We start from the raw sequence: 461,373 nt of genomic DNA on the forward strand, positions 1-461,373 counted from the left end.
ACAAGGGACGGGAATTAATTACTTTAGAAAAGGAAGCTCAGATTACTGATGATTACCTGACGATTTTGCAAATCCGTTATCCCGATGTGTTTCGCTATGAAGTGGATATCCCTCCCGAGCTTGCAGGTACACCTATCCCGAAGCTCTCGCTTCAGCCGCTTGTCGAGAATTCGATTTACCATGGTCTTAAGAAGAAAGGAACAAAAGGTTTTATCCGTATTTTTGCCTTTAAACAGGGCGATATGGTGATCGTTCGGGTGGAGGACAACGGTGTGGGGATGGATGAATTCCAAGTTCAGACTATTATGTCCAGACATTTACCGAAAGAAGGAATACGATCAATCGGTACCTACAGTGTTCAGCAACGACTGAGTCTGTATTTTGGCGAGGAGTATGGGATATCCGTTCAAAGTATTCTCGCGGAGGGAACAACTGTTGACCTGTCGTTGCCGATGCTGCCAAAGGGGAGTGAACACCAAGATGTATAAAGTGATGATTGTCGATGATGAGCCGCTGTTCCGAGACTTTCTGCGTATAAAGATAGATTGGGAAAGTCATGGCTTTCGGGTTTGCTGCGAAGCAAGGAACGGACAGGAAGCACTTCAAGAAGCCGAGCGGCATCAGCCGCATCTCGCCCTCGTAGATATCAATATGCCCTTCATTGATGGAATTGAATTAGCCGAGAGGTTGAAAGTCAAGTTCGAACGCATCGTTATTGTATTCATATCTGGACATAACGAATTTGAATACCTACAGAAGGCGGTTCGAACCGGAGTGCAGGATTATTTGTTGAAGCCGTTCAATGCAGAAGAAATGCTCTCGATGTTGGAACGTATTAAGCCGAAACTACCGGTGTTTCTGCAGGAGAGCGAAAGTACCGAGTGGGGTCATGGTAGCGAAGCGTTGCACGGCAGAGCAAGTATGCCTGATTTGGGCCATCTGCGTGATGCAGTCGTGCTAGACCTTCGATTGAAAGACAGTGAAACGTTAGAGGAAGTCCGTAAGGCAATCCAGCAGCTTAGTATATATAAGTGGGGGGATGAATACGCGGACGCGATGCTTATGGGAATCGTATCTCTAGCACTTTCCTTTGCAAGTGAACGCGGCATTCCTTATGATCGGCTATGGGATGAAGGTTTGAACAAGTCTCCTTACGACCGGCTCCGGGAGTTAGATTCCTGGGAGGCTGCTGAAGGATGGATGCTCGCTTTGTACCGCAGGCTGATCCAATTGATGGAGAATATGCACTCTACGAAGGCTTCCAATCTTTTTGCTGCGGCGATCACCTATATCGAGGAGCATTATGCAGACACAGAGTTGTCTGCTGAGCAGGTTTCGTGCGGGGTTTTCGTCGATGCCAGCTATCTGCGGCGCGTCTTCCGTAAGGAGTCCGGCTTCTCCATAGTGGATCATATTACACACATTCGGATGAAGAAGGCTAAGGAGCTCTTACTGAACAGAAATCGGAAGTTGGCGGAAATCGCTGAAAGTGTTGGATACAGTGACCCCAATTATTTCAGCAAATGCTTCAAGAAACGCTTTGGCATGACACCGACTGAATATGAGCAACTCCAAAAAAGGTAGCTCTTGACCTGCGAGGCAGAACAACATCGATTTAAGCCTGGCGGTTTTCCTATACGGAGAACCGCTGCTCTATTTGTCCCGTTTTTTACTGATTATGCCCGTTTTATTCCTTAATCAAGAAAAGAAGCGGGAGTATACTGTAGTCATGCAAATGAAAGCGCAAACATAAAACACACTGCATAAGGGGGATTAAACAAATGAAAAGAACTTACAGAAGTTGGGGTGCAGCTTTGCTAGTGCTCACCATGTCTATTGGATTGGTCGCTTGTGGTGGAGATAAATCAGCTTCCTCCCAGGGCGGGACGGGAGACACAACGATCAAATTGAAGGTATATGCGCAGCATTTTGACGCCGATACCACCAAGCCGTTCGATTATGCGGTGGAAGAACTCAAAAAGGACATGCCAAACGTTGAGATTGAACTGGATCCTGCCGTTCAGGACGGATATCAGAAGCTGAAGACTTATGCAGCGACAGGAAACATGCCGGACATTTATTTCACGGATTGGCCAACTCTGCAAACTTTAGCAAAATCGAAAAATGTCGAGGTGCTGGACAACTATGAGACAACGGCTAAATTCAAGGAGAATCTTAATCCGGGTGTTGAATCTCGTTTAGTAGCTCCAGATAATCATATGTATGCTTATCCGGATACAGGCATTGAATTCCAGCTTATCTATTACAACAAGTCGATTTTTGAGAAGGCGGGGATCGAAACGCCGATTAAGACGATTGATCAGATGGGCGAAGCAGCTAAAAAGTTGAAAGCTGCAGGTTATGTGCCCATGTCGATCTTTGCCAAGGAAAAGTGGATTACGACTGCTTTTTATAATGGGCTGGTTACAAGAGAGCAGCCGCAAGGATTCGGAGCACTTGATCAGAAAGGTGTAAAAGCATTGCCAGAAGCGTTTGTAACGGCAGCACAGCAGATGAAGCAATTGCAGCAAGCCGGATTGTTCGACGCAAATGCCACGAACACCAATTATGATCAGGCATCGTCCCTGTTCTATCAGGGAAAGGCTGCCATGTTTGTGAACGGACAATGGGAAATTTACAGTTCACAGGAAAAGCTGGGCGACCAGGTCGACTGGATGTACTGGCCAGCAAAGGATGAAGCAACCTACGAGAAGTCCAAATATTTTATCGACGGTGCAGGCTCGCCACAGGGTTACGCAGTATCGTCGAGTAGCGAGAACAAGGAAACTGCCGTAAAGGTAGCAGCATTCCTTGCGACAAAGTCAGCCGAGTACAAATATACCCAACTCGGAAGTCCTATCGTTTCGCCGAAAGTGGATAAGCAAATCGCCTCCAATGTTCCAGCAATGATGCAGCGAGTCGCCAAAGAGTTGCTGCCAAACGCCAAGGAATATGCTCAGCTTCTGAGCAATACCAAAATTCAGAACACAATCAATGACAATACCCAGAATCTGATGGTGGACAACTTTTTGGTAGAGGGTTTTGTGAACAATCTGAACAGTACATTGGAGAAAGAAAACTGAGGAGAAAGAAAACTGATAATCCAGGGACAAGCAACCTCTGGCGACATAAGTCGCTGGGGGGGAGCCGTCCCGAAAATAAGGGGTGGAAGCAACACATGAATAAATATTTGGGGAACAAACCGGCGCTGGCACTGTTTCTGCTCCCTGCTTTGATCCTGTACAGTGTGATCCTGATTTATCCTGTTCTGCAGACCGTTCTTCGTAGCTTTTATGAATGGGATGGCCTTAGTACGCCGATCTTTTCGGGATTGAGTAATTACCGGGAGCTCTTTTCCGATCCTTTACTTTCCACTTCGCTTAAGAACGGATTGATATTTGCAATTGTACTGGTGGTCTTTCAGATTGGACTGGGAACGCTATTGGCGCTGATTTGTGCAGACCCGCGTACACGCGGGCGGAAAATACTGAAAACGGCTTATTTTATTCCGGTTGTTCTGTCGGTAACTGTGGTGTGCCAGCTGTGGATCGCCATTTACGACCCGACCAACGGACTGATCAACCGGCTGTTCGATCTTTTGAATATCCCGTATCAGCAAAATTGGCTGAGCTCCCCGACAGCATCAATTATTGCCATCGCCTTCGTTAATGCCTGGCAGTTTATGGGGTATCAATTCGCGCTGCTATATGCAGGGGTTAAGTCAGTACCTGAGGACTATTTTGAAGCCGCCACGATTGACGGTTGCAGCAAATGGAGAGCGCATCTGCATGTTACACTTCCTCTGATGAGGGAAACGTACAAATTCTGCTTTATTATCGCGATTACCTCTGGGATAGGCGCCTTTGTGCAGATGCTGATTATGACTAACGGGGGACCTGGTACTACAAATTATACAATGACATTCATGATTTACCGCTATGCTTTTATGGAGAGCAACTATGGCTATGCGTGTGCTGTATCTGTGCTGCTTGTACTGATCTCGCTGCTGGCAACTTTAGTTATCAATAAGCTGTTCGATCGCGGACAAACCGCCTGATGAGGTGCGTATTGAAAAGGAGAACGAAATGAGTAAAACCGCTGTGAGCAAGTTCAGACAAGCTGTCCTGCAGATACCGCTGTGGTTGTATGTGATTGTTTCGATTTATCCGTTGTTCTGGATGGTTTCCTACTCGTTGAAGAACAATGATGAGATCTTTGTTACCAACCCATTCGGACTACCAACGCATTTTCGTTACGAAAATTACATCAATGCTTGGACGCAATTTAATATTCCTCGTTACTTTCTAAACAGTCTGGTCGTATCAACGATTTCGACTCTGTTCATCCTTTTATTGGCACTGATGTTTGCCTTTGCAGTGGCTCGCATGAGATGGAGGTTTCGTTCTGCTGTCCGAACTTATATGATCATAGGAATGTTTATGCCGCTACAGGTTATTATGATACCGCTGGCGATTCTGGTTCGCGATTTTCATCTTACGAATACGTATGGAGCTCTTATTCTTCCCTATATCGCAATTGGCCTTCCTTTCTCGTCAATGATTTTCTATGGGTTCCTGGCAGGAATTCCTAAGGAGATTGAAGAGGCGGCATGTATGGATGGAGCTAATATTTATAGACTGTTCCTGAAAATCATTATGCCGCTTGCAATGCCTGCAATTGCAACTGTAGCCATTTTTCAGTTCTTGAACAACTGGAATGAGTTCACTTTGGCCTATATTCTGATTTCTGATGAGAATATGAAGACCTTGCCGCTAGGCTTGCTTTTCTTCCAGGGCTCCTACAGCACGGATTGGGGGGCCATGGGAGCTGTTATGACTATCGCTTCCCTACCGATGGTACTAGTCTATCTGTTCTTGAGTGAACAAGTGGAGCGGGCAATGACGGTGGGTTCCGCTGTAAAAGGATAGAGAGGATAAAATGCCCGGGCTTGAGAATCAGAAAAAAGATTCTCTAGCCGGGCATTTTTGTTATGTACATACGCTAGTTTAATCTGACGATGGTTTGTGGCTAATCAGAAACCTTACAACAAAATAAAGGTTTTTGTAAGTTTCAACTGTTGTTCATTATGTAGAAGCTGTTATGCTGGTAAACAGCTAGGCAAGGAAAGAAGTGAGCAGATTTTGAAAGATCCAAAGCAAAGTTTCAATGAAACATTAAAAATTCCTAAAAGAACCATTATAACAGTCACCGTTATTGTTATTATAATTATATTGTTAATCACTCTGGTGCTCGGCACCATGCATATTATTCGGGATTCAATATACACCACCATGAAAACCTCCTAAATCTACAACCAAGGGGGTTAGATTGTTGTTATTGCTTGAACGATCGAATAAAGGCATTATATAGAGAAATCAGTTGTTAAAAATTCAAGCACTAAGAAGGTAGAAAACACGATGCAAAAGATATTAATAGTAGAGGATGATCCTCAAATCAGTTCCTTGCTCCAATCTTATCTTGAGAAATATGGTTATCAAGGGATTAACGTTTCAAATTTTGATCAAGTTCTGGCTATCTTTCAAGAGGTAAAGCCTGATTTGGTACTACTTGATGTGAATCTACCTCGCTTTGATGGATTTTATTGGTGCAGGCAAATACGGACTCAGTCTACATGCCCCATCCTTTTTGTTTCTGCACGCGATGATAAAATGGATCAGGTCATTGCTTTGCAAAACGGAGCAGATGATTACATTACGAAACCATTTTATCCCGAAGTACTGTTAGCCAAAGTAGAAAGCAATCTGCGACGTGCCTATGGCTCTTATGCTGTTGCCCCAAAATCACGTTCCTTAAAAGTGGCAGATTTGACGCTATATCCCGATATTATGGAACTTGTATTCCATGACAAGCAGGTAGAAATTAGCCAGAAGGAAGCAGCACTGCTAGAGCTATTGATGACGTATCCTAAGCAGGTTGTGGGTAGAGTTCATCTCTTAGAGGCTTTATGGGATGATCACCAATATGTGGGCGAAAACACACTGAATGTTTATGTCACTCGGGTCCGCAAAAAGCTGAGTGAGCTGGGACTAGGGGATATCATAGAGACGGTTAGAGGGGCTGGCTATCGGCTTCACTTGAGTGAGGAGGAAGAACGGTGAAGCTTTTTTGGCGTGACCATTTTTCGCTGGTGATTTTTAATATCATCCAACTTTTTCTTGTGTTAAGTATCTATTGGATGGATGGTTACCGCAACTGGTCGACGGCCCTGTATTCCGTCTTTTTTGGGGCCTCCATATTGCTGGTTTATTTGCTCTTCCGGTATGTCATGTACTCTGGTTTATATCGCATATTATCCACTGCAAACATTAGAGATTTAGATGAGCTTATTCAGATGAAGGTACTTAATCCGTTAGCCTCTTCTTTGCAACATTTGCTTTTACAATATTATCGATTGTATCAGTCCCGAATTCATCAGTTAGAGCATCAGCAGCGCGATCATATTACGTTTATCAATCAGTGGGTTCACCAGATGAAAACTCCTCTTTCTGTTATTCATTTAATCCTCAAAGGAAAAATAGATCCCGAATCGGATCAGATACACGATGAGATTGATCGAATGGGAAAAGGACTGGACATGATTTTGTATATGTCACGATTGGAATCCTTTGAACCTGACTTTCATGTCGAGCCTGTTGTATTACGAAAACTGGTTAGTGATGTGATTTATGATAACAAAAGATTATTGATTCGCAACGAAATTTATCCTTCCAATGAAGTGGACGAGCAGTTGAGTGTGATTACCGATGCCAAGTGGCTAAGATTCATAATTAACCAATTGGTGACCAATGCGGTGAAATACTCTTCAGGTCATGCCCACAGTCTGAAACTAATGTCTGACGTAAGAGAGCATGTCATTGTGTTGGAAGTACAGGATGAGGGGATTGGTATCCCTAAAAAAGATGTAGAACGGGTATTTGAGGCTTATTATACAGGTGAAAATGGGCGGAAGTATCGTGAATCAACCGGGATGGGACTCTATTTGGTGTCTGAAATCTGCAAAAGACTGAATCATGATATTCAACTGAAATCGACAGTTGGTGAAGGGACAACGGTTCAAATCCTGTTTTCAATTCACAAATGAGAAACCTTACAACACATTTAAGGTTTTTGTAATGTTAATCGATCGCTTCACTTGTCTGGATGGATTATGATCATAACATAGAACAAGGAAAGGAATGAATTATGGAGATTGTACGAATGGATCAAGTCACCAAAATATATTATGGCAAGGTTCCCTACCGAGCCCTTAACAACATCCATTTAACGATCAAACAAGGTGAGTTTGTTGGTATTATGGGGCCGTCTGGTAGTGGGAAGACCACATTATTAAACATGATTTCGACCATTGATATGCCGACTTCTGGCGAGGTTTGCATTAAAGGTGAAAATCTAAATCAGCTCAAGAAGGATAAGCTGGCTTTATTTCGTCGCAAAGAGCTGGGACTTGTATTTCAGGACTTTAATTTGCTGGAAACCCTCACTTTGGGAGAGAACATACTGTTTCCTCTGATGCTGAATAAAAAAGGATTAAAGGAAATGGAGCTTAAACTGGAAGAGGTAGCGAAGAAACTGGATATTTTTGATGTTTTGGATAAACGGCCTTATGAGGTGTCAGGGGGACAAAAGCAACGGGCAGCCATTGGTAGGGCTATTATTCACTCTCCTTCACTCCTGCTCGCAGATGAACCCACTGGAAATCTCGATTCCAAGTCTTCACGTGTTGTGATGGAAATGCTGGGACTTATCCACCGTGTAGATTATTCCACAATCGTGCTGGTAACACACGGTGCAATGGAAGCCAGTTATTGTGATCGGGTAATTTTTATAAAAGATGGTGAGTTATATAATGAAATCCACCGTAGTCATAGTCAGCAAATATTTTTTCAGGAAATCATAGATATGCTCTCCTTTTTGGGGGGAAGTAGACATGCACATGAGCTTTCGTCTGTTAGCATGGAATAATCTCAAACGCAATGTACGTGCTTATGTACCTTATTATTTAAGCAGCTCATTGATGATTTCGATTTTTTTCGTATATGCGATATTTATTTTTCACCCGGATGTCTCAAATGCAATCACAGCAGCTAATGTAAAAAAAGGATTACAAGTTGCTGATCTGTTGATTTTTGTATTTTCCTTTTTTTTCGTATTATACACAAACCATATCTTTGTAGCTGCACGTAAGAAAGAATTGGGTATATTGACCATTTTAGGGACACATCACAGACAAATATATTTTTTGGTCGCATATGAAAATCTAATTATAGGTTTTTTATCCTTGGTTACCGGGATTATCGGAGGATTTATTTCAGCGAAATTCTTTCTGCTTTTGGGCTCCAATGTCATAGGAATGTATTTAACGTTTTATTTTCCTTGGAAAGCACTGGCTTTCACAGGAATTGGCTTTATGTTTTTGTTTATATTGATCTCACTTGTGTCTGTTTTCTTCATACGCCATTTTAAATTACAGCAGCTTTTTAACAAGGTTCCACAGCTCAAAAAGGAATTAAAAGCTTCATGGAGTCTTTCCTTTCTTGCGATAGTGTTAATAGGAGCGGCTGTATATTTAATGAAGCTTGATTTTCCACCATACATTTATCTGGCACCGTATCGTTTAGGGACTCTTTCTTTTTATATATTGCACTATTCGGTTGGAGACACATTTAAATACACAATTGTAATGGGGTTTATTGGTACTTACTTATTTTATACTCAATTATGTGTACTATTCATTCAACTGCTTAGAGCTAACAGGAAATGGTCTTGGAGCGGAACACGTTTGTTATGGTTATCTGAGATCACATACAAAATTAGGAATAATGCCGGGCTGTTTTCATTGATTACCTTAATTTCTATCATTTCCTGTGTAGGAGCAGCGTCAACTTTTGACTCCATGCAGCAGCAAAAAAGATTTCTAAGGGAGCAATCTTATTCATTTGCACTTTCTTCTGATGTAGTAAGTTCTAGAGAGCTTGAAAAAGAGATTGACCAAAATCTTTATACGGCTGGGGTAGATTATTCGAAAAGTGAAATACTGATCTTTCCCTTTCGTGAACAGTTCGCACCTGTGATGAAACAATCCAACTATGAAGCTCTTATTTCCAGGTTTAAGGAACTAAAACAGACAGCCGCACTTCGGGATCATCAAGGCTTTTTCATTTTTGATTCTAATGGAATGTCTTTAGAAGAACAGAAAACCTTTTTTGAAAAAAAGCTAACTTACAATCAAGGAAAATCTCTGATTATGAATATTCAGATTATGGATACTCAGAAGATAGACCACAGCATAAAGTTTGTTGAAAACATCATCTCTGAACTAGGAAGGTTACTTGTTGTTTCAGATCGAACTTACGACCATTTAGTTGAACAACGGTACTTCAATGTTCCATTAGCATACAAATCTGTTTATTATTTTGTGCCAAAATGGAAGAATGGTCAACTTTCATTAGAAACTTCTGAAACTCAACAGGAGATATGGTTGTATTCCGTGTTGGCCAACAAGGTGAACAAAGGGGTACTTAACTCTAGAGCAGTGGATTATTTGACATCGGAGATGGATCTGAATATTAGTGAATTTATTGGCGGATTTATCGCCATTATTATGTTGGCAAGCACTGTAAGTCTGTTGTATTTCAGATTGTATGTAGATCTTCAACGGGATGAGGAAATATACCGAGCTTTATCGAAAATCGGATTAAACTCAAGGGAAATGAGACGAGCTGCATCCAGACAAATTGCTTTCCTATTTCTTCTGCCATTAGTCGTATCATCCGTAGGAGTAGTGCTTTGTTTATTTATGTCAGAACCATCTGGAATAAATGTAGCACCCTTTCATCTTACGCTTATTCAGATTATGCTTTGCTTTTGGGCAATCCAATTCTTTTCCTTTCTTATTGTACGTTTCCTGTACCTTCGTCAATTGGATTTAAAGATGCTGTAAAGAGCGATAAGCCGTGTGTGAAAGAATAGCAGGAGGGCAGGATTATACCTCCCTTCTGGAATCTGCACGGATGATAGAAGATGCAGTTCTCAATTCATGACATCCTTGATGGAGAGTTGTGCAAAGAAATTGTAATGAAGAGGAAGAATAAAAATTCATATAACAACGTATTTATTAGACTTAATGAAACTTAGAAAGAGGGGGGTTCTATGAAAAAACGTATGTTCATTTTATTGTTGTTGGCCTTATCGGCCAGTTCATTTTCAGAGTCCTTTGTTCATGCAGAGCGGCAGCAGGTTTCCAATGCAAGTGTGAAAATAACACTGAGTCAAGCACAGCAATGGGCACGATCTAATAGCTTTAGCTTGAAGGAGGCTCAGCAAGCGATAGATCGTAACCGGATTAACCTAAAAAATGCAGGTAAGAATCTGGATTTCATCCCAGCAGGTGCGGGCAACGGTGAAGAGGACGCGGCTAGTAGTTCAGCCTGGAAAGGGTATGCCTCATCGACGGTTTCTTATTTGGAATCCAAAAAGCAAATCGAACTTGCCCAAGATCAGGCGGATTACTCTGCAATGAAGAATTATTATGACGTACTTCTAGCTGAAAACAAAGTAAAGAGCAGTGAGGATGCACTTTCGCTCGCACTACTGGAAGAAAAAGCTGCTGAAGCGAAGGCCAACCGTGGAAAAATTTCTCCAGGTGATCAAAGCACGATTATTCAGACTCGTATAGAGGCTCAAAAGAATGTAGACATTGCAAAGGCTGCACTGCAAAAAGCGATGGATTCACTAAATACGCAAATGGGCCAACCTCAAGGTACGGTGTATGAACTGGTGGATCGACCTGTTTACCGGAAGATGGATAACACGAATTTAGATACGCTTGTGACGCGTGCCATCTCGGCGAGTCCTTCGGTATGGAGACAGGAGGAGGCAGTCAAGCTAGCAAAAATGGAAATTAAATATTACACGTGGAACTCGGGAACTGACGATTATGAAATTAAACAGATTGATGTAGACTCAGCGGAAGGCGGATTGGAAAATACCAAGGATCAATTAGCAGAAACACTGAAGAATATGTACTTTAACTTACAGCAGAGTTATGAACAATACGAACAAATGCAAAGTAATCTACAGAACGCCAATAAAGTATTAGATATATCTCGTAAAAAAAAGGAACGAGGATTTGCTACAGGTACGGAGGTAGCCACGAATCAGTTAAAAGTGAAGCAAATTGAACGGAATAAGGATGAACTAATTGTTCAAATGACGCTGCTGCAACATGCTTTAAACAAACCGTGGAGCGTATAGGTTTTAGAAAAAATACATTTTAAGGGGATATAACATTGTCGGAAACAGAAAAGAAAGATGCATTGCAAGTGTTAAGAAGGAAAAAAAGATTGAGAGGGATCATAGGTATTCTTGTCTTGATCATTATAGCGGGAATTGGAAGTTTTGTTTATATGAAAAAGGGGCAGGAAAAGCCCGTGGAGAGTCCTGCGAACCAGATTGTACAGGTACAGAAAACAAACATGACGGATTCGCTTAAAGTGACTGGGACCGTTCAGGCTTCCAAGGAAGTAAATATTAATTTTACAAATGTCGAGGGTGCCAAGCTCATCGCTGTCAATATCAAAGCAGGAGATAGTGTCAAAGCAGGTCAGGTTCTAGCACGATTAGATGATTCGGATGCCAGGCTGCAAATTAAGGATGCCGAATCCAATGTCGCGATTGCAAGGGCCAAGCTGGAGGAAGCCAAGCGCGGACCCAAAACCAATGATATCGAGCTCCAGAAAACCAATGTCTTAAAGGCACAAATGGCGATTAAAACAGCCAAGAACGATATGGAGTTAGAGGAAGCCGCTGCACAAAAGGTGGCAGTCAAGGTGACTTTGGATAAGGCCCAGAAGGATTATGATGACCAGGCTTATCTGGTTCAGAATGATGCGGCAGCAGAAAGTGACCTGGCGACAGCCAAGCAAAATCTGGATAAGGCAAAACTGGATATGAGCAATGCGGAGCTGCAGTACAAGAAGGCACAGACCAAACAGACTGAGGCAATTGAGGAGGCAGAAATGGGCTTTAAAACAGCTTTAATACAATTAAAGGCTGCACAGTCCCCGCCTGAAGCTTCCAACATCCAATCTGCACAGGCTTCTTTACAGCAGGCTGAAACGGCATTAGAGCAGAAGAAAAGTGTCCTGAGCAAATTACAGGTTACGGCACCGTGGGACGGGATCATTTTGAAGGTCAACGGCGATGTGGGTACTAGTCCTACTGCACCTTTTATTGTAATGAATAACTCCAATACAGGCGTTATGAAGGTTCTTGCCAAGGTTAACGAAAGTGATATTGCTAAATTGAAGACCGGACTTCAGGCTACAATGCACTCGAATTCATTCCCGGACAAACAATTTAAAGGCGAAGTACGCTTCGTTTCTCCAGAGCCGGTGACGGAATCGAATGTGACTACATACAAAATTGAATTGTCTTTGGATAGCCAAAAAATAAGGCTGCAACCGGGGATGAACATGGATGTATCACTCCTCTTGGCTGAACGTAAAGACGCGCTGTCCGTTCCATTGTTTGCATTGAGATCCGAAGGTGGAGTGGACGGAGTATATGTAGCGAAGAACCCAGCAAACCCTGCAGATTATGAATTCAGACCTGTGAAGCTGGGTGTTTATACAGCGGATCAGGCCGAAATCAAGTCCGGTGTTAAGGAAGGCGAGACCATTATTATTCCGCCTCAGGACGGTGCTGGTTCGAATGGCAGTCAAGAGGGCCAGGACCCTGATGGGGGTCAGGCACAATGAACGAAGTCCAATTAAATAAAAACGTTATTGAAATTAAAGCATTAAAAAAAATATATGAGGTAGGCGGACAGGAGATTCAGGCTCTACGTGGTGTGAATTTATCTATTAGCGAAGGTGAGTTTGTTGCCATAATGGGTCCCTCTGGTTCGGGTAAGTCCACCATGATGAATGTCATTGGTTGCCTCGATCATCCTGATACCGGGAAGTATTATCTGGATGGGTATTCCATATTGGATGCTCGTGAGAACGAGCTTTCCGAGATTCGAAATCAGAAACTGGGTTTTGTGTTTCAAAAATTCTATCTACTTTCCCGAACTACAGCATTAGCAAATGTAGAGCTACCTATGATGTATGCAGGTATACCTGCCAAGGAACGCCGGGAACGAGCCGTGGAGGCGCTTCGAAGTGTAGGCCTTGCAGAACGGATGTACAACAAACCTAACGAGCTTTCTGGCGGTCAGCAGCAACGTGTCTCTATTGCGCGTGCGTTGGTGAATAATCCTGTTATTCTGCTGGCGGATGAGCCAACGGGGGCACTGGATACGAAGACGAGCGTCGAGATTATGGAGCTATTTCAGGGTTTGAATGAGCAGGGGAAAACCATCGTCTTGGTTACTCATGAGCTGGAAATCGCTGAATATGCCAAGCGGTTGATCAGCTTTCGGGATGGAGATATTGAGCGTGATGAAAGCATTACCAATAGAAGAATTTCATCAAGGATGGCGAGCCTATGAATTTGATGGAAACGATCCGTGTATCAATTAATAGTTTAACGACCAATAAGCTGCGCTCCTTTTTAACGATTCTCGGTATTATTATCGGGGTGGCAGCGGTTATTGCCATTATGGCGATCGGAAACGGCTCTACAGCCCGCATAAAAGCAGAAATTAATAAATTAGGGAATAACGTATTGATGGTTGCTCCAGCTATGACAATGGTCGATGGTGAAATAGATTTGGACAACACGCCCTCGTTTACTTGGGCTGATGTCGAGGCGTTGGAACAAAAGAATTCTATAGATGCATTGATGCCAAATATATCGAGCAATTCAAAAGCTGCGTGGGGGCGATATAACTATAACGCTACTATTGTAGGGACTTCCACTTCATTCTATAAGGTCAAAAAGTTTTCCTTTGCTGAGGGCAGAACATTTACCAACGATGAGATGGATAAACGCATGAATGTCGCCATTCTTGAAAGCCAAGCGGTTCAACGTCTTTTTGGTGGAGATACCCAAAATGTATTGGGACGAACGTTTCAAATTAAACAGATTCCTTTCAAGGTGATCGGAGTATTGAATACTCAGCCAGTTACGAACTTAAGCTATAGTACTAATGAACAAATTTACATCCCTGCTACAACCATGATGAACCGTCTGGGTGAGAAAAACATTACGGGATTGGACGTGTCTGCCAAGTCACCAGCTTTGATGGATCAGGCTCGTCTAGACATATTGGAAAGCTTGCGTGTGACGCATCAGCTAAAACCCTCGGAACCGGATCAATTTCAAATTATGAGTCAGTCAGAGGCAGCAGGTGCAGCTTCCGGTGTAGATAATATCATGACCAGCTTACTGGGTGGTGTAGCCGCGATATCGCTCGTGGTAGGGGGAATCGGAATTATGAATATTATGATGGTTTCGGTTATAGAGCGTACAAGAGAAATCGGTATTCGGAAAGCCATTGGTGCCAAGCCGAGAGATATTATGATTCAATTTCTATCTGAAGCGGTCATCTTTGGTCTGTTAGGAGGTACAATCGGGGTTGTAACAGGCATAGGAGCGTCCAAAATAATCGAAGCAACGACACATATGACCATTGAATTTACGATCTCGCCTATTATATATTCGTTTCTTAGCTCTGCGGGCACAGGCATCCTATTTGGAGTATACCCGGCTTATAAAGCAGCAAGTTTAAAGCCTATAGATGCATTGAGATACGAATAATTTCAATTGGCACATGGTCGCAAAATGAAACGTAAACAGCTTCTAGATTTTTGGAGGAACATATACTAATGGAAAAAAGCTATACGCATAATAGAACCAGAGCTCATCGGATGAAGAGAAATAGAAGAAGACTACTGTTTATTATTATCATTTGTATTGTTCTAATTATTTTAAAACTCTTTGATATCTTTAGTAGTAAACAACAGCCGGTATTAAATAACGAATCCAAAGGGAGCGAATCACCTCTAAAAAATGTTTCGGGTGTTGAAGATGCAGCATTTGTTGAAAAATACTTGAATCAGCAAATGCAAGGACATCGGCCTGAGGGGATAGACGGTAAAAAAGTAGTCTATTTATCTTTTGATGATGGCCCATCGGTCACCGTAACGCCTAAGATATTGGATGTTCTTAAAGAAGAAAATGTGAAAGCAACGTTTTTTGTGGTAGGAAAGGCAGTAGAAGAAAATGAAGTGGCTAAAAAAATAACAAAAAGAGTAGTTAAAGAAGGACATGCTATCGGAAATCATACCTACTCACATGACTACAGTTATTTATATCCTAATCAAACTGTGAATTCGAGCATTTTTATGAAGGATATTGAAAAAACAAATCAAGTTTTAAAGCAAATATTGGGGCAGAATTTCTCCACAAGAGTAATTCGTTTTCCAGGTGGCCATATGACATGGCAGAGAAATGATCCCAATGGTATGGAAGTGCTGGACAAAGCTCTACATGATAAGGATTACCATCAGATTGACTGGAATGTGTTACCTAAAGATGCAGAAGGTGCACCTAAGAATGCTGAACAATTAATTCGCGAATTCATAAGGAACATGGGGACTAGAGAAAAAGCAGTTGTACTCATGCATGACACTTATGGGAAAGAAGAAACTGCCAAAGCCTTGCCTGAAATCATAACATATTTAAAAAAGCAGGGATATGAATTTAAGACTATAAAGTGACTTACCGATTCCAATCAAAACAGAAGGGACAAGCAGTAATATGGATATTAAAGATGTGGAGGATCAATATTTATCTTGCAAATCAGATCTCTTTGGCTATCTATTAAGGATATTGCATAACAAACAGGATGCCGAAGATTTGTTGCATGAGTGCTTTATTCGGTTTATAAGAGCTTCACCTGACTTGCCTCAAGATCGTATTCGGTTTTACCTTTTGAGAATTGCCAAAAATTTAGCTATAGATTTAATCAGAAAACGAAAAAAGATGGATGAATACAACTTACGCAAGGAACTGCTTTATTATCACTGGGATATCCTCGATTTTGAAATTCAGGAGGAGGTCAATCGAATTCTTTTGATGGCAAGTAATACCGAGCAAAGGACGGTACTTGAATTGCGTTTAGTCCGAGGATACTCCATAAAAGAAACGGCTAGAATCTTAAACAAGAGTGAAAATTCAGTAAAGTCTTCGCTGCACAGAGCTTCAAAACGCATTAAATTAAGATATATTTCCTGAACTGATTTGGACGACAGCAGACAATCTTTTATTCAGCAAATCGAAAGTACTAAATCTAAGAAAAAGAATAATTTCCGAAAGAGGAGTAGACATAGAGTCTGCTCCTCTTTCGTTCGATACAGAGATAAAGCAATAAGATCGATATTTTCCACCATAATAGATAATAAATATCCCCTTTTTTTGGATTGTTTCTATTTATAATGAAAACGCACCCATAACAATCAAAGGAGCTGATTTGTTTTGACACGTAACAAACGCTTAAGAAGATTGTCCACCGCCATGTTAACGGTGCCTATGCTCACGATGTTCGCTTCAGGTGCAATGGCAGAGCAGGAAATGAACGGACATAAGCCTCCGGTTTCTACTGGAAGCGGCGTATTTTATGAAATTTATATCAATTCTTTTTATGATTCGAATGGAGACGGACACGGTGATTTGAAAGGAATCACACAAAAACTTGATTACTTAAACGATGGCAAACCCCATTCGGGTAAGGATTTGCAGGTCAGCGGCCTCTGGCTTATGCCCCTTAATCCATCTCCAAGCTACCATAAATATGATGTAACTGATTACTATCAGGTGGACCCGCAGTATGGGAGTCTAAATGATTTCCGCACCTTGATGAAAGAAGCGGACCGAAAGGGCGTCAAGGTGATCATGGACCTTGTTATCAATCATTCGAGCAGCGAGCACCCATGGTTTAAGGAGGCCAGTGCCAACCCACAAAGCAAATACCACGACTATTACGTATGGGCGCATGAGAACACAGATCTGGAAGAAAAGGGCTCGTGGGGTCAGCAGGTATGGCATAAGAACCCGAATGGCGAAGGGTATTTCTACAGTACATTCTGGTCGGGCATGCCGGATCTGAACTTTGACAATCCCGAAGTCCGCAAAGAAATGATCAAAGTCGGCAAGTATTGGCTGCAGCAGGGTGCAGACGGGTTCCGGCTTGACGCGGCGATGCATATTTTTAGAGGACAGACGAAGGATGGTGCGGATAAGAACATCGCATGGTGGAATGAATTCCGTTCCGAGATGGAGAAGGTAAATCCAAATGTATATCTGGCAGGAGAGGTATGGGACAAACCGGAGACCATAGCTCCTTATTACGGACCGCTCCATTCCCTGTTTAATTTTGACCTGGGTGGAACGATTTTGAACTCCGTGAAAAACGGCCGAGATCAGGGTATCGCGGCATTCGCCGAGAAAACGCTGCAACTGTACAAATCGTATAATAAGGCGGCACTCGATGCTCCGTTCCTGAGCAACCATGACCAGACCCGTGTCATGAGCGAAGTGGGCGGAGATGTGCGAAAAGCCAAGCTGGCTGCTTCCATTCTTTTGACGCTTCCGGGTCAGCCGTTCCTCTATTATGGGGAAGAAATCGGTATGAAGGGAGAGAAGCCTGATGAGTATCTTCGTGAGCCTATGCGCTGGTACAAGGGAGATGGCCCTGGTCAAACGACGTGGGAGAAACCCAAATACAACACAGGCGAGGTATCAGTGGAAGCGCAGCTGAGGGACGATGATTCCCTGCTGGAAAGCTATCGCACACTCATCCGTCTGAGGGAAGAACATGAAGCTTTACGCAGCGACAGTCTGCAACCTATACAAGCAGGTTCTGCCAGCGTGACCGCATTTAAACGTACTTCAGGCAAAGAAACACTATATGTATATCATAACCTGTCTGGAGAGCCGGTTACCCTGCAGATGAAAGATTTCGATAAGGGTAAATGGAAAGTGGTCTTCTCCACCTCAAAGAATGTAAAGGTGAAGAAAGGAACAGTTACAATTCCGGCTTACAGTTCTCTAATTACCGAAGAAGACAGAAAGAGCTGAATATACGGCAAAATTACTGTTCAGATGAAGCAGGATATATATCGATGAATCCAGTTTGGGGTGTTAACAGCACCCCATTTTTCTATATAAGTTTTGCTGCATACGAATAGAGGATTTAAAACCGTCAGGAGATCAGTTAAATGTCAAAAAGACAGTTTTTACGACGATTGTGTGTTGAACCGGGAAAATTACTCGTTTCAACTAGACCACTTCGATGTAAAGCACGCCCCTTAGAGTACACACAGGGAAGGATAAATGCATTCTCCAGTGTATATTCCAAGGGGCATTATTTAATACCCTCAATCATAGTAAAGATTGGACGATTCCATATGATTATAAAGGGGGTATGCCTTCCGGTACATTTCGGCTCTTGCTCTTAGCAAGCAACTGCTCATCAAACGGCAGATTCTCTCTGATCGCCCACAGGTCGTCATAGCTGAGAATCCAGCGATCGGCTCTAGACAGATCCTGCCGGCCGGAGCCGGGGTTGTGGAAGCCGATGCAGTGCATTCCTGCACTTTTGGCTGCCTGGACCCCGTTCTGTGAATCTTCAATAACGATGCAATGGGCCGGTGCAATGCCTAGCTGTTCGGCGGCGTATAAGAAGATGTCCGGTGCTGGCTTACCCTGCAATACCTCTTCACCGGTGATTCGAATGTCGAAGTAACGGCCAAGTCCTGTCTTTTCCATAATGAGATCAATTAGCGCCCGTGGAGAGGAAGAGGCTACCGCGACCGGAATCCCCTTCTCTTGCAGCCAGTCTAGCCACCGTTCCAGTCCGTCGATCGCCAAAAGGCCCTCGTGTGCAATCATCGTCTGCATCACGTTTTTTCGGTGATAGGACAGGGCCTCTTCCACCGTATTGGTGAGCTGATGTCTGTCCAGTACCTGACGCCACATAGATTCGAGTGTCACTCCAACATAGGTATGGTGCTCTTCTTCCGTCATGGACGCACCGAAATGGGCAAAGGAATTACGCTCGATCTCAAAATAAATCGGTTCGCTGTCTACTAGGACCCCGTCCATGTCGAAGATGACTGCCTTGACCGGAACGGACGCTGATGGGCCTCCCAAGCATTCATTATTTGGCTGCGCATCATGATGAATGGTTGTCATGTCCATTCTCCTCCTTGTTCGTATCTGGATTAGTTACCGGAGCCGTTCGATTGCAGCACAACCTTGATTGCCTGTGAAGAAGGCTGAAGGGTCCGCTCGTTGATATTGCATCCGAGGGTCAGAAAAGCCTCACGGTAATCTTCCAGCGGATAGGAGTGGGTAATGATTTTTTTGGCGGGAACGATCTGCTGCTCAATCAGGTAATGAGCCGTGGAGAACGTTCCTAGGGAATCAATCGAGCCGATGATTTTAAGGCTACGGTCAACTACCTCTTTCGGATTGAACGTGCTTGTCCCATCTCTCAGCCCCACCAGCATCAGATATCCGCCGCTTGTAAGCTGGGACAGTACCTGTGTACCGACCACGCCTGTGGTATCCACAATCATGTCTACCTGATTTTTTAACGGTGCCAGCTCATGAATGGCTGATTCCAGTGTGGCGTGCACGGACCACCGATCAGGGGCAACGGAATCCGCTATGGCGAGCCGTTCCTCCGAGATGTCAACGAGGCAGCCTGTGACACCTTTGGAAGCAAGAGCATAACTGTACAGAATTCCAATTGGGCCTGCACCAAGAATGATGGTTGTGAAGTTCGGCAGCAGGTGAATCTGGTTGATTCCGGTCAGCATACAGCTCAGCGGTTCGGTCAGTGTTGCTTCTTCGTAGCTGATATGATCCTTCAGCTTGTACAGAAAACGATCCTCCGTCACATAATAATCGGTGAACGTCCCGTCGGCGCTGACTCCGGTCTCGGTTACGGATTTATGTGTGCAATGATTCTGTCTTCCTGTCCGGCACATATCACATTGACCACAGTAGTACGTTGGATCAATCACGACCCGGTCCCCGGGCTGCATTGAACTGACGGCTGATCCTACAGCGATTACTTCCCCCGCTGATTCGTGGCCCAGGATAGTGGACGACACGGCATGATATTTGCCACTGATGATGCCTAAATCCGTACCGCATACGCCTGTCGCCCGGATCCGGACGAGTACATCGTTATCTTTTTTAATCTCCGGGACAGGTCTTTCCTCAAGTGCGACATCCCAAGCTGATTTGTATACCAGTGCAAGCATAAATAGTCCTCCTTTTGCCTGTTAGGCAGATGGTTAGTGTAGGGTGGTCAGAACAGTGTCAAGCCGCTTAACAATTTCGACAATCTCATCTTCCGTAGCCGTGAGGGAAGGTCTCACTTTGACCACATTGCCATAACCGTAACGGGAGCCTCTGAGAATTAGCTGCTGTTCGGCAAAAGCGCGGTCGATAATCGCATTGCTCTTAACTGCATCTGGGGCATTATCCTCGTCGACAATTTCCAGTCCCCACATCAATCCGACGCCGCGAGCCTCACCGATGATGCAATCGTGCTTGTCGGCCATCTCCGTCAGCAGGGTTCCGAGCAGGCTTCCTTTGGACCGAACGGCTTCCAGAAAACCGGGCTCAGATACAACCTCCAGCGTGGCTTTGGCTGCCGTAACCGAGATTAGATTGCTGCCTGAGGTGAAGGAGTGCTCGTGCTTCTCCAGGACATTAAGCCGAGACTGCATTAATACCGCTGCTACCGGTACACCAATGCCGCCGAGACCCTTGGCGAGAGTAATGATATCTGGCTGGATATCCAACAACTCACTTGCGAACATGTAGCCTGTCCGCCCAATCCCGGTCTGCACCTCATCAGCGATCAGGATCAGCCCATACTCGTTGCACAGCTGACGGAGCCGCTTAAAATATCCTGCAGGTGGGATGATATTGCCTCCGTTGCCCAAGATGGGTTCAATAATCATGCAGGCCACAGAGCCTGAGCTTGCATACTCAATGGCATCCGATATGGCTTCGACGCATTGATAACCACACTTGTCAGGCGAAGAATTAAACGGGCAGCGATAGCAGTAGGGAGCAGGTACATGCAGGGAATTTGCTGCAGCCGAGTTGGGAAATTTCCTCCGCCGGAAGGCGTTGCCGGATATGCCTGTTGCGAACTGGGTCTGCCCATGATGGGATAAATACAGGCTGATTATATCGAGCGCTCCTGTATATTTCTGGGCTAGCTTCACAGCGCATTCGTTCGCCGTGGAGCCGGTAATATCTCTCATCCATCCCGCGTCGATGCCGTTCGGCGTATACTGGATCAGATGATCCAGGACTTCCTCGACGTAAGGCTCGGTAAAGGATGAGGACATGTGGGCAAGATTGGCGACTTGTTCCTGTACCTTGGTGACGACATGAGGGTGATTATAACCGAGCGATAGATTGAAGGTGCCAGACACGCCATCCAAATATTCCTTACCGGAATCGTCAATCAGAGTAATGCCTTTTCCGTATCTGAAGCGTTCTTTGGTTAAGGTATGCACGATGTTTCCCTCCATATCAGAATATACATTCTCATTAAGTACATTCTTTAAAAAGTGTACTGCCCTGCTACAACATAACGCGGCGGGCCTCACCTCCCTCAAGAATAAAGAATCTCATCCTTCCTTGCCCTGATGGACAAGGGAGTCAACTACCCGTCTGCTCCTGCCATTCCACAGATGCGAGAGAATGACTGCCAGCAGTAAAATTAGGCTGAAAGCCGCCAAAATCCAAAGGGTAGTCGTCACCGACCATTCGCTCATGCTCCAGCCTGTTACATATTGAAGAACTGCTCCGCCAATTCCGCCTGACGCAATCAGAATGCTGGTCGTTCTCTCGGTCATTCCCGGAATCAGCAGGTTCGCATAGACGAGGGCAATACAGAAGAGACCGGACATGAATAACCCTGCACCAAAAATCAGAAGGTATGTAGCCCACTGACTGGATACAAACGCCATTGCAACCAGAAAGCAGAAAGTTCCGATTCCGCTCCACAGCAGGAAAGGAATATATCCTGCTGACTCAGCAATCTTCCCTGAGAACATGCGGCCGATGATCATCGCAATCCAGAGTATGCTAACACCCAACGAGGCTACGGATTCCCGAATCTGCAGGGTCTCGATCAGAATAGAGGGCAGGAAGTTCATGAGCCCCAGTTCAAGCCCCATGTAAACAAAGAAGAATACAATGAATATTCCCAGTAACACACGGTGCTGTACCGAGTACCGGGCTTGTTCGACCGATCGCTCAGAGGTTTGGAGATCTGCTTGGATAAGGTGGGAAGAGGAGGAAGCAGGCATGGTAATCCAGAACAGTCCCAGAATAAACGTCAGAAGGGAGATGGTGTAGAAGGTCAGATACCACATTCCAAGCCAGATATACAGGCTTACCACTGCGGGAATGAGTAGTGCACCAAGTGCAAAATAGACATCCAGCTTGGACATGGCTACGGCTTTCTGCTCTTCGGTGAACTCAATCGTGAACGCTCCGATGGACGACTCAATGATGCCTGAGCCGAAGCCAACCCAGATGGTCATCACGATAACCCAGGTCCATGAGGGGAGTACACCCAAGAAGGCATACCCTGCCACGATACTAACCAGAGCAATGGACAGCATAGACTTGCGACCGATGTGTAGAGCCATGAAGGGGGAGAACAGAACGCCGACAAGAAATCCGAAAAACTGAAGGAACAACAATAATCCGCCATCGCTGTACTCCCGTCCATAGTAAGGCAGTAGAACCGGCAGTAATGCTCCAAGCACCACACTAGTAATGCCGATTAGCAGATAGAAAGCACAACTTAAAGCGAATAGTCTCTTCAAGGTCCGTCCCTCCATAAGTCTATATTTTTTATATGGATTCTGTTGCTTTACTAGATTATACCTTTTTATTGGAAATGTATATATCTCTTTATATAAAAAATGTAAAAATAATCGTTCGACAATTTTACACGTATTTGCTTAATCTAGTTAAGGCGAAACTTGGTTATCTGAAGAAACTGCAAGCGGAAGGGAGAAATAAGATCAGCCCAAATTGTTTTCGGGCGCCAAACCGCTCATAATTGAGGCATAACTTTGTGTTTGCAAAATTAGGTTAGTAAGGATACCTAACAGTGGTTTTACTTAATACAACTATGATTGATAGGGTAGGAAAAAGAATGTTAAACGCTTACAATTCAAAAGGGAGAGGGAATTTTATTCGAAAGTTGAGAAGGAGAAAAATGAAGAGGAGAAGAAGGAATGCAGTGCAGCATAATTATCAATAGTCATGTGTACGGCTTTTTTGAACTTTACAACAAAAGGAGTCTACCAAAATGAATTTTTATTTGGAAATCCCGGAGCTTGACCGACATTTTCCTTTCCGGAGCTTTATTAATAAAGGTGACGTGCTTTGCTATCCTCATTGGCATAAAGAAATTGAAATTATTTATGTGACTCAGGGAACCTTGGATCTGGGAATTAACGATATTTCGATACGGATGAAAAAAGGTGAAGTTCAGTTTATAAATGGGGGTGATGTTCATTATTTTTTGGCTTCTCCCGACAGCGAACGGGTGGTTATTCAATTTGATCTGAGCTTTTTTCAAGAGGTTTCCACATTAAGTGATCAGAAACGCCCTCTTAGATATATATTTACGGAGATGGAGCAATCAAGCTGGAACTGGCCAGAAGAAACAGCAGCTAAAATGCTTCCTCTGATTCAAAGCATTTATGATGAGAACGTCAACCACCACGAAGGTCATGCTTATATGATCAAAGCCAAGCTGTTTGAGATGTTGACTCTTATTATGCGTGAAGTGCCGAGAAGCATGACGCCAAGGCTTTCTGAAATCTCTGAAAGAACCTTAACACAATCAAAGGACACCCTTTATAAACTGGAACGTATTTTTGAGTATGTGGAATGCCATTATCATGAAACCATCTCGCTGAAGAATGTCGCTGATTATATGGGTTTCAGTCCCTATTATTTCGCCAGACTGTTTAAGAAGAATACGGGGATGACCTTTGTAGCATTTTTGAATGATTACAGACTGAATAAGGCAAAATGGATTTTGTTGAATGAAAACAATCCGATCACTGAGGTCGCAGAGGCAGCAGGATTCAGTAGTGTAAAGACGTTTCATCATCTCTTTAAGGAAGCGACAGGAACATCACCATTGAAATACCGCAGGACAATATTCGGGAATAATACAGCAAGAAATGAGGAGGAAAGCTTTTCATGAGATTTGTATGATAGAGCTATCCGACGAAGTGAAGGGAGAGTTACGAGGACATTAAAATTTATGGATCCATGAGCAACCGCTTGATATGCGGTAGGCTTAAATCAGAAGTGGAGGAAGATGAAAATGGGCAATCGTATATACAATGTAGTCATTATCGGTTATGGAGGCATGGGAAGCTACCATGTTCAATTGATCGAATCTAATCAGCAACTTGCCGTTGGCGGTGTATATGATATTGTTGATTACCGAATGGAACTGGCTGCGGCTGCTGGCTATAAAACCTACGCTAGCCTGGATGCTGTTCTGGCAGATCAGGCCGTGGATATTGTTTTGATAGCAACACCTAATGATGTTCATAAGGAAATCGCGATCCAGGCGCTACAAGCTGGAAAACATGTCATTTGCGAAAAACCAGTTACGATAACGAGCGCGGATTTCTTGGATATTGTTGAGGTGGCGAAGAAAGAAAATCGTGTGTTTACGGTACATCAAAACCGTCGATGGGATGAAGACTTCCGAATTATAAAAGATATAATTGGCAATAAGACCGTAGGCGAGCTTTTCCAGCTGGAATCGCGAGTTCAGGGGGCTAATGGGATTCCAGGTGACTGGCGGCAACTAAAGGCGTATGGAGGAGGAATGCTGCTGGATTGGGGAGTACATCTATTGGACCAGCTGCTTCAGATTACGGACAGCAAAATAGAAAGCGTAGCTGCTACCCTAAGCTATATTTTGGGGACTGAAGTGGATGACGGCTTTACCAGCTTTATTGAGTTCAAGGACGGCCTGAAAGCAGTCATTGAAGTGGGTACAACCAATTACGTAAAGCTGCCGCGCTGGTATATTAAAGGAACCGAAGGAACCGCAGTGATTAGGGATTGGGATTTGAGCGGAGAGATCGTCACCCGAAATCCAGATGTCGCTCACGTGGAACCCAAGCCGATTCAAGCAGGTCAAGGATTGACGAAAACGATGGCGCCGCCATCTGAGGAATCCACCCTTAAGTTCCCGATTGAGAAAATACCTGCTGCTGCAGAAAGCTTTTATGAAAATTTTGTCTCCACCATCGAAGGAAAAGCGGAGATTGCAATCAAAAGCGAAGAAGTACACCGTGTATTGGTGCTGATTGAGACGATTTTTGAGGCGGGGGCAACCAAAAGCGTGATTCGAAGAACTATTTAGATCTGCTGCTTTATTTTCGATCCGTCATAAGAGAGATATATAGGAGCCTGGAGAGAACCAAACAGATTTATTTAATGAAATTTTGGGATGCATTTAAGTAATCAGAAACCTTTGAAATGGTGAGCAAAATAATTTTGCCCACCATAAAACACAAGCGGGTATCGCTCCACAACCGAATTCTATTGCTTGATCATTTTTAAGTTGCTGAGATTTCGAATAGGTTTAATTTACACGTAAAAAGAAAAAGATGTTTTTACATAAAATCCGCTATTTCCTCCTTATAAATCAACATATTCCACTCTAAATTCTTCCATAAAAACATAAAATAATCCATGAAAGTGCTAGCATAATCATTTGTATGAGAAAGAGGAAGGGAGAGATCGTTTATTGTACTGTGCGACCAGAAGAATATAGATGAAGGGACGTAGAGAATGAGGAGTTATAAACGAAGATCTTGGAAACGCTTATTTTTACTCATGATCACGGGGATACTTGTATTAACATCAGTAAGTGTTGTTACGCCGATCAATGCTGATGAATCGCCTAAAAACGTCACAAGTACATCAGTAAAACTTTCATGGAAAGCCTCCGAAAACATCTCTAATGGTAGTAGAGTATCAGATTATGATCTCTATCGCAACGGTTCTCTCATCAAGCAAAATATCTCCGATGCAACATATGCCAATCTGCCGAAGAACCTTGATTTTACAGCCCTTCCAGACAACCAAGCGATAGTTTACTATTTTAAGAAAAGCCGTGGCTGGAGCGATGTAAATATCCACTATGCTCCCGATGGTTCATCCTGGACATCCCCGCCGGGTATCAGCATGAATGAAAACGCTTGCTTGGATTGGGCCAAAAAAACTATTGATCTTGGCTCCAAAACATCGATGAAAGCAGCATTTAACAACGGCTCTGTCTGGGATAATAATAAAGGCGCTGATTATCATTTAGCTGCTGGTTTAAGTACTATCAAAGACGGCATCGTCACAACAACAGGAGCTAAGAATCCGTGTAACCCTCCAGTTATTGATTTAGAAGCACCTTCTATACCTCAAGGATTGACAGCCAATGCTGATGGACTACGAATCCAATTAGAATGGGATCCTTCTGTTGATAATGTTGGTGGAAGTGGAATCGGCGGGTATGAGATCACTCGCACAGGAGGAACTAAAGGCAAAAAGGTCTATACGACGCCCCGTACTACCTTCCAAGATTCATTATTGGAAGCGAAAACGACATATACGTATACAGTTAAGGCATACGATAAAGCAGAACCAGCCAACAAATCGGAAAGTAGTATTGAGGTAAGTGCAACAACAGGAACTTCATCACCTCCTGCTTCAAAGGGAAGCCCGATCGGAACAGATATGCGTGAAGATTCAATTTACTTTGTGATGACTGCCAGATTCTATGATGGGGACCCTTCGAACAACCGAGGTGGTGCGAATCATGTTTCAAGCGGCAATGCAGTCAACAGTGATCCAATGTTTAGGGGCGATTTTCAAGGGTTAATCAATAAACTGGATTATATCAAGGCTCTTGGCTTCTCAGCGATTTGGATTACACCGGTTGTATTGAATCGATCTGACTATGACTTTCACGGCTATCATGGTTACGATTTTTTTCGAGTGGATCCCAGGTTAGAGTCACCAGGTGCAACATACCAGGATTTGATTAATGCTGCACACGACAAAGATATTAAAATTATACAGGATGTTGTGTACAATCACTCTAGCCGCTGGGGTGCAAAAGGTCTATTCACGCCAAAAGTATTCGGTATTCGAGATAATCAGTGGACCTGGTACTATGACGAACCTCAAGAAGGAATCGAGTACGATGGCCTTCAGCAGAATGACGCGGGCAAGCCGTATAACGGTGACCTATGGTCAACGAAGGAACCGGAGGGCAACACCTGCCGGAATTGGGGAATCCCAATGAACTCAAAAACCTACAATTGCCAATGGCCCAACCCCACCTCTGGCATGTTTCCTTCACAGTACTATCACAGTTGCTGGATCGGCAATTGGGAAGGGGAAGATTCACGGAGTTGTTGGCTGCATGAGGATCTGGCTGACTTTAATACAGAGTCGAAGCCTGTCCAAGATTATTTAATTGAAGCGTACAATCGATTTATAGATATGGGTGTAGACGGGTTTAGGATAGACACCGCTGTGCACATTCCACGCGTTACCTGGAACCGTCATTTTCTTCCTGCAGCGCAGGAGCGGGCGATTGAGAAGTTTGGTGAAAAAGGACGTAATTTCTATATGTTCGGTGAAGTAGGTGCTTTCGTTAACGATAAATGGAACCGAGGTTCTGTGAATCATTCGGCTCAATTCTTCACCTGGAAGGAACGCAAAGATTATAGCACCAATGATGAAGTAGCTGCGTTGGAACAATATCAACACGAAAATAATCTTGGTACAGCCAATCAGCCTTTATCCGATAATGCATTCCTCAAAGGGAATTTGTATCATGAACCGGACCATTCGCAATCCTCCGGGATGAATGTAATTGATATGAGGATGCATATGAATTTTAGTGATGCGAATAACGCATTTTGGAATGGCAAGGATTCGGATGACAGTTTTAACGATGCGACCTATAACGTAGTGTATGTAGATAGCCATGATTATGGACCTAACAAATCATCTACCCGGTATACGGGGGGCACGGCTGCATGGGCTGAGAATATGAGTTTAATGTGGACTTTCCGTGGAATTCCAACATTGTATTACGGCTCAGAAATCGAATTTCAGGCAGGCAAGCCAATCGACTGTGGTCCAACATGTCCATTAGCAACCACAGGACGTGCTTACTATGGAAATCATATTGAAGGTACAGTAGTAGCCTCCGATTTCGGACAGGTAGCTTCTGCTTCAGGTTCGGTTGCTCAAACCCTGCAGCACCCACTTGTAAAGCACATTCAGCGACTGAATCAAATTCGAAGAAGTATTCCTGCCTTGCAAAAAGGACAGTATTCTACAAAAGATGTAAGCGGACAAATGGCGTACAAGCGACGTTATACGGATACATCAAAAGGCATAGACAGTTATGCTTTAGTTACTGTTAGTGAATCAGCTGTTTTTCGGAATATTCCTAACGGCACTTATAAAGATGCTATTACCGGAGACGTCAAAGAGGTCACGAATGGGACGCTCAATCTGGCAGTTTCGGGCAAAGGAAACTTAAGGGTATATGTACTTGATCTCCCGGGTAATCCTGCTCCCGGTAAGATCGGTGAAACCGGGCCTTTCTTGAAGCCTTAATTTTTAAATATAAGAAGCATGGAGGGAATGACATTCCTAGGAGTGTCGGTGGTTTGAGGTTTTAAAAACACACTCATAAACATATGGGTGTGTTTTTTTTGGTGTTAAAGTAGCACAGATAACAAGAAGATGTAACATTTGCCGCAGCTTAGTACGTTAATGTAGACACCTTAACGTACTTAAGAGTATTCTTATGTGTACTTAAGAGGGACCCCATTGCAACCAAAACTAATGAATATGTAAGTATATAAAGGAGGCCCATATGTATGAAGTCTCATACCTCTGACCGTATTAATATCCCGCCAGGATTGTGGGCAGGATTATGTCAATTAGGGTTTGGCGCTCACGACGTCGCTCGCAAAGCACGATTGCCGATCACCATTGTTACTGAACCAGTAGTCACCACCGCCCAATATTTCGCCATCTGGCAGGCATATTCTGATCTCATTGGTGATACTGCCCAAGGAATCATCAAGCTTGCGACCGTCTTTGATACAGCGAAGTACCCACCGACCGTCTTAGCGACTTACCACGCTCGGGACTACCGCGACGCTCTAAACCGAATGGCTCGGTACAAACAACTGTGTCCCCCGGAAAGCCTACATATCACTGAGGAGGGCGAGCACTGCACAATTGATTTGGAATGGCTGTCTCCCGAGCAATCTGGTCCGCGGATGCTGGTTGGTATCACCCTGGCTTGTCTTCTGGAGATTGGACGCCGGGGCACAGGTCAACCTTTGACCGCGCAGCTTGTTGAATTTTCGAACTCCATGGGTGATGTACAGGCGCTTGAAGCTTACTTCGGCTGTCGTATCCGGATTGGTGCAAAACGTAACCGATTGACGCTACATCGAAGAGATCTGGGCCGCCCCTTTGTCTCGTACAACGAAGAGCTGCTGGAGATCCTGACTCCTGTTCTGGACCGATCGTTGGATGAACAGCAGCGCAACCGCTCAATTACCGAGATGGTCAAATGGATCATGAAACGTAGCCTTACAGGAGGGCGCCCCGACATTCAGGCTGTGGCGAAGAAGCTCGGTATGAGCGATCGTACCTTGCAGCGCCGGCTTACTGACGAAAACACGAGCTTCAAGCTTCTGTTGACACAAGCTAGACATGAGCAGGCACGAAAGTACTTGGCAGACCCCTCGCTTGATATTAAAGAGGTGGCATTCTTGATTGGATATGAAGACCAGAACTCGTTTTACCGCGCCTTCCGCCTATGGGAGGGTGATACACCTTCAAATTGGCGGAATGAACATCTAGGTACAAACTCGATATCAGGAGCACGCTAGGACTGCCGACTATTCATTGATACAATTCCTAATGAGTTTTGTCATTTGGCGTGTTAAACAAGAACTTTGGCGTATTATACTAGTTACTGGACAATCCAGACAAGATAACATAACCACTATCCGGAGCACAAGACTGTTTTAAAAAAGGAGAAGTGTATTATGGATATGGGATTAAACCATAAAACAGCTTTAGTTACAGGATCAACGAAAGGTATTGGTAAAGCAATTGCCATTGAACTAGCCAAAGAAGGTGTTAATGTACTAATTAATGGACGAAATGATGAAGAGGTAGAACGAACTGTAAATGAAATTAAGTCAGATTTCCCAGCTACCTCTCCTCAAAATGCCACAGCCGATATTGTGGATATTGGACAAAGAGATGCTTTATTCGAAAAATACCCTAATATTGATATTTTAGTTAACAATACGGGTATTTATGAAATTATGCAATATGAGGACGTAGACGATGAAGTATGGGAAAAATACTTCCGCACTAACGTTCTTGCTGCAAATGGATTATCAAAATTTTATTTACCTAAAATGTTGAAAAATGATTATGGCCGCATTATTTTTATTGCGAGTGAAGAAGCAATTATGCCTTCAGGACAAATGCCGCAGTATTGTATGACAAAATCTATGTTGTTATCATTGTCAAAAAGCTTATCTAAATTAACAATAGGAACAGAAGTTACAGTCAATACGATCATGCCAGGACCAACACTCTCTGAGAATGTGCACCAAATCATTGAGAGTATGTATCCTCATGAAGATATGACTTTTTTAGAAAAAGAGAAAGATTTTATGGTTACCAACCTGCCTCAATCTGAAATACAGCGATTTATCAAGCCTATTGAAATAGGTAGACTAGCTACATTTGTATGTAGTCCTTATGCATCTGCATTTAAAGGTTCTCCAATCCGTATGGATGGGGGAATGGTACCGACTATTTTTTAGCGCTTGTGGAGAAGCTTGCTGAAATTAGCGCTGACATTGCGGAACATTATGATAAGATGAAGTCAAACATCACTCGAGGGTAGGATGAGGATCATGAACCATTTTGCTATGTATGGAAAGTTGACGGCACGTCCAGGGCAAAGGGACGCTCTTGCAGACATCTTGCTAGAAGCGGCCGATCTGTTGAAGTCGAATAATGACTGCTATTTGTATATAGTCAATGTGTCAGACGACGACCCGAATGCGGTGTATGTGACCGAACTGTGGAAAGATGCAGATGCCCATGCAGCCAGTCTTGAGAACGAAGAGGTACTGGCGTCGATACAACGCGGCCGACCGTTAATTATCGGAGCGGAGCCCATTAAACTGCGTGCTCTAGGGGGAAAAGGCCTGTAGGGTCATGATGCAATTGCTGCTACCACAGCAGCCGATCACTCGGTTGCTTTTAAGCTAACCAGCAGGATAGTCCTAATGAAACGCTTTTGTAACATGTGAAAGGTTGGCAGATAAAATTGGCCCTGGTATAATAAGGGTAATTCACTAAGGAGAGATTTTTTTGTCTGGAGCTGTTCTTTACTAATCCAATTCCATAAAAAGAGGTTTTCATGCACCTACTATTCGTCTGCCCAATTTTTGTATTACGGGTGGGATTTGAAAGCTTCGGAATTAGTTAAGAACAACGGATATTACCAGATCCTTAGGGATACCTGTTATAATGATTCCAATCCGTGCTGGTTCAGCGCGGATTTTTTTTATGGCTCAAATAGCAGGTGATATGAGGGTAGGAATGACGTATGTTCATTCCTGCCCTTTTCTAATTTTTAGCAAAGGGGGATAGAAGGGAATTACTCCAATTTGGTCAAATACATCCAGACTTCTTGAATGAAAGATTCAATCTAAGTAAATAGAAAGGTGGACAATACATGAAACTTCAAACGAATCGGCTCATATTAAAAACACTTGATCTTAATTTAATCGAAGCAGCAGCCCAACGTGATATAGGTGCTATTGAAGCTTTGGGTTATAAAACCAGTGATGAATGGCCGGGTCCTGATTTCTTTGAAGCTTTACCTTATTTTCGAGAACTTTTGATAGAAAATAATGGCACTAGAGGTTTTGACTCTTGGATCATTGTGGAGAAGGATACCCAAGAAATTGTTGGAGGGATTGGTTTTTTAGGAGATCCTGATCAGAACGGTATGATTGAGATCGGTTTTGCAACGAATGAAAGCCATCGCCGCAAAGGCTATTGCTATGAAGCCGCTCAAAAATTAATAGAGTGGTCCTTAAATCATGAAGAGGTCCAAATCGTAACGGCAAGATGCGTACCTGACAATATCAGCTCTAAGAATTTGTTATTGAAGTTAGGATTTCAAATTGATCACAAAGATGAAGAATTGCTTTATTGGAAATATGAAATGAAGAAAGTAGGAGGGGGTCAGCAGAAATGATCCGTCGAGATCTAGATGACGTAGATTTCATAAGAGCAAATTTAATGGGGCCTAGTTCGATTATCATGCTTGAGGAGCTATCGAAAAATTTGACTTTGCAGAAAGGAATGCGAGTGCTGGATTTGGGCTGTGGGACCGGACTTACTTCTATCTATCTGGCGCAAAAGTTTGGCATAACCGTGTTTGCTGTCGATTTATGGATTAGTGCAACTGAAAACTATAGAAGATTCAGAGAGTTTGGTTTGGAAAGCCAAATTATCCCCATACATGCAGATGCCTGCCACTTGCCTTTTGCGGAACAATACTTTGATGCAGTTATAAGCGTAGATGCGTATCAATATTTTGGAGCGAATGAGCAGTACTTAGATGACCATCTTGCGCCGCTAGTTAAAGAAGGAGGTAAATTGGCTATAGCAATGCCAGGGGTAAAGATGGAGTTTGATGGGGTTATACCCGTGGAACTGCAGCCGTGCTTGTCACTTAGTGAGGTTGATAATCAGTGGCATACATGCGATTGGTGGCGGAAATTATGGGAACAGTCGCCAAATGTTTACGTTGAATCGGTAAGAGAAATGAGATGCTTCTCGAAAGCTTGGTATGAATGGCTTCAGTGTAACAACGATTATGCACGTGCTAATTAAAAACGATAGTTCAACGCTACCAAAAACAGCCGAGCGCTCGGCTGTTTTTTTAACTAGTGGGCAGATTACATGAAGTGGTTAATCGATGCCAGGGTCGAACTTACAGGCTTAGGTCGGAAGAGTAATACAGGAGAAATCGGCCCATGAAGGCCTCCACAAGCTTTCTCAATTCCCGACGGGCTACCCGAATATGAAGAAGCTTTAGAACTTGTATCCATGGCATTTTTCAAACACGGATTGTCGATATTCCAAAATACTGTTTAACAGTACTTTTTTTCTCTCTAATATCATCATTTTCTTTTGAAATGCCGATATAAAATTGAGTCTAGAGAACTATTTTATACATAAATTTTACCTAAAGGAAGTGGAAAGAGATGTTAAAAAAGAAATGGCTTATCACCCCGTTGGTTGCGACGACACTGTTTTTCGGTCAATCTGCATTCGCGGCAAACACGTTTTCTGATGTGGAAGGAACAAAATATGAATGGGCTGCCGAATCGATTCGTTCCATGGTCGACAAGGGCGTTGTCAAGGGCTATGCAGATGGGACCTTCAAGCCAAGCAAAACCATAACGAAAGCGGAATTTGTACATATGTTTCATAAGCTTTTTCCAGAAATCGATCATTCTTCCGGCAAATCTTCCGACTTTGTGGATGCGCGTAAACACTGGGCGAATAAAGATTTTGCAGCAATATTCAACGGGGACTATGTTTGGCCGTATGCTGAAAGTGTTGGGGGGAAATATCCAAACTATCAATTCTATGTCAAGCCTGACAAACCATTGACCCGCTGGGATGTGATGATGATTGCCTCTCTTCGGACGGATTATACCAATCAGACGCTTCATCCTGAGATTGAGGAAGTGATTTCCGCAGCTGCGCAGTACAAGGATATGAAAGTTCGTCAGGCCAATTACAATGACAATTTCTCGGCCTACTATCCGGTGCTGTACATCGACAAGACTGGAGAAGAGTACTCCTATGATGGCGATTCCCAGGATCAAAAGGCAGAAGCATTCTACACCCTAACCAAGATGGGGGTCCTTACCGCTAATGAAGGATACCTTCGCCCCAAAGCACTAGTTACACGGGCTGAAGCTGTTACCATTTTACAGCGTTTGAACGAAGCCACAACGAAGTCAGTGGAGGATCGACACTAGCCGCTTGCACATTGTAGCTATTAAGGAAACTGCATAAGGAGATAAATCGCTTTGGAGTTCGCTACTTAATTAGTTACGTATCTATGACGACGCCTAACCGTCGATTACTGTCGAAGGACAACAACTATGTATAAAAAGTCGCCAAATTGGCGGCTTTTTTGTTTTAACGATAGATGCCAGTCAATAGTTTAGAATATGAAATTTTCATGTAAATTCATTAAAAAGCTGAAAACAATTCCTTTTTTTAAACAAAAGAGGATATTCTTTTGGTTTATAAAATATATGTAGTATATATCACTGTACTTTAATTCATTTTAATGTTTATAATAAATTAATAGCTTATCCTATGTCTTACACTCATCTATGATGCTGAAGTTTCTAAGTATCAACTCTGAACTTCCAGCACACTCCATTTTTTTACACTTCCAAGTCTACTTACACACTTTTATTTCTGATTACATCATGAAACTCAAAAACGATTTACTTTAACATGTCGATTACTGTTTGTTTGTGGCAAGACATTTTGTTGTTTTTGCTGTATCTATCTTAAATACATAGGAATGTGAACATCTGAATCCCATAAAACATTTGTTTTACCGCTTTTTTATGGTGAGGAAAGGGGTTGGACATGAATCGCATGACTTTGCTTTTTTCGGGACAAGGATCTCAGTATGTCGGGATGGGAGCGGCATGGCATGACGGTTTTTCAGAGGCAGGTCACATTTTTGAAGAGGCTGCTGATATTTTGGGGTATGATTTGAAAACTTTATGTATGAAAGGACCCATCTCCCAATTATCCAGAACATCCTACACCCAGCCTGCACTACTCACAATTAGTGTAATCGCATTCAGACGTTACATGCACGATGTTGGGATTATTCCCGAATTTTCTGCAGGGCATAGTTTGGGTGAGTATTCTGCATTGGTAAGCAGCGGAGTCTTATCGTTTGGCGATGCTTTGCGGGTGGTACAAGAACGGGGACGCTTTATGGAAGAAGCTTCAGAGGCCGGAGTGGGTTGCATGATTGCTGTTCGAGGGGCTGATTTAAATCTGCTAGAAGAGCTGTGCGATCACTATGACGTAACCAGTCAGCCTATTTCCATCGCTTGTTATAACTCCTCCTATCAATACGTCGTTTCTGGTCATCATGCCTCTGTTGCTGCGGTGGCGGGACAATTAGAGCAACGTGGGTTCCAAATTACCCGTTTGCAGGTAAGCGGCCCTTTTCACAGCCCGCTTATGCAGCATGCTGCTGACCGATTAGCATTGGAATTGCAAAAATATACGTTTCATGAACCGCTGTGGCCTGTCATTTCTAATGTTACAGCACTGCCATATACGGATGCCAACAGCATTCGTCAAGGTTTGCATTTGCAAATGATCCATCCAGTGCGGTGGATACAAACGATGCAGTATATGGAGAAACATGGGGTGAAGCAGGGAATTGAATTAGGACCGCGAACGGTGCTGAAAAACTTGGCAAAGGAAACAAACATCGCTTTTGAGGTGCTTTCCTTGGACAGAGACTTGGATCGGATTGAGCTGGAACGTCGTTTTTCGATCCGTGATTGGTTGGTCAAACCGCTGGCGGTGGCGGTGTCTACACCCAATGCCAATTGGAATGAGGATGAGTATCAAAAGGGGGTTATTTTACCTATTCACAGGTTGGAGGAGTTACTCAAAAGCATAGAATCGGACAAATCTTCTTCTGCTTATGAACTAAGACGCGAAGCGCTGGAGTGTATTCGCCTGATATTGCAAACCAAACAAGTATCTGCAGGAGAGCAGGAGGAAGTTTTAGACCTTTTGAGGAGGGATCAGGATGGAGCAGTTTCAAACTTTAATTGAAATCATTCAGGACCGAGCCAGTAGAGCTGGAAATGGAATTATTTTCATTTCGGGTGATACACAGGAGGAGTATGTAAGCTACAGTCAGCTTCTGGAGCAAGCACTGCAGGTACTTCATCAATTGCAGGAAAAAGGAGTACAGCCTGGCAATAAGCTAATTATGCAAATTGAAGACAATCATACCTTTGTGAATGTGTTTTGGGGCTGTCTGCTCGGCGGAATCGTCCCCGTACCTGTAAGTATCGGGAATAATGATGAACATAAAATGAAGCTATTTAAAATCTGGAGTACCCTTACTTGCCCTTACATGATTGCGGATCATAAAGTATTAGAGCAGTTAGAAAAGTATTCTCATCAGCATGAGATGCTGGATTTCTTTGATTCTGTGAAAGAAGCGACCTTTTCTAGCCATGATTTTGATTATTCCGATCAGAACAAAGGGACCATTCATCAATCCAGACCGGAGGATTTGGCGTTTATTCAATTTTCCTCTGGTTCGACAGGTGATCCCAAGGGAGTCATGCTGACGCATGAGAATCTCGTATACAATATTCGGGATATCGCCAGTCAAACGGGAATGACTTCTAGTGATGCGTATCTGGGCTGGATGCCACTCACACATGATTTGGGATTGATCGCTTTTCATTTAACCTGTATCATCGCCCATGCCAAGCAGCTCATTATGCCAACAGCTCTTTTTATAAGACGTCCTTCATTATGGCTAAAAAAGGTGTCGGAGCATAAGGTGGCTCAAATCTGTTCTCCTAACTTCGGTTATAAATTTTTCCTTGATCAATATAAATCCAAAACAGCGGATAACTGGGATTTGTCAAGTGTTCGCATGATTTTAAATGGGGCTGAGCCCATATCGGTGGAGCTTTGCCATGTATTTATGGAAGCCATGAGTGTACATGGATTAAAAAAAAATATCATGTATCCTGTATACGGCTTGGCAGAGGCCAGCGTGGGTGTCTCCACTCCACCTTTGGATAAAGATAATTTTGTTACTATTCATTTAAATCGGCAGCAGCTACATGTAGGTGAACCTATAGAAGAAGTAGATTCATCCGATAAGCGTTGTCTTACGTTTGCGGATTTGGGCTACCCCATGGCCAGCACCTCTGTTCGCATTTGTGATGAGCAAAATCAGGTACTAAAGGACGATGTAATCGGATACACCCAAATTTGCGGCAAAAATGTGACTGCCGGGTACTATAACAATCCCGAGGCTACCGCAAAGGTCAAGACAGAGGATGGCTGGCTCATTACCGGAGATTTGGGTTTTATGAGAAACGGACGACTGGTGATTACAGGCAGAGCTAAGGATATTATTTTCGTGAACGGCCAGAACATTTATCCGCATGATATCGAAAGGATTGCAGAGGAACTGGACGGGGTGGATCTGGGGAAAGTAGCTGTCTGCGGTGTACATGATGCACAAACTAGACAGGATCGTATTGTTGTTTTTGTGATGCACACGAAAAAAATAGAGTTATTTTTGCCAACAGTCCAAAGGCTGAAAAGCCATTTGAATTATCGGGGAGGATGGCATATTCAAGATGTAGTTCCAATTCGCCGTATTCCCAAAACTACTAGTGGAAAGGTTCAGCGCTACAAGCTGGCTCAGAGCTACGAGCAGGGAGAATTTGATGTAGTTTTGGCATCCCTAACCGAGGCCGCTCGAAATATACAGGAAGCGAACGATGCCCCTGTACCTCAAGGTGAGATCGAGCAAAAACTGATTGGGATTTGCCAAGCTATTTTAAATGTAGAGTCAATTGGGAAGGAAGATAGCTACTTTGATATCGGCGTAACATCCTTACAACTCGTTCAGATCGTGGACCAATTAGAGGAACAACTCGGGATTCATATTGAGGTAACGGACTTTTTCTCTTATCCGACTATCGCCAAGCTAGCTGGATATATATCCAGTCAGGGCTTAGGTCATAAGGTGAACACAGCACCGCAATTGGAATCCAAAGAGGAGATAGAGGACCTGGATATTGCTATCATTGGCATGTCCGGTAAGTTTCCTCATGCGGATACACTGGAGCAGTTTTGGGCGAATGTAGCTTCCGGTACAGATCATATCAGTCCATATAGCAATGAAAGAAAAAAGGATGCCGAAGCTTTTATTTCCCGTCTGAATATGGAAGGCCGAAACATGCAAATCGCCGAAGGTGGCTATCTGGACGAAGTGGATAAATTTGACTACACCTTCTTCAAGCTGACTCCACGTGAAGCTTCTCTGATGGACCCGAATCAACGTTTATTTCTGCAAACTGCTTGGAGCACGATTGAGGATGCAGGCTATGGAGGAAAACAGCTGTCGGGGAAAAAGGTGGGGGTGTATGTTGGATTCTCCAAAACCAGCTTTGAATATGAACGATTGTTGTCCGAAGTGGAGCCAGGAGCGCTTCCAAACTTTGGCATAGGCAATCTTCCGTCCGTTATCTCCAGTCGGATTGCGTATTTGCTTGATTTAAAAGGCCCAGCACTGACCATTGATACGGCATGCTCCTCGTCACTCGTAGCGGTACATCTGGCGTGTAAGTCGATTTTGAATGGAGACTGTGAGATGGCTTTGGCCGGTGGAGTGAAGACCATTTTGCTGCCGTTGAAAGCTGGCATTGGCATGGAATCCTCCGATGACCGGGCACGAGCATTCGACGATCAGTCGGACGGCACAGGCTGGGGCGAAGGCGTTGGAGCCGTTCTCTTAAAGCCGCTCCGCCAAGCGGAAAAAGACGGAGATCACATTCTGGGTGTGATTAAAGGAAGTGCAATTAATCAGGACGGCAGTACGATTGGAATTTCTGCGCCTAATGCGCTGGCTCAATCAGAAGTCATTTCGCAGGCGTGGCGTGATGCACGGATTGATCCTGAGACAGTGAGTTATATTGAAGCTCACGGTACCGGCACCAAGCTGGGCGATCCCGTTGAGATTAAGGGCATTACCCAGGCTTTCCGCAGATTTACACAGCGCAAGCAGTTTGTGGCGATAAGCACGGTCAAAACGAATATTGGGCATTTATACGAAGCTGCTGGGATTGCGGGATTGATCAAATGCGTGCTGTCAATGAAACATCAGCAGATTGCACCGCTCGTTCATTTTCGCACACCCAACCGGAACATCCATTTTGAAGAATCTCCGGTGTATGCCAACACTAGACTGAGGGAATGGAAGACAGACGGATTCCCGAGAAGATGCGGGGTGAGTTCCTTTGGCTTCAGCGGGACAAACTGTCACGTGGTGCTGGAAGAATATATAGCGAAAAAGAGTGCGGACCAAGAAACCACCGACCGAAAAAATGGATCATCGCCATTGCTGCTGACACTGTCGGCGCGAACTGAAGGAGCTTTAAGTGAGTTGATTGCACGGTACGTGGATCGCTTTGAACGTGAGGAAGAATTGCCGATGGAGGATGTCTGCTATACGGCTAACACGGGCAGAAGCCACTTAACATACCGAGTGGCTGTGATAGCCGAAGGAGCGGAGGCTCTGAAAGCGAAATTACTTCAGCTTTATGAACAGGGCAAGGCCATTGAAGGTGTATACATTGGAAAAGTAGATAGCAGTAGTGGTACAGAAACAGCCGTCGGAAGCTCGGACACTTTGCAAGCACTAGAGCAAGTAGCAGTGAAGTACGTACAGGGCGCACAAATAGATTGGGACACGCTATACGCAGGTCACCCGTACAAAAGGATTTCTCTGCCTACGTATCCGTTTGAAAGGAAAAGGTGCTGGATTCATGTTCCAGAACAGGTTCGAGCGGAGCAGACTGCACCCGTTTATAAAAAACCAATAGTAAGGGAGTCTGAAAATATGGGGAATGAGTATTCGACTTCAGCGTCGTTTACTGAGCAGCATAAATCTTCCATTCAACAAAAGCTAGCGAAAATGATCGGTAATGTGTCACAACTTAGTCTTGAGGAACTGGAACCGCAAACACATTTTCTAGAACTAGGGCTGGACTCCATTAATTTGTCCCAGGTCCGCCACAGCATCAAGGATACATTCGACTTGGATGTCCCAATGAATGAATTTTTTGAATCGCTGACCACGCTCGAACTGTTGACTAGCTACGTCGCAGAACAGGTGAGTATTTCCGTTTCTGACGAGGCAGCAGTTGGTGCTGTGGAAATCCAACCGAAAATACCCCTTAATCGGGTAGATGCTACTACAGTATCAACCTGGACAGGGCAGGATTCCAGCGCAATTGGTACATCGCCTCATGGAATAGTCACGTCCGGGCAAGACCCATTTCAAAGCACATCAGTTATAGCGACTTCTGCTGGTATCGAGCAGATTTTGCAGCAGCAGCTGCACGTGATGTCACAGCAGCTTGATGTGCTCCGAACTCAACCAACTCCTCCGACATCCGTTTCCCAATCATTTCAACCAGAAAGGGATTTGTCGTCAGCAAATAGAGGAAGCGCAGAGAGCTTTGAAACCAAACAGGAGGTCGCAACTGCATTAGCGACAGTTCCACCGGTACTAGCTGTTCCGAAAAAGGCAGGCCATGAAGCAAAACCCTTTACGCCTTATAAAAAGCTGGAGGTCAAAGCCCATGAATTGCTTTCACACCGCCAAGAACAACATCTGCAAGAGCTGATTGAGCGCTATACTGCTCGGACGCGAAGCACCAAGCAGTACACTCAGCAGTATCGGTCTGTCTACGCGAATAACCGTAATGTAGCCGGATTCCGGCCTATTTTGAAGGAAATGGTCTATCAAATTGTTTCTCAACGTGCAGATGGGTCCAAAATTTGGGATTTGGATGGGAATGAATATGTAGATTTGACCATGGGCTTTGGTGTTAATCTGTTTGGACACAATCCAGCCTTTATTCGTGAAAAAATTGAGGCAGAGCTAAAGAACGGCATGTGTATCGGACCTATGTCCAACATGGCAGGACAAGTCGCCGAGAAGATTTGCAAGCTGACCGGTGTAGAACGGATCGCTTTGTACAATTCCGGCACCGAGGCGGTTATGGTTGCCCTCCGTTTGGCGCGTGCTGGCACCGGGCGAGCCAAAGTAGCCATTTTTGCCGGCTCCTATCACGGTACGTATGATGGGGTGCTTGCGTTGGGTAGCGCTGGCAACAATAAGGAGCATTCCACACCTCTTGCGCCTGGCATTTTGCGGCACATGGTGGACGATATCGTTGTACTTAACTATGGAACGGACGAATCGCTGGATTATATACGCACACATGGGCATGAGCTGGCTGCTGTGCTTGTGGAACCAGTGCAAAGCCGTCGTCCCGATTTTCAGCCGAAGGTCTTTTTGCAGGAGGTTCGCCAAATCACGGAGCGATCCGGTACAGCTTTTATTTTTGATGAAGTGATTACAGGCTTCCGAATTCAACCGGGAGGCGCTCAAGCGTGGTTTGGGGTACAAGCTGACCTTGTGACCTACGGTAAAGTTATTGGCGGAGGGATGCCAATCGGTATCGTAGCAGGGAAAGCCGACTTTATGGATGGGATTGACGGTGGCACCTGGAGCTTCGGAGATGGTTCCTATCCTCAGAATGAGCATCGGCGAACATTTGTAGCCGGTACGTTCTGTCATCATCCGCTGGCGATGGCGGCATCCCTAGCAGTGTTGAATTATTTGGAAAACCACGGCGAACAGCTGCAAAATCAGTTGAACAGCCGTACTTCAGCGTTGGCAGCAGAGTTAAATAGTTACTTTACCCATGAGCAGATACCCATGAAGATTGTTCACTTTGGTTCACTATTTCGCTTCGTACTCAAGGGTGATCTGGAGCTTTTCTTCTATCACATGCTGGAAAAGGGTATTTACATCTGGGAAGGGCGGAACTGCTTCTTGTCGACCGCTCATACAGAGGAAGATATTGCGCGGATCATACAAGCTGTCAAGGACAGTGTGGATGAGCTGCGTAAAGGGGGATTCTTGCCTGATCTGACCCCGAACGGGAAAGGCCCAGGTCCAGGTAAGCAAAGTGTGTCTATGGCCGACCCTTCAGAAGTATCGACAGTGGACGTGGATGAAACGGTCATCCCACTAACCCCGGATCAAAGGCAGTTCTGGTTCGCTTAATGTCAAGAAACGAAGTGACTTCCATCTTGATACGCTAACGTATATTAATGTGAGACGTTAACTGAACTGTCCAATCCAGTATTGATTTTACCGAAAAATTGAGAAAGTGCCTTTCGGCGTCTTTACGCTCCAAATTTGATAAAATGTCAGGTTCTATTCTTAGGACTTGGCATTTTTAGTAGTGTGGGCATCAGTTATGAAAAAGCCAGTCGGAGAGGAAGAAAATCGAAAGTGGGCCGTGAGGCTGCGCTGAATCGACAGGAGTCAACAAAGGTCATATTTTGCAAGTGGTTGTAATCGCTCGCAAAGGGAAGAGCAACCATATTCAAGCTTACTAGCGCAGACATAACTTTATTCGTCATCGTGAATTCTTACAATGCGTATAGCTTCATCGAATCAAATTGTCATAAATTAGATGATGAATTCTAACATTTACTTTTAAATTGAGTCTTTAATTTAAGCTTTGAGTATCATAACTTTTAAACTTTATGAGGACGCATGTCAGCGAGTAAAAGAAAATATTTGAGTTTTTAAGAATCAATACTGGAAAAAAACTATATCCTGCATAATAAGTTGAATAAAAGAATTTAGCCATTAATGGTTTAATAAAACAAATTAGATCCTCGTTTTACCAGATGGATAATTATATTTTATTAGTATAAGGATGGTTCCTTATACAGTGGACCGTTCATATTTACCTTCCTATGAGAACTTTATCTTGTACCCCTAGCTAGGTTATATCGTGCTTTTTAGGCTAGCGTCACAGTTGGAAAGGATAAAATTAATTCCTTGAATACCCCATAGTAAAGGAGTCTGAAAAGATGGTGAATGAGTATTTTTCGACGGAATCTGCTTCCAATCCCCAAAAATCTACGATTACTAATAAACTGTCAAAAATAATCGAAAGTGTATCCCAACTCAGTCCAGACGAATTAGAGCCGCAAAAACATTTTTTAGAACTTGGTTTAGACTCTATTCTTCTGTCTCAGGTTAGACACAGCATTAAAAGTACGTTTGGCTTGGATATCCCGATGAACGAGTTTTTTGAATCACTGACTACGCTGGAGTTGCTGACAAACTATATTGCTGATAGGATAGCCTCGACCTCTGAAGAATTGTTCCAGAATTCGGAGGAGCATCAGCTGGCTGTGTCGTCTAGTATCACTTCTTCGGTACCTTCCGTTTTGTCGGGCTGGAGTCAAAAATCTACTATCCCTATAGAAGGCCCCGCACCACAAGAAAGCAAGCTATCAAATAAGGATGTATTTGCGGGGAGAGAACGAATTTTAGAAATGCAACTTCAACTCATGTCGCAGCAGATGGAAATACTGTGTCAATCTCGGCTTGCACCAGTGGCAATGCCTGAATCGCTTTCACTACAAACTGCTGTCGAACCTCAGACATCCGCGATGAAGGAGGTAGCTGCCACAGTTACTTCTGTTTCCCCCGTACAGGCTTCCGTGTCAGCTGTTTTGCCAGACAGAAAAAAATCGAAAGCATTTGTTCCCTATCAAAAAATAAATGTACAAGCCCATAATTCACTTTCACTTAGGCAGGAAAAGCATCTGCAAAAGTTGATTGAACATTACACGATGCGCACACGAAAGACCAAAGAGTATACTCAGCAATACAGGTCTGTATACGCCAATAACCGGAATGTGGCCGGATTTAGGCTTGCTCACAAGGAAATGGTGTATCAGATTATATCCCAGCGTGCAGAGGGTTCTAAAATTTGGGATCTGGATGGTAATGAATATATTGATTTGACGATGGGGTTTGGGGTCAATTTGTTTGGTCACAACCCATCCTTTATTCGTGAATCGATAGAAAAGGAAATACATAACGGAATGTGCCTTGGACCGATGTCCAATATGGCCGGGCAGATTGCCGAAAAAATTTGCCAAATGACAGGCATGGAACGAATTGCGCTATATAACTCGGGGACAGAGGCGATTATGGTTGCCCTTCGGTTAGCACGGGCTGCCACCGGGCGGGAAAAAGTGGTGATTTTTTCTGGTTCCTATCACGGTACCTTTGACGGAGTATTGGCATTGGGCGGAACAACGGATGGCAGGGAACAACATTCCACTCCTCTCGCACCTGGTGTACTACAGCACATGGTGGACGATGTCGTTGTGCTCAGCTATGGAACGGACGAGTCACTCCAATATATCCGCTCCAATGCCCATGAACTGGCTGCTGTTCTCATAGAGCCAGTGCAGAGTCGTCGCCCTGATTTCCAGCCCGCAGCTTTTCTGAAGGAAGTACGCCAGATTACGGAGCAATCCGGGGCCGCGTTCATTTTTGATGAGGTAATTACGGGCTTCCGTATTCAGCCGGGGGGTGCGCAGGCGTGGTACGGCATTGAAGCCGACCTTGTAACTTACGGTAAAATCATTGGCGGCGGTCTTCCCATCGGTATCGTGGCAGGGAAAGCATCGTTCATGGATGGAATTGATGGAGGAATGTGGAACTTCGGAGATGACTCTTATCCACCGCATGAGCAACAGCGGACGTTTGTAGCGGGAACTTTTTGCCATCACCCCCTGGCTATGGCAGCTTCCCTAGCCGTACTAGAGCAGTTGGAGAAGGACAGGGGGCAATTGCATAACGAGCTAAATAGTCGTACGAAGGCGTTCGCAGCAGAACTGAATCACTATTTTACGGAGGAACAGATACCTATAAAGGTCGTTTACTTCGGTTCCTTGTTCCGTTTCGTCCTTAAAGGTGACTTGGAACTATTCTTCTATCACATGCTGGATAAAGGAATTTATATATGGGAAGGCCGGAACTGTTTTTTGTCAACGGCTCATACTTCGGAAGATATAGAGCGGATTGTACAGGCAATTAAAGAGAGCGTTAATGAGCTGCGCAAAGGAGGATTTCTGCCGGATCTGCACCCTCATGAGAACGATCTAAATAAGGCTTTTTTTCCTGAAACTGCAACTGCAAACCTTAAGGAATCGACGATTAAGCTGACTCCGGATCAGAAGCAATTATGGTTCGCCTCAGTCTCGGATTCAAAGGAATCGCAGTCGCTTCATGAGACTGTTTTACTGCGTTTCCGGGGTCCGCTACATGTTAAGGAATTTAATGAGGCTGTCCATCGCATCGTTAAACGCCACGAAGCCTTACGCACCTTTATGGGGGAGGACGGAGAAACGCAGATCATCGCCCCGGCAATGGCTGTCAGCATTCCGCTACATGATATCAGCAGTCTTTCTGTAGAGGAACAGAAACATGATATCCGTGCTTGGATGGATAAGGACAGGGAGACCGTATTCCCAATAAGTGCGGGGGAACCTTTATTCCGTATCCAGCTTTTAAAAACGTCGAATGAGAAGCACATCGCTGCATTTACATTTCATCATCTGATTGCAGATGGCTGGTCCATAGGTGTGTTTTTCTATGAATTGGAACGATTTTATTCCGCTTGTGTACGGGGGGAACACTGCACGCTTCCCGATCCTGTCCCGTTCCGAGATTTCGCAGCATGGCAGCAAAACCAGTTAGAGGCAGGTGGAGCGGCTGCCCTTGCCTTTTGGTCAGATGTACTTGCGAAGCCATTGCCCGCCCTTGACTTGCCGTCTATCCAACGCAACATCAGTTTTCCTTCTTCGCGCGGAGCACGGCACACCATTGTGGTGGATGCGCCTCTGGTGAAGCAACTGAAATCAGTCAGTATTCGGCTTGGCAACAGCTTATTTGTGACTTTATTGTCTGTTTTTCAGCTTTTCTTGCACAGACTGACAGGCCAAAATCAAATAATGGTAGGTATTCCAACCGCAGGGCAATCTCATATGGGTGTGTCCCCGCTAATTGGCAACTGCGTTAACTTGCTTCCAGTGATTTGTGAGGTAGACTCTGGAGCAACGTTCACGGAATTCACACAGACGGTCAAGCGAGTAATGCATATGCTGGATGCTTATCAGAAATACAGCTTTGCCGGACTTGCCCAGATAGGATTAAGCCATTTGCCCGTCCTTAAAGTGTTGTTCAATATGGATAGGCCGATTCCAGAGTTTCACTATTACGGACTGGAAACAGAATTGTTGGAGCATGAAATATTGTCCTGTCAATATGAGTTGTTTCTGAATGTTACGGAGTCTGGTCAGCAGTTGCGGCTTGATTTTGACTATGCTGCGAGTCTTTTTCAACAAGACACTATGGAAGTATGGGCGCAATACTTTGTACATCTGCTGAGCTCGATTGTGCAGGAAGACGGAATGCGTGTATCTGCACTGTCTTTGCTTCGAAGTACGGAAAGGGAGCGGCTTCTGGAAGTGTGGGCGACATACGCGGATTCTAAAGGGAATTATCCTTGTGTCCTGGACAAATATAAACATCCGTCTCCTACGGGTACCATCGGACAAGTATATTTGGCCACATCCGCTGGTTTACTGGGAACTACGCTGGAATGGGCTTATGTCGAGGTTGGAGGGAGAATTCGACATATCGGTGCAGCCAGCCGAGATGTTCTTATTCGCGGGCATCAAGTAAATCTTGAGCAGATAGAGAAACATCTTTTGCAAGCACTGGATTTGGATGCCTGTGTTTTGACGGCACGAAAAGACGGTGAGAGCAGTAACTCTTCGTATCTAGTGGCTTATATAGTGGACAATAATTCTAATTCGTGGGATATAGCGAAGCTGCAAGAGAGTGTTAGCTCAATACTTCCTGATTATGGGCAACCTCGCTTTTGGGTTCTGATGGATAGCATCCCTCTTTTGGCTGATGGGAAGCCGGATTTTCAATTATTGCCGAAACCAGAAGATATCAAGATAGAGGACTCGCAGAAGCAGGTTTCTGACGGCAATATGACTGAGGACAAACTGATATCTATATGTAAGGAAGTTTTAAATGTATCTGATATCGGATACAACGATAATTTTTTTCAAATGGGTGGAGACTCTTTAAAAGCGACTGTTCTTCTAAGCAGAATTAACAAGGAATTCGAAGTATATATTCCGCTGGTACAAATTTTACATTTGCAAACGATTGCACAACTGGCTGCACATGTAAAAGGAGGACAAAAGCGAAAGTTTGAGCCGCTTGTTCGGGCAGATTTACAGCCCTTTTATCCGGTATCTCCCGCTCAAAAAAGAATGTATGTGCTGGATCAACTGGGTGGAGGTGCAGCGTATCATGTATCAGGTCAACTGCATATAGAGGGAGAGTTACACGTTTCCAGGTTCATTGATGCCGTGAAGGAGGTTTTTTCACGGCATGAATCCTTTCGGACGTATTTTGAGATAGTAGACGGGGAAACCGTGCAGAAGGTACAGGATATGCTTTCACTGGACATTCCTGTTACTCCAATTTCTGAAGAGGATGTTAATCACGCCCGTGAACTGTTTATTCAACCATTTGACCTGAGTAAGGCTCCTTTAATTCGTGCTGAGCTGTTCGCAATCCATCGTGACCAGTTTATGTTGCTGATCGATATGCACCATATCATTTCAGACGGCTTCTCGATGGCAGTATTAATGGATGAGATCAGCACACGGTATCAGGGTATGCCACTTGTCCCCGTTGACGTTCACTACAAAGACTATGTCGTTTGGCAAAAACAACATTATGCCGGAGACAGTCAAGCAAAGGATGAAGCATTTTGGTTAGACACGTTGGATGGCGAGCTCCCTGTATTGGACCTGCCAACTGACTTTGCTCGTCCGTCAAGTCAGAGCTTCGCAGGGGACAGCCTTACCTTCATTATGCAATCCAAGCTGACGGATAGACTTAATCAATTGACAAGAGACACGGGAGCAACGCTCTTTATGGTGCTTTTGGCAGCTTATAATGTGCTGTTAAGCAAATACTCGGGGCAAGAGGACTTCCTCGTAGGTACACCGGCAGCGGGTAGAGGGCATGCGGATACGGAAGCAATGATCGGCATATTTGTGAATACTTTAGTTCTCCGTAATCGACCGCTGGCATCCCAGCCATTCAGTGCTTTTCTGGAGGACGTCAAACATAACACTCTGCTTGCGTTGGAGCACCAGGAATATCCATTTGACCAACTGGTCGACAAACTGGATCGAGTACGCGATGTAAGCCGCAATCCCATCTTTGATACGATGTTCAGTCTGCAAAATAAGGGAACAGAGGTCATTGAACTCGGCGGATTTCGTTTGCAACCGAATGAGTTTAATTTAGGTGTATCGAAGTTCGATCTTTCATTACATGTAACGGAAACTCAAGACCAGTTAACTTTAACCTGGGAGTATGCGACCAGCCTATTTAAGTTGGAGACGATTGAGCGATTTGCCCTCCATTATATAAAAGTGTTGGAAATCGTAACTCAAGATGTCGGAATTCGCTTGGCTGACATGGATATGCTGACAGAAGAAGATAAGCACTTATTACTATATGAGTTCAACAACACCTCTGCCTATTTTCCGCAGGATGCAACGATTCACGGAAGGTTTGAGCAGCAGGTTAGCAGGACTCCAGATGACATGGCAATCATATTTGGAGATAAGTGTATGACTTACCAAGAGTTGAATGAGCTGGCGAATCGTTTAGCGCGAACGCTGCGAGCGGATGGAGTGGGACCGGATCAGCCGGTGGGGATTATCGCTCAGCGTTCACCTGAGATGATGATTGGCATCTATGCAATTCTAAAAGCAGGTGGAGCTTATGTACCCATTGATCCGGGATACCCACAGGAAAGAATTCAATATATGCTTGAAGATTCGAGAACACAATTGGTGCTGACACAACCACAGTTTGCAGAACAGCTGAAGCAATATGCGGACTGCAAGGTAATGGTGTTGGATTATGCTTCCACGATCATGGTTTCTCAAACGTCCAGATCGACGGAGCCTACGACCGACTGCATGAGTAGCTGGCATGAAGATGCCTCCAACCTTGCGCCTTTAGCAGAACCAAACCATGCGGCCTATATCATCTACACATCCGGTTCCACAGGGAAACCGAAAGGGGTTATTGTTGAGCACCGCTCAGTCGTGAATCGGCTCTGCTGGATGCACAATAGATATGGGCTGAGCGAAGAAGATACGATTTTGCAAAAAACTGCCTTTACTTTTGACGTATCCGTATGGGAGTTGTTCTGGTGGTCGATGGTGGGCTCAAAAGTAAGCTTGTTGCCAATCGGCGGAGAAAAGTCTCCCGAACAGATCCTGAACACGATTAATGAAGACAAGGTGAGCACCCTTCATTTTGTACCCGCGATGCTGCATATTTTTCTGGAATATCTGGAGCAGCAACCAAGGGAAACGGTGCAAGCACAATTGAAAACGTTAAAACATGTATTTGCCAGCGGTGAAGCATTGCCTCCTCAGCAGGTGGCGCGTTTCTATCGAATTATGTCAGGGATTGGAAGCGCAAAACTAATTAACTTGTATGGTCCAACAGAAGCTACTGTAGACGTTTCATTCTTTGAATGCGAGCCTGTGGAAGAGCACTCGGTGATCCCGATCGGTAAACCGATTGATAATATTCAATTGTATGTTGTACAGGAAGGTACGGAGCGATTGCAGCCGATTGGAGTGGTGGGAGAACTTTGTATCAGTGGTATAGGAGTAGCCCGTGGCTATCTTAATAGACCGGAATTGACCAAGGAGAAGTTCGCTGCCAATCCGTTTAACAGCGGAGCGGAGGATTATGAGCGGATGTACCGCACAGGAGATTTGGCGCGTTGGATGCCTGATGGCAACATTGAGTATCTGGGTCGGATCGATCAACAGGTAAAAGTGAGAGGATATCGTATTGAACTGGGCGAGATTGAAGCGCAGTTGCTCTCTATAGACGGAATCCAATCAGCAGTAGTCGTAGCGCGGGAGAACAAAGACGGCTACAAGGATTTGTGTGCATACTTTGTGGCTTCTGAGCCATTAAGTCCGCTGGACGTGCAGAATGCGCTCAAGCAAAAGCTGCCGTTTTATATGATTCCAGCATATGTGGTGCCAATGCAGCAGCTTCCTCTTACAGCCAATGGAAAAACGGACCGAAAAGCGTTACCTGAGCCGGACCGACATGACCCTTTACAAACGGATTATGTTGCTCCGAGAAATGATGTGGAAAAGGCGTTGGTCATGGTATGGCAAGACGTTTTGGGATGTGATCACATAGGCATTCGAGATCACTTTTTTCTGCTCGGCGGCGATTCTATTAAGGCCGTTCAGGTTGCTTCACGTCTGCGTCAGCATGGTTATTCCCTTGACATTTCTCTTTTGATGGAGCACCCGTTCATTGAGGATCTCAGCAAGCTTGTGACAACTTTGTTCCGCTACACAGACCAGAATTCGATACATGGAGAGATTCCAATAACATCGATTCAGCGGCAGTTGAATGAACTGGGCACATTTTACACCTTGCGGACGGCAACATCCATGCTATTTGCAGGCAACCCGGACTTCGATGAGGACCTGTTACGGTCTGTGCTGCAAACATTAACTACTCATCACGAGGGATTACGGCTTGGTCAGGCGTCGATCGACGAACCGTCAATCCTTGTATACCGAGATGAAAATGAAGAATTGTTCACACTTGATGTGTTCTCTCTAGTAGATGATGACCATGAAGCTAGCAAGCAATTACAGAGCGAATGCTTCCAGATTCAAAATAGTTATGGAATGTTTGAGGGACCCAGAGTACGCGCAGGCTTATTCCGGATGTCGGGCTCCGACCAGTTCTTCCTTTCTGTAGATCCGCTAGTGGCTGATCCCACATCTTGGCGTATCCTGCTTGAGGATTTCACAACTGCCTATGAACAAGCTCTCAACGGGGAACCGATAGTGCTTCCTGACAAAACAGATTCTTACCGCTCCTGGATGCGGTGGCTAGAAGACTATGCAGACAGCAAAAAGCTGGCCAAAGAGAAACTCTACTGGCTGGATAAGGTTAATTTCGATGGCGAATTTATACCGAAGGACCATAAGACATCTGCACATTCCGAAACACTTCGTCCAGTAGAACATTGCATCATACAGCTTTCGGACGAGGAAACAAGCCAGCTGTTGACACGGGCTAACCAAACCTATAATACAGTGACCGCTGAGTTACTGCTTGCTGCATTGGGACTGACTATAGTGGAATGGTCCGGACAGTCTAAGATTTCCATTGGATTTGAACATTATGATCGGGAGCAACAAACTGTGACTTCGGACAAACCGGACCTTTCAAGAACCATAGGTCAATTCGGTTCCATATATCCGCTTGTCCTGGATATGGAGCCTGGGGGAGACCGTTCTCTTTTGCTCAGAAACGTAAAGGAGACGGTCCGGCAAGTACCCAACCAGGGTTTAGGATATGGATTACTAAAATATGGTTCTGCAACCTCCGGTAGATCGGAACTTAATGCTAAGTATTACCCGGAAATTGGCTTCCGCTTGATTCATTCTGAATCGGTCAGTTCCTCTCACTTTCATACATCGCCTATGGATGTTGAATTAGGGTCCGGCCAGAATTGTAGCATTTCAGATTTAGCCTATCCCCTCTATCTGGATGGGTGGATGAAAGACGGTAAGCTTTCCATCTGCATGCTTTATAACCGTCACGCGTATGAAGCAGATACTATCCGAATGCTTCTCTTGCGTTTTGAACATCATTTGTCGGGCATTATTCAGCATTGTCTGGACCAATCCGGACGGCAACTAACACCATCGGATGTGGGAGCACGTGGTTTGGATCTAGATGAGTTTGAAGACATGAAGCAGTTTTATGAGAATCTATAACGATTCGTACGAGGAGGATATCCATGATCAAAGGACTTGAAATTGAAAAAGTGGTCAACTTGACTCCCTTACAGGAAGGAATGCTCGTTCATGCGCTGATGGAACCAGAATCACAGGCTTATTACGAGCAATTACGTATTTCTATTCGGGGAGATCTGGATTGGAATGCCCTGCAAAAAAGCTTTCAGCTACTGGTTCAGCGTCATGAAACGCTGCGCTCGAACATTTATCATAAATCCGCTTCTCGTTCGCGGCTGATTGTCTTTAAGAAGCGAAACACGGCGATTACTTACGAAAATATGACAGAACTGACCGGAAAGGAGCAAGCCGACGCTATTCGTAGATTTATGGATGTGGACCGTAACACCCATTACGATTTGAGCAGGGATATGCTCATCCGGATGGCTGTACTTCAAACGGATAAAGATGTCTATACGTTGCTTTTAAGTTTTCACCATATTATTATGGACGGCTGGTGTCTTGGCATCATAATGGACGAGTTGTTAACGGCCTATGAGGCCTACCATACAGGCCGTTCCGTTCAATTGCCTGAACCACGACCTTACACCGAGTATGCCGACTGGCTTGAAGAACAGGATCAGGAGGCCGCCAAGAACTACTGGAGTTCTGTATTACAAGGCTACGAACAAACAGCTGGACTTCCGATGCTAAAAACTCCAGCTACAACTTCTGAAAAAGGCGGCTATCTGCTACAGGAATATAGAACGACGCTGACGGAAAAAGAGACCAGCACTTTGCGTGCGATTGCTGAATGCAATGGGACCACGCTCAGCAGTCTTTTTCTGGCCGCCTGGGGAATTGTACTTAGTCGTTACAACGGAAGCAAAGACGTAGTTTTTGGCACGGTGGTATCTGGCCGCCCGTCGGAATTAGATGAAGTAGAGCGAATTGTGGGATTGTTCATTAATACCATTCCATTACGAATTAGATTGAATGAAGAAAAGAGTTTTGTTGAATTGTTGCGCGATGTCCAGAGAGCCTCTGTCCAAGGAAGGATGAACGGATACTGTTCACTTGCTGAAATCCAGTCGCAATCTGCACTCAAGCAACGTTTGCTTGATCATATCGTTGTATTCGAGAACTATCCGCTGGAAAACATGATCGGGAGACGGGACTGGCAAGACAAACTCGGATTCATTATTGATGACGCCCGGTTATTCGAAGAAATACCGTATGACTTTAATATTGAAGTTGAAGACAAGAAGGCAATGAGTTTCATATTGTCCTATAACGGCAAGGTATACAACAGTGAAGCGATGAAGCATCTGGCCCATCATTTGAAGCATGTCTTCCTCCAAGTTGCCAGCAATGCAGATGTTTGCCTCCGTGACGTTCGGCTGTTAACAACCGAAGAAGAGGCTAATTTGACGAAAATATGGAGCGGACCCGTTGTCCAGTTTCCTGCACTTACTTTTCACGGGCTATTCGAAGCGCAGACGGAGCGTACACCAGAACTAGCAGCCGTCATATATGAAGATACGATGCTCACTTACAGACAACTCAATGATAGAGCAGACGCTCTTGCCCATCTTTTGCAGAAGCGTGGAATTACACGGGAGAGTCTGGTCGCTGTCATGGTTGACAGATCTGTTGAGATGATAGTGGCGGTGCTGGGAATTATGAAAGCAGGAGCTGCCTATGTGCCAGTAGATCCCGTGTATCCAGAAGAGCGTATTGAATATATGCTGCGTGACTGTGGAACGACGATTGTGCTTACGCAATCTCACCTGACGGGCTGGCTGAAAACAATGGATTTTATGGGCGAGGTAGTCGATCTCGCTACCTTGCCACTCCAGCCCGAGATGGATTCGAACAAGCAGTATATCTCCACATATGAGTCCAGCTCTTTGGCGTATGTCATTTATACATCGGGTACCACAGGTAAGCCCAAAGGCGTTATGGTTGAACATCAACAATATGTCAACACCGCACTCGGTTACAGACACAGCCAAGGATTTAAAGATTTCCCTGTTAAGCTACTGCAAATTGCCAGCATGTCGTTTGATGTGTTTGCATGCGATTTGGCCAAGGCATTTGTCAATGGAGGTACCTTGGTCATTTGTCCTGAAAACGTGAGAAATGATCCAGCTGCCCTGGCTACACTGTTGGAGCAGCAGGAGATTACTACGTTTGAGACGCCGCCTGTGCTTTTAGCTCTGCTATTGAATTACATCTATGAGCATGGTACAAATATCAGTTCCCTAAAGCTGCTTACTACTGGAGCAGATAGCTTGGCTGTTGCAGATTACCGTAAGATGTTGACACGTTTTGGCAGCAAGATGCGGATTATTAATACGTATGGAGTTACCGAAGCCGCAATCGAATCTAGCTTTTATGAGGACGAGCTGGAAAAATTGCCTCTGTCCGGAATTGTCCCTATCGGCAGAGCTCTACCAAATCATAAGTTATATATTGTTGATGAAAGGATGCGTCCGGTCCCTGTCGGTGTAACGGGCGAGCTGTGTATTGGTGGAGCTTCTGTAGCGCGGGGATATCTGAACAGACCGGAGCTTTCAACTGAGAAATTCGTGTCTGATCCGTTCTCGCCTGGTGGACGCTTGTATCGTACTGGGGATCTGGCGCGCTGGCAGCCAGATGGGAATATTGATTTTATCGGGCGAGCTGACTACCAATATAAAATTCGCGGATACCGGATTGAGCCTGGAGAAATCGAATCTATTTTGCTCGAAACGGAAGGAGTGCGCCAGGCTGTTGTTGTTGATCGACTGGACACAGCGGGACAAAAGTATTTATGTGCCTATGTTGCAGGTGCAGCTGAGAAAGACATACTGCGAGATAAACTGGCTCAGCAGTTACCAGTCTACATGGTTCCAGCCCAAATCATTGTATTGGAACAGTTGCCATTGACCCATAACGGGAAAATAGACCGATCCAATCTGCCCGAACCAGATGAAATAGCATCGGTGGATAGCATATATGAGGCACCACAGGATGAATTGGAAAAAACAATTGCTTTGATCTGGGAAGAAGTGATCGGCGTTAAACCAATTGGATTACACAACAACTTTTTCGAGCTTGGCGGGGACTCGATTAAAGCATTGCAAATTGCAATCCGCTTAAATGCCAAAGGCCTGAAAATGGAAGTAAAGGACTTATTCCGTTACCCTGAAATTCACTTGATAGCACCGTTTATAAAAAAAATCACCCGTATCATTCCCCAGGGGATTGTAGAGGGTGAGGTAGAATTGACACCCATTCAACTCGATTTTTTTCAGCATCATCGGAGAGATCGTCACCATTATAATCAGGCGGTCATGCTACAAAATGACGGAGGATGGAATGAATTATGGCTGAAAAACGCTATGGACAAGCTGGTAGCCCATCACGATGCATTACGCATCATTTTTGTGGAAGAGGAAAAGGGAGCCCCCGCCTATAACAGGGGAGTGAACGAAGGTGAGTTCTTTACATTAACGAGCTATGATTTGACACAATCAAGCCGGCCTGAAGAAGAAATCCGACACATTGGCGATGAGCTGCAAAGCAGTTTGGATCTGCAACGAGGTCCTCTCATACGTTTGGCTTTATTCCATTTGTCCGGTGAAGATCATCTGATGATCGTTATCCACCATCTTATTGTAGACGGTGTGTCTTGGAGAATTTTGCTGGAAGATTTGGGCACCGCCTATGATCAGGTAGCTCGCGGTGAGATGCCGAATCTGCCTGCCAAGACGGATGCTTACAAAGAGTGGGCTTCAGGACTGACTACTTACGCCGAAAGTGTACAGGTACGCCAAGAAATCAGCTACTGGAACAATGTAGATTCACGCAGGATGCGTCGATTGCCAAGGGATCATGAAATCGCGGTTAGCCTGATACAGGATCGACGCCTAGCGGAGGTGGTACTCGGCAGGGATGAGACGGAAAAGCTGTTGAAGCATGTACATCATGCCTATCATACGGAAATGAATGATCTGTTACTTACAGCCTTGGGTCTGGCTTTTTATGATTGGAGCGGCTATAACGAAATCCCGATTTTGCTGGAGGGGCACGGCAGGGAGGAGATCATTAAAGATTTGGACATCTCTCGTACAGTCGGCTGGTTTACCTCCCTGTATCCTTTTGTAATCGAGGTCAACAGACCCGAAAATTTGGCCTATCAGATCAAAATGGTTAAAGATAAGCTGCGGCGGGTGCCTAATAAGGGCATCGGTTATGGTATTTTACGTTATTTGACCAAAGACCAGACTAAATCCGCTTCTCTAGTCGCAGCACCATTCCCGGAAATTAGCTTCAATTATTTGGGACAATTCGACGAAGAAAACAGCGCAGACATGCCTTGGCGTATTTCTCGATTAGCAGACTTAGCCAATGGTGAGAGAAGCCCGCGTGCGGAAAAGACGAATACATTTGACATTAACGGCATGATCACAAACGGAATCCTTCGGTTTGGATTTGAATATAACGGGCTTGAATATGGTGCAGCGACGGTAGAGCGATTAACGATCGGCTTTAAAAAACATCTATTGAATATTATCCATCATTGTTGCACTAAGGATCAGGCGGAGCGCAGCCCTACGGATTTTACATATAATCAATTGTCTATGGGGCAATTTGAACAAATATCAAGCCGATTATCGGATAAGCTGGGAAATCTGTTGAAATAAAGGATATCCGCAAGTTGAAACTCAAATTCTGCATGGATAAAGGAAAGGTGAATGATTTGGCACAGGTAAATATTAAAGATATCTATCCGCTATCCCCGATGCAGGAGGGAATGTTCTTTCATTCCATCCTCGACGCAAAATCAGAAGCTTACTTTGAGCAGACTGTTATTACCTTTAATGAAGTGCTAGATGTTCATTTGGTTCAGCAAAGCTTGCAGCAGCTCATGAATCGATATGATATATTCCGTACCATTTTTATGTATAAAGAAACAGAACGTCCGCTTCAAATTGTCCTGGAAGAACGTGAAGCGATGCCGGTTCATTTCGAAAATATCAGTGTTTTTCCTGAAGCTGAGAAAAGAGAGCATTTTACTGACTTTTTAAAGACAGAGCGTCAAGCGGGTTTTGACTTGGAAAAAGATGTTCCGATTCGGCTTGCCCTGTTTGAATGGAGTGATGAGTCTTCCAGACTTGTCTGGAGTGTTCATCACATTATAATGGATGGTTGGTGCATGGGAACGGTAGCCCAGGAATTTTTCACCATCTATACTTCCCTTCGGTCCGGAGTGCCTGCACAATTGGATACGGTATATCCGTACAGCAGTTTTATTCAGTGGCTGGAGCAACAGGACAAGGAAGAAGCGACAGCCTATTGGCAGGGGTATTTAAATGGGCTTGAAAATGAAACGATTTTACCGGGCTATAACCGTCCATTGAATCCAATCTTCGAAGCAGACCGTTACACATGCAAGCTGGGGAAAGAATTGACTCAAGGAATGGAGAGAATAGCTAAACACTACCACACGACAGTCAGCACTGTATTTCAGACGGTATGGGGATTATTGCTTCAAATGTACAACCACAGCCGGGATGTTGTGTTCGGGTCCGTAGTATCCGGCAGACCAGATGAAGTTCCGGGAATTGAAAATATGGTGGGATTGTTCATTAACACAATACCAACACGCATAACCAGTGATGTGGACCAGAGATTTTCGGATCTGCTTATATCTGTGCAAAACTCCAACATCGAGTCTACTCAGTACTCTTATTCTTCCTTGGCAGATATTCAGAATCACACGGATTTGAAACAAAATTTAGTCCGTCATATTGTTGTTTTTGAGAACTATCCTTATTCAGAGGAGCTTATTCATGCGGAAAAAGGGCCTGATACACTTCAGGTCACCGACGTGGAGGATATTGTACAGACCAACTATGATTTTAATGTGATTGTCGTTCCTGGATCACAGTATGAAGTTACTTTTAGTTACAATCGGCTGGTTTACGATGAAAATTGGATTAGGCTAATTGCAGCTCATCTTAAACGGGGACTGGAACAGATTGTTCAACAGCCGGATCTACTGATTTCCGATTTGGAATTTCTGACGACGGAAGAGAAAAGTCAGGTTTTATCCCAATTTAGCGGAGTACAGATCTCATATCCTTCTAGTGATACCATCCATCTTTGTTTTGAAAAACAAGTAGAAAAGACACCGAAGACAATAGCAGTTGTCTGTGAGAACTCCAGTCTGACTTATGCTGAGCTGAATGAACGTGCTAACCGACTAGCTCGTACCCTACGTAGTTACGGCACCACAACCGATCGGCTGGTTGGACTCATGACTGATCGTTCTATAGATATGGTGGTCGGCATCCTCGCTATTCTTAAAGCAGGAGGGGCATATGTACCCATCGATCCGTCATATCCAGAGGAACGTATCCGTTATATATTTGACGATTCCGGTGCAGACCTGCTTTTGACGCAAAGCCATCTTGTGGAAAAGGTCAAAGAGGCCGCTTTTGGAGGAAAAGTCCTAGTATTGGATGAAGATCCAACTATATATCACATGGAAGGGTCAAATCTGGAGGCTGTATCAGGAGCAAACGATCTAGCCTATGTCATATACACTTCAGGTACTACAGGACTGCCTAAAGGTGTAATGCTGGAGCACCATGGATTGTGTAACCTGAAAACGTATTTTGATGAAACATTGCAGATAAGTCCGTCAGATCGTGCCCTACTGTTTGCGAGCTACGCATTTGATGCTGCCTGCTGGGAAATATTCCAGGCGCTATTTTGTGGCGCGACACTTTACGTGCCTACTTCGGAAATCATACTGAACTACAACCAGTTTGAACAGTACATGGCGGATCATAAAATTACGGTGGCAGCATTACCTCCTACCTACGCCGTGTATCTAAACCCAGAACGAATGCCGGATCTGCGTATTCTGTTCACCGCTGGTTCCGCTTCCTCGATGGAGCTCGTAACCAAGTGGAAGGATCAGGTCTCCTATTTTAATGGTTACGGACCGACAGAAAACTCGGTAGCAACGTCTATTTGGCCGGTGTCGGAGCACCCCGGAGCAATCGATACCATTTCCATAGGACGTCCCGTACCCAACCACCGGGTGTACATGATCGATGCTCTTGGTCATCTTTTACCTGCTGGAATAGCAGGGGAGTTGTGTGTATCCGGCCCAGGACTAGCACGCGGTTACCTGCACCGTCCGGAATTAACGGCTGAACAATTTGTGACCAATCCGTTTGCAGGTGGGGAAGCGGGCTATGAACGCATGTATCGGACAGGCGACCTGGCAAGATGGTTGCCTGACGGCAACATTGAGTACATGGGCCGGATTGACCATCAGGTCAAAATTCGCGGTTACCGGATTGAACTGGGCGAAGTTGAGACGGCTATGCTGAAGGCAGATCGCATGCAAGAGGTCATCGTACTGGCACATGCTAACAGCCAAAACCAACACGAACTGGTTGCCTACTACGTGGCGGAACGGGAAGTGACGGGGAGCGAGCTTCGCAAGCAGCTGAGTGAAGAACTCCCGAATTATATGGTTCCCTCGCACTTTGTTCAGATGGAGCAAATGCCGCTCACACCCAACGGCAAAATCGACCGTAAGGCATTGCCGGCACCGGAGCAGATTTCCCGTTCCACGCAGGAATATAGGGCTCCGCGGACAGCAGAGGAGCAGGCTCTGGCTCATGTGTGGGAGGCTGTACTGGGCGGCGGTCCGGTCGGATTGACGGATCAATTTTTTGATCGGGGCGGGGACTCGATCAAGGCGATTCAGGTATCCTCACGCCTACTGCAGGCAGGATACAAGCTGGATATCAAAGACTTGTTTAAGTACCCTGAGGTTGCTGAGCTAGCTACGCACCTGCGTGTGTCGGATACCCAATTAGCTGATCAGGAAGAGGTCAGCGGAGCTGTGCTGCTGACACCGATTCAGCAGTGGTTTGTGGAACAAGAGCAGCCTGTGCCGGACCACTTTAATCAGGCGGTTATGCTTCACCGGGAGCAGGGATTCGAGGAAGAGCCGCTACGCCAGGCACTGACGCAGTTGGTGGTGCACCATGACGCGTTGCGGATGGTGTTCCGCAAGGCAGAGCAAGGCTGGGAAGCGTGGAACCGCGGAGTGAAGGAAGGAAAGCTGTATGATCTGGAAGTGGCCAATTTCAAAGACGTGCCGATCGGTCCCACATTGGGTCAAGCTATAGAATCCTGGGCCAGCACTATTCAGAGTAACATCCGACTGGATGAAGGACCTCTGTTGAAAGTGGGCCTGTTCCACTGCGCTGATGGGGACCATCTGCTACTGGCTATTCATCATATGGTGGTAGACGGCGTATCGTGGCGGATACTGTTGGAGGATTTGTCGAATGCCTATGAGCAGGCTGTACGTGGAGAAACCATACAGCTCCCGACGAAAACAGACTCCTTCCGGGTCTGGTCGGAGCGGTTGTCAGCCTATGCCGACAGCCCTGAGATGGAAAGTGAGCACGTATACTGGGAGCAATTGAATGAATTGACGGCATACGAGTCTTTAAAACTTTCAGAATTGCTGGATTATAATAAAAAACCATTGACCATAAATAACACAGCTACTTTGAGCTTGAAATTCACGAAAGAAGAGACTGATCAACTGCTAAAGCAGGCCCATCGCGCGTACAACACAGAAGTGAACGATCTGTTGCTGACGGCACTCGGCAAGACGTTAAGCACTTGGTCTGGCAGTGAGCAGGTTGCAATTCTTCTGGAAGGCCATGGCCGGGAAGATATCATGAAGGATACGGATATTTCACGAACAGTTGGCTGGTTCACGAGCCAATATCCGGTACTGCTGCGGATTAACGGGAAAGATCATATATCCGGACACATCAAACGGATGAAGGAAATGCTGCGAGGCATCCCGCATAAAGGGATCGGGTATGGCATCTGGAGATATCTCAGCCAGAACGGACCGTCCGGGGCAACATACGCCCAGCCACAGATCAGCTTTAATTATTTGGGCGAATTTGATCAAACGCTGCGGCACAGCGAAACGCGCATGTCACCGTACTCCAGTGGAGCAGATGTTAACGAACAGACCAGAATGCCGTGTTCCCTGGATGTGGGGGGCATTGTAACAGATGAAATGCTTGAGCTGGATATTCGTTATAACACAAAAGTATTACAGGAAGATAATGTAATAAAATTAGCCAGGGAACTCAAGCAGAATGTGCTGGAAGTGATCCGCCACTGTATATCACGGGAGCGTTCTGAATTGACGCCGAGTGATGTGCTGCTTCCGGGTCTAAGCCTGGAAGCATTGGACCGGATGGTGGAGCAGATTCAGCCTGACGGAGAGCTTGAGAATATATACCCCATGACGCCGATGCAAAAAGGCATGCTATTCCACAACATGCTGGATTCCCAATCGAACGCGTATGTGGAGCAGTCCACCTTTGAATTGAAGGGAAAGCTGGATCTTGTGGCATTCGCCGCCAGTCTGGACTTGCTGGTACAGCGCCATTCAGCACTGCGGACCAACTTCCGGAGCGATTTGCAGGATGAACCCTTGCAAGTGGTATACCGAAGTAAACGCGGAGATTTGTACGTGGAGGATATACGAGAGAAGGAGAAGGCGGCGCAGGAGCAGTATATCGAGGAGTTCGCGCGTCGGGATCAGCAGAAGGGGTTTGATCTGGCAAAGGATACGCTGATGAGGGTATCCATCTTCTGTACATCAGACGATTCATACCATTTTGTATGGAGCTTCCATCACATCATAATGGACGGCTGGTGCTTGTCACTGGTCACCAATGAGGTCTTTGGAGGATATACCACCCTTACAGAAGGAAAGCCACCGCAATTGCCTGTGGTAACACCATACAGTCGATACATCGAATGGCTGGAGGAGCAGAACCGTCAGGAAGCAGCGGAGTATTGGAGTAGTTATCTGCAGGGCCATGAGGAGACGACGGTCTTGCCTCAGGCCAAAACAGGGAAGGCGAAGGGATATGAGGCTGAATATCTGGAATTTGATTTAGGTATAGACCTGACGGCGGAACTTCAGAAGCTGGCAAAGCAAGAACAGGTGACGATAAATACGCTGATGCAAACAGCCTGGGGTGTTTTGCTGCAAAAATATAACCGCACAGAGGATGTCGTTTTCGGTAGTGTGGTATCGGGACGTCCAGCGGACATTGCGGGAGTAGAGCAAATGATCGGACTTTTCATTAATACCATACCAGTCCGTATTCAAGGTGGACCGGCAACTGCATTTGCTGAGTTAATGAAGCAAACTCAGAGGCAGGCGCTTTCTGCCAATGCCTATGACACTTTCCCGCTATATGAAATTCAGGCACTGACCGAGCAGAAGCAGGATTTAATCAAGCACATTATGGTATTCGAAAATTATCCGGTGGAACAGCAGGTAGAACAGCTGGGAAGTGATGGGCAGGAACCATTCACGATTTCGAACGTGGTGGTCACAGAACAAACCAACTACGATTTGAATGTTGTCGTGATGCCAGGAGAAGGCATCAAGATTCGTTTTATGTATAACGCATTGAGCTTTGATCAAACCGGGATTGAGCGTCTGTATGGACATTTTGCCCGTCTGCTGGAGCAAATTTCGTTCAACCCGTATATTCGCGTTGAAGAACTGGAAATGGTGACAACGGCGGAAAGACAACAGATTACAGGCGAGTTTAACGACACGGCTTCTGTATATCCGCGCAATCAGACAATCCAAAAGCTGTTTGAGGAGCAGGCCGAACGTACGCCAGATCACGTGGCCGTCACTTTGGATCATCAATCGTTGACCTATCGGGAACTCAATGAGAAGGCTAACCGATTAGCGCATACGCTACAGACTGCTGGAGTGAAGGCCGATGAGCCTGTCGGCATTCTAACGGAGCGTTCGTTGGATATGATTATCGGAACGTTGGCTATTTTGAAGGTTGGAGGCGCGTATGTGCCGATAGATCCTCAATATCCCGAAGATCGTATTCGCTATATGCTGGAGGATTCGGGAGCCAAACTGCTGCTGACTCAACAAGATTTACTGGATCGTTGCTATTTTGATGGACAGATTGTCAATCTGAATGATGATACGTCCTACAGTTCGGATGCTTCCAATTTGGGGATAGATGGAGCGGGCGAACATGCTGCTTATGTCATCTATACCTCGGGATCAACAGGCAAGCCTAAGGGCGTCGTTGTTGAGCATCAAAGTGTCGTTCGCTTGGTGCGTAATACGGATTATGTGCCGTTCGATGAATCGATCCGAATGTTGCAGACTTGCGCATTTGTATTTGATGTGTCTACGTTTGAAATTTGGGGGGCGCTACTGAACGGCGGTCGGCTTGTACTCGTGCATAAGGATGATCTTTTGGACGCAGCTAAGCTCAAGGAGACCATACGGGATCATCGCATCACCATGATGTGGCTGACTACACCGCTATTTAATCAGCTTTCGCAGCAGGACAGTAAATTGTTCGGAGATGTGAAGTATTTGCTGGTCGGAGGCGACGTGCTGTCTGCGCCGCATATTAACCGGGTGTTACGGGATAATCCGGACATGAATATCATTAACGGCTATGGACCAACGGAAAATACTACTTTTTCGACGGCTTATCATATTAAGGAAGAACAGCTTGATTCTGTGCCGATCGGGCGTCCTATCCGCAATTCGACGGCGTATGTGGTCGATTCGGCGTTTAACCTGCAGCCGATTGGAGCATGGGGTGAGCTGGTTGTTGGCGGAGACGGAGTCGCACGCGGTTACTTGAACCGTCCTGAATTGACGGCTGAGAGATTTCTTGCTAATCCGTGGGTGGACGGAGATCGCCTATACTGCACGGGAGACCTTGTTCGCTGGCGTGAAGACGGTACATTGGAATACGCTGGACGGATGGATCAACAAGTTAAAATTCGCGGCTACCGAATTGAGCTGGGCGAGGTCGAGTCGGCTATGCTGAAAATAGGTCGTATCCAAGAGGTCAGCGTACTGGCCCATGCGACAAACCAAAACCAACACGAACTGGTTGCCTACTACGTGGCGGAACGCGAAGTGACGGGGAGTGAGCTTCGCAAGCAGCTGAGTGAAGAACTCCCGAATTATATGGTTCCCTCGCACTTTGTTCAGATGGAGCAAATGCCGCTCACACCCAACGGCAAAATCGACCGTAAGGCATTGCCGGCACCAGAACAGATTTCCCGTTCTACGCAGGAATATAGTGCTCCACGGACGGCAGAGGAGCAGGTTCTGGCTCGTGTGTGGGAGGCTGTACTGGGCGGCGGTCCGGTCGGATTGACGGATCAATTTTTTGATCGGGGCGGGGACTCGATCAAGGCGATTCAGGTATCCTCACGCCTACTGCAGGCAGGATACAAGCTGGATATCAAAGACTTGTTTAAGTACCCTGAGGTTGCTGAGCTAGCTACGCACCTGCGTGTGTCGGATACCCAATTAGCTGATCAGGAAGAGGTCAGCGGAGCAGTGGTGCTGACACCGATTCAGCAGTGGTTTGTGGAACAAGGGCAGCCTGTGCCGGACCACTTTAATCAGGCGGTTATGCTTCACCGGGAGCAGGGATTCGAGGAAGAGCCGCTACGCCAGGCACTGACGCAGTTGGTGGTGCACCATGACGCGTTGCGGATGGTGTTCCGCAAGGCAGAGCAAGGCTGGGAAGCGTGGAACCGCGGAGTGAAGGAAGGAAAGCTGTATGATCTGGAAGTGGCCGATTTCAAAGACGTGCCGATCGGTCCCACATTGGGTCAAGCTATAGAAGCCTGGGCCAGCACTATTCAGAGTAACATCCGACTGGATGAAGGACCTATGCTGAAAGTGGGCCTGTTCCACTGCGCTGATGGGGACCATCTGCTACTGGCTATTCATCATATGGTGGTAGACGGCGTATCGTGGCGGATACTGTTGGAGGATTTGTCGAATGCCTATGAGCAGGCTGTACGTGGAGAAACCATACAGCTCCCGACGAAAACAGACTCCTTCCGGGTCTGGTCGGAGCGGTTGTCAGCCTATGCCGACAGCCTTGAGATGGAAAGTGAGCACGTATACTGGGAGCAATTGAATGAACTGGCGGCATCCGAGTCGCCCCAACTTCCAGTGTCCCAAGAGCATAGCGATAAGTTTATGCAGCAAGACATGGGTATCGTAAATGTGAGGCTTACGAAGGAAGAGACTGATCAACTACTGAAGCAAGCCCACCGCGCGTACAACACAGAAGTGAATGATTTGTTGTTGACGGCACTCGGCAAGACGCTAAGCGCTTGGACTGGCAGTGAAAAGGTTGCGATTCTTCTCGAAGGCCATGGCCGGGAAGAAATCATAAAAGATACGGATATATCACGGACGATTGGCTGGTTTACGAGTCAATACCCGGTACTGCTGCGGATTAACCGGGAAGATGATATCTCCGGGCACATCAAACGGATGAAGGAGATGCTGCGCAGCATTCCACATAAAGGAATTGGGTATGGCATCTGGAGATATCTCAGCCAGAATGGACCGTCCGGGGCAACATACGCCGAGCCACAGATCAGCTTTAATTATTTGGGCGAATTTGATCAGACACTGCAGCATAGCGGCATGCATTTTTCTCCATATTCCAGCGGAGCTAATACTCATGAATTGACCCAAATGTCCTGTGTTATGGACGTGGGAGGACTCGTTACAGATGGCATGCTGGAACTAAGTATTCAATACAACATTAAGGCACTCCAACAAAATGCTGCTGAGCAACTAGCAGAGCAATTCAAGCAGAACGTGCTGGAAGTGATTCAGCATTGTGCATCTCGGGAGCACTCCGAATTGACACCAAGTGATGTGCTGCTTTCGGACTTAAGCCTTGAAGAACTGGACCAGATGGTGGAGCAGATTCAGCCTGACGGAGAGCTTGAGAATATTTACCCCATGACGCCGATGCAAAAAGGCATGCTGTTTCACAACATGCTGGATTCCCAGTCGATCGCCTATGTGGAGCAGTCCACCTTTGAATTGAAGGGAACGCTGGATCTCGCTGCATTCGCCGCCAGTCTGGACTTGTTGGTACAGCGTCATTCAGCTCTGCGGACCAACTTCCGGAGCGATTTGCAGGACCAGCCGCTGCAAGTGGTGTACCGGAATAAACGCGGAGAACTGTACGTAGAGGATATACGTGAGAAGGAGAAGTCGGCGCAAGAGCAGTATATCGAGGAGTTCACGCGTCGAGATCAGCAGAGGGGCTTTGATCTGGCAAAGGATGCACTGATGCGTGTATCTATCTTGCGTACATCAGATGATTCATACCATTTTGTATGGAGCTTCCACCACATCATAATGGATGGCTGGTGTTTGTCGCTGGTTACCAACGAAGTCTTTGGAGGATATACCGCCCTAGCAGAAGGGAAGCAACCGCAATTGCCTGTGGTAACACCCTACAGCCGATACATCGAATGGCTGGAGGGACAGAACCGTCAGGAAGCAGCGGAGTATTGGAGCGGTTACCTGCGAGGCTATGAGGAGACGGCGGTTTTGCCGCAGGCCAAAACAGGGAAGACCCAGGGATATGTGGCCGAATATCTGGAATTTGATTTGGGTATAGACCTGACAACGGCTCTACTGCAATTGGCAAAGCAAGAACAGGTAACGATAAATACGCTGATGCAAACGGCCTGGGGTGTTTTGTTGCAAAAGTATAATCGCACAGAGGATGTCGTTTTCGGGAGCGTGGTATCTGGACGTCCAGCGGACATTGCCGGAGTAGAGCAGATGATTGGACTATTCATTAACACGGTCCCCGTCCGTATTCAAGGCGGACAAGCAACTGCATTTACAGAGCTGATGAAGCAAACTCAGCGGCAGGCGCTTGCTTCGGGATCATACGAAACGTTCCCACTCTATGAGATTCAGGCACAGGCAGAGCAAAAAGTGGAACTGATTAATCATATTATGGTATTTGAGAACTATCCGGTGGATGAACAAATTGAGCAATTAGGTGAAAGGGAGGAAGCTGATTTTATAATAACCGGAGCAGGAGCGGTTGAGCAGACGAATTATGATTTTAACATCGTGGTGTTACCGGGAGAGACGCTACGAGTTCATTTTGGTTACAATGCCCAGGTATATGATTATGAAAGGGTAGAGCAGATCCAGGGGCATTTGCTGCAACTGCTGGAGCAAATCAAGATCAATCCAGCTGGCCGGATTTGCGAGCTGGATATATTAACCGCGCAGGAACGCGAGCAAATGCTGGATGCTTGGTGTGACACGACAGCAGCATATCCACGTGAGCAGACGATTCACGGGTTGTTTGAGGAGCAGGTCTTGCGAACACCGGAGCAGGTAGCTGTATATTTTGAAGGAGCGCAAGTGACCTACCGTGAATTAAATGAGCGAGCGAACCGTCTGGCGCGTACTTTACGCAGTAACGGTGTGATGGCAGACGGCCTAGTCGGCCTGATGACAGAGCGATCGATTGACATGATTGTCGGCATCTTGGGTATTTTGAAAGCAGGGGGCGCCTACATTCCGATCGATCCGACTTATCCGGAGAACCGCATCCGTTATATGCTGGACGATTCAGGTACGGAACTGCTGTTAACGCAGCAGCATTTGGTTGAAAAAGTAGAATTTAGGGACAAGGTACTGCTGTTGGATGCAGAAATGGGCGAAGGCAGTGCGGATGCAAGTACGGCTGAGGCAAAAGGAAAAGCTATATCCGCATATCACAGGGATGGTTCGAATTTGGAAGCCACATCTGGTCCTCATAACCTAGCGTATGTAATCTATACGTCTGGAACGACAGGCCAGCCTAAGGGAGTCATGCTCGAGCATCGTGGACTCTGCAATCTGCATACGTATTTCAGGGAGACATTGCGAATCAGCAGTTCCGACCGTGTTGTATCGTTCGCCAGCTTTTCCTTTGATGCGGCATGCTGGGAAATGCTTCAGGCGCTCTTCAACGGGGCCACTTTATGTATCCCGACATCAGAGACCATTCTCAGCTATGACAAGTTTGAGCAGTATATGGCGGATCATCACATTACAATTGCAACGCTGCCCCCAACCTATGCCATATATTTGAGCCCAGAACGAATGCCGGAACTACGCATCCTGTTCACGGCCGGATCGGCGACCAGCACTGAGCTGGTTACTAAATGGAGAGACGGTGTGACCTATGTTAACGCCTACGGTCCAACGGAAAATTCCATAGCAACGTCTGTCTGGCCTGTACCGAGAGGTCCCGAAGCAGGGGGGGCTATATCAATCGGACGCCCTGTACTGAATCACCGCGTGTACATGGTCGATGCACATGGACAGCTTGCACCATCTGGAATCCCCGGTGAACTGTGCGTATCCGGTCCAGGACTGGCACGCGGTTACCTGCACCGCCCGGAATTAACGGCTGAACAATTTGTGGCTAATCCGTTTGCAGATGGGGAAGCGGGCTATGAACGCATGTATCGGACAGGCGACCTAGCAAGATGGATGCCTGACGGCAACATTGAGTACCTGGGCAGGATTGACCATCAGGTCAAAATTCGCGGTTACCGGATTGAACTGGGCGAGGTTGAGGCGGCTATGCTGAAGGCAGATCGCATGCAAGAGGCCATCGTACTGGCACATGCAAATAGCCAAAACCAACACCAACTCGTTGCCTATTATGTGGCGGAACGGGAAGTGACGGGGAGCGAGCTTCGCAAGATGTTAAATGAAGAACTCCCAAATTATATGGTCCCTTCACATTTCATTCAGTTGCAGAATGTACCTCTTACACCGAACGGTAAAATTGACCGTAAGGCGCTGCCGATACCAGAAGATCGTTTGGCCGACCATGTTGCACCGCGAACATGGATGGAAATAAAATTAGCAGATATCTGGCAGGATGTACTGGGTCTACCGCAAGTAGGCATCAACGAAAATTTTTTTGAAATTGGTGGTCATTCGCTACGGGCGACGACACTGACTTCTAGAGTTCGCAAAGATTTAAATAAACCGATGGAATTGCAAAACATATTTGAGGCACCGACGATCGAGCAATTGGCGGCCTTGCTTGAAGAACAGGATCAAATCACATATGCATCCATTCCGGTGGCGGAAAAACGCGACACTTACCCGCTTTCTTTCGCACAGACACGGATGTATGTGCTTCACCAGCTGGATCCGGAAGGAATAAGCTATAACACCACATCAGCACTGAGAGTAATCGGTCCGATAGATATGAAACTGGTGGAAGAGGTATTCCATCAATTAATTTCACGTCATGCGGCCCTACGGACAAGCTTTGAACTGGTAAATGGTGTGCCGATGCAACGGGTCCACGATACGATTCACTTTGAGTTGGAATACGCCACAATATCAGAATTGCGGACAGAATCCAATGAACTTATGCTTGAAAATTTAGCAGAAGAACATGCCCGTTCCTTTGTGCGCCCATTTGACTTGAGGATCGCTCCGCTGCTACGTGTAAAGCTGGTCAAATGGGGATTGGACGAAGAAGGACAGGAGCCGCAGCACTTATTGATGCTTGATATGCACCACATCGTTTCAGACGGGGTATCCATTGAAATATTAGCTGGTGATTTTGTCCGCTTATATAGCGGTGAAGTATTATCTCCGCTGCGCATTCAATATACGGACTATGCTGTGTGGCAGCATAGCAAAACTCAGCAGGAGCGAATAAAGAGTCAGGGAGAGTACTGGCTGAATAGATTTAGTGGCGATTTGCCTCAACTGGATTTGCCAACTGATTTTGAGCGTCCGGCAACACGATGTACGAAAGGTGACGCTGTTGAATTTGAAATGGGACAGGAATTGACTCAGTGTTTAAAAGAACTGGCGGTGCTTACGGATTCTACGCTGTACATGGTACTTATGGCTGCATACACAGCATTGCTGCATTATTACACAGGGCAGGAAGACATCATTGTCGGTACTCCGATTGCAGGTAGACCGCATGCTGACCTGGAGCCTATGCTCGGTATGTTTGTCGGCACGCTCGCATTACGTAATCATCCTCACGCTGAACAGACGTTTTATAACTGCATTGAGGACGCCAAGACGTGTGCACTGCAAGCATATGCACATCAGGATTACCCGTTTGAGGAGCTGGTGGAAAAGCTCGACCTGAAACGAGATATGAGCCGTAATCCGTTGTTCGACACGATGTTTGTATTGCAGAATGTGGAGAGAAAAGAAGTGAAGTTGGACAAGTTGTTCTTCCGCTCTTTTGGCATAGAGCAGGTTTCTGCGAAATTCGACCTGACGCTTGAAGTCAGTGAGGAGGAAGCATCTATCCAGCTCCAATTTCTGTACGCTACATCTTTGTTTAAACGGGAAACGATAGAAAGCATGGCAAGGCATTTTGTACAGTTGGTCAAAACCGTTGTAGCCGATCCGAATACAAAACTGGGCGAAATGACACTGATTTCGGAAGAAGACAAAGGGATTCTAAAAAAACATAGGGACACCCTAAAGACTTCCCGCTACTGGAGTACCCTGCTCGAAGGCTATGAAGAAGCACCTCAATTGCCATATGCCAATCTGATGGGGCGCAGTCCATATCAGACAGAGCATCTGGAGATTAATTTGGATGTTGAACGAACGGTGGCACTGCAGCGAATTGCACTGAATGAGCAGGTGACGATAAATACGCTGCTGCAGACAGCCTGGGGAATTTTATTGCAAAAGTATAACGGTACAGATGATGTGGTGTTCGCTTGCTCCATATCAAGTCCTTTGACAGATATATTGGAATTGAGGAATTCAATTGGACTGGGCAACCACACCTTACCAGTTCGCATTCGAACCCAAGCAGGAGCCAACTTTATCGGGTTGATGAGAAAAGTGCAGCAGCAAACCGATGAATCTGCGGTATATGAACATTTTCCAATGTCTGAAATGGTTACAACGAAAGTGCAACAACTGGCACTCTTTGGCCATAGAATGGTGTTTGAGACTACTTTGGAAGGGGCCAATACTGAGCAAGAAAGCTACGATTTAAGCATCATAGTATTTCAGGGAGATACGCTACAGATTGATTTTACCTATAATGCTCAGGTATATGATCATCAGAGTGTGTCGCAGATTCAAGGACATCTACTGCAGTTGCTGGATCAAATTATAGCGAATCCGGATAGTTTAATTGAGGAAATGGATCTGTTGACTATGCAGGAGCGGGAGCACATCATCCAGGTGTGGGGAAATACCACGGCAGAGTATCCGCGTGAACAAACAATTCACGGACTGTTCGAGGAACAGGTTTTGCAGACTTCGGATCAGACAGCGGTATATTTTGAAGGTCAACAATTGACCTACCATGAATTGAACGAGCGCGCTAACCGGTTGGCCCGTACTTTACGCAGCTATGGCGTGAAAGCCGATAGTCTGGTTAGTCTGATGACAGAGCGTTCCGTAGATATGATTGTGGGCATATTGGCAATTTTGAAGGCGGGGGGAGCATATATCCCGATAGACCCAACCTATCCGGAGGAACGCATCCGCTACATGTTAGACGACTCAGGTACCGAACTGTTGTTAACGCAACAGCACCTGACGGAAAAGGTACTGTTTGGAGGCAAGGTGTTGGTGCTTGACGGTGAACAGGCCGGAGTCGCTTCCGATACAAGAAAAGCGGATGTACGCGGGGAAATGCTGTCCGTATATCATCAAAACGGTTCGAATCTGGAGGCTGTATCGGGTCCAAACGATCTAGCATATGTCATCTATACGTCCGGGACGACGGGTCAACCTAAGGGAGTCATGCTTGAGCATCACGGTCTTATTAATCTTAAAACCTACTTCGAGCAAAAGTTGAGTATTGGCTTGTCCGATCGGGTTGTCATGTTTGCCAGTTATTCGTTTGATACGTCATGCTCGGAAATAATCCAGTCTTTACTATGCGGAGCGACATTGTATATACCTTCCTCCGAGACTATTTTGAATTATGAACGTTTCGAGCAGTACATGGCTGCCTGCAAAATTACAATTGCAACGCTGCCGCCAAACTATGCTGTATACCTGAACCCGGATCGCATGCCTGATTTGCGTGTTCTGCTTACAGCAGGATCGGCCTCTACCGCAGAACTGGTGTCCAAATGGAAGGACCGGGTGGCTTATTACAATGCGTATGGTCCTACCGAAAATTCCGTTGCAACGTCTCTTTGGCCGGTATCGGAAGAAAATTCTGAGTTAGGTGGAATCATATCCATCGGGCGGCCTGTATCTAATCACCGCGTGTATATGGTGGATATACACGGAAATCTTTCACCTGCAGGAGTCCCTGGTGAGCTGTGTGTATCCGGTCCGGGGCTGGCACGCGGCTATCTACACCGTCCAGAGCTGACAAAAGAAAAATTCGTAGCCAATCTGTTTGCAGCAGAGGAAGTTGGCTATGAGCGAATGTACCGTACAGGTGACTTGGCACGATGGTTGCCAGATGGAAACATTGAATATTTGGGTAGGATTGACCATCAGGTCAAAATCCGCGGGTATCGGATTGAGCTCGGTGAGATTGAAGCGCAAATTATTAAGGTGGACGGTGTTAAAGAATCTATTGTCATGGCTCGTGCAGATCAGCAGGGAGACTATCATTTGGCTGCTTACTACGTAGCTGAAAAAGAAATCAGCGGCAGTATGATGTTGAATTTGCTGAATGAAAAATTGCCGAACTATATGGTACCGTCGTATTTTATACAACTGCAGAACATGCCGCTGACACCGAACGGGAAAATTGATCGCAAGGCACTGGCGGCATTCGAGGAACATGCTGATTTGACTGCAGAATATGCAGCGCCGCGCACTGCCATGGAAGTGAAGTTAGCACAAATTTGGAGAGAGGTACTCGACATTCCGTCCGTCGGAATTCATCATAATTTCTTTGCCATTGGCGGACATTCACTTCGTGCGACAGCGTTGACCGCAAAAATTCACAAAGAACTGAATATCGAGTTACCGTTGCGTTATGTATTTGACTTTCCAACAATTGAGCAAATGGCGCAGGCTGTTTATGAATTGTCTCCAAATCCATTTGCAGCGATTCCTGTTGCCGAATTGAAAGACAGTTATCCAGCATCTATAACTCAAAATAGACTATACGTTTTGAGCAGCATGAATAACTACAATATGTCTGCCATGCTTTTGATGGAAGGGGAACTGAATTTTTTAAGATTAGAAAGAGCGCTTAAGCAATTAGTTCAGCGTCATGATACATTGCGAACCTCTTTTGAATTCGTAGATGATAAACTGGTACAACGGATTCACGACCATGTCGATTTCACTTTGGAGGTTATGCAGGGACACGGCGAGAACGAAGCAAGAGCAATGATGAGACAATTTATCAGACCTTTTGATCTTGGGAAGGCACCGTTACTTCGAGCTGCTCTGTTGCAAGAATCTCCACAGCGTCATTGGTTTATGTTTGACATGCATCATGTGATTTCAGATGGTGTATCCATGAGTATATTGCTGAACGAGCTGCCCGCACTGTATGAAGAAAAAACGTTGCCCGCCTTGCGAATTCAATACAAGGATTATGCGGTATGGCAGCAAGGAGATATTGGTAGCTCATGGATGGAAAAACAAGAAGAATACTGGCTCAAGCAAATGAGCGGCGATATTCCAATTTTGGGTATCCCAGTCGACTTTGAAAGACCTGCAACACGTAGCACTTCGGGCAGCACTGTTTCCTTTGCCATTTCACCTCAGGACGTGGACCGTTTGAAAGAAATCAGTTTGCAGGCGGGAGCTACTTTATTTATGGTATTACTGGCAGCCTACAAGACCCTATTGTTCAAGTACAGCGCTCAGGAGGATATCGTTGTTGGAACGCCTATTGCAGGTAGACAGCATCACGATTTGCAGCCTGTCGTCGGCATGTTTGTCAACACGCTTGCATTGCGGAGCTTTCCTGAAGGGGATAAGTCTTTTTACGAATACGTTCAGGAAGTAAAGGACCAGGTGCTTGATGCCTTTGAGCATCAGGATTATCCGTTTGAATTGCTGGTGGAGAAGCTGAATGTACAGAGGGACCTGAGCCGAAATCCGCTGTTCGATACTCTTTTTGAGCTAGATAACATGGACTCTGGTACGACGGAATTCCAAGACTTACAGGTTACTCTGTGCCCAGGCGAACAGAATATGGCAAAATTCGATTTGACACTTACGGCCATGGAAAGCTCTGAAGGTTTGGTTTTCAGCTTCACATATGCCGATAGCCTGTACAAGAGAAGCACGATTAAACGAATGGCCGATCACTTCATCCAGTTGATTAAAGCTGTTGTAGATGAACCACAGACAAAGCTTTCTGAAATTGAGATCATTACGCCGCAGGAAATCGAAATGATATTGGATGTCTGGGGAAATACCGCGGTGAAATACCCATGTGAAAAAACCATTCATCAATTATTCGAGGAACAGGTAGAGAAGACTCCAGATCAAGTAGCTGTAGTTTTTGGAGATAGCCAGATCACATATAACGAATTAAATGTGCGTGCAAACCAACTGGCTCGCGTGCTAAGAGCAGAAGGAGTCCAGGCGGATCAATTGGTCGGAATGATTATGGAGCGCTCTATCGAAATGATTGTGGGGATTTTTGGTATTTTAAAAGCTGGTGGGGGATATGTACCTATCGACCCTGAGTTTCCGGAGGAACGTATGCTCTATATGTTACAAGACAGCCATATTAGGCTTATGGTTGCCAAGCCAGAAATGGCCGCGAAGGTACCGTCGGATGTGCTGGTCATTTCACCTGATAGTCACAGGCTATCCGCAGAAGACTGTTCCAACTTGGCTGAAGTATGTGACCCTGGCCATTTGGCTTATGTGATGTATACCTCAGGTACAACGGGCAAACCCAAAGGAGTGATGATTCAACACTCTAATGTCGTTAATATGACAACCGCATTTAGACAACAAGTATATAAGAAATACAAATCGCCAATGCGGATGGCATGGCTATCGCCGTATGTATTTGATGCATCAGTGAAACAAATTTTCCCATGTCTGCTTCTCGGGCATGCGCTTCACGTGGTGCCGAGAGAGATTAGCACCAATGGTCATCGTTTGGCTGATTATTTCAGATCCCAACGGATTGATTTTACTGATGGTACACCGGCACACATGCATATGCTGACGGAAATGCAAGACTCCGTTGCAGATCTGAATGTACAGCATTTTATTTTTGGAGCAGAGGCGCTGCCCGGTCATCTCGTTAAAACATTTTTGAGCACCCGGCCCGGATATCGTCCGCAAATAACTAATGTTTATGGTCCTACCGAGTGCTGCGTAGACACAACTGCGTACGACATTGACGGGGAGACGATGACAGCTTGGACACATACGGTGCCGATTGGCAAGCCAATGGCTAACCAGCACGTATATATTATGGATATGAATCGGAAGTTGGTTCCGATAGGAATTGCAGGTGAAATCTACATCGGTGGTGATGGAGTAGGGCGAGGTTATATGGGAAATCGTGAGCTGACAGATGAGAAATTTATAGCAGACCCCTTCAAACCAGGAAAACGTATGTACCGCACAGGAGATTTGGCGCGATGGATGGCAGATGGAAATATTGAATATTTAGGCAGGATGGATCATCAGGTGAAAATTCGGGGTTACCGAATTGAACTTGGAGAAGTGGAAGCGCAAATAATGAACCTGCCTGCGATCCGTAAAGCGGTGGTTATTGCTCGTGAGAATGAATCAGGACAAAAAGATTTATGTGCTTATTTTGTGGCTGATAGGGATCTGACCATTCAGGAACTTAAAGCAGCGTTAGTTCCCAATCTTCCGGTGTACATGCTGCCAAGCTATTTTGTTCAATTGGAGAAGATGCCGTTGACCACTAACGGAAAAATTGATCGTAAATTGCTTCCTGTGCCGGAAGGAGACATTCAAACAGGTGTTGAATATGCAGCCCCGCGAAACGACATGGAACGGCATATGGTAGATATTTGGAAACAGAATCTGGGTGTCAGTATTGTTGGCATTGATGATAACTATTTTGATTTAGGCGGACACTCCCTAAAAGCCATTCAATTGGTTTCACAGGCTGAGGCTGTTGGCATTGAAATAGGGATTAATCAGGTGTTTCAATATCAGACTATTCGCCAAATGTCAGAGTATATGCGAGCAGACACTTCGATGCCGGATATGTTAATACGTGATATTGCCGAGGCAATCGACATCATCGAAAAGGCTTATGACGTATATGCTCATTTCCAATCAACAACTGTTGAAGGGCGAGATCAATTAACTTTGCACATAGATCCTTTCGATTCTATACAAGCAGAGGCCCTGAAGGAAGTCATTTTATCACGCCTTCATCCTGACCTTCATCCACATCATTTGCTTCCTTTTGAAGCAGCTGCTCAAGTACCTGACTGTGAAAAGCTGTACACAAATATGATGGTAGACGATGAGGCTGCAAAGCGGCATGCTGAGGAATGGCTGGAATATCTGCTGCGGATGAATGACCAATGGAACAGCACGATGCTGGCAGGAGAGCCTTTACAACGCTATGCGCTTGCTCCCGCTCAACATTATCATTTGGAGCATCCGCAATCCTCAGGAGGTGTCATTCCTTTTGATAGTTACCTGCTGGATGTAGAACGGTTATCTGCAATCATGCAACGCCTGATAGAGCGCCATGAACTCTTTAGAAGTGTGTTGGTCCAAACGGATGTCGGATGGGAATGGGAAATGTTGTCCATGAAGGAGCGCATGGACATTCCAATGATAGATTTATCGAACTACGGTGCAGAGATGCAAAATCGTATACTCTCACATATATTGCCTGCATTCTTTATGAACCCTTATGAAACAACCGGAAACTTAATATATCGCATTGCGCTTGTCCGCCTCAATTTAAGGGATCATTTGCTGCTGCTCCCTTGTTCACATCTCATCTATGATGGCATGAGCGGAGAGGTCGTTAAGAGTGAGTTGTACCGTGCATATGAAGATATGAGCAATGTAAAAGGGCAACTAGCAGGAAGCTACCGTGATTATGTGAGTCAGGTCCGGAAAGGACCTCAGGGCATGGGCGATCAAGAGATTGTTGACAAATTTCGCTTGTCCGCATTTGCTGCTGCTTCGGATGCTGTAGTCCTCGCAATTGATGAGCGCAACCATACAACGGGCACAGATGTGACAGTAGAACTTGCAGATTGGAATGATTCTGACGCAATCGGACACATGTGGGACTTGGCTATACGCCTAGCTAACCGCTTTTTCCGCAGATATTTGCAAGTGGACGAGATTCCTATTCTTCTCACCAATTATGGACGGGCTTACGAGGACAAGCAGTATTTTGATATTATAGGTGAATTTATAGACCAAATCCCTGTACTGCTTACAGATGCGGATGAACATGGGCATGAGATCAGAAACAGTATGCAGTTGGCCGTATCGCGTAACCTGAATTTTCTAAATCTCATATACAATGATGAAATGGCTTCGTTGTATCCGCAGTCTAATAGGTATCTGAAGCATAGCCTGAATAAGCTACCTATTGTCTTCAATTACCTTGGCGAAGCGTCAGATAAATATCAGCTGTTTAAAAATATCGAGCCAGAAGAGAGGGACATTTATCGGGATTCAATCATTTTCTTTACTGTTCAGCATGTGGAAAATGTATTGCAAATCTCGCTGGAACTTCCTTTTGAAGAAAATTCAGAAACCGTTAAAGCGTTGATGGAAACAGAGCTAGCGAATTTACTAGTAACAGACGAAAATGGAATAAAGTCCACCTAATTTTCACTCAAGGCATTAAAAACAAGCTCCGAGTTCAAAATAGGGAAACTGGCCCCAAAGCTTTCAAATGGCTTTGGGGCAATCTAAACAAACTACAAAAGCCGCAAGTCTCCAATAACCCTGGAGATTTACGGCTTTTGTGGTTTGAATGTAGCGAAGTTTTATGTAGCAATGTCGCTGAATTAAAACTTGTTGTAGTAGATCTTTACGCCAAATAAATGACATTTGATGCATGATGATTGGTGCCGCGCGCTGGTTTGAGATATGAACTTAGTGAACCTACGACTCATGCAATTGCGCTGACTCCCGGTGCCGCCGACTCATGAATACCAAAGACAATGCAATTACCGTAAGGATGATCCCAAGCATTTGAAATCCCTTGAAGCTAAACGTACCTCCCATTACGATAGCTATCAATAATGAAGAGATAATGGTTCCCAGATATCTGGATGTGTTAAATAATCCGGATGCTACACCGATTATTTCTTTTGGAGAACTTTGGAACAGGGCTGCTTGCATACCTACATTGTTCAAACCGTTGCTAATTCCGAATGCAGCTAAAGCCAAACACACGCTGATAACCGGTGAAGTTGGATTCAATGTCACGAGCCAAACTGACCCCAATGTCATCAGAATTGCGGACACCAGCAATGCCGGTCTGGGTCCTGATTTATCGATCCATTGTCCTGCAATTGGAGAAGTAATTAGCGAGCACAAGCCTAAGCTTAGCATGAGAATGCCTGTTTGGAACTCGCTGACATGACGTACCATTTGCAAGTAGGACGGAAGCCCGAAAAAGAGCGAGTAATATAGTACATTAACGAGCATGAATTCAACATTCACCCAAGTCATTGCAGGGTACTTGGCGAATGTGCGTAAAGGGATAAAGGGTGATGTCGCTTTTAACTCATGTCGTACGAATATCCCCAGCGCAACGAGACCTATCAGCCCGACAATGACATTTCCTAATGAGATATGTCCAAATGATTTTGCTGAGAGTAATCCAACGAGTAGGGTAACCAAAGCCACTGTGAAGAGCAGAATCCCTGATGCATCAATCAATTCAAACCATTTACGAAAGGACATGTTGCGTGCTAAGGATGTTGGCAGTTCATCCTTAGGAATATTCCTCCAAGCCAATACAAAGCTGGCCACCACAAACGGAATATTGATGAAAAAGATAGCAGGCCAATTCCACCAATGAATCAAGACTCCGCCAATAAAGGGGCCAATTGCTGCTGCTCCAGATAGGAATATGGACAAAACAGACAACGCAGTTGCTTGTTTTTCTGTAATATGAATTCGAACAATAGCCATTCCAACCCCAACCATCATGCTTGTTCCGATGGATTGCACAATGCGGAACACGATGAGCCACCCGAAATTTGGTGATAATGGAGCCAATAATGATGCAATGAAGGCTACAACAAGCCCGGTAAGAAATATCTTTCTACGACCGAATAAATCGCTGGCTTTTCCCATGACAGGTTGAGCGATGCTACTTGCAATGTAGAAAGAAAAAATAATCCAGGAAACACCTGTAAAGTCAAGTTGGAACACTTTTTGCAGACTTGGAATAGCAACAGAAACCATCGAAGAATTTAATGGGTTCAATAGTATCCCTAGACCAACTGAAATCATTAACCACCAGCTGCGAACGCTCATTTCTGGTCCCCCCATAGCGAATTAATGTCATCGTACTTGAAACCGATTATTTATTCCAACGCATTTGATGTTATAATCTCATTGACTTGGGGGAATGAATGGGGGATCATAATGGAACTTCTTCAACTGCAATATTTTCTGACGGTAGCTCGTTTGGAACATGTGACCGAAGCTGCACGAAGTCTGCACGTTACTCAATCGTCGCTGAGCAAAACGATTCAGCGCCTGGAGGAAGATCTGGGGGTTCCTCTATTCGATCGAACAGGGAGGAAACTGCGATTGAATGAGTTCGGAAGCAGATTCCTTCACCGTGCAGAGAGGGCTTTATTTGAATTGGAGCAGGGGAAGCAGGAGCTTAGTGATTTATCCAGCCCGGAACATGGCACTCTCGAATTGGCGGTGACCACCGCTAGCACATTACCCAATATCCTTCGAGAGTTTCGGAAAAAGCGACCCTATATTCAATTTCATGTGCAAATGCTGACTACGCAGGAAATGGTAACGCTTCTTCATAGAGGCGAGGTCGATTTTTGCTTGTCCTCACCTCCAATAGAGGGAGATGACATCGAATGCCAAATCGTGTTTATCGACCCAATCCTTGTAGCTGTTCCAAAGGGACATCGGCTGGCAGATCGAAGCAGTGTAACGTTGACAGATCTAAGGGATGAATGGTTTGTCGGTGTAAAGAGAGGCTACGGTACTCGCGATTTAGTGGACTCTATATGCAAATCGGAAGGTTTTATACCTAAGTATGTGTATGAGGGGGATGAACCTGCAAGGCTTAGTACGCTTGTGGAAGCTGAAATTGGCATAGCCTTCATACCAAGCACGGCAAGAAATTCACGGGAACATCTTAAATATCTCCAAGTAGAAAATCACGAATTGGTACGGGAGATCGCTTTATTATGGCACAGGAGTCGGTATATTTCGCGGGCTGCTCTGGAATTCCGTGAGGTAGTTGTAGAATATTTCGGAGCGATATCCAAACAGACAAATTAATCCCAAATATAAGCGAAATAAAAAACATTAACAAAAGCGGTAGCGTAGGACATGTTAACCAAACGTCCTAAGCGGCCGCTTATTCTTTTATTCAACTGCATAATTTGTAATTTCGATTTGTACGCTGCCATACACACACGCCCAGCTATTGAAGGAGTTTTTGGATTGTACTAACCCATCCTTCTCAGCTGGCGGAACTGCTCCGGCGTGATGCCTGTATGCTCCCGAAATCTCTTGATAAAATAGCTGCTTTGATGAAAGCCGGTTTCCAGTGCAATCTGCTTTACAGTGAGTGCCGTAGATACAAGCAAATGTTTGGCCAGCGTTATTCGGCATTGGAGCAAATATTGAGCTGGAGTACTACCCATGATCTGATGGAAGAGTCGGCTAAAATGAAAGGAGCTATAACCTGACGTTGCAGCCATTGTCTTCAAATCGAGCATGTTTCGACAATGCATACGAATATATTCCGCCGTATGACGAATCCTCTCATGGACGGTGCCGCCGGGAGAGGTGCCGAAAATTTGGTGGGAATGATGGACGATCTCCAGAAGGACTTCATAAAGCAGGGAAGAGATCTGTACATCATAGTCGTGACGGTAAGTTTGGGCAAGTTGCAACATTTCTTCCATCAGCGGTTTTAAACGTTCTGGCCGGTGGAGCGAGAACAGATACGGTTCGTGCATGCTTCGACCTTGTAATAGCGAATCTACATCCTGCCCGTCAAAATGAATCCATCGGACATCCCAGGGATCCTCGGGTTTAGTTCGATATTGCTGCGTCGTATGCTTGCCGAAAAGAAAGCCCATGCCAGGGGTAAGCTCGATTTCCTTCCCATCATGCACAATAGCGCCTTTGCCTGCAAAAATGATATGTAAATTGTAATCTTTCAGTAATCCTGCATTCCTTCGCTCCCCATGAGTGGGGAAGTTCTTGTAATGCCCTAACGATTCGGGAAACAGTATACCTTTTAGAATGGGTGAAGGAAGATAACAATCTATTTTAATCATGTATCCATCTCCTTGAGTAAGTTAGCAAAAAAGTAATTCAATTAGCAAAATCGAGTTATTCTAATCCTTTTATTCTTATATTACAATAGATACGATTATCAGAGAATCACATTTTTGTACTATCACTTCTACTGAAGGAGAATTGGAGCATGCCGAAATCCTTATCTTTAGATCGCTTTCATTTAGGAGCTTGTTATTATCCTGAACACTGGGACGAATCGTTGTGGTCGGACGATCTCATAAGAATGAAGGAACTGGGCTTCAGCATCATTCGGATTGGAGAATTTGCTTGGTCGATCTTCGAGCCGGAGGAAGGAAAGTTCGAATTCACGCTGTTTGACCGTTTCTTGGAGCAGGCAGACGCGAACGGGATTCAAGTGATCATGGGCACACCAACAGCTACGCCACCGGCATGGCTTACTTATAAGTATCCCGAGGTGCTGAACGTATCCATGGAAGGGGTCACGTTCCAACACGGTCAGCGTCGGCATTATAACTACAGCAGTCCCGTTTATTTGGAGCTTTGCGCACGTATTACAAGAGAGATGGCACAACATTACAAAGATCATCCGGCCATCATTGGGTGGCAAATTGATAATGAGCTGAACTGCGAGATAAACGTCTTCTATGCCGAGGCAGATCATCAGGCTTTCCGGCGCTGGCTAGAGGCAAAATACGGTACGTTGGAGCAACTCAACAAGGCCTGGGGGGCTGTATTCTGGAATCAAACTTACGACAGCTGGAATCAGGTCCATCTAACTCGTCCGACCGTATCCGGGTCAACGAATCCTCATCAGGCTTTGGACGAGAAGCGATTTATATCCGATAACACCATTTCGTTTGCCAAGCTACAAGTGGACATTATTCGGTCAGTGGCGCCTAATCAGTGGGTGACAACCAACGGTGTATTCGGGCATTTGGATAGCCATAAAATGACGGATCAACTGCTTGATTTTTTCTCGTACGATTCTTACCCTCAATTCAGTACCATTTATCCGGACCAAGGGGAGAAGCCATTGCTGGATCGCAAGTGGGGGCTTACTTTAAGTAACGTCAGAGGGATGTCACCAAATTTCTGCGTGATGGAGCAGCAATCCGGTCCAGGAGGATGGGTGAACAGGATGGAGATGCCATCTCCGCGCCCGGGGCAGATGCGATTGTGGACCTACCAAAGCATTGCTCACGGGGCAGACATGATTTTGTATTTCCGCTGGAGAACGGCAACGTTTGGTACGGAAATGTACTGGCATGGAATTAATGATTATCACAATCAGCCGAATCGTCGGGTCGCAGAAGCAGGCCGCGTCGGAAAGGAGCTGCAAAAGGTTGGAGGGCGGATTCTTGGCAAACGTTACGTGGCAGAGGTTGCTCTACTTCGTGACTATGATAACGAGTGGGATGGCGAGTTGGATAAATGGTATGGTCCCTTGACAAAGCAAAGTGAGCTCGGCTGGTACAAGGCACTGCAGTATGGACATATACCTTCGGATATGGTTACAATCCGTCCGGGTATGGAATCAGAACAGCTGCGGGAACTGGCCAATTACAAGGTGCTGGTATACACGCATCCGGCGATCCTACGAGACAGTACGGCAGCTATGTTACAGAAATATGTAGAGGATGGGGGCATCCTGATCTTCGGCTGCCGCACCGGTTATAAGAACGAGTTCGGTCACTGCCGCATGCAGCCACTCCCAGGCCCTGCAGCCGCAATGAGCGGCGTCCACGTAGAGGACTTTACGATGATAAATGGGACGGCATCACCTGTATCGGTGCGATTTAAGGATCAAGCTCTTGATTTTTGGGCTCCAGGCTTCAACGATATATTGAATGTTCATGCTGATACGGTAGAAGTACTCGCAGAGTACGCATCAAGCTACTATGAAGGGAAACCGGCCTTGACCGTCAACCGTGTCGGCAAGGGACTGGTCTACTATTGGGGTGCAGCTTTTGACCTAGCATTAGCGGCTGAGCTCCTAAGACAGCTGCCGGTGACATCTCCGCTTGCGGGGTGGTGCAAAGCTCCTTCGACGGTAGAAGTCGCTATTCGTGCGGATGTACAAGAAGAGCTGGTATTTCTACTGAATTACAGCGGAGAAACGGCTCAGGTTAAACTGAGTGTTGAGACGGAGGAACTCCTTTCCGGTAGGAGGCTTACTGGTACCGTACCATTGGAACCGTATGGAGTATGGGTATTAAAGAAAGTTTAAAATGAAGAGAGCATCAGCCGCTGATCTTAATCCGAAGATCAGCGGCTTTTTATTGCATAAAGCAAAGGAATAACGTGTTGCATTTGTATACAGGGTTCCGCTCAAAAATCGCTGTCTTTCCTATGGGTTCTTGAACCAGAGAAATCGGATATGATCGGTATTTAATACAAAATTAATAATTTAATACAATATTATTGACTGTTTCAAAGCATACAAGTAAACTTATTGTAATATAATCACAGTAAATTGAGATGGGTGATGCAATGCTTGAGCTTAGTTTTGATGATCCGGACAAGCTGGTAACGGTTACGCATGCTTTATCCACCCGTTCCCGAGTTGATATTCTCCGCCTCTTGATTTCTAAAAACCTTAATATTGTAGAAATAGCGGAAGCTCTTCAACTTCCGGTGTCTACGGTAGCCAACAATATCAAGGTTCTGGAGGCTGCTAGACTGATTAATACAGAGCTGCTGCCTGCCTCTCGCGGCGCGATGAAGATGTGCAGCCGCAATTATGATGACATTCATATTGCGCTAAATCTTGAAAAAGCAGTACCCAAAGGGGATGTACAGATCTACGAAGTGGACATGCCGATCGGTCATTATAGCGATTGTGAGGTTTCACCGACGTGCGGTATGGCCAATGCAGACGGGATGATCATACGCGAGGACGAACCGGCGAGTTTTTTCCACCCGAAGCATATCGGAGCCCAGATGATATGGTTCCGCAAGGGCTATGTCGAGTATTTAATGCCGCTCGAAATACCGGCAGGAGCGCGAATAGAATCGCTTGAGCTATCGATGGAAATGTGTTCTGAAGCACCAAACTATGACAACAATTGGCCTTCTGATATTTCCTTGTGGGTTAATGGCGTGGAGATTGGCATGTGGACGTGTCCCGGTGATTTTGGAGACAGGCGCGGCAAGCTGAATCCTGCCTGGTGGTATGAGTGGTCTACCCAGTATGGGTTGCTCAAGACCTGGCGAGTAGATAAAGAGAAGACTGCGCTGGATATGGAGAAGGTTTCCTCGGTTACACTGGATCAGCTCAACCTGCAAAACAGCCACAAATTGCGTTTGCGGATCGGAATTAAGCCAGATGCGGTGCATCAAGGTGGGCTCAACCTGTTCGGAAAGCAATTTGGAGATTATGATCAGAATATCAAAATGACTGTGAATTATGTCATGGATTGAGATATTGGTGAAATGGATAGGCTTTAGTTGCAGGTGCTCTGTAGCTAAAGCCTTATTCAGTTTATTAGTTACATAAAATTAACTTGAAAGCGTTGACATTAAAAATGCATCACTATATAATCCCCTAAAGATACAATAATAGTGTAACAAATCGATTTTATTGTTTGTATTTCGAAGCGGAGGTAAAGGATGATGATCGGACCTACAGATGATAGCAATGCACTGTAAAGTCATCAGGCTAAGGTGACTAATTATATATCAAAGGATAGGTGGAAACCGTATGACTACAAACGCTTATATCAAAAATTATCCAAGGCCGCAATTTGTCCGTAAAGAGTGGCTGGATTTGAATGGGGTGTGGGATTTCGCCTTCGACGACGGCAAAGTGGGTGAAAGCGAGCAATGGTATCATCATTTTCCGAAGGGAGCCAAAATCCTCGTACCTTTTACTTATGAAACCAAGGCAAGCGGGATCGGAGTCGAGACCTTCCATCCGGTGATCTGGTACTGCAGGAGCGTGAAGGTCCCGCAGGAGGCAATAGCGAAAAGGACAATTCTACATTTTCAGGGTGTAGATTATAAAGCGAAATGCTGGGTGAACGGATTTATGGCTGGTGAGCATGAAGGAGGTTATACTGCGTTTTCTTTCGACATCACACCCTATATCACTTACGACTCGGAGAATAGCATCGTGCTTAAAGTGGAGGATAGTCAGAGCTGCACGCAGCCCCGGGGAAAGCAGCGTTGGGTGGATCAAAACTTTGAATGCTTTTATGTACAGAGCACCGGAATCTGGAAAAGTGTGTGGATTGAATATGTGAATGAGGTAAGAATCAATGAGGTCAAGATAACATCGGATATCGACCGTCATATGATCCGCTTTGACTTTCAGCTCATGGGTATCGAGGGTAAAGATAATTTACGCCTAGAGACACGGATTACGCTGAAAGGACAGCATGTGAAAAAGGTCAGCCTATCTGCCGACAGGCCCTGGATAACGGTAGAGGTCCATGTATTTCATGAAGCCGGTGGTCCATGGAAGCAGTGTTTGTGGTCACCGGAATCGCCAAACTTGTTCGATGTAGAGTTTATTCTGTATGAGGATGAGAAAGAGTGCGACAGGGTGTATTCTTATTTTGGCATGCGGAAAATATCGATTGAAAACGGACAGGTTCTATTGAATAATGGTCCTCTTTACCAGCGGCTGATTCTGGATCAGGGCTACTGGCCGGAAACACATCTGACTCCACCGTCTGAAGAAGCTCTTATCGAAGATATCGATAAAATAGCCGCGATGGGATATAACGGGGTTCGTAAACATATGAAGTTGGAAGACCCTCGCTTTTTATATTGGTGTGATGTGAAAGGCATGCTCGTCTGGTCGGAAATGGCGGCGACCTTTGAGTTCAATGATCAGGCGGTTAGCCGTTTTACGAAGGAATGGCTGGAAATCGTGCCGCAGCAGTACAATCATCCGAGCATCATAACTTGGGTCCCGTTCAATGAATCGTGGGGCATATCGACCATTGGACATGATGTAAGGCAGCAGCAGTTCACGCAAACCATCTATCATCTGACGAAGACGATTGATCCGTATCGTCCGGTGATTACCAATGACGGATGGGAGCATACAGTCTCGGATATTTTAACCCTTCATGATTATGTGGAGACGGGCGAAGAGTTTTTGGAGCGATATCAGGACAAGGAAAGCATTGTAAACAACAGCATCTCCTTTAACAATTGGAAATATGCCTTTGCAGAAGGATATGCCTACCGGGGACAACCAATTATCATAAGCGAATTCGGCGGCATTGCCTTCCAGACGGACATGGGCTGGGGATACGGAAACCAGGTGAATTCAGTCGAAGCTTTTATCGAACGTTTCCGTGCAGTCACCGGAGCAATTAAAGCGACCCCCTATCTCTCGGGCTATTGCTATACACAGGTAACCGATGTACAGCAGGAGGTCAACGGATTGTTGACGGAAGACCGAAAACCGAAGGTTCCGCTTGAAGTGATTCGGGAGATAAATCTGGCTTGAAGCGATAATTAAGATAATAGAATTTCTAGAACGGCTGCATGCTGATGTCCAGTCATTGCTGCATTCACCTGTCGTACAAGGTTTTTGTTACACACAGCTGACGGACGTGGAACAGGGAATCAACGTTCTGCTGACGCACGATAGACACCCGAAGATGCCGACCGAACAAATCAGAGCCATTATGGAAGGCCGCCTTTCCTCTTCGGTTGGAGAATAAGGGGAAGTATATGAATACGGCATCTTCAGCATTTAGAGCTAAATAAACAAAGTGTCACTGCTGTTAACCATAGAGTTTAACTTGGGATAGCAGTGTTGGAAAACAGGACAACTTTTCGCATACAGGATTTTTAGTAGAACACTGGATTTAATTATTTTGGTTTTTTGTTCCCCACTCACACAATCCTTCCAAAACAGGTAATAGCGTTTCTGCTTTATCTGTGAGACTGTACTCGACTTTAGGGGGGACTTGAGGATATTCTTTTCGATTCACCAGACCATCTGCTTCCAATTCTTTTAGTTGTGAACTCAATGTTTTATAAGTAATAGCCCCTATTTGTCTTTTCAGATCATTAAAGCGAACTGTTCGGTTTTCGGCTAGGAGATAAATAATAACCATTTTCCATTTACCACCAATCAATGAAACTGTATAACCAAAAGGTGTATCTTGAATATTTTTAACTTTACCTTTAAATTCAGCCATACTCATGTTTACACTATCCTTTCGGGTAGTACCTATCAAAATAGTGCGTACTACGTTTTTATTTGTGTTCAGTTTATACTAACCTTACTTTTGAAGTAAAGGAGAGAAAAACATGACTAAAAAAACAATACGCCTGTTAATGCCACAATGGCAAGGGGGAAACAATCCTAATTACTCTTTTGGAGCCGAACTGCTTGCTTGGCTAGCTCCGGATAATGAACAACCTCTTATTCATGTTCCAGTTCAAGCTTATAAGGGTACTCCGCTTGAAAACGAAAACGGTATGAATGGGAGAAAACAGCTACTTGAACAGTTAGAGGCTGCTCAGCATATCATTGATGCTCATAAGCCAGATCGCATTGTAATGTTTGGTGGTGACTGCTTAGTGGAACAAGCTCCATTTGCCTATTTGAACGAACGATACGGTGGGGAATTAGGTTTAATTTGGATCGATGCTCACAGTGATTTAGTTAGATATGTGGGCTATGATAACGGTCATACATTACCGCTCGGAAATCTTTTGGGAGAAGGAGATGAGGAGTTCACAAAACATGTGAAAATCCCACTAAAACCTGAAAATGTCTTTATCGCGGGATTAGCGGCTCCTACAGAACAAGAATCAGAAGTCATTTCAGAAGCGTTTCAAAGACTAAATATAGCTCCTGTAGAATCAGACACAGAAATGATTCAAAGACTAGGAATTAAAACTGCAGGAACCAAAGAGTTAACGAATAGTACTGAATCTATAAGAGAGTGGATTAAAGAAAGTGGCATTAAGCACCTAGCTATTCACCTTGATTTAGATGTGCTTGACCCAAAAGCATTTCGTTCTTTATTATTCGCCAACCCTGAAGCACCTTATAATTTTTCTCCTGCGGGAGCAATGCAAATGCCTCAGCTACTTAATCTGATTAAAGAACTATCTGAAGAAACAGATGTAGTTGGATTAGGTATAACGGAGCATATGCCGTGGGATTCTATTAACTTAAAGAATCTGCTTGGAGAGATACCTATTTTAATATCTTAGGATAATCGTTTATTATTTTTATATTATCTTTCTTAAAAGGACAATCAAGGAGAAGTGGTCGTACGATTTCAGGAAAGATAGGGCGATTGAATATAAAATATAAATTAAAATGAGGGAGTTGACCTGTAGGGGTATGGTCTTTTTATCAGTTTGTCTGTTTGTACTCCGCTTATACTTTTCGGAAGCTACACATTAGGCGAATATCCCCTATAATAATGGATTCTTAAAACTAAAATTACAGGAGCGTCTTAGTATGTCAAAATACGTTGAAATCGGTTACCCAATATATGAAGGAATGCCTGTTTATCCAGGATTGCCAGAAGTGAAGTTAGAGCCTAGAGAGCGTTTGGACAAAGGGGATGCCTGGAATGGAAGTGTGTTAAGTATGTATCTTCATGTCGGCACCCATGTCGATGCACCGTGGCATCATTTAAATAACGGTAAGGGAATAGATGCTGTTCCGATTGAAGAATTCATCTATCGAAAACCGCTGTTAATTGATTGTCCTCTTGATCCGAACGGCTTTATTACCATTGAAATGCTTCAGGAATATGAAGAGCTGCATGAAGCGGATATTCTCATCTTTAATACAAGCTATTGGAAACACCGAGATACGGATTTTGAGAAATACGCTAATAATTTTCCAGCCGTCTCTCCCAAAGCAGCGGAATTCATCCGTAAAAATTTGCCGAACTGCAAAGCTGTGGCCATTGATACCATGAGCATTGAAAATCTGGAAGAAGCCAAAAGAAACGGCTATTTTGTTCACCATGCCTTCTTAGACCATGAAAAATATGAAGAGCCGACAATGCTCATTTACGAAGACATAAACCCTGCACCATTAATTGGTAAAAAGATATTATCTGCTTTCACAGCACCACTTCGCATTAAAAATCACGATGCATCTATGGTTAACATCATTGTTGAAGTTGAAGAATAAAAGCTAACGAGGAACAATAGGTTTATCGAACACAGGTGCAGACTTCAGCACTGCAAGGAGAGACAACAACATATACGCATAAGAAGTCGCCATTTTGGAGGCTTTTTTGTTTTAGCGAAAATCTACGCTAAGCCTTCAGATGTAATCAACTTATTTTGATAGACGTTGGTTAGCCGCTATTTATTTCTTTTGATTTTTATAACATGGCGTGTCAAATGTGCGGGCATAAAGTCTTCTATATAGCACATAATAACAATAATTTGAAAAGAATATTTTCATAAGAATGAAAAGGAAAATATTACTTTAAGCATATTCTTATCTCTAACATTCTTTGTGAAGTTGAATGATAGTTGTTATAAGAACTATTTTTTACTCTTTTAGAACTATTTTAATCTATTCATTTGAGGTCGATATAATTGAGCTGCTTTTATTCGTAAAAGTAAAATTTTCTAGGAAGTTGGTATCAACTTCCTAGAATGAAAAATAATGTAGATTGCAATCAGAAGTGTCATAGGGAGAAATATCACAGTGAAATCAATTAAATGAATACGATGGTAGAAATCGACCAGCCGTTCCTTTAGAGAGGAGGTGGTACATAAGAATATTGGGGATTCTGTTAATCGCTTCGACTTTCTCACAGACAGCATCTGCACATACGGTGAATCCTAATGGACAAGCCACAACCAAGGAAGTGATGAACTGGCTCGCTAATCTGTCATCGGAAAACCGCGTAGTGTCAGGAGCATTCGGCGGGTACACAAATGCGTCATTTTCTATGACCGAAGCTAATCGAATTGAAAATGCAACAGGACAGTCCCCTGCCGTGTATGGCTGTGATTATTCAAGAGGATGGATGGAGACTTCTAATATTGCCGATTCGATCGATTATAGTTGTAACACCGATTTAATCTCTCATTGGAAGAACGGAGGTATACCTCAGATCAGTATGCATCTGGCTAACCCTGCGTTTAACTCTGGAAATTATAAAACCCCAATCTCAAACAGTCAGTATGAAAGAATCCTAGACTCATCAACTGAAGAGGGCCAGCGATTAGACGCTATGTTAAGCAAAATTGCCGACGGCCTTCAGCAGTTAGAAGATGAAGGTGTTCCTGTTCTTTTCAGACCTCTTCACGAAATGAATGGAGAATGGTTCTGGTGGGGACTTACCGACTATAACCAAGAGGATAGCGAACGTATCACTTTATATCAACAGCTTTATAAAAAAGTCTATCATTATATGACCGATACAAGAGGATTGGACAACCTGATATGGGTATACGCACCAGACGCCAACCGAAACTTTAAGACAGACTTTTACCCTGGATCTTCATATGTTGATATTGTTGGATTAGACGCTTATTTCTCAGATCCTTATTCGATTCAAGGATATGACGAGCTAACAGCTCTTGATAAGCCTTTTGCTTTCACAGAAGTCGGTCCGCAGGCAACCAATGGTAGTATGGATTATTCTTTATTTATCAATGCCATCAAAGAAAAATATCCGAAAACCATTTATTTCTTAGCTTGGGATGAGGGATGGAGCCCCGCAGCTAATAAAGGTGCCTACAATCTTTATAATGATGGTTGGACACTGAATAAGGGGGAAATGTGGGAAGGCAGTTCACTTGCATCATTTGCTGAATAATTGATCAATAGTTCATTAAACAGGACTATGAAGAATGCAAGTTCTTCATAGTCTCTTAAAAAACATGTCCTTTAGGGAGTTACAATAACAGCTAATGTATGAATTTTTTATCACTTACATAACTATTTCTCGGAAACTAGCGGTTCAGCCGATAAGTAGCCTTCTTACACACCTTCCAATCTTTCGGGCGCATCACCGATATTTCTGATTATTTGTGTTGTATTATATGTACTAAATCCTCTTTTCGGAAGGCAAAGGCCGATTTCTAGTATGTTAAGGAGAAATCGGCTGTTTTTTTAAAAATTGTTCCCAGTGCAGCGCTTGAGTTAGCGCCGTTTGCTCAATTAATGCAATCTCCAGCAAACCCAGAATACATGAAGCCATGCTCCCAGCTATTCCTTTGAAACGGTTTGGAACCCCTGAATTATTACAAAAATCCAACGAATTTAGTTTTATGAATGAACAGAGCTGAGAAATGACAACTTAAGAAAGTAGTATACATCACAATTTCCAAAGGAGGATATCTGTTATGGCTCACCAGAAGAAAAGGAAAGAAGCAGCCTGGAAGTCACGAAAGCAAGAACAGCATCCCCATGGTAAAGTCAAATCGCTCAAGGAGCTGTCCAGCGAATAGGAGTGAGGAGTATACTGCTTGGAAGAGAAGGACTGTCGGTGAAATTCACCGGCAGCCTTCTTTTTGCAATAATTTCGCTTACATAAAGAATTCCCTTAATGCTGCAACTGGATTTACTAACAACCATCTAGCTATTGCTTGTAAGCTTTTCAGATTGCGGACCTCATTAGGATGAAAACACCGATACAGCGTTCTACCATAGAGAGTATCTTCTTAAATTCGTTTTTCTGAAGGTTGTCAGTTCCGGCTAAAAATTGAAGCATCTCCTGTCCAGGAGATGCTTCTTCTACGTTATGATTGGGTAGTCTGAGATAAGCTGATTTATCAGGATACGATTGAATTCAGGAGACCCTGCTTCACCTGATCCGACAGTGGCATAAGTGGCAGACGCAATTGCTCGGCGGCAATAATCTCTTTCTGGGTAAGCCACCACTTGATCGCGGCCGGGGCTGGCTCTGCAAATACATGCTGGATCACCGGTTCCAGTAGCATGAAACTGTCTCGCGACCCGTTCATGTCGCCAGCCACAAAACGTTGGTATATATCCACATACTCCTGGATATTGAGATGAGCGGATGCAAGCATACCACCGGCAGCTCCCTGGCATAGCATGGCATGGAAATAGGCATCCTCTCCGCAGAGGACAGGCTTGGTCTCGTACTGGGTCAATTTTAAAAGCAGATCAAGACCGCCCGTGCTGTCCTTGAGCCCAATTACGCCATCCAGGTCCAGCACTTTGCGTATTGTATCTATTGTCATGCGACTGCCCGTGCGAACAGGAATTTCATATACAAGCACAGGCAGGCCTACACGAGATACGACACGGAAATGCTCCAAGATTCCTTCCTGCGTCGGCCGGTTGTAATACGGAGTGACCACCATGGCTGCATCCGCTCCTAATTCAGCCGCCATTTCCGTCCGATGCACCGTTGAATAAGTATCGTTCGTTCCCGTGCCAATGACGATCGGAATGGTTTTGTTCATGCTCTTCAGAACATCCTGCGTCACCTGTACCATTTGCTTCACTTCATCCCAGGATACGGTTGGCGACTCTCCTGTCGTACCGTTAACGACCAGACCCTGGATGTCATGGCCTGCAAGATAGGTAACATACTTCCGGTACGAATCGATGTCCAACTTATAGTCACGTGTAAAAGGTGTAATCAGCGGTATGAAAATCCCATGAATATGTTGTTCGTTCATCATCATCAGTTATCCCTTCCCGTTGAATTAAATCTAATGTAACATAGGAGACAGCATCAGAGTTATCTATAATAAACGATGATTCTAATCAAAATTTCCGATGGGGTGGCCAGATTGGATTTCATTTATCTTCAAACATTTCGGGAAGTTGCCATTCGTGAAAGCTTTACAAGAGCAGCAGAAGTGCTCGGTTACGCACAATCCAGCGTCACGACCCAGATTCAAAAGCTGGAGAAAACGTATCAAGTCAAATTGTTCGAGCGATACAGCAACAACAAGATTCGTCTTACCTCCGCCGGGGAAGAGCTATTCAAGCTTGCCGGACAAATGCTGGAGCTTTTTGAGCAATCGAAAGAAAAATTGGCTAAGCAGGGCGGGGGCTCCATGACGATCGGTACTATGGATTCCATCGCTTCGTATTTTCTGCCGCCGTATATGCAGGCGACTCGCAAAGAATACCCTGATCTGAACATACGATTGCATACGGATCGCGAAGAGATGATTTTGCACCAGGTCAGGGAAGGGGAGGCCGATGTCGGGCTGATCCTCGCGGACGATTCAAGCAATTCGGCCTTGCAGTGGATTACGATTCGAGAAGAACCGCTTGTACTGATTGTCCATCCGAACCATCCGCTTATCGCTAAAGAGAGAATCGGCCTGGATGATCTGGTAGATGCGGAGTGGATTATGCCCGAGCATACGTGCAACTACAGACAACTGTTGGAGAGAGTGCTTCGAGCAAATGGAATCACCTATCGCGTGAGCCTGGAGCTGGGTAATCCGGAAGCGATCAAACGGAGCATCAAAACTGGAGAGGGTATATCCATTCTACCTCTAATGGCTGCGCTGGAGGAGATTGAACGGGAAGAGCTAAAGGTGTTACCCTTTGAGCATGCCGAGCTCAAGCTAGAAATTCAGCTTGTTCTTCATCCCAAGAAGTGGGTGTCCAATGCATTGAGCTTTTTTATGGAGAGCATGAGAATGTAGATTTACCTCCACATCAAAATTAATATACAGTACGAGCGCTTCCTAGTGGATACCAGAAGCGCTCACAGTTTAACGTGCCGAAAAGGATGAGAACTTAGAATGAAAAGAGAAAGCAAAGTTTATTCAAATCATCCACGTATTTTTTTGAAAAAATAAGCAATCCATATTTGCATTCAAAACTTGACAGCAAGTAATTTTTTCACTAAATTAAATGCATGCGCATGTTTTTTGATTTGGTAATGTGCTAAACCATTCGGTTACTTAATATTTAATTAGAACAAGATGTCAATGCAGAAGTTCAGTCATTGGTGAATTTCACCATAGACCATTTGGGCCGTGCAGATACATTAATTAATTGCGCAGGCTGCTGCGGAGAATATCACCTATGGCAGTATCCCTCGTGAGGATGTAGCCCGTGCCATTGTGGCAGCTTTAGATGAGAAGAACACATACAAGCGAGCTTTTGATCTGATTACTGGTGACGATTCAGTTGTTGATGCATTGCAAAAAATCTGAAGATGAGGACCAACGAGTAAATGGCGTATTTTACTTTGAAGTTTTGAAATCATACCTAAAGTTGACAAATGAAACAAACATGTTAATATATATGCGTGTGCATGCATTTGATTGATGTATTTCATAATATACCTCAGAGAGGAGTCTTTCTCACATGAAAGATTTATTTAGTCCCTATACAATTAAAGGTTTGGAATTGAAAAATCGCGTAGTTATGCCTCCAATGTGCCAATATTCGGTTGACAAAAAGGATGGGATCGCCACAGATTGGCATTATATACACTACGTTAGCCGAGCGGTAGGCGGAGCTGGTTTTATCATGATTGAAATGACAGATGTAGAGCCGGATGGTCGTATCTCCGATTTTGATCTTGGTTTATGGTCAGATGAGCAGATTCCTGCTCTCAAACGGATTGTAGATGCTTGTCACAGCTACGGTGCCAAAGTGGGAATCCAGATCGCGCATGCCGGACGCAAGGCGGAAGATGCTGAAGTTCCTGTAGCGCCATCTGCCATTGCATTTGATAAAAATTCAAAACAACCTCACGCGCTTACAACAGAAGAGGTTAAAGGACTAGTTGAGAAATTTCGTGCTGCTGTAGCTCGCGCTGTCAAGGCTGGATTCGACACCATTGAAATTCATGGTGCACATGGCTATTTGATTCATCAATTTCATTCGCCGCTTACGAACAAACGGGAAGATAGATACGGTAAAGACCTTACCCTTTTTGGTCGGGAGATCATTCAGGCAGCGAAGGGCGAGATGCCGGAAGATATGCCGCTCTTGATGCGTATTTCTGCCAAAGAATACGTAGAAGGTGGATATGGTATTAAGGAAAGCATTGCTTTTGCCAAGGAATATCAAAAGGCAGGAGTAGATATGTTTGATATTTCATCTGGCGGTGAGGGACCTATAGCTGCATGGGGCAGACCAGGAACTCACGCAGCATATCAAGTCCCCTTGGCAAAAGAAATCAAAGAAGCTCTGGATATTCCGGTGATGGCCGTTGGAAGACTAGAAGATCCAATTTTGGCGAATGCAGTTATCGGAAATGAAGAGGCCGATCTGGTTGCTGTGGGTAGAGGGATGTTGAGAAATCCTTATTGGTCACTGGAAGCCGCTTCAAAATTGAAAAAAGAAACTGCAATCCCTACACAGTATACTACAGGGTTCTAAGACCGACTGTATGCATTATTGGTTGATCCTGCTTGGGTCAGCAAAATTCGGGACGGAAGATTGGACGATTTAATTTTGTAGAACTAAAAACATCAGGAGGTTCTTGGATAGAGCCTAACACAAGCATATTGTTCGAAACTACAAAAATAGGAAATATAGTGCTGAAAAATCGATTAGGTGTTGCACCTATGACACGCACGAGTGCTTCTCCAGAAGGCTTTGCAACGGATCAAATGGCACAATACAATGCTTCATTTGCACATGGCGGATTTGGTTTGATTATTGTTGAGGGAACCTATACAGATGAGCTGTTTAGTCAGTGTTATTTCAACCAGCCCGGGATGGCCACTGACGAACAGGCTAAATCGTGGGAAAAGGTGGTGGAAGCTGTTCATAAGGCTGGCGGAGCAATTATTGTTCAGTTAGAACACGCGAGTGCTTTATCTCAAGGTAACCGATTCGAATCAAATATATTGACTCCATCAGCAGTGCAACCACAAGGAGGCAACTTGCGTTTTATGGCGGTGAAGGAGCTTTTCCGATGCCTGTGGAAGCAACGAAGAAAGATATTGAAAACGTAATTCAGGGATTTGTGAATGCTGCTGTTCGTGCCAAATCAGCTGGATTTGACGGCGTAGAAATTCACGGTGCAAATGGTTATTTACTGGATGAGTTTCTTACGGACTATACAAACCAGGGAACGGATGAATACGGAGGTTCCCTCAGCAATCGTGTTCGTTTATTGGTTGACGTATCGAGTGCAGTTCGGCAAGCCGTAGGAGAAAACTTTATAGTTGGGATTCGAATCTCCCAAGGGAAAGTAAATGATTATGAGCATAAGTGGGCTGGTAAAGAAGAAGAGGCAAAAGTGATTTTCCAACAGTTAGGACAGTCGGGGCTTGATTATATCCATGTCACGGAATATGAGGCTTGGCAACCAGCCTTTCCAGACAGTAGTAGACAATCTCTTGCTGAGCTTGCCAAGAAGTATGGAAACATTACAGTGATGGCTAATGGACACCTGGAAGACCCATCTAAAGCAAGTCAGATGGTCGAACATTGTACAGCCGATATTATTACTTTGGGCAAAGGAGCTCTTGCTAATCATAATTGGCCTGTCAAAGTTAAAAATGATGAACTGCTAGCTATATTTGACCAGGAAAAGATTTTAAGACCGAATGCAACGATAAAGGACTTTGAATTGGTCGATTAAGAAAAAAGTGCGTCCTTTAGACCTTCTGTAAAGTACTCTATCAAGGTACTCTACAAAAGGTCTAATTGAATGAACTCTGCGATCACGGAGAGCATGGAAGATGGAAGAAGGTTTGCAATTGTGGAGGGAGAAGTGCGTAAGATTGCCGAATATGCCCCGAAAGTTACGTTAGCTGGTTGTTGTGACTGATACGTTTCCTGATATGATAAACAACGAGCAGGATTAACGGGAAAGCGATGGCATGGGTGAAATCCCAATCTACCCAGTAGGCGGGGATCTCCTTGACGTAGAAAATAATATTTTTTGCAATCAGATGCGACAGTCCGTAAATCAGAAATGCCACTGGAAAGATCAATGGCCGATAGGATTTTAGCTTTAGTAGCTGAGCTGTCCCCAAAACAAATGCGTAAAAGAAAAGCGCTGTTTTGAAATAGGTGCTGATGATCCACGTGGTGGCCATTAAAGCCTCAATCCGCTGCAAAAAATTAGCAATGTTGATTCTCTGGGCAAGAATATAGGCAGCGTAAAATTCGTGTTCTGAGAAATATGCCCCGAGTACTGTTAGGGAGAGAAACAAAATGAGGTTGAGTCCAACAGCTCCGATCAACAAAGAAATGAATATATTGCGGCTCGTATTGCTTTGTTTTTGGACATAGGGATACACCATGAAGAACACGCACATTTCTCCAAAGGGATAAAATACACCGAACATAATGGTGTGCAGCATGTCAGGAAACGATGTATTCAAAATAGGATGGATACGCTCCATCTTGACATCGGGGAACAGGAGAACGATTAGGCAAATCAGAAAAAACGCAAAGAAAGGAAAAAAAATCTGGGCTGCTCTGCCCAGCGTTTCAAGACCCAGCCGCAAGCCATACACCAACAGAAAAATCGCCATGAAGCGAATGACCCCGCCGGGTGTCCCTTCGTAAATCTGTGTGCACATGAAATCTTCGATTTCTCTGATATAGGTGGAGGCTGCAATCAGGAAAAAGAATAAATAACTCAACGCTACAGCTCCACCCACCCATTTTCCTAATACTTGTAATGAAAGCTCAATAATCGTTTTAGTTGGATCAATATTTGATGTAGATATCATCAGCTTTACGCATGCAAGTCCTAGCGGAATACTAATCAAGGCGGCAATCCACGCATCCTCGTGGGCTCCGGTTGCCATTGCTGCAGGATACACAAGTGCCATTTCCCCGATTAGCGAGAAAAGTCCAAGTAACATCATTTGAGCCGTACTGATCCGGTCTTTTTCAAGATTCATGAGATTCCTCCAAATCTGCTGCAAACTGCCCCTCAAGTTTTCTTTTGTCATTTCCTTTAGTATGTGATTTTATAACATAATTATTAATTGATAGTCGAAAAGGAATGTTAAGGGGATAATTATCAAGTTCTTCTGTCATACTATTTGTAGTTTGCTCACGGAATGCGGAGGTTGTGACATGAAGGATACAATTACTGGCACATTATCACACCGCTTGGAGGACAATTTGGTGCAGTTGGTTCAACTGCTCGGGACAAGCACCGATTTGATCACTAAAAAGCTGGAATTGGATGAGTCTACGCATATCGCTTTGCTTTATATTGATGGTCTTGTGGATACACAGGTTCTGCATAATTCCATATTATTTTCGCTTCAGGAACGTTGTACCCCTGACCAAATGAGAGATCTTGATGCTAATCAGAAGATTGAGCTTTTGCGAAAACGTATGCTGATTGCGGGGGATCTATCCGTCACGCATGACCTTGGGCAATTTGTTCATGAGCTGTTATCCGGTAATATCATGGTGCTGGTTGACGGAACATCCAGCGCCCTACGGATCGGACTGCCTGGATGGGAGGACCGCAATGTAGGCGAACCAAGCTCACAATCAGTTGTACGTGGGCCGATGGAAGGGTTCACGGAAAATATGCGGACAAACACGGCGCTGATTCGAAGGAAAATTAAAGATAGCCAGCTATGGCTAGAAACCTTCCAAATTGGTAAGGTGACTCAAACCAGTGTATCCATTATGTATCTCGCCAACATCGCTAATCCTGACCTGGTGCAGGAGGTGAAGCGCAGATTGGCCAAAATAGATACGGACAGTATCCTGGAGAGCGGATATATTGAGGAGTTTATTCAAGATACGGCTGCTACGCCGTTCCCCACGATCTATAACAGCGACCGGCCGGATACTATCGCAGCGGGAATCCTGGAAGGCAAAGTGGCGATTCTTGTGGATGGAACCCCCTTTGTCCTGTTGGTGCCTACCTTTTTTGTCGCTTTTTTTCAATCTGCCGAAGATTATTATCAGCGGGCCGATATTGCCACCTTGCTACGGTTCATCCGTTTTCTTTCCTTTTTCATTACGTTGCTTGCGCCTTCATTTTATGTGGCGGTTACGACCTATCATCAGGAGATGATCCCTACCAATCTGGTTATCAGCCTTGCCGCACAGAGAGAAAGCGTTCCTTTTCCTGCATTTGTGGAGGCAGTACTCATGGAATTAACGTATGAGATTTTGCGGGAGGCGGGAGTGAGGATTCCAAAAAATATAGGGCAGGCGATATCCATTGTTGGAACACTTGTCATAGGACAGGCGGCGGTTGCCGCGGGCTTTATCTCATCAGCAATGGTTATCATTGTATCCATTACGGCCATATCCAGTTTTGTGATACCAGAGACGGGCATGTCGATCGCTGCAAGAATCATTCGCTTTGTTCTTATCGGACTAGCTGGCTTTATTGGACTATACGGAATACTATTCGGTATCTTTTTAATCGTGCTGCATTTGGCGAGTCTGCGTTCTTTTGGCATGCCCTATATGAGTCCGATCGGTCCATACCGTTCAAATGATCTGAAGGATTCCATCTTCCGCTTTACCTGGCCGCGTTTAAAGACAAGGCCGGCAGAAAGTATGATTCAAAATCTTGACCGTCAAAGCACAACCAAGCAAAAGGAGTCGGCAGATGAGCCCAAAAAACCGTAAAACTGTTTCGCGACTGCTGCTTACCCTTTTGGTCCCTATGCTGCTCAGCGGGTGCTGGGAAAGACAGGAGTTAAATGAAATGGCCTTTGTGCTGGGAATGGGGCTAGATAAGGCTGAATCTGGCTATAAGGTTACACTGCAGGTGGTTATTCCTTCAGCAATTGCCTCGCAGGCGGCGGGAGGGACGGGAGGTGCCGGGGTGCCAGTGATTGTATCTACCTTTACGGTCCCCACGATTTATGAAGCTCAGCGCAAGTACAGTCTGGAAAGTGCGAGAGCTGGCTACTATGGGCATATCCGTATACTGGTGATCGGAGAGGAGCTTGCCCGGGCCGGAATTAGCGAGGCACTTGATATGCTGAAGCGGAGCCGAGAGCCGCGTAATGATTTCTATGCCATGGTCGCCAAAGACACCACTGCCGAAGATGTTCTGAAGGTCCTTACCCCGCTAGAGAGATTACCGGCAAGTAAATTATATAATTCCCTGGACAAATCTTATAAGACATCGGGCAAAACAGTCGCTGTTTCTTTGAACCAATTTATTGAAGATTTGTTGTACGAGGGGAAGAATCCGGTGCTAACTGGAGTGAAGATGTCAGGCAGTGTTAGTGAGGGCGAAAAGAAGAGCAATGTGGAAGATAGCTCGCCCACAGCCAAATTACAGTACAGTAATATAGCTGTATTTCGGAAGGATAAGATGATCGGGTGGTTAAGCGATAACGAGACGATTGGCTACAATTATATCACCAATAACGTTGTCAAAAGCTCAGGTTCTGTAATAGGAGACGACGGACGGCCCATCGTCATTGAAGCACTTCATACAGACACCAAACGTAAAGTCAAGATTATTGACGGTGAACCACATATTTACATCCATGTAAAGGCCTTGTGTAATGTTGAAGAGGTAATGAGCAAAGATAATCTGGAAGCAGAGCGCGTGATTACAGGGCTGGAAAGGAAATCGGAAGAACGAATTATCTTGCGGATGAAAACTGCAGTTAAGCAAATTAATGAGCGCTATAATGTGGATATTATGGGCTTTGGACAGTTGATCTACCGTGCCAACCCCCAAGCTTGGGCTAGGCTACAACAGAAAAAAGGGGACAATTACCTAAAATCGCTACCTATCCATTACAAAGCCAGCGTGTCGATTAACCGAATTGGTATTACAGACAAATCTTTTATTGAAGATATCAAGGAGTGAGCGCAATAGTGTTACTGCTTTTTCTGGCAACAGCAGCGGTTTGTGCGGTCATCGATGTGCCTTTGCTGACACGAGGAAGCAGGCGCCGTGACCTTCTGGTCTGGGGCTTGTTTTGGATCACGGGCATTGGTGTAGTGGTCTGCTCCTTGTACAAAATCAATGTGCCGAGCCCATTGCTTCTGGTCATGATGATCTATAAACCGGTTAACAATCTGTTTACATCCTGGTTTTATTAGGTTGTAAGGAAATTCACCTTTTGTACCTCGGAAAGCGCTCCGTTCCTAATAGTTTGATCTTGTTGATATCATGGGTCACAGTTGAGTGGCGGGAGATGGTTGCTTGAACAGCGAAATGTTGCTATCAGGAAATGCTTTTAAAAATAGTAGTAGTATCTTTGATTTTAATAGTAGAAGTGAATGTTGGTAAAAGCAGCAGCAGTCTAAGACTTTATTTTTCAAGTCCTAGTGAGCTGCTGCTTTACTTTTAGAAGCAGTCTCTTACATATCCCCGATAAGTGAGAAAAGCCCAAGTAATATTATTTGAGCCGTACTGATGCGGTCTTTTTCAAGATTCATGAGATTTCTCCATATCTGCTGCAAACTGCTCCTCAAGTTTTCTTTTGTCATTTCCATTGGACTTTTGTGTAGAAAAATTGGTAAAAATACAAGCTGGTTACGGAGGATTTTTTGTATTCCATATTTTCTCTAATTGACTTTATAACCCGACATTATTATTATCTTATACTATAAGATTAATTACCTCATACTATAAGGTATTAGCGAGAAGGTGTTGTGACCATTGGATTATAAAGCATTAGCGACAGAACTATTCGAGTATATCGTCAAATCGCGGAAACCGGCATTAGAGGAACGAGGGCACTTTTCACGTGGCGAAATGGGGATTCTCATTTGTCTGAATTTCAATAAGGACGGGGTTACCTCTGGCCACTTGAGCGAATACTTGTCCGTCAGTACGGGACGGGTAGCAACGGCACTGAAGAGCCTGGAGAAGAAAGGACTAGTTGTACGGCGTACTGATGTCAGCGACAAACGTAAGGTAATTGTATTCATTACGGATTCAGGTAAGCAATTTATGATTGATAGGCATAATGAAGGAATCGCATGGACCGAGAATGTTCTTCGAAAGTTAGACGAAGAAGATGCCAAAGAACTGATCCGACTCATTAAGCTTATTGTCTCTAGAAGCTGAATTTCTATGCAGAGCAGGATGCACCATACTTCACCAAGCATCAAAGACTATCAGATAAAAGGAGAGCAACAGAATGCTAAAGATATTCAAATATCTCAAGAAAAATGAATGGATGCTTGTGGTTTGCAGCCTAGCCTTCATCGTTGTGCAGGTATGGCTTGATCTGAAGCTACCTGATTATATGGCGGAAATTACGACCAAGCTGCAAACGGAAGGAACGCCTGTGTCCGAACTGCTGATTCCCGGCAGTTACATGTTGTTTTGTGCCGTCGGCAGTATGATTGCATCTATTATTGTGGGCTATTTCGCGGCAAAGGTGGCTGCAGGGCTGGCTATGCGTCTGCGTGCGATGGTCTTTGACAAGACCTTATCCTTTTCGATGGAAGAGATGAACAACTTTTCGACGGCAAGCCTCATTACCCGCTCCACGAACGATGTTACGCAGATTCAAACGGTGGTTGCGCTGGGGCTGCAGGTGATCATCAAGGCACCGATTCTGGCCGTGTGGGCCATTGTGAAGATTGCAGATAAAAACTGGCAGTGGACCGCCTCCACAGGAGCGGCCGTGGCTGCTCTGATCCTGATGCTAAGTGTCATTGTTGTTTTCGCTCTTCCAAGTTTCCAGAGAATCCAGCGTCTCACCGATAATCTGAACAGGGTAACACGTGAGCATCTGATCGGACTTCGGGTAGTACGCGCTTATAATGCAGATCAGTATCAGCAGGAGAAGTTCGAGCAGGCTAACGTCGAGTTGACGAATACAAACCTGTTTGCGAACCGTTTAATGACGATGATTGGCCCAGGTATGACCTTTATTATGTCAGGTCTGAGTGTCTCTATCTATTGGATCGGCGCTTACCTGATTAACGGGGCGGCCGTACCAGACCGCATCACGCTGTTCTCCAATATGGTCGTATTCTCCTCTTATGCAATGCAGGTGGTTATGGCCTTTATGATGGTAAGTATGATATTCATCCTGATGCCTCGCGCCTCGATCTCTGCCAAACGGATCATGGAGGTTTTGAATACCGAATCCAGCATCGTTAATGGGCATGAGACGACTGGAGAAGAGAGCGTTATGGGGCAAGTGGAATTCCGTAATGTCAGCTTCAAATATCCGGACGCGGAGGAGGCCGTGCTTCGCAACATCAGCTTCACGGCGAAACGAGGCGAGACGGTTGCCTTTATTGGCGCTACAGGCAGCGGCAAAACCAGCGTGATCAATCTGATTCCCCGTTTCTATGATGTGACCGAGGGAGAGGTACTCGTGGACGGTGTGAATGTCAGGAACTATAATCAGCAGGCACTCCATAACAAAATCGGGTATGTTCCTCAGAGAGCTGTACTGTTCAACGGTACGGTCGTATCCAACGTTTCGTACGGTGATAACGGAAGAGCAGGAGCTTCGGAGAAACTTGTCAAAGAAGCCGTTGGTATTGCTCAAGGAACGGAGTTTGTCGAAAAAATGGATGGTCAATATCAGGGTAGAATTTCGCAAGGTGGAGCGAATGTGTCCGGTGGTCAAAAGCAGCGGCTGTCCATTGCGCGTGCCATCTACCGTCAGCCGGAGATTTATATTTTCGATGATTCCTTCTCGGCACTAGACTACAGAACAGACCGGATTCTGCGCTCCGCTCTCAAAAAAGAAACCGGCCACGCTACGACACTTATCGTTGGTCAGCGCATAGGTACGATCAAAGACGCTGATCGGATTATCGTGCTGGACCAGGGAGAGATTGTAGGGAGCGGCACGCATGAAGAGCTGATGACGAACTGCAGCACCTATCAGGAGATCGCATATTCGCAGCTTTCGAAGGAGGAACTCATACATGGATAAGAATGAACACACCGTCGACAGCCAGCAAATGAAAATGAATCAGGGAGGTCCCATGGGTAAAGGCCCTGCGGGGGGCAAGGGTGCTGGTGAAAAAGCGAATAATTTTAAAAAGACCATCAGCCAGCTTGTATCCTACAGCAAGGCCTATGTGCCTATGATTGTACTAGCTATGGTACTGGCCCTGGTCGGCTCCACCCTCAACGTGATTGGCCCGGATAAGCTCAGTGATATTGCCAACCTGATTCAGGAAGGAATCGTAACCGGGATTGATGTAAGTGCTGTTCAGAAGATTGTTCTTGTATTGGCGCTTTTATATGGATTTGGTCTTATCTTTAACTATTTCCAGGGCTTCATTACAGCAACCGTCTCACAGCGTCTTACAAAGAAGATGCGGACAGAGCTGTCTCGAAAAATCGATCATATGCCTTTGAAGTATTTTGACTCTACGAGTTACGGTAATGTGCTTAGCCGCGTAACCAACGATGTCGATACCATCGGACAAACGTTAAACAACAGTCTCGGCACGCTTGTCGGTGCACTGGCTACCTTCGTGGGCGCCTTGATTATGATGCTTTATACAAACTGGATCATGACCATTACCGGAATTGTAGCTACGCTGATCGGCTTTTGCCTGATGAGCGTGATTATGAAGCATTCACAGAAATACTTTGTAGCACAGCAAGCGGAGCTTGGCCAGATCAACGGTCATATTGAAGAAACCTATGCTGGTCATAACGTAGTCAAGGTATATAACGGGGAACAAGCAGCCAAGGAAGTGTTTCATGGCATTAACAGCCGCCTATATACAAATGCATGGAAGTCCCAGTTCATGTCTGGCCTGATGATGCCAGTCATGATGTTCATTGGAAATTTTGGTTATGTCGCGGTTTGTGTTGTGGGAGCTTTGCTGGTCAACCAACAGACTATAACTATCGGAACTATTGTCGCCTTCATGGTGTATATTCGTCTGTTTACACAGCCCTTGTCGCAGCTGGCACAGGCCGCAACCAATCTGCAGTCGGCGGCTGCCGCCAGTGAACGTGTATTCGAATTTCTGGGTGAAGAAGAATTGGCAGATGAGCGTCACAAGACCATAAAGCTGGACACCGCCAAAGGGGATGTCGAATTCAAACATGTCCGTTTCGGCTATAATACAGACCGTATGATTATCAAGGACTTCTCCATGAAAGCTGAAGCTGGTCAGAAAATTGCCATTGTCGGTCCGACAGGCGCCGGTAAGACCACGCTCGTGAATTTGCTCATGCGGTTTTATGAGCTGAACGATGGAGAAATCTACATTGACGGAACCCCGATTAGCCAATTAACGCGTGAGAATATTCATGAATTATTCTGTATGGTGCTTCAGGATACCTGGCTGTTCGAAGGAACGATTCGTGACAATATCGTCTTTTCCAAAGATCATGTTACCGATGAGCAGGTGGAAGCTGCTAGTAGAGCGGTGGGGCTGCACAGCTTCATTAAAACACTGCCGCAGGGCTATGATACAGTGCTGGACGACAAAGCCAATCTCTCCGCCGGTCAAAAGCAATTGATTACCATTGCAAGAGCGATGATTGAAGATTCACCCATGCTCATTCTGGATGAGGCCACAAGCTCGGTTGATACGCGTACGGAATTGCTGATTCAACAAGCGATGGACCAGCTGACTGTGGGGAAAACCTCCTTTGTGATTGCTCACCGACTTTCGACGATCAAGAATGCGGATCTGATTCTGGTCATGAAGGATGGTGACATTATCGAAATGGGTAACCATGAGGAATTGCTGGCTAAAGGCGGCTTCTATGCTGATCTATACAACAGTCAGTTTGAACATGCATCCTAAAAGTAACTGCTTGAAAACATAATAAATATCCATATAGTTCCATCAACATTGACATCAGCAAGTGGACATTATAAGGTATGAAAGCCAGAATTTCTTAATCATAATTGTGGAGGCAGATCAATGAACCAGCGTTTTCGAATCACCCGTTCCATGCAGGAAAGTCCGGTGGAGCAATCCATTTCCCTGGAGGAGTGCAAAGATTACTTTGCATCCCAGCCAGACTTTTCGTATTCACGAGTGCTTATTATACAAGGTGCTGAGAGCACCATGTCGATTGAGGGAGATTTTTTCATGTGGAAGTATGCTGACGTAGAAATACCTTTTCGCCATTACATGGGGGATGTGTATGTGGCTATTTCCGATGAGGCTGTCGTGCCTAAGATGATTGAAATTGCAACAGATTTGCAAGCAGATGTGGTGGATGGGTGAAGAACTACTCACTATTTTTATTCTGCTGAAGGTTATTGACTTCGTAGTGTATCTTTACAGCAATGGACAGTGCTGATTTCTGACTGCTGACATCGAGTTACATAGATGTCAGCATTTTTGTTAACCACGTAACTGCAGTGGACATAGTAAAGCTACAAAATGGTAGACTTCATCCGCTGATCGCCTCTTATTGGCAGATGTGAAGAAGACGGAAGACCTGATATGTCAATATACTGGTAAGAACAATCCATAACCACAAAATACATATTCATTGGCTGGATGCTAAGAGACTTAACAGCTGGATCAACGAAAGGGGGGACGTATGCTATGTTAGAGATATTTCGTTGTTTCTCATTACGGGAGGCAGTTCAAGCTGGAAAATTAGCGAACAACCGTTGACGGTAAACTCCCAGGATGTGGACCAGGCAGCGAACAATCCGATTACGTCCTACAGCAATATTGCGTATACGCTTCGCTTTTATGCAGGAACACATTTTCAGTCGCTCAGGAGTTATGACGGTAAAGAATATGAAGCTATTGGAATTGGCTTAGATACCACGATATTCTCTGATGAATATAGCAAGTATGGTGAGTTTACAGGTAGTTTTGTTGGCTTGACCTGTGCCGATCGTGTTAAACATCAACAATATGCTGATTTTGATTTTTTCGAATATAACGTTGATGAAATGAATGAATAAATAAGTATTATTAGTTACCAAATGGTTACTATAGAACATTAAGGTGCCTACTTCACAAAAAACACGAGCGAACTTATTATGAATTTGAAAACCTAGGTTAAATTAATATTGTAACTTTGAAGTCTTTAGTTATCAATTATGATATTGATGTGTGAGGGAGATTTACTGATCAAGCAGGAACCTTTTACTTCAATGGTGATGGGCACGAAACGAAAAGGATAAAAAATTTTGAAAGGAATTTGAGAATGACAATTGAAGCGAATAAACAACAGATGCACCGGTTTACAGAGTTCATAAATACGGCTAGCGTAAAGCTAGCAGAAGAACTTATTGCCCCAAATGCGATTTTCTATGTCCCAGCACGGGAAGATGCGATGAAGGGACCGGATGGATATCTTGCAATTATCCAAATGATGCGAACTGGCTTCCCTGATATCCAATGGACACTGAAGGAGATGGTTGCTGAAGGCGATAAGGTGGCTGCGCGATTCATTATGCGAGGTACGCACCAAGGCAGTTTCTTCGGTTTTCCTCCAACAGGGAAAACCATCGAGGTTCAAGCGATGAATTTTTATCGATTCTCTGATGGGCAAATTGTAGAAGAATATGGTCAACCCGATATGCTTGGATTACTTCAACAAATTGGCGCTGTTCCAAGTTCGTAGAGGTTCATTTCAATACGACATCTGATGGTGTTCTTTGTTCGATGGATATGTAGCTAAGTAGGACAAATGTTCGTCTAAAATGGAAGCTACATAGGGAAGCTTTCCATTTTAGACGAATAAAAGACATACACTGTTTGTGCTGTGAACATTCGTACTTTGTTATGAAATATAAATAAAATAATGCCTGAGCCTTTGAATGTAGCTATACGCATCAAGACATCAATTCATTCGAGGCTCTCTCTTAAAATCTCTAATCCTCTTCTTAATTCCTCTAAAGAACTAGTGGATGAAAGCGCTACTCTTAGATAATTTTCTTCTGCATTCCCACCGCTCAGAAATCGATTGGAATGAAATACACGAACCCCTTTTTCCAGAAAAAAACCTTCAGAATAAGCTTCGTGCATAACTTTTGGTAAACGTAGCCATCGATAAAAACTCAGTGGATGTCCCCCGTGGAGAGTATTTGGGAAGAATTCAGCAAATAACTGGTTGGCTGTCTCGGCCAATTGTTTTTTCTTCGTAACAATCATATTTGCTTTTCCTGACAGAATCAGCTCAGTTACGATCTCTGCGTCCAAAGAGGATGTTTTGACGTTGACGTTGTATATGGCCTTCATCATTGTGTCTTTGAATGCTTCGTTAAACACGATATAGGCCACTCGAAGACCTGAGCAGATGGATTTGGCGGTGCTACAAATATAAACCGTTTGTTCAGGGAGCAGCTGATACATCGGCTGACCATAATGATCTATAATGTCCGCTGACAAAAAGGCATGAATGTCGTCCTCAATCAGGATCAAATGATGTTTTTGAATGACCTGAGCTAATTCTTTTTTTCGCTTTTCCGGAATTACAATGGTCGTGGGATTAGCGCAGGAAGGCATTAAAAACACACCATTTAAATTCGATTGAGAACATTGGTCTTCCAGAGCTTCAGGTAACATACCATACTCATCCCCTGAAATGGGAACTAGTTTGATACGAAACATTTTGGATACTTCAATAAAATTGGCATACGTATACTGGTCAACCGCAATTCGGTCCCCGGGTTCAAACAGTGCTAAGAGTGTAATAGCTAATGCATTTTGGGCTCCTGAAACGATCGCCATATGTTCAGTATCGGCCTGGATGCCAAAAGCCTTCATCCAATTGAGAGCAGCCAGTTTATGATGCGGGATACCTGCAGGATCATTGTAATTCAATAGCTGTTCCAGATAACTTTTCTCTACCACGTGCTTTAAGGCCTCAGTAACCAGATCATTGGTTTGCTCAAATGAGGCAACAAAACCAAGGTCAATATGTACGTTTGAGGATGGATCTTTTGAAATGGTGACCGACCGAGCCGCGTTGGCTGAAACAAAGGTGCCGTTTCCGGTCACACCATGAATTAATCCTTTAAGCTCGCAAAGCTTGTATGCGCGTGTAATCGTTGTGAAGTTCACATCCAAAAAATCGGCCAGCTCTCGCTGAGGGGGAAGTTTTGTACCCGGAGCCAAAAAGCCATGTCTGATGTCATGTTCCAGCAATAGGGCGAGAGAGCGATAAAGCGGTCGCTGCAATCTATCCCTGTCAGGTTTCCACGACATCGGATAATGTTCAAACGAATTAAATGGCATAGCACACCTCACAATATTGTAATGCATACAATTGTATCATTGATTGTATGGATTTACATTGCTAAACTAACGAAGAAATGTAATCTTGTCAAGGAGATGTAGCAACGATGATACACAGAAGTAAGCTTCAATTGGCCTTTAAATCAGCTTTCCCTTCCACACTTCCCATACTGGCTGGATTCTTGTTTCTAGGGATTGCCTACGGCATTCTTATGAATATATCTGGCTTTGGTGCGGGGTATGCGATCCTTATGGCCCTATTTATTTTTGCCGGATCCATGGAATTTGTTGCAGTGCATTTACTGCTCGGTCCGTTCAATCCACTAGGTGCCTTGCTAATGACCTTAATGGTGAACGCCCGGCATTTATTTTATGGCATATCCATGCTTGAAAAATACAGAGGCACCGGATTCAAAAAGTTCTATCTAATTTTTGGACTATGTGATGAATCGTTTTCAATTAATTACACGGCAAACATCCCCAAAGAAGTGGACAAGGGATGGCATATGTTTTTCGTAACTCTGCTTAATCATAGCTACTGGGTATTTGGCGCTGCCATTGGTGGATTTTTCGGATCTCTGGTGCGCATTAATATGGAGGGCTTGAGTTTGTGATGACGGCGCTCTTTGTTGTGATCTTTATTGAACAATGGATGAAAGAGAGCACACATCATAGTGCATTTTTGGGTTTGGGAATTTCGATCCTTTGTCTGCTTATTTTTAATAGCGAAAATTTCATCGTTCCATCTATGATAGGTCTTCTTATCGTGCTCTCCTTCATGAGAAAATCACTAGATAGAATGACAGGTGAGAGACACGATGTCCATGACTTTGTTTGAAAACATCACAACGATAGGAATGGTCGTCTTGGGAACGATAATGACCCGATTTATTCCATTTATTTTGTTCCCTTCGGGACGTCCCACACCTAAATATGTACAGTATCTCGGCAAAGTACTTCCCTCGGCAGCTTTAGGACTGCTGGTCATTTACAGTGTTAAGGATGTCACTTTTTTCTCTGGGTCTCATGGTGTGGCCGAATTGATTTCCATTGTCTTCATTATTATGCTGCATCTCTGGAGAAGAAACATGCTGATATCCATCGCTGGCGGTACACTGCTCTATATGCTCCTGGTCCAATTTATATTCTAAAAGTTGATCATCTCCGTTGTTGCAGGTTAGCTATTGAAACTTTACACAAAATAGTTGGAGTGACTATCAGTTGCACGAACAATACCCAAGAGGACTAATGTTAACCTTAGTCCTCCGTTGTTTTTAAAATATTCAAAGGCTTGTCATTCTCGTCCTCAAAACACTTAATCGGGCTCAGTTTTTTAAGAATCCTTCATGTTACGAGGAATTTCCTCATTGAGCTTATGATATTCCAAACCCCACGTTTCCATAACATTAATGATGGGTCTTAAAGTATTCCCTAAATCACTCAAGCTGTATTCGACTCTAGGTGGTACTTCGGCATACACGGTTCGAATGACGATACCATCCTCTTCCATAGACCGCAAATTTTCTGTTAGAACTTTTTGACTGATTTCTGGAATACTTTTACGAAGTTCACCAAAACGTTTGGTTCCTTTCAAAAGGTCTCTCATTATTAGCAACTTCCATTTGTTTCCTATAAGTCCAACCGTTGTCGCCACCGGACAAAGAGGCAACTCTTTTTTTGTAATCATTCGGTCTAATCCTCCAATAGTTACTTTTTGGTTCCTATCTAATAAAAAGGTGCCTACTTTCAAAACGATTATATTGCTTATATTATAAAGCGGTCGAGGAAAAAGCAAATTAAACGAAAGGTGGAGAAACCTTGAATGACAGCTTATGGATGCAATTAACAGCCTACTTTTCAAATAACATGCATGTTTTTTTAGCTACTGGGAAAGAGCATATAATAATAAGTTTACTAGCTTTACTCTGCTCTGCCTCCATTGGAATTGTGTTGGGTTACGTAACCTGTAAGTACAAACGAACAGAGAAATGGATCGTATCCTTGTTCCAAGTTCTAAGAATTATGCCTAGTTTAGCTGTTCTACTCCTTTTAATCCCTATTATGGGGACGGGAACAAAACCAGCTTTAATTGCCCTGGTACTGTTGGGAATTCCTCCTATATTAATGAATATGATAGCCGGTTTAGAGTCTGTTCCCTCTTTTTTACTTGAAGCTGCTCATGGAGTGGGTATGTCAGAACAACAGGTAATGTGGCGAGTCAAATTCCCATTAGCTGCGCCAATGATTCTGACAGGGATTAAAATAGCTGCCATTGAGGTCATTGCGAGTGCTACCATGGCTGCCAAAATAGGAGCGGGTGGATTAGGGGAAATCATCTTTACTGGTTTAGGACTTAATCGAGTGGATTTACTTTTGATTGGTGGGTTTTCGGTGGGAATTTTAGCAATTACAGTCGGGGTAATGCTTGATATGTCCGAGCGTATTTTGTTTAAATATAGATTTTTGAAAAGGTAGGTAAAAGATATGTCTAGAAACAAGAGAAAACTGTATTTTTCAATTTCAATTTTTCTTGTATTGTCGCTCATTTTAAGTGCATGTGGTGATAAAACAGAAAATGCTGAAGATAAAGCAGCAACGATACGGATCGGTACGAAAGATTTTACTGAGAATTTGATTGTGGGTGAACTTTACGCTTTGGCTTTAGAGGGTGCGGGATATAAGGTAGAACGAGTACCCAATATTGCGGGCTCCGTTATCCATTCATCTATTGTTAACAACGATATCGATATGTATCCAGAATATACAGGTACCGGTTTATTATCCATATTGAAAGTAGATATGCTCACTGATCCTGACGCGGTTTATAAGAAAGTTAAGGAAGAATATAAAAAGCAATTTAAAATTACTTGGCTAGATTACTCTAAAGCAAATGATGGAGCAGGACTTGTTATTCGTTCGGAAGTTTCTAAAAATCTAGGAATTACTACAATTACTGATCTACAAAAACATGTAAGTAAGCTTCGATTCGCCTCACAAGGAGAAGTTGACCAACGTGCAGACGGAATTCCAGCTCTAGAGAAAGTGTATGGTAAGTTCAATTGGAAGTCATCTAAAGTATATGATAACAGCTTGAAATATGAAGTGCTTAAAAACAATGAAGCGGATGTTGCCCCAGCTTACACAACAGAAGGGCAACTAGTTAATAAAGATCAGTTCACACTGTTGAAAGATGACAAACAAGTATGGCCTCCGTATAACTTGGCTCCTGTTGTTCGTGATAATGTGCTGGATACAAATCCAGAGATAGCTGAGGTTATTAATAAGGTGAGTGCGGCGCTGGATACGGAAACGGTAACCGCCTTGAATGCAAAAGTGGACGTGGATAAAAAAGAATATGAAGATGTGGCAAAAGAATTTTATGACTCAATTAAATGAGTGTGGGGGATAACATGAGTCTTATAGCAATTGAATTCCAAAATGTGTGCAAAACATACGCAAACTCCAATGACTTAGCTGTTGATCATGTCAATCTGTCTATTAGGGAAGGCGAATTTATAACCATACTGGGTTCGTCCGGATCAGGAAAAACCACACTATTGAAAATGGTAAATCGTTTAATTGAACCTACCCAAGGGAAGATAAAACTATTTGGTGATGACATTGCTGAAATTGATCCTGTAGCGCTACGGAGAAGGATTGGCTATGTTATTCAGCAAGTGGGTTTGTTTCCTCATATGACCATTGGACAAAATATTGCTACTGTGCCCCGGCTTTTGAAATGGGAAAAAACGAAGGTGGATGAAATGGTGCACAAATTGTTACTTTTGGTTGGGTTAGATCCAGTAAACTACCTAAATCGTTACCCTTCTCAACTATCGGGAGGTCAGCAACAGAGAATTGGACTAGCTAGGGCCTTAGCAACAAATCCTAATACAATGTTATTGGATGAACCTTTTGGAGCCATAGACGCCATGACTCGTCTAAATTTGCAGGATGAACTTCTGCGGATTCATGGGGGAGTTAAGAAAACCTTCCTATTCGTAACGCATGATATCAATGAAGCATTTAAGCTGGGAACCAGGGTAATAATCATGAATCAAGGTAAAGCCTGTCAGTTTGATACGCCAAGAGAAATTGTTGCTCATCCCGCAGATGAATTTGTCGCATCGCTTATTCAATCTTCAAGAGAGCAAGAACGTTTCTGGGAGGGGTTAAAGTGATCGAATATGCCATTAAGCATCCGGATAAGTTAGGAATTGCATTACTGGAGCATGTGGAGATGCTAATTGTGATCATGCTGATCTCCATTGTCGTCACAGTACTCTTAACAATTTTAGCCCTGACTTCAGAAACGATATCCAGGTTACTCATTTATATCTTTTCGATTCTTTATTCAATTCCCAGCTTGGCCCTGTTCGCAATCATGATCCCCGTGACAGGTTTGGGTAAAACGACAGCGATTACCGTGCTCATAGCATATAACCAATATATCCTACTACGTCAGTTTATTGCAGGTTTGAATCATGTTGAACAGTCTATTATTGAGGCAGCCACTGGGCTTGGTATGAGCCGTATTCAGGTATTGCTTCATGTTCGTGTGCCTTTGGCCATCAAAGCTCTTTTTACAGGATTAAGGCTAGCATCCGTATCTACGGTTGGAATGGCGACTATAGCAGCATTTATAAATGCAGGCGGATTAGGCTCGATATTAAATGATGGCTTACGAACCATGAATATAGATAAGATTCTGTGGGGAAGTGTATTGTCAGCGTGTCTCGCTATTGGAACGAATGCAGTATTCATTCAGTTTGAAAAACGAATCTACATTGGATCGGGGAGATCACTTTTATGAAGGCTGTTGTACTGGAAAGGGCCTGTAAACCTGAAGAACTAAAGATAAAAGAAGTTCCAATCCCCAAAGTTAAACCAGGTTGGGTACTTGTTAAGATCAAAGCTTTTGGAATAAACCGCTCTGAAATGTTTACAAGACAGGGACATTCCCTATCCGTCAAATTCCCACGGATTATTGGTATTGAATGCATAGGGCAGATCGAAGATCCATCTGACAGCACATTTCAAAAAGGGGAGCGTGTTGCTTCATTAATGGGGGGATTAGGCCGAGAATTTGATGGAAGTTATGCTGAATATGTTTTGATTCCTTCAAAACAGGTTTATTCCATTCCAATTGAAATGAAATGGACTGAGCTCGCTGCAATTCCAGAAATGTATTATACGGCGTATGCGTCCTTATTCGAATGTCTCCAATTAACTGCTGACGAAGTGCTTCTCATTCGCGGTGGGACGAGTTCTGTTGGTCTGGCTGCCCTTCAGCTAGCAAAAAGTACAGGCGCCACAGTCATATCAACCACTCGGAACAACGGAAAGCTAGCATATCTTCAGCAGGCTGGAGCAGACTTTGCTTTACTCGATGATGAGTATTTTACAAAAGAAGTTTATAAAATCGCTCCAAATGGCGTAGACAAGGTCCTGGAGTTGGTCGGCACCGTCACAATAAAGGAATCATTGCAACTGGTTTCAGAGCAAGGGACCTTATGCATGTCAGGGATACTGGGAAATGAATGGACACTTGATTCCTTTGAACCGTTAATTGATATACCGACAGGTGTTTATTTTACGGCATTTACAAGTGAAGTTATCAAAGAAAACGTACTAATCGACCTGTTCAATCATATTAAAGAACATGGAATTGTTCCGCCGATTGCTAAAGTTTTCAAGCTAGAAGAAATCCGAGAAGCTCATCTTTTAATGGAGAGTAATGATGCGAATGGTAAGATCGTAATTTTGAACGATTAGTTCAGAAGATTAAGATTTCAAGGGTAGGACACATCGTTGTTGATGTTCTCTAGAACGTGATGCAAGCCTAAATGTGCCAGATCATTAATAAAATTAAATTCAAAAATCTTATATTTGAAAAAATATTCAAGCGATATCAGTGAAAGAGGCCTTACACCATAATTTATAGAGGTGTAAGGCTTTTTCTATAAGGGATTACCAAACTTTAATATAATTTTTACCTTTTTTCAAAAGTGTAATCGGCCCTATTGGAGACTTTTCTACTCTCTGCATATCCAACAAATCAGTATTCAGGATCACTTCACTACCATCGGGGCGCTCAAATTCAGCGTCAACGATACGTACCCGTGCTAATGTTGCTGTTGAATGTACTTCACCTAGAAAAACATCGAAATTTTCCGGTAATTCACAGGAAAGATAAACTTCTTCTCCCTTATCAACTATTCTGAAGTTTGGATGAAAGCTTTTGTCAACTATCTTATCTTTTTCTCTTTCAAACGGTTCTGCTCCGGCCAAATACGCATTGTTATTAATATAAACAGGTTGTTCCACCAAGTTAAATATTTCAGCGTCTCCGGGATTTTTGTGCACGTTTTCAATATACTCTTCTAAAGAAGCCGTGTGGTTTTTATAATGGGACGTTCCGACACCTTCTAATCCATCAGCTCCAATGAAAATATTATTATAAAAACGGTCATCACCGCCGTAAATAAAAGAAAAACCTGCGATTTTGGTGCTGTGGGGGAGGTGATACTGTGTAGAACGTGTCATTTCTTTCCAATGATTCATCTTACCGCAGATTAGGTTGTTTATGTAAGCTCCACCCTGTGACACATTGTCCAGAGAATATTCAGAAGCCATTATATTGTGATCAACGATATATGGCCCATGGCTTACTTCAACAAACAAATCGCGATTATTGCTATAAAATAAATTCTTACTAATCCTTGTTCCCTGTGTCTGCCAATCTGACCATAATCCTAAAGAGCAGTCATGGATACGGTTATGATAAATCTGGACATCTATGGCTGCATGGAGCTTGATTCCTGCAATTTCGTGACCGTAGAATTCACGTTTCAGAGCAATATTATATATATGGTTGTGATGAATTTCACTAAATACACCGCCTAAGTGACCCACAATTCCATTTTGACCGCAATCATAAATCGTATTATTACGGATAATATGGGAGCCGATTTTTTCCTTGCACCAGCCATTACGTTCAGCAGAAAAGACAGATTCAAGCTGGTACTGGTATCCGGGTTTGTCTTTCCGGACGGAGCGATAATTATGCCCGGTGGAGGCTTCTTTACCAATACTGATGGCGCTGCATTTTGCATCGTGAAGGATATTGTTTTCAATAATCCAACCCTTGCTCCAATTGGCACCAAGCAGTCCAGGCTGATCCGCTGTCGGAGGTGCCCATGGTGTTGCGGCCTGCGCCATTTCAAAGCCTCTTACTGTAATATAATCAATCCCTGTATCTTGGGGATAGAAACAAGATCTGCGAACGTTAACCTCAACAAATTCTTTGTTCGGATCAGCGCCTTGGAAATTCGCATATATGGTTGTATTATCAGCATTCACTTCTGCAAACCAGACATATTTTGTCTGTTCCTGATTATGAACAGGAACCATTTTTCTTGTCCAGTGGTCCAATACTTCTGTTGTAACCTTCGGATCGATCAGTTGTTCAAAGCGGCTAACTTCATAAAAAGACATACCGTTTAAATAAACGTCTCCTAAATGCTTGGTTTCCTCAATTGTTACGAGCCAATCTCCGGACACTTCAAGAGCATATGGGTTATAGTTACCAAAAAACTCATTCGGCAACACAACCTTCCAAATATTCTCTTCTGCATGCTGCCAACTTTGAATATGCTCTGAGCCTTTAATGATTACTTTTTCACCTTTTGCAGCTTGATAAGTAATTCTTCTCTTGGTGCTTAATCCTTTAAATTTTGGTTTTACCCATTCACGATATACCCCTCCATGGACAATAACCGTGTCTCCTGCCACAGCAGCAGAAGCTGCTTTATTGATTGTCAGAAATGGATCTTCCTGACTCCCCTGGCCGTGATCTGAACCAGTTTTTGCTACGTGATACTCCATAGTCTTATATCCTCCTTTAAATTCAATTTATTTTATTATAGGAAATAATATTTGTTAATTCTATCCAAAATATAGTACACTTTAAGACAATATTAGTGTTCTGGCAAAGGAGAGTTGTATGGTCTTATTTGAAAAACATGGAATGGAGGGGGAAGAATTCTTTCATTTTTTTCCTTTGAAGAATTATAGCTTTCCCCTTCATTTTCACCGCGCATATGAAATGATCTATGTTAATGATGGACAGCTATATGTATCCATTGATCAAAAAGAGTATCTTTTGAAGGAAAATGATCTGGTCTTTATCTTTATAAATCAAATGCATGAATTTAAGACCATCGATTACTCTAATATTACAATCATCCTTTTTTCGCCAGAGTTGATCGGCGACTTTTTTATGAATTTAAAAGGCTTAATTCCAAATGACAGTGCATTGCATTTGGAGAGAGCTATTGATTTTAGTAAGCTGAATTCAATCTATAGCCAGAAAAGTTTTTTATATGCTGTTTGTGCTGATCTGATAAATCAGAAATCGTTTACCCTAGTTAAGCAATCACCTCAGACAAAGGTGCTCTATAAGATGCTGCTTTATGTAGAGGAAAGTTATTCTACTGATTGCACATTAAAAGACATTGCAAAACATCTGCAGTATGACTATCCTTATCTATCAAAGTTGTTTGCCCAACAAATGAACATGACCTTCACGGACTACTTAAATCATTATCGGATTTCACAGGCATGCTATTTGCTGAAAAATTCCCAGCAGGCGATTGGTGAAGTTGCAATCAAGTGTGGTTATAACAATTTAAGAACCTTTCATCGTAACTTCAAGGAAATAACCAGGAGAGCGCCTAGAGAATATCGAGCAATGGACTAAAGAAGAACGGCATAAGCATAAGGTGAATGCGTTGAGCACTTTGTTGACCTTCAGCTTAAACTAGCTGGTGATTATGTTGAAAATATAATCATTAATTCTCAACAATCTTCAGATCATAATTTACGATCCTTCTAATCCAAAGTTTTGCTAGCAATAAATTAGAAAATCCATAAACGCAGCCATCCAATTACCAAGAATTTTTCTACATGACGCACACCATTTTAAATCGGTTATGTGAACAGGTGCGGCAATCCCTTGTCATCTAAAAGCCGTGATTTACGAGGGCTTATCAGAATATCTGGTGAGTGGTTTCAAAGGGTTCGTTTCCTGTCTGGTCACAGGGTAGAAGCTCACTCGGTTGTGAGGCGCTCGGCAACAAAAACGATTCGATTCGTACACAGTATACATCACACAACAAATGTTTTCGGTACGTTCGCTGTGGCAGTATTCACTTCATTCTTAAGGGTCAAGTCGCCAAAACTTAAAAATAGCAAGTCTCATGCAACTTAGAGACTTGCTATTTTGTGTTTTCGGTTCATTAAATTTTGTGAAAAAAAATAGTTCCAAAGTTATGAATTTTCTAAAAATTTATACTTTTAACAGCCGAAGGGCACTGCGGTTGGTACGTCATGTCGGAACGAGGAGATTGATTCAAAAAAATTGGTTGGTAAACTTGAGCTTTGAGTTAATAAAAAAATGTCGGATGACAAAAGCCATGTTGCATTAGGAGCCGCCTAAATGACGGCTTTTTTGTTTTAAGAAATCAAGTTCATGCTCCGAGCCAAGGACAAGAACTTGATTATTCCATTGCCGATTAGATATCTACCTATTTAATGCTCACTATACCGACCATCCAGTTGTCGCAGGAGCAGACGACCTCATTCTGGAGCGGTTGAAGCGAGGTTCGTTGACTGTCAAATAAGAAGCCCTTAGTGAGCTTTTTTTAGACAATTCTTTAATAGATAACCCAATTTATAAATTTATACTGTGCAGCTTTGAAAAAGCTCAATAAACTTCTGAGCTGCTGAAGAAAGTGGCAAGTCTTTTTTGATAGCAATACTTAAAAACCTTTTAGGTATGATTTCTTGGATGGGCACTATGAATAGCTGTTGTTGATCCAAATCGCTGCGAACAAAATCCTCGATTACACACGATATGCCCAAACCTTTTTTAGCAAACTCAATTAACAGTTCCATGGTACTCAGTTCTATTTTAGGTATTACTTTTAAGCCATATGAAGTGAAAAAGTTGTCAATATATATTCTTGTATTAAGTCCTTTCTGCATGAGAATGATCGGGTAATTTACTACTAGTTCTTTTAAGAATATTGGTTTATCACATATTTCTTTAAATCTCTCACCTACTACAAAACAATCTTGTATTTCTATTTTTCCAATCACCGTCAGAGAATCTCTGCTTCCGTTCAGATTGATGATTCCTATGTCAACTTCGCCTGACTCTAGCTGCTTAATTGTAGAATGAGTAGATTGATCTTTGATATAAATCTCGATATTAGGGTAAGCCAAGGAGAATGTCTCTAGGTATTGCATCAAGAAGTTACTACAAGCTGTTGTGCTTACGGCTATTCTTAGTTGGCCAGCATCTAAATTCCTTAATTCCAAAAATTTTCTTTCAGCCGCCTGTAATAACTCATAGCTTTGTTCTACATATTGATATAATATCTCTCCTTCCGCAGTAAGGGACACTCCTTGTGCCCTTCTATGGAACAACTGTCCACCTAGCTTATTTTCAAGCAGTTTTATGGACTGACTAACTGCCGATTGTGATGTAAATAGTTCCTTTGCCGCATTAGACATACTTCCAGCTTTTACTGTGATATAGAAGATCTTATAGAGTTCATAATTAATATCCATATAAGTATTTAGTATACCTCCTATACTTATTATTAATTTTACTTATTATACTGCGTGAATTATACTCGGGTTGTCAATGATTAATCGATAAATTGAGAAGGTGATCAATCTAGTATTCCCATATTTAAGATATATTATTGACTCATCTGTAGGAGATATTCAATCTTCAGAATTTGAGAGGGGATAATACTGTGAGGCGGGATTACTTTTGCAATGGACACACTTGAAACCGTTCTTTTGGTATTTTCTTTTCTCGTGGTTCTAAAATCGGATAAACGATTTATTGAAGCACTTCGTTCAATTTCAGATTGGCTAATTGATCAAAGTAAGAGAAAGGGGAAAATACATGGCTATCATATTCATAATTTTCGCATTATTGGCAGGAATGGCCTTGCCTACACAATTTAGTGTTAATGCGCAGCTAAGGACGGTGGTGGGATCACCTATTGTTGCTTCGGCCATTTCTTTTACAGTAGGTGCCATCTCATTAATAATCATATCTTTTTTTGTAAAAGGATCGTTGTTCAAAAAAGAATGGTTTGAAGCTCCCTGGTGGATGTGGACAGGAGGACTACTGGGTGCTTTCTATGTATTGGCGACAACCATTCTCATGCCCAGAATAGGAGTAGCAGCTACGGTTGGATACGTTTTAGCTGGACAAATAATCGTGTCGGTGATCATTGATCATTTTGGATTAATTGGTGCTAGTATGCACACTTTGAATATTCCTCGATTATTGGGAGCTCTTTTGGTTATTGCAGGAGTCTTTATCGTACAAAAATTTTAAATACATTTGGGGGAAACGTACATGAGCAAAATAAGAAAAGACTTTCTGTGGGGAGGAGCTATTGCTGCTAATCAAGTAGAAGGTGCACATCGCAGGGATGGAAGAGGGTTAAGTACCGCTGATATTCAGCCGTTTATTCCAGGAGCTGATCCTATTGATCTACATTTTAATAACATGGATTCAGAAACATACGAAAAATACAAACATGGGACATACTATTTCCCTAAGCGCCAAGGAGTACATTTCTACGAACGATACCGTGAGTATATCGATGCGTTAGCAGACATGCATGTAAAAACATTGCGGTTGTCTATTTCTTGGAGCAGGATTTTTCCGAATGGAGATGATACCGTTCCAAACGAGCAGGGTTTGGCCTTCTATGATCGATTATTTGAGTACATGAAAGAAAAAAATATTGAGCCAATCGTCACGATTTTCCATTATGAAATGCCTTTAAATTTGGTTGAGCAATATGGCGGTTGGACAAACCCGAAACTGATTGATTTCTTCGTGAAGTATGGGGAAACCGTCCTGCAAAGATATCATCAAACCGTTAAATATTGGATCATTATCAATCAAATTAACCTTGTCCACAAAGAGGCATTTGCCTCCCTTGGCATACTGAAAGATAAAGTTGATCATTACGAGCAGTCTCAGTTTCAAGCGGTTCATCACCAATTCGTTGCTTCTGCAAAGATTACTGAGTATGGGCACAAGCTAAATCCATCCCTTCAAATGGGAATGATGTTGGCCGATACGTTAACCGCCCCTTATTCATGTGAACCTGCAGATGTCGAACTGAATTTCAGACGGAATCGAATGCAATATTTCTACAGCGATGTTCTGATTCGAGGAGAGTATCCAGAATATGCATTGACGTATTTCGAAGACCATGACATCCAGCTGGAAATTACGGAATCGGAGAAAGAGTTGCTTTGGAACAATACAGCCGATTTCCTTGCAGTCTCTTATTACTGGTCAAATACTGTTAAAGCTAGTGAGAATACGATGGACCCTAATTCTACTGTCAAAAATCCCCATTTGAAAGCGAATCGCTGGGGCTGGTCTATAAATGCTTCAGGATTATATCTCTGCATGTCTAAGTATTGGGACAGGTATCATGTTCCCATGATGGTGGCTGAAAATGGTCTTGGATTTAAAGATGTTTTAACAGCGGACAATAAAGTTCATGACGATTATCGCATCGAATACCACCAGGAGCATATTGCAGCACTGAAAGAGGCAATACATGAAGGGGCAGATGTTTTTGCCTATTGTACCTGGGCCCCTTTCGACATCATCAGTGCAGGTACTGCTGAAATGAGCAAAAGATATGGCTTTATTTATGTGGACTATGATGATGAAGGTAATGGAAATGGGCAATTCCATTATAAAGATAGTTTTTACTGGTATAAGCAAGTTATTGATACAAACGGCGAGGATCTTCATAGAACCACCAACGATTAGGATGAGAATCACTAAATGATGAAGGCACCCCCGGATCATTTTGTATCGTTTCAGTAGTACGGTATGTGGAAAATGGTCCGGGCATTTATAATAGGGGGGACAACTATGAGTTATCAAAAATTGGCAAAGGATATTCTGGATGGCGTAGGAGGAAAAGAGAATGTAAATGCGGTGTGGCATTGTGCCACTAGATTGAGATTTAAATTAAATGATGTGAGTACTGCAGATACCAAAAAGATTGAAAACACAGATGGGGTCATTACCGTCGTCAATAGTGCCGGACAGTATCAGGTGGTTGTTGGTAATTCCGTTGCTCAAGTCTATGATGCACTAACATCATTACCTGGAATGGCATTACATGCTTCTAGCAACAATGAAAGCGCTTCAGAAAAACGAACTAGGAAATTTAATCCTGTCAGTCAGTTGATGGATTTTGTTTCGGCCGTATTTACGCCATTTCTGGGAGCCTTGGCTGGATCCGGAATTTTGAAAGGCATTCTAGCTTTATTTACAACAATGAACTGGATATCGACTGACAGTGGTGCGTATAAAATATGGAATGCAGCAAGTGATGCCATTTTCTATTTTTTGCCGATTTTCTTGGCATTTACTGCGGCCAAGAAGCTTAAAGTCAACCCATTCGTAGCCGTTTCGTTAGCTGGTGCACTCATTCATCCGTCTTTAGTAGAGATCGTATCCAATTCACAAACGATTGATTTCTTTGGCATACCGATCATACCAATTACGTATACGGCGTCTGTGTTTCCCATTCTGTTGTCGATTTGGGGCCTCTCTTACTTGGAACCTTTGTTGAACAAATTCTTTCCGGAATCAATTCGTAATATGCTAACCCCTCTGGTTTCTCTAGTGATCATGTTGCCTCTAACTTTGGCTGTTATCGGCCCTCTAGGCACAAAGATCAGTGACCTGTTCGCCATGGTATTGTTAGCAATCTTTGGTTTCTCCCCATTACTTGCTGGGTTGGTTTTAGGAGCGTTCCATCAGTCGATTGTCATTTTCGGAGTCCATTGGGCGCTGATTACGCTGATGATAAACAATGTCGCTAATCAAGGATACGACCAATGGTTGCCGATTGTATGTGCAGCCGTACTTTCTCAAGCAGGTGCTGCTCTAGGCGTATTTTTGAAAACCAAGGATGCCAGAATCAAAGGCCTATCGGGTTCTGCAGCAATCACAGCCATTTTTGGTATCACTGAACCGGCAATTTACGGCGTAACCCTTAAATTAAAGCGTCCATTCTACTGTGCAATGATCGCTGCTGGTATTGGAGGTGCTGTCATTGGATCGTTTGAAGTACATGCATCCACATTTACATTTCCTAGCTTGTTGGCTATTCCAACTTATTTAGGCCAAGGTTTCATTGGAGAAGTCATCGGATTGATTATTGCATTCTTTGGAGCCGTCATTTTAACTTATTTCTTCGGTGTTTCGAATAAGAGTGTGACGAATTTGAGTGATCAAGCAAATCCAAACGAGGTTGTGGTACCTGTGAATGGCCAAATTGTTCCTTTAAGCAGTGTAAGCGATGAGGTGTTTGCTTCTGAAGCGATGGGTAAAGGAGCAGGGATTGTTCCAATTAGCGGAATTGTTACAGCTCCGGTAAACGGAACGGTAAGCAGCGTGTACAAAACCGGGCATGCGATTGGCATTGTATCTGATTCCGGTATAGAACTTTTGATTCATATCGGTATTAATACTGTGAAATTAAAGGGACAACACTTTAAACCATTGGTTAAGGAAAATGATAGAATTGGCATTGATGACAAATTAGTTGAGTTTAACTTGGAGCAAATTAAGGCTGCGGGTTATGATCCTACGGTAATGGTTATTGTTACGAATTCATTTAATTATGATCAAGTGCATGTGAATCTGGAGGATCCAAATTCAAAACAGTTATTACATGTGATTCCTGCAAAACCTAGCGTTTCATCTTCAAATTTGGTTTAACACAGGACAGCATGGATTTGATCTTGGAAGTAAATTGAAAAAACGTATAACAGCCAGCTATAGCTATTATAGCTGGCTTTTTTTAGTAGATAGTTCCGTTGCTAACGAAGAAAAGGATTAAGAAATTACGAATGCTTGGGTAGTTCAGCAAAGGATTGGACAATAAGGTCTCGAAATAGCCTTATCGACTTCGAGAGGTAATGAGTTTGCTTCTAGGACAATGTAATTCAAAGCCTCTAGAACACGTTCAGCACCAATTGCAAATGTGAACCACATCTGTTGTTCCTCCAACACTCATAACGAAAAATTTTAATGCAAACGTGCTTAGTAGTCTCCCCTTCGAAAAGGTATTAGCCGAATGGTGAACAGAATGTTTCTGTAGACTGAAGATCCTTTAGTATGAATTTCAAGTGTTCTCTAGCTGATTGATTCAATGGTTGTAAGGGCAAAGGAAGACTGGGACTTGAGATCAAGCCACTTATTTCTGCTGCTGCTGAAATAACGCGAAGGCTGCCATATTGACGAAATAACGACCAAAGCGGTTCAAGTAGCGCCGAGAGTTGTTTCGCTTCTTCAGCAAAACCGGACTGGGCCAAACGGGTCATTTTTTGGCACGCCCTTGGAAACAAACCACCAAGAACTGAGTACCATACTTCACAGCCTGCATCCAAGCCAGTGACTGCGGATGAGTCTCCACTTACTCCTATAGTTACATGGGGAGGAATGGCCGGTCGCAGTTTTCTAATGTGTGCCTTGGCTGCTTCAGGATCAGAAGGCACTCCAGGAATCTTGATAGAACGAACGTTAGGCAGCTCAGCAATCCGACCGTGCAACTCATCACTGAAATGAAAATGTGTAGTCCCCGGATTATCATATACGCAGAGCGGAATAGAGAGCGAGCTTGTCACCTGTTCATACAACGAATATACCTCTTCATTTGTTAATGCCTGGTAAGAAACAGGAGCTAACAGCACTGCGCTTGCTCCTGCTCTTTGTGCATCTTCCGCTAATCGAAGTACTTCAGAAGTACGAATCGCACTTATACTTGTCATCACGGGAATCCCTTCAGATGAATGGACAGCAAGTCGAAGCACACGTAAACGTTCTTCTCGATTAAGATATGCATAATTTCCAGTTGAACCCAATGCACCAATTGAGTCTACACCAGCTGCAACTAATCGTTGAATTAGTGTCACAAATGCTTTTTCGTTAATACCTGTCTCGTTAACTGGCGTGAGTGGAAAAGCAGATAATCCACAGAACATAAAGCTACACTCCTTTATTAATTGACCTTCAAAATACAAACACATTATAAAAATGAATTAGACACAATTAAAGTACCAATTGAGAGACAAATAACAGTACCAATTCTTCTAGACAAACTTAAGATCGAAACAAAGAGATATGAGCATCAAGCTTCAGTCTCAACTTGGATATTACATCTTTTAACAGATCAGGTTAGTTGAACAACATAAAAAGCATTCTATATAGAATGCTTTTTATCTTTCTCATGATTTAGTGATGTATGAGAGTGTGTTAATATGCGGTCAAGTACGTTTTCAGTAAGTGGCATAAAGTAATTGAGTATTAGCCCCCCTAAACAAACGGTTAACAAAGTTCCAATGCCAATGGGTCCATTTAAAATGACTGCTATGATCAAGAATATAAGGTAGATGAGTGTTCTCGAAAAAAATAGATTTGTTCTAGTTAATTCTTGTATGATTAATGTTAATCGGTCAACTGGAATTGGTGCAAAATTTGTCTGTAAATATGTTGCAGTTCCTAATCCTACAACAACTAAACCAATTCCAAAACAAACAACTTTGCTGTACCATAGTTCAGGTATTATTAAATTGTGTAATAAAAAAAGCCACATATCAATACCAATACCCGTTATAAATGCTGTTAACAACCCCAAAACTTCAGGTCTTTGTCTTTTTAAAAGCGAATTACAACATATCAATATTATAGCTATTATGATTTCCCAACTTCCCACAGTAAGCCCCACATTTATGGACAGTCCTACCAAAAGTGCATCAAAAGGTGAAGTCCCAAGGTCTGATTGTATAGTGAACGAAATTCCAAGGGATAATATAAAAATTCCTAATACGAAAAAAACATATTTCACTTTACTCGACCTCTTTAACATAATTTTATGTTGCAAATGCAATAAAAATAAGGTAAATTCAATATATATCATTTTTATTGCATTTGCAATAAAATAGGGGCGAAGGAGTTAACTATGAAGGAAGTGCTTCGTGAAATTGGAATGATCGCAAGGGCATTAGATTCTATAAGTAATATAGAATTTAAAGAATATGACCTTACAAAAGGGCAGTATTTGTACCTTGTGCGAATATGTGAAAACCCAGGAATCATTCAAGAAAAGTTAGCTGAGATGATAAAAGTAGATCGAACAACTGCATCTCGTGCTATAAAAAAACTTGTAATTAATGGATTTATTGAAAAGAAAGAAGATAACCATAACCAAAAAATTAAAAAACTCTATCCAACAGATAAAGGAAACAATGTATATCCTTTTATAAAAAGAGAAAATGATTATTCCAATAACATTGCATTAGAGGGATTTTCGGAAAGAGAAGTAGAAACCATTTTCAATCTTCTTCAAAGAGTAAGAGAAAATATAGGGGATGACTGGGAATTTGTGAAAAAGGGGAACAAAAGAAATTATTGATTTACATGAAGGAGAGATGCATTAAAGTGACTGTGAAAATAATAAAGTGCAGCCGTGAAGATTTACAAATACTCCAAGAAATAAGTATTGAAACATTCAACGATACTTTTAAAGATCAGAATTCACCTGAAAATATGAAAGCCTATTTGGAAAGAGCATTTAACTTTAAACAGTTGGAGGAGGAATTGTCCAACGTCTCTTCAGAAATCTTTTTCATCTATTTCAATGAAAAACTGGCTGGATATTTAAAGGTAAATATGAATGACGCCCAATCCGAAAAACTGGGTGATGAGTCGCTCGAAATTGAGAGGATTTATATAAAAAATAAATTTCAAAAACATGGGCTTGGTAAATATCTGCTAAATAAAGCTATAGAAATTGCGATGGAACATAATAAGAAGAAAATCTGGCTCGGTGTATGGGAAAAAAATGAAAACGCCATTGCTTTTTATAAGAAAATGGGGTTTGTTCAAACTGGCGCACACTCTTTTTATATGGGTGATGAAGAACAAATTGATTTCATAATGACCAAAACAATAATATAAGTTTAGGATGATATACGAATTCTTATTAATTTTATATTGTAATTTATTCACTAATATATATAATATTAACTATAACTGAATTCAAAAATGTTTTCTAGGGTTCCGCGATGTAATATCGGCTGGTCCGAGAGAAAACTCACAGTCGTCGTACTGTGCCACGGAGGGATAAAAGCCTGGGAGAAAAACTGCTGTATGCAGTATTCTCTCAGGCTTTTTTTATTGCTGCTATAAATCCATACTACATTTGCAGCATTATCAAAAAGGAGGAAGCACAGAATGAACAAGACATGGTTATCTGTTGTAATTGCGGCATTATTTGAAGTTGGATGGGTCATCGGCCTGAAACATGCCAGCGGATGGTTAGAGTGGGGGGGCACTTTAGTTGGAATTTTAGTAAGTTTCATACTCATGATTATGGCTTCCCGTACGCTTCCGGTAGGTACGGTGTATGCAGTGTTTGTCGGGTTGGGAACGGCCGGCACTGTATTGGCAGAAATTTTGTTGTTTGATGCTGAGGTACAGGGATCTAAATTGTTGCTAATCGGGGTGCTTCTGCTCGGAGTTGTAGGGCTCAAAATACAGAGCAAAGAGAAGAAACAAGGAAAAGAGGTGCACTGACGTATGAACTGGGTATTTCTAATTTTGGCAGGCGTATTTGAGATGATGGGAGTTCTTATGATTAATAAGCTCCATAAAGATCGGAATTTCCTGTCTGCTTTTTACTTGCTTGCAGGCTTTGGATTGAGCTTCTTGTTTCTATCCCTGGCCATGGAAACACTACCCATGGGAACGGCCTACGCTGTCTGGACCGGTATTGGGGCTTCTGGCGGGGCCATATTGGGCATGATCTTTTACAGTGAACCGCGTAATACCGCGAGAATTCTGTTCATTGCGATGGTACTCGGTTCAGCAGTTGGCCTAAAGCTGGTAAGCTGATTAATGATGGAATTAGACATACTGGTCATCTTAGAACAGCAGCGAACTATCTGAATGCTTATGGGCTATCATTAAATTTAAAAATAGAAAGAAAAGACCAGCGTGCAGACAAAGTATCGATAAGAAATTTTGTCTGCATGTTTTTTTGCATTTGCTTACCCTTCTATACTCTGATCTTTAGGATCGCCGCGTTGTGTTTTCAGTTTTAGAAAATGAAGAGTCATTTGAAGTTTCAGACGAATATCACCATCGCTTAGATCAATCTCGAAAAGCTCACGCATCCTGTTGATTCGATAGAACAAAGTATTTCTATGAATAAAAAGTGTTTTAGCAGCAATATTTGGAGTGTCCACATATTGAAGATAGGCTTCAAGGGTAGGTAGCAAACTTGTTTTGTGGGCATTGTCATAAGCAATTAACTTTTGGATAACTGGATGGCAGAAGTCAGCGAGATCGTTCTGTTCCGATATGATCTTTCCAATATGCTCGCAGAGATAGTCCTCATACATATACACTGGCTTGTTAGAATTAAGTTGGAAACCAATCTCGAAGGCGGTTAGGCACTGCTTATAATATTTTCGCAAAAAAGTTAAATGACTAAAGCAGTCACTCAGCGAAGCAGTTAGGCCGTTTACTTGGAGAAATTCCAGAATTCGTTTGTCTTCAGCAATGATTTTACAGGATGAATCAACGAGGGAAATGAGAAATACAATACGTCCCTGATATACGATCCAACGGCTATCCGGAAGTAATTGGATCATATGCTGTGCAACCAACTGAACTTTCCCGTCAAAAAAGCCGTTCTTCAGGTCTGTCAAGGTCATCACTCTCAGGTAAGGTGTAAGCGTCCATTCCAGATGAGCCAGTCGCATTGCGATGACATTAGCATCATTGAGCTCGCCTGTAAGCAGTTCGGAAAGCAAAAAACTATGCATCATTCCTTGATTGCAATTATAAAAGTCGTTCTTTTGCAATTCTACCGAAACCAACTCACAAAGAAATTGTACGAGTTCAAAATCAATATCTGTAAATTTACGATCCAGTTCCATAACACTGACCTGCGCGAATTCTATACCATGTACGTACACAAAAGCTGTTATCCAACAGTCGTTGGTCTCGGGATCGCGTGAATAATAAGGAGTAAGAGCCATACGGGTTAATTCGTACAGATTGGATTTCTTCATGCTCTCAATATTACTGTCAAGAATATAACCCAAATTTCGCTGCTGTTCGATATCAGGTCGGCTGGGGATGGGGGCCTGACACATAGCGAGTAACTTATAGCCTGCGTCGACAATGATTACCGGATTACCAAAGATGCGGGAGGCCTCGTTTGTCAAGTATTGTAAACCTTTGTTTGAGTAAAGTGCGGATATCAGAGTGTGCATATGCTCAATGAGCCGATTCTCATGAGCAAGTATAGATGAAATCTTTCCCGAAAGATCCAGCAGATCCAGTCCATTTGGCAGAAGGGTAAGACAAGTATAAGAGTCTACAAGTGCATCACAATCCTGAATGCAGAAAAGAGGAGTGTCTGTAGGAAAGTCCTTTGGCAAATCCGAAAGATTGCCTATATAAGCGGTGTCAGCCTGGAAAACGGAACTCAACCGCAGGATAGTAAATTCACTGATTTCTTTTGTTTGCATGGCCTCTTCGGGCAAGGAAAGATAACAGTCGCTAAGTTTTCTGATTATTTTTTGAATTTTCACGAGAGCAGCCTCCAAAAGCTTTTTAATCCTTGTGCAATATTACAAAACATCGTCACTATATTGGACCATATTTAAATTCCAGCACATGGGATATAACGTTTTTATTATATATACTGAAATTATTACACGCTGCAATAAATGACACTTTAATCAAAAAATGAGTAATATTGTTTAAAATCAGAACTCTGTGAGGGAATAGTTTTGGAATTATGTGAGGAAATTTATGCGAAATTAGTGGAGAAAGCTGAAACTCTCGCATGGATTTGCTTCAGGATCTATGCCTAATAAATACAAATTGCAGGAGGATATTAATGAAAATTTTAGGGATCAGTTGCGGTAGAAGGATGAGTAATTCAGAAATCCTTGTGAAGGAAGCTCTGATGGGTGCTGAAGAGATAGGTGCCGAGGTAGAGCTTATACGTCTTAATGACCTGCAAATTAAACCTTGCACCGGTTGTAATGCTTGTGTAGTCAGCCTGCTTGAAAAGTGTGGCTCAGGAGATTGTGTGATAAAGAACGATGATTATGGATTTATTGAAGAAAAAATAATGGAATGCGACGGGTTAATTGTGAGCTCAGCCATTTATGAGAAGAGTCCGAGTGGACTGTTGAAGACTCTGAATGACCGGATGGGCCCTTCCCATGATATTGCCTTCCGAATGATTGCCAAGAAGCAACGCGAAGAAAGAGGAATAACTACTGGTAAAGGCCCAGATGAAAGAAGCTTTAAACAAAGAGTGGCTTCTCTTATAGCTGTAGGTGGGAGTGAGTGGGACACACTTGCTCTGCCGATGCTCCATCTTTTCACGCTGCCGATGCAAATCAATGTTGTAGACAAAATGCTGGTTAATTGGGTTGGCTTGCCTGGATCAGTAGTCTTTAAAGAAAATGAATTGAACAGAGCTAGACAATCTGGTCGTCATGTGGCTGAAACACTAATGAATCCGAATACGGAAGCGAAATATATTGGCGAATCTGGTTTATGTCCAATCTGTCATTCCAAACTCGTTGAAATCAGAAATCATGATGATAATTATCCTGCAATATGCGGAATTTGCGGTGTAAAGGGCACTTTGGAGGTTGAACAAGGCAAAGTTAAATTCAATGTCGCGGAGGAAGATAGAGCGCATTCTCATGTTCTAATCTCTGGGAAATTCGAGCATGCGGATGAATTATATAAAGTTTCATTAAAACCTAATTCCAAGGCTGGAGAATTGCCTGAAAGATTAAAAAAATACAAAAACTATTTATCTTATTCCAGACCTGCTCGTAATTGATATTCCGAATAAAGTGCTTATTCTTTTTTTGAAAGGCTGGGAGCGAATTTGGCTGGTAAGATGCTTGCTGAAGCAGGCATGGTTGGAGCTGGTCTAAACGGCGTCAGTTTTTCATCTTACACACTCTTTTGGTTTATAGGACCTAAGATCATTAATGATAATTTAGTTGTTGGGAAAACTTCAAAAAGTATCACTCTGGAATATTACTTACTTATGTAAAGACCAGTCAGATGCAATAAGGTTCTGAACATAAATCCTTTGTTGCTGTAACTAACCGCATCACCTGGATCAATCCCTAAAAATTGACCTGACACTAATCGTTAAACTCCTTCGAAAAGATTCATCAGACTAGCTCCAATACGTGAACTAATCACCTACACAGTTCTTCAGGGACTTTCATGAGGCAGCCTTTTGAGGTGCTCGTTCTTGAGAATCCCCCGTTCGGGCGTGTACTTTCGTACAATTGACTTTGATTTAGAATTTGATCCATACTTCAGATGAACGGTTGTTCAAAAAAACATTGGAGGGATTTTTCATGCGTTTGGGAGGAAAAGTTGCGGTCATTACAGGCTCAGCATCAGGAATGGGGAAAGCAATTGCAGAATTATTTGCAAAAGAAGGCGCAAGTGTTATTGTTTCAGACCTGAACATTGAAGGAGCTGAATCGGTTGCAGCAGGAATTAAATCAGCTGGCGGAACCGCCGTCACAGTAAAAACCAATGTTGCTGATTTAAATGATATTCATGCTATGATCGATACTGCTGTTAATGAATTCGGAACTCTCGATATTTTAGTTAACAATGCGGGCGTTATGGATAACATGGCGCCTGTAGGAGATGTGGACGACGAGACATGGGATTTTATATTCGATGTTAACACAAAAAGCGTTATGCGTTCGATTCGAAAAGTTATCCCGATCTTCCTGGATAAAGGGAATGGAGTGATTATTAATACGGCATCTACGGGCGGCTTCAGCGGCGCGCATGCGGGCGCTGCTTACACTGCCTCAAAGCATGCGGTAATCGGTATTACGAAAAACACGGGGTTCATGTATGCTCAAAAAGGTATCCGATGCAATGCCATTGCGCCAGGAGCGACAGCCACAAACATTACTTCAACGATTCATAACTTAAATGAGTTTGGCGCGTCCCGAACGAAGGTTACACAAGGCGTAATTCCTCGCGTAGGGCAGGCGGAAGAAATCGCAAAAGTAGCCCTTTTCCTGGCATCAGACGAATCGAGCTTTGTGAACGGGGCTGTTATAGCTGCAGACGCGGGTTGGACGGCAGGCTTCTAATCCACTGTTTAACGAGCACACATGCTTCAAAATATATAATCATCGAAGTAAGATCCTTGCAAGGTTAAAGTAATATTCAATTGAAAGAGATGTAATGTCAAAAAATAATGTTATAAAATGACAGGAGCGTTGACACACGATCCCGTCATTTTTTAGTTATATTTAGATATCATTATCATGAATGTGAGCTGCATATCGTTTTTCTCGTTTTTTGCGATCGAATAAGGAAACAATAGTCACCGCATGATCCCCGAGATTTGCGCGAATATTATCTGAATGCATACTACAAGGATGTCGAGGGACAAGAACAAGGGCCCATTGAAAGTCGCTATTTTAGCGGCTTTTTTATTTTATCGGTACAGTTCTTGTCCCAAGCCAAGATAATCAATAAAAAACTTACAGTGAACAAACATCAGACGAGGAACATTGACATATGAAAAAAACCATTGGATTTATTGGAGTCGGTAATATTGGAAGTACGATTGCTTGTTTTGCAGTGGCTGCAGGATATGACGTTGTAGGGGATAGGGATGTAACCAATCGTAGTAAGAGGCGATTGATTACATCCCTATTTTTGGCGTGGAGAAATCAATGTGGTCATTAGTGACTTTTCTTCAGAATCATCTGAGGAAGCTCTAGCAACAATCTGTCCATCGTGAGCGGATCATCGAAATTGTACTTGTTCTCGGTAAGAATAATACGGTCGATGCTTTTCGAGTTCCAGTATGGTAACTGCATCAGTCTTCTGTATAACCGGATCGTACGGGGATCGTTATCCATGAGAATAAAATGGGTATCGGCTTCATAGCTACAGGCATGTTCCGGTCGCGTCAGTTGAAAAGGAATGCCTGCCTGGATTAGTTCCTTCACCTTCGGAGGAGGCTGCATGCCGTCAGGGTGGTATACAGTAACTGCAAAGCCTTTCATGCTCATGATGTAGAGATTGCCCTCAACGATGGAAAACACAGCTGCTGTTTGCTTAACATCCATATGCTTCGCCAGGCCTATCCACATTTGTTTACTTGCAGCGCGATGCCGATAAATCCATTGTTGTGCAAGCTTCTGCCGGTTCATTAGCTCTGCTGTTTGCATGATTCTTGAATAGACGTGTTCATAGCGATCGATGAGCACGGTTGGGGCAATGGATGCCAATTCTTCGATCCAATCTTGACGGAAACCAGAATGAATGATCAGGTCAGGAAGAAGCTTACGTATTTTGCCCGGTTCACCCAGTAATCCAATATCCTCAATACCATTGATGGAATCCCAGTACAGACCTCTTTTACCTATGATCTCCACATCTGCGCCTATCGGCGTGATACCCAAGGACAATAGATCGCCCAGCGAATAACCAACGGCAACGATCCGTTTGTAAGGAACCTCGGGCATGAGCACGGGAGATGAGCTGACTGAAGCAGCCTCCTCGTACTGGCGGGGAGTGATCCCTTCCGTTTGTCTAAACTTGCGCGAAAAGTAACTCTCATCCTTGAATCCCACGGCTTGGGCAATCTGTGCAATCGTGTCCTCGGTCTGTAACAACAGCCGCTTGGCGTGTTTCATACGAATATCCAACACGTAGTCCAACGGTTTTTTTCCTGTGATGGACTTGAATAAGGTACTGTATTGCCATTTAGCCACACCTGCGATGCTGTACAACTGGCGGGCCGTAATGTTTTGCTGATAGTGAGATTCGATATAAGTGACGGTATGCTTCACCGCTTGAATGTTATCGGATATTTCCGTATTCCGTCGAATGTTTTCCATCAGGAACAGGAGTAGTTCCTGCAACGCAATCTGCTGTTTCAATCTCGACTCTTCGGGGACGGGAGTGGGGCGCTTCAATGAGAGGTCGAGCGTTCCTACCAAATCAAGTAACCTTGATTCGTCAGTAATGTTCATGCGCGTCTCGTACGGAATCATGGACAGTAATTCATTGGCTGGTTTCGACTCTCCAAGCCGGTATACACTGAACACGATGACGATGGCCGCCGCGGTATTCAGCTGCGTGGCGGACGATGAAGCCCCCAATGTTTCTTCGTGCGGATCGACGAATTGAATGCTGGCCTGCGCATCAGGTGCAAGCAGTAAGACATCGTTTTTTTCGGTCTGCACGAAATGCTTCCTCAAGTGAAACACACCGGATGTCGACTTAAACACGACGAGGCGATGCGCCCCAGGCGAGCTCGGGATAAGCTGTTTGCAGGACAGCCTGCGGAAAAGGCTCACGCTTTGAGGGATGTATATGTCGTATCCTTCATTCGGCAAAAAGGAAATTTCTTTTCCGTCAATTGTTGAACGTTCCATGTTGTGCTCCTTAACCAAATGTATTTTGAACCGCGGTTCCAAGCAAGACATGCATAGACAAGTCAATTGTCGCAAGCCCGGTTCTGTTTTTTGTGCTATAAAAAATCAGAAATATATCCATTGTTCAATCATACCAAACTCCTTAACATAAATTGAAGATGATTTTCATTCTCATTAATGTTTTAGGGGGCTTTACCATGCGAAAGAGAAAAATGTTCCAAGGCATACTTGTCATGCTATTTATGCTTCTGCTTGCTGTGACAGCGGCATGTTCCAAAAAAGAGGAGGCAGCACCATCTGCGTCAGCTAACGGGGAACAGGAAAGAGCTAAAGAAATAACGGTTTCATGGATGAGGGATTTGGGTCCATCTAATCCGCACGCGTACTATCCATCACAGCTGTTCTCACAATCCATGATTTACGAACCGCTGGTTGAGTACGGCGAAGGGGGAAAAATCAAGCCTCATTTGGCCACCAGTTGGGAGATTAGCGAGGACGGCAAAGAATATACTTTCCATCTTCGGGAGGACGTCCAATACTCGGACGGAACACCGTTCAATGCCGCTAGCGTCAAGCGTAACATAGACGCGATCCTGCAAAACAAGACGACGCATAGCTGGCTGGGAACGGCCAAATTGCTGGATCACCTCGAGCTTGTTGACGAGTACACCGTCAAGCTTGTCATGTCAGAGCCGTACTATCCGGTTTTGCAGGACTTAACGACCGTGCGTCCATTCCGCTTCTTGGCCGATGCAGGCTTCCCGGAAGGGGACAATACGCTGGAAAGCATTCAGTCTCCCATCGGCACGGGGCCATGGATGCTTGAAGAATACAAGCAGGATGAATACAGCGTATTCGTGAAAAACCCGAACTATTGGGGCGAACAGCCTGAACTGGACAAGATCACGGTCCGCATCATACCGGATGCCGAAACTCGGGTACTAGCCTTCGAGAAAGGCGATCTTGATCTCATTTTCGGAGAGGGTTCCATTAGCCTTGACGAATTCACGCGCCTGCAAAAGAACGATGCATTCGAAACGGAAGTATCGGGCCCGTTGGGCACGCGAAACTTAATCCTGAATACGCAGAATGAAAAGCTGGCAGATACGCGAGTAAGGCTTGCATTGCATCACGGATTTGACAAGGCTGCGATGGTCAAAGGCATCACGTCTGACGTGGAACAGCCTGCGACGCAGGTGCTAACGACCGATTATCCTTACGTTAGCCAGACGTTCCCTGGATTTGCATACGATGCCTCCAAAGCAGCAGCTTATCTGGACGAGGCAGGATGGAAGGTTCCGGCATCGGGCGGTACCAGGGAAAAGGATGGCGAGAAGCTGTCGTTTGAGCTGATGTACGATACAACTGACCGCATCCAGAAAGCGATGGGCGAGACACTTCAGGCCGAATGGGCTGGACTTGGCGTTGAACTTCAGTTGACGGGACTTGAGCTGACCGAACAGACCAAACGTTTCCGTGAGGGAGACTATGACATGAACTTTTGGTTCAACTCCGGAGTGCCTTACGATCCACATACATTGGTCAATGCGGTAGCGGAGCCTACCTTTGGCGTTGCAGAGGCACATCTCAATATTGAAGGCAAGGCAGAGCTTGACGAACAGATCAGGCAAGTACTGGCTTCCGTTGACGAGAAACAGAGACAAGAGCTTTATGATCAGATTTTACAAAAAGTTCAGGAAGAATCGGTTATTATACCCCTGTCCTATATTCGTCAATATAACGTATACCAGAAAACACTGGATAACGTTTCATTTCCGGAGAGCAGATGGGATCATCCATTTAATAGCATTCACCTAAAATAAAGAAAAGGAAGGGCCACTCATGGCAGGTTATATTTTTAGAAGAGCACTGACGCTGGTTCCACTCGTGCTGTTCGCCACCTTCGTAGCTTTTGTGCTAATGAGGCTCTCTCCGGTTGATCCGGCCGAGGCGTACTTCTCGGCAGCTCATATCAAGCCTAACGAGCAAATGCTACAGGAGAAGAGGGGAGAACTGGGGCTGGACGATCCCTTTATGTCTCAGTACGTTCAATCTGCTGTTCGCATGCTACAGCTAGACCTCGGGACGTCGTACCTGTCCTCCAAGTCTGTCTGGGGAGAGATTTGGCAACGGTTGCCCGCAACGTTGCAGTTGACGGGGAGCAGTATGTTGATCGCTTTCGTAGCTGTTGTCACACTAGGGTATCTCTCGGCCGTACACGCCGGGCGGTGGGTAGATTATGCGGTGCGCATTCTTTCCTACATCGGCGCATCCTTACCGCAATTCATGCTGGGTTACTTACTGATCTATCTGTTTGCCCTCCACGGGGACTTGCTTCCCGTGGAAGGAAAGGGCACATGGCAGCATTTGATTTTACCATCATTGACTCTCTCTTTGGCACTTGTGGCAACCTATGCCCGACTGTTTCGCGAGAGTATTCTGGAGCAGATGAAGCAGGCTTACGTGGACTATGCGCATACACGAGGATTAAAGCCGCGCAGCATCATGCTCAGACATGTGGTTCGACTGGCCATCCTCCCCATCATTACCGGATTCGGTATGAATCTAGGTAGGCTTATCACGGGAACGATTGTGGTAGAACGAGTATTCTCCTGGCCCGGTTTGGGGCAGTTTTTCGTGGAATCCATTTTCAACCGCGATTTACCAGTCATTCAGGGCTATGTTTTTTTTGCTGCCTGTCTTTACTTATGTACAAGTCTCCTAACCGATCTTCTGCACATGGCTGCTGATCCGAGGCTTTCCTTGCAAGAAAGGAGCAGGTAGGAATATGAAATTGAAAAGTTTGATTTTTGGCAAGCGGCTGGTCGTAGGCTTGTGCCTGTTCTTTTTGTGTGTTTGTGCAGTAACAGCTATCTTTGCTCCATGGATAGCTCCCCATGATCCGAATCAGATACGAATGGCTGACAAGCTCGTTCCATCCTCGGCTGAGCATTTACTGGGTACCGACCATTTGGGCAGGGATGTGTTGTCCAGACTCATCTATGGTGTCCGGATTACGTTTGGACTGGTGTTGGGTGTCTTTTCCATATCTGTGCTGGTTGGTGTATCGATTGGCATGTTATCCGGTTACGTAGGCGGTTGGCTGGATCAGCTATTAATGCGGATTTGCGACGGCATGCTTGCATTTCCGAACCTCGTCCTTGTGCTTGGCATCGTTGGTATGCTTGGACCAGGGATATATCAGGTCATTATTGCACTGCTGCTGGTACAGTGGGTGTACTATGCACGTATGACCCGGGGTCTGGTGTTGCATCTGCGTTCCGAGCCGTATTTGCTGGCTGCCCTCATTTGCGGTTCCAGCCGATTAGCGATCCTGAGAAGACACGTTTTCCCGCATATTTTCCCGCAAATTGTGGTGATCGGTACGCTAGAGATGGGGTGGGCCATCATGGATATTTCAGCTCTTTCCTTCCTGGGACTCGGCATTCAGCCGCCTACCGCGGAATGGGGAGCGATGATTAATGAAGGACGCGGCTATTTGCGCGAACACCCTTCCCTAATGCTATATCCGGGATTGTGTATTTTACTTGTAGTCACCGCGTTCAATGTACTGGGGGAGTCGCTCTCCCAACTGCTCGGCGTAAAGAAAGTGAAGGAGAGGAGCACCCGCAATGTTCGAAGAACATCACGTCAGATCGGCAACCCCTGAACCATTGCTTGCACTTCATAATGTCTGTGCCGATGTGATCGAAGACGGCGCTTCTCAACGATTGCTGCATGATGTTTCGTTTTCGTTGCAGCCTGGACGCGTCGTAGGTCTTGCAGGACAGAGTGGCAGCGGCAAAACGCTAACCTGTCGATCGATTCTTCAGCTACTCGATCCTGCCATCCGCATAAACGGCAGCATCAGACTGAGAGGTGATGAACTGAACGGCATGACTGAAGAGCAGTTACGCACCATTCGCGGAAATGATATTGGATATATTGTTCAAAATCCAATGAATGCACTGGTTTCTGTTCATACCATCGGAAGCCAGTTTGTCGAAACGATCCGCACACATGCCCGGTGTAGTAAAACGGATGCGTTGACACTGGCTGTGCAGGCACTTGAAAGTGTAAGGCTGCCTGATCCGCTGGAACTTCTCAAACGATATCCGTTCGAGCTTAGCGGAGGCATGCTGCAACGCGTGTTGATTGCGCTAACGATGTGTCTGTCACCCTCCATCGTCATTGCGGACGAGCCCACCACAGCCCTCGATACCATTAATCAATACCATGTATTGGAGGAACTAGAGAGACTGCGGATGAACCAGGACGTTGCCATCCTGCTTATTACGCATGATCTTGACGTCATCGCAGAGATGGCAGACGAGGTCATCGTGATGCATGAAGGACGGATCGTGGAACATAACGACGTATTATCCATATTCAATCGACCACAACATTCCTATACACAAGAATTGCTACGCAGTCGGTTGAATGAATGAACGGAGGGAAGAATAATGGCACTGCTAGAACTTTCTGGCGTCACTCACACGTATGATTCTGCGAACAACTCTTGGTGGAAATCGAAACAGAAGTTGCAGGGAGCTGTCGTGAAGGATATCTCCATGACGCTGGAGGCAGGACAATGCATCGGTTTGTTGGGGGGAGCGGTGCAGGCAAGAGTACACTCGGCAAAATCATGCTTGGCTTGCAGCGCCCTCAACGGGGCTCAGTACTTGTTGATGGTAAGGATATGTATGCTTGCGACAATCGAACGAAGAAACAGTTACGGAAGCATGTACAGGCCGTATTTCAGGATTGTTATTCTTCGGTAAATCCCAAGATGACGGCAGCACAAATCATCGGGGAGCCCCTGGACAATTTCGAGCGACTAACGAATGGGGAAAAGGATTACCGCATCGGCGAAGCTTTGGACATCGTCGGACTACCTGCAAGTGCCATGAACAAGCTGCCAAGACAATTCAGCGGTGGACAACTACAGCGCATTAACATTGCACGCGCCATGATCTCCAGACCCAGCTTTATCGTGCTCGATGAAGCTGTCAGCAGCTTGGATATTGCCAACCAGGTACATATTATCGATGTTTTACGCGATTTAAAGAAACAACGGGATATGTCCTACGTATTCATCACGCACAACCTGAAGGCTGCTTTTGCACTATGTGACCGATGGACTGTATTAGATCAGGGTAGCTTATGCGGTAGCTTCTCGACGATAGCCGAGATGAAGGTATCCAGGGAACCAGCAGTTAAGCAGTTGTTAGACGCCTCATTATCCGGACATCCAGAGTTGGGTACAATTCGGAAGGATAGGCCTTTCTATGTTGACGCAGGGCAGCGTAAAGGCGCCTGGGCATGAATCGAAGCAAAGATTTGCCATACGCTCGCAACGGTGCATTTTCCCCCGTGTTGCTACGCCTATATACCCTCACTTTTTTGTTTTATAGTGCTAACGCCTTCGTTCAGATGATATTGCCTCTCTATACGCAAAGCATTGGCTATGGAAACGACAAGATCGGTATGATCGTGGGGATGTATTTGCTAGTTAGCATGCTGCTGCGACCATGGGCGGGAATCGTCGTTGAACGATTCGGGATTGCCCGTATTCTACGTTTTATTCTGGCGGGGCATCTGTTAGTTTTGCTATTGTTTGTATGGCAAGGCAACGTTTCTTACATTATTGTCCGGGGTTTGCAAGGCGCTGTCGCCGCATTCTTTTCGTTGACCGTGCAGATGGCTGTTATGGACCTGTTGCCCGAGCGTGACCGTGCTCAGGGATTATCTCTATACTTGTTGTTTGGTTTGCTACCCTCGGTTATGATGCCTGCACTGGGATGGATCGCCTGGGAAAAAGCTGGACTGAACGGATTTTACGCAGGCCTTTTGGTTTTGGGCGCATTGACGCTCATCTCGGGCTATGGAACAGGAAGAGCCACGCAGCACATCAAAGCGGCAAAGCGTCCCGCGAAGCAAACGACAACCAAGCATGAAATAGATAGAAGCGCACGATCCACGCTCTGGAACCGTCACTTCATGCTGAGCAGCCTCGTGATGATGAGCGCAACGATTGGGTTTGGCGCGGTAACGGCGTTTCTTGCCTTGTATGTGATACAGACCGGAATCGGCAATGCGGGGGTGTTTTTTGCTATTCAATCGGGCGTGATCGTGACAGCAAGATTTGCTTTCCGTAAGAATCTGCCTTCGGACGGGAACTGGCATTCCGTATATGTCGGCATGCTGTTGGTTTCGCTCACGATAGGTCTGGCACTTGTAGCTTTTGCCCCAGTAACAGGTAATGCATGGATGCTGTACGGGGGCGGTGCGATGATCGGCTATGGCATAGCTAATGTGTATCCTGTGCTTGCCGCTTACCTGAGCATCACACTCGGAAAAGAACGTCGAAAAGTATGGATGGGGTTATTTATCTCCATGTCCGATTTTGGAACCGTGATTGGTAGTCTCGTTCTAGGCCTGGTGGCAGACTCCGCCGGTTACAGAGCCATCTTCTGGATTTCTGCCAGCGTTTCTCTCTGCGTTGCCTTGTTTGTTGCCTTGAGTAGCCGCTGGATGAAGGCCCAGCCGTAAGATTAAGAGAACATACACTTACCTGATCAAGAATCGAGTTTAGCATTGGCATCGTTGAGAGATGGCAAGCTGCCAGTCATCGGTGTAAGTTAGATATGGGGTAGGGCTTAAATCGTTCTTGGACGATTTAAGCCCTGTTTTGTTCGTCGGCAAATAAGTCTTGAACGTTCTTGAAGTGAATATCGCTAAGAACGCTCGATATTTTTTCTATGGATAAACGGTCCTGTTTTTGAACCCAGTAATGAATAATGCCTGTTATACCAGAGAGCAAATATTCAAGCGAAATCTCGAATCGTTCCAGGGTAGAATTTAGCTACTTTAGAGAAACTAACCATTCGTGAAGTGGAGAATTTTTTATCTTTTTTGGAGTATCAACTCGACAATACTAAGCTAACCATTAACCGTAAATTGTCCTCACTAAAATCCTTATTTGATTACTTACAGAATAAAGCTGAAATAAGTGACCTAGAGCCATATATCCAGCGCAATGTTATGGCCAAAATGGATTTAAATGTAGTTAAAGAAAGCCAAGAGACGATTGCCAATCGTATTGATGGGAAAATTCTCAGAGAAGACGATTTTGAGTCGTTTAGGTTATTTGTAGCCCATGATTACGGAAAGATTAATAAAGAGAATAAACATATTTTCAATTTCCATCAATTTAATCGTGAACGAGATACAGCCATTGTTTCCCTCATTTTAGGATCCGGTCTTAGGCTCTCTGAGGTTGCAGGCATTAACCTTGAAGATCTGGATATGAATAAAGCTTTAGTAAGTGTTATCCGTAAAGGTAATAAAGAACAATATGTGTATTTCAGCAAGCAAGCTTTACTGGATTTAGAAAATTATCTGCAGATCAGAGAATCAAAATATAAACCAGAGAAAACTGAAAGCTTTTTGTTTATTGCTGCTCTATAGGTCGTAAAGGAAAAAGCCGACGCTTAACTCAGCGATCTATAGAGAAACTGATCGAAAAATACGCTACAGCTTTTGGAAAGCCAGCTTTAACCGTGCACTCTCTGAGGCATTCATTTGCAACCCGTTATCACTTGGAGAACAATGATGTGCCTAGATTGAAAAACCAATTAGGACATTCCTCAATACAAACGACTATGATTTATACTCATTTAACTGATGAAGAAATGAGGAAAGCAGTTAATAATATGGATAAGTAATAAAGCTTCGTCATGTAATCACACAAACTTTGTCCCTTTCGAGGAGAATGACACAAAGTTTACCCTGTTCAAGGGGGAATGACACAAAGCTTCTCTATAGCGACTTAGTACCAGCTGTCATTGAGTGAAATAGGGGATAAACTTGTTGTCAATGTACAATTCTTTAGCACGTAAGAATCAAAATGAATATCGCTTTTTATTTGTGCAATCCAATGGAAGTCAATTACAAGATACCACTAAACTTGTTGAAAAAGAAAATATCAAGCCCTCTATAGATTCAACTTATACGTTTGGGGACATTAACAAAGCGTTGATTAAAGTGTCGACGGGTCACTCCCAAGGCAAAGTTGTTGTGACCTTCTAAATAATAATCGAGTCCCGCTTCATCCGGCATTTTGGCCATTGCAAAATAGCTGTAACCCGCTCAGCCGCTTCGATCCTTCGCTTGTGCTGTTCCGCAATCAATTCGCCCAGCGAATAAATGTTTTCCATCCATATTTGACATTTTGGGCAGCCTTTCTTTTAGTTAATTAATAGAGCAGGAACAGCGGTACGAAAGGCAGGATACCGAGAAAATAATCGTCGTCGTTTCTAAGGCCGCCTTTTACCCGAATATGAGTCATGATACTGTAATACCCAAAAGGAGTGCGCCGACTGCGGCAAAGCCGCTTTTCCAGAATCCCGCGTCTGTTAACTCTACAGAAACATGGCTGCCAATAATCCTTGTATAATCCATATTGTAATTGTCATTTTTTCTCCTTATTTATTAAAAACAATTGGCATTTTTTGTATATAGGCAGATTTACAAACAAAATCGTACAAGCATTTCGCAACGTTTTCCCGAGATACATTCATGCCTGACTTCGTATCACCGAACGAAATTCCATAGCTCTTGCCGTCTTGTTTGATATTCGGATTGATAATGCGTACGACAGTCCATTCTATGTTTGATTTGTGAACGGTCTTCTTTTGCTTTCACGGTAGGCGTCCCCAGTGTGACAAAACGTTTTTTATTTAAAGCCTGCATGGTTTGAATGATGGTTTCATGAGCCCGGGGATCGACAAATCCTTCACTTTTCTGGATTTATCCTGCGCCGGTCCAAGCGCGCTGATCACGGCGTCTGAATTTGTAAACGCATCTTTCATTTTGCGGTGGTCATCCAGGCTACCGACAACCACTTGTAAATTCGGGTGATTTTCAGGCAGAGCATCCGCTCTTCTTACATAAGCCACTACCTGGTCGCCGTGTGTTAAAGCTTCTTTTACGACCAACTTTCCTATAGCGCCGCTGGCGCCAAAAATTGTAATTATCATAACGTATCCTTGTCTTTCATACATCTATTATTTCTACAACACTTGTTGTATAGTTATATTGTAACTACTGGTATGCTACTGTTCAACCGATAAAATTACGTTTTTATCGGATATACGACATATGCAGTGAAATGTCTAAAAAGTGGAGGTGAGATGAGATGACGGAAAACAGGCTCGATCCACGTTTTGTACGTACACGCAGATTAATTATGGATGCATTTCTTCTCCTCTCAACGAAAAAGGATTTTAAGAATATCAGTATTAAAGACATTACATCAGAAGCAACGATCAACCGTGCCACCTTTTACTATCATTTTATGGATAAATACGATCTGCTCGAAAAAACACTGGAAGAACATCTAATGACGAACGTAATGAGAGAAATTTCAATACATGACCAGCTCAATGAAACGACGCTTGCCAGTGTATTTATGTCGGTTACTCAATTTCAATCTTCGCTGGCTTCCCAATGTCGAAAAAGCTTCGAATCATTTACTTCTGTAATAGAAGCGATAATTAAGAAAGAACTTGAGCAAGTATTTTTCGAGATGATGATGAATCAGAATGCAGGAGTCCGTGAGGAATCCGTTCGAATTGCATCTGTAATGTTAAGCTGGAGCATTTACGGGGCGGCCGTTAACTGGCAATATAACGATACAAGGCCAGCTGAAGAATATATCCAATTGGTGATACCTTATCTTTCTCAAGGGCTGAAATTTTTTATTGAGGAAGGTGTACGTTAGTTGTTCAATCAGACAAAGTAACGCTCTCTCTAAGAGAGATCTTCTTATGCCGAACAGTCTTTATTAAAGGGGAACTTAATCTAGGGACATATAGTCAACAAACAGGTCATTATGCTAACTGGGTACGTTAGTTAATAAAGCAGCGGCAGTCTAGTAGTCTTGTTCTACAACAGTGCAACAGGGGTTCCGTTCATCACGACCTACACGCGGCTAGAGGTGATCCACTGGCAGATTTGTATGAGTAAATAGCCGCCGAAGAAAAGGCCCAAGCTACATACCAGTGGCTGATTGACAAGACGGATGATGTGGATCTGTAAGACAGCCTCAAGTTTCTGCGGGAGCGGGAGATTGTGCATGCGCTGCGGTTTAAGGAGTCGGTGCAGATTATTATTGAATATACGGGAAAGAAAAAGGTATATATTCTTTAGCAGAACGAATTGAGAATATTTAAAGCTTATTATCAGTTCCAATTCAGTTTAAATAACCAATAATAACTAAACAGAGAAAAGGTGTGTTCATATGAGTACAGCAAATCGCGGAATCCACATTGGTCCTCCCCGTTTTAAAATAGCCGTTCATTCTGTCGTATGGCTAGCAAAAAGTAACAGCGTTTTATCTAGTGCAATGATTGCGAGTCAAGTTAAATCGCATGCTACATTCATGAGAAGAGTCATGCAGTCTTTAACCATTGCAGGTATCGTGGAGTCAAAAGGTGGACGTGAGGGGGGCTACATTTTACGAAAAGCTCCCAGTCTAATTACTTTAGGTGATATTTATTATGCAGTAAATACGGATATATCAGAATCTGATTTTGATATCGATTGTGGAGATGCCGCTAAACAGCTTGATCTTGAATTGGAAAAAATTCTGTATGAAACTGAACAGCACACTATAAAATATTTGAGTCAGTTTACAATCGATGATGTCGCTAACCGTATAGATTTACTTTAATTAGTAAAAAAATAAAAAAACAGGCATAAATTTGTAATGTGCTGTTTCAAAGATGCATCTCAAAAGCTTTAACCAATGATGCTGCCTTAGTGGTTAAGAGTTAAAGATGTCGCCATATTGGCGACTTTTTATTTTCTTGCTGGATTTTGTTATAACAGTACACTGATCGCTCATCCCCACAATTGCGCATACTTGCAACTATTGTATATAGAGAACAGCACTGGTATGGTAATACCTGTTAAAGTATTAAAGGATACTACCAGAATAGACCCGTTCCCAATATCTTTTAGATAGTCATATAAATTTTGATGGTAAGTTCAAACAATAGACGAAAGTAAGTTATTTAAAACCCTAGTTGTAAGAAAAATGTTTAAAAGTATACCTTCTCATCGATCACGGTTAGTCATCTATAGATGTATTCAGATGATAGATATATATGGTTACGAATACTGTGAAAGGGCTCCCCCTCAAAACGCCATTGCTCCTACTGACCAAACAATCAGGTGTCACTCCTGTACTACAACGTTATAAAGCATATTTTGTAACCTAACATTCGTACAGAAATAGAACTTGAGATTAAGGAATAAATGAATTATAATGTGCTCATCGCAGTTGCATTTAAAAGTCTTAAATGTGCTTAAAAAAGGCACAATATGAAATGGACTGAGATAAATATCTTACTATAAGGGAGAAATTACTATGTCCAATGTACTTTTTATTAAAGCGAATGATCGTCCAGCAGATCAAGCAGTAAGTGTTCAGATGTATGAGACTTTTCTCAAGACTTATAAAGATACCCATTCGTCTGATGTAATTACTGAACTTGATTTGTTCGTAGAGAACCTTCCTACTTATGGGAATACTGTGATCACAGGCATCTATAAATTAAGTCAAGGTTATGAACTTACGGCAGAAGAGTTGGAAGCCACAACAACGTCCAATCGTTATCTGGATCAATTCCTTGCCGCAGATAAAGTAGTCATTGCCTTTCCACTCTGGAACACCATGGCACCTGCACCGTTGGTCAACTACATCGCTCATATCTCCCAGGTTGGCAAAACATTTAAATTTACTGCTGAAGGTCCTGTTGGTCTTGCCGGTGATAAAAAAATCGCATTGCTAAGCGCACGTGGAGGAATGTACTCGATAGAGCCGATGGCATCCTTCGAATCAGCGGTTAAGCCAGTGAAGATGAATCTTGGCCTTTTCGGAATTCAAACTACCGATGTTATTATTGAAGGACATAATCAGTACAAGGATCGTGCAGAAGTGATTGTAAAAGAAGGACTTCAAGAAGTGGCCAAAGTAGCATCAACGTTCTAAGACACTTTCCAGAAGGGCTTTACCTGTTTGGCACCAGCGGCTCTATTGGGCAAATGTTGATACGGCAAGCACTTTAGAAATGTGCTCTTGTAAGGCCTATATACGCGAATCTGCAAGCCTATTCTAGAAGATAAGAAATATAATTTTGCAAACACTATTTAAACGTAAAGGCAGCCGATTATCGGCTGCCTTTACAAATTTAACGTGATCTCTTCGATAAATTGGCAAATGGGACTAAAGAAACGGTGGGCACGTAACTTTTAATAACGCTATTCGTGTCTTTCGGGGGAAATTTAGGATTAACCACTAAAACAAGAAGGATAGAGATGAATATGAACAGATGTAGAGGACAAGGACGTATATCTAATGGAATCCACACTGGCGCTTCAGCCCGGCAGGGAAGATAAAAAGCTTTTATAAAGGCCGTGGGCATTTGTAGTCATGAAAAGGGCAAGCTCGAGAGCAAATCATTTTTCTGACGGATGTACTGGAGAGAACGCTTGAGCAAGCGTAGGCATATTTCCGGAACAAAAATTGATACAGATTTTAACCGTTCTCTCTAATGATAATTTTCATCACAAGCCTTGTTTTTTTTAGATCCGCATACAACTGACAATAGAGCTTCATTAAAGCGACGACATTCTTTAGGAAGCATGAAAACAGTCAGCAAAAAAAGCGTTTCAAACATAATTGAAACGTTTCCATCTTAGTGTTATTATAATTTTCATAAAGAGAGATAGGGGGAGGGAGATGCCAAGTATTAAAGATGTAGCTAACATAGCTGGCGTAGCTGTGGGAACGGTGTCCCGCGTTATTAACAACTCGGGCTCTGTAAAACCAGAAACACGCAGGAAAGTGGAGAAAGCTATACAAGAACTGAATTATTTTCCTAATGAAGTCGCTCGAAATTTCAAGATGAGGAAATCCAAGATGGTAGCCTTGCTGCTTCCAAGTATCTGGCATCCTTTTTTTTCTGAACTGGCTTATTACATTGAGGATGAGTTGGATAGGGAAGGCTTTAAGCTCATGTTATGTAATAGCGGCGGCAAGCCCGAAAAGGAACTACATTATCTGGATATGCTACGGCAAAACAAAGTGGCTGGTATTGTCGGCATTACTTACAATGATATAGAGAATAGCGTAAGCAATGACATTCCGATTGTAAGTATTGATAGGCACTTCAACAAAAAAATTACCTGTGTGACCTCCGATAATTATGAGGGAGGGCGTCTGGCTTTGAGGGAGCTTGTTAAAGTGGGAGCCCAGAAACCGGCTTTTATGGGAAGCGTCACTTCCGTTTTCAGTGAAACCATGAATCGGAGAAAAGGTTTCATTCATGAAGCGCAAACATTGGGAGTCGATTATGTAATCTACGAGAAGCCCGACCCTATAGTGGACGACGATGCCTATTTTAACGAGTTCCTAAATGAGCACCGCGATGTGGACGGCATTTTTGCTATTACCGATATGTTAGCCGCCAGCTATATAGAAAGAGCACGCAGGGAGGGCATTCGCGTTCCAGAGGATGTAAAGGTTATCGGCTACGACGGGATTCAGGATCATCCTTATTTTCATCCGATATTGTCTACAATCAGGCAGCCAGTGGAGGAGATGGCACGTATGACAATCAGATTACTTTATAAGAAAATCGAAGGTGAAACTTTAGATCAGCAAGTGTATCGTCTCCCCGTTGTCTTCAAGCAAGGCGAAACTACATGATTTTATTGAAAAATATTAGCCTCATTCTTTCGATTCATAGTGTGGATCTACTAACTGACGTTTTTCTTACAGCAAATTGGAAACGTTTCAAAAGTGAAAACATCCTAGTTCAAGAAAGGGGTGTAATGGTGAATTCAAGAACTAGCGAGTCGGATCAAGCTTTCCTGAGACGTTGCCTGTCTTGCTGCATCGCCACTATCTTTAACCATTCAAACTTCAAACTTTTTTCTTTTGGCAGAAGAAAGATATCTTAGTTCTTCTCGATATTTCGCCACGGTTCTGCGTGATAAATGCAAACCTTCCTTTCCCAGCAGGGTAGTAATAGCCTGATCCGATAACGGTTTTTGCTTGTCCTCATCATCTATCAAATTTTTGATACGCTTTTTTGCACTCTCCGATGAAGCAGCATCTCCGTCCGCTGACGTCAAGGAGGAAGTAAAGAAGAATTTGAGTTCGAACAATCCGCGAGGCGTCTGTATAAATTTATTACTGACCGCCCTGCTGACCGTGGATTCGTGTAAGCCCGTCTTTTCGGCAATCTCCTTTTGGGTGATTGGTTTGAGGAAATACACGCCATGGTCAAAAAAATCCTGTTGCTTTTCCACAATGGCTTTGGCAACCCGTAGAAGGGTCAGCCGACGTTGCTTCAGGCTATTGATCAGCCATTTTGCCGTATTCATCTTCTCATGGATAAAAAGTTTGGTTTCACTATTCGGTAGATCCCGCATCATTTGCTGGTAAAAAGGGTTGATCTCAACCCGCGGCGCACTAATGTCATTAATCAGGACAAGATATTCGCCGTTGGCTTTTTCGACCGTGATATCTGCTATGATGTATTGCTGCTCTTTATGAGCAAATGCTGCGCCCGGGCATGGATTTAGCTTGCGAATTCGATCGGCCATCTGTATAACCTCTCGCCTACCGATTTCAAGAGCATCCGCAATTTTTTGTATCCGATTGTTTGCCAGATCAGCCAGATGGTTGCTTACCATTCTGACTATGCATTCATCATCCATGCCAGCAAGCTGGAGCTGGAGAAGAAGACACTCTTCCAAGCTGTAAGAGGCGATCCCCGGTGGATCAAAACTCTGTATCACCAAGAGCATATCCTCAATTTCGGCTATGGGAACGTCCACTAGTGAGGCGACTGTTGGAACATCAAGTTCTAAATATCCCATTTCGTTCAAATTGCCAATGAGGTACCGTGCCACCATACGCTGTGAATTTGTAAGCCCACATACCAGTCCAAGCTGCCTGTTCAGGTGTTCAAACAGGGTATCATTCGGATTGGGGACAAAGTCCAGAAATGTAACGGGGGTTGCTCGCTGGACCGATGGATATTTTTCTCCGCCACGATAATGTTCAATCAGCTCTCCCTGATCTTTCTGTGAAAACTGCTCTGCTTCTTCTTTGATACCGCCAATGGACATATTAAACTCCGGCAAATCAATGACTGGATTATTGTTCGCCTGTTCATGCAGAAAGGATATTAAATCAGCCGAAGAATATTGCAAGATCGTGATTGCTTGTCGCAATTCGGGCGTCATAACCAGCTTGAATCCTTGTTCCTGTTGTAATCCATATCGTATCATTGACTTATTCAAACTCCTTTTCCATACATTTCCGGCACAAATTCACAGTCAGTCATTTATGAAAGATCTACTTCTCTATGCCTATGCAATTCTCCTGCCTAGATGTTAACGTTACCGAGTAATTTTATCTGATAGAAACGATTCAAAACAAGCCAAAGCTTGTCGTAATAAGTAACAGTTATTATGTGTGTTGTATTTTTGGTTATATACACTATCTTTCTTGTATACTCATTCATTGAATAACAAAATACACTGGAGCTGGAGGAATCATTTATGGAAACTTATAAAATTGTCTGCATTGATATTGACGGGACGCTGCTTAACTCGGCGCATCAAATCACGGAAGCAACCAAAGAAACCATTCTCCAGGTTATAAATGATAAGCAGATTCCAGTGGTTCTTGTCTCTGCGCGAATGCCAAAAGCAATTATTCCATTGCAGAAGCATCTTGGTATTTCGGAGCCTCTCATATGCTACAGTGGGGCACTTGTTATAGATAAACACGGGAACAAGCTGAACACCCGTTATATAGATAAGCAAATGACACAGCGTTTGCTTGACAGCCTGGCTGCCTATGATCTTCACGTAAGCCTGTATAAGGATGATGAGTGGTATATTGAGCAATTGGATGCATGGGCGCTTCAAGAACGTGACATCACCAATATCGAGCCTCGCATTTATAGTTTTTCTAAGCTTACCAATGGTTGGAGGGAAGAGACTGATGGAACCAGTAAAATTTTGTGCATGGGTGATCCCGAAGAGATCAGACGCGTCCTTCAAGTATTGCGACCCGTATACGGCGAAGAAGTAAATCTCTACTTATCCAAGCCTACTTATCTGGAAATCATGTCAAAAAAGGCTTTCAAAACCGCAGCCATTCAAATTCTGCTAAAAGAGTACCAACTGAAACAAAGCGATTGTCTGGCTATTGGTGACAACTACAATGATATCGACATGCTGGCCTTTGCGGGACTTGGCATTGCCATGGAAAATGCTCCCCTTGAGGTCAAAGCTGTTGCCAACACCGTTACTCTCTCGAATGACGAGGATGGAGTAGCTCATGCGCTGAAAAACCATATTCTGTTCCCTAAATAAGCAGGTTGAAATCAATTTCCAATGACTGATTCAGGCTGGAGGAATACAGGTGAAAAGAATAGATAAGATTTTAGAGTATATTGCCGAAAGCACCAAGAAAATTTCCAAAGAGGCTTTATTTGCGGGGGAAGGGATTACGGCTGCGGAAATTGCTGATGATCAAAAGATGTTGAGAAACAATGTGAGCAAAGAGTTGAATAATCTGCTGCGTGACGATCTAATCCTTAAAATCAAAGGAAGACCGGTCAGATTTCTGCACAAGCAGATTATCGAGGACACCTTTCGGGTTCAGCTGAAAGAGAAACAAATTGAGGTCAAAAGCATCAAAGAGGTATTGCTGCCTGACGAACAGGTCGATCCGTTCCATGCCTTGATCGGTTTCAGGGGCAGCATGCGTAACCAGGTTGAGCAGGGGAAGGCAGCGATTCTGTATCCTCCTAGAGGTCTGCATACCCTGATAGTCGGGCAGACGGGTGTTGGAAAAACTATGTTTGCCAGGTTGATGTACCATTATGGCAAGTATATGAAGCGGTTTTCAGAGCATGCGCCATTTATCGTTTTTAACTGCGCTGATTATTTCAATAACCCCCACTTGCTACTTTCCCACATCTTTGGTCACGTTAAAGGGGCGTTTACAGGCGCTGATCATGAAAAAGCAGGGCTGGTGGAGAAAGCTGACGGAGGCATCCTGTTTTTGGATGAGATTCACCGTTTACCCCCGGAAGGCCAGGAAATGATTTTCTATTTCATGGATACTCACACCTATAACAAATTGGGCGAAACGGATCGAAAAAGAGATGCGAGTGTGTTATTGATTGGAGCTACGACGGAGGATCCCGGATCATCCATGCTAAAAACCTTCATTAGGCGCATACCCATCACAATCAATATCCCTTCCCTTCAGGAACGTGCTATTGAGGAGCAAATGCTGATTTTGAAGCATTTGTTTGCTAACGAGTCCAATAGGGTAAACAAGCCGATTAGGATTGAACCAGAGGTAGTAAGAGCACTGATCGGCAGCGTCACCTACGGCAATATCGGCCAGTTAAAGTCGAACATCCAACTGGTATGCGCTAAAGGTTTTTTAAACAGCATACATGAAAACAAAGAAGAAATAGGACTTGATTTTAAAAACCTGCCGGGAAATATCCGAGATGGTTTGTTTAATATTGATAAAACGCAATATAAGATGAAGGAAATCGGATGTATTTCCTCGTGCCTATACATTACTCCTGAAGGAAGAAAAGCTTTGGATGAAGAGGTTGTTTCCGAGCTGCCGTTTAACCTTTACAAACTAATTGAAGACAAGATTGGCATGCTGAAGGAAGAAGGGCTAGACGACGCCTACATCCACAGATTTATTGCTACGGATGTCAATATCCATATTAAAAGCTTTTATAACCGTTTTTATAACACCAAGGGGAGCAGGGAACGAATTCTGAAAATTGTGGACAAAGACATCCTTGAATTCTCCGAGCAGATTAAGGAAATGGCCAAAAAGGAACTAAACCGAATTTACAGCGAGAGATTCGTGTATGCTTTCAGTCTTCATTTAAGCGCCTTTTTCAAGCGCACCAGAGAGAAAAAATACGGTGATGCACGAATCTATGAACCGATGAATGAACATGATGAAGAGTACAGACTGGCCCAGACTATCAAAAGTTTGATCGAGTCTAAGTTTGGTGTACATGTACCGGAGGCCGAAATAACTTATATGGCGATTCTTCTGAAATCTGTTGAGGAAGAACGACAGGGTAGTGTGGGAATTATTGTGGCAGCACACGGTACCAGTACAGCGAGCAGCATCGTCGGCGTCGTAGACAGCTTGCTGGGCAGTTCTAATCTTTGTGCTGTTGATATGCCTCTCGATGTCAGTCCTAGGGAAATTTTGGAGCTTATTATCGATAAAGTAAAGAGCATTGACCGTGGTAGAGGCGTGTTGCTGCTGGTTGATATGGGCTCTTTGCTCAATCTTGAAGAAACTATTATGGAACGTGTTGGAATCAATGTAAAGACTATTGATATGGTTTCAACTCCGCTCACGCTGGAGGCTGTCCGAAAGGCCAGTGTTTTTGACATGGGGATAGAGGAAATATACCAATCGCTAAAGGATTTCAGGGGATATAACAATAGCAGCGCCGCAGTGAAAGTAGTTCATAAGGCAATTGTGACGGTTTGCTCCTCCGGCAAAGGTGCAGCGGTCAAATTGAAAGAGTTTGTAGAGAAAATTGTCTGCGATTTGACGGATGAGGAAATACTTGTTGTCCCGGCAAACGTAAGGGAGTTGGATAAAGTGGTCCAGGATATGCGGTCTAAGCGAACAATTCTTGCTGTGATTGGAGTAAAACGGCCAAGCGAGCCGGAAATCCCGTTTATTCCTTTGGAAAAGCTGATTGAAGCAAGCGGTGAGCAGACATTGAGAGAGCTACTGCTGAATAACAAACAGATCCCTGCTGTGGATCAAAGTGTAGTCGTCAGGGAGTTATGCGAGGAAAGCCTGAAAGAATTTATGACTTATTTGAATCCCCACAAAATTCTGGGAATGGTGATGAGATTTGTGCAAGAGCTGGAACTTGGATTAGAAGTCAAATTTGATTATGCAACAAAAGTCCAAATTTCTACTCACACAGCTTATGCGCTGGAACGTATGGTTATTCGCGATGGACTTGTTTATCAGGGGGAAGTGAAACAGCTCGACCAGCACATATTCGAGGTGGTAAACCGTTCATGCAGCATATTTGTTTCTGGTATGAATCTTACTCTTTCTGATGACGAAAAATATTATATTTGCGAAATGTTGAGCGAAGTATATAACTTTATTCCACAGTAATGGCCAAAGAGTATAAAACGCTTTCATATGTGTATGAAAGCAGTGGAGATTGATAAATAATGATCTGTTCAGACTGGAAAAAACCTCCGACGCAACGGGGGTTTTTTTGTTGTTTACAAAATTCCCTCTGATCTATACAGAAGTTTGGCACAGAACTTGCATCATAGATATATGTGGAGAGAAACAAAGGGGGTGAGACAGATGATCGGTGTAATTGTTGGGACACACGGGAAATTTTCTGAAGAAATACTGAGGTCAACAGAAATGGTTTTCGGCCAATTGGATAATGTGGCAGGTGTTACGTTTGAACCAGGTGAAAGTGTCAGCGGACTTGTAGAGAAATATAAGGCTGCGTTGGCATCGCTGGATTGGACGGACGGTGTTATCTTCCTTGTTGATCTATTCGGCGGCAGTCCTTATAATGCTGCCAGCCGAATTGCGGTTAACCATGAAAAAATGGATATTGTGACAGGAGTAAACCTGCCAATGATCGTTGACCTTCTTGCAAACAGAGGGATTGAACAAGTAGAGAATTTGGTAAATCTAGCGATACATGCGGGGCACGATTCCATGATGTCTTTTCGTGCCATTCGAAACAGTCAATTAGAGGAGGAATTATAGAATGGAAATTGCATTAGTTCGTATTGATGACCGTCTGATTCACGGTCAGGTGGCGACCGTTTGGGTGAAAGAAGCGAAGTGCAACAAGATCATCGCGGTTAGCGATGAAGTCGCAGCGGATACATTACGCAAAACCTTATTGCTTCAGGTGTCGCCGCCTGGAATTAAGGCGTATGTCGTAACGATTAACAAAGCGATAGAGGCTTATAATAACCCCAAATACAGTGATTTTAAAACATTGTTCCTCTTTACCAACCCTACGGATGTACTGCGGGTTGTAGAAGGGGGAGTACCCATCCGCTCGGTGAATGTTGGAGGAATGTGTTTTAAGGAAGGAAAGACACAGATTACCGGGGCGGTATCCGTAAACCAACAGGATGTAGATGCATTTCGTAAGCTGCATGAAAGAGGCATTGAGCTGGAAATCAGAAAAGTAGCCAGTGATCCGAAAATCAACTTGATTACCAAACTGCAGGATTTGTGATCGTAAATACCAGGCGGCAACTAGAGAGGAGTTATAGAAATGACTGTTTTTCAAATTGTGATGGTAACACTGGTAGCGGCCATATGTGGCATGGGTAGCGTTCTAGATGAAGGGCAAACCCATCGTCCTCTGATTGCGTGTACGTTGATTGGCCTTGTCCTTGGCGATCTCAAAACTGGCATTATACTTGGCGGTACTCTGGAATTAATGGCTTTGGGATGGATGAATGTAGGAGCATCCATGGCACCAGACGCTGCTCTAGCCAGTGTGGTTTCAACCATTTTGGTCATCGTCGGCCATCAATCGATCGGCGCCGGAATTGCCGTTGCGATTCCAATTGCAGCCGCCGGACAAGTGCTTACCATTTTTGTCAGGACGATTACTGTCTTCTTCCAGCATTTAGCTGATAAGTATGCGGAATCTGCAAATTTCAAAGGAATTGAGCTATGTCACTTTATTGCCTTACTTTTGCAAGGTCTGCGCGTTGCTTTGCCCGCTGTTTTGGTGGCAGTTGCCGCAGAAACGGGCCTGGTGACTGCTATGCTTAACGCAATTCCGGAGGTTATCACAAGAGGACTACAAATTGCGGGCGGCTTTATCGTAGTCGTAGGGTATGCGATGGTCATTAATATGATGGCAGCCAAATACCTGATGCCATTCTTCTTTCTGGGCTTTGTCATTGCAGCTTTTACCAGCATTAATCTGGTTGGTTTTGGGGTCATTGGCGCGGTTCTGGCTCTGCTTTACATCCAGCTGAGCCCAAAATACAACCAGCGTAATGAGAAGATGGAAGAAATTGAAGAGTTATAGTAACTACCTGAAGGGAGAGGAGAGCACTATGAAAGAAAAGAAGCTGACTAAAAGTGATTTAAATAAGATGTTTGTCCGTTCATGCTTCCTGTTAGGCTCGTTCAATTTTGAGCGAATGCAGTCGATCGGTTTCTGTGTCACCTTGATCCCTGCGATTAAGCGGCTGTACAGCAAGAAAGAAGATCAAAAAGAGGCATTGAAAAGACATCTGGAATTTTTCAACACTCAACCGTTTATCTCGGCGCCTATTATGGGTGTAACGGCTGCGATGGAAGAGCAGAAAGCAAGCGGCCAGCCGATTGACAATGCCACCATAAGTGGAGTCAAAGTCGGTTTAATGGGACCCCTTGCGGGAGTGGGTGACCCCATTTACTGGGGGACTTTACGCCCGGTTCTGGCTGCACTCGGAGCCTCAATCGCCTTATCCGGCAGCCTTGTCGGACCGGTTCTTTTCTTCCTTCTCTTTAACACCGCACGCTTGGCAACGAAATGGTACGGTCTGAAATACGGTTATCACAAAGGTACGGAGATTGTCTCCGATATGTCTGGAAACCGGTTGCAAAAACTCACGGAGTCAGCCTCCATACTGGGGCTTTTCGTTATGGGCGCACTTGTTTCCAAATGGACCACCCTGAATGTGCCGCTGGTGGTATCAAGATATGTGGGAACGGATGGAAAAGAGGTTATTACGACCGTTCAGATGATTTTGGATCAATTGATGCCCGGACTTTTACCACTATTATTGACCTTTTTATGCATGAGGCTACTGAAAAAGAAAGTGAACGCAATCGCTCTGATTTTTGCTTTATTCGCAGTAGGCATTATTGGGTACGCATTTGGGGTTTTGGCTTAAAACGTGCCGGTCAGGGAGTCATCCTTGGCCGGACTTTGTCGGATTTTTGTGACCAAAACAGCGTAAACATAAGATATTGAGTTATAGAGATAAATGTAAACGCTTTATTTGTGGTATTAAGAATAACACTAGGTGTTCAAAATATTAAAATAGGATGTGAACGATGGTGAAGAGGAAGTTAAGTATGCTGCTTATTTGCTTTATGGTATTTAGTTTACCGTTAACTCCCGCCTTTGCAGCGGATCTTGGTTATTACGATGAAACTTACCGTAATCAGATTCATTTTTCGCCTGAGGCTAACTGGATGAACGACCCGAATGGAATGGTTTATTATAAGGGTGAATATCATCTTTTTTACCAGTATCATCCTTATGGGACGAAATGGGGACCGATGCATTGGGGGCATGCGGTGAGCAAAGACCTTATTCATTGGAAACATTTACCGATTGCGTTATATCCAGATGAAAACGGTCAGATTTTCTCGGGAAGTGCTGTGATCGATTGGAACAATACAGCAGGGTTCGGAAAAGAAGCGATGGTTGCGATCTTCACTCATTCCGGGGATAACGGCCAGGTTCAAAGCATTGCGTACAGCTTAGATAGAGGCAGAACCTGGACCAAGTATGAAGGAAATCCGGTAATGCCGGATCCCCCGATATCGGATTGGCGAGACCCTAAAGTATTCTGGCATGAAGACTCCAGACAATGGGTGATGTCTTTGGCCGCAGCGAATAAAGTAATGTTGTATACTTCCCCCAATTTAAAACAGTGGACCTATGCAAGCGAATTTGGTGAAGATAACGGAATACAGGCCAACAGTGTGGATACCACTTCGTACGCTATGTCTTCACAGGAAGGCGGTTCATTCACCTATGAGGGAGATATTACCCTTAATAAAAAGAATGGCAGGGAAGGCTCAGGAGGTCTGGTTTTTCGTGCTGACAAGAATGCGAAAAACGGTTATGTCGTCAGCCTGGATGCCAAAAATGATGTCGTTACTTTAAATAAGAATGTCGATGGATCGAATACAGAAATTGCTAGCAAGTCTTTAACCCTGGGAACCTCATCAACTTACAACGTGCAGGTAGACGTATATGGTCATGACATTCAGGTGTTTATAGATAATCAGTCTGTAATTAAAGAAACGGATACTGAATTTGATTATGGTTATTACGGTCTGACCGCCTGGAATTCAACAGCTTCCTTCCGAAATGTGAATTTCAAGAACACCTCTAACTTTGCAACCAATCTATCTAATTGGACAGCTGTAACCGGCCGGTGGGAAGATACCATGGAGGGGAAAAGCGGTACATCTGCAGATGATGCTTTTATCATAAGTGGTAAGACTGGGGACAACTTTATATATAATGCGATTATAGATTTGTCAGAGGGAGGAGATGAAACAGGATCACTTGTTTTCCGGACGGATGCTGATGCGAAAAATGGATATATGGCGAGTATCGATGCTTTAAACGATAAAGTGAAAATTGTGAAAATGGAAGACGGGAATAAAACGGTTCTGGCTGAAACCACAGTAACGCTGGATACTTATCAAAGCCATGATTTAAAAGTGAGCACATTTGGAACAAATATAAAGATGTATCTGGACGGAAATCTCATTCATGATATCGATGATGCAACCTTCCTGTCCGGCCATTTTGGATTACATCTTTTGCACTCTTCTGCGATATTTCAGGATGTTCAACTGGGTAGAAATATCATGACCGATGAGAAAGAAATCATCAATCATGATTTTGAAACAGGCGATTTAACCGGATGGACGGTGACCCAGGGTGATACTTTTTCGAATGATCATGTATCCAGTGAAGCGACTTATTGGGGTGGACCCTTCGGACATGAGGGGAATTATCACTTGTGGGGATATTCCAAGCTTCACGAGGGAGATGAAGCAACGGGTGAACTGCATTCCTCCTATTTTAAATTAAGCGGATCCGGAGAAATCAATCTGTTACTAGGAGCAGGCGATGATGGCGACAATACCTATGTATCATTGGTCAGAGCAGCCGACGATCAAGAATTGATCCGCCAGGCCAATATAAAATTTAATGAAGAAAAATATTCAAAATACGTATGGGACGCGTCCAAATATATTGGTGAAGTATTATATATCAAGGTAGTAGACCATGCCAAAGATGGTTACGGTCATATAAATGTTGATGATGTTAATGTTTATAATGAAGGGACCATATCGGATAAAGTTGACCAGGTTGCAAAAGAGCCGGAGAAAACAGATATGAAACAAAGCGGTCTCCTCACAGATTGGTCCGCTGTTTCTGGACAGTGGATTCCTTCCACAAACGGCAGCATCGGAGGAGTATGGGAATGTCCTACGTTAGTCGAATTGCCGGTTGATGGCGATCCTTCAAAAAGAAAGTGGGTCCTACAGGTAAGTATAAATGATGGTGCTCCGGCAGGCGGATCGGGCATGCAGTATTTTGTAGGCAGCTTTGACGGTAAAACGTTTAAAAATGAAAATACTTCCGATAAAGTGTTATGGACTGACTATGGCGCTGATTTTTATGCTGCTGTGGATTGGAGTGGAGTAGAAGGGAAGAAGGGTGAGAAATATTGGCTCGGCTGGATGAGTAATTGGAAGTATGCCAACGATACACCCACCTCAACGTGGAGAAGTTCAACAACACTGCCGCGGAAGATGGAGCTCACTCAAACCACAAAGGGTCTACGTTTAAAACAAACCCCTATTTCGCTAAAAAGCATTCGTGACAGAGGGGATCGTATATCGTATACCAATAAAATGATATCGGGTAACAGCCATCTTCTTTCTAATTTATCAGAAGATACATTTGAACTGATCGCTTTGTTTGATGTATCGGATACTAAGGCAACAGAAGTTGGCTTCAAGATCCGTGAAGGAGGTGAGCAATATACTACTGTCGGTTACGATGTCTACAACGAACAATTATTTGTAGACCGGACTCATTCAGGAGATTTCGATTACGGAAGTAGTGTAGTTGCCAAGCATGAGGGACCATTACAGGCAAAAAACGGCACGGTTAAATTGCAGGTAATTGTTGATAGATCAGCTGTAGAGGTGTTCGGTAATGATGGTACGACCGTGATTACCGATCAGATATTCGCGGATTCTGCAAGCAAAGGATTAAAAATTTATAGTAAGGGCGGAAATGTGAAGCTGAAATCTTTGGACCTATATCCTCTAAAGAGTGTATGGAAAGAAAAGAACTCTTCTTTTAAATCAAACTTATCAGGTTGGACCATCGTTAACGGGAACTGGGCGGACACCATTCATGGAAAACAGGGACAGAGTAAGGGAGATGCTTTCATAGTATCAAAAGTGACCGGCAGGAATTTTGTATATGAAGCCAATATAAACGTGCCAGATACAGATTCCCACCCCGGTAATTCTGAAAAAGATTTGATAGATAACTCCATTGGAGCAGGTTCATTGGTTTTTCGTTCTGACTTAACTGCAAAGAATTCGTATGCAGCAAATGTTGATATAAAAAATAATATTGTAAAATTAATTAAATTTGTTGATGGAACCGGATATGAAATTGCGACATATAACAATGATGGAAAACTGGATTTACAGCCAAATACAGATTATCATCTCAAAGTAGAAGCGCAAGGCGACATCACTAAGGTTTATTTGAACAATAAATTAGTTATCGACACAAAAGATCAAACTTATAAAGAAGGAAACTTTGGTCTCAATGTATGGGATACAACGGCTTTTTTTAATGAAGTTAAAGTGAAACTAAAACATAAAGATGAATGATTAAAGTTGGTTAAATAATGACATTTGTATCTCTATGAGTTTAGTTTGTGTCGCCGCGCAGCAGCGACACAAACTTTTTTTACATCGACACAAAGTTTCCAATCAAAACTACCCTTATAAAATCCAAGCTTAAGCAGGGAATTTACAGAAGCGGTTATGATTGAAGACGATACCTTCTATATATGGGTTGAAGAATACATAAGAAGACATTCGACATTTTTGATGAAATCCAAGTATGTAATGTTGGTATCGGAACTGGAGATTGAAGTGTTCCCTGAATATCCGTTTTTCATCAGCAAAATCAGAAAATAATCAGGCTAAGTGTAAATTGACTTAATGCAACCACTCTATTTGTATAGGCTTGGTTGCACAATTTTTGGTACTTCGCGAATAATTTTTTCTTTCATTTGCGATATAAAAGTTTTCATTTTCATCGACCAAGCTTTTCGTCATTCATTGGAAGGTGCCCTGATCAGCAGCATCTTTCCAATGAACGACGGACTACATAAAAAGGTGTCCAGCGACCTTAGAGATCGTCGGACACCTTTGCAGTTCTTACGTTCCTTGATTCAACCTTGCGCTACGAAACGATTAACTTCTTCCAACGACGGCAAGGCTGCAATCGCTCCAACTTTAGTGCACACGATGGCGCCAACTTGATTGGCAAGTGTCACAAATTCCTGCTGCTGCTTCGCGTTAGAGGTAAATGCCTTAGGCTGACTCAACTGGCTGATTTGATACAGCATTGCTCCGACGAAGGCATCTCCGGCACCAGTAGAGTCGATCGATTTGACAGCAATGCTGCCGACTAACGAATGGGAGGCACCACTTGAGATGAGGGTTCCTTCTTTCCCCAAGGTAACTGCCACCGTCTTGGCTCCCAACCCATGCAAAAGATCCAATGAAGCATCGCGGTCAGCCAGCCCTGTAATGATGTTTAATTCCTCTTCGCTTACCTTTACCAAATCCGCATTGTGTATTCCTCTTCTGGACAGTATGATAAATTCCTCCTGCCTGTCTTTCCAGAGCTCCCCCCGGTAATTGGGATCAAAGGAGGTGAATTGCCCATTGGCCTTCGCTCCATCTAATAAAGACAAATACGCTTCTCGGAAAGGATCGGCGAGCAAGGCCGTTGCCGAGCCAAAATGCAGAATGGCAGCCTGCCGGGTCCATTCTCTATCAATGTCCTGCAGAGACAGTTGACGGTCAGCTCCGCGGTTGAACACGAAATCCCGTTCGCCGTTAGCGGCAAGGGAAACAAAGGCCAGTGTAGTCGGCGTTGCAGGATCAAAAAGGAGCATGGACGTATCCACATGCTGCTCATCCAGAGTTTGCTTCAGGTACATGCCAAAGGGATCAGCCCCGACTTTCCCCAAGAATGACGCTTTTCCTCCGAGCTTGGCTACGGCTGCGCTTACATTTGCCGGAGCGCCGCCGGCCTGCTTGGAGAAATGCTGACCCTTGGCAAGATTAACATCAATATCCGTGCAGAAAAAATCAATGAGCAGCTCGCCCACACAAAGAACCGTTCTGTCATTTTTCACTTTGATTCACCTCTAGGTAGATTTAGTTTAGAACAGGGGTCGAGTCCCGGTATACGATATCCGTTGCAACATGAGTCACTCGGTATGGCATGGTATTGTCTTTGATTCTGGACAATAACATTTCGGCTGAAATAATACCCATCTGACTACTATAAATATGCACGGTTGTAAGATGAGGCTCGACAACCCGGGATTCCGAAGCATCATCGAACCCGCAGACAGCAACATCTTCCGGAACTTTAATCCCTTTGTTTTTCAAAGATTTGATCACGCTGATGGCAATGAAATCATTGGCACAAATAAAGACGGAGGGACACTCCCTCAGGGCATCCAACTGCTGTTCCATCCAGTTCTCCTCTATAAAGAAGTTGCGGTCAGGCGCTACAATGCTATGAGCAGGATCTACGGCGATTCCTGCTTCAGCTAAGGCCTTATTAAATCCGGTCCAGCGTTCATTGAAGCTTTTGCAGTGATTGTAATCGCCTACAAAACCGAAGCTTTCATAGCCATGATTAATTAATTTCCGGGTAACACAGTATGTGCTGTGTTCATTTTCCATTAATACCAGATCCGCCTTCAATTCTGGATACATCATATCCGCAGCGCAATCAATAAAAATGGTTGGGATGCAAAGATCTGTGATCATCTTGCTGTATTCCTTGCTGAACATTTCGATGCAGAAGATGCCAGCCACATTCGAAGGTTCGAAATTGCCGGGCAGGGTCATCGAATTGATATCGTTCTCACGGACAAAGTAAATGGATAATGTATAGCCCTGGTTGCTGATTTCCTTCTCCAGCCCGCTGATCAGTAGCGATCCAAAGTGTGAACTATTGGGAAGATTACAGGTCAAAAGTGCGATATTGCCCTGTTTTTCAGAGGCTGTTTCCATATAAGAAAATTGTTTGTATTTAAGCTCCACTGCCTTTTTGATCACCTTGTCCCTCGTTACGGCAGGAATATTCTCTACTCCATTAAGCGCCTTGGATGCAGTGTTTCTAGAAATCCCCAAGGCATCAGCGATATCTTGTATCGTAACCTTTGACTTTCTCGTCATTTTGTTCACCTTATTCTCCGAATTAAGATTCTCCATATTTCTAAATATATAGTATTTTCATGTTTTTAACAATGAATTTATTCAAATGAACAATAAAAATTTACATTTGTTTATTTATATCGTGTGTTTTTGATGTATTTTTGCTAAAAACATTATAATTATCTTGAAATATGCTTTTTGAATGAATTTATCCACCCGAAACATATTGACTAATTAAATATACATCTGCTAAATTGTAAGAGTAAAAAGTGTTCAAATGTAAATTGTAAACCCATTCATTTTGGGGATGTGTAAAATTATAGTTCTGTTGGAGGTGTGGATATTACAAGCAAGTATTTGAAAACATCTTGGTGAATTATGTCAGAGAGGTGACATAACATGGCTTATATTTTGTGTCGTATAACAAGCCGTGAACAGTAGGAGGGAAAACATTGGGGAATTCGATCGTTCAAAAAAGGGGACTAAAGGCTTCAGAAACAAAAAAAAGAAACCATTGGTTAAGCTACATGGTTCGAAATTATATATTGTATTTGTTTCTGCTTCCGTCCATAATTCTTACCGTCATTTTCAAGTATATTCCCATGTACGGCTCGATCATTGCGTTTAAAAATTTCAGCCCAAGAAAAGGAATCATGGGCAGCGAATGGGTTGGATTTGAACATTTTCAGCGCTTTCTTTCATCACCAAATTTTTATGACATTTTAATGAATACGCTTAAATTAAGCGCTTACGGTCTTATTCTCGGTTTCCCAGTACCGATTATTCTGGCCTTAATGCTAAATCTGATCAGAGGAGCGAAGCTCAAGAAGAATATTCAGCTTATTGTATACGCACCTAACTTCATCTCGGTTGTTGTTGTTGCCGGTATGCTGTTTGTTTTTCTATCGCCAGCTGGAATAGTGAACGCTTTGGTAACAACCTTCACCGGCAAGCCGATTTCTTTTATGACTGATCCCGCCTATTTCCGAACGGTATATATTTTGTCCGGTATATGGCAAACAGCGGGCTGGTCCTCTATCATTTATGTGGCCACCTTAGCCAATGTGGACCCGCAGTTGCATGACGCTGCAACAATTGATGGCGCTTCATTGATGAAGAGAATCTTCCACATTGATCTGCCAGCTCTTAAACCCGTCATGGCCGTCCTGTTCATTCTCGCTGCAGGAGGTATTATGTCGATCGGCTATGAAAAGGCTTACCTGATGCAGACGGCTCTGAACACACCAACCTCGGAAATCATCGCAACTTACGTATACAAGGTGGGGTTGCAATCCGGCGATTATGCTTATTCTACGGCAATCGGGTTGTTCAATTCCGTAATTAATGTATTCCTGTTGATTTTCGTAAATACCGTCGTCAAGAAGCTGAACGAAGGAGAAGGGCTGTATTAAAGAAGGAGGTATTTATGGATATTCATTACACCGGGAAGGACCGGATTCTGCTCATCATCAATTATATTCTACTTGGTTTGTTTGTTCTCGCTATTCTGTTACCGCTGGTCTATGTGGTGCTTTCGTCCTTTTTAACTCCAAATACCCTGATTACCAAAGGGTTTGCCATTACATCATCAGACTGGACACTCACGGGATATGCCAAAATCCTAAGCAACAGTGCCATGATCCGCGGTTTTTTTAATGCTATTTTTTATTCAGCAGCCTTTGCGTTCGCAACCGTATTATTTTCCGTCTTCGCGGCTTATCCGCTTGCGATTGAAGAGTTGGTAGGGAAACGGTCCATTATGATCTTTTTCCTGATAACGATGTTTTTCGGTGGGGGTCTGATTCCTACCTATCTGGTGATTAAGGATTTAGGCATGTTGAATACGGTCTGGGCCATTATTCTGCCCGGCTCGATCAGCGTATTCAATATTATTCTGGCAAAGACTTATTTCCAGGGACTTCCGAAAGAGCTGTTCCAGGCGGCGAGTATAGACGGAGCTTCCGAGCTCAGTATTTTCTTTAAAATCGTTCTGCCGCTTTCCAAGCCTATTATTTTTGTTCTAGCTTTATACGCTTTTGTCGGACAGTGGAATTCTTATTTCGACGCCATGATTTATTTGGATGATCCGAAGCTGTTTCCGCTTCAACTGGTACTGCGCTCCATTTTGATACAGAATCAGGTTCAGCCCGGCATGATTGCCGATGCGATGGCACAAGCGGAGCTTAAGAAATTGTCTGAAATGATTAAGTACTCTGCCATTGTCATATCAAGTTTGCCTTTGATTGTCATGTATCCATTCTTCCAGAAGTATTTCGAAAAGGGTGTCATGGTAGGTTCGATCAAATAAAAAACCGGGGGTATAGAGATGAAAAAAACATTACTAACATTGTCTGTGTTGGTACTTTCTACTTCACTGCTTGCCGGATGTGGCGGTTCAGGCAATAATTCCGCGGCATCCGAAGATTACAAGCTGGAAAATGTTACTCTGCCGCTTAAAGAGAAAGTTACTTTGCATTTTATGACTCAAAGCTCGCCGCTGGCACCTTCCGATCCAAATGAAAAGTTGATTTATAAAAGACTGGAAGAAAAAACAGGGGTGCATATCGATTTTACCAACTTCACCTCCGATTCCTTCATTGAAAAAAGAAACCTGGCTGTTGCCAGTGGAGATCTTCCAGATGCCATACTGGATGCCGGCTATTCCGACTATGATTTGTTGAACCTCGGACAGGATGGAACCATTATCCCTCTGGAGGATTTGATTAATAAATACATGCCGAATCTACAGAAGGTATTGAAGGAAGCACCTGAGTACAAATCCATGATAACTGCACAGGACGGGCATATTTATGCTTTTCCTTGGATTGAAGAGCTGGGGGCCGGGAAGGAGAGCATTCATTCTGTAAACGACATGCCATGGATCAATGTGGAGTGGCTGAAAAAGCTGGGACTTAAAATGCCAAAAACCACCGAGGATTTAAAAAAAGTTCTGCTCGCATTTAAAAATGACGACCCTAACGGAAATGGCCAGGCGGATGAAATCCCGCTGTCCTTTATACTCAATAACGGCAATGAGGACCTGAATTTTCTGTTTGGATCATTCGGTCTTGGGGACAACGGCGATCATACTGTAGTGACCAATGAGGGGGAAGTGGTCTTCACTGCCGATCAGGACGGTTATAAAGAGGGAATCAAATACCTTAATGAGCTGTATAAGCTGAACCTGATTGACGAAGAGTCATTCGAGCAGGATTACAATACGTATCTGGCCAAAGGACAGAATGAAAAATATGGTCTCTATTTTCAATGGGATAAGGCGAACATTTCAGGAGACAACGATAAATATGAATTGATGAATCCGCTCGCGGGGCCAAGCGGTGAAGTCAATGTGACCCGCACGAACAATCTCGGCTTTGACCGGGGGAGAATGGTGATTACCAGTGACAACAAAAATCTTGAGCTTACAGCAAAATGGATTGACCAACTGTATGAACCCATCCAGTCCGTACAGGACAACTGGGGCACCTACGGCGACAAAACTCAGCAGAACATTTTTGAATACGATGAAGCGAGTCATATGCTGAAGCATCTTCCGCTTAAGGGAACTGCGCCAGTCGAGCTGCGTCAAAAAACGAATATCGGTGGTCCATTGGCAATTCTTGACGAATATTACGGAAAAGTAACGACCAAGCCCGACGATGCAGTGGGGCGGCTCGAGCTCATAAAGAAAAGACTCGTTCCTTATATGAAGGCTGACCATAATTTCCCGAAAGTCTTCTTCTCGCTGGAGGATCAGAAGCAGATCTCCACACTGGAAACCGATTTGTTTGCTTACGTTAACCGCAAACGGGCAGAATGGATCAAAACAGGCAAAGTGGAAGAAGAATGGGCGGAATATAAGGCCGAGCTGTCCAGACTGGGACTAGACAAATGGCTGGAAATCAAGCAGAAAGGCTACGACCGATATCTTAAAGATCAAGGCTGAAATATATAAAAGGTGGTTGGGCTGTTAAACACCTTATCAACAATCAATAGGAGAGTGGATACCATTAAAGACATGTTCCTAACGGGCGACAGTAGCAGCAGAAAAGGATCACGAAACAGTTATTATAGGGAGACATACAGGCCTCAATTCCACTATTCACCTGAGAAAAATTGGATGAACGATCCCAACGGCTTGGTTTACTATGAAGGAGAGTACCACCTGTTCTACCAGCATACGCCCCATGATACGCAGCCTGACTTTGGCCGCATGCATTGGGGGCATGCGGTAAGCAAGGATCTAATACATTGGGACGAACTCTCACCGGCAATTCCGCCTGGAGAGGACGGAGCGATCTTCTCGGGAAGTGCGGTGGTGGATAAGAACAATACAAGCGGATTTTTCAACGAAGAAGGATCAGGATTGGTTGCAATTTATACGAATGAGGGCAACAGGGCTCAGCCCGGCAAGCCGCAGGTGCAAAGCATTGCTTACAGCAGGGATAAAGGTCGAACCTGGACAAAATATGAAGGTAACCCGGTTTTATTCCCAATGGAAACGCTAGACTTTCGTGATCCGAAGGTGTTTTGGCATGATGAATCGTCGATGTGGATAATGGTCCTTGCCGTAAGAGAACGTGTAGAATTTTACACATCTCCAAACCTGAAAGAATGGTCTTTTGCAAGCGAATTCGGTTCTGACATTCCGCATATCCACCGAGGGATATTTGAATGTCCTGATATATTTCAAATCCAAGTGGATGAGGATCCTAATACCACGAAGTGGATTCTGATGCTAAGTGTCGGGGATAGAAATGGTGTGAATCCAGATGATCCGGAACCACCGGCAGGTGGTTCTGGCATGATGTATTTCATAGGCAACTTTGACGGTAAGGCATTTGCTCTGGATGGAACGTTGGAATCTTTCGATACTATTAAATGGGTAGACTACGGATCAGACTTTTACGCGGCCGTGACCTGGAATGGGATTCCAAACGAGGACGGTCGAAAGATTTGGGTCGGCTGGATGAACAATTGGCGTTATGGTACCACGCTACCTTCAGAGGAATGGCGTGGCAAGATGTCAATTCCCCGTGAGCTACAGCTTAGGACTTATCCGGAGGGACTTCACTTAATCCAAGCACCCATAAGTGAATTAAGTCAGCTAAGAAAACCGATTTTGTCTCTGCAAGACTTGACGATTAAGCCAGGTATGAATGTGTTGTCTGATTTCTCTGCTGCAAAGGCAGAAATTATTGCAGAATTTGAAATCAGCACTGCCGTGGAATTCGGGTTCAAAGTGCGGAAGTCTTCTAATCAGGAGACGATCATTGGATATAATATCTCGAATGGGGAGTTGTTCCTCGATCGGACGAAGTCGAGCGCCATTGATTTTCATTCCGATTTCACAGCAATACACAAGGCCCCTATGAAGCCAGAGCATGGACGGGTACAACTGAGTATTTACGTGGATTGGTCAAGTGTCGAGGTCTTCGGAAATCATGGAGAAACAATCATTTCAGACATGATTTTCCCGGACTTGGAAAGCAGGGGGCTGGAACTCTATGCCATTGGCGGAGAACTAAGGGTCGTATCGCTTCAAATCAATGATCTAGTAAGCATTTGGGGAAATGAGAATGTTTAGACGTTAACTATTGATATCATTCAAATTTTAATTATCTCACGACGGAACTCGTTAAGCATTGGCTTGATTCGACGAAGTGGTTACAGCCCGGTTGCGTGCATCCGTACCTGAAACTTGGTCCTCAAAACCAATTAAAGTAACATTTTTCTGCCTGGACACGTAACACCCGGTCGGCTCACAACCGTATCGGGTGTTTTCATATCCTTGGAAAGTTAGCAGAACTCGAAAGACGACCACGGAGCAATCTCATTAAAAGTGAATAAGGGCTATTGCTCTGCAGTGGTGAAAGGCGTAAGAATCTGTCCGTGCATGCCCTGGTCAATTATCCTCAATTATAATTTCCATAAGAGAGAGAAGATTATAATTGATGGTCTTGAGTTCTTTGAACTTAATAAGAGATACGATATGTTAGAAATCAAGTTTTCATTTCTTGAATATACTCTAGCTGATAGAACGGGAAAGAAAAAGAACGATATTTAGAAGTGATTTCGAGTGTATCAAATGAAGATCAAACATGGAAATTAATAAAACATGATTTTATAAGGTTATATGTTTATAGGATATGGGGTGGCAATACAGTCTCCCAAGTTAGAATAATTCGCCACGTTTAAAATCCCCATTACTGCAAGTTGAAAATGCATCTCATCCATAAGGCTGCTTAGGAAATGGCTTAGCAGTTAATACAGATAATTAACCCTTCCGTATGACCTAGCTCAGGCAAATTGTGCTCCAATATGTGTTATTCCATATCTATTACCTCTATTAGGTAGTATCACCTAAATAAGAGATATTAATTTCTAAGTAGTGTTAGTAGAGCATGTTTTTATGTTTAGATTTTCTAAGAGCAGTATTGGTGATTTGAAGGAGATAAATTAATAGGTTTTCTAATTTAAAAGTGACTTTTCAAGGGGGATAACAGCTTGGGAAGAGATGCTGTACGCAATTAAATAATGGTCAAGAAACATCCAGACAGATTAGACTTATTTTAAATTTATATACTATATACTATATACTATATACTATATACAGTATACAAAATATATATAAACACATTATATAGGGTATTTAGGAACGTATTTTTTATTTTGCAATTGGCTTTTACTATAAATCGGACTAAGCTTGAAATAAAAAAGGGCTTATAGCTATGTTTTTTATAGTCTATCTATAAAGAAGAGTTAAACTTGGGGAAACTAACAGAAAGTAACAGACAATTGCATAGTGTTGGAAAAATTTAAACACCTTCAAGATAATACCCTATTTATGAGAGAGATCGGGAATAATCTTGGAGGTGTTGTAGATTAATCACACTGATTCGCTATATATAAAATTTCTCTGAGTGGAAGTACCGCCAAGTAAGGGCTGTGGGAAAGCATCCCTGGCCATACTCGTGATGCCTCGCTCGAACTAACTATGACTTTCAGAGGATGATATTAAGAGTGGTAAAGGTTAGTAGAAAAATCTGGCGTTGGCGTAATCCTCGCCAGGTGGCATGGAAAGTTGCAACATATGGTTCATATGGTTTGTAGGACGCCTATTAATTGTCTCTTACTTGTCTGAGAAGTCTTATTTTAGCTAAAAAAATCATGTCCGTAGTAAGTGCAGCACAACAAAAATGTTGATGGCTACACAGCCTTACATTGAATTTGATAATTGACGTTCATTTGAGCAAAATGTTAGAATCACATACAATTCAGACAAGCGTAGTGATCAATGGAGACTTGTCTTTTTTTGATGCTTTTTGAACATTGGGGGGATATTCATGTTGATTTCAAGAGTGATCAACAATAATGTGATCACGGCGATGAATGAAGACAACAAGGAATTGGTGATTATGGGTTTAGGGATTGCTTTTCAAAAGAAAAAAGGCGACACCGTTGATAAGTCCAAAATTGAAAAAGTATTTAGCCTTGAGAATAAGGAACTTACCGATAGACTAAAGACGTTATTAAACAAAATATCGTTGGAGGTTATGTCGCTTACAGAAGATATTATTAACTATGCTATGCAGAAAACGAATCGAAAACTGAATGAAAGTATATATATTTCGCTTCCCGATCATATTAATTTTACAATCGAACGTCATCAACAAGGGATAGATATTCATAATGCACTCCTTTGGGAAATAAAACGATTCTATAGATTGGAATTTGGAATCGGCATGGAAGCTCTGTCCATAATTAAAGAGCGTCTTGGTGTGGAACTCCCTGAAGATGAGGCTGGCTTTATTGCCCTCCATATCGTTAATGCTCAAATGAACGAAAATGTACCTGAAGCGGCAAATATCACAAGATTAATTAAGGAAATCCTAAACATTGTTCAATATACATTCAGAATTGATTTGGATGAAGAATCGCTTAACTATTTCAGATTCGTAACTCATCTCAAATTTTTTTCCCAGCGGATGTTTAATAAAATTATGACGGAAAGTAAAGATGAGGAATTGCTAAATATTGTGAAAGAAAAGTATAAGCCATCTTATGAATGTGCCTGGAAAATCAAAGAATACATCAAGCTAAGCTATGATTATCTCTTAAACAAGGACGAATTACTCTATTTGACGATCCATATTGAAAGAGTGGTCAACAGGAGTTGAGATCTTTACACCTGATGTAAGCGTTGACAGATTCCAAAGTACGTGCTAAATTATGTTCATATTCACAAACCGAATAATTCTTTAGGATAAGTAGGATTGTAACTGCTTCGAGCAGGCAAGACCTAAATTCTAACGAACTTACGACTACCGCGGGGCGTAAGTTGGTTGAATTTGGGTCTTTTTTTGTTTCCGTTTTTCATTAAAATCCCGGGGGGATCAGCATGAGCAATCAGAAAATTGCACGAGAAATACTGCCTTTATTAGGTGGAGAAGAAAACGTAAAAGATGTAACTCACTGTGTAACTCGATTGCGTCTTACCCTTAAAGACAATGAGAAAGCAGACAAAGCTGGTATTCAGGCTATACAGGGTGTTATGGGAGCGACAGTCAATGGGGGGCAATTTCAAATTATTGTTGGGGATAAGGTATCCGATGTTCACAGCGAATTTATAAAATTACTGGGTAACCGTCAAGTTGCGGATGATAGTAGTTCTGCATCAGGTTCGAAAGGCTTCAAAGGGATTCTCAATTCCTTCTTTAATGTCATCTCAAGTATTTTTGCTCCAATCATTCCAGCAATCATCGGGGCGGGATTACTTAAAGGGATTATCACATTACTCTCATCTTTTGAACTCGTATCTTTGGAAAGTAGCACATATAAGTTGCTATCTGTATTCGCTGATGCGGCTTTTTATTTCTTGCCTATCCTTCTTGCTTTTAGTACGGCGAAAAAGTTTAATGCTAACCAATATGTCGCTGGGGCGATTGCGGGTGTTTTGATTCATCCTAACTTAGGTGCTCTTTTGAACGGTGAATCACCTGTCACCCTAGTTGGCATCCCGATTACTTCAGTCATATACGCATCGTCTGTATTACCCATTATTCTGGGCGTGTGGTTTATGTCTTATGTGGAAAAGGTTTTAAAACGTATCATTCCTAAGGTTCTTCAGTCTATCTTTTTGCCACTGCTTACATTGTTGATTGTTTCTTCTATCATTCTTATTGCGCTTGGACCTGCTGGTACACTCATAGGAAATGGAATCGCCGTCGGATTTATTTCACTATACATGAACTATGGATGGCTAGCGGGGCTTCTTCTCGGAGGATTTTATCCGCTGATTGTCATCACAGGTATGCATTACGGGTTCTTGCCAGTCATGTTCCAATCCCTTTCTAAGTATGGTGTTGACTATATAATGGGGATTGCAGTTGCAGCCAATTCGGGTCAGGCAGGGGCGACTCTTGCGGTATATTTGAAAACCAAAAACAAAGAATTCAAGGCTGTAGCTGGAACAGCAGCACTGAATGCCATTATCGGGATTACCGAACCTGCTCTTTACGGTGTAACCGTTAAGTTAAAAAAACCGTTGATCGCAGCTGCCATTGCTGGAGGCCTGGGCAGTGCAGTAATGGGATGGTTTAAAGTTGGTGCCACGGGAATTGGTACCGGGCCGATTGCAGGGTTACCATTTTTCTTCGGTTCCACATTCCTGTATTTCTTGATCGGCTGTGCAGTTAGTTTTGTTGTTGGTTTTGTTCTGACACTCATTATTGGATTCGAAGATATTCCAGAGAGAAAAGAAGCTGTAGCCGTCTCTTCGAATAATACAATTACAGGGACGATAGAGAGTGATCCTAGAGCACCCGTAACGGTACAATTTAATAATCCAGATCGTGTTCAACCTATTCTTAGTCCTATTCATGGAGAAGTGGTAGAACTCTCGCAAGTCAGTGATCCTGCCTTTGCAGCTGGTATGATGGGCAAAGGAATTGCAATTAGACCCACTACAGGAAGAGCGGTGTCACCTGTGAAAGGTACGGTCGCGACTGTTTTCAAGAAGAAACACGCCATTGTTGTTGTGGCTGACAGTGGAGCAGAAATATTGATTCATATTGGCATAGATACCGTTAAACTGAATGGTCAACATTTTGAGACTCACGTTGAAGTAGGTCAACATGTTGAGGCTGGCGATCTGTTGGTTGAGTTCGACATAGAACAGATTAAAAAAGCTGGCTATGACACGGTAACTCCTATTATTGTAGCTAATTATAATGACTATGTCGATGTTAATGCAGAATCAATCGGAAGTATTGATGAAAAAGATCCTTTAATGAAGGTAATCGGATAAAGAAAATTTGGAGGGTGAAAAACAATGGATTTTACAAAAAAATCGGTGAATGAAATTAAAACGTCGGGGGATTTATTCCCCCCTGACTTTCTCTGGGGCGGAGCCGTGGCTGCGAATCAGATCGAAGGTGCATATCTGGAGGATGGTAAGGGATTATCTGTCTCAGATGTGTTGTCGGACGGAATATTCGGTCAGATCCTGGATAAGCCTGATGGTGAATATCTCAAACACCAGGCCATTGATTTTTACCATCGTTACCCCGAGGATATCGCATTGTTCGCAGAAATGGGGTTCCGAACACTAAGAACTTCTATAGCGTGGACCCGGATTTTTCCGAATGGAGATGAAGCCATTCCTAACGAAGCAGGTCTGGAATTTTATGATCGGTTATTTGATGAACTGCTCAAATACGGAATTCAACCATTAGTTACACTTTCTCATTATGAAATGCCTCTTGGACTCGTCCATAAGTACGGTGGCTGGTCTAATCGAGAAGTGATTACTCTTTTTGAACGTTTTTCGAGAGTTGTTTTCGATCGGTATGGGGACAAAGTAAAGTATTGGCTGACATTCAACGAAATTAATATGATGCTTCATGGTCCTTTTATTGCAGGAGGAATTTATCCTGATCAGGCAACTGAGCAAGTAACTTATCAGGCTATCCATCACCAATTCGTTGCAAGTGCTTTAGCAGTGAAGGCTTGTCATGAAATTATTCCCAATGCTCAGATCGGGTGCATGATAGCGGGTGGCCCAATGTATCCTCTTACACCTAAACCAGAGGATGTGTTGGAAGCCATGCGTAAAGACAGGGAGAATTTCTTCTTTGCAGATGTGCAAGTCAAAGGTAAATATCCTGGGTATATACTGCGTTATTTCAGAGAATCCAATATTGATCTCGATATCACAGAAGAGGATCTGAAGACACTTAAACACACGGTCGATTTCATTTCTTTTAGCTATTACATGAGTTACTGTGCAACGACAGATCCTGAACTTAATGAGCAATCCAGAGGCAATATTATGAGCGCGGTTAAAAATCCGTACCTTTCAGCTTCCGAGTGGGGTTGGTCAATCGATCCAAAGGGATTGCGCTACACGTTAAATCAGTTCTATGACAGATATGAAAAACCTTTGTTTATTGTCGAGAATGGCCTAGGCGCAATAGATGTCCCGAATGAGAAGGGGATTGTTGAGGATTCCTATCGGATTGATTATATCCGCGAGCATCTTGTGCAAGTCGCAGAAGCGATTCAAGATGGAGTCGAGGTCATGGGATACACTAGTTGGGGATGCATAGACATCGTAAGCAACTCCACCGGAGAGATGCGTAAACGTTATGGCTTCATTTATGTCGATCGTCACGATGATTTATCGGGAACTTTTGAGAGAACACGAAAGAAGAGTTTCAATTGGTACAAAGAAGTCATCGCTACCAATGGAAAAATCATTACAGAGTAGAGGTAAAACAGCCGAAACATGTTCCATAACGAATGGAGGTGTTTCGGCTGTTTCAAATTTAATGTTATGAACATGAATTTAGAGGACTTGCCGAGGGATAACAGGCAAACTAATCATGGTCTCAGTATCTATAAATTTTAGTGTATCTTCATCCACTAACAAACCTTGCGGCGAAACCCAAGCTGCCTCTGCTACGGCTGCATTTTCGAAGATGTATAACGAAACAGCATCATAGGGTGCTTCGTCGGGGACGTAGGCTCCATCTCCCTTCCCCGGTTTTCGAGTAGGATGCTGCCGATAAGAAATAAGCCCCGGAAGCTTGGTAGCAAGAGCTCCATGAGTGAATTCATAATGATAGCGAAACTCTTCAAGTGACATCCCTGGTTTTCTTCGGAACACAAACATGATGCTATGTCCTTTTTCAGGATATACATTTAACTCTTTTATACTTTCCATTATGGTTTAGCCTCCTCGAGTTAGTTTATTTAACATATGGTTATTATAGCAATGGAAATGAACATCCTAATAGTGTCTTAATCTAGAGTTTTATGGTGCAAATCAAGTTTTGTTTGGAATGTGTACTGTTTCACGTTATGTTTTATTCCATAAAACTATTCGTATACTTCGAGCATAAAAGGGGGAAGGAACTCATGGGTGTTCTTCTTATACAAATAGACGAGAATGATTTCATGGAAGTGAAGGAGCTGATCACAAGGAATTATGCAGGAGCTAAAGTCATTACTGTGAATCAGTTGCCCGGGGATACGGATTGGCTTCTAAGTATGACAGAAATACCTGATCTTTTGGATAGACTTATCAATACAGCTGGGGAACCTGCGGTGCAACGCGTTTTACATTATATAAACTGTCACTTTAGAAGATCATTAACGTTGGAGGAGGTATCTTCTGAAGTCCATTTGAATCCAGTCTATTTCAGTCAGTGGTTTAAGCAGAAGACCGATTGTGGGTTTAAAGAATACATTACACATATTAGACTTCAGGAGGTACGACACTGGCTGCTAAATAGCGATCACACCATCAACTGGATCGCTGAGTATGTGGGGTATCAGGATACAGCACATCTATCTAAACTATTCCGAAAACATTTTGGTTTGGCTCCAGGGATGTATAGACAAAAGATAAGAAATGAACGCCAAGCATCAAGATAGTCCATTTTCAAAAAAGTATTTGAGGAAAAGGGTCACCAAGCTCAGGATTCGGCATGGGTCCTCTAACATATTTCATTAAGCATATAGGTGTTCAAGGAAAATAAAGTATTCTTTGGGAGAAGAAGGACGATTAGTAACTATGCAGAATTGTGATACCTCAATTTTCATACTCGTTGAGAACATCGTGTAATACATGATGTTCTCAAATAACTTGTTTTCGCTAATCTTTAAGTTAAAGAACGGGTTATCTCGCTTATGAAGGGTACACCTGATTCCTTTTAAACAATCCCCATACCTGTTCGGCCATGTATTTCGGTGAATGTGGCATGTTATTTATAATCCACCATTCGATTACCCCAATGAATGCAAAGGCCATAAATTGCGTTATCAATAGCTTGTCATACCCCTTATTAAGGTCCTCCATATTGACTTGGTCTTTTATGTTCCCCGTCACGATCTCTAACATATGCTCCCGAAATGCAGGGATTCCTTTATTCGAAAGCATGGAAGCGAAAAACGTATGGTTCTGCTCAAAGTATTGAAAAACAGGTAACAAAGAATGAATAAAATCAACCTTTTCCTGATTTGGATCGGTTGAGATGCAAACGGAGATCATTCTGCTCAAATGCTCATCGATGCATTTGTTAAGAAGATCGTATTTATCGGTGTAGTGAAAATAAATGGTTCCCCTGTTAACATTCGCTCGATCCGCAATCTCATTAATAGTTATTTCTTCAAAATCCTTCTCCGAGATCAAACCTATAAATGCATTAAATATGGCTGCCTTTGTTTTTAGGATTCTACGATCGATTTTAACTCCCATAATGTATAGCCTCCAGAAGATATTTAACAAATTATTCGAATCCGTTGAATATAAAACAAAAATCACTTTTTTAGCGATTGAAGAAATCAACATAATCCATATAATAATAACCAACGGACGTTATATATTCAACAAAAGTTCGATAAAGTTTTGCTGTAACCAAATGTTCATTGGGTCAAAAGAGCAATCTAACAATAAAATATCGAGGTGATCGACTAATGAACATAACGCTTTTTGGTGGTAGTGGTGCAATTGGGAAAATTTTGACTGAGGTAGCAATTCAAAACGGGGATAACGTTACCCTTTATGCTAGAAATGCGGGGAAAATTGGACAGAAACATGAGAAGCTAAATGTTGTCGAGGGTCAATTATCTAATCAAGACTTGGTGGAACAAGCACTGTCGAATGCCGATGTCGTCATTAGCACATTGGGACCCGCACTTGATACGTCCAGAAAATTAAAAGGTACCCCTGTTGCGGATGGTCATGAGGTTATTGTAAATGCGATGAGAAAGTTAAATAAGAAACGACTCATTACACTTGCTACTCCAACCTTGAAATCTGATAAGGATCGGAATTCGATTGCCACAATTGTACCGGGAATTATGGCCAAGGTGATGTTTCCGAATGGTTATTACGAAATGAAAAAGCTTGAGGAAATCATCAAGCGATCTTCTTTAGACTGGACAGTAGTTCGGATTATTAATCCAAATGTAAGGCATAAGGAAAACGTTCATTATGCTTACTCGCTAGGCGATCAGCCAGCCAAAATGGGGGTATCCCGAGAAAATATCGCTAAATTTATGTATCATGCAGCTTCCGAGCCATCCTTAATTCATCAAATGCCGATTGTATACAACAGTTGAGAAAGGATTCGATCTGTTTATCAAGTGAAGGGAGAGGAACGAAATGAAAGTAGAGATTTGGTCGGATATTGGCTGCCCATTTTGTTATATCGGAAAACAGCGTTTCGAGGACGGGCTGGGGCTGTTTGCATCCAAAGATAAAGTGAATGTGGAGTACCGGAGCTTCCAGCTAGATCCTTATGCCGAGAAATACCCAGCTTACGATGTACACGACTTGTATGTTTCAAAGCATGGTGGCAGCAGAGAAGAAGCCAAGGCCATGCATAAACAATTTGCCCAACAAGCGAAGGGTGATGGAGTGGATTTTCAATTTGACCGAATAATCCCTACTCATTCGCTCGATGCGCATCGATTGATCAAGTTTGCGGGTACCTATGGCAAGAGTGCGGAAGTGTTGGAGCTTCTGTATAAAGCATATTTCACAGATTCCAAGCATATCGGTGACGCGGACACACTGGCTGACATAGCGGCGGAAGCTGGTATGGATCGCGAGAAAACGCTCAACGTGCTGGAAAGCACGCAATATGTGGATGAAGTTCGTGCAGATGGGCGTGAAGCAAGCAGCCTTGGAGCTACAGGTGTACCTTTCTTTGTCATCAACCGCAAATATGCGATTTCAGGCGCACAATCAAGTGAAGTGTTTCTGGAGACGCTGCAAAAAGTATGGGACGAGGAACATCCGCTGATGACGTTAGATACGACTCTAAACCAAGAATCAGGCAATGTTTGCGAGGATGGTTATTGTACGCCAAAAAACAGCTGACGGAGGCGCCATTAAAGTAATCGTAAAACAGCGGCAGTCTAGGACTTTATTTTCTCGTCCATAGCTACCGCTGTTTATTTTATTGGAGCTCTTTGGGTTTTAAAGCTTGGCGAATCAGTTGATTGAATTGACTCATATGGTGATCAAAACTGAAATGTTCGTCAGTGGCTGTACGTGCAATAAGGCCGTCAATCAGCGCATACAACCAAAGAGAAAGGGTCTCCACATCATAATCTGGATCTACTTGTTTTTCATGAATAGCACTTGTAAGCAGATTTTTGAATGATTCACGCATGATGATATCACTTTGATTGAAGACATGTCGCACGCCCTTATTGCGTGAAGCTTCAGCCAAAATTTCGATCCATAATCTCTGGTCCATAGGATATACGGGATTACTGACACAACTAGTTATAATCGTCAGAATCTGTCCGAGAGGATCTTTTTCGGTTTCTTTAAATTCCATTTTGGCCAAGGCATGGCGCTGTTCTTCTTCCACCAGTGCAATAATAAATGCATCTTTACTTGGAAAGTGGCGGTACAGATTCCCTGCACTCATTCCTGCTTCTTTTGCAATTTCGACAATGCCTGTTTTGTGAAATCCATTGCGTGAAAAACATCGAACAGCAGCCTCGATGAGCAAGCGTCTGCTATCGTCTTTTTGTTTCATTCGTTTCGATTTAGGCGGTTCAGAGTTATTCATTGTACTTCAAATGTACAGGGATACCTTCTTGGCTCTTATCCCTGCAACCTCCTTGTTTCGCGAAATAATGTACATCCATCATACCATGTACATTACCATAGTCTGCATTTGGATTAAAGTGTATTAAAGACTGGACGCTCTTTATTATCAATATCTCCAAGCAGAGGTAAACGAGACAGCATGTTCGCCAAGAAATAAGAGTCCCAAGGGAAATGTTCAGTGATCCCTAGACCGACTACATCATAGGATTTGGCTACATCTTGCAAAACTCGGATAATGGTTTCCATACTTGATCCTTGTGGGAAGCTCTTGGTGTATTCTTCGTATGTTCCCGGATAAGCAACGAGAAGAGAACGGAATTCTTTCATATCCAGAACATCCAGATCAAAATGAATAATAATCTTGGACGGTTTTTTCTCAGCTAGCCATTGGAGCACTTTAGAACTATCCTGCTTAATTTCATCGGGACCTACAATATCTAATTTCATGTTTTTCATGGGCTCTGAGTGAAGAGCATCGATCATGTCGTTCAATCCTACATATAGGATTTGTTCAGGTTTAAAAAGATGGGGCACCTCTGCAACAAATTCCTGATCACCTACCCCAAGCAAATTGGCAAGAACATGAGCATGATGATTTTCAAAGTCTTCAGGGATCGAGACATCAGGGTGAGCATCTACCCATAACAGAGCAACATCTCCATCATATTTCTCATTCAAATAAGAAAAAGGAGCAAGTTCTACACTGCAATCCCCTCCAAGGACAACGATACGTTCAGGGTTATGTTTATGAATTAGACTTTTGGCTGATCTAGCTTGTTGCAATACGGTACTTTTGGAAATTATACCTTGTTCTTTTTCTACATTAGGGTTCAGATCGACGGGTACTTCTTCAAAAGGACCATTAGACTTGGGAGCAAGCCAGTTTAACAAGTGAGCTCCCAGAACGTAAGGAGGGTTGTTCCCTCCTTGCCATTGAGGGAATAACAAACGCAGTGTACGGCTTGTATCCATTTCATTCATAAGATATTTCTCCTTTTATTTAAGTTAGTGATCGTTCATTCACTGAAAATGATACAAGATTACTTTTTATATTGCAAACCCTAAATAACAGGGAATGCCTATTTGAAATTATGCTGATTATACAATGACAATCATTGAGCTTATAAAAGGCAGGCGTTGATGACGGCCATTGCACAGAATGTGAAGAAAATGGCCCGACACCTACATGTCTTTTGTGGCTTAGAAATAGGCTTTCTCAACTTAAAAATTATTCCACATTGGTTGATGATTTTTTGTGACGTTTAATGGGTGAACCAGAGTTATCTTTAATAAATTTTCCACTAAACAGCTTTGTGAAAGATATCTTTCATGATACAGTGGAAAAACGGTGTAGTTTTACCGCCGCCATTTATTTGAAAGTGGAATTATGTACTATAATAAGTAAGCATTTTAAAAACTTTCTTGAATTAAACTGAGGTGCTCAATGAATCGAATTTTACTGGTTGAAGATGATGATAATTTGGTGTTCGGTATTGAATATACTTTAACAAGTGAAGGATATGGCGTTGTTCTTGCGGGTAGCTTGGAAGAAGCCAGAAAGGCATTAAAGACAGACGACGTCGATTTAATTTTGTTGGATATAAATTTACCTGATGGTTCAGGGTATGACCTGTGTAGGGAAATCCGTGCATTATCCCAGGTTCCCATCATTTTTTTGACAGCTTTGGATGAGGAGACAAATGTTGTTGCTGGTCTTGATTTGGGAGCAGATGATTATATGACCAAACCGCTCCGTACCAAAGAACTTCTCTCTAGAATGAAAGCCGTATTAAGGCGCAATCATAAGCCCAAGGATGAACCGAATAGATGGATATCCGACGATATTGAAGTTCGAGTTCTAGAAGGAATTGTTCTTAAAAACAATCAGGAACTTTTATTGACGGGGCTGGAATATCGATTGCTATTGATGTTAATGACTCACCCCAAGCAAATTTGCAGCAGAAGTATCATCCTTAACAGTCTGTGGGATATGTCAGGAGAATTCATTGATAACAACACCCTTTCAGTTCATATCAGAAGGTTAAGAGAGAAGATCGAGGATGTTCCTGCAGTACCGAGATACATCATTACCGTTCGAGGAGTCGGATATAAATGGAATGCAGATATTGTAGGGAGATAAACCATGAATGAATTCGTCCGTAATCCAGAGTGGAAGTCTATTACTGTTAAAGCGATCGTATTACAAGTTATGTTAGCGGTAATCATATTCTTTTATATGAGTTATCAAGTCAGTCAGATCAATAAGGCCGTGGTTAATCAAAATGCTGCATTGATTGGTTATGTTTTGAAGCAAGCTCCTCAACTAGAAAATGAAATTATCCACTTTATCACTCAGGGTGCACAAGAAAATGAAATCGTAGAGGGAAAACGCAGCCTGGCTCAATATGCATATAAGGAAGATATGCCCGTAAACGATCAACCTGTACTCTCGGATAACGCCTTACCCATGAAAACGGCGGCTCAGGTTTTGCTTTATAGTATTCCATTACTGCTGTTATTGGGATGGGAATACCGCAAAATATTTAACAAGATTCGAACCATAACCTTTGCAGCGGAGCAAGTTGTTGAACATCAGTTTGATCAACCGCTTCCGGAGAATGATGAAGGAGACTTTGGCGCATTAGGACGAAACTTTAACGCGATGGCCGAAAGGTTACACAACAGTCTTCGGCAACTCCAACAAGAGAAAATGTTTCTACGCAACTTGCTTTCCGATATTTCGCATCAGCTCAAAACGCCACTAGCAATCCTCATCGTTTTTAATGAAAATTTGCTAAATGATCCTCATATGAAAGAAGAAATGAGAACGAAATTTCTGGATCGAGGCCGTCAACAACTAGAGCGAATGGAATGGCTGATTATCAGTTTGCTGAAGCTGGCACGGGTCGAAGCCGGAGCAATAACGTTCCTGATAGAACGCGTTCGAGTAAGAGAAATGATCGATCATGCTGTACATTCGTTGCGAATGTTATCCGAGCAAAGGAAGCAGAAGATTCACATTCATGGTGGAGAAGATATGTATGTTTGGGCGGATGAAGAATGGCTAACAGAAGCCTTGATTAACTTGATTAAAAATGCACTGGAACATACGCCACTAGAGGGAGGAATTGATGTTATTTTAGAAAAAAATTCATTATTCCAGACAGTAATCATTCGAGATCAAGGAGAAGGCATTTCCCCAGAAGATTTGCCTCACATTTTTGAACGATTCTATAGAGGGAGAAGAACGACAAAGCCGCAAAGTCTTGGCATTGGCTTGTCTTTATCCAAGTCCATTATTGAAGAGCAAGGCGGTATGATCACCGTTGTAAGTCAGTTAGGGCTAGGAACAGAATTTAGAGTTTCGTTTAATAAATGGGATAGTGGAGGAAGCTTACAATAACGTAAGCTTCCTCTTCACTTTATTGTAAGCTTCGATCTTTATAATAACAAACATACAAAGTGAAACATTAGCTCAGGAGGTAAACAGGTGGAAATACTAAAAACTATTAATTTGTGTAAAACCTATGGAAGTGCAGAGGCAAAGGTTGAAGCTTTAAAAAATGTCAATTTCTCTGTTCAACATGGAGAATTTGTTGCCATCGTAGGAGCCAGTGGATCAGGAAAAAGTACCTTAATGCATCTTCTAGGTGGAGTGGACCGCCCGGCTAGTGGACAGGTCATCATCGATGGTACGGATCTTTACTCCAGAAGTGAAGAGGAGCTCGCTGTATTCCGAAGACGGAAAATTGGATTTATTTTTCAATCATACAATCTGATCCCGGTCCTATCTACAGAGGAAAATATCAAGTTACCGATGCTATTAGAGAACAAAAGGGTAGATGAAAATTATGTTCAGGAATTAATGGGTATATTAGGTCTGACCGAGCGGAGACATCATCTTCCATCCGAATTGTCAGGCGGACAACAGCAAAGAACGGCGATTGGCCGTGCGTTAATTAATAAACCGTCGATTATCTTGGCGGATGAACCTACCGGAAATCTGGATAGTAAAAACAGCAGGGATATTATGGACTTACTTATGTTTTCAGTTAAAAAATATAATCAGACGTTAATCATGATCACGCACGATTTGAATATTGCTAAAATCGCAGATCGAGTCGTAAGAATCGAAGACGGAGTCCTTCTACAGGCAAATGAGGTGAGTGAAAGTTGAAAAGCTACACAGATCTTACTGGAAAATATCTAAAGGGACAGAAAAAAAGATCGATGCTTACAATCTTAGGTATAATCTTGTCGGTTACACTGTTTACTTCCATTGGAACAATCGGGATGAGCTATTGGGATAAGTCAGTCAGACAAACCATGCAGGACTTCGGAGATTACCACGTCTCTTTCAATGGTATTTCAGGAGAAGCAATCCCGAAAGTCAAAAACAATGCAGCCGTAAAAAGTGCCGGCGTCATCAGTAGAGAAGGATATGCTGTCCTTAGGGAAACAAAAGAGAAGGAAAAGAAGGAAGATCCGTTTGCCGCACCCTACCGGTACTTGAATGTCAAGGGATATAATGCGAATGCAATGAACATGCTTCAGTCACAGCTAGACTCGGGCAGGTACCCGGAAAATTCGAATGAAATTATCCTTTCATCTTCGAGTCTGAGTTATTTTTTAAAAAAACCAAAGCTTGGCGAAACAATTACGCTAAACCTTGGAATCCGGAAGGTGGCGTCAACTGGTGAAGACAAAAAGATTAACGGACTTGGCGATTATGGTTGGGATCTTGACGAAGCCTTCCAAGCTCAATCCCAAAGAGAATATACTGTTGTAGGCTTTATGAAGCCGTCAAGCAAAGAGAATTGGTCTTCCGGATACATCTTTCCTGCAATTACTTTCAATGATAACAAGAGTATCGATAACTACAAAAATTACTTTATTTACGTCAAAATGAAATCTTTGAAGAACATCAAAGAAAAGACGGAAGCCTTGATGTCCTCTTTACAGCTGAGTAATGTCGAACAAGGTTCCGCTATGCAACTGGATAGGGATAACTTTATTGAAAATGTAAGAATTGAGTACAATAATGAACTGCTTAAATTGTATGGCAAAAGCATTTATGAAGGTGTGAATAACAGCTTAATCCTAACTTTCGCTGCTGTCATTGCGATTATAATGATTTGTACGATTGCAATGATTTATAATATTTTTCATATTTCTGTACTGGAGCGGATTTCACAATTCGGTATGTTAAGATGCATTGGAGCTACACCAGCCCAAATTCGCAAAATTGTGATGCAAGAAGCAACCCTGATAAGCTTGATCGGCATACCCATCGGGATTCTCACAGGAACCCTTTTTATGAAGGTATTGTTTTACAATATCAGCTTGTTAACGTTAGGTTTCTTAAATGATATGAGAATGGTCATTTCCCTACCGATTCTAATCTCTGCCGGTTTATTGGGCTTGCTGAGCGTATACCTTTCCGCTATTGGACCAGCAAAACAAGCAGCTCGCGTATATCCTCTTGAAGCGCTGAAAAATGCGGGAAGCTCGAAGGTTGAAAATATCACAAAGGTCAAAAAGTCTCTGTTTGTTAAAAAGCTGTTTGGCGTCGTAGGGCAGTTCGCAAGCAGAAACTTGCAACGGAACAAGAAACGTTTCCGGATTACAGCCTTTTCCATGATTATTAGTATTATTTTATTTATTGTCTTTAGTGGTTTGGTTGATTTCATGCAGCAAATAACACAGCTCTCGGGTGCGCAGTATTCTTATTCGCTTTCCTATGATGGTCCTTCAAGTCGAATAGACGATACTGTGTATCGGAATGTTTCTAAGCTTGATGCTGTTCAACAAGCCTACAAATTTTACAGGAATCAAGTAGATGCAATCATCCCTAAGGATAAGATCAATCCCAAATATTATGGATTTCATAAGGATCGATACATCGTTTCCGAAGGGGAAGGGTATCGAACAGATAATAATTTCCTTGTGTCCTACGGAGACAATGGCTTGGATGCTCTGCAATCCAAACTCACGGCCGGGAAGATTGACAAAGAGAAAATGAACCAAGAGAATGGCGTTATCGTCCTACAAAAAATAATGATGATGACAGAAGAAGGCAAACGACTAATTCTCGATCAAACCCAATTTAAGGTTGGAGATCACATCAAAATCCGAACAATTGACGGAAATCATAATGAATATCAAACCGTGACTGTGGTCGGAATTGTCGATCAAGATTTGTTATCGAAGAAATATAGTACAGGTCAAGATCTTTCATTTATTACGACGCCGAAAGTATACTCCAAGATTATGGGTAGCGACACTTATTCCAGAATATTTATCCTCGCTAATCCCGATATATCAAATCATCCTATAACGGACTATCTTAAATCATTAACTGATAAAAACGCTGGTTTTAACTACCATGATCGAGTGGCAGAGGTCGCTCAAGCTAAAAACGATGCAAAGACTTTTAGTATCTTGCTTTACGGTTTTATCGGTGTCATTGTTCTAATTGCTTTCTTGAACATTGTAAATACAGTAAGTACGAATCTAATTCTTCGTACGAAAGAATTTGCAACCCTCAAGGCCATCGGCATGACCCAGAAGGAAGTGAGAAAAATGATTATTTTAGAAGGCGTATTTTATGGACTATTTGCCGCCGTGATCGGAATTATCCTAGGGACGACGCTGAATTATGGAATACAAGTTCTCTTTGCGAGTGCTTTGGATGCAGATTGGGTGTTCCCGTGGTACAGTATCGGCATCGCTTTCGCAGGTTCGATGATTACGACGATCGTCGCAACGATTGGGCCGATGTACAGGTTGAATAAAGTTAGTATCGTAGATGCTCTCCGGAGTGAGAACTAGGATCGGTTGGTTAAAAAGTGTAACACAAAGCCAGCTAAAAATAATGAATTTAAAACAGGCACCCTTTAATCATATGGGGTGCCTGTTAAATCGTTCTTTAAATATTTCAGTAGTGATTCAGCGGGGGACGGTACGGCTATGAGCTGCTAACATCTGATATAACTAATGATATAAAATCCTTACTAGTAGATTGATCCAAAAATAATGTAACTATATTCTCATATGTAATTACGTAAAATAGTGTGCCCAAAGTGATGTAGACATTTGTCGCGGGACAAGAACATTTTGTCATTGCGGATTAGATAATTATCTAAGCAAAGTTTCTATCTTGTAGCTTATACTTTGGAAACACGGGTAAACGGAGAGGTGACAAAGAAAATCAATTGTAGGAACGTTTCCCCATTAATAACGTGTATTAGAATAAAATTATAGAAGGGGTACAGTTAAACAGATAAAGTGGAGCAACTTGCTCAAGCCAAGAACGACGCGACAACCGCCAGGATCTTTTTATATGGATTTATTGGTGTCATTGTCCTGATTGCATTCCTGAATATACTGAACACCGTCAGCACAATGTCATTCTGCGTACCAAAGAATTTGCAGTTCTTAAAGCCCTCGGCATGACACAACGTAATGTAAAGAAAATGATTCTGTTGGAAGGCGTATTTTACGGCCTATACGCTGCGGTATACGGTAGTATACTCGGAACAGTATTGAGCTATGGTATACATCGTCTCTTCAAAGGTGCTGTCGATGTAGGTTGGACGATTCTAGGGGCAGCATTGTTCTTGCTTGTGCAGGTGCCATAGCAACAACGCTCGTTGCTACAGCTTGGCCGATGTATCGATTAAATCAAACGAGTATCGTTGAGGCTTTGAGAAAGGAAACGTAGATAACTATAAAATAGATTATCACTTAGAAAGTCGCATAGATCGCGGCTTTTTTTGTTTTAGAGATTCAAAAAAAAAGGGGGTTGACTTTTCCTTTGGTTTAGGGGGGACTTGACATGCGTGTGTTATTATCAAAAAGTTGAAAGTTCTCCTCTACAGATTTGGAGAGAGAATGAGATAAGTATGCAAGAGGAGGTTTACATATACACATAACACAATGCGCTACCTGTCATCGCGGTTCTGGTAAACATTATTTCTAAGTAAAGGTATTCTGTAATGCTTTGTTTATGCTATGCAGTGAAAATTAGAAAGACACAGAGGAGTGAAGGTTTTGCAATCAGGAACTATTTCAGAAGAGCAAAAGGTCCCAAATGTTAAAGTTTTACCCATAATGTTCGCATTAATGCTTGCAGGTATCATAGGTACGTTTAATGAAACAGCAATTAATATCGCTATCAGCGATTTAATTAATCAGTTTGCAATTACGGAGTCCACGGTCCAGTGGTTATCAAGTGGTTATTTACTCACACTGGGAATTTTAGTTCCCCTTTCAGGATTATTGATACAGTGGTTTACAACGAGGCAACTTTTCCTGACATCAGTCATTATTTCAATCGTAGGGTCAGCAATAGGTGCTATGGCGGGAAGTTTCGATATATTGCTATTAGGAAGGATACTTCAAGCTGCTGGAGCAGCCCTGCTCTTTCCTTTGATGTTTAATACTGCTCTCATTATATTCCCAGCCGAGAAACGCGGAAAAGCGATGGGGCTGGTCACTCTTGTGTTCACAGCGGGACCTGCTTTAGGTCCAACCACCTCAGGTCTATTGATTGATAATCTGAGCTGGCACTGGATATTCTGGGTATCGTTAATGACTCTGGTGGTTGCTTTGGTGATAGGCGTTACATTTATAAAAAATGTAGCACCAATAACTAAACCACGTATTGATATTTACTCTCTGGTTTTGTCGACAATTGGTTTTGGCGGATTGGTTTACGGTATTAGTACTGCTGGAGAAGGAGATCATGGCTGGGGTAACCCTGTAGTCATTGTATCTCTGATCGCCGGTGTTGTTGCATTGATACTATTTGTCATTCGACAACTGAACATGAAAGAACCTCTTATGAACGTAAGAACACTTAAAAACCCGATGTTTGCCATCGGTACGGCGCTAGTATTCATTTGTATGAGTGTTGATCTTGCAGCGATGTTTGTTCTTCCTATGTTTTTGATTCGTGTTCTTGAATTAAGTGCTTTGACAGCTGGATTGGCTCTTCTTCCAGGCAGCATCATTTCAGCTGTGCTTTCTCCTGTTGTTGGGTCGCTCTTTGACAAATTCGGACCTAAGTTTTTGGTAGTTCCTGGTCTAATTCTAACTGCGGCCACCCTATGGTTCTATTCTGATATTACGGTTGCATCGTCAATCGCTTTGATTGTCGTCTTGCATACCTGTCTGATGGTTGGAATTATTATGGTGTGGATGCCTGCTCAGACGAATGGTCTGAATCAGCTACCTGCTGAGATGTACCCGGATGGTACGGCTATTATGAACACGCTGCAGCAAATTGCAGGAGCGATCGGGATTGCTATGGCGGTTAGTGTCATGACAAGCGGAGTAGGAGACTTTATGAACAATGTTGCTGATCCTTCAAACCCGGCTAATGCAACATTGGCTTTGACGGCTGGTATGCAGAACGCATTATTCTTCGTGATGTTTGTTGCCCTTGCCGGCCTTGTTCTTGGCGTATTTGTTAGACGAGTGAAAGTCCAAAAGTGGTCAGGAGACTCCGATTGGTCATAATGCTTCTCAAGAAGCATTGTTGATTCAACCACAGATTTATTAAAAGGTGTAAGAGCGAATAGATTATTTACGATTATCTATTCGCTCTTCTATTTCATTTGTTGGAGGGTGAACATCGCAAATGAAGAAGAGGTGAGTCTATGCATATGTCTGAAGCCGATCTCATAGAATTCCTTACATCGAACCCTCATGTGAAAATTCGAGAACCGCCTCGGGAGCCTTTACCTACTCAACGTCTTACATTTGATAGCCAAGCGGAGGAGCGCTTCTATAATAAGCGGGTTGTTCCTTTAATTATTGCAGGTTACCTTCATAAGCTAGAGCTTCATAAAACCTTTGAGATCATGCAGGCTGTGGAACACTGTGGCAAGAAGTATAAAAAACCGTGTGTATATACCTGATTTCTACATGGAACACAAAGATGGTTCTGTTGAAATCGTTGAGGTTAAAGGACGGATGATCAAAATAATGCAACGAGATTATCCTCTTCGTCGTCATATTTTTTATTTTAAAGTACTGTCTTCCAAATAACTAGAAGTTTATTGAGGTACATGATGATGAGATATAGCGCGAGGATGAATAACCCGAAATTGAATTGTATCGATATAAGAATAGTTTAAGAGTCTTTTATATCATGATCCATATTAAAATCTAATACGTGTAAAGAGGAGAGTGTTTGGAATGTCAAACCTAAGTAAAGTAATTTCACTTACCAATGAAGAGCAAAAACTTCTTCAGAATGCTACGGAATTAGTTCCATTCTTAAAGGAATATGGTACGGAAATTGATAAAAACATGCACATACCGGAAGAAGTTATCGAAAAGCTTTCAAGTGCAGGACTTTTTAAGCTCAGAACACCGAAGAAATATGGTGGATTTGAAGTTAGCATAAGGGCAATGATTGAAATTGTCTCTGAAGTTGCGAAAGGCAATGGTTCTGTTGGATGGGTGATTCAAAATTTAAATGGAAATAACTATAGTGCATCCCAGCTACTACCCTCAAATGTGGTGAGTAAAATCTTCAATCAAGTCAACGAAGTGAGATTCTGCTCGGTACTTCAAGCCATCAAAACAGTGGTGAGGAAAGTTGAGGGAGGTTATCTGGTTGAGTATGGTCGTTGGGCCTTTGGTTCCGGGTCTAAGCATGCAACACATGCATTGTTAAATTTAAAGGATGCGAGTGGAATGCAGCAAGATCCCAAAATGCAGCTTGCTGTTGTTCCCATGGATGAAATTAAAATTATTGATGATTGGCACACGATGAGCCTAAAAGGATCGGCAAGTAACAGTTTGGAAATGAATGATGTTTTTATTTCCGATGAGTTTGTCGCTTATGAGGATGCAGAGCAAGTTGATGAAAGCATGCTGCAGCATCTAAAAGGCGAAGACAGATTCAAACCTTATTTATTTTTGATAACCAGTCTCACAACAGGAATTAGCACAATTCTGGGACTTGCAAGAGGAGCGTTGGAACACTTTGTTGAAAAGGCACCCCATAAGGGAATAGCCATGACAATCCACAAATCCCAGGCAGAAATTGGACATATCCAGTACAAGGTAGGACTGGCAGCCATGAAGATCGAATCTGCTCATCTTCATATCCATCGATCCGTTGAAATTCTAGAGACTTATGAAAAGAACTGTGAGCTCCTAGATCAACAAAACTTCGCGCGGGTTCAAACGGATATTGGATATGCGGCAATGTTATGTTGGGAAGCCGTTGAAATGTTAGTGGTCGAAAGCGGCGGAAGTGTAATACTGGATTCGAACCGACTATCCCAAATATTCCGCGATATTCGTGGTGGGGCTAATCATGCGTTTACCACAGCTTCTACTTGCATGGAACTGTACGGAAGAGTGCTTCTAGGGCTGGAACCACAGCATATTGTAACGCTAAGCAGTACACATGTAATAAGAGATACTCATAAAAAGGAGCTAGTATAAGGAACTAACGACAAGCTAAGTCAGAATAAGTCTATTACATGAATAAGAAGCCACTGATTTCCCAGATCAGTAGCTTCTTATTTGTATATTGTCTGGTAAAATATTGTCACATTGTTCCTAGAATAAAGGTAAAGTTAAATCCATTATTCTTTACTTCACAACACGGTAAAGAAAATGAAAGACGTTGCTGTTCCTAAAACATATACCACAAAAATAATAAATGAATTTCGAGATTAATTCTGAAGCGCTTAAAAAATACTAAGTTAAACTCAAAATTGTGAAATTGGTTATGATACTAAGTTATGTGATTATTACTATTCAAGAGAAACTGGGGTGCAGTTTCTCTTGAATAGTAATTGTACTTTGCTTCCTAAAACGTATGATGAAGAGTTCTACTATAATGGATATTACTGAAAGTATGAGTCCCAGTGCATAGACTCCTTACAAGCATGCAACCGAAAAAGCAACTATCTCTGCAGAATCGGCCAAACACTTGCTTTGAGCCGAAAACATTTTGCTGATAAGCAAAGCGGTACCTAAGGCCCCTGCCATTTGCAGCAAATGGCGTACAGTGAGGATATAATTCTTTGGGTAACTGTTCAGTCCAGGGGTTTACACTGGCATCAACACAAGGGATACTCCCACTAAGAATATAGAATGCATTAGGATAATATACGTTGTGGTAGTCGAAGCATCAATTCCTGTAAACATCCACATTGCAAATGCAACGATGACCACTCATGGAACAATGACGACCCGCGGCCCGAAAATATCAAACAGTTTTCCGGAAATAGGTCCCATCAAACTGTTTATAATACTACCAGGAAGCATAATAATACCTGATTTAAAGGCTGTAAGTAGTAATACTCCCTGCAAATACATAGGCAGTAGTGCCATCGTGGAGAACATACTCATCATCATGGTGATCATCAGCACAACCATCAAGGCAAATATAGGGTACTTAAAGGTGCGCAAATTAAGAATCGGATTTTTGATCCTTAGTTGTCTGAAGATAAACCACGCCAATGACAAACAAGCAACACTTAGCGTCCAGTAAACTTCCGGATTTGACCATCCAAGATCACCGGATTTACTGAAACTATAAACAATGCCACCAAAGCCGAGTGTAGATAAAATGATGGATAGAATATCAATCTTGGGCTTGGTGATTTCCATAACATTGGTCAGGTATTTCACTCCTACAAAAATAGAAATCATAGCCAAGGGAATGAGGATGTAGAATAACCAGCGCCAGTTTAATGAATCGATAATAACACCTGAAAGCGTAGGTCCAAGTGCTGGGGCAGACATGATCACTAGACCCATCAGGCCCATTGCAGCACCGCGTTTTTCCGGCGGGAAGATAATCAATATCGTATTCATCATCAGAGGCATCATAAGCCCCGTACCAAATGCCTGTACAATCCTACCTGTGAGTAGAAAACTGAATGTTGGAGCAAATGCCGCAATCAAGGTTCCAGCAAGAAACGTAACCATTGCTGCTGTAAATAACTGCTTGGTTGATATCCATTGCTGCATCACCGCTGTACTGGAACTAGTACGCCGACGACAAGCATATAAGCGGTAGTAAGCCATTGAATGGTTGAAGCTGTCACTCCAAATTCCTGCATCAGTTCAGGCAATGCATTGCTTAACAAAGTTTCACTAAGAATTGCTATAAAAGCACCTATAACTAATGCTACCAATATCGGAGTTCTTTTGATTTTGTATAAATCGATCTTGCTGCTTGAAATAACGACACCGGCGGTACTCATTAAGTATTCTCCCTTTTCACATCGTCTACAAATGTAGACTAGATATACATTTGAGGATAATCATGCAAGTTTTCGAAAAAAATAATCATTATACTGAAATTCTTAAAAGATGAAATATTGATCTCACAATACAAAATGAACAGCAGGGTTCCGATGAAATTAATAGCTTTTTAATACATACCAAGGAGGATTATGATATGACATCCGAGAAGAACAGAACTTGATTTGAATGCATTTATAGCTCAGCTAACATATTTAGAGAGTTAGGATTACGACATGAGGTATTGCGCTCTTATTAAATTTTGAGCTAAATGAACAAATGATCTGAGCCTAGGAGTAAAGTATCTATTACTGTTTCCTGTTATCTTATAGGTAAAGTTAGAACGCAAGACCTTACGGATGGAAATCCAACTAAATCTCAGGGAAGTCAATTCCAGTTCTATTAACTAATTACGAAATTATCCTTAAGGTGATGTAGGAGAAAAAGGGGGATTCCTAATGTCCATGAGAACTAGCAAGTTGATCAAAGCTCCGCAAGAGCTGGAAAGTGCACCAGATAAAAAAGGAAGTCTAAAGCAGAACGGGTTATCCGTCATTAAATTTTATTTGCATACACAAGGTGATATAGGAACATGCTTCCTGAAGGAACATCTTTTGTTGTTTGTTAAATCGGGCATTTACACGGTACGTTTTAGAGATCAAGAGTATATCGTCCGGAGCAATGAAATGGTGTTTATTAACAAGTCTATGCTGGTTGAATACGAGAAATCAGGGGAACCCGGTTCTGAATACATGCTTGATTATATGATGTTTTTCCTGAATGAGAAATTGGTTGAGGAATTTGTCCAATTCGCTGGTTTAAAACCGATTTATCCAGTGAACGGTGAAGTTCCTGTATCCATTATTAAGGTTAATGACCTCACTCTATCTTACATTGAGTCTTTAAAACCCTATTTCGACAACCCAGACGATGTTAGAGATGCACTCGTTCGGATCAAGTTAATGGAACTTCTATTTCACCTGGTAGACTCAAATGATCATTTTCAATATCAACTGTTGCAACTATCTAACCATGATAGGAACAGTAGTATCGATAAGATTATGGAAGAAAATTTCACAAATCCCGTATCCCTCAATGATCTGGCTTATTTGTCTGGTAGAAGCCTGTCAACGTTCAAACGGGAGTTTCAGGCAATATATCATACCTCACCGTTGAAATGGATTCGCAATAGGAGGTTGGATAAAGCTAAGAAGTTACTGTTAGAGACGTCACTGTCTGCTACCGATGTCTGTTTCACTACTAGGTTCGAAAGCGTTGCTCACTTTTCCAAAGTGTTCAAACTTCGGTTTGGACTCCCACCGTCGGAGTTTAGACAACAGTTTAATTGAAGAGAGGAGGGGTTGAAGGAATAGCATGTAATTTTCTGCTAAAAATATGTGATTAGCCTGTTTTCTTGGCAACTCATTCTTTTTCGATTTAAGTGTAGCGATAATATAAAATAAGAAGTTTAAAAAGGAGAAGATCGTATCTTGAATCGTTGGTTTAGGGATTTACTAATTATCAGACTTTTGAAATTAATTGAGTATGAAGAGGAAGAAATGTTCAAACAAATATATTGTAGTTTTCTTGAAAGAATAAAATAGAGGCTTAACAGAGGAATACGAACTGGTCTGGACATATTGTTCCGGCAAGACACAGAAAACGCACAATTAAAGATTCCACACAAATTAAGGAGAGAACGAAGATGGTTACGGTACTACTTATAGTTATTTACCTCGTATTTATAGGTCTCGGACTGCCAGATGCCTTACTTGGCAGTGCATGGTCCATTATGAAATTTGATATCGGCGCCGCAACAGAAATGGCAGGTTATATATCGTTAACGGTCTCGTTTTGTACTGTTGTATCCAGTTTATTTGCAAGTAGATTATTGCATAGATTTGGTACAGGAAAGGTAACTTTATTCAGTATTCTATCTACAACGATTGCCTTGCTTTGGTGTCAAAAACGAGGGGAGATTTGTGTCAATCAACAAGAACGGCAAAAACCTTAAAAACAAGGGGTAAAACCGATTTATATACATATGTACAAAATACGAGTTTTGTGAATATGTATATAGAGAAACGCATAACAGCACGATTTTCCTCTCGTGATGTCTAGTGACACAAAGCTTACCTCTTTTTTGACACAAAGTTTACCCCTTTTGAATTAATGACACAAAGTTTATCCCCTTATCTTATAAGTTGTCAGCCGGAACTAGGTCGATATAGAGAAATTTTACGTTATTATTTCTTGCAAGGGCAAACTTTGTGTCATTCTCCCAGCAAGGGATAAACTTTGTGTCATTCTCCCAGCAAGGGATAAACTTTGTGTCATTCTCCCCGCAAGGGGTAAACTTTGTGTCACAAAGTTGTGAAATAATGAGTAAAAATTATCGCTTATTAGTAGTTTTAAGACCACCTTTGATTTGAGTTATACATCATTTATCCATATTATTGACTGCCTTCCTCATTTCCTCATCTGTTAAATGTGTATAGATCATGGTTGTTTGTATTGATGAATGTCCTAATTGGTTCTTCAATCTAGGCACATCATTGTTCTCTAAGTGGTAACGCGTTGCAAATGAATGTCTCAGAGAATGCACGGTTAAAGCTGGTTTTCCAAAAGCTGAAGCATACTTTTCGATCAGTTTTTCAATGGATCGCTGCGTTAAACGTCGACTTTTTCCTTTGCGACCAACAGGAGCTGCAATAAACAAAAAGCTTTCGTTTCTTTCTGGAATATATCTGGTTTCTCTGATCTGAAGATAATTTTCTAAATCTAGTAACGCTTGCTTGCTGAAATACACATATTGTTCTTTATTACCTTTGCGTATAACACGCACTAAAGCTTTATTCATATCCAGATCTTCAATGTTAATGCCTGCAACCTCAGAGAGCCTAAGACCTGATCCTAAAATGAGGGAGACAATGGCTGTATCCCGTTCACGATTAAATTGATGAAAATTGAAAATACGTTTATTCTCTTTATTGATTTCTCCGAAATCATGGGCTACAAATAGCCTAAACGACTCAAAATCGTCTTCTCTGAGAATTTTCCCATCAATACGATTGGCAATGGTTTCTTGGCTTTCTTTAACTACATTTAAATCCATTTTGGCCATAACATTGCGCTGGATATATGGTTTTAGATCACTTGTTTCAGCTTTGTTTTGTAAGTAATCAAATAAGGATTTCAGTGAGGACAACTTGCGATTAATAGTCAGTTTGGTATTTCCTAATTGGTACTCCAAAAAAGACAAGAAATTTTCCACCTCACGAATTGTTAGTTTCTCTAAAGTGACTAAAGTAACATTTTTACGACTGTCTGAAGTGAAATGTTCTGCAACTAACCAATCAAAAAATATAATGTAATCATGGCAATAGTTAAGAAGTGTCGTGGGAGAAAGTTTTCGTTTCCTGCTATCAATGAACTCCGTAACAAACCACGGAAGATCGGACAGTTTTTCATCGATTCGATTCATATAATACATTTTCATTTTTCTATCCATATATGTATAACCTCCCTAATTTATTATACTTCATCCATAAATATTCGTCAAAACAGTATTTTACGTAATAATATTCTGTGGTAACACATCAAACAACTTGTTCAAGGAAGAACCAAGTCACTGTACATCTATCCTCAGATTTAGACAAGAACTTGGTTCCTAAAAAAAAATCCGCTTAAGTAGCAACTTTATAATGTATGGCACAGGCTACAAATTTCAGATCATCCAACCAACCATTCCATCACATTTGACGGAAATTTCTCTTCTGTGATGAGTGCTACTTCCACGTTGGTGAGTGCGTAAACATTGGTCTCTCCACTTACAAGCCGATTCGAAAATTGGTCCTTGATAAAGTGATGATAGAATTTTAACGTATGGCTGGTTTCTAATGTATGCACAATTTGAATGCCATCGCCTTGCTTTAACTTGATGTTAGCAATTTTTTGTTCCAGTGATAACGACGTTATGTACGTAAAGTGATAGTAGCTGCTTGAATCACGGAACAAAACAATAAATCCAGGCTTAGGAAGTTTTCGTTTCTTTTTCTTCTCCTCATTTTCCAACTGCATTTCCTTTGCGAGTTGTTCCTGCAGCTTACTACTTTCCAAGGATTGCGTCATGGAAGCGGGCGAACTCCGCGTCTCGTTTCATTAGTTCCTTAATGTTAAGCTTATTAGCAGCCTGTCGGAATTGCTCAGCCTGGTGCTTTATCCCGGATTTCCGTAAATCGTTAACATCGAGGTCAAGCCAGACTTCAATAGAAGGATTGGGGATGGCAGAAATCCATTCTTCGAATTCGATGCCTTTCACCAACATCTCTCTTTTCTTGAGTGGGTCGCCATCACCATCGACTACTATAAGCATCTTATATTCAGAATAGAATGTGTTCCAGAGCGCGTTCGACACGCGAGGAATTGTGATCTTGCCCATAGCGACAATAATTTTGATTGATCGATTTTAGCTGGCACTAGTTAGGATTCTCTCAGAAAGTATAGCAATCAGTTCACGATCTGTATCACCCTCACACACGATTAACAGATCTGCTGAAGCAGTTTCAACAGGCTGGGTGGCTAAAAATTTTCCTGTCATCGAGTCAAAACGAAAGTGGTCAATTTCGACGACATGCTTCTTTTCAGCGGTAACAAGTTCGCATTCTGAGGGAAAATAAATAGCACCTTCCTCAGCTGCCTTACGGAGCTTGAGTTTGAGAATATTCGTAAATCCGATGCTACGACTAATCGCTGCGTCCAAGTCTCGTTTGTCAAATAAAATGATGTTGAGCCCCTTGCCAAGAACGAGTGCATCAACGGCGTCCTTTGCATAGCCCGACATTGAAATGAAAATTCCAATTGTACCAGCTAACTTACCTTCGACCTTGCCCTTGAACTCATAGAGGATTGAAGCGGGCAGTGGCTCTGCGTGCCATTTAGCTTCAAAGATATAAACACGTCCGTCAAGATAGATGGAGCCGTCAATTTGCTCGCCCACCGGTCTGTAACCTGTCCGTGGTTCGAGTTGCTCGAAGGAAAATATCTTATTCAGCAAGCGCTCAAAATCAAATCCCCGGCGCCTTTTCGCAGCGGCATCCGCATTGGCTGCAAAGTTAATTAATTTTTCATATTTTTCTTTTAGGTAATCCAAATCGGGTCCCAATTGTATTTCTCCAAGCTATATCTATTCTATCCCAAATCAACTTTTCTTTTATAAGATATTATTTTGAACGTTTGTTTTTCACCATCTGCCTCCTTATTCAGGCGAACATTTCTCATTCAATGGTTATTTAACCGTATCTAGAATTGTTTGATCGATATGCCTAATAAATTCAATTGGCATTTTGGCATTTGATAACTTTAGCGTCCTGATGGACCATGCATTGCTTGTTGATATCTTTTTTTCTCAGTGTAAAAAAAGAGTATCCTAAGTTCAATTTGACCATTTAATGATTCTACTCAGCCTGCAAAAATGCAGCCTAAGTGCGATTATATCAGCTCTATATACCAAATATTAATATCCAGCCTTCTTCATCATCTCTTCATAGGGGACACCAACTGCTATCGCAATACGCTTTAGAATAGTTGGTTCAGGAATTCCTCTTTTGCCCTTCTCTAACCAGTAAATATAATTCGAAGACAGACCAATCGACTTAGCTAATGCAGTGAAAGTAAACCTCTTTCTTTCTCTATGCTGCTTTAGATAAGAACAAAAGTCAGACACTGTCGATTGTGAGAACCTAGATCTACTACTTACCAGTTCCGTAATGGGAATATGGCTAATATTTTCAATAATTTCATAAGGCAACGTATCTAGTACCATAGCCCTTTTTATTTTTTCTTTCTCAGCACCAAATATATCAACAATGGCATTCAGCTCTTCTTCAGTTTTTGGTGGATAATAAAGATAATTATTTACATGCTTTGAATCATGTGAAATTCCACGTTCATTAAGGGCTACTGATAGTTCTTTTAAAGTGTGCCAATTTCTTTCGTTATAAAAGCGGATTATTTCAGTGTAAAACAGATTCAAGTATGCCCCTCCTTTTCTACCCACTATTCCCCCTCATTCAGGATTCGACACAACATCTAATTCTCCCTGCTACTTCTTTACTGGGACTTAACTGTATTCCTAGTTAGTATGATTTTGAAAGCGTATCTTTAATTGCTTATATTGCCCAAGCATAAAGCTTTGTATATTTCATATCAGTTAATAATATGTGTCACATAAATATAAATCTTATAATTTCAAGGTTTAATAAAATTAATAACTTACTAAAAGAAATACGAGTTTTATGCATAAGCCAGTTAGAGTTTGTGACAAGAAGTTATCTCTTTTCATGTTTAAATGTTGCCACTTGACAGTTCGTTGATGAGACTGAACCTGCTCCTCAGTGAGAAATCCTTGTCCAGCCTATTCTCTATGTCCTGTATGCCTCGGAGGAGCCCTTCGAATTCCTCCTGCTTTTGATAAATGTAGATGTACATCTTCATCTGGCCATTCAACCAGAGGTATTAACTCCTGTTCAGAATTGACAGCTCCTATGATACACGATCTGGACTTGTGTAAGGCAATTCTCCCAGACACCTCAAGAGCTCATATCAAAACATTTTCTAACATCTACGAATGAATGATACATCATGATTATTAAAAGAGTTCATTTTGTGTTTGGTCCCGAGTGTACTCCCATTTGCGTATCCGATGATATGGTTGCCTTGTCCCGTATGGCCGGTATAGCCATCGTCATCAATGTCAAAGCGCCAGACCTTGCTGAGCTTTCCATTGTGGAAGTTGTAGGACACCAGTGCCGTACGCGTGTAATAGCCACGGCTGAACATGGCGCTTGGATGCTCTCCATCCAGGTAGGCTACTGCTGCCAGGAAACGGTCCACGCGATTTCCGTAGCCATCTCCCCATGATGCGACGTCCCCGCGAGCAGGATCATAATCCACCGTATCCAGTGCAGCTCCGGTCTGCCCGTCGAAGACAGTCAGGAATTCGTCCCCAAGCAGCACATAACCTGAGCTATTCCGATGATCTGCATTGGCATCTCCAATGACATTGCCTTGACCTAAAGAATGCCCTGTTGCCCCAAATACTCCGCCAGGATGAACCAGTAGTGTCTGGTGGGCTCAATACCGAAGAGGACGTCACTCTTGGCATGTTCCTGCTGAAGCTCCTTCATCTACTGAACCAGTGCTCGAATCCGGCACGAGTATTGGTGAACACACAATCCTTTCCGAGTTCAATCCCTCGAAAATCTATGGCGCGGGCCACATGGGGTTCTTTGGCGATGTCTGCGCCTATGACAAGGGTTTTGTCGGAAATTCATGTAATCCGTTGAGTCTGTTTCATCGATTGCTTATATGGCTCCTAGTCATTTAGTATTAGGATAAATATACCATGTGGGTATTCTGATTTTTATATAAATATTACAAAAATACCAGTATATATCCTGGGGTTATATACAATTAAACTTATGAAATATTGTATGTACTGAATTTTCCACTAAAGCCAGATGATATAATAATCTTTTGATATTCATCACGTTTTTCGGAAGGATCAAAATCATTCAAATACCAAGTAACATCTCTGGGTAACCTCTTGCAAATCTCTTTAACATAAATTTCATCAACCTTCGAAAAAGAAAATCCAAAGGAATAGACTCTATCAATGGATACTTTCTCTAGATCTTCAAAAAATGCATTGTTCTTTTTGATTGCACTACTTGTATCTTTCTTTAGTAACTCATCAATTTGTCGGAGGGCTGTTTCTGAACCAGTGTATTTATCCAGATAATACTCTGTATAATCTTCATCATTGCCATGCCCAAAAACTAATTCAGTGCCTTGTTCGCCATGGATATGGCAAACGTACTGAGCTCCATATACAGTTTCCAGTGTTGAGGTATAGTTAAATGTAAGAAAAAGATCTTTTTCTGGATCGATTAGTGCAGAAAATTCATCTATTTTATCAACCTCTTCAATCTCTATCGTATCAATCCATTCAGAGAAGAGTTCAGCAATGCTTAGGGTAGGCTCGACAAGACCCGACGCAAGATCTTCTGTATTGTATAGGTTTTTAAAGTGATCAGGATCACCGTCGTTGTCGCGAACGGTCTCCAAGCTGTCAAAAATTTCGTCATAATCTAAATATCCTAGTGAGTGCTCCAGATTACTCCATTCTTCTCCATCCACATTTGAAACAAGCCGAAGTAAGTACGATACCACATCAACATCTTCATAAGATATATCTCCATCCGCCGTTGTCTGACCCTCAGGTATTGTAAAATTATCTGTATCAGAGTCAGGGTATTCATCCAATAGGTACTGACGAAAATCTTCATATGATGTAGGTAATTTATGCGCTCTGTCAAAACCGTTTCCAATCACAAATAATCTCATTACTATCCCTCCGATTGTAAAAGTCGTTTTGAATATTTCGTTTCGATATTATGATAATTTCTTTTTACTCATTTGTCAACATGATAATCATCCCTTGCTATATTTTGTTTTATCTCATATAGGAACAAACATTCTTTTCAGAACAAAAAAAGACCCACCAACAACTCAGTGCCAGTGGGGCAATACTTTCTTCGGCATTGCTTATAGTCAACTATTTATAACTCCATTAACCTGTCTGCCTTTGATCGCTTTATAACCGCTATTAAATTAATAAAGCGATCAAAGGCCTCGTGTTATTGCTCAGAAAAAAATTATTTCACTTGTATTTATTACCTTAAGGAACCTTAATCAAATTCCCTAAGGCACCAAAGCAGTGTAGTGTTCTTTTATTAATTTCAGTTAAGAAATGAATTGATTACCTTATTATTTGCCTACATAGATTAGTACGAAAATCAAAATAAAAACAAACATTATTGAAATTAAGCATAACACCCAATTTAACAAAAAAAATTACCATTCATTGTAATGGCCTCTTTCTATCATGAGTTCTATAGAGGCCTTTGATCAATAAAATATAGGAAAATTCATTTTTAAAGTCAAAGAGATTTTCCTTTAAGAACTGAAAGATCGCTGGAATTTTAACTTTCTGGTCTCTTACAGATTCTCATACCAAACTTCTCGCTAGCCCCTTTAAATCCAAGCCATCTGCGAGAAAGGCACTTCGTATTAATTCTGGTGCCACAAACTCATCATATTTCCCTAAATACGGGGCTTCTTTGTCCTCAAGCAACTGCTCCTCATTACAGTTCTTACATGCAAGGATTATTTCCTGCAACAGCGTTGGCGCATCGCTTCGCCCAGATACATTCAAATAAAAAGGCTCCATAGGAACAACCGATCGTAATGAAAGCCTAGTGGATAGTGTATGTTTGATTAAACGCTCCATGGTTCGGAATTGCTTGCTTCCCACCCAAGGAAGAATGAACAAGGAATCGCCTCCCGCTGGGATCACAATCTCCTTGAGCAATCCGCTCTCTCTTGCCAGACGTCTGGCCCGCTCCAAGCGGTTCACAGCTGCAGGTGAGAGATATGAGTAGATTTCTTCGCCAGCCAGTACGTCCCTCATCTTTTGCGTTACCAGGGTATGAATGTCACCCCCAGATCCAAGCCACAACGTGTCTATCTTACCTTTAGCCGCTTTGACGTAGACAGCCTTGTGCTTCGTGTCTACCTCAACTACCTTCCACAGCTTGCCGGCAAGAGAAAAACAATAACCTGGCGGTGGGACAGTGGTGATGGAACCAATTTCTTCAGACCCATTGTAGACGGAGTGTTCCTCATCATCCTTGAACACCGCATAGAATCGAAAATTGTTAACGATTTTCTCACCTGTGAGACCGATGATCAAGTTCTTGTCCTCTGTCCACTGAATATGGTCTGTTTGAATCAAGTAATTTAAAAAGGTCTTATACTGTTCTGGAGTTACTCCCTTAAAGGAAGGTAACGTTAATATCGCCCTCGCTAAGTCCACAGGCTCGGCTTCTCCCATGCTTTTTAGAATGCTCATGGTCTGATGATACATTGTGCCGATCGGGAGCCTACGAGTCTCCAGAGGCTCTACCCACTTGTGCCGGACATACAGTTCAATAACGGCAATTGCCCTAAGCAAGGTCCAAGGAATTCGAGCAGGAAGTGGAGCCTCTTCGTCCTCTTCCTCATGAATGACAAACATCATTTCGGATGCCTTATCCTCCCTCCGGCCGGAGCGGCCAATCCGCTGCACGAAGCTGGATGTACTGTAAGGAGCACCGAGCTGGACAATCCGCTCCAATTCACCTAAATCAATCCCAAGCTCCAGTGTTAGCGTTGCAGCAGCTACAGCAGGGCCTGGTCCGCTTTTCAGAGCATTCTCCGCCTCCTCTCGAAGCATGGCCGATATACTCCCGTGATGGACATAGAACACATCTGGCTGATGACGTCGCGCAGCGACTCTTCTCATTTCAAGGGTAGTCAATTCCGCGTCAGAGCGGCTATTAGTGAAAATCAGGGCCTTTTTGAGATAGGTGCTCTCGTAAATGTGATTATAGTAAGCTTTTTGGGCATTTTGCAGTTGTTCTGCCTGTTCCTCATCACGGGCATCCGGGAATGAAAAATGATCTACCCGTAGACGGAGCTTGCGGCCAGCTGAAGAGGATACGACTTCCACTGCTTGCTGGCTTCCGGCCCCCAGCCATGCTTTGGCTGAATCATAGTCGCTCAGTGTGGCCGATAATCCGATTCGACGTGGTTTCACACCGGTCATGCGCTCAAGACGGTTAATCTGGCTTATTACCTGAATACCACGGTCTGCTCCCATAAAAGCATGGACCTCATCTACAATCACATACCTTAGGTCTCCAAAGAGACTAGGAATCGCATTGGGACGGTTCATCAGTAGCCCTTCCAGCGATTCCGGCGTAATTTGCAGAATTCCGGAGGGACTGCGCACCAGCTTCGATTTCTCGGATTGAGATACGTCCCCATGCCAATGCCATACGGGGATGGGTGAACCCTGCATCAATTCCTTAAGCCTTTCAAATTGATCGTTTATCAGTGCCTTTAAAGGACCAATGTACAAAATGCCTACGGACCGGGAAGGTCGTTCATACAATTCAGTAAGAGCGGGAAAGAAAGCAGCCTCTGTCTTTCCTGAAGCCGTTCCTGCGGCAATCAGTAGATGATGTGGAGTATCAAAACATACCCGGCACGCTTCTACCTGAGCAGCTCGCAGCTCGTTCCACTTTTTTTTATAAATGAACTCCTGCAAAAATGGAGCGAGCCGATGAAATGGATTTTGCGTCATAATTCAAACTCCGACAGAAAGTCATTGACTTCATCCGGATCTGACTCTGCAGGGGAAACTGTCCTCTCCCCCACGAGCTGTGCGAACGAAACATCAGGATTCTGGTGCAACGTATGAAGGAGATCCATGAAATCCCGGATTACCTCCCGCGGTGTGAGTAATTGGTCGGCGCCAAGTCGTCCTACGGCTGTCTGCATAAATGCAATAAGATCCTCATTCGTTAATGATGTGCTATATCCAAAATGCTGACCATGAATTTGAGTCAAACGCTGCAGTAAAATAAGAATTTCTTCATGAGACAGCATTTCAAGTTTTAGAATCGGACCCGTATAGTTCATATAGCCTTGATTCGCATACCGTCCTTCAATCAGCCGGGAGCGAAGGGCTTCATAGCTGAACAGCCCCCTTCGCTCATCCTCTACAAATTGCGGCGTCCCGCCTATGAAAATCCCTAGATTCTCTGCTTTCCCCTGCATCGTGTCGTTAAACATGGTGAGTAGCTTCTCATAGTTGCTTTGGCGGGAAATGCTATTGCTTATCTTGTATAGATTAACTGCTTCGTCTATAAAGAGAAGAAGGCCCTTATAACCGATTCGTGAAACAAATTCTGCCCAGAGCTTGATATACTCATACCAGTTCTCATCATCAATAATGACACCCACATTCAGCTCTCTTTTGGCTTCCGTCTTTGTTGGAAATTCCCCCCTGAGCCAGCGAAGAGCAGACTGCTTTTGGTGATCGTCAGCAAGCTTGTAGCCATTCCAATAGATGGATAGTACCCGGGCAAAATCGAATCCGTGCACCAGACTTTGCATCTCCGTTGTAATCTCGAAAATTTTCTGCTCCACCTCGACGTTCAACGCAGGATCACTAGGACGAAGCGACTTTTCTATCATCACTTCTTGTTGGATGGAAGCTATCCACTTCTGCAGAATAGACTCCAGGGCTCCTCCATCTGGTCGTGTCCGCGTGGACAGATGCATCATCAGCTCACGATAGGTAGCCAGGCCCTGTCCTTTCGTTCCCACAAATCTTCGTTCGGGAGACAGGTCAGCGTCCGCTACCACAAATTCTCGATCCATTGCATAATTCCGAAGCGTCTGCAGAAGAAAGCTTTTGCCGCTTCCGTAACGGCCCGTAATAAACTTAAAGGCCGCCCCTCCCTCTGCAATATTCTCCATGTCTCTTAAAATGGCTTCAACCTCTGCCCTACGGCCAACAGCGATATGCTCAAGTCCTATCCGCGGGACTACTCCGGCAGTCAGAGAGTTTACAAGGGCCGTGGTAAGTCTCTTAGGTATTTTTTGTCCGCTCATATTTTGTTCCATCATTCTGTTCACCTCTTCAAATTCTTCACATCATTCAGATACTCTTCCACAACACCATCTTCTGACACGATCAAATCCCCAATGTGCTCCATCGCGGCTTGGTTAATATCGTCGATAAGAAGCGTTGGCATCGTTCCATGCTCTTCTGCCAAGCGGCTTAGTTCTCTTACTGGTGTATCGCTCGTGAGTGCTGCCAAAGCCTTGAAGTGGACTTCTTCCAAGGCTTCTGCCAAGAGTAACCACTCCTCTCCAAGGCCTGCCGTATCCCATGAAGACTCTACGGAGTTATTTAGTCCTTGTGTTTCTTCTAAAGCTACACATTGTAAATGGGCTGCTAGCTCCGGCTTATGCGAGGCTTCCTCCGACATATGAGCGTCATTTGATGTCTCGAGTGAATCTTCTGTTTCTTCAATCGTTAACATCTCGCGCACATACTCCGTATCCAATTGAAGCTGAGCTAGTTTATCAGTATCAATTTGAATGGCAGATGCAATAGACTGTTTGGCATACTCTCTGGATAAGTAACGGTCAATTAGCGTCTCCACTTCCGGCTCCAAGGAAATCCCTTTTAACCGTCCCTTAAAGCCCTGGTAATCCCGGAGTTTATTCTCGGCAAATTTGATAATCTGAGTAATATATTCCCGCAATGGTTCATGATTTAGAATGGGCAAATGACTGACGGCAATCGTGCTGCCGTAAAGTGCATTGTTATACACTGCACTGCGAAAAAGGTATCTTTGTGTCACTAACGCCTCACCCGGAGAAAACATATCTATTAGACGCATGTCATATATTTTGGTGATATAGCCATCCACAACGGTGAGAATACGGGGGATATAGAATTCAAGATCATCCTTCCCCTCTCCCAGGTAGAATCTGCTTCGTTTTATATCATAATTGCTTAAGGTTAATAGCATATCCAATGAAAGCTGAAGCGGGGATTCCTGGAACTTGCTTAATAACTCCATAGCAAGAAACTCTCCAGGTAGCCTGTCCGGCTTCCTTGCCAATACATCCAGCTTCCCAATTGTGTCTGTTAATTGGTGGACTAACGCAAAATCATATATCCAATCAAACAAGTAATTCTCGAGTTGACGATAAGCTTCACCATAGTGGATCAGTAGCTGTGTAAGCTGGATCAGTCCATGTTTTGGCTCCGTCCAGCCTACTCCATTAATGAGCTCATAGGTATGCAGAAAAATATAGGATAGGTCTGTCTCTGGGTATCGCATGTTTCTGACTTCGGATCTCCAGTAAAAATACCATTTTTGCTCGGAGTCGCTCATATCCTGATATGTGGGCCAGTAGCTCATGAACTGAACAAAAGGCGCTCGTTCGCCGTTGTGATCTGCGAGTGACTTGGCCTGTTTCACAAACTGCTGCTCACGGGATTCGTATTCTATTGACACTTTCACGGACGGCTCCTGAATCGAGATTGTGCTTGCTGGAATGCTGATGCCCGCTTCCTCTTCATTGGGCTCATTTAGGTCAAACTCTGAGAAAAAGAGATCATCTGAGCTATTCTTCACGCTTGTATTCACCTTCATCTGATAGGGTTCTGGCAGTACGGCAAGCGGAGTGTTCTGATCAAAGATGGTCCAGCGCTGCTCGCTTGCCGAATGGAGCTGTAATAGCATCTCATGCGCCGATTTCACGTTAGGCTGCTCAAGGTAATTGGCATCCGAAAATAAGGAGAATCTGCACCGAGACTTGATGGATGAGAGTGTTCCGTATATTTTGGTGTCTGTACTTTTCGTTATCTGATCCGGCTCCAACATAATTAGCACATCATACTTCTGCTTTATTAAATCGGTATGTTTGCCCAGAACACTTGGTGTCACTGCAATATAGGAAACATCTTTCAGTTGAAGTCGATTCGCCTCGGCAGACGATGTTATCCACGTGAAATTCAACGTATCACTGCATTGCTTTTTAAATGACTCCAATAGTACCTTGGTGCCAACCATGAGGATGCGCACCGAAGGAAACTGAGTGATTAGTTGAAAGAGATACTCTAGAAGAGTACTCCCCCAACTGACCTGTCCCCTTTTGACCCCACCATTCAGACCCCAGTGTGCCAGAAATTGAAGATGCTCCAATATAGGGTTGCTTGATTGGTGTGGCCAGTTGAATTCAGGGAACTCAATTTTGCTCCAGGGGCCTTCTAAACGGTGGCCACCTCTTTCGAGAACTTCCCGAGCCCTTAAGGAAAAAACGTTATCTAAAGAGAGTCCATTTACAGCCCGTCCCATAACTCCGATACCAACTCTCCTTAAATCATCTACTGCAATCCATCCCGATGCATTTCTTATGTATTGCATTCCGGGTTTTAATCGTCTGGAGACTGCAGCAGCGCTCATCTGAACACCTTCAATCTTAAGCATAGGCGCTGCGGTAACATGGCCTACACCATTACTAGTTTGAACCGATGCTGTAAGGATGAGCTCGATTGCTCTCTGAATAGGATGGGCTCGTAGTAATCCTTGAACATCGCCCGAGGTAAATCTCTTCCATTCCCCCTCGATCTGCGCAACTACCTTGGGTATATCTTCCCCTTGGAGAAAGATTAGCCCATTTTCGTCTTCAGGATGCTTAAACCGGAAATCATTCAAGTGAGCTGGATTAGGACTGGGGTATAGATGGTTACCATCCAAGAGATAACCTTCTAGACCAGGAATTCGCTTAGGAATGTCAACATTCACATTTACCTTTAATTGAACAGCCTCTGATCCAAACTCGAGAATGTGGAAATGCACTGCATCTTGGGATTCAAGGATGATAGGGCTATATACTGGAAGTTTTCTGTTAGTCATATCTGGTACAATTTGCGTCAGCAAAAAGGGAAGCTGATTGGGCTGGATTTTCTTGGATAGCCAACTTTGATCTTCGGTGGTCCAATCAGGGAGATGCCAGACTTGGCTGCCTTTTTTGAACCAACCATGGTCCAAGGTCTCTAAGTACTCTACTCCATTCGGCAATTCCATGAGGACCTCATTTTGTCTTGAATTCCAAATAACTTGAATTATAAAGTCATCCGGTTGAGGTATCTGGGTCAGATTCAAGATAATCGGATCGACTTCAAATTGAATACGGCTTGATCCAACACGCTCTATGAATGAGATTGCTGTCTTGCGGAGAATTAACACATCGGTTAGGCCAAGTTCAATTTCGTTCAAGTCAATGTTTCTCCATCTACTTAGAGTGGAGTCCTCTAGCAATGAAGGAAGTGACAACACCTTCTGAATTGCTAGAGGCCGATGTTTTGACCAAGCACTAAGCTTAAACCTTTTTTTGGGGGTAAAACACAATTTCAACGTATACTTCTTTCGACTAAAAAGCCTCAATAAGAACTTCATATCTCCCACCCTTAAAATGAGTCGAATGTACTATCCATAGTATAACATTCTTTGGAAGGGTGTTTCTTTTCGCAAACCCATACAAAAAAGCATATTTTCAAGAGAAGTTCTATTCCACTGTGCAATCAAGAGAGAAGTAATTACTCATATGTAAAGTTGAACTACAACCTCACTCTGCCCATTCTATCTCCTCAGCTTCGGCGACGATGAATTGGAGAATAAAATGAGCATATGAATTACTTAATTGATCGGCCAAGAAAACTACTTTATTTGCATCCCATAAAAGCTACTGCTGCAAGGAAAGCTTGAAAATGTGTTAGCCGCTCCCACTTTAACGGGTTCAACCGGAGCTACAAGGGCGACTAGTGCAGCAGATGGTAATGAAACAACGGGGATGCAGGAGCCACGGGAACACCTGACTGGAGCCCACTGGATCTTGTAGGTTCAGCAAGTGCTGTCGGTCCTGTAGGACCCGCCAGAGGCGCTGGAGCGACGGGCATCAACATTACTGCCACTAATGTTTTGTTGCCAATACTACGGACGATTCTTCTTGGCGGAACGAATGTAACCTTCCCTGTCCCGCCTCAGACGCTGAGCAGAGGCATTACCATCGACGTGCTAACGCTATCAAGTGAAGGAACCTACTACATCGCTTGTGAGCTGGACACAACACTTGGTCTTCTTCTAAGCAACCGCTCGCTTATTAAAGGCGTTGCCTGTGGTTTCCCTTTCTTCTTATATCAATAACGTTATCATTAACGTAGCTGCCGCTACAACCGTCAGTGTGCAATTTTTTTGGGCCATGGGTTCAGCTACACTAGTCAAGTGGATGCAACAGGTGTATCCCTGACCATCATTCGATTCAAACACCTTACAATTGAAAATACTGAAAGAGCTAGTGAGGTCATTTTCATTGCTGTCATATTGAATACTTTACGGCCACATAGAAATTCTAAACCACTGTCTTTTTCTCGCTGTACAGGATGGAAAACTCCGACTTGACTTGGTAAATCAAATTAGTAAATTAGATTGATTGTTAGGCTGGAAAGATAAGCATTGTTTGCAGAAATGGCATATACCCAGGTGATTTTCAAAATAAAAAGACGCTCTAGGTTACCCTAAAATCGTCTTTAAAAATAAATATATAAGCCATAGCGGTCAACATCAAATGATTAAAGTTTGAGCTTGTACCCGATGCTGTCTAACAGGTGACATAAAACTGTAATTAAGATGCACATTGTCAGAATAGTAACTAACGCAGTCCGTCAGTTTTTATTGTTGACATAGGCACTATTACTACCCACGGCTAGTTTCAGTTTATTTTTCGTATCTGAATCAGTTACTGTAACCGTCTTGGTTTTATTGTCCCAGTCCACTTTTAGATTTGGAATAAGAGAAACTGTACGTATAGGAACTAATGTCACACTGTTAATGACAATGGGATTTTGTACATTCGCCAGGCTGCCATTAATATTTAAAGATAGTTCTTTCTGACTTGAAGCCGCCATTGCACTTGTGGTTAGCATTGCCAAACTTAATATTAAGCTACATACAAACAAGCTCTTTTTCATCACTTCGATACTCATGTTGAAATCACTGGTTCTATGACAGCGCTCCAACATGAAAGGGGAATGTTTTAGGATAATATTAGATGATACTTATCAAGTCTGTTCTATTTAACATAATCCAAGTGTAAACTGTAGTTTGAAAACACGTCCTAAATGTGAACGGGCCAAGTTGCTTGTGCGTTAGATCAGCTTTTATCACGTTCCTCATCGTAATGATTTTTGGAGGAGCTTATTGCCCTGACAATATACACTAGATATATAACAGAAGTTTCAATTAATCCTCATTTTTGAAGAACTTTATTATACATTCCGATTTTATGCTTGAAAGACTCCTCTCCTCCTTCCAAGTAATTAATTATATGCCTTGTGACAACATCGTGATCCGGGTAGCCTTTCTTCTCAATCCATCCATTTTGACTATTTGAATCCAAAACGATTACTTGTTCTGCATCTGCATTAGTAACAATTGTTGAACTATGAGTCACTACTATAATTTGACGATTGTTCTTAATTTGTTTAAGACTGTTCACTAAATTTTTATAGATATATTGGTTGTCTAGGTTATCTTCAGGTTGGTCTATAATTAGAGGGGTGTTATCATTAAAATGTTTACCGTACTCAAAAATGAAAGTTAAAATGGCAACGACTTTTTGTCCTAAAGAAATTTCATTGATATCTTTCATATTTGGTGACAGGGTAGTGACAATCTCTTTGGAGTTAGTATTAAATAAAATTGAGAAATCGTCAATTACTTCAAAATAGTTTTGAAAGCACCTTACTAGTTTATTTCTGTCGGTCAATAATTTGTCTCTTATTTTACCATATACGATGTTAAGATCTTTTTTCTCTGCATTCTTTCTCTCTTGATCTACATCAAAGAATGAAGGTTGTTTATCTGATTGGTAATCTAGAATGGATACATGTTCTTCAATCTTCTTAAAAGAGTTTTGAAACAAATGAGTGAGAAATTTCATGAATCCTATTTTATTTGAAACAGAAATGATAAATCGTTCGACTCCTCCCCAAGTAATATTATATCCAGAAAGAAATTGGTGACTAATAAAAGGATCAGTCAATATCTCTATATAGTCTATGGAATCAATTGCTTTTGGGGAATATACGATATTTAGTTGGTTATGATGAATCATATTAAATTCTTGCAAGTTGCTTTCAATCATTATTTTTCTTTTATCCATACTTTCATGGAGTAAGGGGAGATCTTTAGCTAAAAAAGTCCTTAATCGTGTTTTAGGCAACTTTTTAAACGTTTCTAGAAATTCATCTCTACGTTCAAAAGGAAGGCCATTAAAAATAACTTCTTTTATAAAATCACCAATTTTGCTGTTATTAATCTGTTCTACTATGTTATTAATGGAATAACTTTTCCTATAGACATTATTAAGTATTCTTCTTTTTTCCTCCACATCCAAGATAATATTGAAATTTACAGAATCACTGCTTTTACTGATTTGGTATAACTCGATCCAATGATGCTCTAATATAATTTTTTTGCTATTTTTTTCATATTTCACAAATGCTTTTTCTTCAAACGGACTACGATCACTAGAAACATGATTCTTTTTTAATTGGGGGATAAATCTTAGTAGATATTCCTTTTGCAAATATACAAAGTACACAAGGATGAACTTATTTTTACATATGAATCTAAGAACAGGCATTGATAAAACTTCTAGAGTAAAAACTACTTCAAGAATGTTCAGCATTGTGCTCTTGCCAGTTCCTCTGCCTCCTATTATACAATTTAAATCACTAGAAAAATCCACAACAAAAGGTTCATCTACTTTTCTTCCTCTTAGATATCCTTCATCACCCGGGTCAATCAATAAGCCCTTAATATATTTATTTGTACTGTCAGGTTTAGTAATGAAAACACAAATTTTATGATTTATAAAAGCTTTTTTTAATGAATTAAAACTCGCTTTACTCATTTTTATCCAAGTGTTCTTTTTTCCTAATTCATCCAGCTGGTGAGAGTCTCCTTCATGTATCACGCAAAATTTTTCATTTGGATTTGTCATGGTGTAAGAATTAATTTTACTTAATTGTCCCTCTTTATCAGTTGAGGTTATCCCAACAACATTAAGAGACGGATGATTAAATAAAGTTTGCTTATATAGTTGTGTTGTGTTTGACCAATTAGTTGAATTAATGTGAGCTATATAGCTTATTCCTCCGATTTTATTTATTTTTTCAATCATTGAAAGGCTCGTTTCATATGTTCCGAACACCTTTGAAGGGATGCATTCCTCAATAAGTCTCTGTACAGCGAAATACATCGGATTATCAAAAATGCCAACAAGGTGTATTGTTTCAGAACATGAAATCTCAATACCTAATAACAGGGTTATTTGATGTTTCGATCCTGATCCTTTAATTCTTTCTTTGAAGTATTCATCCAATGCATATACTAGTTTTTTATATCCATCAACGGTGTTATGATCGGAAACAACAGCCACTTGAATTTCATTTTCATATAACTTATGGGCTACCAATTTGAATGCGAGATAATCTTTAAAACAAGTGAAAGGGGTTTTTTGTAATTGCTGGCGATAGTCATCTCCTTCAAAGTAACCTGATTCTATTTCTCTAAAAAGGAAATCTCTTTGTTCTTCAGTTAGCATTTCCATCTCGTAAGCTACTTTAACAACGTCAACTTCAGTGAGATTCTTATACAATTTGTTAGGGATTAATCTGTAGTCATGAGAGGCAGGAGTATGAATATGAAATTCACATTTCTTTAAATCACCATAATCACTTCTTGACCTAGTGAGTTTTTGGTAGTTTCTTAATAAAGATATTGTCATAAATGCACCATCCAGAAGTTCAATTATTAGTTTCTGTTTTATAAATCAGTTCAATCTGTATCATCAGGCTTTTGAGAGACCTAATATCCTGTTGTTCACATCACTTAAAACTTTAATATTAGTTCCAAGCCTGTGGGAATGAATGTCTAAGCATTTTAAGTAACTACTACAAGACTGGTTTGAATGAATTTTTAACCTTCATCAGATATTTCAAAATACACTTTATCTTCATGAATAGGTATGTTCAAATACCGTTGTTATACCAATCATAGCCCTATAACTTTTCTCATGCAAATGAAAAAACAATAAAACTTATAATTTGAATTATTTCTTTTTTAGGGAATATTCCTATAAAAAATTAAATTCATTTTCATTTTAGGTGACATACGTTGTGAGAAAAAGAGTCTGTTGATAACTTACAATCAATAATCCAAGATAGCATAAAAATCTCCGATGCACCTTATCTTAAGTATAAAAACCAGCCCATTCTTCTTATTTGCCCTGCAAAATGTTTAGACACGTCTGAAGCACCTCTTCATTCCGGATGATAATAAGGGTAAGCTTTTTTCGTGTTCTCGTTAGGATTTGAAATAACATTTTGGTTGGATGATAATTAGGTTTAAAGCCACGCGTGAATAGTTTTCCCTCAGTATCATAATAGAAGTATTGATCCATGATGGCTGCCACCTGATCGTATTCTTGACCAATGACATGATGTGCAGTTTCATAATTATGGTCATAATACGAATCTGCTGGTAAAGCATCATATTTGGATGGTGTGTAGTTAACGATTTTGCAACCTTGATCATCTAAAATACGAGCGTATTTCTTAGCTTCAGAGGCAGTAGAAAAAAATTTCAGGGAAATGATGACGCCACCCGAGACTTGGTTAGCGAATAGTACCTGCAATTCCTCCGAGCATGACCACTCCAGCCAGGCTTTGGAAAAACTCTTCTTCCTGTTTCGCTTTACTTTTTCTTCTTGCCATGATTCTCCTCCTACTAAGTGGGCATTATGAACTATATATAGATTTTAAACTCGGGACTTATTTCTTACAAGATGTGAAAAAAATTGAATCTCCTTTATAAAACGTCTTAGTCTATATGCAGTCCCTTTCTAGCCTCGATAATTTACAAATAAAAGACCAACAATCTAAGCTGCATGCAGTTATATCAATTGGGATTCCAGAAACGACTCGGCATGACCACCATCGGGGATATAGCTAGAACGCCACTGCCCGAGCTTAAGCGCAAATTCCGCGCTCATTTCAGCAAACAATCGGCTGAAGAAATGTGGAGAATCGCTAACGGCTTGGACAACAGCCCCGTCGCTAGCATCCCTCAGAAGTCAATCGGCCATATGTTGACCCTGCCTAAAGATTACGGCGCAAAGGGTATATGGGGGCTGTCGTTACCGTCGGTTGCATGTGTAGCCCGTATGAAGCACCGACCGGATTTTCACGCCAGATGAGCTTCCCGACCGATCAATAATACGAATAAAATCTACGAAGCCGTCAAAAAGATTTTCTATAAGTTCTGGAACCATATGCCGGTACGGCGTCTGGGCGGTCTAACAGATGCGGAAACGTACCAGTTGTCCTTCTTTGAAGATGAGGAATGCGCCCGCTCACTGGAGAAAGCCACAGAAAGCATCAAGGAGCGTTATGGAAACGCCGCGATCATAAGAGCCTCCTCCCTCACCCATGCCGGCCAGCCTCTGGAAAGATCCATGAATTTTGTTGAATTTTAACCCTCGTATTTCAAATACCGCTGGAGCATACTTGTCCAGTGACAATTACGCCAACAAAAGAAAAAAATCGTACATTAGGGCAAACAGCCTAATGTACGATCGGGTAGTATTTAAGCAAAATTATAACCTAACTATCTTTTATAACAGCTACAAAGACAATGAGCTATCGTTATTTATTTTCATTTCCTTCTTATGCTTCCGTTTCAGCTTCAGATTAGCTACGACCATATAAAGAGTCGGAACCACAAACAATGTTAAAATGGTTGAAAAGATCAGTCCGAATATAATGGTCGTTGCCAACGGTTTGAACAAGATCTCGCCTATTGTGGCAATAGGGATCATACCCACAATCGCAGTTAGTGAAGTAAGCAGGATCGGACGGAAACGGGCAGAGCATGCCATTAAGATAGCTTCTGTTAATTCAGCGCCTTCACGCCGCGCGTCTTCAATAAACTCTATCAACACGATACCGTTACGTACGACGATACCAGCAAGAGAAATAATCCCCATAATACTCATGAATCCGATTGGCATACCTGAGATAAAACTCCCTAGGACTCCTCCTGCCGCTGCCAGATATACAGTGGTCATAATAATCAGTGGTGTGGAGACCGAGTAAAACTGCATTGTGATCAGGAGCAGAATGAGAAAAATAACTATAACGGCTAATTTGCCCAAATCCTTAAATATATCGGACTGCGCGGATGTTTCCCCTCCCATCTCCCAGGTGTAGCCTTGTTCAAACTGTGTATTGGTAAGTTTGCTACGGATGTCCTGGGTGAGCTCCGTAGCCGTACGCCCATTTGCATTGGCTGAAATTGTTACCGTCCGTTCCAAATCATAACGGTGGATTTGCTGGATGGAAAAGTCCGGTTTCATCGTGACTAATTGGGATAAGGGGATTTGCTCTTTTGTCGCATTGGTCACACTTAATTGTTGGAACAATACCTCAGGATCATTGTTTGGCTTGTCCATGTATATATTTATATCCAGCAATTCCTTACCCGTATCAAAATCCGTTACATTGACCCCGTCACCCATTAATAGCAAAGTACGCGTTAAATTGGAATAGCTAACCCGATATTTATCCAAGGCTTGTTGATTGACTTGGAAATTCAGATTATAGCTTTGCATACCCATATTATCGGTCACATCTACAGCTCCGGGGGTCCCCGCAACAATTTCTTTGACTTTAGCTGTCATGTTTTGTAGTTTTCCGATGTCTTCTCCCTTAATACGGATAGACACCGCACTGCCGACCGGGATACCTAATTGAGGAACCCGAATGCTTATCAATGCAGATGGATATTTAGCTTGTAGCGTATGGGTCCAATTATCCACTGTTTTTTTGAGATCAAATAGCCCCTCTTTTCCAACGACAGCAAGTTGGCCATTTACCGCTCCCCCAGAGCCGTGACCACCTGCAACATCGCTGTACATCTGAGGCGCTCCTCCACCTGCCGTTGCCGACAACCTCTCTGTTTCCGGCTGTTTTTTGACCCAGTTCCCAATCTCGTTTACAACCTGATTGGTTGCCTGCAACGACGTTCCTTCTGGCATCGTTACGCTGATCGTGGCATCCGCTTGATCGGATTCCGGAAATAATTCAATGGGAACAATAACAAGCAGTCCGTAGGCTGCTGTACCAATCATAAGACCTATAAGCGCTGTGAAAAGCGGACGTCGCAATATTCTCGGCATCCAGTTTTTAGAGTACGCATTGGAGAGAGACTGTATTTGATTACCAAGAAGCCCCGGGGGCTTGGTCGTTTTGCTACGTTCTTTACCCTTACGACGGCTATCGTACCATTGACGGAAAATAGGAATGATCGTTAGCGACATAATCATCGAGGCCAACATCGTTAACGAAATAACGGTAGGAATCGGCTTAATAAAGTCTCCAATATTGCCCGGCAGAAATAAAAGCGGGGCAAATGCTGCAATCGTAGCTAACGTGGCTGTAATGATTGATAAGGAGACCTCTTTCGTTCCTTTAATTGCCGCCTCCGTAGCATCTTCTCCAAATTCAGAGCGTCGGCGTTCAATGTTGTCATTGACCACGACGGCATCATCAACCAATATACCTAGTACAATGATTAATCCGATAACTGAAATTTGATTCAACGTTGTCCCTGTTGTAGGCAAGACAATAAAGCTGATAGCAATAGAAACAGGAATAGCCAAGGCAACAAACGCAGAAGTCAGCAAATTTAATCCTAATGTACAAATAACAATGACCGATATAATAGCGATGATCATCTCTTTGGTGAGATTACCAAACATCTCACTTACTCGATCATTTTGTGCAAAGAGCTTTTCAAAATGTACATCCTTAGGCAAGCTACTTGCCAGTTCATCGATTTTGGCTGTTGCCGCTTTAGATACCGTTGGCACGTCTGTGCCTGTATCTCCACTCAAACTGATCGAAATAGCAGGCTTGGTATTCACATACGTATAACTACCCGCTTTTTTAAAAACAAGCGAGGCTGTACCTACATCCTTCAAAGATATCGGAAACCCATCTTCGTTGCTTGAAATCTGAACGTTATTTAGGATAGATGGATCAGTTGAGGCATTTACCGTCATCTGATAAGTACGCTGATTGAAATCTAAACTTCCTGTAGGAACTCTATCATTCTCATCTTTGATTGCTTGAACAACCTGTTCCCAGGAAATATTATATTGCTGCATTTTTTGTGTATTTAAACTGATACGTATTTCTTGATCTGGTATTCCTTGAATATTAACTTTCGAAATACCTGAAACCGTTTTTAATTGATCTTTCCATTTGTTCATCAATTCATTTAACGAGTATAAATTCTCAACTTTATCAGAAGTAATCGCATATGAACCTATGAAAGAGCTTGCCATGCTATCATTGATAATGGGCTGTTTGGCATCTGTTGGAAGCTCAGACTGTGCATCCTGCACCTTTGTACGAAGATCAGCCCACACTTTTGTCGGATCCGCATCATTTAAAGCTTCTATACTTATGCTGGATTGGCCTTTAGATGAAGTGGAAGAAATCGTTTTGACACCTTGCACTTCTTTAATTTTCTGTTCCAATATCTTAGTAATGGTTTGCTCAATTCTTTCAGGTGAGGCGCCCGGATAGACGGTTGTAACACTGGCTGACATGGGAATAACATCAGGCTGCTCCTGTTTAGGTAGCGATGTAAAATTGTAGAGCCCTAGCACAATACACATACCAAAGAAAATAAGTGTAATTTTCTGTTTTTTAACGATGTATTTAATCATTTGGACGATTCCTCCGATTTCCCAAGTACATCATTCCCGAGTAAATCGCCATTAAATAAAGTTCCTGCTCCTTGTGTAACGATTTGATCGCCTGCTTGTAGTCCAGAGACAACTTCGAGCTGATTATTAGTAACTTTTCCCAGTTTAATCGCTGTTTTAACGGCCTTGCCATTTACAGCTTTAAAGACATAAGGGTCAACTCCGGTGCTAATTACAGCCTCTACTGGCACTAACAATGCTTCGGATTGATTCATGCTTTTAGATGCGCTGATGACTTGACCAGGCTTCCAATTTAGCTCAGGATTAGGAATGCTGACTTCCACATTGATGCTTCCCGTTTTGGAGTTAGTCGATGGATAGATCTGGGTAACGGTTCCTGTTCTTATTTCATTATATAGAGATATATTTACTTTTTGATCTTTCTTCCACGATAAGATTTCACTGTCCGGTACGGGCAGGAGCACTTTTAAAGTCCTGATGTTTCCGACAATAAACGCTTCACTCCCGCTGGAGCCCAGTTGACCATCAGCTACCTTTTTCTCAATTACAACACCAGATATGGGGGATGTTAAAGTGGCTTTCTTAAGAGCTAAAGCCGTTTGTTCATAAGCAGCTACCGCATCCTCGTAGGAAGCCTGTGCCTGGGCTTTACTGGCCTGCCCTTGTTGCTGAGTAGCCCTAGCCGACTCCAGCCCAGCCCTCGCCTGATCGACGCCAGCCGAAGCTTGTGTACGCTGTTCCTGGGAAGCCCCTGCAAGCAAAAGGGACAATTGCTCTTGCGCATCACTTAAACTTTTTTGTGCGTTCGTTACTTCCAGCTGCGCATTTTCATTTTCTGTTAATGATACTGCCCCTGCCTTAAATAGACTTTGGGTCCGGACGGCATCTGCCTTTTTCTTGTTGTACAAATTAGTTGCCGCAGTAACCGCATTTTCCGCCTGTGCAATTTCCTGTTTTTTGGCTCCATTGTTCAATTCCTGCAATTTGGATTGGGCTGAATTAATCTGGGATTGTGCGTTACGAATGCTTGCATGTGCCGATTGAACAGAAGCGTCCGCTTGGCTAACACCGGCTTTGGCCTTTTCCAAAGTTGCCTTGGCCTGAGCAAGCTGCAACTGATAAGTGGTTGTGTCCAATTTCGCGAGGACTGCCCCTTTCTGTACCTGATCCCCCACTTCAACCGTCGTATTTAAAATACGTCCATTCGCTTCAAGGGAAACAGCGGTTTGATTGCTGGCCTGCAATGTTCCCGCCAGATTAAATTCATTAGCCAAAGGCTTCATCGTTACTTTTTGAATGTGTACCGGTTGACCGGATTTTACAGTGGTATCCTCCGAAGCACTTGAGCAACCGGAAACCACCATAGCGAAAGTTATTCCCGTGACTAGCATTTTGATTCGTGTCCTATTCAACAATTTCATCCTCCTCGACTTCCTTTAAGCAGTTTGAGCAATCCATAATATTAAACTGCATACCTTTTTTTTCATAGTACAGCAGTTTATAAAAAAAAAAATCGTACATAAGGGCAGGCTCCTTATGTACGAAAGGGCAAATTCGAACTGAATATGTTTTTATTTACCATTTTAACGATGCAGAATTCCTCGTTCCAGAGACACGGCTACCGCTTCGGATCGGGAATCGACACCGAGTTTATTGTAAATGTTCGTTAAATGTGCTTTCACAGTCCGCTCCGAAGTCCCCATGTCGAACGCAATTTCCTTGCTCCTAAGCCCCCGTGCAACGGACTGTAATATAATTCTTTCCTTCTCGGTCAGAATTGAAGTATCTTCCCGCTGCTCACTCTTGACCTCTCTCTCACTTGTTTTAGCAAAAACTCTTGCTGTAATTTCTGGCTGAAGAAGTGTCTCTCCCCTTAATGCAGATTCAATAGTCCGAAATAGATTCTCACGGCTGGTATCTTTTAATAAATATCCTTTTGCCCCCAAAGACAGTCCCTGGATCATTAAATCATCTTCGTTATAGGTAGTCAGGATAATAACTGGTGTGTCATTTTGTCTTTCTTTTAAAGCTTTCATTGTCTCCAACCCGCTCATTTGAGGCATATATAAATCCATTAGTATGACATCCGGCTGAAGTTCCTCAATCAGGGGAATAGCTGTTGCCCCATCTTCGGCTTCACCGACAACCTCGTAGCTGTCATTTGTCTCTAGAACAAGTTTTAGCCCTTCTCTAACCACCCAATGATCATCTACGATTAGTATTTTAAATTTCATGCTATGTCTCCTTTGGTAAGAGGTGCCTCTACTTTAATAGACGTACCTTCTTGAGCTGTGCTGTTGATCTGTATTGTTCCACCCAGTAGACGCGCACGCTCGTGAATGCCTATGAGTCCGTAATGTCCTGATCGTCTGGCGATGATATCCGGATTAAATCCTTTTCCATCATCACGGATCTCTATATAGATTTTACCTTGATTATCCAAAATATTGATCCCTACGTTCTTAGCATGCGAATGCTTGGCTACGTTCGTTAGACATTCACTTATGATGTGTAGCCCATGCTCAATCAACAACCTGGATACCGAAGATTTAATCTTGATGTCCAGTGCTGTTCGAATGCCAGTAGCCATCGTAAAACGCTGCGCTTCTTCCCGGACTGCATCCGCAAAGTCCACTTCCGAAGCCGATTTTGAACGCAGGTTATCTATAGCCCGGCGTGAGTCAGCCAAAGCCTTGCGTGCCTGGGACATGGACTGCTGAACGATTTCATGGGCTCTCTGTGAGCTGCCTTGTGTCAGATGGGCATCTACGGCTTCCAGCTGCATAATCAGGCCAGCAAGACCTTGAGCCAGTGTGTCATGCAGGTCCCGCGCCATGCGTTGCCGCTCGTTGGCTAACGTAAGCTCCTCCACTTTTTGATGTGCAAGTTCCAGCTCAGTAAGAAAGTTTTGGGTACGAATCCGCGCATTGACCTGCCTGTAGAAAAGATTAGCATATGCAGCTACGATAATAGCTATGAGAATGAGCAACGTAATAAACAGCACTGAGTTTTTGCTATCGTGACTCCATATAATGTAAGAACAAAAAAGAAGATAGAAACTAAAAAACAGCAACACAATTTTTTTCGCATGATAATAAACCCCTATGGTTTGACCGATTAAAGCCGGGATTAAACCAGTCAGCACAATCGGAAAGCTTTCAGGCAGGAGAAAGACGCTCGAAAAGATGATTCCTCCTTGAATAATAAAATAAAACCATGAGCAGTAGTATAGAACTTTACGAACATACCAGTACAAAAGTACGTGCAGAATCATGGCCAAAGAGAACAATATGCTTTGAAGCGGTAGTGGTGTATATATATTTTGAAAAATAATTCCCTCGCCATAGATCAGAGTGATCCATAATATAATCGGAACTCTGGATATGTTAAGCCGATCACTTTCGCTATTGTTTATCTTTAAGTCTACATCGTGGTCTTGATCATTGGATTCTTTACCCATAGTTCACCTCTTTATTACTTTGGTCCAACAGAAAATTCTGGAAATGAATAGCCATACAACTAACTTAGTTGCATACAAAAAAACCTTATATTTATATTTTATCATTTTGTAACATAGTTAAAAGTAAGTAAAACTGTGTCTCAAGCCATTTTACAAAATTATGGAGTTAAAAAAAACGTACGTATGGGCGAGCACGTGTGTACGTTTGGGCAAAATAGATGTATGTATGCTAAATATTCAATATTAATTATAAATTTCCCCATCTTCCTTTGTAAAAAAGCAAATATACCTTACTAAAGATGACTTTAATTATCATATATATTGGGATAACCAGCACGAGAATAATCACTGTCAAAGGGTGAACAAAGAAATGATATTCTCTTGTATTTGCTGGGTCAAAAGAATAACGATAAGTGACCAGATTGCCCAGATGCTGACTGGTTGAAGCCAATAATAACAAATGGATCGATGATAGAATTGCCCCGACAAAAGAAAAAAATCATAATCATTTCAATCAGAGTTAATATTAGTCATTAAAACAATTCCTCCTAGTTTTACTTTGGTTTCTCTTACTTATCTTAGATTAAATGCCGAAATAAAAAAATCGTACATAAAGGCATAGCTTCATGTACGATAGGGCAAATGATTATTTTAGAACCTACTGCTCATCCATACGGGATGGGTATTTTTTAAGATGCATTTCAGCCGGAACACTTATAGAATCACGCAGATGCTTAACATCGTTCATCGGTGACCGCCCAAACATGCGGGAAGGGCTCTCGTAACCAAGGCGAAAGCTCGCATCGACAGCATCTAATCCATTCGAAAGAAATAAGCGGCGTGCTGCCTGCGATCGGATAGCCTTTTAATGCTGTAGCGCTGATAGCCGTTACTTTTTTAAAATGTTTGTGCAAGATGGATAAACGGACATCAATTTATCGCAAATGCACATGGGTGCGCTTTCTAGCTCTTGCGGCGCTTTGATTAACTTGCCGGTCCTCATGGGCATAAACAGGTTTGAAAAGAGAGAACTGCTTAATGATCTTTATGTAAGCTACTCAAAAAGCCATCTAATCATAAAAGGTACCCTCCCATATTTTATGGGTTGCCTTTATAAATATTTCCGACACTGCGCCACATCATTGTTTTCGTCTGGAGCTGGTTGAACCTCGTAAGGAAGTCCTTACACAATGTTCTTTAAATACATTACGAGAACACCTATTGTATCCATGTAGTGACTTCCCTAATACCCATCCATGAAAAACAAAAAAACAACTTGGTTTTAATTCAAGTTGTTTTTTTGTTTTTTTAAACCGGCCGTTTTCAATCAGTGACAGTGATTGTAGCTTCATGGCGTCCGACTAGAAGTAACGACGATTCTTCCCATACAGCCAGACGAACAAGACTACCGAAATCAAGACCACTCATTAAGCGTGGCTATGGACACATAATCTTTTAATAGTTTCTCTGGAACTACCTTAATCAACTCTTCCATAGTCCATGGGACATCGTTTTTCTTTATCTCGTGCGTTGATACAGGATCTGAGTAAAGTGTAATCCGTCCGTTAGCTGTTACCGAAAATACCGCTCCACTTATATAGGCTGCTTCTTGGGTAGCCAAATAAGCTACGAATGGAGCCATATTTTCTGCTGGTCCGTGCGCCTCTTCGACTTCTTTCATCTTTGTCTCGTCAACTTTCATGGTGATGCCCTGAGCCTCCATCAACCCTCTCAGCGTAGCACCGAAGTTAACATGACCACGTGACGCGGCTTGTGGGCAAAATGCATTGCAGGTTACACCAAACTGATACAATTCCTTGGATGCCGCCTTGGTCAGACCGACAATCCCCGCGTTAGCAGCGCTATATGCCCCGAGCCCGGCTATTCCCACCCATGCATCGGAAGCAACATTTAAGATACGTCCGAACTTTTGCTTAATCATGTACGGTATGGCGTGGCTCATACAGTTGAATGCACCCTTGAGCTTGGGCACCGTCTGATAATCCCAGTCCGCCTCCGACGTATTTGTCAACATACCGAATCCTAAGCCTGCGGCGTTATTAACCAATATGTCAACCCTTCCAAACGCATCGACTGCAGTTTGAATCAACTTTCCAGCTGAGGTATAGTCAGACACATCTCCATAAAAGGGAACTGCCTCCCCCCCTTCTCTTATAATTTCGTTAGCGGTACTCTCAGCATCGCCGTTTAAAGTGAGAAGCTTTTCTCTTTCAGATTCATTGAACTGTTCGTCAAGTTCTTTCTTAAAGGAAGCTGCTCCAGTCGAGCCTGGTTTGCGGTTGTTGGTTACTACCTTGGCTCCTTCGCGAGCCAGCTTGAGAGCAATACCTCTACCTACCCCCTGTCCAGATCCTGTCACAATAGCTACTTTGCCTTCCAGTCTTTTAGTCATAATCGTTTCCTCTCTTTTCTAATGTTTTGATCCAACTTGCATTAGCAGACAAGTGTTTTCTCATTCGTTCGTAAGCATTCTAAGCGCTCCCTCCAGATAAAACGAATACTTAATTGTGACTACTGCTTAATTTGGAAATTGATAGCCCATTGCTCAGGACACCTTCATTTATTATCAGTACCCCAGTGGATCTAAATGTTATTGGTAGCCTCAATCCTAACCGTTTGGGCAATGCAGTCTTCCGTTTCAACAGTCACACAAATAATTCCACTTTTTGTTGGACGAATAACTGCAAGCGCTTTTCCATTAAACGTAGTGTGCGCCGTATCATAGTAATTTTCTTCTGTCATCGGATTTGCGCTTCCAAAGCCGAGTAACATACCTGCACCCTCTACCTTGACTGATACCTTACGATCAGCAAGTGATTTAATAATTCCTTTTTCATCAATCAGGGAAATATTAATGAATGCCAGATCGTTATCATCGACTGCAATCCAGGTACGGTCTACGTCTACCTGCAGGTTCACCTCATTGCTGGCAGACATCATTGAAAAACGTCCTGTTTCCTTTCCATCGATGTAAGCCACCGCGACAATCTCACCTGGTATATATACTGTATCAAACTCTGCTTTAAACGCATTGTCTTCACCGGTACCGGCTTTCCCAATAGATTTACAATTTACCAGAAGTTCTACTTCATCAGCATCTGAATACACCTCTACCTTTACAGGCTTACCTTCATACCCGTCCCAACTCCAACTTGAAATGGAATCACTCCAACTCCACGGTGTTGTAGTAGGCTTCTTCCCATAGTGTTCAGGACGCTGTACAGCAATGTAAGGCTGATTCCTTAGCCCAAATACGATTTCCCGATAGAATGAGATAGGACGGCGATTTCCAATTATGTCAATATCACCACAAACTGCAACTAGCCAAGGATAAGCACCAAACATACCCTCGCCTTTGCTGGTTTCGTCATATACTATTTTGCCAATCCCAACTTCTCCTAGATAATCCCAACCAGTCCATGTAAAATCGCCAATTACATGCCCGTTTTCTTTTACAAGTTTCCAGTTGTTGGCGATATCCTTGGGAAATGTTTCGGTACCGCAGATAATCCGGTTAGGAAAAAGTCCTTTATCTGTTACATATCTATTGTCCGCATAGTTATATCCTGCTATATCTACCGCTGCAAAGGATTCAGCAGTGGATTGGGTAACAACTTCCAAACTCTGAATATTTTTCATCATATCACTAGCATCTGCAATTAACGTATTTACATCACCTGTAGCGCTTCTGTTTTGCATTATTGATTGCAATTGACTCATTACAGAGACCATACCATTAATCGAATTGATTATATATCTGGTACTATCTAAGCTGCGAATTTTCTCTGTAAGTTTCCTGCCCCAGGCTGCACCATTTGCAGTACCGGTATCCGGGATTTCATTTCCAATAGAATACATAATTACACACGGATGGTTGAAATCTTTATCTACCATCGACTCGATGTCTTTTTCCCACCAGGTAGGGAAATTCAGTGCGTAATCATAATCACATTTATTCTGAGTCCATATATCAAAGCTTTCATCCATCACTAACATCCCCAAACGATCACATACTTGGAGCAAGGGTTTACTCATGGGATGGTGAGCACTGCGAATTGCATTGAATCCCGCCTCTTTTAGAATCTCAATCCGTCTCTCTTCGGCACGCTCAATAGCAACAGCGCCAATCACGCCATGATCATGATGTATACATGCACCACGAAGCTTAATAATTTCTCCGTTGATACGCAGACCATCTTCTGCATCTAGAGAGAGAGAACGGATCCCGAATGTATTCGTTTCTTCATCAATTAAATAGTCTCCGTCCATTACCTTACTTCTACACGTATACAGATAAGGGGTGCCCACATTCCATAACTTAGGCTGTTTTATATATAGGCGTTGGCGAATTCTAGCACTTTCATTATTAAAAGCAGTCAAAGGTGCTGTATCAGAAGCAACCGTATTGCCATCTGCATCTACAATTTCCGTGATAATCTTGGTAGACTGTGGATTCATACCTTCGTTTACCACAACTGTTGCTACTATAACACTCGCACGTTCACTTAAAATATCCGGGATTGTGATTTTCACTCCGTCAACCGCAATGTGAACCGAGTTTGAGACCATAATTTTAGTATTGCGATAGATCCCTGCCCCCGTGTACCAACGGGAATCATCGTTACTCCTTGCCACCACTTTAATTTCATTTTCCTCGCCGTATTTAAGGAAGCGATCTGCCTTAATATAAAAATTGCTGTATCCGTAAGGATGTTGTCCTGCAAAATCACCATTGATATACACCATTGCATTCATGTACACACCCTCGAACTCAAAGGTGACTCTTTTTTCTTTGTACTCTTCTGATACAAAAAATTTCTTTACATATTCAAATGTCCCATCAGGAAAATACCCTTTTTTATGTCCACTTGCTGTATGTTTCTTTCTTAGCTGAGTAATCACAGCATCGTGCGGTAGTGTGACTTTTTTAGGTGCTTCACCTGGAGTCATGTTAAAGAAACCTGTAGAGGGCCCAACAGTCCATCCATCGTTAAAAGAATTACGGATCATGTTCCTTCCACCCTTCAAGTAAGTCTTATCATATAGCTAATATAAAGGTAACAAAAAAAATAGAAGGAAGCATTGCCCCCTTCCGATGACTTTATTATCAAGTGTGCTCATTTCCGACTAATTCACTATCGGACCTTTTATTCTGCCTGTACTGTTCAGGAGTCATTTTGTGAAGGTTGTGAAATACATTATAAAAATGGTTACGATTTGTATAACCTATAGAATCTATTATTTTGGTAACGGACATACGAGTGTTCAGAAGCATGTCCTCTGCCTTTGCAAACTTAATTTTTCTTAAAAACTTTGAAAAGGTAAGCCCGGTGTGCTTTTTAATAAGCCTAGTGAAATAATCCTCTTGAAAATGAAAGCGACTGGTAAGGTCTTTTAAAGAAGTCTCTTTATAATTCTTTCTTATATACTCTTCTACATCCAAAAAAAGAAGATCATTCATTTTTTTTAGCTGAGTTTTAGTAAGGTTTACTTCAAAGTCCATTGTCAACACATGAAATATTCGAATCATGAGTCCTTTAACAATATAATTTGCCCCTTTTTTATTCCCACATTTTTCAGCGCAAACTTGGTCAATTAGTGGAAGGATAACATCCTTTTTACCTCTTGGTGAGAATTGTAGAAACTGTCTTAAATTTTTCTGCTTCAATAAGGCTTTTCTTATAAATTGTTGAACATTGCTGTTTTCTATTTCTGAAAGAAACATTTCGTCAAAAAAATCCTCTTTCATACATATAAATACAACGAAGTTATCCTGTTCTTTCACATAATCTGCATGTTCGCTGTTTCTGTCAATAATGACTACGCTTCCTTGATTAAAAGTATACTTTTGGCCACCAATCAGTTGACTCAATTCTCCCTTTACAATATAAGCGATTTCAATATAATCGTGGCGATGTATCTTTGACATGCCTGCATTTAATCTATCTTCAACATTTGCTGGTATAGGAGAACCAAAATTCAAAGAAAGTACCACCTTAGAGTCCGATGTGTTTCTCCATAAAATAATAGTAAAGGCTCCAATAAGACTAAGAACGGTTTCATTATCACTGTTAAGTATTATACGATCTTGAAAAGGGTAATGAACCATGAAATTTTCGTCCATTTTTGGAAATGAATTAGTAGCACTAAATACTTCATACTGTTTTAACAAATTCATAGTCCCCACCCCTTAGATAGTTGTAAACGGCTAACGTTAAGATGCATTGGTGTTACAGCTTTTGTTGAACTTGTATACATTAAGATATTTCGACCAAGTGAATTCTATTTTCTTAAAGATAACTAGTGGTATTTGCAACGCGATCTCGTACTTCAACATGTTTTCCGATGTGAACCTCTCACTCTCTTCTTGGAGTAACAATTGCCATATCTACAAAATCGACGTTGCCCGTCTTTCTCCCCTCTACAAGTAATAAAATGGATAGTTATTATTGTGTCATTAGAAAAGAATTGATATATAAATTTGATCTTACATATAAAGCCCTCACAACTATGGCTCAATTAATCAACGGTTAAATTTTCAATAACTTTAATACAAAAAGTATTATATAAAGATACATGCAAATTATATAAAAATAGATTAGAAACCTGCCGTCCAACCGGCGTCAGCGGCTATAACAGCACCGTTTACAAAGCTCGATTCATCTGAAGCCAGGAAAAGGGCTACTTTTGCAATTTCTTCTGCTTGTCCAACGCGAGGAATAACGCCCTGTGTAACCTTCGTTCGGGAAGCACCAAACTCATTCAAGTTGTTAATAGTGGAAACAATATTTGTAGCCGTCGCTCCTGGCGCAATTGCATTACATCGAATGCCCTTTTGAGCGTACATGAAACCCGTGTTTTTCGTAATTCCGATTACAGCATGTTTAGAAGCCGTATAAGCAACGCCCGCATGTGCACCACTGAAACCGCCCGTCGATGCCGTATTTATAATCACGCCTTTTCCTTTGTCTAGGAAGATCGGGATCGCTTTACGAATCACTCGCATAATACCTTTTGTATTAATATCAAAAATCAGATCCCATTTTTCATCGTTCACATCTCCTACAGCTGCCATGTTATCCATAATGCCGGCATTATTAACCAAAATATCGAGTGTTCCATATACTTTAACGGCTGTATCAATCATCACATTAATGTCATTCAAATCGGCAACGTTCGTTTTAACAGCTATTGCTTCGCCGCCATCTGATTTAATCCCCTTTGCAACCATTTTAGCCCCTTCAATATTGATGTCGGAGACGACAACCCTTGCTCCTTCTTTCGCATATAACTCTGCAATTGCTTTGCCCATGCCCGATGCAGAGCCTGTAACGACAGCTACTTTACCTTCTAAACGCATAAATAATCCCTCCGAACAGTTATTAAAATCTATATTTTGAAAAAATGATACATATCAGTACAACAGCGAAGATATTATCTTCAACTCTCTCAATCTAGTCCGGTTCTATAAATGCTAACTGCTCTGCGAGGCCTTACTCGCGGTATTTTGTCGCCATGTCTTCATTTTTGCCAACAAATTCAGCCCGATGCAACTGATCGAGCCTTTCACTTTTACCGGAATGTATCTTGTTCACTGCTTTCTCAGAGAATGTAGGTAAAAATTGAAGAAAATAATCAAAAAACTGATCTTTAAAAAAATGGAATTCCTTTTCTTCTCTTTTATTCAATTTCATTAACTCCCCTCTAACTTGTCAATCTTGAACCAGACTATGCAGTCGTTGTAGCGGTTACCGACCTGCCCAACCTCCTGCTCATAAGCATTTTTATTGACATCCTGCAACGGTGAATACTCCGAACCCATTTACGCCTGTGCATTTTCAAGTGGCTTCAACGGAAAGATGGAAAGCATAAGCTTGGTGCACTTTACCCACGCCTGTTCCATAGATGCCTTAGACTGTTTAACCTACAGTTGAATCGAATGGACCCATTCAAGCAATTATGCATCCTTTCTGTACGGTGTTATCCACTTCGACTACTATTTTCAAAACGCGTTCGTCGGCTTCAAATCCTCAGAAGTTTAATGAGCGGCCTGAAGCGTCCCGGACAGATTGTATTCCTTTGTTTGCAGCTACATTTGCACATTTTCAAATTTTTACTGATTGCCTGGAAGAAAGAATGATGCTTTCTTCCGACTCGTGCCGAACAACCGGACAAAATGAAGTCGCTGATTTTCCTTTTGCAGTTCGAACCATCTCCTTTTCCTTTTAGATGATATATCAGATAGCAAAATAAAAAACCGTACATAAGGGCAAACGCCTCATGTACGATTGGGCAACATAGGCGGTACTATTGATGCGGCCCATGTTCGCTACCAGCGACCTGGGTCTTGGTCTGTTCAAGAGTTGGATCTCTTATACGTTGATTATAACCAATGCAAAAGATTTTCAACTCAATACACCGAAATGTTTTTAGAAGATATACCTGCTTTTTTAAAGATACAAAAAATCATCGATTGGGACATCTCTGTAAAAAGAAAATATCCTGTTTATGTGGCTGGCAGATCATCAACAACTTGGTATTTTTAACTTACCTTGATTTTATTAAGCATTTTGTTTCCTGCGTTCTGCTAGGTCTTTCGCAATTTGCACCTGTTTTTCCTCTGTTAGATCAAACCAGGCCACAGATGCTGCAAATAGTAGAACAAAAGCCGGAATAACCCCCACTAACATTTTTAGACCCAATATTGTCTCGCTGCTTTGTTCTACTCCTGGTACATACCCAACCAAAGCCAGTGCTCCTGCAGTCAATGAGCCTGCAATAGCCGTAGCTATAGTAGTCATAACGCCTTGGATGGAACCCATGAATCCATTTACATTCATACCGGTCTTCCATTCGGTATAATCCATTGCAGCCGGCATCATTGTGCTCTGGGGTGGGGTAGAGATTCCCATAAAGAAACCGTCAATTGCCCTCAAAACAAGGAAAATGGTCACACCAGTGGAACTAGCAGGTACGAACATAATGGCAGCCGAGGTCACCACACTCATAATTACACTAGTAAGGATATTGGCTTTTATGCCAATCCGTTTCGTTATTGGAGCAGCTAACATGCTACCTATAATTGCTGGGACTAAACTGATGAACCCCATAGCCACTAATAGATTCTCATTATGGAAGTAATATTTTAAATAATCGATCATGATAGCATCTCTAATGCCTTTTGATAAAGTTATCGCCAAAACGTATACGTATATAATAACCGCCGCTTTATTTGTAAATGTAGCTAAGAACATCTCCTTCAGTGAATGTTTCTTTTCTTCCTTTTTAGGTTCTGCAATATATCTTTCTTTTAAGGACTTTACTTGAAAAACGGATGCCAATATACCAATAACAGCGATTGCTCCCATTAGCATTGAAAACCCTTTCGCGTCATTGCCGCCCCCTAAAGCTTTATACAGAGGCTGAGCGCCTAGCGATACAACAATTGCGCCTATCATGATGAAGAAAAATCCAATCTGTCCCATTGATATCCGGTCATCAACCCTTTTTGTAATGGCAGGACCGACTGCATTACCTGGTGCCTGTTGAGCTGCAGAAAATATACTGTATAGCAGATAGGTTACAGACACATATATTATCTTACCAGTAGGACTTAGGTTAAAATCAGTAAAGATTAACCACCCAAAAATAGCAGTAGGCACCCCTAGTAACATAAGCCATGGAACATATTTTCCCCAGGGGGTAATCACCTTGTCTATAAAAACCCCAAACAATGGTACTAAAACAGCGCTAATAATACGAGCAACCAGAAATAACCCTGCTACAAAGGCTGGACTGATCTTCATCACGTCCGTATAGAAAAAAAGCAAGAACATCGCAATCATTTGAGAATGGAGTGTCCCAATCCCCCCTCCGAGACTGGCAGCTACTTTCTCCCGGAAAGTAAGTTTTCTATCCTCTTCCTGAAGGATGCTATCGGATTGATTTTTAACTTCTGTTACCTGCATATATTATTCACCCACTACAGTTATTTTATTTTTCAAGCCTTTACTTTCACAGTTCAGTTACGTTGAAAGCCTCATCTAGCTGGTGGACGACCTAATCGTAACCCAAGACGGATCCTTCAACTCCTCTTTGTACGTTGAACCCAATGCATTACAGCTTGTGGTATGGAGTCCGTCAATACGACCACACTGATCAGCAATCCATTTGATGATAAGGTGACAGGAACCAATCAAAACCGAACCTTCCGGCACTGTCATCTCTATAGGCAACAAACAGGCACCCCAGTGGCGGTTTATGGGAGCTACATTCTTGTCTTATGATGAGCGCCATTTAAAGAGCGGAGCCAACATGAGTGGATCACGCGGTTCCAGAGTTCATCGTCCAGGTTCCAACAAACGGTAGTCATCCATAATGCCTTCATTGTTCACAAGGATGTCTACACCGCCGAACGCAACACCGGTCTTGTCCACCATCGATTGAAACTAGACGAGGAAACACCTGCTCCGCGAAGAGCAGGTGCCTCTTAATTTCCTTCGATACTAATGTCCACTTCACCCACCTTCGAAGACGAACTCCTTACCAGTCGACTTGTCCGATGCGAGGTACAGATAGCCGTACTTTTCATTTCGTCGGGTCTGCCCTTCACGCGATACATTAAATTCTTTCCCTCGCTAAAAAGAAACGGGCAGGGAGGTTAACCCTTGTGAGCTAAGCATGAAGTTCCAGGTGACGTTCTCCCGAGGGACGCTGAGTCGTAGGTTAGGCATGCGTCTCAGCAGGGTGGTAAACGCAATGTCTCCTTCCACGCGGGCCAGCGGCGCCCCTAAACACATATGGATGCCATGTCCAAAGGCGAGATGACGATTGATCTTGCGCGTAATATCCAGCTCCTCTGACTCTGTAAACTGGCGCTCATCCCGATTCGCTGATTTCAATACGGGAATGACCACATCCCCCTTCTTGATCTGCTGTCCGGCGAGCTCGATATCCTCAGTGGCAAAACGCGGCCCGGCGATTGTGGAAGGCCCATTGAAGCGTAGCAGTTCTTCGACAGCCGAAGGAACCAGACTAAGGTCGGATTTGAGCTTCTCAAGTTGGTCGGGATGATCCAGCAACATCAAAGTGCCGGTGGAGATCAAGTTTGAGGTTGTCTCATGTCCGGCAAAGATCAATAACTTGATCATCGAGAGCAGTTCTGCTTCAATGAGCCGATCCCCCTCTTCTTCTATAGCGATCAGTTGGCTGATCAAGTCATCAGCAGGATGCTGCCGTTTGTTGTCCACAAGTTGCGCGATATATTCACCGAAAGCTCGCAGATGCTCCGCAACCTCAGGCTTTTGTCTTCCCAGTCCGAGGCCGTGCGCGATCGCTGAAGACCAGACATGAATCTGTGCCCGGTCTGCTCGAGGTACCCCGATCATGTCGCAAATGACGTTAATTGGCAAGGGATAAGCATAGTCCTTGACGAGGTCCATCTCACCTTTTTTCTGTACCTGGTCGAGTAATTCATCAGCAATCTCTTGTACGCGAGGGCGTAAGCTTTCCATATATCTGGGAGTAAAAGCTTTGGACACCAACGTACGCAGCCGTCGATGATCGGGCTCATCGACAGAATTGATCGATTCGGTAAGAAAGTCAGGGGTAGCGGACGGGGCAGTATTGTCAGTTAGAGTTTGCTCGATGTCACTGTTGTCATTAATAGATCTTCGGTCTGCAGTAAAACGGGTATGATCTTTAAGCACCTGCATTGCCTCTTCCATACGAGTAACCATCCATGTTTGACGATCTGTTCCTCCTATCGGAAATGGTATAGGAACAACCGCTCCCATTGCTCGTATCTTTGCGAATAACGGAAATGGGTTCTCACCGCTTTCACCACTGAGCACGCTCAATACTTCTTTCTCTGGTACCGTTTGATTTGAATTATTCATGATGTTTACCTTCCCTTTCTAAAGGTGCTTTTATGAAAGTTATCTTTTACGTAAGTTATCTGCTTCATCCAATATTCTGATTACCTACAATGTTGTTTTCTAAAGTTTGCTCCAATTCTAAATCAGAAACACAATCCACCCTACTTCCTGAAGGAAACGGGAATACGACAGGAATCGAATATTGTCATAATTGAATTAACTAAAACATAATCAACTATTACACTCCAAAAAGGATTTAAAGTTATAAGAATATCTTTTGGGTACACCAATGATGTTGGCCATTACCTAGTAGGTAAAAGTCCTGTCAGCGCCTGAACAATATCGACGTGCTTGCCTCCATGTCATCTACTAGCATTAAGCCTCCAATCATAACTTTGATGCGGTTACTAACCGACCATAACCCCAGTCGATATAAATATTTAGCCATTAAACTCCTCACTCCCATCAGAACTTATCTTTGTTTCTGAACCTATTTTAAGATTTATACTGAGAAGCATCATCGTCCAAAAGGGCAAGGTGTACATGTACCTTTGGGTAATTATATATATTTCATTTATTATTTAGATTTAAAACTCTTTTTTTTAAAAAAAGTTAATATTACCTAAAATATAATCATATAACTTCTTACCCTTTAACTCCACTTAAATTAGATAAGCATCAAACAAGATTGTCCTTAGGTTGGGAACAAGAACTTATATCGTTACAACAAAAAAGTCGCCGATAATGGCGACTTCTTATGCGTATATGCTCTCATATGTTTTTATTGATGTGCATCTTCTTTTTTACTTGATAAATTAAAGAATACCAATTTATCTTTCTATGAATCCAGTTACAATCGAACTTGCAGGTACCAAGAACTCCACAACTTGCCCTTCCATCCGTAATGTTACTGGTACCTCTTCATTCGAACGATTAAGCAAAACAACCACAATGGACCCATTAGGATTTTTCATGGATACTAGATGTAACTTGTCGGTGTATTTTGTGGAAGCAATCCGTTTGGCTCCTGGCTCTATATAACGGCTAAAATGACCAATATACGTAAAAGAAAGCTTTTCTTGCACGATATCCTGTTCTGTGTCACACATAATCGGGGCATCACAGAAATTGTTTACATGGTTAGGACCGCCTTCTTTATTGAGGATGAGATTCCAGTCCATGAAGGCTGTCATTCCGGCATTCAAATTCCCAATGATGTCATAGGCGTACATTTGGGCGTTCTCTAATTGTCCAGCCAAACTAAACCTGCTATATTCCACACAACCCTCTGTAAATATCAACTTCTTGTCAGGGAATTTTTCATGGACAAGCTGTATAGCGTCAAAATGCTCACCTGTATACCAGTGGAAAGCTACTCCACTGACCATTTGATCTGTCTCTTTATCGATGATTGTACACGCCCGTTCAAACATTCTTTCTTTATTGTGATCCCAAATATGAACTTCGATATCTTGTAAACCATTTTTCACTAACGAAGGATATAAGAAATCACGTAAAAACTCTTTCTCTTCTTCGGCCGTATACAAACAGGAATCCCATGTTTGTACCGCATTGGGTTCATTTTGAATGGTCAGCATATCTACTTCAAAGCCCTTTTTACGGTATTCTTTAATGTAATGGCTAATATAATCAGCCCAGAATGCTCTATATTCGGGCTTCAAGGACCCTCCATAGGTTCGTTGAGCATTTGTTTTCATAAAGTCAGGCGGTGACCAAGGGGACAACATCACGCTTAATGATTTACCGGCTGTTAGCTGCGCCCCTTTTAAAAGAGGAATAATATACTGTTCATCTCGCTCCAGAGAGAAAGATTGGAACTCTCTATCCTCCGGATCATTCAATGCGGCATATTGTCCTAAGGAAAAATCGCAGCTATCCATATGAGTTCGAAGCACATTATAGCGGTTCCCATTAGGTCCAAAATAAGCATTCAGTATGTGCTTTTGACTTTCCTCACTCATTAAGGAAAAAGTGTGGCCTGCTGCCTCGGTAATTGCTGCACCAAAGCCATCAAACGTTTGATATACCATTTCAGGATAGATATTCACAACCTTCATTTCCACACCTTGGTCAGGCGAAAAATCTATCTTTTCCTGATGCGTATTCTTGCGGTCATCCTCATAGGTGGTCGTAATCAGTTTTATATTCATAGCTGTTCGCTCCTCCACTTATAAAAGTTGAATTCGCTCTCCTCGCCTATAGCTTCAAATAACAATTTGCAACTACAGCTGTACAGAGACGTTCTGCTCTTTCTCTATATTCGGAGGCAACCTCTCCCTGTTTACAAAAGCTGCTATCTCGACTCCTTCTTTTAAAACTATAATGGTAACATTTGCTCACATTAACTATCGTCACTGTGGATGCTTCTGTAAATACCGCATCGAAGCTCTCAATTTGCTGGTAAACAACATCTTCATACACATTGATCAATTGTTTCTCCCTGGATGAAATTGGCACTTTCTTTGGTTGAATTAACACACATACTTTATCCCTTCAGGCGTCTCGACTTTGAGATCGATGCTCCCGTCTTCAGCCTTCTCCCATTTTACTTTGACCAGACCCTTCGGTGTGACAACCTCACCTTTCGCCCAGGTTAGATATCCGGGAGTAGGTCTTACCTGGATGCTTTCGTAACCTGGTTCCGCCGGTTGTACTCCCAGAACAATTGCCGGAAGTTCATAGAGAATTAAAGCGCCCCAGGCATGACAGTCACTTCTCTCGGATACACTATCCTCTACACAAGTTGTGAGGTTGTTCGCCAGCATCTGTCTCCAAAGTGTCCATAGCTCATCCGTTTGGTGATAGAGACCGACCTTCTCCACCGCTCGGAACAGGTAATAGGCCATCGCAACAGAGCATGGGGCCAAGGATGCATCCGTCAAGGCCAATTCCATCAATTTGGCTGCTTCCGAACCGCTAACGACATCGGTCAAAATCCCAAACACCTGAGCATGCTGACTGTATTCATCTATGCCAGGGCCATCCTGAATCAGACCGTCTCTCCCGACGCAGTGTGCAAGTACTGCTCGTTTGATTCCTTCCGCCTTCAGCAGGAGATTTGCCGCCAAATCGGGTCGATCCACGTAACCAGCCAATTCTGCCGCAGCCAGAAGTCCCATCCGATATAGAAGAGAATCAAAAGTTACAGGGCCTTTATAGATGGCATTCGGTACGCCGGTATTCCATTCTGCTACCCAATCGACGAAGGACCAATAAGGGTTTCCCATCCCTCCTTCGGATGTCCTTGCCGTCAATCCTGTCTCATCCAAGCGCTGGTCGAAAAACTGAAGAACTCTTTCGATGGAGGGCATATACTTCTCAACCAACTTCTTATCGCCAAAGTACATCATATGGTCATGGATCATGAGAATATAATAGACGGCGAAGCCGGGAATGACATTAGGCCCGGTAGATGGATAACAGCTATTGATCAGACCATCGTAACGCTGGGAACGAAAGAAATCATCCATGCACTTTCTTGCCAAGCGGTCATCTGCAGCGATGTTATACGTAAACAGGATTTGGGACCGAGAATCCATCGCATATTGAAGCTGTTCGTAATACGGGCAATCCTCATAGGTTTCGTGCATGCAAAGACGCAAGGTTCGCTCGCTGATCTCCCAAATCGCTTTTAAGGATTCATCTGAGGTTTCCACCTTAGTCTGTACCTCAAGCGGATAACCCGTCTCCCGAAACCCCAGCCTTGTAAAGATCAAGGGCTCCTCTTCAGTTTCCACAGTAATCTGAATAAAACGGAACGTTCGGAACCAGAAGGGCTCATATTCCTCCGGACGCTCAATCGTACCGAAACCGCCAACCCGATACAAGTCAGGAGTTCCTTCTAAATAACCATGGGTGTAGTCGGTTCGGTCTCCCTTCGCAGGAGTAGGAATATGCCCGTTCTGGTCTTTGCGGGGATAGACGTACGCTTCAGCGCAAAGAATAGAGACTCTTGCGTTTTCACCTCCGGCAAACGCCGTTTCCAGAAAGCCCGTTGTCTCAAGTCCAGCACTGATCTCAACAACAGACTTCGTATAAGGTGGGATTGTAACGTCACTTTGGCCTTCGATCAACTTCTCCCACTCATCGGTACTTGTATGCGGCGTTCTGGCACATATCACACTTTTGAACCTGCTTGGCTTCTCATAAAGGAACGGAATCGGCCTGCGTGTCATTCCACCGGGACTGATTGCTCTTCTGACTTGGTTGTCCAAATAAGCCCTAGTTCCCGCCCAATCATGGCCATCAAAGCCGGGTTGCTTCCAACCCCATGTGCGGATGTTCCCTTCTGCGGTCTCAACAATATACAGCGGGTCGAAATAAGGATTGGCCTGCCCCAGTTGAACGCGATCCTCATAGAAGCTTTTCCACGTTTCATCGGCTTCAATGGAAAACTCGTTTCCTCCCTCCAGCAAGATGGTTCCATCCAGATACAAGCCCGGCATATCCGTTCTCCAGACGGAATGGTTTCCACGTTCATGCTGCTGTGGATAGCGGAGGACAACCGCTGCGAATACATTTACACCCGGCCGCAGCGCTGTTCTAACCTCCAACTCGTCGTAAAACCAGACTTGATCGTCTCCTTTGCAAGGCCCTTGGACAATGGAAATGCCATTGATATAAAGGCGATACCTTGAGTCTGCGCTAACCCTCAGAACCGCGGATTGTACCTTCTGTTCCAGATGTATTTCTTTGCTGAAGTATACAAACGAAGCGCTGTCCCGGTCATAAGGCCCCGCGGTCCAAATCCATTTGCTGTTTCTGTTAACGATCGACAAATTCATGCACTCCTTTTCGAGACCTTTGCCCTTTCTAGCCTTTGACAGATCCAATGGTAATTCCCTTTACAAAATATCGTTGGAAGAAAGGATAGAGCACCAAAATAGGCAGCATTCCCACAACAGCGATTGCCATTCGAACGCTGGTGCTTGGCAGTTCTGTGGTAACCTTCTGGCTTACGTTGCTGGTGCTGAGAAATTGGATGTTGGTCAAGATCGAGTTCAATACATTCTGCAGACTGAACAAATTCTGATCGGTCAAGTAGTACAAGCCGTTCGTCCAATCGTTCCAGTAGCCGATCCCGATCATGAGGCCCACAGTTGCCATAATCGGTAAGGAGAGCGGAAGAATAATCTTAAAAAATACTTTGTATTCCCCAGCTCCATCCATCTCTGCGGCTTCAATCAATTCCGGAGGAATGTTGTTGGAGTAATAGTTCTTCATGAGCAGCACGTTAAAGGCGTTTAATAATAGATTGGGGATGATCAAGGCAAAAATGGTATTTTTAATATGAAAGAAACTGGTCCACATCAAGTAGGAAGGTACCAGCCCTCCGTTGAAAAGCATGGTGAAAAACACAATGAAAGTGAATGCGTTTCTTTTTGAGAAATCTTTTCTTGAAAGCGGGTAGGCAAGCATAGATGTCATGAGCAGCCCCACGCTTGTGCCGACAACCGTTACTAGAAGTGTAATCCCGTAAGCCCTTAATAACATGGAGCTTTGTTGAAATAAGTACTTGTAAGCGTCCAGGCTGAATTTCTCAGGGAAAAATGAGTAGCCGCTAAGAGTCAAGGTCGCTTCGTCTGCAAAGGAGGAAACCACCAGCAGCAGGAACGGCAAAATACTTGCCAATGCCAATAGGGTTAATATGATGTTATTACTGATTTGAAATAGTGTACGCTTATTGATTAAATTGTTCATCTCTTCACCTCTTAGAATAGCGCATTGTCTTTGTCTAACTTCCTGACGATATAATTAGCCAGGAGAATAACTACGAACCCAACCACAGATTGGTATGCGCCTGCCGCCGAGGCCATCCCAATGTCGTTCATCTGCAGCAGCCCACGGTAGACGTAAGTGTCAATAACATTAGTCGTATCGTAGAGAGCTCCGGAATTCATCGGAATTTGATAGAACAGGCCGAAATCCGCATAGAAAATCCTCCCGACTGACATCAATACCAAAGTAATGATGGTAGGTTTAAGCATAGGCAAGGTAATGGAGAGGGTTTGTCTCCATTTTCCTGCCCCATCAATTTCTGCGGATTCATAGAGAGACTTATCGATACCAAGAATCGAAGCAAGGTAAATAATACAAGAATATCCTAATCCCTTCCAAAGGTAAATGAATGTCAGGATATACGGCCAATAGGAAGGCTCCATATACCAAGAGATAGGATCTATGCCGAATAGAGGCAAGATTGTGTTGTTGATTAAACCGGTGTCCATACTTAAAAAGGCGTAAGCGATATAGGCGACAATAATGATGGACATCAGTTGCGGTAGAAGCAAGACCGTTTGATAAAACCGGGACAGAAATTTACTGGTAAGCTCGCTTAACAAAATGCCGACTACTACACCCAGTACAGTTCCCAATATAATAAACACTACATTGTACAAAATTGTATTCCGCGTGATCACCCATGCATCGGATGTGCTAAAGAGATACTTGAAATTTTCAAATCCTACCCAATCGCTTTGAAAAATACCTTTGGAGAAATCAGTGCTCTTAAAAGCAATAAAAAGTCCAGCCATCGGGATATAGTTATTGATCAGCAGATACAACAGTCCGGGCAGCATCATCACATACATCGGAATCATGCTTTTTCTTTTCTTGATCTTTGTGTTCAAAGGGATCCTCCTTACTACCTTTTGCATGCTGGATGAAATAGAGTACAAATAGGTAACAACAAAGTCCGCATATTTGTACCCTGTGGTAAGATGATTTTACTTCTGGTTTGCAGCATACCAGGCGTCAAGTTGTTTCTGTTTCTCCGCAATGATTTTATCCAGTCCTGCGGCTTTTAGCTTCGCATTAAAAACCGGTAAGTACTTGTCAGGGTCCATGCTTCCCGTATCGAGTGCCGGCCTGTATTGATCGATTACATTGTTTACATTCGCGATTTCCGTTTTCACCTTCGAACTGTCGTATGAGAAACCAAGAGCGATTGAGATGGGTGCCGTTTTATTATTTTTCTTGAGAGTGTCATAGCTACTCGGATCATTGCCTTCCCATACATGAGCGATCAGCTGATTGCCCATTAGCCAATCCTGACCAAGGCCATAGCCGGTATTGCTCGCATCCACACCGCTCGGATAACCAATCGTTCCGTCCTGCTTCTTCTCATAATGCTTACCCTCGATGCCCCAGTCAATCAAGTTGATAATGTCCGCATTCGTATAGGTCAAATTAAGGAACTTCACAGCTGCTTCAGGATTCTTAGAAGTAACCGGTATAACCCAGGTCAGACTTTGAATAGTTCCCGAAGTAATCAAGGAATCCTGCAGTTTCTTCGTGACAAACGGATGTCCGGTGTTTCTCTTCAATTGAGCATCCAGCCCTACTTCGCCGCCGATGAATTCAGAGAATCCTTTGCCTGCTTTGAGCAGATTGGTCGCGGTTTCGGTTGTTGTTGCCGCATCCCTCAGAACGTACCCCTTTTGATACCAGTCTCTCATCGTTTTCAAGAGCGATGTATATTCCTCTGTTTCATATAAATTGACAACCTTGGTGTTATCGTTGCCAAGAAGCACGCCTAAACCATCGCCCAGATTATCGTAAGTCGATTGAAACAGTATCGATGAAGGCACGGTAGTCACGTTTCCTGTCCCACTAGGAACAAGCATGGCCATTTGCGGTTCCTTCTTGGATACCACATCGTAAATCTTGGTTATATCCTCAATCGTGTTTACGCTGTCAATATTTAAGCCGTACTTGTCCAGAATGTCTTTTCTCATAGCAATATTTGGGACGGCTGCTTTGCCGTTTCCGACGGTCACGCCATACACTTTTCCATCAACTGTTGTTCCTTTTAAGAAGTTCTCCCCGATAGCTGATTTGATTCCTTGACCATGCTTCTCAATCAAATCCGTTATGTCCAGCAGAGTCTTCTGAGCAACCATACTGTTGAAACTGCCTAAGTTTGGCATAACATCAAGCTTTTCTCCGCCGGAGATCATCAGGTTGATTTGTTGGCCCCAGTTCCCGCCGCTAATTGGCAACAGCTTTACTTTTACGTTAATTTCCTTGACCGATATCTTATTAACTTCGTCTTCTATAAGCTGCATATCCTTCGGTATATTTCCATATACCGGAAAGGCATATACGATTTCGTTGGGCATGGCGGAATTTCCTGTCCCCTGTGACCCGCTTTCCCCGCTCTTACTGTCAGAACTTCCGCTACCACACGCGGAAAGGAGCAAAGCAAACATGGTCAATACGATTATAAATTTCTTATTCTTTTTCACTTTGATTCCCCCTTTGTTAACATTTCAGTCCAACCAGCCAGTGAAGATATTTTCAAACTGGCTCTGTAACCGATTAACTTCATTATATAAGCGCTTTCATTTTTACTCTTTAATTCATCAGACCTCTGTTTGGTCATTTCAGACCTCTGTTTAGAGTCCGAACGTCTTATAAAGTTGAAAAAATCCCACGGCTGATGGGATTGGTTATTATCCGACTTTAATTATTTCTATTCCGACTTTGTGCTCTTTCTTCTATATTCGGAAGGGATGCAGTCGACAACCTTTTTGAACAATTTAGAGAAAAACGTGAGATTATCATACCCTACTTCACTAGCCCCTGTGCTGATCGGTTCATTCGAATGATTCAATGTTCAAGCAGTTTTCTATTTTTGCTTCGGTCACATATTCGATAAGGGAAGCGTTCAACGATTTGTTACAGATTAAAGAATTTGATGCAATTAACATAAAAGATATCGCACAGAGAGCTACCATTAACTGTGTTGATGAAATAAGATGTTGCAGCGTACCTCCATTTAAAACTCAGGGGCGGGAAAAAATGTGATTTTACAAAAAAAGAAAGCAGCTCCAACTGAGGAACTGTTTTCTTTTGTTCGGGATATTTTATTGATCTAAACATCTAATTCTTTCAATGGTCCAGTAAGATCCATTTTACCTACATTAAGTCTGTTCATCCCATGATGTAATGGTTCTAAGTATGTGACAATTTCTAAAGCTACAGACACGTCTTGGATGTTATTTAAAAATTCTTTTGCTATTCCCATCACATACCATCGGTTATGACTTGATCCATTGAATAGGGTGCAAATAGGTAACAACAAAGTCCGTATATTTGTACCCTATGGTAAGATGATTTTACTTCTGGTTTGCGGCAAACCAAGCATCAAGCTGTTTCTGTTTCTCCGCGATGATTCTATCCAGCCCTGCAGCTTTCAGCTTCGCATTAAAAACCTGCAAGTACTTTTCAGGCTCCATGCTTCCCGTATCGAGTCCCGGACGGTATTGACCGATTACATTATTTACATTCGCAATTTCCGTCTTTACCTTCGAACTGTCGTAAGAAAAACCGAGAGCGATTGAGATCTGCTCATTTTTATTATTTTCTCCGACAATCTTGTGATTATTTGGATCATTACCTTCCCATTCATTAGCGATCAGTTGATTACCCATCAACCAATCCTGCCCAAAACTATAGCCAGTATTGCTCGCATCCACGCCGCTTGGGTAGCCGATTGTCCCGTCCTGCTTCTTCTCATAATGCTTGCCCTCAATTCCCCAGTCCAGCAAGTTAATAACGTCCGCATGCGTATAGGTCAAGTTCAGGAACTTCATCGCCGCTTCGGGATTCTTGGAAGTAACTGGTATAACCCAGGTCAGATTTTGAATAATGCCTGAAGTAATCAAGGCACCCTGTAGCTTCTTCGTGACAAACGGATGTCCGGTGTTTCTTGTCAATTGAGAATCCAAGCCTACTTCGCCGTTGACGATCTCCGAAAATCCTTTGCCTGCTTTGAGCAGATTAACAGCGGTTTCGGTTGTAGTTGCTGCATCCTTCAGGACATATCCCTTTTGATACCAGTCTCTCATCGTTTTCAGAAGCGACGTATATTCCTCTGTCCCATACAAATTGACGACCTTGTGGTTCTCATTGCCAATTAGCACACCTAAACCGTCACCGAGATTATCGTATTTCGATTGGAGCAATAGCGATGTAGGCACCGTCGTAACATTGCCTGTCCCACTAGGAACAAGCATGGCCATCTGCGGTTCATTTTTGAATACAACATCGTAGATCTTGGTAATATCCTCAAGGTTGTTCACACTGTCAATACTTAAGCCGTACTTGTCCAGAATGTCTTTTCTCATAGCAATATTCGGGACAGCCGCTTTGCCGTTTCCGACGGTCACGCCATACACTTTTCCATTAACTGTTGTCCCTTTTAAGAAGTTCTCCCCGATAGCAGATTTGATTCCTTGGCCATGTTTCTCAATCAAATCCGTTATATCCAGCAGTGTTTTTTGGGCAACCATACTGTTAAAGGTGTCCATCGCCGGCATGACGTCAATCTTTTCTCCGCCAGAGATCATCAGGTTGGTTTGTTGGCCCCAGTTGCCGCCGCTGATTGGCAGCAGCTTTACTTTTACGTTAATTTCTTTAACCGATATCTTATTAACCTGGTCTTCTATAAGCTGCATGTCTTTTGGTATATTTCCATATACAGGAAAGGTATATACGATCTCGTCAGGCTTTACGGAATTCTCCTGTGATCCTGACTCTCCGCTATTGTTGCCTGAGCTTCCACCGTTTTCGCCACTACAAGCGGAAAGGAGAAGAGCTATAATAGCTAACAGAATTAAAATTTTATTTTTCTTTTTCATCTCTTGATTCCCCTCTGTTTAAAAATTTCAGTCCAGGCAACCAGTAAAGATATTTTCAAGCCGTTCTGTAACCGATTAGTTTTATTGTATAAACGCTTTCATTTTTACTCTTTAATTCATCAGATCTCTGTATGGTAATTTCAGACTACTGTCCAGAGCCTGAACGTCATATAAAGTCAAAAAAATCCCATGTCAGATGGGATTGGTTATTATCCGACTTGAATTATTTTCTATTCCGACTTTGCGCTCTTTCTTCTATATTCGGAAGGGGTGCAGCCGACAGCCTTTTTGAACAATTTAGAAAAATAAGTGAGATTATCATACCCTACTTCACTAGCCACTATGCTGATCGGCACACTCGAATGATTCAACAATTCAAGCGATTTTTTTATTCTTGCTTCAGTCACATATTCGATAATTGACAATCCAGTAGATCTCTTAAATATTCGAGTCAAGTAATCGGGATTGAGGTAAACATGATTGGCAATGTCTTCTCTTGTAATTTCGTTTTTCAGGTTGGTATGAATATATTCCTTTACTTTTCCAATCACTGACTGCGATTTTGCGATCTTGTCTGTGTAATCGACGGCTCTGTCAATGAAATAATGAATCCATGTTCTCATATAATCAATGGTGCTTATTGAGTTGCGATAGAGATCTTGTGACTGCGGATCTTTAAACAGTTGATGCGCTTGAACTTCTTTTTGCTGCAAAAATGAATACAACATTTGCAGGACATCCTGTTGAACAATGCGTAGCACTTCCAGGTTAAGCTTTTCTTCTATGGCTAAAGCATGAAGATAATTCATGATTTCAAACTTCAATTTATCTTTTTGCCCCTGATGCAACATTATTGTCCACTCTTTGGTAAGTGGCTGCAAAGCTGCGATCGGGGAATCAAGATCAAGATCCCGCTCATCGTAATCAAATATTTTACTTGTTAAGGTAACATTGTTTTTGTCGATTTCAAGCAGACTTTTAAATATTACAGGGAGCTGTTCGCCGTACACAAATTCACCTATATAACAGCTTACACTGCATCCCAAATAGGTATTACCAGCGACGATCAGCTCCTTGCACACCTCTTTTATCTTCCCTGCATGATGTTTTCTCTCTTCAGTCTCCTCTAGGATGGCTATCAATTGACCGTTCAGAATAATGAGGGAGTTCGAGTTCACATTTTTGAATAAAATTTCACCCACAATATTCTTCAACGCGTAATCGAGCAATTGTCGGTTCCAAGTATCCAGCTTAGTAACAAGTCTTTTTTTACAGATTAATACAAGCCTATACCGTTCATCCGTCTTATAATCGACATTTCTTTTTTTTGCATTTTGCGCGATTTCCGCAGGATTTGTTGAGAGTTGTCCTTGCACTAAATCGGACCAGAATCCTTCAGCAATCACAGATTGATTATTAATCCAATATTCTCCGTATTCACTATATTCTTTCAAACGCTTCGTTGATGCAATTTTGGACACAACTTTGTAGATTACCTGCTCAAGTTCCTCAAACGGGATTGGTTTGACCAGATAATCAAAACTTCCAAGTTCAATTGCTTTTTTGGCAAATTCAAATTCCGCATGGCAGGTCAATAAAATACTCTTCGTCTCTGGAGAATGTACTTTAATCCATGCAAGCAGCTCTAATCCGCTACCTTGCGGCATTTCAATGTCACAAATTGCGATGTCTATTGTCGTTGCAGAGAGACACTCCTTAGCTTGAAAGATGTTATGAGCCGTATAAACTTCATCAATCTTAAGCTTGTACCAGTCAATGCTGTGTTTGATCGCTCTGACGGTCTGAATTTCATCATCAACGATTAGGATATTCATTCTGAATCGGCCCCATTTCTATCGGTAATATAACCTGTATACGAGCACCAGCATTATTGCTTGCGGTTACGCTGGCTTTATCTCTATACATCAACCTAAGCCTTTGTTTAACATTCCAAATTCCGATGCTTGCACCGTCGTCTTTATTCCAGACGTTCTCTGAGTTGATACGCTCCAGCGCCTCGGCCGAAAATCCTTTCCCGCTATCCTGGATCGTGATACTTGCATACTTGCCGTTCTCTTGTTCGATCCAAGCTGCTTCAATGAACACCGTTATGGGTTCATTCATCGTAAGAGCATGCTTTATGATATTTTCAATAAATGTGTGCAAAATCAGCGGTGGCATCTGTAAGTTCATCAACTGCTGATCTGCATCGATATGGCAAATTAAATTTTCCCCTGAACGGATCTTCTGAATTTGAAGATATGTCTGGACATGCTTTAGTTCATCCTCGAACGGAACAAGCGTAAAATTGCCCCGAACCATATACCGTAAATAATCTGACAAACTCCGGACCATTTCCTGGATTAATTGATAGTCATTCATCTGAGCCATGCTATATATAGTGTTGAATGCATTCAAGTAAAAGTGGGGATTGATTTGCATCTGTAGGTACTGGAGCTCCGCTTTCTGTTTATGAATTTGTTCTTCATAGACTTCAATTTTAAGTTGCTGAATCTGTGATGTAAAACCATTGAAGGTATCAATTAGAAGCATAAATTCATAGGGATGATCTTCAACTATGATATTATGGCTCAAGTCTCCGCCCTCAAGCTGCTTAATGGCCTGCTTTATCATGGTGATCGGCTTAAATATCCATCTTTTTAATATAATGAAGTTTAAGGGGATGCAGAGAATGGATAGCAGCGCTATACTGCTAATCACAATCTGAATCAGATTGAGTCCTTCAAGAATGTTATTTTCATTATCTACAACCGTTAATCGTAAATCCCCTCTTTTTGAATCCTGACCAATAACCATATAATTTTTGCTAATTCCAGTAAGATAATATGTGTTTAAGTCGCCGGACAGATCAATGTTATAACTTTGAATAAAATCGTTATTATTCATGGCCTCCCCTTGTGGAGTGGCCAGAATAAAGGAATTCTTTTGATTAAGATCTAGATCATGAATATACTGAATGAATGTATCGACGTTGATCCACGCCCCCACATAGACAGACCCCACATTGAAAATTCTCAGCATGTAATTCGAAGTTCCTATCGTCACTGGAAACCATTTCAGAGTTCCAATATTTCCGCTATCGCTTGCAAGTTTCGATATATACTCTGAAACCGTGATTCTTTCCTGATAGTTCGTACGTGAACTATATGAATACAAATAATCCTTCGTGGTGCTCGAGTAGATAAAGAGACTGTCCACCAGGTTGAAAGTACTCATGGATTGAACAATGTTTTCCTTTAGATTAGCTTTGGCAATCTCTCGCGCTCCCGGGTCATCATATTCCAAGTTGGGAATACTCAAATCGTAAGTTAAAGTGCTTAAGAGGTAGTTATCCACATTTTTTAACTCAGAGTCAATTTCATTCATATATAGGGCAATGGTATCTTTTTTGGATTCAGAGATCTTCTTATGCAATACGTTTATGGAATAAAGGTTGTCAAAAATTAAAAAGAAAATGAGTGGTATGATTATAAGCTGTGATCCAAGTGTAAGTTTAAAAGTAAGTGTTTTGTATAAGCTCTTATCAGGAAGAAGTCGCATAATTTCATCTGCTTTCCTTGAGATTGGATCTCTTTAATATTGCTTTGTATCATATTATACAAAGCATTAAATCCTCCGTCTTAGTTATTCAATCTGACAAAATTATATCGATAGCGTATCGAGTAGCAGGAGCAATTAGCTGCCGAACTCTCACACACTCATATTACCGTACATGCGAGCCTTAATAAAGCGCTTCCGAATTAAAGAAGTTTGTGGATGCAGTATTGTACCCTTCTTGACTGTCTCCATAAGCACATGCAAAACATTTTCCGTATCCACTGATTATTTACAATGATTCTTGCCAATGCCAACTGGAAGTAGCCCATCCAGCCCAATAGATAATGGTTAAAGTGGATATACGTTCTTCTATAGAGATTGGCCAGATATTTTTGGTCATTCTAGGATCTTCGCTTCTTTGAAAGGTGAGATCGACATCGGAGTCAGCCGTATGCTTGCCTATCGCTTCGGCCAAGATCGCAGGCCTAGAAATTGCGGCTCAATAGCGATCTACCATAATTTTTTCCCGATTCTTTATCCGTTTAACTTTTTACACATGGTGGCTTTGTAGGCAGATGTTTAATTTCCAACTTTATACTTTCACCAATGAAGTCACTCATGAACGTTTTATATTTTTGACTATCTGAATCACACTCTGCCATTAATCCTTTTTTCTTAAAGCTCTACGAGTTTTTAATATAACCTCTTCAACATAAAAAACAAGCTTTTTAGTGTCAACATGCTCCAAAAATCGCAAGGTAACAAATAACGATTTAATTGATTTAGCTTTTTTAAAACTTTTATAGATCTCATCTATAAGTTATTTTATCAGGACCATAATTTAAGATTAATCGGTGACTTTTTAATCAATCCTTTTTCAGACTTGAAAATAGTAAATATTACTATTATAAACATTGACCATGCTTCTAGTCTCCCGTACAATTTTTTCTTTACGTCATAGGGATGATAATCACAAAAAATTTGAAGAGACAACCTTAACCTACCTTCTTTCATGTGGCAAGAGAGCCTCGGATAAATCCAAGCCTCTCTTATTATTTGACAACGTCAGGAATTGTGTTATTGATTTGCAATACGAAATTTAATTAAAGGTATCCAAGTTGTCAACTATATCATACGATATGATTCAGGCATTCCTAGGCTACCTTGTATTTATCATTAGCGAATCAGTTACTTCTTGTAGACTAATAATGACCAGCGTTTGTGAACCATCTTCTTCACCTATAGTAATCTCCTAACGTATTAGCGACTGTATGTTTTGTGAAAATAATAGCGCTAAAAAAACTATTAATGTGACTTAGAAGAACCTAGATTAGATTTTAATAATCACAAATTAAAAACAAAAATGATCAAGAACATAAGAGGCGGAATTGCTAATGACGGCAAGAGATTTAGTGTTTTAAATTTCTTAATTCCTAAAATACTTAGTCCTGAACATAATATTAAAATACCTCCAATAATGGTTACCTCGTTCATTAGATCTGTATTTAACGAATTCTCTATTAATTTCGCAATTAAATAGATTGAACCTTGCCAACAGAATAATACTAAAGCAGAAAACGCTATACCTAAACCAAATGTTGAAGCTAAAACTATAGAAGTTATACCATCTAACATCCCATTAGCAAATAAATAGGTCAGGTCACCTTTTAGAGCAGCTTCAACAGGACCTAGTATAGATAAGGAACCGATACAGAATAATAAAATAGCAGTAGATAAACCCTCGGACAAATTACCTTTCGAAAATCTATTAACAATATTGGAAAACTTCATCTCCAAGTTGATCTTTTGGCCAATTAATCCACCTATGGCCAAACTAACAATAAAAAGAACTGGATATTTACTAGATGGCATATGCTGTACGATTGCATTAATTCCAAGTGCTGTTGCAGCTAATCCCATCGATTGCATTAAGATTTCTTGGTACTCGTTCTTTATTCCCTTTTTAAAAACACTCCCAATAATACTACCTACAATAATCATTAGCACATTAAAGACTGTACCAAACAATATGATTCTCTCCTTTCAAAATTGGCATATTTAAAAAAATAAACCCTCTAGTAACTAGAGGGTTTATTTTTTTGATTAACGACTAAATGGCAATAATATTTCTGTTACGTACTTATCCACATTATTAGTGATACCATAGTCGATCAATGTTATTTCGATAGAATCGTCTATGATATTATAATTATGTTTTTTTATATAATTAAGCAGCTTTTCATAAAATAGAGCTGCATTGACATGAGTTCCTCTAAACCGAACTCTTAAATATTCGCGAGAGGGAAAAATGACAGCAGCCTTTGGTATCTTATCCCCTTCCTCTAAAACCATGAAAATACTGTTGTAACGGTCAAATTCATGTGATTGAATGTCCTTAAAAGCAACTGAAATTCCTATTTTACCTAAAAATATATTTTCTTCTATGTTAAAATTTTTTCTCAATTGGGCAATTGGATACTCAATATCTTCGCCAAGTCTATAATCTTGGGTTAAATGGGCTACCCTTAGTTTCGGGAGCTTTACTTCCATAATTGTATCTAATGGATTAGTTATAGCATCATATATCTGAGTCAAGCGTCGCGAAATTTTTCTTTCCACCAACTCTAATTCTCTCTTTTTATTAGCAATTTCAGTCTGTTGCCTTTTTAACATCTCAATCAGTTTATCCGTATCACGGTAGTCGAAAAACTCCAAAAGCTCGCTGATCGGTAAGCCCAGAGCCCTTAAATATTTTATTGTACTTAACCTTTCAAATTGTTGAGTTGAATAATAACGATAATTGGTTTTCTCGTCTATATACTCTGGTTTCAAGAGCCCAATCTCATCATAATATCTAAGTGTGGCAATTTTGATCTGAAATAATTTTGATAAGTCACCTATAGTGAATAATTCCTTCATAAAAAAACTCCTTTGCAAATCTATATAATAAAATATGGAAATTTATCTTCTCAGTTTTTCTTCCAACAGGCAGACTATACCACAATTTAATTTTTTTATGTATTCAAACCATCAAGTTTTTTAACCTCGGAATGAGATCAAGTTCTTGTCAATGGCCTATGACAACAACATTTAATAGTCGCCGCTGCACTTATCGTTAACCAATCTTCCCCCGTTTTTCATACTAAAAAGCCGCTGATCTCGTTATTCAGATCAGCGGCTCCTATTAATTTTCGTACTAATTGTAACTTACATAGTCGCTAATTAGTGTGCTTGCTCCTGCTTAACAGGTTGATTTCTTATTAGATGTGCACTGCTAATCGTGACAATATGCTGTGGCTGTAATCCTAAAAGTACTCTCCCGTATAGCTCTAGGCAGGTAGAAGCTGTGGTAAACGCATGATTAGCTCCGCCTCTAATGTCACGAAATATTTGCGATAATCTGTTCGAATCCAGAATTGCGCTGCCGCCGCTTTCTATCATTAGCATTTCAACTGCTTCCGAACACAACATAGCAGCATACCCAATATCCGTTTGGATTCGTACAAAATCTTCTTGATTTAATAGTTCCCCACGTTGTACATAATTCTCTAGAATGTCGATAGATCGATTGATATGAAGATGTGCGGATTCAACCTTCATAGCTGCCAGCCCTACTTTGTACTGAATGTGTCCAACCTCTGCTTGCGATCTGTGAATGGTCATGGCTATTCCCTTTTTAGGCGCTCTTTCAATAAAGTGCTCCAATGCCCCTCTTGCCAGCCCAAGAATAGTGCTTATACCTGTTGTAATACTGGTAATTAGAAATAAATAATGCTTATATCGATCTTCCCCTTGTAAATGTTGTAACCTATTCTCATCCACTTCTTCGAAATTTTCGTCAGCAACATATTCATTGGGAATAAATACATAATTCATTTCTAAACTATTACTTGCCGATCCTTTTAAACTCATCGTATGCCAATCATCGACAATTTTAATTTCATCCATGGGAACAACGGCCAGCTGCATCTTCGGATCTTGTTGCATCGCACTAGCATCTTTTAAATTTAACAATGCATGTGTTGCGTGCTTTGACCCAGAACCAAATGCCCAACGGCCATACTCAACCAAATAGCCTCCATCTACCTTCTTTACAACGGTTTTAATGGCTTGTAGTACCGAACAAAATTTCACCTCGTTTTCTTGTTTAAAAATCTTATCGACCACTTCTGAGGGCAGCAGTTGTGATGAACTATAGTTATTTCCGTTTATATTTTGAACCACCCAACCTACGGAACCATTTCCTCTTGCCACTTCTGAAACAATTTCAATCATTGCTCGTATACTCACTTCATATCCACCGTATTTTTTCGGTGTTCTAAGCTTGAAAAGTCCTGCTCTTGAAACTTTTTCAATAATCTCTTCGGGTATATGCATGTCTTTATCAATTCTTGTTCCATATTCCTTTAACAATGGAACTAATTCCGTCGCATTCTGGAGAAGTTTTTGCTCTTCATCGGTAAGTTGAATTACTTTACTTAAGGTTGACAATAGAAACACTCTCCTCATTACACGTATTAGGTTTTGATATGGATTCTGAGATAAATGACTCATAAACTACTTTATAATGCTCCGATCAAGAGGTGGGCATCTCCGCTCTATATCTCATCATCGTGCACCTCAAGAAACTTCCAGTTATTTGGAAGACAGTAGTTTACAATAAAAAGCTGACGCCGAAGAGGATAATCTCGTTGTATTTTTTTGATGATACGGCCTTTAATCTCGACGACTTCAACGGAGCCATCTTTGAATTCCATATAGAAGTCTGGTGTATATACACGTTTTTTGTATTTCTTGCCGCAATGCTCCACAGCCTCCACAATCTCAAAGGTTTTATGCAGTTCCAACTTATGGAGAAAACCTGCAATAATCAAGGGAACTATTCGCTTATTATAGAAGCGCTCCTCCGCATCGCTATCAAATGCGGGACGTTGAGTAGGCAATGGCTCCCGAGGTTTTACCAATCGTTGATCTTGCTCTCGAATTTTCACATGAGGATTCGATGTAAGGAGCTCCATGAGATCGGCTTCAGACATATGCATAGGCTCACCTCATTATGACCAGTCTGATTTGGCGACTTTCACTCGTCTAACGAAGACTCCAAGAACAAGCCCAGCAACGGCAATCAACATAGCGAACAAAAGTGCGTTCTGCATCCCTGCAATCAATGCCAGTTTTGTATTAGTCGGGTCTGAAGGGTTAGGTACATCCTTCATAAAGCTTGCTACTCCGCTTGTCATAACGCTAACCGCTACTGCTAATCCGAGAGCCCCAGCAATCTGCTGTAGCGTAGTCATTATAGCCGTTCCATCCGGGTACATCTCGGCAGGAAGCTGATTAAGCCCATTCGATTGAGAAGGCATCCATACCATTAGAACTCCAATCATTAGGCAGGAATGCAGGATCACTATCAAAGTAATCGTGGATGCCATCGTAATACTAGAAAAGAACCACAGTGAGGCCACGGTTAAGAGCAAGCCGGGAACAACTAGAAATTTGGTTCCAAATTTATCAAAGAGCGTCCCAATGACGGGGGAAAAACAGCAGAAAGGATACTGCCCGGAAGAAGAATGAGACCCACCTTCAGAGCGCTTATTTCAAGAACGCGAATCATAAACATCGGAAGAATAAACATGGCCGACATTTCAGACATCATGCAAACGAACACCAGCAATGTACCGATAACAAACATCGGATTTTTAAGCGTTCTTAAGTTCATAAGCGGTTTCTTCATGTTCAGTTGCCGGAATACAAATAGTATCAAGGCTATAATGCCCACGATTAGGGATACAATGACCTTGGAGTTGCTCCAGCCATGATCGCTTTCTCCAACGGTACTAACAGCGTACACGACACCCCCAAAACCCAAGGTTGACAAGATCAAAGAGTAAAGGTCGATACGTGGTTTAGTTATTGGTGATACATTCTTTATATACGTAGCGCCAACGAGTAAAGCAATCAGCAGGGTCATTAAAGATACCCAAAATATCCAATGCCAACTCAGCTTATCGAGCAATAGACCCGAGATGGTTGGGCCTATAGCAGGTCCCACAGTGAAAACAAGCGTAACCAGACTCATCGCTGATCCGCGTTTCTCAGCCGGAAATATGATTAGAGCTGTATTGAACATCAATGGGAACAGGAGACTCGCTCCTACAGCTTGTAATATACGTCCTATCAACAGGATTTCGAAACTTCCGGCCATGCCTCCAATAGCTGAACCTACGATTGAGATAATGAGTGAGGCCAAGAAAAGTTGCCTCGTGGTAAACCACTGGATCAACAATCCTGAAAGTGGAACTAAAATTCCCAGTGTGAGTAAATAACCACTACTTAGCCACTGGACTGTGGATTCCGTAATAGCAAACCGATTAATCAAATCGCTAATAGCTATATTAATTGCAGTTTCATTAAACGTACCTATTATACCGGCCAGCATTAATGAAAACATAATAGGTAAAACTTTAACATTTGGAACCTTTTGTTGTTCTGAAACAGTACCTGATTGCAATACCTTCACTCCTCTATTTCTTACTAATTTTCACTGCATTACTATCTGCAGCACGGGATCATTTTTATATTAGTAAGCTCGTTCACCGGAGCCTCGGTAGCAGGCAGCGCATTGAGTTATTTTCATATCTGAACCTCCTTGTATATTTATCTCATTCTCTCTCTAAAATCCTTTGAAGAGTTAAACTCGGAAGCGGACGTTATGTATCACCACTTCAGCTCTTCGGTCACATTTCTTTGAAAAAATGTGACTTTTCGTATAGAGGAGAACTTTCAACTTTTTGATCATAGCACACGCGTGTCAAGTACCCCCCTCATCGAAAGAAAAAGTCAACCCCCTATATTTTTTTGTGCAAAAGTTAACATTTAATATTTAATTGCAAATATACTTAATGATGAAAGTTTCCGAATGAAATCACTTCAGAAATTTAGGAAAAATGCTCTAATAAGTTTGTTGTAGCTACTTTACTTTGATTATTTGGTATAGAAATTTTAATTAAATACAAGTTCTTGTCCTTTGACATTTAACATAGTTATGTATCGAAAAAAAGAATAGGTAGAATCCCCCCCTACATGCAGGGTATGTATTTAAAGCTCATTTAAATTAAACGTAAAGCCGCTCCTGAAAATTCAGGAGCGGCTATCATGATATAAGCTCTTCATTTTGGGCTGTGTGGTTTTAGAAGATACCAGCTTTTTGCGATGTTTCTTTGATCCCATTAGTCCCCTCAACTACAGTTCGGCCCCAATCCGTCAGATTACCATTAGGTCCTGTTGCAAGATTGAGATAGGAGAATTCGGAGCTATTACCATGCCAAGACCAGGCTAACCAGCCAATACCTTTGGATCGGCCGTATCTCATGATTTCTGTCTCGTCGACATCCGCTCCCTTATGGTAACCGCCAAATTCACCAATAATCAGAGGAAGCCCTTTATTCAGAACACTATCGATATTGCTGCGTACAGTTTGAGCATCTTTACCAGCGAACTCATACATATGGATGGAAAATACCGTATTCTTCAAGTAATCAGCTGCAAACACAGATTGTCCAAAATCCGGTATAGACTGAGGATACTGTCCCCATCCGGCACAGTCGACGATGAGCGTATTTTTGATTCCTGCATTTCTGAGCTTAGGAATAGCCTGCTTGTACCCTTCCGCCCAATTGCTACCATTCCACGTTCCGTGCCATTCGTTAGCAATGTTTACGATAACTCTGTCTTCCTTGCCAATTAGAGCATCTTTTATGCTAATCCAGTAATTCACAGCCGCATCTAAAGAAGCGTAATCGTCTTTGCCCGTAGCGTCATGAACTTCAAGCACAGGAATCATTTTATTACTTGTGACTAAGGAGATAATTTCTTCCACTTTATTTATATCATCCTTCTGGTACACGTTTCCGTTTGAAAGTACAATCCGAACTGTATTAGCACCTGTCTGAGCAATTGCCGGGATAGCTGTGTAAAGTTCATCTTTGTGCCAGGAATGAGCATAATTGACGCCCCTCATAACAAACGGCTTGCCGGTAGAATCATACAATTGGGTTCCGCTCACATAAAATCCTGAGGCAGCTTGTGCCTTTGAGAAGAATCCCCCTAAACCTATCATGATGAGCAGGCCAACCAGTCCAGACAGTAATGCTTTTCTTAACAATACTTTCATTTTTATTCCTCCTTAAATTTATTATTCAACTCGCTGCTACACAGATGTATTGAGTATATGTAGGCCTATGTATAGCAGTAAGCTAAACACAATATTATGCGAAACTAAATCAATGTTATTTTTTGTTATCCTAATATATATTTAAGAGTTATTCAATTGTTTTTCTATTTTTATTTTATTTTTTTTGGAATAAAGACACAAAAATTTCATTATTACAGACCTGAACCATCCCATATATTGCTATTATCAATACATACCATCATATATTTTCATATTTAAGTTAGCCAAACAAATATTAAAACACCAAACTTTTTTAAAAAAATAGGCTTATTTTATGTATAATAACCTAACATTTTGCTGCTGCCACTCATCGTTAGCCTGCACCTTGCTCATCTTGAATATATCCAAGGGTAAATTCCACTGGCCTGGTCAGCCACCTGCGGGAATAGACCTGCCATAACGAGCGAATAACCATTCAAAATCCATAGTTTTTCTAAAGCAGATGTACCCAGATCACGGGTCAAGCTTGTAGAGCTGTGTAAAGGATAGTCATATCCATAACAATGGCAGAAGCGCACTTTATACGATCAATAGAATCATCCCGCGTTTGAATGCTAGCATCTTTTTCGTTCCTCTATACCTATATGCATTATTTGACTTGTGCTCTTGTCATTCTAATATATAGGGTTACCCTACAGTCAAACTCGAATTCCTAGGGTACTATGGAAAACAAAGTTTTGAAGATCAAGATGGAGGAAGAAACCGTGTCTAAAAAAAATCATCAATACTTTACTACTAGCGAGCTGGCCAAAACATGTGGGGTAACTAAACATACCCTTTTTCATTATGACGAAATTGGACTTTTGAAACCTGAGTTCACCAATTCCAAAGGGTTCCGTTATTACTCTATTCATCAGTCTTACGTGCTTGATATTATCAATGTACTTAAGAAGACAGGAAGCTCACTACAAGAGATCAAGGAATTTATTCAGAATCAGAACACATCTATGTTCGTAAAACTTCTAAAACAGAAACAACGTGCTCTGGAACTTGAACACCTTAGAATAGAACGGATGCAGAGTTTTCTGAAAAGTGCTATCGATATGACGGAGCAGGCCATGCATGTTTTGCGAGATGCTCCGACGTTAGAGCAAAGTGAAATGGAATATTTCATTGCTACACAGTTAGACCCTGAAGATGGTGACAAGGGGTTTGCCAGCAAATTAAGTGAACATCGAGAGTATTGTGAGAAACACTTTATAAATCAAGAATTCCCTATCTGGGCCATTCTATCTAAGGAACGTTTTGTATCAGGGGATTACTATCCCGATTATGTGGCCAATATGTTGAAAGCTCCTATTCAGGGAGAAAGATTGTTTATCAAACCGAAAGGGCAATATGTGGTCATGGATCATAAAGGGTCATACGAAACGATGTCAGATACGTATTCGATTATAAAAAAATACATGGATAGTCATGGGATGATAGTATGCGGAGATGTATACGGAATGGAACTGCTTAGTTATCATGCAGAGAAAAATCCTAACAATTATATAATCCGAATATCGGTTGAGGTTTTAGCATAGTGTGCGGATTTTTCTAATAAGACACTTGGGGAAGAATAGTCAGTTTGCCCTTCGATTTATTAAGTTTAGAATTTGAATTGTAAGTGATATCATTTTGTATGGGTAAAGAATTTATTTTTAGTTCATTCATGCGGGGACAGTATCCAAGATAGACAATACTCTTTTTTCGTAATGATTGCATTAGCGTCTATTAATGTTTTAAATTATCTCATTAAGTAGCTTTTACGGGTATTCTCTTTTTGGACAGTACTTGTTAAATTTGAACATTGGTGTGTCATTACGCATCATCGAATAATCTTTAATCAAGATTATTCGATGATGCGTGGTATTTCATTTGCTGTAACCAAGAAGTCTAAAGAGAATCTTTCTGTTGCCAACCAATAAATAACACAGGAAGAATATGATATGGCTTATCAAGATTACGCGTATACCTAACAAATCCAGCCACTTTATAATACCATCAGTACCCGAACACAAAATAAGTTGCTTCCTAAATGAAGGTTGTTAGTAAATTTTTTAAACTATACTCAGGTAATAAAAAAGACGCTCTAGGTTCCCCTGAAACGTCTTTTAAAAAACCACAAATATAAGCCCTAGCGGTCGATATCAAAGTTTGCGGAGCTACAAAGCTTACGCTTCCCTCCGGCTGTGGTAACGCCCGGCGATCCACCTTACCGTTCTGCGTCAGGGGTAATTGTTCCAGCTGTACGAAATTCGACGGGCACCATGTAACCCGGCAGCTTTTGGCGCAACTCGATTGCCGCTACTTCCGCAGGGGTCACACATAAGCACAAAGATCAAAATAAAAAATTCATACATCAGTTTTTTGAAATTTATACTACTATTATAATATATCATTTCAATGAAGATTTTTAAGCAAGGGAATATCTATATTGAAATTGTAAGTTGTTTGGTATCTTCAATAAGAATTCTAGCTCTTTGCTGCATCAGGAATGTAAAATAATGCAGATATCTCATCCTGTAACTGTCGAATATTCAAACACTATTTTATTTAATGCGCTAGTTAATTCTAAGCATTAAATGAATGAATATATTGTTTCTAATCAATCGATATTCCTATTTTTCAGTTAATTTTGTTGTTGGTAGGTAGATCATCAATAATTATGTCTATTGGTTTCTTATTTTTAAGATGAGGAGAAGTCAGCATATAAATTAATCGCATTGCATCCTTCAGTCCATCTATCTTACCTTTTTCATATTCATTCATTTTTTCTTTTCCTAACCTGTTTACTGAAAGTGTGAGGGCATCAATAATTGCCTTTTTATGTTCCAAATCATCCCTCCTAACAAACATCTGTATTTAAAGGTTAGCAACCACCAAAAATCGGTAAGTTACTGTAGCTTACATTCAGTCAGTATTTTTTAAATCATCTAATGTTTTAAGGATATTGATTACAAAACTTTACATTAATGGCGCCTGTCGGTTCTCTCCTTCCTTCTTCGACCAGTCATCCGTACCCTGCGCCTAGATTTTACGAAGGTTGAGAACGAAGTAAGGGAAACAAAAGCCATGCAGGAATATCGAAATACCAGCCTGCATCCGGCAGACATAATAGCCCTACTTTCTCAAACGCCATTGTCTGATCATCACTCTGCTAAAGGTAAAACAGAATTTGAAAATGGTATGGACGGTTAGACTGTACCTTAATAAAGACATTTTATTTACTGTGCCTATCTCACTAGAGGGCTATTTGATTAGACGGAAGAGAAAGTTGTGAAACGTACAACTCCATGGGTATTAGCCCATTTTAATAGACTTAAAAAAAGCCCCTAGACAGCAAACTGGTGAGTTCTTCTAACGTAGGCAGCAGTTCGTCTTCCGGACATCTCCACCACAACGAATTGCTTTCGATGGCCGTGAGCGGCTGAACGGAATGCGCGCGTCGAATGGTTCCCACGCCCGCCTCTGACAGTCCCCAATGTTTATCTTTTTCCGCCTGAACCAAATCTCCTAGCGCTTAGGCTACTTTCCTCCGATTGAATAAAAATGATTAATGCGGTGAAGTTACCGCTGAAGCTTGGCTTACAATCACTCGGCGGATAAAGAACGAGATCACCAGACCGATCACCGCTACGATCATTGCAATCCAAAACACATGCTCCGACTCCACCGTCATTGCATTTGCTAATTCTGCCGTCTGGTTCGGCGCAGGTAATTCTTTACTAACTTGTACTGTCTACATGACGGGGTGTAGTAATAACCTGTTTTAGTTATGATATAAATGTAAATAAATTGAGTTATTACTATCCAAAAATCTATAAATATCATAAAAAACGAAAAAAGGATCTGGCTAAATCCCCACACTTATATTTCTTCGCGCGTTCATTTTTCGCCAATTGTTTCATGGAAATCTGCTAAACACCCCCATAAAAATTCAAGCATTTTCTCATCAGGATTCCCCTCTAATAACTGTAAGAATACCGTACCCGATTAAATGATTCCACAGTTCCCTAATCAGGCTCCAAAAAAATAGGATGTTTTTTGATGAATTTCTTTCTAACATAGTGGTCTATAGCTTTGAAACAACTACTATTTTCATTGTAAGAATCATTCTTAAATTGATCTCTAAGTAAGTAATCTTGTGTCGAAGAAACTTTAACATTAAAAAACATTTTGATTTAGAGACTTTATTGTCCAATACTATGCTGAACTACCCAAGCATTCGTAATATCTTAATCCTTTTCTTAGCTAGCAACAGAACTATCTACTAAAAAACAACCAACTATAATAGCTATAGCCAGTTGTTATACGTTTCTTCAAGTTACAAAATATCCTCCTGGATTATACCACTCAGTTTAATGGCTATCTACACTTGTCACTTTGATTAAGAAGCGACAGTACAATTAAGCAATAGTTTGCAAAGGAACGATCTGTATCCCATCAAGTTTTAGCGGAACAATTAGATGCATTATTTGGGGATGTTTGTTAATAGAAGCTGATCTTTATTTAAACAATAGGGGGACAAATTCATTTGAGTAAAGGACAAGAACTAGACCCTTCAAAGGTTTTGTTTTTGTCCTCCAATATGTGTTGTGGTTCAAGGACATTCTAAACTTTATGCTAGGTGCTTTCTCTGCAGAATGGTCACGGGACGTCACTAACTCAGTATTCTCCATTACAGATAGGGACAGCTCTTATTATCATCATCCAAGAGTGATTTCCATAGCCACATTGGCGGTTTAGACTGAATTGCTATTCAAAGATCTCTTTATAAATATTAATCATCTTACGAATATTCTTATTTTCTTGTTTCATAAGTTTCGAAGTAAAAATGTGTATTAGCTTATTTTTATCTGTATTTTTTTCAATAGGATTGTCGCCGAAATAAAAAAACTCAGAAGGGCTCATTTCTAAAGCTTTAATCAGCTTTTCAAGGGTTTCGATAGAAATATTCCGCTCCCCTCTCTCTACTCCTCCTATATATGTACTTTGTAACTGAGCACGCTCGCCAAGTTGTTCTTGGGTTAAGCCGCGCAATTTTCTTATTTGCCGAATACGAACCCCAATAAGTCCAGCTAAATCAGTCACTGATACCACCACCTACATTAAGCCTAAATAGATGAGCGAAATCAAAACAGATCATTATACTATAAATACCATTGTAAAAAGAACTTATAAGTTCTATATTTATTTTATTCATCAAACATAATGGAGTGACAATATTATGGACCAAAGAATACCGCAACAAGTTGTTATTGAAAACGTGATCCAAAGCAAAATGCGTGGCAAGGTTATTTATCAAAGTAACGTGCCAGCCACAATAGCGTTAAACCTTACTTTTGTTAAACCTTATGACGATAAGTCAGGAAAAGGATACCAACGCCCAGTAGATCCTAAACGTTGTCATGATTTTGCTTTGTACTTATCCAAAGGCGATGATGCTTTATTCACGCCTGTGTTGTTAAATGCTTGTTCTAACTGGGAGTTTAGCGCTTATGACAAACTACGGCCTAATTATGGCCGCCTATTATGTAAAGGGAAGGCTTCTCTTATGGATGGACAGCATCGGCTTGGTGGCATTCAGAGGTATATCCAAGAAACAAACGCAGATATTATGGTTCCTTTCTTAGCGTTTCATTCTCTGGACGAAGATGAGGAGATTCAGTTGTTTGATACCATTAACACTAAAGCCAAAGGGATCGGCCCTTCCCTCAGTAAATACTTAAGGCGTGACTCTGATGAGCTAAGCTGGGTTGCCACCGAATTACTTGTACGCAAAGAAAGTCCGTTTTATAACATTGGCAGTATTATCGGGAAACGAGTTAAAGCCCGGCACATTACCTTGCAAAATCTATATCGTACTCTTCATTTCTTATTTAAGAAGGATGATGTAGCATTATTATCAAAAGAGGAAAAACTCAATATTGCACTACATTATTACAATACTTTAAAAGACACGTTCTCTTATGAATGGTTGGATTATGGCGGTCATCGTATAACTCATATAGTTTGTCTAGATGCCTTGTCTATAGCTGCTGGGATTGTACTTGACAAGTTTTTTTCACTTGAAAAAAAGAAAATTGACTACACGTCACTAACCCGCGCTGTACAAAAGCTGAAGGATATAGATTGGTCTTCAACTGGACATCTTCGTTATCTTAAGGGATTGTCTGGATCTAAGTCTTTAGCAACTGAACTCGCAGACATCATGGCTAAATAATTAAAAAGAGCCTGCAGAATTGAAAGAAACTGCAGTGCTCTTTTGGTTTAAATGATTTTTCTGAATGATTTCAAAAATATTGACGTGTGACCAGACTTCACCATTAGTTGAGTATCTACCAGACTTCATTTCGATCCGATCATTAGAAACAACAATTACCTCGCTCATTCTTAATATCCTATTAGTATACAATGAGCCATTCAAAAAACGTATTCATTATTTCAACTGAACATTTCAATTAAAAAAATAATAGTTCTCTGAATTCTTAAGGTGATTTTCTAAGATGATTGGTTCTAATCTCTATCTTATCAAGTATACAAAATTTTGTGATCCTTACTTCTCTCAGTAAATATAGATACATTAGTCCCTTTCTATTTTCATTTACAAAATTCCGTATATTTCGTTTGTCTGTTCTTTGATTTCTAGATAAGTCACAACCAATATCGGTAAATTGATTTATTATTTCTAATCTATTCGATTTCTCTTGTAGGCTTTTTGTTTTATTCTTCTTTTCTTAACAGAATTATATGGACACAGAAGATGCAATTCCTTTTTTTCTTTTTTTTCTTTCCACCAGTGAAATTCATAACTTTCATTATCTGACCAGGGTAATTTAGCAATGTAAAATGGAACATCGTTCTGATCGAATGGAATAGTACCAACTTTAACACGTCTATTAGCAAAATCCGCCGATTTCTCCAACCAATTCAAAAAATAATGATAGGCAAAGTGAATAATAATTCGATTAAGTCCCCATTTTAGAGATGCCCGACTTTCAAGTGTTATATCTTCGGTTTCTCTTCTAAAGTAGCGATATAGCTCTGAAAGTTGATACGAAAAGTAAGGAGGGAAACGTAAATAGGGTCCTTCACTTCGGTCAGGAGTTCTACAATTATCTACTCCTCCAAGAAAAAAAAAATTCTGTAAAGAATGTCGCCAGTTTAAATATGCATAAGCATAAGGACAAAGAGGTTCATTATTTTTTTCTTCTAAGCTTCTAAAAAAATGTTTAATACAAGTTTTATGATCCGATAATTCTTTCCTAATATGCTTTGCTAACCCGCTAATTGTTATTTCAAATGACTGATTCAGTTCTTTGATGAATTCAAGATACTTCATTTTCCATATATAATCACTATTAATTTTTGGATAGTACTTTTTGGTATAAATTTGATCTTCACGCTTCTCTTTTATTCCTCTTATATTTTTAATATATGAGGAGCTAGATACTACGTAATGATTATGTTTATCAAATTCATCAGTTAAAGATTTACGTTCATCTTCCTTCTTAATTAAATCGTACACTTTTTCAAGTGCGTTAGGCATTGAAGCCCAATCAAAATTAGGATCAATAAAAAGGCTCGCCAATCGTTCAACCTGAGAATCATTTAGATTTATCCATTTTTTCACTACTTCCGAGTGTAACTCTTCTATAGAAGTAGGCTTCCAGTCAATTAAGGTATAATCATTATATGATAGGAAATTGTATCCACATCTGCAGATAAAGGGGGCTCTAAATTCATTGCGCAGTAACAGATAGGGAATCTTAGAGCTACAAGATGGACACTCGTATTTCAAAGGTGTTAGATGAAATGGGCAGTCGCTTAAAAGGACAAATTGGTGAAATAAACTATGATAACCCTTTTTAAAGCATTGTTCACAATAAGCAAGTTCTCTCCGAAAAAAAATTGGGCTTTCGAATTTCTTTGGACCGTCAAAGTTCCAATCCGGCATTACTCCTACAATGCTCTTCACATACCTTTCATTTGTTGAGACAAGGTCATATTGTAAGCCCTCTAAAAGTTTACTAGGATCAAAAGCATTTAGATTAATTAGATCTCTAATTAGATTACTTGAAGGATTTTTCAAAGCCTTAACCCTCTCATTTCCAAAGAGCTGAAGAATGTCCTTCATATCTGCCTCATTAGCGTGTTTGAACTTTTCAAATAACCCCCATGGAGATTCAAAGGGAGAAATCCAATCTGATCTCCAACAAATCTTAGCATACATAGTTTTATCAACCTTTTTTTCTTCTAATTGAAAAATAGTTGCCATTTTTACCTCACCTGATTAAGATAAGACATCCATATATATTTCGTTTTCGATATAACCTGATTTTTGGATAGCTTCTTGCCAGTGTACCTTGGTTAGATAATCTACAGATCTCCCATCCATACCAAATTTTTTTAAAACATATTCAACAGACAAGGTAAAGTATTGCATCGGAATCTCAAACTCACCATGTAAACCATTTTCGGTTCTTAATTCATTGAAAATATCATAAATATCTTTTGCATAATTTTTAAGTCTAAAATTATCTTCAAAGGAGTCAGGAAAATAATATCTTGTGTACGACCAACCACTTCCAATAGGATATTCCGATTCTACGTCGTAACCATCTAAGCAGGTTTCTATATCATCCATTTTTTTAATTCCCGAAAATTTATATTCATGCACCATAAATCTCCCGACAATTTGAGCCTTTTTTGCACTTAAAAAAGCCGTTCGTTGATAAATCAGCTCCTCTTGTCCAACCAGAATTACAGTTAAACTAATTCCATCCGCCTCCAACTTATTATAAATATCCATAAGAATCTCATATTGTAATTCCACAAGACTTTGAGCGTCGTCAATAAAGAAAATAATTCGATGAGTTCCGGATGTCTCGGCCTTCTGCTTTAAAAACTTAATTAGTCGCTCTCTTTTCATGATGGTTTTACCTGAATAGGGAATTGCATGTCCTACACCTACTAATAATTCCTCTAGGTATTTATTCTCGTTCATTGTCTTGTTACCTAAGTCACATAATATATGATAGATAGGTAAATTGTCACCGAAGTCATACGGAAGTGCTTGAGATAGATAGCGAATAGCTCTCGATTTTCCTAGTCTAGGTCGCCCATAAGCCAGCCCACCAGGTGAACGATTTTCTATCCACTGCTTAATTTCTTCATACATCCTTGCGACTTCCTTAGTACCAATAAGATATGTTGTTCTCTCAACTGGGTGGCTTCCCAAAGGAACTAGAGGACGTTCAATAGTATTCATATATCCATCTCCAAATTAGTAGTTGAAAGTCCTTAATGGCTTTGTTATCGTTTCATTTTGTTTACTTATGTTTTTTTCTAATGACGAAAGTTGAGTTGAAGATTGACTATTTTCACTTACAATTTGCTCCATTACATCCTCACTTTCTTGAATATCAATCCTCCGTAGCTCTTCTTCTTTAGTTTTTCGTAAAACTTCTGCATAATGACTTCGATAACGTTTGCTCTTTGAACTTTTCTTCTTTATAAATTCGTGATATACAGCAACGGGATTTTGATAAGGAGTAAAAGATATATCTCCATTATCGCGCAATTTGTTTATCGCCTTACGCTCCACTAATGAGTGGGGGCTTATCCCCCACTTTCCAGATGCGGTGAGGTAACCAAACTCACTGCCATCAGGCAGAAATGCTCGAATAACTCGTAAATCTTCAGTATTGATGAGCAATGTTAATTCTTTTCCTATTAAAAACGGACTATTAGAAAGAACACTACTTCGATAATCTACACCCTCGTAATGAACAAAAGGACGCCTACCATTCTTCGCATTACCTCGTATTGTTCTATCCAATTGTAAAGAAAAGAAGATGATATCCTTCCTTTTAAAAACTTCTAATGTTCGGGGGAGCATATTTCTTAATTCTATTCTTTGTTTCATCAGTTCAAGAGGCGAAAAATTGTTTATACCTCCATGGCGTGTTCCATTGTAATCTGAGATAAGGACATCAGTGAGTTCTTCCAGGTGATCTAAAGAGATCTCATACCGCTTAGCTGCGCCTTCTGGGTCTCTTCGAATTGGATCATTTGGATGACTTCCAGTTGTACTTATCAAATTATGGAACCCTCGGTTTTCAAGCGTACGAAAAAATCTTTCGATGATTCCTCTAAACTCTGGTACTCCAGCAGGACCGGGATTTATCCTACAATCTACCACATGATACAAGCGATCGCGAACCAATTCAGATAGATTAGCCTTCGCATTGTCACAACTAAATTCATCCCATAACGCCCATTCTGCTTGTGGTATCACCTCAGAAGGGAAACCACCTGATCCGAGATAGTTTAAGCCATCGATAAGTAATGACCTTTTTGAATACGGCATTACTGCATTCTTAATACATTTAAGGACATCATATTGCGTATACTCTTTATTCAAGCTTAGATAATAGCCAATTATAACTCGAGTGGCTACATCAATAATGACCAGTAACCATACCCGCTCTATCGTATCTGTTACCCAATCCCCTTCAGGGGTTTTGTATGATATTGTAAAAAATGCATCAACTCGATGCCCATCAAATTGAACCCTTTGGTATGGCCGAACTAGCAAGGGAGTTGTTAACTGAGTATTTTTTGAGTTCATTTTTCTTGCATTTCGCGATGCTTCTGGACCATAGAGGCTTGCTGCTGAACCAAAATTTTTAGATTCTATTATTTTAAAGTAACGATATAAAGATCTCTTTCCTTGGTCCGATGTGTTAAACGGATAATCTCTTTCACCTAATCCTTCTTTTTTGCAAAGTTCTAAAAAGTAATAATGAATATCGTTGCCTCTCACAAACTGAGGTTCTTTTCGGGACCCTATTTTTCGAAGATAGGCTTTTGTAAGCTTTTCTTTTATTAATGGGTACTCATCCATTAGTTTGGAGAATGCCCCCGTTAATTTTGGAATACGATTATTTCCATCTTTTGCAAAGGCAGATGTATGTGACTTTCTTTGATAATTAGAAACTCTCTTTTGTGGTATCAGAGCCCGAAACCCCCAAATAATATCTGTACCATCATCCCACATTAAGCATCTTTTTATAAGACGACGCACTTCCTTTTCATTTATGCCCGTTGCTTCAAATATTTCTTGGTTGGTTAACTTTTGTTGCATGTATAAACTGACTGCAAGTTCACGTTTTTCATACAATTCAAGACTAGCTTGATCTAAAGATAACTTATTTACTATAGGCCAATTTGATAAATCAAGATATTTCTCGTGCATTTGGAACATTTCTAATAAGCGTTTTCTGCTCAACGTAAAAACACCTTCGTTTCAGGACCAAGTGGATTTTGATTAATGTTACTTGAAACCAATTCTTGGATAATTAGCATATATAGAGTTTTTTGAAAGTCATATATGTTTGTTTCGTTTAGTAATTGCGCTTCGAGATCCATTATGTTAATCAATCCTTTTTTAACATGGTTAATTATTCTATCTTTTAATTCTAGATTTAATGAAGCAATATCATAGTTATAAGGAAGTAGGCGTTTCTTATTTTCCAGGAGTATTGAGTTTGAATAAATATCGCTTTCCATTGTAACTACATGGCTATGATTATTAGACTGTGTCCAAAGTTTCACAGCATTTATTTTTTCAAACATGCCGATATTAAAATTTTCATTATGAGAATCCAATTGATGGGAGTGGGCAATATTTATAAACTCCTCTTTACTTTTCCTTTTGACCCACATATCGATCAACGCCGTGTCAGGTTTTCCAAAGTATGAATGATTAATTTCTAAGGGCTTTTCGCAATAGTTTATTACTTGCGGATCCATTTCAATTAATACCCAATGGTCATACTCAAGTTGTCCATATAGCCTAACTTCCCGGTTTAACTTCTTACTAAATACAAACCATCTATTTACCCCGAGTTTTTTTGAAATAATAGGTTTATACATATGCCCGCCTCATTGTGAAAAATAGTATTAACAACCTAATTCGTCAAAGTACTTTGCACTCCTCTTTCGAAAAAGATCTATTTTTGTCAAACCAGACTACATAAGGTCGATTTAAGCAAAATTATATTTAGCCGTACCACTAAGTAATTCTAAATTTACTGCCGCTCTAAATGTTACAAACTCCTCAAAAGGGTGAAACTTTGTGTCATTTACCTCGAAAGGGTGAAACTTTGTGTCGCAAATTTGTGACACAAAGTTTCTCCTAAAATAAAAAAATCCTTATTTTATAAGGATTCAGTAAGGGCTAAGCTTTGTGTCACTGGACACGTGATATTTGTCCGTTGATGTTCAGTGACAACAAGTTTACCCCATTTCTTATATGACTTCTGTTGGAATAAGCCTAAAGCATTTTGAATATCATATTTCTGATACCATTTTCTTTGAAAGGGATAAACTTGTTGTCACATTTTCATGTTCATTCTCTTGTTTCAGTAAAATATCATTACAAGTAGTTATAAAACTACTTTTGATTTCTTTCGAGGTTTACATTACTTATCCATATTATTCACCGCATTCTTCATCTCTTCATCAGTTAAATGAGTATAAATCATTGTTGTTTGAATGGATGAATGCCCTAATTGATTTTTTAATCTAGGTACATCATTATTCTCCAGGTGATAACGCGTTGCAAATGAATGTCTCAGAGAATGCACGGTTAAAGCTGGTTTTCCAAAAGCTGTAGCATATTTTTCGATCAGTTTCTCTATGGATCGCTGAGTTAAGCGTCTGCTTTTTCCTTTACGACCTATGGGAGCTGCAATAAACAAAAAAGGTTCGTTTTTTTCTGGGATATATCTAGATTCTCTGATCTGCAGATAATTTTCTAAATCCAGTAACGCTTGCTTGCTGAAATATACATATTGTTCTTTATTACCTTTGCGTATAACACGCACTAAAGCTTTATTTATATCCAGATCTTCAATGTTAATACCTGCTACCTCAGAGAGCCTAAGACCAGATCCTAAAATGAGGGAAACAATGGCTGTATCCCGTTCACGATTAAACTGATGGAAATTGAAAATACGTTTATTCTCTTTATTGATTTCTCCGAAATCATGAGATATAAACCGCCTAAATGACTCAAAATCGTCTTCCCTGAGAATTTTCCCATCCATACGATTGGCAATGGTTTCTTGGCTTTCTTTAACTACATTTAAATCCATTTTGGCCATAACATTGCGCTGGATATATGGCTTTAGGTCACTTGTCTCAGCTTTATTCTGTAAGTAATCAAATCTAGCGAAGAGATCTTGATTCGATAAACCACGGGTGTTCGTCGCTTGTGTGATTGATCAACAAATCCATGATTCCTTTCATACCTCGACTATGAAAGGAATCATCCTCTTTATATCACCAATGCCATCCCCATTGGAGTCCATAAAAAATTTGATAAGCCACAGCTTCTTTCCACCATGCCCTTTTCATATTGCTTGATCCTTTTTCCCTTATTCTAAATTCAATTCATAAATATTTTTCAACCAGTTAAGATTAGAAATTTATTGATCATACACTTTTGTACGATATTCATTTTCATTTATTGAGTGTATCGATAAGGTACATCCTCGCTTCATAAGGACGCATTTCTATATCAGACATGTTATTTGGATAATTGGATATTAGCAGCTGTTTAGTCTCTGCCAGCTCTTTCTGAAGTGGGAGATGGGTTGTGTATTTTTGAAAATTACATACTACAAGTAGTTTGGTTCCTTTCAGCGTTCGAGTGTATGCGAACAAATCTTTATTCTCGGGATACATCAGCTCATAATCCCCATATATGATCACTTCATGATCTTTCCTTAATCGGATTAGTTTCCGATAATAATGGAATATGGATTCAGGGTTATTTAAACTTTCTTGTGCATGGATATCCTTATAATTCGGGTTTACTTTAATCCAAGGGTTCCCTAATGTAAAACCAGCGTTGTCGGAAGCGTCCCACTGCATTGGTGTTCGAGCGTTATCACGCCCCTTTGCAAAGACTGACTCCATAACTTTATCTTCAGGGTATCCTTTCTCAATTCTATCTTTGTAGAAATTTAGTAACTCAATATCCCGATAGTCTTCAATTGGATATTGAACATTCGTCATTCCTAATTCTTCCCCCTGATAAATGTATGGTGTGCCTCGCATGCCATGAAGAAGGGTTGCCAACATTTTAGCCGATTCTATCCTGTATTCTCCGTCATCTCCCCAACGAGAAACGATTCGGGGTAAGTCGTGATTATTCCAAAACAAACTGTTCCAGGCATCCCCCTTCAGCTCTGTCTGCCATTTAGATAACACTTTTTTTAATTCTTGAAAATCTAGAGGCTTAAGATCCCACTTCCCTTTCCCCTCTTGTTCGTCCAAACTAATATGTTCAAATTGAAATACCATTGAAAACTCACTGCCGTCCGGGTTGCTATACAATTTGGCGATCTCTGGCGTAGCGCCCCATGTTTCTCCAACCGTCAGCAGGTCTCCTGCTTTTTGAAACGTCTCCTTGCTGAGTTCCCTGATATACTTATGCAGATTCGGCCCGTTGCTGGTAATTTTCAAATCTGGTTCTTTTCCGATTAAGTCAATTACGTCAAGCCGAAAACCGCCTACACCCTTGCCTATCCACCAATTGATCATTTCGTAAATTTCTTGTCGGACTTTTGGGTTTTCCCAGTTGAGATCCGGCTGTTTTACAGAAAAAAGATGTAAATAATATTGTCCTATCTCGGGTACCCATTCCCAAGCTGAACCACCAAAGATGGAACCCAAGTCGTTTGGTGGCATTCCTTCAACGCCATCTCTCCAGACATAATAGTCATGGTACGGATTTTCTTTACTTTTTTTTGCTTCTTGAAACCATGGATGCTCATCGGAAGTATGGTTCAACACCAAATCCATTATGATTCGAATGTCACGTTTCCCAGCTTCATGAATTAACATCCCCATATCATCCAAAGACCCGAACATCGGATCAATATCCCGATAGTCCGAAATATCATAACCGAAATCATCCTGAGGGGATTTACAAACTGGTGATAGCCAAATCGCACCGACACCGAGTTGCTGCAAATAGTCCAGACGGGAAACAATTCCTTTCAAATCGCCGATTCCATCACCATTACTATCTTGAAAGCTCCGTGGATATATCTGGTATACAACGATTTCTTTCCACCAATTTTTATTTTCCATTGTTCATTACAACCTTTCCAATAGACGCATAGTGTTTTTATCTTAATCAAGTCACATCATACAATTACTCTTTTACCGATCCTACAACAATTCCAGTCACAAAATATTTTTGAAGCAGCGGATAAATCAGCAGTAGCGGGATGACAGCGACTACGATTTTGGCCGCATTTAGATTTTTGTTTGAAATTTCAGTCAGGTTGCTGAGTTGTGCTGAGTTGGTGCCGGATTGAAGAAGTTCGGCAATATTCACGTTAAGGGACTGAATATAAGTCATTAGCGGATAATTGCTGACTTGGGTCATATAGATCAAACCGCTAAAGAAATCATTCCACGTTCCCACGATACTGAATAGTGCTACCGTCGCCAGCGCAGGGATGGACACGGGAACATATACTTTGAACAGAACCTGGAGCGGATTCGCCCCATCGATGAATGCTGCTTCTTCTAGCGCCTTAGGTACAGCAGAGAAGAAGTTCATGACAAGGATGACACTGAATATAGGGACAGCTCCCGGTAGAACAAGCGACCAAATTGTATTAAGCATATCGAGGTTTTTGATCAGTAGATAACTCGGGATCATCCCGCCGCTGAACAACATGGCAAAAATCATAACATTCATATAAATGTTTCTGCCCCTAAATTCCCTTTTCGACTTGGAGAGCGGGTATGCCATTAAAATAATAAGAATCATGTTGAGAATAAGTGTGAGCACAACACGTAGAACAGATATGCCAAAGGAACGCCAGAACTGAGCATCATCGATAATTTTCGTATACGCTGCTGTTGTAAAATTGACCGGTACGAGACCTACAGCATTAGCTGACACGGCCTCGCTGCTGCTGAATGAAATCGCAACGATATTCCATAACGGAAGAAGGCAGATCAATGCCAGCAATATGACGATGGCATTGATGACAAACCGGCCAATTCGATCTTTTAGGCTTACAGAATATGACATAGGCTTTGCCTCCTTAGAATATTTTTCGGTCGGTGTATTTCTTGGCCAAATGGTTGGCGGACAATAGCAAAACAATACCGATCACTGACTTGAACAGGCCAACAGCCGTACCGAAGCTATACTGTCGCCCAACGAGTCCAATCCGATATACATAAGTATCCAGAATATCTCCCGACTCATAGACAACCGGATTATACAGATTATAAATTTGATCGAAGCCAGCACTCAAAATATTGGTCAGACTCATCACTCCCATGAGCAGGATAATAGGCAACATACCTGGCAATGTAATATGCCATACTTTTCTCCACCAGCTGGCTCCATCCATTCCTGCCGCTTCATACAGACCCGGATCAATCGAAGTAATTGCAGCCAAATAGACGATGGAACTGTAACCGAACTCCTTCCACACGTCTGTCCCAATAATCAGCGGCTGGAACCAGGTGTTGCTGCCGAGAAAATTAATATTCTCCAGACCGAAAAAAGCCAAAATTTGATTCACAATTCCATCCAAACTGAACATGTTAACAACCACGGATGCTAGAACTACCCAGGATAGAAAGTGTGGCAGATAAACAATTGTCTGTACGGATTTTTTAACGAATTTGATGCGGATCTCATTTAACAAAATGGAAAAAATGATAGCCATCATTGTTCCCAATAGAATCTTGGCAATGGCAATCACCAACGTATTACTAAAAACCTGTGCGATGTCCGGCAGCTTAAACATATAAATAAAATGCTTCAGCCCTACAAATTTGGAGCCAAACATCCCCTTGGCTGGTATATAATCCTGAAACGCCGTAATGACACCGACCATCGGAACATAGCTGAATACCATTAAAAACAAAATTCCCGGAAGCATCATCAAATGATACATGGCACCCGTGCCCAACCGAACTTTTGCTCTATCATTTCCCTGTTTCATGGATGGACCCCTTTCCTGAAGAAAGGCTGCTTATCGCAGCCCTTCTAGCAGTTCATGATTGTTTATTTTTCGGATGCAGCCTCGTCTTCAATTTCCTGAATTACCTGGTCCCCACCTTGTTTCTTCCAATTGCTAACGAAAGTATCGAAGTAATCCAGAGATTCTGCACCAGTCACGATTTTGATGAAAGATTCCTGCTCCATCTTGGTCAGATTAGCCCATGTCTGTTTCATGCTTGGTGTAGTGCCAGAGAAAGCGGGTGTCATCCAGACGAATTTGTTTTCCCGTGTCAGTTTGTCGATGAGTCCCACTCCGTTGATACGCGAGTGATATTTCGCCCAGGCTGTTACGTTATCCGTATCCATATCGCTCAAGTAGGTTTGGATACTTTCAATATTGTTCTTTGATTCGGTTGTCCGGACCTGATCCAGACTGATCTCCCCTTTAATCCCGCGAACAACGTCAGAGTAATCATCCAGCAGCGAGGTAGCCGAGTTGACTTCAATATTAAAAGGTCTGGTAGAACCGTCTACGCCGTTCTCTTGATACTTGGCGGCTTCTGGCATAGATGTTTCCACATTTTTATCATTTGCCAGTTTATCGTAGAAAAGGTTTACTATTTTAACGGCGAGTTCCGGGTGTTCATATCCTTTTCTCACAACGATAAACTGATTGGCTGGATTGGCGTGTGCCACGTTTACCTTTCCGTCTGCATCCTCCAAAGTGTAAGCCGTGAATTTCGCATTCTTATCCATCTGCTTAACGCTGCTCAGACCCCAGTCAGGAATATGCCATGGTCCAAAAGCAATACCGCTTTGGCCGTTGGTGTACAGTGCCGTAATATCATCAAATGTGCGTGTTCCAAATTGCGGGTCGATGAGGCCTCTCTTGAACCAATCTGCCATGACGCCTAACATCTGCTTGGTTTCCTTAGTTGTCGAGCCATAAACAATGCTGCCGTCCTTCCCCTTCATCCAGTATTGAGGGAATGCACCCTTGGTGGAGGCAACTCCCAGCATGGTATAGGCAGAACCATTATAGTCACTTGTATTCAGGGTGTTCACAAAGGGAATACCTACCGGTTTCCCGGATTGGCCAGGATCTCTTTTCAAGAATTCCTCGGCCGTTTTCTCCACATCATCCAGCTTGATGGCCCCGTCTCCGTCTGCGTCAAGTTGGATACCCAGTAAATCCAGCCAATCCTGACGAACCCAGACCATGGTTGGCGCGGAATCTAGGGAAGTAGCCGGAAGTCCCATTAAACGTCCATCTATCGTCGCATTATCTAATGCACGGCCCTCATAAGATTCGTAAATGTTCTTGATGTTATCTGTGGCATACTGCTTGTAAATTTCCGTCATATCTTCAATCAGATCATTATCAACCAGTTCTTTGAGTTCATCCTTGGAATCGACACGCATCATGTCAGGCAGTTCCCCAGAGGCGATGGCGAGAGAAACCTGACGGCTGTAATCTTCTCCGTTGGCTTCAAATTGGTCTTTAATCTGAGCGTTAAACGTTTCTTTGACCAGCCGAGTATAAGCGTTGTTCTCATACGTATCTCCAGCCGGCAGTTTCGGGTTGGCTGTAGTCACACGACCCATCGTTACGGTTATTTCGTCTTTATAGGCACTGAATGGGTCTCCCGGTGTTACCTCATACTTGCCCGCTTCCTCCGCAGTGGGAGGGTTGGAGGAACCCCCACAGGCTGCAAGGGTTGAAATCATCAGAGCAGACATCGACAGCACGGCCAGACGTCTCGTCAACATGTTGCTTTTTATGAACCGTTTAGTTCTCATCACATTCGATTCCCCTTCGTTCTGAATATTTCTCTATCATTGTTGTTTGCGCTTTCATTATAAAGCTCGGAGAAGACAAATCGAGATAGGGATTGTGCGTCTGTTTGGATAGAGAAATGTATGCGGTTTCATATAGGATCATAAAGCCTGAGTTGGCCTGTAAGCATTTATCCTACCTACCGACATACATTTGTCTATCCTTACTTACTAATCAAAGTGAAGAACAAAAAAACCGGCAGCTCCTGAAACAGGAATCTGTCGGCTTGATTAATGGAATTATAAAAGTGTCTTGTAGAATTTATCGTATCACATTCATGATGGTCTTCAGCGATGATTATGGGCTGCGGTCACCTCCACAGTCACTTGATCGCCCCCTTGTTCCTTCCATTCCTCGACAAATTGATCAAATGAATCGATCGGTTCAGCGCCTAAAATAATTTTCAAAAATGTATCATGTTCCAGTTTTGATAGTTCACCCCAAGCCTTCTCCATCGTTGGAGTTCGTATATAGGTAAGGCTTTGAACTTTATGGATGTTTGGATCGAAAAAATTTCTTCCGCCTACAAGAAGCGAATAACCCCGCATAAAGCTGTCGCTGTGATCATTCCAATAGGAAATACCATATTGATCATAAGGCTTCAATTTGGTTTGTTTTATTGTCGAAACTAAGTTTTCCAGCAATTTGTATTCAGACTTGTCCTTGAAATCGGCGGGTGTTTTGGTTCCCATCAGAATATCCTGCGCTGCCTTCGATTCATATCGTGCTTCATCTGCCGGAGCAAAGAAATTGCGGCCCAGCATAAAACGCGTACCGTACTTGAACTCATCACGAAGGTACAGATTGTTAATTTTAATGATCGCTTCGGGATGAGCATATCCTTTTCGTACCACCAAGAATGAACTTGACGGATTATCCACCTTCACATGGTATGCTCCGTTTGCATCCAGCGGGAGTGCGTATGCTTGCCAGTTCGCCTCCGGCTCGTTCTGCCAAGCGCTCGGAAGGGGCCAGTACCCAGCATAAAAACCTTGAAAGAACATCCCCGCCTGACCGTTAATAACTGTTTCTTCCGCTTCTTTGCGGATACCCAGTTCTGGATCGAGAAGGCCTTTGGCGTACATTTCACGCAGTTTGACCAAGGCCTCCTTCGTTTCCGGTAGAACCGAACCGTATACAGGTTTTCCATCTTTGCTCAGCCAATATCCCGGGAAAGATCCATATGCTGCGAAGATTGGGGTTAGATCAAAAGAAAAAGCACTGTTGTTGAAATCGTTATACAGTCCAGTGCTTGAAGCAAGGCCAATCGTATCCCGCTTACTGTTTCCATCTGGGTCATTCTCTACAAAGGCCTTGGCGATAGCTTCCAGATCATCTACCGTTTTCGGCGGCTTCAGTCCAAGACGGTCCAGCCAATCCTGTCGAATCCAGAGCATGCTGAAGTCTTCCGCTGTCACAGAAGGAACAGCCATCATCTTGCCATCGAAGGTCACTTGTTCCATAGCCAATCCGTTTGTGCTATCAATAATTTTTTTTATTTCCGGTGATGCGCTACTATTGTATGCCTCGGTTAGGTCTTCAATTTCTCCAGCCTTGATCATCTCGTTCAGCTGCAGCTGATTTACAATCATGGCATCCGGCAGATCATTGCTGGCGATAGCCAGATCGATTTTCTGACTCAGATTTTCCTTCGACACCTGCCATAATACCTGGACATCAATGTTAAGGTTTTGTTTAATCATCGTTTTCCATATATTCTTCTCAAGTGTTTCTCCTCCAGAGAGATCCGCGCCTGTTGGATCTACCACATATCCCAGTCGGATGGAAACGGGATATTCATATTTCCCCAATGGATCGGCAGCGGCAGTGTCCGAGATTGTTTTCGTTGGTCCCATTGGCGATTCCCGGAAGTATGGGTTGCTGAAATATACTGTCACTGTAATTAAGCTGACGACAAGAACACATGCAGTCATCTTCTTAATCATCGCTTTCCCTTCTTTCGCCCGGATTATTGGTCATCTGGGAGAGTACGCTATTTATCCCCCCTGCCGAGCTGTCGATATTCGCTTGGCAGCAGACCTGTCAATTCGCGAAAAATTCGACTGAAATATTTTTCATCCGTATAACCCACTCGCTCCGCAATCCAGAAAATCGTGTTGGTTGTATTCAATAAATACTCTTTAGACTTCTCTATTCGTATAAATCGGGAGTACTCATTAAAGGTTTTCCCCATCAAATCCTTGAAGCATTGACTGAAATAGCTTCGGCTGATGTTCAGTTGTTGGGACAGACCTGAAGCTGTAAAAGCTTGGTCCAAATTATTTTGCATGATCATAATCGCTTTTTTCACGGCGTCTACAATTTCTTGTGAATACGAAGTCTGTTCATCTGCCTTACGAATGCCCACAGAGGTCTGCTTGATCCAATCTTCTACTTCGTACCAGGATTGAAAAGAATGGATCATTGAGATTCTACCCAGCGTAGTCTGAGCAAAAAGGTGATTCCATTCCATAACTATAGAGTATAACAATCCCATCAGCTGGCCTTTATGCAGTCTTAGTGATTTGAACTGTTCAATCAGTTGGTTGTAATAACTGTCATTGTGGGTCCATGGTGATAGGAACCAACTTTGCCTAATACGATCCATGTCTTCATCCTGCGGTTCTATTGGAAATGAGTCCTCCACATTCATCGAAACGGAAATGACAGGATCATAAGGATTGTATGCATAGAATAAGGACGTTTCTGTATAATTCATAATCCAGTTTTGGATTTGCGACCATGTTCGCTCTTGTACATCGGACATAACCAGCAAGGCGACTTGGGGAACTTGATCCAGGGATTCCTTCAGTTTATGGAACAGCTGATCCTCTACGTCCATGGGTGCCGTCCACATCCAGCTGTTCCGTTCAACCTCCCATCGGATCTCGTCTACATTGGATGTCAGTTCAATCGGCCAGCTCTGTCCTGACTTGCGATCCAGTGAAACAAGTGCATACACATGGCGATAATGGACATTGGTCTCACTTAGCAGAGGCAGCTTTCGTCTTGTATTCGCCAGCTCGTCAATCCGGGTATGTATTCGATGCAGCACGTGTTCGAATTGCTCCTTCTCGAGCTGAACTTTGGCTATATAGTCGATGGCTCCAAGTCTGAGCGCTTCCTGGATATAATCGAAATCTTGATGCAGTGTTAATACAACAATATGTAGTTCTGGATAGAGCTGCCTTGCAGCTCGCATCAGTTCAATACCTGACATCACCGGCATCGCGAGATCTGTCAGCATCAGATCGACCGGTTGGGCTTTCAGAAAATCCAGTGCTTTCAACCCGTTACTTGCTTCTCCTATAACCTCCATATTGAACTCGTTCCACGGCATCGCGGAGCTTATTCCTTTTCGTACTAATTTATCGTCATCCACTATCAATACCTTAATCATCCTCAGACATCTTCTCCTTTGATAGGAAGTATGAGCAGTATACTTGTCCCTGTACCCAATTCACTTTCGATCACCAGTTGTGCTTGATCTCCATACTGTGCCCTCAACATGCGGTGGACATAATTGAGTCCGATGCCCATCCCTACTTTTTTATGTTCAGCTATACGATTATTCAGAAGTCTTTGAATCGCTTCCTCGGTCATGCCTGCTCCATTATCCTGTATTAAAATATTCAGCGTTTTGGCAAGTGTAACTTCAATTTGAATAAAACCTTCGTCACTCAGTCCATGATAAAGTGAATTTTCAACCAACGGTTGCAGAATAAAACGAGGCACAGGTATTTGAAGAACTTGATCATCCGCTGAAATACGCACGTCAAATTCAAAGTCATATCGAATTTGCTGCAGGATTAGGTACTGTCTTAGCGCATCAATTTCCTCTTCCATCGTGGATACTTGCCCTAATTTACCCAAATTGTAATACAACAGCTTGTTTAAGGATTGCACCAACTTGTCAATCTCTCCTTGTCCGTTCATGACGGCCAGCCAGTGCACAGTATCCAGCGTATTCATTAGAAAGTGAGGATTGATCTGATATAACAATTTTTCCACTTCCAAATCTGCACGAATCTTCTCTTTCTGCTGCACTTCCTTGAACAGGTCTCCGATTTGATGCTGCATATTTGAGAATTCTCCCAACAGAAAATCAAACTCGGGAATTTGAGTGCGGGTCTGGCTGCCTGCCTTTTGTGGATTCTGAGACATTCCGTTAATTTCAGAATGGAACAGACCTAGTGGTTTGTAAACCATCTTCCACAGAAGCCAAGCCAGAAATACGGTAAAGCCGAGAAAAAATAAAGCGACCAGTAATATTTGAAGCAACCATTGGTTTTTCTCCTGTTGATACTTAGCCTGCGAAATTACCGATATGACGCTCCAATTCTGACTGGAGTCCTCCTTAAACCAATGGTAATCACGGGATATTCCATCTTTTGCAGTACCTTTCGATATGCTGGAGAAATTCTCTCCGACCTTCATCGCTTCTGGAATTTCACTGTAAACAATGTTGCCCTCACCATTCAGGATTAAATGCGATAAAGCTCCTTTGTATTGATTGTAACCCAGTATATCCTGTGTAAGACGAAAGCCGGATTCGACGTAAATATATACATCGTCCCTTTGAGGCAGCTGTACCTTTCGCATAGCAGATAAAACAAGCTGATCATCAAATCGGTTCATACTCATATGGGGACCATAGTACGCAATGCCATATGATTTGGAAAGCACAGGCAAAGACTCGGGAGAAAAACGATCTTTGATGGGAAAGTTAGCGAACTGTGTAGTGCCTTCTTTCTGGAAATAGTATAAGGTCAGACCTATATTCGGATTAGTAAACGTTACGACATTTAACTCATTCTTTAATTCATCTCTAGCCTCAATCAATTCAAATATATTGGAGGAAGGCTTCAAGACTTCATCCAGTTTTTTTCCTAATGTACCACTATATGATAATTGCTGAGTAACATGATTCAGGTTGGTAATTGAATTTTCCAGTGATGAAGTTACCTGCTGTAGATTGCTCCGAATTCCATCATTGATTTTATTCGCAAAAATGGAATCAATGGTATAGTAAGAAATTGCAAATATACTGATAAAGGGAATAAACGCGCTGAGAAAAAACAATAAAAAGATTCTTTTTTTAAGTGTCATTCCGACCCATTCTCCTTAGGTAAATGAAAGAGCAAGCCCCTGGTTATGAAGCTTGCTGTTTATGAACAACAGCTCTATCAATTATCGTATTCCTCTTAGGCAGCGACCTATTTGAAAATTGGCGACATCTTAATCCGATTCAGATTGAAAAAATCAGGATACTTGCATCTCAGTGAGGTCCAATTCTGTTCATAATTATAGATTGATATTCAAATATGTCAAACGCTTTCATGGAATTTATAGAACTTATTCTCCCTTCCTCTTTGCATATATGACTTGCCGTTTTTAATTGCTTATTGTAGTTGAATTTTCTGCATGTAAAAAGGGCTCACTCCGTCTTCAACAAGTGGAATAAGCCTTCTAAGCTTTCAATAACATTTTCTACTCCTAATTCTTACAAATGGTGTTGTTGATCAGGATTGGATGCCAAAGCAACAAATAATTTTTCTTCTTCACTCAGCGCTTGTAGAAATTGTTCTCCGGCCAGATTGGGAGCAAACAACAGGTAACGCGGCCTGACGATTCATATTTTTCCTTCTTTCGGAGTTTAGCTATAAACCTCTTGTTCCAGCACCCGATTTACAGCCTTGATAAAGGCAAGATAACCACCATCGGTATCGTTCCGATGAGGAAGAGCCAAAAACATTGTCTCTTCAACCTGGTTATCGTCTAACTCATAGCTGTTTGTCAGGATTTCTCTGATCTCATCGGCGGGTGTACCGAGAGCAAACTTCTGAGCTGCTTTATATATATCATAGTTCTCATAGAGATCCTTCCGTGTCACCTTCTGCAAATCGATAAAATCATATATTTTTTTAACGGAATACAGCACCGCCAGCACAATTGAGATCAGACCCGCACTTGTTAAAATTTCATTCATTCCCCATACCTCTTTCCCTTTCACTCAGTTGACAGCTTAGCCGATGAAACAGACGAACAAGGTAGTGCCCATCTCACATGCCGAACCTCCTTATCCTCTTTACTTCAGAGTTCAGCGTAACATTTTCACCATTAGTTTAGGATTAGGGTTTTCATATAGGTATAAAGATCATCTTAAGATTTAGATGGCAGATGAAAAATAAAGAGACCATGCTCCATAAGAGCATGATCTCTAATTACATAATGGTATTGTTACCTAGCCATCATCTCCAACCTGAAGCATACGGTAACCAACTCCGATATGTGTTTGAATAAACTTAGTTTGTGATGATGTTTTTTCTATTTTTTTTCTCAGCGTTGCCATAAACACACGCAGGGCAGGAATGTCATAGCTGTGGTTGCCCCAGATTTCATGCAGGATAAAATTATGGGTCAGTACTTTGCCTACATGTTTTGCCAGCAGGCAAAGCAGTTTATATTCGCTTGGGGTCAGGTGAATTTCTTCTTCACCGATCCATACGCATCCTGCTGCATAATCAATTTTTAAATTTCCATTAATAAAGCTGGAAGCATCCTTCAGGAGCTTATCACTGTCATTTCGAATTCTTCGTAAACTGACTCGAAGTCTGGCCAGCAGTTCTTCTACACTGAAGGGCTTTGTTAGATAATCGTCCGCTCCGGCATCCAGCGCATCTATTTTATCCCGATCTTCGCTGCGTGCGCTGACCACGATAATAGGCATATTCGACCATGCACGAAACTTTTTTATGATATCTACACCATCCATATCCGGCAGCCCCAAATCCAGAATCATTAGATCCGGCTGCTTGGATACTGCTTCTAAAATCGATGCTTTCCCTGTTTCAGCCGTATGATATTTATACCCCTGTGTCTCCAGCGTTGTCGTAATCAGCTTGCGGATGGGTTTATCGTCCTCCACAACAAGAATAAAAGGTTTATTCATGAACATTCACTTCCTCAGCTTGCAGGGTAAAATAAAAAACCGTCCCTTTAGGGATATTGTCCTTAACACCAATAGTACCTCCATGAGCATTCACAATTGATTTGCACAGAGAAAGCCCCAATCCTAATCCACGACGTCCGTCCCCATGAATGTTGTCTGCCGTATAAAACATCTCAAACAGTCTAACCTTGACTTCTTCTGAAGAAATACCGGGGCCATCATCTGAGATTTCTACAATGACTATATGTCTCTCGCGTCTTGCTGAAATTGTGATGTGAGAGCCATCTTGGGTATACTTGATTGCATTATCAATCATATTGATCAATACCTGAACAATAAGTCGGGAGTCCATTCGAGCCATCATCAATTCATCATCCAGTTCCGTCTGAATGACATGCTTCACACTGTTGCGATTCACATGAAGCAGAGCCTCCGAAATGACTTCCTCCATTAATTCTGCCTGAAAATTCAGATTTAGAGTACCACCTTCGATTCGACTAATAGACAGCAAATTTTCTATTAAATTGATTAACCACATGGAATCGTCATATATATCCGTATATAGACCTTTTTTCTGTTCCTCGTTTAGTACCTCTGGGTTTCCAAGAAGAATCCCCGCATTGCCTGAGATGCTGGTAAGTGGAGTGCGTAAATCATGAGAAATGGACCGAAGCAGACTGGCACGGAGTTGCTCCTGCTGGATTTGCATGGAGATCTCTTGTTGTCTTTCGTTCAGTTTTTCTTTCTCTAGCGCCAGCGCGCATTCTCCCAGCATGGCAAGCATTAGGCTATTTTCAAAAACTTCTAAAGGTTCTTCCTCATCCATTACAATAGCTGCCACCGCAAGAACCTGCTCTCCTCCACGCACCGCATGATATAGACACTTAGCGCCAAAAAAAGTATCCGTTGTTGCTCCTGCACGCTTGTTGTTTTTATATACCCACTCTGCAACTGCACGTTCGTTGCCTCCTGTGTAGACCCCTGGATCAACTGCAGATTCTTTCTTTGGAAAAAACTGCGGCGCCAACAGTACCCCTTGGTCAACTGAATAGAAAATGACCATTCTGTCCAACAACTTTACCATTTGATGTGCCATTTCATTAATAATAGCCGGAGAGTCTTTGGCCTGTTGCAATTTCCGGCTTGTTTCCAGAAGCACCTCGGTACGGTAAGCTTTTTGCGCGGATTGCCGAGCCTGCTCTCTTACTCGCATAGTTAGTGTACTCGTCATGAAAGAAGCAGCCAGCATGACCAGAAAGGTGACCGGATAGCCTGAATCATAAGCCTGTAAAGAATAATAAGGCTCGGTAAAAAAATAATTAAACACAAGTACACTCATAACCGAAGAAATGGCGCTATACATTCTGCCCTTGGTCACAATTGCATTTAACAAAACTCCCAGAATGTACACGGTGATAATGTTAGCTTCTCGGAATTCCAAATACTTAAACCACAAGCCAATAATTGTGCACACAGCCAAGATAGCAATGGTCTTGATAGTATCTGCCAACGACAGCAATGGGTATTTTTCGTAAAAAGGCAATCTTTTATAGAAGGAAGACTGAGTATAGGGGATAATATAGATTTCAATATTAGGAAGTAAGGCCGTTAGTTTATCACTTACATTGGATTTTGCAAGCCCTCTCCTCTTGTAAGGGGAGCGTCCTAGGACAATTTTCGATACACAGCTTGTTTTGACATATTCGGCAATCTGTCCTGGAATATCGTCTCCATACATCGTTGCGATTTGTGCACCCATTTGCTCAGCCAGCCTAAGGTTCTCCCTTAACTCCGCTTTATTTTTTGATGTCAATTCTCTCGCTTCTGGTGTTTCCACAAACAACGCGGAGAAATGACCATGAAAAGCTGCCGCCATTCTTGCTGCTGTTCGGATCACTTTCTTATTGGAAGCAGCCGAAGACAGACAGACCAGAATATGTTCTTTCGTATCAAATTCATTTCTTTTCGCCTGCTCACTGATTTGCTCCGCGATTCGGTTTAACTGACTTGCTGTATTACGCAAAGCAATTTCACGTAGAGTCGTCAGCTTCTCTTTGGTAAATAAATGAGCCTGTGTATTCTCCTCCTCAGGGTAAATCTTTCCCCTATTCAAACGTCCTATTAAATCATCCGGTTCAATATCGACTAATTCCACCTGATCAGCACTGTCAAATACACTGTCCGGTATGCGTTCGTCAACGGAAATGCCAGTAATGGAGTAGACAATATCCGTTAGACTTTCGATCTGTTGAACATTCATCGTCGTATATACATGAATTCCTGCGCGAAGAAGTTCCTCCACATCCTGATATCTTTTTTTATGTCGGCATCCTGCCGCGTTGGTATGGGCCAAATCGTCCAATAAAATAAGGTCAGGACTTCTCTGGAGCGCTTGGTCCAGATCAAATTCCTTAGTTGAGGATTCTTTATTTGAAATTTTGATGTAAGGAAGAAGTTCAAGTCCTTCCAACAACGCCGCAGTGTATGGCCGGGCATAATGTTTAATATATCCAACTACGATATCTATACCCTCTTTTTGCTCTTCGTGAGCGTCGCTAAGCATTGCACAGGTCTTCCCAACACCTGGTGCATATCCAACAAAAATTTTCAGTCTTCCTCTACTTTTTCTTACTGGCAAGTCAGTAATTCGATCAAGTATGGACCCGGCATCGTTCTGTTTTGCTGCCATCTTGTGCCCACCCTCTACTATATTCTCTCTCAATCCATAGTATATCATGAGCAAAATCAGTACCGTATTACGAATTTGCCTACAGCATTAAGATTGTATTAAGATCCGCTTTTATGTAATAACATCCTCAAAGAAGCCTCAGAATCCTGATTCTGTCCTAGCTTTCTCAGTGGAAGGATAGCAGCACAAAATAATATAAAAAGCTTTCACAAGCTGGTTCAGCCTTTTCTCATATTCACGGCATAGAAGATTGAAAAACAAGGATTCAATGCTTTGGCTTCATCTGTCATAGCACGTTTAGACATCTTCTCCTTCCATTTCAAATTTCATTGTTAGAATTTCCTATATGCTTGGTAATTGTAGAGCTGGCAGCAGACGCAGGCATCTCAGAAATGCAAATCGACACAAATGCTAGAACTAATAAAAACAAACTACATTTCTTCCACATCAATTCTTCCTCCTTAAGTCAGAGAAACCAATGAAGATTGTAATTACCAAGCCCTCTCCCTCTTCCAATACCGTGGCTACACAAATTCTTATTTACTAGGAAGAAGATAAAGAACTTACAAAAAGGTTTATAAATGTGTCAGAAGGATCTAGCTAGAGATGTTGGAACCAGAGGTTACATTAGTCAAATTGAGAAAGGAAATGCGATGCCCTCTTTTGAGATCATTAGCAAGCTTGCGGAGCGATTAAATTGCTCAATTAGACTGTGCCCCCGAGTTTCACCGCATTTATTTTTTCGAATAACCCCCTCTTCAGTTTTCCTTTTCACCCACATATCGATCAAGGCCTTGTCAGGTTTTCCAAAGTATGAACTGTACACTTTCCGGAAATATAATAAAATCTCTCATCTTTAGTTCGGGCAGTCGTTCCAAAATATAAAAAGCCGCTAAATAAGCGACTAATTAAATGGTCAATGTCCTTTTTTTCTTCGATAACTAGACGCAAAGCCAACGACATGAGCTTTTTATTGCGCATTGAATTATTCCAAGCTCTCTTTGCCCTGTAAGTTCATTCAAGAGTACTGGTTATTTTGTTGGATCATCTATGCTCCTTTGCCTTGAGATTAGTGAGTGATACTGACGGTTTCGATCAGTTTTATTCATATAACAATATCGAAGCTGTGTAGTATGGTTGAGGTTGTGAATATACTAGGCTGAATTATCATTAAGAGAAGCATGGATAAATGTATCTATTTAAGTGTATACACCCCGATATTTTTCTCATTTTATATGGACTAATATGTGAACCTACCGAAGCGGAATGAATCTCATATGTGATTTTGTAGAAGAATATTGAGTTGTGTTACCGCTTTGCATTTACATATTTTACAGTTTGATCAACAATATCCGCATTGGGTATTTACTTTATCAGCTTCAAAGAATTCCTTTCATTTGGTCTACATCTCTCCAGATTCTTTAAATCTATTTCTAATTCCATTTTTAATAATAATTCTCGTTGCTAATGATTAGAGTGACACAAAATTAAAATTTGCCCCTTTTCACATGATCTTAGTAGTCAGGTCAACTCCAGTTTCACTGTGGTAATCTCTAAGACAAAGTTTGAGGGCCAACTTTGTGTCCATTCCCCTTTAAGGGGTAAATGTATGTCTGGTAAAAAATGTACTGGTTGTTCATAACCCTCTCAAGGATAGAGACTATCAGATGCTTATGGAATGAAAAAAATGATTTAGATGTTCGGCAAACAATTTAGGATTTTCCATAGCGGCAAAATGACCGCCTTTATTCGCTTTCTCCCAGTACGTAATATTATAGGCGCGTTCTACCCAGCTTCGGGGAGGCGTGGGCAGCTCCTTGGGAAATAAGGAAACCCCTGTTGGAACAGTAACACGCTGATCTTCGGTGAAATGCAGTGGCATTTTGGTACCTTCAGTATATATTCGCATGGAAGAAGCAATCGAATTGGTAAACCAGTAAATCGATATGTTAGTGAGGATATGATCAAGTGAGAAAGACCTTTCGATATCCCCGTCACAGTCACTCCAACCTTGAAATTTTTCTACCATCCAGCTGGCAAGACCGGTTGGGGAATCACTTAGTGCAAAAGCCAGTGTTTCCGGCTTCGTTCTATGAAGGGCGCTATAAGCACCTTCTCGGTCCAACCACTCAGCTACGATGTCTAAGTAAGCTTGCTCTTCTTCGCTAACAGATGGTGTATTCGGAGTGAGGGGTGGCTTGTAGCTTCCTGGAATATAATTGAGATGAAGTCCCATCACCCGTTCAGGGTACATGAATGCTAACCATGTTGAGACCCCTGCTCCAATATCCCCTCCCTGAACCAAATACCTTTCATAATCCAAACGATCCATAAGTTTTGCCCAAAGCGTAGCTACGTATTTGGACCCCACTCCCGGTCGTGTGGGTTTACTCGAAAATGCAAAGCCTGGCAATGAGGGAATAATCACGTCAAAAGCCTCTTCAGCATGTCCACCATATAGTGATGGAGTTGTTAGATAAGGGATTAGTTCTAACATCTCTACAAATGATCCTGGCCATCCATGAGTCAACAACAGTGGTCGTGCGGATGTGCCTTCACCCCGAACGTGTACAAAGTGTATATCGAAGCCATCCACATGTTCCATAAACTGCGGGAAACGGTTTAACCATGCTTCCTGTTCACGCCAGTTGTATTCCGTGCTCCAATAATCAACTAATCTCTTTAAAAAGGAACGGTCTGTCCCCAGAGCCCATGGTTCTACAGAGAAACTCGAAGGCCATCGAACCTGTTTTAGTCTGATAGACAGATCATGCAGTTGTTGCTCTGGAATTGAAATTTTGAACGGTTCCATTCATTGTTTCCTCCCTTGTAGATTAATTTACGATCAGAAGGATTCCATTGTATGATGGATCTGTTCATTAATAAAATTGAAATATTCAAAATCATTATCATTTTTATCGATAGAAATTAAACCTAAGGAGAACATCGATGGAAATTAGACACCTTATTACATTTCAGACGATTATCGAAATCGGAAGTTATACAGGGGCTGCATTGCAATTGGGATACACTCAGTCCACGATCACTGCCCATATACAGTCGCTTGAAGAAGAGATTGGCGGGGAGCTTTTCACTTACGAAAGAAGGCACTTGAAACTTACTCAATTAGGGAGAGAATTAATACCTCTGGCAGAAGATCTACTGGCTACTCATGACCAGATTAGAAATATACGAAGCAACCAGGAGGTTAAAGGTGCTATAAAGGTGGCTGCACCAGAGTCTTTAACAATTTCTAGATTAAGCCCGATTATAAGGGAATTCTCTTTGAAATATCCTCATGTCAAATTCATCCTTATCAACGGTACATGTGAACAAAACCAGGTTAACTTAATCAGTGGACGTGTAGATGTGGCTTTCATGGTCTACCCGGAAATACATCCGGAAAAATGCATTCATTATTCTTTGGCCCAGGAGAACATTGTCCTGGTGTGCAGCAATGACGGTCCAGACCATTTCGATGAATATAAGCGAGAGAACACCAACCATTTTTTTATTACGAATGAAGAAAGCTGTAGTTATCGGACCATGTTTGAAAGATATCTTGTAAAGCATGATATTCATCCATTTCAAACCATGGAGTTATGGAGTATAGAGGCGATTAAACAAACCGTTATGAGTGGGCTTGGATTTTCTTTTTTGCCTTATATTACAGTTAAAGAAGACGTGGATAGAGGAAAACTTAAAATTGTAAGTCATTCCGAAAAGTTCGATCCGATATACTCTCATATGCTAATTAAAAAGAAAAAGTGGTTATCTCCAACAGTAAAAGCTTTCTCTGAATTTGTGATAAAGTCGATCCGTGAAACGGATAACGAACTTGAAAGTTCAAGATGACTACCATTTGTTGGATAATTGGTAATCGGGCCATGTTCTTGTCCCTCGACATTCCTTCCATGTCTCGTCAGCATATTGATCAAACAATTCGCCGCGATATGAGATAATATCAGCAAGTCAGCGCTTGATACAAGAGACAAACGCAGTTTTGTCTTAAATGCATTGTTTGTGGATGGAGAAACCTACTGATTTTTCAACTCGATTCCCAGCTTTTCTTTTGTCCATTTGGTATGATTTCTCCTGGTTTGAACTTAACATCTGAACCCCATGGTCACAAATACGTAATTGTTACCGGTTGATCGTATTTACCGTTCTTATCTCCAGCCTGGCACATGTAGTTTTTGTGTCACCCGGCTTGTGACCGCTCGCTATTGCTGCTGCACCCGTTCAACACGGCCGACATGTCAACACACCTACCATCAGCAGACTGCCGATCCGTCTTCTTTTTACTTTCGTTCAACTTTGTCACCCCAGTCTAGGTAATGTAGATTACAGCAGTTATAATAATGAATGAATCAGGTAACTGCCCATACTAACTTTACAACATTTATTGCACTAATTTAGGATACTGGAAATTGGATATCAGTGTTGCATTAATGCAATCTCCCCTGGACAGGCAAAAGCATCCCTGCAGGGCTGCCTCTTCTGCTGCAATCATTCATACTAATTACTCGTATATTTTATCCAGTCATGTTCAGCATACAACGTATGTACATAGTGTGTTTAACTAATGCCAACTTAAAGTTTCACCCGTCGATTGCGCTTGCTTGGAATAACAGGTCGGATATCTCGATTTTGCAAAGGTCCAGCATGCCATTGGTATCGTAATTTACGTTCCTTTCGATTCGCTTTTTTTAGAAAATAGAATGATATTGTTATTTTTGATAGAACATGCTATGATTGCGCCAAATAAAACCATTATTTGCAATCAATTTACATATTAATATTTAATAACCCAATGTTTATGATTACTATACTTTCTCCAACACATAACTGGAGTTGTCAATAAATGAACAGAGACCAGTATATGGTGACTCTCCTCTCGTAGTTCACTTTTAAATTCAATAAATGTAAGCGATTTCATTTCTATTTCTCGTGCCCTCTTCACAGCAGTTCTCCTTACGGGTAGAGGTCTGAGTATATTCTTGAGTTTGATAAATTTATGAATAGCTCGGCTTTGGACCATATAAAAAAACGGAGGTTATTGTTATGATTAGAAAATGTCTAGCTTTATTTCTCTCCTTCACTTTATTGCTTGGTGTCTCTCTCGTGCTAAGTGTAGATGCTGCCAATCGACCACTGGCTAAACTCCCTGGAAATTCCAACCCTCTAGTGGATCATAAATTGGGAGCTGATCCCTATTCATTGGTATATGGTGGAAGGGTGTATGTCTACATGTCAAGTGATACGTATGTTTATAACAATGATGGATCGATTAAAGACAATGACTTCAGTGCACTGGATCGCATCCAGGTCATTTCCTCCGCGGACATGGTGAATTGGACGGATCACGGAACGATACCGGTCGCAGGTGCCAACAACAAGAACAACGGTAGAGGCATTGCCAAATGGGCCTCTAACTCCTGGGCTCCAGCAATTGCGCATAAAAAATTGAATGGCAAAGATAAATTCTTTCTTTATTTTGCCAATGGTGGGGCAGGAATTGGAGTCCTGACAGCAGACACGCCGATCGGACCTTGGACAGACCCCCTCGGTAAAGCGCTTGTGACACATAGTACGCCTGGAATGGCTGGCGTGACATGGCTTTTTGATCCGGCTGTGTTGGTGGATGATGATGGCACAGGATACCTGTATAGCGGTGGGGGAATTCCTAACGAATCCGATCCCGCTTCCATTGCTAATCCTAAAACAGCTAGAGTGATCAAGTTGGGGGCCGATATGATAAGTGTTGCTGGAAGCACAACCACCATTGATGCACCTTACTTATTTGAAGATTCCGGTATTCATAAGTACAATGGCAAATACTATTATTCCTACTGCATTAACTTTGCCGGGACACACCCGCCACAGTACCCTGCAGGTGAAATCGGCTATATGGTCGGCGATAACCCGATGGGCCCCTTCACTTATAAAGGCCATTTCCTGAAAAACCCCTATACATTCTTCGGCGTTGGCGGCAACAACCACCATGCTGTATTTAACTTTAAAAATGAGTGGTACGTCGTGTATCATGCCCAAACGGTCAGCAAGGCACAAATTGGAAATGGAAAAGGCTATCGCTCTCCTCACATTAATAAACTGGTGTACAATACCGATGGAAGCATCCAGGAGGTACAAGGGAATATGACTGGAATAGCTCAGCTATCCAATCTAAATCCATATACCAGAGTTGAAGCGGAAACCATGGCGTGGCAGGCGGGTATTACGACCGAGCCCACTCAAGCCACTGGCGGTCCGGTCAGTAATCTGAATGTGACCAATATTCACAATGGGGACTGGATCGCTGTCGGGAAGGCTGATTTTGGCTCTACCGGAGCAAAGACGTTCAAAGCCAATGTTGCCACAAATGTCGGTGGTAGTATTGAAGTACGTCTTGACAGTGAGACAGGCCCTTTAGTCGGCACCTTAAAAGTACCTTCAACTGGAGGTATGCAGACCTGGAGAGAAGTAGAGACCACGATCAATAATGCAACTGGGGTTCGCAACATTTATCTGGTGTTTACTGGGACAGGAAACGGCAATCTATTTAATTTGGATGCCTGGCAGTTTACCCCCAACACGGGGAGCAATACGGGGACAAAGGTTGAAGCTGAGAACATGAACATTGGCGGCACTTATGCGGGCAAGATCAGTACACCTTTTGACGGGGCTGCTCTCTATGCCACTGCTGACTATGCATCATACTCACAGTATTTTGCCAACCCTACGCATAATATCTCAGTACGGGGGGCTTCAAGCAATGCTAGTACTACGGCCAAAGTGGACTTGGTTATTGGAGGAGTACTGTGGGTTCCTTTTATTTCACGGGCAAAACGCCGACTGTCCAAACTTTATCCAACATTACTCACGCTACCGGAGATCAGGACGTCAAACTCACCTTGACGAGCGATGACGGAACCTGGGATGCCTACGTGGATTTCATTGAATTTTCATTATGATCGCTCGTATTTATCTTAGACAAATGTTTACTATATTGAGGATGTATGGGTGTTTCATCCTCAGTGACTTACAAGTGTAACCCATGGAAAACGCCCTCTGGTGCTCGGGATTTGCTAGGGAAGCTCCCTAGTGTAATCTCGGGCACCATTTTACCTTAAATGGGTCCCTTTATATCCGTATTACAAAAATTGACATTTCGTATGAAAATAAGTAGTATAATTAGAAACATTTATTAATTTCTCGTTCCTCTCTATTCAAATTCCTGATCCTATCTAATTTAAGGAGTGAAAATGCTATGTGCGCACGAATGCTAAAAGCGAATGCAAGGAATGTAATCGGTAATTATTGCAAATGGATCGCGACTGGTATGATTTTAACTCTCACGGGATGCTCCCTTGCATCCGCCACCCCTTCGCCCTCTTCCTCAAGTAAAACCAGTAGTGAACCCGTCTCCTCCCTAGTTACATTTCAATTGCAAGAGGCTACGATTGCTCAGATGCAGGACGCGATGAAGTCAGGAGCACTGTCGAGTGTCGAACTCACCGCCCTGTACCTTAACCGCGTATATGCCTATGATTCTAGTGGCATTCGGCTGAATTCCATCCCTGTTCTGAACCCCGACGTACTAAAAGAAGCCGCTCAGGCTGATCAACTAAGGGCACATGGTATTAAGACCGGTCCTCTACAAGGCATCCCCTACACGGTTAAAGACAGCTACAAGGTTAAGGGACTCACTGTTGCTTCTGGATCTCCGGCTTTCAAAAATCTGATGGCAAAAGACGATGCCTTTACAGTAGAGAAGATACGCAAATCCGGTGGGGTGCTCATTGGTAAAACCAACATGCCACCAATGGCAGCAGGGGGAATGCAAAGAGGCGTTTATGGCCGTGCTGAAAGTCCGTACAATCCAAATTATTTGGCTGCAGCTTGGTACTCTGGCTCCTCTAACGGATCTGGCGTATCAACAGCCGCCAACCTTGCTGCCTTCGGTATGGGGGAAGAAACGGTATCCTCTGGAAGATCACCAGCATCTAACAATGGTTTAATTGCCTACACGCCATCGCGGGGCCTAATCTCCATTCGGGGGAATTGGCCGCTCTTCCCTATACGGGATGTCGTTGTCCCACATACGAGGACTGTCGAGGACATGCTCCGCTTGCTTGACGTGATCGTTGTAGAAGATAAGATCACCAAGGGGGATTTCTGGCGAGAACAGAAAGCCGTTCGACTCCCTTCTGTCAACAGTGTCCGTCCCAAATCCTATTTAGAGCTGCGAGACATTCAAGCTTTAAAAGGCAAGCGCATTGGCGTTCCGAAAATCTATATTGGTAAGGACCATGAAACCACAACTCCGATCAAATTCAGACCTTCGATACAGGCATTATGGGAAAAAGCTGTAAAAGATTTAACTGCTCTTGGAGCTGAGGTTGTGGAAGTTGACTTCCCCTTGCAGGCGAACAGCGAGAAAGACCGGGCAACAGCAAAAACACCTGAGGAACGTGGTTTGATGCCGGCAAAGTGGGTTGAAAAGGAATTCGGATTGCTTAATCCTTATGCTGCTGAGGAATTCCTTAAAAGTGTGGGCGATCCGAATTTTCCGTCATGGGCTAATATCGACCCTGCAACCGTCTTCCCAAATCCGCCCGGTTCGGTAGATGCCAAACGTGGCAGAGACCTTGGCCACTATGACGTATTTATTGAAACCATAAAGAAAGGCGTCACCCCTTACGAACAAATTCCCCAGTTTCATGAAGGGCTACGGGGGCTTGAAAATGTGCGAAAGATTGATTTTGAAAATTGGATGAAGCAAAACAACCTTGATTTTATTGCATTCCCGGCAAATTCGAATATCGGCAAAGCTGACTCCGATGTGAATGAAACATCCTATGAGGAGGCTTGGGAGAATGGCAACTATTTCTCCAATACGAATTTCATTCTACGCGAGTACGGTATCCCAAGTGTGTCTGTGAGTATGGGCGCTATGAAGGATACCGGAATGCCCGTTAATCTGACGATGGCAGGTGCCGCATACAGCGATAATGACCTGCTTCGTTACGCTTATTCCTATGAGCAGGCGACCAAAAACCGTCCTATTGCAGCACGCACGCCAGCGCTTGAGGATGAAACCTTTTCCTATAACCCGCAAACTGCTCTCCCACCCTCTAAACGCAAGGAAACAGGAACCCCTGAACTTAAGTTGAATGCTTCAATCACGGATGATGTTCTCACTTTGGAAGGTTCAGTCACAGATCAAAGCGATATCGCGCAGCTTAAAGTTTATGTCAATGGCATTCGTGTCGATATTACAGAAGATAAAGCCAATTGGTCAGCAACGCTTCCAACTACTAAATACAAACAGGGTGGTTCCTCCCAAGCCGATACGCTGCATATTCTCGTACTGGCCAAGGATATTTACGGAAATACCTCTGCTCAAGTCAAGTCAGTCACTTTACCCCAATGACGAAGGACATCATAGAACTCACTATAATTGTGGGTTCCATGACCGTAAGGTTCTCATTAGGGAAGCCATCGCTGCAGCTGGCCTGAGCGACGGGATATTTAAGCTTGCGGGCTGGAGGTTGGTCAGATGAAACTGCAACTTCCAGCTCTTTAAATTCTAATGCAACTTGACATGTTATAGCCTTGCTGTCTTGTTCATTGAACTATCGTTTCTCGATAGCTCAATCACTATTTGGATATTTGTTGAATAGAAACAATTGCTTAATCCTATCTAACCAAGGAAACGGATTAATTCATAGACTTTACTATCATCTAAAAGAAATAGAATTTAAGTTCAAGATCAAAAGTATTTAAATAATTTCGGTGTGTCTCCCTCTGCATCACGCATAGATTAAGATTAGATCATCATAAATAATCACACAGCAAGGCTGGATTAGATAATGCTACATATAGCGTTCGCGATTTGTATATTTGCATTTTGTGTAGTACTTGCTACAATCTATATTGATAATGAGAATCATTATTAACTAATTCGGAGGTCTGATTATGATCACCGAGCGCTTGTTGCCATGGAGAGACGTCGGTGTTGGATGTTAACTCGGTTGGCTTCGCCTACTTAAGCATGCACTGATCGGAATATTTCCTAGGCGCAACATTATTTTTCTATAGAGAAAGGTTGATAGAGTTGACTACAAATCGACAATTATGCATTGGATTATCCTTATCTGCGACTTGGATGAAAGGAGACGGTTGGCGGCACCAGGACAGCGGTGTGGAAAAGATGGGGTCAATTGACTATTACATTGATTTGGCAAAAATGGCGGAGAAGGCAAAGCTCGATTTTATTTTCAAGGCGGATTATCTTTATGTTAGTCCGCAGATGCTGGGCGATTCCGCTAACTTTGGCAGTCCCGATCCTACAATGATTTTTGCGGCGATTGCTCGTGAAACCAAGCGGAGTGGATTAGTGACAACGGTTTCCACCACTTTCAATCCACCGTATGTTGTCGCAAGGCAGCTTCAGTCGTTGCACTGGCTCAGTAACGGGCGCGCAGGCTGGAATATCGTAACTTCGATTGAAGGCGCAGAAAATTTCGGTGATTCGCCTATGCCTTCACCGCAAGAAAGATATGCGAAAGCAATGGAATTTACTGATGTCGTACGCAAACTATGGGAAAGTTTTCCTGATGAAGCGATTGTAATTGACCGCGAGTCAGGCATTTTTCTGATAAGAATAAGGTTTCTTCAATTAATCATTCAGGCGATTTTTTCAGTGTCCAGGGACCGCTTACTTTACCTGCCCATACATCGGGATCTATTCCTTTATTTCAAGCAGGCACGTCAGATACAGGACGAAATTTTGCCTCTTCAATAGCGGATGCTATTTTTGCGGCCATGCCAGACCTTGAATCCGGAGTGGAGTTGCGAAATGATCTGAGAAAAAGAGCCAAAGAACATGGACGCCATCCGAACGCCATCAAAGTTTTGCCTGGATTATATTTTTTCTTGGCTGAAACTCGCGAGGAAGCGCATGAATTACATAAGTCAGCACATGCGCATCTAAGTATGGAGCGCAGACATGCACTGCTCAAGTCAGTGCTTGGCCTTGATTTAAGCAGCTTTGCTTTGGAACATCGCGTAACTGCCGATATGCTTCCCGATCCGAATCACCCAGTCCGTAGCCGGACACATGCTGAGCTTTTGCGCCGGTATATTATAAACCATCAGCCTACAGTGGAAGATGTGTTGGCAAGACCCGAGGTCGTCGGATCTGCTCATTGGGTTTCCGTTGGAACAGTTGAGGACGTATTGAACGATATTATTGAGCGGTTTGAGGCTGGGGCTATTGACGGATTTATAGCTCTTCCAGGCGGTTCAGAAGAATCTATGAAAATATTTTTTGGAAAACTAATGCCGCAGTTGGTTGAAAGAGGCTTGTTCAGAAGCGAATATGCAGGTTCGACTCTGAGGGCACATTTGGGTATTTAACACCCGATACTGTCGAGAACAAGACATTAAAAGCCGCTATTTTAGCGGATTTTTTGTTCTAACGGTACAAGTTCTTGTCTCAAGTCGAGGAAAAGTACTTGTACCTATTCCCGTAAAGGACAAGAGATTTAGATTATCGGGTCAGCTATGTATAAATCATTTTGTGTCATGGATAAAAGGACGAACAGGATAACCGCCCTTTTATCCATGACAGGTTGCATTTAATGCCGTCCATTATGACAGAGGCTATTACTTAGCGTATTCAGCCATTACAATATTTCGATATACCCTTCTGTTCCATGCACACGAATTCGTTGCCCATCTTTTATCAGTTTGGTAGCATTCTCCACTCCGACAACTGCGGGTAAGCCATATTCACGTGCGATAACGGCACCATGAGTCATCAGTCCACCAACTTCGGTGACTAGGCCTTTTATGGATACAAACAATGGTGTCCAGCTGGGGTCAGTACAGGCGGTGACTAATATATCTCCATCTTCCAGATCAGCATCTTCCATGTTTAAGATGACACGTGCTCGTCCCTCTATAACTCCGGTAGAAACAGGCAGCCCTACAATCGCTTCGGCTGGGAGATTTTCTCGTTTGTACTCACCCGCAATGATTTCACCATCAGACGTGATTACACGCGGGGGAGTTAGTTTTTCATATAATTTGTAATCGTCTTTTCGTTTACTGATGATCTGATAATCCAGTTTATTTGTGCGTACGACTTCGTGAAGTTCTTCAAAAGTGAGATCGTATATATCTTCTTTTTCGTGAATAATGCCAGCTTGTACGAGTTGTTCGGCTTCTTTTAGTAAAGCCTGCTTATAAACGAAGTAGCGATTAACCATGCCGTATTTGGGATATTCACGATAACCGATGAAATTCCTGATCAGATCGATCATCCGTTTTGTTTCTTTGGCTTTTTGTTCACCATCCGGTAATTGCTTCAATCGATCTAATAACTCTTGTTCTTTTTTCAAAGCCTCTTGTCGCCCCTGCTCAAATTTCCAATTGCCAGCATTAGGCTCAAAGTTTTTGATATTACTGAGAATCATGGGGACAAGTATAATTGGTTTTTCACTCCAACGAGTTCTCGAAATATCGATTTCACCGGCACATCGCATTCCGTATTTGTTGAGATAAGCATAGATAGCGTCTTGAGTTTCCTGTCCACCATTCAACTTAACCATTTCATCCAAAAAATTATCATTTTTTACATGTTGTAAATAATCAATTACCTCCGGATAAGGACGAATCGCATCTGCGACATCCAACAGCGCCAGACCCATTTCCGAAGTAATGTTGTTTGGTACAGATTGAGAAAGCGTATCTGCTGCGTTTTTTTCACCTAACCACTCGTACATTTTTTCATTGATCCATGACGAAGCATCCATAGCAGTCATAAAAACCTTTGAACTTTGTGGGTCAAATAAGATCTTCTTTAATTCTTGGAGATCTTCCAGAATAAAATCAAATAAATCTGCTCCTGATTTCGTTTGGATGTTTTGTTTTAATTCTTCTATCGATGTTTGACTGTTCTTAATCAAATCAGAAACGATTGCCGGATCGTTTTCGATTTGTGCTTGAAAACCTGCAGACGACCTACCTTTACTGCTATTACCGGGACTCTGTTCTGTTCTATCATCTGGTAACGATTTTATAAAATCTCGCTCTATTAGGGTCATAAATGCGTCTTTTATGAGCGGATCAGATTGTCCCAGGGTATTTAAGAAAGTTTCTCTACTGACAGGTGAAGCCAGCATATGTGTAACATCAACAAACAACCTTCCACCGGCTATACGCATGGGTGCAGGAGTTATTAACAGGTAAAAAGACAATCCCAATGGTTTTATCGGGTCAGTCATCATTTGTTGATGACCGACAGATACATAAACGTGATTTTCCTGATCATTTGCTTCAGGGATCGGGTATAAAGTCGTGATTGGACGACTCTGGACAATATAAAAAGTATCATGGGCCAAACACCATTCGATATCTTGTGGATAGCCAAAATAAGCTTCGATCTGTCTTCCCATGCGTGCCAGTTGTAAAATTTGTTGTTCAGTAAGGGTTTGAGTCTTTTGCTGATCGGGGTCGATCTGCCGGGTCTCTGTTCCGCCTTCTCTTCGTCCATAGACAGCCAATTCTTTGGTTGCTATCCTCTTATCGACGATTTCCCCTTCCTGTACTTTATAACAATCGGCAGAGACCAAGCCAGAGACCAGTGCTTCTCCAAGTCCAAAACTAGCTTCGATCGATAGCAGCTTCCGGTTGGATGTAATCGGATCAGCGGTAAATAAAATTCCTGAAGCCTGAGGGAAAACCATCCTTTGAACGATAACGGATAAATAAACTTGACTGTGGTCAAATCCATTTTGCATACGGTAGATAACCGCGCGATCCGTAAATAGGGAAGCCCAACATTTGCTGATATGCTGCAAGATTGCTTCTTTGCCAATGATATTTAAATAGGTGTCTTGTTGACCAGCAAAAGAGGCATGTGGTAAATCTTCAGCAGTCGCACTAGAACGCACTGCGTAAGCATGTTCCTCTCCAAACCGGGAGAGATAGTGAGTAACTGCTTCCACAACATCGGAAGGAACTTCTACTTCCATAATCATTTGTCGAATCTGCCTGCTGATTTCACCAATTTGAGCTCGTTCTTCTGCTTTTAGCCTTGTTAGTCGGTCCAACAATGCATAATACGTTTCTTTTTGTTCGATGGCTTTTTGATACCCCACTGTTGTAACACAAAAACCTTCTGGTACAGGTATTCCTTCAATTTTTGATAATTCCCCTAAATTTAACCCTTTTCCGCCAACCAGCAAAAACTGCGTTTTTTCCATTTCCTGAAAACCGAGAACCAAAGAACTCATTCAATATCTCTCCTAACTATTAAATTGAGAAAAAAACATTTGACAAGAGTTTAGCGGCATGGTAAAGTTAAATTGTAAGATGTAATAATTATGTCCCTAAAAAATTACGAAGTCGTAATCTGATTATATCATCGTGTCTGTTTTATATGCAATATAAAAGAACCTGATAAAACTATCCAGGTTCTTTTTTGATTTTCCGCTATCATTAGTCACATCAAAAACCATGGCTCGAGCCGAACTCAGTTACTGCATAGTTCCCTATCGCTCCTATGTAGCCTAAGGAAACCCTGAAGTTGCGTCGGGTTCTTATTGAGCTAACCTGCCCGTTAGTTCAGCGAACGAAGCGCGTATAGTGAACCTCTTATATTTTTTTTCGGGCATGTTCATCTTTGCACTTGGGAAAATGGGAAAGCATGAAAGTTTCTATAATTCACTTCATCTCAAATGTGATTCTATAGGCTCTTCTTTATGATAACTAAAAAGAAGATAATTTATTTCATTCTCTATTCCTGGCTTACACTTACTGTGAAACACTGTGATATGTATTAATATATACAGGATATGTTTGTTCCAATTGCCAAATTTACTTTCACTTACGTTTGTTATAAGCCCGCGTCAACTAGCTCTGCAAAAGTCGGTACAGCAGCGCCTCTCTCTTATTCTCAAACGTTCGCTGTATCTCCAGAAATTCAGGTACCTCCGACAGCCGGGAGGGTCTGTACCCGGGGCCGCCGCAGGAGTGGTAAGCGTATCCTTGTTGATATAGTAGCTCCACCTTTTTCCACTGCTTAATATCCGTTTGCTTCGGGGCCTGAAACATGTATACAAGGCTGCAAACTCCTGTGAGGATTCCTCCAGTTTGACCACCGCCTGACGGTAAATAACAATGCTCACGAGCAAAAATGGAATGACACAGGCCGGCACGTTTCCGCCCATAAATTTGCTGCAGTCTCGCGTTTATTACTCGCTCTATCACCGACATATTCAACTTGTAGAACAGCCTCCATGAATTACCCACTACTTTAAAATTCATACATGTTAATTTGAGCTAGCTGTCTTATTTCTTGATATAATCAGCGAACTTCCGGAGAAAATCGAGCGAATGGATATCCTCTCTGAGATGATGATGAACCAGATCATCCATTTTGGTTGTTTCCTTATTCAGCATGTATTCAAGCATAGCTTGGTGCTCATGCCAGATGCCCATCAGCTTCCCTGTTTCCAGCATATGCAGCTTGCGATATCTGATATAGTGAACATTCGACTGCTGAATGAGCTGCCAAAGAAACCCCCGTCCCACCAATTGGAACATGGTTTGGTGAAACTGATCATCCAGACTGAGAAATTGATCCGTAGCATGATCTTCTTCAATCACAGCTCTCTGTCTGTCTAGAATATCACTCAACTTCTGTACATCGCTTAATGTAATTTGCGAAGAAAGCTCCTTCATAATCTCCTTTTCCAATGCGCTTCTTAAGTAAATAATTTGTTCAACGGACTCTAGATCAATATAGGACACAATGTTCCCCTTCTTGGGATAAATATCAATGTAGGACTCAAGCGCAAGCCACTTCAATACATCGCGTAGCGGAGTTCTGGACAGCTGGAAGCGTTCTGACAAGGTCGTCTCACTGAGAAGAGTACCCGGCTTTAAGGTCAGTGACAAAATATCTTTTTTCAACAGTTGCATGATTTCTTCTTTTGTAAACATATCATTCCTACCTTTACTTTATAAATCTAGTTATATTATAAAGCATTTTGAGCTGACGAACCCCTCTGAAATTATCATTGACAAGAACAAACCCTATAATTTATGATCAACTCAATCTTGTATACAAGACAAACGAAATACAATCAGGGAGGGTATCGTTATGAATATGACCTGGAGATGGTATGGTGAAAACAACGACAATATTACACTGGATCATATCCGGCAAATTCCGGGAGTTATGGGCATTGTCTGGTCTTTACATGATAAGGTAGCCGGTGAAGTATGGGAAATGGAGCGAATTCAGGAGGTAGCTGATCAGATTACGAGCAAGGGCTTTAGTACGGCGGTCGTAGAAAGTGTAAATGTCCACGATGATATCAAAATCGGCCTGCCATCCCGCGATCAATATATTGACATTTATATCGACACCATTCGAAAATTAGCCAAAGTGGGAGTCAAGGTGATTTGCTATAACTTTATGCCTGTCTTTGACTGGACAAGAACGGAACTGTATAAGGAACTGCCTGACGGGTCCAACGCCCTCTTTTATGAAAAGGCTGCCATTACCGATGATCCACGCCAAATGGTGGATCGGATTCTCGAGGGAGCCGGAAAGTTCACCATGCCTGGCTGGGAACCGGAGCGGTTGGCGAGACTGGATGAACTTTTTGCTGCTTACGCGGATGTCACAGAAGACAAGTTGTTTGACAACCTGAAGTATTTTCTTGAGCGCATCATCCCGGTCTGCGAGGAGGTTGACATCAAGATGGCCATTCATCCTGATGATCCGGCATGGCCCATCTTCGGATTGCCGAGAATTGTCCGTAGTCGTGAGACCATCCAGCGCATCCTAGATGCAGTGAACAGCCCATATAATGGTCTAACCTTCTGCACAGGCTCACTGGGGAGCAATCCTGAGAATGATTTGCCAGCCATGATTCGGGAGTTTCATGATCGTATTCATTTTGCTCATATTCGTAATGTCAAGGTGTTTGAGAATGGTGACTTTATTGAAGTGTCACACCGCGGCAAGGACGGAAGCGTCGATGTTCCGGAAGTAGTTAGAGCTTATCACGAGAACGGCTATCAGGGATATGTACGCCCGGATCACGGCAGACATCTATGGGGGGAAGAAAAGAATTGTCGTCCAGGCTACGGTTTGTATGACCGTGCACTGGGAGTTATGTACTTGCTGGGTGTCTGGGATAGTCTCGCTCAAGGCAAAGGAGTGAAATAAATGCTCCAACTTGACCGGAAAGGCCTTTCAGACAAGGCGGCCTGGAAAGAAGCAGACATCGAGCTGCCAAAATATGATCTGGAGCTTGTAGCCAATAACACCCGAGTTAGACCACAATGGGTGCATTTCGGCGCAGGCAATATTTTTCGAGGGTTGATAGCCAACGCGCAGCAACAACTGCTGAATAAATTGAAAGCGGATACAGGTATTGTTGCAACCGAAGCCTTTGATTTTGAAATGATCGACAAAGTCTATAAGCCTTACGACAATCTAACCTTACTGGTGTTGATGAGTGCAGACGGAAGATTTCACAAGAGCGTGGTCGCAAGCATCGTTGAGGGACTCGCAGCAGAGCAAAATCGTCCAGACGATTACCTCCGTCTGATTGAAATATTTGAGAATCCGTCCCTGCAGATGGCCAGCTTTACTGTCACGGAAAAAGGATACGCCCTGACCGGGCCCGACGGCAAGTATCTGGCTGTTGTGGAGAGGGATTTGACGAATGGTCCTGAACAGCCAGTGCATGTGATGAGCATAGCTACTTCGCTTGCCTATCGGCGTTACCTGAAGGGGCGGCATCCAATGACCTTTGTAAGCATGGATAATTGCTCCCATAACGGCGATCTGTTAAAGGATAGTATGATTGCTATCGCCAAGGAGTGGACTCGCAGAGGCCTGGTAGAGGAAGGATTTGCAGACTATCTGCAGAATGAGGAGAAAATAACCTTCCCCCTGACCATGATTGACAAAATCACCCCCCGCCCTTCCTTGCAAGTACAGTCTGCTCTTCGGGAGCTGGGGTTAGCCGACATGGAGATGATCGTTACCTCAAGGCATACGTATACGGCTCCCTTTGTCAATGCTGAGATTAGCGAGTATTTGGTCATTGAAGACAAGTTTACGAACGGGAGACCCGCACTGGAGGAAGCTGGCATCATCTTCACGAATCGGGATACGGTGGACAAAGTGGAAAAGATGAAAGTCACTACCTGTCTCAATCCGCTGCATACAGCGCTGGCCCTAGCTGGGTGTCTGCTTGGGTATGAGCTTATTGCAGATGAAATGAGGGATCACACATTGCGTCGTCTGGTGGAAACCATTGGCTACAAGGAAGGTTTGCCTGTTGTAGTTGATCCCGGTATTATCCAACCGCAACCATTTATTGACGAGGTATTGCAGGAACGCTTCGCCAATCCCTATATTCCGGATACGCCTCAGCGGATTGCCACAGATACCTCTCAAAAGATGAGCATCCGTTTTGGTGAAACCATAAAGTCTTATGCTAGCACAGCAGGACTTGATCCTGCGAACTTGACTGCTATTCCCTTGACCATTGCGATCTGGTGTCGCTATTTGCTGGGAGTGGATGATCAAGGAGCACCCTTCACACTCAGCCCGGACCCATTACTGGATTCATTGCAGGGATATTTGCAGAACACGAAGCTGGGCGATCAGACCTCCGAGATTCGCTGCCTCCTCGAGGATGACAAACTGTTCGGTGTCCGATTATATGAGATTGGTCTGGGCGACAAGATTGAAGCCATGTTTCATGAGATGCTGGCAGGTCCTGGTGCAGTCCGAAGCACGATAGAGAAGTATGTGAACTAGAACTTACATTAATGCAATCCCCCTGCCAGAAACTTTGGTCAGGGGGATTGCGTTAATGAGAACCAATTCTTTAAATAATCAACATCCACATGACTAAGTATCTGTTCTTCTCCCCTTTTTTGGATTCACAAAGTAATATTAAATCCCGTGTCGCTTCACCTGTTGTTACGTTTCCAGCAATAATCGTTTATTTAGGTCATCTCGGAACGGCGTTTGTAATATTAGATGTGCTTACTTCGGCCTACAGTATAATTTGTTTATTCTCAGAACACGCAAGCAACATCACATAAGTTGCTTATTATTTAGAAGGTCACAATTACTTTGCCTTGGGAGTGGCCCGTCGACACTTTAATCAGCGCCTTGTTAATGTCACCAAACGTATAAGTTGAATCTATAGAGGGCTTTATATTTTCTTTTTCAACAAGTTTAGTGATTTCTTGTAATTGACTTCCATTGGCTTGCACAAATAAAAAGCGATATTCATTTTGATTCTTACGTGCTAAAGAATCTAAGCGAGCACCCACTAGACCAAACAATGCTTTTTTCCACAACGGAAAATGATTGTCAACCGCAAAGCGATAATTAGGTCCGGCTTTCAATGATACCAATTTCCCTTGTGGTTTTAAAATGCCCAGTTCAGCTTTGATCTCTTTGGCACCCAAGGTGTCGATCACATAATCGATATCGGACAGTATGTTAGCATAATTCTCTGCCTTATAATTTATGAATTGATCAGCCCCGATCGACAGTGTACGTGATCTGCCTCTTTCACTTCCACTTGTAATAACATGTAATCCCATTGATTTGGCAATGGGAATTGCCATAGCGCCAAATCCTCCGGTTCCTCCAGGAATGAATAGCTTTCTATTCGGCTGGGCATGGAGTACATCGTGCAATGCTTGATAAGCAGTCAAGGCAGTAAGGGGTACCGCAGCAGCTTCAATAAAAGATAGATTTTCAGGTATGATGGATAAAGCCTCTTCATTTACGGCCGCATACTCAGCAAAAGCACCGATTTTATTAAGCGGCAACCTCGTATAAACAGGGTCACCAACCTTAAAATTCAAAACATCATCACCAACGGCTTCAATAATGCCCGATAGTTCATTCCCTAAAGTTAATGGCAACTTATAGTCAGCAATCATCCGAACACTGCCATTCAGATTAAGAATGTCCAGTGGATTTACACCTGCAGCTTTTACTTTGACAAGAACCTCATGGCTATTGATCTGTGGTATGTTAACATCATTTAATTCCACTTGGATTTTTTTTGAATATTTCTGTATTTGTGCTGCTCTCATGATTCATCCTCTTCCTTTGCTAATTTTGGGGTAGCACACCATGAATGCAATCACTAGTTACGAGTGTAGGTGGATCAAAATAAATATTCAGTTCTTGGCTAATAAAATCAAGGTAGAGTAGATAAATCATGGCGTACAACTTTCAGTCGCACGCCATGATTTACCATATTCACTATTGTTACCCCTCTTGGGATTCTAATTCTTCCATCGTAGGATAATCCGTGTAACCTTTGCTTCCCAGACCAAAGAATGTTGTCGGATCTGCTTCGTTCAACGGCGCACCTTTTTGAAGTCGTTCCACTAAATCCGGATTGGCTAATGACCACACACCAACAGGCACCAGATCAGCAAGGCCACGATCTAAATCCACGCTAAGATCCTCCAGAGCTCGTCCAGCACGATTGACTAACAAAGGATTCGTCCAGATTGAACGAATGTCTTGGAGCAGTTTTTCATTTCCAAGATGCATGACATGAAGGTAAGCTAAATCCAATTTAGCTAATTCTTTTACAAGATAACGATAAAGTTCAGGACCTTGTTCACCATCTTGAATCCCACCAAGAGGTGTCCCTGGCGAGATACGGAAGCCTGTTCTTTCTGCTCCAATTTCTTCGACTATGGCTTTCGTTACTTCAATCGCGAAGCGAGCACGATTTTCTATAGATCCCCCATATTCATCCGTCCGTGTATTCGAATTTTCTCCAATAAATTGATTAATCAGATAGCCATTTGCTCCATGAATTTCAACGCCATCCGCACCTGCTTTAATAGCCGCTGCTGCTGCTTTCCGGAAATCAGCAATGGTCGTTTGAATGTCCTCTTCACTTAACTCACGAGGAACGGGGATATCCTGCATACCTTTAGCAGTAAACATTTCTACACCGGGCGCGATTGCAGATGGCGCAACAGGTTGGCGATGATGTGGTGTATTATCAGGGTGCGACATGCGACCAGCATGCATTAATTGGATATACATATATCCACCTGCTTTATGCACTGCATCTGTAACCTTTTTCCATCCTTCGATATGTTTATCCGTATAGATCCCAGGTGACCATAAGTAACCTTGCCCATCATCAGAAGGCTGTACACCCTCAGTAATAATGAGTCCCATTGACGCTCGTTGAGCATAATAAAGGGAAGTTAGCTCTCCCGGTGTACCATCTTCTTGCGATCTACTACGTGTCATTGGTGCCATTGCTAAACGATGAGGTAATTCCATTGTTCCAATGTTTGTTTTACTCCACAATTTTTTCATTCGGATACTCTCCTCTTTTAATGTATTCAAGGATATATGAATTGAATTTAAAATTCTGAAATGATTGGATAGATTTGGCCTCTCAGGTTGAAATCATAGTTCTGGTCTACAATCCCTACCACCTCGTTGCTATCATAAAGATCCAACATGAAGTCCGCCATTTGTTTGGCAGTGTGGTACTTAGGCATGTTTGCTTTGTAATCAAATTCTTCAGTATCTAATGATTTCTTAACGAATTCCGTTTCTGTTATAGCTGGTGCTAAAACCTTAGCTTTTAGTTTTGCACCTTTCATTTCTAGTTCTTTTGCAAGCCCTTCTGTGAAGGCACTAACGTAATATTTAGATGCAGAATAAGCAACACTCCCAACAGCAATGGCATATCCGAGTGCGGATGAGACGTTAATTAACTGAGTTCCTTCTACATCAGCATAATCTCGCACATATAGTGTAGAAAGGATCGTCAAGGATTCGATGTTAACACGTAACATAGTTTCAACTTTATCTAAATTCTGTTCTGCTACAAAAGAAGCTTCACCGAGCCCCGCATTGTTAATCCAGGTCTCAATTTGGTATTCCTTTAAATTGTTATATAGTGTGTAGGCCTGATCTGTAACAGACAGATCACTTGTATGAACAATAACATTTACAGTAGGATCAATATCCTGAATTGCTGATTTAAGTTCTTCTAATTTATCCAATCTTCTAGCTACCAAGATTAAGTTTTTGCCACGTGCAGCAAAGCCCAATGCCGTTTCATATCCAATCCCTGAGCTTGCTCCTGTGATAACTGTATACTTCATAATATTCTCTCCTTCATAACATGCAGATTAGTATAAATGAGTTTTAAAGACGATTTTAGAACGATCATTCTTATTGGAATAAAAACAGTTAGATCTAACTTGCTATTAGCATATCAATTTTAGAACGAACAGTAAAGAATTTTTTTGTGGCTAAGAATTTTAATTTTGGAGCGGTATTCTTTGACTTGTGTGAGGCATGAGATACAAGTTCTTTCTTTCGTTAGAGGGACAAGAAAAAACTTGTATCAAGGAAACAAACAGTCCTCCATTTAGGTGACTCCTTTTGCCTGTCATGCTGTAATTCCACTTTTAATCCAAAGCGGTCAGTGTCATATCAATAATATTCTTTAATTTTTGCTGATCCGTTGTTGTCTTAACCAACGTACGTAGCCCCAACCACGCATTCATTAAATAATGAGAAATAACTACAGGATCCAAGTCATTCTTGAACTCACCCGATTGTTGACCCTTCAGAACAAGGTTAGTCAAGAGTTCCTCAGTTCGCGAATAACTCTCATCAACTAAGGATGCAACTTCTGGATCCAACACGCCGAGTTCCACGCCTGAATTCACGAGAAAACACCCTAGAGGTTCTCCTTCATTTCTTACTGTCGCCTCAAACAACTCCCGAATTAATTCTTTGATCGGTTTTTGTTTTTCAATCAGAAACCTCATTTTGCTGGTCTGCTTCGTTTCATATCGTTCGAGAGCTTTCATAAATAAGGCATGCTTATCCCCAAAGGTATCATAGATACTTCTTCGGTGAATGCCCATAAACTCAACCAAATCTTGCATTGAAGTTTTCTCATATCCTTGTGCCCAAAATAGGTGTATTGCTTTATCTAATACTTCATTAACTTCAAATTCTTTTGATCTTGCCATCGTCATCACCTCGAATAATCATTATACAATTTAGTGAAGGATCGGCAAACTAGATTTAAAATAAGTGAATACATTACAGGTATGAGGTCTGTCTTACATATTTAACCCAGGATTCTTCGTTTGTCTGCTTGTAACCAATCAGGCGTCCAGCCTTTTTCCAGGGCATCCAGGGTTACTCCTGGCGGAACGATAGCATCTATCGCATCCAGGATATCAGTGCTTAATCGGATGTCGCTGCCTTTTAACGTTTCACGAAGTTGCTCAATTGTTCTTGCCCCCACTATAGCAGAAGTAATTGACGAATGAGCTTGTGTAAATGCCATGGCAAGATGAGGCAAAGTTAATCCTGCTTCACCTGCAAGGGTTTGGAGCTTAGCAACGGCTTCGAACTTGATGCGATTTTCTTCTCGATTCGGATCTACAACAGTTGAAAGTTTCCCTAGAGAACTTGCTGCTCTTGAATCTGGGGCAACAGCTTCTCCCGAGCGGTATTTTCCCGTTAGTAGACCACCCGAAAGTGGGCTCCAAACCATTACACCCATTCCGTATTTTGCGGTTGCAGCAAGCAAATCGAATTCGATACTTCGATTCAATATGGAATACGGGGCTTGCTCGGATACAAAGCGTGCGGTATTTTTGCGTTCGCTAGTCCATTGTGCTTCGGTCACTTGCCATGCCTGAAAATTGGATGTACCAATATAGCGAATCTTCCCTTCACGAACCAGGTCCGTAAGTGCGTCAAGACTCTCTTCAATGTCAGTATGGAGATCCGGCTGATGTAGTTGATACAAATCGATATAGTCCGTTTGCAACCTTCTCAAGCTATCCTCTACTGCACGCTTAATCCAATATTTCGAGTTACCGGATTGATTAAGCCCACTGCCCATGGGCATTCCGCCTTTCGTGGCCAGAATAACATCCTGTCTGCGTCCTTTTAGGATGTGACCCAGAATTTCTTCGGATTGACCACTTGAATAGACATCCGCTGTATCGATCAGATTAATGCCTCCAGCCAAAGCCTCATCCAACATGACTGCAGCTTCTTTCTCCGTATTGTTCCCCCAAAAACCAAAAGTACCTGTACCTAATACAAAACTGCTTATTTTAAGGCCTGTATTTCCTAATACACGATATTCCATGTTCAATCCATCCCTTCTCAATCTGCTATAATTAGAATGATCATTCTAATATTCGTAGAAGAACTCCACGGCAAGATCTCACACCACTCCTCATAACTCTTGGCTTCTTATCCGTGTATTCCTCCCACGCCAACAATATAACATATTTAGAACGATCGGTAAAGAATGATTTTATGACCGAAATTAAGATCAGGTCTTTTGGGAGCATAAACCGACCACGCCAGAGATGATCGATGAAGAATGCAAATTGAATGGCTGTCTGTATGACGGCGATCCGGAAAATGTAGCGGAGAAAATGTTCTTCGTTCGATCTAACTGTTCGGCACTAAGGCAGTCCCAATTGTGCGTAAAGAAAATCCGTTTCAGTTCATCATATTTTCGATTAATGACTCCTCGTCAGTTTAAAGCTAGGTTACCAAGTGAACCCTCTCATTACCGATTGAATGCACACGTGAGCTTTTCTTATCCGACGTACCTATGACGGTTACTTTGCTTTGTCTTTCCTCTTTTAGTCTTTGCTCTATAATCCTTTATGAAAGGACTTCCACAACTTCTCGCTCTGTCAAATTTCCCGAAAATTGAACTGAGAAGACTCCAAAGCCGCGGTCAAAACGGAGCTGGAGTCTTCTTTTCAATAGAAATGAACATTCAAAGCGGAATGTAAAAAAACAAAAACTGACTTTTGGGACATGCCCTCCAGTCTTGTAATTTTTGAATGCTGCTGACTAGCACTAGGCCGACCTTTGTTTACGTATCTAACGTGTACGAAGGCAGGTTTTCCGGTAAAGCCGCCGGACGCAGACATGTGCTTTGCATTGGATAGAAGGTCTGCTGATCGGAGGAATCGTGGAACGCCCACATCGCCTCTAGCACATGATAGGCCAATTCACCACTGGCGCGGTGAGGCCGTCCGCTGCGGATAGCGTAGGCCATATCGGCAACACCGATGCCCCTTGTGTTCTCCTGGTAGCCCGACAACAGCGGAACGTCTGTCCATTCTTGCCCGCCTAGCACCCTATAGCGAACTGGCCCTCCGAACGTGTTCGGGTCAGGCACCTGTAACGTGCCATGAGTGCCGTATACCTCGATCGGTGGCAGAGTGCTTCCACCAAAGATGTCAAAGCTGGTAATTAGCGTGCCGACAGCCCCCTGCTTGAAGCGCAGCAATCCGGCCACATGGGTCGGTATATCGACCGGGATGGTCTGGCCTCTCTTTTTCTCGCTCGTAATCATTCGTTGATCCATCGCCTTGCTTGTCATGCCCGAAATGGTAGCAATCGGACCCAGCAATTGCACCAGAGCCGTCAAATAATAGGGGCCCATATCAAACATTGGACCGCCGCCGACTGCATAATAAAATTCAGGATCAGGATGCCAATGTTCATGTCCACGGCTCATCATGAAAGCCGTAGCGGCTACCGGACTCCCAATGGCTCCGTCTTCAATCAGCTTCAATGATGTCTGTATACCGGAACCGAAGAAGGTCTCCGGTGCGCAGCCGACAAGCAGTCCCTTTTGATGAGCAAGATCCAAGACAGCCTGCCCTTGCTCACGGGTGACGGCAAGTGGCTTCTCCACATAAACATGCTTGCCTGCCTCAAGAGCTCTGAGACAAACGTCAGCGTGAACGCCCGGAATGGTCAAATTAATAATGAGTTCGATCTCCGGATCAGCCAAAATCTCATCTACCGAATATACATTCGGAACGTTAAACGCTACTGCCTGCTCCTCTGCCCGACCTTGGTCCAGATCCGCTACTGCGTACAGCTCCAGAATGTCGAAACGATGGCAATTTTCCATGTAAATTCCGCTAATTTTACCACACCCGATAATGCCTACTTTCATTTTGTTCATGCCTGGACTCCCTTCTTCTTCAGAAAAAATGGATAATGGCATTCTTTTATTTCATCGGATACTATTAGAGACTGGCAATACGAATTCAATCAGGACTTCATTGCATAAGGGCACACGCCTAACGGTATTACTGTCCGTGTTGTCTGTTCTCCTTCTGTGCTCTGTCCCTTTCTGACCATGGTGAGTTCAGGTGGTCAAACTCTTTGCCAGAGGTACTACCAATTCATCCGGTCCACGCTAACGCTGCTGGTTGTCTGTCATGCCTGTATAAGCCTCTGCCAGCGAGCTGCCCTGGGTGGCCACCGCCTGTTTGCCTGCGGCTGCCCATAGAAACCCGCTGCGCATCATCTCGGTCACTTGAGGCATATCTATGATTTCTGCGTGATGGCCCAGCGAATTGTAGAAGACGCGTCCGTTCCCCCAGCGCTTCGTCCATACAACAGGCATATCCACTGGCCCATTGGCTGAATGGGGACCTGGTACGACCGGGAAGCGTGTGGTTGCCAGCACTTCAACTGCCGGGTCTACGTGGAGGTAATACTGCTCGCTTTTGACCTGAAAATCCTCAATGTGCTCTAGAAGTGGGCTGGAGCCGCGCTTCATGTTCACCATGTACTCCACCCCGTCATTGCCGGGATGCGCAACCCATTGCCCGCCTGTCATGAACTGCCAATCCACGTTGTTCCGGAAGGCATCACACATGCCGCCATGGCAGCCTGTGAGACCTACGCCGCTTTGAACGGCTGCTGAGACATTATTGACTAGTTCCTGCTCAATCTGTCCCATGGTCCACATTGGAACGATTAAGTCCAGGTCAAGCAGTTTCTCTGCATCCTGGTAGGCTTCAAGGGTATTAGACACCTCCACCTCGAACTGCTCTTCCTTCAAAATGCGTTCAAAAATGGCAGCCACCTGCTCCGGCTCATGTCCGTTCCATCCACCCCATACAATCAGTGCCTTGCGCATCTGTAACCACTCACCTTTCGGAATGTATTGTTATACTACATTTCTTCAATGGATACCCAGCGGCGTTCCTCTATGGAGCGTTCTACCGCTTCAAGCACAGCCTGACAAGCGACACCGTCGTGGAAGTTCGGCGAAGGTTGTCGTCCTTCGGAGATGGCCCTCAACATCTCAAGCATCTCGTGGGTGAAGGTATGCTCGAATCCAATTGTATGTCCTGCAGGCCACCAGGCTTCAGAGTACTTATGTGCCGGATCGGTGGCGAGTACGCGGCGAAAGCCCTGAACGTCCTCCTTATCCTGTGTGAAATACACTTCCAGTTCGTTCATTCGTTCAAAGTCAAACCGCACGCTGCCTAGGCTACCGTTGATCTCGAATGAATTTGTGCTCCGATGTCCGGCAGCAAAACGTGTGGCCTCGAAGCTGCCCAGCGCACCTCCGGCGAAGCGTGCCAGGAACAGCGTGGCATCATCGACTGTCACTTCTCCCATCGGAGCATTTGCTTCAGCGCTCCTTTTGGAGCTCAACCCGCTCATCTCCAAAGCCAACGGGCGCTGTTTGATGAATGTCTCGCTCATGCCGATCACTTCATGGAACTCGCCGACCAAGAAGCGAGCGAGATCAATCAGATGGGCGCCAAGATCACCATGAGAGCCAGAACCGGCCACTTCTTTTTGCAGCCGCCATACCAGCGGGAAGGACGGGTCCATGATCCAGTCTTGAAGGAAGAAAGCACGGAAATGATAAATTTTGCCTAGGCGACCGCTCTCGACTAGCTGCTTTGCCAGCTGGACAGCCGGAGAAAAGCGGTAGTTGAAGCCTACCATATGTCTGACCCCTGCTTCCTCTGCTACCTGCAGCATGTCACGGGAATCCGCCAGCGAGAGCGCAAGCGGCTTCTCACAGAACAGATGCTTGCCCTGGAGGGCAGCCTCAACGACAATTTCCTTATGGGCATTACTCGGGGCGTTAATATCAATGAGATCAATATCGTTACGTTTCACTAGGTCACGCCAATCCGTAACACTTTCGGTCCAGCCGAACTGGCGGGCAGCCGCCTGAACCCCCTGCGCGTTGCGTCCACAGATAACGGACATCTCTGGCTGCAGCGGGGCATCTGGGAAGAACATGGGTAGACTACGGTAAGCGTTGCTGTGAGCCTTGCCCATAAATTTGTAGCCAACCATTCCGATACGAAGACGATTAGACATGTCGTGATCCTCCTTATGGGTCTGAGTTTCAACGAGTTTTTGACGATTGGTGTTATGGACGAATGGATGACGCCCTGATAATCAGCTCTGTGGACAGGAGTTCTCTTATCGAGTCGGACCCGGTCAGTTCCAGGGCTGGAATAAGGTCCAGAGAATCGGGTATAAGCTTCGAGGCTGCAAGCTCTCCCATCTCATAAAAAGGAACGCGGACACTGCTTAGCGGCGGAACAGCCATCTCAGCCGCATCCGAATCGTCATAGCCTACAAACGCTGGGAACCGGTCAACTGGCAGTCCGCGCTCACGGAGACCCTGCATTACCCCGAGGGCCATCCGGTCGTTCGCCGCAAATACGGCATCAATATCATTCAATTTGTCTGCTATTGTGGCTGAGGCTTCGAGCCCGCTTCGACGGCTGTAGTTACCTTCCAGAAGCAGATCGTGGTCATATTCAATACCGGCCTCCTGAAGCGCGGTACGGTAACCCTTCATTCGCTCAGTACTATTGGAATAGATATCCGGGCCGTTGAGAAAGGCAATCCGTTTGTATCCCTGCTCGATGAGGTGACTTACAGCCGCTCGGCTGCCTTCTACATGGTCTGCATCCACTTCACAGAACGATTGCCCTTCAAAATGGTGATTCATGACGCAGAATGGACGCCCTTCTTCCTGAAGTCTCTTTAGAGCTTCCACCTCATCGTGGTCATCCCTGGCTCCAAGGATGATACAGGTATCGATCCTTTGCTGGCGGAAAAGACTACTGTAATCAATCCGTTCCCCCGGCTTCCGGAACAATAGAAGCAGATCGAGTCCGCTGTCTCTGGCCTTGTTTCCGATACCGCTCAGCATCTCAGAGAAAAAATAGGCTGAGAACAGGTGCGCCTTCGGGACATAAGGCATAACCACACCAAGATGGCCACTCTTGCTTCGGGCAAAGTTACGGGCCAGCGCACTAGGAACATATCCAAGCTGATTAGCTGCGTCCAGAACCCTTCTCCGCGTATCCTCTTTGATAGGACCTACTGCATTTAAGACCCGGGATACCGTCGCTTCAGACACGCCGGAAAGTTCTGCTACTTCCTTGCGCGAAACGATATTACCCACCTCCAAATCATTTTATGTACGCGCGTACATTTTCTCATGCAGCCATACCTCTGTCAATCCCAAAAAGCGTGCTTCAAAGATGAATAAGCTCATTTCTCTACTAAAAGGACATTGTCTCGCGATTCCTGCTTGCCAGCAGATTGAACGGAATATCCCAGCCCCAGCAGTCGGTGCCGCGAACAAATAAATGTTTATTAACTATTGCGCTAACGGATACGAAAGTTCAATAAAATAGCGGCAGTTCTAGGACTTTATTTCCTCGTCCATGACTGCCGCTATTTCGATTTTTGGGATGATTTTAATGCTATTTTACCAGCAGCGAGTTAATGAACATTGGACTTATACTCACCCCGCCTCACAAGGCGGGACAGAATTTTAATATTGCAGAGAAATACGATTTCTCATCTAATTATTTACTTTAACAAAAGAGATTTCCTCATGATTGGGATATGACTTGAAGAATTAGATCAAAGACCCGTTCTTCTCTCCAGTTCCTCCGTATATCTGGCGCCCATCAAAGTGATCTGCGAGGCTGCGCTGTTAATATTGCGCACATCTTCGGATGTGAGCTTAATGTCCACTGCGCCTAGATTTTCTTCCAGACGGCTTAATTTCCGTGTGCCCGGGATCGGAACGATCCACGACTTCTGGGCTAGCAGCCAGGCGAGTGCGATTTGGGCTGGCGTTGCTTTTAACTGCTCAGCCATCTCTTTAAGCAGGTCGACCAACACCTGATTGGCCTCCAGCGCTTCTGGAGTAAAACGTGGAAGAATACTGCGCAAATCGTCATGGTTGAATGTCGTGTTTGCGTTAAAACTTCCCGTCAGGTAGCCCTTGCCCAAAGGACTGAACGGAACGAAGCCAATACCGAGCTCTTCTAGGGCAGGGAGGAGTTCCTCTTCGGGGCGTCTCCACCACAGGGAATATTCGCTCTGAATTGCAGTGAGTGGCTGAACCGCGTGTGCACGACGAATGGTCTTCACTCCTGCTTCAGACAATCCCCAGTGCTTCACCTTTCCTTCCCGGATCAGATCTTGCACAGCTCCCGCTACCTCTTCGATCGGCACATCTGGATCGACTCGGTGCTGATAGTACAGGTCGATGGCTTCAATCTTGAGCCGTCTAAGCGATTCTTCGGCAACTTTCTTGATATGCTCAGGGCGACTGTTCATTCCGGACTGCTTGCCATCCTGGATATTGAAGCCGAACTTCGTGGCAATCACGACTTGATCTCGAACAGGAAGAAGAGCTTCGCCCAAGAGTTCTTCATTCGTGTAGGGTCCGTATACTTCGGCGGTATCAAAGAAAGTCACGCCGCGCTCGACTGCTTTCCGAATGACCGAGATCATTTCCTTTTGGTCCGAAGCCGGCCCATAACCGTAACTCATTCCCATGCATCCAAGTCCGATTGCGGAAACTTCCAGACCGCTATTTCCCAATTTACGCTTTTCCAACATACCTCTTCCTTTCTTAATATCATTTTTTCTTTATCCAGTAGGAGGGTGGGTAATGATAAATGTTCATTATTTTTCTTTAGTTAATTGGCTTACGATCCTATCAAGAGAACTATTATATAATTTTTTGAAACATTCATGCTCTTCAAACTCTATTAATGTGATAAGCCTTTGAACCAATAAGTTCCTAAACCAACGATTCAAATAATTCATCTCCTCCCTTTTTTAAACTTGTTCTTTGATAATGTCGTTATGCTTGCGGTAGTTTAGAGGCTTCTGTCACTTCATCCGCTTCAGCTGTTACATTGTTCTCCCCCTTGCTTGATTCTGTGAGCTTAGTCTTATTATGCCGAACAGAAAAAGCGAAGTGATATCTCATTCGTCTTAAATGATTGCCCAATCCTATTACGGCTACTGTTGCTACAGGCGGATAAGTCTTATAATGGGACCAGACAAACCTGCAAGGAGGATTTGAATGTCCGAGAACCTTATTCAACAGCAACAGGAGCTTACCGGATTAATCGAGCGTCACTCGCTTCAGAATAGCACCAAGGAAACGGCGGTCCCTTCCCTATTTTTCTATCAGCATTCCAGCATAACTGAGCCCGCTTATCGGGTTTACAAGCCTTCTTTTTGTGTTGTCGTTCAAGGTCTGAAAGAAATTTTGCTGGCACAGGAGAGATTTGAATATGGACCGTCCAATTATCTGATCGCTTCCATGAATCTGCCTGTGATCGGTCAAATTATAAAAGCGTCTGCTGACTCTCCTTACCTGAGTCTCAAGCTCGAATTTACACAGAACCAGATCCTTGAAGTGCTGAACGATTGTGATATTAAGGTCACGTCAAAAGATAATGCCAAGCGTGCCCTGTTCGTCGGCTGGATGGAATCGTCCATTCAGGACGCCGTGCTCAGGCTTGCCCGTCTGCTGGACACCCCGGGAGAAATCCCATTTCTCGCCCCGCTTTACACGAGGGAGATTCTGTACAGGCTGCTGCAGGGGCCCTATGGAGTCGAATTGGCTCAGATTGCAGTCGAAGGAAGCAGCACCTATCGGATCCGGGAAGCTATCGACCATATTGTCCGAAATTGGGACCAGTCTTTTCGGATCGAAGATCTTGCAGACACCGCCAGCATGAGTGTTTCTTCGTTCCATCGGCATTTTAAAGAGGTAACCGCCATGAGCCCAATTCAGTTCCAAAAACAGCTGAGACTTCAGGAAGCTCGCCGCATCTTATTGGCTGAATCGGCGGACGCCGCAGACGTCGCTTTCAGGGTTGGTTACGAGAGCTCTTCCCAATTCAGCCGTGAATACTCCCGCACGTTCGGTGCTCCTCCGAGAGCGGACATCAAGCGATTGAAGGAAAAATACGACCAGGTCATGAATGACTAAGTATCTAGACTGATCGGCGAAGAAGCAAAAAGGACGACCTTAGGCCGTCTCTTTTTCGGTATGATACGTTTAACTTCCAGCGTCATTTCCTATAAAACGAGAACACCACCGACTTCCCCAACATCATTTAGGCGGTCTTCGGTCTTCAAGCCCAGTTCGGCAGTAGCGTCTCGCCCCGGTCTGTAGAAGGCGCGGGAGTCACCGAAAGTCTGGAAATCTCATCGCGCCACTCTGGAGTCATCTCTACATCGACAGCGCCCAGTGAGTCTTCCAGCTGCGCGAGGTTTCTTGCGCCAATAATTGGCGCCGTGATCATAGGATTGGACATCGCCCAGGCTACCGCAAGCGTCGAGGGCTTCACGCCTCGTTCTGCTGCATGTGCAGTAAAGCGGTCGGCGACGGCAAAATTCATTTCATCCGCATAGCGGTCCGTATACCGCTGCTCTTCGACCAGCCGTCCTTGCTCCGGTCGTTTGTTCGTTCCGTATTTGCCCGTAAGAATCCCGGCTCCCAGAGGGCTGTACGAAATGACCCCAATCTGCTCGGAAGCGGCAAGAGGCAGGATTTCTACCTCAGCCTGACGTTTGACCAGGTTGTACATCGGCTGGATCAATTCAAAGCGCGCCAGCTCCTCCCTGGCAGAGATGCCGACCGCTTTGGCAATCTGCCAGGCCGACCAGTTGCTCACCGCTGGGTAAAGGATTTTGCCCTGCGCTTGAAGATCGTCGAGTGCACGAAGCGTCTCCTCCATTGGCGTATTTTCGTCGAACATATGCACGAAGTAGAAGTCGATGCGGTCCGTCTTCAGGCGTCGCAGACTGTTTTCCACTTCAAGCATGACATGACGACGGGAAAGCCCCCTAGCATTCACGTCCTGTCCCATCGGATAGAAAACTTTGGTGCTCAGTACAATCTCATTCCGACAGTCCTCGATGCACTCGCCTAGAATTTCTTCGGAGCGACCCTGGCTGTACACGTTTGCTGTATCGAAAAAGTTAATGCCAGCTTCGCGGGAGCGGTTGAACATTTTTTTGGATGTTTCTTCATCGGCATTTCCGCCGAAGGACATCGTGCCAAAACATAAATTTGAAACCTTGATTCCTGTTTTTCCTACTGTACGATAATTCATCGTCATTCCTCCTGCTGTTGACTTACGCCTGTTGTGTGGTTGGGCGAATAATCATTTCATTGATCGCAACGTCTCCGGGCTCTTCAATCGCAAAAGCAATCGCACGTGCGATACTTTCCGCTTTAATCGCTCCTTGATATAACTCATCGTAGTCTTGTTTTAACTCTGCATCCGTGATTCCCTCCGTCAATTCAGTGCTGACAGCTCCTGGAGAGATATTCGTTGTACGAATCTGGGTACCACTGAGCGCCTCTTCTTGACGTAAACCTTCCGTAATCGCCCTTACGGCATGTTTGGTCGCGCAATATACAGTGCCGCCGGGGTAGACATTATGTCCGGCAATAGAAGACAGATTAATGATATGGCCAGATTTCTGTTCCCGCATCGCAGGCAGAACAGCAGCAATCCCGTACAAAAGGCCCTTGATATTAATATCAATCATCATATCCCATTCATTAATTTTCTTCTTAAAGAGAAACGATTGCGGCATGACTCCGGCATTATTGATAAGTACGTCGATTTTCCCAAACTCTTGAAGTGCATACGAAGCCAACTCCTCCACTTGTTCATGCGATGTCACATCGGTTACTTTGTAGATGGCTGTACCCCCGCTTTGTTCAACTTCTTCTTGCAGCTTTTGTAAACGGTCTTCACGGCGAGCCGCCAGCACAAGCTTCGCACCTTTAGATGCCAGTTCTTTGGCCGTTGCCTCTCCGATTCCGCTGGAAGCACCTGTAATAATAACGACTTTATCTTGAATATTGGACATAGAGAATGAACATCCTTTCGAGACTTAGTTTTCTTTTGCGAATAGTTCTTTGGCCACTGTAATAGCGGACATCGCCTTCGGCCAGCCCGCATAAAAGGCAAGATGGGTAATGACTTCGATCAGTTCCTCTTCCGTCAGGCCGTTGTCTTTGGCTTTACCCAAATGAAAGCCCAGTTGTTCGGAATTCCCTCCGGTGATCAAGCTTGCTACGGTAATGAGGCTGCGGTCGCGTGGGGCCAGCTCTTTGCGTTCCCAAACGTCCCCAAAAAGCACCTTGTCGGTCAGCTCGACGATCTTTGGTGAGAAGTCCCCAATCGTTCGCTGTGCAGCCGTAAGTTTTTGAGTATCTGACATGTGATATCTCCTCTTTCTTTGCATTGATCCTTCATATAAATGCATCTATAATTGAAAAAGATACATTATTGAACTTGTGTCTATTATTATAAGCTGATACAGAATGCTTGCAATTGTTAAATACGCTTGATTTGTTCATTAATAGACATATAAGTTAAAACAGTCAATTATCATTTAGAAGTTTAGGGGTTGAACACAGTGAAAGTGGACAGGAGAATACTCAAAACACAGGAAGCCTTGAAAAAAGCATTAACGGAGTTGATGGCCGAAAAGAGTTTCGACCATATTACGATTCAGGATCTATCCGACAAAGCAAATGTAAGCCGGGGAACCATCTATCTTCATTACGTGGACAAATATGATTTGCTGGATAAGCTGATCGCCGCACACATCAATGAACTTCGAAGATTATGTATTGAATCGGCTCATTTGAGCTTTACAGAGGCCGAAATTGTTTGGTTTGAATATTTTGAGGCTAACTATTTATTTTTCTCCACGATGCTGGTGAGCAAAGGCGCCCCTTACTTCCGCACTCAGTTTCTTGAATTTATGATCGATGAACTTCGGGAAGAGGTCGACATGAATGAAGCAAGAAATCGGGGACTAAACGAAGAAGTGGTTGTCCGTTATGCAGCGTCCGCTGTGGTAGGGATTATGGAGTGGTGGTTTTTGAATGATAAACCTCTCCCTCCTGTCGAGATGGCAGAGCAAATAGGCATGCTGTTGGACCGGAAATTGTGAATCTGATAAAAAAGAGTAGCAGACATATGTCTGCTACTCTCAAAATGGTTTATCAGGGCCAAATACAAGATTGGCGGACTGCTTGGCTTTCTCAATGACATTCATGACCTTCTCGCTATGTTCAAGCATATTCGAGACTTTTCCAAAATCTTTTTCTTCGATGATACGATCAAACTCAACGAATTCGTCATACATTCGATGCGAATGATCTTTTAGATCCACACGAATTGGCGTTTCCTTATTCGCAGTGTAATCAAAGCAGTCGCATATATTAGCAGAACTTGCCATGTGTAAATAGCCCTTATTGCCTTGAATGTTCACGGCATTGGGGGCCGTACTATCTTTTGAACCTATGCAGACACACTTGAAATCACCGTAATCAAGCAGCAGCATACCTGAAGTATCAATTCCACGCTCCATGTTCGCCCAATACTCCACTTTCTTTGGGCTACCGAAGAATCCAACAACAAAATGAATATTATATAAATTAATATCCATCAAGGCTCCACCAGACATTTCCGGATTAAACGCAGGCTGGATTATTCCCGCTTTGAAAGCTTCATATCGAGATGAGTATTGAGAATAGTTGCATTCAACTATTTTGATCTCACCAAGTTTAGGTAGATACTCCTTCATTGACAAATAATTTTTCAAATATTGATTCGTTATGGCTTCCACCAATACCAGTTTTCTTTGCTGAGCAATTTCTTTTAGCTCTAGAAATTCTTGCAAATTGGAAGTAAACGGCTTCTCACAAATGACATGTTTACCACTCAATAATGCTTCTTTGGCATATGAATAATGAAGATGATTAGGCAACCCGATATAAACTGTATCCACATCACGGTTCATCAGCATCTCGCTGTAATCCGAATAAATCTGAGATATTCCATATTTATTTTTCAAATCCAGTAATTTCTCCTGGTGGCTAGGTCTAGAACAAATGCCCTTTAATAAAATGGTCGGGATTTCCTGAATAAAGCTCAATAGATCCCCTACGATCATCCCTGCTCCGACAATTCCCAACTTCATTTTAGTTGCACTCCTCTATACCTTTTTCAAGTATTTCCATACAAATTATCGTTTCTTCGTCTTTAATCACTTTTTCTTTACCAAATACGATCGACTGATAAATATCGTCATACACTCGGGCATAGTCTCCCTTTTCAGAAACGACTTTTTCTTCATGATACTCGCCTTTATCATCCAAATATGTTAAGATGCCGTAATGCTCGGGCAGGTCGATGCCGAAATCGGCGTGTCCCTTAGGCAGATAGTATAATTTCAGATGCTCCTCCTGACGATCCTTCGTTTGCTTTATAAAAACGCCTTTTTTGCCGTATACAACAAAACTCGGCCGCTCTTTTAAGCGAAAAAAGCTGGATTTGATGGATACCTTGAGCGAGGGATAATAAAAATCCAGATCAAAGTAATCATTCATTCTCCCAGAACCCAGCAATTGACGAACATCGTAACGAATTGTGTCCGGCTTCCCAAAATAGGAAAGAACCTGGTCAATGGTATGAACGCCATGTCCGTATAGGTAACTGTTATACTTGGAAAAATGAGAAGTGGAGTTCGGGATCTCAGGGCGATAATAATCGTAATGCATCTCCACTTCCAGCAAATCTCCAAGTTTTCCTGATTCAATAATCTTCTGGGTAGTGAGGAAATCCGAGTCGTAACGTCTATTCTGATAGCATTGTACAACCAGATTTTTCTCTTTAGCATATTGGAAGATCGACATGGCTTCTTCTTTGGTTAACGTAAAAGGTTTCTCAACAAGTACATTTTTCCCGTGGTCAAGCGCCATTTTCGCATAGTCGTAGTGGGATTCTACAGGTGTACAGATAACAATCAACTGAATCTCCTTATCGTTCATTAGAGATTCAATATTATCTGTATACTGCACGTCAGGGACTTTTTTCCACTCCCCTTTATCTGGATTACGTGTGTATATCGTCTTCACTTTCAAATCAGCTCTGTTCAATGAAAAAGGAAGATGATAACGGTTCGTGCTTTTCCCATTTCCAATATAACCGATGGTAAGCATATTATTTCCCCCTTAGGCTCTTTTTCATTTATTATAGAAGAAGAATGTTGATCGTAAAGGATTTGCCGCCAAAATGGTACATTCAACCGATTATTTGTCAACATGGCGGGTTGTTTTTAAACAAAATGTTTATTTTATATCCTTTATCAAACGTTATTTCAATTGAACCGGAGTGAACCTGTTGAAAATACTGATGCAATTATCCGAAATGCAAAACTTTACACCAAACGAAAAAAGCATTGCATCCTATATTTTGCTTCATAAGGAAAGTATCCTGCACTTAAATATTCAGGAGCTTGCAAAGGCAACATATACTTCGCATTCCGCGATTAATCGATTAACACATAAACTTGGGCTATCTGGTTTCAAGGAGTTCATAATCAAACTTGCTCGGGAATTTCAGCAGAATACCCAGAACATTTCCAATGTAGACCCCAACTATCCTTTCGGTTTTGATGAATCCCCACTTCAAGTAGCGAAAGAAATTGCAGAATTAATGAAAGAAACGATTGAAAAAAACTTTACATTCATGGATGATGATTTATTGTCGCAAACAGCCCTACTGCTGGATCAAGCGAAAAGAATCTTTATATATGCGTTAGGTGATTCACAAATCCGTGCGAAAAGTTTCCAAAATAAATTGGTAAAAATAAACAAGTATGTGTTTATAGCCACGGAGCTGTCTGAGTGGGCTTACCATACGGCTAATCTTACGACACAGGATTGCGCTGTTTTTTTAACTTACCACGGAAAGTCGCCGATTTTTTTAAAAGCAGCACGGCATTTCGCACATGAAAATATCCCTTTTATCACAATTACAGCAACCAATCAAAGCGAATTGGCCAAACTCAGTAATATCTGTATCCAGGTGCCTAATGACGAAGTAAAACATGCCAAGATTGGTACATTTTCATCGCAGATTGCCTTTGACTATGTATTAAATGTGATCTATTCCTGTATCTATAAAATCGACTACTTGAAAAACATGCAAACCACAACACAATCGTTAAAAAATTCGCATCTCAATGACATGATGAATGACGTATAGAATGAATATAGCACTAAAACAAAAAGTCGCCAGTATGGCGACTTCATAAGCATATATATTGTTGTCTCCGGTCAAGGATCAACTTTCATCTATTGCTTTTCGAATATCATAATCATTGATATCGACATCTAAATCCATTCCAAGTGCCAACTTTGCCAGCTGATTTCCAATAAAGGGGCCCATGGTCAACCCGGATGCTCCAAGCCCATTTGCCGCTATAAGACCATCCCAGCCTGGAACAGCTCCGATCACCGGTAGAAAACCGGGTGTAAAAGGACGGAAACCAACTCTTACCTCCTGAAAAGTGCTGTTTGCTAAATCAGGGGCCAACTCTAAACCTTTGTTCAGAATTTCCTGCATCCCACCTGCTGTTACCCTCGTATCGTAACCCTCGATTTCATTTTCGTGAGTCGCCCCTATTACGATCTTCTGTTTATCGAAAGCCAGCAGGTATTGATCAGAAGGCGGTATGATTACAGGCCAGGTGCCTGTGTCTTGCCTATTAGGAACCTGCAAATGCATAATTTGTGCTTTTTGATAACTAACCTTAAAATGAATGCCCAAAGGCAACATTAATTGATTTGCCCATGCACCTGCACAAACAATGACCTTGTCAGACGAGAAGCTTTTTGCACCGACCGCTACTCCAGTTACTTGGTCGGACTCATATTGAAGTGCAGCATCCCCATGTATAAGGGTCGCTCCATGTCTCTGTGCTGATCGGACCAACGCATCCCGTAGCGCACGACCATCTATACGGGCGGCACCGCTAATATGAACAGAATGATAACCTTCTACTAACAAAGGAAACCGTTCATGGGTTTCTTTTTCATTTAGCCGGGTAATTTCACCGATTTCCGGTGCATCCGCTTGTCGTAAGTGTGCCCGCTCCTCCATTTTTTTGATTTTCTCCAAATCATCATGAATACTGAGAGCACCCACTTGAGCATAGCCTGTTTCTGTTTCTCCCTCGCTTTTGAGTTCTTCAATCAACCCAGGATAAAAGCGTGCGCCTGCCTTTGCCAGCTGGTACCAAGCCTGATTACGTCGCTGTGATAGCCAGGGACAGATAATGCCAGCTGCGGCATCAGTAGCCTGTCCTTTATCTTTGCGGTCTACAATAATGACATTAGCACCCATTTTTGCTAACTGGTATGCTGTCGATGCCCCCAGAATTCCTGATCCAATTACGATGACCTTCTTCATGATTACATCCCTTTCCTAAATCACTGTATCCATTATAGCGAATACTGCATGAATGCATAGAGTTTGAAATTCGAGATTAGGATGATTATCTATGAATGTATGTCTCTAAGTTCTTTTCGTAAATATTGCCCCGTGTAGCTCAGCTTAAAGTCGGCCACTTGTTCCGGGGTCCCGGTACATACGACATTCCCTCCGTTGCTACCACCTTCGGGTCCCAGATCAATAATATAGTCTGCATTCTTGATCACATCCAGATTATGCTCGATAACAACAATGGTATTCCCCTCCTCGGTCAGCACATGAAGTATATTGATCAATTGCTGCACATCCGCAACGTGAAGTCCTGTAGTGGGTTCATCCATAACATATAGCGTTGAACCCGTAGCGGGCTTCAGCAGTTCTGATGCAAGTTTCACTCGTTGCGCTTCTCCGCCTGATAGCGTTGTAGAAGACTGACCCAGCTTCACATAACCCAACCCCACTTTACAGAGCGCCTCGATTTTCTTCCGTATTTTTGGAACATACTCAAAAAATACAACAGCTTCGTCCGCAGTCATCTCCAAGATATCTGCAATGCTTTTCCCTTTATAGTGAACTTCCAGAGTTTCGCGATTGTATCGCTTCCCTTTACAGACGTCACAAGGCACATACACATCGGGCAGGAAATGCATTTCGATTCTCATCAATCCATCACCCGTACAGGCTTCACAGCGTCCGCCCTTAATATTAAACGAAAAGCGACCCGGGCCATAAGCACGCACCTTGGCTTCGTTTGTCATGGCAAATAGGGAGCGAATATTATCAAAAAGACCGGTGTATGTGGCCGGGTTGGAACGAGGAGTCCGTCCGATCGGGCTTTGATCCATATTAATAATCTTATCCAAATGCTCTATGCCATCAATTTGTAAATGTTTTCCTGAGCGAGTATGAGCTCGATTTAGCGTCGCCGCCAGCTTTTTATAAAGTATCTCGTTAACAAGGCTGGACTTACCTGATCCGGAAACGCCCGTAACACACGTGATCGTTCCTAATGGGATGGATACATTGATGTCTTTCAGATTGTTTTCCGCTGCTCCCACAATAGTCAGATGATGTCCATTGCCTGGTCGACGGTTCTCAGGCACGGGAATCCATCTTTGATGCGACAAATATTGGCCTGTTATCGAACGTTTTTCAGCGGTAATTTGGTCAAGTTCTCCCTGAGCAACCACTTCTCCTCCATGTTTACCCGCACCCGGACCAATGTCCACAATCCAGTCTGCTTGGCGGATCGTCTCTTCGTCATGCTCCACCACAATGACGGTGTTGCCCAAATCACGCATTTCCTTCAAAGCGGAAATAAGCCGTTCATTGTCTCGCTGGTGCAAACCGATCGAGGGCTCGTCGAGAATGTACAGCACTCCTGTTAAGCGCGATCCTATCTGGGTGGCCAAACGAATGCGCTGACTCTCCCCGCCTGAAAGTGTTCCGGCAGTTCGGTATAACGTCAAATATTCCAGCCCGACATTTTTCAAAAATACAAGTCGGTCAACAATCTCCGTCGTAATCGGGGCGGCAATCATAGCCTTAGCCGGGGATAGATGCATATTTTCGATAAAATGAATGGCCTCGGTAACAGACAGCTTGCAGAAATCTGAGATGTTCATATCACAGACGGTTACAACAAGAAGCATCGGTGCCAGCCGATCACCGTGACAGTCGTGGCAAGGCAAGGCGGACATATAGCTTTCAAGTTCTTTCCGCATTGTATCGGACTGGGTTTCCCGGTAGCGTCGATCCAGATTGTTGACAATCCCTTCGAATGCCTGGTGCAGCAGCCTCTCCCGATGATTGCTTTCCCATCTAAGTTCAAGTTTTTCACCCTGTGTTCCATACAGGAGCATGTCCAATGCTTGCTGTGAAATCTGATCAAGAGGAGTATCCAGATCAAATCCAGCCTTTTTTCCAATCGCTTCAAAATACATTTTGCAATAGGAGTTGGTTTCGACATTTCCCCATCCGGTAGCTTTAATTGCGCCCGAGTTCAACGATTGACTGCGATCAGGTGCGACTTTGATCGGGTCAACCTCAAGATGAAACCCAAGTCCCGAGCAAGTCGGACAGGCGCCGTACTGATTATTAAAAGAGAACATGCGAGGAGACAGCTCCTGCATGGAAAATCCGCAACGGGCACAAGCAAAACTTTGGGAGAACAGCATGTCCTCACCGCTATCCATCCGGTGAACCAATACAGTATCGCCGGACAAAGTAATGGCTGTTTCAATAGAGTCTGTCAGTCTCTGAGTTTCCCCCTCTTTGACTACCAGACGGTCCACTACAATAGCGATAGTATGTTTCCTGTTTTTATCAAGTTGGATCTCTTCTGATAGGTTCTTAACGATACCGTCTACTCGCACACGTGCATAGCCATTGGTTCTCGCTTGTTCAAAAATGTGCTGGTGCTCCCCTTTTTTATCTTGTACTAAAGGTGCGAGCACCATATATTTCGTTCCTTGAGGAAGCCTATATATTTGATCTACAATTTGATCGACAGACTGGCGCGTAACTTCACTTTTACAGGATGGACAATGCGGCGTTCCAACCCTTGCCCACAATAACCTCAAAAAATCGTAAATCTCAGTTACAGTGCCCACTGTGGAACGTGGATTGTTAGATGTCGTTTTTTGTTCAATGGCAATTGCGGGTGAAAGTCCTTCGATCGAGTCGACATCTGGTTTATTGATCTGCCCGAGAAATTGTCTTGCATAGGAAGATAGTGATTCAACATAACGCATTTGTCCCTCAGCATATAGCGTATCGAATGCCAGGCTGGATTTTCCCGAGCCGCTCACCCCGGTGATCACAACGATTTGGTCACGAGGAATTTGAATATCAATATTTTTCAGATTATTTTCCCGTGCTCCATGAACGTTAATAAAATTTTGCATGTACTGCTCCTCCTACCCAAGCTGACGCTTTTCAATATCCTCTTTCAAATACCTGCCTGCATCGTCCGCTGAAAGATTCAAAACATACATTAGTTCACTTACCAGCATCTCTCGAGCCATACTCAGAATGGACCTATCATGAGAATTCATTTTCAAATTGTAGGCTTTGGAACAAATTATATCCCTGATGATGCCAAAATGATCATGAAGAAGCCCTGACTCGATCTTGGCCTGCAAAAAGCAGCGACGTTCAGAAGGGTTCAAAGGAAGTTGAGCATATTCTCCAAAAAATTGAGCTCTGGAACTCAAAAAGTAATCCACATTGGACAAAGGTCGGATACATTTTTGCAGTGCTCTATGTTGCGGAATAAACATGCGAAGTCCTTGTTTAGGAAAATACAAGTTATAGGAACTTTGTAGGTTTTCCAAGTCATCTTCTTTCTCTACAGATTCGAGAATACATACACCATACATTGGATAAAAAAGAAGTTTTTTAGACTGTTCCATGAAAACCTCCACTGTTCTTCAGTCTACCTTTGCTCCATAAGAGCGTATAAACAGAATCGCCTGCTCTCTATCCATTCGCGCGCCTTTAATATTCAAAGTTTTCAAATCAATTCCTTCAAGATTGGCACCACGTAGATCGGCTCCCTGCAAGTTCGCTCTGCTCAAAGTTACTCTCGTTAGGTCAGAGTCTCTCAGGTCAGCTTTCGTCAAATCGGTATCAGAAAAATCTGCTTCATAAAAACGAATTCCTCTCAAATCCTGTTTCCCCAGCTTGGTATGCTTTAGATTAGTGTAGGACCAGTCTCCTTGACTCAAAGTGACACCGTCCATTTGAGCACCTGCAAAGTCCGATCCTGTCATTTTACAAGAGTTGAATTTGGAAACAAAAAGGTTAGCACCATTGAAAGAACAATTTTCAAAAGCTGATTCCGTATGCACAGATCCACATAGAGCAGCACCTTTAAAGTCACATTCAATAAAACGACAATGGCTTGTCTCGATCTCATCCAATGAAGTATTCATGAATGTACACTTTTTAAAAGTGCAGCGTACGAGTTCTCCATACCGCAAATCTTGTCCATCAAAATGAACAGCTTCATAATCCTGATCTTTGTATTGATACACTGTATATCCCCGCCATTTAATTGATTTTTAATTCTTATGAGTAGACAATCATGTTGAAAGTCTATAAGTAAATCTCAACTTTTTTTAATATATCATATACCTGTCAAGTACCTGTCTAAAATGGATAGAAAGTCAAGTCCATTTTTTTTGAAACCAATATTCAGAGGTTCAGTCTTCATTTTCGCTTAATGCAAATAGACATTGAGTTCCTCTGTCTGCTGCATCGAAATGAAAACACTCCTGACATACTGATGTCAGGAGTGTTTTAGTAAGGTTTAACCGACAGGTCGTAACTAAGACACCTGTCGGTTATTAATAAGGATTGTTTAGTATAATTGATTGCTATGTGTCTTGCTGAACGGGTGGTGCTTCTTTACGAAAAACTGTAAAATAAAAAATAGCAAAGCCTATAATCCATATGCCCAAAACCAAAAAAATAGAGCTGAACATAATTTTGCTTTGTGCTCCTTGATCAAGTACAGATCCAAGAATAGACGTTCCGATAGCCCCCGCCATAAAGCTTCCCATCATATAGATACCCATACCAACTCCGGTTTGGTTGCCGCTTAACGTTCGAGAAATGGTGTTTGCCATTGTAATCTGAGCAAATGTTAATCCAGTATTCGCTAGAAATAAGATAATCGCAATCATGGCAGGAAACGTGTCCATAAAAAAAACCAATATGAGGTATGCCATCACTTGGAACAGGAATGCCAACGAGAATACAAAGCGATTGCCCTTTGCATCCGCAATTCTTCCACCCACCAACCCAAGCAATGCAGCAATCAAAGCACCAGGAAACATCACGAGTCCTGTGTTTACAGAAGATAAGTGATGTATTGAGCTTAACACCTGCGGGATCAAATACGGAACACATAAATTAAGTGTAAGAATCATACAAGCGATAATCAACCCTATCGTATACCTTGTATTTTTAAAAAGTGTCGGTTCAATAAAGGGTTCATCCGTTTTGTTAATGCGAATGATGAATAATATGAATATTAGGATAGTAGCCATAAAATAACTCCAGCTGTGTCCAGTAATGGAGAGTAGCAGCAGCGTAATTGAAGCTGCAAGCAAAATACCTCCTATGAGATCAGCTTTTCCTTTTGAAAGTGTTTCATTTATTAAATACCTCCTGAAAAGAGGGATTGTAATAATGACTAGAAATGAAATTAAAAATAGGTAGCGCCAGCTTGCAAATCCAATAACAAATCCAGCAATAATTGGGCCTATTGCCGTCCCTAAGGCCATTCCTGCAGAGGTAATCCCCAAAGCTTTGCCACGATTTTCGATAGATATATAGCAAATCGGGATCAACATGGATGATGCCGGGACAACAGACGCCCCTATGGATTGGAAGATTCTGCTCACAATAACCATCCAATAATTAGAAGAAAAAAAGCCGACAATAGATCCTAGCGCAAAACAACATAATCCAAAGGTAATCAGGAGTGGCTAGAATTCTGTGGAGCTGATCTCCAGTGAGTAATCGGTCTCCCTCTCCATTTTCCAGAACATAAGGGGCTGCGCTTCTCGGATTATGGCTCCCTTCAGGCAAGTTATACACTCCCCATTTAACAACATCTTGAAGGAATACAATGTCTGCTCTATTGGAAGCTTCAGTCATGTGATACAAGTAGCTCATGTTTCCAAGCCAGTCATAACGGATCCCATTCAGTATACGATTGATGATATAACCAGAAATTATAAAAATCCGTTGTCGGTTGATCAAATTTGCAAGCAATTTTTAATTAGCTCACGTCAATTTCAACGCAAATTTAAAAAAGCTAGCGGAATGACCTATACAAAAATGCTGCAGGATATTCGTATTCACGAGAGTTGTAGCTTACTATTAGATACCAGTTGGAGCGTTCAAACGATCGCACTTGAAGTCGGTATTCATGATATGAAGTATTTCTATCGAATTTTCAAGGAACGATGTGGATTGACCCCGCATGAATTTCGTTTTAATGCCTGTTCGAATATACAGTAATGCGAGATCTTATCTTCATATAGCAGAAAACAATAATAGCCAAGTCCAGCAGCGTGTCTCATTTTGAAAACTTATACTGCGAAATATCTTGATTCTCCATGAATAAATCTTGACCTCGTGTTAACTCCAGATATTATAATTAATGCGTTAAATGATCCCTTACGAAGGTGACGAGAGATGACAACAAATTTTAAAATGAAGGAACTTATGGATCAATTCCAAGTCAGTGAGGATACCTTACGGTATTATGAGAAAATGGGTCTTCTTCCTCCCGTGGCCCGAAAAAATAATGGACACAGGATATATAACAATTCACACAAAGAGGCACTTCTTATGATCAAGTGTTTAAAAAAAGCTGGGATGTCGCTGCAGGAGTTAAAACCTATGATCCAGCTTCAATTAGATGAGAGCAACATATCAAATATTGAATGGTACGATAGGCTTTACGATTACCAAAAAAAGATAGATCAGCAACTGAAAGAACTTCAGGAAATTAAGGATATGATTGAATTGAAATTGCAAACCGGGCAAAAATTTGGCCATAACTTTTTGCCACTTGAAAACCAAACTTAATCTGTTTTCGATACCTGATCGCTCTGCTTGACCTAGTGTTTACACCAGGTTGTAAGATGTGCATTAGAGTCCTTCCTAGGATTCCACATCATACAAAAGAGGAGCTTAAAAACATGAATAATACAATAGCAATAGGAAAAACAGGATTAAAAGCATTTAAACTTGGTTTTGGAGCAGGTGTGGTAGGTAATTCAATGATGTATCCAAAAGTCGATGATACTCTAAGCCGACAATTAATTAGGACTGCCCTTGAAAAAGGGATCAATTTCATTGATACCGCATTTCTGTATGGAATGGGCCACTCTGAGGAGTTAATCGGTGAAGCCATCCGGGATTATGGTGGCCGTGAACATCTTGTAATCTCTACCAAAGCTTCTTCTAATCCCCAATTTAATCAAGGCCATCTGGAAGTCGACAACAGTCTAGCTGCATTACGTAAGGCTGTGGATGACAGCCTGATGAGATTACAGACAGACTATGTTGACATTTTCTTTCTTCATTTTCCCGATAGCCGGACCCCGCTGGCTGAAGCTGCTGACACACTTGCAGAGCTGAAGAAGTCAGGGAAAATCAAAGCCATTGGCGCTTCAAATTTAAGCTTTGAGCAGCTTCAGGCTTTTAATGCTGATAAGCACTTGGATGTTCTTCAAGCTGAATACTCACTACTGGTTCGTCATGCAGAAGCCGACGTTATTCCTTATTGTCTAGAGCACGAAATTTCACTGATTCCTTTTTTCCCGCTCGCATCAGGTCTGTTGACCGGTAAATATAAGAAGGATGATGTTTTTAATGACACTTCACGAATGAATAATCCTTTATTTCAAAAAGAAGCATTTCTAGCAAACTTGGAACGCGTGGATCGCTTCAAAGCATTCGCGAAAGACAAGGGTGCAGATCCTGCACAGATTGCGCTAGCTTGGCTATTAACGCGTCCAGCCGTTGATCTAATTATTCCAGGTGCAACCAAGCCTGATCAAATCGAGTCCAATCTTCAAACTCTGGGTGTTCGACTAACAAGTGACGAGCTTAAGCAACTCGATATTCTTTTCAATCAAGATAACTTGTTTACAGAGTAACAGTTTGTCATTGTTCTACATACACTTCCTAATACACAAAAAGGGTTCTAAAGTGAATACTCTAGAACCCTTTTTTGCAGAAGCATTTATTTTGTAATCGTAATTTGTTTGGATGCAGTATTATAGTTCACCTGATACCCCGAAAGCTCGCTAATCACTCGTAGTGGAACCAGCGTGTAGCCGTTAACAATAACCGGAGCTGTGATGTTCGTCGAATAACTCCGGGAGTTGTTTAACTCATACACGGCAAGGGTCGAATTCTTGACTTGAAGCACTACTTGTTTGCCATCTGTAGGTCGAGTCAGAATGATCTTTTTGGTCGCCTTTTCATAATTTACCTCGTAACCTATCCGTTCACTGATAAAGCGCAGCGGGACCATCGTCGCCCCATTTATGATTCGCGGAGCCTGAGCCATCGTCGTAGCACGACCATCGACATAAGCTGATTTAGCTCCTGGTGTCAGGGTGAACGAAGTTGAATATGAGGAAACCGCATTGTTAGGGTATGAGGACGTTGTACCAGAAGTTGTTGTTGTAGAACTCGTCCCGGATGATGAACTACTGGTACCAATCGCTCTATTGCGAATAGCTTCTAACCGATCCAGCAAATCGCTTTTACGGGTTCCGCTCGGCAGATCACTGATTGCATCTCTGGCAGAACGCCAGTCCGAGGCATTCAGACTGTTTTCTGCAATTCGCATCAAATCTCTCGCTTTCTCATAATTCGATGAACTAGATGACGAAGAAGAATAGTAACCATCCGAATTCGTGCGTTCTGATATCTTTACACCGCTAGATTCTCTTCCATTACTATTGACAGTTACGACCTTAATCTCATACCAGCGTCCTTCTCGCAAATCCGTGATTTTATAGGACTCAGAGCTTGTAGTTCCCTCATAATCTCCATCAACATATATCTTCACCTTGTCGGCTTTACTCGGCATATCGTAGGTGATTTTGATCCAGGTGTCACTTTTGCTATCTACTTCAAGATTGGACACTTCTGACGAATTGGAGGACGTACTGTCCGTTGTGGCAGTCAGTCTCACACCGGAGGACAATGCACCTGTGCTTCGCTTGGACCTAATCGTGAACGAATAGGCCTGCCCTGAAGAAAGATTGTTGAATGTATAGGATGTTCCTGATGAATCGGTTACCAGTTGCCCGTCCTTATACAGACTGACTGTACTAATTCCGCTGGGTCTCGTCCAGGAAACAGTGACGCTATAGTTATTAACTGATGTCACTGAAGCTCCTGTCACTTCGGGCACGGTATCAACGCTGAGCGCTGAGGTCGTAACCGGAATACTGATTCCTCCAGAGATGTTGCCGGATTTGTCAATAGTCTTGACCAGAACTGTATAATTTGTGGAGGCAATCAATCCACTGAACGTATAGGACGTCCCTGTAGTTCGCTGCACTTCCTTACCATTTAAATAGATGATCGCTTGGCTCAGGTCAGCATCCTTAGGCAATATGTAATTTACGGTAAAAGCGTTATATCCGACATTCGTCGCTGTCAGCCCGCTTACCTCTCCTGGAGGTGTCTTATCTACAGGGACATCAATGGAAGCCGTTTTGGCCTGTACTGTCGTACCTTGTGATTCATCTCCGCTCTTATTCACCGTCTTCACTCGAAAGGTATAGGTCGTATTCGGCTGTAAACCGCTCAACATATAAGAGTTACTTCTAATATTATCTACATACACATCGTTAGTGACACCAACCACTTTTACATGGTCGAAATTAAGGTCCGACGGATTGGTCCAGGACAAATTTACTTTTGTTGTTTCTGTAGGAACCGCTGTCAGATTGCTTACCTCTGCCGGCGCGATATTCGCAGTAACCATTTGGCTCGACATTACTTTTAGCATTTGGTTGAGATAGGTGTTCTGACCATAACCTTTTGTTAACGTAGTCACTTTCGTGCCTGAAGTAACCGGCACATTACGACCTTGAGCGGTTGCTAATTTGGTATGTAACTGTGCTGTATTCAGTCCTGTCAGATTTGAGTTATGCCTCTCAGTCGGCAACGCGCTAGCCACTGCATCGGGGGCCAAAATGCCATATCCCGTATTTAAAATCAGTGTAGCCGTTGCGAACGGAGCCATCCATTGACGCAAACGTTTTTTATTCATGATCTATGCTCTCCTTGATACCAGTATGGAAATTTTATTTGTCAAAACTAATAAGTTAAGCTTATAAACCCTTCTGCTGCCATCCAGCTTTTAAAATTCACACTATAATGTACACACGTTCATTTAACTGTTATCGGAATTTGCATACAAAATGTTTAGACTTCACACTAGCATTTTTACTGATAGGGTCGCGCAAACAACATATGCTAAGCCTTCGAACTTGACCAGCTTAGTGTTTTTTCTTACTCCAAGCCATCTTTCTAAGCCCTATTGTTTGTTTCAACAATTTAAACGAAATTACGATTATCGTTTCCGGGCACGCTAAGCTGTGGTACGTTGGAATCAGCGAAATGAAGCATTGATGTGAGATACTTCAGTCATGTGAAAGCTCTGACATAACCTTGGGGTTCAGCTGTAAATATTCGATATATCGTAACTTTCTACCGTTTAATAACATTGCATTATAGGATATATTAAATTTTAAGCAATAGGAGAAGGAGGTGTATTATGTTCAAAAATGCCTTTAAGATGTTTGGTGTCATTGGTAATATTGAAGCGATTTCATATCTACTGCTTGTGTGTATCGCTATGCCGCTTAAATACGCAGCTGGAATGCCGCAAATGGTAAGCTGGGTGGGTATGATCCATGGGGTACTGTTCGTGGCTTATGTCATAGCTACTGTGGTCATGCTGATTCTGCGGAAAATAACGCTACTGCAAAGTCTTGCAGCCTTGATTGCATCGCTGTTGCCGTTTGGCCCCTTCATTTTTGATCGTAAGGTGCTTAAGAAAGCCGAAGCACGTGCCAGTCATACCAGCCCGATAAAAGCTACATAAGCATGTACAAGGGAAAGTGCCAACACAATAACGCGGCTTTCTCTTCCCACTCATGCAGCAGTATACAAAAACAACCGATGGCTCTAAACCACTCGGTTGTTTTTGTATACGCGAATTGTAAATTGTTACTTTCCCACAGCAGTAAGGGAGACCCTAACTTTGTCATTCTTTTCGTCCCTTTCTGCTATATTTATGTAATCACAACAACTAATCTCTCGGGTAATTTACACTCATAATATCCATAAAAGGAACTTTTTCTGTTTCTCCATTACTCTCCACATGAACCTTTCCCGTTCTCGGGTCCATTTTAACGATCTGTCCGCGGGTTGTTTCTTGGCGTCCCCATACGGTCAATACGATTTCGGATTGCTCACGTTGTGCTTCTACAAGCTGATTCCCGATTTCCTCCAGTACAAATTCATCCCGAGTAGGCCGTTTGGCTACCTTCGCTTTTGCCATTTGCTATCACCCTTCCTTTCGTGCAAAATCAAAATCAAATTCATTCCATTTTACCATACTTTTCATCATTTGGTGCTGGTAATGTGAGTAAAATTACGTCTCAGAACCACTAAAAAGCCAAGTTCTCAAAAACGAGAACATCGGCTTTTTAAAGTTGCTTGTTGGAGCTCATTAGGAGCTATTGAAAATCGAAGAGACAGGATTATTTGACCAACTGTGGAATGTAATCCACGATATTATAAATAGGAGCACTGCTCTGTTGCGTAACAGCCAAAATTAATGCACCTTCGAGCATCGAAATGATAAGTACCGCCAGACTGTGTGCCTTTTCTTCTGTCCAGCCCGATTTCTGAAGACGTTCCATATAAATGCGCTGCCAATCTGCAAATGTATTCACACAAGCATGACGTAGCGATTCGCTAATACAGGAAGTTTCCGCAGCAGCCCAGAAGCCAATCGGCATGAAGTCGTTAAAGCCGGTACGGTCTGCCTCCTCAGCTGTATTACGAATAAAATTCTGAATGGCTAGTACAGGATTATCGTTTTCGTCCAGTGTCTGTTTTAATTTTTGCTTAATAAATTCATTCCCTCTTCTTATGCACTCCAAAGCTAATTCTTCTTTACCACGCGGAAAATAATAATAAAGTGAGCCCTTCGGTGATCCACTCTCCGCAAGAATCTGATTCAGTCCAGTTGCGTGATACCCCTGATGAAAAAAGAGCTTCGATGCGGTTTGTACGATATTCTCGTATGATTCAGGTTTAGCAGCCATATACAGCATCCTTCATTATATATTATTTATAATTTACTTTGACAAAAAAATAACAACATGTTTATTATATATAGACCGATCGTTATAATTCAATACCCATTAATTTATTGGAGGAACAAAAACAACATGAGTACAAAGAGTCAAACGAGTTCACCCTCTGAACCCAAAACGTTCAAGGTGCTACCTATTATGATTGCCCTACTCCTTAGTGGCTTTATTGGAATGTTCAGTGAAACGGCACTTAACATTGCTCTGAATGATTTGATGCAGATTTTGCATATTACAACTGCAACAGCCCAATGGCTGACGACCGCTTACCTGCTGACACTCGGTATTTTAGTACCTGTATCGGGATTGCTGATTCAAACCTTTACGACAAGACAGCTGTTTGTTACATCGTTGCTGTTCTCAATAGCTGGTTGCCTCGTTGCTGCACTTTCACCTACTTTTTCAGTGCTATTGATCGCTCGTATTCTTCAGGCCATTGGTACAGCGCTGTTATTGCCGTTGATGTTTAACACCATCTTGATCATTTTCCCGGCTGAAAAGAGAGGCGCGGCTATGGGGATCATCGGATTGGTAATTATGTTTGCACCTGCGGTGGGACCTACCATTGCAGGACTGGTACTGCAAAATCTGTCTTGGCACTGGATCTTCTGGATTTCTCTTCCGTTTTTGGTTCTCTCGCTGATTTGCGGTATTTTATTTATGCAAAACGTTTCAAAAACGACCAAGCCCAAAATTGATCTTTTATCTATCCTCCTGTCTTCCATTGGCTTCGGCGGTGTCGTGTTTGGTTTCAGTAAATCCGGAGAAGGTGGCGAAGGTTGGGCTAGCCCGATGGTTCTGCTTCCTGTGATCGTCGGTCTGGTATCGTTGATACTGTTCTCTGTACGTCAATTGAAAATGAAGCAGCCAATGTTGAATTTGCGTGTGTTTAAATATCCAATGTTCGTTATCGGCGTTATTATGGTATTCCTATGTATGATGACGATCCTTTCTACGATGCTGATTCTTCCACTCTTTTTGCAAAAAGGGCTGGCTCTGTCTGCTCTAACAGCAGGTTTGGTACTTCTGCCTGGTGGGATTATCAACGGTCTCTTGTCTCCCATTATGGGCTCCCTATTCGATAAATTTGGTCCCAAATGGCTTGTTATTCCAGGCCTTGTGATTGTGGCCGCTGTTTTGTTTTTCCTGTCCGGCATTACAACAACTTCAACTCTCGTACTCATTATTGTGCTTCATAGTTGCTTGATGATCGGCATTTCCATGATTATGATGCCAGCTCAGACAAACGGCCTTAACCAGCTCCCTATGGATCTATACCCAGACGGAACGGCCATTATGAGCACGCTCCAACAAGTTGCTGGTGCTATCGGTACAGCCGTAGCGGTAAGCATTCTCTCGAAAGGCATGGACAGCTATTTGAGCCAATCCAGTATGCCTGAATCCGTAAATGAAATGGCTAATGCCATGGCAATCGGATCACAAAATTCATTTTTCTTTGCGATGATCATCAGTGTGGTCGGTTTGATCCTTGCGTTTTTCATCCGCAGAGTTCATGTTGAACATGGCACTGCCAAAGCACCCATGCATTAATTTATAATTTTTTTGCCACTCCAAATTAAAAATATCTAAATATACTTAAAGGCTGCTAACCATCTCACTATTGGTTATGCAGCCTTTTTTCATATGAATTTACATACACATTCATCAATTACATATTTACAAAGCTCCTTCATTTGGTTACGATATGATTTATGAATTAAAGCGTAAAAATTACGATTACTATTAAGGAGGACTCCCTGTTGTTTAAGCGTTCGTATTTTAAACTATTTATACCTGCGGTAATTGCGGTGATGATGGCAGCCTGCGCTTCATCTCCGTCAGCTTCACCCTCTCCATCTGCTGCACCACAAGATAAAAGTGTCACCTTATTGTTCAATGTGCAAAGCCCTTCTATAGATCCTCATTCAGATGTAAATTACACAGCTGTTCGTGCTGGAGTAAGTGAAACACTGATCAAAGTGAACAAGGATCTTAAGCTGGAAGCTTGGCTTGCAGACAAATGGGACAGCAAGGACGGACAGCACTGGACCTTCAACATCCGACCAGGTGTGAACTTCCACAGCGCTAAAGCCGTCAATGCCGCTGCTGTCAAAGCCTCCTTGGAAAGAGCGCTAAAGCTCAATCCATCGGTCAAAAATGCGCTACATATCCGTGATATTCATGCGGATGGACAGATTTTGACCATTACGACAGACAAACCTTTCCCGGAATTTGTGTCCGAGCTGGTTCATCCGAATACCGCTATTATAGACACCACAGCTACAGATGACTTCCCATCAGGGACGGGACCGTTCAAGGTTGCCAGCTTCCGTGCTGGAAGTGAACTGAATTTAGATCGCAATGAACAATATTGGAACGGTGAAGTAAAGTTGAAACATGCTAAATTCATGTTTAACGAAGACGCCAATGCACGTCAGCTTGCTTTTCAAGCCAAAACTGCTGATATTGTGTATCGCCCGCCAATTGAAAGTCTGGAGCTATTGAAAGCTGATTCTACCGTAAAGGTTGACTCGCTTCCTAGTTTGCGAACGCATCAGCTTATTTACAATATGAACAATAACGATCTGAAAAAGACGGCTGTACGTAAAGCATTTGATAACCTGATTAACCGGGATGAGATCGCCAGTGGTATCATGTCTGGTCAGGGAACCCCTGCTCAAGGCCCGTTCTTGTCCGACTTTCCTTTTTCACCGGAATATATTACGAAACAGTTTGATTTGAATGCTGCCCGAGAAGGCTTCAAGCAAGCTGGATATACAGTACAGAACGGTAAAGTTGCGAACCCCGACGGCAAGCCGCTTCATCTTACATTGCTAACTTACCAGTCGAGAGCGGAGCTTCCACTCATCTCTCAGCTTATTCAGGCTAACGCTAAAGAACTTGGCATTACGATTGATATCCGTCAGGTTGATAATATTGACGAATATCTTGCCGCTCATCAGGATTGGGATTTAGCGACTTATAGTAGCATTACAGCCCCGCGCGGTGATGCAAGCTATTTTCTGAATGCGGCTTACATGCCTGACGGAGCACTGAATTATGGGCGTGTGCATGTACCGGAACTCACGGGTATGATTTCACAGCTGAACACCACCGTGAATGAGGAAGAACGCAACAAGCTGGCGCTGAAGGCTGTCACGCTGATTGACCAAGAAAATCTGCAATCCTTTCTGGTCCATCCAAACAACGTAGTGGCCTATCGCGATTACGTACATAACTGGGTAACTAGCCAAAGTGAATACTACTTGCTGACCCAGGACCTGGATGTGAACTAGCATGTTTAAATCCATCGCCAAAAAGTTTCTTGAACTGGTTTTGTTCTTTCTTATTCTTTCCTTTGTGAGCTTCTGTCTGCTTAAGCTTGTTCCGGGCGATCCCGTCCGGAGCATTCTCCGAGTCGACGATGTAGCTGTGTCCAATCAGCAAATTATGGATATGCGCAGCCAACTGGGGCTGGATCAACCATTACCTGTGCAATATGGTAAGTGGTTGGTCCAGTTGCTTCAGTTTGATTTTGGACAATCTTATTTAACCCATCGTCCAGTATTCACAGAGTTTATGGAAAAACTGCCTTATACACTGCTGCTTACCGGAGGGTCTCTGTTCATTATGCTGCTGATAGCTCTCCCGTTGGGAACGATGGCGGCGCTCTACCGTAACCGCTGGATTGACAGAGCCAGTCGTGTGTTTGCCTTAATTGGCTCCTCGATTCCCAGCTTTTGGCTGGGGCTTTTGTTTATCGAATGGTTTGCAGTTAAATTACGTATTTTGCCGTCTATGGGTGAAGGAACCGCTTTTCATTTGGTACTCCCTTCTCTTACCTTGGGATTGGCAATGGCGGCCGTTTATGTACGAATGATCCGCGCAAGTCTGATTGAAAGCTCGGGGCAAGACTTTATCAAAGCGGCGCAAGCGCGTGGAATCAGCCCCATCCGCATTTTTTTCAGACATATGCTCCGTCACAGTCTTGTTCCACTCATTACGGTATTCAGTGAGAGTATAGGCAGCCTACTGGGAGGCACAGTCGTGATTGAAGTGCTATTCGCCTATCCAGGGCTGGGCAAATGGATTGTGGATGCCATTGCTGCAAGGGATTACCCCATTATTCAGGGCTATACCGTATTTATGGCTGCATTCATTGTATGTATCAATATTTTGGTAGAGCTGTCCTACCGTTGGGTCAATCCTGAAATCGCTTTGAAGGAGAAACGTTTATCATGATAAAATCCGTACATGCGGAAAACAGGCAGCTCACCAGAACGCGATTGTCCAATACATGGATCGTGTCGCTCTCCATCCTGCTCATTCTTGCAGCAATTACAGTCGTTCCGTTTCTTGCTCCGCAAGACCCGTATCGTATCCAGATGGGGAATCGACTACAATCGATCAGCGCTACACACTGGCTGGGAACAGATCATTTGGGCAGAGATGTACTATCGAGAGTGATAGCTGGACTTCGGACGACTGTCGGAACCAGTTTATTGATTTTGGCCGTTTCGCTGGTTGTCGGGGTCCCTCTTGGTCTGCTTTCAGGGTTTATTGGAGGCTGGATGGATCGTGTATTCAAACGGGTGGTCGATGCCTTCATGACATTACCTGATTATATTTTTGCCATTGTACTGAGCGGTTTGCTCGGACCAGGCTTAGTAAATCTTATTTTCGCGGTGACTGCGGTAAAATGGGTTGGTTATGCGCGCCTGGTGCGTAGTACCGTTCTGGCTGAAAAGCAAAAGGATTACATTTCGTTATCCATACTGGCGGGTACCTCCTCCCTGCGGATTGTCATGCGGCATATTCTCCCCCATGCAATTGGGAATGTTCTTGTGCTGGCTACGCTGGATATCGGCAAAATCATTTTAATGATTGCCTCCCTATCTTTTTTGGGCTTAGGTCCACAGCCGCCAATTCCCGAATGGGGTACGATGTTGAATGAAGGACGAGCGTATTTTCAAATGGCTCCCCACCTGATGCTTGTTCCAGGGATAGCTGTCGTGCTAACAGTGCTACTGGCGAACGTATTGGGAGACAAACTGCGCGACCGTTATGATGTTAAAACCCGGACAGAGGAGTGAGCTGTACATGCTGACTATTGAAGGCTTAACGATTCGGACAAATGTAAAAACGATTGTAGAGCAACTGAAGCTTGCCGTTCGTCCGGGGGAATGGTGTGCTCTAGCCGGCGAAAGCGGTAGTGGCAAAAGCATGACGGCATTTGCTATCGGCGGCCTTCTCCCCTCTTCTGTTACAGCGGAAGGAATTATTGCGTGGAAGGACAATAATTTGCTGGATCTATCCGCTAAACAACGACGTTCTTTGCTTGGTAGTGAAATATCTTACATTTTTCAAGACTACCATGGGGCTTTCACCCCCTTTTTGCGTGTGGGCAGCCAACTGGACGAGCTGATGCGCGCCCATGGCAAACAAGATCGCAAGGCACGTAAGCAACGCTGTATCGAGGTGCTGGAGCGCGTACAGCTTCCCGCCGAGCGCGTGTACCGCAGCTATCCGTTTCAGCTCAGCGGCGGTCAATTGCAACGGGCAGCTATTGCGGCTGCACTACTACTGGAGCCGAAGTTGCTTATTGCTGACGAGCCTACAACTGCGCTGGATACGCTCACAGCTCATCGGGTGCTTCAGCTCATTGACCAAATCCGGACGGAGACGGGTATTTCCGTCTTGTGGATCACTCATGACCTGCGTCATGTACGCAAGTATGCAGATCGAATCGCAGTGATGCGCGAAGGTTCACTGGTTGAAACTGGTGAAACGCAAGCGGTGCTGAACCATCCGGCCCACCCGTATACTCGTCGTCTACTGGCGGCTATTCCGCCCCTGTCTCCGGGCGCTCCAGCACGTTTGCCTTACAACAGCACTGAAGAACAGAACGCATTGGAAAGGAGCGCTTTACATGAATAATCAAGCCGCCTACGCTCAGCAGCAAGACACGTCTAATGCTGTCGTGACCGTCTCCGGTTTGACGAAGGCTTACGCTGGAGGTAAAACGGTGCTGCAAGATGTTGCTCTGTCGATCTCCCCCCGAGAATGTCTGGCTATCGTCGGGGAAAGCGGCAGTGGGAAAAGCACACTCGCTCGCTGTATTTTGACATTGGACCCGTTTGATCAAGGTGAGCTTAGACTGGATGGACAGTCTATCCGTGGGCTAAAGCGGAGCCAATTAAAACGGATTCGCAGCAGGCTGGGTGCAGTATTTCAACATCCATCCGCGGCTTTGAATCCCAGACTAACCATCCTGCAATCCCTGCTGGAGCCACTGGACCAGCTTAAGTACTATGTTCCTTCCTTTATGGCGGGTAAGTCCTCAGAACGTCGGGATACAGCAGAACATTTGCTTGAGATGGTAAAGCTTCCAGCCAGCTATCTGGACAAGTTTCCACATCAGCTCAGCGGTGGGGAAAAGCAGCGTGTAACCATCGCACGTGCCATCAGCACAGAGCCGGATTTTATCGTATTGGACGAGCCAACAGCAAGTCTGGATGTGACCACACAAGCCACCATTTTGAATCTGCTCAAAGATTTGCAGGATGAGCTAGGACTGGCTTATCTGTTTATCTCACATGATCTGGCGGCTGTGCACTTTATGAGTGATCGAATCATGGTCATGAAAGAAGGCAGTGTGCTTGAGCATTTTCCCAAAGAAGCATTATTTCATTCGGATCGCCATCCCTATACACAATCATTACTGGAGGTTTTTTCAACATGTTGCCTTCCCACCGAGCCTATCTTGCTTTAGCTATCCCTTTAATTATTTCGACGATTACAACCCCGCTGCTCGGTGCGGTGGATACAGCTGTAATCGGTCATTTAAGCCATTCCGCGTATTTAGGCGGTGTAGCGGTGGGCACTCTTATTTTTAATACTTTATATTGGTTGTTTGGCTTTCTGCGAGTCAGCACATCAGCTTTCACGGCACAAGCCGCAGGGGCACAAAATAACGACCAGGGCATAGCTGCTCTCATGCGCCCACTGGCCATTGCTTTACTCATTGGTGCGGTATTCATTGTGTTGCAAAAGCCAATTCTGCTGGCTTCTCTTCAGCTAATCCATCCGGCGCAGGATGTGGCGGCGCAGGCAGCGATTTATTTTAACATTCGTATTTGGGGAGCCCCTCTAACATTGGTGAACTATGTGCTGCTCGGCTGGCTGATGGGATTGTCCCGTGTGAAGGCTACATTGTTTTTGCAAATTTCAATGAACGTAATCAATATGGTATTAGCTATTGTATTTACACAGATGATGCATTGGAATGTCACGGGTGTGGCAAGCGCTACTCTGATTGCGGAAATTCTTGCATGTGTATTGGGTCTGGCGCTGGTGTTCCGCTCATCGATTTGGAGGGAATGGAAGCAAAGCGGACAGATGAATTGGCGAGGTTGGTTTGGAGCTTCAGAGTTGAAAAATGTCATGGCGACAAACCTTGATCTCATGATTCGCACAGCCTGTCTGCTGACAATGTTTAATCTGTTTACGGCACGCAGTGCGAGCTTTGGAACCGATCAGTTGGCGGCGAACGCTATTTTGTTGCAGATCCATTATATTATGGCTTACTTTTTTGATGGGTTCGCCAACGCCAGTAGCATTATGACGGGTCAGGCTAGGGGTGCCGGGGATCGTAAAATGCTGCAAAGGGTTATTCACTTGTCCTGGTTCTGGACACTGGTGACCAGCGTAGTGACGGGAGGATTGTATTTCGCACTGAAAGAGCCGCTTATCTCGCTATTTACGGATAATGCTACAGTGATTAACCTTACAGGCCCTTATAATGGATGGCTTGTGGTCTTTCCGCTGGCAGCCGGACTGGGACTGGTATTCTACGGTGTGTTTACGGGGATGACGGTAACGTATCCGATCCGTAATTCGATGCTGATCTCATTGCTCTGCTTTTTGATCGCTCTCTTCTGGTGCGTTCCCCATTATGGGAATCACGGACTTTGGCTGTCCTTTATTGTATTTGCCCTAGGACGGTCGCTGTTTCTTGTAATCTATTTACCTCGCTTGCAGAGGATATAGCAGCACCTGATTTACATCGCTCTCAAAACAAAGGATGTCCCATCCACCATGTACGTGGTGTTGGGACATCCTTTTATTATATATTCATACGGCTTTCAGGTTAGAGTTTGCAGATACCTCTACTCGCCTTGAGGAACGGTCAAGCCCAAACCTTCGGCTACACGACGTCCATATTCAGGATCAGCTTTATAAAAATGACCGATCTGACGCAGTTTGATTTCATCACTTTCTACGGGCTTCATCGCATTTACGATGTTTCGGACCAGACGTGCACGCTCTTCTTCACTGAGCAAGCGGTACAGGTCGCCTGGCTGTGTGTAGTGATCATGATGATCGTAGGCTACACTTTGAGCTTCGCCAGACACTTCAAAAGGAGCAATTTTGTGCGCAGGTGATTCTTTGGGTCCACCGAGACTATTAGGCTCGTAATAAACAGATCCTCCGCCATTGCTGTCACTGCGTAATGCACCATCGCGTTGGTAGTTGTGTACTTCTGCATGCGGACGGTTGATCGGCAACGAATTATGATTTGCACCTACACGGTAGCGATGTGCGTCGCCGTAGGCAAACAGGCGTCCTTGCAGCATTTTATCCGGGGATGCTTCAATTCCAGGAACAAATGAACCCGGAGAGAATGTCGCCTGCTCTACCTCAGCAAAGTAGTTCTCAGGATTGCGATTCAGCACCATGCGCCCAACCTCAATCAGCGGATAATCCTTTTGAGACCATACTTTTGTCACATCAAATGGATCAAAGCGGTACGTATCTGCATCTTCTACCGGCATAATCTGCACATGAAGTTTCCATGCAGGAAAATCACCTTTTTTGATGGCATTAAACAAGTCTTCTGTATGATAATCCGGATTTTCACCGGCAATTTTCGCAGCCAAATCCACATCAAGATTTTGCACACCTTGCTCCGTTTTAAAATGATATTTCACCCATACTGCCTGTCCTTCGGCGTTGACCCACTTGAACGTGTGACTACCGAAACCATGCATATGTCTAAGTGTAGCTGGAATACCGCGGTCAGACATAAGGATACTTACCTGATGCAGCGATTCAGGAGATAAGGACCAGAAATCCCAGACCGCATTCGGGTTTTTCAGATGAGTTTGGGGATGACGTTTTTGCGTATGAATAAAGTCAGGAAATTTAATGGCATCCCGAATAAAAAACACAGGTGTATTATTGCCCACGAGATCATAGTTGCCTTCTTCTGTATAAAACTTCACCGCAAAACCACGCGGGTCGCGTACAGTATCGGACGAGCCCAGCTCACCCGCCACAGTCGAAAAGCGAATAAACATCGGTGTACGCTTGCCCACCTCAGACAAGAAGCTTGCTTTTGTAAATGCAGACAAATCATTAGTGACTTCAAAATATCCGTGCGCCCCTGCACCTTTTGCATGAACGACACGTTCCGGCACACGCTCCCGGTTAAAATGCGCCAATTTCTCCAGCAGATGCACATCCTGAATTAGTGCGGGACCCCGTGAGCCTGCTGTGATCGAATTTTGATTATCTCCAACAGGAGCGCCCCAGCTTGTAGTCAGGTTCGTTGGTTGGTTACTCATGATTGACATCACCTCTTGAATGAATTGGTTGACTATGTGCCTTTCACTATAAATTGTGCACAAACAAAAATCAATACTTTTTTATAATTATTACAATTTAGGATTTAGAATTAGTTTAAAATCATAAACAAAAAAGCAAGCCCTATAAGGCTTGCCGTATATGCAGTATTGTATTTATTTACTAATAGGTATGCTTCAATTTTCACGTTCTGTAATGATTACTTTGATCACTTCTCGAAGTCTTGGCATGGAGGCTTTCAGACAATATTCATGTAGAATTCATCATAAAATCATAAAAGAAGCAGCTTCCTATCGAGAAAATCCAAGATATCCTGAACCGACTGGATTACCTCCCGACCTTCAGTCGATACGATTAGATCCGGTTCCAGCGGTGCTTCATAGGGAGCATCAATCCCCGTAAAATGATGAATTTCTCCGGCACGTGCTTTCTTGTACATTCCTTTTGGATCGCGTCGCTCACATTCCTCCAGGCTGCACTGTATATAAATCTCATAGCAACCTTCCTGCTGTAAAATGTCCTTTACCATTTCACGATCTTCACGATAAGGGGAAATGGTGGCGCAAATCGTTAGAACACCCGCATGTGCCATTAGCTTTGCAACTTCAGCAATACGGCGGATATTTTCTTTGCGGTCAGCGGGCAGGAAACCTAGATTCCGATTTAAACCGTGCCGAACATTATCCCCATCTAAAATAAACGTGTGTATGCCTTGTGCGTATAACGCTTTTTCAAGTGTGGAGGATACCGTTGATTTCCCCGAACCAGACAGCCCCGTAAACCAAAGCACCGGACTTTTATGTCCATTCAAAAGCTGACGCGCTTGCTTATCAACATCGGACACATGCCAGGTTATATTCGAAGATGGATTCATTCAGCACCTTCCTTTTTCATGAGATATTATAGTAAACAGTTTTTATGCACAGCTCAAGCTTCAGGATAGAGCATTTTTAAAGCTGTTTAAAGTACGCTGCTCTGCTTTATGATCCAACACTGCAAAAACAATCCGGTCAAACAGCAAACCATATCCTTCATCTACAAGTACTTGCTTGAACCAGAGGGCAACCTCTTCCGGCTTATTGCGGAATACTCCGCAACCATAGGCTCCAAGCACAAGATGTTCTACGCCGTTTTGCTTAGCCATTCCAAGAATGTAACGAATCCGCTCCAGCATCACTTCACCAATCCGATTCACCTGCTCTGGTTCCCGTTCTCGCACAACTCCAGCATTTACAGCAGGTGCTGTCAGGAAATCGACTTGATACGGCTTCTCCAACAATGTCCCCTGATCATCCCGAAATACCGGAACTTCAGGCGAATAAATCATATAATCTGAATAAAAACAGCTCCGCAGCTTCCGATTATGTCCATACATCTCTTCCATTTGTGAAATGCAAGGATACAACGCTGACGAACGAGCCAAGCTTTCTTCTTGAGCCTGGCTACCTCCGAGAAATCCACCTCCCGGGTTTTTGGCTGATGCAAAATTCAAACACGCTACGTGGGTCAGCTTCTCCTCTACCTGGAGTCTGTATGCCGCCTGTAACGTGCTTTCTCCCGTAATTTCCAATTTTGCAATGATCGTCTGTTCGTCTATACGGGAAGAAGGCCCCAATATACTTTTTATTCTTTGCTCTGCCTCTTGTTTTACAGCTACCAGCTGAGAAGGTGTATATAACTTCGAGCCTGTGACCGCATTTCCTATCTCTTTTGTCATATTTACTTGAACCAGTTTGATATTCGTATAATTCCCATGTTCCAAAATGGATAGTGTTTCCTGCGCCATATGCGATCGGGCATCCCGGTTGCTCCGGGAATTCATTGTATTTTTCATGATGACTATTCCTCCTTTTGCAATACATCCTCACGTAAATTTGTCAATATTTCTCCTAGCCAGTTCGTGCCACGCCATAGCTTGCGGTTCCGTATACGAGCATCGCTCTCAGCTAAGCCTACACCCCAAATGGTGTCGGTCGGACTAGCCTCAACCAGAGTGGTTCCTTTCGTTTTAAGCAGGTGCTTGAGCAAATTCGGATTTTGTGTAAACTTGGCGTAATTACCGTCATATACAAATTGCCGGCAATTGGCCTCCCACAAGGATTGGTCAAATCCGCGCACACTGCGGCCCCGGGCTTTTTGCTCCCTTGGGGTAGGGGCTTGCATAATTTTCAAGGCCGCCTCTTCATCCCCAAAAAGCTGTGCTTTTTTCAACATCATATATTGCTCGGCACAGTTAAACTCCAATCCATCCACGACAAAATCAGAAGGATACCATTGCGAAAATGGCGAATGACTGCGATAAAAAAATGTAAACTTTTCCATGAAGATTCCTCATTTCATATTCCTTATGCTACATAAAACGCGACCGAGGCTTAAATCGGTATAACTTGGACGGACGATGTCCAGCCGCCTTTCTATACTCATTGGTTTCTTCCACGAGATCAGCTATTTTGCGACGAAAAGCTGCGGCCAACAGCTCCTTACCTAGAATAATTTCATACACCTGCTGAAGCTCACTCAGTGTAAATAGAGCTGGCATCAGGTGAAACGCGATATCTGTGTATTCTATTTTGCTGCGCAGACGCTCTATACCGTACGCAATAATTTTGGCATGATCAAAAGCAATTCCTTGTGACTCCAGCACCTCTCGCTTGATTTCAATGGTTCTTCCCTTAAGAATTTCAGTTATTTTTACTTTGGCTGATAGATGGATGTCCCCATGCTTCAATGTGATGTCAATGTCTTGTTCCCATGTGTAACCTTCCGGCTGATTCGTCCGCGTCTCCTGAGCTACGCTGTAATCTAGCTCAAACCATTGGGCATCAGCGGCATCATCCCCCGCCTGTACCTCCAAGGAATCGTGGTCCACCAATGCCATGTAAGCGCAGCTAATTACCCGCATACGAGGATCACGTGCCACATCTCCCCAAGTATATAGCTGCTCCATATAAATCTGATCCACATTCGTTTCCGTTTTAAGCTCGCGTCGTGCAGCCTCTTCCAGACTTTCATCTATACCTACAAAACCACCCGGCAACGCCCATTGCCCTATATAGGGATGCTCCCCTCTTTGGATCAAAAGAAGCTGGAGGGTCTTCTCCGGTAGCTTCCGGTAATTTTGTTGGAGCTGATCCATTACCGTAAATAGCAGCATATCTACCGTTACGGATGGGCGCTCATATACATTCGCATCATACAGGGCCAAGAACTCCTCTTCCGTCAAGCCACTGTGATTATGTTTCGATCCATCTGTCACTTGCGTCACCTACCTGTTCATATATGAGTCATTTGTCGCTTTTGATTCAAAAGTGACGAATGCTTTATGTAATTTTTAATTTGAATAAATTGATAAAAACAAAATGTTAATATCAATACAATAATATATAAAAAGCGCTTCGTCAATAGGGTGTATAGACCTATTTTCAATCGTTTGATAGTACTATTAGACTGTTTACTGAATTTTACTTGTTGCTTATTGTCATATCATGTATGATGTTTTGGTCAATATAGGAAATACAACATACTAAACACGTAGGGAGAAGATCTAATTGACTAACCAGTTTAACCCGCAAAACAATCAGCAAGGAGCACCATCCAGGCCAGCCCCTGTTTACCCGCCTCCTGTATCATTCAAGGAGTGGATGATCAGTTTACTTTTGATGGCTATACCGGTAGTTGGACTTATTATGCTGTTTGTGTGGGCATTTAGCGGCTCGACTAATCCGAGCAAAGCTAACTATGCTAAAGCAGGCCTTCTTTGGGCCGCTATTGTAATCGTGATCTATATCATTATGGCTGTTGCTCTGTTGCCTGCTATCATAAGTTCATTGAATTCAAGCAGCTACTATTGATTCCAAGTACATAGCAAAATAACCTTCTGATGAATCAACCTGATACATCAGAAGGTCTTTAAACTAAACTGCCGATCCCATCGGCAGTTTTTATTTGATCACTTTTTGCTTTACTCCTTTATTCTCACAGCATAACGATTCATCATTCCCGGCATCCCCTGAAAATCAAGTTTGCCATGGGCGATCAAATATTGAATCCGGTATTCCAAAAAAGTATCGCTTCTTGGCTGCGACCACTGCGTTAAAGCTTGACCTATTATTTTTCCGGTATTCACAAATCCCAGATTATCCGCTAACTGTATCTTGCTAATCATATCCAGCAAGGCCTGATCCAAATAATCCTCCGGCACATGGACAATACGGTCATTGTCCCATAATCTCAGGACACTATCTTGCTCGCTAAGCTCCAACCACTCCCGTTCGTATCGACGTCGGTCTTCCATACACACCACATAAAGTTCATCTTCACTTCGCTTAATGAACCGTTCGATTTCTTTCGAATGCACCACGCCCATGGATAAAGGGAATGGACTCTCATTATATAAATGATCATCCGGCTCCCGCTCCAATGTATCCGTGACATTAATGACCCGAATAGGTGTAGCTCTTTTGCGCAAGAGATATAATACAAAGCGTAATCCGACCTGCTCGTCAGCATTAGAGCCACACCAAATCGTGATCGACTTCTCATCTGGAATTTCACTTAGGGTAACCATCATCTGTTCAATACGGTGCTCCCAATTGGCGTAATGGAAAAACTCATAATGCATCATCCGTTCAGCCAACCAGCCGTGACGGTTTTCTTGTCCTTCTAATGTTTCCAGCCTCCACAATGGTCCTATGGAAAACTGATCATTAAAAGACAGCACGATACTCTCAAGCCGCAATCCTGCACCCGAAAGTCCTCCCTTCATCGAGCCTGCGGCAGACTGAGAAAACAATAGATGCACATGCCTCTCCCGGGTGCGCTCATGCTCCAGACGCTCATTTCGGCTCGTTTCCACATCATTTGCCCACTGCTCTAATATAGGATTAGCCCATTCAGGATTTTTGTCTGATAAGGCTGCAACCTGCTCCAGTACACTATGTACAAAACCTCTAAGTCTTCGACCCTTAATAACCTCATCGTAGTCTTCATCAAAATTCGGTTCATTATGAGATAACAACAAGTCACTGCCTCCTTTTATCTAATTCAATTCAAACTTGTCTTTCGACCAGAAATATCTTTAGAATAGGCGTATAGCTATCACTTCTTACTCTACAATAAAATACCACAGATTGCTTACTTGACTGGAGGAAAAGAAATGACATCGGAGTGGCAGAGATTACAGACCAAACTGCCGGAATTGGTAGAACAAAGCCGTCATGAGTATATTCATGGCAAGGTAGCAGCATATATTCCCGAACTGTCCAAAGCACCAGCCGACGCGCTGGGTGTTGTTGTAATGAACGGTGCGGGTGAAACCGTAGTGGCCGGGGATACGGAAATCCAATTTACGATGCAAAGTATCTCAAAGGTATTTACGCTCATTCTGGCCTTGATGGATAATGGAGAGGACGTTGTCTTCTCTAAGGTGGGTATGGAGCCTACCGGAGACCGTTTTAATTCCATGCTAAAGCTAGAACTAGTTGAGCCGGGCATTCCGTTTAACCCACTGATTAACGCCGGAGCAATCGCAGTCTCCTCTCTGATTCGCGGGAACAGTCCAGAAGAGAGATTTGCCCGTGTTCTCCAATTTTTCCGTCTGCTTACCCACAATGACACATTGGAATATGATCAGGATGTCTACGATTCAGAATCAGCTACAGGCCATTTGAACCGTTCCCTTGCTTATTTTCTAATGGAAAAAGGAATTTTAAGAGGTCATGTGGAGGATGTGCTTGAAGTTTATTTCAGACATTGTGCTGTCAAATTGAACTGTGCTGATTTAGCTCGTATGGGACTTGTATTAGCTTACAATGGTCGAGATCCAGTGACAGGTATACCGCTGATTCCCCGCCGCTATGTACAGATCGCCAAAACATTTATGACGACATGTGGCATGTATGACGCCTCAGGGGAATTCGCTATTCAAGTCGGACTACCTGCCAAAAGCGGCGTATCAGGCAGTATTATGACGATGGTACCCGGACGATATGGCATTGGACTGGTTGGACCTTCTCTGAACCGTATGGGCAACAGTACAGCCGGTGTACACTTGCTGGAGAAGATGTCTCGGGATTTGGACTGGAGCTTGTTCTAAGTATACGAAAAAAAGGGTATTCCCAGCCTTTACGGCTCATAGGAATACCCTTTTTTGTTGCGTGTCTTCTATGTTACGAGATTTGACCGTTAATCAGTTTAATTTGAATGCGGAACGGATCAGCTACATACTTGGCGCCCTCGCGTTCTTGCACTCCATAGCCTGCTGCCTCTAAACGAGCGACAATGGCATCCAGTTCCTTCTGATCTGGTACGATCAATTCAAAATAATCCAATCCGGCAGCGTGCTCTGGAGCTGGTGGTGCTCCTTCACCTGCCCATATATTTAAGCCCATATGGTGGTGGTAACCACCTGCGGAAACGAACAAGGCTGAAGAGCCATACCGGCACGTAATGTCAAAGCCAAGCACATCGCAATAAAATTGCTGTGCTTTGAGCAAATTAGACACATGGAAGTGGACGTGCCCGATTACCGTTCCCTGAGGTAGTCCCTGCCAAGGTAGATTTTCGGAAATCGCAACCAAGTCTTCTGCATCCACGGGATCTGTTCCCATCATGTAAAATCCATTAGCATCCTTTTTCCATTGATCACGGGGACGATCTGCATAGATTTCAATTCCGTTATTATCAGGGTCATGGATATATAGGGCTTCACTTACATCATGGTCTCCCTGTCCGATTTCAATCTCATGAGCCAGCAGATTACGTAAAGACAGCCCCAGAGCTACACGGTTTGGGAGAAGAATAGCAAAGTGGTATAATCCGGCTGCGGACTGACGCGGCAGGATAACTGCATTTTCAATATAGTTAAGGATCAGTAGCGCATGCTTCCCATCGACAGTCAATTCAGCGGTATCCGCCGTTTGACGCAGCAACTGAAAGCCAACGACCTCTGTATAAAATTGAATAGAACGCTCCAAGTTACTAACCTTTAATGAAACCTGCCCGATTTTGGTGTTGTCATGAATATGTGCTGTCATGAGATTTCCCTCTTTCTATATGGATTGGAGGACTAAAGCTAATTAAAAATTATTGTTTGGTTGACTCACGACGGCTGAACAAAGAATCCAGAGACAATCGAGTCGTTGGAGCAAATATCAGATGAAGAGCTACCAGAATAAAAGCAATATCCAGCTCATAGCCAGCGCCTTGACCATTCCCCATCAACCCGCTGGACAATTTTGCTGTAAAAATGGCGCCGATCAAAACAATAACCAAAAGCCCAGATACATAGCGAGTGAGCAATCCAAGAATCAATGCAATCCCACCGACCAACTCAATCACCGCAACGACATAACCTAAAAATCCTGGAACGCCAATGCTGGAAAACCAGCCTGCTACATTACCCAACCCCATTTGGAATTTAGCAATTCCGTGTGCCAAAAACAAAATTCCCAGCGCCACCCGCATAATTGTAGAAATGTTTTTGCTTGCTGAACTCATGTTTATCTCTCCATTCTGTTTGTTTATTACACTCATACAAGTGCATATGAATAATTAATTTATATTACTAATAATTTGGTTAAAAAAATAATACTGTCTGAATCTCTGCCGCACCACATTAGTGTGAATCAAACTCGAATTATTAGTAATAGAAATAATTATTTTGTAGTGTGAATTTATCATAAGAAACTGTAGTCTGTCAACAAATTATTTGGTATGATAAATAATAAATTAGTATACATTATATTCCCTTAAAGGAGGAACGCTCTATGGGTATAGGATGCAACATACGCGCCGCTCGTAAACGTAAAAATTTATCCATCCAGCAAATATGTGAACGAACCGGACTATCGCAAGGGTTTATGAGTCAAGTAGAAAATAATAAAACCTCCCCTTCCATCGCAACATTGGACAGTATCGCAAATGCGCTTAAGGTTCCCCTTGCTTTTCTGCTTCTTAAAGAAGAGGAACGGATGCAAGTGATTCGTAAGGACGAGCGTCGTAAAACGTTATATGGTAAAAACAACCTCCAGGTCGATCATTTGGGGGGGCAAGGAAACGTTAAAATGATGCTGGTGGACATGCCGCCAGGCTCATCTACAGAAGAGGAGCATGCTCATGCGGGGGATGAGATTCATTTTATCTTGGAGGGCACGGTATACGTGGAGCAAGGCGAGGATTCAGCTACTTTGGAAGCAGGAGATTCCTTTAGCTGGAGGGCAGCTATCCCCCATTATGCCAAAAACGTGGGTGAAAACAACGCCCGTATCCTGATTTCCGTATTTCTCGAAGCAGAAAATGACGCCTAATAGGCTTGATCACAGGGTTCTTGTCATAGACCGCAAAGTAGATATTAATATGTAAAATATATAGGCCGAATAAGGCTTTTTAATGTTTATTTTTACCTAAACTAACAGTATAGGTAAAAATATTACATATATAGGGAGAGACAGACATGAAGAGGAGTTGGACAGAAGACGAGCTGTTAGAACATTTTATTTTGGTTAACATCGAGCGTAAATTAATCGGTAACAAAACTGGTGCGAGCCGTCTTGGTTTTACGGTGTTATTAAAGTATTTTCAGCATGAGGCTAGATTCCCAACCAAAAGAAGTGACATACCAAGGCCTGTTGTTGAGTATATTGCAAAGCAACTCGAGCTGTCTCCTGATCTATTCGACCAATATCGTTGGGGAGCTGAAGAAAGGAATTACACCTACCATAGAAAGCAAATTCGAGACTTCTTCGGTTTTCAGGAACTTACCCGTAAAGATAATGAACGTTTAGAACAATGGTTAGTAGAACAGGTTCCATTTACACATGATACAGACTATTTAAAAAACCAAGCATATAGTCTTTTTCGCAAGTGGAAAGTTGAACCACCTTCTGCCGGGAGATTGAACCGAATAATTGATTCTGCTATTGATACCTTTGAAAAGGGTTTCTACCAAGAAACCTATCAGCAATTATCTTCTAAGACATGCGCTCGATTAGATTCTTTATTAGACTCCCATGATAAGGGGGAATCTGATGAAGAGGAAAGGGACATTTTAGCTTTTCGGCACCTACTTTCTTCCCCTCGTAAACCAAGTGTCAATACAATGGAGATGGAAGTTAAGAAATTATTGGCTATTCGACACCTTCAAATTCCAGATGGTTTATTTCATCATTTGACTCCAAAATTAATAAAGAAATATCGGCTTCGTGCAGCTACTGAGACAGTAACAGAATTGCGTGCACACCCAATGCCTATTCGCTACACCTTACTTGCTATTTTATTTTGGCATCGCCAAGCTGAAATCATCGATTATTTAGCTGATTTGTTAGATGAAATCACGCTTAAGTTTGGAAATAAAGCAAAGAATACAACCCGTAATGAAACAGTGGCAGAGTTAGAAAAAGTACAGGGGAAAAATAAACACATTCTCAACTTATTAAAAGCAACAGTTGATCATCCAGATGGAATCATTCAAGATACTTTATATCCAATCGTAAGCTCTTCCACCATTCGGGATATTATTAAAGACATGACAAGAAACAACCGAGAATACAAAGAAAAAATTTATATAAAGATGCACTCTTCCTATCGAGGGCACTATAGGAGAGCTCTCTGTGATATCCTAAAAAACCTTACGTTTAAGTCTAATAATCTATCCCATCAACCTATCATTGAAGCTCTTCAACTTATTCAAGAATACAGTGAAAGTGGTCAGCGTTTTTTTGCAGTTGGGGACGAAGTTCCTATTGAAGGAGTCATTCAGCCTAAGTGGAAGGATATCATTATTGAGGAAGATAGCAAGGGGATAGAGAGAGTTAACCGAATTAATTATGAGATTGCTGTTTTACAATCCCTTCGCACGCGACTTCGGTGTAAGGAAATCTGGATTGAGGGCGCTGACCGATATCGAAATCCTGATGAAGACCTGCCCCAAGATTTTGAAGAACACAAAGAAGAATATTTCCAAGCGCTAAAAGCGCCACTCGATGTAGAGCCTTTTATTTCGGACATTATACAACTGATGAAAGATAAGCTCTATTTACTGAACCAAGGCTTTGAAGATAAGAGCAACGATAAAGTTGCGATTACCAGCAGAAATAACAAGGGATGGATTCGTGTTACCCCGCTAGAAAAGCAGCCCGAACCTCCACATTTGTCTATGATTAAACAGGAGATCAGAAACCGTTGGTCCAATATCAACCTCTTAGATTTATTAAAAGAAACAGACTTTCATACTGGATTCACCAAGCACTTTAAAACTACAGCGGACCGGTCTATTTTAGATGAGGAAACGATTCAACGTCGGCTACTTCTCAGTCTATTTGGATTGGGAACAAATACAGGTTTAAAAGCTGTCTCTGCTGGAAATAACCAAGATAGCTATCGTGAACTTCAGTATATCCGTAATAAATTTATTCATAAAGATCACTTGCGAAAAGCCAATGCAGAGGTTACCAAGCAAATCATTTACCATCGAATAAAAGAGGTGTAGGGGGAAGCTACTACCGCCTGCGCTTCCGATTCAAAACATTTTGGATCGTGGGATCAAAACCTTCTTACTGAATGGCATCCTCGTTATAAAAGACATGGAGTCATGATATATTGGCATACAGATCGCAAGTCAGCATGTATCTATTCTCAGCTTAAAACTTGTCTTTCCTCCGAAGTTGCAGCCATGATGGAGGGTGTTCTTCGTCATTGTACAGACATGGAAATAGACCGAAATTATGTAGACACGCATGGACAAAGTGTCGTTGCTTTTGCCTTTTGTCATTTGCTTGATTTTAAGCTGATGCCACGCTTCAAAAATATTGGCTCTCAAAAATTATATCGTCCTGAAGCCGGAATGAATGAGGAATATCCTCACTTACAACCTGTATTAAGTAGGCCCATTAACTGGGATCTCATCCGTCAACAATATGAGCAAATCATTAAGTTTGCGACTGCTTTACGGTTAGGAACTGCATCAGCAGAAGCTATTTTAAAGCGATTTACGAGAGATACGAAGCACCCGACTTACCAAGCTTTATGTGAGTTAGGGAAAGCGATAAAAACCATTTTCTTATGTGATTATCTGCATTTTGAGGAAGTTCGTAGAGAAATCCATGAAGGACTAAATACCGTTGAACATTGGAATTCTGTTAACAATTACATTTTTTATGGAAAGAATAGCGAAATTCGGTTCAATTCTCTAGAAGACCAAGAAGTATCTGCATTATCGCTCCAATTGCTTCAAAACTGCTTAGTTTATATCAATACTTTAATGGTTCAAGAGATTCTCTATAATAACAATCAGTATTGGTTAAAGAGGATGACTCCCGAAGACTTTAGAGGATTAACACCTTTATTTTATAACCATGTGAATCCATATGGGACATTTAAATTAAATATGAATAAGAGAATTCCAATCAATCTAAAAATTTCATAAAAGTGTTGCTTTGAAATAAAGTTTGATCAAAAACACCTCACAAACTCGTATTTTTTACGGTAAATAATAAGAATCCACTTTGAAAAAAAGATTGATCAAAATGGATTCTTATTCTACAGATTTAAGTTTCGGTTTTATAAAAAAGTTTGATCATTTTCTACCTTTGATACTCCACAATCGCGCCCTATAATGGAATAACTAAGATGCTTATATTAGCTGGTATAGTTCTATAAGAACAGTAAAAATTTAAACCTGAAGAGCTTTTTGTAATGATTTTTTCATCGCTTCTACAAAATTCTGACGTGTCTCTTCAGATAATTCTAATAAGGAAAGATAGGGATTTAAATCTTCTAATTCGACTAATAAAAGCTCCCCTTGTTCGCTTCGACAGGCATCAACTCGTTGAATCCCCCAGTCAAGATTATTCCAGTCAATGAAACGTTTAGCAAAAGCTAAATCTTCTTCCGTAGGTACATACTCTTTCAATTCCCATCTTTTATCTTTATCCGGTGCATAAAGAGCATACTGAAATTCTTTGTTGATAAAATAAAATGAGACTTCATATTCAAAATTGATAAATGGTTGTACCAATGTATTTTTCGATTGTGAATTAACTTTTTCACTCAATTCATCTTTCGTAACAAATTCCATCCCGATAGAATCTGCTCCATCTTTCGGCTTTACGATATACGTGTCTACATTAGGGAGTTTATTTAGGGAATCAAGCGTATCAATCGTTGGAATAACAGGAAAATGAGCATTTGTTAGTTCTATTAAATATTCTTTTCCGTTCATATCAGCCTTCCCATCAAACGAATTATATGTGTTTAAATGTTTAGAAACAATTCGGTTGCGGAACGCTTCATATTTGTCTTTAAAATTTGCGACTGGACCTGCATTTCGGAAAACAATTAAATCAGCATGATCTTCAAATGCTTCGATATCTTCAGGATGACAGATGACCAAATTAAAGGCTTCTCTAAGTTTAGAAGTAAGAAATAAATCCTCTTCATAATAGTTTCTTCCTTTTGCTTCATAATATAAATCTGTTACAAATAGTAGCGTCTTCATTACGCCTTCACCTGCTTTTCTTAAATTCTTATTGTAAAAAAAACATCCTAAAAAAAAATCCCGTCTCAGTAAGAGACGAGATTGAAACTCGCGGTACCACTCTTGTTTAATAAAATGTTTGAATAACACTTTATTACCCTTTACAAACGTACAATCATACGTTGTCCCTTGTAACGGTGGATACCGATAAAGCTTACTAAACATTCGGCTTTACTTCTCAGAGATGATTTTCGGTTATTATCTGAACACTGGTTTTCAGCAAAACACCAGCTCTCTTTGGAACAGAAACAATAACGTACTCTTTCTCTTCATAGAATTTAAATAAAATTAGATTAATTAGCATTATTATATATTAATTCGAAAATAAAACAAATGGTTATTTAAGGAAGTTAATTGGATTTCTTTATACAATTATTGCTTCTACACTTTAATTTAAATATCCAATTCCCTTTAAAAGTTTTGCTCCACAATCTGGCCCTTTAACGGAACAACTATGTTGTCACTCAACAGTTCCTTAATTCACCTTTTAATTCAGATGTACTTTTCAATTCACTAAAAAACACCCCTTAGATAATCTTATCCAAAGGGGTAAAGCATCGTAACTTTTTTGCAAACGGTATAACTTTCATTAAAACGGTACATCTTTTTTATAAACGGTACTTTGTTTCAAATCTACACCTGTTTTTTAAATTATAAGATATTCTAAAACCTTTGAATACCGTAAATTTCCTTCTTTTAGTTCAATAAAAAGAAAAAAGAGGATTATCTCACCATCCCCTCTTGTATATCAGGCTTTTTTATTTCTGGACCCTTTATGAAAACTCTTACATTTATAAAGGCTAATAGACCGAAAGTTCCGAATGTTACCACGTTTAAAGTTACCCGTAATTTTTAGCTAACACTAACTAGACAAGCCAATAATCATCTAAATGGTGACATCAATAAAATTAAGCTTTGTACTGTCGTAGGAATAGTAGTTATACGTAATCTTCTTCTTGTCTAGGATTCGCATTACATTGGTTTTGTCCTGCTTTTTTACCCATAATTATCACCGATCTGACTGTTTAAAAGGTTTTAATTCCTGTCTCAAAAACAGTGGACAGTCCTCTATTTTTGAGACAGGCTTATGATTCTATTTGGAAATTACTTTTTACGAATGCAGATGGAATAACTTCGAAATAATGATCCATTCACCGTCTAGTTTAAGTAATTGCTGAAAATCAGTGTATGATTCGCCATATGCATCATTCTCTAAACTTATACGAACAGAAGCAATCGTTCCTTCAACATCTAGAATATCAACCCTTGATTTAAGATCCATTGCAGGACCAGCTTTATCCATAAAGTCCCATAAGTTTTGAATAGGTCCTCCTAGAAAGCCATCAGTTGTATTGTAACCGTACATAGTTGCATCTTTATGAAAAGCTTGCTTTGCTACTTCTTTGTTCCCTGAAATAAGACCTTCTATATACTTATTCACCACTTTAATAATCTCATCGTAATCTTTTATTGCTGTTTTGCTCATTTTTCCTAAATCCCCCTTAAGTTATAAATAGTCCGTTTAACGATAATAAAGTTTTCTAACCCAGGCTCGTTTTATTTAATTAGCACATATAAAAGCTATTCTTATAAATTCCGCAAAGCATCTGATATAGGAGTTTTACCATCGCTCATTGTGATGACTTTTTCGATGGTATTAGGGTCTTGCAAACTCTGAACTAACGTATCCACTACATTTTCTATAGAATTTTCACCAGGATAATCAATATTGACATCTATTTTTCCAGATCCAGGCTCCTCTTTTAAAACACCAGGCTGTAATATTGTATAGTCTAGCTTGGTATTATTAATTAGCCAATGATCAGCAAAATGTTTAGCAATATTATAATTTGTTAAATCTTTTAGAAAAGACTGCTTCCACTTGTCTTGATTTAGGGCAAAAACTGAACTAAGCATGATAAATCTTTTTATTTTCTTGTGCTCAGCAGCGCGCATCACTTTAACAGCACCATTTAAGTCAATCTTCAATAAATCTTTTCCTTTAGAACCAGCTACAAAGAAAATAGCTTCTGCATCATACATATTCTCAGCTATTGCTTCAGGGCTCGCTAATAAATCTATATGAACATAGCGAACATTGTTCGAACTGCTTGTGAGGTTATCCCTTCTAGTTCCTGCGTAAACAAAATGTCCGTTCTCAACTAGTTTATCAACAAGATGTGAACCTACTCGACCATTAGCTCCTACTACTAATACCTTCATGAAAAAACCTCCCCAAAAATGAATTTAAATGAGTATTTATCTTATAGTGATAAAAATGATATTAACATGGTCTGACCATATTGATATTATTTTACTCTATTCAATTTAAAACAAACTATAAGTGTAAAAACTTATTGTCTAATTCTTATAGACAAAATCAAGTGGGGTAAATTACCTCTCTTTTCTTTCGTAATCAGAAGTCTTTCTTTCAAATTACCTCATTACCATTCCTGTGCTGTAGGTGTGACAATCACATCATTAATCATGACGTTCGCAGGCTTATTAACCACAAATCCAATTGTTTCAGCTACATAGTCTACGTCAATAGCTACCTTATTTAATTCTCCCAGTACAGATTTTACATCTTCATCTGTCACTGTATCCTGCCAATTAGTTGCAATGACACCTGGTGAGACTAAAACAGCTTGAATATTATGTTTGACCGATACCTCTTTACGTAGACTTTCGGTAATTGCTCTTACTGCATACTTCGTAGAACTATACACACCATGACCTTCACCAATCGCATGACCGGCAATAGAACCTACATTAATGATTTGTCCACTTCCTTGTTTCTTCATATGAGGTAGGACCGCAGCTACTCCATACAGCACACCTTTTACGTTAAGGTCAATCATCGTTTCCCATTCGTCTACATGAGCGTTATCCCACATGGAGAACAACATCATCCCTGCACTGTTAATTAACGTATCAACTCTTCCGAATTTATCTACTGTAAAGTCTACGAGAGATTGAACGTCTTCTTTGACGGTAACATCTGTCACCTTGTAAGAAGCCTTCCCCCCTTCTTTATTGATTCGCTCTGCTAGATTTTTTAGTTTCTCTTCATTTCTGGCAGCTAGAACGACAGAAGCTCCATTCTTCGCAAGATGAATCGCTGTTGCTTCTCCAATCCCACTTGAAGATCCTGTAATAATGACTACTTTGTCTTGAATATATGACATCTTTTATACTCCTCCTTTAGGTTTTTATCTTTTGTCATTTCAACTTATCTTCTAAAACCATCTGCGTACTGTGTAGGCACAGTCGTTTCTTTTTTTAATGTAGCTGCAGCTTCTAATGCCCAATGAGGATTTCGTAACATTCCTCGTCCAACAGCTACAAGGTCTGCCTCCTCATTTCCGATAACAGCGTTTGCCAATGCAGGGGCATCCAATCTTCCAACTGCAATGACCGGAACATTGAGAGCTTTTTTAATTTCTCGAGCTAGTGGTACTTGATAAGCAGCATGCGTACCAGGTTTTCCCCAAGCAGCAATAGGACCTTCACCACCTGAAGAGATGTCAAAGATATCTACTCCTGCTTTTTGATATTCTTTTGTAAACTCTATACTTTGGTTAATTCCATATCCACCTTCTACATATTCTTTAGCAGATATACGCATCATTAACGGCATATCTTCTGGTATCTCAGCTTTGGCTGCTTCAATAATTTCTCGGCCAAACTTAGTTAGATCCTTTCCATACTCATCATTTCTTTTATTTGTTAAAGGAGAGTGGAATTGATGAATTAAATATCCATGAGCACCATGGATTTCAATTGTGTCAAATCCTGCTTTTACTGCGCGCTGTACGGCCTTGCGAAACTTTTCTACCATTTCTTTCACTTCATCTGTTGAAAGAGCTCTAGGTGTTTTTGAATTTTCATCAAATGGAATAGCAGAAGGTGCAACTGGCACAGCAGCATCTTCTGCTTTACGTCCAGCGTGAGCGATTTGAATACCAACTTTTGCTCCATAACGGTGGCAAGCTTCTACAATTCTTGCTAAAGCAGGGATTTGCTCGTCTGACCATAATCCTAAGTCAAAGTCTGAAATACGGCCATCAGGCTCAACATCTGTCATTTCAATCATAATAAATCCAGCTCCACCGATCGCTCTATTTACATAGTGCAGGTAATGCCAATCCGTAGCGATCCCATCTTTATTTTCAACCGAATATTGACACATTGGAGACATCACAATACGGTTTTTTAACTCCAATCCTTTTATCTTATAAGGACTAAATAAATGTTCCATGATAAAAAACTCCTTTTTATTTAAATTAAATGCATGACACATGCATATAATTTAACGCTAAATTTTCTCCATGTCAAGTCAAAGTACTCCATCTGAAAAATGAGTACTTTGACTGATTAGGAATTTTTATAACTCTTCTATTAACTGTTTCATTAATCCTTCAACATTAACCGTAGAGAGATATGATTTTAGTATTTCTCGGAAAGAAACTAAACTTCTTTGTAGTTTCTTCTCACCTAAGTCAGTTAGGCGAGTATAGGAACCTCTACGGTCATCTGTACAAACATGCTTTTCTAATGCACCACAGCTGTTCGCTTCCATATTACCTACTAGCCTAGAAAGCGCACTCTGACTTAAACCGATCATCTCTTGCAATTGCTGTAATCTGAGCTTTTTGTCTGGTGCTTTGGAAAGGTAGTAGAGTACGTAGAATTCTTTTAAAGATAAGCTGTACTCCGCTTGCAGGACATTCTCCAATTCTTTCTTTATTTTATTTTGTATAGAGTCTATGGTTAACCAATGATCCATAAAATCATGATTAGTATTCATGATATTCCACCTATTCTACATTATATTATTGCGTTCTAATCAGAATATATGCACAAACTGGTACGATATCTAAACCATGTTACATAATAATTCTTTAACATATAATTTTACCAAAGTGAAGTGCAAACAGTCAAATTTCTACTACTGAATGTTAGGTACCTGAATGTTAGGTACCTAAATGGGTATCCAAAAGAAAACAACCTATGTGTAAAATATCCAATTTAACCACCAAGTGTTATTCAATTATCTGGCCCTTTTCTTGAATAACTAACGTGTTTGAGAGGTCATTTAATCACCTTCAAGCACATACGACATCTCTTTTTTTACAACTACATTACCAAAAACCATGCCCGCGTTTCCACGATTGATCAGAACCTAGACAGACAACTTAGCATGCTAAAGGAATATGGCTGCGAAAAGATAATTGATGAAAAATTCACTGGTACAGTGAAAGACCGTCAAGGTCTGCAGAATTTAATGAATGTGATTAGGGCAAATGATATTGTTGTAGTAGAGAGTATTTCACGTCTGGGTCGTAAAACGCTCGATATTTTAAGTATCATTCAAGAATTTGAAGATATAGGAGTACAATTTGTCTCCTTAAAAGAGAATATGGACACACGAACAATGTTTCAAATGATGTGTGTGATTGCTGAATTGGAACGGAATCTCATCGCTGAACGAGTAAAAGAAGGATTGGAAGCAAGTAAGAAGCGTGGGAAAAAGCTTGGAAGACCGAAAGTCGACAAGGATAAAATAGCCTTGGCCCTACGAATGTATGACAGTAAGGAATACTCTGTAAAAGAAATTATAGAAGGCACTGGTATTTCACAAGGTTCTTTATACAGAGCTATTCAGAAGCGGACCCTAGAAACAACATAAGGAGCATACACTTTGCTCCTGTTTTCTCATATCATCTCTCCACTTATCTGCTACTTTGCGGTCTATGACAGCAACCCTGTGACTAGGCCTAATAGATACTTAAGCAAGCATGAAGCAACAAAAGTACAAATTCCATCTAAAAAAGCGCGTACCGGGAAGTATCTTTACTTCAACGATACGCGCTTTTTAAATTTTCCTTACTATTGCTGCTCTTAACTTATTCCATCGCCTGCTGGGGCATCTGTACGCGATTCCCACGGCAGCTTGAAGGTTTTCATAATTTGTTTGGTATTAGCCGGGAGTCCAGTTACGGGATCACCCGTAGTACCCAGCAGTTCTTCTTTATTTAGCGTGGTAATCCGTCCATAATAAGTAGTGCTGCTGTCTCCCCATCCTGTAGTAAACTCGTAGATCAGCGGCTTATTTAGCTTCGGATAAGTTCCCCACTGATTTTTGGCTTTATTCACCATAAAACGCTCCAGCGGATCGTATTCCATTGTAAATGTTTTATCAAAGGGAGCACCCACATACCCTTGATAGGTGACAACTGGAAAACCGTCCTTCACTTCAACCAGATTCAGCACACCCCCACCTACTGTAAAATAGCGCAATGCTTCGCCTTGAGGGAACATATAGACACTGGATAGAAGCTCAGTGTTAGGATTATGTGCTTCTATATAAGGATGGACAGTGCTGCTGTCTAAACGGATTAGCGCTTCGCGTGCTGTCGCCAGATCTCCCTCGTATATTTCTTCTTTTAATTTACCATGAATCTCTGGCTGGTCATCAGTCTCCGTTCACTTAATGAACTTATTCATTCCTAATCTATCTCTTTTTGGCTGCGTCAATGTCTCCAGGATTCAGACCTTCCCATATGTTCGGGATACTAACAGTCTCTGGATGCTCAAATACGAGAAACGCAGTCGGCAAATACCGCTCTCCGTATTCAGAAGAAGGCTTGTTCACAATGGCATTATCCTTGACTAGCACCGTTGAAGAACCTCCATCCAGATTAGCACCGATAACCGCTCCGTGTTTAAGCAAAATATTTTGCATATCATACAAGTTGGCACCAATACTGTACCCAGGCTGACGACCGTCGATGGTCACGAATATAATGGCCCCGTCTGCTCTTTGCCCCATTGCGGTACGAGGAGCAATTCCCCACCCCTCGCTTGCATTGCGAATCAGACCTTTCCCATTCACGATTAGGCGTGGTTGAAAAGTAACCGCTTCTTGCACATTCATTTTGGACAACTCGGACAACGAATAGTGACCGGCTATCATTTTTCCCTGTTTATCAATACCTACGATTTGAACAGAGGCATTTTTACCCATATCATTGTAGTATATCTCACCCTGGGAAATGACAACGCCAATCGGTTTAAAACCATTCCCATTCCAGTTGGGATCGGCAAAGCCACCGCCATTTACGCCAGCAACAGCCCCTAAACGCTCGACCATACTAGATACCCTTTCTCCTCGGCCGACCTTGGAAGGAACCCCGAGCCGGATTTTAGTGGGGTCATGCACCGTCATAACATAGCCATGATAGTTACGGCCCGATACCTCTTCCACTTCAACCAGCGGCGTTTGTTGTACTTTGGTCGGTATCAGATCAGGTAGATTGATTGTATGTCTGTCCTTCTCTTCACCCATCGCTTCAAAACGGGCCGAATATTCAGCCACACGTTTTTTTGCCTCTGCTTCACCGATAAAGTACTTCGCCCAGTGACGATGTTGGGTTGTGATCAGCGTATCGGCAGCCAAATAGCGCATGTCCTTGCCAGATGACGTTAGGAACAACCACGCACCACCCCCTATTCCTGCTAACAGGAATACAATAAAAAGTCGCAGTATAAAGCGACCGAATTTTCCTTTTCGTTTCTTTTTTCTATTTTTCTGCCTGCGAGCTGCTGCACGCTGTGGCAAGACTTCCGGTTTCATTTATCATCTCTCCTGTTATTGGTGACTTCTATCTTATTCATCACTATTGCCCATCAAATGATCCGTAACGATAGGCAGCGACATCTAACGACAATATCATAAACTAATTTTGTAGAATGATAGTGTCAATTTTTTAACAGATTCATCCACTCTGAAAAAAATACAGGAAAAAGTCCTCCACATGAATGTGAAGGACTGTAATTAAGAGTACCCTACGCTTTTTACGGAGCAGCCTCTGGTTCGAGTAGCATGAACAGTTCTTTCATCTGCTGACGCTTGAGTTTGGGACTAAGCACATACAATGTATCGCCAGGTTCAATCACCGTCGTGCCTCTCGGGGCAATAATTTGCTCGTTCCGAATTATGGCTGTGAATAAAATATCTTCAGGCAACTGTATATCCTGAATCGCTTTGCCCGCTATCGACATCCCTTTTTGTACCTGAATGTGGTTGATTTCCGAAGTGGTTTTTCCCAGAGAAACTAATTCCAGCAGTGAAGGAGATGACGTCTCGTTAGGGTCCATCAAGCCAAGCTTCACCGCTAGCCACGAAATAGTGGTACCTTGAATAATCGCAGAGGTGAGCACGACGAAAAATACAACATTAAAAAACAAGGGTCCTACATCCATCTCATCCAGTAAAGGATAGGTTGCTAGTACAATAGGTACCGCCCCCCGCAGTCCTGCCCAAGATAACAGGGTCTTCTCGCGCACAGAGTACCTGGAAAAAAGCAAGCTTAGGAACACGCCTATTGGACGAGCCACGAGCATGAGGATGAAGGAGAGCGCCAAGCTTTGCCACGCAATGCCCAGCAATTGATCAGGAAAGACCAATAGGCCGAGCAGGACAAACATCATAATCTGCACCATCCAGGCGAAACCATTGTTAAAATGAATAATGGATCGCTTGTAGGTCAAGTCGGAATTTCCCAAGACAATGGCCATGACATAAACCGCCAGCAATCCGCTTGCCTCCAGTAACGATGCCGCCGCATACGTCAAGACTGCAAATGCCAGCGCCATTACAGGATACAAACCGGATGAATCAAAATTCATTTTATTAATCGCATATACACCTATACGTCCAAGTACAAAACCAACGACTAAACCAAAACCCATTTCCCATAAAAACAACAAGATATGTATCCAAATGGATTGCTCAGGGTGATGTATCAGCTCAATCAATGTTACCGTGAGAAATACAGCCATCGGGTCATTACTGCCGGATTCCGCTTCGAGCGTCGAGGTAATTCGTTTTTTGATGTTTTTACCTCCTAGAACGGAAAACACGGCTGCCGCATCCGTCGATCCGACAATAGCGCCAAACAGCATGGATTCCATCCAGCTTACGCCTAAAATAAACTTGGCGCATACGCCAATGACTACGGTCGTAATGATGACCCCTAACGTTGATAATGATAACGCAGGTCGAATAACTGGCTTAACGTCTGCAAACTTTGTCTGCATCCCGCCTTCAAACAAGATTACAATGAGCGCGAGAATGCCCACCAGCTGTGTGATAAAGGCATTATCAAAATAAATAAACTGACTAAGCACCATACCTACGGCAATAAACAAAACAAGCGCAGGCATACCGAAACGGCTGGAAAATTTGGTAGTCAGCACACCGACCAGCAGCAAGCTGGAAAGCAAAAGCACAATCAAATTTATAAGGGTTGTCTGTTCCATACGCTTCTCCTATCTTGAAAATGGATGTTCAATTTTTCGCCTTCTATCTATATACCCTCAAATCACACAGAATACTAATCTTAAGTAAAAAAATATATGAGAAAACAAAAAATCCAGCTCATGGTCTGTGCTAAATCGCACTCGATGAGCTGGTTTGTATAATTTTTATAAGGCTTAAGCAGAGACAATCGTCGTGCTTTAGGCTTTAGGATGAATCATATGCGCAGGTACAACATATTGATCGAACTGTTCTTCAGTCAACAGTCCGCTGCGGAGTGCCGCTTCTTTTAGAGACAGTCCTTTTGCATGTGCAAGTTTGGCGATTTTAGCGGCATTTTCATATCCGATATGTGGATTCAATGCCGTCACCAGCATCAGCGAATTATTCAAATTGTGCTCAATTTTAACGAGATCAGGCTCAATGCCGATCGCACAGTTGTCATTAAAAGCAATCATGGAATCGGCCAGCAGTTGAACAGACTGCAAAAAATTGTAGATGATTACTGGCTTAAACACGTTCAGTTCAAAATTACCCTGACTCGCAGCAAAGCCGATAGCTGCATCATTACCCATTACTTGAGTAACGACCATCGTCAGTGCTTCGCTCTGGGTCGGATTCACCTTACCGGGCATGATAGAGCTACCTGGCTCGTTAGCAGGGATCGTAATTTCCCCCAAACCGCTACGCGGACCACTTGCCAGCCAACGAACATCATTGGCGATTTTCATCAAATCGGCAGCGAGCGCTTTGACTGCTCCATGTACGGCCACCACTTCATCGTGGCTGGTCAATGCATGAAATTTATTGGGCGCGGAAGTGAACGTTTTGCCAGTGAAACTGGAAATTTCCGCAGAGGTTCGGGAGCCAAACTCTGGATGAGCATTAATTCCTGTCCCCACCGCTGTACCGCCAATCGCCAGCTCCTTCATGTATTGAACCGTGTCGATGATAATTCGCTTGCTCTTGTCCAGCATGGCATACCAGCCGCTTATTTCCTGGCCCAGCGTAAGCGGTGTCGCATCTTGTAAATGGGTTCGTCCAATTTTTATAATATCCTTGAATTGCTCTGACTTCTGTTGAAAAGTCTCTTTCAGCTTATCGATGGCAGGCAACAAACGATCCTCCACTGCAATGACACCCGCTACATGAAGCGCTGTAGGAAACGTATCGTTTGAGCTTTGCGACATGTTCACATCGTCATTGGGATGCAGCTTCGTATCTTTTCCCTGCTCTTGTAACCATTGGCTTCCCAGATGAGCAATCACTTCATTCACATTCATATTGGACTGCGTTCCGCTCCCTGTCTGCCATACAACCAACGGGAAATGGTCATCAACCCGCCCTGCGAGAATCTCGTCCGCTGCATAAATAATCGCGTCCTGCTTCTCCTGTGATAGCTTACCCAGCTTATAGTTACTGATCGCCGCGCTCTTTTTAAGCACCGCGAACGCCTGTATGACCTCTAATGGCATTTTCTCCGAGCCAATCGGGAAATTTTCCTTGCTGCGCTGTGTTTGCGCTCCCCACAGACGGTCTGCCGGTACTTTGATTTCGCCCAACGTATCCTTTTCAATGCGGTAGTTCAACTCATTTCCTCCTCTTGGCCTATGTAATTCAGACAAAATATGGTGATCTCTCTTGCCTATTATACATTAAATTTCAAATGTTATCATTTATTTTGCAAGCGCTTTTTTACGATAAGGCCAGAGGAGGAAGAAGGAAAATTCGTCTACAAGCCTGACCACTAGGATCAACTAATGGTGATATTGCTTTTGGCATGTACTTCTTTTCTGCCCAGTAGCTTGTTCAGCGCATCGATGTAAGCTTTGGCGCTAGCTTCCAAAATATCAGTACTTGTGCCTCTTCCCAAAGCTGTGTACTCTCCTTGCCTCAAAATGGCGTGCACTTCCCCCAATGCGTCTTTGCCATAAGTTACAGATTGGATCGAATAATCCTCCAACTCCACCTCTTCACCACTGGCCTTGTCTATAGCATGGAAAATCGCATCTACAGAACCGTTACCCATTGCTACTTCATCAATTGCTGTCCCATCTTGTTTACTCAACCGAATGGATGCGACTGGAACCGACTGATTGCCATAGGACACCTGAATGGAATCCAGTGTGTAAATTTGAGGCGAGGCATTGCGGCTTTCATCCATCAGGACGAGCAAATCTTCATCCAACACCTGTTTTTTCTTATCCGTCAAGTCCTTGAATTTGCGGAACGCCTCTTGCAGCTGTTCCTCCGTCAAAGCTTCAAACCCCATGTCCGCCAGTTTTTCTTTAAATGCATGTCTACCCGAGTGCTTGCCCAATACAAGTTTACTTGTCTTCAGACCAATACGCTCAGGGGACACGATCTCATACGTTGTACGCTCTTTAAGCATTCCGTCCTGATGTATACCAGACTCGTGCGCAAACGCATTGGCTCCAACAATGGCCTTATTTCCCGGTACCGACATCCCCGTACGTTTGCTCACCAGGCGACTGGTGGCATACAGCTCCTCCAAAACCAGACTCGTTTGTGCACCATAGAGCTCGGTTCTAGTGTCAAGGGCCAGTGCAACTTCCTCGATAGGTGTATTTCCGGCTCGCTCACCGATGCCATTGATGGTACCTTCAAATTGGTCTACACCATTACGGATAGCCGCCAGCGTGTTAGCTGTTGCCATACCAAGATCATCATGACAATGTGTGCTAAGTTGTATTTTTTCGATACCGGGCACTTGTTGTTTTACAATTCTAAACATTTCACCGAACTGATCCGGCGAGGCATATCCCACCGTATCCGGTAAATTGACGACTGTCGCACCAGCACGAATCGCCATATCCACGACCTCACAAATAAAGTCCAGCTCGGTACGACTGGCGTCCTCTGCTGAAAATTCTACCTTGCTGAAATACTTGCGTCCATAACGAATGGCAGCAGCAGCGGTCTCTAATACTTTCGCTTTATCCATTCGCAGCTTATGTTGGCGGTGAATGGGTGAGGTAGCCAGGAACAAATGAAGACAGGCATCCTCAGCTCCTTGTAGCGCCTCTCTGACTGCATCAATATCCTGTTCCTTCGAGCGTGCAAAACCAACCAGTGTTGCTTGGGTAACCTGTTTGGCAATCTCCTGCATGCTGATAATCTCACCAGGCGAGGTTGCTGGAAAGCCAGTCTCAAGCCGATCTACGCCTAACTTTTGCAGCTGAAGAGCAATTTCCACCTTTTCTGTGCTGGTTAAGCTAACTCCTGGTGATTGCTCTCCATCTCTTAACGTTGTGTCCAACACCCATATTTTACGCATACAGATACCACCTTTTGATTGATTTTAGGAGATGTTCGAGTAGAAGACTTAAAATCCGTTTTATCATTCATCTGATCATCTGATGTTTAAGAGTAAAAAAATTTATGAACTTCCCATATGCTTTTGCAGCTCCAGCTTGGTGCCGTCCAAATGTTGAATGCTATACAGCTCGGCAGCCTTGCCATCCTGATCCCGGATTGCTTCATATATTTTTTCATGCTGCAAAGTAAAATGATTTTGCATCGCTGGATCGGTAATGAGATTGTTCAATGCCTTGCGAATGGCCTCTACAAAGCTGCCATATACGTCTGTAAGCACCTTGTTGCGTGTAGCTCCGGCAACAGCCAAGTGAAAAGTGATATCCGCATCTAAGTACCCAGACAAATCTCCAGCGGCCAAAGTTGCAGCACGACGGTCCAGCGCCGCACGCATTAAGTGTAAATCCTCGTCATTACGACGTAATGCAGCCAATCTGGCAATCTCTAGTTCCAACACACTCCGTACTTCATAAACTTCAATAATTTCAGCACGGCTTAGACGGTAATCCAATGGTTCTTGAGAAGTCGTCGGTTGGCAAACAAAAGTTCCGTGTCCTTGCTTTTTCTCTAATAGACCGGCATGTACCAGAACGCTAACCGCTTCACGCACTGTAGATCGCCCGACTCCGAATAGCTTCATGAGCTCAGGCTCGGTTGGAATCTTTGTGCCCACATTCCATTCACCAGCAGCAATTTTTCGTTGCAGCTGTTCAGCTACTTCATCGGCGATTTGCTTGCGTTTGACGGCTTGAAAAGGGAAATTCATCTGATCATCTCCTGTTTCGTATCATACTATGACTGCTTGGCATTCTGCAACCTTTTTCTTCCTCCTTCCCCATTGGCCCTTACCTGTGCTTTACATACCCAAATAAAGCCTGCACCGTTGGACACGATACAGGCTTATAAGGATAAATTAAATGCTAGGATTTCGATTTATTAGGTGTTATACAATACAAACGGCTGGTTGCCTCAAAAATATGGCCTGGAGCCAGTGCAATCAATCCGATCTCCTCAGCTGGTAGGTCCGGACGATTCGGTGCATTGATCATGTTCATTTGCGGTTCAGGACAGATGAATTCCTTGTTCGCTTTGTTATTCCAGATCATCCAATGCTTATAAGCTGTACCTACATCGTATACGAGGGTAGCCCCTGTCTTACTGTGTGTCAGTTCCATGTAGTTGCGTCCATTTTGCGGAGCTGCCGTGTAATGATTATCCATAGAGGCAAAATAAGGACTAACTCCCGTCGTCTTCAGCAGTTCCTCTTCCGGAGATAAAGGCTGGAACTGACCTGTGGCCAACAACCGTTCCGTCAGCTCACGACGCTCACCGATTGTGACCTTAATCTTGTAATCCTCAGGCGAGCTATCGGGTACGAACGGAACGCGAATCGCTGTGTGAAAGGCAAATAAGTTGGGGATCGGTTGATCGCCCTCGTTATGGATCACATAACGCTGATGCAGGCCAAATTCGTCCAGGCTGTACGTTAACTTCATGGTAAAGGTGAAGGGTAAATAGCGGAACATGGGATGTCCTTCCCTTACATGCTGATTCATTACCACATAGCTACCTTGCTCCCCGGAACCGTAGTCCTCAACCTCCCACCGAACAGTGTGTAAAAAGCCGTGCAGATGGTTGTGGGTCGCCTCTTCATTTATCGGCAGCTCATATGTAACACCATTCCACAGGAATTTTCCATCCTCATACCGATTCGGAGGGAACAGGAAAGGAATTCCGTAAACGGACGGGCTTTGCTTAAAAGCCTCTATGCTCTCAGCATCTGGCTCACGCAGAAAAGAATATCCCGTTTCATTGTCACGAAAAGAAATCAGATTTGCGCCGTTTCCCGGCAGGGCAACCGCTTCATATCGTCCAAATTTAAGACGAATCGCCGGTATTCCATAATAAAGATCACCAATTGCAGCATGTTGTTGTGTCATCAAAAAATCCTCCTTGATGAAATGACGATGTTTAATGAAAGCGTTTAGCTTTTGGCTTGACTATACCATGCTGAGCAAAAAAATTCCACGTCCACACAAAAAACGATGCCCCGCAAGGCATCGTCCTTCACACATCACTACACATAACGTCCCTGTTTGGGTACAGCCATGTGCTCAAAATCTCCCGCCAGTCGCTCCAGCTGATCTGTCAGCTCAGCACCACGCATGTAATGACCATGTCCTGTGACTGCAATCTCAGGCTTTAACTTGGCCAGCATTTCCACCGAACGCTGCGCAGCTTGCCAATCTGTTGTAAAATACGCAGGAGGTCCATGTATTTCTTTTTCCTGTAAAATAACGGCCAGTGCCGATTCCTGTTTCACCGTAATAAAAGCGTCACCGGCCACCATTAACCTTCTTCGCTCATGAAAAAGCGATACATGACCAGGTGTATGTCCTGGCGTATGCAGCCACTTCCAACCAGGGGCACCGGGGACACTGCCATCTTGGGGCAGGGATGTGATGCGATCATCGAGATCTATAGCATCATTGGGGTATAAGAAGGAAATGCCCGACATTAAACCTCCTTCTACACTAGGGTCAGGTTTTTGATAATCCTTCATTCCCGTCAAATAAGGTAATTCCAAAGGATGTGCATAAACAGGTGTACCCCAATGCTGTACCAACTCAATAACCGAACCTACATGATCAAAATGACCATGTGTAAGCACAATAGCGATTGGAGGGCCAGCGAACCGTTCCTCTGCCAGGCGTATAATCGAGTCTGTAAATCCTGTCATCCCCGTATCCACCAGCACCCAGGAGCGGCTTCCCGGCTCTCCAATAAAACACATATTTACAAACAGCGTCCGTAAGCTCAGGAGATCGGGAGCAGCCTCTTCATTTGCCGTCATTCCTTCGGTGAACAGATGATTTGCCAAAGCTTCACCCTCCTATTCACATGGAATTTCCTGTTAATATCGACCTTTAGGCTTCCCCCATGTCAGCAGATTATGCGGACACTGCTAAATATAATCCGCTTGTCACGAAAATAGACCATGTTTACATTACTCGGGTAATTTACTCCATGCCGTATCTAGCAAATAGTCGAACAAATCATCATTCTCTTCAATCCAGCTATCCATTTTCAGCATCTCTTCCTCCACCCGTGGCTCTCCCGCAAAATGGAGACTGTAATCCCATTCCTTTCCCCTTTTACTGTGGAATGTGATTTCATATACAGAACTCTGTCCGTCTACTCCAAATACCACTTGGCCCAGATAAGCACCATTCTCATCTTTTGTCATTTGTGCCTGTTGAATATGTACTTCTTTCACTTCCTGAGGTGAATTTTGCTCTGTCATTCATCTATCCGCCCTTTCATTTTCACTAAATAGTACCAAAACTGATTTGTGAACCTTTTCGTTACATTGTACAATATATAAGCTATGTGTGGAATTTGCAAAAAAACTGTGCAAGTTACCCAAGCCTTGTTTAAGGCTTTTCGTGAAATGGAGGAAAGTTACATGTCAGATTTTCAACAAAAATTGCAAAAATATGCCGAGTTAGCCGTTCGGGTCGGCGCCAATGTACATCCTGGGCAGACACTCATCGTTCATGCGCCAATCTTGTCCGCCGAACTCGTGAGACTTATCGTCAAATCAGCGTATACTGCCGGAGCCAAGCTGGTTACAGTAAAATGGAGTGATGAGACCATTACTCGATTACAGTATGAACTAGCTCCTGATGAAACTTTTAATATTGCTCCCAAATGGTACGCAGCCGAAATGACTGAAGAGGTCGAAAATGGCGCAGCTGTACTGCATGTCATTGCAGAAAATCCGGATTTGCTTAAAGGGATTCCGTCCAGCCGAATTACTGCTGCCCAGCGCGTGCGTTCACATGAATTACGTCAATACCGCGAATATCAAATGGCCGACAAATTCAGTTGGTCTCTGATTGCTTATCCTTCAGCAGAATGGGCTGCCAAAGTATTCCCTGATCTGCCAGCTTCAGAGCAAATGGATAAACTGTGGGATGCCATTTTCAGCACCGTGCGTGTGGATTTGGATAACCCCGTGGAGGCGTGGAAAGAGCATTTGAAAACCCTTTCCAGCAAATCTGATATTTTAAATGCCAAACGCTATAAAAAGCTGCATTATCTGGCTCCAGGCACAGACCTCACCATCGAATTGGCAAAAGATCATCTGTGGGTAGCAGCCGAAAGCGTCAACCAACAGGGACATACTTTTGTAGCCAATATGCCTACTGAGGAAGTGTTTACAGCTCCGCTCAAAACGGGAGTGAACGGTAAGGTCAGCAGCACCAAGCCACTTAGCTACAGCGGAAATATCATCGACAACTTTTCATTGACTTTTGAAAATGGACGTATTGTCGATGTACAGGCAGAGACCGGTTTGGAAACTCTTCAGCATCTCGTAGAAATGGATGAAGGTTCACACTATCTGGGTGAGGTTGCTCTCGTACCTCATAAGTCACCTATCTCTGATAAAAATATTTTATTTTATAATACGTTGTTTGATGAAAATGCCTCTAACCATTTGGCCATCGGTAATGCCTATGCATTTAACCTTAAAGGCGGCAAGGATATGACTCAAGAGCAGTTGGCTGCCAACGGCCTGAATTCCAGCCTGACACACGTCGACTTTATGATCGGTTCAGGTGAAATGGACATCAACGGCGTTACCGAGGACGGTACTGAGGAACCTATCTTCCGTAAAGGAAATTGGGCGATCTAACACGGCAAAAAGGCTCTCACCGCTTCATGCGGGAGAGCCTTTTTGCTTCATCCTATAGGCTATGTTAGATCTATTTTACAACGTGTTAATCCAAGAATTCGCTGCAATTCCAAAAACAATTTGTATCACGCTGATGATGAAAAAGACAATAAGACAATTTACAACTCTTCGATTGGTGGTTTGATGCATGGATAAAGATGATTTCACATAAAACATACTGCCTAATATCCCCAAACACAGACCAAAGATGCCAGCAAATAGCCATCCTATAACCAAACTGACCACGACAAAAGCCCAACTCCAGCCGGGAACTTTACTCACAGGAACATAAGGTTGATTGGACCCAAGATACACACCGTCCACGGCTAAATCTGCTTTGTTGCCAATGACAACAACATTTACAGCTTTTTCTTTCAATCTAATTGGAAAATCAATCAAGTTCAAAAATGCGTTCTGGCTTTTAACCTTCTGCTCGCTTCCATTTACAATAATTTTTCCGCCAGTTAAGCTACGCTTGTACTCAATACTATATTGAGTACCTTGATCTTCTACATTCCATTTTGCCATCGCTAAACCCCTCTCAAATTTTAGGGGAGCCATAAATATACTCCCGGCATTTCCTGATTATGTACCATAAAAATCATAACATAAGCTGCAAGTTAAATAATGGGAAAAAGGCCGCTGATCAGCGACCTTTGATTCTACTTTATTTCGTATGGGGTTAGTTTCTATGTCCAATTTTAGCCTTGTAGGCAAGTGAATACTGGTCAGCCGCTAAAATCGCATCAAGCACATCATCCGCTGTGACAGCAAATGGTAGATTGTGAGCAGTTTCGCCTTCTTTGGTAGCAGCCTGAGCTACCCGGTACAAATCCTCTCGGGAAGCTTCCTGGAGCTTAATGTCTTCCAGCGTGACAGGCAGATCGAGTTTTAGATAAAAGTCAATATACCGCTCCACCTCGGACAAAGGTCTTTTTTCCAAGGCAAGCTGGACTAAGGTGCCAAAAGCTACCTTCTGACCATGTGTCAGGTGATGAATGTCTCCTTCCAGAACGGTAAAACCATTGTGAATCGCATGTGCGCCTGCCAAACCGCCGCTTTCAAAGCCCAAACCGCTTAGCAACGTATTGGCTTCCACTACCGCTTCAAGCGCAGGTGTGACGACTTTGCGTTTCACGGATTCGTAAGCCTGCAGTCCGTAATCGAAAAGAACTTCCTCACACTTGGACGCAATGGCTTCTGCCGCCAAGGTTGGCAAACCACCAGCCATTGTCGTTGCGCGAGCTTCAATGACCGCACGGGCTTCAATCCACGTCGCCATAGCATCTGCAATGCCTGAGGAGAGGAACAAAGGCGGTGCTTGAGAAATGACTTTCGTGTCCACCAAAATCAAGCTAGGATTTTTACTGAAAAAGGAATAGGTATCAAATGCACCCTCATCGGTGTACAAAACAGATAGTGCACTAGTAGGGGCATCTGTAGAAGCGGTTGTTGGAATAATCACAACCGAGGAACCGAGTAGTTCATTAACGGCTTTGGCAGTATCCAGCGTTTTACCACCACCTACACCAATGACAATGTCGACCTGGGCGCTTCGTCCCTGATCCGCAATACGGTTGACTTCATTTTTGGATGCTTCCCCTTGAAACTCAATTTTAACCGCCGCAATATCAGCCTGTTCCAGGCTTTTTACTACGCGGTCGGCTGCAATCTCCCAAACCAGCTTGTCTGCAATAACCAAGGCAGTATGACCTAATGGCTTAACATACTCACCTGTTTTATCAATCACATTTTTCCCTTGCACATATTTACCTGGACTAATAAATACTTTTTCGCTCATCGTTTAACTCTCCCTTCCAAGTTTGTACAATTTCTATTATACGGCTGAAAGGGCACACATCTCAATTTCGAAACCAAGATCTTCAATCATTTGATGATCAAATGTGACCTCTTGGCCTTCTGTCGTTAAATAATCTCCTACAAAAATTGAATTCGCTGCATACAGGCATAGCGGTTGTAACGAGCGTAAATTCAACTCTCGTCCACCTGCAACGCGTATTTCTTTGGATGGACAGATGAAGCGGAACAGTGCCAGCACCTTCAAAGCTTGGATAGGTGATATTCGCTTTGCTCCCTCCAACGGGGTTCCAGGGACTGGATTCAAGAAGTTAACCGGAATAGAGTCAGCATCTAACTCCCGTAAGGCATAAGCCATTTGAACGATTTCCTCATTCGTTTCCCCCATCCCGATAATAACGCCAGAGCATGGAGACATTCCGTGAGATTGAGCCATTTTCACAGTTTCGACGCGTTGATCGTATGTATGTGTGGTTGTAATCGAGGGATAGTTGGCCTTACTTGTATTTAAATTATGATTGTATCGATGTACCCCAGCCTCTGCCAACCGCCGTGCCTGATCTCCCTTGAGAATCCCTAAGCAGGCGCAAATTTTGAGCGGCATCGTGCGATTAATTTCTTGTACTGCCTCAATCACCTGATCCAGTTCTCGATCTGTTGGACCTTTGCCGGAAGCTACGATGCAATAGGTCCCTGCTCTCCGCGCTACTGCTTCCCTAGCTCCAGCCAACAGTGATTCCTTGTCCAACATACTGTACTTGCTCACAGGCGCCGTGGATACGATAGATTGTGAGCAATAACCGCAATCCTCCGGGCATAGGCCACTTTTGGCATTAATGATCATGTTGAGCTTTACTTTTTTTTCATAAAAATGATGCCGCACCCGAAATGAAGCTTGCATAATCGGTAATAATTCCTCATCGTCGGCTTCCAGTACCGCTATGCCTTCTTCCAGCGATACACGGCTGCCTTGGATTGCTTTTTCAGCCAACGAGTCCCATTCTATAACCTTGTTTAGTAAATTCATACTTCTTGCCTCCCAAAATTTAATGATCATGTAAATGGATAAGATGTTCAGCGTAGAGGAAGTTCTTTTTTATTGTCAACCTAAAACGATATAATTAGGTTGACAATTACACGAACATCATATCAATTCATGTCCATTCTGTAAAGAAGACAAATTAAAAAGCGACCCCACATCGTTCAAGGTCGCTCTCTAGATTTATTCCGTTATGAGACTCCTGCTTCTTCCACGATGATAGGCTGTTTTATCAGCCGAATACGTGAAATCCGCTTGTTTTCAACTTCTTCTACCGTGAACATACATCCCTCAAACACTACAGACTGGCCAGGCAGTGGGGGAATAACCTCGACATGTGAGTATAGCCAGCCCCCTACCGTATCATAATCCTCATGATCAAGATCCAGTCCAAAGCGATCGTTCACTTCATCAATTAATAACATGCCGTCAATGGAAAATTCCTCGTCATTAATCTGCTCACAACTCGGACGTTCCTGATCGAACTCATCCTGAATTTCACCAACGATTTCTTCCATAATATCTTCCAGTGTTACCATACCCGATGTACCGCCATATTCATCAATCAAAATTGCGATTTGCGTCTTGCTACGCTGCATACGTTTGAGCAGATCACTAATTTGCGTAGATTCAGGGACAGCAAGAATCGGTCGAATCATCGTACGGGTATCCAGTGTGTTCGCCCGTAGAAGGTCCTTAATATGGATAAAGCCGATAATATGGTCCTTATCTTCGGCGCAGATTGGATAACGGGTTCTCATGCTTTCCGTCGCAATCGCGAGATTTTCTTCTGTGGACTCATTACTGTATAAGCAGATCATCTCAGTTCGCGGAATCATGATTTCCCTGGCGGTCGTGTCGGTAAAATCAAATATATTATCAACAAGCGCCAATTCCGTATTATCAATTAGTCCGCTCTTATTGCTTTCTTTCATCAGAATGCGTATTTCATCTCCGGTATGCGCGGAATCGTCATTCTCGGATACCGGCTCCAGACGGAATAAACGCAGCAGGCTGTTCGCCATTCCATTCAACGCCCATATGAATGGATACATCAACTTGTAAAACCAAGTCATCAGCATGGCTGAATACAGCGTAATGGTCTCAGATTTACGAATAGCTATCGTTTTGGGCGCCAATTCACCCAAGACAATATGCAGAATCGTAATGACAATAAATGCAATAACCACGGCAGTACCGTGCACATATACCGCTCCTAATCCGGCGGCTGTAAATACAGGTTCGATCAAATGTGCGATGGCCGGCTCTCCGATCCATCCTAGTCCCAACGATGCTAGTGTAATACCCAACTGGCAGGCAGACAAATAAGCGTCCAAGTTGTGTAACATATTGGCGGCGTACACGGCCTTTTTATTGCCCGCTTCCACCAATGTTTCAATACGGCTGCCTCTGACCTTCACCATGGCAAATTCCGCAGATACAAAAAAACCATTCAATAGTACTAATGCAAAAACAATAAATAAGTTAAACATACTCGGTAAAGGGTCACTCAATATGCTCCCCATCAGCCGTCATTACGGCAGACAGGCGCACCTCCTTCGGATAGTTTCATCATAGACAGAACGATAACACATCATAAGCAGCGTCAACTTCCCAACACATTCACTCCTTCCGGCTTCCAAAGCCATATTCCGCATAAATGATTAGATCATTCATCAGCTTATATTTAATTATATAACTATACTCTATACAGTCAAACCACAAGCAATGTCAGAAAAAACAGCTCCTCTATCATTTAGGTTGTAAAGCTCTCGTTTTCGCCGCTTACCATCAAGAAAGCTACTATATTTGAGAAAGATTATAAACAAAATACATCCCCTGCCGTCTGGCAGAGGATGTAGACTCATATATATGAAGGCATCAGCGAACCGGGGATGCACCCGGGTTCCCGATGACGCCGGGATATTGGTACAACAACGGCTCATCAAATGTTGCATAGTCCAGGTTTAGCATTAGTAGAATGGTCCGTTTGCCCGTCGCCGGATCACTAATAATAATGTGGTCCCGACCTGCTGCTTCCAGAATGCCTTTGAATATTTTCGCATTCCATTCCCGGTTATTTTCATAGGTCATATAAAAAGTTCCCGTTTTTCCTAAGTTCAAGCGTAAAATATTTTCGATGTATGATTGCTCGTATTGCGGAGTCTGAACCTGCACTACGGTACCCGTTGGTGTCATAGGGCTGCCACTACTTACTTGAGGTGGAAAGCCAGTCATAGGCTGCATGGTTCCGATTGGAGTCATCCCTCTTGGCCATTCGGGATACCCATTGCCGGAAGCATAAGATACGGGACGGTAAGCTTGCTGTGAAATCATGTAAATTCCTCCTAAAATGGTTTAAATTTAATTCTTCAAGCCATTCTGTAAATTGTCTAATATACATTAGGACAATCCTGTACAGTCGGGCTAAAAAAGCAGTGGGCTTTAAAACGTCCGGTATTGACCTGGCTATACCAGGTATCTGGGCAGTCTCCGGCAGGTCTGAAAAACCATAATGAATTGGATGCCGGACGTATTTTCTCTCCATTGATTACACGCTGGGCAAGTCGAATGTCCCGATCACGGGCTTTCTGATAAAAATACCCCTTCTGAGTAGCCTCAAACCCGCCGGGGCTTTGAAACACCATGTCATTCATCATACGTATGCCCTGGAAATCCAGGCAATTGGATAAAATCCGGTTCACCCCAACATTACCGACCATGAGCATTCCCTGCTCTCCTTCGCCTTCGGCCTCAGCCCGCATCAGTCGGGCGAGGGTCCTTACATCCTCTGAGTTGGTCTTGATTACAGCCACCGCGTCCCCTCCTCGCTTCTCCATCACATACCCTATCGTATGGTACAAATGCCCAATGGGTGACAGTCCAGAAAAACAAAAAAATAGCCCCAAGACTGGGACTACTCATTTAGGCTTTTATTATGGCTCATAAATCATTTTGCGCGTCATGCCACCATCTACTACCAGATTCGTGCCTGTTACAAAATCATTGCCGGGTTGTGTCAAATACAGACAGGCCCGTGCGATGTCTTTAGGGGTTCCTACTCGCCCAGACGGATGCTGTTGATGGTCTTCTGCACGCAGTTGCTCATAATCCCCGGTTTCAATCCACCCTGGACTGATGCAATTGACCTGAATCCCGTCCTTTCCTAGCGACATAGCCATCGCGTGTGTAAGGGCCGCAATGGCTCCTTTGGATGCCGCGTAGGCTTCTGTATCCGGCTCTGACATGAAAGCTCGTGTAGAGGTCATATTGACCACAGAGCCACCTTCTACGTTTCGTTTCATTACCTTAGCCGCTTCCCTAGTGGCAATAAAACAGCTGCGTACGTTTGTATTCAAAATGTCATCCCATTCTGCTATCGTTAACTCATATGGAGATTTCCATTTGGACACGCCAGCGTTGTTAATTAGCGTATGAATCGTACCGTATTCTTCTTCCGTGGCACGGATTAGCGCTACAATATCCTCTTCCTTCCGCACATCACAAGGAATAAAAATGGCCTGATAGCCCTCGTTCCGGGCTGCTGCAGCGGCTGCGGCACCCTCTTCCTCATTGTGGTCCGCAAATACAACATGGGCACCCTGAGCAGCGTAGGCAAAAGCGACCTCTTTCCCGATGCCATGCGCCGCTCCTGTTACAATAACAACTTGTCCCTCAAATGACACAAATCATTCCTCCTCTGAACTACTCTGTTCTAGTATATATGTACCAAAATGTGCTGTAAAAGAAACATCTACAGCCCCCTATCCTGATTTCTCGCAGAAGGCTGTAAATGAATCCAAGAACATTAGACTGAATTCTACATTTTAACCTGTTCCAAGCTATAGCGATTAAGACGCTGAAACCCGATATACCTTGTACCCTGAAAAGTAAGCCGTCCCTCATCACCTTCAGCGCATTGACCATATTCTTCCCCAGATACCTTGAACTCCATCCGGTCGCCACTCTCCACCTCGAAGGTTACGTAATAGAAAGTATAGGTACGAGTCCCTTGTTCCTCCTGCCGCCTCTGTTGGAGATGTGTCCTTCTGGCTGTAATTCGGGAACCGACCGTCAATACAGGCTGTCTTTTATTCCGACTCCATTCCATGACTTCCCTGCCTGCAGACAACACGACAATTCCCAACACGACAACGAAAAATACGGGCAGTACCGTGCCCAGCCAATCGAACATCCATAATGACTCAAATCCCATGCACCGCACTCCTCTCCGCCAGGCATTCCACAGGGAAACTACCGGGCATCCTGACCTGACCTAAGCTTTCTATAACAGTATATGTATGTTCCTGCCCAAATTTGATAGCAACTCTCAAGAACGCCAAGAGCCCCCACGGAATAGTCCGGGAGGCTCAAGATATGGCGATATCAGAATGATGCATCGATTTACACATGTACAAGCTGGAGATAACGTTGTGTTTCATCCAGAACTTCATGATCTTCGTCTTCAGCGTAACGCTCTGCACACTGCTTGCAGTCCTCTTCAGTCGTGCAACCATAGGCATCCTGGCAAGTATAACAAAATTGAAGGTAGTATTGGGTTAACATATGATCCTGATTCGCTGTCATGATTATCACTCCTATCGTTGTTTACAGGTTTAGTATAACAGCGGCTTATTCGTTGGTTTGTGATTTTTTTCACATATAGTCGTATAAAATTTAAATTTTTTAAAAATAAAACGCCCTGGGAAAAACACCCCAGGGCAATCAGCTTTATAGCGATTATAAAATTCTCCAGTTCGCACCGCCGTCCGTCGTTTTCAGCAGCAGTGATTTCTTGTCATCAAGGCGTTCCAAAAGGAGCCAACCCACCGAAGAAGAAGCGAAACGGAGCTTGACTGAACGTGGGTAGTCTTTTAGCTTCAAAGGTAGCACTTTGTTGCCTGTGAGACTTGTCCACGTCTTTCCCCCATCCAATGTACGGCTCATTCCGGTTTCAGTTATGATCCACCCTTCCTTTTCGTTTAGAAACGTACGTCCAGGGATAATAGAATTAATGTTGCTACTCAGACCCAAAGGCACACCGCTCCATTGGGCCCCTGTATCATTTGTAAACAGTCCATTATATTTTGTGCCGTTAGCCCCATAGCAAAGAACCGGAATCCAATACGAGGAACTGCTCCCTTTCAGAGACTGCTGAGCTTCTGCTTTGGCCTGAGGGCAGCCTTGTATTCTGTTAGCTACCGGAGTCCAGGTTTTCCCTTGATTCGAAGTCTTGTATAACTTAACACTGCTATCCAGATTGATCGCTACAAATCCCTGATTGTTGGAAGAAAAGCTCATTCCTGCCAGACTGCCCCGATCGGGTAAACCTGAGCCTGTTTTGTTGGATGTCGTACCAGAACTTTGCGCAACTTTATTCCACGTGGCTCCCCCGTCAGTGGTGTGATACAACAGTTTTTGTTGATCCTGCTCATTCAGTTTTACATATGCCATGATCCAGCCAGTAGTTGGATTTACATATTGAATCGAGCTCACATGATCCCCGCTTGGAAGCGCTGAAACATCCCAGCTCTGTCCTCCATCTGCTGTTCTCAGAATGACGGTTGCTGTTTTGTCCAAATTTTGACGGACAACCCAACCGTGACGAGAATCAGTGAAACTGATGTCCTTTCCATATTCAAGTTTGTCTTGAAATTGGACATTTTCGGAGGGGGAAATATTATTCCATGTCTTTCCGCCATCATGAGTATCATAAAGCCGGAGCTCATTATGGGTAACTCCCCAAACTAACCCTTTATTGTTATCAATTAAATGAAAATCCGCTATTCGCGTCTGAACTACATATTTGGAGTTGGGATCGCCCACCTTTGGAGTCACTGGTGGATTAATAGTAATCGTCTGACCCTGGTCATCAGGTTCCTCAATCGGAGGTTTAGTTAACGTTTCTGGGGCTTCAGCAGAACAGGCAGTCAGTAGAATGCCCGTCAGTAGCAGTACTCCCCCTAAGAGCGCACGCCAGCGCAGTTTCATATAAAAATCCTCCCTCGATGGCATGCTGTAATCACGTGCCAAAAGCTTATCTGAAACAGAATTATACCATAAACGCCTCTATGTGACACTTTTCGCGTAATGTCAAAAAAAACCGGACCCTTCACAAAAGTGCAGGATGCCGGCTTTTTTTATACTAGAATTTATTAAGATTTACGGTTCAACAAACTTTTGTGGTATCCATAGAAGAAATAGATCAGCAATCCAAGCAGGAGCCACACAATGAATCCAATCCAGGTGCTAATATGAAGCTGAAGCATCAGACCGATGCAAACCAAAGCACTTAAAAGCGGGAGCAACGGCACCCACGGCACGGTAAAGCCTCTTTTCAAATCAGGGCGTTTCTTGCGCAGCACGATAACCCCTACCGATACCACAGCAAAAGCGAACAGGGTTCCAATACTCGTCAAATTGGTCAGTGCATGTAATGGAAACAATCCACTAGCCAATGCGATAATGCTGCCCACCAGCCAAGTGCTTCGTATCGGTGTTTGAGTTTTGGCATTTATTTTGGATAAAAAAACGGGTAAAAGGCCATCACGTGACATAGAGAAAATTAACCGCGTTTGACCAAACAACAGCACCAGTAAAACGGTGGTCATCCCCGCAATCGCACCGACTGAAATCAATCCGGCAACAAAATCCTGATGAATAAAGCGGAGAGCAAACGCAACAGGATCACTTACCCCCAACTGCGTATAAGGTACCATTCCAGTTAGTACAACTGAAACCGCAATATACAGTACCGTGCAGATCGCTAGAGAAGAAATAATGCCGATGGGCATATTCCGCTGCGGATTGCGAACCTCTTCGGCTGCAGTTGAGATGGCATCAAAACCCAGATAAGCAAAAAATACGATTGCCGCAGCACTCAAAACACCAGAAAAACCATAAGGCAAAAATGGTGTCCAGTTGTCAGGCTTAACATAAAAGATACCGATCCCAATAAATAGCAATACAACTCCGACTTTAACACAAACCATTATTAAATTGAATCGGACCGTCTCCTTGGCTCCGAGACTCAGTAACAGTGTAATGAGCATAATGATGCACACGGCTGGTAGATCAATAATGGTTCCCTTAGTTGAATCGAAGGCTGCGGTTAAAGCCAGCGGTAAATGTACATCAAATCCAGCCAGCAAGCCTTGAAAGTAAGCAGACCATCCACTACTCACAGAGGCGGCCGCCACTCCGTATTCCAGAATCAGGTCCCACCCCAGTACCCAGGCCAAAATTTCTCCAAATACAATATAACTATACGCATAAGCGCTCCCAGCTGCGGGAACTGTAGATGAAAGCTCCGCATAACACAAGGCTGCTAGTACGCAGGCAATACCTGCAATAACAAAGGAGAGCATCAATCCAGGACCTGCATTTTCTGCTGCTGCCTTGCCAGTAATAACAAAAATCCCAGTACCGATAATACATCCTACACCTAGCATGGTGAGATCAAAGGCACCCATTGTTCTCTTTAAGTGACCTGTAGATCCGCTTTCCTCATGCGGGAGCAGTCCTGTTTTTTTTCGAAATAAGTCCATATGCCGAATCCTCTTTCCATAATTTCATGCGTCAATATCGGTGCTGCAACGCTTTAGTGCGTGTTCTTATCATTCGATTAATTATTAGCGAGCTCGTCTTTGAAGTCAAGGAAAAATGTCATATTTCTTTGCGGTGGGTAAATATATACGGTACACTAAGTTGGAAAGATAAATTTTTAAGAAATACCCCAAAATGAAAAGGTATTCAACCCGAGAAGGAGATGAGGATTTTATGAGCTTAAAACCTTACAAACGAAGTAGAGTGGCCATTGTCGGCATGGGAGCGGTTGGTACAACAACCGGCTATACCCTACTGCTGCGCCAACGCATGTCAGAACTTGTCTTTATTGATGTCAACGTCAAAAAGGCGAAGGGGGAAATGCTCGATATGAATCATGGGCTTCCCTTTCTCGGTGGTGTCAAAGTGTGGGCAGGTGATTATGAAGACTGCCGTGATGCAGATATCATTATTGTTACAGCAGGTGCTTCACAAAAGCCTGGAGAAACGCGCATTGATTTGCTGAAGCGCAATGCCGAAATATTTGAAAGTATTATTGATAATATCGTCAAGGTCAATACACATGGCATTTTGCTGATCGCTACCAATCCAGTGGACATTCTCTCCTACATCTCTTGGAAACGCAGTGGTTGGCCTTCAAGCAGAGTCATTGGGTCAGGTACGTTGCTGGACAGCGCACGCTTCCGTTATTTGATCGGGAAGCAAAAGGGCATCGATCCACGAAGCATCCACGCCCATATTATTGGAGAACACGGTGACTCCGAGTTACCTGTATGGAGCACAGCCAACGTAGCTGGAACTCCACTGGAACTGGGTGAAGAAACGAAAAATGAAATTTTTGAAAATACCAAGAATGCTGCCTATGAAATTATAGATGCTAAAGGCGCAACTTCTTATGCTATCGGGCTGGCTCTCGACCGAATCGTAGCCGCCATTCTCGGGGACGAGGGGTCGGTACTTAATGTGTCCACCTTGCTGGAAGATTATAACGGAGTATCTGACGTATATTTAGGTGTTCCAAGTATCGTAGATCACAATGGGGTACGTGAAATTTTGGATCTTCCGCTCAATGACGAGGAACGTGCAAGATTGCTTCAATCTGCGGACAAGCTGAAGAATCAAATTAGCAAAGTTCATATGTAGATCGCGAACATAAATACTAAACAAAACTGGCCTCCACAGCGGTAATATCCGTTGAGAGGCCAGTTTTTTAGTCATTATAATGTAAAAGTTCAGTTTGTCGTCCTGCTATGCATTCGAATTACCAAGGTGGCGTACCGCCATCCACGTCCTCATTTTCATGCTGGCGTTTCTCTTTTAGCCGCTCAGCCACCGTTTCAAACGATTCAGGTTGGAGCAACTCAATCGGTGAAAATCCCTTTTCAAACGTAAATGCATCACCTTCAATAATAAGTGCATATCTATCATGAAGTTTCGTGATATGCAGTTTGGCGCCAAAGTCGGACAGTAGCCCACGCACGGCCGTATCATCTAGTTTGAAACGAACTTCAATTTCTGGTTTCAGCTCGACAATATGCTGTGCAGCCTCTACGACCTGAAGGGGTTCCCATTTCCCTTGCAGATCCCGTTTTTCGCTAGCCGCCCACAATTCCAGATCGCGCTCTTCCTGCTGTCTTTCCTCATTAGATGCATCCGGCCATTTGGTTTCTACATAGTTCTGAACGAAGCCCATGACATGCTCATTGACGATTTCCGGCATGGATTGCTCATAGGTCACGAATTTCAAAAAATCTTCAAAATACCGGGCATGCGAAGACTGGTGAATTTTAAGCTCCCACTCATCGTTCATCCCTTCCTCAAGCATGTAAGGATACATGATGGATTTCATATTACGGGCAGAAATAGCCATTTCGACCTCACTCACCAGACTACTTTCAGTAATTCTGGCAATTTTAGGTTCGAAATCACATTTAAGCACAAAAATAAACGGATCATCCGAGTGTGTATTCAAGGTAGCCTGTACAATAATCAGCGCTCCGCCGCGTACTGCGCTCGTATCCAGATACATCCGCACCAAATCGTCACAAGCATTTTTAAAATCTTCCTTATCCTCTGCTGCCCGCAGTCGGGCGAACATATTAAAATTCGGATTACTGCTCAATTCATGCTCCGGTTCGACGATAAAGCGGCCGATTTTGGTCGGTGCCTGCTCTGTGCTGGGGTTTTTTTCAACCTTACGCTTGCTAATACGAGCAAATTCCCCGTCCAGAAATTTTTTAACATCGCTTTCGTCATAATCGTAGTCGTCCATTGTAGCGTAATGCTTATAGGACTTACCACCCTGTCCTTCTTTTCCATCTACCTGAATTACAAAAAAAGATAAAAAATCTACTTGAAAGTTCATTTACGTTCCATTCGCTCCTTTTCAGGCATGTACGCGTAATTATATCACTATGATTTTAAAAGGTACATCGGATTCAGATCCCTATTACTAGATAAACATTTTAGTTAACATAATACTTATTATGTTGATCTTTTTTCCGTTTAGTTATCATTCCCAATTCACAAGTTTAAAGTGAGTACTTTTACCACTATTCTAATTCACGTCCTTAAGGATCATTGGCCTCTTTATTTCCATGCTCTACTTTCTTCTTGGTTTCAAAAAACATTTGACTAATCAGTAGTCAATTTATTATATTATCTATTATTATATAGACAAAAATATATTTTGTTTATATAAAATGATATTTCAAGGGGGTTGCGCCCTGAAAACAGGAAAGGAGAGTTTGTTGTTGTTTAAAAATCCATATATAAGGACCATTATCGCCTCCAATGCGCTGCTAAATTTGGGCATTTGGGTGCGCAACTTTGCCATACTGTTGTATGTAACAGATTTGACTAATAATGATCCCGTATACGTATCGCTCATTTCGGTTGCTGAATTCATGCCTATTTTTCTGTTCGCTATCATTGGAGGAACATTCGCGGACCGTTGGCGGCCCAAACGGACCATGATTAGTTGCGATTTGCTATCCGCGGCCTCTATTTTTATTGTTTTGTTGGCATTATGGTACGGGTCATGGCAGGTGCTTTTGCTGTCCACTTTCTTTTCAGCCATTCTATCTCAATTTTCTCAGCCGTCTGCGATGAAGATATTTAAGCAGCATGTAGCACCAGAACAGCTACAGGGAGTGATGGCCCTTTTTCAATCTCTCATGGCATTATTTATGGTTATCGGCCCTGTTATCGGTACATTTATTTATCAACACTTTGGAATTTTCACTTCAATGTCTATAACCGGAATATTGTTTCTCATCTCGGCGCTTGTTCTGACTCGCATTCCACAAGATGAACAATCACTTGAGATAGATGATCAACCAACTCATTTCATTCAAGAGCTTAAAGAAGGAATACGTTATGTATGGAATAACCGCACACTTCGCACGCTTGGGGGAACATTTACCGTAATTGGGCTGGCGGTCGGACTTATTCAACCATTAATGGTTTTTGTCGCCATCGAGAACCTTGGACAAAACAAGGAATTCCTGCAATGGCCGTTAATGGCGAACGGAGCGGCTATGCTGGTGGGAGGCGGCCTGATTATGGGGGTTGCCAAAAAAGCACAGCCGCAATTGCTGCTGGTGGCCGGACTTTTGGTCAGCACACTGACAACCTTTGGTGTCGGATGGTCACACAATATTGTGCTGACCATGGCACTACAAGTTTTCAGCGGCCTATTTTATCCTTGCATTCATATCGGTATCAACACAATGATGATGAAAAACGCCGAAGCTGCTTTTATCGGCCGCGTCGGTGGTGCCCTCTCTCCCCTGTTCTCCGGGATGATGGTGGTCGGTATGAGTATCGGCGGAACACTCAAACACGAATCCTCCCTGAACACCGTATATACCGTGAGCGCCGGCTTGTTTTTGGTCGGAGCGATGCTGTTGTTACCATTGCTTCGTGACAGGCAGCCCGTACAAGCTGTCATAGCTGATGATTCTAAATAACAGCACAAGAAACCGCCCCTGGAGATATGATATGGCATCCTCCGGGGGCGGTTTCTTAATGTTTGTATCATGATTTCATACAGATTATGACTCTCTTCCTTCATGCTGTCTTTTCCATAATCGTGCATACAGGCCGTACTTTTTCCGCTACCAGAAGGCCCTACAAGCGCTGTGAAAGAACGGAATGGCATAAACATGCTCACCATCCCGCAGTACAGGCTGGTCACCATACCCAAAACTTATGCGCCTCAGCTCAATGTCGTGTCTTTCCGAAGGCAGCTGGTCACCCGGCATCACTGGCTCGTTCAGCAATTGGACGATACGCTCCCCTGCCTGTTGTTGTCTCTACTTTTATAACTACGAGTGATTTCAGTCTTAACTCAAACAGCGCGCACCGATTGAGTATCCGCACGCGCTGGCTACATAGCTTTTTTCATCTGTCTACTTGACAGGGATATGACCAAAGGACTTTTTTTTATATCACTTATACATTTGTAGAAAATAGTGAAGGTGCCCTTTTCAGTGCACTTATTTTATTTCTTTCATAAAGCTCCTGAAGTTTTCAACGATTTCCTTTGATTTGGTATGGTGTAAATAATGTTCTCCTTCAAGTGTCATTACTTTTCCATGAACAGAATTTTTGACTTGCTCTTCATGTAGTGGTATCCATCTTTCCACATCTGTATTATTCGCTTGTATAAAGAAAATAAGGGGCAGATTTTTTGGGAATGTTAAATTTTTAGCTGCTTTAAAATTAGGATAAATATTTTCCATTTCGTTTGAGGTGCTGGAATTATACATGTTTTTTAGAGAAAGAATTCTCATTTGTTCTTTTGTTTCATCATCATAGGGTAGTCCAGCATATGGGTCACCAGTTAGTTTCATTACCAATCTGGCTAAACCTGATTTTTTGAGAAATTTAAACGTTTTTATTGGTAATTCAGCATCCATACCACCTTGCGTTGGAACACTGCTATCAATCCCGACAAAAGCACTCACTTCGTTTTCATATTTGTTCACATAATCCAGTCCGTAAATGCCTGCAATGGAATGACCCATTAGAATATATCGGTCAATTTTAAGACTCTGTAAAGCTTCATGAATTTCACTTACAATATTCTCTGTGTTTCGTTCCTTTTCGGTTAGATCACTTAATCCATAACCAAAAGGCTCAATAACGATGACTTTGTAAAATGGAGATAGCTCTTCTACTAGCGGTTTAAAATCAAGTGCTGGTGCTGCTGTTCCATAACCTGGTAGTAACACGACGGTCTCTTCGCCTTTTCCTTGAATCAAAACATTCATTTTTTTCCCATCTACAGGTACGAACTGACCATAGGATTGTATTTTTCCTTGCTCTGATTTGCTGCTGATAATATTAACTGTATAGACAACGGCTAGAAAAAGCACGATTGCTATAATTATTGTTCCTATTATTTTAAGCAAAATGCTTCGTACTTTATTTGTTCTCGTTCCATTCCTCATTTTCATTACCTCTCTTCGTTTCACGCTCAACTTCTCCTGTCCCCATTCTGTTTGTTGGGCTACCTTAACGAGCCGCTAATGAAAGCTTAACGAAAGAAGATGTACTCCCTATGACGACAATATGAACGGAGTATGAACAAGCAAAAAAATGCTACGTTGTCCAAGGAAACTGCACATAATGCTGTATCATGGAAAATGCGGTTTAGATAATCCGAATGATACCGTATGAATCTAACTAATCTGGTGGCGTTGTGATTGGCAAGGTGACAATGACGGTCGTTCCTTGGCCGGGTTCACTTTCCACTCGAATGTCGCCTTGATGAAGCGATACGATCTGTTTAACGATGGCGAGTCCCATACCGCTACCGCCATATTTACGACTGTGGGAACGATCAGCTTTAAAAAATCGCTCGAATATACGCTTCTGGTCCTCAAGGGAAATACCAATGCCCGTATCGGATATTCGGACTGTTACGCTTTTGATATCTTGCTTGATGCTGACATTAATAACGCTGCCATTCTTGGAAAATTTGATGCTATTACCGAGTATGTTCGTCCATACCTGGTTTAATTGATCTTGATCCGCCAATAGGCGAACGGTCTTCAAATTGAGCTCGAAACGGATGTTGCGAGCCGACCATTGCGGCTGGATCGCGACGATGACTCGTCTGATCTGTTCATCAAGGCTGAACGTGACCAGCCGCATCTGCTGTGACTGCGATTCAAGCAAACTCAGCTTTAGCAGGCTATCGCTCATCTTGGACATCCGATCTGCTTCCGCGATGATGATATCGAGATAACGACTTCGCTCGTTATCTGCTATATCTACTTGCTTGAGTGCTATAGCATAACCGGATATCGAGGTGAGCGGCGACTGAACTTCATGCGACACATTCGTGACGAACTCCCTACGCATCTGCTCAAGTTGCTGTAGATCATGCATCATTTCTTCAAAGCTGCGAGCCAAAGTACCTAGCTCACCCTTTTGCTTAATATTCAGCTTGACGTTGAAATCTCCAACTGCTATACGTCTGGTCGCTTTTGTCAGTTTTTTGATCGGTCTGACTAGGAATATAGAGGCAACCAAAATCAATAGACTTCCTGTTACCAACGAATAGGTCAAAAAAGTAAATAACCATTTTTGGGCAAAAGAGACGGAAGGATACATAAGCGGCTCCACAAACATCGCTTTCATTCCCATTTCCGTTTTCAACCTCAGTCCCAAGAGGTTCATTGAAACACTACTCGGATTAACTTGAACAACTTCTCCACCCAATACTTTCCTTACTTGATCCATCGTCACAGTAACAGGTTTTTGTCCGTTAAGCGTTCCGTAAGACTGGAACTGCCCCGTTTCATCAAAAATTCGAATATAATAGGAATCGAGTTGTTTCATTCCACTTACGAATAAGTCCGCTTCACGTAACGGAATGGTTTCGTAAACCCGGACAATGTCCTGACCAAAGTTAAATAAGGTGGTTTGCAAATTTTCGTTCAATTTCTCTTCAAACACCCAAAATGTTACAAAAAAAGCAATGATCGTGCCCGCGAGGACGGAGACCAGAAATGTCAGGACAACACGTGTATATAAGGATCTGATCATTCGTAAACCTCAAGCCGGTAGCCAAGTCCACGCACCGTCTCGATACGAAAATCGGGTGTTGTAGCGAACCGTTCGCGCAGGCGTTTAATATGTACGTCTATCGTTCGATCATCTCCAGTATAATCGATCCCCCAAATTTGATCGATCAACTGCTCGCGCGTATACACTTGTCCAGGTGTTCCAGCGAGCTTATACAGCAATTCGAACTCCTTGAGCGGCAACGTGAGCGACTCCGTCCCTCTCATCACCTTATAGGTCTGCCGATCAAGGATGACGTTGCCGAACTGGATCATCTGCGTGGTGCCAATCCGATAGCGTTTCAGCAGTGCTCTGACCCGAACTGTCAATTCCAGTGGATCAAACGGTTTCGTCAAATAATCATCGGTTCCAAGTTCGAAACCTTTCACTTTCTCCCATGTTTCGCCTCTCGCAGTCAGCATAAGTAAGGGAAGATCAGGATTGGCTCTTCTGAGCTCCTTGCATAACGTCCAACCATCCATTATCGGCATCATAATATCGAGCACGACAAGATCGACATGCGTTGTAGCGTAGACGGTCAGTGCTTCCTTGCCGTCTGCGGCTTCGGCTGTTGCGAATCCGTCGTTGCGTAGAAATAAACAGACGAGTTCGCGAATGTTCGCATCGTCGTCAGCAACCAGTATAGTAGGCATTCGTTTCCTCTTTCCCTGTTTTCATCCCATATTGAAGTAACCATTATACTATAGATAAAATTGAATCGCTCCTATTCTTCCTATAATTTTACAGAGTTATTCCTCCTGGTTTCCGCAGGCCTCAGAGCCCTCATCATGGCCCTGTTGTCCTGATTTACCAATACCCAAAGGGCGGGCACTGCAGGACGTCTTAAATCCCTGCCTCGGTTATACTTTTTTTGCTTCTTGAAACCAGGAATGCTCATCATTTGTCATAAGGACACTCCTGTTAATTAAAAACACCCTACTAGCATTAATGGGGACGGGACTGACCCCATAACGTGAGACAAATCAAAACACCTTCAAGAGAATCGAACCATGTCGTAAGATATGGAGATAACCTATGCTCTGAATAAAAGCCATCCACGGACCAGGCGGCTGAATAGTCGATGTTCAGCGCTAGTTCTAAATAAGGCGTAACGAACCTTCTTGTAATCTGGACTGGATCATGAAATAGCATTTTACTGTGCGAAAGCTCGAAGCCTTTACGTAAAAAATGTGTACGATGCACACCGCTTCCCCACTATTCGGGTATATGATAAATATGTTCATGTTTCAATGCCGATTGAGTGAGATCATTTTCATCGTTTATAAGGTTTGAATCGGCTATATGGTTATATGGTTATAGTAATCATTAAATGTAGACGGAGAATTATGTATCTTCATCTTGTTATCGCTTCCTCCCTTATCTGGATTCGTAGTGCATACGAGTTCCATTCATGATTACAATTATAATGATTATCATTCTCATCCAAAAGATAATAACATCCATTCGCTACTAAGTTAACATAATATTTATTGCGAGATTAATTTTCTATTCTGTAGTTTTAACATATCAATATCTAATCTCTGTTGTTTAATTTATCGAATTTTCAAAATATGGATGCTTGAACATAACTTATGGATACAGAAATAAAAAACCTTTAAGACTGCTTATAAGTAGTCTTAAAGGTTTAAATGTGAGGAATGATAACGCTTTATAAAGTTGGCGATTTAAATCATATCCAGCGCTGTTTTCAGCACGTTCGCTCCATTCATCATTCCATAATTCATCATATTGATTACAGTGACTGGAATCTCGTTGCCCACTTCTTTCTTCACGTCATCTTCCGCGTGTCCCATTTGGGGGCCCAGCATAACAATATTGACCGGCATATGCTCTCTTATGCTACTCTCACTACAAGCTTCGATTACAATTTCCACATTTTGTGCACGAGCCGCCTCTTTCATTCTCTCCACCAGCATACTTGTAGAAAATCCTCCTGCGCAAGCCAGCAATATCTTTTTCATTTATCAGGCGTTTGCTTCCTTCGAGGACAGGGCTCGAAACGTAGCTCTTAGCTCGGGACGGACTGTGATAGCTAAGTAATACCAAGTTTCTACAGTCAAGTATTTCCATTTCCGAAAAAGTCTATCGTAGCAAAATTGCGAAAAAATCTACCTCGACAGACAACATAAATTTTTTTCATTATTTTTGAACTCCTTAAACTGTTCATGCAGAATTCTCCCTTCGCCCTGGGTATATGAATTGTTATGTATTGGACTTACATAGTGCTTACTTGCTGAATATCCCCAGTACCCTCAAGGTTTAATGGCTCCTCTGCCCATCGTCCATTCTCACAAGATCAAGAAAGTGTTGCATTTTTGCCAACGCATAATAACTTCCCCAGACTTTCCCTCGGCTCCCCTTGATTCTTCTTATTGAAACAAGGCATCGTTCCTTTTATATCCCGTGTTCCAAGGCTCTATTATGCTCAGGCCCCTTGCCATAAACAATTTTTCTTCCTTATTTGCATGCTTTTCTAACCTTTCACCCCTCATCATATTCGCAATTTTGCTACACTTCCTCACCTCTATCCCGAGTCGTTGGCCCCCCGTTGACGAGAAAAAAAACACGCATTATGATTCAAGTGAAAATATTCACAATTCATTCCGGAGTGAAAGTGAATGTTTTCACACAATAAACAGAATATCCGCTTTTCTATTTTTCTACTTATTCCGTGATGACGGCAATTAGCTTGCACATGACACTCGGCAGCTTGCCCGCACGTAATGTGAACTTCTAATATATGTACTTATATCCATATGATTTCAATCCATTTTATTGAAGGAGTGAGCACTCTATGTCCAAAATCATTTCAGCGAGTGAAGCAGCAGCACTTATCCCGGATGGAGTCACCATTGCCGCAAGCGGATTTGGGCTCTCCTGTTGGGCCGAGGAGATGGGTATCGCCATCGAAGAACGATTCTTGGAATCTGGTCATCCTCGCAACCTAACAGTTGTTCATGCCAGTGCGGTTGGCGACCGCCGGACCAAGGGAATGAGCCATCTAGGCCATGAAGGTCTGATCAAACGCTGGATCGGCGGGATCGCCCTTGCTTCGCCTGCTATGGCTAAATTAATTGAAGACAATAAATGTGAAGCCTACAATTTGCCGCAAGGCGTAATCACACAGCTGTTCCGTGAAATTGCTGCCAAGCGCCCAGGTGTCATTACCAAGATAGGCATGGAGACCTTCGTCGACCCTCGTGTGGAAGGCGGCAAAATGTCAGCCTGCACAACGGAGGAGATCGTCAAGCTGATTGAACTGGAAGGCGAAGAATGGCTGTTCTATAAGAGCTTCCCGATTCAGGTCGCATTGATCCGCGGTACCATAGCTGACGAGAACGGGAATTTGACGCTGGAAAAGGAAGGCCTGCATATGGAGGTTCTACAGATTGCTCAGGCAGTGCGCAATTCTGGCGGTATCGTAATTGCTCAGGTAGAGACTGTGGCCAAGAACGGGACCCTGCATCCGAAGGATGTTAGAGTGCCAGGCATTCTGATCGATCATCTAATTATCTCCGAACCGAAAAATCATTTCCAGACTGAAAACACACAATACAGCCCTGCCTTCGCAGGACATGTGAAGGTACCGATGGACGCCATGGAAGTGATTCCGCTCGACGAGCGTAAAATTATCTCCCGTCGTTCCGCAGCTGAGCTAGTACCAAATACCGTTCTGAATCTTGGCGTGGGTATTCCGGTATGTGTGGCTACGGTTGCGGCAGAGGAAGGCGTCAGCGACCAATTGATTTTGACAACCGAAGCAGGCTCAGTCGGCGGCGTACCAGCAGGCATCAAGGATTTTGGGCATGCGTACAACTCTGAGGCCATCGTAGATCATGTGTCCCAGTTCGACTTTTACGACGGTGGTGGTATTGATCTATCCGTGCTAGGGCTGGCTCAGACCGACGAATCCGGGAATGTGAATGTCAGCAAGTTCGGTACCCGTGTTACTGGCTGTGGCGGCTTTATCAACATTTCCCAATCAGCCAAAAAGCTCGTCTTTGCCGGAACTTTCACAGCAGGAGGCCTGCAAATTGCTGTTGAGGACGGCAAGCTACGGATTGTACAGGAGGGTAAAACTAAGAAATTCCTGAAGGAGGTCCAGCAAATTACCTTCAGTGGCTCTTATGCGACCAAGGTCAAGCAGCGGGTCGTCTATGTGACGGAACGTGCGGTATTCCAGCTGCAAGATGGAAAAATGACACTGACAGAGATCGCGCCTGGCATTGATTTGCAGACCCAGATTCTCGATCAGATGGACTTCATGCCTGTCATCTCACCAGAACTGAAGGAAATGGACGCCGGCATGTTCTGTGAACATTGGGGTAAGCTGCATGACGTGATTACGATCAAGGGTAGCGAGCAAGCGAAGCATGAGGATGTCGCTTTGACTACTGTATAGTACAGCTCAGGAGATACCGGTAGCTGTCAAACGGACTACCAGACACGAATTATGGAATTGCGGAGTAATGCTTCATCCCACGCGCACTGATCCTGCATCAGAAAGGACCAACACGAAATGGAAAATGTACAACTGAATCGCTGGCGCATTCTAATCGCCGCGACCCTGATCAATATTTGCGTCGGCTCTATTTACGCCTTCAGCATTTTTGCACTGCCACTGAGTAAAATGCTTGCAGTGAGCATGCCTGAAATTATGATGGCCTTTACGATTAACGGCGCAATTGCACCGATTCCGGCGATTCTTGGCGGAAAGCTCGTAGACCGGGGAGGTGCCAGAATTGCCATCTTCATTGGCGGTACCATGTTTGGACTTGGCTTCATCTTGACTGGCCTTGCGACTGCACCTTGGATGCTATATCTGACGTATGGCATCATTTCTGGTCTTGGACAAGGTGTCGTCTATGCGGCAACAATCGGTAACACCATCAAGTTCTTCCCAGACAAACGCGGACTCGCGGCTGGAATCGTGACTGCAGGTTATGGCGGTGGAACAGTAATCATTGCCCCACTTGCAAACGCGATGATTACCCACTCAGGAGTTCAGACCACTATGATGATCCTTGGCACCTCCTTTCTGATCGTCATTTTGGCAGGTGGGCTATTTACTCAAGCTTGTCCGGCAGGATATATCCCTGCTGGTTGGACACCACCGCAGACGTCAGGTTTACGTCCGGTTGCCGTGAACTTGAACTGGCGGCAGATGATCAAGCAACCCCTGTTCTACGTCATTGCTTGCCTGTTCCTGATCGGCGCTTTATCTGGCATGATGGTTACATCCAATGCTTCCGTCATTGGCCAGACGATGTTCGGTCTATCGGCCAGTATAGCAGCCTTGTTCGTGAGTCTTTATTCGCTTAGCAACTGTCTGGGACGCATTTTCTGGGGAGCCATATCAGACAAGATTGGCCATCTGCGTTGTCTGATGATGATCTATCTGGTCATTGCCACCATGATGCTGACACTTGCATTATCCGGCTCCATAGTTGGATTTGCTATTGCCATTATTGGCATCGGCCTGTGCTTTGGTGGTACGATGGGCGTCTTCCCTTCAATCGTCGGACAGAAATTTGGCATGAAATACTATGGTGTCAACTACGGAATAACCTTTATCGGCTATTCCGGTGCCGCATTCTTTGGACCGCGAATTGCGAACTCGGTAGCTGCCGCCAATAACGGCATATTCACCAACGCCTTTTACATTGCGCTCGTTATTGCCTTGGTCGGGTTCGCGCTGACATTCCTGTATAAGGCCTTGGAAAATGGTAAGAACCCTGCACCAGCTGCTGTTGAAACCGTTTGATCAATCCGTTGCTATATTAGCAAATCACTATTTTTAGTATTAAGTATAGTACAACCTATAAATTTATATTGGAGGAATTAACCATGAATATTACAGAACTGCTCGGTATCCAGTACCCTATTTTCCAAGGTGCTATGGCCCAAATTGCCCGTGAACCACTCGTAAGTGCTGTATCCAATGCTGGCGGGCTGGGCATTATTGGCTCTGGCGGCATGTCGGCTGAGGTACTTCGTGAAGAAATTCGCAAGGTTCGCGCAGCCACCAACAAGCCGTTTGCCGTAAATCTGATGCTGATGATGCATAATATTCCCGAATTGATCGAGGTTATCGTCGAGGAAAAAGTCAACATTGTTACGACGGGCGCGGGCACACCAGCTCCGTATATGCCAATCTTCAAGGAGCATGGCATTAAGGTGATCGCCGTCATCCCTTCCGTCAAGATTGCCAAAAAAATGGAGGCTATCGGCGTACATGCCCTCGTGGCCGAAGGTACAGAAGCTGGCGGCCATGTCGGTGAAACAACCACCATGGCACTCGTTCCACAGGTTGTTAGCAACGTATCCATCCCTGTCGTTGCCGCAGGCGGCATTGCCGATGGACGCGGAATTGCAGCAGCCTTTGCACTCGGCGCACAGGGAGTTCAGGTCGGAACGCGCTTCCTCACCACCGTCGAATGCCCGACGCATGACAATTTCAAGCAAGCCGTCATTGACGCCGACGATACCAGCACTACGGTTACTGGACGCAGCATCGGTGGACCCGTCCGCAGCATCAAGAACAGCATGATCGCCGAATACCTCAAGCTGGAGCAAGAGCATGCCTCCCGTGACGAATTGGAGAAGATCAGCCTTGGCTCCCTGCGCAAAGCCGTCTTCGAAGGTGATACAGATCGCGGTTCGGTCATGGCAGGACAAATATGCGGCCTGTGCGACGAGATTACGACAGTTGAGCAGATGATTACGACAATGTTCAGCGAAGCGCAGGCACTGCTAAATCGTCTTGGACAGACACAGATTACCGGTGAGCAGATAGCATCAGTATAATATAACTTGTAAACAAAGAAAAAAACGGACCATATCCATATTTAATAGGAAACGGTCCGTTTTTTGATTAGATTTGCGTGCTAATTTTTATCTGGGTAACCTCTGTTGTTCGTAGCGTAAAGCAGATATAATAAAAATGAAACAATCACTTCAGCATAGCCTCGATAATCCAAAAGTGAGTTGATCGATCATGACCCGACGTATAGATAAACGTTCCACCGATGAGAGCGATCAGTCCCCTGCCCCTCTGTTTGTCACGGATTCCAAAGGTAATATTTTAATCTCCAATGAATTCACTGCCTTGACTATCGGCATTCCGTTGGAGGAGCTGTTGCGCTACAATGTACAGGACCTGGTGAAAGCCGGCTACTACAAGGAATCAATAACAATGAAAGCAATACAGTCCAAACAAAAGGTAACTCAGTATATCAACACTGTACGTGGCTTTAAGCTCAAGTCCACTGCTCTTCCAATACTTGATAGTACAGATGAGGTGCAGCTCGTTGTTACCAGTACTAACAACTATAAAGGTGGATTATCCATCATAGCTGCCCCTACGCTGCCACATGCGTATGAGAACAGCAAACGTTCAGTCACTTCAGCCTCTGTACTTAAGAATAACGGGATCATTGCTGAGAGCCTGGCGATGAAGCAAATTATTCAGGTGTGTGACCAGATTGCTTCTTACGATAGCAAAGTACTGATTTTGGGCGAATCAGGGACAGGCAAATCAGTAATTGCCAAATACATTCACCGCCAGAGCGCGAAGTGGAACGGACCTTTCATTCCGATTAATAGTGCCGCTATTCCAGCCGCATTATTCGAATATGAGCTGTTCGGATATGTTCAGGGGGCTATGCCCGGCTTAATGGACGAGAAGCAAGGCTTGTTTGAGGTGGCCAGAGGAGGCGTTTTGTTCTTTGATGAGGTCGCCGAGCTTCCACTGGAAATACAGGCCAAACTGCTTGATGTGCTTGAGCGTGGTGAATTCCGGCGTGTGGGGAGCACCGAAGCCATTCTCATTCAATGCCGGATGATATTTGCTACCAATCGTGATCTATGGAGTATGGTGAAAAAAGGATTGTTTCGCGAGGACTTGTACTATCGAATCAATGTCATTCCGATCCATATCCCGCCGCTACGTAGTCGCAGACTGGATCTCGTCGGACTGATTTCCAGCTTTATTGCTCATTTCAATAAGGTATATGATAAAAAGTATGTATTGCCAGCGGACGAATTTCAAAGAATGCTAGCCGAGCCATGGCATGGGAATGCGCGTGAGCTTCGTAATTACATCGAACGATTGATCGTAACTGATCAGACCGTGCTGCGCCAGCAGCAGCCGGTCGAACAAGTTACAGACTGGTTCACATTGGACCATTTCATTCAGGCCAATCGCAGTCAACTGAGCGGGCTGAAGGAATATACGGCGTTAACCGAGGGACGATACATTCAGCAGATGCTGCAGGTCTGTGGTGGCAATAGTGCCGAAGCAGCCAGACAGCTAGGAATTGATCGCTCCGCTGTTTATCGTAAGCTGAAGAAGATGGAGGACATTCTTGCAAAGCTGAAGGTTTAACTACGAAGTACAGAGCACACAGGGCCTAACCTTCCCATTTTCATAGAAGTCACCTATACTAGTGGCTTTCATACAAAAAAGCGTGTCTCAGGTTAAAGGCACTCTTTTTTGTAACGGTTTATTTTTCTCAATTATGCACCCGTCAAAATAAAATGAATGTCATACTTCAAGATCATGTGTTTGCTTGTAGTTATATATAGCGCCTAGCAGATTGGCTTCATTGCCTAATTTACTTTGCTCAATATCTGCACGCACAAAATTTAAGATCGAATCTAGATATAGCTTCTCTAGCTCTTCTTTAATGGTAACAACGAGTAAAGGATTCGCAGATATACCTCCCCCAATTACAAACTTTTCAGGGTCAAGAATTGTTTGTAAATTAATAATCTGAGTTGCAATGTTTCTACAGTATTCTTGAAAAATCGTTGCTGCTCCCTCTGTAATTCTAAGCAAAAAACACCTGCTCTTCGGCAGATGTTCCTCGCCTTTCGTATTTCTTGAGACTATCCGATCCATTTGTCCGTTCTAATCGTTCAACCCTTTGCCCTCCAGAACGGGCTGTGTGTATTTTTCAACCCTTGAAACGCGCGTTTTGAACTGCTTCGGTTCTGAAAAATACAGCAGATACGCTCTCTGGCGTCCGAGCGTCAACGCTTCAAACGCCGTTTTTAGGTCCGGTCGCTCCTCGAATTTAAGCCGCAGTTCTTCGGGAACCGTATACTCGGCATGTTTTTCAGTTCCACTGCAAGACCGGCTTCCTCCATCCAAACAGCGCCTCCTCCTAAACACTGTTGGACAAATAGCCGCGCTCAGGGTCAAAGATCATCTTTTGAACGGGTTCTATCCGCTCGTCTATAATTTCTATACGGTGATCTTCCATATTCAATTTGACAATACCGGGATAATTTAATGTAATGAAATAATGCGAGCCGTTGCATTCAATAATTTTCGAAAACTTGCTCTGATCGTTATATTTATGCCCTTTGTCACTGGCAGTTTTATAAAGTTTACGGCCGCTTTGATAGATATGGTGGTACACTCTCCAATCCAGCGCTTAGTTTATCGTCAAGCATGAACGTGCGAGCAGCGGAGAGATTGTTGTTCCTTTTCATAATTGATATATCTACAACTCAGTGCATGTAGCGCGTTTATTGCTGCTCGGCAAATCTCCACCAGGCAAATGTTCCGACTATTCCGGCTATTCCCGTAGACGCAAGAATGATTATACTACTCAACTTTAAAAACCCGGTGCTTTGAAATACCGACGGGATGGTCCACGGAAAATAGGGGGCGAATCCAAAAGAGGCCAAAACATTTGAGAGAATGACGATTATCAGGATGAGTCCTAATGGTGCCAAGTATCCCTTGCTCACATTGGCCAGAAGAGTGCCTGGTGTGGTAACAATAATAAACAATAGCGATGTTATAATGAATTTAAAGAAGATATTCCAAATAAAAGAAGCTGACCCGCCCGCAACTCCTAGAATACCCCCCACGGCAAAACCTATGGCAAACATATACATGGAAAGTAATAGGCTCCATGCTAAAATTACAATAAATTTGGAAAGTACAATTTTCGATCTGGAAACGGGCTTTGCAAGCAAATCTTTAATTGTTTTATCCGAAAACTCTCGTCCAAATACCCATGCCGCGATAAAGGTGTACCCGATAAGTCCCAGCGGGGCAAGACTATCAAGCAATTCGGTTAAATACATTTTCCAATTGATGCCGCCGGCGTCACTGGATAAAATAATTCCGACACCCATCATGATTGGCCCAAATGCAAAAATAAGAAATACCAACCAAAACACATTGGCGCGGATAATCTTGCGAATCTCACAATGTAAGACAGAAAAAATATTCATTATATATTCCCCCTTATATATTCCCCCTTGTCATACCAATTGTGCGGAGAAAATATCCTTCCAAATCCTCCGTAATCACTCGAAGCAATGTTGGCGGTTGATTGGATTTAACCAGCAGTTCGGCCAGTCGTTCAGGACTATCCGCTGCGTGGTCATCGGTTAGTTTAATATAGCCGTCTATTGTCTCCTCAAATTCATATCCATGCTCTTCAAGCACCTCCTTTAAGGCATGTTTGTCGCGGCCATTCACCACTAAGTTTTTCTGTAACGATTGCTCCAGCTTATCCATTGCGACTTCTTTAACAAGATGGCCATTGTGAATAATCCCAATGCGTGTGGAAACTTTCGAGAGCTCCTCTAACAGATGGCTGGATATAAAAACAGTTACGCCGAAATTTTTCGCTAGGCCATATAACATATTCCGTATCTCCGCCACGCCTGCGGGATCGAGGCCATTTATCGGCTCATCCAATATTAGAATTTCCGGATTGTGAATCATTGCTTTCGCAAGTCCCAGGCGCTGTTTGTTTCCTAAAGAAAGATTCTTTGCCTTTTTCTGTTTGTGCGGCTCAAGCCCCAACTTATAGATAACCCGATTTACGGAATCTTTGTCAGGCACCCCTTGCATGCGTCGTGCTATGTCAAGATTTTCAACTACAGTTAAATCGGGATAAAAAGTAGCCTCCTCCAAATATCCAACCTTGTCCCATAATTTATAGTTTCCGGCATCGACCTTTTCACCTAACATATAGAGCTTGCCGGAGGTTGGCTTGAGCATCGCCAAGAGCATCTTTATGGTCGTTGTCTTTCCAGCGCCATTCAGTCCCAAAAATCCAAATATCTCTCCTCGGCTCACCTCCAGCGAAAGATTGTTCAATGCGATATAGTCGTCAAATTTTTTGTGCACTCCCTCAATTTGTATGGCGGGCGTTCCTCCATTTTTTTCCTTTGATAAAATACTCATAGCCTTCAACTCCTCCATAAAGAGAGAGCTTATTCAGGATTCTAAGTACGACACTCCTGAACAAGCTCAATCAGAAATTTTTCAATAAATCTACTTTATGATGTCCTGGCAATCGCTTAAGCGAGGCGAGGCTGGCCCAAGCCCAATTGAGCAGAGCCAATTCAGCACTACCTCATGCAGCACGTTGATGTTGTCTACCTGACAGTGTTCTAATCCGCCAAGTCGTCTATCCTCTATCGGGTAGAACGTCTTGTTTTTCGAACCCGCTTGCTCGTAATTCTTCAAGGCTTGTGTCAGCGGATTTGGCTGAACCAATATCTCTTCCGCTCCGTGCATTACAAGAAGCGGACATTCTATCTGGTGGAGCACGCCCTCAAGATCATAGGCAAAACGCGGATTCCCCGCAAAATCCTCCAAGCTTTTTGCCCCCAGAATTCTCATGCCGTGTGCGGCCAGACTCGGCGGCATCCATTTAAGCATGGCATCCCAGTCGAAGGCGTGCGTACCGCCGTCGGAGATGACGGCAGCAATCCTGTGATCGAACGAAGCGAATCGCAGCGAGTCGTAAGCCGCAAAACTCTCCCCGTGCACGATAATCTTATCGGGATCGACTTCCGGCCGCGTTAGAAGAAAGTCGATTGCTCGGGAATGGAAAGCCTCACTGTCCGCTCGTCTTCCTTTTCCCTTTTCGTACAGCGAGAGGCCGGTGCCAGGCTGGTCATAGACCAGAAAGTTATATCCACACGAAATAAAAGCGGGACCTAGCCAGAAATAGTTTTCAATTGACCACTCGTCGCCACCGTTGAGAGCAAAAAGGGTCGGCTTCGGACCTTTTTTCCAGGAAGGGGAGAAGAAGTAACCATCCAACTTGACATCTTCGTAATCGACTTGGATCTTCTCCGGTTGGACATCGAAGTACTTTCCGGCAGCTTCGAAGAGTTCATTTACTTTCTTAAATATACGGATTTTCTCGGTGTCATCATCCATCACCACATATTCCGCAATTCTGTAGTAATTGCAGGCACGAATGTAGCAGTTTCGTGCTGTATACCAGTTTCCAGCCGTTTCGGCCTCCTTGCCGTGTCTTTCCAATGCCTGAGCCGTTATGAGCCATTCCCTGTGCCACGTGTCCTTGTCATCGGGGTCGATTTTTTTGCAGGCCTCGTAGATCTCGGTGACGTCCGTAGCACCGAGGCTTGCCATACCTAAAGCTTTGGTGACTTGGTATGACATCATGTAGTTATTGGGCCAACGGCTGAACTCAATTGACATTGCAACATCCTCCTTTTCCAGTTCTAGTGATTGTAGTTTTTTTACTACAAGTAATTTTTACAACACAAAGATAAAGCTTCTTTAAAAGAAAAATAAATGTTTATAAAGAGAATATAAAAAACTATAAACCGCTGAAAAAACAAAAAAGGCTGCTGCCTGGGTGTTCACACCTGGCAGCAGCCTTTAACTCCTGTAGTAAAAGAAAATGTGCAAAAATAAAATCAGTGTTGTGCGGCCAAGGGAAGGCTGAATCTTATCCCCAAACCGCCATATTCGGAAGGGTAGGCGCAAATTTCGCCCCTATGATGTTCAATAATGGATTTACAGCTTGCAAGACCCAGACCCAGCCCGCCCTTTTGGATTTGCCGCGATTTATCCACAGTGAAAAATTTGAGGAACAGAGAAGATATATCCTTATCCGGCACTCCAATTCCATTATCTTCGATTTGAAAAAAGGCATACTGTCCTAGCGGGTATCCGGTCATATACACTTTCAGTTTATTTTTCCCTCCATATCTTACAGCATTGCTAAAGAGGTTGCCGAAAACCCGACGTATCATCGGTTCATTGACCATCAGCAATATATTTTCCGTGAATGAATGGCGGCAAGTAAGCTCGTTGTCAAGTCCCGCCAACTCATACTCATATTCAAGGGCAATGTTTTCAAATAATTTTGATGCTTTTACAGGTTTAGCTACCATAGATTCCAACTCCAGTTTTTCTTTGGTGAAACTGGAGAAATCATTGATGAGTTCGACCATATATCCTGACTTCCTTTGAATCAAATCATAATATTCCTGCTTTTCAGTTTCTGGTAAATCCTTGTGTGTAGCCAGCAGTTCAGTAAAACCATTAATAGATGTCAAGGGTGTTTTCAAGTCGTGGGCAATTGCCGCGATCATATCGATCTGCTCTTTGTGCGCGAGTTGAAGCCGATGCTCCATCTTATTGAAGTGCTTATAAAGTTCTCCGATCTCATCATTACTTCTCAGAGCTAGCGGAGGCAGTGGATGTACAATATTTACTTCTTCAAGCCTGGTATTCAGAAGCTGAATGGGTTTCTCTATGCAAAAATGAATATAGATAATCAGAATAATAAATATGAAACAGGCAATTGCAAATATGGGCAGAAGCAATGCTATATATCGCGAGTCCAGCAATGAACTGCGTATAGGGGAATATACTGCAAAGACAAGCTTCAGATACATTCCAATCGAAAACATGAATATTATAAACATCAGCAGGAACAAAAGAGGAAGCTTTATTTTCAGTTTCATACTATTGCTCTCTTTCCGTGTATTTATATCCTATGCCCCATATTGTTTTAATAAAGTCATATTCAGAACCAAGTTTCTTACGGATATTTTTTATATGAACCGTTACGGTATTTATTTCTCCGTATTCGTCTCCCCAGACGTTTTCATATATCTGCTCACGAGTCAATACATGATTGGGGTGGCGCATGAGGATAGACAGAATCTGAAATTCCTTCGTTGATAAGTCGAGCTTCCTGCTATTCAGAAATGCTTCAAACGTCTTATCGTTCAAAATGAGCGGAGCATCCGCCTTTTCGTTACTGGGACTAAGTTCATCCCACTCTTTAAAAAGCCTGTCCACTTTTCTGAAGTGAGCCTTTATCCTGGAGACAAGCTCCTGAATACTGAAAGGTTTGGTCATGTAATCGTCTGCTCCTATTTCGAGCCCGACGATTTTATCAATGTCCTTATCACGCGCACTTAAAAACAGAATTGGGACATTATAAGAATTTCGGATACTTCTGCAGACATCAAGTCCATCCATATCAGGCATCACTATATCAAGAACGATGAAATCAATGTGATTTTCTTCCAATGCAGATAAGGCTTCTTTCCCGGAACATGCCGAAATTATTGCAAATTGCTCGTACCTTAAACTCTTTGTGATGAGTTTTACGATTTCTTCATCGTCGTCTACAACTAATATCGTTTTTGCCATCTTTATACCTCCCAACCTCTTTAAATGGACTGCATTTATATAACACAAGAACCGCATGGACTCGAATTGACAAAAAAAGTCGCGCTCAAAGCGCCTCTCCAGTTCCGGATACGCTGGAATAAGAGCTTGAGCAACGCCTTGGGGAATTCTGGATTTAACAAGCTGGTATGCCCTTCAATAGCGGTCGAGTTATGGGCGTCAGTGTCAATTTAGAACAGATAAATATACGAACATTTATTCCTTTCGGATAAATAATATCAACAACCAGCGCAAAATCTTTCTTCTTATGCGGTGTTCATGAATTTCATGATTCAGGATTCTTTGGTACCGGCTATTGTAGGCTATTTTTAAACAATTGATGATCAGAATTACGCAAATGGATCTGATATAAATAATAATTCCTTAATCTTGTTGATGCAATTCTCCACTTCGTAAATAGAATCAAGGTATAAATATTGAATTGCATAGTCCGTAGAAGTACGTGCACCACCATGAACACAAAGCTTGATATTAACCTCTTCCAGCATTTTATTTACGAAGATTTTATTTCTCCTTGTTAATCTATCCAGAGTGTCTCTGTGCTCTGTATACACATACTCCACTAACGAGATCTCATTTTTGTGTTTACTTGTTACATACTCTCGTAGAGTCATGTCCCCCTGTCTCTTTAAAGCACCAATCAGCACAAAATCACTAGGGGAAATAAGCTTTGTTAATGCTCTTAATGAAATATCTTCGCTATCTTTAAATTTATTGAAGTTCTCTCTTTATCATAAGATCCGTCATCAAATGAACCTACTGAAGTTTGATAATAAGAAAATTCCCTATCACTATCCCCAATAATTACCTTTAAGCGATTCATAAACTTTTCTCCATAGATAGCGCTAGCAAAGCTAACCATTTCTTGCAGTTTTTTTAGAAAAAGTTCTTCCCGCTCTTGTAAACTTTTTTGTAAAAGAAGATTCAGGATATATCTCAATCGATCTTCCATGAATGGTTCTAAACTATCCGAAACCAAAACACAGTAATCGTATGTTTTGCATTTTCTTACTCTCACATTAGATATTGGAACCGAAATATCTTCAGGATTATGATAAGTAAAATATTGTTTTCTATCGTGGCCGTTTACATTGGTCGTTCTTGATGTTAAAGAGTAATTGAACTCAATGGTTAAGGTTGGCTTCTTCGACATCGAGAAAGTATACCAAACCTGTTTTTTTATAAATGTATTCATCGAAATCCACTCTTTTTCTAGCATCTGTATAGTCTCTAGCCGAAGAAAATTTCATGAATTTGGACTTATCAAAGATCCAGAAATCTTGAATACTAACGGACTCAAATAAATTATGACGTTCTTCCCATTGGGCAATGGTAAGAGGGGCTATGCTGAAATTCAAAAGCCCATTTCATTCCCTCATACTCCCCATCTTGATGCTCAACATAAATATCTGCTATTTGCCTTGTAGTGGGGATATACACTTCAAATTCCACAAATGCATTAGGAAATTTACCTTTTAACCAATTGTACATTATCCTGAAAGTAACCTTCTATAAAAAATAAAAAAAGGGCTCAAATCTTTGGTAGAATGGTGTTTGTCGAGAACAAAATCACCCAAAGAGAGGAGCACCTTTTAGGTGAAGTCTACCACACCCATCCATAAAATCAAGACCTAATTTTCCCTAAACCAGTCCACAAACATCGGAGGAAGCAAGATCTTCCTCGATTATCTCGAAAAAATTAAACTGAGCCTTGTGCTCCAAACCTTAACCGGAGGCAAAGCTCACAATGCGCTGTTCCCAGTGCACCGCATTCTGCTATACCTCATCGTCGGCTGGATACTGGGCTGTGAGTGTCTGTTTCACTTTCGCCGATGGCAAAAGGACTCCCTCCTTCAGCGGTTTCTCGGTGGACGCTGTCCACACCACTCGCTTCTGTACAAGGAACTGGATCGGCTGGGAAAAACGAATCCTAATGTACGAATGGAACTCCGGCAAGTGAACCTCGAAGTGATCCGGCCTTGTCTGCCCTCCAAGCTCATTCTCGATTTGGATTCGACCGTGGAGACGGTCTACGGCAATCAGGCCCAAGCGGCGAAAGGCGTGAATGCCCATAAGCCGGGGCGCAAAAGCTATCATCCCTTGCTCGCTTTTGAAGGACAGTCCCGCCTTTGCCTGAATGCCGTGCTACGGGCAGGAAACGTTCACTCGTCCACCGAGGCCGCCCCTTTTCTGAAAGAGACCTTTGACCTCTTAGGTCAGCACCCGGTCCAATACGCCCGGTTTGACAAGGGCTTTTGCGGCGAAGACTTCTATTCGCTCTGGAAAGGACGGCAGATCGGCTATGTGGGCAAAATGAAATGGACCAAACGTTTGGCGGCTGAAGTGGCCGCTTGTCGGTATTGGAAACATTACGTGGACGAAGACTGGATCATTGAAGGCATCGCCCTTTGGTACCAAGCCACGTCTTGGAAGAAACCGCGGCGGGTCGCCGTCATCCGCAAGGCGAAAGTCGTTCAGGACGACCAAGCTTGTCTCCTGCTGGATACCGATTGGGAGTATGAAGCGATCGTCACGAGCCTGGAGTGGGAATCCATCGATTTGTGGCGCTTTTACAACCAGCGGTGTTGTATGGAAAACTACATCCAGGAAGCCAAGTGCGGATTTGCCATCGATAAAATCGCCACGGGCTCTTTTGAAGCCAATGAAATTGACCTGCTCGTCAAATTACTGGCCTATAACCTGTACGAGCGATTCAAACAAGATTGCTGCGAACCGGTTCATAGGGGCTACACGTTTGCAAGGTTTCGTCTGGAATTCTTCCGGAATCTACGTGCTGGTAAGCCGTTTTGGAATATTCCCCCTGTTAATACACCCTGATTCTTACAGGTTTTTTGAGCGGTGAGTCTCTGGCTTCTTTGATCTTACGGGCTTTCGAAATTCAGGATAATATATATTATGTTATTTTTATGATCACCATTGTATCGAATTAAAGAAGTCGACCTTGACTTCAACGCCTGTCCAATCGTATAGTATGGTTATATCTTCAATTAAGGGAGAGATTTTGATGTCGGTGAACGTTCTTAACTAAGCAATTGCATATTCAGGGAGTATCATCAGGCGCTTGTACCCTTCGGGGACAGGTTTGTTTGTTGCTTTGTTGTTACCCTGATATTAGTTAAGAACATGCGGATATCATAAATCGCCTTCGGGATTATCTTCATCCAGGCCCTATTCCGTGCTGTGTTCAGCGCGGTTTTTTTGTTTTCAGATTTTGTAACTTCCCTTTAAACGTCTTCCATTCGATCCAAATAGCTTAGAAAAGAGCTGTTGCGTGAATAAATTGGAAACACGGAACTCGGAACTACAAAAGCTGCATAACAGGCTTATTTGATGATAAATTCCCTCTTTCCTTAAGGGCGGAGAATGAACGTTTTGTTCATTCTCCGCCCTTTTTTATTTTAACAGCAAGGTTTCCAAAATCCTGACACTACACAACTAAAGGAGCGATTTATTCATGAACGAAACTACAATGCTGCGTTTGGAATATGATCAAATTAAAATAAGAGTTTCCGAATGTGCTTTTTCTTACCTGGGTAAGCGTCACGCTGCTTCTATGCGCCCAATTACTGATATCCGTACAATTAAGATTCGTCTTGACGAAACGAACGAAGCCTTACAGATCATTCGCCATGGAGCAAGCGTCCCTGTCCCTTCGTTGGAAGGAATGGAGCACATTCTTCATCTGCTCGGGACCGGGTATATGTTCAGCGAGCGCGATTTTTCTCATATGGCCCAATTCATTAGAAGCTGCATTCAACTAATAAAATATATGCATTCCAAGGCGGACGCTGCTCCAACCGTCAGCGCTTATGCATCTTCCATGTATAGCATGGAGCCACTTCTATCCGAAATCGAAAGATGTATTCATTCGGGACGTGTGACGGATATCGCCAGTAAAGAACTAGCTAAAATTCGCAAAAAAATTGCGGTTACTGAAGAACGTATCAAGAGAAAACTTGACTCTCTCACCAGCCGTCACCGATCCATTATGCAGGAAAATATGATTAGTCAGCGCAATGGCCGTTACGTGCTTCCAATCAAAAAAGAATTCCGTAAACAAGTGAAAGGCAATGTACTGGATGAATCGGGAAGTGGTCAAACGGTTTACGTTGAACCTGCCGAGATCACGAATCTGCAATTCGATCAGAGCGCGAACATGGCAGAAGAATCAAAAGAAGAAATGAAAGTACTGGGAGACCTAACGGCAATGGCTGAGTTATACAATCGGGAACTAAGCATCAATACAGAGACGGTAGGTGTACTGGATTTTTTATTGGCAAAAGCCAAATACGCCATGACTCTGGATGCTGTCCCTGTCGAACTTAACCTTGACGGGATTATAGACATCCGAGGTGCACGTCACCCGTTGATGTCCAATACCATGGTGCCGCTTGATTTCTCAATTGGTGAAGGATATTCCTCACTCATCATCACCGGACCGAACACAGGCGGAAAAACGATGGCCCTCAAAAGCGTCGGTCTATTAACATTAATGGTGCAATCTGGGCTACTGGTACCTGTTTTGCATGGCAGCCGAATGGCTGTATTCGAGGAAATTGTGGTTGACATCGGGGATGGACAAAGCATTGAACATGCTTTGAGCACCTTTTCTGCACACATCCGCAACATGATTAGCATTTTAGAAACGACGGGCAACTCTACTCTGATCCTGATTGACGAGATGGCATCTGGTACCGATCCGGGAGAAGGGGTAGGCCTCTCTATCGCGTTGCTAGAAGAATTCCACCGTCGCCGGGCGACAGTAGTGGCTACAACCCACTTTAGCGAAATCAAGCATTTTGCTGAAAACACACCGGGATTTCAGAATGCTCGTATGGAGTTTGATACCGAAACGCTGCAACCATTGTACCGACTTCGCATTGGAGAGGCCGGAGAAAGCTATGCATATGCGATTGCCTTGAAGCTGGGCATGTGGACACGTATTATCGAGCGTTCTGAGGCCATTTCTGCAGGCAGAGTGTCTCGGAAAACACAGGAATCGTTTGTTATTCCCCCTTCTGTAGATGATGAAAAGTCTGATGATGCAAATAAGCCTCTCCCTAAAAAAGCAGCTTTAGACGGTACAGTCACAAAACGGGGGAAACAAGAAATTCCTCTCAAAACCAAGCCATTTGCCCTTGGTGATAGTGTTTATGTAGGCTACCTGGATCGAACTGGAATTGTATACAAAACCGAGGATGAACGGGGGAATGTCGGGATTTTAATCCAAGGACAGAAGCTAACCATAAACAAAAAGAGGCTCGCCCTTCACATCGCTGCTACTGAATTGTATCCTGACGACTATGATCTGGATATTGTTTTAGAAACCAAGGAAAACCGCAAAAAACGAAAACTGCTGGGACGCAAGCATGTCGAAGGAGTGATGATTGAATCTCCCCCGGAAAATGAAATATAGACGCATGCGTATATTCTCAATATAAAAAATAAGTTATTTTTATATTGTCAGTGAAACTTGAATCTGCAAGCGGACACTTGATAAGAGTGATCCACTTGCAGATTTTACCACACAAAAAAAACATAATATATATTATGTAAACTTAATGATTCCTTACTAGAGAGGGACAAGATAAATCAGACATCCAAAGTTCATGTAAAACTCGGCTTCTAACCTTCAATCCAGCTTCATTATATAAAGCTCCTATATCAAACGTCTGTAATGCAAAAAAAGCGTGTCCAAAGTTAAGGCACGCTCTTTTATTGTTATTTTATTTGTTTGTAATACTCAATCCCGCGCTCATCGAAATATAACTTTTGTTATCATTCAAGATGATAGGATTGTTTGTAGTTATATATAGCACCTTGCAAATTCGCTTCATTGCCTAATCTACTTTGTTCAATATCTGCACGCACAAAATTATAGAAAGAATCCTTATAAAGCTTTTCTATCTCTTCCCTAATGGTAATAACCAGTAATGGATTTTCAGATATGCCTCCCCCAATTACAAACTTTTCAGGATCAAGTATGGATTGCAAATTAATGATTTGTGTTGCGATGTTCCTACAGTATTCTCGAAAAATCGTTTGGACCGTGCCATCACCTTCTTCAATGAACTTGAATATCTTTTCACCTGTCATAGAATCTGCAGGAAGGTCTTTGGCTTTCGCAACGGTTTTAGTTAAAACAAAACTACTCCCTTGCATACCAAGCAAGTAATCATCATTGTCTGCATTTTCGTTGTTCGTTCTAATGAAGGAGAACTCCCCAGCTGATAAATGATGGCCCTTCAACAATTTCCCTTGAGAGATGATTCCACCGCCCATCCCTGTTCCAACGACCAGAACGACACCATCGGTAATCCCTTGTAATGAACCACGCCATGCTTCTCCAAGAGCAGCACACTTTCCATCATTTTCAATCGCTACAGGCTTGTGAAACGCTTTCTTAAAAACGTCAAGCATATTTATATCATTTATATATCTTAATGAACCGCCATGCACCATGTGACCGCTTTCAGAATTCACAATACCTGGCATACTGACGGCTATACCTTCACATTCATCCATAAACTGATTATGAATTTGCTTCAAAGCTACAAGCAGATTCTCAAGTGAGTCCAATGGAGTTTTAACTTTCCCCTTGCACATAAATTCACCTTGAAAATACAAACTAAATTTAATAAAAGAGCCACCAATATCAAAAACCAGTATTTTATTTTTCATGCTACGTATAGTCCTTTCATGAGGCAATTTGGGGTCTTCTCTCCATAACGATAATTAATATTATTGTTTTTGTAAATCCATCATTTTTTTTATCGTTAATAAGACACCGTTTTCTTCGTTGGATTTAGTGATAAAACTGGCAGCATTTTTAGTATTCTCACATGCGTTTTTCATAGCAAAACTATATTTTGCTATACTCATAAGTTCCACATCATTTTCACCATCTCCAAAAGACAGGGTCTCATCCTCAGTAACCCCCAATATCTCTTGGAGTTTTCTTACCGTCTCCCCTTTATGGGTATGAAGTGCTGTAATATCCAGCCAATTTGCTTCAGAATCAACAATATAAATTTGATCCATTAGAGTCTTTTCAACATGTTTTCTTAATAAGGAACTTTTTCCAGATGGATCATATACAGTTATTTTAAGAAAGCTACTGTTGATTTGATCAAATGAATCAATCTTAATCACTTCTTTGTACGAGCCTTTCACAATTTTATAGTATTCGTCTTGAATATAAGAATGAACAAATGCTGCTTCCGTTGTACATGCTATGATAATGAAGTCATTGGAAAAACTTTCGATATCTCTTATCGCTTGTAATGCTAAATTGCGTTCAATCGTAAACTCTTTGACGACGACTCCATCCTTTTTAATCCGCGTAGCACTGTCCCCTAAGATCCAGATCCCTTTTCCGTGCTCGCCAAATAATTCTTCTACTCTTTCACACTGCTTGCCTGTACAGGCTACAAAGGAAATATTACTTTCTTGCATTTCTCCATACACCTGATTAAATAAATCGACATCGAAAGTGCCACTATTATTCAGAAAAGTACCATCCAGATCACTTACTACCAGTTTAAACATATATAAATCCTCCCTTAATATATAAAGATCTTTATTAGCCAAGTTTAATTTACGGCTTTTCATTTTCTTTCCATGGATCAACATCAAAATCTCTATTAAAATCTTCAAACATTCATTTAATAGGTGCATTACATACCCTGTACACTTATTAAACCATTTAATTAAACATATTAATAAAGCGAGTAAAAAAAGCCTCTTTATTAAGTGTACATACAAAGTTATTCAAAAAAATCATCGATGGAGCGGTAAGGTTTTACTTCCTTAGGCTGCCCGGATAATGCTAAGCACCAAAAAGTACCACCCCATATAACTGAGCAAAGTAAAATCAGTGAGATCATAGAGTGCCCTCGCTTTCTCTTTTAGGTTACACGTTTACTTTAGCTGATGAAACGCGTTTCAGGTCAAGCGATAATTTATAGAAAAGCACATTTTTGTCATGGATGTTTATGATTTAAGATATAATCTTGGATTAACCGTTCAAAGTTCTCTTTTTCAATGTACGATTCACTTGTTCTGAACTGAACAGCATAAAAAGGAAGCAACAAAATGAGTCCTCCTGTAATTGCAGTAAGTTGGCCAGCCAGAATTAACATACGATTATTTATTTTTAAAGTTACGAACCCCGTAATAAGCCTGCCTATCGTAATTCCACCGTAGTATAAGGATATCCAGCCAGCTGCAGTTTCGGCTGTAATGTTTCTGGCCCCTACCAAATAGCTGGCTCCCCATAAGCCCACCATGGCTTCCACACCACAATAAAACAAAAAAGCAATAAGCGTGTTCTTAACTCCTTTCATTCGAATTAGCTTTTGTTTGGGGATGTTCTTAACTTGTACAGTATTGTGATCTCTCTGTGAGTAGTCTGATTGGATTTCGGTTATGGGATTTTGTATCGCGGCAACACGTTGCCATTATTTCTCTCCCTCTCTTCACTACACATATATACATTATTTAAAGACAATGATTGGACGTTCCAATTCTTTTAGAGTTAACCCTCTCAACCCTGTTTTAAAATCTTCATAAAATAAATCTGAGAGAATAACCTCAGGATACAAAGGCATCTTATGCTTAGATTTGTAGGATTCTAAAAAATGAAAGAAAGACACCTCTTCTATATTCTCTCTATAGATCACAATTCGATCAGGATCAAATACAGATTGTAATATTTGAATAATTTCACATATACTATTGAAGAAAACCTCCGTTCCCTTGCCCTCATCCCAAACTATCGACGGAAGGAATTTGATTTCACCAGCCAATCCATGTTTTCCTTTTAAAACCCCATTTCGCAAATAAATCCCCATTCCTGGTGGAGAATTCTCAGGAAAATAAATAGCCAGTACACATTGATCTTCATCTATTTGTTCTCTATAGACGTAACCACATACAGCGGCATTTACGTCATTCTCCACAATAACCGGCAAACCAAATTTGCTTTGCACATCCTCTGCCAACCGAATTCCATTTAATCTTTCATAACTGCTGACTGTAATTTCTCCATTTACAGATTGTCCCGGGATTCCTATTCCAATAACTTTAATGGAAGGATAGAGAGAAATGATGTCTTGAATCGTGGAATAAAATTGTGTAGCATTAAAAATTTGAAAGGGATGCTCTTCTTTCATCAGAGCATCCTCATTTAAATTCACTACCGTAGTACACACTACATCTGTCCCTTGTTTTTCATTAATATGTATAATCAGTGCTAGACTATACTCATAATTAAAACGATAGGTTAACGCATGCCTGCCTCCGTTTGAAGGAACGATTTCATCTTCAAAGATCTCTCCATTATTAAGCAATTCCTGCATAAGGGTATTGATAGTTACTACACTTAAATCAGTCAATGCGGCTAGTTGGGGTTTTGTTGTCTTACTGATCTGTTTCAATACTTTGCGAACCAGGTTCAGATTTATTTCTTTAATTAAATTTGTATTAGCTTTTTCCATACATAGCACCTTCTTTTTATAACATCATAAAACAACTTTATAAACCATTTTTATTAAGTTGTTTTACCAATTTTGCAGCAAAATATTACCTTTGTCAAGGTAATTTCGTACTAACCTTTAATTCACTATTGCTTTCCAGCTGATTCTGAATTATTCTCATGCTTAACATAAGATGATCGCTAAAATAAGGAGGCTAATCTATTGAAGAATGCTGTTGAAGAACCAAAATCAAATCGTATGCGCAAAATGATTGGGTGGCAGCTAATCAGTATCAGGTTGGAGCAAATCAATCAAAAACAAAACTAACGCTATGAAAAAGAATACTACGTTCATGATCATAATGACCTAAAGCCGTTGATGTAATTTTCAAGTCAGGATGTAACTTCCTCTGATGAGTTTACATAATGATTATTATGTAAACTATTTTTCGTTTAATCTCAACTTTCATGCTATACTTACAATCCTGATATCGGTATCTGAATATCCAGCTTATCCATTGCTTTTTCTTTTTCCCGATCAGTGACATGTGTATATACTGTGGTTGTCTGAATGGATGAATGCCCCAGTAGCTCCTGTACGGTACGCAGATCTGCTCCCTTACGTAATAGCATTGTCGCAAATGTATGTCTCAGCTTATGGCTGGAATAAGCCTCCCGGCGATCTATACTCTTATCTTGCTGGAATCGTTCGAACGTTTCTGTAGCGATCTGTTGAATGGTGCGCACTGCCAGACGGCGGCCTTTTTGGGATATGAACATCGCATCCTCTTTACCTCTCCACGGCGTCAATCTTTCCTCCAACGCATGCTCTACAAAATCACATACGGCTTCCGGTACCGGGAGAGTACGCCACTTACGTCCTTTACCGAACACATCTAACGTACGTCTTTCTCGGCTGTAATCCGAGACATTCAATGAATGAACCTCCCCCACCCGCAATCCCATGTAGACCATCAGCAGAAAAATAGCCATATTACGATTTGCATATTTCCCCTCCACCGCGAGCAAAAACGGATGAATATCCTTTTCATCCAGATAGACGGGCATACGATTCTTTTCAGTTTTTGCTTTTTTAATTCCCGCTGCCGGATTTGTGCTGCATAACTCAAATTCCTGTAGCGCTTTAAAAAAACTGTTCACCGCTGCATGCTTCCGGTTCCGCGTACTATCTCCGGCGCCTCCCTCCCGCGCTTTAGACAAATACGACATAACATGAATCTTCTTCACCTGATCGAGTGGTTTTTCACGCAACGTGCGTAAAAATTGCTTTACATCCCCCATATAATTTTTTTGCGTATGTATCGTATATCCCGCATCCTTCATCCAGATCAAAAAAGCTTCCAGCTCCTCAGTATATATTTCATCAGTTTCTTCAGTTGTATCGAGCCCCACATGTCGTAACTCTTTTTTCATCCCGTTCGCCTCCAATTCAGTTCATATTCCGAAATATACTGTAAAACGATCATTTTCGTCTGATTTTTATCGACAATCCAATCGACATCTTATGCAGGAGGGATTCTAAAAGTCGTTTTAAACCTAAACAGCGTATAATTTATATTATACGCTGTTTTTTAAGCGCTTTTTAAGTATAAATAAAGCGCTCCCCTCTTGTCCAGCCTGGTATCGCCTTCAAGCAGACATTTCAAAGCACTTAACGGGGTGGCATAGGGTCAGAGGGGGTCGATCCCACAATGTAGACAAATTAAAACACGCTCAAGAAAAGTTCTCCGAATGTAATTCATTCATATCCAAAACAAAACTAAATAGCCAATAGTCTTGCATGCAGCACCACTTCTCTACTTCATCAGCAAGCTGGGGCGCTGCTCTCGATCGGTAGCAGTCAAAATCGCCATAGCGGCCAAAACATGAATATCATATGCAGTTTCCAGCTCGCTATCCGGATCATCTTCCGGCGCGTGCACCATCTCCATATGATAGCCTGCTAGCTGATTGTAATTTTCACCCAATAGCAGCAGTGGATCACCAAGAATTTCACCGATTTTCGAGATGATGACCGTGTGATCCAGCTTCTGGGCAAATTTCTGCTGGACGCCTACATGCCTTATCATTTAAACTATTAAAAATTAATTTTCGAAAGAGTGAGATTACAACGACAGCATGAGGCTCCAGCACCCGGATCTTACAAACGAAAATACAAGCATCACTTTCTGTCAGCCGAAACCCTGATTCATAACTACATAATAATTATTATGTAAACTAAGATTGGAGGATGATTGTATGATTAACAAATTGTACTGGTTACCGATCGGTCAGCTTGATATTGATCGCTCCTCACTCAACCATCATGCACAGCCCGGTGAACTGGTGCGCCTGCAAATCTGGTCGTATCTGCTGGAGACAGATCACGGTCCGATTCTCATTGATACCGGTATGCCGGATTCGTTTATCAACAATCCAAATTATTTTAAAAGTACACCGTTTGAAGGGCGCTTCATTCCCCATATGTCAGCCGATGATAGTATCGTGGCTGTACTGGATCGGATCGGCTATCAACCGGACGATATCCATGCCATCGTAATCTCTCATATGCATATGGATCATGCTGGAGGCAATCCGCATTTTCCGAATACACCGATTTATGTGCAGCAGACCGAAGCAGACGCTGCGATCGGTAATCTGGAGTATGCGCCACCGGAATGCGTGCAGGCGGACTTGAATTACCGACTGCTTCAAGGGGATCATGAGCTGGTTCCAGGTTTGCAACTGTTCTATACTCCGGGTCATTCGCCGGGTCATCAGTCCGCGCTGGTCACAACAAAGGAATCGGGTCCGGTCATGCTGACGATTGATGTTGCCTACACGCAGGAGAATTACGCAAACGACGTGCCGTTTGACGGCTTTGACCGTGAACAGGCACGCCAGTCAATCGCCCGCATTCAGCAGATTGTGCAGGAGGTTAAGCCGAATCTGTTGTTCTTCGGTCATGATCCTGAGCAGGTAGCCGTTCAGCCGGTATATCCACAATACAAATAATGATAATAAAGCAGCTATTTCTCCACCATTCCGGATCTTTTCGGTCCGGGGTATAAAGAAATTGGTATTATGAATGCACACAAAATAGACGTATCCAGAGCCGTGCTTCATTCGGATCATGGCTTCCAGTATACGTCTACGGCGTACACACAGGACTTGAAAAGTTCGGCCTTAAAGGCAAGTGGTGCGGACTGGCAGAATAGTCGTAATTCGGCCAGCTCCCCTCATGAGCTCAATTTCTTCATTTGATTTTTAAATAATCATTATTGTATCTCCTCACTTCCAAAATGTTATAGCCTCTTATTCTTTTCTTTTCATTAGGTAGTTGTAATGACTCCGACATTTAGAACTGCAAAATTTGGTTAACTGAGCTCGCTAATATGGAATAAACCAATGATTGCATTGAATACACCTTTGCAGTTCTAGTTGCTCCCCTCCATAGCTTTCAGCAAAATTTTAAATGGATTAATACACTAAATCCGTTTATATCAAAAAACATGAGCTAGTCAAATTATATACATGAAGTTAATTACGTCTAATCTCCTGTTATCGCCAGCATCAGGAAGTATATCTAAGAACTCATGGGGTGAGTCGCTGTCGACACGGCATGGATGATGAGAAAAAGTAATTTGCAGTCTCGCTCCGTTTTCCCTTGATCATCTAGCACGATATACTTAAAGAAGTCGAAAGGCAAACTTATATTCAGCCTATGCTCATTTCAAAAATGTAGGTTTATTCATGACAAAGGGAGTGTTCATTTATTTATGAGTACCGAAATGCTGGAACGTCGAAGTGAAATTCTAAAACGAAACATCCATCAGTTGCTGGTTCAGGAAAATCAACACGGCGTGACACGTCAGGAAAATTACACGTTGCATAAAATGATCAGAGAGCTGCATCAAACCTCTCATGCCTTGAATACTTCCCGTTGAGATGAAAGGCTGCTAAATCAAATGAAAAAAATAACCTTCAGTCCCACTTCCTTAGTGGTGTTGAAGGTTATTTGTTGTGTGTATCCTTTAATTGACAGGTGGTACCCTTTCGTGATGTTACCCTTTGGAGCGACTCAGCAGATATAAAAAGTATGGCGCACCAATGATGGCTACAATCAAACCTGTCGGTATTTCTTTCTGTAAAGGTAAGGATCGTGTGATCGTATCCGCTACAAGTACCAGGAGTGCTCCGACTAAAGCACAGGTTACCAGCAGCATTTTATGCTTCGGACCCACCAGCTTTCTCGCCAAATGTGGAGCCACCAAACCGACAAAGCCGATACCGCCGCTAACCGAAACACTAGAACTGGCCAATCCAACCGCAGCAGCGAGAAGGAGAATACGTTCCTTTTCGATAGGTGTACCCAACCCCGATGCCGTCTGATCTCCCAGATTAAGCACATTCATCACATTTGCTTTGTAGTATGCGAAAGGAAGCAATACAATCAGCCAAGGCAACAGAGCCATTACGAATTTCCAGTTTGAGCCCCAGATGCTTCCTGCTAACCAATTAGCTACAAACGTGTAGCTTTCAGGTGTCAGCTTAAGAGTCATAATGATCATCGCAGCACTGATACCCGCCGCTACGCCAATTCCGCTCAGCAGTAGCCTTGTCGGGGAAATTCCTTCGCCTTTCTTGTAAGAAAGCGCGTAGATGAGAATAGCAGCTGCTCCTGATCCAATCAGCGCAAGAGCGGGAAGTAAAAACAATGAATTCGTAGTTTGCATAGATGGAAAAAGCAATATAAACAGCATGACCATCAGCCCGGCGCCCGCATTAATCCCCAGAATACCAGGGTCCGCTAGGCCGTTACGTGAGACCCCTTGCATGATGCAGCCAGAAACAGCGAGACCTGCACCGATTAGAAGAGAAATAACCATTCGCGGCAATCGGAATTCAAAGAGGATTAATTCCTGCTGTGGAGTCCCTTGTCCAAACAAGGTTCTAAATAGCTCCATTGGCGAAAGCCGGATAGTTCCCGTATTCGCGCTTATGGTGAACGCAGCAATGAGCAATACGATCAGAATAATTACAACCATCCAATCATGGATTTTTTTACGATGACTAGCTTTGGCAATAGCCCCATTCGTAACGTTATTCATCTTACAGCGCCCTCCTTTCTTTACGTGCCAGATAAAGGAAGAATGGAACCCCAATTAAGGCAATAAGTACGCCCACCGGTGTTTCCTCAGGTGCGTTAATCATACGGGCTGCCAGATCGGCAAACACAATGAGTAAAGCTCCCATAATGGCCGAGCATGGAATAATCCAGCGATAATCGACGCCAACCAGCTTGCGGGTTATATGGGGAATAATTAATCCCACGAAACCTATAGAACCAACCAACGACACCGCTGCACCCGCCAGAATCAGAACAAGAATCATCCCGACTACCTTTACCACCCCAGTTCGCTGACCAAGACTTAACGCAATTTCATCTCCCAGACTAAGCAGCGTAATAGAGCGCGACAACATGAGAGCGCCGATAAAAGCTGCCACAACCCAAGGCAAAACTATACCGAGCTGAACCCACTTGGTTCCACTAAGCCCTCCGGCATACCAAAAGGCTAAATCCTGTCCAACATTAAAGTACAAACTAATTGCATCTCCTAAGGCAGACAGCAATGCCGTGACAGCTGCGCCCGCCAATACAAGACGAACTGGCGTAAGACCTGATTTGGAGATGGAGCTTGTACCATATACCATCACAACAGCCAGAGCTGCACCAACAAAGGAATACAACATTAACTGTAAAAAGGAAGATCCGGGAAAAAGGGCAAAGCAAATCGCCATCGCCAAGCTGGCTCCCGAGTTCAGTCCAAGCAAGCCCGAGTCAGCAAGCGGATTTCGGGTCATTCCTTGCATAATTGCACCTGCTACGGCAAAGCAAACTCCGATTAGAACCCCACCCAGAATCCGAGGTAGACGGATTTCCCAAATAATTTGATGGTTTTGTAACTCGGGTTTAAAATGAAAAACGGCGTTCCATACCTCTTCTAGCCTAATAGAGGCTGCACCAAAAGATAGGGATAGCGCGATACCGAACGCTAAAAGTCCAAGCCCAGCTGTCAGGATAAGCGAAGCCGCCCAAGGTCGCGAGTGGAATTGAGTCGGCGACTGGTTATGATTACTTTGAGCAGGGCTATCCGATGATTCTGATAATTTCATAACTATTGTTCACCCTTACTGTTGAATAGTATGTAGCTATCACGAACTGTGTTGAAGATGATGTTGATATTGAGAATTATTATCATGCAATCTTTACTATTGTAAATTAATGTGGCAACGGCTTCAATAGCAAATTTCGAGGAATGCCTAATGATCTGCCCTATTGTGAAAAAATAAAGCCCTTCGGTATAAATACCAAAGGGCTGCCAACAACACCGAAGCGACTACTTCTGTGCGGCGTTCTCTTTATTCCGCTGGACGATCATATCTGCGATTTCTTCAGCTTGCCCTACAATAGCGATGGGATCGAAGTACCAATATCGATCCTCTTGGAGCTCAAAAACCTTACCTTGCCGGACTGCATTCAGTGATTTCCATATGCTGTCTCCTTCGTAACCGCCCAAATCCTTGTTAACCGTCAGAAAGATATAAGAGCCGGCATATTGATTAATGACTTCTTTTGACACCGATTTCCATTGAGTCTCACCTAATAATTCTTTTTGGACAAGCGGCGGAGGTGTCAAATTCAGTCCTCTGTATACCGCCTGTCCTCCTCTGCCAAAATTATCACCATAGACATAGTATTCTTTTTCCGAAGCTTCCATTACGGTGAAAGTATCTCCAGGCTGAACAATTCCCTTTAGCTTGTCACGTGCAGCCTGCATTCGCTGATCGTATTGAGCAAGCCATGTTTTGGCTTCCTGTTCTTTTCCAAGCAGTTCACCAAAAGCTGTCAGTTCCTCATGCACATTCTTGTACGTTCCATAAGGAATCACGATGGTCGGAGCAATTTTACTGTATTTTTCATATTCAGAAGCATCTTTGGAACCAATCAGAATCAAATCCGGCTGCAGAGTCAATACTTTCTCAATGGATACACTTCCGCGGTCTCCAATGCTTGTAATTCCCTGTACAAGATCCTTCGAAAACGGATTATCCAGATAATATTTAACACTTCCCACAGGTTTAATTCCTAGTGCTAATAAATCATTCAGGTACAAATCCACTACAACCCGCTGAGGGTGAACCGGTATCTTAATATCTCCATGAATCGTTTTGACTGTTTTCGTTTCCTCTGATTTTTGTTCACTAGAAGTTTGATTCTGCTTTTCATCCGGCTGCTTTACGTTTCCACCACAGGCGGTAAGAACTAAAATGACTGACAGAAGCATCATCACAATCCACATTTTCTTTGTCAAACTCGTTCATTCCTCTCTCTATTTACGGCGTCATATCGACCTATTTACGTTCCATATTGAGCTTGGTGCAGGCGGCTATATGCCCCTTTTACTGCTAATAACTCTTCATGTCTGCCTTGCTCGGCAATCCCTTGATCTGCAACTACGATAATGCGGTCAGCATTTTTGATCGTTGCCAAACGATGCGCAATAACGAGTGTCGTACGGCCTTGGGATAGCTCTGTCAGCGCCTGCTGAATCGCGGCTTCTGTCTCTGTATCCAATGCTGATGTCGCTTCATCTAAAATGAGAATTGGCGGATTTTTAAGGAACATCCGGGCAATAGACAAACGTTGCTTTTGACCACCGGAGAGCTTCACACCTCGCTCACCGATCATTGTATCCAGACCATCCGGATATGAGCGAACAAGGTCTTCAATCTGAGCTCGACGAGCAGCATCCCAGATTTCTTCTTCCGAAGCATCCAGCTTACCATAAGCGATATTTTCACGAATCGTTCCATCAAAGAGGAATACATCCTGCTGTACGATACCAATCATGGATCGCAGCGATTCCAGCTTCATTTCACGGATATCCATCCCATCAATGGTAATGCTGCCTTCCTCGACATCGTAGAAGCGAGGCAACAAACTGCAAAGTGTCGTTTTACCTGCTCCTGAAGGACCCACAAGTGCTACGGTTTCACCCGCATGGATAGATAGGTCCACTTTGCGTAATACCTTATCTTTGTTCTCGTAACCAAACGTTACACCTGCAAATTGAATATCTCCGTTAAGATGGCCAACCGCCTTGGCCCCAGGCAGATCTTCTACATCCGATTCACTTTCCAGCAAATCCAGATACCGTCGGAAGCCAGCAATCCCTTTCGGATACGTTTCGATGACAGAATTAATTTGTTTAATCGGCCCCAGGAATACATTAGACAACATCACAAATGCGATAAATTCCCCGTAGGTCATCTGTCCTTCGATAACAAACCATGTTCCACACACAAGCACAAACAATGAAACCAGCTTCATTAGTATAAAACTAATTGAGGAATTCCAGGCCATAATCCGGTACGCGATCAGCTTCGTTTTACGGAAACGCCCATTATTTTCAGCAAAACGTTCCATCTCATGTGCTTCGTTGGAGAACGCTTGAACAACGCGAATCCCGCTGACATTATTTTCAATACGAGCGTTATAATCCGCAATATCAGAAAACATACGATGGAAAGCAGCAGACATTTTTCGGCTGAAATAAAGAGACAAGTAAATCATGAGGGGTACAATAATGAAAGTCAGTACAGCCAGCTTCCAGTTAATACCGAGCATGATACCAAAGGCTCCCCCCAGTGTCATCAACGCGATGAACAAATCTTCGGGGCCGTGGTGGGCAATTTCCCCAATATCCATCAGATCGTTGGTCATACGTGAAACGAGATGCCCTGTTTTGTTATTGTCAAAAAAGCGAAAAGATTGCTTTTGTACTCGATCAAACAGCTTTTTACGCATGTCCGATTCGATGTTAATGCCCAGCTTGTGCCCCCAATAGGTAACCACGTAATTCAGCGCAGCACTTATGACATAAATACCGAGTAGAGCTAGACAGGCATATAAAATCCATTTCCAGTTCCCGCTGGGCAGCAAATCATCGACCACCCGGTTGACTGCAAGCGGAAAAGCCAGCTCCAGCAGTGCAGCTAGCAAGGCACAAGAGAAATCAATGATGAACAAAGTCCGGTAAGGACGGTAGTATTCAAAAAATCGTCTAAGTATAGTCATGACTTCTCCTTTCTAATTTCGAGTGATTATTTAGGATCGACGGAAAGCATGTTAACGGCTTCATCCAGCGATTTGTCAATAGCAAGCGGCGAGTAGGTAAACCACGGGTCAGCTTTGATGAAATACACTTTGTGGTTCTTGACAGCCGGGAGATTTCTCCACAGTGCACTTTGCTCAATTTGCTTAAGCATTCCGTCCTTAGTCGCTTCATCATAAACCAGCATAATAATACGGTCTCCTGACAGTTCGGGTAACTTTTCCATTGAAATGCTATCGTATACAAAGTTAAACTTCGGGTCATTTTCCAGCTTCTGTCGTATGTACTCAGGAGGATTCAATTCCAGTGAACGGTAAATGACATGTCCTACATTTCGCGCTCCATATACTCTTAGCACATCCTTACCGTAGGTCATATAAATGGTAACCGTTTCATCTTTTTTGAATTTTCCAGCCAGCTTCTTTCGACCTTCTTCAGCCTTTTTGTCGAAACTAGCGATCCACTGCTCGGCTTCCTTGTCCTTACCCAGCACGGCTGCGATATCCCGCAGTTGCTTAAATACATCCCCATCTCCAAACAAAACGACTACGGTTGGAGCAATTTTATCCAGCTGCTCTTTCACTTCTGGCGTGGTATCTTCTGTTGTGATGATCAGGTCCGGTTGTAGCTCCAGCACCTTTTCTACATTTGTCGGGTTCCCAATATCCGCAACTCCGTCAATCTTACCTTTTAAATATTCTCCTTCTAACAAATGGGAAGCAGCACCTGCAGGCTTAACTCCCAAGGCCAGCATAGCATCCAAATATTGTGTTGTGACGACTCGCTGTGGATTTGCAGGGATACTGATCTTATTGCCAGTAGCATCAGTATATTCGCGCATGACAACCGTTTTGGATTGCCCGGAAGGATCATTAGTGCTGGTCTTATCGTTTGTCTGGTTGTTGCTAGCTGCGTTTCCACATGCACTCAATACAACCATCAAAAGAACCACAAGACAAAGCGTGGATTCCCATTTTAATCTGTACCTTTGTTGCACAATATACGTCCTCCTTAGATATATACAATTCATAATATGATAGTGATTCTCATTATCATATAATTGTTATTCTATCTTTTACCGTCTCTTCTTACAATACAAAAATTAAAAACTTCCATTTATGTGGTATGTATCATCATCGTAGATTAGTCAAAAAAAGGACTGATGCGTATGTTTTGCATCAGTCCGAAGACTTAATATGTCGGGTCAAGTACCCATTTTATTTCGATTGGTCCACCAACTCCAGCTTAGCAGGAATTGATGTTTTCACGGTTTTACCTTGAAGTACATCCTTGGCTGCCTGCACCGCCAATTGTCCAATAAGCTCGGGTTGCTGAGCTACAGTGGCTGTCAGTTTCCCTTCCTTAATTGATTTAAGCGCATCCTCGTTACCGTCAAAACCAATGACTGGAATGTTCTTACCTGAGCTTTGGATTGCTTCGATAGCACCCAACGCCATTTCATCATTGTGGGCAAATACAGCCTGTACGTCCGGGTTTCCTTGCAGCAGATTTTCCATCACGTTCAAACCTTTGGTCCGATCAAAATCGGCCGATTGTTTTGCTATGACTTTCAGATCCTTATCTGCTACTTCATGGAAGCCTTTCCCACGTTCACGGGTAGCGGATGCTCCTGGAACACCTTCCAGCTCAATCACTTTGGCACCTTTTCCAACTTGATCAATCACATATCTGGCAGCCATTCGTCCTCCCTCTACGTTGTCTGAAGCGACGAGTGCTTTTACGTCTCCTTTGTCAGCAGAACGATCCAGTGTAATAACCGGGATGTTCAATGCATTCGCTGATTGTACCACAGTGGAGATGGCCGACGAATCTGTCGGATTAATGAGTAACGCGTTTACTCCCTGTTGAATCAGATCATCCACGTCATTACTTTGTTTCGCCGAATCATTTTGTGCATCCACAACAATGACCTGCATTCCTTGTTTTTTGGCCTCTGCCACAACTCCGTCTTTGAGAGAGACGAAGAATGGATTGTTCAGCGTTGAGATCGACAAGCCGATTTTAATGTCCTTCAGGTTCGCGGCCGCTTTAGGTTTGGCCCATTCGGGCGGTTCCAAGGAACACCCTGTCATGAGCAGGAGCAGCAAGGCAGTCATGATTAATATAAGCTTTTTCATATTTATGTGTCTCCTTCTACGCAGATTAGGTGTATTATGCGGATTTTTTACGGTCAATCAATACAGCAATAGCGATGACTATCCCTTTTACGACCATTTGATAAAAAGAGTTAACCCCCAGCAAGTTCAAGCCATTGTTTAGTGTACCGATGATAAGCACACCAATTAACGTACCTACGATTCGTCCGCGTCCTCCCGAGAGGCTTGTTCCACCTAATACGACAGCCGCAATGGCATCCAGTTCATAAGAAGTACCCGCTGTCGGTTGTGCCGAGTTCAAACGTGAGGTCAAGATAGCACCCGCCAACGCGGAAAGCATTCCAGCCAGAGAGTAAATCCAAATTTTCACACGCGGTACTTTAATACCGGATACAATCGAAGCCTTCTCGTTACCACCGATGGCATACGTTTTGCGTCCGAATGGTGTTTTATGCAAAATGATCCATAGGACAGCAAAGGTAATGAGCATCGTAATCGCTGGAACCGGAATACCGAACTGATAGCCACGACCGAACAATTGAAATACCAGACTGTCTCCGAGTCCTGTAATAGGGTTACCGTTGGTATAAACGAGTGTTAATCCTCTGAAAATGGTCATGGTTGCTAGTGTAGCGATGAACGGAGCCATTTTACCTTTCGTAATCATCAAGCCGTTGACCATGCCCATCACGCCACCCAATGCACAGCCAATGATAATCGCCAAAATAGGATCGAACCCGGCCAGCATCATATTTGCGACAAACGCACTGGATAGTGCTAATATGGAGCCGACTGACAAATCAATTCCGCCTGTGAGAATAACGAAGGTCATACCGAACGCAATTAACGCATTAATAGATACCTGGCGCAATAAATTCAAAATATTAAGCGGTTCCAAAAAGCTGGGATTTAAGACCGATACGATAATTACCAAAATAATGAGTCCCAACAATGGGCCAAGCTTCTGTGTGATTTGTGACATTTGAAAGCCTTTGCTGCTTTTTGATTCATTCATAGTTGTCATATTACTGTCCTCCTGTAGCTAGCGTCATAATATTTTCTTGTGTGGCTTCTTCCCTGCTCAGCTCTCCGCTGATCTTTCCCTCGTGCACCACGACAATACGATCGCTCATGCCGAGTACCTCAGGGAGTTCCGAGGATACCATGATAATCGCGACTCCACGTTCGGTCAGCTCGTTCATCAACTGGTAGATTTCCCGCTTGGCTCCCACATCCACACCTCTCGTCGGTTCGTCAAGAATGAGCACATTTGGACCAATACCTACCCATTTGGCAATAACCACCTTTTGCTGATTACCACCTGACAAACTGCGAACCGTTGTTTCGCCCGATTGGGTTTTAATTTGTAAGCGCTTAATTAAAGTGTTAACAAAATCTAGCTCTTTTTTACCTGAAATAAATCCTTTTGAAGTAAAGCTGAACAGATTTGGCAGCACCATATTTTCCCGGATGGAAAAGTCCAGCACCAAGCCCTCATCTTTTCGGTCTTCTGTAATGAAGCCAATCCCAAGTTTCACCGCATCATCCGGCTTACGAATAGACACTTTTTTTCCACGCACATGAATCTCACTACGATCCAAAGCATCCAGTCCAAATAACGCCCGCATGATCTCGGTCCGTCCCGAGCCCATTAAGCCTGAAAAACCTACAATTTCCCCAGATCGTACAGTGAAATTCACATTTTCAAATAACCCTTTATGCGAAGCATTTTTGACCTCCAGCACCACTTCTCCCAAAGCAGGCGTTCTTACCGGGTAGCGTTCAGTCAGCTCTCTACCCACCATTTTCCGTACAACTTCATCAAAATGCGTATCGGGAATCGCCTGAGTATCCACCGTTTTCCCGTCACGCATGATGGTAATCCGATCACAGATCGCGAATATCTCCTCCATCCGATGTGAAATATACACAATCGAAACACCATCTTTTTTCAAGGAAGTAATAACCTCGAACAGCTTCTGAATTTCTCGTTCGGTTAAGGCGGCTGTCGGCTCATCCATCACGATAACTTTAGCATCCGTCATGAGTGCTTTGGCAATTTCAATCATCTGCTGTTGACCCACTGAACAATCGCCTGCTTCACCGTTCAATGGAAGATTTACCGAAAGCTTGCTGAATTGTTCATTTGCTAGCGCTTTCATTTTGGAGCTGTCTAGTAAGCCCCACTTGGATGTCATTTCCTTGCCGATAAATAGATTTTCCAGCACGGTCATCTCCGGCCACACATTCAGTTCCTGGTGAATAAAAGCAATTCCTTTTTGCTCCGCTTCTTTGGGGTCGGCAAAATAGGTTTCCTGACCGTCAATGATGATCGTTCCCTCATCTCGCCGATGCAGTCCGATTAAAATATTCATCAGCGTTGATTTGCCTGCACCATTCTCACCCATGAGGGCATGTACTTCTCCTTCACGAAGATCAAAGTCAACACCACTCAGTACCTGATTGGTTCCAAAGGCTTTGTGAATTCCTTTCATTTGAATCTGCATGCTGTACCCTCCTTTTTATTCAACATTGATTTATCCAAAATGAACTCCTGCCTGCAAAATACAATTGGCAAACGGCTTAGCCTCTCCTGTACGAATGACCGCCTTCGCATACCGGGTCAGCTCCTTGAATTGTTCATGAGGGCAAAACTCAATGACGGCTGCCTGCTTATTAAGCTGTGGCTGTTCTAATTGCTCCCCTGCAAAGGTGCGCATAATATACTGTAATGCTTGTTCATTTTCTTGTTTAATTTCTTCGGCCAGCATTACTTTTTCGATCACCATATCTGCTGCAATGACATCAACGACGTCCTGAAAGGATGGAACCCCCAATTTAAGGGCCAAATCAATTTTGGTAACGCCTTCAGGAACAGGTAAGCCGGCATCAGCCACGACAATATAGTCTGTGTGGCCGAGATCCGACAGTATTCTGGATATATGACTGTTTAGGATTCCATGTTTCTTCATATTATACTTGCTCCTCCACTTCACGTCGGGTTGGCATTCCACCTTGGGCTCCAAATTTGGTTACGGACAATGACGCAGCACGATTAGCAAATTTCACACTGTCTGCCAGCGAATTTCCTTCAGCCAATGCCACTGCAAAAGCAGCGTTAAACGTATCTCCTGCACCTGTTGTATCAACGGCTTCTACTTTATAAGTAGGAACCACGACTTCCTGTTCTCCGTCGAAGAATCGTACACCGTTGCTGCCCTCAGTCACAAACAGCTTGTTGGGATATTTGCGCAACGCTTCTTGCAGGCTCATATCCTTAAACATAATGGCAGCTTCATGCTCGTTTGGCGTAATGTAGGTCGCATTCGCAATTACGCTTTCTTCCACTTCACGAGCCGGGGCTGGATTCAGCAACAAGGGTACCTGGTACTTCGCACAAATTTCGCTTACATAAACAACCGTTTCCGACGGTATTTCCTGTTGAATTAACACAATATCCGAACTTCGAATGACGTCAAGTGCTTCTTCCACATAGGCGGGTGTCACTTCATTATTTGCTGCTTTTACCACGACAATACTGTTATCACCTTCAGCTAGTACAATATGCGCTGTACCGCTTTCCATATGTGTAACCGGTTTCACATAGCCAGTATGAACATGATTTTCTTCAAAATTCCGTAAAATCTGTTCTCCAAAATGGTCATCCCCTACACGTCCAATCATCGTAACGTCTGCTCCGAGTCGTGCTGCGGCTACTGCCTGATTGGCTCCTTTACCTCCAGGTACGGTTGTAAAGCTTTCACCCAATACCGTTTCACCAGCACCGGGACGTTTGGACGAAGTAACTACGAGATCCATAGAACTGCTTCCGATAATTGAAATTTTAGCCATCATGATCCACCTTTCTTGTCGTTTCCCGTTCTATAAATTTGACGGGCAATTGTATGCTTGAATAGGTAAGTACTTTCGAATGAAGATTAGGTACGCTTGACTTCGTTACTTGCGACTGCTCAATCAACTGAATGAGTAGCCCTGCTGCTTCCCAGCCCATTTCATAAGCAGGTTGTCGGATCGTTGACAAAGGCGGGAATAACAAACTACTTAATGGTATATCATCAAACCCGATAATTTGAACATCATCCGGGATTTTCTTTCCTAATCTATGTGCCTCATGCATCACCGCTGTAGCCACGATATCGTTACTTGCGATAACTCCGTCCGTATCCGGGTACTTGCTAAACAGCTCTTTGGCCCACGACTCGGCCTCCTTGAACGAAAAGGAGGTTGTCTCGACCACATGGTAAGCAATTCCGGATTGCTGAAGCTCTTCAACCGCCCCGCGAAAACGGTCTTGTGCTGGACGAATATGTGCAGGGCCCTGCATGACTGTAATTTGTTTGCTGCCGCGGGCAACCATTTCTTGAGCAGCCAAGCAACCGCCATGGGCTCCATCTGCATATACGGAGAGGCTGTCACTGGAAGTTCGATCGAGAAAAACGACCGGGATCTTCAGTTTGGCATAACAATCGGCATCGGGATCATTGGTAGAAGAAATAACACCAACGACATTATTTTGAACAAAAGTATCCATGTAATCCAATTCTTTTTGGCGATCTTCATCACTATTACCGAAAATAATCCGAAAATCATTTTCCTGCATTCGATCCTCCACCCCACGAGCTAACAAGGGAAAGTAAGGGTTCGTAATATCCGGCAGCAGCAGGCCGATTAATCTGGATTTCTTTTTATACAAAGAACGTGCAACTTCATTAGGCTTGTAATTTAACTGCTTCACAGCAGCCTCTACCTTTCGCCGTGTATCCTCATGTACATATCCAGTTTCATTAATAACTCTGGATACGGTCGCTACGGAAACACCTGCAAAGCTGGCGACTTCTTTAATTGTTGTCATAGTGTAGGTTCAACTCCAATGTGTAACCGGTTACACATATAAAATATCACAGCATTAATTTTTTGACAAGCATTAATTATTTGCACGTTGAATGCTTTAGCTTTATAATTCTTATTGTAACTAATGAAGTTCCACCTTAATACACATTCTAAAGGGGGGAGCACCACTCCCAGTTACTCAATAAAATACGTATACATGGAGGCTTTTTCCTTATGAATATCGAAGTTTGGTCTGATTATATGTGTCCATTCTGTTATATCGGCAAACGCCGTTTGGAGCAAGTATTACAGCAATTCCCACATCGCAATGAGGTGCAATTGACATTCAAGAGTTTCGAATTGAACCCGAATGCTGTGAGAGATAGTGGTAAAACGATCAATGAAGAACTATCAGCTAAATATGGGGTCAGTCTGCAAGAGGCTCAGGCTATGAATGATCGAATGAACGAAAACGCACGCTCTGCGGGTCTTGATTATAATATTCATGCCATGGTGCCGACGAACTCTCTTGATGCTCACCGCTTAACACTTTGGGCTCAAACACAAGGCAAAATGCTGGAGCTGAGCGAGCGTTTATTCCAAGCTGTTTTCATCGAAGGCAAGCATACAGGGGATCATGAAGTGCTGGTAGCGCTGGCTACTGAAGTTGGTTTGGATCAAAAGGAAGCGGCTGCTATATTAGCCAGTGACCGTTTTACCGACGAAGTTAGAGCTGATGAAGCCGAAGGCGCTGAGTTGGGTGTTCAGGGTGTGCCATTCTTTGTATTTGATCGAAAATTTGCTATTTCTGGTGCCCAGCCGGAGGAAGTATTTCATGATGCGCTTCAAAAAGCATGGGATGAACGCTCACCTTTCACCATGATAAGCGGCAGCTCGTCCAAACAAGATGCAGGTGGTTTATGTACCGATGAGGGTTGTGAGCTTCCAGGCCGTGAGGGCTGAACAGTCCGTGAATGAAGATTTTCTACTTCCTAAATAAATTTTAAAAAAGCGTGCCAGCACTCAATTAAACCTGAGGCTGGCACGCATCTTTATTTTATAACGATTTAATCATTCCGCCATCCACAAGGATGGTACTCCCTGTCAAATAGGATGAAGCTGAAGACGCCAGAAAAGCAACAACTTTACCGAACTCTTCAGGCTGTCCATACCGTCCCAATGGAATGCCCTCTTCTGCTTGTTTGCGAACCTGATCCGTCGTTTGCTGGGTTTTCTCAGCTCGATGCTCGTCCAAGCTACGCACGCGATCAGTTGCAATTCTCCCCGGTGCTACAGTATGTACCAGAATATTATGAGGAGCTAATTCCAGAGACAATGTTTTTGCCAATCCAGCAACTCCAGTACGCAGCGTATTTGAAATGATTAACCCCGGAATTGGCTGCTTAACTGAGGAAGAAGCAATATTTAAAATCCTACCGCTTTGTTGTTTTTTCATATATGGTAACACTTCACGGATCAACCGGATATGACTAAGTAAATTTTGTTCAAAGGCCTGCATCCACACTTCATCTGTAAAATCATCAAAGGTACCGGCAGGAGGCCCACCCGCATTGTTAACCAAAATATCTACGGTGCCAAACAAATCAGCTGTACGGCGGATGGCCTGGGAGATATGTTCTGGTTTTGTTACATCGCAAACTACATATTCAACGCGGCCACTCGCTGTTTCCAGTAATTCCGCCTGCGTCCGCTGAAGCTCTGCTTCGTTCCGTCCTGAAATGACGACATTCGCACCCTCGCGTGCCAGCTCTCGTGCGCTTGCCTTGCCGAGTCCTTTACTGGAACCTGCAACAAAGGCTGTTTTTCCCGTTAATCCTAAATCCATCTATGACACTCCCTTTTCTAAGCGTTCTCTATTTAATTGTACACATGACCAGCACATAATGCGAATAGCTTGGTAGTATTATGAAGGCTATCTATCTTCTCACCATTAAAAAGAATACGAAATCATTAATTGCAAGGTAAAACAAAAAGGCCTGACAGTTAGTCAGGGCCCTTTTTGTTTACAGCACGTTAAGATGTTGATGCAGGTGTTGTTGTCTGCTCGTATACAACAACGGACTGGCTCTCAGGCTCCCATTTTACATTTGTCCCCAAGGCCTCTCCGATTACCCTTACAGGTACCATTGTCGTCCCATCCACTATGGATGCTGGCTGCTCGATAGAATACGGCTGACCGTTAATATATGCTTTTGGACTGTTAACAAATAATTTGACGGACACGCCGTTACGGGTGACAGTAACAGCCTTTTCTTTCGGATCCCAGGAAACCTTTGCATCCAAAGCTTCGGAAGCTGTTCTAAACGGAACAAGTGTGGTCCCATTGCGGTTAATCGGTTTGGCATCGTATTTTTCACCATTCACGAACAGCTTCATACCCGACGGCCGTCCGGCCTTCTTCGAGAATTCACCCAGCTTTTTGTAGCTGTCCAGATCGGACACATTAGCCAGTACCGCCTCCTCCTGCATGTAAACGGCATCAGTCACATTTCCGTTTTCAGCCAGTAGCTCAGCTGCCTCAGTCAGTGCTTTACCAGAATTCCGGATCAATTCAAGTTCAGCAACCTGCTCCGGAGTCAAACGGTTTGGGTATTTCGTAAGCAGCAGATTCGCAATAACCGCTCCTGCCGGCTTATCCTTCGTATTTTCTACCGCGTGAAGCAGACCCTTATAACCGTTGCGTCCCTTGTGACCATTATGGTCTTTGGACTCCTCGTATGTATCATCTGTTACTGCAACAGGTTCGGTTTTTCTGATTTCTGCGTGTTTGTCTTTTTTACTGTTTTCATCCTTTTTCCCGGATGCTTTGTCTTTTTGTTTTTTGGACTGATCATTGTCTGAGTCATGGGGATTGATTGGCTCTTCCCCGCTCTTTTCATTCCCGTCTTTAACAGACGTCTTTGCTTCCTGTTTGTTCTCCTGATCATTTCCGCGTCCCTGCTTGGCTTCAGCGGTTCCCGCTGCCAAACCCAAGACCAGTATACACGCTAGTAAAGCTGTCCAAGTGTTTCTCATGATGCGATTCCTCCTTATAGTAAAGACCGGGCTCAAATGTCCCTAGATGTATTAACGGCTTCTCTAAGCTGATTTTTTATCTTTTCTTATCTAATGTGTGAGACACTACTATAGCTGCAGTCCATATTGTCAAAATCACTATAAAATTTTATTATACGCCTAACCTATTTACACAGTATAATGAGAATTACACATGCATTTTTAAGAATCAGCCTTTACATTCGCATAATAGAAAGAAGATGAAACAGACATGTTCGGCACCATTCTTTTGGACGTTGTTTTACCTATTTTTGTACTTATCGGTTTTGGTTGTATCATGCAATATTATTTTCGACTGGATTTGTATACCTTAGCTAAAATCAATTTTTACTATATCACCCCCGCAGTTGTGTTTACAGGTCTTTATAACTCGGAAATTTCTTTAATGCTCATGGGTGAGGTTTCACTTTTTTATGCCTTGTACATAGCTATTCTGTACGTAATCAGCACTACCGTCGCCAGATCTCTGAAATACAGCCCCGGAATGCGCGGAGCTTTTACAAATAGTGTGATGCTAGATAATTCAGGAAATTATGGTCTGCCAATCAATCAGTTGGTGTTCAAAGGTGACCCGTTGGCCATTTCCGTTCAAGCTCTGATTATGACCTTTCAAAGCTTTGTCACTTTTACATACGGCACTTTTGTTGTGCAAAACGGCAAGGCCAATACTCGAAAAATATTAATTAACTTTTTTAAAATGCCTGTTCCCTATGCGCTTGCGCTAGGTTTGCTCCTTAATCTGCTGCATTGTCCGTTGCCTAATTTACTGGCTGAACCTTTGAATTATATTAGTCAGTCGATGGTTGCCGTGGCTCTACTTACTTTGGGAGCACAAATTGTGCAATATCCCTTTCGTTTGCGCCGGACAGCCGTGTACATTAGTATGGTACTACGTCTGATTGCTGGTCCAATGGTCGGTTTTATGCTCGTCTTGCTGCTGGGTCTTAAGGGGATTCCGGCTCAAGCCTTGCTCATTGCATCGGGTATGCCTACCGGCGTTAATACAAGTATTTTGGCGGAAGAATATAAAAATGAACCCGATTTTGCCGCACAAACAGTATTACTTTCTACGATTGTGAATGTCATTACGATGACACTGTTAATTTCAGCATCTCGGCATCTTGTTTGAGGTGTATGATAAATATAAAAAATGGATTAGAGACGCTTTTGTCTAAGGACAGGAGCGTTTCTTTTTTGAGATAAAAGAACATATGTTCCCGTAAGTGTTTCTTTTTTTCTACTTAAAGTGGTGTGTTTGTTTTGTGGAGATCGTATGCGAGAAAGAGTTTTGTTTCTATTATGAATTTTTCATATAATGAAATAATTATATTATTTAATTTGAATCTCTATTAGTTGCTGTTTTCAACTTGTCGTTGCTTTTTCCCCAAAAAAAGAATGCGGGACAATAAGGTCGTCAAAAATAAAGCCAGCTCACTCATTAGAGTGGCTGACTTAGGATTATCCTTATTAAGGTTTAGGGCTCAATTCCCCATTGCTTGCTTCCAGACAGGTAAGCGGTTATTTTAGCAGAATCTTGTAAACTGTTTGCTGTGGGATTAAATGAATAATCATCGGTTTGTGTGTAACTGCTCCAGTCCTCTTTGGATATCCGGGTTTGCAACTCCACACTTTGACCGGGTTCTAAAGAACCCGCAGCCGATTTAAACCCGATTTCTGCATAAGAATCTGCCCCTGGCTTCGCATTGGATAATGTTTTGAAGCTAGCAATCACATTCCCTGTACCGACGCTCGACCAATCCGTGAAGAAATTTTGTACTTTCTCCCCGTTAATGGTGTAATAATAACGCAATGTCACGTCTGCTAGGGAAATTGATGAGGTTCCCGTATTGGTTATTTTAAATTTGGAACTGATTGTATTGCTTGTGGCGGATACATTCCCATTGAAGGTTTGCACCTTCAGAACGCCCTCGCCTGTTCCCGGCTCACTTGGCGTATCCCCTTTCACCGTAATCGTAAACAACACATCATTACCTGTACTAAAATGGAAGTTTAGTGCTGTCTCTCCTTTAGGAAGTTTAGATAAATACTTGTTGGTAAGAACGACTGTTTCTTCACTAAGCGTATAATCTTCACCTTTGTTCAACACCACACTCCCCTGCTTGATCGCTTCTAACGTATTGCCGTTAAGTGTTAGCTTGACAGTAAGATCCGTATTGCTGTTATTCACTCCATAGGTTGCAGTCGTTGGTGTAATACTTGCTTGCCCGGTAGATGGCTGATCACCACCCACACGATCTGCCACCAGAATGCCACGGCCATTCGTTCCCAGATAAGCACGTCCATAAACCCGAGGGTCCCCAATAATTTTGGTCACTCGAGCATATTGATGCTTGTCATCATTAATGCGCGCCCAGTTTGCGCCAGCATCGTCCGAACGGTAAAATCCACGTGTACCATCAATTTTACCAACGATAAATACCGCTGCATTCGTACGGTTCGGCGCTGCCTTACCAAAGCCTACAAAATCCGCTTCCTGCACATTAGAGAGCTTGGTGAACGTAGCGCCGGAATCATTGGAATGCCATAAGCCATACGGCCCTCCATCCTCGGAGCCTCCGGCGAACCATACATCTCCTTCTGCTCCTCGTACAGCATCAATATCAGCATTGCCTGCTGTCGGCAAGCCAGTTACCGCTGATGGCGTAAAGGATACGCCTCCATTGGTGCTCACATATATTTTCCCGGAGGCAAATGCGTAATATTTATTAGGGTTCACTCGGTCAGAGACGACCTTTGCATTCGCTGGAATCCCTGTGCTTGCTGTCCATGAGTTGCCGCCAGTTTTGGAGTAGAACACACCTTTGTCTGATGTACTCCACAGCAAGCCATTACCATCTGTTGCTACGGCGATGCTGCCTCCTCCTGCTGTACCGGAAGGCTCACTATTTGCTTTATACCAGTTGGCTCCTCCATCATTGGAAAAACCGATGGATTTGGCATTTGGATCTTTTTTATAATCCGCTTTACCTACTCGGGCCATAAAAGAAGGATTCAGCTCGGCATAATCAATGCTTTCGCTGCTTGTAAAGGTCGGATTATCCAGCATTTTAGCTGGAGCCTTGAATAAATCGTCATGTCTGAATCCAGAGACATCACCTACTGCGCTCACCAAAGGCGCGCCGGTTGGAGGGCTCACCAGATCCAAAATTGCCGTTTCCTCTACCCCTTTAGCGGCTACTGAAATATCCAGCTTTCCGCCTTTATCCCAATTGGTCAGATTTTTAGAGCCATAAATCGTAGCTCCGGTGCCGTACAACATATGGTCTGAATTAAATGGATCTATCTCCAGATCTCCAATCATCCACCCCAGCTTGGGCGATACTTCCGGTGGAGCAGGGTTGGCATTGAAAGTCAGCCAAGGCGCACCGCTTATATCCAGATTGTATTTTAGCTTACGAGACGGATAACCATCAAATTCCCAAATAGGACTCCAAGTTGCCCCACTATCAGTGCTGCGATAAATCGTTTCATCCGGCCACCAGGCATTCAACGTAGCAACCATGAGTGTACCTGGCTTCTGGGCATCCACCGTCAGTCCACCATATCCAAAATGATTGTCCGCACTACTGCTACCTATGGGGCTAATGTTAGTCCATTGCCCGCTTGCTGTATTCAATTTCCACAGTTCACCCTTTGATCCATCATATGGACCTGCTCCATCGCTATAAGAAATATATAGATTGCCGTCCGGTGATAACACACCGTGATGTGGCAAATAGCCCGTAGGCTGTCCCGCTATAGCAGACCAGGTTGTCCCGCCATCTGTACTGCGATAGACACTTTGCTTTTTATCTGCAACACCTACATAGATCGTCTGCGTTGCTTTACTGGAAGAGCCTGTTTTTTTGTCAAAGGTGATCCACGCTAAACCGACAATGTCGCTGGTATATTCATTGGAAGGGTCCTGTACATACGTCCCTGGATTCGGGAAACTGCTTACCTTGCTCCAAGTTGCTCCAAAATCAGAGCTTTTCCATAGTCCATTACCACTTCGAGCTCCAAAGAACAAAATATTATTTTTATTTGGATCAATCGTCAGACGTTCACCCATTGAACGCCCCGGCATATTGCCCCCCACCTTAAAAGGAAGCTTGGTTGTCTGCCACGTATTGCCCCTGTCGATGGAACGCATAATTTGCCCGTTTTGTTTATCCCATGAATTAGTATACGTACCTGTAGCTATATATACACGATTCGGATCAACAGTATCAGTCGCTAGTGCATCGACACCATTTTTGTTCCAATCCTCCCAGCCCACAGAATCCGTCAGCGGAATCCAACTCTCATTGGCAGCATTCCAGCGGTAAGCTCCTCCAATATCTGTACGGGCATAGATCAGGTCTTTTTCCGTTTCATTAAAAATAATGCCAGGTACAAAACCTCCTCCTCCACCCGTAACCACACTTTTCCAACTGTAATCGTCACTTGGAGCAGCATGAGTCGGCGCTATCATTCCTGTCCAGGAAGCACCCGCTACCACAAGCGCCAAACAAGCAATTCTCAACCTGTTTTTTGCCTTAGTCAATGAATTCAACCTCCTTCTTCATTATCAATTGACTATGCGAGTCATTTTGAGATAAAAGTAATCAGCCGATTCTGAATTCGTTCCTATCGTTATCGTTGCTTCTCACAATTCTGACAAATGTCCTCTCAGACTCACCCCCATTCATTCCCAATAAATACGGTGCAACACTGGTTTTGTTAGCGCTTACATCGGTGTCTTGCTCAATAGATTCGTCATCTTTTTCCCATTTCCTTGTGCGAAAAATCAAGATAATACAATTTTATCTCCTGCTCCGCAGCTTATAATAGGAGGTTTGAACTTCCTTCAGAGTTAATACCTTTTATTTAATTCTATTATGAATTTTTCATATAGTGAATTAATTACTTAATTTTCATTCTTTATGGGTGTCAAAATACTTTGATTTACAACAAAAAACCGCGCTATGCGCGGTTCCAGCTTCGTTAATATGTCGTCAGTCATAAACATATGCCTATTATTGCAAGTATTCAAGCGCCAGTGCTAAAAAAATATGCCCTGAGACGAGCAATGCCCGCTCATCAAAATCAAAGTGAGGATGGTGATGAGCAAAATGCGTTCGTTCATCCTCATTGCGTGCACCCACATGAATGAAGGCTCCCGGTCGATGCTCCAAATAATAAGCAAAATCCTCTGCTCCCATGACCGGCTTCAAATCCAAAAAAGCGTCTGCTCCATACAGTCTGCCGATGAGCTCGCGTACACGTTCCGTTTCGGCTTCGGCATTCACCAAAGAAGGATAGCCATTCAGATAGTCAATTTCGTATCCGGCATGATAAGCCTCAGTCAACCCCTTGACGATACTGCGAATTTCATTCTCCACTTCCTTACGCACTTCCTTATTAAACGTACGTACGGTGCCTTCGATTTTGGCCTTATCTGCAATCACATTAAAGGCAGTTCCAGCTTGAAATACCCCAATCGTTAACACTGCTGATTCAATAGGGTCCACCCTGCGACTAACCACCTGCTGCAACCCGTTCACAATTTGACTGCCGATAACAATAGAGTCCACCGTCTGATGCGGTCGTGCGCCATGCCCGCCTTTACCGTTGATCTGGATCGTAAACGCGTCGACAGCTGCCATCGCAGGCCCACTCTTTAATCCAATTTTACCAAAAGGAATTTCAGATGCGAGGTGAATACCATATACCGCCTCTACCCCATCCAGACAGCCATCCTCAATCATAAACTTGGCTCCGCCAGGCGGTTTTTCTTCCGCATGTTGAAAAATAAACACAAGCTTTCCCTTCAGCGCCTCACGGTTATGACTCAACACGCGTGCCACTCCAAGTAACGCAGCCGTGTGACCATCATGTCCGCAGGCATGCATAACACCCGGAACGGTCGATTTATAAGGCACATCCTTTTCATCCTGAATGGGAAGTGCATCAAAATCAGCACGAAATGCAATCGTTCTACCTGGCTGACCGCCTTCTAAAAACCCGAGCACACCGTTTCCACCCACATTCGTTCTTACCTCAATACCAAAAGAGCGCAATTGATCGGCGATAAATGCAGACGTATTCGTTTCTTCAAAAGACAGCTCGGGATGCTGATGTAAATGTCTTCTCCACGCAATCAGCTCTTGTTCATCATCTTTTAATTCCTGAACCCATTTATCTAGCATAATGCCCTCTTTTCCTATTGAATTTATATACTTCTATCCTTATCTTACCATGAACGGCCTGTAGAATGTAGCTCTCTTATCATACCGATAGCAGATCAAAGGAAGGGGTTGAACCTAGGCCGGGTAATGACAAGCGGCATAATGTCCTGTGCTAATCGCTGTCAGCTCAGGTGCTTCCTCACGACAACGCGAGGTCGCTAGTGGACAGCGGGTATGAAAACGACAGCCGGATGGCGGCTTCGCAGGCGAAGGAATCTCACCTTGTACCGTAATTAGCTCCCGACGGTTTTTCGGATTTGGGTTAGGTATCGAGGCAACAAGCCCCCGGGTATACGGATGGGCAGGATGCCTGAACAACTCGTCACTTGGCGCAATTTCTACAAGTTTCCCCAAGTACATAACCCCTATCCGATCTGAAATATGGCGGACAATGTGCAATCCGTGTGCAATAAACAAATAGGTTGTATCCAGCTTACGCTGTAAGTCCTGAAGCAGATTGACAATTTGCGCCTGAACGGAAACATCCAAAGCCGACACTGCCTCATCCGCCAAAATAAACTGCGGTTGCAGAGCAATGGCACGGGCTATCCCGATTCGCTGCCGCTGTCCTCCCGAAAATTCATGCGGAAACCGCGTAACCAGCGAAGGTGATAATCCAACAGCGCTCAGGAGTTCTTCCACCCGTTCCTGCTTTGCCTTGCCATACAACCCTTCATGAACCGCAAGCGGCTCCCCTATGATATCTCCCACATTCCACCGTGGATCAAGTGATCCGTAGGGGTCTTGAAAAATCATCTGCATATCACGGCGAACGGATCGCAACTCAGAATTTCCTAAACGTGTCAGCTCCCGATCCTGGAACCATACCTGCCCTGAGGTCGGACGTTCCAGCTGCATCAGCAGCCGACCTAAAGTAGACTTACCGCTGCCGGATTCTCCGACCAATCCAAAGGTTTCGCCCTGCCGGATTGAGAACGATACATCATCCACCGCCCGGATCGAAGCACCCGTCCGACCGGGAAAGCTTTTTTTCACCGGATAATACTTGCGAATTCCATCCACTCTAAACAAGTCCTGCTTGTTCTGGACGGTTTCCGTGATAGTCTCATTGGATTTAGGGGAGTTCTTTACCTGTACGCCATGACTGCTCACCTTAGCCCCATCAACAGCAGATACGTTCGTCAATTCTTCCTTTACTTCGGTTGCCTTTGCAACAGCATCTGCCGTGATCTGCCCTTTCACCGATAGCTCTGTAATAAGCCAATCGCCGGACGCAGCCAATTGCTCCGAATGCCAGCAAGCTACCTCGCGTTCATCCTTGGCTACCAGCGGTGGCGCTTCGTTTTTGCATTGATCTGTCGCATGCGGGCAACGCGGGTGAAACAAGCAGCCGGAAGGCAATGCACTCAGGCTCGGAATTGCCCCCGGGATCGAAAACAGCTTGCTGCTGCGATCTGTATCCAGTGTTGCCACCGAACGAAGTAACCCTCTAGTGTAAGGGTGCAATGGCAGCTCGAACAGTTCTTCCGTTACTGCTTGCTCCACAACTCGACCGGCATACATCACAACAATTCGATCCGCAACCTCTGCGGCAATACCCAAATCATGCGTAATCAACAGAATCGACATGTTGAATTCTGTCTTTAATTCCTGAAGCAATTGCAAAATTTGTGACTGAATCGTTACATCCAGCGCCGTTGTTGGTTCATCCGCTATTAGCAGCTCAGGGCCACATGAAAGTGCCATTGCAATCATCGCCCGTTGTAGCATCCCACCGGACAGCTCTCCGGGGTATTGCTTCATACGAATTTCCGGTTCAGGAATCCCTACCCTGTTCAGCAAATGAACCGCATGAGCCCATGCTTGCTTTCGTGTCTTCCGGTCATGCTCCATGATGATTTCTATCAGCTGATACCCGATAGTGTACACCGGATCAAACGCCGACATCGGCTCTTGAAATACCATCGCCATCTTTTTGCCACGAAGTGAGCGTAATTCCTGCTGTGACAAAACGGTCAAATCTATGCCCTGCAACCGTATTTGTCCTTGGGCAATTCGTCCGTTCTCATAATCGATTAGCCGCATAATCGCCTTGGAGGTAATCGTTTTTCCGCTGCCAGATTCACCGACGAGGCAGACCGTTTCTCCCGCCCTGATCGTCAGTGATACGTTGTCGAGTGCTTGCAGCAAACCTTTTTTAGTGTGAAAATCGACCGACAAATGTTCAATCTCCAGCAATGATGACAAACGAACTCCCTCCTTCTATAGCACTTAAGAATAGGCTTCCTGATGCTAGTTTGCGTTCTTTTTCGGGTCCAACTGGTCTCTCAGCTTGTCGCCCAAAATATTGACTGACAACACAAACAACGTAATGGCTAGGCCAGGAAAGGTACATATCCACCAAGCTACTGTCAAATATCCTCGTCCTTGAGACAATACTGTTCCCCAATCTGGAATTTCCTTTACCGTGCCAAGTCCCAGAAAGCTTAATCCCGATCCGGCCAAAATAGCGCTACCGATGCCAAGCGTCGCCATCACGAGCAAAGGGGACAAGGAATTAGGAAGCACATGACGCCAAAAGATGCCGAAAGGTGTAACTCCGATGGAAAGCGAAGCAATGACGTAAGAACGTCCTTTTATACTCATAATTTGGCCTCGCATAACTCTTGCATAACCGGGGACAGCAGATATGGCTACCGCCAGCACAATATTGAACAAGCTTGGGCCAAGAGCCGCCGCAATCGCCAAAGCCAGCAGAATTCCGGGAATAGTCATCAAAATATCAATAAATCGCATCAGTATCGAATCCACTGTACCGCCAATGTAACCTGAGAGCGCACCAATAATTCCACCCACCAGACCGCCGACGAGTACCGACATGAAGCCAATAAACAGAGAATCCCGACTTCCGTGAACAACCAGACTGAATACATCCCGCCCAAAATAGTCCGTTCCGAACCAGTGAGAAGCACTTGGGCCTTGTAAAATATGGTCGCTTAACATTTCTGTGGGTGCATAAGAAGCAATCCATTGCGGAAACGCCGCACAGACGATTACGAACACAATAATCAGTCCCGCCGCATATACGAACCCATCCGACACTCCACCGAGCCGCCACCTTCCAGTTTGCCGAGCTACCCGCAGCTTTCTTTCCTTCCAAATTGTTTTGGCAGCCATTGTTTCTCTCAACCGACTTCCTCCTCCCTGAATCCTTCCGGCTTACGCCGAGCGTCTAACCCTTGGATCAATGAACGTATACGATATATCCACCAGTAGATTTACGATCACATACATGATGGCAGAGAACAATACAACTCCCTGCACAACTGGTAAGTCTTTAGCCATAATTGCGTCCGCAATTAAACGCCCAATGCCTTGCCGTGAAAATACCGTCTCACTCACAACTGCTCCGGCCAGCATTTCTCCCATCAGCATCCCGATCATCGTTATCGCTGGAATCAACGCATTGCGTAGCGCATGGCGATACATAATAACCTTCTCAGACAAACCCTTGGAACGGAGCGTTACGATGAACTGCTCATTAATGACTTCCAGCATACTGTTACGCACCATTCTGACAATGAACCCTGCACCGACAATGCCCAAAGTGAGAGACGGAAGCACAAGAGTTTTCCAACCGTCCGAGCCCATAGCAGGCAGCCATCCCAAGTGAATGGAGAAAATAAGCAACAGCAGAATGCCTGACCAGAATGTGGGCATAGAAATGCCGAACAATCCAACGATTCGTGCAATGATATCAATCGGTTTATCCCGATGAATGGCCGACAGCACTCCAAGCAGGACACCAATAATGACCGAAATAGCAGAACCCGCAAGCGTCAGCGCCAGTGTAGGCGGGAGATTGACCCATATTTTAGGCAGCACCGGATCAGCATTGAGCAGTGATTTTCCAAAATCACCTTGTAGCAGATTTCCGAAATAGTTCAAAAACTGAACATGAAAAGGCTGATCCACTCCCAGCTTATGACGCAAATTGGCGATCATCTCTGGCGTGGCCGTTGAAGGGTCAAGAATCGAATCTACCGGGTCCCCCGGGAGCAGATACAAAATGCTGAATACCAAAATACAGGAACCCAGAATGACCAACAAAGAAGTAACCAGTCTTTCTGCAACAGCTCTGATCATAGCCCACACTCCTTCCCTACTGGATGGTCCCCAGAAATTACTTAGCAATACTATTTTTGAATACGCACATCGTTAAAGAGCGGATAACCCACTAAATCGAATTTGAGACCCTGCACTGACTTGGCTGCTCCAACCGTATAAGGGAAAACATAAATCGGAATGATGACGGCCTGATCACGTATTAGCTGTTGCACCTTTTTATAAATCTCCTCCCGCTTGGCATCGTCCTGTTCAATAGCTCCCTGCTCCAACAGCTTGTCGACCTCTGGATTGGAGAAGTTAGGCAGTGTAGGCCGCTGATTTGGTGCCGCTGTGTGGTAAAAAGCATATAAAGCGTTCGGGTCCACATTGACCTGGCTATTTCCGTAGAAATCATAGTTTCCGTTCGTATATACAACTGTTGCAATATCCTTGGTAATTTCAATCTTCACATCAACACCGATTTTCTTCAGCTGCTGCTGAATAATGGCTGCAATGTCGTTCCGTTTTTCACGGTTCGGAGTGCCGTCTACATAATGCAGCGTCAGACGTTGTCCATCCTTCACCCGAAAACCATCCGTTCCCTTAGCCCACCCCAACTCATCCAGTAACTGATTGGCCTTGTTAAGATCAGGCTGCAAGCCGTTTTCCAGTGATTTATCATATCCAAAAATACTTGGAGTGAGTGGCGACCAAGCCTGTTCATAAGTTCCTAGATACAGCGTTTTGACGATCGTCCCCACATCAATACCATATTGCAATGCCTGCCTCGCCTTTAATTCATTCCACGGTGTCTTCTTTTGGTTAATGAACAGTGTATATGGCAATCCTAGGGTATTGACCTGCAACAATTGGAAATTAGGGTCACTCTTCAACGTCAAAATGTTCTGCGGTGGGACGGTTTCAGCGGTCAAAGCCTGCCCACTCTGCACACTGCCGATCCGGGTCGCCTCCTCCGGAACAATTTTAAAGGTCACGCTGTCCAAATACGGCGCTCCCTGATTCTCAATAGTTTCCGGTGCCCATTTGTAATCCGGGTTACGTTCGATTTTGATTTCTGCATTTTCGTCCCATTTTACAAACTTAAAGGGGCCTGTACCCACTGGATGCTTACCGAATTGATCTCCATATTTTCTAACTCCTGCTGGCGAAACAATGGCTACAGCCGGAACACTTAAATTGCTCAAAAATGCCTGCGATGGTCGTTTCAGATTCAATTTAATCGTGTATTCGTCAATCACCTGTGAGGATTCATAGGGAGCCAGCAAGTTAGCGGCATTACCTACTACGGCTTGCGGATCAATAATCCGATCATAGCTAAATTTGACGGCTTCCGCATTGAACGGAGTTCCGTCATGGAACTTAACATCCTTGCGCAGCTTGAATGTATAGCTTTTGCCATCCTCGGAAACGCTCCATTCGGTTGCCAGCCAAGGCTTAATCGTATTGTCCGGTAGCTTTACCACCAAGTTATCGAATATCGCACGATATACCCGAGATGCTACTGCCAATCCACTCTTATGCGGGTCCAGTGAATCCGGCGATGTTGCCAGTGCATAGGTAAGATCTCCACCTTCTGCAGCTTGCCCGCCTCCCGCTGCATTCGCCTCAGTATTCGTAGAATTGGCCCCGCTATTACCCGAGCATGCCGATAAGACCAGCACCATCGACAGGGTTAAAGCTACCATTTTTGCAAATCGACTTGTTCGTTTCACCTAAAAACACTCTCCGATCTGATGGGTGATGTTATGATTACATTGCATTTTTGGAGCCGATGTTTCATTGTTGATAATTCCAATGAGATATATATGAATTATGTTAATAACTGTATACCTGCGTTTTTATAGTGTCAATGCAGGTTCTAATTGGAATGCTCTATAGATGGATAGAAGACTTGAATTGACAACAAAAAAGAGCCGATAGGATACTCTCCCCGACTCTTTTTCATTACTTACTTTCTATTTCGAATTTTTCAGGTATTGAAAAACTGACTGATATTCCCTCTTATCGGATGTTTCTGTTCCCTGTACTCACCTTTCGTATAGCTTCCAATCACCTTACGCCAAAAGGACTGTGCCGGCCTATTCGTGCTCATTTGGGTCACCTTCCAACGTCCGTTAAAACGTCCAAACAGCTCATGAGCCGCCCAAGTCCCAACCCCATTATGCCGATAAGGACGAAGTACAAAGAACTCAGCCATGTAATAGTCAGCTTCTCGATTGCTGGACATTCGGTCAACGAGTGCAAAACCCACAGGAATATCCTGTCTCCAAATCAGAAAAGGTAGCTTCTGTTCACCGCTCGTCCAATATTGATACAAGTCTGGATAAGCCGGGAATGTCCCCTTCTCAGTGACATCAATTCGAAGATAGGCTGTAAAATCATATAAATAAAATTGCATGAGCTGTACAATAATGTCCTTTTGCGACTCCGGTACACTCTTAATAGACAGCTTCAGTTCCGATTTGATATTATACCCCATACTTTCACCTCTCTTGGCGGTTCAATCTGTTCTTTAACTTCGAATTACATCCCATCCAGTGCTGTTCAAAATATGCTAAAATACATATATATTATGACCGGACGAGGTGGAACTCAATGAATATACAAAAGATCATCGACCGGCGCAAACTAGATGAAAAAATGCCGGGATTACCATGGTACGTGCAGCAATTTATGGATTATAAGCTGCCCGACCTGTCCCCTTCCACATTACTAGAATATGTGCGGGATTACGAAGCTTTCTTTTCATGGCTTCGCGCGGAAGGCTTGTCCACCGGAGAAACGAATGCCCAAGTTACACTGGAAGAGTTGGAGACACTTCATATGGACAGTATTACAGGCTTTCGATTATTCCTGTCTACTAAGCGCGAAGGCTCCAACTCCCGTATTACCATTTCACGTAAGCTATCGTCTCTGCGTTCGCTTTTTCATTATTTAAGTCAGATCGCTGAGGATGAAAATTTTTATCCGTTGCTCAAACGCAACATTATGGCTAAGGTCGAAATCAAGCGTATACATAAACCCAAGGATACGGCGGCTAAGCTTAAAGGTAAAATACTGGAAGAGGAAGAACTGCTTGAATTCATCGGTTATATTTATGAAGGCTATGGTCAAGATTTGGCCGATAACAAGCAGGCTTTATACTCCTATGAACTAAATAAGGAACGGGATGCCTGCATCGCCAGCCTCATTCTGAACTCAGGCCTGCGCGTATCTGAAATCGTCAATCTGAATCTGGACGATTTAGACATAAACAATAAACTATTATATGTGTACCGCAAAGGCAATAACGACGAAACCTTTAAAACGCCGGTGTATTTCCGCGAGCAATCCAAAGATGATCTCGTACTTTATTTGTCCCTGAGACATACCCGTTACCGCGCTCCAAAAAAAGAAAAGGCTCTCTTTGTCACACGTCCTAACGGCAGTACAGAAGGCAAACGAATGACCAAAAGAGCGATTCAGGCAATGATCATTAAGTACGCCAAACGGTTCGGCAAGCCTTACCTTACCGTGCATAAGCTTCGTCATTCCTTTGCTACTGACTATTATTTACAAAATGATATTTACAAAACAAAGGAACAGCTGGGGCACGCTTCGACAGAAACAACAGAAGTGTATGCTCACCTGACTGACAAAACCATGTCTCAGGCGATCGAACGGCGGGTAGAGACTCTAACCGACTCAGCCGATTGATGTCTCACCCCTGCTCATTCCTCATTCCTTCTATCTGCTTTTGAATCTGTTCGAGTAGCCAGCGGCCTGCGGGTCCGTTGGCCTCGGCAGGAAATATCTGTATCATTTCATCTGAGTAGTGACCTTGAGCCCAATCCATTTGATGCTCCCAAACCGCTACTCCCTGTACATTTGTCAGCTTATCGGTAAGCTGAGCATCCGATTGTTCCCGCACCATGACCAGCTTCGGATAATCCTCTTGCTTGAAGCCTTCTAGCAACACACAATCATAGGCCTGAAAATGCCGGATCAGTCCGGTAACAGGCTGACTATTCTCCTCTAAAATGGCTGTTCTTCCAGCCGAAACAATAGCTATGCCTTCAGCACCCGCCTGTCGGTGCTTGAACGTATCTGTACCCTCATGATCCATTTCAAATTCATGTCCATCATGCTTAATCACTGCTACGCGTAGACCTGACTTCTGCACATAACGAATCAATCCTCCGAGAAAGGTCGTTTTTCCCGTATTTTTGAATCCGACGATTTGACATACAAATGGATGTTTCGTATTCACGTCACCTGTCCACCTTGTAACACCAGTACACGCACCTCTTCACCTTCGCGTAATCCTTCTGTTGTGGGAGGAATCACGATCAGACAGTCGCTGTCCTTAATGGTCACCATGACACTGGATTCATCTACTCGCGCAGGAATCGCGTATACTTGTCCACCACGTATCTCCAGAGAGCTGCGTACAAAGCGTGTATAGTTGTTTACCTTCGTATAATCTGCGCCTAACTTCGCCGTCCAGGTTTGTAAATATGGATGTGCCGAAGATACCATCATTTGGATCGTCGGCCGTACAAACAGCTCACAGCCTACAAAGCACGCACCGGGGTTGCCTGAAAGCGCAAATAACAGCTTGCCGTCAATTACTGCGGCTGTGGTCACACTTCCTGGACGCATCGTAACCTTGTTGAACAGCATATTCACATCTTCTTGTCGTACCAGATCACCCATAATATCAAAATCCCCCACCGATACTCCTCCACTCGTGACCACGATATCATAGGCATCTATCGCTTCACGTACAGAAGTACGGGCAAGGCTCAAATCATCATGAATGGCTTGTAAAATAAACGGCTCTCCTCCTGCCTCTCTAATTTGAGAAGCCAACATATATGTATTACTGTTTCGAATTTTCCCCGGTTGTAACGGCTCATCCACTGCAAGTAATTCCGATCCTGTAGAAAATACGGCCACCCTTGGCTTCCTGTAAACAGGTACCCGGTGTACTCCAAAAGTAGCCAGTACCGAGATGTGCCCTGCTCCCAGGCAGGTTCCCTTACTAAGCAAAAGCCGACCTTCCTGAATCTCATGACCAATCTGTGTCACATTTTTGCCAACTTCTATACGCTTCTTCAAGCCGACATATGTCTGTCCGTTTTCCTCTCGCAGCTGTGTCGCTTCCAGCATGACAACCGTGTCCGCTCCTTCAGGTAATTGCGCTCCTGTCATGATGCGGGCAGCCATTCCAGTCTCCACCCGCTTGTCCGATACGGTGCCACATGGAATTTCATCAATCACATGTAGCCAGATTTCCTGACCGGATGAGCACACTTCGGTGTCCGAGCCTAGGATCGCATAACCGTCCATACCTGACCGACGAAAACGGGGATACGGGTGTGGTGCGGTCAAATCCATCGCCAAATAACGTCCATGCGCCTGCTCCAGCTCTACGTCTTCCCTTTCACCCTGTTTAACATAGCTAGCTATCCTGCTTTGTGCCTCTTCCACCTGAACTGCTTTACGCTGGAATTTTTCTGCGTTTAATGATGTATGATTCATAATCTCACTCCGTTCTTCTAAAATGCCCTCTTTCTGTTATAACGCTAAAACCGTTATCTGGCAAATCGGGAGGGGGTGTTTAGATCTTCGACTTCGGTTGCTTTTACCCCTATTGACAGTCTAAGTATGTATGGCAATAAAAATAACCCGTGAATTCTACGGGTCATTTCTATAACTTTTTAAGTGCTTTAAGCTTATTATGAGACATAGAGCAAGTGAAGTCAGATTCTTCGAATCGTACCTCCAAATGCGTTAGACTCGATCTCACAAAACCAAGTCGTGATAGCTGAAAAGCTTCCTTGCAAGTCTGTGTGGTTAGCCCGATCGTATAAAAGCAATGCCCCAAATTGAAAACGCGGTACTTCATCAGTTCTTTTCTTTTTTCTTAAGCTCAGCCGGTATCGGTTTAGCACCAAATACTGTTTTTTCATTTTTGGTAGATTCGTTAGCGTATTTTCCCAGTCTTATATTTAAAACTCTCGCCAATCTCTTTTCCATTTTCGTTCACCTCCTTTCCATAACGGAAGAATGCTGAATGCTTGAATAGCTAAAGCTAAGCATATTATGTGGGACTGTATAAAAAAATTCACTGCGCAAACCAAAACACATACCGTTTTATAATATTTGTGGTTATTGGTCTTATGAATATAAATAAAATGATTGGGTGCATAAACTAAAAACACTAATATTGAACAAGCATTAATAATCAAAATTGTTGATAAATTTAAAGAGACGAAAGGTATAGTTACACATATTGCCGTTGTAAAAGAGACACAAAATGTAAGATTGCTGAAGTGTGCCCCTCCTGAAAATCTTCTTACAAACATGATAGTAACCAGAGCAAATAACGATCCCCAAAAATGCCCGGTCATCCAAGCGATAACCGCAACCATTAGTATCGATGATACTTCGGTAATTTTTATACCAAGCGCATACTCCATCACTTCTACACTTGTTGGACCATCAGGATCAGCTTTTTTTATTTCCGTTGCGATGTACCTTGATAGCGCTTCTAGCACCCTCGTAATCTCCTCTCTCTGAAAAGAAATACGACAAGCCGAAAGTAAGCAATGAAATGGATAGTAATCCTATGGTATTTGAGCTATAGAGCATATACAAAGTAATAAAAATGGTGGCAGCTGATATTAGAGCACCTAGAATCAACAGCTTATTTAGGGACGATAAGTAATTTTCAGCTCTTAAAAAATCATGTGGAGGCTGAATTATAAACGAGAATCCAAAGTTATATTTTCCCATCACAAAAGAAATAAAGTACGCAATAATAATAGAAGATAACTGAATAACGTAAATAGAAGAGCCAGAAGTATCATTAATAACACCTGGTTCTGCTACTCCGAAAAAATTCGCAAACAGAAATACAAATAGTTGTAGGTTAATGTAGGCCGTTAGACCAGAACCAGCAGAAAAAGCTGCTAGATGGGTTTTGATCCCTAAACCGAATCTAAAAAAGATAACCATTAACAAATACTGAAGCGGCAAATCTAATTTAGGCAAGCCTATAACTTCCCTCATTAGAAAGGAAAACAAAGCTATGCCAATTGCATAAAATAATATTTTTCTACGATATTCCCTCACGGGAAGCATATAAAGCTTTAAGACCAAAATAACAGCGGCCAAAGCATCGAATACACCAAGTAATATATATAAAAAAGCAGATAACACAGATACACCATCCTCTTATTTCGCCTGTTGTAATTGTATATTTTACTATTAGATGTGGCAATGAAATAATCTAGTAAACTGGTAATATTTGTTTTTATGTAAGGTAAATATTTATTTTTGTCATCAAAAAATATAAAAAGAACGATTTTAAAATCGTCCTCTTGTTGCAGTTTTAGCCTGGAACCTTCTGAATTATCTATCTGGCATCATCCTTTTGTCGAGCTGCTCAAGTACAAGCGGCCAAGCCTGCTCATGTTGGTTTCTTGAATTCTCGTCTGGTAAACCTGCATGCGTTAAGTAAAGATGCGTGCCATTACCGCGAGGTTTAAGCTCAACAGTGAGAACTGTTTCAGCTCCCTTGGTACCGCCTTCGCCAGTAATCCAAGTCAGCTCGATCAGTCGGTTTTGCTCAAGTCTTAGAAATCTTCCGTAATGTGGATGACGCTTCCCCTCAAAATGCGTTTCGAAAAAGAAGGTCGTGTTCACTTTAGCCTCCATTAATACTGATCCTGGGGCTGCAAACCAACTGTCAAACTGCTTCGTCCAAGCCTGATACAGGACATTCGGAGAACACTCCATTTTTCGTTCCACCATTAGATTAAATGGTCTTTGTGAAAGATCTGGCCAAGAAATAGATAGTACCATTTAATTTTCAATCCCTTCAATCAAACAAAGTTTTGATTATCTCTACATTAATATATCCATAAAAGTGTAGGTTTGGCTGTGCCGCTAGATGATCACCAACGTCATCTCTAAAAATAAAAAAAGGAACTGTGCATCAGTACCACAGTTCCGCGAATCTTTTGTTTTCAAATAAATTGACGATACCCGTCATCGTCGACTTCGTCGGCTGATTTTACCTGAACCGCTACGTGTTTTGGGCTTACTATAAGATTTACGCGGCGAATCAAATATGCTGGAACCGCCACTGTCGCTCCGGTCACGTGAAATCGAGCCTCTGCTCGGTGAACTGCTGGACCCTCTGTCGAACAAACTTCCGCTTGATCCAACGCTAGAATCCGAGTTCTTTCCTCTACGGGTAACCGAACCTTTCCGCTCCACCGTAATCGGCGGAATTGCCTTTTTCTCCTGCACTGTAGGAGCACGATATTGGCCCTGAGAAGGTCGGTATACATCTCTGCTGGAGTAGCCTCGATAGGAGCCTGAACCACGCAACGAATCAAACAGAGCATCTAGTACAGTTGCGGTTAAGTATCCTTTTAGAAAGCTTGAACTGTAATTTTGTTCGACATACTTTTTACTGTCAATTTCAATGAGTGTATCTTCCTTCTTAGCTGGATCTTGCTGCAAATGGTACCACTCATCGCTATATACCAGAAACATCCGCTCATTGCTCTGCGGTGACATTTGTTCCGGTGTACGCTGTTCTTTCAATTCCTCCGCTACTTCCGGGACTGTCTTGCCAGCTGCCCGGTATACATACGAGGTCGAGTTTCCGCTGCCACTAACCGATTCCAGCGGATACGTATCTTTTACACTTGGCGCGCCGCAGCCGCTTAACACGGATACGAACAAGCTCAGCGCCACAATGACCTTTAATGCATACTGCCAGGTGCGTTTGCTCATGTGTAACCCTCTCCTAGCTTGCCCGAATAACCTTGACGTCTCCGGTAATCACTTCTTCTCCTTCATAAAGCATAAAGCGACCGTCCTGCCACTCTACTCGCAACAGATGGTAATCATCAGACTGGTACTGCCACACATGCTGCTCTCCACCCTGTCGGAAAGGAGCACGGCCCATGACGGTAACATGCCCAGAATACTGCTCCTCCAAATGATACGTTGTATCATCCAACTCTAAAATGGTCGGCACTTCCTCAGGGTTGTCAAGTCTGCCGTCGATGGCCTGATATAGTCCAAATTGCAGTGTTTCCCGTTCCTCAATATGAAGATAACTGACTTGATTACCATCCTGAAGCGTCAAAACAACGGCATTCCGGGCACGATTATGTACACGACCTACCACTTCATAGGTGACAAGCGACACTTCACAGATATCACCTGGATTTAAGTGAAGCATGCTTTTCTCTGCTTTCGGCGGCTCCGGCTTAGCAAATAGATTTGAAATTCGTTTCCACACACCCATGGTTATATTCCTGCCTTTCTTAGCCTAGAAGCATGCTGTAATGATCAAGGCGCCAACCAGATGCAGCGCTCCTGAAAACAGACCGAAACCAATTTTACCTTCCTGTGTCCCTTTATCCAGATCAAACTGAGCCCAGTACCGCAACAGCAGACGTACAATAACTTCCAAAACAAGCAGGATGACAAAGGCAATCACAGAATACACAAGCGCTTCGAGCAAATTATTAGCTGTAGCGATAGAGCCTGACAAGATATAGCCTTGTGCAACTAACTTCATAATCATTCGTACCGTTACGGCCATATTTCCAGCCTTCACTTCGGCAAAATCCTTATACTTCGTAAATAAAGAGTCGACATACATTAATGCGAAGATCAAAATAGCCCCCGCACCAGTCCATACAAGCATTGCTTTCATCGTTTCTAAAAAATGCATTTCATACCATCCTCCACATCTTCTTGACCTTCATATAATGTTTTACGCCTCCAGGCAGGGAAAAGCGAAGGAGAAAACGTTTCTCCTTCGCTTCCTGAGCAATCACCCTTGGCCGCACTGCTAAAATGTTCTTATTTATTTTCGTATTGCTTCAACAAAGCGGCAAGCTCATCGTCCACGGCGCTTTTCTTATCCAGCTCTTTGAACTCCTCATCCAACGATTTTTCCTTAGAAGACATTTCGTTGCTCGCTTCGGCACGTGCTTCTGCTTGCAGCATTTTTTCTTCCATACGCTTCAATCCGGCAGTTGCCGTATCAGAGCTAAAACCGTTCATAGCTTTGTTAATTTCAGTTTGCGCTTTAGCTGCATTATAACGAGCAACCAGTGTCTCGCGCTTGTTTTTCATTTCTGTCAGCTGTCTGCGCATTTCATCCAGCTTGCCACGCAGGTTATCGGCTGCAGCTTTGTTCTGTTCGTAACCAGCTTTGAACTCATTCATTTTTTGTTCAGCAGATTTCTTTTCTTCCAGCGCGCGACGAGCCAGATCTACATTTTGTGCTTTTGCAGCGGTATGTGCCTGTTCTTCGCGTTTCTTTACCAAAGCAGCCTGTTCTTCGTATTGCTGTTTGAATCTCTTTTCAATAGCAATTTGAGCGGCTACCGCTTTCTCTGCATCTTCCAGGTCCTCTTGCATATCACGAATGTATTGATCCGTCATTTTAATTGGATCTTCTGCCTTGTCAATAATGGCGTTAATGTTGGACATCGTAAGATCTCTTAATCGTTTGAAAATAGACATGTGAAGTTCCTCCTAGAGTTGAATGCTTAAATTTTAAGCTCTGTACACATGTTTACGCAAGCTTTGCAAAGAGGGTTTCAAAAATATCTAAAAGCCGCGCAAATAAGGCTCTGGGATGTCGGCCTGTACTTTTAGCTCCCGCGATGCATGCAGCGCCCAATAGGGATCACGCAGCATGGCACGGCCTATTGCTACCAGATCAGCTTCTTTCTGCTGAACAACCCGACGGGCGTCCTCATAATCATCCAGTAAGCCAACAGCAATTACAGGTACATTCAGCTTTTCACGGATGGTATGAGCCAAATCCACCTGATAGCCGGCACGCGCAGACGGGCCTCCGCCAGAACCAATCGGACCCTCACCACCAGAAGAGATATGGAAAATGTCCACACCCGCATCACGATATCGTTCCCCTACGCCTGTTATGTATTCCACATTATATCCATCCTCGACGTATTCTTTGGCAGATATCCGCATAAGCACAGGCATATCAGCAGGAAGAACCTCTTTAACAGCATGTATGACCTCAACACCGAACAGTGACAAATCCTGCCCATATTCATCTTCTCTGGCATTTGTTAAAGGCGAATGAAATTGATGGATCAGATAGCCGTGAGCGCCATGTATCTCGACCGTGTCAAAACCTGCTTCCACCGCGCGGCGCGCGCCTTCTTTGTATGCCTGAACCAGTTCCCTGACTTCAGCTGTCTTTAAGGCGTGCGGCTCTTTAAAGCGTTCGCTAAAAGGAATCGAGGAAGGACCCACAGGTTGCTCAGCATCTTCAGCCTTGCGTCCAGCGTGGCCTAGTTGAATGCCAATTTTGGCACCATACTTGTGAACTTCCTCTACAATCTTACGATATGCAGGAATATGTTCGTCACTCCAAATACCCAAATCACGATCTGTAATACGTCCATCTGGATGGACCGCTGTCATTTCCACAATAATAAGTCCAGTGCCTCCTACTGCCCGGCTCACATAATGGACATGATGCCAATCCGTTGGATTTCCGTCCTTGGCCTCCACGCTGTATTGGCACATCGGGGGCATGACAATCCGATTTTTTAAAGAAAGCCCCTTTAATTGATAAGGAGTAAACAAGTCGGTCACTTTTATCCATCCTTCCTTCAATTCCATGTCTGTATAATTATGAATTGCATCCCCATTATACACCAGCTGTCACGGTATACCGAATTCGTTGTAAGGCTAAAACTTGCGAAAATGCTCCTGTTTTCGGTCATGTTTAAGAGAATATGTACGTTTAGCTCCATCATCTTCATTGATAATCGTTTCATCGTGGACTTCTTTCCAGTCGTTTATGAGCCGAACTTGGTAACCAGCATATTTTTAATAGGACAGGTACATAATAGTCGAGAGCACCACTAGGTATCACTGCACGGAAAGGGGGGATACATATGCCGTACAGGGGAGTGTTGCCAGGCTTGGCACTGTTACTAGCATTTTCAAGTTTACCCGTTCACGCGGATGCGCCTCCCAACATCGGAACGCCCCATCCCAAGGAAGCAGCTGTTGCTTCTTCTGTACAACAGAGCACAGATCGAGCAACTCCTACATTAGCAATGCTGCGAAAAAAACATGCGGACATTTTTAAAATGTGCGGCCCACACACCCGCCAAATTGCCCTAACCTTTGATGATGTGCCCGATTCTAGGTATACGCCGCAGGTTTTGGACGTATTACACGCCAACGGCATCAAAGCTACATTTTTCATCGTCGGTCACCGTGCGGAAAAGCATCCTGGGATCATACGCCGTATTATCCGTGAAGGCCATGCTATAGGAAACCATTCCTATACTCATCCGGATTTTAGGAAGGCCACACCAGAACGCTTTCGCAACCAGATTACAAAAACAGAACGTATTTTACAAGCCAGCGCAGGTTTTCGCCCCAAGTTGATTCGTCCACCCTACGGTGAAATCACGGAGCCTCAAATCCAGTGGGCACGTCGTCATGGCTACATGATTGTCAATTGGAATGTAGACTCTCTCGACTGGAAGGGACTAAGTAAAACACAAATTCAGCGCAATGTGATCCCAGCTACTGGGCCTGGCTCTATTATTTTAATGCACGCAGGTGGAGGTCAAAGTTCCAACTTGCAAGGCACTGTCCAAGCTCTGCCGGGTCTAATTCACTCTCTAAAAGCTAAGGGCTACAAATTTGTGACAGTCCCCCGGCTACTCCACACATCGGAACAGAAATAACCATATGTTTATGATTGAGCTACAAGCTAAAGCAACGTAAAAAGGCTGTCTTACCAGCAGAAGTTTTCTGCTCGTCAAGACAGCCTTTTTTATGGATAGGACCTGATAAGAGTCTGACCTAGTTATATGCGGTAGGATACAGGCATTAAGTTTACATAATATATATTATGTTTAATTAAACCGTATATACGTATAATGCTATTTATCAATAACGTACAGCTTCACATTTTGAAATCCAAAGTCGTTCACAAATGATTTGTTGCCAGGAATAAAGATATCAATCCGTTTTCCTGTAATGGCGCTGCCCTGATCGCGAGCGACAGCTACAAAAGAATGATCCGGCAAACCTGGGTGGGAATAGCCTGTAACCAGCACTTTCGTGCCCATCGGAATGACGTTCGGGTCTACCGCAATTGTACCTAGTTTAAGCGGATTGCCGTAGTAGTCCACTGCTCCCCATTTACCATTCTCATCGGCTGCGGCAGAATACGCAGTAGCCTTAACGTCAACTATTTTGCTATAGTTAAATGTTTTGCCCCACGCTTCAATCGTTGGCCCCTCATTCGCTGGTGCTTTCTCCGTAAGAAGCTGCGGCTTCGAATCCGAAGCTGCATTCACACTTTTTTCACCAGGTACCTTAATTTGCAGACCTGCATATATATTGTTAGAGGCAATGTTTGGGTTCGCCTTCGTCAGCTCGTCCACTGATACTCCATAACGTTGAGCAAGCAAAAAGAAGGTATCGCCATCTTTGGCAGTATGAAGCGAAGCAGCATCCGCTACTCCAGCTGTCTGTGCCAGCCCTGCAATGGCTGCGGCAAGCACCGCAAATTTCATGGTTTTTCCAATATGTTTTAGATGTTTCAAAGATATGTACCTCCTCTGTTATGCCTGCGAAGTTAGCTGTCGGATTCGGACTCAGGAGAAGCCCTATGCTTGTGCAATTCACCCCTAGGCATATTCCATATCGTCTTATGACGTATCGGAAAGACTGCCGTTGTTACGTCCCCCGCACTTCCCATAGTTTGGGCCCAGCATTCAGCGTTTGTCATAACCGCATGCTGTCCCGGTAAGTTTTGGCTTACTGCATAATATCACAATTTTGTAACCTTATCCGCATGAAAATGTTGGGAACCTTGAACATGATACTATACTCGTTACAATTTTGTCACCAAGAAATCGATATTTGTTACGAAAATATGGTGAAATGGTGACAAAAAAAGAAAAAGCCCTCCGTCAAACGGAGGGCTTTTTTATAGCTCATATCAGCACTTTCTTACAATACTTTGGCAAGAAAATCACGGGTGCGATCATGGCTTGGAGTACCAAATACCTGCTCTGGTGTACCTTGCTCTACAATTTGACCGTTATCCATAAAGATAATTCTATCGCCTACCTCGCGGGCAAAGCCCATTTCATGCGTCACGATTACCATGGTCATGCCGCCTTCGGCGAGCTTCTTCATTACATCCAGAACCTCTCCAACCATTTCAGGGTCCAATGCAGAAGTCGGCTCATCGAACAGCATTACGTGCGGCTGCATGGCCAAAGCACGCGCAATCGCAATACGTTGCTTCTGACCACCGGATAGCTGGTTCGGATAGGTATTCTTCTTATCCTCAAGCCCTACGGTACGCAGGAGTTCTAGCGCAATTTTTTCCGCTTCCTTCCCTGACTGTCTTCTAACCTGCGTTGGTGCAAGCGTCAGGTTCTGCAACACTGTTTTATGCGGGAACAGATTAAAATGCTGAAACACCATCCCCATCTTCTCCCGGGTTACATTAATATTATGACCACGAGCTGTAATCGGCTCGCCCTCAAACAAAATCTCCCCGTTCGTAGGCTGTTCTAGCAGATTCATGCAACGCAAAAACGTACTCTTCCCCGAACCGCTGGGACCGATGATGACGACGACTTCACCTTTGGCGATATCTATATCAATGCCTTTTAAAATCTCATTCTTGCCGAACGATTTACGCAGTTGTTTAACGGTGATCACTGGCTCTCAACTTCCTTTCCCATAAACCCAGCAGCTTAGACAAGCTGAATGTCATTACAAAATAAATAGCGGCTGCGATTACGAACGGACTTAATCCTTCGTAGGTAATGTTCTTAATGACCTGGGCCTGATACATAATATCCACCATCCCAATGGTCGAAATAATGGATGATTCTTTAATGATCGTAATAAACTCATTACCGATAGCAGGCAAAATAGATTTAAACGCTTGCGGCAAA

339 protein-coding genes, 19 pseudogenes, 2 riboswitches and 1 other annotated feature (2 of these 361 cut by a window edge) are annotated in these 461,373 nt (G+C 42.9%); of the genes and pseudogenes, 155 read left to right on the forward strand and 203 right to left on the reverse strand.

What is annotated here, in order from left to right:
- From ACUUJN_RS12495 to ACUUJN_RS12570, 16 genes are all read left to right on the forward strand, one after another.
- Positions 1-488 carry the end of a cache domain-containing sensor histidine kinase gene (locus ACUUJN_RS12495; protein ID WP_484669683.1) on the forward strand. 1,321 nt of this gene lie to the left of the window's left edge, so the window shows 488 of its 1,809 coding nt (coding positions 1,322-1,809); its start codon lies off the left edge, out of view; the stop codon is at positions 486-488.
- A complete protein-coding gene (locus tag ACUUJN_RS12500; RefSeq protein ID WP_076160480.1) occupies positions 481-1,584 on the forward strand; it encodes a response regulator transcription factor in 1,104 nt (367 codons plus the stop codon). Before ACUUJN_RS12495 ends, ACUUJN_RS12500 begins: the two co-directional genes overlap by 8 nt.
- Positions 1,585-1,781: 197 nt before the next feature.
- Complete coding sequence (locus ACUUJN_RS12505) at positions 1,782-3,083, forward strand: ABC transporter substrate-binding protein (RefSeq protein WP_341062256.1); 1,302 nt, start codon at positions 1,782-1,784, stop codon at positions 3,081-3,083.
- Positions 3,084-3,178: 95 nt separating this feature from the next.
- Positions 3,179-4,057 (forward strand): carbohydrate ABC transporter permease, encoded by an 879-nt coding sequence (locus tag ACUUJN_RS12510; RefSeq protein ID WP_053325421.1) that lies wholly within the window; start codon positions 3,179-3,181, stop codon positions 4,055-4,057.
- A 28-nt stretch (positions 4,058-4,085) separates the two neighbouring features.
- The gene (locus tag ACUUJN_RS12515; protein WP_025723644.1) at positions 4,086-4,928 is read left to right on the forward strand and encodes a carbohydrate ABC transporter permease; all 843 of its coding nucleotides are present in this window, start codon (positions 4,086-4,088) and stop codon (positions 4,926-4,928) included.
- Between the two features lie 489 nt (positions 4,929-5,417).
- Positions 5,418-6,119: a response regulator transcription factor gene (locus tag ACUUJN_RS12520; protein ID WP_023988571.1), complete on the forward strand. Its 702-nt coding sequence runs from the start codon at positions 5,418-5,420 to the stop codon at positions 6,117-6,119.
- On the forward strand, positions 6,116-7,102 hold the full coding sequence (locus ACUUJN_RS12525) for a sensor histidine kinase (protein ID WP_023988572.1): 987 nt from the start codon (positions 6,116-6,118) through the stop codon (positions 7,100-7,102). The genes ACUUJN_RS12520 and ACUUJN_RS12525 overlap by 4 nt, the downstream gene beginning before the upstream one ends.
- Before the next feature lie 101 nt (positions 7,103-7,203).
- Positions 7,204-7,983, forward strand: coding sequence for an ABC transporter ATP-binding protein (locus tag ACUUJN_RS12530; protein ID WP_023988573.1), 780 nt, complete (start codon positions 7,204-7,206; stop codon positions 7,981-7,983).
- Complete coding sequence (locus ACUUJN_RS12535) at positions 7,949-9,961, forward strand: ABC transporter permease (RefSeq protein ID WP_484669684.1); 2,013 nt, start codon at positions 7,949-7,951, stop codon at positions 9,959-9,961. The genes ACUUJN_RS12530 and ACUUJN_RS12535 overlap by 35 nt, the downstream gene beginning before the upstream one ends.
- 209 nt (positions 9,962-10,170) lie before the next feature.
- Positions 10,171-11,274 carry a TolC family protein gene (locus ACUUJN_RS12540; protein WP_028541309.1) on the forward strand — a complete coding sequence of 368 codons (1,104 nt, stop codon included), beginning with the start codon at positions 10,171-10,173 and terminating at the stop codon, positions 11,272-11,274.
- 35 nt (positions 11,275-11,309) lie between these two features.
- On the forward strand, positions 11,310-12,779 hold the full coding sequence (locus ACUUJN_RS12545) for an efflux RND transporter periplasmic adaptor subunit (RefSeq protein ID WP_484669685.1): 1,470 nt from the start codon (positions 11,310-11,312) through the stop codon (positions 12,777-12,779).
- A complete protein-coding gene (locus ACUUJN_RS12550; protein WP_025723380.1) occupies positions 12,776-13,513 on the forward strand; it encodes an ABC transporter ATP-binding protein in 738 nt (245 codons plus the stop codon). Before ACUUJN_RS12545 ends, ACUUJN_RS12550 begins: the two co-directional genes overlap by 4 nt.
- Entirely contained in the window at positions 13,510-14,724 is a 1,215-nt protein-coding gene (locus ACUUJN_RS12555; protein WP_028541307.1) for an ABC transporter permease, read from the forward strand. Before ACUUJN_RS12550 ends, ACUUJN_RS12555 begins: the two co-directional genes overlap by 4 nt.
- 68 nt (positions 14,725-14,792) lie before the next feature.
- Complete coding sequence (locus tag ACUUJN_RS12560; protein WP_028541306.1) at positions 14,793-15,686, forward strand: polysaccharide deacetylase family protein; 894 nt, start codon at positions 14,793-14,795, stop codon at positions 15,684-15,686.
- Positions 15,687-15,726: 40 nt separating this feature from the next.
- Complete coding sequence (locus ACUUJN_RS12565; RefSeq protein WP_023988580.1) at positions 15,727-16,203, forward strand: RNA polymerase sigma factor; 477 nt, start codon at positions 15,727-15,729, stop codon at positions 16,201-16,203.
- A gap of 240 nt (positions 16,204-16,443) precedes the next feature.
- The gene (locus tag ACUUJN_RS12570) at positions 16,444-18,045 is read left to right on the forward strand and encodes an alpha-amylase family glycosyl hydrolase (RefSeq protein WP_484669686.1); all 1,602 of its coding nucleotides are present in this window, start codon (positions 16,444-16,446) and stop codon (positions 18,043-18,045) included.
- 333 nt (positions 18,046-18,378) lie between these two features.
- Here ACUUJN_RS12570 and ACUUJN_RS12575 read toward each other — a convergent pair whose 3' ends face one another.
- The 4 genes from ACUUJN_RS12575 to ACUUJN_RS12590 form a co-directional block, all read right to left on the reverse strand.
- The gene (locus ACUUJN_RS12575; protein ID WP_209942184.1) at positions 18,379-19,161 is read right to left on the reverse strand and encodes an HAD family hydrolase; all 783 of its coding nucleotides are present in this window, start codon (positions 19,159-19,161) and stop codon (positions 18,379-18,381) included.
- A gap of 29 nt (positions 19,162-19,190) precedes the next feature.
- The gene (locus ACUUJN_RS12580) at positions 19,191-20,240 is read right to left on the reverse strand and encodes a zinc-dependent alcohol dehydrogenase (RefSeq protein ID WP_071558755.1); all 1,050 of its coding nucleotides are present in this window, start codon (positions 20,238-20,240) and stop codon (positions 19,191-19,193) included.
- A gap of 33 nt (positions 20,241-20,273) precedes the next feature.
- Positions 20,274-21,515 (reverse strand): aspartate aminotransferase family protein, encoded by a 1,242-nt coding sequence (locus ACUUJN_RS12585; protein WP_023988584.1) that lies wholly within the window; start codon positions 21,513-21,515, stop codon positions 20,274-20,276.
- A 114-nt stretch (positions 21,516-21,629) separates the two neighbouring features.
- A complete protein-coding gene (locus ACUUJN_RS12590; protein WP_484669687.1) occupies positions 21,630-22,838 on the reverse strand; it encodes an MFS transporter in 1,209 nt (402 codons plus the stop codon).
- Between the two features lie 491 nt (positions 22,839-23,329).
- Here ACUUJN_RS12590 and ACUUJN_RS12595 point away from each other — a divergent pair, with 491 nt between their 5' ends.
- From ACUUJN_RS12595 to ACUUJN_RS12660, 14 genes are all read left to right on the forward strand, one after another.
- Positions 23,330-24,238 (forward strand): AraC family transcriptional regulator, encoded by a 909-nt coding sequence (locus tag ACUUJN_RS12595; RefSeq protein WP_023988586.1) that lies wholly within the window; start codon positions 23,330-23,332, stop codon positions 24,236-24,238.
- Between the two features lie 117 nt (positions 24,239-24,355).
- The gene (locus ACUUJN_RS12600; protein ID WP_023988587.1) at positions 24,356-25,420 is read left to right on the forward strand and encodes a Gfo/Idh/MocA family protein; all 1,065 of its coding nucleotides are present in this window, start codon (positions 24,356-24,358) and stop codon (positions 25,418-25,420) included.
- Positions 25,421-25,851: 431 nt separating this feature from the next.
- Positions 25,852-28,692, forward strand: coding sequence for an alpha-amylase family glycosyl hydrolase (locus ACUUJN_RS12605; RefSeq protein WP_484669688.1), 2,841 nt, complete (start codon positions 25,852-25,854; stop codon positions 28,690-28,692).
- Between the two features lie 266 nt (positions 28,693-28,958).
- The gene (locus ACUUJN_RS12610) at positions 28,959-29,987 is read left to right on the forward strand and encodes a helix-turn-helix transcriptional regulator (RefSeq protein WP_484669689.1); all 1,029 of its coding nucleotides are present in this window, start codon (positions 28,959-28,961) and stop codon (positions 29,985-29,987) included.
- Between the two features lie 159 nt (positions 29,988-30,146).
- The gene (locus tag ACUUJN_RS12615; RefSeq protein ID WP_023988589.1) at positions 30,147-30,941 is read left to right on the forward strand and encodes an SDR family NAD(P)-dependent oxidoreductase; all 795 of its coding nucleotides are present in this window, start codon (positions 30,147-30,149) and stop codon (positions 30,939-30,941) included.
- A gap of 93 nt (positions 30,942-31,034) precedes the next feature.
- Positions 31,035-31,337 carry a putative quinol monooxygenase gene (locus tag ACUUJN_RS12620; protein WP_071558750.1) on the forward strand — a complete coding sequence of 101 codons (303 nt, stop codon included), beginning with the start codon at positions 31,035-31,037 and terminating at the stop codon, positions 31,335-31,337.
- 527 nt (positions 31,338-31,864) lie between these two features.
- The gene (locus tag ACUUJN_RS12625) at positions 31,865-32,392 is read left to right on the forward strand and encodes a GNAT family N-acetyltransferase (protein ID WP_484669690.1); all 528 of its coding nucleotides are present in this window, start codon (positions 31,865-31,867) and stop codon (positions 32,390-32,392) included.
- Complete coding sequence (locus ACUUJN_RS12630; RefSeq protein WP_484669691.1) at positions 32,389-33,033, forward strand: SAM-dependent methyltransferase; 645 nt, start codon at positions 32,389-32,391, stop codon at positions 33,031-33,033. The genes ACUUJN_RS12625 and ACUUJN_RS12630 overlap by 4 nt, the downstream gene beginning before the upstream one ends.
- A 374-nt stretch (positions 33,034-33,407) precedes the next feature.
- On the forward strand, positions 33,408-34,193 hold the full coding sequence (locus ACUUJN_RS12635; RefSeq protein WP_053325434.1) for an S-layer homology domain-containing protein: 786 nt from the start codon (positions 33,408-33,410) through the stop codon (positions 34,191-34,193).
- A 628-nt stretch (positions 34,194-34,821) separates the two neighbouring features.
- On the forward strand, positions 34,822-36,042 hold the full coding sequence (gene fabD / locus ACUUJN_RS12640) for an ACP S-malonyltransferase (RefSeq protein ID WP_484669692.1): 1,221 nt from the start codon (positions 34,822-34,824) through the stop codon (positions 36,040-36,042).
- Positions 36,017-42,109: an aminotransferase class III-fold pyridoxal phosphate-dependent enzyme gene (locus tag ACUUJN_RS12645; protein WP_484669693.1), complete on the forward strand. Its 6,093-nt coding sequence runs from the start codon at positions 36,017-36,019 to the stop codon at positions 42,107-42,109. The genes fabD and ACUUJN_RS12645 overlap by 26 nt, the downstream gene beginning before the upstream one ends.
- Positions 42,110-42,933: 824 nt before the next feature.
- Positions 42,934-51,807, forward strand: coding sequence for an amino acid adenylation domain-containing protein (locus tag ACUUJN_RS12650; protein ID WP_484669750.1), 8,874 nt, complete (start codon positions 42,934-42,936; stop codon positions 51,805-51,807).
- A gap of 23 nt (positions 51,808-51,830) precedes the next feature.
- On the forward strand, positions 51,831-56,456 hold the full coding sequence (locus ACUUJN_RS12655; protein ID WP_484669694.1) for an amino acid adenylation domain-containing protein: 4,626 nt from the start codon (positions 51,831-51,833) through the stop codon (positions 56,454-56,456).
- A gap of 14 nt (positions 56,457-56,470) precedes the next feature.
- Positions 56,471-77,494, forward strand: a complete 21,024-nt coding sequence (locus ACUUJN_RS12660; protein ID WP_484669695.1) for a non-ribosomal peptide synthase/polyketide synthase — start codon at positions 56,471-56,473, stop codon at positions 77,492-77,494.
- 279 nt (positions 77,495-77,773) lie between these two features.
- Here the strand turns inward: ACUUJN_RS12660 and ACUUJN_RS12665 are convergent, their stop codons facing one another.
- Positions 77,774-79,159: an MFS transporter gene (locus ACUUJN_RS12665; RefSeq protein WP_209942231.1), complete on the reverse strand. Its 1,386-nt coding sequence runs from the start codon at positions 79,157-79,159 to the stop codon at positions 77,774-77,776.
- Positions 79,160-79,270: 111 nt separating this feature from the next.
- Between ACUUJN_RS12665 and ACUUJN_RS12670 the strand changes: the two genes are divergently transcribed.
- On the forward strand, positions 79,271-80,158 hold the full coding sequence (locus ACUUJN_RS12670) for a LysR family transcriptional regulator (protein ID WP_075154203.1): 888 nt from the start codon (positions 79,271-79,273) through the stop codon (positions 80,156-80,158).
- Between the two features lie 170 nt (positions 80,159-80,328).
- On the opposite strand, the gene ACUUJN_RS12675 is transcribed toward ACUUJN_RS12670, so the two are convergent.
- Positions 80,329-81,168, reverse strand: coding sequence for an AraC family transcriptional regulator (locus ACUUJN_RS12675; protein WP_081376899.1), 840 nt, complete (start codon positions 81,166-81,168; stop codon positions 80,329-80,331).
- 149 nt (positions 81,169-81,317) lie between these two features.
- On the opposite strand from ACUUJN_RS12675, the gene ACUUJN_RS12680 reads away from it, so the two are divergent.
- From ACUUJN_RS12680 to ACUUJN_RS12690, 3 genes are all read left to right on the forward strand, one after another.
- Positions 81,318-83,378: a beta-galactosidase gene (locus ACUUJN_RS12680; protein ID WP_279833650.1), complete on the forward strand. Its 2,061-nt coding sequence runs from the start codon at positions 81,318-81,320 to the stop codon at positions 83,376-83,378.
- A 263-nt stretch (positions 83,379-83,641) separates the two neighbouring features.
- Positions 83,642-84,571, forward strand: a complete 930-nt coding sequence (locus tag ACUUJN_RS12685; protein WP_023988598.1) for an ArsR/SmtB family transcription factor — start codon at positions 83,642-83,644, stop codon at positions 84,569-84,571.
- Between the two features lie 280 nt (positions 84,572-84,851).
- The gene (locus tag ACUUJN_RS12690; protein WP_484669696.1) at positions 84,852-86,612 is read left to right on the forward strand and encodes a glycoside hydrolase family 2 protein; all 1,761 of its coding nucleotides are present in this window, start codon (positions 84,852-84,854) and stop codon (positions 86,610-86,612) included.
- Positions 86,613-86,976: 364 nt separating this feature from the next.
- On the opposite strand, the gene ACUUJN_RS12695 is transcribed toward ACUUJN_RS12690, so the two are convergent.
- Positions 86,977-87,318 carry a winged helix-turn-helix transcriptional regulator gene (locus tag ACUUJN_RS12695; protein WP_013310350.1) on the reverse strand — a complete coding sequence of 114 codons (342 nt, stop codon included), beginning with the start codon at positions 87,316-87,318 and terminating at the stop codon, positions 86,977-86,979.
- 106 nt (positions 87,319-87,424) lie between these two features.
- On the opposite strand from ACUUJN_RS12695, the gene ACUUJN_RS12700 reads away from it, so the two are divergent.
- From ACUUJN_RS12700 to ACUUJN_RS12715, 4 genes are all read left to right on the forward strand, one after another.
- Positions 87,425-88,339 carry an arginase family protein gene (locus tag ACUUJN_RS12700; protein ID WP_484669697.1) on the forward strand — a complete coding sequence of 305 codons (915 nt, stop codon included), beginning with the start codon at positions 87,425-87,427 and terminating at the stop codon, positions 88,337-88,339.
- A 253-nt stretch (positions 88,340-88,592) separates the two neighbouring features.
- Positions 88,593-89,279, forward strand: a complete 687-nt coding sequence (locus ACUUJN_RS12705) for a cyclase family protein (RefSeq protein ID WP_053325443.1) — start codon at positions 88,593-88,595, stop codon at positions 89,277-89,279.
- 595 nt (positions 89,280-89,874) lie between these two features.
- The gene (locus ACUUJN_RS12710) at positions 89,875-90,927 is read left to right on the forward strand and encodes a glycosyl hydrolase (RefSeq protein WP_071558741.1); all 1,053 of its coding nucleotides are present in this window, start codon (positions 89,875-89,877) and stop codon (positions 90,925-90,927) included.
- 529 nt (positions 90,928-91,456) lie between these two features.
- Positions 91,457-91,561 (forward strand): DUF6254 family protein, encoded by a 105-nt coding sequence (locus tag ACUUJN_RS12715; protein ID WP_023988604.1) that lies wholly within the window; start codon positions 91,457-91,459, stop codon positions 91,559-91,561.
- Positions 91,562-91,885: 324 nt separating this feature from the next.
- Here the strand turns inward: ACUUJN_RS12715 and dapA are convergent, their stop codons facing one another.
- Positions 91,886-92,767, reverse strand: coding sequence for a 4-hydroxy-tetrahydrodipicolinate synthase (gene dapA, locus ACUUJN_RS12720; RefSeq protein WP_071559634.1), 882 nt, complete (start codon positions 92,765-92,767; stop codon positions 91,886-91,888).
- 102 nt (positions 92,768-92,869) lie between these two features.
- Between dapA and ACUUJN_RS12725 the strand changes: the two genes are divergently transcribed.
- The 3 genes and pseudogenes from ACUUJN_RS12725 (at position 92,870) to ACUUJN_RS12735 (ending at position 96,657) form a co-directional block, all read left to right on the forward strand.
- Positions 92,870-93,751 carry a LysR family transcriptional regulator gene (locus ACUUJN_RS12725; protein ID WP_484669751.1) on the forward strand — a complete coding sequence of 294 codons (882 nt, stop codon included), beginning with the start codon at positions 92,870-92,872 and terminating at the stop codon, positions 93,749-93,751.
- 670 nt (positions 93,752-94,421) lie between these two features.
- The gene (locus ACUUJN_RS12730) at positions 94,422-95,444 is read left to right on the forward strand and encodes an NADH:flavin oxidoreductase/NADH oxidase (protein WP_484669698.1); all 1,023 of its coding nucleotides are present in this window, start codon (positions 94,422-94,424) and stop codon (positions 95,442-95,444) included.
- Between the two features lie 188 nt (positions 95,445-95,632).
- Positions 95,633-96,657, forward strand: a pseudogene (locus ACUUJN_RS12735) (NADH:flavin oxidoreductase).
- 163 nt (positions 96,658-96,820) lie between these two features.
- Here ACUUJN_RS12735 and ACUUJN_RS12740 read toward each other — a convergent pair.
- Positions 96,821-97,933: a GerAB/ArcD/ProY family transporter gene (locus ACUUJN_RS12740; RefSeq protein ID WP_023988609.1), complete on the reverse strand. Its 1,113-nt coding sequence runs from the start codon at positions 97,931-97,933 to the stop codon at positions 96,821-96,823.
- 178 nt (positions 97,934-98,111) lie between these two features.
- Between ACUUJN_RS12740 and ACUUJN_RS12745 the strand changes: the two genes are divergently transcribed.
- The 9 genes from ACUUJN_RS12745 to ACUUJN_RS12785 all read left to right on the forward strand — a co-directional run bounded on the left by ACUUJN_RS12745 (position 98,112) and on the right by ACUUJN_RS12785 (position 107,526).
- Positions 98,112-99,641 (forward strand): spore germination protein, encoded by a 1,530-nt coding sequence (locus ACUUJN_RS12745; RefSeq protein WP_028541285.1) that lies wholly within the window; start codon positions 98,112-98,114, stop codon positions 99,639-99,641.
- Positions 99,622-100,845 (forward strand): Ger(x)C family spore germination protein, encoded by a 1,224-nt coding sequence (locus ACUUJN_RS12750; protein WP_430180178.1) that lies wholly within the window; start codon positions 99,622-99,624, stop codon positions 100,843-100,845. Before ACUUJN_RS12745 ends, ACUUJN_RS12750 begins: the two co-directional genes overlap by 20 nt.
- Before the next feature lie 8 nt (positions 100,846-100,853).
- Positions 100,854-101,081, forward strand: coding sequence for a hypothetical protein (locus tag ACUUJN_RS12755; protein WP_226887813.1), 228 nt, complete (start codon positions 100,854-100,856; stop codon positions 101,079-101,081).
- Positions 101,082-101,643: 562 nt separating this feature from the next.
- Positions 101,644-102,054: a MarR family winged helix-turn-helix transcriptional regulator gene (locus ACUUJN_RS12760; protein WP_028541283.1), complete on the forward strand. Its 411-nt coding sequence runs from the start codon at positions 101,644-101,646 to the stop codon at positions 102,052-102,054.
- 73 nt (positions 102,055-102,127) lie between these two features.
- Entirely contained in the window at positions 102,128-103,891 is a 1,764-nt protein-coding gene (locus ACUUJN_RS12765; protein WP_023988614.1) for an ABC transporter ATP-binding protein, read from the forward strand.
- Complete coding sequence (locus ACUUJN_RS12770) at positions 103,884-105,734, forward strand: ABC transporter ATP-binding protein (RefSeq protein WP_279833679.1); 1,851 nt, start codon at positions 103,884-103,886, stop codon at positions 105,732-105,734. The genes ACUUJN_RS12765 and ACUUJN_RS12770 overlap by 8 nt, the downstream gene beginning before the upstream one ends.
- 120 nt (positions 105,735-105,854) lie before the next feature.
- Positions 105,855-106,163 carry a hypothetical protein gene (locus ACUUJN_RS12775; RefSeq protein WP_025723019.1) on the forward strand — a complete coding sequence of 103 codons (309 nt, stop codon included), beginning with the start codon at positions 105,855-105,857 and terminating at the stop codon, positions 106,161-106,163.
- A 344-nt stretch (positions 106,164-106,507) separates the two neighbouring features.
- Positions 106,508-106,861 (forward strand): beta-xylosidase family glycoside hydrolase, encoded by a 354-nt coding sequence (locus ACUUJN_RS12780; RefSeq protein WP_053325447.1) that lies wholly within the window; start codon positions 106,508-106,510, stop codon positions 106,859-106,861.
- 245 nt (positions 106,862-107,106) lie between these two features.
- On the forward strand, positions 107,107-107,526 hold the full coding sequence (locus ACUUJN_RS12785) for an ester cyclase (RefSeq protein ID WP_071558739.1): 420 nt from the start codon (positions 107,107-107,109) through the stop codon (positions 107,524-107,526).
- A 224-nt stretch (positions 107,527-107,750) separates the two neighbouring features.
- Here ACUUJN_RS12785 and ACUUJN_RS12790 read toward each other — a convergent pair whose 3' ends face one another.
- The gene (locus tag ACUUJN_RS12790) at positions 107,751-109,142 is read right to left on the reverse strand and encodes an aminotransferase-like domain-containing protein (RefSeq protein ID WP_484669752.1); all 1,392 of its coding nucleotides are present in this window, start codon (positions 109,140-109,142) and stop codon (positions 107,751-107,753) included.
- Positions 109,143-109,249: 107 nt separating this feature from the next.
- Here ACUUJN_RS12790 and ACUUJN_RS12795 point away from each other — a divergent pair.
- Together ACUUJN_RS12795 and ACUUJN_RS12800 are read left to right on the forward strand one after the other, a co-directional pair.
- A pseudogene (locus ACUUJN_RS12795) lies at positions 109,250-109,980 on the forward strand (AzlC family ABC transporter permease).
- Positions 109,961-110,293, forward strand: coding sequence for a branched-chain amino acid transporter permease (locus ACUUJN_RS12800; RefSeq protein ID WP_071558736.1), 333 nt, complete (start codon positions 109,961-109,963; stop codon positions 110,291-110,293). Before ACUUJN_RS12795 ends, ACUUJN_RS12800 begins: the two are co-directional and overlap by 20 nt.
- Before the next feature lie 182 nt (positions 110,294-110,475).
- On the opposite strand, the gene ACUUJN_RS12805 is transcribed toward ACUUJN_RS12800, so the two are convergent.
- On the reverse strand, positions 110,476-110,829 hold the full coding sequence (locus ACUUJN_RS12805; RefSeq protein WP_023988623.1) for a winged helix-turn-helix transcriptional regulator: 354 nt from the start codon (positions 110,827-110,829) through the stop codon (positions 110,476-110,478).
- 131 nt (positions 110,830-110,960) lie between these two features.
- Here ACUUJN_RS12805 and ACUUJN_RS12810 point away from each other — a divergent pair, with 131 nt between their 5' ends.
- From ACUUJN_RS12810 to ACUUJN_RS12830, 5 genes are read left to right on the forward strand one after another with little or no spacing between them, the layout of a single operon-like run.
- Positions 110,961-111,617 carry an ABC transporter permease gene (locus ACUUJN_RS12810; protein ID WP_071558735.1) on the forward strand — a complete coding sequence of 219 codons (657 nt, stop codon included), beginning with the start codon at positions 110,961-110,963 and terminating at the stop codon, positions 111,615-111,617.
- A 9-nt stretch (positions 111,618-111,626) separates the two neighbouring features.
- The gene (locus ACUUJN_RS12815; protein WP_028541278.1) at positions 111,627-112,538 is read left to right on the forward strand and encodes a glycine betaine ABC transporter substrate-binding protein; all 912 of its coding nucleotides are present in this window, start codon (positions 111,627-111,629) and stop codon (positions 112,536-112,538) included.
- 14 nt (positions 112,539-112,552) lie between these two features.
- The gene (locus tag ACUUJN_RS12820) at positions 112,553-113,323 is read left to right on the forward strand and encodes an ABC transporter ATP-binding protein (RefSeq protein WP_025723011.1); all 771 of its coding nucleotides are present in this window, start codon (positions 112,553-112,555) and stop codon (positions 113,321-113,323) included.
- Positions 113,320-113,955 carry an ABC transporter permease gene (locus ACUUJN_RS12825; RefSeq protein WP_023988627.1) on the forward strand — a complete coding sequence of 212 codons (636 nt, stop codon included), beginning with the start codon at positions 113,320-113,322 and terminating at the stop codon, positions 113,953-113,955. The genes ACUUJN_RS12820 and ACUUJN_RS12825 overlap by 4 nt, the downstream gene beginning before the upstream one ends.
- The gene (locus ACUUJN_RS12830) at positions 113,952-114,917 is read left to right on the forward strand and encodes a zinc-binding alcohol dehydrogenase family protein (RefSeq protein ID WP_023988628.1); all 966 of its coding nucleotides are present in this window, start codon (positions 113,952-113,954) and stop codon (positions 114,915-114,917) included. Before ACUUJN_RS12825 ends, ACUUJN_RS12830 begins: the two co-directional genes overlap by 4 nt.
- A gap of 195 nt (positions 114,918-115,112) precedes the next feature.
- Here the strand turns inward: ACUUJN_RS12830 and ACUUJN_RS12835 are convergent, their stop codons facing one another.
- Entirely contained in the window at positions 115,113-117,029 is a 1,917-nt protein-coding gene (locus ACUUJN_RS12835) for a right-handed parallel beta-helix repeat-containing protein (protein WP_484669699.1), read from the reverse strand.
- A 118-nt stretch (positions 117,030-117,147) separates the two neighbouring features.
- On the opposite strand from ACUUJN_RS12835, the gene ACUUJN_RS12840 reads away from it, so the two are divergent.
- The gene (locus ACUUJN_RS12840; protein WP_068938422.1) at positions 117,148-117,903 is read left to right on the forward strand and encodes a helix-turn-helix transcriptional regulator; all 756 of its coding nucleotides are present in this window, start codon (positions 117,148-117,150) and stop codon (positions 117,901-117,903) included.
- A 980-nt stretch (positions 117,904-118,883) separates the two neighbouring features.
- Here ACUUJN_RS12840 and ACUUJN_RS12845 read toward each other — a convergent pair.
- Positions 118,884-119,777, reverse strand: a complete 894-nt coding sequence (locus ACUUJN_RS12845; RefSeq protein WP_076160424.1) for a LysR family transcriptional regulator — start codon at positions 119,775-119,777, stop codon at positions 118,884-118,886.
- Between the two features lie 346 nt (positions 119,778-120,123).
- On the opposite strand from ACUUJN_RS12845, the gene ACUUJN_RS12850 reads away from it, so the two are divergent.
- The 3 genes from ACUUJN_RS12850 to ACUUJN_RS12860 all read left to right on the forward strand — a co-directional run bounded on the left by ACUUJN_RS12850 (position 120,124) and on the right by ACUUJN_RS12860 (position 123,999).
- Positions 120,124-120,564 (forward strand): DMT family transporter, encoded by a 441-nt coding sequence (locus ACUUJN_RS12850; protein WP_023988632.1) that lies wholly within the window; start codon positions 120,124-120,126, stop codon positions 120,562-120,564.
- Positions 120,565-120,585: 21 nt separating this feature from the next.
- The gene (locus ACUUJN_RS12855) at positions 120,586-122,031 is read left to right on the forward strand and encodes a glycoside hydrolase family 1 protein (protein ID WP_068938421.1); all 1,446 of its coding nucleotides are present in this window, start codon (positions 120,586-120,588) and stop codon (positions 122,029-122,031) included.
- A gap of 105 nt (positions 122,032-122,136) precedes the next feature.
- Positions 122,137-123,999 carry a beta-glucoside-specific PTS transporter subunit IIABC gene (locus ACUUJN_RS12860; RefSeq protein WP_484669700.1) on the forward strand — a complete coding sequence of 621 codons (1,863 nt, stop codon included), beginning with the start codon at positions 122,137-122,139 and terminating at the stop codon, positions 123,997-123,999.
- Positions 124,000-124,349: 350 nt separating this feature from the next.
- Here the strand turns inward: ACUUJN_RS12860 and ACUUJN_RS12865 are convergent, their stop codons facing one another.
- Positions 124,350-125,264 (reverse strand): dihydrodipicolinate synthase family protein, encoded by a 915-nt coding sequence (locus tag ACUUJN_RS12865; RefSeq protein WP_484669701.1) that lies wholly within the window; start codon positions 125,262-125,264, stop codon positions 124,350-124,352.
- A 218-nt stretch (positions 125,265-125,482) separates the two neighbouring features.
- A complete protein-coding gene (locus ACUUJN_RS12870) occupies positions 125,483-126,127 on the reverse strand; it encodes a YczE/YyaS/YitT family protein (RefSeq protein ID WP_484669702.1) in 645 nt (214 codons plus the stop codon).
- 114 nt (positions 126,128-126,241) lie between these two features.
- Here ACUUJN_RS12870 and ACUUJN_RS12875 point away from each other — a divergent pair, with 114 nt between their 5' ends.
- The 4 genes from ACUUJN_RS12875 to ACUUJN_RS12890 all read left to right on the forward strand — a co-directional run bounded on the left by ACUUJN_RS12875 (position 126,242) and on the right by ACUUJN_RS12890 (position 128,175).
- The gene (locus ACUUJN_RS12875; RefSeq protein ID WP_028541269.1) at positions 126,242-126,694 is read left to right on the forward strand and encodes a MarR family winged helix-turn-helix transcriptional regulator; all 453 of its coding nucleotides are present in this window, start codon (positions 126,242-126,244) and stop codon (positions 126,692-126,694) included.
- Positions 126,695-126,720: 26 nt separating this feature from the next.
- The gene (gene paiA, locus ACUUJN_RS12880) at positions 126,721-127,239 is read left to right on the forward strand and encodes a spermidine/spermine N(1)-acetyltransferase (RefSeq protein ID WP_484669703.1); all 519 of its coding nucleotides are present in this window, start codon (positions 126,721-126,723) and stop codon (positions 127,237-127,239) included.
- An 83-nt stretch (positions 127,240-127,322) separates the two neighbouring features.
- A riboswitch (guanidine-I (ykkC/yxkD leader) is annotated at positions 127,323-127,421 on the forward strand.
- A 94-nt stretch (positions 127,422-127,515) separates the two neighbouring features.
- Entirely contained in the window at positions 127,516-127,857 is a 342-nt protein-coding gene (locus ACUUJN_RS12885) for a DMT family transporter (protein ID WP_023988640.1), read from the forward strand.
- A 3-nt stretch (positions 127,858-127,860) separates the two neighbouring features.
- A complete protein-coding gene (locus ACUUJN_RS12890) occupies positions 127,861-128,175 on the forward strand; it encodes a DMT family transporter (protein WP_023988641.1) in 315 nt (104 codons plus the stop codon).
- Positions 128,176-128,330: 155 nt separating this feature from the next.
- On the opposite strand, the gene ACUUJN_RS12895 is transcribed toward ACUUJN_RS12890, so the two are convergent.
- On the reverse strand, positions 128,331-129,884 hold the full coding sequence (locus ACUUJN_RS12895) for a PucR family transcriptional regulator (RefSeq protein WP_484669704.1): 1,554 nt from the start codon (positions 129,882-129,884) through the stop codon (positions 128,331-128,333).
- 311 nt (positions 129,885-130,195) lie between these two features.
- Here ACUUJN_RS12895 and ACUUJN_RS12900 point away from each other — a divergent pair, with 311 nt between their 5' ends.
- From ACUUJN_RS12900 to ACUUJN_RS12915, 4 genes are all read left to right on the forward strand, one after another.
- Positions 130,196-131,161: a flavodoxin family protein gene (locus ACUUJN_RS12900; RefSeq protein WP_053325461.1), complete on the forward strand. Its 966-nt coding sequence runs from the start codon at positions 130,196-130,198 to the stop codon at positions 131,159-131,161.
- Between the two features lie 48 nt (positions 131,162-131,209).
- On the forward strand, positions 131,210-131,380 hold the full coding sequence (locus tag ACUUJN_RS12905) for a hypothetical protein (RefSeq protein WP_023988644.1): 171 nt from the start codon (positions 131,210-131,212) through the stop codon (positions 131,378-131,380).
- 316 nt (positions 131,381-131,696) lie between these two features.
- The gene (locus tag ACUUJN_RS12910; protein WP_484669705.1) at positions 131,697-132,458 is read left to right on the forward strand and encodes an SDR family oxidoreductase; all 762 of its coding nucleotides are present in this window, start codon (positions 131,697-131,699) and stop codon (positions 132,456-132,458) included.
- Between the two features lie 433 nt (positions 132,459-132,891).
- Positions 132,892-133,062: an NAD(P)-binding domain-containing protein gene (locus ACUUJN_RS12915; RefSeq protein ID WP_202404241.1), complete on the forward strand. Its 171-nt coding sequence runs from the start codon at positions 132,892-132,894 to the stop codon at positions 133,060-133,062.
- On the opposite strand, the gene ACUUJN_RS12920 is transcribed toward ACUUJN_RS12915, so the two are convergent.
- Positions 133,059-134,762: a helix-turn-helix domain-containing protein gene (locus tag ACUUJN_RS12920; RefSeq protein ID WP_484669706.1), complete on the reverse strand. Its 1,704-nt coding sequence runs from the start codon at positions 134,760-134,762 to the stop codon at positions 133,059-133,061. The genes ACUUJN_RS12915 and ACUUJN_RS12920 overlap by 4 nt on opposite strands.
- Before the next feature lie 197 nt (positions 134,763-134,959).
- On the opposite strand from ACUUJN_RS12920, the gene nikA (ACUUJN_RS12925) reads away from it, so the two are divergent.
- The 8 genes and pseudogenes from nikA (ACUUJN_RS12925) (at position 134,960) to ACUUJN_RS12960 (ending at position 142,853) form a co-directional block, all read left to right on the forward strand.
- On the forward strand, positions 134,960-136,585 hold the full coding sequence (nikA, locus tag ACUUJN_RS12925) for a nickel ABC transporter substrate-binding protein (RefSeq protein ID WP_068938412.1): 1,626 nt from the start codon (positions 134,960-134,962) through the stop codon (positions 136,583-136,585).
- A 19-nt stretch (positions 136,586-136,604) separates the two neighbouring features.
- Positions 136,605-137,546: an ABC transporter permease subunit gene (locus ACUUJN_RS12930; protein ID WP_484669707.1), complete on the forward strand. Its 942-nt coding sequence runs from the start codon at positions 136,605-136,607 to the stop codon at positions 137,544-137,546.
- A gap of 4 nt (positions 137,547-137,550) precedes the next feature.
- Positions 137,551-138,432 carry a nickel transporter permease gene (gene nikC, locus ACUUJN_RS12935; protein ID WP_484669708.1) on the forward strand — a complete coding sequence of 294 codons (882 nt, stop codon included), beginning with the start codon at positions 137,551-137,553 and terminating at the stop codon, positions 138,430-138,432.
- The gene (locus tag ACUUJN_RS12940) at positions 138,395-139,210 is read left to right on the forward strand and encodes an ABC transporter ATP-binding protein (RefSeq protein WP_048481501.1); all 816 of its coding nucleotides are present in this window, start codon (positions 138,395-138,397) and stop codon (positions 139,208-139,210) included. Before nikC (ACUUJN_RS12935) ends, ACUUJN_RS12940 begins: the two co-directional genes overlap by 38 nt.
- 143 nt (positions 139,211-139,353) lie before the next feature.
- The gene (locus ACUUJN_RS12945; RefSeq protein WP_484669709.1) at positions 139,354-140,088 is read left to right on the forward strand and encodes an ABC transporter ATP-binding protein; all 735 of its coding nucleotides are present in this window, start codon (positions 139,354-139,356) and stop codon (positions 140,086-140,088) included.
- The gene (cntE, locus tag ACUUJN_RS12950; protein WP_049828392.1) at positions 140,085-141,314 is read left to right on the forward strand and encodes a staphylopine family metallophore export MFS transporter CntE; all 1,230 of its coding nucleotides are present in this window, start codon (positions 140,085-140,087) and stop codon (positions 141,312-141,314) included. Before ACUUJN_RS12945 ends, cntE begins: the two co-directional genes overlap by 4 nt.
- Before the next feature lie 309 nt (positions 141,315-141,623).
- A pseudogene (xerS, locus tag ACUUJN_RS12955) lies at positions 141,624-142,489 on the forward strand (tyrosine recombinase XerS); the annotation flags it as partial.
- 151 nt (positions 142,490-142,640) lie between these two features.
- Positions 142,641-142,853 carry a zinc-binding dehydrogenase gene (locus ACUUJN_RS12960; RefSeq protein WP_023988655.1) on the forward strand — a complete coding sequence of 71 codons (213 nt, stop codon included), beginning with the start codon at positions 142,641-142,643 and terminating at the stop codon, positions 142,851-142,853.
- Here the strand turns inward: ACUUJN_RS12960 and ACUUJN_RS12965 are convergent.
- Entirely contained in the window at positions 142,850-142,981 is a 132-nt protein-coding gene (locus tag ACUUJN_RS12965; protein WP_256026521.1) for a hypothetical protein, read from the reverse strand. The two genes, ACUUJN_RS12960 and ACUUJN_RS12965, sit on opposite strands and share 4 nt — an antisense overlap.
- A gap of 522 nt (positions 142,982-143,503) precedes the next feature.
- Complete coding sequence (locus ACUUJN_RS12970) at positions 143,504-143,803, reverse strand: NAD(P)-dependent oxidoreductase (protein ID WP_179085403.1); 300 nt, start codon at positions 143,801-143,803, stop codon at positions 143,504-143,506.
- A 158-nt stretch (positions 143,804-143,961) separates the two neighbouring features.
- On the opposite strand from ACUUJN_RS12970, the gene ACUUJN_RS12975 reads away from it, so the two are divergent.
- The 5 genes and pseudogenes from ACUUJN_RS12975 to ACUUJN_RS12995 all read left to right on the forward strand — a co-directional run bounded on the left by ACUUJN_RS12975 (position 143,962) and on the right by ACUUJN_RS12995 (position 148,539).
- A complete protein-coding gene (locus tag ACUUJN_RS12975; protein WP_028541261.1) occupies positions 143,962-144,546 on the forward strand; it encodes a TetR/AcrR family transcriptional regulator in 585 nt (194 codons plus the stop codon).
- Between the two features lie 159 nt (positions 144,547-144,705).
- Positions 144,706-144,974 (forward strand): annotated as a pseudogene (locus tag ACUUJN_RS12980) (manganese catalase family protein); the annotation flags it as partial.
- Positions 144,975-145,065: 91 nt separating this feature from the next.
- Positions 145,066-145,497 (forward strand): RrF2 family transcriptional regulator, encoded by a 432-nt coding sequence (locus ACUUJN_RS12985; protein WP_023988659.1) that lies wholly within the window; start codon positions 145,066-145,068, stop codon positions 145,495-145,497.
- Between the two features lie 672 nt (positions 145,498-146,169).
- Positions 146,170-146,820: an FMN-dependent NADH-azoreductase gene (locus ACUUJN_RS12990; protein WP_305953850.1), complete on the forward strand. Its 651-nt coding sequence runs from the start codon at positions 146,170-146,172 to the stop codon at positions 146,818-146,820.
- Between the two features lie 750 nt (positions 146,821-147,570).
- On the forward strand, positions 147,571-148,539 hold the full coding sequence (locus ACUUJN_RS12995) for a LacI family DNA-binding transcriptional regulator (RefSeq protein WP_484669710.1): 969 nt from the start codon (positions 147,571-147,573) through the stop codon (positions 148,537-148,539).
- 209 nt (positions 148,540-148,748) lie between these two features.
- Here ACUUJN_RS12995 and rpoN read toward each other — a convergent pair whose 3' ends face one another.
- The gene (gene rpoN / locus ACUUJN_RS13000) at positions 148,749-150,131 is read right to left on the reverse strand and encodes an RNA polymerase factor sigma-54 (protein WP_484669711.1); all 1,383 of its coding nucleotides are present in this window, start codon (positions 150,129-150,131) and stop codon (positions 148,749-148,751) included.
- Positions 150,132-150,404: 273 nt separating this feature from the next.
- Here rpoN and ACUUJN_RS13005 point away from each other — a divergent pair, with 273 nt between their 5' ends.
- The 7 genes from ACUUJN_RS13005 to ACUUJN_RS13035 all read left to right on the forward strand — a co-directional run bounded on the left by ACUUJN_RS13005 (position 150,405) and on the right by ACUUJN_RS13035 (position 160,602).
- Positions 150,405-151,226, forward strand: coding sequence for a Cof-type HAD-IIB family hydrolase (locus ACUUJN_RS13005; protein ID WP_339202213.1), 822 nt, complete (start codon positions 150,405-150,407; stop codon positions 151,224-151,226).
- A 49-nt stretch (positions 151,227-151,275) separates the two neighbouring features.
- Complete coding sequence (locus tag ACUUJN_RS13010) at positions 151,276-154,056, forward strand: sigma-54-dependent transcriptional regulator (RefSeq protein WP_339202215.1); 2,781 nt, start codon at positions 151,276-151,278, stop codon at positions 154,054-154,056.
- A gap of 201 nt (positions 154,057-154,257) precedes the next feature.
- A complete protein-coding gene (locus ACUUJN_RS13015) occupies positions 154,258-154,677 on the forward strand; it encodes a PTS sugar transporter subunit IIA (protein WP_013309476.1) in 420 nt (139 codons plus the stop codon).
- Between the two features lies 1 nt (position 154,678).
- On the forward strand, positions 154,679-155,161 hold the full coding sequence (locus tag ACUUJN_RS13020; RefSeq protein WP_023988665.1) for a mannose/fructose/sorbose PTS transporter subunit IIB: 483 nt from the start codon (positions 154,679-154,681) through the stop codon (positions 155,159-155,161).
- A 39-nt stretch (positions 155,162-155,200) separates the two neighbouring features.
- The gene (locus ACUUJN_RS13025) at positions 155,201-155,971 is read left to right on the forward strand and encodes a PTS mannose/fructose/sorbose transporter subunit IIC (RefSeq protein ID WP_023988666.1); all 771 of its coding nucleotides are present in this window, start codon (positions 155,201-155,203) and stop codon (positions 155,969-155,971) included.
- A gap of 28 nt (positions 155,972-155,999) precedes the next feature.
- The gene (gene manZ / locus ACUUJN_RS13030) at positions 156,000-156,824 is read left to right on the forward strand and encodes a PTS mannose transporter subunit IID (RefSeq protein ID WP_013309479.1); all 825 of its coding nucleotides are present in this window, start codon (positions 156,000-156,002) and stop codon (positions 156,822-156,824) included.
- 163 nt (positions 156,825-156,987) lie between these two features.
- A complete protein-coding gene (locus ACUUJN_RS13035; RefSeq protein ID WP_484669712.1) occupies positions 156,988-160,602 on the forward strand; it encodes a GH32 C-terminal domain-containing protein in 3,615 nt (1,204 codons plus the stop codon).
- Positions 160,603-161,171: 569 nt separating this feature from the next.
- On the opposite strand, the gene ACUUJN_RS13040 is transcribed toward ACUUJN_RS13035, so the two are convergent.
- Positions 161,172-162,146, reverse strand: coding sequence for a carbohydrate kinase family protein (locus ACUUJN_RS13040; protein WP_484669713.1), 975 nt, complete (start codon positions 162,144-162,146; stop codon positions 161,172-161,174).
- 22 nt (positions 162,147-162,168) lie between these two features.
- Positions 162,169-163,203, reverse strand: coding sequence for a LacI family DNA-binding transcriptional regulator (locus ACUUJN_RS13045; protein ID WP_254349223.1), 1,035 nt, complete (start codon positions 163,201-163,203; stop codon positions 162,169-162,171).
- A gap of 506 nt (positions 163,204-163,709) precedes the next feature.
- On the opposite strand from ACUUJN_RS13045, the gene ACUUJN_RS13050 reads away from it, so the two are divergent.
- From ACUUJN_RS13050 to ACUUJN_RS13080, 7 genes are all read left to right on the forward strand, one after another.
- Positions 163,710-164,594, forward strand: a complete 885-nt coding sequence (locus tag ACUUJN_RS13050) for an ABC transporter permease (RefSeq protein WP_245248700.1) — start codon at positions 163,710-163,712, stop codon at positions 164,592-164,594.
- A 14-nt stretch (positions 164,595-164,608) separates the two neighbouring features.
- The gene (locus tag ACUUJN_RS13055; RefSeq protein WP_013309484.1) at positions 164,609-165,490 is read left to right on the forward strand and encodes a carbohydrate ABC transporter permease; all 882 of its coding nucleotides are present in this window, start codon (positions 164,609-164,611) and stop codon (positions 165,488-165,490) included.
- 18 nt (positions 165,491-165,508) lie between these two features.
- Positions 165,509-167,128, forward strand: coding sequence for an ABC transporter substrate-binding protein (locus tag ACUUJN_RS13060; RefSeq protein WP_484669714.1), 1,620 nt, complete (start codon positions 165,509-165,511; stop codon positions 167,126-167,128).
- Between the two features lie 72 nt (positions 167,129-167,200).
- Complete coding sequence (locus tag ACUUJN_RS13065) at positions 167,201-168,769, forward strand: glycoside hydrolase family 32 protein (protein ID WP_279834118.1); 1,569 nt, start codon at positions 167,201-167,203, stop codon at positions 168,767-168,769.
- A 1,759-nt stretch (positions 168,770-170,528) separates the two neighbouring features.
- Positions 170,529-171,362, forward strand: coding sequence for a BglG family transcription antiterminator LicT (gene licT / locus ACUUJN_RS13070; protein ID WP_023988677.1), 834 nt, complete (start codon positions 170,529-170,531; stop codon positions 171,360-171,362).
- Between the two features lie 221 nt (positions 171,363-171,583).
- The gene (locus ACUUJN_RS13075; RefSeq protein WP_053325476.1) at positions 171,584-173,491 is read left to right on the forward strand and encodes a beta-glucoside-specific PTS transporter subunit IIABC; all 1,908 of its coding nucleotides are present in this window, start codon (positions 171,584-171,586) and stop codon (positions 173,489-173,491) included.
- A 24-nt stretch (positions 173,492-173,515) separates the two neighbouring features.
- Positions 173,516-174,952 carry a glycoside hydrolase family 1 protein gene (locus ACUUJN_RS13080; protein ID WP_484669715.1) on the forward strand — a complete coding sequence of 479 codons (1,437 nt, stop codon included), beginning with the start codon at positions 173,516-173,518 and terminating at the stop codon, positions 174,950-174,952.
- Positions 174,953-175,030: 78 nt separating this feature from the next.
- On the opposite strand, the gene ACUUJN_RS13085 is transcribed toward ACUUJN_RS13080, so the two are convergent.
- Positions 175,031-175,408, reverse strand: a complete 378-nt coding sequence (locus ACUUJN_RS13085) for an EthD domain-containing protein (protein WP_023988680.1) — start codon at positions 175,406-175,408, stop codon at positions 175,031-175,033.
- A 194-nt stretch (positions 175,409-175,602) separates the two neighbouring features.
- Between ACUUJN_RS13085 and ACUUJN_RS13090 the strand changes: the two genes are divergently transcribed.
- Complete coding sequence (locus tag ACUUJN_RS13090) at positions 175,603-176,121, forward strand: helix-turn-helix transcriptional regulator (RefSeq protein WP_023988681.1); 519 nt, start codon at positions 175,603-175,605, stop codon at positions 176,119-176,121.
- A 253-nt stretch (positions 176,122-176,374) separates the two neighbouring features.
- Here ACUUJN_RS13090 and ACUUJN_RS13095 read toward each other — a convergent pair whose 3' ends face one another.
- Positions 176,375-176,944 (reverse strand): TetR/AcrR family transcriptional regulator, encoded by a 570-nt coding sequence (locus ACUUJN_RS13095; RefSeq protein ID WP_177235816.1) that lies wholly within the window; start codon positions 176,942-176,944, stop codon positions 176,375-176,377.
- A gap of 218 nt (positions 176,945-177,162) precedes the next feature.
- Between ACUUJN_RS13095 and ACUUJN_RS13100 the strand changes: the two genes are divergently transcribed.
- Complete coding sequence (locus ACUUJN_RS13100; protein WP_028541251.1) at positions 177,163-177,810, forward strand: NAD(P)-dependent oxidoreductase; 648 nt, start codon at positions 177,163-177,165, stop codon at positions 177,808-177,810.
- 43 nt (positions 177,811-177,853) lie between these two features.
- Positions 177,854-178,573: a DsbA family oxidoreductase gene (locus ACUUJN_RS13105; RefSeq protein ID WP_028541250.1), complete on the forward strand. Its 720-nt coding sequence runs from the start codon at positions 177,854-177,856 to the stop codon at positions 178,571-178,573.
- Positions 178,574-178,652: 79 nt separating this feature from the next.
- Here ACUUJN_RS13105 and ACUUJN_RS13110 read toward each other — a convergent pair whose 3' ends face one another.
- Complete coding sequence (locus tag ACUUJN_RS13110; protein ID WP_028541249.1) at positions 178,653-179,276, reverse strand: TetR family transcriptional regulator; 624 nt, start codon at positions 179,274-179,276, stop codon at positions 178,653-178,655.
- Positions 179,277-179,389: 113 nt separating this feature from the next.
- Positions 179,390-180,298 carry an arginase family protein gene (locus tag ACUUJN_RS13115; RefSeq protein WP_075154216.1) on the reverse strand — a complete coding sequence of 303 codons (909 nt, stop codon included), beginning with the start codon at positions 180,296-180,298 and terminating at the stop codon, positions 179,390-179,392.
- A gap of 463 nt (positions 180,299-180,761) precedes the next feature.
- Between ACUUJN_RS13115 and ACUUJN_RS13120 the strand changes: the two genes are divergently transcribed.
- From ACUUJN_RS13120 to ACUUJN_RS13155, 8 genes are all read left to right on the forward strand, one after another.
- Positions 180,762-181,457, forward strand: coding sequence for a response regulator transcription factor (locus tag ACUUJN_RS13120; RefSeq protein ID WP_023988687.1), 696 nt, complete (start codon positions 180,762-180,764; stop codon positions 181,455-181,457).
- A gap of 3 nt (positions 181,458-181,460) precedes the next feature.
- The gene (locus ACUUJN_RS13125) at positions 181,461-182,720 is read left to right on the forward strand and encodes a HAMP domain-containing sensor histidine kinase (RefSeq protein WP_023988688.1); all 1,260 of its coding nucleotides are present in this window, start codon (positions 181,461-181,463) and stop codon (positions 182,718-182,720) included.
- An 87-nt stretch (positions 182,721-182,807) separates the two neighbouring features.
- Positions 182,808-183,494 carry an ABC transporter ATP-binding protein gene (locus ACUUJN_RS13130; RefSeq protein WP_028541247.1) on the forward strand — a complete coding sequence of 229 codons (687 nt, stop codon included), beginning with the start codon at positions 182,808-182,810 and terminating at the stop codon, positions 183,492-183,494.
- On the forward strand, positions 183,491-186,148 hold the full coding sequence (locus ACUUJN_RS13135; protein ID WP_053325480.1) for an ABC transporter permease: 2,658 nt from the start codon (positions 183,491-183,493) through the stop codon (positions 186,146-186,148). The genes ACUUJN_RS13130 and ACUUJN_RS13135 overlap by 4 nt, the downstream gene beginning before the upstream one ends.
- A 581-nt stretch (positions 186,149-186,729) precedes the next feature.
- Positions 186,730-186,957 (forward strand): FtsX-like permease family protein, encoded by a 228-nt coding sequence (locus ACUUJN_RS13140; RefSeq protein ID WP_226887817.1) that lies wholly within the window; start codon positions 186,730-186,732, stop codon positions 186,955-186,957.
- A gap of 472 nt (positions 186,958-187,429) precedes the next feature.
- Positions 187,430-188,839, forward strand: coding sequence for a DHA2 family efflux MFS transporter permease subunit (locus ACUUJN_RS13145; RefSeq protein WP_484669753.1), 1,410 nt, complete (start codon positions 187,430-187,432; stop codon positions 188,837-188,839).
- A 140-nt stretch (positions 188,840-188,979) separates the two neighbouring features.
- A complete protein-coding gene (locus ACUUJN_RS13150; protein ID WP_484669716.1) occupies positions 188,980-189,240 on the forward strand; it encodes a hypothetical protein in 261 nt (86 codons plus the stop codon).
- 280 nt (positions 189,241-189,520) lie between these two features.
- Entirely contained in the window at positions 189,521-190,783 is a 1,263-nt protein-coding gene (locus ACUUJN_RS13155; protein WP_023988695.1) for an acyl-CoA dehydrogenase family protein, read from the forward strand.
- A 318-nt stretch (positions 190,784-191,101) separates the two neighbouring features.
- Here the strand turns inward: ACUUJN_RS13155 and ACUUJN_RS13160 are convergent.
- Positions 191,102-192,558, reverse strand: a pseudogene (locus tag ACUUJN_RS13160) (DHA2 family efflux MFS transporter permease subunit).
- A 498-nt stretch (positions 192,559-193,056) separates the two neighbouring features.
- Here ACUUJN_RS13160 and ACUUJN_RS13165 point away from each other — a divergent pair.
- Both ACUUJN_RS13165 and ACUUJN_RS13170 read left to right on the forward strand, forming a co-directional pair.
- A complete protein-coding gene (locus tag ACUUJN_RS13165; protein ID WP_484669717.1) occupies positions 193,057-193,947 on the forward strand; it encodes a helix-turn-helix domain-containing protein in 891 nt (296 codons plus the stop codon).
- Between the two features lie 356 nt (positions 193,948-194,303).
- On the forward strand, positions 194,304-194,612 hold the full coding sequence (locus ACUUJN_RS13170) for a hypothetical protein (protein WP_068938394.1): 309 nt from the start codon (positions 194,304-194,306) through the stop codon (positions 194,610-194,612).
- A gap of 426 nt (positions 194,613-195,038) precedes the next feature.
- Here the strand turns inward: ACUUJN_RS13170 and xerS (ACUUJN_RS13175) are convergent, their stop codons facing one another.
- The 14 genes and pseudogenes from xerS (ACUUJN_RS13175) to ACUUJN_RS13240 all read right to left on the reverse strand — a co-directional run bounded on the left by xerS (ACUUJN_RS13175) (position 195,039) and on the right by ACUUJN_RS13240 (position 213,832).
- Positions 195,039-196,109, reverse strand: a complete 1,071-nt coding sequence (gene xerS / locus ACUUJN_RS13175; RefSeq protein WP_484669718.1) for a tyrosine recombinase XerS — start codon at positions 196,107-196,109, stop codon at positions 195,039-195,041.
- A gap of 221 nt (positions 196,110-196,330) precedes the next feature.
- Positions 196,331-196,729, reverse strand: coding sequence for a hypothetical protein (locus ACUUJN_RS13180; RefSeq protein ID WP_484669719.1), 399 nt, complete (start codon positions 196,727-196,729; stop codon positions 196,331-196,333).
- Positions 196,707-196,919: a hypothetical protein gene (locus ACUUJN_RS13185; RefSeq protein ID WP_484669720.1), complete on the reverse strand. Its 213-nt coding sequence runs from the start codon at positions 196,917-196,919 to the stop codon at positions 196,707-196,709. The genes ACUUJN_RS13180 and ACUUJN_RS13185 overlap by 23 nt, the downstream gene beginning before the upstream one ends.
- Before the next feature lie 147 nt (positions 196,920-197,066).
- Complete coding sequence (locus ACUUJN_RS13190) at positions 197,067-197,762, reverse strand: restriction endonuclease (protein WP_484669721.1); 696 nt, start codon at positions 197,760-197,762, stop codon at positions 197,067-197,069.
- Between the two features lie 351 nt (positions 197,763-198,113).
- Entirely contained in the window at positions 198,114-198,632 is a 519-nt protein-coding gene (locus ACUUJN_RS13195; protein ID WP_484669722.1) for a helix-turn-helix domain-containing protein, read from the reverse strand.
- Positions 198,633-199,288: 656 nt separating this feature from the next.
- Positions 199,289-199,690 (reverse strand): annotated as a pseudogene (locus tag ACUUJN_RS13200) (rhamnogalacturonan lyase family protein); the annotation flags it as partial.
- Positions 199,678-199,928: pseudogene (locus ACUUJN_RS13205) on the reverse strand (IS110 family transposase); the annotation flags it as partial. The pseudogenes ACUUJN_RS13200 and ACUUJN_RS13205, both read right to left, overlap by 13 nt.
- Before the next feature lie 149 nt (positions 199,929-200,077).
- Positions 200,078-201,004 (reverse strand): bacteriophage abortive infection AbiH family protein, encoded by a 927-nt coding sequence (locus ACUUJN_RS13210; protein ID WP_484669723.1) that lies wholly within the window; start codon positions 201,002-201,004, stop codon positions 200,078-200,080.
- Positions 201,005-201,668: 664 nt separating this feature from the next.
- Positions 201,669-203,846 (reverse strand): DEAD/DEAH box helicase, encoded by a 2,178-nt coding sequence (locus ACUUJN_RS13215; RefSeq protein ID WP_484669724.1) that lies wholly within the window; start codon positions 203,844-203,846, stop codon positions 201,669-201,671.
- Positions 203,843-205,162, reverse strand: a complete 1,320-nt coding sequence (locus ACUUJN_RS13220) for an ATP-binding protein (protein WP_484669754.1) — start codon at positions 205,160-205,162, stop codon at positions 203,843-203,845. Before ACUUJN_RS13220 ends, ACUUJN_RS13215 begins: the two co-directional genes overlap by 4 nt.
- Positions 205,163-205,182: 20 nt before the next feature.
- Entirely contained in the window at positions 205,183-208,350 is a 3,168-nt protein-coding gene (locus tag ACUUJN_RS13225) for a TerB N-terminal domain-containing protein (RefSeq protein ID WP_484669725.1), read from the reverse strand.
- 1,445 nt (positions 208,351-209,795) lie between these two features.
- Complete coding sequence (locus ACUUJN_RS13230; RefSeq protein ID WP_484669726.1) at positions 209,796-210,116, reverse strand: stalk domain-containing protein; 321 nt, start codon at positions 210,114-210,116, stop codon at positions 209,796-209,798.
- A gap of 263 nt (positions 210,117-210,379) precedes the next feature.
- Complete coding sequence (locus ACUUJN_RS13235) at positions 210,380-212,923, reverse strand: Spaf_1101 family AAA-like ATPase (RefSeq protein ID WP_484668546.1); 2,544 nt, start codon at positions 212,921-212,923, stop codon at positions 210,380-210,382.
- Positions 212,924-213,415: 492 nt separating this feature from the next.
- A complete protein-coding gene (locus ACUUJN_RS13240) occupies positions 213,416-213,832 on the reverse strand; it encodes a hypothetical protein (protein WP_484668547.1) in 417 nt (138 codons plus the stop codon).
- 279 nt (positions 213,833-214,111) lie between these two features.
- Between ACUUJN_RS13240 and ACUUJN_RS13245 the strand changes: the two are divergent.
- A pseudogene (locus tag ACUUJN_RS13245) lies at positions 214,112-214,672 on the forward strand (DinB/UmuC family translesion DNA polymerase); the annotation flags it as partial.
- Positions 214,673-214,819: 147 nt separating this feature from the next.
- On the opposite strand, the gene ACUUJN_RS13250 reads toward ACUUJN_RS13245, so the two are convergent.
- The 27 genes and pseudogenes from ACUUJN_RS13250 to ACUUJN_RS13380 all read right to left on the reverse strand — a co-directional run bounded on the left by ACUUJN_RS13250 (position 214,820) and on the right by ACUUJN_RS13380 (position 255,682).
- Entirely contained in the window at positions 214,820-217,930 is a 3,111-nt protein-coding gene (locus ACUUJN_RS13250; RefSeq protein WP_484668548.1) for an efflux RND transporter permease subunit, read from the reverse strand.
- On the reverse strand, positions 217,927-219,351 hold the full coding sequence (locus ACUUJN_RS13255) for an efflux RND transporter periplasmic adaptor subunit (protein ID WP_484668549.1): 1,425 nt from the start codon (positions 219,349-219,351) through the stop codon (positions 217,927-217,929). The genes ACUUJN_RS13250 and ACUUJN_RS13255 overlap by 4 nt, the downstream gene beginning before the upstream one ends.
- Positions 219,352-219,513: 162 nt before the next feature.
- Positions 219,514-220,164 (reverse strand): response regulator, encoded by a 651-nt coding sequence (locus ACUUJN_RS13260; protein ID WP_431087907.1) that lies wholly within the window; start codon positions 220,162-220,164, stop codon positions 219,514-219,516.
- Positions 220,161-221,390, reverse strand: a complete 1,230-nt coding sequence (locus ACUUJN_RS13265) for a sensor histidine kinase (protein WP_484668550.1) — start codon at positions 221,388-221,390, stop codon at positions 220,161-220,163. Before ACUUJN_RS13265 ends, ACUUJN_RS13260 begins: the two co-directional genes overlap by 4 nt.
- 1,414 nt (positions 221,391-222,804) lie before the next feature.
- Complete coding sequence (locus ACUUJN_RS13270) at positions 222,805-223,803, reverse strand: SDR family NAD(P)-dependent oxidoreductase (RefSeq protein WP_484668551.1); 999 nt, start codon at positions 223,801-223,803, stop codon at positions 222,805-222,807.
- 191 nt (positions 223,804-223,994) lie between these two features.
- The gene (locus tag ACUUJN_RS13275) at positions 223,995-226,421 is read right to left on the reverse strand and encodes a glycoside hydrolase family 2 TIM barrel-domain containing protein (protein ID WP_484668552.1); all 2,427 of its coding nucleotides are present in this window, start codon (positions 226,419-226,421) and stop codon (positions 223,995-223,997) included.
- A gap of 97 nt (positions 226,422-226,518) precedes the next feature.
- On the reverse strand, positions 226,519-227,589 hold the full coding sequence (locus tag ACUUJN_RS13280; protein WP_484668553.1) for a helix-turn-helix domain-containing protein: 1,071 nt from the start codon (positions 227,587-227,589) through the stop codon (positions 226,519-226,521).
- Between the two features lie 420 nt (positions 227,590-228,009).
- Positions 228,010-228,771, reverse strand: a complete 762-nt coding sequence (locus ACUUJN_RS13285) for an SDR family oxidoreductase (protein WP_076265063.1) — start codon at positions 228,769-228,771, stop codon at positions 228,010-228,012.
- Positions 228,772-228,904: 133 nt separating this feature from the next.
- The gene (locus ACUUJN_RS13290) at positions 228,905-229,099 is read right to left on the reverse strand and encodes a hypothetical protein (protein ID WP_484668554.1); all 195 of its coding nucleotides are present in this window, start codon (positions 229,097-229,099) and stop codon (positions 228,905-228,907) included.
- Between the two features lie 873 nt (positions 229,100-229,972).
- The gene (locus ACUUJN_RS13295) at positions 229,973-231,379 is read right to left on the reverse strand and encodes an MFS transporter (RefSeq protein WP_484668555.1); all 1,407 of its coding nucleotides are present in this window, start codon (positions 231,377-231,379) and stop codon (positions 229,973-229,975) included.
- 669 nt (positions 231,380-232,048) lie between these two features.
- Positions 232,049-233,308 carry a cytochrome P450 family protein gene (locus ACUUJN_RS13300; RefSeq protein WP_484668556.1) on the reverse strand — a complete coding sequence of 420 codons (1,260 nt, stop codon included), beginning with the start codon at positions 233,306-233,308 and terminating at the stop codon, positions 232,049-232,051.
- Positions 233,309-233,612: 304 nt separating this feature from the next.
- The gene (locus tag ACUUJN_RS13305; protein WP_484668557.1) at positions 233,613-233,735 is read right to left on the reverse strand and encodes a hypothetical protein; all 123 of its coding nucleotides are present in this window, start codon (positions 233,733-233,735) and stop codon (positions 233,613-233,615) included.
- Between the two features lie 382 nt (positions 233,736-234,117).
- On the reverse strand, positions 234,118-235,458 hold the full coding sequence (locus ACUUJN_RS13310) for a glycoside hydrolase family 30 protein (RefSeq protein WP_484668558.1): 1,341 nt from the start codon (positions 235,456-235,458) through the stop codon (positions 234,118-234,120).
- A gap of 321 nt (positions 235,459-235,779) precedes the next feature.
- Complete coding sequence (locus tag ACUUJN_RS13315; RefSeq protein WP_484668559.1) at positions 235,780-238,086, reverse strand: alpha-L-rhamnosidase-related protein; 2,307 nt, start codon at positions 238,084-238,086, stop codon at positions 235,780-235,782.
- A gap of 34 nt (positions 238,087-238,120) precedes the next feature.
- The gene (locus ACUUJN_RS13320) at positions 238,121-239,008 is read right to left on the reverse strand and encodes a carbohydrate ABC transporter permease (protein WP_484668560.1); all 888 of its coding nucleotides are present in this window, start codon (positions 239,006-239,008) and stop codon (positions 238,121-238,123) included.
- Positions 239,009-239,019: 11 nt separating this feature from the next.
- The gene (locus ACUUJN_RS13325) at positions 239,020-239,907 is read right to left on the reverse strand and encodes an ABC transporter permease (protein WP_076265089.1); all 888 of its coding nucleotides are present in this window, start codon (positions 239,905-239,907) and stop codon (positions 239,020-239,022) included.
- A gap of 126 nt (positions 239,908-240,033) precedes the next feature.
- Positions 240,034-241,554, reverse strand: coding sequence for an ABC transporter substrate-binding protein (locus ACUUJN_RS13330; RefSeq protein WP_484668561.1), 1,521 nt, complete (start codon positions 241,552-241,554; stop codon positions 240,034-240,036).
- 873 nt (positions 241,555-242,427) lie between these two features.
- Entirely contained in the window at positions 242,428-243,951 is a 1,524-nt protein-coding gene (locus ACUUJN_RS13335) for an ABC transporter substrate-binding protein (protein ID WP_484668562.1), read from the reverse strand.
- 230 nt (positions 243,952-244,181) lie between these two features.
- Positions 244,182-245,786: a response regulator transcription factor gene (locus tag ACUUJN_RS13340; RefSeq protein ID WP_484668563.1), complete on the reverse strand. Its 1,605-nt coding sequence runs from the start codon at positions 245,784-245,786 to the stop codon at positions 244,182-244,184.
- The gene (locus tag ACUUJN_RS13345) at positions 245,767-246,993 is read right to left on the reverse strand and encodes a sensor histidine kinase (protein ID WP_484668564.1); all 1,227 of its coding nucleotides are present in this window, start codon (positions 246,991-246,993) and stop codon (positions 245,767-245,769) included. Before ACUUJN_RS13345 ends, ACUUJN_RS13340 begins: the two co-directional genes overlap by 20 nt.
- 719 nt (positions 246,994-247,712) lie before the next feature.
- Complete coding sequence (locus ACUUJN_RS13350; protein ID WP_484669755.1) at positions 247,713-247,895, reverse strand: group II intron maturase-specific domain-containing protein; 183 nt, start codon at positions 247,893-247,895, stop codon at positions 247,713-247,715.
- Positions 247,896-248,853: 958 nt separating this feature from the next.
- Positions 248,854-249,537, reverse strand: a complete 684-nt coding sequence (locus tag ACUUJN_RS13355; RefSeq protein WP_484668565.1) for a DUF554 domain-containing protein — start codon at positions 249,535-249,537, stop codon at positions 248,854-248,856.
- Between the two features lie 75 nt (positions 249,538-249,612).
- Positions 249,613-250,428: a MerR family transcriptional regulator gene (locus tag ACUUJN_RS13360; RefSeq protein ID WP_484668566.1), complete on the reverse strand. Its 816-nt coding sequence runs from the start codon at positions 250,426-250,428 to the stop codon at positions 249,613-249,615.
- A 303-nt stretch (positions 250,429-250,731) separates the two neighbouring features.
- Positions 250,732-252,000, reverse strand: coding sequence for an acyl-CoA dehydrogenase family protein (locus tag ACUUJN_RS13365; RefSeq protein WP_484668567.1), 1,269 nt, complete (start codon positions 251,998-252,000; stop codon positions 250,732-250,734).
- Between the two features lie 107 nt (positions 252,001-252,107).
- Positions 252,108-252,551: a DUF1064 domain-containing protein gene (locus tag ACUUJN_RS13370; protein ID WP_484668568.1), complete on the reverse strand. Its 444-nt coding sequence runs from the start codon at positions 252,549-252,551 to the stop codon at positions 252,108-252,110.
- A 12-nt stretch (positions 252,552-252,563) separates the two neighbouring features.
- Positions 252,564-253,960, reverse strand: a pseudogene (locus ACUUJN_RS13375) (DHA2 family efflux MFS transporter permease subunit).
- A 738-nt stretch (positions 253,961-254,698) separates the two neighbouring features.
- Complete coding sequence (locus ACUUJN_RS13380; RefSeq protein WP_430179954.1) at positions 254,699-255,682, reverse strand: glycoside hydrolase family 5 protein; 984 nt, start codon at positions 255,680-255,682, stop codon at positions 254,699-254,701.
- Between the two features lie 764 nt (positions 255,683-256,446).
- On the opposite strand from ACUUJN_RS13380, the gene ACUUJN_RS13385 reads away from it, so the two are divergent.
- Positions 256,447-257,268: a MerR family transcriptional regulator gene (locus ACUUJN_RS13385; protein WP_484668569.1), complete on the forward strand. Its 822-nt coding sequence runs from the start codon at positions 256,447-256,449 to the stop codon at positions 257,266-257,268.
- A gap of 1,084 nt (positions 257,269-258,352) precedes the next feature.
- Here ACUUJN_RS13385 and ACUUJN_RS13390 read toward each other — a convergent pair.
- Complete coding sequence (locus ACUUJN_RS13390) at positions 258,353-258,562, reverse strand: hypothetical protein (RefSeq protein ID WP_484668570.1); 210 nt, start codon at positions 258,560-258,562, stop codon at positions 258,353-258,355.
- Between the two features lie 237 nt (positions 258,563-258,799).
- Here ACUUJN_RS13390 and ACUUJN_RS13395 point away from each other — a divergent pair, with 237 nt between their 5' ends.
- Positions 258,800-258,925, forward strand: a complete 126-nt coding sequence (locus ACUUJN_RS13395; protein WP_484668571.1) for a hypothetical protein — start codon at positions 258,800-258,802, stop codon at positions 258,923-258,925.
- A gap of 151 nt (positions 258,926-259,076) precedes the next feature.
- Here the strand turns inward: ACUUJN_RS13395 and ACUUJN_RS13400 are convergent.
- Together ACUUJN_RS13400 and ACUUJN_RS13405 are read right to left on the reverse strand one after the other, a co-directional pair.
- Positions 259,077-259,220, reverse strand: a pseudogene (locus tag ACUUJN_RS13400) (aldo/keto reductase); the annotation flags it as partial.
- Between the two features lie 1,262 nt (positions 259,221-260,482).
- On the reverse strand, positions 260,483-260,818 hold the full coding sequence (locus ACUUJN_RS13405; RefSeq protein ID WP_484668572.1) for a helix-turn-helix domain-containing protein: 336 nt from the start codon (positions 260,816-260,818) through the stop codon (positions 260,483-260,485).
- Positions 260,819-260,954: 136 nt separating this feature from the next.
- On the opposite strand from ACUUJN_RS13405, the gene ACUUJN_RS13410 reads away from it, so the two are divergent.
- Positions 260,955-261,950 (forward strand): DGQHR domain-containing protein, encoded by a 996-nt coding sequence (locus tag ACUUJN_RS13410; protein ID WP_484668573.1) that lies wholly within the window; start codon positions 260,955-260,957, stop codon positions 261,948-261,950.
- 465 nt (positions 261,951-262,415) lie between these two features.
- Here ACUUJN_RS13410 and ACUUJN_RS13415 read toward each other — a convergent pair whose 3' ends face one another.
- From ACUUJN_RS13415 to ACUUJN_RS13490, 16 genes and pseudogenes are all read right to left on the reverse strand, one after another.
- Positions 262,416-264,005, reverse strand: coding sequence for a hypothetical protein (locus tag ACUUJN_RS13415; protein WP_484668574.1), 1,590 nt, complete (start codon positions 264,003-264,005; stop codon positions 262,416-262,418).
- A gap of 15 nt (positions 264,006-264,020) precedes the next feature.
- The gene (locus ACUUJN_RS13420) at positions 264,021-264,998 is read right to left on the reverse strand and encodes an ATP-binding protein (protein ID WP_484668575.1); all 978 of its coding nucleotides are present in this window, start codon (positions 264,996-264,998) and stop codon (positions 264,021-264,023) included.
- 15 nt (positions 264,999-265,013) lie between these two features.
- Positions 265,014-267,020: a hypothetical protein gene (locus ACUUJN_RS13425; RefSeq protein WP_484668576.1), complete on the reverse strand. Its 2,007-nt coding sequence runs from the start codon at positions 267,018-267,020 to the stop codon at positions 265,014-265,016.
- Positions 267,017-267,667 carry a PDDEXK family nuclease gene (locus ACUUJN_RS13430; protein WP_484668577.1) on the reverse strand — a complete coding sequence of 217 codons (651 nt, stop codon included), beginning with the start codon at positions 267,665-267,667 and terminating at the stop codon, positions 267,017-267,019. The genes ACUUJN_RS13425 and ACUUJN_RS13430 overlap by 4 nt, the downstream gene beginning before the upstream one ends.
- A 548-nt stretch (positions 267,668-268,215) precedes the next feature.
- Positions 268,216-268,965 (reverse strand): annotated as a pseudogene (gene xerS / locus ACUUJN_RS13435) (tyrosine recombinase XerS); the annotation flags it as partial.
- Between the two features lie 7 nt (positions 268,966-268,972).
- A pseudogene (locus ACUUJN_RS13440) lies at positions 268,973-269,152 on the reverse strand (alpha-amylase family glycosyl hydrolase); the annotation flags it as partial.
- Between the two features lie 105 nt (positions 269,153-269,257).
- A complete protein-coding gene (locus tag ACUUJN_RS13445) occupies positions 269,258-270,895 on the reverse strand; it encodes a glycoside hydrolase family 13 protein (protein ID WP_340959918.1) in 1,638 nt (545 codons plus the stop codon).
- A 64-nt stretch (positions 270,896-270,959) separates the two neighbouring features.
- Complete coding sequence (locus tag ACUUJN_RS13450) at positions 270,960-271,853, reverse strand: carbohydrate ABC transporter permease (RefSeq protein WP_023988798.1); 894 nt, start codon at positions 271,851-271,853, stop codon at positions 270,960-270,962.
- A gap of 13 nt (positions 271,854-271,866) precedes the next feature.
- Positions 271,867-272,781 (reverse strand): ABC transporter permease, encoded by a 915-nt coding sequence (locus tag ACUUJN_RS13455; protein WP_160790627.1) that lies wholly within the window; start codon positions 272,779-272,781, stop codon positions 271,867-271,869.
- Positions 272,782-272,843: 62 nt separating this feature from the next.
- Positions 272,844-274,580, reverse strand: a complete 1,737-nt coding sequence (locus tag ACUUJN_RS13460; protein WP_484669756.1) for a type 2 periplasmic-binding domain-containing protein — start codon at positions 274,578-274,580, stop codon at positions 272,844-272,846.
- A 324-nt stretch (positions 274,581-274,904) separates the two neighbouring features.
- Positions 274,905-276,563, reverse strand: coding sequence for an extracellular solute-binding protein (locus ACUUJN_RS13465; RefSeq protein ID WP_484668578.1), 1,659 nt, complete (start codon positions 276,561-276,563; stop codon positions 274,905-274,907).
- Positions 276,564-276,610: 47 nt separating this feature from the next.
- A complete protein-coding gene (locus ACUUJN_RS13470; protein ID WP_028541594.1) occupies positions 276,611-278,017 on the reverse strand; it encodes a response regulator transcription factor in 1,407 nt (468 codons plus the stop codon).
- Between the two features lie 2 nt (positions 278,018-278,019).
- Positions 278,020-279,726 (reverse strand): sensor histidine kinase, encoded by a 1,707-nt coding sequence (locus tag ACUUJN_RS13475; RefSeq protein WP_053325510.1) that lies wholly within the window; start codon positions 279,724-279,726, stop codon positions 278,020-278,022.
- 547 nt (positions 279,727-280,273) lie between these two features.
- Complete coding sequence (locus ACUUJN_RS13480) at positions 280,274-280,606, reverse strand: hypothetical protein (protein WP_484668579.1); 333 nt, start codon at positions 280,604-280,606, stop codon at positions 280,274-280,276.
- Positions 280,607-280,861: 255 nt separating this feature from the next.
- Positions 280,862-281,569, reverse strand: a complete 708-nt coding sequence (locus ACUUJN_RS13485) for a response regulator (RefSeq protein WP_484668580.1) — start codon at positions 281,567-281,569, stop codon at positions 280,862-280,864.
- Positions 281,562-284,258 carry a DUF4118 domain-containing protein gene (locus ACUUJN_RS13490; RefSeq protein ID WP_484668581.1) on the reverse strand — a complete coding sequence of 899 codons (2,697 nt, stop codon included), beginning with the start codon at positions 284,256-284,258 and terminating at the stop codon, positions 281,562-281,564. Before ACUUJN_RS13490 ends, ACUUJN_RS13485 begins: the two co-directional genes overlap by 8 nt.
- A gap of 581 nt (positions 284,259-284,839) precedes the next feature.
- Here ACUUJN_RS13490 and ACUUJN_RS13495 point away from each other — a divergent pair.
- A complete protein-coding gene (locus ACUUJN_RS13495; RefSeq protein ID WP_484668582.1) occupies positions 284,840-285,118 on the forward strand; it encodes a helix-turn-helix domain-containing protein in 279 nt (92 codons plus the stop codon).
- A gap of 803 nt (positions 285,119-285,921) precedes the next feature.
- On the opposite strand, the gene ACUUJN_RS13500 is transcribed toward ACUUJN_RS13495, so the two are convergent.
- Positions 285,922-287,070 (reverse strand): epoxide hydrolase family protein, encoded by a 1,149-nt coding sequence (locus tag ACUUJN_RS13500; protein WP_028541598.1) that lies wholly within the window; start codon positions 287,068-287,070, stop codon positions 285,922-285,924.
- A 137-nt stretch (positions 287,071-287,207) separates the two neighbouring features.
- On the opposite strand from ACUUJN_RS13500, the gene ACUUJN_RS13505 reads away from it, so the two are divergent.
- The 4 genes and pseudogenes from ACUUJN_RS13505 (at position 287,208) to ACUUJN_RS13520 (ending at position 295,682) form a co-directional block, all read left to right on the forward strand.
- Positions 287,208-288,113, forward strand: a complete 906-nt coding sequence (locus ACUUJN_RS13505) for a LysR family transcriptional regulator (protein WP_484668583.1) — start codon at positions 287,208-287,210, stop codon at positions 288,111-288,113.
- A gap of 1,209 nt (positions 288,114-289,322) precedes the next feature.
- A pseudogene (locus ACUUJN_RS13510) lies at positions 289,323-291,232 on the forward strand (carbohydrate-binding protein).
- 296 nt (positions 291,233-291,528) lie between these two features.
- Positions 291,529-293,694, forward strand: a complete 2,166-nt coding sequence (locus ACUUJN_RS13515; RefSeq protein WP_484668584.1) for an amidase — start codon at positions 291,529-291,531, stop codon at positions 293,692-293,694.
- Between the two features lie 684 nt (positions 293,695-294,378).
- Positions 294,379-295,682 (forward strand): annotated as a pseudogene (locus ACUUJN_RS13520) (NtaA/DmoA family FMN-dependent monooxygenase).
- 269 nt (positions 295,683-295,951) lie between these two features.
- On the opposite strand, the gene ppsA reads toward ACUUJN_RS13520, so the two are convergent.
- From ppsA to ACUUJN_RS13535, 3 genes are all read right to left on the reverse strand, one after another.
- Positions 295,952-298,564, reverse strand: coding sequence for a phosphoenolpyruvate synthase (gene ppsA, locus ACUUJN_RS13525; RefSeq protein ID WP_028541607.1), 2,613 nt, complete (start codon positions 298,562-298,564; stop codon positions 295,952-295,954).
- Between the two features lie 619 nt (positions 298,565-299,183).
- The gene (locus ACUUJN_RS13530) at positions 299,184-299,552 is read right to left on the reverse strand and encodes a hypothetical protein (protein WP_484668585.1); all 369 of its coding nucleotides are present in this window, start codon (positions 299,550-299,552) and stop codon (positions 299,184-299,186) included.
- A gap of 69 nt (positions 299,553-299,621) precedes the next feature.
- A complete protein-coding gene (locus ACUUJN_RS13535) occupies positions 299,622-300,275 on the reverse strand; it encodes a GntR family transcriptional regulator (protein ID WP_028541608.1) in 654 nt (217 codons plus the stop codon).
- A 160-nt stretch (positions 300,276-300,435) separates the two neighbouring features.
- Here ACUUJN_RS13535 and uxuA point away from each other — a divergent pair, with 160 nt between their 5' ends.
- Together uxuA and ACUUJN_RS13545 are read left to right on the forward strand one after the other, a co-directional pair.
- Positions 300,436-301,512, forward strand: a complete 1,077-nt coding sequence (uxuA, locus tag ACUUJN_RS13540; protein ID WP_484668586.1) for a mannonate dehydratase — start codon at positions 300,436-300,438, stop codon at positions 301,510-301,512.
- On the forward strand, positions 301,513-303,120 hold the full coding sequence (locus ACUUJN_RS13545; protein ID WP_053325519.1) for a mannitol dehydrogenase family protein: 1,608 nt from the start codon (positions 301,513-301,515) through the stop codon (positions 303,118-303,120).
- Between the two features lie 302 nt (positions 303,121-303,422).
- Here ACUUJN_RS13545 and ACUUJN_RS13550 read toward each other — a convergent pair whose 3' ends face one another.
- The 10 genes from ACUUJN_RS13550 to ACUUJN_RS13595 all read right to left on the reverse strand — a co-directional run bounded on the left by ACUUJN_RS13550 (position 303,423) and on the right by ACUUJN_RS13595 (position 315,084).
- Complete coding sequence (locus tag ACUUJN_RS13550) at positions 303,423-304,421, reverse strand: NADP-dependent oxidoreductase (protein ID WP_075154237.1); 999 nt, start codon at positions 304,419-304,421, stop codon at positions 303,423-303,425.
- 178 nt (positions 304,422-304,599) lie between these two features.
- Complete coding sequence (locus ACUUJN_RS13555; RefSeq protein ID WP_484668587.1) at positions 304,600-305,679, reverse strand: alkene reductase; 1,080 nt, start codon at positions 305,677-305,679, stop codon at positions 304,600-304,602.
- A 47-nt stretch (positions 305,680-305,726) separates the two neighbouring features.
- Entirely contained in the window at positions 305,727-306,479 is a 753-nt protein-coding gene (locus ACUUJN_RS13560; RefSeq protein WP_023988820.1) for an SDR family NAD(P)-dependent oxidoreductase, read from the reverse strand.
- A gap of 309 nt (positions 306,480-306,788) precedes the next feature.
- Complete coding sequence (locus ACUUJN_RS13565; protein WP_023988821.1) at positions 306,789-307,361, reverse strand: TetR/AcrR family transcriptional regulator; 573 nt, start codon at positions 307,359-307,361, stop codon at positions 306,789-306,791.
- 101 nt (positions 307,362-307,462) lie between these two features.
- Positions 307,463-308,500 (reverse strand): aldo/keto reductase, encoded by a 1,038-nt coding sequence (locus ACUUJN_RS13570; RefSeq protein ID WP_484668588.1) that lies wholly within the window; start codon positions 308,498-308,500, stop codon positions 307,463-307,465.
- 747 nt (positions 308,501-309,247) lie between these two features.
- The gene (locus ACUUJN_RS13575; RefSeq protein WP_341062352.1) at positions 309,248-310,354 is read right to left on the reverse strand and encodes a Gfo/Idh/MocA family protein; all 1,107 of its coding nucleotides are present in this window, start codon (positions 310,352-310,354) and stop codon (positions 309,248-309,250) included.
- A 237-nt stretch (positions 310,355-310,591) separates the two neighbouring features.
- On the reverse strand, positions 310,592-311,320 hold the full coding sequence (locus tag ACUUJN_RS13580) for a ThuA domain-containing protein (RefSeq protein WP_028541614.1): 729 nt from the start codon (positions 311,318-311,320) through the stop codon (positions 310,592-310,594).
- 35 nt (positions 311,321-311,355) lie between these two features.
- Positions 311,356-312,528 (reverse strand): Gfo/Idh/MocA family protein, encoded by a 1,173-nt coding sequence (locus ACUUJN_RS13585; protein WP_028541615.1) that lies wholly within the window; start codon positions 312,526-312,528, stop codon positions 311,356-311,358.
- Between the two features lie 52 nt (positions 312,529-312,580).
- On the reverse strand, positions 312,581-313,636 hold the full coding sequence (locus ACUUJN_RS13590) for a LacI family DNA-binding transcriptional regulator (protein WP_179085483.1): 1,056 nt from the start codon (positions 313,634-313,636) through the stop codon (positions 312,581-312,583).
- A gap of 461 nt (positions 313,637-314,097) precedes the next feature.
- Entirely contained in the window at positions 314,098-315,084 is a 987-nt protein-coding gene (locus tag ACUUJN_RS13595; RefSeq protein WP_193217084.1) for an aldo/keto reductase, read from the reverse strand.
- Positions 315,085-315,559: 475 nt separating this feature from the next.
- Between ACUUJN_RS13595 and ACUUJN_RS13600 the strand changes: the two genes are divergently transcribed.
- A complete protein-coding gene (locus ACUUJN_RS13600) occupies positions 315,560-316,477 on the forward strand; it encodes an AraC family transcriptional regulator (protein WP_023988828.1) in 918 nt (305 codons plus the stop codon).
- 145 nt (positions 316,478-316,622) lie between these two features.
- Here ACUUJN_RS13600 and ACUUJN_RS13605 read toward each other — a convergent pair whose 3' ends face one another.
- The 3 genes from ACUUJN_RS13605 to ACUUJN_RS13615 are packed head-to-tail and all read right to left on the reverse strand — an operon-like array spanning position 316,623 to position 318,729.
- On the reverse strand, positions 316,623-317,606 hold the full coding sequence (locus tag ACUUJN_RS13605; protein WP_484668589.1) for an aldo/keto reductase: 984 nt from the start codon (positions 317,604-317,606) through the stop codon (positions 316,623-316,625).
- A 22-nt stretch (positions 317,607-317,628) separates the two neighbouring features.
- Positions 317,629-318,375 (reverse strand): SDR family oxidoreductase, encoded by a 747-nt coding sequence (locus ACUUJN_RS13610; protein WP_484668590.1) that lies wholly within the window; start codon positions 318,373-318,375, stop codon positions 317,629-317,631.
- Positions 318,376-318,399: 24 nt separating this feature from the next.
- On the reverse strand, positions 318,400-318,729 hold the full coding sequence (locus tag ACUUJN_RS13615; RefSeq protein WP_023988831.1) for a carboxymuconolactone decarboxylase family protein: 330 nt from the start codon (positions 318,727-318,729) through the stop codon (positions 318,400-318,402).
- Between the two features lie 198 nt (positions 318,730-318,927).
- Here ACUUJN_RS13615 and ACUUJN_RS13620 point away from each other — a divergent pair, with 198 nt between their 5' ends.
- Positions 318,928-319,470, forward strand: coding sequence for a TetR/AcrR family transcriptional regulator (locus tag ACUUJN_RS13620; protein ID WP_023988832.1), 543 nt, complete (start codon positions 318,928-318,930; stop codon positions 319,468-319,470).
- Between the two features lie 39 nt (positions 319,471-319,509).
- Here ACUUJN_RS13620 and ACUUJN_RS13625 read toward each other — a convergent pair whose 3' ends face one another.
- Both ACUUJN_RS13625 and ACUUJN_RS13630 read right to left on the reverse strand, forming a co-directional pair.
- Positions 319,510-320,502: a Gfo/Idh/MocA family protein gene (locus ACUUJN_RS13625; RefSeq protein WP_023988833.1), complete on the reverse strand. Its 993-nt coding sequence runs from the start codon at positions 320,500-320,502 to the stop codon at positions 319,510-319,512.
- Between the two features lies 1 nt (position 320,503).
- Positions 320,504-321,523 (reverse strand): Gfo/Idh/MocA family oxidoreductase, encoded by a 1,020-nt coding sequence (locus ACUUJN_RS13630; protein ID WP_279833858.1) that lies wholly within the window; start codon positions 321,521-321,523, stop codon positions 320,504-320,506.
- 181 nt (positions 321,524-321,704) lie between these two features.
- Between ACUUJN_RS13630 and ACUUJN_RS13635 the strand changes: the two genes are divergently transcribed.
- The gene (locus tag ACUUJN_RS13635; RefSeq protein ID WP_023988835.1) at positions 321,705-322,571 is read left to right on the forward strand and encodes a MurR/RpiR family transcriptional regulator; all 867 of its coding nucleotides are present in this window, start codon (positions 321,705-321,707) and stop codon (positions 322,569-322,571) included.
- Positions 322,572-322,649: 78 nt separating this feature from the next.
- On the opposite strand, the gene ACUUJN_RS13640 is transcribed toward ACUUJN_RS13635, so the two are convergent.
- From ACUUJN_RS13640 to ACUUJN_RS13660, 5 genes are all read right to left on the reverse strand, one after another.
- Complete coding sequence (locus ACUUJN_RS13640; RefSeq protein ID WP_279833861.1) at positions 322,650-323,777, reverse strand: NAD(P)/FAD-dependent oxidoreductase; 1,128 nt, start codon at positions 323,775-323,777, stop codon at positions 322,650-322,652.
- A gap of 89 nt (positions 323,778-323,866) precedes the next feature.
- Positions 323,867-326,704, reverse strand: coding sequence for an excinuclease ABC subunit UvrA (uvrA, locus tag ACUUJN_RS13645; protein ID WP_340959896.1), 2,838 nt, complete (start codon positions 326,702-326,704; stop codon positions 323,867-323,869).
- Positions 326,705-326,716: 12 nt separating this feature from the next.
- The gene (locus ACUUJN_RS13650; RefSeq protein ID WP_028541626.1) at positions 326,717-327,211 is read right to left on the reverse strand and encodes a hypothetical protein; all 495 of its coding nucleotides are present in this window, start codon (positions 327,209-327,211) and stop codon (positions 326,717-326,719) included.
- Between the two features lie 18 nt (positions 327,212-327,229).
- Positions 327,230-327,835: a pentapeptide repeat-containing protein gene (locus ACUUJN_RS13655; RefSeq protein WP_279833867.1), complete on the reverse strand. Its 606-nt coding sequence runs from the start codon at positions 327,833-327,835 to the stop codon at positions 327,230-327,232.
- Between the two features lie 342 nt (positions 327,836-328,177).
- Entirely contained in the window at positions 328,178-329,287 is a 1,110-nt protein-coding gene (locus ACUUJN_RS13660) for an MFS transporter (protein WP_484669757.1), read from the reverse strand.
- A 178-nt stretch (positions 329,288-329,465) separates the two neighbouring features.
- On the opposite strand from ACUUJN_RS13660, the gene ACUUJN_RS13665 reads away from it, so the two are divergent.
- The 3 genes from ACUUJN_RS13665 to ACUUJN_RS13675 all read left to right on the forward strand — a co-directional run bounded on the left by ACUUJN_RS13665 (position 329,466) and on the right by ACUUJN_RS13675 (position 331,480).
- Complete coding sequence (locus ACUUJN_RS13665; RefSeq protein WP_231517191.1) at positions 329,466-329,831, forward strand: helix-turn-helix transcriptional regulator; 366 nt, start codon at positions 329,466-329,468, stop codon at positions 329,829-329,831.
- Between the two features lie 177 nt (positions 329,832-330,008).
- A complete protein-coding gene (locus ACUUJN_RS13670; protein WP_053325535.1) occupies positions 330,009-330,404 on the forward strand; it encodes a MerR family transcriptional regulator in 396 nt (131 codons plus the stop codon).
- A gap of 113 nt (positions 330,405-330,517) precedes the next feature.
- A complete protein-coding gene (locus tag ACUUJN_RS13675; RefSeq protein WP_484668591.1) occupies positions 330,518-331,480 on the forward strand; it encodes an aldo/keto reductase in 963 nt (320 codons plus the stop codon).
- 86 nt (positions 331,481-331,566) lie between these two features.
- Here the strand turns inward: ACUUJN_RS13675 and ACUUJN_RS13680 are convergent, their stop codons facing one another.
- Entirely contained in the window at positions 331,567-333,618 is a 2,052-nt protein-coding gene (locus ACUUJN_RS13680; RefSeq protein ID WP_023988843.1) for a fibronectin type III domain-containing protein, read from the reverse strand.
- A 507-nt stretch (positions 333,619-334,125) separates the two neighbouring features.
- Here ACUUJN_RS13680 and ACUUJN_RS13685 point away from each other — a divergent pair.
- Positions 334,126-334,455: a DUF3817 domain-containing protein gene (locus tag ACUUJN_RS13685; protein WP_023988844.1), complete on the forward strand. Its 330-nt coding sequence runs from the start codon at positions 334,126-334,128 to the stop codon at positions 334,453-334,455.
- Between the two features lie 207 nt (positions 334,456-334,662).
- Here ACUUJN_RS13685 and ACUUJN_RS13690 read toward each other — a convergent pair whose 3' ends face one another.
- Positions 334,663-334,914: a YolD-like family protein gene (locus tag ACUUJN_RS13690; protein ID WP_023988845.1), complete on the reverse strand. Its 252-nt coding sequence runs from the start codon at positions 334,912-334,914 to the stop codon at positions 334,663-334,665.
- Positions 334,915-335,116: 202 nt separating this feature from the next.
- On the reverse strand, positions 335,117-335,686 hold the full coding sequence (locus tag ACUUJN_RS13695; protein WP_023988846.1) for a TetR/AcrR family transcriptional regulator: 570 nt from the start codon (positions 335,684-335,686) through the stop codon (positions 335,117-335,119).
- A 126-nt stretch (positions 335,687-335,812) separates the two neighbouring features.
- On the opposite strand from ACUUJN_RS13695, the gene ACUUJN_RS13700 reads away from it, so the two are divergent.
- From ACUUJN_RS13700 to ACUUJN_RS13730, 7 genes are all read left to right on the forward strand, one after another.
- Positions 335,813-337,285, forward strand: a complete 1,473-nt coding sequence (locus ACUUJN_RS13700) for a DHA2 family efflux MFS transporter permease subunit (protein WP_071558684.1) — start codon at positions 335,813-335,815, stop codon at positions 337,283-337,285.
- A 209-nt stretch (positions 337,286-337,494) separates the two neighbouring features.
- A complete protein-coding gene (gene nikA / locus ACUUJN_RS13705) occupies positions 337,495-339,030 on the forward strand; it encodes a nickel ABC transporter substrate-binding protein (protein ID WP_484668592.1) in 1,536 nt (511 codons plus the stop codon).
- A gap of 1 nt (position 339,031) precedes the next feature.
- Entirely contained in the window at positions 339,032-339,976 is a 945-nt protein-coding gene (nikB, locus tag ACUUJN_RS13710; RefSeq protein ID WP_023988849.1) for a nickel ABC transporter permease, read from the forward strand.
- Complete coding sequence (nikC, locus tag ACUUJN_RS13715; RefSeq protein WP_023988850.1) at positions 339,973-340,827, forward strand: nickel transporter permease; 855 nt, start codon at positions 339,973-339,975, stop codon at positions 340,825-340,827. Before nikB ends, nikC (ACUUJN_RS13715) begins: the two co-directional genes overlap by 4 nt.
- Before the next feature lie 7 nt (positions 340,828-340,834).
- A complete protein-coding gene (locus ACUUJN_RS13720; RefSeq protein ID WP_341057670.1) occupies positions 340,835-341,671 on the forward strand; it encodes an ABC transporter ATP-binding protein in 837 nt (278 codons plus the stop codon).
- Positions 341,664-342,506, forward strand: coding sequence for an ABC transporter ATP-binding protein (locus ACUUJN_RS13725; RefSeq protein WP_484668593.1), 843 nt, complete (start codon positions 341,664-341,666; stop codon positions 342,504-342,506). The genes ACUUJN_RS13720 and ACUUJN_RS13725 overlap by 8 nt, the downstream gene beginning before the upstream one ends.
- Positions 342,473-343,783: an MATE family efflux transporter gene (locus ACUUJN_RS13730; RefSeq protein ID WP_023988853.1), complete on the forward strand. Its 1,311-nt coding sequence runs from the start codon at positions 342,473-342,475 to the stop codon at positions 343,781-343,783. The genes ACUUJN_RS13725 and ACUUJN_RS13730 overlap by 34 nt, the downstream gene beginning before the upstream one ends.
- A gap of 119 nt (positions 343,784-343,902) precedes the next feature.
- On the opposite strand, the gene katA is transcribed toward ACUUJN_RS13730, so the two are convergent.
- From katA to ACUUJN_RS13755, 5 genes are all read right to left on the reverse strand, one after another.
- Complete coding sequence (katA, locus tag ACUUJN_RS13735; RefSeq protein WP_028541635.1) at positions 343,903-345,360, reverse strand: catalase KatA; 1,458 nt, start codon at positions 345,358-345,360, stop codon at positions 343,903-343,905.
- A 290-nt stretch (positions 345,361-345,650) separates the two neighbouring features.
- Positions 345,651-346,253, reverse strand: a complete 603-nt coding sequence (gene cysC / locus ACUUJN_RS13740; RefSeq protein WP_023988854.1) for an adenylyl-sulfate kinase — start codon at positions 346,251-346,253, stop codon at positions 345,651-345,653.
- A 60-nt stretch (positions 346,254-346,313) separates the two neighbouring features.
- Positions 346,314-347,213 carry a TIGR02452 family protein gene (locus ACUUJN_RS13745; protein WP_028541637.1) on the reverse strand — a complete coding sequence of 300 codons (900 nt, stop codon included), beginning with the start codon at positions 347,211-347,213 and terminating at the stop codon, positions 346,314-346,316.
- 5 nt (positions 347,214-347,218) lie between these two features.
- Positions 347,219-347,701, reverse strand: coding sequence for a riboflavin biosynthesis intermediates N-glycosidase (gene ybiA / locus ACUUJN_RS13750; protein WP_023988856.1), 483 nt, complete (start codon positions 347,699-347,701; stop codon positions 347,219-347,221).
- Positions 347,702-347,729: 28 nt separating this feature from the next.
- Positions 347,730-348,635: an NUDIX hydrolase gene (locus tag ACUUJN_RS13755; protein WP_023988857.1), complete on the reverse strand. Its 906-nt coding sequence runs from the start codon at positions 348,633-348,635 to the stop codon at positions 347,730-347,732.
- A gap of 292 nt (positions 348,636-348,927) precedes the next feature.
- Here ACUUJN_RS13755 and ACUUJN_RS13760 point away from each other — a divergent pair, with 292 nt between their 5' ends.
- On the forward strand, positions 348,928-349,230 hold the full coding sequence (locus ACUUJN_RS13760) for a hypothetical protein (RefSeq protein ID WP_023988858.1): 303 nt from the start codon (positions 348,928-348,930) through the stop codon (positions 349,228-349,230).
- A 110-nt stretch (positions 349,231-349,340) separates the two neighbouring features.
- Here ACUUJN_RS13760 and ACUUJN_RS13765 read toward each other — a convergent pair whose 3' ends face one another.
- The gene (locus ACUUJN_RS13765) at positions 349,341-350,399 is read right to left on the reverse strand and encodes a DUF1835 domain-containing protein (protein WP_028541639.1); all 1,059 of its coding nucleotides are present in this window, start codon (positions 350,397-350,399) and stop codon (positions 349,341-349,343) included.
- A gap of 135 nt (positions 350,400-350,534) precedes the next feature.
- On the opposite strand from ACUUJN_RS13765, the gene glsA reads away from it, so the two are divergent.
- Positions 350,535-351,473 (forward strand): glutaminase A, encoded by a 939-nt coding sequence (glsA, locus tag ACUUJN_RS13770; RefSeq protein WP_484668594.1) that lies wholly within the window; start codon positions 350,535-350,537, stop codon positions 351,471-351,473.
- A gap of 73 nt (positions 351,474-351,546) precedes the next feature.
- Here the strand turns inward: glsA and ACUUJN_RS13775 are convergent, their stop codons facing one another.
- Positions 351,547-352,413 (reverse strand): VOC family protein, encoded by an 867-nt coding sequence (locus tag ACUUJN_RS13775; protein ID WP_484668595.1) that lies wholly within the window; start codon positions 352,411-352,413, stop codon positions 351,547-351,549.
- 49 nt (positions 352,414-352,462) lie between these two features.
- Complete coding sequence (locus ACUUJN_RS13780) at positions 352,463-352,876, reverse strand: DoxX family protein (RefSeq protein WP_484668596.1); 414 nt, start codon at positions 352,874-352,876, stop codon at positions 352,463-352,465.
- 269 nt (positions 352,877-353,145) lie between these two features.
- On the opposite strand from ACUUJN_RS13780, the gene ACUUJN_RS13785 reads away from it, so the two are divergent.
- Complete coding sequence (locus tag ACUUJN_RS13785; RefSeq protein WP_023988862.1) at positions 353,146-353,685, forward strand: helix-turn-helix domain-containing protein; 540 nt, start codon at positions 353,146-353,148, stop codon at positions 353,683-353,685.
- 146 nt (positions 353,686-353,831) lie between these two features.
- Positions 353,832-356,801, forward strand: a pseudogene (locus ACUUJN_RS13790) (Tn3 family transposase).
- A 246-nt stretch (positions 356,802-357,047) separates the two neighbouring features.
- On the opposite strand, the gene ACUUJN_RS13795 reads toward ACUUJN_RS13790, so the two are convergent.
- The 6 genes from ACUUJN_RS13795 to ACUUJN_RS13820 all read right to left on the reverse strand — a co-directional run bounded on the left by ACUUJN_RS13795 (position 357,048) and on the right by ACUUJN_RS13820 (position 362,721).
- Entirely contained in the window at positions 357,048-357,872 is an 825-nt protein-coding gene (locus tag ACUUJN_RS13795) for an ATP-grasp domain-containing protein (RefSeq protein WP_340958606.1), read from the reverse strand.
- A gap of 68 nt (positions 357,873-357,940) precedes the next feature.
- Positions 357,941-358,193 (reverse strand) — a binding site (T-box leader).
- Between the two features lie 829 nt (positions 358,194-359,022).
- The gene (locus ACUUJN_RS13800) at positions 359,023-359,397 is read right to left on the reverse strand and encodes a nuclear transport factor 2 family protein (protein WP_023988865.1); all 375 of its coding nucleotides are present in this window, start codon (positions 359,395-359,397) and stop codon (positions 359,023-359,025) included.
- 101 nt (positions 359,398-359,498) lie between these two features.
- Positions 359,499-360,134, reverse strand: coding sequence for an NAD(P)H-binding protein (locus tag ACUUJN_RS13805; RefSeq protein ID WP_484668597.1), 636 nt, complete (start codon positions 360,132-360,134; stop codon positions 359,499-359,501).
- A 221-nt stretch (positions 360,135-360,355) separates the two neighbouring features.
- A complete protein-coding gene (locus ACUUJN_RS13810) occupies positions 360,356-361,099 on the reverse strand; it encodes an SDR family oxidoreductase (RefSeq protein WP_023988867.1) in 744 nt (247 codons plus the stop codon).
- Between the two features lie 44 nt (positions 361,100-361,143).
- On the reverse strand, positions 361,144-362,172 hold the full coding sequence (locus ACUUJN_RS13815; RefSeq protein ID WP_023988868.1) for an NADH:flavin oxidoreductase/NADH oxidase: 1,029 nt from the start codon (positions 362,170-362,172) through the stop codon (positions 361,144-361,146).
- Between the two features lie 126 nt (positions 362,173-362,298).
- Positions 362,299-362,721 (reverse strand): MarR family winged helix-turn-helix transcriptional regulator, encoded by a 423-nt coding sequence (locus ACUUJN_RS13820; protein WP_023988869.1) that lies wholly within the window; start codon positions 362,719-362,721, stop codon positions 362,299-362,301.
- A gap of 333 nt (positions 362,722-363,054) precedes the next feature.
- Between ACUUJN_RS13820 and ACUUJN_RS13825 the strand changes: the two genes are divergently transcribed.
- The gene (locus ACUUJN_RS13825; protein ID WP_279834136.1) at positions 363,055-363,603 is read left to right on the forward strand and encodes a recombinase family protein; all 549 of its coding nucleotides are present in this window, start codon (positions 363,055-363,057) and stop codon (positions 363,601-363,603) included.
- Between the two features lie 212 nt (positions 363,604-363,815).
- On the opposite strand, the gene ACUUJN_RS13830 is transcribed toward ACUUJN_RS13825, so the two are convergent.
- The 9 genes from ACUUJN_RS13830 to ACUUJN_RS13870 form a co-directional block, all read right to left on the reverse strand.
- A complete protein-coding gene (locus ACUUJN_RS13830; RefSeq protein ID WP_340958607.1) occupies positions 363,816-364,187 on the reverse strand; it encodes a hypothetical protein in 372 nt (123 codons plus the stop codon).
- A 241-nt stretch (positions 364,188-364,428) separates the two neighbouring features.
- Positions 364,429-365,550: a phosphodiester glycosidase family protein gene (locus ACUUJN_RS13835; protein WP_023988872.1), complete on the reverse strand. Its 1,122-nt coding sequence runs from the start codon at positions 365,548-365,550 to the stop codon at positions 364,429-364,431.
- Positions 365,551-365,771: 221 nt separating this feature from the next.
- Positions 365,772-367,238, reverse strand: coding sequence for a potassium/proton antiporter (locus tag ACUUJN_RS13840; protein WP_023988873.1), 1,467 nt, complete (start codon positions 367,236-367,238; stop codon positions 365,772-365,774).
- Positions 367,239-367,436: 198 nt separating this feature from the next.
- Positions 367,437-368,825, reverse strand: a complete 1,389-nt coding sequence (gene fumC, locus ACUUJN_RS13845) for a class II fumarate hydratase (protein WP_484668598.1) — start codon at positions 368,823-368,825, stop codon at positions 367,437-367,439.
- A gap of 164 nt (positions 368,826-368,989) precedes the next feature.
- Positions 368,990-370,534 (reverse strand): 2-isopropylmalate synthase, encoded by a 1,545-nt coding sequence (locus ACUUJN_RS13850; protein ID WP_484668599.1) that lies wholly within the window; start codon positions 370,532-370,534, stop codon positions 368,990-368,992.
- Between the two features lie 102 nt (positions 370,535-370,636).
- Positions 370,637-371,338: a FadR/GntR family transcriptional regulator gene (locus tag ACUUJN_RS13855; RefSeq protein WP_023988876.1), complete on the reverse strand. Its 702-nt coding sequence runs from the start codon at positions 371,336-371,338 to the stop codon at positions 370,637-370,639.
- A 154-nt stretch (positions 371,339-371,492) separates the two neighbouring features.
- The gene (locus tag ACUUJN_RS13860; RefSeq protein WP_013310435.1) at positions 371,493-372,512 is read right to left on the reverse strand and encodes an aldose 1-epimerase; all 1,020 of its coding nucleotides are present in this window, start codon (positions 372,510-372,512) and stop codon (positions 371,493-371,495) included.
- Positions 372,513-372,649: 137 nt separating this feature from the next.
- Positions 372,650-373,453, reverse strand: coding sequence for an MBL fold metallo-hydrolase (locus tag ACUUJN_RS13865; RefSeq protein WP_484668600.1), 804 nt, complete (start codon positions 373,451-373,453; stop codon positions 372,650-372,652).
- Between the two features lie 126 nt (positions 373,454-373,579).
- Positions 373,580-373,876, reverse strand: coding sequence for a hypothetical protein (locus tag ACUUJN_RS13870; RefSeq protein ID WP_484668601.1), 297 nt, complete (start codon positions 373,874-373,876; stop codon positions 373,580-373,582).
- 162 nt (positions 373,877-374,038) lie between these two features.
- Here ACUUJN_RS13870 and ACUUJN_RS13875 point away from each other — a divergent pair, with 162 nt between their 5' ends.
- Positions 374,039-375,271: an aminopeptidase gene (locus tag ACUUJN_RS13875; RefSeq protein WP_025722749.1), complete on the forward strand. Its 1,233-nt coding sequence runs from the start codon at positions 374,039-374,041 to the stop codon at positions 375,269-375,271.
- Positions 375,272-375,346: 75 nt separating this feature from the next.
- On the opposite strand, the gene ACUUJN_RS13880 is transcribed toward ACUUJN_RS13875, so the two are convergent.
- From ACUUJN_RS13880 to bcaP, 11 genes are all read right to left on the reverse strand, one after another.
- Positions 375,347-375,838 (reverse strand): hypothetical protein, encoded by a 492-nt coding sequence (locus ACUUJN_RS13880; protein WP_023988880.1) that lies wholly within the window; start codon positions 375,836-375,838, stop codon positions 375,347-375,349.
- A gap of 154 nt (positions 375,839-375,992) precedes the next feature.
- Positions 375,993-377,111: a glycerol dehydrogenase gene (locus tag ACUUJN_RS13885; RefSeq protein ID WP_484668602.1), complete on the reverse strand. Its 1,119-nt coding sequence runs from the start codon at positions 377,109-377,111 to the stop codon at positions 375,993-375,995.
- 36 nt (positions 377,112-377,147) lie between these two features.
- Positions 377,148-378,155 (reverse strand): biotin synthase BioB, encoded by a 1,008-nt coding sequence (gene bioB / locus ACUUJN_RS13890; protein WP_209942432.1) that lies wholly within the window; start codon positions 378,153-378,155, stop codon positions 377,148-377,150.
- A gap of 203 nt (positions 378,156-378,358) precedes the next feature.
- Complete coding sequence (locus tag ACUUJN_RS13895) at positions 378,359-379,660, reverse strand: hemolysin family protein (protein ID WP_175405309.1); 1,302 nt, start codon at positions 379,658-379,660, stop codon at positions 378,359-378,361.
- A 388-nt stretch (positions 379,661-380,048) separates the two neighbouring features.
- Positions 380,049-380,504, reverse strand: coding sequence for a spore coat protein GerQ (gerQ, locus tag ACUUJN_RS13900; protein WP_023988884.1), 456 nt, complete (start codon positions 380,502-380,504; stop codon positions 380,049-380,051).
- A gap of 56 nt (positions 380,505-380,560) precedes the next feature.
- Positions 380,561-380,983: a cell wall hydrolase gene (locus ACUUJN_RS13905; RefSeq protein WP_023988885.1), complete on the reverse strand. Its 423-nt coding sequence runs from the start codon at positions 380,981-380,983 to the stop codon at positions 380,561-380,563.
- Positions 380,984-381,103: 120 nt separating this feature from the next.
- Positions 381,104-381,853: an SDR family NAD(P)-dependent oxidoreductase gene (locus ACUUJN_RS13910; RefSeq protein WP_023988886.1), complete on the reverse strand. Its 750-nt coding sequence runs from the start codon at positions 381,851-381,853 to the stop codon at positions 381,104-381,106.
- A 134-nt stretch (positions 381,854-381,987) separates the two neighbouring features.
- Positions 381,988-382,383, reverse strand: a complete 396-nt coding sequence (locus ACUUJN_RS13915; RefSeq protein WP_013371386.1) for a DUF2500 domain-containing protein — start codon at positions 382,381-382,383, stop codon at positions 381,988-381,990.
- A 188-nt stretch (positions 382,384-382,571) separates the two neighbouring features.
- Positions 382,572-382,754: a hypothetical protein gene (locus ACUUJN_RS13920; protein ID WP_028541651.1), complete on the reverse strand. Its 183-nt coding sequence runs from the start codon at positions 382,752-382,754 to the stop codon at positions 382,572-382,574.
- A gap of 153 nt (positions 382,755-382,907) precedes the next feature.
- A complete protein-coding gene (locus ACUUJN_RS13925; RefSeq protein ID WP_484668603.1) occupies positions 382,908-384,158 on the reverse strand; it encodes a WD40/YVTN/BNR-like repeat-containing protein in 1,251 nt (416 codons plus the stop codon).
- A gap of 164 nt (positions 384,159-384,322) precedes the next feature.
- Positions 384,323-385,714 (reverse strand): branched-chain amino acid transporter BcaP, encoded by a 1,392-nt coding sequence (bcaP, locus tag ACUUJN_RS13930; RefSeq protein WP_023988889.1) that lies wholly within the window; start codon positions 385,712-385,714, stop codon positions 384,323-384,325.
- A 232-nt stretch (positions 385,715-385,946) separates the two neighbouring features.
- On the opposite strand from bcaP, the gene ACUUJN_RS13935 reads away from it, so the two are divergent.
- Positions 385,947-386,876, forward strand: a complete 930-nt coding sequence (locus tag ACUUJN_RS13935) for an L-lactate dehydrogenase (protein ID WP_023988890.1) — start codon at positions 385,947-385,949, stop codon at positions 386,874-386,876.
- A 118-nt stretch (positions 386,877-386,994) separates the two neighbouring features.
- Here ACUUJN_RS13935 and ACUUJN_RS13940 read toward each other — a convergent pair whose 3' ends face one another.
- Positions 386,995-388,098, reverse strand: a complete 1,104-nt coding sequence (locus ACUUJN_RS13940) for a DUF3900 domain-containing protein (RefSeq protein WP_023988891.1) — start codon at positions 388,096-388,098, stop codon at positions 386,995-386,997.
- Positions 388,099-388,486: 388 nt separating this feature from the next.
- On the opposite strand from ACUUJN_RS13940, the gene ACUUJN_RS13945 reads away from it, so the two are divergent.
- On the forward strand, positions 388,487-389,704 hold the full coding sequence (locus tag ACUUJN_RS13945; RefSeq protein WP_028541653.1) for an MFS transporter: 1,218 nt from the start codon (positions 388,487-388,489) through the stop codon (positions 389,702-389,704).
- Positions 389,705-389,838: 134 nt separating this feature from the next.
- On the opposite strand, the pseudogene ACUUJN_RS13950 reads toward ACUUJN_RS13945, so the two are convergent.
- The 5 genes and pseudogenes from ACUUJN_RS13950 to ACUUJN_RS13970 form a co-directional block, all read right to left on the reverse strand.
- A pseudogene (locus tag ACUUJN_RS13950) lies at positions 389,839-390,043 on the reverse strand (ABC transporter ATP-binding protein); the annotation flags it as partial.
- Positions 390,044-390,232: 189 nt separating this feature from the next.
- Positions 390,233-391,195 (reverse strand): alpha/beta fold hydrolase, encoded by a 963-nt coding sequence (locus ACUUJN_RS13955; protein ID WP_202404184.1) that lies wholly within the window; start codon positions 391,193-391,195, stop codon positions 390,233-390,235.
- A 229-nt stretch (positions 391,196-391,424) separates the two neighbouring features.
- Complete coding sequence (locus tag ACUUJN_RS13960) at positions 391,425-392,792, reverse strand: sensor histidine kinase (RefSeq protein ID WP_023988894.1); 1,368 nt, start codon at positions 392,790-392,792, stop codon at positions 391,425-391,427.
- Positions 392,789-393,463, reverse strand: coding sequence for a response regulator transcription factor (locus tag ACUUJN_RS13965; RefSeq protein ID WP_023988895.1), 675 nt, complete (start codon positions 393,461-393,463; stop codon positions 392,789-392,791). The genes ACUUJN_RS13960 and ACUUJN_RS13965 overlap by 4 nt, the downstream gene beginning before the upstream one ends.
- Before the next feature lie 1,032 nt (positions 393,464-394,495).
- On the reverse strand, positions 394,496-394,792 hold the full coding sequence (locus ACUUJN_RS13970) for a PTS sugar transporter subunit IIB (RefSeq protein WP_023988898.1): 297 nt from the start codon (positions 394,790-394,792) through the stop codon (positions 394,496-394,498).
- Between the two features lie 833 nt (positions 394,793-395,625).
- Here ACUUJN_RS13970 and ACUUJN_RS13975 point away from each other — a divergent pair.
- From ACUUJN_RS13975 to ACUUJN_RS13990, 4 genes are all read left to right on the forward strand, one after another.
- Positions 395,626-397,233 (forward strand): acyl CoA:acetate/3-ketoacid CoA transferase, encoded by a 1,608-nt coding sequence (locus tag ACUUJN_RS13975; RefSeq protein WP_023988899.1) that lies wholly within the window; start codon positions 395,626-395,628, stop codon positions 397,231-397,233.
- A gap of 117 nt (positions 397,234-397,350) precedes the next feature.
- Positions 397,351-398,595: an L-lactate MFS transporter gene (locus ACUUJN_RS13980; RefSeq protein ID WP_023988900.1), complete on the forward strand. Its 1,245-nt coding sequence runs from the start codon at positions 397,351-397,353 to the stop codon at positions 398,593-398,595.
- An 83-nt stretch (positions 398,596-398,678) separates the two neighbouring features.
- Complete coding sequence (locus tag ACUUJN_RS13985) at positions 398,679-399,638, forward strand: DUF561 domain-containing protein (protein WP_023988901.1); 960 nt, start codon at positions 398,679-398,681, stop codon at positions 399,636-399,638.
- A 190-nt stretch (positions 399,639-399,828) separates the two neighbouring features.
- Complete coding sequence (locus ACUUJN_RS13990) at positions 399,829-401,217, forward strand: sigma-54 interaction domain-containing protein (RefSeq protein WP_028541659.1); 1,389 nt, start codon at positions 399,829-399,831, stop codon at positions 401,215-401,217.
- Between the two features lie 159 nt (positions 401,218-401,376).
- Here ACUUJN_RS13990 and ACUUJN_RS13995 read toward each other — a convergent pair whose 3' ends face one another.
- The 9 genes and pseudogenes from ACUUJN_RS13995 to ACUUJN_RS14035 form a co-directional block, all read right to left on the reverse strand.
- A complete protein-coding gene (locus ACUUJN_RS13995; protein ID WP_023988903.1) occupies positions 401,377-401,670 on the reverse strand; it encodes an ROK family protein in 294 nt (97 codons plus the stop codon).
- Between the two features lie 72 nt (positions 401,671-401,742).
- Positions 401,743-401,990, reverse strand: a pseudogene (locus ACUUJN_RS14000) (YdeI/OmpD-associated family protein); the annotation flags it as partial.
- A 375-nt stretch (positions 401,991-402,365) separates the two neighbouring features.
- The gene (locus ACUUJN_RS14005) at positions 402,366-403,082 is read right to left on the reverse strand and encodes an ABC transporter permease (RefSeq protein ID WP_023988904.1); all 717 of its coding nucleotides are present in this window, start codon (positions 403,080-403,082) and stop codon (positions 402,366-402,368) included.
- 13 nt (positions 403,083-403,095) lie between these two features.
- On the reverse strand, positions 403,096-404,046 hold the full coding sequence (locus ACUUJN_RS14010) for an ABC transporter ATP-binding protein (protein ID WP_028541663.1): 951 nt from the start codon (positions 404,044-404,046) through the stop codon (positions 403,096-403,098).
- 90 nt (positions 404,047-404,136) lie between these two features.
- Positions 404,137-405,318, reverse strand: coding sequence for an alpha/beta hydrolase family protein (locus ACUUJN_RS14015; RefSeq protein WP_068942559.1), 1,182 nt, complete (start codon positions 405,316-405,318; stop codon positions 404,137-404,139).
- A 221-nt stretch (positions 405,319-405,539) separates the two neighbouring features.
- Complete coding sequence (locus ACUUJN_RS14020; protein WP_028541664.1) at positions 405,540-406,595, reverse strand: HAMP domain-containing sensor histidine kinase; 1,056 nt, start codon at positions 406,593-406,595, stop codon at positions 405,540-405,542.
- A 1-nt stretch (position 406,596) separates the two neighbouring features.
- Positions 406,597-407,292, reverse strand: coding sequence for a response regulator transcription factor (locus ACUUJN_RS14025; protein WP_484668604.1), 696 nt, complete (start codon positions 407,290-407,292; stop codon positions 406,597-406,599).
- A 721-nt stretch (positions 407,293-408,013) separates the two neighbouring features.
- Positions 408,014-408,550, reverse strand: coding sequence for a hypothetical protein (locus tag ACUUJN_RS14030; protein WP_053325564.1), 537 nt, complete (start codon positions 408,548-408,550; stop codon positions 408,014-408,016).
- A gap of 86 nt (positions 408,551-408,636) precedes the next feature.
- The gene (locus tag ACUUJN_RS14035) at positions 408,637-408,822 is read right to left on the reverse strand and encodes a competence protein CoiA family protein (protein WP_028541667.1); all 186 of its coding nucleotides are present in this window, start codon (positions 408,820-408,822) and stop codon (positions 408,637-408,639) included.
- A 105-nt stretch (positions 408,823-408,927) separates the two neighbouring features.
- On the opposite strand from ACUUJN_RS14035, the pseudogene ACUUJN_RS14040 reads away from it, so the two are divergent.
- Both ACUUJN_RS14040 and ACUUJN_RS14045 read left to right on the forward strand, forming a co-directional pair.
- Positions 408,928-410,112, forward strand: a pseudogene (locus ACUUJN_RS14040) (IS1380 family transposase); the annotation flags it as partial.
- Positions 410,113-410,806: 694 nt separating this feature from the next.
- On the forward strand, positions 410,807-412,768 hold the full coding sequence (locus ACUUJN_RS14045; protein WP_484668605.1) for an endonuclease MutS2: 1,962 nt from the start codon (positions 410,807-410,809) through the stop codon (positions 412,766-412,768).
- A 362-nt stretch (positions 412,769-413,130) separates the two neighbouring features.
- On the opposite strand, the gene ACUUJN_RS14050 is transcribed toward ACUUJN_RS14045, so the two are convergent.
- From ACUUJN_RS14050 to ACUUJN_RS14075, 6 genes and pseudogenes are all read right to left on the reverse strand, one after another.
- Positions 413,131-414,033 carry an ROK family protein gene (locus tag ACUUJN_RS14050; RefSeq protein WP_484668606.1) on the reverse strand — a complete coding sequence of 301 codons (903 nt, stop codon included), beginning with the start codon at positions 414,031-414,033 and terminating at the stop codon, positions 413,131-413,133.
- 60 nt (positions 414,034-414,093) lie between these two features.
- Positions 414,094-414,900 (reverse strand): HAD family hydrolase, encoded by an 807-nt coding sequence (locus ACUUJN_RS14055; protein WP_264453710.1) that lies wholly within the window; start codon positions 414,898-414,900, stop codon positions 414,094-414,096.
- 533 nt (positions 414,901-415,433) lie between these two features.
- Positions 415,434-415,811, reverse strand: a pseudogene (locus ACUUJN_RS14060) (MFS transporter); the annotation flags it as partial.
- Between the two features lie 36 nt (positions 415,812-415,847).
- On the reverse strand, positions 415,848-416,849 hold the full coding sequence (locus tag ACUUJN_RS14065; RefSeq protein ID WP_484668607.1) for an ROK family protein: 1,002 nt from the start codon (positions 416,847-416,849) through the stop codon (positions 415,848-415,850).
- 455 nt (positions 416,850-417,304) lie between these two features.
- The gene (locus ACUUJN_RS14070; RefSeq protein WP_264453709.1) at positions 417,305-418,261 is read right to left on the reverse strand and encodes a tyrosine-type recombinase/integrase; all 957 of its coding nucleotides are present in this window, start codon (positions 418,259-418,261) and stop codon (positions 417,305-417,307) included.
- Positions 418,262-418,644: 383 nt separating this feature from the next.
- Positions 418,645-418,917: a hypothetical protein gene (locus tag ACUUJN_RS14075; protein ID WP_339200211.1), complete on the reverse strand. Its 273-nt coding sequence runs from the start codon at positions 418,915-418,917 to the stop codon at positions 418,645-418,647.
- A 169-nt stretch (positions 418,918-419,086) separates the two neighbouring features.
- Here ACUUJN_RS14075 and aiiA point away from each other — a divergent pair, with 169 nt between their 5' ends.
- The 3 genes from aiiA (at position 419,087) to ACUUJN_RS14090 (ending at position 420,774) form a co-directional block, all read left to right on the forward strand.
- Positions 419,087-419,842 (forward strand): quorum-quenching N-acyl homoserine lactonase AiiA, encoded by a 756-nt coding sequence (gene aiiA / locus ACUUJN_RS14080; RefSeq protein WP_071558670.1) that lies wholly within the window; start codon positions 419,087-419,089, stop codon positions 419,840-419,842.
- 69 nt (positions 419,843-419,911) lie between these two features.
- On the forward strand, positions 419,912-420,091 hold the full coding sequence (locus tag ACUUJN_RS14085) for a hypothetical protein (RefSeq protein WP_484668608.1): 180 nt from the start codon (positions 419,912-419,914) through the stop codon (positions 420,089-420,091).
- Positions 420,092-420,606: 515 nt separating this feature from the next.
- Positions 420,607-420,774 (forward strand): hypothetical protein, encoded by a 168-nt coding sequence (locus tag ACUUJN_RS14090; RefSeq protein WP_007432475.1) that lies wholly within the window; start codon positions 420,607-420,609, stop codon positions 420,772-420,774.
- 117 nt (positions 420,775-420,891) lie between these two features.
- On the opposite strand, the gene ACUUJN_RS14095 is transcribed toward ACUUJN_RS14090, so the two are convergent.
- The 11 genes from ACUUJN_RS14095 to ACUUJN_RS14145 all read right to left on the reverse strand — a co-directional run bounded on the left by ACUUJN_RS14095 (position 420,892) and on the right by ACUUJN_RS14145 (position 432,996).
- Entirely contained in the window at positions 420,892-421,938 is a 1,047-nt protein-coding gene (locus ACUUJN_RS14095) for a FecCD family ABC transporter permease (RefSeq protein WP_023988920.1), read from the reverse strand.
- Between the two features lies 1 nt (position 421,939).
- The gene (locus ACUUJN_RS14100) at positions 421,940-423,004 is read right to left on the reverse strand and encodes a FecCD family ABC transporter permease (protein ID WP_025720646.1); all 1,065 of its coding nucleotides are present in this window, start codon (positions 423,002-423,004) and stop codon (positions 421,940-421,942) included.
- Positions 423,005-423,228: 224 nt separating this feature from the next.
- On the reverse strand, positions 423,229-424,179 hold the full coding sequence (locus ACUUJN_RS14105) for an ABC transporter substrate-binding protein (RefSeq protein ID WP_256715645.1): 951 nt from the start codon (positions 424,177-424,179) through the stop codon (positions 423,229-423,231).
- A 68-nt stretch (positions 424,180-424,247) separates the two neighbouring features.
- The gene (locus ACUUJN_RS14110; RefSeq protein ID WP_484669758.1) at positions 424,248-425,963 is read right to left on the reverse strand and encodes an ABC transporter ATP-binding protein; all 1,716 of its coding nucleotides are present in this window, start codon (positions 425,961-425,963) and stop codon (positions 424,248-424,250) included.
- A 32-nt stretch (positions 425,964-425,995) separates the two neighbouring features.
- Positions 425,996-427,003: an ABC transporter substrate-binding protein gene (locus ACUUJN_RS14115; RefSeq protein ID WP_484668609.1), complete on the reverse strand. Its 1,008-nt coding sequence runs from the start codon at positions 427,001-427,003 to the stop codon at positions 425,996-425,998.
- A 220-nt stretch (positions 427,004-427,223) separates the two neighbouring features.
- Positions 427,224-428,144 carry a ribose ABC transporter substrate-binding protein RbsB gene (gene rbsB, locus ACUUJN_RS14120; RefSeq protein ID WP_023988925.1) on the reverse strand — a complete coding sequence of 307 codons (921 nt, stop codon included), beginning with the start codon at positions 428,142-428,144 and terminating at the stop codon, positions 427,224-427,226.
- Positions 428,145-428,178: 34 nt separating this feature from the next.
- On the reverse strand, positions 428,179-429,147 hold the full coding sequence (locus ACUUJN_RS14125; protein ID WP_013310465.1) for an ABC transporter permease subunit: 969 nt from the start codon (positions 429,145-429,147) through the stop codon (positions 428,179-428,181).
- Between the two features lies 1 nt (position 429,148).
- Positions 429,149-430,630, reverse strand: coding sequence for a sugar ABC transporter ATP-binding protein (locus ACUUJN_RS14130; protein WP_484668610.1), 1,482 nt, complete (start codon positions 430,628-430,630; stop codon positions 429,149-429,151).
- Between the two features lie 30 nt (positions 430,631-430,660).
- Entirely contained in the window at positions 430,661-431,095 is a 435-nt protein-coding gene (rbsD, locus tag ACUUJN_RS14135; RefSeq protein WP_023988928.1) for a D-ribose pyranase, read from the reverse strand.
- Position 431,096: 1 nt separating this feature from the next.
- Complete coding sequence (gene rbsK, locus ACUUJN_RS14140) at positions 431,097-431,975, reverse strand: ribokinase (protein WP_484668611.1); 879 nt, start codon at positions 431,973-431,975, stop codon at positions 431,097-431,099.
- Positions 431,968-432,996, reverse strand: coding sequence for a LacI family DNA-binding transcriptional regulator (locus tag ACUUJN_RS14145; protein WP_053325576.1), 1,029 nt, complete (start codon positions 432,994-432,996; stop codon positions 431,968-431,970). The genes rbsK and ACUUJN_RS14145 overlap by 8 nt, the downstream gene beginning before the upstream one ends.
- A 212-nt stretch (positions 432,997-433,208) precedes the next feature.
- Here ACUUJN_RS14145 and ACUUJN_RS14150 point away from each other — a divergent pair, with 212 nt between their 5' ends.
- Positions 433,209-433,937 carry a DsbA family oxidoreductase gene (locus tag ACUUJN_RS14150; RefSeq protein WP_023988931.1) on the forward strand — a complete coding sequence of 243 codons (729 nt, stop codon included), beginning with the start codon at positions 433,209-433,211 and terminating at the stop codon, positions 433,935-433,937.
- A 94-nt stretch (positions 433,938-434,031) separates the two neighbouring features.
- Here the strand turns inward: ACUUJN_RS14150 and ACUUJN_RS14155 are convergent, their stop codons facing one another.
- Positions 434,032-434,820, reverse strand: coding sequence for an SDR family oxidoreductase (locus ACUUJN_RS14155; RefSeq protein WP_053325578.1), 789 nt, complete (start codon positions 434,818-434,820; stop codon positions 434,032-434,034).
- Between the two features lie 188 nt (positions 434,821-435,008).
- Complete coding sequence (locus ACUUJN_RS14160; RefSeq protein WP_484668612.1) at positions 435,009-436,010, reverse strand: copper amine oxidase N-terminal domain-containing protein; 1,002 nt, start codon at positions 436,008-436,010, stop codon at positions 435,009-435,011.
- A 250-nt stretch (positions 436,011-436,260) separates the two neighbouring features.
- Here ACUUJN_RS14160 and ACUUJN_RS14165 point away from each other — a divergent pair, with 250 nt between their 5' ends.
- On the forward strand, positions 436,261-437,178 hold the full coding sequence (locus ACUUJN_RS14165; protein ID WP_484668613.1) for an AEC family transporter: 918 nt from the start codon (positions 436,261-436,263) through the stop codon (positions 437,176-437,178).
- Positions 437,179-437,523: 345 nt separating this feature from the next.
- Here the strand turns inward: ACUUJN_RS14165 and ACUUJN_RS14170 are convergent, their stop codons facing one another.
- The 7 genes from ACUUJN_RS14170 to ACUUJN_RS14200 form a co-directional block, all read right to left on the reverse strand.
- Complete coding sequence (locus ACUUJN_RS14170) at positions 437,524-440,595, reverse strand: X2-like carbohydrate binding domain-containing protein (RefSeq protein WP_484668614.1); 3,072 nt, start codon at positions 440,593-440,595, stop codon at positions 437,524-437,526.
- Between the two features lie 472 nt (positions 440,596-441,067).
- The gene (locus ACUUJN_RS14175; protein WP_068942589.1) at positions 441,068-442,240 is read right to left on the reverse strand and encodes a M20 metallopeptidase family protein; all 1,173 of its coding nucleotides are present in this window, start codon (positions 442,238-442,240) and stop codon (positions 441,068-441,070) included.
- 114 nt (positions 442,241-442,354) lie between these two features.
- On the reverse strand, positions 442,355-444,487 hold the full coding sequence (locus ACUUJN_RS14180; protein ID WP_484668615.1) for an ABC transporter ATP-binding protein: 2,133 nt from the start codon (positions 444,485-444,487) through the stop codon (positions 442,355-442,357).
- 45 nt (positions 444,488-444,532) lie between these two features.
- Positions 444,533-445,429, reverse strand: coding sequence for an ABC transporter permease (locus tag ACUUJN_RS14185; RefSeq protein WP_076265281.1), 897 nt, complete (start codon positions 445,427-445,429; stop codon positions 444,533-444,535).
- 30 nt (positions 445,430-445,459) lie between these two features.
- Positions 445,460-446,386: an ABC transporter permease gene (locus tag ACUUJN_RS14190; RefSeq protein WP_023988940.1), complete on the reverse strand. Its 927-nt coding sequence runs from the start codon at positions 446,384-446,386 to the stop codon at positions 445,460-445,462.
- 50 nt (positions 446,387-446,436) lie between these two features.
- Positions 446,437-448,053, reverse strand: coding sequence for an ABC transporter substrate-binding protein (locus ACUUJN_RS14195; protein WP_445671675.1), 1,617 nt, complete (start codon positions 448,051-448,053; stop codon positions 446,437-446,439).
- A 284-nt stretch (positions 448,054-448,337) separates the two neighbouring features.
- Positions 448,338-448,847, reverse strand: coding sequence for a GNAT family N-acetyltransferase (locus ACUUJN_RS14200; RefSeq protein WP_484668616.1), 510 nt, complete (start codon positions 448,845-448,847; stop codon positions 448,338-448,340).
- Positions 448,848-448,963: 116 nt separating this feature from the next.
- On the opposite strand from ACUUJN_RS14200, the gene xerS (ACUUJN_RS14205) reads away from it, so the two are divergent.
- Positions 448,964-450,064 (forward strand): tyrosine recombinase XerS, encoded by a 1,101-nt coding sequence (gene xerS, locus ACUUJN_RS14205; RefSeq protein ID WP_023988943.1) that lies wholly within the window; start codon positions 448,964-448,966, stop codon positions 450,062-450,064.
- A 4-nt stretch (positions 450,065-450,068) separates the two neighbouring features.
- Here the strand turns inward: xerS (ACUUJN_RS14205) and mobB are convergent, their stop codons facing one another.
- The 11 genes from mobB to ACUUJN_RS14260 all read right to left on the reverse strand — a co-directional run bounded on the left by mobB (position 450,069) and on the right by ACUUJN_RS14260 (position 458,023).
- Positions 450,069-450,617: a molybdopterin-guanine dinucleotide biosynthesis protein B gene (gene mobB, locus ACUUJN_RS14210; protein WP_028541693.1), complete on the reverse strand. Its 549-nt coding sequence runs from the start codon at positions 450,615-450,617 to the stop codon at positions 450,069-450,071.
- Positions 450,614-451,891 carry a molybdopterin molybdotransferase MoeA gene (locus ACUUJN_RS14215; protein WP_484668617.1) on the reverse strand — a complete coding sequence of 426 codons (1,278 nt, stop codon included), beginning with the start codon at positions 451,889-451,891 and terminating at the stop codon, positions 450,614-450,616. Before ACUUJN_RS14215 ends, mobB begins: the two co-directional genes overlap by 4 nt.
- 366 nt (positions 451,892-452,257) lie before the next feature.
- Positions 452,258-452,389: a hypothetical protein gene (locus ACUUJN_RS14220; RefSeq protein WP_484668618.1), complete on the reverse strand. Its 132-nt coding sequence runs from the start codon at positions 452,387-452,389 to the stop codon at positions 452,258-452,260.
- Positions 452,362-452,910 carry an accessory gene regulator ArgB-like protein gene (locus tag ACUUJN_RS14225; protein ID WP_484668619.1) on the reverse strand — a complete coding sequence of 183 codons (549 nt, stop codon included), beginning with the start codon at positions 452,908-452,910 and terminating at the stop codon, positions 452,362-452,364. Before ACUUJN_RS14225 ends, ACUUJN_RS14220 begins: the two co-directional genes overlap by 28 nt.
- Entirely contained in the window at positions 452,861-453,574 is a 714-nt protein-coding gene (locus ACUUJN_RS14230; protein ID WP_013310481.1) for a hypothetical protein, read from the reverse strand. The genes ACUUJN_RS14225 and ACUUJN_RS14230 overlap by 50 nt, the downstream gene beginning before the upstream one ends.
- Before the next feature lie 192 nt (positions 453,575-453,766).
- On the reverse strand, positions 453,767-454,219 hold the full coding sequence (locus ACUUJN_RS14235; protein ID WP_310165778.1) for an SRPBCC family protein: 453 nt from the start codon (positions 454,217-454,219) through the stop codon (positions 453,767-453,769).
- A gap of 186 nt (positions 454,220-454,405) precedes the next feature.
- The gene (locus ACUUJN_RS14240) at positions 454,406-455,161 is read right to left on the reverse strand and encodes a DUF4247 domain-containing protein (protein WP_023988948.1); all 756 of its coding nucleotides are present in this window, start codon (positions 455,159-455,161) and stop codon (positions 454,406-454,408) included.
- A 13-nt stretch (positions 455,162-455,174) separates the two neighbouring features.
- A complete protein-coding gene (locus tag ACUUJN_RS14245) occupies positions 455,175-455,681 on the reverse strand; it encodes a DUF4178 domain-containing protein (RefSeq protein WP_007432513.1) in 507 nt (168 codons plus the stop codon).
- Positions 455,682-455,705: 24 nt separating this feature from the next.
- Entirely contained in the window at positions 455,706-456,113 is a 408-nt protein-coding gene (locus ACUUJN_RS14250; RefSeq protein ID WP_013310484.1) for a DUF350 domain-containing protein, read from the reverse strand.
- Positions 456,114-456,244: 131 nt separating this feature from the next.
- A complete protein-coding gene (locus ACUUJN_RS14255) occupies positions 456,245-456,913 on the reverse strand; it encodes a PspA/IM30 family protein (protein ID WP_013310486.1) in 669 nt (222 codons plus the stop codon).
- Between the two features lie 87 nt (positions 456,914-457,000).
- Positions 457,001-458,023, reverse strand: a complete 1,023-nt coding sequence (locus ACUUJN_RS14260; RefSeq protein WP_023988950.1) for an NADH:flavin oxidoreductase/NADH oxidase — start codon at positions 458,021-458,023, stop codon at positions 457,001-457,003.
- Between the two features lie 305 nt (positions 458,024-458,328).
- On the opposite strand from ACUUJN_RS14260, the gene ACUUJN_RS14265 reads away from it, so the two are divergent.
- On the forward strand, positions 458,329-459,135 hold the full coding sequence (locus ACUUJN_RS14265) for a polysaccharide deacetylase family protein (RefSeq protein ID WP_023988951.1): 807 nt from the start codon (positions 458,329-458,331) through the stop codon (positions 459,133-459,135).
- A gap of 198 nt (positions 459,136-459,333) precedes the next feature.
- Here ACUUJN_RS14265 and ACUUJN_RS14270 read toward each other — a convergent pair whose 3' ends face one another.
- From ACUUJN_RS14270 to ACUUJN_RS14280, 3 genes are all read right to left on the reverse strand, one after another.
- Positions 459,334-460,002 (reverse strand): 3D domain-containing protein, encoded by a 669-nt coding sequence (locus tag ACUUJN_RS14270; RefSeq protein WP_023988952.1) that lies wholly within the window; start codon positions 460,000-460,002, stop codon positions 459,334-459,336.
- A gap of 6 nt (positions 460,003-460,008) precedes the next feature.
- Positions 460,009-460,177: riboswitch (cyclic di-AMP (ydaO/yuaA leader) on the reverse strand.
- Between the two features lie 234 nt (positions 460,178-460,411).
- On the reverse strand, positions 460,412-461,134 hold the full coding sequence (locus tag ACUUJN_RS14275) for an amino acid ABC transporter ATP-binding protein (RefSeq protein ID WP_068942600.1): 723 nt from the start codon (positions 461,132-461,134) through the stop codon (positions 460,412-460,414).
- On the reverse strand, positions 461,121-461,373 hold the 3' end of the coding sequence (locus ACUUJN_RS14280) for an ABC transporter substrate-binding protein/permease (RefSeq protein ID WP_068942601.1). It continues 1,211 nt past the right edge of the window; only the last 253 of its 1,464 coding nucleotides appear in the window; the start codon falls outside the window, past its right edge; its stop codon occupies positions 461,121-461,123. Before ACUUJN_RS14280 ends, ACUUJN_RS14275 begins: the two co-directional genes overlap by 14 nt.

The sequence above is a fragment of the Paenibacillus sp. LRG-1 genome, assembly GCF_057220305.1.

Bases quoted from the DNA above. Each gene is read 5' to 3' on its own strand.
- ACUUJN_RS12500 (WP_076160480.1), top strand. From the start codon at position 481: ATGTATAAAGTGATGATTGTCGATGATGAGCCGCTGTTCCGAGACTTT.
- ACUUJN_RS12505 (WP_341062256.1), top strand. From the start codon at position 1,782: ATGAAAAGAACTTACAGAAGTTGGGGTGCAGCTTTGCTAGTGCTCACC.
- ACUUJN_RS12510 (WP_053325421.1), top strand. From the start codon at position 3,179: ATGAATAAATATTTGGGGAACAAACCGGCGCTGGCACTGTTTCTGCTC.
- ACUUJN_RS12515 (WP_025723644.1), top strand. From the start codon at position 4,086: ATGAGTAAAACCGCTGTGAGCAAGTTCAGACAAGCTGTCCTGCAGATA.
- ACUUJN_RS12520 (WP_023988571.1), top strand. From the start codon at position 5,418: ATGCAAAAGATATTAATAGTAGAGGATGATCCTCAAATCAGTTCCTTG.
- ACUUJN_RS12530 (WP_023988573.1), top strand. From the start codon at position 7,204: ATGGAGATTGTACGAATGGATCAAGTCACCAAAATATATTATGGCAAG.
- ACUUJN_RS12535 (WP_484669684.1), top strand. From the start codon at position 7,949: ATGCACATGAGCTTTCGTCTGTTAGCATGGAATAATCTCAAACGCAAT.
- ACUUJN_RS12540 (WP_028541309.1), top strand. From the start codon at position 10,171: ATGAAAAAACGTATGTTCATTTTATTGTTGTTGGCCTTATCGGCCAGT.
- ACUUJN_RS12550 (WP_025723380.1), top strand. From the start codon at position 12,776: ATGAACGAAGTCCAATTAAATAAAAACGTTATTGAAATTAAAGCATTA.
- ACUUJN_RS12555 (WP_028541307.1), top strand. From the start codon at position 13,510: ATGAATTTGATGGAAACGATCCGTGTATCAATTAATAGTTTAACGACC.
- ACUUJN_RS12560 (WP_028541306.1), top strand. From the start codon at position 14,793: ATGGAAAAAAGCTATACGCATAATAGAACCAGAGCTCATCGGATGAAG.
- ACUUJN_RS12565 (WP_023988580.1), top strand. From the start codon at position 15,727: ATGGATATTAAAGATGTGGAGGATCAATATTTATCTTGCAAATCAGAT.
- ACUUJN_RS12575 (WP_209942184.1), bottom strand. From the start codon at position 19,161: ATGACAACCATTCATCATGATGCGCAGCCAAATAATGAATGCTTGGGA.
- ACUUJN_RS12580 (WP_071558755.1), bottom strand. From the start codon at position 20,240: ATGCTTGCACTGGTATACAAATCAGCTTGGGATGTCGCACTTGAGGAA.
- ACUUJN_RS12595 (WP_023988586.1), top strand. From the start codon at position 23,330: ATGAATTTTTATTTGGAAATCCCGGAGCTTGACCGACATTTTCCTTTC.
- ACUUJN_RS12600 (WP_023988587.1), top strand. From the start codon at position 24,356: ATGAAAATGGGCAATCGTATATACAATGTAGTCATTATCGGTTATGGA.
- ACUUJN_RS12605 (WP_484669688.1), top strand. From the start codon at position 25,852: ATGAGGAGTTATAAACGAAGATCTTGGAAACGCTTATTTTTACTCATG.
- ACUUJN_RS12610 (WP_484669689.1), top strand. From the start codon at position 28,959: ATGAAGTCTCATACCTCTGACCGTATTAATATCCCGCCAGGATTGTGG.
- ACUUJN_RS12615 (WP_023988589.1), top strand. From the start codon at position 30,147: ATGGATATGGGATTAAACCATAAAACAGCTTTAGTTACAGGATCAACG.
- ACUUJN_RS12620 (WP_071558750.1), top strand. From the start codon at position 31,035: ATGAACCATTTTGCTATGTATGGAAAGTTGACGGCACGTCCAGGGCAA.
- ACUUJN_RS12625 (WP_484669690.1), top strand. From the start codon at position 31,865: ATGAAACTTCAAACGAATCGGCTCATATTAAAAACACTTGATCTTAAT.
- ACUUJN_RS12630 (WP_484669691.1), top strand. From the start codon at position 32,389: ATGATCCGTCGAGATCTAGATGACGTAGATTTCATAAGAGCAAATTTA.
- ACUUJN_RS12635 (WP_053325434.1), top strand. From the start codon at position 33,408: ATGTTAAAAAAGAAATGGCTTATCACCCCGTTGGTTGCGACGACACTG.
- fabD (WP_484669692.1), top strand. From the start codon at position 34,822: ATGAATCGCATGACTTTGCTTTTTTCGGGACAAGGATCTCAGTATGTC.
- ACUUJN_RS12645 (WP_484669693.1), top strand. From the start codon at position 36,017: ATGGAGCAGTTTCAAACTTTAATTGAAATCATTCAGGACCGAGCCAGT.
- ACUUJN_RS12655 (WP_484669694.1), top strand. From the start codon at position 51,831: ATGATCAAAGGACTTGAAATTGAAAAAGTGGTCAACTTGACTCCCTTA.
- ACUUJN_RS12665 (WP_209942231.1), bottom strand. From the start codon at position 79,159: ATGAGCGTTCGCAGCTGGTGGTTAATGATTTCAGTTGGTCTAGGGATA.
- ACUUJN_RS12670 (WP_075154203.1), top strand. From the start codon at position 79,271: ATGGAACTTCTTCAACTGCAATATTTTCTGACGGTAGCTCGTTTGGAA.
- ACUUJN_RS12675 (WP_081376899.1), bottom strand. From the start codon at position 81,168: ATGATTAAAATAGATTGTTATCTTCCTTCACCCATTCTAAAAGGTATA.
- ACUUJN_RS12680 (WP_279833650.1), top strand. From the start codon at position 81,318: ATGCCGAAATCCTTATCTTTAGATCGCTTTCATTTAGGAGCTTGTTAT.
- ACUUJN_RS12685 (WP_023988598.1), top strand. From the start codon at position 83,642: ATGCTTGAGCTTAGTTTTGATGATCCGGACAAGCTGGTAACGGTTACG.
- ACUUJN_RS12690 (WP_484669696.1), top strand. From the start codon at position 84,852: ATGACTACAAACGCTTATATCAAAAATTATCCAAGGCCGCAATTTGTC.
- ACUUJN_RS12695 (WP_013310350.1), bottom strand. From the start codon at position 87,318: ATGAGTATGGCTGAATTTAAAGGTAAAGTTAAAAATATTCAAGATACA.
- ACUUJN_RS12700 (WP_484669697.1), top strand. From the start codon at position 87,425: ATGACTAAAAAAACAATACGCCTGTTAATGCCACAATGGCAAGGGGGA.
- ACUUJN_RS12705 (WP_053325443.1), top strand. From the start codon at position 88,593: ATGTCAAAATACGTTGAAATCGGTTACCCAATATATGAAGGAATGCCT.
- ACUUJN_RS12715 (WP_023988604.1), top strand. From the start codon at position 91,457: ATGGCTCACCAGAAGAAAAGGAAAGAAGCAGCCTGGAAGTCACGAAAG.
- dapA (WP_071559634.1), bottom strand. From the start codon at position 92,767: ATGATGAACGAACAACATATTCATGGGATTTTCATACCGCTGATTACA.
- ACUUJN_RS12730 (WP_484669698.1), top strand. From the start codon at position 94,422: ATGAAAGATTTATTTAGTCCCTATACAATTAAAGGTTTGGAATTGAAA.
- ACUUJN_RS12740 (WP_023988609.1), bottom strand. From the start codon at position 97,933: ATGAATCTTGAAAAAGACCGGATCAGTACGGCTCAAATGATGTTACTT.
- ACUUJN_RS12745 (WP_028541285.1), top strand. From the start codon at position 98,112: ATGAAGGATACAATTACTGGCACATTATCACACCGCTTGGAGGACAAT.
- ACUUJN_RS12750 (WP_430180178.1), top strand. From the start codon at position 99,622: ATGAGCCCAAAAAACCGTAAAACTGTTTCGCGACTGCTGCTTACCCTT.
- ACUUJN_RS12765 (WP_023988614.1), top strand. From the start codon at position 102,128: ATGCTAAAGATATTCAAATATCTCAAGAAAAATGAATGGATGCTTGTG.
- ACUUJN_RS12770 (WP_279833679.1), top strand. From the start codon at position 103,884: ATGGATAAGAATGAACACACCGTCGACAGCCAGCAAATGAAAATGAAT.
- ACUUJN_RS12775 (WP_025723019.1), top strand. From the start codon at position 105,855: ATGAACCAGCGTTTTCGAATCACCCGTTCCATGCAGGAAAGTCCGGTG.
- ACUUJN_RS12785 (WP_071558739.1), top strand. From the start codon at position 107,107: ATGACAATTGAAGCGAATAAACAACAGATGCACCGGTTTACAGAGTTC.
- ACUUJN_RS12790 (WP_484669752.1), bottom strand. From the start codon at position 109,142: ATGCCATTTAATTCGTTTGAACATTATCCGATGTCGTGGAAACCTGAC.
- ACUUJN_RS12800 (WP_071558736.1), top strand. From the start codon at position 109,961: ATGTCCATGACTTTGTTTGAAAACATCACAACGATAGGAATGGTCGTC.
- ACUUJN_RS12805 (WP_023988623.1), bottom strand. From the start codon at position 110,829: ATGATTACAAAAAAAGAGTTGCCTCTTTGTCCGGTGGCGACAACGGTT.
- ACUUJN_RS12815 (WP_028541278.1), top strand. From the start codon at position 111,627: ATGTCTAGAAACAAGAGAAAACTGTATTTTTCAATTTCAATTTTTCTT.
- ACUUJN_RS12820 (WP_025723011.1), top strand. From the start codon at position 112,553: ATGAGTCTTATAGCAATTGAATTCCAAAATGTGTGCAAAACATACGCA.
- ACUUJN_RS12830 (WP_023988628.1), top strand. From the start codon at position 113,952: ATGAAGGCTGTTGTACTGGAAAGGGCCTGTAAACCTGAAGAACTAAAG.
- ACUUJN_RS12835 (WP_484669699.1), bottom strand. From the start codon at position 117,029: ATGGAGTATCACGTAGCAAAAACTGGTTCAGATCACGGCCAGGGGAGT.
- ACUUJN_RS12840 (WP_068938422.1), top strand. From the start codon at position 117,148: ATGGTCTTATTTGAAAAACATGGAATGGAGGGGGAAGAATTCTTTCAT.
- ACUUJN_RS12845 (WP_076160424.1), bottom strand. From the start codon at position 119,777: ATGGATATTAATTATGAACTCTATAAGATCTTCTATATCACAGTAAAA.
- ACUUJN_RS12850 (WP_023988632.1), top strand. From the start codon at position 120,124: ATGGCTATCATATTCATAATTTTCGCATTATTGGCAGGAATGGCCTTG.
- ACUUJN_RS12855 (WP_068938421.1), top strand. From the start codon at position 120,586: ATGAGCAAAATAAGAAAAGACTTTCTGTGGGGAGGAGCTATTGCTGCT.
- ACUUJN_RS12860 (WP_484669700.1), top strand. From the start codon at position 122,137: ATGAGTTATCAAAAATTGGCAAAGGATATTCTGGATGGCGTAGGAGGA.
- ACUUJN_RS12865 (WP_484669701.1), bottom strand. From the start codon at position 125,264: ATGTTCTGTGGATTATCTGCTTTTCCACTCACGCCAGTTAACGAGACA.
- ACUUJN_RS12875 (WP_028541269.1), top strand. From the start codon at position 126,242: ATGAAGGAAGTGCTTCGTGAAATTGGAATGATCGCAAGGGCATTAGAT.
- ACUUJN_RS12885 (WP_023988640.1), top strand. From the start codon at position 127,516: ATGAACAAGACATGGTTATCTGTTGTAATTGCGGCATTATTTGAAGTT.
- ACUUJN_RS12890 (WP_023988641.1), top strand. From the start codon at position 127,861: ATGAACTGGGTATTTCTAATTTTGGCAGGCGTATTTGAGATGATGGGA.
- ACUUJN_RS12900 (WP_053325461.1), top strand. From the start codon at position 130,196: ATGAAAATTTTAGGGATCAGTTGCGGTAGAAGGATGAGTAATTCAGAA.
- ACUUJN_RS12910 (WP_484669705.1), top strand. From the start codon at position 131,697: ATGCGTTTGGGAGGAAAAGTTGCGGTCATTACAGGCTCAGCATCAGGA.
- ACUUJN_RS12915 (WP_202404241.1), top strand. From the start codon at position 132,892: ATGAAAAAAACCATTGGATTTATTGGAGTCGGTAATATTGGAAGTACG.
- ACUUJN_RS12920 (WP_484669706.1), bottom strand. From the start codon at position 134,762: ATGGAACGTTCAACAATTGACGGAAAAGAAATTTCCTTTTTGCCGAAT.
- nikA (WP_068938412.1), top strand. From the start codon at position 134,960: ATGCGAAAGAGAAAAATGTTCCAAGGCATACTTGTCATGCTATTTATG.
- ACUUJN_RS12930 (WP_484669707.1), top strand. From the start codon at position 136,605: ATGGCAGGTTATATTTTTAGAAGAGCACTGACGCTGGTTCCACTCGTG.
- nikC (WP_484669708.1), top strand. From the start codon at position 137,551: ATGAAATTGAAAAGTTTGATTTTTGGCAAGCGGCTGGTCGTAGGCTTG.
- ACUUJN_RS12940 (WP_048481501.1), top strand. From the start codon at position 138,395: ATGTTCGAAGAACATCACGTCAGATCGGCAACCCCTGAACCATTGCTT.
- ACUUJN_RS12945 (WP_484669709.1), top strand. From the start codon at position 139,354: ATGCATCGGTTTGTTGGGGGGAGCGGTGCAGGCAAGAGTACACTCGGC.
- cntE (WP_049828392.1), top strand. From the start codon at position 140,085: ATGAATCGAAGCAAAGATTTGCCATACGCTCGCAACGGTGCATTTTCC.
- ACUUJN_RS12960 (WP_023988655.1), top strand. From the start codon at position 142,641: ATGTACAATTCTTTAGCACGTAAGAATCAAAATGAATATCGCTTTTTA.
- ACUUJN_RS12965 (WP_256026521.1), bottom strand. From the start codon at position 142,981: ATGGAAAACATTTATTCGCTGGGCGAATTGATTGCGGAACAGCACAAG.
- ACUUJN_RS12970 (WP_179085403.1), bottom strand. From the start codon at position 143,803: ATGATAATTACAATTTTTGGCGCCAGCGGCGCTATAGGAAAGTTGGTC.
- ACUUJN_RS12975 (WP_028541261.1), top strand. From the start codon at position 143,962: ATGACGGAAAACAGGCTCGATCCACGTTTTGTACGTACACGCAGATTA.
- ACUUJN_RS12985 (WP_023988659.1), top strand. From the start codon at position 145,066: ATGAGTACAGCAAATCGCGGAATCCACATTGGTCCTCCCCGTTTTAAA.
- ACUUJN_RS12995 (WP_484669710.1), top strand. From the start codon at position 147,571: ATGCCAAGTATTAAAGATGTAGCTAACATAGCTGGCGTAGCTGTGGGA.
- rpoN (WP_484669711.1), bottom strand. From the start codon at position 150,131: ATGATACGATATGGATTACAACAGGAACAAGGATTCAAGCTGGTTATG.
- ACUUJN_RS13005 (WP_339202213.1), top strand. From the start codon at position 150,405: ATGGAAACTTATAAAATTGTCTGCATTGATATTGACGGGACGCTGCTT.
- ACUUJN_RS13015 (WP_013309476.1), top strand. From the start codon at position 154,258: ATGATCGGTGTAATTGTTGGGACACACGGGAAATTTTCTGAAGAAATA.
- ACUUJN_RS13020 (WP_023988665.1), top strand. From the start codon at position 154,679: ATGGAAATTGCATTAGTTCGTATTGATGACCGTCTGATTCACGGTCAG.
- ACUUJN_RS13025 (WP_023988666.1), top strand. From the start codon at position 155,201: ATGACTGTTTTTCAAATTGTGATGGTAACACTGGTAGCGGCCATATGT.
- manZ (WP_013309479.1), top strand. From the start codon at position 156,000: ATGAAAGAAAAGAAGCTGACTAAAAGTGATTTAAATAAGATGTTTGTC.
- ACUUJN_RS13035 (WP_484669712.1), top strand. From the start codon at position 156,988: ATGGTGAAGAGGAAGTTAAGTATGCTGCTTATTTGCTTTATGGTATTT.
- ACUUJN_RS13045 (WP_254349223.1), bottom strand. From the start codon at position 163,203: ATGACGAGAAAGTCAAAGGTTACGATACAAGATATCGCTGATGCCTTG.
- ACUUJN_RS13050 (WP_245248700.1), top strand. From the start codon at position 163,710: ATGGTTCGAAATTATATATTGTATTTGTTTCTGCTTCCGTCCATAATT.
- ACUUJN_RS13055 (WP_013309484.1), top strand. From the start codon at position 164,609: ATGGATATTCATTACACCGGGAAGGACCGGATTCTGCTCATCATCAAT.
- ACUUJN_RS13060 (WP_484669714.1), top strand. From the start codon at position 165,509: ATGAAAAAAACATTACTAACATTGTCTGTGTTGGTACTTTCTACTTCA.
- ACUUJN_RS13065 (WP_279834118.1), top strand. From the start codon at position 167,201: ATGTTCCTAACGGGCGACAGTAGCAGCAGAAAAGGATCACGAAACAGT.
- licT (WP_023988677.1), top strand. From the start codon at position 170,529: ATGTTGATTTCAAGAGTGATCAACAATAATGTGATCACGGCGATGAAT.
- ACUUJN_RS13075 (WP_053325476.1), top strand. From the start codon at position 171,584: ATGAGCAATCAGAAAATTGCACGAGAAATACTGCCTTTATTAGGTGGA.
- ACUUJN_RS13080 (WP_484669715.1), top strand. From the start codon at position 173,516: ATGGATTTTACAAAAAAATCGGTGAATGAAATTAAAACGTCGGGGGAT.
- ACUUJN_RS13085 (WP_023988680.1), bottom strand. From the start codon at position 175,408: ATGGAAAGTATAAAAGAGTTAAATGTATATCCTGAAAAAGGACATAGC.
- ACUUJN_RS13090 (WP_023988681.1), top strand. From the start codon at position 175,603: ATGGGTGTTCTTCTTATACAAATAGACGAGAATGATTTCATGGAAGTG.
- ACUUJN_RS13095 (WP_177235816.1), bottom strand. From the start codon at position 176,944: ATGGGAGTTAAAATCGATCGTAGAATCCTAAAAACAAAGGCAGCCATA.
- ACUUJN_RS13100 (WP_028541251.1), top strand. From the start codon at position 177,163: ATGAACATAACGCTTTTTGGTGGTAGTGGTGCAATTGGGAAAATTTTG.
- ACUUJN_RS13105 (WP_028541250.1), top strand. From the start codon at position 177,854: ATGAAAGTAGAGATTTGGTCGGATATTGGCTGCCCATTTTGTTATATC.
- ACUUJN_RS13110 (WP_028541249.1), bottom strand. From the start codon at position 179,276: ATGAATAACTCTGAACCGCCTAAATCGAAACGAATGAAACAAAAAGAC.
- ACUUJN_RS13115 (WP_075154216.1), bottom strand. From the start codon at position 180,298: ATGAATGAAATGGATACAAGCCGTACACTGCGTTTGTTATTCCCTCAA.
- ACUUJN_RS13120 (WP_023988687.1), top strand. From the start codon at position 180,762: ATGAATCGAATTTTACTGGTTGAAGATGATGATAATTTGGTGTTCGGT.
- ACUUJN_RS13125 (WP_023988688.1), top strand. From the start codon at position 181,461: ATGAATGAATTCGTCCGTAATCCAGAGTGGAAGTCTATTACTGTTAAA.
- ACUUJN_RS13145 (WP_484669753.1), top strand. From the start codon at position 187,430: ATGTTCGCATTAATGCTTGCAGGTATCATAGGTACGTTTAATGAAACA.
- ACUUJN_RS13150 (WP_484669716.1), top strand. From the start codon at position 188,980: ATGCATATGTCTGAAGCCGATCTCATAGAATTCCTTACATCGAACCCT.
- ACUUJN_RS13155 (WP_023988695.1), top strand. From the start codon at position 189,521: ATGTCAAACCTAAGTAAAGTAATTTCACTTACCAATGAAGAGCAAAAA.
- ACUUJN_RS13165 (WP_484669717.1), top strand. From the start codon at position 193,057: ATGTCCATGAGAACTAGCAAGTTGATCAAAGCTCCGCAAGAGCTGGAA.
- ACUUJN_RS13170 (WP_068938394.1), top strand. From the start codon at position 194,304: ATGGTTACGGTACTACTTATAGTTATTTACCTCGTATTTATAGGTCTC.
- xerS (WP_484669718.1), bottom strand. From the start codon at position 196,109: ATGGATAGAAAAATGAAAATGTATTATATGAATCGAATCGATGAAAAA.
- ACUUJN_RS13180 (WP_484669719.1), bottom strand. From the start codon at position 196,729: ATGACGCAATCCTTGGAAAGTAGTAAGCTGCAGGAACAACTCGCAAAG.
- ACUUJN_RS13210 (WP_484669723.1), bottom strand. From the start codon at position 201,004: ATGAGATTATTTGTGATTGGAAACGGTTTTGACAGAGCGCATAAATTA.
- ACUUJN_RS13215 (WP_484669724.1), bottom strand. From the start codon at position 203,846: ATGACGCAAAATCCATTTCATCGGCTCGCTCCATTTTTGCAGGAGTTC.
- ACUUJN_RS13220 (WP_484669754.1), bottom strand. From the start codon at position 205,162: ATGAGCGGACAAAAAATACCTAAGAGACTTACCACGGCCCTTGTAAAC.
- ACUUJN_RS13230 (WP_484669726.1), bottom strand. From the start codon at position 210,116: ATGAGTATCGAAGTGATGAAAAAGAGCTTGTTTGTATGTAGCTTAATA.
- ACUUJN_RS13235 (WP_484668546.1), bottom strand. From the start codon at position 212,923: ATGACAATATCTTTATTAAGAAACTACCAAAAACTCACTAGGTCAAGA.
- ACUUJN_RS13250 (WP_484668548.1), bottom strand. From the start codon at position 217,930: ATGATTAAATACATCGTTAAAAAACAGAAAATTACACTTATTTTCTTT.
- ACUUJN_RS13255 (WP_484668549.1), bottom strand. From the start codon at position 219,351: ATGAAATTGTTGAATAGGACACGAATCAAAATGCTAGTCACGGGAATA.
- ACUUJN_RS13260 (WP_431087907.1), bottom strand. From the start codon at position 220,164: ATGAAATTTAAAATACTAATCGTAGATGATCATTGGGTGGTTAGAGAA.
- ACUUJN_RS13265 (WP_484668550.1), bottom strand. From the start codon at position 221,390: ATGGGTAAAGAATCCAATGATCAAGACCACGATGTAGACTTAAAGATA.
- ACUUJN_RS13270 (WP_484668551.1), bottom strand. From the start codon at position 223,803: ATGACTAAAAGACTGGAAGGCAAAGTAGCTATTGTGACAGGATCTGGA.
- ACUUJN_RS13275 (WP_484668552.1), bottom strand. From the start codon at position 226,421: ATGATCCGTAATTCTTTTAACGATGGATGGACTGTTGGGCCCTCTACA.
- ACUUJN_RS13280 (WP_484668553.1), bottom strand. From the start codon at position 227,589: ATGAATTTGTTAAAACAGTATGAAGTATTTAGTGCTACTAATTCATTT.
- ACUUJN_RS13285 (WP_076265063.1), bottom strand. From the start codon at position 228,771: ATGCGTTTAGAAGGTAAAGTAGCTGTCGTTACAGGCTCTGCATCGGGC.
- ACUUJN_RS13295 (WP_484668555.1), bottom strand. From the start codon at position 231,379: ATGCAGGTAACAGAAGTTAAAAATCAATCCGATAGCATCCTTCAGGAA.
- ACUUJN_RS13300 (WP_484668556.1), bottom strand. From the start codon at position 233,308: ATGAATAATTCAAATCAAACGGTACCAGAGAAAGAAGTATTGAGCGTG.
- ACUUJN_RS13305 (WP_484668557.1), bottom strand. From the start codon at position 233,735: ATGGCTAAATATTTATATCGACTGGGGTTATGGTCGGTTAGTAACCGC.
- ACUUJN_RS13310 (WP_484668558.1), bottom strand. From the start codon at position 235,458: ATGAATATAAAACTGATTACGACCACCTATGAGGATGACCGCAAGAAT.
- ACUUJN_RS13320 (WP_484668560.1), bottom strand. From the start codon at position 239,008: ATGAACAATTTAATCAATAAGCGTACACTATTTCAAATCAGTAATAAC.
- ACUUJN_RS13325 (WP_076265089.1), bottom strand. From the start codon at position 239,907: ATGATTCCGATGTATGTGATGATGCTGCCCGGACTGTTGTATCTGCTG.
- ACUUJN_RS13335 (WP_484668562.1), bottom strand. From the start codon at position 243,951: ATGAAAAAGAAAAATAAAATTTTAATTCTGTTAGCTATTATAGCTCTT.
- ACUUJN_RS13340 (WP_484668563.1), bottom strand. From the start codon at position 245,786: ATGAATATCCTAATCGTTGATGATGAAATTCAGACCGTCAGAGCGATC.
- ACUUJN_RS13345 (WP_484668564.1), bottom strand. From the start codon at position 246,993: ATGCTGAGAATTTTCAATGTGGGGTCTGTCTATGTGGGGGCGTGGATC.
- ACUUJN_RS13360 (WP_484668566.1), bottom strand. From the start codon at position 250,428: ATGAAGGAATTATTCACTATAGGTGACTTATCAAAATTATTTCAGATC.
- ACUUJN_RS13370 (WP_484668568.1), bottom strand. From the start codon at position 252,551: ATGCATATGTCTGAAGCCGATCTCATGGAGCTCCTTACATCGAATCCT.
- ACUUJN_RS13380 (WP_430179954.1), bottom strand. From the start codon at position 255,682: ATGAAAGTATTGTTAAGAAAAGCATTACTGTCTGGACTGGTTGGCCTG.
- ACUUJN_RS13395 (WP_484668571.1), top strand. From the start codon at position 258,800: ATGCAGGAATATCGAAATACCAGCCTGCATCCGGCAGACATAATAGCC.
- ACUUJN_RS13410 (WP_484668573.1), top strand. From the start codon at position 260,955: ATGGACCAAAGAATACCGCAACAAGTTGTTATTGAAAACGTGATCCAA.
- ACUUJN_RS13415 (WP_484668574.1), bottom strand. From the start codon at position 264,005: ATGGCAACTATTTTTCAATTAGAAGAAAAAAAGGTTGATAAAACTATG.
- ACUUJN_RS13420 (WP_484668575.1), bottom strand. From the start codon at position 264,998: ATGAATACTATTGAACGTCCTCTAGTTCCTTTGGGAAGCCACCCAGTT.
- ACUUJN_RS13430 (WP_484668577.1), bottom strand. From the start codon at position 267,667: ATGTATAAACCTATTATTTCAAAAAAACTCGGGGTAAATAGATGGTTT.
- ACUUJN_RS13445 (WP_340959918.1), bottom strand. From the start codon at position 270,895: ATGGAAAATAAAAATTGGTGGAAAGAAATCGTTGTATACCAGATATAT.
- ACUUJN_RS13450 (WP_023988798.1), bottom strand. From the start codon at position 271,853: ATGTCATATTCTGTAAGCCTAAAAGATCGAATTGGCCGGTTTGTCATC.
- ACUUJN_RS13455 (WP_160790627.1), bottom strand. From the start codon at position 272,781: ATGAAACAGGGAAATGATAGAGCAAAAGTTCGGTTGGGCACGGGTGCC.
- ACUUJN_RS13460 (WP_484669756.1), bottom strand. From the start codon at position 274,580: ATGAGAACTAAACGGTTCATAAAAAGCAACATGTTGACGAGACGTCTG.
- ACUUJN_RS13465 (WP_484668578.1), bottom strand. From the start codon at position 276,563: ATGATTAAGAAGATGACTGCATGTGTTCTTGTCGTCAGCTTAATTACA.
- ACUUJN_RS13470 (WP_028541594.1), bottom strand. From the start codon at position 278,017: ATGATTAAGGTATTGATAGTGGATGACGATAAATTAGTACGAAAAGGA.
- ACUUJN_RS13475 (WP_053325510.1), bottom strand. From the start codon at position 279,726: ATGACACTTAAAAAAAGAATCTTTTTATTGTTTTTTCTCAGCGCGTTT.
- ACUUJN_RS13480 (WP_484668579.1), bottom strand. From the start codon at position 280,606: ATGAATGAAATTTTAACAAGTGCGGGTCTGATCTCAATTGTGCTGGCG.
- ACUUJN_RS13485 (WP_484668580.1), bottom strand. From the start codon at position 281,569: ATGAATAAACCTTTTATTCTTGTTGTGGAGGACGATAAACCCATCCGC.
- ACUUJN_RS13490 (WP_484668581.1), bottom strand. From the start codon at position 284,258: ATGGCAGCAAAACAGAACGATGCCGGGTCCATACTTGATCGAATTACT.
- ACUUJN_RS13495 (WP_484668582.1), top strand. From the start codon at position 284,840: ATGTGTCAGAAGGATCTAGCTAGAGATGTTGGAACCAGAGGTTACATT.
- ACUUJN_RS13500 (WP_028541598.1), bottom strand. From the start codon at position 287,070: ATGGAACCGTTCAAAATTTCAATTCCAGAGCAACAACTGCATGATCTG.
- ACUUJN_RS13505 (WP_484668583.1), top strand. From the start codon at position 287,208: ATGGAAATTAGACACCTTATTACATTTCAGACGATTATCGAAATCGGA.
- ACUUJN_RS13515 (WP_484668584.1), top strand. From the start codon at position 291,529: ATGTGCGCACGAATGCTAAAAGCGAATGCAAGGAATGTAATCGGTAAT.
- ppsA (WP_028541607.1), bottom strand. From the start codon at position 298,564: ATGAGTTCTTTGGTTCTCGGTTTTCAGGAAATGGAAAAAACGCAGTTT.
- ACUUJN_RS13535 (WP_028541608.1), bottom strand. From the start codon at position 300,275: ATGTTTACAAAAGAAGAAATCATGCAACTGTTGAAAAAAGATATTTTG.
- uxuA (WP_484668586.1), top strand. From the start codon at position 300,436: ATGAATATGACCTGGAGATGGTATGGTGAAAACAACGACAATATTACA.
- ACUUJN_RS13545 (WP_053325519.1), top strand. From the start codon at position 301,513: ATGCTCCAACTTGACCGGAAAGGCCTTTCAGACAAGGCGGCCTGGAAA.
- ACUUJN_RS13550 (WP_075154237.1), bottom strand. From the start codon at position 304,421: ATGAGAGCAGCACAAATACAGAAATATTCAAAAAAAATCCAAGTGGAA.
- ACUUJN_RS13555 (WP_484668587.1), bottom strand. From the start codon at position 305,679: ATGAAAAAATTGTGGAGTAAAACAAACATTGGAACAATGGAATTACCT.
- ACUUJN_RS13560 (WP_023988820.1), bottom strand. From the start codon at position 306,479: ATGAAGTATACAGTTATCACAGGAGCAAGCTCAGGGATTGGATATGAA.
- ACUUJN_RS13565 (WP_023988821.1), bottom strand. From the start codon at position 307,361: ATGGCAAGATCAAAAGAATTTGAAGTTAATGAAGTATTAGATAAAGCA.
- ACUUJN_RS13570 (WP_484668588.1), bottom strand. From the start codon at position 308,500: ATGGAATATCGTGTATTAGGAAATACAGGCCTTAAAATAAGCAGTTTT.
- ACUUJN_RS13575 (WP_341062352.1), bottom strand. From the start codon at position 310,354: ATGAACAAAATGAAAGTAGGCATTATCGGGTGTGGTAAAATTAGCGGA.
- ACUUJN_RS13580 (WP_028541614.1), bottom strand. From the start codon at position 311,320: ATGCGCAAGGCACTGATTGTATGGGGTGGATGGAACGGACATGAGCCG.
- ACUUJN_RS13585 (WP_028541615.1), bottom strand. From the start codon at position 312,528: ATGTCTAATCGTCTTCGTATCGGAATGGTTGGCTACAAATTTATGGGC.
- ACUUJN_RS13600 (WP_023988828.1), top strand. From the start codon at position 315,560: ATGTCCGAGAACCTTATTCAACAGCAACAGGAGCTTACCGGATTAATC.
- ACUUJN_RS13605 (WP_484668589.1), bottom strand. From the start codon at position 317,606: ATGAATTATCGTACAGTAGGAAAAACAGGAATCAAGGTTTCAAATTTA.
- ACUUJN_RS13610 (WP_484668590.1), bottom strand. From the start codon at position 318,375: ATGTCCAATATTCAAGATAAAGTCGTTATTATTACAGGTGCTTCCAGC.
- ACUUJN_RS13615 (WP_023988831.1), bottom strand. From the start codon at position 318,729: ATGTCAGATACTCAAAAACTTACGGCTGCACAGCGAACGATTGGGGAC.
- ACUUJN_RS13625 (WP_023988833.1), bottom strand. From the start codon at position 320,502: ATGAAGTTGGGAATTGTCGGAGCAGGGATGATCGTAGGGGATCTATTG.
- ACUUJN_RS13630 (WP_279833858.1), bottom strand. From the start codon at position 321,523: ATGCTTACCATCGGTTATATTGGAAATGGGAAAAGCACGAACCGTTAT.
- ACUUJN_RS13640 (WP_279833861.1), bottom strand. From the start codon at position 323,777: ATGAAGAAGGTCATCGTAATTGGATCAGGAATTCTGGGGGCATCGACA.
- uvrA (WP_340959896.1), bottom strand. From the start codon at position 326,704: ATGCAAAATTTTATTAACGTTCATGGAGCACGGGAAAATAATCTGAAA.
- ACUUJN_RS13650 (WP_028541626.1), bottom strand. From the start codon at position 327,211: ATGGAACAGTCTAAAAAACTTCTTTTTTATCCAATGTATGGTGTATGT.
- ACUUJN_RS13670 (WP_053325535.1), top strand. From the start codon at position 330,009: ATGACAACAAATTTTAAAATGAAGGAACTTATGGATCAATTCCAAGTC.
- ACUUJN_RS13675 (WP_484668591.1), top strand. From the start codon at position 330,518: ATGAATAATACAATAGCAATAGGAAAAACAGGATTAAAAGCATTTAAA.
- ACUUJN_RS13680 (WP_023988843.1), bottom strand. From the start codon at position 333,618: ATGAATAAAAAACGTTTGCGTCAATGGATGGCTCCGTTCGCAACGGCT.
- ACUUJN_RS13685 (WP_023988844.1), top strand. From the start codon at position 334,126: ATGTTCAAAAATGCCTTTAAGATGTTTGGTGTCATTGGTAATATTGAA.
- ACUUJN_RS13690 (WP_023988845.1), bottom strand. From the start codon at position 334,914: ATGGCAAAAGCGAAGGTAGCCAAACGGCCTACTCGGGATGAATTTGTA.
- ACUUJN_RS13695 (WP_023988846.1), bottom strand. From the start codon at position 335,686: ATGGCTGCTAAACCTGAATCATACGAGAATATCGTACAAACCGCATCG.
- ACUUJN_RS13700 (WP_071558684.1), top strand. From the start codon at position 335,813: ATGAGTACAAAGAGTCAAACGAGTTCACCCTCTGAACCCAAAACGTTC.
- nikB (WP_023988849.1), top strand. From the start codon at position 339,032: ATGTTTAAATCCATCGCCAAAAAGTTTCTTGAACTGGTTTTGTTCTTT.
- nikC (WP_023988850.1), top strand. From the start codon at position 339,973: ATGATAAAATCCGTACATGCGGAAAACAGGCAGCTCACCAGAACGCGA.
- ACUUJN_RS13720 (WP_341057670.1), top strand. From the start codon at position 340,835: ATGCTGACTATTGAAGGCTTAACGATTCGGACAAATGTAAAAACGATT.
- ACUUJN_RS13725 (WP_484668593.1), top strand. From the start codon at position 341,664: ATGAATAATCAAGCCGCCTACGCTCAGCAGCAAGACACGTCTAATGCT.
- ACUUJN_RS13730 (WP_023988853.1), top strand. From the start codon at position 342,473: ATGTTGCCTTCCCACCGAGCCTATCTTGCTTTAGCTATCCCTTTAATT.
- katA (WP_028541635.1), bottom strand. From the start codon at position 345,360: ATGAGTAACCAACCAACGAACCTGACTACAAGCTGGGGCGCTCCTGTT.
- cysC (WP_023988854.1), bottom strand. From the start codon at position 346,253: ATGAATCCATCTTCGAATATAACCTGGCATGTGTCCGATGTTGATAAG.
- ACUUJN_RS13745 (WP_028541637.1), bottom strand. From the start codon at position 347,213: ATGAAAAATACAATGAATTCCCGGAGCAACCGGGATGCCCGATCGCAT.
- ybiA (WP_023988856.1), bottom strand. From the start codon at position 347,701: ATGGAAAAGTTTACATTTTTTTATCGCAGTCATTCGCCATTTTCGCAA.
- glsA (WP_484668594.1), top strand. From the start codon at position 350,535: ATGACATCGGAGTGGCAGAGATTACAGACCAAACTGCCGGAATTGGTA.
- ACUUJN_RS13775 (WP_484668595.1), bottom strand. From the start codon at position 352,413: ATGACAGCACATATTCATGACAACACCAAAATCGGGCAGGTTTCATTA.
- ACUUJN_RS13780 (WP_484668596.1), bottom strand. From the start codon at position 352,876: ATGAGTTCAGCAAGCAAAAACATTTCTACAATTATGCGGGTGGCGCTG.
- ACUUJN_RS13785 (WP_023988862.1), top strand. From the start codon at position 353,146: ATGGGTATAGGATGCAACATACGCGCCGCTCGTAAACGTAAAAATTTA.
- ACUUJN_RS13795 (WP_340958606.1), bottom strand. From the start codon at position 357,872: ATGAAGACGCTACTATTTGTAACAGATTTATATTATGAAGCAAAAGGA.
- ACUUJN_RS13800 (WP_023988865.1), bottom strand. From the start codon at position 359,397: ATGAGCAAAACAGCAATAAAAGATTACGATGAGATTATTAAAGTGGTG.
- ACUUJN_RS13805 (WP_484668597.1), bottom strand. From the start codon at position 360,134: ATGAAGGTATTAGTAGTAGGAGCTAATGGTCGAGTAGGTTCACATCTT.
- ACUUJN_RS13810 (WP_023988867.1), bottom strand. From the start codon at position 361,099: ATGTCATATATTCAAGACAAAGTAGTCATTATTACAGGATCTTCAAGT.
- ACUUJN_RS13815 (WP_023988868.1), bottom strand. From the start codon at position 362,172: ATGGAACATTTATTTAGTCCTTATAAGATAAAAGGATTGGAGTTAAAA.
- ACUUJN_RS13820 (WP_023988869.1), bottom strand. From the start codon at position 362,721: ATGAATACTAATCATGATTTTATGGATCATTGGTTAACCATAGACTCT.
- ACUUJN_RS13835 (WP_023988872.1), bottom strand. From the start codon at position 365,550: ATGAAACCGGAAGTCTTGCCACAGCGTGCAGCAGCTCGCAGGCAGAAA.
- ACUUJN_RS13840 (WP_023988873.1), bottom strand. From the start codon at position 367,238: ATGGAACAGACAACCCTTATAAATTTGATTGTGCTTTTGCTTTCCAGC.
- ACUUJN_RS13850 (WP_484668599.1), bottom strand. From the start codon at position 370,534: ATGCGTAAAATATGGGTGTTGGACACAACGTTAAGAGATGGAGAGCAA.
- ACUUJN_RS13855 (WP_023988876.1), bottom strand. From the start codon at position 371,338: ATGAATTTCCCTTTTCAAGCCGTCAAACGCAAGCAAATCGCCGATGAA.
- ACUUJN_RS13860 (WP_013310435.1), bottom strand. From the start codon at position 372,512: ATGACACAACAACATGCTGCAATTGGTGATCTTTATTATGGAATACCG.
- ACUUJN_RS13870 (WP_484668601.1), bottom strand. From the start codon at position 373,876: ATGACAGAGCAAAATTCACCTCAGGAAGTGAAAGAAGTACATATTCAA.
- ACUUJN_RS13875 (WP_025722749.1), top strand. From the start codon at position 374,039: ATGTCAGATTTTCAACAAAAATTGCAAAAATATGCCGAGTTAGCCGTT.
- ACUUJN_RS13880 (WP_023988880.1), bottom strand. From the start codon at position 375,838: ATGGCAAAATGGAATGTAGAAGATCAAGGTACTCAATATAGTATTGAG.
- ACUUJN_RS13885 (WP_484668602.1), bottom strand. From the start codon at position 377,111: ATGAGCGAAAAAGTATTTATTAGTCCAGGTAAATATGTGCAAGGGAAA.
- bioB (WP_209942432.1), bottom strand. From the start codon at position 378,155: ATGAATTTACTAAACAAGGTTATAGAATGGGACTCGTTGGCTGAAAAA.
- ACUUJN_RS13895 (WP_175405309.1), bottom strand. From the start codon at position 379,660: ATGTTTAACTTATTTATTGTTTTTGCATTAGTACTATTGAATGGTTTT.
- gerQ (WP_023988884.1), bottom strand. From the start codon at position 380,504: ATGATTTCACAGCAAGCTTACCGTCCCGTATCTTATGCTTCCGGCAAT.
- ACUUJN_RS13915 (WP_013371386.1), bottom strand. From the start codon at position 382,383: ATGGGATTTGAGTCATTATGGATGTTCGATTGGCTGGGCACGGTACTG.
- ACUUJN_RS13920 (WP_028541651.1), bottom strand. From the start codon at position 382,754: ATGACAGCGAATCAGGATCATATGTTAACCCAATACTACCTTCAATTT.
- ACUUJN_RS13925 (WP_484668603.1), bottom strand. From the start codon at position 384,158: ATGAAACTGCGCTGGCGTGCGCTCTTAGGGGGAGTACTGCTACTGACG.
- bcaP (WP_023988889.1), bottom strand. From the start codon at position 385,714: ATGGACTTATTTCGAAAAAAAACAGGACTGCTCCCGCATGAGGAAAGC.
- ACUUJN_RS13935 (WP_023988890.1), top strand. From the start codon at position 385,947: ATGAGCTTAAAACCTTACAAACGAAGTAGAGTGGCCATTGTCGGCATG.
- ACUUJN_RS13940 (WP_023988891.1), bottom strand. From the start codon at position 388,098: ATGAACTTTCAAGTAGATTTTTTATCTTTTTTTGTAATTCAGGTAGAT.
- ACUUJN_RS13955 (WP_202404184.1), bottom strand. From the start codon at position 391,195: ATGAAAATGAGGAATGGAACGAGAACAAATAAAGTACGAAGCATTTTG.
- ACUUJN_RS13960 (WP_023988894.1), bottom strand. From the start codon at position 392,792: ATGATCAGATCCTTATATACACGTGTTGTCCTGACATTTCTGGTCTCC.
- ACUUJN_RS13965 (WP_023988895.1), bottom strand. From the start codon at position 393,463: ATGCCTACTATACTGGTTGCTGACGACGATGCGAACATTCGCGAACTC.
- ACUUJN_RS13970 (WP_023988898.1), bottom strand. From the start codon at position 394,792: ATGAAAAAGATATTGCTGGCTTGCGCAGGAGGATTTTCTACAAGTATG.
- ACUUJN_RS13975 (WP_023988899.1), top strand. From the start codon at position 395,626: ATGTCCAAAATCATTTCAGCGAGTGAAGCAGCAGCACTTATCCCGGAT.
- ACUUJN_RS13980 (WP_023988900.1), top strand. From the start codon at position 397,351: ATGGAAAATGTACAACTGAATCGCTGGCGCATTCTAATCGCCGCGACC.
- ACUUJN_RS13985 (WP_023988901.1), top strand. From the start codon at position 398,679: ATGAATATTACAGAACTGCTCGGTATCCAGTACCCTATTTTCCAAGGT.
- ACUUJN_RS13990 (WP_028541659.1), top strand. From the start codon at position 399,829: ATGACCCGACGTATAGATAAACGTTCCACCGATGAGAGCGATCAGTCC.
- ACUUJN_RS14005 (WP_023988904.1), bottom strand. From the start codon at position 403,082: ATGAATATTTTTTCTGTCTTACATTGTGAGATTCGCAAGATTATCCGC.
- ACUUJN_RS14010 (WP_028541663.1), bottom strand. From the start codon at position 404,046: ATGAGTATTTTATCAAAGGAAAAAAATGGAGGAACGCCCGCCATACAA.
- ACUUJN_RS14015 (WP_068942559.1), bottom strand. From the start codon at position 405,318: ATGTCAATTGAGTTCAGCCGTTGGCCCAATAACTACATGATGTCATAC.
- ACUUJN_RS14020 (WP_028541664.1), bottom strand. From the start codon at position 406,595: ATGAAACTGAAAATAAAGCTTCCTCTTTTGTTCCTGCTGATGTTTATA.
- ACUUJN_RS14025 (WP_484668604.1), bottom strand. From the start codon at position 407,292: ATGGCAAAAACGATATTAGTTGTAGACGACGATGAAGAAATCGTAAAA.
- ACUUJN_RS14030 (WP_053325564.1), bottom strand. From the start codon at position 408,550: ATGCTAGAAAAAGAGTGGATTTCGATGAATACATTTATAAAAAAACAG.
- ACUUJN_RS14035 (WP_028541667.1), bottom strand. From the start codon at position 408,822: ATGTACAATTGGTTAAAAGGTAAATTTCCTAATGCATTTGTGGAATTT.
- ACUUJN_RS14045 (WP_484668605.1), top strand. From the start codon at position 410,807: ATGAACGAAACTACAATGCTGCGTTTGGAATATGATCAAATTAAAATA.
- ACUUJN_RS14050 (WP_484668606.1), bottom strand. From the start codon at position 414,033: ATGAAAAATAAAATACTGGTTTTTGATATTGGTGGCTCTTTTATTAAA.
- ACUUJN_RS14055 (WP_264453710.1), bottom strand. From the start codon at position 414,900: ATGTTTAAACTGGTAGTAAGTGATCTGGATGGTACTTTTCTGAATAAT.
- ACUUJN_RS14065 (WP_484668607.1), bottom strand. From the start codon at position 416,849: ATGGAAAAAGCTAATACAAATTTAATTAAAGAAATAAATCTGAACCTG.
- ACUUJN_RS14070 (WP_264453709.1), bottom strand. From the start codon at position 418,261: ATGAAAAAAGAGTTACGACATGTGGGGCTCGATACAACTGAAGAAACT.
- ACUUJN_RS14075 (WP_339200211.1), bottom strand. From the start codon at position 418,917: ATGATAAGGCATGTAGGCGTCCAGCAGAAATTTGCCCAGAAGCTGGAT.
- aiiA (WP_071558670.1), top strand. From the start codon at position 419,087: ATGATTAACAAATTGTACTGGTTACCGATCGGTCAGCTTGATATTGAT.
- ACUUJN_RS14085 (WP_484668608.1), top strand. From the start codon at position 419,912: ATGAATGCACACAAAATAGACGTATCCAGAGCCGTGCTTCATTCGGAT.
- ACUUJN_RS14090 (WP_007432475.1), top strand. From the start codon at position 420,607: ATGAGTACCGAAATGCTGGAACGTCGAAGTGAAATTCTAAAACGAAAC.
- ACUUJN_RS14095 (WP_023988920.1), bottom strand. From the start codon at position 421,938: ATGAATAACGTTACGAATGGGGCTATTGCCAAAGCTAGTCATCGTAAA.
- ACUUJN_RS14100 (WP_025720646.1), bottom strand. From the start codon at position 423,004: ATGAAATTATCAGAATCATCGGATAGCCCTGCTCAAAGTAATCATAAC.
- ACUUJN_RS14105 (WP_256715645.1), bottom strand. From the start codon at position 424,179: ATGATGCTTCTGTCAGTCATTTTAGTTCTTACCGCCTGTGGTGGAAAC.
- rbsB (WP_023988925.1), bottom strand. From the start codon at position 428,144: ATGAAAAAGCTTATATTAATCATGACTGCCTTGCTGCTCCTGCTCATG.
- ACUUJN_RS14125 (WP_013310465.1), bottom strand. From the start codon at position 429,147: ATGACAACTATGAATGAATCAAAAAGCAGCAAAGGCTTTCAAATGTCA.
- ACUUJN_RS14130 (WP_484668610.1), bottom strand. From the start codon at position 430,630: ATGCAGATTCAAATGAAAGGAATTCACAAAGCCTTTGGAACCAATCAG.
- rbsD (WP_023988928.1), bottom strand. From the start codon at position 431,095: ATGAAGAAACATGGAATCCTAAACAGTCATATATCCAGAATACTGTCG.
- rbsK (WP_484668611.1), bottom strand. From the start codon at position 431,975: ATGGCTAAAATTTCAATTATCGGAAGCAGTTCTATGGATCTCGTAGTT.
- ACUUJN_RS14145 (WP_053325576.1), bottom strand. From the start codon at position 432,996: ATGACAACAATTAAAGAAGTCGCCAGCTTTGCAGGTGTTTCCGTAGCG.
- ACUUJN_RS14150 (WP_023988931.1), top strand. From the start codon at position 433,209: ATGAATATCGAAGTTTGGTCTGATTATATGTGTCCATTCTGTTATATC.
- ACUUJN_RS14155 (WP_053325578.1), bottom strand. From the start codon at position 434,820: ATGGATTTAGGATTAACGGGAAAAACAGCCTTTGTTGCAGGTTCCAGT.
- ACUUJN_RS14160 (WP_484668612.1), bottom strand. From the start codon at position 436,010: ATGAGAAACACTTGGACAGCTTTACTAGCGTGTATACTGGTCTTGGGT.
- ACUUJN_RS14165 (WP_484668613.1), top strand. From the start codon at position 436,261: ATGTTCGGCACCATTCTTTTGGACGTTGTTTTACCTATTTTTGTACTT.
- ACUUJN_RS14175 (WP_068942589.1), bottom strand. From the start codon at position 442,240: ATGCTAGATAAATGGGTTCAGGAATTAAAAGATGATGAACAAGAGCTG.
- ACUUJN_RS14190 (WP_023988940.1), bottom strand. From the start codon at position 446,386: ATGATCAGAGCTGTTGCAGAAAGACTGGTTACTTCTTTGTTGGTCATT.
- ACUUJN_RS14195 (WP_445671675.1), bottom strand. From the start codon at position 448,053: ATGGTAGCTTTAACCCTGTCGATGGTGCTGGTCTTATCGGCATGCTCG.
- ACUUJN_RS14200 (WP_484668616.1), bottom strand. From the start codon at position 448,847: ATGGGGTATAATATCAAATCGGAACTGAAGCTGTCTATTAAGAGTGTA.
- xerS (WP_023988943.1), top strand. From the start codon at position 448,964: ATGAATATACAAAAGATCATCGACCGGCGCAAACTAGATGAAAAAATG.
- ACUUJN_RS14215 (WP_484668617.1), bottom strand. From the start codon at position 451,891: ATGAATCATACATCATTAAACGCAGAAAAATTCCAGCGTAAAGCAGTT.
- ACUUJN_RS14220 (WP_484668618.1), bottom strand. From the start codon at position 452,389: ATGGAAAAGAGATTGGCGAGAGTTTTAAATATAAGACTGGGAAAATAC.
- ACUUJN_RS14235 (WP_310165778.1), bottom strand. From the start codon at position 454,219: ATGGTACTATCTATTTCTTGGCCAGATCTTTCACAAAGACCATTTAAT.
- ACUUJN_RS14240 (WP_023988948.1), bottom strand. From the start codon at position 455,161: ATGAGCAAACGCACCTGGCAGTATGCATTAAAGGTCATTGTGGCGCTG.
- ACUUJN_RS14245 (WP_007432513.1), bottom strand. From the start codon at position 455,681: ATGGGTGTGTGGAAACGAATTTCAAATCTATTTGCTAAGCCGGAGCCG.
- ACUUJN_RS14250 (WP_013310484.1), bottom strand. From the start codon at position 456,113: ATGCATTTTTTAGAAACGATGAAAGCAATGCTTGTATGGACTGGTGCG.
- ACUUJN_RS14255 (WP_013310486.1), bottom strand. From the start codon at position 456,913: ATGTCTATTTTCAAACGATTAAGAGATCTTACGATGTCCAACATTAAC.
- ACUUJN_RS14265 (WP_023988951.1), top strand. From the start codon at position 458,329: ATGCCGTACAGGGGAGTGTTGCCAGGCTTGGCACTGTTACTAGCATTT.